Below are 451,138 nucleotides of genomic sequence, written 5' to 3' on the forward strand. Positions count from 1 at the left end.
AATATGCCGATATCGGCCTTGGCGCCACGCGGCAGGCCGTAGGCGGCGCGCATCAGCGCCGGTTCGTCGGCTTCCTCGACCGGAAAGATGTCAACGAGACGGCCGCCGAAGATGACGATGACGCGGTCGCAGACGCGCTGCACCTCTTCGAGTTCCGAGGTGTAGAACAGCACCGACTTGCCGTGGCCGGCGAGTTCGCGCATCAAATGATAGATCTCCTGCTTGGTGCCGACATCGATGCCGCGTGTCGGGTCGAAACACAGGATGGTGCGGGCGTCCGCCGCGATCCAGCGCGCGATCGTCACCTTCTGCTGATTGCCGCCGGACAGGCGCTGCACCTCGCCCTGGGCGCGGGTGTCGATCTGCAGGCGCTGGATGGCGCTTGCCACCGTGGCGCGCTCCTTGCGCATATGAATAGGCCCCCAGGTGCGCAAGGCGGCGCTGAAGGGCAGCGCGATGTTCTCACGCACCGAGCGCTGCATGGCGAGCGCCTCGGAACGGTCGCCTGGCACATAGGCGATGCCGGCGCGGATGGCGTCGATCGGGTGTGAGAATTTTACTGTCTGGCCGTCGACCTCGATCGTGCCGCCGGATGGCCGGATCGAGCCGGCAAGGGCGGCGAACAGCTCGTCCTGGCCCTGGCCTTCCAGCGCCACGACGCCGGCCACTTCGCCATCGGCGAGATCGAAGGAGACATCGCTGAGCTTGGTGCCGACGCGCAGGTTTTTCACGGTGATGCGCGGCCGGGCGGTGGCGGGCGTTGCCATCTGCACGGCGCTGCGGGCGGCGACCTTGGTCTTTTCGATGCGGGTGCCCAGCATCAGCTCGACGATCTTTTCCTCGACGCCCGGCACGATGTCGACGACGCCGACGGTCTCGCCGTCGCGCAGCACGGTGGCGCGGTCGCAAAGGGCCGCGATTTCGACGAAGCGATGGGAGATGAAGATCACCGCGCGGCCGGCGTCGCCCTGGCGCCGCACCACTTCCAGCACCTTTTCGGCAAGGTTGGCGGGCAGCGCCGCGGTCATCTCGTCAAGCAGCAGCACGTCGGGTTCGACGGCGAGCGCCCGGGCCAGATCAAGCACGCGCAGCACGGCGAGCGGAATGTCGCGCGCGGTGTCGCGCAGGTCGAGGTCGGCAATGCCGAGTTCGCGCACCCAGGCGCGAAACGGCTCCACCGGCGTGCCGGTGAGCCGCAGATTGGACAGCACGTCGAGATCGGGGATCAGCGACGGCTCCTGGTAGACCGGCAACAGCCCGGCGCGGCGCGCGGCCGCCGGCGAGCGTATGTCGCGCGCCTCGCCCCGGATCAGGATGCGCCCGGCATTTGCTGAAATGGCGCCGGTCAGGATCTTCACCAGCGTCGACTTGCCGGCGCCATTGGCGCCCATCAGCGCGTGAACTTCGCCCGGCAGGACCGAGAGTGATGCGTTGCGCAAGGCAGCGACCGCGCCGTAATTCTTGGCGACGCCGGAGGCGTCGAGGAGGGGCTGGTGGTCAAATTGATTGGTTCTCGATTTATGTGCTCAAATCATTTCAAATGTCGGCGCCGCCCCTCACTGTCCTGCCGGACATCTCTCCCCGTAGACGGGGAGAGAGAAGCTGTTTGGGGCGCCGGTGCCCTTCCTGCAACGCTGAAGATCGGCGAAACCGGCGACTACGGCGTCCCTCTCCCCGTCACTATACGGGGAGAGGATGCCGGCAGGCAGGTGAGGGGCAGCACCGACGGAAGGTTAGCAGGAGCCTGCTTACTCCCCGGGCCCTTGCAGGCCACGATCTGCTCCTTGGTATAAGTCGTCCAATCCGGGATCGAGATCGAGACTGGCCATTCGTGGCTCAGCGACGGATCGGCGGCGGCCTTCAGCTTGGCCTTGCCTTCATCGGTGGCGTTGTCCCAGAGCTGCGGGTTGACCAGCACGGTCTGCTGGGCCGGCTTCTTGCCGTCGAGGATCTGCAGGGCGAGCGTAACGCCGGCACCGCCGATCGAGCCGGGGTTGGTGACGGCGGCCCCCACAAGACCCTTGACCGAGCTCAGCTGGCCGACGAAGCCGGCATTGTCGGCGCCGACAACCGGCACCAGCGGCGCCTGCGATTCGACCAGCGCGTCGACGATGACGTTGTCGATGCCGGAGGTCCATACGCCGTTGAACGGCGTGCCGGTGGCCAGGAACGACAGCATCTGCTGCTTGGCCTGGTCCTGCTGCCAGCCGGTGAAGACTTCCTGCGCGACCTTCACATCGGGGAATTCGGCCAGCGCCTTCTTGAAGCCTTTGTCGCGATCCGAGTCGGCCGAGGCGCCGGCGGCACCGCGCATGTAGAACACCTCGCCCTTGCCGCCCATCTGGCCGAACAGCCATTTGGCGCCGAGATAGGCGTACTGCTCCTGGTTGTTGGAGATGATGTAGGCCGACGGTTCGGTGACCGCCTGGTCGACGGCGACGACGACGATGCCGGCTTTGGTGGCTTCTTCAAGACCCGCCTTGATGCCGGCCGGATCGGCGGGGTTGACGACGATGGCGTCGACCTTGGCGCTGATCAGGTTGCGGATGTCTTCCAACTGGCCGGCGGCATCGGTGTTGCGGTGCGCGATGTTGAGCTTGGCCACTTCGCCCGAGGCGAGCGCCTGCGCCTTCATGGCGCAGACCATCTCCTCGCGCCAGCCATTGCCTTGCACGGTGTTGGAGATGCCGATCGTGTATTTGCCGGCGGCCGACGAGATGCCCACCGAGGCGAGCAGAGCCGCGCTTGCAAGCAGCGGAACCATGGTCAGATATGTCTTCATTTCAGTCTTCCTCCACATTGTTTTTCAGTTCAGTTCCAACCCGTTAAGCCGTGCCACTCACAAACAGAGTCAAATGGCGCGCCTTGCCGTCATTTGACGAAGGGACGCAGCACGTCGCGGGCGAGCAGAAAACCCCGCTTCACTTGCTCGTCGCTGCCTTCAAATCGCCTGTCCTCGTGCTCAATGATGACCGAGCCGTCATAGCCGGCGCGGTAGAGGCCGGAGAAGAAGCGGCTCCAGTCGACATCGCCCAGCCCCGGCATGCGCGGCACCTGCCAGCCTATCCCGGCCGAAAGGATTCCGCGCTCGTACAAACCATCATGATCAATCATCAGGTCCTTGGCGTGGACATGCAGCATGTAGGGGCCGAATTCCCTGATGAAGCGGGCCTGGTCGATCATCTGCCAGACCAGGTGCGAGGGGTCGAAATTCATGCCGACATCGCCGCCCCAGCTCTCCAGGATGCGGCGCCAGACCTGCGGCGAATAGGCGATGTTGTGCCCGCCCGGCCATTCGTCATAGCTGAAGATCATCGGGCAGTTCTCAAAGGCGAGCTTCACCCCGTGGTCACGCGCATGGGCGACGATCTCGGGCCAGACTTTCAGTGCGTCCTGCCAGTTGACGTCGACCGTCTTGGACGCATCGCCGCCGCAGAAGGTGTTGACGACGGGAACGCCCATATTGGCGGCCAGCACGATGACCTTCTTCAGGTGGCCGATGACGGCCTCGCGGTGGGCGGGATCGGGATGCAGCGGGTTGGGGTAGTAGCCGAGGCCGGAGATGGACATGTTCTTATCCGCCAGCGCGGCGGCAATCTCTTTCGCCTGCGAGGCCGAGGTGCCGGCGGCGTCGATATGGCTTGTGCCGGCATAGCGGCGGGTGGCGCCGGAGGTTTTCGGCCAGCAGGCGATTTCCAAGGCCTCGAAGCCGACGGAGCTTGCCCAGTCGGCGACCTCGCCGAGCGGCGTCTCCGCGAACGGTGCGGTGAGCAGTCCAAGTTTCATCATGCCTCCCTGACCGCGAACCCGCGGTCGATGCCTATAATGCCGATTGTTTGGATCGCTTCAACCTCGCGACTCCGTCTTGTTCCAGGCTGTGTCGAACGGCCGCCATCGGATCGTCCGAAAGCAGTTCGCCCAGCGCTGAAGTCACCGTCTTGCGAAACGTCTCGTCGGCGGCAAGGCCGGGGTCGAAAATCGTGTCGATGGCCAGGATGGCGGAAGCCAGCATCGGCGCATCGCGTCCGGCTTCGTCGGCGATCGCGGCGATCCTGCCGGCATAGGGATCCGACACCGGCCAGCGTTTGCCGAAGCGCGCCGAGGCCAGGATGAGATAGGCCATCCAGCCGGCGACCGGCACCGAGAGCAGGCCGATGCCGGCGCCTTGGCTCAGCCGGTCACGGATCGGGTTGAGCAGGCGCTGGACGATCTTCTGCGAGCCATCGGTGGCGATCTGGTGGTTGCGATGGCGGATCGCTGTGTTCTTTAGCCGGCCAAGGCTCTGCTCGACATACGCTAACGGCTCCATGCTGGGCACAGACGTCAGTGTCGGCAGCGTCTCCTCGACCAGCATGCGCTTGACGAAGACCGACAGCAGCGGGTCGGCGATGGCATCGAATGTGTGTTCGAGCCCGGCCAGCACGCCGAGTGTGGCGAGCGTCGTCTGCGCCCCGTTCAGCACCCGCATCTTGAGATGCTCGAACGGCGTGACGTCATCGACGAAGGTCGCGCCGGCCAGGTCCCAGCGCGGCATGCGGCCGGCGAATTTCTGCTCGATCACCCATTGCCGGAACGGCTCGCCCACCGCAACGGCCCCGTCGCGGTAGCCGAACCATTGTTCGACGCTGTCGAGATCATCCTGTGTCACAGCCGGAGCGATGCGGTCGACCATGGCGGAAGGGAAGGCCGCATTGGCGGCGATCCACTCGGCTAGGCCATTGCCGCGCCGTTCGGCAAAGCTCCGCACGACATTTTCCAGGATGACGCCGTTGGTCGGGATGTTGTCGCAGGAGAGCAGTGTCAGCTTCCGGCCATGCGCGGCCCTGCGCTGCTCCAGCGCCCGCGCCAGGATGCCGGGCAGGCTGCGCGGCGCTTGCGGGTTGGCGAGATCATGGACGATGTCGGGATGGCCGAGATCGAGCGCGCCGGTCGACGGGATATGGCAATAGCCTTTTTCCGTCGCCGTCATCGTCACCAGTTCGATGTCGGGCGAGGCGAGCACGGCGAGCGCCGGATCGGCGCTGTCCTGGCTGTCGACCACCTTCACGATGCTGCCGATGACACGCGCCTCGACATGGTCGTTCTCGCGGATCAGTCTTGTGTAGAGGCCGCCTTGCCGGCCAAGGGTGTCGGCGAGCGCGGGCGGGCGGATGTTGATGCCGACAATGCCCCAGCGGTCGAACTGGAGCGAGAGCAGGTCGTCGGTGTATTCGCCCTGGTGGCAGCGGTGGAAGGCACCGACGCCGAGATGCGCCATGCCGGCTGACAGCGATGCGCGGTCGTAAGCCGGCTTCTGCACGGCGGCGGGAAGCCGGCCAAGCATGGCCGGTCCGAGCGTTTCCAGCGATGCCGAGGCAGCGCTCACCGGTTCGCCCCGATCACCGACTGCTCCTGGTCGATCACCGCGCCCGTCATCGGCCCCGCCGCGTCGGAAAGCAGGAAGACGGCGAGGTTGGCGATATCGTCCGGCCTGAGCAGCCGGCCAAAGGGCTGCGCGGCATTGGCGGCGTCGAGCCAGCCCGGGCCATTTCCGAGCGTCTCGGCCTGCATCACCCGCTCGGCCGGCGTGTCGGTCCAGCCGACGTTGATGCCGTTGACGCGGATGCGATCGAAGCGGTGGGCGTTGGCGGCGTTCTTGGTCAGCGTCGCCAGCGCGCCCTTGGTGGCGGAGTAGACGGCGAGTTCCGGCGAGCCGCAATGGGCGTTGATCGACAGGATGTTGACGATCGCGCCGCCCTGGCCGCGCTTCTTCATGTCGGCGATCGCGGCCTGCATCAGGAAGAACGGCGCGCGCGCGTTGACGGCGAACAGCGCCGCCCAGTCGTCCAGCGTCGCGTCGTGGAAGGACGCACGGTCGGTCAGGCCGGCGGCGTTGACCAGCCCGTCGATGCGGCCGAAGCGCTCGATGCAGGCCTGCGCCAAAAGGGCGGGAGTTTCCGGGTCTCCGAGGTCCGCGGCGACGAAGAGTGTCGGCGTACCGATGGCCGACAGTTCCGCAGCCACGGCATCGCCACGCTTGCTGTCGCGCCCGGTGATCAGCAGGCCACCGGCGCCGGCACGCGCCAGCCCTTCGGCGGTTGCCCGGCCGATGCCTTGCGTCGAGCCGGTGACCAACACGACCTTGCCGTTGAGATGAAGCTCCATTCCTCCTCCCGGAACAAAGTTTCTAGTTTTTGAAATATGGAAGGCAAATTCCCGATAGTCAATTGTGCCAGCGGCGGCTCATGTGCCGCGGCGCGCGGCCACCCCTTGGACCAGCGCCATGCCGACGGCGAGCGAGGCGGCCAGCGAGCGGAAACCGGCGAAGTCGGATTCCACCACTTCCAGCCAGCTGTCCGAGAGCCGGATCAGCGGCGAGAAGGTGCTGTCGGTGACGGTGACGATGTGGGCGCCGCGTTCGTGCGCCACCGCGACGAGGTCGGGCGTGATCGAATTGTAGGGGCTGAAGGACACGGCCAGCACCGCATCCTGCCTGCCGATGCAGCCGACCTGGTCGAGCGCGGTCGAGCCGACATTGTCGACCAGCACGTTGCGCACGCCTTGCTGCGAAAGCGTCAGCGACAGATAGGTGGTGACGGGGAAGGCGCGCTTGGAGCCGATGACGTAGATCAGGTCGGCGTCGGCAAGCGTCGCCACCATCTTGTCGAAGCTTTCGACATCGAAGCCGCTTTCGATGCGGCCGAGCGAGGCCTGCGAGGCGCCGACCATGCCGTGCAGGAAATGCAAGGCGGCATTGGGCTCGGCTTCGGCGCGCTGCTCGCCGCGGCCTTCCGGCCAGGAACCCTTGACGTGGTCCTTGAACAGGCCCTGGAAATCGGAAAAGCCGGAATAGCCGAAGATCTGGGCGAAGCGCACCAGCGTCGAGGGCTGCACGCCGGCCTGCGCCGCCACCTGGGCGATGGTGCCCAGCGCGACTTCGCTCGGATGCTGCCACAGGAAGATCGCCACCTGGCGCAGGCGCTTCGGAAAATGCACCGTGCCGGACGACAGCACCGCGCGCAGCTCTTCGTAGGTCTGCGGCTGTATATAGCCAAGGGCCGCCAGCGAACGCCCGCGCTTGCGCGTTGCCGCCTCGTCGGCACTGGATCGTCCGGATGGTTTTCTCGCCCCGCTCATGAATTCAGGCTAGCGCGATACGATCGTTTTACAATATGGAAATTGGAAATCCTGTTCGAAGTGCTACGTGAAGTAATATGAACATTCAAGGTTGGCGCTCTACGGCGCCGTAGTTCGACGGGGATAGTCAGGAGGAGGAAACATGGTCTACGCAACATCGGAGGGGTCGGCGGGCAAGCGTCTGCGCGTCGGCATGGTTGGCGGTGGCCGCAACGCCTTCATTGGCGCGGTGCATCGGCTGGCCATGCGCCTCGACGACCAGGTCGCGCTGGTCGCCGGCGCGCTGTCGTCCGACCCGGACAATGCCGCCGCCTCGGCCGCCGAAATCGGTATCCAGCCTGACCGCAGCTATGCCGATTATCGCGACATGGCCAAGGCGGAGGCCGCGCGGCCGGATGGCATCGAGGCGATCGTCATCGTCACGCCCAACCATCTGCACGCGCCGATCGCCACCGCCTTTCTGGAGGCCGGCATCGACGTGATCTGCGACAAGCCGCTGTCGACGACGCTCGATGACGCGCAAGCGCTGGTGGCGCTGGCGCGCGCGAAAAAGCGGCGCTTCGTCGTCACCCTCAACAACACCGGCTACGCCATGGTGCGCCAGGCGCGCGAGATGGTGATGGCGGGCGAGCTCGGCCGGATCGTGTCGGTGCATGGCGCCTATATCCAGGACTGGCTGACCAAGCCGATCGACGCCGACGGCCAGAAGCAGGCTGAGTGGCGCACCGATCCGGCGAGGGCAGGGCAGTCGGCGGTGCTGGCCGATATCGGCGTGCACGCCTTCAACCTGGCAAGCTTCATCTCCGGCCGCGAGGCCGAGACGGTGTCGGCGGACCTGTTCACCGCGGTGCCCGGACGCCGGCTCGACGACAATGCCCATGTGCTGGTGCGCTGGACGGACGGCGCGCGCGGCACGATCCTGGCCAGCCAGACGTCGCCCGGCCACTACAACGACCTCTCGGTGCGCATCTATGGCGACAAAGCCGGGCTCGAATGGTCGGGCGCGCGGCCGGAGGAACTGCGTTTTTCCGTCCATGGCGAGGAAACCCGCACGCTGGTGCGCGGCGGCCATGGCTCGACGGCGGAAGCCCGCCGCGTGTCGCGCATGCCGGCGGCGCATCCGGAGGGCTATATCGAGGCCTTCGCCAATTTCTACCGCGACGCCGCCGACATCATCCGCGCCCACCGCTCGGGGGGCGCGGTCGATCCGGCCCGCGCGGCGCAGGTGCCCGACGTGGTCGACGGCGCGCGCGGCGTGAAGTTCGTCGCCGCGGCGGTGGAGTCGAATGCGGCTGGTGGAGCGTGGACGGCGGCGCGGTTTGGGTGAGGTGGCGCCAAGCCTTGGGTATTCGAATAGAATTAGCCGGCGACGGACAACCGGCGAGATCGAACGAATCTTCTCAGCCCATCAGAATCCATGGGGTACCCGAAGGCGTAGCCTTGCAGAATGTCGCAGCCAAGCGCCTTGAGCAGACGGGCGTGCTCCATCGTCTCGACACCCTCCGCTATGATCTCGATGCCGAGGGATTTGCCGATTTCGATGATCGAAGACACGACTTGCCTCTGCTGGGGCGAATTCACGATTGGATCGACCAACTGGCGGTCTATCTTCAGGCGGCGAGGCTGCAATTTGAGCAGACTGACGATTGAGGCGTAGCCGGTACCGAAGTCGTCGATTTCGATGTCGATGCCGAGTTGCTTGATCTGCTCTACGTTCCACGTGATCAGGTCATCGTTGTCGTCGAGGAAGATGGACTCGACGAGTTCAAAGGAGAACGTTCCCTTCCTGATGTCGAGATTTCGCAAACTCGCTATGAGTTGCTCATCGTGAAGGCGCCGTGCTGAAACGTTGACCGACACGCGCGGAACGCCAATCTTCTCCGCGGACCATGCTTCGAAATCCAGAAGCGATTGCTGGAGGATTTTCCGGTCTATCGTCGAGACGACATTCAGTTCTTCCGCGGTCTTCAGGAAAACGTCGGGTGTCAGAATGCCCTTCTCAGGATGGTTCCATCGCGCCAGGGCTTCAACGCCCACGATCTCCCGCGTCCTGGCGTTGAATTGAGGCTGGTAGAATACGATGAATTGATTTCGTTCCAAGCCCGCCAGAATTTCGTCGGCAATTCTCTTCGTGTTGACGATTTCGCTTTGCAACTCGCCGCTGAAGAATTCATGCCGGTTACGGCCGCGTTTCTTTGCCCGATAGAGGGCGATATCGGCATTTACCAGCAGCTGCCGGGTATCAGCGCTCCGACCATCGTCGATTGCAATTCCAACGCTGACGCCAAAACGGCATTGGTGACCGTGGTAGTAAACAGGCCTGCGCATCTCTTCGATAATGCAGTCAGCGAGCACGCCCGCCTGGGCATCATCCTCGTCTATCGCGCAGAGCGCGATGAATTCGTCTCCTCCAACCCGGGCGACGAAACCTCGATCGCCGACGTTGGACTTGAGAACGGATGCCGCATGCACCAGCATAGCGTCGCCTGCCGCGTGGCCAAGCGTATCGTTGATGTGCTTGAAGCGGTCCAAATCCACATGAAGCAGTGCGGCATGGCCGCCGTTCAGCCTAGCCTGTGCGGCATAACCGTCCAGGACCTGGTCCAGGTAACGCCGATTGGGCAAATCCGTCAGCGAATCGTGCATGGCGACATGTTCCGTGCGTGCGTTGGCAGCTTCGAGTTCCGCATTTTTCGACTCGGCCAGCTGTTTTGCACGAACCAGATCGGTGTTCAGCACAACATCGGATGTCACGTCCCATTCCGCCCCCACCATTCGCGGCGAATTGTTTGCGGTCTCGTAAAAGATCGCCCTGGACCGGACATGGCGAATTTCGCCATCTGGACGAACGATCCGGTATTCGGATGAATATGTGCCCCGTCCGGCCACGGCTTTGTCGAAATCTGCAAGTGCACGAGGCAGATCGGCCGGATGAATGGCACCGGCCCAATCCGGATATCCACGTGGTCCCGCGGGCTCTCTACCGTATATTTCGTTGACGCGATCGTCCCACGCTAAATAGTTGGTTTCCAGATCGTGCTCCCACACTCCGATGGCGGATGCTTCCAGAGCTAGTTCCAGTCGTTGCGACAGCCGATGCAGTTCCCAATAGTTCCGCTGCCTTTCATCGATGAGCCTTCCCGCCATCAGAAATGGGGACAAGATCAGCGCAGCCGCGACCATCATGATCGCTCGCAGCAGCCAGGCGTTGGCCGGGGTGCTCGGCCAGCCGCCCTTGGGGATCGCCGCGATCTGCCAGGAGCCTGACGGTATAGTAACCTCGATCATCACCGGATCGCTCTTGACGACCCGTTCGTCACCGAAGAACCGGGCTCCCTTTGCGTCGGGCGCGTCGCTGCCGATGAGGGCGATATCAATCCCGAGATTCTCGTCGAGCAGCCCGCTCGCTCTGTAAAGGCGCTGGATGTCGACGACCGCCGAAACGATTCCCCAGAACCGGTCGGTGTTTCCCGCACCTTTTACGAATACCGGAAATCGACCGATGAAGCCCTGTCCTCCCTGCTCCAGATCGACTGGGCCCGCGAGAACGAGCTTGCGCTCGTCACGCGCACGCAAGGCAGCCGCACGCTGCTGGTCGTTCTTGCGGTAATCGAGGCCAACGGCCTTCTCGTTGCCGGCCATCGGATACATCAAGGAAATGACCAGGTCGGGCGCGCCAGCAATATTTCGAATTTGAGATTCTTCGTTGAACAATCTGCTGGCAAGCTCTGCGAAACGCTGTTGTCCCATGTACGGCTCGGTCGCGATTGCCGCGACCAGTCCTCGCGCCAGCTGTAGGTCGCCGTTGATGTTCCCTTCGAGCTTAGCGCGAACGACATCCACTTCGGTCAGGACGTGCGCGCGGGCGGCCTGATCCGAAAAGATCTTGTTCTGGTGGTCGGCGAACGCCGCGCAAACGGCAATGACCACAGCCGCGATCGCCACCGGAATCCGCGCCGGGGAAAAGACGGCCTCCTTCATGCGGCCGGGCATGCTGGCGAATAGAGCCAATAAGGCGAGATTCCTTGTGCTTGTCAGGCTCTCCGGAAGAGCCTCATCAAGGGAATATTAGTTCGCAATAACTTAATTTTAGCCTTCACAGTCCTTAAAATTTTTGCGCCTTGGAGATCGGGGCGCGTGGACCGCACCGGAATTCGCATATGGCGAAACTAGTGGCTATTGACCTTCTTCTGGACGATCCGATACGTCCCGACGCCCCGTTTGGTTGCCCCAATTGAATAGGCCATCGGAATCTTGGGAGCGTTTTCCGGCAGGCCGTACATATCCTTGCCGGCCCTTACCGCGAATGAAAAATGCTGCCAGGAAACCGTGTCGTGCTCATTGAGAAAATCGAGCGACAGCCCCGCTGCGATCAGCGCGTTCACGACGTCGCTGATCGGATGAATCCACTCATAGTAGCGAGGATGCTTCAAGGTGCGCTCATCGCCGGTATAGGTCAGATCCTCGTTCCAGACGAGAGGCCGCGCCACCGGCGTTCGCCAATCGTCCTTCAACTCGAGCGCAGCAGCCTTGCGATTGCACTGGAACATCAAGGGATGGCCCTCGGCCATGTAGATCCGGCCGCCGGGCCGCAGAAGATCGGCGACCACCCGGGCCCAACGGAAGACATCGTCAAGCCAGTTCACCGACCCCCAGGTGACGTAGACAATATCATAGTTCCGGTCGAGCGCCTCGACAGCCTCGTATAGCGGCGCTTCCACGAAGCGAACGTCGCTGCCCGCCTTGGAGGCGAAAACCCGCGCCGCGGCGATCGCCCTTGGTGAAAAGTCCAGGCCGGTCACACTGCCCGCGCCGAGATTCCTGAGGCTGATCGTATCGAGCCCGATGTGGCATTGCAGATGGACGATGTCCTTGCCGAATATGTCACCGATCTCGCGTGTTTCCAGCTCATAGAGATTGGATCCACCGGACAGAACGTTTTCGATCCGATAGCTGCCGGTTCTGTCAGTCGCGTGCAGCTCTGCCCGATCGTCCCAATTCAGGAGGTTCGCGTCCATGAACGGTTCCAAACTGCCCCCGATCTCAGCCGCGGCATGGTAAACAGCTGGTTAACGCAGATTGCAGCGGGTGAGAGTGCACGTCAATCCCAAGGTATTACGACCCCGTACCCTGGTTCGCGGCGGCGCATGCCCCGCCGTGGACGGCGGCGCGGTTCGGGCGAGTTCTTCGCCGTGAACTAAAGCCGGCGCAGCCGTTGGTCGATGAGCTGGAACAGCCGCTCGTCGTCAACCTCAGTGATGACCCGGCAGACCGGCTGGCTCCTGCCGGCGCCGCTCTCGACCAGCGTTGCCCGCGTGCGGCCATAGGCGCCGGCTTGATCGCATTCGACGTCGATGAACGCGTCGACGCCCCCGAACAGGGTCGGGTCGATCAGAAAGGCGGTCACGCAGGGGTCGTGCAGGCTGGCGTCGGTGCGCGCCTGCGACCAGGCTGTGCGCGAGCACGGCTATTCGACGATCCTGTGCAATTCCGACTCCGATCCTGAAAAGGAAGCAGCGCATCTGACCTTCCTCGCCAGACATGGCTTCGATGGCATCGTGCTCGCCGCGAGCGACCTTATTCCGGAGGCTGACCTGCTGGACAGGCTAAGGATCCCTGCGCGAAACGACCTGACGGCACAGGCCGGCAGCTATCCGGCATCCAGTTGCTCCGCCAGATCCGACAGCATCGGGCGCTGGCCCTGCAAAATCTTCACCTCGGCTTCGGCCAATGTGAACCAACCGGCTCTGTCGACCTCTGGGAATTCCTTCATCGATCCGGATCGCGGCGGCCATTCCATGGTGAAGGTGTTGCTCCTGATGGCGGCGACATCGATGTCGGCCTCGGCGGACCAGGCCGAGACGATCTTGCCGCCCGGTTGCCGGTAGTCGCCGAGGCGCGCGAAGGAGCCTTCGACCTTCCTGCCGAGTTCTTCCCCGGTCTCGCGCCGTGCCGCCGCCAGCTCGTCCTCGCCCTGGTCGACGAGGCCCTTGGGGATCGACCAGGCGCCATTGTCCTTCTTCGCCCAGAACGGGCCGCCGGGATGGACCAGCAGCACCTGGATGTCACCCAAGCTGCGGCGATAGATCAGCAGGCCGGCACTGCGTTTTGCCATGTTTGCATGTCCGTTTGCGGCACTGGTGCGAAGTCGGTCGATCCTGCGTTGATAACTGCCGATCTTGCACCGGGAAATTGCGACGCTATGTCAGGCGCATCCGCATTGCACCTCAAACGCGAGTCCGGCAATCTGATAGCATCGCTTTTGGGGCGGCGTCGAAAGTCAGGTGATTCGTCCGAATGCAGCTGGGTCTGATCGGCTACTATAGCGACTTCGTGGTCTATCCGCTGGTGATCGCCGTACTCGGCGTGGCCGGGCTGATCGAGGCCGGAGAAGAAAGCGCGCCGGACTGGATCGGCACCGCGCTGATCTGCCTTGGCCTGTGGACGCTGATCGAATACGTCCTGCACCGGTTCGTGCTGCATCACGTTCCCTGGATCCGGGACCTGCATGACCGTCATCATGTCGAGGAGCGCAGCCCGGTGGGCACGCCCACCTGGCTCAGCCTGGGCGTGCATGCGCTGGTGGCATTCCTGCCTGTCTGGATGGTCTCGGATTTCGCGACCGCCAGCGCGGTGAGCTGCGGTTTGATGCTGGGCTACCTCTGGTACATCAGCGTCCACCACATGATCCACCACTGGCATCCGACCCATCCGAGCTATCTCTATATGCTGAAGCGCCGCCACGCGGTGCACCACCATGTCGACGAAAGCGCCAATTTCGGCGTGACGTCGATATTCTGGGATCGGATTTTCGGCACCGCGCGGCTTTGACGTGGGCGGGGGGTGTTTCGACAGGCCACCAACATGATTTGTGATCTGCCGGGCGATGATAAACGCCGGGCCTGAAATCTAGGCCGAGCGATCTGGCCAGAACAACCAGATGAGCGCGGCGGCCATCAGGACCCAAATTCCAACGATGAATGCGAGACCGCCGCGGCTGGTCGGCCTGGATCGGCGAATGGCCTCCGCGCGAAACTCCGCCATCAGATCGGCGGGGATCAATTTCACCGCAAGCAGGATGCCGAGCGGTACGATGATCAGATCGTCCAGATATCCGAGGACGGGAATGAAATCGGGTATCAGATCGATAGGACTGAGCGCGTAGGCGGCAACCGCGCCTGCAGCAACCTTGGCGTACCAGGGAACGCGGGGATCGCGTGCGGCCAGCCACAAGGCGACCACATCTCGCTTGATGGCCCTTGCCCATTGCTTTGCCTTGTCAAGGATGATCACACGGCAACCCTCTTTGATAAGATCTCGAAGCGTCGGCGTCTCCGCTCCCTTCGCTTCGATCATTGCAACCATGTTCGCGATCTGCAAACTGACCCGCTACCCAATTTCGCCTCGTCTTGACAAGCCGTGCCTGCCGGATGCTAGTTGCCGCCAGATGCTTGGGCGTGAGGGAACTGCCGTGAGGAAGATTTATCAAAAGCCGGTGCTGGTGAAGCGCGAGCTGCTGTCGGCCGTGACCGCGGCGCCGCCTGGTTCGGCACGTTGATCCGCAAGGCGTGAGCGACGGGGAGGGCTCCTCCGCTCACAGTTCCTTTTCCGCCAGTTCCCTGAATTCGTCGGGCACCGAACGGGCTGTCTCAAGCGCCAAAGTGCCGTAGCCGACCGCCTGTTTGCCGAAGCGCTCGCGGATCTTGTCGATGGCGCGGTCGGCGCCGAAGCGCGCGAGGCCCTTTCGGCTGCCGGGGCGGCGCTTTTCGTCGGCAAGGCCGAGCGGCAGGTCGAGCTGCAGTTCGGCGCTCTCCTCCAGATGCGAGACCGAGATCGCCAGCAGCGAGATGGTTTTCTCCCGTGGGTGATCGGCGAGCACGCCGCGCACCAAGTCGCCGGCGATCTCGGCCAGCATGATGGTCGCCGAGATCGGCTGTTCCAGCGTGATTGAGCGCGTGACGGCGCTGAGATCGGCGAAGCGCACGCGCACCGTCACCGTGCGGCCGGGACGGTTCTTGGCGCGCAGCCGGCTGGCGACGCGGTCGGCCAGATGCAGCAGTGTCGGCACGATCACCCGCGCCACGGCCGGTTTTTGCCCGAGTGCCGATTGCGCGCCGGCCGAGTGCGCCCGGCGCTTCGTCTCCAGCTTGCGCGGATCGCGGTTCCACGCCAGGGCCGCGAGCTTGTCGCCGGCGGCGGGGCCGAGCAGCCGCGTCAGCGCGCCGCTGTGGGTGCGGGCCAGTTCGCCGATGGTCTCGACGCCGGTCTCGGCAAGCCGCGCCCTGGTTGCCGGCCCGACGCCCCACATCAGCGAGACCGGCAAATCGTGCAGGAAGGCAAGCTCGATGCCGGGGTCGACCACCACCAGCCCGTCGGGCTTGGCAACCTGCGAGGCGATCTTGGCCAGGTGCTTGGTGCGCGCCACGCCGATCGAGATCGGCAGGCCGAGTTCTGCCCGCACACGGCGGCGGATCATCGTGGCGATCTCTTCTGGCTGTCCGAACAGATGCGTGCAGCCGGCGACATCGGCAAAAGCCTCGTCGATGGAAATGCGCTCGACCACCGGCGTGAAATCGTCGAGCACCTTGATTGCCGCGTCGCCCAGCCGCTGGTAGTGGCTGAAATTGCCGCCGACGAAGATCAATTGCGGGCAAAGCTCGCGCGCCTTGCGCCCCGGCATGCCGCCGCGCACGCCGAAGGCGCGCGCCTCATAGGAGGCAGCAAGCACCACGCCGCCGCCGACCGCGATCGGCTTGCCGCGCAGGGTGGGGTCGAGCAATTGCTCGACCGAGGCATAGAAGGCGTCGAGATCGGCATGCAGGATGGTGGCCGTCGTTTCCATCCTGTTCCGCTCATCCGCGATTGCTGATAGACCGGAACATATAGAGAACAAAAGCGGACCATTGTCAATCTGGAGCTTCCGGGCGCCAACGTTGCGGAATCCCGCTGCTTTCGGTCCAATCGCCCCCGCCTACACAACATGCTCCGCTCGCAGCGCTGCCTTCATCCGTTCCAGCGCCGGTTCGCCGCCGGCCGCCAGTTCCTCGGCGATGCGGGCCAGCTCGTCATCGGCCTTGCGATGCTTGCTGCCCCAGGCGCCGAGCGTGGCAAGCACCGGAAGCAAATCGATGCCGGCCTCGGTCAGCCGGTAGATCGCCTTCAATCCGTGGCTCGGGTCGTCGCTGCGGGTGAGGATGCCTTCGTCCTGCAGTGTCTGCAGCCGCTCGGCCAGGGTGCGCGAGGAAATGCCTTCATCGGATTGCAAGAACTCGCGAAAATGCTTTTTGCCAGCGAAGATCAGGTCGCGGATGATGAGCAGCGTCCAGCGGTCGCCGAACAGTTCCAGCGACAGGTTGATCGGGCATGCGGATCGTTCGCGCGTCGACATCCCTATGGTTCCAATTTTAAATCACTTTACTATTGACATCATTTTTCCCGGCAGGTCAAATGGTTCCGAAAGTAAACCATAGCTGAGCAAATCTGAAAAGGACACTCGATGAAAAGGCTCATCCTGCAGATGCAGATGTCGGTCGACGGTTTCGTCGGCGCCGATGCCGATCACCCGTGGCAGCTTTGGGAGTGGGGCGACGACAATGGCTGGGACGCCGAGCTGAAACAGGATTTCAACGCCGTGTTCGCCGGCATCGACACCATCCTGCTCAGCCGCAAGATGGCCGAGGAGGGCTATCTCACCCATTGGGGCAATGCGGCGAGGAAATATCCGGCCGATCCCTTCTATGCTTTCGCCCGGCGCATCGTCGAAGCGCGCAAGGTGGTGCCGAGCGACAGGCTCAAAGCCTCGCGTTGGGAGCGCACGACGGTGGTGAGCGGCGACCTGCCGCGCGAGGTCAACGCGCTGAAGGCGGGCGAGGGCGGCAACATGGCCGTCTTCGGTGGCGCCGGCTTTGCGTCGGCGCTGATCGCGGCCGGGCTGGTCGACGAGTTCCAGCTGTTCGTCAATCCTGCCGTGCTGGGCGCCGGCCGCCGCATCTTCGACGAGGGCGGTTTCCGAAACCTGCGGCTGCTCGGCTCGAAGGCCTATGCCTGCGGCATGGTGGTCAGCCGCTACGCGCCGGCGGGCTGATCCGGCGCATACGGGCCTCGCGCCGATAAAAAAGCCGTTTGGCCGGAATCCTTTGCCCGCTTTTCTTCGTCTTCAAGATGCGGTCGTCGAAAGGGCGGCCGCATCAATGCTGAATGGAGAGACAGACCATGATCCTGGTGACAGGCGCCACCGGCCTGAACGGCAAGGCAATCGTGCGCGAATTCGCACGGCAGAAGTATCAAGTGAGGGCGCTGGTTCGCGATCTGGACCGGGCATCCGCGGCAGGGCTCGGCGGACTTGCCGGCATCGACCTGATCGAAGGCGATATGCGCCGGGCGGAGACGCTTGGCGCGGCACTCGACGGCATCGATCGCGTGCTGATGATTTCGACCGCCGCGCAAGACATGGTCGAGACGCAGTGCCGTTTCATCGACGCCTGCAAGCAGGCCGGCGTCGCGCATGTGGTGAAGTTTTCCGGTGCCGAATCCAACATTGGCTATGACGCGACCAAGTTCCGCTTCACGCGCATGCATGAGGAGGTCGAGCGCTATCTGGAGGGAGCAGGCATGGCGTGGACTCACCTGCGCCCCAGCCAGTTCATGCAGGTCTATCTGCGCGACGCGCCGACCATCGCCGCGGAAGGCGCATTTTACCTCGCGCTCGGCGATACCGAACTGTCGCCGGTCGATGTCGAAGACATCGCCAAGGTCGCCGTCCGGCTGCTGCGCGATGGCGGCCACGAAGGCGAGAGCCTCGACATGACCGGACCCGAGGCGCTGACAATGAGCGACATCGCGACGCGGATTTCGCAAGGGATCGGCAAGCCGGTCCGCTATGTCGATATCAGCCCGCAGGAGCGCCGGCGCAATCTGCTCGCCGCCGGCGTCCCTGCCGACTTCGCCGATGCGCTCGACGAGCAACTGGCGGAGCGGCGGCGGCGGCCGAAATCGCGGGTGCACCTGGCCACGCATGAGATGTTCGGCGTGCGGCCGACGCCGTTCGTCGAATTCGCCCGGCGGCATGCCGCGATGTTTGGCGGTTGAGCGCGTCCGCAAAAAAATCGCCCACCGCCACGTATCCTTTTTACCTGCCCGTACGTCTCTGCCTTCCGAAGGTCGCGCCTTGCGCGATCCGCAACTCCAGGAGAATATCATGGCGAGCATCGAGAGCGAGGCAAACAGGAACCATTACGCGGCGATCGCGGCCAATGCGGGCAAGCTGACCAGCCCGCAGGCGATCATCGACCACAACGATGTCCATTGGACGGCACTGACCGGCGAGCCGCGCGGCGTCGACTATATCGAGGTCGATGCCGGCGGCGTGCCGGCGATGTGGGTCGTGCCAAAGGGCGCCGACGAGCAGCGGGTGCTGGTTTATGCGCATGGCGGCGGCTTCATCGGCGGCTCGATCTACACCCACCGCAAGCTGGTCGGCCATCTCGCCAAGGCCGTCGGCTGCCGGGCGCTGGCCTACGATTATCCGCTGGCGCATCAGGCCAAGCATCCGGCCCAGCTCGAGGCGGCGATGGCAGCCTGGAACTGGCTTGCCGACCAGGGCTTCGACCACCGGCGGATGGTGATCGCCGGCGACTCCTGCGGCGCGGTGCTGACCTATGGCGTCCTGCAGCGGCTGCGCGCGCAGGGGCGGCCGCTGCCCGTTGCCACGCTGATCATCTCCGGCTGGTTCGACATGGCGATGACCGCTGCCAGCTACGAGACCAACCGTGAAAAGATCCGGCCTTCGCCAAGGCCGGCGTCGACTGGCTGGCGGCCAATTTCATCGGCGATGCCGATCGGCGCGATCCCGAGGTCAGTGCGCTCTACGCCGACCTCTCCGGCTTTCCACCCGTCTTCCTGCAGGCCGGCGCCGACGAGACGCTGGTCGACGAAAGCCGCATGTTCGCCGAGCGGGCGAGACAGGCAGGCGTCGAGACCCGGCTCGACGTCTTCGACGGCATGCTGCACTCCTTCCAGATGATGGCCGGGCGGGCGCCGGAGGCCGATGATGCCATTGCCCGTTTCGCCACCTGGGTAAGGCCGAGACTGGGGCTGCCGGCAGCCGATGAGAAGACCAGCGAAAGGGCGGCGTGAGCATGCGGCGGCTGATCGTGTCGAGTTTCATCTCGCTGGATGGCGTCATCGAGGGACCCATGACATGGGCCTCGCCGTTCTTCGTCGGGGAGAATGTGGACCATGCCTTGCAGGCGCTTTCGAACGTCGAGTTCTTCCTGCTTGGCCGCGTCACCTACGAGATGTTCTTCGCACGCTGGCCTGACATCAGGGATAGCCCCTATATGGACCGCATCAACGGCCTGAAGAAGCTGGTCGCCTCGACGACACTGAAGACGGTGTCGTGGAATGCCGCGCTGATCGAAGGCGACGTCGCCGAGGCGCTTGCGGCGCTGAAACGCCAGCCGGGCGGCGACATCCTGAAATATGGGGTGTCGCAGCTCGACCGCACCTTGCTTGGCGCGGGGCTGGTGGACGAGTATCATCTGTCGATCGTGCCGACATGGGTCGGGCACGGCAAGCGCGCCTTCGACGATGTCGGGCCGGTCGATCTCGATCTTGTCGGCACGCATCGTTTCGCCAATGGCGTGGTGACCCTGACCTATGTGCCGCGATGAACCAGCAGATCCGCAACCCCCCCGACACGACGCAAGCCATGCGGGCCTGGCCTGAGCCCGACCGCGTGTTCGACCTGCGCTATGCCGCGTTCCTGGAGACGGTTTCGCATCTGCGCGCCAGGCTGCATCGCTATTGCGCGCGCATGACCGGCTCGGCGCTGGATGGCGAGGACATCATGCAGGAGGCGCTGTTCGAAGCCTATCGCAAGATCGAGCTGCTCGACGATGCGCAGGCGCTGCGGCCGTGGCTGTTTCGCATCGCGCATAACAGGTGCATCGACTTCATCCGCAACCGCCGCACGCGGCACGCGGCCGAAGCCTTCTATGCCGGCGACGATATCGTGCCGCCGGTCGAGCCGGCCGGTCCGGGCGCCGGCCGCGCCATCGAGCGGCTGGTGGTGCATCTGCCGCCGAAGGAGCGCGCCTGCGTGCTGCTCAAGGACGTCTTCGACCATTCGCTGGACGAGATCGCCGATTTGGTCGGCTCGACATCGGGCGGCGTCAAGTCGGCGCTCAATCGCGGTCGCGCCAAGCTCGCCGCCTTGCCCGCGCAACCGGTCGCAGTGCCCGCGCGCGACCCCGATCTCGAGCGGCTGCTCGGCCGCTATGTCGAACTCTTCAATGCCAGGGACTGGGACGGGGTGCGGGCGCTGACCAGCGCCGATGCGCGGCTGCGGGTGTCGGACTGCTATAACGGCCTGCTCTCCCGCTCGCCCTACTTCGTCGAATATGGGCGCAGCGAGCTGCCATGGCGCATACGGCCAGATGTGGTCGAAGGGGAGGACGTTCTGGTCGTCGACAGGCGGCAAGACGAGGAGTGGCGGCCGGCCTATCTGGTGCGCATCCATGCACAGGGCGGCGTCATCGACCGCATCGCCGACTATTATGCGTGTCCGTGGATCCTGGAGATGGTGGCCGCCGATGGATGATGAAGGCGCCTATCCTTACGTGTCGAAGAACTTCGCTGTGTCATAGTTTGCGATGGTCACGGCCAATGAACGTGGACTCACGCCATGAACGTTCGCTGCGTCAGGGTCCGCTCCCGCATCCAATAGCGGGGTGATAGCCTCAGCACCACCCCGATATGACATTACTGCTCGCCACAAGGGGCTGTTGCCGTTGGCGTCTCGCGGCTCCAACGCCACTCCCGCTCGAATGAGCATCCGAACTAAATCCCCGTCGCAGTTCTGAGCGGCAAAGTGCAAAGCGGACCAGCCTGCCCTGTCGATTGCGTTCTGATCAACGCCGCTCTCCAGTAAGCGCTGGGCAAGTACCATCTCGCGATCAATTATCGCGTTAATGAGGGCGGTGCGTCCCATTCTATCCCTATCCATTCGTTAGAGATACCAGCTTTGGGAGCGACCGCAATTGGGGTAGTCGATCGGTTGTTACCTTGAGAGGAAATCCGTGATCAGCTTGACCGTGGCATCCGGGTTTTCCTCCATGATCCAATGGCCGGACGCTGGCACGATGGCGCCCGTCACGTCCGAGGCGACAAAGCGCAGGACATCAGCCTGGCTCGTGCCGGCGGACTTTTCCGCACCCGCGGCGAGCACCGGCAGGGACAGCTTGCCGCTGCTGGCCAGCATCGCCTGGTTGTCGATGGCGTCCTGGTCGAATGCCTTGAACTGCTCGAAGGCGTCATGCATGGCATGCGGCCGCGCATAGAGCTTCGCATAGTGGGCGCGCGTCGCCTCGTCGATCTTCTTAGGGGCGGCCGACAGTTCGTTGTAGAAGCGGTCGAGGTAGATGCGCTCGCGGCCCGCGACCAGCCGCTCCATGTCGGGGCCGCGGAAGTTGAAGTGCCACAGCAGCGGGCTCTGCTTGATCTTGTCCCAGTCGCCGATGCCCGGCAGCGGTGCGTCGATGACGACCCATTTGGTGATGCGCTTGGGATATTGCGCGGCCAGCGCATAGCCGACCATGTTGCCGATGTCGTGTGTCACCAGGTCGGCCTTGTCGATCTTCAGCGCGTCCATCACGCCGACGATGTCGACGGCCTGGTTCTTCTTGGTATAGCCGTCGTCGGGATGCGCCGAAAGGCCCATGCCGCGCAGGTCCGGCACGATCACCGTGTGGTCCTTCATCAGGGCTATCGCGGCGGGCGCCCACATGTCGCCGGTATCGGCGAAGCCATGCAGCAGCACGACCGCCGGGCCTTTTCCGCCCACGCGGACGTGCAGGCTGGTGCCGTTGGTCTTGATCGTCTGTGTCTTGAAACTGGCAGGAAAAGCGACCACGCGGGCCGAGGCCGGAACGCTCATTGCCAACAACCCGAGCACGATGACCAAAGGACGAAACATGAAAGAACTCCTGGAGGTTTGTTCTATCACCGCAGTATCGCGGTTTTGTGAACTATGACACCATGCCCTTGATTTCGTTAGGCGACAGTCGCCTGATTGTGAATTCGGGAAAGCCGAACAATGCTGAAGCTCGAAGCCGCCGCCGCCTTTGTCGCCGTGGCGGAATCCGGTTCGATCACCGAAGCGGCCAGGCGCATGGCGCTGTCGAAATCCGTCATCAGCGAGCGGCTGTCGGAACTCGAACGCGGCCTCGGCACGAAGCTGCTGGACCGCACGACGCGCAAGCTTTCCATCACCGAGACAGGGCGAAGTTTCTATGAACGCGCCAAACGCATCATGCAGGAGGTGGCGGATGCCAGCGCCGAGATCGCCGAGCGCCGCGGTGAACTCGCCGGGCCGCTCAGAATAGCGGCGCCGACCAGCTTCGGCATCTTGCATCTCGGCCCGGCGCTGTATGGCTTCCTGGCCAAGCATCCGGGGATTGAGCTGACGCTCGATCTCGACGACCGGTTCATCAGCATAGTGGCCGACGGCTACGACGCCATCTTGCGTCACGGGCCAGTGGTCGATGACGGCCCCGTCATCGTCAGGAAGCTGGCTTCCAGCCGGCGCTTCCTGGTGGCCGCGCCGGACTATCTCGAGACATTCGAGCGGCCCGGGACCATCGAGGACCTGAAACGCCACAAGGGCATCATCTACTCGATCCGGGGTGCCGCCGACTGGCGGTTCAAGGTTTCACGGCGGCTGATGACTGTCCGCCCTCAGACCACCTTGCGCGTCAACAACGGGATCCTGATGCGCGATGCCGCGCTTGCCGGCCTCGGCCTGGCCCTGCTTCCGGCCTATTTCATCCAGACGGAAATCGCCGACGGGCGGCTGGTGAGCGTCGATGTCGGCGCCGAGCCGGAAGGAGCCAGCATCTACATGGCCTTTCCCGAGGACCGGCGCGGATCCGCCAAGCTGCGCGCGCTCACCGCATGGCTGCGCGATGTGTTTGGCGACCCGCCCTATTGGGAAGAAGCATGAGGCCGGCATTCACCTGGCATCGTGGAAGATAATGCCGACCGTATGGCGCATGCCTGAGCGCAGCCGGCTGACGCCGTGGCGCAGATTGACGCGGTAGTTGCCTTTCGTTCCCTGTACCGGCCGGTTGTGGACGGCGAAAGCCACCGCATCGCCCTGGCGCAGGGGCACCACCTCGACCCGGCTCTGCATGCGCGGCCGCTGTTCGGTCAGCGCGAATTCGCCGCCGGTGAAATCCTCGCCGGGCTCCGAAAGCAGGATCGCCACCTGCAGCGGGAAGGCCAGGTCGCCATAGAGGTCCTGGTGCAGGCAGTTGAAGTCGCCGGGTACATATTGCAGCAGAAGCGGCGTCGGCCTGACCTGGCCGGCGGCATGGCACTGTTCGAGGAACGCGGCATGCGTGGCGGGGTAGCGCATGGCGATCCCCATGCGTTCGTTCCAGCGGTTGGCGACCTCGGCCAGCCTGGGATAGAGCGCGCCGCGCAGGCCGCCGATCAGGTCGGGCAGGGGATAGCGGAAATAGCGGTATTCGCCCTTGCCGAAGCCATGCCTGGCCATGTGGATGTGGCTGCGGAAATGCTGCTCCTGGGGTAGAGGCCGGCGAGTTGCCGGCACTCCTGCGGCGACAGCAGCTTTTCCATCACCGCGCAGCCGAAGCCGTCGAGCTCGGCGGTGAGCGCCGGCCAGTCGTAGGCGGCGATCCGTGTCTCGGCAGCTTCAACCAGCGATGGGGCAACCCTGGCGTCGGCGTTCATATCGCCGCCTCCCGCTCCAGCAGGGCGCGCTTGCGTTCGGTCCCCCAGCGATAGCCGGACAGCGAGCCGTCGGCGCGCAGCACGCGGTGGCAGGGAATGCCGAGCGCGATGGCGTTGGCGGCACAGGCCGTCGCCACGGCGCGGGCGCCGTCCGGCATGCCGAGGCGCCGGGCAAGGGCGGCGTAGGTGACCGTGGCGCCGCACGGAATGGTGCGCAGCGTCTCCCACACGCGCTGCTGGAAGGGCGTGCCGTGGCGCATGTCGAGCGGCAGGTCGAGGCCGGCGCCGGGCATTTCGATGAAGCGCGCGATGGCCGCGAGATCGTCGCGCAAGCCGGCCTCGTTTTCGAGCAGCATCCTGCCGGGGAAGCGGTTGGCGAGGTCTTGTTCCAACGCCTCGCGGTCGGAGCCGATCAAAATGGCGCAGACGCCGAGATAGCCGCGCGCGACGAGAATGCTGCCGATCGCGGATTGGCTGGTGGCGTAGGCGATGGTGTCGAGGGCGGTAGCTGTCATTTGGGTGTTGGCTAGCATGAGGTTCATTGTCGTCACTCCTTGTTGTGTCTGAACCCTACCGGGGTGGCCTGCCGCTCTCACTCCGGTGCTTGCTTTCAAATTCGAAACTTGTTGTCCGAGGATGAACGGCGCCAAGGTAAGTGCTCTACGGCGCCCCCCTCTGTCCTGCCGGACATCTCCCCCACGGGTGGGGAGATTGGCCGTCACGACGGCTTTCGCCAATCTCCAATGCTGCAAGAAGAGAGCCGGCGCCGGAACTGCCAATCTCCCCCTCGTGGGGGAGATGTCCGGCAGGACAGAGGGGGGCGCCGTAGAGTGCCAACTTCGCCCCAAACCAAGCGTTCATCCGACCCGCGTCACCGAACCTTCGCCCAGCTCGAATACCTCGCCGGTCGAGAGTCGCAGTTCCGTCTCACCACTTGCCGTACGACCCCACTCGGCCTTGCCGTCATCGATCAACTTGCCGATGGCAGCCAGCACCAGCGACTTCGCATCGTCCGCGCGCTGCCGGACATCGACCTTGCCATGGGTTTGTCGGTTTTCACCGGCGGCGGGAGAGCTTGCCATCGCGCGCATCGCCGGTTCCCGTCAGTCCTGCGAAGACGGGTAGGCGTTGGCGGCTGGCATCGCCTCCCTGTCGAGCAGGGCGCGTTTGCGCTCGGCGCCCCAGGCATAGCCCGACAGGGCGCCGTCCTTCCGGATCACGCGGTGGCAGGGGATAGCGACCGCAAGGGCGTTGGCCGCGCAGGCGGCGGCGATGGCGCGGGTCGCCTTGGGCGCGCCGACACGCCGCGCGATCTCGGCATAGGAAACGGTGTGGCCGGCCGGGATGTCCCGCAAGGCCTGCCAGACGCGCTGCTGAAACGCGGTGCCGCGCACGTCGAGCGGCAGGTCGAGACCGAGCTCCGGCGCCTCGACGAAGCCGACGACGCGGGCGACCAGCGCCTCGTAGTCGCTGTCGCCGCCGACCAGCCGCGCCTTGGGGAAACGGTCCTGCAGGTCGCGCACCAGCGCGTCGGGATCCAGGCCGAGCAGGATCGAGGCGACGCCCTTGCGGCTCGAGGCGACCAGGATGGTGCCGAGCGAAGTTTCGCCGACGGCGAAGCGGATCTCTTCGTTGGCGCCGCCGGCGCGATAGCGCGTCGGCGTCATGCCGAGCATGCCGGTCGACTTTTCGTAGAAACGCCCGCTCGAATTGAAGCCCGCATCGTAGATCGCCGATGTCACGCTGACGCCGCCTTCCAGCCCCTGGCGGACCCGGGCGGCACGGCGGGCCGCTGCATACTCTTTCGGCGTCAGCCCGGTGACCGCCTTGAAAACGCGGTGGAAATAGCCGGGACTTCGGCCGGCGGCATCGGCCAGTTCGGCGAGCGAGGGTTCGTCCTCGCTCGCCTCGATCCTGCGGCAGGCATCGGCGACCACCGCGGCGTTGGCGGCCTCGAGCGAAGGGCCATCCGGATTGCAGCGCCGGCATGGGCGAAAGCCTGTCGCCTTCGCCTGTTGTAAAGTGTCGTGCAACTGGACATTGGCGGGGTTGGCGCGCCGGGACGGGCAGGACGGCCGGCAATAGACGCCGGTCGTCGCCACCGAATACCAGAACGCGCCATCCGCAGATTTGTCGCGCGCGACGATGCGCGCCCAGCGCTGGTCGTCGGCAACCGGCAGCGGCGTGGATCTCAGGTCCTTGGCCAGGGTGATGAACATGGCCGTATTGAAGCCGTGGAAAGCCGGCCCCGCCACCCGTTTCCTGCAAACAAAGAATATGACAAGATCGCCCCGGAGAAGGTGTGATGGAAAACATTCGACCCATTAAGACTGAAGCCGATTACGATTGGGCGATTGGCGAAATCACAAAATACTTCGAGAACGAGCCGGAGATCGGCTCTCTCGATGGTGATCGCTTCGATGTTCTCGCGACCCTGATCGAGGCCTATGAGAACAAGCACTACCTGATTGGAGCATCCGATCCCGTTGACGGGTCGCATCCAGCCGGATTCAAAGACTCGCTGTAAGCCCTTGTTTTCGCGGCATGCCGCCCAAACTCGATGTGCGTTTTGGCGACATGCACGGCCTGTCCTACGCCGCGCGCTTGGGCTCCACCGCGAAGGGGCTGAGGCCGAGCCAGGTCTGCATTTGCCTGCCGATGGCCTGGTCGCCGGTCAGGACGACCTTCGGGCCGGCCTTCTCGACGGTGAGCAATCCCATCCAGATCGCCGTCATCGTGTGCAGGTCGGTCGAGACATAGAGGTCGACGTCGAAGCCCGGATCGTACCAGCACAGGTCGACCTCGCCGTGCTTTTCGACGATCAGCCACCAGGAGCGTTTGGAGGCGGGGAGTTCCTGATACAGAAATTGTATCACCGTGCGTCCTTCCGGCAGCGGCGAGGGGTTCAAATTGCGCCGCATGTCCCACATCAGCAGCGACGGGTCGAGGTTCTTCAGCGACAGCCGGGACTCGACCCATTTCTGGCCCCAGAACCCCATCGCCTCGACGACCGGACGCAGATCGCGGCCGGCCTCGGTCAGCCGGTAGTCGAAAATCCCTTTTTCTCCCTGGACCTCCTTGCGCTCGACGATCCCCGCCAGCTCAAGCTCCTTCAGCCGTTGCGACAGAAGGGTCGGCGACATTTTGGGCACGCCGCGGCGCAGGTCGTTGAAGCGGGTCGACCCCGCCACGAGCTCGCGCATCAGCACCATCGTCCAGCGGGTGCACAGCACCTCGGCGGCCATCGATAGCGGGCAGAACTGTTTGTATCCGTGCTGGGTCATGACTGTGCCTCTCCCTCGAACCTGCGGCCAACATTAGTCCTTCGTGATTGAAGCGGCGAGTACAGAAACTGTACCGGCCCAGTACAGATCGCGGACTGGCTGGCGCTGGCCCTGCCATGCGAGCCCTTTGGCCGGTGCACGGGATACCCCTGTGCGCCGCAACCAGGAGACCACAATGACTGCTTACGTTATCGCGGACATCAAGATGAAGGACCCGAAATGGGTCCCGGCTTACGTCGCCTCGGTGCACGACCTCGTCCACAAGCATGGCGGCAAATATCTGTCGCGAAGCGGCAATGTAACGACGCTCGAAGGCATGCCGCTCGACACCACGCTGATCGCCCTGATGGCCTTCCCGTCGGAAGCCGCGGCGCGCGCCTTCACCAGCGATCCGGCCTACGCGCCTTTCGTTTCGGCCCGCCAGGACGGCAGCGACAGCCGTTTCCAGCTGATCGACGACACCGATCTGGCCGGAACGATCCCGTACTTGCCGAAGGGATGACCGGCATTCGCCACGTTCTCGCGATCTCCACGCAACAACAGCCACGGCGCTTGCCTGTCGCGCCGCCGTATTGTCGGCGGCCGGCCAGCCGTGCTTTTCAACAGGAATGGATATGAAATCAAACTTTCGCAACGGGCTTCTCATGGCGGGAGCCATGCTGGCCGTCTGCACGACCTTCGCCCAGGCGCATCAGGAGGCGGCGGGCGCGCCGGACGCCAATCCGCTGGCCGAAAAAGTGCGGGCAGCCAACAGCCGGTTTCTCGACGTCAACGCCGCGACGGCGGAAGGCTATGCGCCCATTCCCTGCGCCAGCGGCATCACCGGCGGCGCCATGGGCATCCACTATGTCAATGGCGGGTATCTGAAGGACGACAAGATCGACATCGCCCGTCCCGAAGCGGTGATGTACGAGCCGATGGCCGACGGCACGCTGAAGCTGGTGGCGGTCGAATACATCACCTCGAAGGGGCCGGCGTCGCTCGAGGGACAGCTGTTCAACTTCAACAGCGCGCCCAACCGCTATGGCCTGGGTGAGTTCTACGAACTGCATGTCTGGGCCTGGAAAGGCAACCCGACCGGCACCTTCGCCGACATGAACCCGAAAGTGTCATGCGAGCACGTGATGGCGCCGAGCCAGTAACCGGCACGGCCAGGCGGTGTTGATGCCGCCTGGCCGAAGTCTCGAGTTCAGGCGGCCTTGATCAGGCCGAGCTGGGTGAGGGCGGCGACGCCGTCGTCGAGGCCGATTTCCTCGACGATCCTGCCATCCACCACCTTCAGCACCGTGGTGCCGGTGAACCGCATGGTGCGGCCGGTGGCGGCGGGCAGCGAACCGGCGAGGAAATCGCCGAAGGCCGGGCCGGTATGCGTGCCGCCGCCCTCCCACTGGCCGACGACATAATCGCCCTCGGCGATGAGCTCGGCGGTGGCCCAGAAGTTGAGATCCGGGAAGGCGGCACGGAAATCGGTCATGAAGGCCTTGATGTCGTCGCGGCCGCGGCGCGGCTCGTGCAGCGAATATTTCAGCAGCATGTCGGGCGCGGCGACGGCGTCGACAACGGAGAGGTCGCAGGTTTCACCCCAGAAGTCGGTGAACCATCTCTGACGACGACGGCCTTGTTGTCTTCCTGCTTGGTCATAGGGAGGTCCTCTTCTTGTCTGGCTTTGGGGATCACCTGTGTCGATGATCCGGGCCATCCCTAGGACGATCGGACGCGCGCAAAACTCCGGTTCTTGCCGGCCAATCGAAAGGCGCAGAGCCGCAACGGCCGGTGATGGCGGCGCGCCTCCGCCGCCTTGCGCGACAAGTAACGCTTTCTTCTCTGGTTTTGCCGCAGATTGCTCGCGGGATGGGGCAGGCGAAACGGACGATGGCGCGTCAGGGCAGGAAAAATCGCAACGGAGCGTTCTGGGCCAAGGCCCTGGAGAGCGCCCATCTTGGCGTCTGGGACTGGGATCTGCGCACCGGCGACTGCTTCTATTCGGCGACCTGGGCGCGAATGCTGGGTTACGGCGAGGATGAACTCGCCAACACCAGCGACCTGTGGCTGCAACTGACCCACCCCGACGACCGCGAGCGGGCGCTGGCCAGCGGCGACCGCCACATTGCCGGGCTGACCGACGCCATCGAGACCGAACTCAGGCTCAAGCACAAGCAGGGCCATTGGATATGGGTGCTCGACCGCGGCGGCATCGTCGAGCGCGACGCCGACGGCAAGCCGCTCAGGCTGATGGGCGTGCAGACCGACATCTCGAAGCAGAAGGCGGCCGAGGCCGCGCTCGAACAGGTCAATGTGCGCTTCCGCCTGGCGCTCGCCGCCAGCGGCACCGGCATCTGGCACTATGACATGGCCACCAACAAGAGCTATTGGGATGCCCGCACCCGGGACATATTCGGCCTCGTTGCCGACACCGACGAAGTGTCGGGCGGCCTCTGGCATACCTATCTGCATCCCGACGACAAGGAAGCCACCGAGCAGGCGCATTTGCCGACGCCCGGTTCGGACAAGGTTACCGCCTCGCAATACCGCATCATCAGGCGCGACGGCGCCATCCGCCACGTCGAGTCGCTGGTGCGCTTCGTTGCCGCGGCCGGCGCGGCCGGCCTGGTTCTCGGCACGGTGCGCGACATCACCGAGGACAAGCTGCGCGAACAGGAGCTTGCCTTCGCGGCCCGCCATGACGCGCTGACCGGCTTGTGGAACCGCGCCGCCTTCGACAGGCTGCTCGCCGACCATATCGCCACGGGCGTGCCGCTCGCGGTGTTCTACATCGACCTCGACTACTTCAAGGCGCTCAACGATTTCGCCGGCCATGCCGCCGGCGATCTGGCGCTGAAGAGCGTGGCCGCGGGCATTGGCCGCTGCCTGCCGCCATCGGCGCATGCGGCGCGGCTCGGCGGCGACGAGTTCGCGCTGATGGTGCCCGATTGCGACGCCGTGCAGGCCGAGCGGCTGGCCGGCGCCATCCTGGCGGCCGTGCGCGACGCCGATCTCGGCGTTGCCGCGACCTCACGCCGGCTGGCTGCCAGCATAGGCATCGCCATCGTCCGCGACCGCGTCACCACGGTTGCCGACGCGCTGGCCTGCGCCGACGATGCCTGCTACGCGGCCAAGGCCGCCGGGCGTGATCGCTTCGCGCTGTTTTCGACCGATGCCGTCTCCGGTTCGGGCGGCCTCAACGCCGCACGGCTCGCCGCCGACACGGTGGATGCCATGGAGGACGGCAGGCTGAAACTGTTCGGCCAGGAGATCCACCGGCTGGGCAGCCCCTGGGAAGAGACCCGCCATGTCGAGGTGCTGGCGCGGCTTGCCGGAAAGGACGGCCGGCTGATCCCGCCCGGCGAGTTCATACCGGCGGCGGAGCGCTTCGGCATTGCCGCGCGGCTCGATCGCTGGATCATCCGCACTGCGCTGTCGCGGCACGGCGCGGCGATGAAATCCGGCGCGATCACGCTCGGCTTCAACCTGTCGGCGCAGACGCTGAGCGATCCGGGACTGTGGGACTTCGTCGACAGCATCATCGCGGAAACCGGGGCGCCGCATTCGGGCATCGGCTTTGAAATCACCGAAACCGCCGCCGTCACCAATTTCGATGCCGCCGAAACCTTCGTGCGCAAGGCGCGCGAGCGGCACTGCAAGGTCAGCCTCGACGATTTCGGCGCCGGCATGAGCTCGTTCGAATATCTCAGGCGCTTCCCGGTCGATGCCATCAAGATCGACGGCTCCTTCATCGAGCACGTCACGGAAAGCCGCTTCGACCGCGAGATCGTGCTGGCCATCACCAGCATTGCCCGCAGCCTCGGTTGCGCCGTCGTGGCCGAGAAGATCGAGCGGCAGGACACGGTGGCCATGCTGGATGACATGGGCGTCGAGTTCGGCCAGGGTTTTCTGCTGCACCGGCCCGAACCGCTGGAGCGAATCGTGGCGCGGGCGGCGCGAATGGCCGACGGCGCATCGAGACGCAGGGCGTCCTGATGGACAAAACGCATGTCGCTCCAAAAGCGACCTGGATAGCGACATGCGTGAAGACGGAGACTTGATGCGCGCAGACTGATTCCGTTCAGCGCGACGCGTTCTGTTCAGCCGAGTCGGCGCGCCGCCACTCGCGGAAATTCCAGCACCCCGGGTTCCGGCTTCCTGTGCTGTGCTTCCGCCACCGTCTCGATCAGCAGGTCGAGGGCCTCGCAAGTCGAACGGCTCGTCTCGTCATTGCCGCGCAGATAGTGGTAGGCGCGTTCGAGATGGAGCCGGGCGGCTGAAAAATCGCTGGTCAATGGTTTCCCTCCATGATCCCGCCCTAATGTATCCTGGCCCGCCTGGCGCAACGTGGGGTAAATATCCACCGGCGCTTTTTATTCAAATGCTGGCGAATGCCGCGCGGCGGCGGCGCCGTCGTGTCAGGAGTGACGGTGCCAAGGCTTTGCGCGGTGTAGCGGCGCAGCTAGACTGCGCTCTTTTGTCCGAGGTGAAATCGATGATCGTCCAGGCCTGCATCAATGGGGCGCGTCCGCGCGATTTCCATCCCGGCCTGCCGCTGACGGCGCAAGCGATGGCCGGCGATGCCGCGGCCTGCGTTGCCGCGGGTGCGGCCGAACTGCACATCCATCCGCGTGGCGCCGACGGGCGCGAAAGCCTGGCGGCGGTGGATATGACGGTCCTTGCCGTGCGCCAGGCCTGCCCCGGCACATTGATAGGCGTATCGACCGGCGCCTGGATCGAGAACGATGTGGCCCGGACCCGCGCGGCGATCGCGGCCTGGCGCGAGCTGCCTGACTATGCCTCGGTCAATCTCTCGGAAGCCGACGCGCCCGATGTGATGGAGTTGTTGCGCAGGCAGGGCGTCGGCATCGAGGCGGGGCTTGCCACCACGCAAGATGCCGAGCGCTTCGTGGCGCTTGCCGATCACGGCCGCGTGCTGCGCATCCTGATCGAGATCGACATACCGGACCTGCCCAAGGCCCTCGACGAGGCGCACGGCATCGCCGCCGTGCTCGAGCGCGCGGGCGTGCGGCGGCCAATCCTGCTGCACGGCGTCGACGGCACTGTCTGGCCCTTCGTGGAGCTTGCGCGGGAAAAGCGCTGGTCGACACGGGTCGGGCTGGAAGACGGCAAGACGCTCGCCGATGGAACGGTGGCGAAGGACAATGCGCAGATCGTGGCCGCGGCCGTGGCGATGTTTCGCTCCACGAGTATGAGCTGAACCGTGGCCCGCCTCAGACTCGCTGCCCGTCCGGTGCTGTCCAGGCACGCAAAACGTGTTTCTGAATCTTGCCGGAGGCGGTGCGCGGCAGCTCCTCGATAAGCAAGAACTGCTTCGGCACCTTGTAGCGTGCGATGTGGGCGGCGCAGTGACTTGCCAGAGCGGTCGGATCCAGGACCCGACCGGATTTGACCACGATGAAGGCGCGGCCGACTTCGCCCCAGCGCTCGTCGGCGATGCCGATCACGGCGGCTTCGGCGATGTCGGGATGGTCGAGCAGCACCCTCTCGATTTCCATGGGATAGACGTTCTCGCCACCGGAGATGAACATGTCCTTGCGGCGGTCGACGAGGGTGACGAAGCCTTCGTCATCGCGCCGCGCGATGTCGCCGGTGCGAAACCAGCCATCGCTGGTGAAGGCGCGCGCCGTCTCGCCAGGCCGGTTCCAGTAGCCCGGCGTGATCGAGGGCCTGACAGCCATATCTCGCCCGGTTCGCCGGCCGCGACATCGCGGCCGTCATCGTCGACGATGCGAAGGCCGATCGTCGGCGCCGGCAGGCCGGCCGAGCCGGCCTTGCGGGCGATCCGCTCGGCCTCGACCGGCATGCCAAGCACGGTGCCGGCCTCCGTCATGCCGAAGCCGTCGACCATGCGGACGCCTTGCGCCAGCCACCAGTTGATATCGATGGCCGGGTTCGGCGCGCCGCCGGTGAAGATGGCGGTGAGGGACGTCCAGCGCGCCGGCGCGAAGTCGGGATGTTCCCGCAGCATCCTGGCCATCTGCGGCACGCAGAAGTAATGGGTGATTCCAAGCGTGGGGTCGGCCAGGCGTCGGTTGGTGGCAGCGGCATCGAAGCCGGGCGAGACCAGCACCGCCCCGCCTTGCAGCAAAGGCGGGCGCAGGCTGGTGATGAGACCGATGACATGGAACATCGGCGCATCGCAGAGGAAGACGCTGGCATTGCCGACGCGCCCGAGCACGCCGAAATTGACCGCCGTGGCCAACGCGTTGCGCTCCGTGACGACGACGCCCTTCGGCCGGCCCGAGGTGCCCGACGTGTAGAGGATGATCGACGGTGCATCGCTGTCCGGCAAGGGACGGCGCGGCGCAGGTGCCTGGGCCTCGACCGCCCTTGCGAAGGCCGCGACTTCGACCGACAGGCAGCCTACCGGCAACGCCATTTCGAGTGGCGCGTCATGCAGCAGCAACACCGGGCCGCAATCGGCCAGGATCGCCTGCCGTTCGGCGCCGGCGAGCCGCCAGTTGAGCGGCACGAAGACGGCGCCGAGCCGCATCGCGGCCTGCTGCAGGACAAGCAGGTCGGCGCCGTTACGGGCAAGCGTGGCGATGCGTTGCCCCTGTTCGATGCCATAGCCGGTTTCGAGGACGCCGACGGCGCACTGGATGGCCCGGTCGAGCGCCGCATAAGTCCAGCGCCGGCCGGATGCCAGGTCGACGCAGGCAAGACGATCCGGCTGCGTCCCGGCATGCAGGGCCACGGGATCCGATGTCGTCCAGGCCGGCATTCGCATCTCCTCCCAGATTTGCGTCGATGGTTTATAGCGTCATCTGGCCTTGTCGTATGCGCCAAGACCCGGTTTGTAGCTCTTCTCGTCGATGAACTGGCGGATGCCTTCCTTGCGGCCGTCATTGTCATGGAAGTTGGCCGCTTCCTGCGCCCGCACGAGATAATCCTCGGCATTGTCATAGGTCATTTCGGCGACGCGGCGGATCGCGTCCTTGGTCGCCTTCAGGGCAATCGGGTTCTTTTTCAAAAGGACGTTCGCAACCTCGGTGACACGCGTCTTCAACTCGGCCAGCGGCAGGCTTTCATTGACCAGCTTCCAGGCGGCGGCTTTCCTGCCGTCGATGAGTTCGCCGGTCAGCGCGTGGTACATGGCGTCGCGCATCGACAGGAGGTCGACCACCACCTTGGTGGCGCCGCCGCCGGGCAGGATACCCCAATTGATCTCGGACAAAGCGAATTGCGCCTCGTCGGCGGCGAAAGCGAGGTCGCAGGCGAAGAGCGGGCCATAGCCGCCGCCGAAACACCAGCCATTGACCATGGCGATGGTCGGCTTGCCATACCAGCGCAGGCGCCGCCACCAGCCATAGGCTTCGGACTGCGCCTTGCGGATGGCGCCGAGGCCCTTGGCTTCGGTCTCGCGGAAATACTCCTTGAGGTCCATGCCCGCCGACCAGGCGCTGCCTTCGCCCGACAATACCAGCACGCCGACATCGTCGCGGAATTCGAGTTCGTCCAGAACGTCCATCATTCGCCGGTTGAGCGCCGGGTTCATGCAATTGCGCTTGTCCGGCCGGTTGAAGCGCACCCAGGCGATGCCGTTCTCGACATCGAAGGCAACGGTCTCTTCGGTCATGCTCAGTGTCCTCCCATGGATTTCACATTCACGGAAATTGCTATGATGCATAGCTATCTATTTGCTATGTCGCATAGTCTTTTCTGCTTGACAAGGACTTTGATCGCGGCGATCGGTTCAACATGGATGACACTGAAATTCACGCTGATCCCAGAACGCGCCCCGATCCTGCTCAGCCGGCGGCGATGGCCGAAGACGCGCTCGATGCGCAGATCGGCTACAATCTCAGGCGTGCCTCGACCTTGGCCCTGAGTGATTTCGCGGTCGAGCTGGCCGATGCGGCGTTGCGGCCGGTCACCTACGGCATGCTGGCGCTGATCGACGAACAGCCCGGCATCCGTGCCGCGGAACTTTGCCGCCAGCTCGGCATGAAGAGCGCCAACATGGCGCCGCTGCTTGCCGAACTCGAGGGGCGGGGGCTGGTCGAGCGCGACGACCATGCCGACGACAAGCGCGTGCAGGTGCTGACCCTGACAGCGGCCGCACGCAAGGCCATGCCCGGATGGCGGCAACAGGTTCGCCGGCACGAAGACCGGTTCCTGCATCGGCTGACAGCCAAGGAGCGGGCAACGCTGCTTCGCCTGCTGCGCCTGATCTGGACGGAGCAAGGCTAGGACCTTGCCAGCCGCCGGCGAACACAGCACCGCCAGCCGCGCGGCAACCCATGTCACTTCAGGAACAGATGAAATAAGGCCACATTCGAGCGCGATGGGAGATGTCCAACCGCTTCGGAGCTTTCGCATGTCGCTGTCCGGTACGACAACCCGTTACGGGCGCCTCGCCCAGGCATTTCACTGGCTGACGGCACTGCTGGTGCTCATTGCCTTCCTCGTCTCCGCGGGTGGCCCTCCGGAGCGGGTCTATTCGGCGGCCAGGGCGTCGACGCTGCTGCTGCACGAGTCGCTCGGCTTCGCCGTTTTCTGCCTGCTGGTCATTCGCCTGGTCTTGCGCCGGTTCGATCGCATTCCCGATGCCCCGGCCATGCCGACCTGGATGGAGGTCGCCTCCAAGGCAACGCATTGGGCGCTCTATGCGCTGCTGTTCGCGGTTCCGGCGACAGCCATGGCCGGCGCCTTGTTCGGCGGCCACCCGGTCACCGTCTATGGGCTGCGAGCGATCGGTCCGTTTTCCGGCACCTGGGGCGCTCCGCTGGCCGAGATCCACGGCACGCTCGGCGATATCATCATGTGGCTCGCCGGTCTGCACGCGGCCGCCGCCATCTTCCATCACGTCTTCCTTCGTGACCGGGTGCTGAACCAGATGCTGCCGGGCCTGCCCGATCCATCGTCCGGGCAGGGCGGCTGAACGCGGTCAGTCGAGAATGATGCGGATCGCCTGATCGACGACCGGGTGCAGGCCGCTGGCCTGGAAGGAGAGGCGATTGCCGGAACCGACATTGCTGGTCATGGCGATGGTGAGGTCCGTCTCCGGATCGTGCAGCATGACGGCGACATAGCCTGGAATGCTGCCCTGGTGGCCATAGAAGGCGCGGTCGCCATAGGTGCTCTGGAACATGCCGGCACCCGTCTCGCGCATGCGCGTGCCTGGAAAACTCGCCGGCACGCGGTGTTCGAACATCTCGGCGAAGAAGGGCTGATACAACAGCTTGCCGCAGAACAGGCCGCGCATGAAGCCCACCATGTCGGATGGCGTCGACACCATGTCGCCGCAGCCATAGGCGGCGCCGAACGGGAAGGAATCCGAAGAGTCCTGCAGTTCGTCGGAATAGGGCAGCACGCCGTCCATGCGCCACATCTCGCCGCCCGAGGCAATGTCGGTGGGCGCGTTCGGCGCCGGCGGCGGCCGGTGGTAATAGCCGCGCACCATCGATGTTTCCGGGAAGGCTTCGGTCGCCGGCGACCAGGTATTCTCCAGGCCAAGCGGGTCAAGGATCGCGGTTCGGACATAGGCGCCGAGCGGCTGGCCGGTGACAGCCTCGATCACCATGCCGGCCAGGACATAGCCGGTGTTGTTGTAGACGGCGGGTCCGCCCGGCGCCTTCTGCTTGTCGGAGGCGAAGGCGATGTCGACCAGCTGTTGCGGCTTCCATTGCCGGCCCGGGTCCATCGGAATGTAATATTCGAATTCCGGCAGGCCGCTACGGTGGTTGATCAACTGGCGCACCGAAATATCCCTGGCGCCGGGCAGGTCCGGGAACCAGGAGGAGATCGGCGCGCCGAGGTCGAGCTTGCCGGTCTCGGCCAGCTTGACCAGGGCGGCGGCGACGAAGGTCTTGGTGCAACTGCCGATCTTGAACAGCTGGTCCGACGCGACAGGGGTGCCATGCGCGCGGTCGGCGAGGCCGGCGGTGAAGGCCGTTGGTGTTGAGCCACCCTTGGCATAGGCAAGCGAGGCACCCACCGCGCCGTCGGCGAGGTAGCGGTCGAGGAGGGCGTTCAGATCTTTTGGCATGATGGTCTCGCTTTTGTGGAGCACGGGATTTTCGCAAAATCGGCTGGCGTGCCCTTGGAGAGGCCCCTCATCCGGCCCTTCGGGCCACCTTCTCCCCGTCGGGGAGAAGAGGGCGCCACGCTTCATCAGGCTCACCTGTCGGAGCCGCTGAAAGAGGAACTCGGCGCTCGAAGATCTCTTCTCCCCACCGGGGAGAAGGTGGCCGCGTAGCGGCCGGATGAGGGGGCGGCGCTCTGCCTCACTCCGCCATATCGACGGCGGCGAAATTCTGCCGGCCGAAGGGGTCGAGCACATAATTCAGCACGCTCTTGCGGATCGGGATCGCCACCATCGAATGGGCGATCGGCGCCACCGGCACCTCGGCCTTGAGGATCGCCTGCGCCTTGCCGTAGATCGCGGCGCGTTCTTTCGGGTCGGCGGCGACGCGGCCTTCGTCCAGCAGTTTTTCGAAATCCTTGTCGCACCAGCGCGAGCGGTTGGAGCCGCCCTTCACGCCGTCGCAGGACAGGAGATAGCTCAGCATATTGTCGGGATCGCCATTGTCGCTGCTGCCGCCGAGCAGGAACGTGTCCTGTTCGCCCGCCGCGGTGCGCTTGAGATATTCGCCCCATTCGAAGCTGACGATCTCCGAGTGCACGCCGACCTTCGCCCAGTCGGCCTGGATCATCTCGGCCATGCGCTTGGCGTTGGGGTTGTAGGGGCGCGACACCGGCATCGCCCACAGGCTGATCTTGAGGCCGCTTTCATGGCCGGCTTCCTTCAGCAGCTTTTTGGCGCCATCGGGATCATAGTCGATGTCGGCATCGGTGACGGCGCCGAGCTGCGCCGGCGGCACGACGCTGCCGGCTACCGTGCCGGCGCCGGCATAGACCGCTTCGACGATCGCCTTGCGGTCGATGGCCTTTGCCAAGGCCATGCGCACGCGCACGTCGCCCAGCGGCTGGTGTTCGACGTTGAAGCCGAGGATGCCGATGTTCTGGCCCTTGAGGTCGAGCACCGTGATGTCGGGGTCGCCGCGCAGGTCGGCGACCGCGCTTGGCGGCGGCGGCGCGGCGACCTGGCATTCATTGGCCTTGATGCGCTCGACGCGGGTGGTCGGCTCGGGCGTGACGGCGAAGACCAGCGTGTCGATCTTGGGTGCGCCGCGCCAGTAATCCTTGTTGGCGGCGTAGCGGACCTGGCTGTCGGGAACGTAGGCCTGAAGCACGAACGGGCCGGTGCCGACCGGCATGCTGTCGATCAGTTCGGGCGTGCCGGCCGCGACCATCTTTTGCGTCTGCTCCAGCGACAGGATGGAGAGATAGTCGAGCGCCAGCCCGGCCAGGAAGGTGACGTTGGGAGCCGTCAGCGTGAAGCGCACCGTGTGATCGTCGACCTTGTCTATCTTGTCGATCAGCGTGCCCATGCCCAGCGCGTTGAAGTACTCGTAAGCGCCGCCGCCCAGCTTGTGGTAGGGATTGTTGGCGTCGCGCTGGCGGTTGAAGGTGTAGAGCACGTCGTCGGCGTCGAAATCGCGCGAGGGCGTGAAATGCTCGTTCGACTGGAATTTCACGCCGTGCCTGAGATGGAAGGTGTAGGTCTTGCCGTCAGGCGAGACATCCCAGCTTTCGGCCAGAGCTGGCCCGACCTCGGTCGTGCCCGGCTTGAACTCAACCAGCCGATTAAAGATCGTCTTGGCGGCGGCGTCCATGGTGGAATCGGCGATGCCGATGGCCGGGTTGAAGGTCTCGGGGTTTGCCTCCGAGCAATAGACCAGCGTCTTGGCATAGGCCTGCCCGCCGAGAAGGACGGACGAGGCCAGCAGGGTCGAGGCCAGAAGGGATGGGGCAAGCACTGCGCGCAGGGATTTCATCGCAAACGCTCCTGATGGCACATTCGGGGTTGAGGGAAGGAACTTCATGGCGTCGCCGCCGGGGTAAGGAAGCGGTCGGGCGCCAGCGCCGCGGCGGTGACGCCGAGTGCCGCGACATCCGCGGGCAGGGATTGGCCGCGCATCAGCGCCGCGCTTAGCCTGGCCAGCGTCAGCGACACCTGGAAGCCATAGCCGCCTTGGCCACCGAGCCAGAAGAAGCCTGGCAGGCGCGGGTCGAAGCCGGCGACAGGCGTGCGGTCAGGCGCGAAGGTGCGCAGGCCCGCCCATGGCGTCGACGGACGGCCGATGCGCATCGAGGTCGCCTGTTCGATGCGGTCGACGGCGATGGCGACGTCGATGTCTTCGGGCCAGGCATCGCAAGGCTCGGAATCGGTCTCGTCGGCCAGCGAGCCGATCAGCCTGCCGGCGTCGGGCTTGAAGTAGAACTGTTCGTGAAGGTCGACCACCAGCGGCCAGTTGGATATGTCCGCGCCGGCGGGCGCATCGAACAGGAAGGCGGTGCGCCGTTTCGGCTGGAAGCCGAGGCCGGAAAGACCGGCCAGACCGGCGACGACATCGACCCAGGCGCCGGCGGCGTTGACGACGATGTCGGCCCGATGCTCGCCGGCACTGGTGGTGATGATGAAGCCGTGCTCGGCATGGGCGATCCCACGGACTTCCTCGCCGGTGCGGATGATGCCGCCGCCTGTCTTTAGCGCCGAGGCGCTGGCCGCCAGCATCTTGCCCGTGTCGACATCCACCGCGTCCGGCTCGTAAACGCCGCCGCAGGTGGCTTCCCTGGCTATGACCGGGACCAGTGCGTGAAGCTCGGCCGCCGACAGGCGGCGCACGCTGGGCAGCAGCGCCTGCAATTCGGAGGCCAGCCGGTCGATCGCAGCGTCGTCACCTGTCCAGCCGACATGCAACGCGCCGCGCCGATGGGCGGCGAAGCCGCCTTCGACTATTTGCCGCCGGCTGGCCAGCGTCAGCCCGCGCACCACGCGGTTGCCATAGGTCTCGGTGAACAGAGCGGCGGAACGTCCGCTGGCATGGTAGCCGAGATGCGGCTCGCGCTCGATGACGGTGACTTCGGCCCAGTCCGCCATCTCGGCGGCAAGCGAGAGGCCGGCTATGCCGCCACCGATGACGATGATTTTTCCGAGGGAGCTCGACTGCATCCTCCAGTCGTAAAAATAATTTCGTATCCAGTCAATATTTAGCGTATAAGAAAATTGTTGGTGTTGTTGATGGCGGTCGGGAGTTCGACTACCTAGGGCGGACAAACGGCCCGACGGCCGCGCCATGGAGCTGACAATGTCGGAGCAACCGAACCTCGGTGATTGTCTGCGTGCGCTGAGAAAAACGCATGGCTGGACCTTGCAGGAGGTCAGCTCTCTCACCGGCGTCGCGGTGTCGACGCTGTCCAAGGTCGAGAACGACCAGATGTCGCTGAGCTACGACAAGCTCCTGCAGATCTGCGAGGGGCTCGGCATCCATGTGACGGAGCTGCTCAGCGGCGACCGCAGGCAACCCGCGGCACGCACACGCCGCTCGGTGACCTCGCAGTCCAACACGTTGCGCCAGCTGACTCGCAACTACGACTACCGGTATCTGGCCACTGACCTGGTGCGCAAGCGCATGGTGCCCATCCACGCCTATGCGCGCGCCCGCACGCTGGAGGAGTTCGGCCCGCTGACCAGGCATGCCGGGGAGGAATTCCTGATCGTACTCAAGGGCGAGATCGAACTGCACACCGACCAGTACGCGCCGGTGCGGCTGAAGGCGGGCGAGAGCGTCTACATCGATTCCACCATGGGGCACGCTTATCTGTCGGTCGGCGAGGGCGACGCCGAGATGCTGTGCGTCTGCTCCGGCGACGAGCCCGACATGGAAGGAACGCTGCTGAGTGTGCTGGAGACGGTGGAAGGGTAGGGGCCGATTGGCCGCGTCAGTTGCAATTGGCTGATGTCGGCGCTGCCCCTCACCTGCCTGCCGGCATCCTCTCCCCGTAAAGTGACGGGGAGAGGGGGCTGAGGCGGATGATTTTGCCAATCCCCAACGTCGCAAGTAAGGGCGCCGGCGTTGCGAACGGCTTTTTTCTCCCCGTCACTCTACGGGGAGAAATGCCCGGCAGGGCAATGAGGGGCAGCGCCACCGCCCAAGTTTTTTGCAGATCGATTCAGTCTTTCTGGTTCGAACTGGCCGGCGAAACCGGCTATAGGACCCGCTGAAAACTCCCGCCAACCCAAAAAGGAAAATCCATGAGCTCAGAAAAGACAGCCGTCATCATTGCCGGCGGCAGCGGCATGGGGGCGGCGGCGGCGAAGCGCCTGGCGGCGGACGGCTTCAAGGTCGCCATCCTGTCTTCGTCCGGCAAGGGCGAAACGCTGGCCAAGGAGCTTGGCGGCATCGGCGTCACCGGCTCCAACCAATCGAATGACGATCTGCAGCGCCTCGCCGACCTGACGCTGGAGCGCTATGGCCGCATCGACGTCCTGGTTAACAGCGGCGGCCATGGGCCGCGCGCGCCGATCCTGGAGATCACGGACGAGCAGTGGCACACCGGCATGGATGTCTACCTGATGAATGTCATCCGGCCGGTGCGTATCGTGGCGCCGCAGATGATCAAGCAGAAGGGCGGCGCCATCATCAACATCTCGACGGCCTGGGTGGCCGAGCCGAATGCGATGTTCACGACCTCGGCCGTGTTCCGCGCCGGCCTTGCCGCCTACACCAAGATTTTTTCCAACACTTATGCTGCCGACAATGTACGCATGAACAATGTGCTGCCCGGCTGGATCGACAGCCTGCCGGCGACCGAAGAGCGCCGCGACAACGTGCCGATGCAACGCTACGGCACATCAGAGGAAATCGCCGCGACGATCGCGTTCCTCGCTTCGGAAGGGGCGGGCTATATCACCGGCCAGAGCATCCGCGTCGATGGCGGTGTTATCAGGGCGCTGTGAGGTAGAAGACGGGAAGGCGCTTGGCTCATTTCCTCAGCGCCGCCCATTCCAGCAGCATATCGAGCGCCGGGCATAGCGCCTGACCCCATTGCGTCAGGCTGTATTCCACTTTCGGTGGCACTTCCGGATAGATCGTCCGCGAGGCGATGCCGTCGCGCTCGAGCTCGCGCAGCTGTTGGATCAGCATTTTCTGCGAGACGGCGGGGATGGCGCGTTCCAGTTCCGAAAAACGCAAGGTGCCGCGATCGAAGAGATGGAAGATGATGACCATCTTCCATCGACCTTCCAGCATGCGCAACGCCGCCTCGACGCCGGTCGCCGCCATGTCCGGGGTCACATCCTCCAGCTTACCTGTAGGTGAGTACCCTACTTTTTTGTCGGTTCTTGCCATGTCGACAGGCTACCATCAAATACCGGAGCAGGAAACATCCTCAAACGGGAGAGCCCGATGACGCCTGCCTTGCCAGACACGCTCAGCCGATATTTCACAGCCCAAAACGCGCATGACATCAATGCCATGGTCGCATGTTTCGCCCCCGACGCCAGGGTTCACGACGAGAACGAGGACATCGTCGGCAGCGCGGCGATCCGTGCCTGGAAGGAGAAAACGGTCGCCAAATACAAGGTCGCCGCCGAACCGCTCGACATGCACCGGGAGCCCGACCGGACCATAGTCTCGGCCAGGGTTTCCGGCACCTTCCCCGGCAGCCCTGTCGTCCTGACCTACCGCTTCGGCCTGGATGGGCAGGGACGGATCAGCGCGCTTGAAATCGGCTGACGGAGAGCGGGCGATGCTGCACGAGATGGAATTCGCCGACAAGAGAGTGCTTGTCACCGGCGGCACCAGGGGCATTGGCGCGGCCGTCACGCATCGGTTGCGCGAAGCCGGTGCGAGGGTCCTGGTGACGGCACGCGCCCGCCCGGACGACCCGGTGACGCCGGCCCTGTTCGTGGCCGCCGACATCGGCACGGCGCAAGGCTGCGCGACGGTCGTCCAGGCCACGCTCGACCGGCTCGGCGGCGTCGACATCATCGTCCACGTGGTCGGCGGTTCGTCGGCGCCCGCGGGCGGTTTTGCCGTTCTCGATGACGGTATCTGGCAACGGGCGCTCGAGCTCAACCTGCTGGCGGCGGTGCGGATCAATCGCGGCCTGCTGCCGTCGATGATCGGGCAAAGCTCCGGCGCCATCGTCCACATCACCTCCATCCAGCGGCAATTGCCACTTCCCGAAGCCACCATCGCCTACGCGGCGGCAAAGGCCGCGCTGTCGAACTACAGCAAGGCCCTGTCCAAGGAGGTCGGGCCGAAGGGCGTGCGCGTGGTCAGGGTGGCGCCCGGCTGGGTTCAGACCGAGGGCGCAGTTGGGCTGATCGAGGCGTTGGCGGCCAGGAGCGGCACTGATTTCGAAGGCGCCCGCCAGGCGCTGATGGCCAGCCTCGGCGGTATTCCGATCGGCCGCCCCGCCTCCCCGGAGGAAGTCGCCGAACTCGTCGCCTTCCTGGCGTCCCCGCGTGCGGCCTCGATCCACGGCACGGAATACGTCATCGATGGCGGGACCGTGCCCACGGCGTAGCGAAGGCCCGGGCGCGTCTCACCGCAACGGGTCGCTACCTGATCGTCAGCGTCCACAGGAACGCGACGATGTCGCCGATCTCGGCATCGTCGAGCGCCGGCTTGTCGCCGGGTTTCTTGCGGTCGAAGGGCGGGTCCTGATTCAGGTTAGGCCAGTAAGCCTTTGGCAAATCGTCATATTTGTCGACCGTGCCGTCGGTGTCTCAGGCGCGTCGCATTGCCTACGCGGTCAAGGCATTTGGCTGTTCGAAAAGTGCGTGAACCTCGGAAACCGGCATTGGGCGGCCGAAGAACCAGCCCTGGACATCCGTGCAACCATTTTCCTTGACCAGCTTGTACTGGTCCTCGGTCTCGACGCCTTCCGCGGTCGTGGTCATGCCGAGCGTCGCGCCGAGTTCGGCGACGGCCTTGACGATCGCCCGGCTTTCGCTGCTCTCGCACATCAGGCTGACGAAGCTGCGGTCGATCTTGATGCGGTTGAACGGGAACGACCTGAGATAGCTCAGCGAGGAATAGCCGGTGCCGAAATCGTCCATGGCTATGCTGATGCCCAGATCCCGCAGGCTGTGGAGCGTCGTTATCGTGTTTTCATTGTGCGCAAGCAGCACCGACTCGGTAATCTCCAGCTCGAGCCGTGACGGCAGCAGGCCCGATGCCGCGAGCGCCGAGGCAACCTGAAGCGCCAGCGTCTGCTGTTTGAACTGGGCCGGCGAGAGATTGACCGCGACCTTGACGGTCGCGGGCCACGTCGCGGCGTCGACGCAGGCACGCTTCAAAATCCACTCGCCAAGTGCCTCGATCACGCCCGTCTCCTCGGCCATCTGGATAAACTCCGATGGTTGGAGCAGGCCGAAGCGCGGATGCTCCCATCGCACCAGCGCTTCGAAGCCCGTCAGTTCCGAGGTCTGTGCGTCATGCAGCGGTTGATAGTGCAGGACGAACTGCTCGTTCGCAACGCCGAGAGCAAGCTCGGACTCGAGCTGACGCCGCTCCTGAAGTCTTGCGTCCATTCCCGCCTCGAACGACCTGCAGGTCCCGCGGCCCTCCATCTTGGCCTTGTACAAGGCAAGGTCGGCATTGCGGATGAGGATCTCCGAACTTTGCCCATCGTCCGGGAAGACGGCGATGCCGATGCTGCTGCCAATGTTGATCTTGTGGCCCTGGATCAAGAATTCGCCGGCCAGGGCGTGAATGACCCGGCTCGCCAGCACGCCGGCCTCGTCGTCGCCATCGAGCAAGAGCTGGAGGATGACGAATTCGTCGCCGCCGATCCTTGCCACCATGGCGGTCTCACCGGCCTGCTGCTGCAGGCGCCTCGCCACTTCACTGAGGAGCCGGTCGCCGATCGGATGGCCGAGCGTGTCATTGACCGGTTTGAAACGGTCGAGATCCACGCAATGGACGGCCAGCTTCTCGCCCTTCCTGAGGCTTTTCAGCGCCTCGTCCATCGTGCCGGCCAACAGACCCCGGTTGGGCAGGCCGGTGAGGATATCGTGCGTGGCGAGGTGCTGGATCTCGATGGTGCGTTCCTCGACTCGCCGCTCCAGGGTCTCGGCGGCATCGGCTTGCATCGTCATCGTGCGGCCGATCGCATACCAGCAGGCCAGCGCCAGCAGCGTGACGACCGCGACCGCCGCGTAGCCGGCCAGTTCGAATTCCCGCACGGCCTGGGCGTCCATGTTGTCTTCGAATCTGCCGTTGGGAAAACCGGCCCAGAGGCGCCACGCGCTTCTAGGATCGTTGAGCGAGAGCGGGAGGACTTCGGAATAGATCAGATTGGGGTCCGCCGCCGTGAAGGCGCGGGAATCAGCCGCCAGGGCCGTCGACATCTTGTGTTGGTCGGATTCGAACCCGTAGCCTGAATTGACGACGACATAGTCGCTGCTCGGCAACAGTTTCCTCAACGCCGAGGTGAGCATGATCGCCGAGACGGAGCCGCGCAGTCTGCCGTCCTGGCCGAAGACCGGGACCGAAAGGATGAAGCCGGAGCGATCCGCGTCATTGCCGGTATGGATGAAATCGGTGTTGTCGCAGGTGATGAGTTCCTTCGTGCCAATAACCGGCACATCCAGCCCGTCGATGTTGCTGGAATCGGGATAGTTCGCCTTCATCCAGGCAAGCTGTTTGACCAGTTCATGGTATTCATAGGTTTCAACTTCTTCGGGCGGACGGGTCAGCGAATGGTCATCCAGCTTGACGGGCTTCGTGTCCGCGGCGGCGTCTGACCTTGCCCTGGCATTCACGATCAACTGGTCGAACTGGAGGATCGGCTCCTCGAGCTTGCCGGTCACGGCATCGAAGCGGTCCGGGTCGAAATCCAGCGGCAGGAAGTAGACCTCGGAAATGGAGACGTTGTTAGCGAGGTTGTTGTAGATCTGCTGGATGGTCGCGCGGCCTTCGTCGCCCAGATTGGTGCCGTGCCGGTCGAGGTTCCTGACGCTTGGCAGATAGGTCAGGGTCCGGACATTTTCATAGACGGACCGCAAGGCGTCTTCGACGGTCTTGGCGGTCGCGCGCGATGCCGCCCGGGAGTTTTCCAGATAACGTTCCCTGGCAAGCGCGTAATCACGCTGGGCATCGATGTGCAACGCCACCAGCATCGCTGCGCCGGTGACAAGGATCACAACAAATCCGACTGCTCGCCCGAATGCGTTCATCGGCGTCCTACCATCGATTGGCGAGGGATACCGCATCGCAGTTTAGGAAGCCCTAATGAGGATGTCCTTCTTTTGCAGTGTCTCCCGGCCCGCGCGGCAAATCCGGCAAGGTCCAGAAACCGGTTCGCTGGCGTGGCCAAGCCGGGACGCCGGCCCGCGCAAGGTCCAAGGGTTCAATCCGCTGGCTCGGCCCGCTGATCGGCATCGGTGAGCGCGCCGAGAAAGGCGACGATGTCGTCGATCTCGGGGTCGGTCAGCGCCGGCTTGTCGCCGGGTTTCTTGCCGTCGAAGGGCGGGTCCTGATTCAGGTTCGGCCCAGTAAGCCTTTGGCAAATCGTCGTATTTGTCGACCGTGCCATCGGCATTCTTGGGATACCCGCGACCGGGGTCGGTGTCCCGGCTGGCGTAGAAGGCGACGGCGTCGCGCAGCGTGTGGAACTCGCCATTGTGGAAGAAGCTCTTGCGCAGCGCGACGTTGCGCAGCGTCGGCGTCTTGAACAGGCCGCAATAGTCGGTGCGGCCGTGAAAATCTGTGCGCAGCGGGCCGCACAGGCCGAGATCGGCATAGGCCGGGTCGGCATTGGCCGGAATGGCGGGATTGCGAGGCACGGCGATGGCGATCAGGCCGAAATCGGTGAATTGCGGCGGCTCGCCGTTATTGGCGGGTTCGCTGAGATGGCAACTGGCGCAATTGCCCTTGGTTTCGTCCTCGAACAGTTGGCGGCCATGCAGTTCCTGCGCCGACAACGTCGCCTTGCCGGCGAGGAAGGCATCGTAGCGGCTGGAATAGGGATAGAAATCGGCGGCGCTCTGCTCGAACGTGCCGAGCGCCTCGGCGGCGGCGTCGAAGGCGTCGTTGGGATGGTCGAACACGTCGTTGCCGAAGGCGGCCTTGAAGGCATCGGCATATGCCGACTTGCGCAAGGCGGCGGTGACGGCACCGGCATCCTTGTTGCCCATCTCGAATGGCGAGAGGAGGGGGATTTTCGCCTGGTCCCTGCCGTGGTCGGCGCGGCCGTCCCAGGTCAGGCCGCCGGTCGGACCGTTGTCGACGCTCTCGTCGCCCTCGTCCTCGGAATCGTAGAAATGCTCGGTGAAAGCGGGCGCGGCCTGGAGATAACGCAGCGACGGGACGGCGCGCACGCCGGGCTGGTCGAGATTTGGCCCGCCCATTTCGACCGGCGTGGCCGAGGCCGGCCCGAAAGCGTGGCGCGGGTCATGGCAGGACGAGCAGGCCTGCCTGCCCGAGGCCGAAAGCGAGGGGTCGAAGAACATTTTTCGCCCCAAGGCGGTCAGCGCCTCCGCGCGGGCGAAGGCTTCGGCGCGCGACAGCGGGCCGGGATGGACGCCATCCGGCCCGCGGAATTCGCGGGCGCGGCAAGGCCAAAGGTCGAGATCGCGGCAATCGCGATCATCAGGCTTTTCCATCGTCTTCGGGTCATGGAGCATGGTCCGCTTCGGCCCGGCATTAAGAACGCAGTGCAACGGATTGATGACCGGCCCGGCGCTCACGAACCGTGTTCACCGCGGCGGTGGATGTCACAAGGTGACAGGCAGCCACGTTAGCTGGCCGTATGTTCCTGCGCCCCTAGCCACAGTCAGCCACGAGTCTCCATGACGAGGCTCAGCTCCTCACTCCTCGGTCTGGCCGTTCGGCCTGCTTCCCTGGCGGCGGCCAATGCGCCCTCCGCTTCGACAAGATCGACACCGTCGTCGTCATCTATGCCGAAACCGCAGCTTCGATAATCTTTTCCCCGGCGCCAATGGGCTGGCCAATGTCTCGGCTGACCAGGCGCGCCAGCTCGACCGCGACGGCAAGCCGCTGACCGAGCTGCCACCGGCCTGGGGCGGGCTGACTGGCAAGGGCGTCACGCCCGTGGTCACGGAGGCCGAGACCGCGCATCTCGCCAACGCCGCCTTCGCCATCGACGATCCCAAGGGCTTCCATGAGGGCACAAACGTCATCACCCACGACCTGTGGCACCGCTTCTACCAGGAGCAGATGCAGATCGACGGCGGAAAGAACGACAAATTCGTCGCCTGGGCCGATTCCGGCGGCCTGGTCATGGGCCATTATGACGGCTCGAGCCTGCCGATGTGGCAGGTGGCGAAGAAATACGTGCTGGCCGACAATTTCTTCCAGGGCGCCTTCGGCGGCTCCTTCCTCAACCATTTCCAGCTCGCCTGTGCCTGCGTGCCGGTCTATCCGCACGCCGACACCAGTCCGATCAAGGGCCAGATCGCCGTGGTCGATGCCGACGGCACATCCTTGAAGGTCGCCGACAATTCGCCGGCATCGGCGCTCGGCGGCGTGCCGAAATTCGTCAATGATGGCGCCATCACGCCCGATTTCCATGCCGTCAACACCATGCAGCCGCCTTATCAGCCGAGCGCCAACAAGCCGTTCGAGGGCGGCGACAAGGCGCTCGCCGACCCGGCCGCGCCCACCACGCTGCCGCCGCAGCACGACATCACCATCGGCGATCTCCTGTCGCTGAAAGGGGTGGACTGGGCCTGGTATAGCGGCGCCTGGCAGGCAACGCTGGACGGCAAGAACGCCACGCCGGTGCCGAACTTCCAGTTCCACCACCAGCCCTTCAACTATTTCGCCGCTTACGCGCCAGGCACCGCCGCGCGGGCCGAACACCTGAAGGACGGCGGCATGGATGGCGCTGTCTTCATCAAGGACATAGATGACGGCAAGCTGCCCGCGGTCACCTTCTACAAGCCGCAGGGCAACCTCAACGAGCATGGCGGCTATACCGATGTGGCGAGCGGCGACCAGCATCTGGCCGACGTCGTCGCGCATCTGGAGAAGAGCCCGCAATGGAGCCACATGCTGGTGGTCGTCACCTATGACGAGAATGGCGGCTTCTGGGATCATGTCGCGCCGCCCAAGGCCGACCGCTGGGGGCCGGGCAACCGCATCCCGGCCTTCATCGTCTCGCCCTATGCCAGGATGGGCACGGTCGACCACACCCAGTACGACACGACGTCGATCCTGCGCTTCATTACCGCGCGCTACGACCTGCCGGTGCTGACCGGCATCGTCGCCCGCGACAAGGCGCTGGCCGCCAATGGCGAGCCGCCGATGGGGGATCTGAGCGCGGCGCTGGATCTGAGCCGGTAGGGCGGGTGGGAGATAAACTCGCGCAGTCGACCGTTATTGCGACCCCGGAAGCGCAGCTTGTAACGGGTTGTAGTCGTAAAGTTCCAGCGCGACGGCAAACGGGAACTGCCAGCCCGTGTCGGGGTAGCGGCGAACGGTCTTCATCAGTCTTCCGCTGTCTTTTGCCACCCAGAGCTCCGCGGCCGCCGTGTAGGGGAAGGTCTGCCATGTCGCCGCATAGTGCAGGAGCCTGCCCGTGGCGGAAGATTCCTCGCCCAGCAATTTGCACGATGAGAATTTGGGACCCATCCGATCCATGATGGAAAAGTATGCTTTGCCACGGGTTAGCCATTTGTCCGAGAAGGCATATTTTGTGTAGGTATTGTCGTTGTCGATTCGCAAGGCCTGATAAGGCTTGAGCGATCCATCGTCCCTGACCTGGTAGATGTTGATTGTATATCGCGGCGGTCGGCTGTCTTGCCGATAGGCATTGTTGACGTCGACGCATGATGGGTCAGGCCTTGGTGCCTGTGTCGCTGAACTGATGGCGGTTGCGTCATAGTCGTAGACGTCGAGAGCGACCGCAAAGGGAAGTTGCAAGGAGCGGCCTTTCGGATAGCGTCGAAGCATCCTCACCAATCGATGCTCATCCTTGCTGATCCAGAGTTCCGCCTTGGCCTCATAAGGAAATTCGTGCCACGCGGCGGCATAATGAAGAAGCTTTCCTGTCCTGCTCAGCAATCGGCACGACGTGAATGTCGGACCCAGGCGATCCTTCAGGGGAAAATAGGCTTCGCCGCTCGGTTGCCATTTGCCGGAGAAGGAAAATTTCTTGAATAGTTTTCCCTTGTTGATTTGCAGAACCTGATAAGGGCTCAGTGAGCCGTCCGCTTTCATCTCGTTTGTGGTGATTGTATATTGCTCTGGCCGGTTTTTCTGATCATACGCCCTTTCGATTTCAGAGCATGATGTATCTGTTTTCGGTTTTCTGGCGGCCTGTGCCCATGAGGTCGAAATAACAATCGCAAGTGCAATTGTCCAAGCACAGTTAAGGATTTTTCCCATGACGACCCATGCGAACAAGATGTTTCGCCGACACGATACTTGATGTACACGGTTATTTTTTCGCGTGCTAGCGGTCCTGCCGCTGAAGCCCAAAGGCGTTGATGCGGCTTCCCAGCTCGATTCCCTCGATTATCCGCCATTCACCAGCGCAAGGATAAGCTTCTGCAGATTGCCGCCCTGGCCAAGTTCGACGCGGTCGAAATCGCGGCTTGCCTGGCGCTGCGCCTGCGAGAGCGCGGCCAGGCGTCTGGTCATCTCGGCGCGGATCTTGCTGCATTTGGGGTCATCCGCGACGGTCAGGCCGACTGTCGCCGCCTCTATCTTGCGCACCATGTCGACAATGGTCGCGCCATGCACCTTTTCGTGGGCGCTGACGCCGGCGAGGAAAACCTCCCAGTTCTTCTGGATGGCTGAAGGCAGCGGCGAGGAAGGGCTGGGCAAGGTGTAGGTGATGATGAGCTTGGGCTTGGCCGAGACCAGCACGCAGGCTCCGGCACGCGGCTGATAATCCCTGGTCCAGGTCAGCTTGAAATTGGTGTGGGCGATAGCGCGGCCGACGCCGACATTCGGCCCATTTTCGCCGATCGAGCGATAGAGCTCCGGTCCGGACTGGCCTGAAATGGCATAGGTCTCGACCTTCTCGACCGGCTTCCACTCGGCCCGCGCGGTGAGCGGCAAGGCCACCAGGGCGGCGGTCAGAAAACACAGGCGAATACAGGCTCTCAACACCGCTCTCTCCAAGGCGCGCGGCCTTGCCGGACGGCAATGCCATTCAACGGCTTTTCCTATATGCTGCCGGCTGGTGCTGCAAATGCCCGAGGGGGAAGTCATGAGAAGCTATTTCGTTGCCGCCGGCGCCTTGGCGGTTTTGCTTGGCGCGCAGCCGGTTTTTGCCGCGTCCTGCGGCTGGAGCGCCAAGATGGAAGAAGACGAGGGCGGCAGCGTGCTGACGGCTTCCGTCTGCGGCGGGCCGAAAGGCGATGCGCATCTGATGCTGGCCTGTTTCGACAATCCGATGCTGAGCTACGATCTGGGTGACAGCGGCCAGCAGCTGGAACCGGGCATCAGCGGCAAGTTCGACTTCAAGGCCGACGGCAAGACGGTGACCAAGACGCTGCAGCTGGAGGCCATGTACAATTATTTCGAGGTCGATCTGGCGAAAGCCGACCCGCTGCTCGATCTGCTGCGCTCGAAGGGGGATGTGTCGGTCAGCGCTGCCAAATATGGCGATATCAGTTTTCCGCTGAAGGGATCGAGCGCAGCCATCGGCAAGGTGCTGGCGCAATGCGGCAAGGCCAAGCCTGCCGATGGGGATTGAGGGGCGGCCGGTGTTCCCTGACTCTAAGATGGCGGAACGTAACGCGCCTTGCCTTCTCCCACAAGGGGAGAAGGAAGAGCTACTTGCCGCTGCCGGCGCCTCGCGATATGCGGGCGCCCCATGACCAACATCCAATTCCGCAAGGCGCAAGCCTCCGACCTGCCAGCCATCGTCGCCATGCTCGCCGATGATCCGCTGGGGGCGACCCGCGAAGATGCCCCGTTGCCGCTGGCGCAAGGCTATCTCGATGCCTTCGACGCCATCGACGCCGATCCAAACCAGCTGCTTGCCGTGGCCGTGGACGGGACCGAGGTGATCGGCACCTTGCAGATCACCTTCCTTGCCGGGCTTTCGCGCAAGGGCGCGTGGCGGGGGCAGATCGAGGCGGTTCGTGTCGCCGATGGCAGGCGTTCCGACGGCATCGGCAAGAAGATGTTCGAATGGGCGATCGGGCAATGCCGGGCGCGCGGCTGCGGCCTTGTCCAGCTCACGACCGACAAGGGCCGGGCGGATGCGCACCGTTTCTATGAAGGGCTCGGCTTCACCGCCAGCCATATTGGTTACAAGAAGAGCCTTTAGACACGGACGCTGGCGGCGACTGGCGTATAGCGGAAGCCTCTCAGGCACTATTCAAATCGGCTGACAAAGCGGATATAGGTCAGTCAGGTTGACCTATTGTAAAAACGTCCGGGGAGGCGTGACTTGACCCTTTTGAACCTGTTGGCGTCGCGCTCGTCGCGCATGAAGGCGTCGGAAATCCGCGAGCTGTTGAAACTGCTCGACCAGCCCGACATCATCTCCTTCGCCGGCGGCATTCCGGATCCCTCGCTGTTTCCGGCCGATGCCATCCGCGATGCCTATGCCGATGTGCTGGGCGGGGCGGAAGCCGGGGCGGCGCTGCAATACCAGGTCTCGGAAGGCTATCTGCCGCTGCGGAAGTGGCTTGCCGGACAGATGGGCAAGCTCGGCATCGCCTGCGACGAGGCCAACATCTTCATTACCTCCGGCTCGCAGCAGGCGCTGGATTATCTCGGCAAGCTGTTCCTGTCGCCGGGCGACACCGCGCTGGTGACATGGCCGACCTATCTCGGCGCGCTGCAGGCCTTCAACGCCTATGAGCCGCGCTACGACCGGCTGCGGCCCGAAGGCGGCAACATGACGCCGGCGGCCTATCACGCTGCTGCCGCCGCCAATGGCGGGCGGGTGAAGTTCGCCTATCTGGTGCCTGACTTCGCCAATCCGACCGGCAACACGCTGGACCGAAAGCAGCGCGAGGCGGTGCTCGACCTTGCCGGCGAGCTCGACATCGCCGTCATCGAGGATGCCGCCTATCGGGCGCTACGTTATGACGGCGAAGGCGTGCCGCCGATCCTGGCACTGGACTGCGCGCGGTCCGGCAGCATCGACAAGGCGCGCACGCTCTATTGCGGCTCGTTCTCGAAGATACTGTCGCCCGGCATGCGCGTCGGCTGGGTCTGCGCGCCGCGCCACGTGATCGAAAAGCTGGTGCTGATGAAGCAGGCCTCCGACCTGCACAGCCCGTCGGTCAACCAGATGGTGATGCACCGCGTCGCCGAATCCGTGTTCGACGGCCAGGTGGACAAGCTGATCGGCGCCTATCGCGAGCGTCGCGACGGCCTGCTCGATGCGCTGGAAGCCAACATGCCGAAGGGCGTGACCTGGAGCCGCCCGGAAGGCGGCATGTTCGTCTGGGTGACATTGCCGGAAGGCACCGACGCCACCGAACTCCTGGCGCGGTCGGTGAAGGACGCGCGGGTCGCCTTCGTGCCCGGCAATGCTTTTTATGCTGATGGCACCGGGCGCAACACGCTGCGGCTTTCGTTCACGCTGGCCGACCGCCGCGCGGTGACCGAGGGGATCCCGCGGTTGGCGGCGCTGCTCAAGAACTAGGCCCCGCCCCCTGGCGCCTACGCCGGCACGTCCACCAGATATTTGAGCTTCGCAAGCCTGGCGCGGGCGAGCTTGCGGATCGGCTTTTGGAAACCCTCTTCGCCGGTTTCGACGACGAAGACCAACGTCTTGAAGTCCAGCATGAACTCATCGATGGCCCGCGTCGTCTGTTCGGACCTGTCCTTGAACCGGCGCAGCAATGCGTTCGCTTCCTCAATGCCGCCGGCGCCGGCGCTGTCGACCAGCGCTTCCAGCCTCTGAAAACAATCCAATCGCAAGTCCTCCCGCCGCGCCACCAAACTTACCGCCGACCGAAAAGTTCCATCGGGCCTGAAAATTTTTCGCTGGTTGTCAGCAGATGCACGTGCCGCGCGTTGACGCCCTGCCGCCCGGGCCTAAATTCGAGGCCTTGCGAGGAGGAGCTTTCATGGAAACCCAGGAATTGCATCGCGGACGGCTCATCGACCACCTCCAGCTCGTGGTGCGGGATCTCCCCGCCAGCCGGCGTTTCTACGGGGCGCTCTTCCAGGTGCTCGGTGTCCCGATCGGCGGCACCGGCGAGGGCTATTTCTGGGCCGATGAATTGTTCATCTCCAGCGCCGACAGCCGGGCCGCACAGGGAAAGCTGACCGGTCGCCATCATCTGGCCTTCCAGGCCAGGGATCACGCCATGGTCGATGCCTTCCACAAGGCCGGTCTGGCGGCCGGCGGCACGGACAATGGCGCGCCGGGCGAGCGGCCCTATCATCCCGGCTATTATGCCGCCTTCCTGCTCGACCCGGACGGCAACAACATCGAGGCCGTCCACCACGGCCCGGCCAACCGGAGCGTGGCTTCCGTGAAGATCACATTCTAGGGTGTATTGACCTTCAGGTGAGGTCGGCCTGCAAATGCCGGCTTCCTGCGCTTCCGGTGCTCACGTACCCAAACGTACGCTCCGCTCCGGTTCTCGGAATCCGCCATTTTCGGCTCGACCTGACCTGAATCTCAAGACACCCTAGGCCGTGACGGCTTTGTCGCAGGTTGCCGGCACCATGGCGATGCGGGTGATTCCGTGTCGCAGGTTCCGCGTATTTGGATTTGCGAACGCCGCGCTGGTGAATCCGATCGGATTCTTGACCTGGGCGGCACTGAAATTGTCCTGTAGGGCATGGATAGCGGCGCCTCTGGACAAGAGGCAAATCGGTCCCATACGGTGCGGCTTCAGGGAAGACGCGTGCGCGGGAAAGGCCGGTTGCTCGTTGAAAAAGAATGTCTTCTCGTCGGTCGACCTGCCGCCGCATCTCGACGACCGCGCGCGCTTCGCGCTCTGGCAGGACATCCACGTCGCGGAGATATGGTCGGTCGAATACGCCATCTCCGCGAACGTGCCTTTCCAGGCGGATATCGAAGCCACCGCCATCGGGCCGCTGGTGCTCGGGCGGATGGCCGGAACGATCAGGCATGCCAGCCGAAAGACACGCAACATCGCCGATGACGGCCGCGGCGGCTACCTGCTGCTGGTCAACGATGGCGACACCAGGCTGAGCGGCGTGCAGACCGGCCGCGACTACAGCATCGGCAGGGGCGAAGGCGCGCTGGTCTCGGCTTCGGAAGCGCTGGAAATGACCGGTGGCGACCACAATGTCTGGACCAATGTCGTGGTGCCCCGCGAAATCCTGGAAAATGCCTTCGCCCATGTCGAGGATCGCCTGGCGCTGACCATCGGCGCCGACAATGAAGCGCTCGACATGCTCAAGCGCTACTGCGGCTTCCTGGAAGCGGGACCGGCATTGCTCTCGCCCGATCTCGTGGCCCACGCCACCGAGACGATCGTCGACCTGATCGGGCTGGCGACAGGCGCCAAGGGCGAGATCGCCGAGCTGGCGGGCGTGCGCGGCCTGCGCGCGGCAAGGCTGCAGGCCATCCTGCAGAAGATGCGGGACAACTTCGCCGATCCCGGCATCTCGGCCCAGCACATCGCCCAGCAGTTGCGGCTTTCCGCGCGCTACGTGCATGATCTCTTGCAGGAAACGGGCTCCAGTTTCGCCGAGCATATCCTCGAACTGCGCCTGCAGAGAGCCCATCGCATGCTGCGCGACCGACGCAACGACCGCATGCGGGTCAGCGAGATCGCGCTGTTGAGCGGCTTTTCCGACGTCTCCTATTTCAATCGCTGTTTCCGCCGCCGCTTCGGCTCGACGCCGAGCGGCGCCAGGTAGCGTCTCCGACAGCGATCCCCCGCGGGATACTCGACGCATCGATCGAGTGAGGCCGAATGGCCACACCGACGGGGAAAGCACTGTTGCGCTTTCCCCGACAATTCGGGTGCGGTCCAGCCCAAGACGTGACCGGCGGACAATGCAAAACCGGGTTCTCGACAACAGCTGGATCTCCGCGGCCATCAACGCGGCGGAGAATGACAATTGGGGCGGCAGACAACACAATGAAAACTCTTCTTCTCGCTACGGCCATCATTCTCGCGCCGGTCGGCGTGGCATGCGCGGCGGATATCGGTGAAACCGCGCCGGCCGGCTACAACTGGTCCGGCCTCTATGCAGGCGTCGGCGTCGGTTACGCCGCCGGAAAATCCAATCTCTTCATCGCCGGCGGTGGTCTCGGCGGAGCCTCCGACCTCAACGCGTCCGTCGATCCGGACGGTTCTATCGGCGGCGTCCATATCGGCGCCAACTACCAGATGGAGAGCCAATTCGTGATCGGCGCCGAGGCGGACATTGCCTACAGCAACATAGACGGATTGACGCCGATCGCCGCCGGTGGCGGTGGCGTCAACACGCTGCTCAAGAGCGAACTCAAATGGTCGGGCTCGGCGCGGCTGCGGGCCGGCTATGCTTTCGACAGGACCTTGCCCTACATCACCGCCGGCGTGGCGGCGGCCAAGTACGAATTGATTGCGGTCAGCACCGGGGGCGCCGCCGGGGAAATCACGCTCCACGACGAAAGCCAATGTCGGTTGGACCTTGGGCGCCGGCATCGAGCACGCCTTCACCGACAGATGGATCGCGCGGGCCGAATATCGCTATTCCGACTTCGGCAGCCAGCAACTCTCGGTAGCCGCTGGCTTTCCAACGGAAACGAAAGTCGATCTCCAGACGCACGATATCCGGGTTGGGCTCAGCTACAAATTCTGATCGGCCGGATCAACAAACCCTGGCGTCGCGCGCCGGGGTTTTGCCTGTGCCGCCCGGCTGATGCCAAACGGCCACATCGGCGGGGCAAATACCACGGTGCTTTCCAGGACAATTCCGGTGCGGCTCAGCCCAAGACGCTGCCGGCGAACAATGCAAAACGGGTGGCTCGGGCAGTTGATCCGTCCGGAGTATTTTCCGGGCGGGACACGGCATCTTTTGGGGGCGGCAAACAGTGAAGACGATTCTTCTGGCAACGATCCTTTCCGTGGTGCCAGCCGGCACGGCGTTCGCCGCCGACGCCACTCAAACCTTGCCCGTGGCTGCCAGCTACAACTGGTCCGGCGGCTATGTCGGCGCGCAGGCCGGATATGCCCGGGGGCACGCCAGGGTCGGGCAGACTTTCGCGCCAGGGGCCTTCGACGATTATGGCTGGGGCTACCGCCCGTCCGGCGGTTTCGGCGGTCTCTATGCCGGCTATGACAAGCAGTTCGACGGCGGTCTGGTTCTCGGCATCGAGGGCGACTACAGCTTCGCCAGCGTCAAGGCCACGACGAACTATCGGGTCTTGGGCGTCGATGATCCTGCCTTCGGTGGCGTGCTCGAACTGGAGGCAGTCGGATCGGTTCGCCTGCGGGCCGGCTATGCCATGGATCGCTGGCTGCCTTTCGTCACCGGCGGCCTGGCTATGGCGAAGTACAAGCACACCACAGTCGCCCTTCCAGGCGGAGCCGCCTATGCCGATGTCGAGGACACCGTCAGCGGTTACACGCTGGGTGCGGGTGCCGAATACGCCGTCACCGACAATTGGGTGGTTCGGGGCGAATACCGCTTTGCCGATTTCGGCCGCCACCCCTCGACGCGTATCGCGATTCCCAGCGGGGTCCCCTTGCATGATGAGATCGACCTGAAGACGAACGATATCCGGCTCGGCATCGCCTACAAATTCTGAACAGTGCTCATCTTTCGCCGCTGACGCAGCGTCGGAAATTCGTATTCGGGGGCTCCTAATGCATCGCTTTTCCATCTGCCTCGCGTCGCTGATCGTTGCGACATCCGCTCACGCGGCGGATATCCTGCAGCCGCTTGCCACCGAGACGGCGGTGGCGCCGCGTATTTCCGGCTATGGCGAACTCTATCTCGGCGGGCTTCGCTTCGTCGGCGACGACTACACGACGCGGGCCGGCGGCGGTGCACTGCGCGTCAACATCCCGTTTGCTCAGCGCTGGAATTTGCAGGGCGACCTGACCTACGACCGCATATGGGGCCACTACGACCCCTGGATGAAACGCGCGGTGCGATCCATGGCTATTACCGCGATCCCGACCGTTTTGCCGCCGGCATTTTCGCCGCCTACACATCGGTCGGCGAAAGCGGCGTGACCGTGAACAACTATGCTGTCGGCCCGGAAGCACAGCTCTATCTCGGCAACCTGACCCTCTATGGCCAGGCCAGTGTCGGCCAGCTCACCATCAGCGACTTTCACGGCGACCAATGGGGCGTGCGCGCCGTGGCGCGTTATTTCGTCCGCAAGAACCTTCGCCTCGATGCGGAACTCGACTTCAACCGAACCGACTACGACGGTACCAACGAGGACGTGGTCGGTGCGGCCATCCAGGCAATGTACCGGTTCGACGAGACGCCATGGGCGGTGTTCGGACGCTATGAGTTCGAACGGAGGAAGTTCGAAACGTCCACCCAGGACCTCAGGGCCAACAAGGTCGTCATCGGCCTGCGCGCCAGCTTCGGCAGCGACTCCCTCTTCGACGAGGATCGCAACGGCGCGACCATGGACACTTACCGGCCAGCTTCGGTGATCAACACGAAGTGAGCCGGCGCCACGGCTGAAAGCGCGGCCATGATCGCATCGCGATTGGCTGCATGACTGCAGGCAATCGCGTCCTGCCGCTCACGCCTGGGCCGTGCGTCGCTTCGAAAGCGACTGCCACAACTCGGTTTCGTCGGTGAAACCGTCCTCGAAAGGTTCCATGACTTGGCGCGCGAGCTGGTCTCTCTGATCCTTGTCCTTGAGGGCCAGACGGCGCTCTCGGCACAGCTGGTCGAACACCTTCTGGAGAAGGTCCAGATCGTCGGACGTGAACATGCTGGCGAATTTTGAGAAAGGCACGACGCTCTCCTCCCTAGTCGGGGCGAAAGCACCTGAGTTGACTTTCAAGCGTCCGTTTGCCTCGGTTGGTGCGGACGACAAGACATACTACACCCGTCGCGGCGGCTTTACGAATCTCTTGTAGTCGTTGAGCCAAACCGGCCCACTACCGATCGCTGCCTTGCGTTGCCAGATCGATGGCTCCGGTGCTAACCGAAAATGGCGGACGGGAATCGGCCTCGAAGCAATGCGCGCCGCCTTTCTCAATAACATCCCGAACAGAACATCTCTTGCCCACCGTGGAGAAATAATTTTCATGCAGAAATCAACCAAGGCGATCCGGGTCGCCGCGCCGTTGCTTGCGATTTTGGGCATTGCCGCACCATTCATATTACCAATGTCTCATGTATCTTCGGCGCAGGCTCAGGAGGAATATCTTCCGACCCAGAAGGACTTTGTCGGCAAATGGCAACTCAGCGGCGCCACCACCAGGCCGCCGCGCGACATGAAGGATGCGCCCACGCCGGAACAGGAAGCCGCCGCCAATGAGTTCCAGCAGACGGTGACCGCGTTTTACGGCGCATTCGATTATCTGGAGATCACGGCGGATGGCCGCTACAATTTCCATCAGCCCGGCGACCCGACATCGGGTTCCTGCGTCTGGTGCGGAAGCTGGTCCTTCAGCAAGAGTTCGCTATGGCTCAGCTGGACACGGCCCCCAGGCTCGATATCTATGCCAAGGGTGGCGACATCCAGATGACCTATACCGCCGAACCCGACGAAAAATCGAAATACGCCTGGCTGGTCTTCGGCTGGACGAAGGTTGAGTAGACGGCGCGCCGCGACGCTCCCGGGGAAATTCGACAGAGGTCCAAGCGGCTTTTCGCCGATCTCGTATTCTCGTATACGAGATCGATTGGCTGCCCGAGGAGTCCGCATGAGTCCACTGCCTGAAGCCGTGCCGTTTTTCAGTCAGTGGGAGACGCCTGACATGACGCTGGCGGTGCTCGCCGACGGTGCCGAGGCCGCGTTGCGGCGGGATCCGCTATGGCAGGGGTCGGGTGCCGCCACGCTCGACGAATACGCGGTCTGGGCCGCCAATGTCTGCGGCATGGCGTGTCTCAAGATGATCCTGGCGACGCGTGGCCGGATCGTGCCGACGATCGAACTGGCAAGACGGTGCACCGGACATGGCGGCTATGTCGTCAATGAAGGTTCGATCAAGGGGCTGATCTACGCGCCCTTCGTCGCCTTCGTGAAGCAGGAATTCGGCCTCCAGGCAGGGGTGATGACCAATGTCGCGACAGCGGACATTCCAGCGATCGTCGCCCGGTCGCGCTTCTTCATCGCTTCGGTCAGCAGTTCGATCCGCTGGCCGGAGCGCGAGCCGCCATCGAAGGGCGGACACCTGGTTCTGGTCACCGCCGCGTCGGATGAAGGGTTTCGCTTTCACAACCCATCCGGCCATACCCGCGCCACACAGGCAAACGCAGTGTTGGCGCCAGCCGCTTTCGATCGTTTCTTCGCCAATCGCGGCATTGCCGTCGCCATTTGATTTTCGACAGTTGAGGGATTTCGATGACCGGAAAAATCAGGGTTGCCATCCTCTATGGCGGGCGCTCGGCCGAGCACGACGTGTCGCGGCTGTCGGCGGCCAACGTGCTGAAGGCGATCGACCGGACGCGCTACGAGGTGGTCCCGATCGCCATTTCCCGCGAGGGCAGGTGGCTGCTGCAATCCTCGTCCGGCGGTGATGGGCAGGGGCTCCGGTGTCGGAGGACGGCGTCGAGGTCGCTCTGCTGCCCGGCGGCAAGGGCCGGTTGATCTCGGCGTCGCGCGAGGGAATGCGGGCTGACCTGACGCCGGTCGATGTCGTCTTTCCCGTGCTGCACGGTCCGTTCGGCGAGGACGGCTCGGTGCAGGGTTATGCGGAAGTCGCCAATGTCGCCTATGTCGGCTGTGGCATTCTCGCTTCGGCCGCCGCCATGGACAAGGACGTCGCCAAGCGGCTCATGCGCGAGGCCGGCCTTGCCGTCGCCCGCTCGGTCACCGTGCACAGAGGCGATGTCGGTTCGTTCCAGGAGATCGCCGGGGCGCTTGGGCTGCCTTTCTTCGCCAAGCCGGCACGCCAGGGCTCGTCCTTCGGAGTGAGCAAGGTGAACGACAGGGATGGCTTCGAAGCGGCTGTCGAAACGGCTTTCCACTATGACGGCAAGGTGCTGGTCGAGGAGTTCGTCGAAGGCCGCGAGATCGAGTGCTCGGTGTTGCAACGGGCCGGCGGCTTGCTCACGGTTTCGCTGCCAGGCGAGATCATCCCGGCCGGCAAGCATGGCTTCTACACCTATGAGGCCAAATATCTCGATGCCGACGGCGCGGTGGTCCAAGTGCCCGCCGACGTCCCCGCCGCGATCGCCGACAGAGCGAGGGAAATGGCTGGGCAAGCCTTCAAGGCGCTGGGTTGCGAGGCCATGGCGCGCGTCGACTTCTTCCTGCGCGCCGACGGCTCCTTGCTGGTCAACGAGGTCAACACGCTGCCCGGCTTCACCGACATCTCGATGTACGCCAAGGCGCTGGCGGCGATCGGCGTCGGCTACGCAGAGGTCATCGACGCGCTGATCGAGCACGCGCTGGCGAGGCATGGCGCGCGCTGATCCGACCCGGGCAGGCAGCCCGTCGAAAGGCCGGTGCACCCTTTCAGTGCAGTCACCGCGCCGCATAAACTGTGCTTTGAACGACGTGTTTTTCACCTCTGGCTAATGTTGTACGCCGGCTCTATATGCCCGATCATGGCGCTGGCAGGAGGGACATGGAATGGCGGCCAATCGTCGAAACGGGATGGCACCGCCGCCTCGGGGGTTGGAGGAAATTCTTTCGCCCGCCGCCCCACGCCCTCGAACGGCATTGCCCAATGTGGCCACCATCGTCACCACGGTGGCGGCGCTATATTTCGGGCGTGAGGTTTTCCTGCCGATAGCAATCGCGCTGTTGCTGACTTTCGCGCTCGCCCCTCTTGTGTCCGCGCTCAAACGGGCCGGTATTCCCAGGATTGCCGCCGTCATCGTCAGCGTTTTGGGGGCGTTCGCCGCACTTGCCCTGTTCAGCTTCATTGTCGCCACGCAGGTCAGCGAACTGGCGCAGAACATCCCTATCTACCAGACCAACATCCTGACCAAGATCCGCTCGCTCAAGGAGACCGGAGTCGGGGGAGGGATCATTGCCAGGTTGAGCAAGGTTGTCGAACGTGTCGGCCAGGAGATCGACAGGCAGGAGACGCCGCCGCCGGCCGCCACCCCGGAAAAGCCGCCGCGTGAGCCGGTACCGGTCGAGATCGTCTCGCGCGAAAGGCCGCTGGAGGTCCTGCAGAACATAGTCGGGCCGCTGATCAGCCCGCTCGGATCGGCCGGGCTGATCATCGTGGTCGTCATCTTCATGCTGCTCGAGCGCGAGGATCTGCGCGACCGCTTCATCCGCCTTGTCGGTTATGGCGACCTTCACCGCACCACCGAGGCGCTTCAGGATGCCGGCAAGCGTGTTGGCCGGTACCTGCTGATGCAATTGGTCGTCAACATTTTGTACGCGATACCAATTGCCATCGGGCTGTGGATCCTCGGCATTCCGAACGCTCTGCTGTGGGGGCTGCTGGCACTTGGCCTGCGTTTCGTTCCCTATATCGGCCCGGCGATAGGCATGCTGCTGCCGCTGTTCCTGGCGTTGGCCGTGGCGCCAGGCTGGTCGCTCGTGCTGTGGACAGCCGCCCTGTTCGTGGTGATGGAACTGGTTACCGGCAATGTCGTCGAACCCTGGCTTTATGGTTCGCGAACCGGGCTGTCATCCCTCGCGATCATCGTAGCGGCGATCTTCTGGACGTGGCTCTGGGGGCCGCTTGGGCTGGTCCTGTCAACACCGCTCACCGTGTGCCTGGTGGTGCTGGGCAGACACGTGCCGCAGTTCGAGTTCCTCGATGTCCTTTTCGGCAACGAGCCGGTACTCGAACCCCATGCACGCCTTTACCAGCGTCTGCTGGCCGGTGATCCGGACGAAGCCACGGACCACGCCGAAGAGATGCTGGAAGAGAAATATCTGGTCGATTTCTACGACAAGGTCGCTATTCCCGCACTTCTGCTGGGTGAGCAGGACCGCGCGCGCGGCGTTATGGGCGATCAGCAAAGGCGGCAGTTGGCGGCCAGTGCCCAGGCGCTGGTGGCAAACCTCGACGAAAGTGCGCAGGAGGAAGCGGATGAGGAGGATGGCACGCTCGTGGCCGCGGAGGCGAGCGACGACGGCGAGACCGCCGGCGAGGAGGAGGCCGATCTGCCCGACGGCACGGACATGTCGGTGCTTTGCGCTGGCGGACGTGGCGAGCTTGACGACGCCGCAGCAGCTATGCTGGCCCAGGTCCTGGAAGTCCAGGGCACGACGGTCTCGAAGGCAGGCTTTGCAGACATGGAACCGGGAGGTATTCGCCGCCTCGAACTCGACACCGTCGACACGGTCGTGGTTGGCTTCCTGAACCCGGATTCCATCAAGCACGCCCGGTTTCTGGTTCGCCGGCTAAAGCGCACGAAGGCGGCGCTGCGGGTGGGTATCGTGTTCTGGTCGGAGACCGGAAATGAGGACAAGGACGCAGCCGTCAAATTGGCCCAGGACATCAACGCGGATTTCGTGGCGCATGGCATGATGGATGCAGTGGTGGGCGCGCTGTCGAACGAGCCGCCCGTCGCCTTGAAGCTCGTTGCCAAACGCCGCATGCGACGTCAGCGGGCCACCCCAAGAAAGGCTTCGGCCACCGCTGCGGGCTAGGGCAATTCCCGAAAAGTGTGAAACGGTTTTCCCGGTCGTTTACATGTTTGAAGCGACGTCACGGGAGGAGGGCTGCTTTGGCTTGTGTGCCGGCCGCATCCTCGCGGCTTGGTGGGGAAGGCGGGAAACAGGTTTGACCGGATTTGCAGCGACCGGTGTTTGCGCCTTGCGGCGCCGGAGCCAGTTGGAAGACAGTTCGGCAAGCAGACTGCGCAGGGCCTTCACAACATACTCCTCTTTCGGGCGATGCAGTAACCCTCCAAAGACCGGACTTGTTCCACTGCGCATGAAGCCGTGGCGGTCCGCAGGCTTTTGACTATTGCATCGAGGCCGACCGAGGAAGATCGAACGGGATGATCGCACTCTCCTCGCCATTGTCGACGATGCCGTTCCCGCTCACAACCAAGCCGTTGCCCAGAGTGTCGAATTCGATTGCCGCGCCAAGCAGTTGGGCAGCGTGCAGGACAAGGTATTCGAGATCCTCGAGGGCGACATTCTCGGCCAGGTTTCTCACCCTGATCTGTTCCGCCACCGCGCTGATGTTGACGATGCCTGCCATCTCAAAGGCCCTCTGGACCGCCGAATTGACGTCGTCCAGCAGCCGCGAAGAATATTCGTACCGCATTGAAGCCTCCCATGAGGGACTTGTTTCTGTCCATGTCGCAGCATGCGCCAGGCACAGACGAATGACAAGCTAAATCTCAAAATATTTTAATGAAATCAATAAGTTAGCATACTGACGCAAGTGGGGTCCCCACGTCTTACTCTCATGATGCGTTGGATGGGCTGTTCCCCTACTGGCTGGACTTGACGCATTCTGAAGCTGATCCTATTTATTAGCTGAAGTAGGTATATACTAATTCGACACATTTTGAGCTCAGCGGGGGAGCACACATGGCTGACCTGGAACGTCCGGAACGGCTGCAGATCATGCTCACCATCGAGGAATTGATGGCTCTGGAAAACTGGCGCTTCGAAAAGCGCATGCCGAGCCGCTCCGCCGCGGTCAGGGAGCTGTTGCGCCGGGGTCTGGCCTCCGAGGGCTTCCTCGCCGCCGAGCAAGGGACCAAATCGCAGGAATTCGGCGTGCTGGCGCCCGACGCCAATGGCGGAAGGCCAAACAGCGGGACGGCTGAGTAAGCCGAGGAGTCCTTAATCCGTCAGGGGCGCGATTGCCTTGATTTGTTTGCGCGCTAGTTAGGTGGCCATGACGGGATTCCTGGCGGCGATGGGTGATATTGAAGACAAGGAGCGGTTGGGTGTGACTGCCGATGCGCGGCTCGCGGCCATTGTAGATTCGTCTTTCGATGCCATTGTCAGCAAGGATCTGAACAGCATCATCCAGAGCTGGAACCATGCGGCGGAACGCATGTTCGGCTACACCGCCGACGAGGCGATCGGCCAATCCATCCTCATGCTCATTCCCGATCATCTCAAGAGCGAGGAAACCGAGATTATCGCCAAGATTCGCAGTGGCGACCGCCTGGCAAGCTACGAGACGACGCGCCGACGCAAGGATGGCACCCTCATTTCCGTCTCGCTGACGGTGTCGCCGATCAAGAACGCCTATGGCGAGATCGTCGGCGCCTCGAAGATCGCCCGCGACATTTCCGCCGCCAAGGAGAGCGAGCGCCGCATCAGGCTGCTGATGCGCGAGGTCAACCATCGCGTCAAGAACCAGTTCGCGGTCATCCTGTCGATGGTCAGGGAGACCAGCAAGCGCTCAAACGACCCGCAAGAGTTCGAGGAACTGATCCGCGCCCGCATCATGGCGCTGTCGCGCTCGCATGATCTGCTCGTCACCTCGGAGTGGGCGGGGGCGAGCCTGTTCGACCTGATCCAGGAGCATTTGAAGCCCTTCGGCCGCGAGGAACAGATCCTGCTCTCCGGGCCGGTCCTGACGCTGCAGTCGAACGCCGTGCAGAACCTCGGCATGGCCTTCCACGAACTGGGCACGAATTCGTCCAAATATGGCGCGCTGGGCAGCGAAGGCGGCCGGGTGGAGATCACCTGGACTATCGGCACGGGCGCCAAGAACTCCAGTTCCGCGGGCGAGCGTGAATTCCAGTTGACCTGGGAGGAGACATCGACGCCTCGTCCCGGCGACCGGCGCGACGAGACCACGCGCAAAGGGTTCGGCACCGTCGTGCTGCAGCGTGTGGCGCCGCAGTCGCTGGGCGGCTCAGCCGTTCTGGAACGGTGGCCCGGCCATTTGAAATGGCGGCTGAGCGCGCCCCTGGCATCCATCATCGTGCCGCAGCCCGGTAGCGAGCCCGTCGGCGATGCGGCGGGTTTGGGTATTTAGATTTGAGACGGCATCTCCCGGCAAAACAAGGCCTAGAGGATGTTGGTCGTCACCTCGACGATGATCGCGGCGCCTTCCAGGCCGCCGTTCGGAACATGCACGACACGCGAGACCCGCAAATCCTGCGGGCTTCCGTCGACCGACAGGGAAACGCATTCTCCAATGCGCGGCACCGCCTGGAAGGTGGCGTTGGTGGCGTCCGGCCGGTTGTCGATGGATATGCGGCAATTGACGGTCATGGAATGTCTCCTGTGGCGGTGCCCCGGTCGTCAACGCGGGGTCCGTGAAATGGTTTCGGGGGGCCGGGCAAACCCCGAAAGACTTCCCGATATCCGCCTGGCGGCCAACAGGCCGTCCGACGGCATCCAGGCGTCTAGTTGGCTCGCGGAACGAAGTAATTGGTGGTCACCGCATCGCGGCCCATTCCGCGCGTGACTTGAACCGCGGCGTAGCCTTCCGGTGCAATCGAGCCGGTCGCCGTCCGGTCCACCTGCTTGCATCGGCCGACCATCTCGCCCCTCGGCCACGGTGCCAATCTGACTGCAAGGGCCGCTTGGCATTCCTCCAGCGAGGTATAGGCGACGGGCCGTGAATCAATGGGCCGGCAGAGCGATGCGTTGCATGAAAGCATGATCATCACTGCCGCGGTTGCCGGATCCATGAAACTCTCCTGTTGGCCGACAACGTGCAACGGGCCGCAAGGTTTCATGCCGGGGACCGAGCACCACCCCGTGGCGTTCGGCTGCGCTTCTTCCAAATGTATTCGACGCCTGCAATCGAAACTGCTTGGTGCTCGGGAAGCGACCGCTCCTTAATCCGTTGCTCTGGTCTGTCGAGAAGCTCAGGAAGTCCGGGAACAGGTCAAGGGCGAGATCGGACAACGCCACTCACGGTCTACCAAAGGCCGGCGGCCTCGGTCTCCGCGCCTTTGGGTAGACGAAACGCCGGAACATCAAAGGCCAAACGAGGAGATCGTCCAAGGGTTCTGGTACCCAAGGCGCGGCTTGGCATTCGCTGCGTCGGTCTGTGTCGATGGTGCTGTTCCGGTTGCGGTGCAGTCCAGTTTTGCCGCCACTGACGCCTTGATCGACAGACCAGCACATGTGTTTGCGGCAGTGACTTTTGCCTTCTTTTCGTGCGCCGCAGCGACACTTGAACCGGCGAGGACAAGCGCCAGGCAAACGACAGTTATCTTCATCAGACCCACCTGTTTTAGCATTAGCTAAATTAAAGTTAACGTAACGTTAACTGGCCGTCAATCGCGACCGAGGTTCAGGGGCGGATGTCGCCATCTCCTGGAGGCGTAGGGGTGGGCTTTCAGCCGAACAGCAAGCCCAGCATGGGTTGTAGCGCAAGATGCGCGCTGACATGCCCGACCATCGAAGCCACAAGCCCATGGCGCCAGTAGAGCCATCCCCACAAGATGCCGGCGCCGCCATGCAGCATGATCTCGCGCATCATCGTCAACAATGACGGTGTCAGCTTTGCCAGGTAGGCGTGCCGGGCTGCCGGGTAGATCACCAGGGCCGTGATGACGATGGCAATCCAGAAGGCCAGCGGCCGCAGGCCAAGCAGGGCGGTCAACAACCACGCCAAGGCCGACATCGCGACAAGCCGGAACACCAGTTCGTCGACAACGGCGTGCGGCGCGAAGGATGCGATTGCGATCCGCAGAAGAGCGGAACTGCCCGCTACCAACGCGGTCTGTGACGCCGGAACGACGCTTCGGAAAATCGTCGCATCGGCCAGTGCCATATAGGCGCCGAAGGGCTAATCCGGCGGCGGCCGCAATAGCCAGGGGCGTGAGGTCGAGCGGGGACCAATCGCAAGCCAAGCTGCCGCCAAGACTGAACGACTGTGAAAGTCCCCATCTATCCCTCCCGTGTCGACCGTAGCGTCAGGGCGCAAATCTGCAAACAGGAGTGATCGATGCGAACATTACGCGCCGAACAACCCGGATCCAGAACAAGGTGCCGAGCCTGCGCTGCCGAGGTCCTAATTCAGTGGCTCGGCGCCGGGCAGAGGGGGTCGAGACACTAGTCTAGTAAGGCGGCCAGCAACAAGCGATGCCAGGCTCCTGCCGAGGTCATAGTAAAAAGAGAGCCGGCGAAGCAATCGCCGACCCTTGTGAGCAACTCCGTTTCAACCTCCAAGGAAAAAACTGAAGTTTCGTGCCCCTCTCAGGACGAGATCAGCACGTGCCGCCGGCCGCGCCAGCGCTTGAAAGACCCTTGCCGTTCAACTTTACGCAAAGGCCAGTGAACTGACTGCCGACCCAACCGCCAATGGCAATCACGGCGACGATGGAAGCCGCTGCAATGATGCCGATAAGGATTGAGTATTCGACCATCGCGGCGCCGTTTTCATCGTCGCGAAACTGCTGGAACATGTTACGCATTCTGTACCCCTTTGAGTTTGAACCGAGGTAGCCAGCAAAAATTCTCTTGCCCCCAAACTTCCTCGTGGGGATTATTTAGCCCTTGCTGATATGGCGGTGTCAAAGAGAATTTAACAGAACGTTAACCGCAATGACTTGGCGTATTGCTTGTTGAAACTGGATGTATATGATTCTTCAGCACATTTAGCCATTTAACCATAGTGGCAAGCCGAGGCGGAACGATGGTCAAGCGGGACCATGGTCTGTGGCTATCTATATAACCCGCTATTATACCGCGGCTTGAGCAACCAAAACTTCATCAATCGCCAGTCAAAGCTTGGACGACTTGGAAGCGGCGAATGGCTTCGTCAAGCAGGCGCTACTGTGTGGTGCTTTGAGGCGGCCCGGCTGCCGTGGGGGTTTGGGGGACCACCGGCAGCCGGGCCATGCCGGAGTTCCTCCCGGCGGCTCACAATGCGCTTATATTAGCTACAGCGCAAATACCGCTTTCGTAGATTACCCCGGCCTCAGCGCGGACTCTCAGGTCCAGTTACCAGCCTGGCCGGAAAGCGCTGCAACGCTCGCTACACTGGAAAGAATTTCACGGGACCGCTCAATAAGCCGGCGGTTCGCCTCGATGATTTCCTGAGTTTCCTTGATGCGACGCTCCGTTTCATCCAAGCGGTTGACCAGTTTTTTGGTGTCATCGATGTGTTGCATGACAATGGCCGCCTTATCGTGATCCGCGTCCTACCCGCTCAACAACTCGCGTGGGCTGGAAGTTGTTCCCTGATTGGCCACGAGCCGGAGGCTTGCGTGGCGGTCGATCCACGGAGGAATGTTTGCGTCAGCCCGAGGAGGCGGGGACGTGAAGACAGCGGCAAAGGCGATTTTCTTGAGCATGCGTCAGAATGCTGTTGATGGCCACCGGCTCCGCCAGGAAGAGCCCTTGCCAAGTCGCAAACTGATAGGAACATATTCCTCACGCGGCAATTTCTGCAATCTAAGGCCGTACCATGTCCAAAACCATTGCCGATGCCATTCGCAACCGTGAGACGTTCTACGTCACCTGCGGGCATCCGATGTGCGGTCATTCCCGCCAGATCGACTTGGAAGCGCTAGGCGCCCGCCTGGGGCTCGACCACGGCGCCATGCATAACGACTTGGTGAAAGTGTTCCGGTGCGATCTGTGTAAGCGTGCAGGCAGGGGTCCGCGGCCGGTGTTCTTCACCTGCATCCCTGATTATGGCGCGATCGATCGGCGGAGGAACAGCAGCAAAGACTGACTGGCGGTCTTGGCCGAGTGCTCCGGTGGCGGGCTACAATTTTACGATTCGCGGTTCGTATGATCGCAGGTCTTGGTGAACGCGGCGGCTCGGCGCCGGAGTTTGGAGGGGAGCGCCGAGCCTAGCCGACCGGGACCCGCGGGGGCCACCGGGTCCCTGCCGGGTAGGGCCAACTATGCCCCGCCTTCCAATAAGAACGAAGTCATCCGAAAGAAGGTATCCTCGCGCGACATTGCAGGCCACGTCATTTCCCGTCCCCGCAACCAACCCTGCCGCGCCACCCGTTGACCCTATGCTGGTAGATCCCTAGCACTTCTGTCTCTTCCCGCCGGTTCGTCCGGCGGGCTTTTTCTTGTCTGGAACATTCTTTTGAAGGCGGGCGTTAATCATATCGTGGTCGATTCTTCGGGATGAAGCCACGCCTAGGGCCCGTCGCGGGGGCCACGCGGCGGGCCTTTCATTTAAGGCAAGGAAATTCAACAACGCCGGCCAACGGCTCGTGGCCTGGCTTTTCGAGCCAGAAGACCTGACGCAAATCGCGCTGGTCGGCCGGCTGGCCGCGGCTGCCTCCAGATGGGTGGCAACGTGGTTTGCCAGGCTTTGTTGCATGAGGAGTTTGAAAGTTGGAACTATTTTAGCGCTCACTAATTGAGTCACCGGCAGCCGGTGGCGACTGCTGACCAACGTCGCTCCAAGACCTTTGGTCGGCCCGCGTCAGAGTTGGGTGGCGCGGGCCATCGCTTTCGGAGGCCTGGCAACTTGAGCACTCGTGGCACAAACTTCTTGGACCGGTGGATAAGCCACAACGTTCCCAAGACAGTCGGGGCCGACGTTATCTCAGTCGCAGAATTGACCCAGAAGCTTTTTGCCGACGCCAAAGTGGTCGGAATCAGCAGCGTCGAGATCGAGGAAGACACGGGCAGCGTCTATGAAGCGATCCTTGATGCGATCGTTCATCACGATGCGGGCTGGGCTAGTTGAGGTTCGCCGGCGAATCGCCATGCTAATGCCAATAGCAACTCCCATCGAGAGCGGCAAAAGTCTTTGTCTCGACAAAGTCTAACGACGGGAATGACGCACCGGAAGGCACGGTAACTGTTGATTCAACCATTGCTGGTATTAGAAGGTAGGGTGGCGGCTCCGACTTTGCGGCGGGTAATCTGCCGGAGCCGCCCGCGCAGTCCGGTGGGATTGACCGCGCTGTTCCAAATTAGGACAGCGCGGTCAACGAACCGTTAAAATTCCCAGGAACTAATTAAGGCCATGCTAATTGAATCGCGGCTCCGCGAGTCCTGTGCATGCCGACGGCGAAGGCTGGATTCAGGGTGCTTTCCTACCAGCCCTGCCTGCTATACCAGTCATCGATGTCCCGCCGGGCGCGATCCTTTTCGATGCCATAGCGCTCCTGGATCTTGCCTTCGAGCTGATCGCGTTTGCCGGCGATGCGATCAAGATCATCGTCCGTGAGCTTTCCCCACTGTTCTTTGACCTTGCCCTTCACTTGCTTCCAGTTTCCCTCGACGCGATTCCAGTCCATGACAACCTCCTTCGTTCGAAAAAGGCGCAACGTCGTCGTGTCACGGAAGTTCCCAAGGGCCATCTGTGGCGGCCTTCGGCGGAGATCGATGCATATTCGACGATACGCCAAAAGCTGCATCCAAGTCGTTGTTGTATTTGGTTCCCGCTCATGGGCTCGAACCACGATTCACGCCTTCAAAGGGCGCTGTCCTACCATTAGACGAAGCGGGAAAGGCGGGACGTTATGGCGTCGTTGCGGCTTGCCGTCAATTCGGACCGCCAATTCCGGCCGTCAATCCGGCAAATCGAGGCCCGGGTCCTGGCAGCGATAGACCGGGCAGTCGCCGTCGCGGGACGGGATATGGGCCGACATCGGCACGTCAGGCCAATCGCACTCGTTGCCGAACTGCCTGACATAGCGGTCATAGGTGTTGCGGCCGGTGGTCAGCACCACGGCGCGATGGCTCTGGATCATGGCCCGAATCTCGCCGCAGCTCATGGAGCGGCTGTCGGGACGGGCATCGGCCAGACCGGTCGTTGCGAGCACGGCGCCGATGGCCGTCAACAGGGTCAGAACGCGAGCGGACATGACGCTTCTCTTTGGTTTGACTAATTGCACATGCGGCCGGTCCGGATTCGCACCGGAATGGCCGCTTGCATTGTCGCACACATCCCCTTTCGTGTCCGTTGGGTTCCGCGCAACCAAATCGAGCGTCGCGCATTGCTGGGCATGGACGGCAGGAAACCTTACGAAACACCGCAATGGTGGCCCGGAAACGAGGGCCGTGAGGCGATGTGCTGTTCCTTCTGCGGCGGCCGCGACCATCGTTTCGACGAGTGCCCGCGAAGATCCGATCCTTTCCGGCCCGGTGAACCCGACGGCGACGATAGGGCGGAGGAATAAGGCCGCTGATCCGAGGTGACTGGCGGTGGCCAACCGGGGCGGGCTAACCGGCGCCGGCCTTGACTTCGCCGAAGAAATCGATCAGCGCGCCAGCCGTTTGCCCGGGCATTTCCTCGGGAAAGAAATGCCCGCCTGCCATCGCGCGGCCACGCACGTCATCAGCCCAGTTCCGCCATAGCGCCAGCGGTCCGCCTTCGCCGGCATACCATTCGGCGAGCGCGCCTTGCCCGCTCCACAGGGCCAGCACTGGGCAGGCGATGCGCCGGCCGGCGGCCTTGTCCGCCCGGTCGTGGTCGCGGTCGAGCGTCGCCGCCGCCCGGTATTCCTCGCAGATGGCATGGATGTGGGCGGGGTCGCGCAAGGCATCGACATAGGCCTGGCGGATGCCGGCTGGAAAGACATCGGACGACGAACCCCAGCCGCCCAGCGCATTGTCGACGATGGCGTCGGGGGCGCCCGCGAGGATCCTTTCCGGCAAGGGCGCGGGCTGCGCCAGCAAGGACCACGGCCAGTAGCCGAGGGCCAGCCGGGCATCGGCCCGGTCCCAGGCATCGGCGGTGGGCACGATGTCGAGCACGGCGAGTTTTTTGATACGGTCGGGATGGTCGAGCGCCAGGCGGTAGGCGACACGCCCGCCGCGATCATGGCCGGCGACCATGAAGCTGGTAAAGCCGAGTTCCGCCATCATCGCCACCATGTCGGATGCCATGGTCCGCTTGGCATAGGGCGCGTGCTCGCCGCTCGAGGCCGGGCAGGCGCTGCGGCCATAGCCGCGCAGGTCGGCGCAAATGACGGTGAACCGTTCGGCGAGCGCCGGCGCAACATCGCGCCACATCAGATGGGTTTGCGGAAAGCCGTGCAGCAAAAGCACCGCCGGTCCGCCGCCGGAGCGGCGCACGAAGATGCTGGCGTCCCCGACGTCGACGTCGATAGGCTGGAAATGCTCGAACATGGCTGGCCTCCGGCACAGGCAACGGCCGGAGACCAGAGTTGGTTGCAGCGCCTTTCGTGCAGGCGCCGGCCTTTGCGCCGCGAAGGTGGCTCGCCGGCGCGATCGGCGTCGCCCGCGGCCTTGCCTCTTGCCGGGAGGGCGACGAGAAAGCCGCTCCGACCCCAGAGACAGGCCCCGCGAATAGGCCTCTTCGCCAAACCACTGGGCCAACCTTTTGGGCCGACGAGCGTTGTCCCATGAAGGAAAGGCCGCCGCGGGCGGCTATTCAACGAAGGAGGCCGAGATGAAACCTCTCGCCATAGCATCATGCGCCGCGATGCTGGCCCTGGCCATGCCGGCCGCGGCACAGACGGCTCAGCAGATACCGAACCAGCAGGCCGACAAATGCCGGGTACAAACGGATCAGGGCGGCAAGCAGCAGTCCGGCGGCGGCGACCTGAGTGAAAAGCTCAGTGATTGCGGCGGCGTGTTGAAGCCGCCGGCCACCGGCGACCAAGGCATGGCCGCGCCGGCGCCTGACGAAGGCAACACACCGGTAATCAAGCCCGGCGAAGTGCCGCCCCAGCCGCCGAAGCAGTAGAGTTGGTTAGACGATATTGCCGTCCCTGCGGGGGAACCTCGCAGACCAGGAAACGTTTCTATAACAAGACGGATCTGGGAAGGATGGGACCGTGAGAGATATTGCCAGCACCGCTACGTTGCTTGCCTCTATTGCCATCGTGATCGTCCTGATGCTGATGGCGCCGAAGAGCTTCGGCTTCGAAAGCTCCCACCCGATCGTGAACGGCGATCTGCCCACCCAATGATCGAAAAGCGTTGCCGCAACAAAAAGCAGGCGAGTTCGCCTGCTTTTTTGACTTTGCTTGACTTACCTGACCAGAAGGCCGGCGTGATCGCACAGCGCGGTAAAGGCTTCCTGCGCCTGTGCCGCGCCTTCATTGCTGGTTAGCGCCGCCTCGATCTTTTCGCGCGCGGCCTGGTAGAAGGGGCCGCGCTTGGCATGCGGCCAGTCGATAAGGATTTCACTGGCGTCCTGGAGCGTGACCACCTCGCGGATGGTGTCCGATCCATGCGCCTTGACCCGCAGCGGTGTCGACAGCATCAAATCGGCCATTGGTTTTCCCGCTATTGGAGGATGCGCGCTTCGCGCGCGGCGTCGATCATCGCCCGCATCGCCTTTTCCGGCGGCGTCCAGCCATCCAGGGCATCGCGGCAGCTGCGCAGTGCCGCCCGGTAGCGCCGGCCCTGGCCGGCCGGCCAGTCACCAAGGCATTCCAGCCCTTCCCAGGCGCTGCGCACCACGCGCTCGCGCTCGGGGGCGAATTTCAGGCGGATCGGTCGGGGAAACATCTTGTCGTTCAACGGTCGTCTCCATGAATGGTGCAAATCGGCAAACTGCACCGAGGAAGCGCCGGATAACGTGGCCGACAGGGGAGGGTTCCGGGCCAGGAAGATCAATTTTCCACCTTGCGCTCAATCGCTCGCGGCAGCGTCCGACAAGGCCCTCGGCGCGGGCAGATCGGCGCCTTCTGCCAGCGGCCGGTCATGCTCGAACTGCTCGGCGTCGGGCAAGGCATGCAACCAGGTTTCGCGCCGGACGGTCCACAATTCATATTGCGGTTCAAGGTCCGTCGGCGCGATGTCGAGACTGCCGAGCATCACCTCGGCCTCGTTGTCGTCGACCCAGGCGACGCGGCTGCCGCAGGTCGGGCAAAAGCTGCGCGTGCCGTAGCTGGCCACTTCGCCCGATGTCTCGAAGGCATCGCGCGGCCAGATGGCAAAGGCGGAATAGACCGAACCGCTCGCCTTGCGGCAGTCCTTGCAATGGCAAAGGCCAACCCGCGACGGCTGGCCGGTCACGACGAAATGTACGCCGCCGCACAGGCAGCTACCGGTCCTGCGTGTTGTCTCGGACATGGTTTGCGGCCCTCCGTTTTCGCCACCCTGGCTGTCAACCACGGCCGTGCAGCCTGTGGCTTCGTCAGTTTGGCATGCCACGGGCCGGGCGGGACAGGTGCTCGTCTGCCATTTCGTTGGCCAGGATGAGAAACCGGGAAAAAGACATCCTGTTCACCGTACCGCCGGGCCCGGTTGACGCGGCCCGCAGCAATCTTCAACGCCATCCAGGTGAAATGGTTGCCGTTGCGGCCGCGTTCTTCTATCCGCGCGCGGCCATGTGGTTGTCGAGCTTCTTGCGCGAGGGGCCATAGCGCTTGATGATGGTCTGCGCCTCGCTCTGCGGAATGCCGTATTTGCGCGCGAAGGCGGCGACCTCATAGGTCTCCTCGCTCGAGACCAGCTTGCGGTCCTGCTTGGTCTTCGATTTGTCGTCGGGCATGGCGGGCCTCACTTTCTGTAAGCCGCATGGTTGCGCGGACGTCTAGATGTCGCGGTCAAACATAACACGGATTGGCCATGCTGGTTCCATGGCGGATGGCGGCGACCGCCGGCGCTTGCCGCCGGCCCCCGGTTCAGACCGATGGAAAGGCCGGGTCGGCGTTGTGGCCGTCAGTCGCGCCGCATTCGGCGCAGGGGGCGCTGGCGCCGGGGCAGCCGCGGTAATGCGTGCCGGCGGGACAGCAAAGGCCGTTTGAACTCGTCCAGCGCGGGCACTGGAAAACCTGTCCGGTGCCGCCGCAGCCATCGCACTCCAGAACCGGTGACTGGACCAGATAGGACTTCGTCCCCAACCTGACGCTTGCGCCCAAAACTCGACCCACCCGAAATCACTGCACAGGACACGCCGTGCATTAGCCCCAGCTAAGGATATCACGTTGCTGGTTACGGACAAGTTTCAGGAGCGTTAATTGTTTGTGAACGCCCGGCGCATGTTGGGGAGGCTGACGATCGGCGCTCTGAGCGTGCTCCGAAGTCGGAGAGAAAATCGCTGGCCCATGAAAAATCGGTGGGCCATGAAAAATCGCTGGGCCATTAAAAATCGCTGGCCCATGTCGGATCGGCGCGGGGCGGCGCGTCCTTGGGGCTGATGAAACTGGAGAACAACCATGTCGTCGCAAATCGCACAATCGCCGTGGCAGACCGCGGCCATTCTCGTTGCCCGCCTGATCTTCGCCGCCGTCTTCCTGATGGCCGTGACCTTCAAATTCATGGGCATGGAGGCCACGGCGGGCTATATCGCGGCCGCCGGTTTCCCGTTCCCGCTCTTCCTCGCCTGGTGCGCGGCGATCCTGGAGGTTGCGCTGGTGCTGTGTTTGCTGAGCGGCGCCTTCTTCACGCAAGCCGCCCTGATCGCCGCCGCCTATGTGCTGTTCCTGGCCTTTGCCTTCCACGGGCCGAGCCACTGGTCAGGCAACCAGGCCGAGTTCGGCTTCTTCGTCGACCATTTCTCGTTCCTGGCCGGCCTGCTGTTCGCGGCGGTCCATGGACCGGGAAGGATTCTGGCGCTGAACCTGGGATGGCCGGGCAGGGCTTAAGAGCCCGCCCGGGGCAGGGCATAAACAGCCCGCCCGGGGCAGGGCTTAGGAGCCCGTCCGACAAGGCGAAGAGGCCTTACATCTGGTCGTTGTAAGGCTCCTTCATCTGGCCGACCATGCGGGCCAGCTTCGAAAAGGACGGCATGTCCGCCTCCGGCTGGCACTGGTTGGCGAGTTCCAGCAGCCGGATCGGGAAGTTGACGGCGTCGCGGCTCGACGCCGACATGCCTCCGGATCGTTCCTCGCCGGTTTCCGAGGCCTCGGCCTTGCGGAGAGCAATGTCGATCTCCTCCGATGTCAGCACGCCCTTCTTGACCAGGACGTGGTTGATCGAGGCGACGGCCATCAGCAGGCCTTCGAGTTGCAGGTTGGCGACATTCATGGACTGCTCCCTCCATTGATCGCAGGGGAAACGCGTCAGCGGCGTTTCCGATCCCAGGACGCCGGTCGGCCGGACGCGTCTATTCCTGCGTCAGGCGATCGCCATATTCGCGCCACACCGCCTTGACCTCGAGGCTGCCGAGGCGCGGGATCGAGGGGTCGCCGCAGTCTATGGCGACGGTGCTGATGTCGTAGTTGGGGTAAGCGTGAGCGACGAAGCGGATCGCTTCGCCAAGCGAGTGCACCCGGATGATCGGATCCGCCTGGCCCTGGCCAGTGCTGCGCACACCGGAAACCGTGGCCGGAGCATGCCGCATCCTGAAGACGGATGCCATGGCTGGTCTGTCCATCGTCCTCTCCTAAAAGGCCGTGCGACGGGAATCATTCCATGAGCTGCCGCTGATGATTTCACAGGAGCCGGCTGTTGAAAAGCCGGATGAAGAGTGAGGGCGAGGGTCATGCCGCGTCCAGCAGGATGTGAATTTTTTCCTAGAAACTCGTTGACCGGGTGAGGGCAGCCATGCTACATATTCGTCCATGGTGCTGATTTGCGCCAACGACCCGCCGCCGAGGCGGGTTTTTGTTTCTTGGCGATACCATCGATTGAACGTTGGCGGGCGCCGGTAGAGCGCTACCTCCGCGAGATGCGAGACAATCCTATGCTCCGCTATGCCACCATCATCACCGGCGATGACGGCCTTGAGGTCGTCAGCGCCATCGGCGAATTCGAGGGCGCGGCGCCGCAGGCGCGACTCGGCCGTGTCGAGGCGGTTGCGCCCGGCGTGCTGATCGGGATGGTGCGGGATGCCAGCGGTGGGTTTTGTTTTCCGCGGGCCGGCATCGACAGCCGCGCTGTCGGCCTCGCCATGGCGAAGCTCAAGGCGCGGGCCGGGGCGGCAAAACCTGCCGCAAGGCCCAAGCATGCCAAGCGGGCCGGGAAGAAGACCGTTCGCTCGAAGAAGGCGCGAAGCAGATCCGAGCCGCCCAAGGCGGCAGCCGGCGATGCCTTGGGGCAGGCCGATGGCTGACGAAACCGACGCCGTGCCGAAGCGCCGCAAGGCAGGGCCGGCGCGGCGCAAAGCCGCCGCCAGCCCGGCAGCCGCGAAGGCGCCCCGCCCGAAGCGGACGAACAAGACGCTGGGCGACGATTTTCTCGCCGCCGTGCGGGCCGATTTCCGGGCGCACGGGGCCGGCGTCCTGGCCGAGGTGCGGGCCGACAAGCCCGACCAGTATCTGAAGATCGTGCTTTCGGTGCTGCCCAAGGACATCGATGTCGCCATCAACCAACTGGACACGCTGAGCGATGAGGAAATCCGCAGCCGCATCCGCGCCCTCGAAGCCATCCTCCGGCCATTCCTCGACCAACCCTGCGATCCCAGCCCTGCCGATCCCAGCCCCGCTGATGCCGGCAAGCGCGGAATATCTGGCGCTGCTGGCGGAACTTGACCGCCGAAGACGCAGCAACCAGCTGGCGGCGTATAAACCGTATCAGCGCCAGGCTGAATTTCACGCGGCCGGAGCGGTCAACCGCGAGCGGCTGTTCATGGCCGGCAACCAGCTCGGCAAGACCCGCGCAGGCGGCGCCGAATGGGCGATGCACCTCACCGGCCGTTATCCCCAGTGGTGGCAAGGCAAGATTTTCGACACGCCGGTCCGGCTATGGGCCGCCGGCGTCACCGGCGAGGGCACGCGCGACAACCCACAGCGCGTGCTGGTCGGCCCGCCGCAGCAGCAGGCGGCATGGGGCACCGGCATGATCCCGGCCGATGCGATCGCCGACACCATCATGGGACGCGGCGCGCCCGGTGCGCTCGACAGCGTCGTGGTGCGCCATGGCGGCGGCGGCGATCTGCAGGCCGGCGAGAGCGTGCTGTCGTTCAAGAGCTTCGAAAAGGGCCGCGAGAAATGGCAGGGCGAGACGCTGCACGGCGTCTGGTTCGACGAGGAGCCGCCGCTCGACATCTATTCCGAGGGCCTGACCCGCACCAACGCCACCGGCGGCATCACCATCGTCACCTTCACGCCGCTGCTGGGGATGAGCGATGTGGTGTTGTTGTTTTTGTCGGCGGGGGAGGTGGAGCGGATGGGGTGAGCAGCCGGTTCGCGTAAGCGAATTCATCGTGCCGGTGGCACGATGAAAGGCCGGCGAACGCCGGGACGCTGCAGAGCAGCGGGGACCCGGCCGGGTCCGCTCAGGACTTGGGTTCCTCGCCCCCGCAAAGCGGGAGAGGTGGCCGCGCAGCGGTCGGAGAGGGGGCTTCGTAGGGCGCCCGCTTAACCAGGTCGGCGCCATTCCCCTCTCCGTCTCGGCTTCGCCGAGCCACCTCTCCCCCCGCTTCGCGCGGGGCGAGGAATCTAAGCCTTCCAAGGACAGCGCAATGAGCCGCCACGTCACCTTCATGACCATCGACGATGCCGCGCATTATTCGCCCGGCGAACGCGCGGCAATCGTCGCCGCCTATCCCGAGCATGAGCGCGAGGCCCGCGCCCGGGGCATTCCGGTGCTGGGCTCCGGCCGCATCTTCCCGGTGGCCGAGGCGCTGATCGCCTGCGAGCCGTTTCGCCTGCCGCGCTACTGGCCGCGTATCGGGGCGCTCGATTTCGGTTGGGATCATCCTTCGGCCGCCGTCGAGCTTGCCTGGGATACGGAGGCCGATGTCGTCTATGTCACCAAGGCGGCCAGAGCCTCGCAACAGACGCCGGCGATGCAGGCGCTGACGCTGAAACCCTGGGGCGAGTGGCTGCCCTGGGCATGGCCGCGCGACGGCCGCCGGGAGACGCTGGAGGGGGCGGGCACAGCGCTCGCCAGGCAATATGCCGCGCATGGGCTGAACATGCTGCCCGGCCATGCCCGTTTTCCCGACGGTTCGGTCTCGGTCGAGGCCGGCCTGATGGAAATGCTCGACCGCATGCAGAGCGGCCGCTTCAAGGTATTCTCGACGCTGCTGCCCTGGTTCGAGGAGTTTCGCTTGTTCCAGCGGCAGGGCTTTCGGATGTACCGCATCGTTCGGGATGCGTTCGGGCCATCGACCGGTTATCCCGAAGGCCTGCTCGTGAACGGCATTCCGTTGTGCGACCAAGTGGTCTTTGAACGGGATCTCGGCGTGAATTGAGGGCAGAGGTCCTTCCACCCGCTCCCGCTTCGGGGCAGTCGCAGAACAATCCAATAGCCCGCTTCGGTTCGCCGGGCGGGCTATTTTCGCGTTTTGGGGCGAAAGCGCGTCACGGCGAAATGGATTCATGCGCCGCGCTTTCGGCCCTTGTTTTATGCATGTCGTCTTCCCAAAACCGTGGTCACTTTTGAGCGACCTGGCTTAGGCCAGGATGTTGACGGCGCGGGCCGCGACCAGCGCGATCGTCAGCAGCGAGATCATCGCCTCCGCCATCATCAAAAGCTTGGCGCGCTGGGAAAGCGGCAAGGTATCGGTTGGTGAAAATGCCGTCGCATTGGTGAAGGCGAGGAAGAAATAGTCGACGAAGCCTGGCAGCCAGTCGCGGATATCGCGGTCGTTCAAGGTCATCTGCGGGAACAGGAAATCGGAATGGGCGCGGTTGACGAGGCCGCAGGTCGGAGGCCCGCCCCGGTCGGTGCTCCAGAACCACAGGGCAAAGACGATCACGTTGGTGACCCAGATGTTGAGCGCGTCGACCAGCAGCGTCTGGCCGCTGGAACCGGCATGGCCAGCCAGCAAGGCACGCACCAGGAGCACCAGCGAACCGCAATTCATGACGCTGACGACGCCGGTCATCACCAGGGCCGTCCGGCGGATCATGACGCGAAACCGGCCGACCAGATACCAGTGCTCCTCCTCGACCGCTTTCTGGGTGGCGGCCTGCGTCCAGGCGGTGGCCACGGACAGAGGCATGAGCAGGGCGGCCTCCAGCGCCGGCGCCAGCCAGCGGGGACCGAATGAAAGATCGTTGATGACCAGAAGCTGCAGGCAGATGATGACGAGGACCGCCGCGCGCGCCAGCCAGAAGTCGAGCGCGCGGTGGTGGATGACGGCATGCGGGTGACGCATCGAATATCCGGGATTTTCTGGTGGGATCAGGTGTGCGGGCTTTTCTGCCCGGTGAGGGCAACGGGACGCCGAAGTTCCCGCTCAATCTTGGTCTTGCAATGACCTGCAAGTATACTTTTTTGTAAGCTTTAACGTTGGGGCTGTTCGGCAAACCGGGCGATGTGGTTTAAGCCGCGCATGGCGGGAATTGACGACTCCATGGATCGTTGGGTGCCGGCAGGGCTGCCTGCAGTGGCGCTGGACTCGTCGTCGGTCTGGTCCGCCCTGCTTCGTCACCCCTGGGGTTTGCTGGCAGTTTTGTGTCTGGTGCAGACCCTGTGCTGGACCGTGGTGCCAACACTCATCGATCCCGCACCGCCCGGCGATGTCGTGGAAGGCTTCATGTGGGGCCGCGAATGGGTGCTTTTGACCTACAAGCACCCGCAGCTCCCCGGCTGGCTGCTCGAGGCCAGCCATCTCCTGACCGGATCGTTCCGCTGGCCGCAATATCTGCTGGCCCAACTGACGGTCTCGGCCACTTTCGTCCTGGTCTATCTGCTGGCCCGCGACATGCTCGGACAACGCCGCGCGCTGGCCGCCGTGCTTTTGATGCCATCGGTCTATTTCTTCGGGTGGCCGACGCCGCAATTCAATCACGACTATGCGCAGATGCCGTTCTGGGCCGCGATCTGCTGGCTGCTGTGGCGCGCCGGCCGTGGTGGCGGGCCAGGCTGGTGGCTGACGCTCGGACTGGTGTCGGGCGTCGGGCTCTATGCCAAGTTCTCCACCGGCCTGCTGCTTGCCTTCGGCGCTCTCTGGCTGCTGTCCGACGCGCGCGCCCGCAGCCGGCTGGCTACGCCCTGGCCGTGGCTTGGCCTGGCGGTTTGTCTCACGGTCGCCGCGCCGTTGGCCATCGCACTCTACCGCATCGATTTCCTGCCGTTGACCTATTTCGCCGACCGTGATGCCTGGGTAACCGAGCACCGTGCGCGCCTCTACTATATCGGTGTCCAGCTGGCCGGGTTTTCCGGCTTCCTCCTGGTGCTGGCGATATCAGGGCTGCTGCGGCGCACGCCGGCTCCGCAGGACCCCGTCGAGCGCGGTAAGCTGGTCTATCTCACGTGGATGGGACTTGGGCCGGCGACGCTGATCATGGTCGCCTCTTTGTTCACCGGCACCGGCGAGGCCTGGGGCGCGCCGATGTACAATCTTGTCGGCGTCGTCGCGCTCGCCTTTCTCGGTCACCGGCTCGGCGCCGTCGAGATGCGACGGGTGGCGATCTGCGCCTTCATCTGCATCGTGGCCACGTCTGGCGCCTATGCGGCCATCCGCTGGACGGATTGCAATGTGCGCGGGCGGATGGACGCCGTCTGCTGGCCGGCTCGGCCGATCTCGGACGAGGCCGAGGCAATCTGGCACGCGGCGGTGCCGGGCCGGCTCGACATCGTCGGTGGCGACACCAATCTTGCCATGCTGGCAGGCCTCAACGCCTATGACAAGCCGTCTATCTTCACCGATCTCGATATGCGATTCGCGCCCTGGATCACGAGGCAGCGGTTGCGCGACCATGGCATGCTGATGGTTTGGTCGGGTCCTCACGTGCCGTCGCGGCTGCGGGCATGGTTGGACAACGTTCCGGTCAAGACCGTTCTTTTCAACTGGTCGCGCGAGGCGCCGCCTGTGGCGATCAGTTTTGCAGCCATTCCGCCTGGTATCCGATATCTGCCGGTCGCCGCCAGCAGCCGGACTCGGCATCCGCGCATCTGAGGTGCCCCCCGTTCCTTAGGGGGCGCTTTTCACCGGTATTGCCGAATGGCCGCTCGTCCGACTGGACGAAGCAGGCGACAATGCCCATTTATGGGGCTATCCAAATTTGTTGTCGCGCAATTCCCCGGGGAAAGCCGCTACAGTTTTCCCGGAATTGCCTTTTGAGGAGACGTTACATGGCGACTTCGAGCGAACGTGCAGTGCTTGCCGGCGGCTGTTTTTGGGGCATGCAGGATCTGATCCGGCGCATGCCGGGCGTCCTCGCCACGCGTGTCGGCTACAGCGGCGGCGACGTGCCGAATGCCACCTATCGCAATCATGGCACGCATGCCGAAGCCATCGAGATCAGCTTCGATCCGGCCAAAATCAGCTTCCGCCAGCTTCTGGAATTCTTCTTCCAGATCCACGATCCGACGACGCGCAACCGCCAGGGCAACGATGTCGGCATGAGCTATCGCTCGGCAATCTACTACACCAGTGAAGAGCAGAAGCGTGTGGCGGAGGACACCATCGCCGATGTCGATGCCTCTGGCCTGTGGCCCGGCAAGGTTCTCACCGAGCTCGCTCCGGCCGGAGCGTTCTGGGAGGCCGAGCCCGAGCACCAGGATTATCTGGAGAAGTATCCCAACGGCTACACCTGCCATTTCGTCAGGCCGGGTTGGAAACTGCCGGTTCGTGAAAAGGCCGTATCATAAGGTTCGCGGATCAGTCTTTTGCGGCGGGTGGGTATAAGCGCCCGCCATTGCCGCAAGCCCTTATCAATAGCGGCTGTTAACCGCCCGGCGGTTGACAGTCCGCGGCGTTGCTGACCAACTGCGCGGGTTGATTGATTTCAGGGGGAACATGAGGAGCTCTACGAAAAGCCTGTGTTGGTGAAGCGGGAAAGGCTCTCAAGTGTCGCCGCGGCAGGACCGCTTTCTCCCAAATCAGGCTGACGGCTCGGCCGGCCTTTTGGTCCTGTCCGGGCGGGTCCGTGCCGGTGCCCGGATTGCCGGCCGATGTCTGGCCCCGCCGGATCTGAAAAGATGATTTCTTCCGAGCCTGTGGCCCGCCCCCGGCAGCTCAATGCAGTTTTCATCCTGGATGTTTCTGCTTACACCGGGCCCCTGCTTTCCGGGTGGATCGAGGCGGGAAACCGTATTGGCGCGATCATCGTGCCTGGCTTTCAGCACCCATCCAGAGGCTTCAGCATCGGCAATTTTCGGCGCCGGCTGAGGCGCCGGCTTCTGCTCAGGCGCTATCTCGGCAACACGCCGGCGAAGTTGATCGAATTCGGCCGGCCTTACGACTGGGACGAGCTTGGCCGGCAATTGCCTGACATCGCCGCGGATGTACTGATCTGCTACGCTTTCCCGACCTTGATCCCACAACAACTGCTCGGCCTCTTTCCCAAGGGCGGGCTTAATTTTCATCCGGCGCTGCTGCCCAACTACCGGGGTCCGCATCCTCTCCATCGCCTGGCCGCGGACGGCCAGCATGCCGTTCATGGCGGCGTGACATTGCACAAGATGTCCGCCAATTTCGATGACGGCGACATCCTCGGACAGGTGCCGTTCTCGGAAGCACACTGGGCGACGCGGCGGGATGTGGCCGACAGCGTGGCGACCGCGATGCGCGCGTTGGTGCGCGAGGTGGCGCCAGCCTATTGCAAGGATTTGGTGTCCGGGACGCGGCAGCCAACCGGTGATTTCGTCTGGGCGCGACTTGAGCGGAACCACATGGCGATTTCATCCGACATGTCGATCGAGCACGTTGCCCGATTGTGGCACGTCCTGGGCGGCAATCCCGGTATCTATCTGGACGTTGCCGGCCGCGAGGTCCGGTTGGCCTTTCAGATCGCGCGACTGGGTCCGCCAACTGGAAAAGGTCCGGTCAGGCGATGGGGGAGGGTGGAGTTCGATCTTGCCAATGGCCGGGTTCGATACCTCACCTATGGCCGCTTGCTCAAACGGCTGATGAAAATGCACGCCGCATTCGCACAGCCAAAAGCCGGAAAACCGTGCCCCGAAATAAGAGTGTTTGGCAAAGTGGCCAGCGAATCGGCGCCAGAGGTGCCGCCGGCCGGTCGTGGCGGATAGTGAAATCAATGCGGACGGAAAGCGCGGACCTTGCGTCCCCGCTTTCCACGCCGCGAAAACTACTTACCGCAGTTCTTGTCGTTCACGGTCGGCGCGGTCGCGTTGCCATTGGCATTCGTCTGCGCGCCCTGCGGATTGGTCGGGCAATTCTGGTCCGTGTTGGAATTCATGTCGCGGCGTGATGGTCGGGCTGTTGGTTGCGCCTGGCTCGCGACAAATTTCCGGGGCCGCCAGCACCCGGTCGCGTCTGTGCTGGCGCAATGCTTTTGGCGCAGCTTGCTGAAAAAACAGCTTCCCCAACCGATCGAATGGTGCTTTAACGCCGCCATCCACAGGGGTGCTCCGTACGGTCGGGGCTGAGACGGGGGCGGCAAGCCCACAGACCCTAGAAGCTGATCTGGGTAATACCAGCGGAGCGAGGCGGGCGATGTTTTCAGGCGCACAGGTTTCCCTATATCCCATGGCCGACGATTTTGTCGGCGTCATCCTGGGTGCGCTCGGCGCGCTCGATCCGTATCGCGACAAGCTCAGGATCGAGACCGACGACATCTCGACCTTGCTGGTCGGGCCCCCGAGGTGCTATTCCCGGCGCTGCGCGACCTTTTCGTGGCTGCGTCTGGCAGCGGTAAGCATTGCGTGCTGTCGGCCACCATTTCGCGTGGTTGCCCAGGTGAGCCGGACGATCCGATCTGCCGCTCCGGCACGTTTGGCGGACCTGCCGGGCCACTCGGCCCGCGCAAGCAAGCCGCCATTTCCGCCGTGCGCGGCGCGCCCGCCACTGGCCAGCCAGCGGCGGCGCAGTTCTCGCTCTATGTGATGGGCACGGACGACCATATGGACGAGATCTATGGCTGCATCGATTTCCTGAAGCAGTCTGGCGTCTATGATCGCTCCAAGAATTTCTGCACCAAGCTGCGCGGCGATGCCGGCGCGATCTTCTCGGCGCTCGACGAAGCCTTCTGCCGCTTCGGACCGGGCGCCGGCCACGTAACCCTCGACGTCACGGTTTCGGCCAACAGTCCCACTGCCGTCTGAACCGTTCGCGCCGACGCGCGAACGCCGTCAAGGTCATCCTCTCGTGGCTTTATCGTCATCCAACCCACGTCAGCTCGCGGGCTTCCTCGCCCAGGCAGCGCCGGCCGTGATATCGATCGGCCTGGTGCTCGTGGCGTGGGAACTCTACGCAAACCATTCCGGCATCAAACCGACGGTTCTGCCGGCGCCCTCGCGCGTCTTCGAACAGGCGATGCTCAATCGTGACGCGCTGCTCGACAACGCCATTCCCACCATCCGCGCCACGCTGATCGGTTTTGCCTGCTCGCTCAGCGCCGCCTTCGCGCTGTCGATGCTGGTCGACTTCTTCCAGCCTTTGCGGCGCGCGCTGTTTCCTGTCTTAATAGTCAGCCAGACCCTGCCGCTGGTCGCCATCGCGCCATTGGTGGTGCTTTGGTTCGGTTTCGGGCTGATGCCCAAGATCATGCTGGTGGCACTGGTCACCTTCTTCCCGATGCTGGTGGCTCTGGTGCAGGGCTACGAGGCTACCGAGGTCGAGATCGGCCAGATGCTGCGCGCCATGGGAGCAGGGCGCTGGCGGGTCTTCATCTTGGCACGCTTGCCCTCGGCGCTGCCTTATTTCTTCGCTGGCCTCAGGATCTCCATCACCTATGCCGTCGTCGGCGCCATCTTCGCCGAATATGCGGGCGCGGCCAAAGGGCTGGGCATCTACATGCTCAACGCCAAAAACAATTTCCGTCCCGACCTGGTGCTCGCCGCCGTCGGGGTCAGCGCGGCCCTTACCCTCGTCCTATTCGGGCTGACGGTGGTGCTGCAGCGACTTGCCATGCCCTGGGAAAGAGCCGCCGGCAGGCAAGCCGCCGGAAAAGGCCCGCAAGCATGAGCCGGCTCGAATTGCGGCATATACGCAAGGCCTTTGGCGGGCTGGAAGTGCTCGCCGACATTTCGCTGCGCGTGGATGCCGGCGAATTCGTCTCTATCCTTGGGCCTTCGGGGCCGGCAAGTCGACGCTGTTCCAGCTTCTGACCGGCGCCGAGCATGGCGAGGGTGAGATGTGTTTCGACGGCGCGCCGCTCGACGATCATGGCAGGCATTTCGCCTTCATGCCGCAGCGCGACGCGCTGATGCCGTGGCGGCGCATCCTCGACAACACGACGCTCGGGCTCGAGGTGCAAGGCGTCAGGCGAAAGGCGGCGCGAGCGCGTGTCGCACCGCTGTTTGCCGAGTTCGGGCTCGCCGGCTTCGAGCGGCATTTTCCGGCGCAGCTTTCGGGCGGCATGCGCCAGCGCGCGGCGCTGCTGCGCACTGTCGTGCAGGAACGCGACATGTTGCTGCTCGACGAGCCGTTCGGCGGGCTCGACGCCCTGACCCGCGCGGCCATGCAGCGCTGGCTCGAACAGATGTGGCGGCATCATCGCTGGACGGCGTTGCTGATCACCCATGATGTGCGCGAAGCCGTGTTCCTCTCCGACCGCATTTATGTGTTGTCCGCGCGGCCGGCCCGTGTCGTGCGCGAGATCAAGGTGCCACTACCGCGCCCGCGCGATCCGGCCAGCGCCGCCACACGGCATGCCGGGGCAGTCGAGGCCGAGATCCTCGACATTCTGCTCAACCTCCAGCCAACCAAAGGACATGACCATGACTGACTTGACGCGCAGGCAGGCTCTGCTGCTCACCCTTGCCGGCAGCGTACCGCTGATCACCGGATCGAGCCGCTCCTTCGCGGCAACGCAAAAAGTCACCGCCGCGCTGGACTGGACGGTCAACACCAACCACATCGGGCTGTTCGTCGCGCGCGAAAAGGGGTTTTATCGCGAGGCCGGTCTGGAGGTCGATATCGTGCCTTACAGCGACACCGGCGCCGGCACGCTTGTCGCCAACCGCGTCGCCGATTTCGGCATCAACGGCACCATTAGCCTGTTCACCCAGAAGACCGCCGGCGCCGACTTGAAGGCCGTCTATGCCGTCGTGCAGTCCGAAACAGGTAGGCTGGTGTTCAATGCGGCGCGCAGCGAGATCAAGAGCCCGAAGGATCTGGATGGCCTGACCTATGGCGGTTTCGGCAGCGCCTGGGAGAACGCGCTGATCTCGACCATCATCCGGCATGATGGCGGCAAGGGCGATTTCGAGACGGTGACGCTCGGCACTTCCGCCTATGAGGCGCTGGCCAATGGTTCGGTCGACTTCACGCTCGAAGTATCGACCTGGGAGGGCGTCGAAGCCGAGCTCAAGGGCGTCAAGCAACGCAGCTTCGTCTATGCCGACTATGGCGTCCCCGACGAGCACACGACGCTCATCTCTTCGAGCGAAGCGTTTCTCCAGGCAAATCCCCAACTGGCGTCGTCCTTCATCCAGGCAACGCGGCGCGGCTATCAGTTCGCGGTCGATCATGCAGAGGAAGCCGCCACCCTGCTGATCGCCGCCAACAAGGATGCCCTCACCAGTCCGGCGTTGATCCATGCGTCGCTGAAGGCACTGATCGAGGGGCACTATCTGCGGGGGCAAGACGGTACCATCGGCGCCATGGATCCCGCCAAGATGGAAGCGATCGGCTCCTATCTCCTCGCCGCCGGTATCCTGCACGATGCCGATGGCAAGACTGTTGCGCAACGTCCGGATTTTGCGGGATATTTCAGCAATGGATACCTCAAATAGGGTCGGTGCAGAGGCCGCGAAAGGTCATATCCCGAGATGCTGGCCGACAAGGATGTCATCGCGTCGAAGCCGGAAAGACCGGGTACGGCCTTGCCGTTCGGCGATTCGAACCGGTTTGATGCCGATCTGATCTTCTCGGTTAACGGCACGGCAATGGTTACGTGCAAAGGTCGCCTCGAGGGACCATCGGGATGCTTGCCTTGCTCATGTCAAAAAGTGAAGCGCTTTCGCGTGCAGCAGACAAAAGGCTTTTGTCGGCGGCGCGCAAGCACGAGATCATGCTCGACTTGCGCGAAGGCTTCTTTCGCACCTGTGCGCTGCTGTGCGCGGGGCTGTTCGTCTATCGCGGCGTTTATCAACTTCTCGAGGATCCGACCCGGCTCAATACCGCGCTGGTGGCGATTTCCGAGATACTCACCTTCACCTGGCTGCTTTTGTCGCGGCGTCCGGTCACGCGTGATTGGAATCTGCTTACCGTCATCGTTTCGGTGACAGCCAGTTTTGGCGTTGCATTGATCAGCCTCAAGCCAGGCATCGCGCTCATTCCTCTCTACGTCGCCGCGCCGTTACAGATCATCGCATTGTTGTTCGTTATCTGGGGCAAAATCTCGCTGGGGCGCTCTTTTGCGATTCTGCCGGCCAATCGCGGTGTGATGACGGGCGGTGCCTATCGGCTGGTGCGGCATCCGATCTATGCTGGCTACCTCGCCGGCCATGTGCTCTACCTCCTGTCGGCCTTTTCCTTCCACAATCTCGCTGTCTATGCGGTCATCACCTACATGCAGCTGTATCGGATCCTGCGCGAGGAGGCCTTGCTGGCCGCCGAGCCGGAGTATCGCGCTTACATGGAACGTGTGCACTACCGACTGTTCTACCGGTTATTCTGAAGGCCAGACTGTCAGGGGTGGCCAACAGGCTCCTTAGCGTCCAGTGGTCGGAGCTGCTCCCCGGGCGAGGGCGCTGTATTCCGGCTATCGCGTAGCAGCAGCCCTGCAACAGATCATGGGCCCTCCAGCGGCCGCTCAAGAATCGTTTTTCTCTTGTACTCTTCAGAATGTAGAGATCGCATACGCCTGCTACAAAATATCATTTACATATATACTATATTTTTAATACAATTATTTTTCTCTTGTTTCGGCAACGACTACCATAGTGCCAGCTAATTTAGGTTGATCTGAAACTCAAATTTATCTCCGACGTAGTTGTCATCGCAATCGGCTTGGGTGCCGACTGCCTTAGCGCAACGACAACAGGAGAGTGTTATGGCTTTTACCATCAAGACAGTCGCCAGTTTGTTGGCGGGTAGTGCAATGGTTTTCGTTCTTTCCATGCCGGCAAGTGCAGCGGGCCTTGGCGTCGGTGCCTCGGTTGGCGGTAGCGGCGGCGTCAATGGCGGTGTCGGCGCATCGGTCGGCGGCGGTGGCGGGGTCAACGCCGGCGCCGGCGCTTCGATCGGCGGCAGCAACGGAGGCAATGCCGGCGCCGGCGTCAATCTCGGTGGCTCGAGTGGCTCCAGCGCCGGGCTCGGCGCTTCGATCGGCGGCAGCAACGGCGCCAATATCGGAGCCGGCGCCAATATCGGAGATTCGGGCGGCATCAACGCCGGGCTCGGTGCCAATGTTGGTGGAACAGGCGGTATCAACGCGGGGCTTGGCGCCAATGTTGGAGATACTAGTGGTGCTGGTGTCGGCGTAGGCATTGACAACGTAACCAATCCTGGCAACCCGTCGAACCTGGGCATATCGCCCAACCCTAGCCAACTCAACGTTCCGGGTGCCGTTGCCCAGATGTCGAGCTCCCAGCTGACGCGCATGAAGAAGCGCTGCGTCGACGTCCTCGGCAGCGAGGGGACTTATGACCGCGACCTGCGCCAGCTCTGCCTGCTGATCTCACGCCGCTGAGGTTGAAGGAGGCTGCGGAACCAGCCCTGAGGCTTTGACCGCACTCTCCTGGCCTCCGGCCGGTCGGAAAGCCCGCCGTCCAGGCGGGCTTTCTGCTTTGCGGCCGGACGCTCCGTAGCCGCGTTCGGCCCGGCGGAACGCCAGCTCCCCTAAAACGTTCATACCTTACAACATCTGAAATAGCGTGATGTTGAAACGGCGCGAAAGCGCGCATTTAGGAGCTGGGAAAGCCATGGGTCTCGGAACGATACTTATCATTATTCTAATCCTCGCGCTGCTTGGCGGCTTCAGCGGTATCGGTGGTGGTCCGTTCTACGGAACCGGTTATTATGGTGGCGGTGGTCTCGGACTTGTGTTGATCATCATCATCATCCTTGTCGTCCTGGGACGCATTTAGCAGTTCGATCACGGGAGCAATCGCGATCGCGCGACCGCGCTTACGTTGCCGAGCACCGGATTGTGATGCAGGCAAGCTGGCTTATGATCCGGCTTTAGCGGGGTTCACGTATGCAAGAGGAGAGGGTCCCACCCCCTTCATCCTCTCCCAAGGCCCGCCCCGGCTTCCCGGAGCGGGCTTTCTTTTTTCGTCAGCAGTTGCCTCGAAGTGCTGGCTCGCCGCGGACCGAGATGGGGTGAAAAGCGTCCCCCGGCTGATCGTTGACAGAGTTCGCGTGCCAAGATATTGAACAGGGTTATACAGGTTCACTGAACAGGTACGCATATGAAGCGGCGCGTCGTTCAACTGTCTCCCGGCACGGGCAAGCCCGAGCAGATCGCGACCGTTCTCGAGCATGAGATCCGCTCCGGAGTTCTTGGCTTCGGTGACAGGCTGCAAAGCGAAAACGAGCTCGTCCAGCGCTTCTCCGTCAGCCGCAATACCGTCCGCAAAGGCCTCGAAGAGCTCTCCAGCCGCGGGCTGATCACCACCAGGGTCGGTATCGGCTCCTTCGTCACTTTCGACGGCAAGCCGGTCGATGACGCCATCGGCTGGTCGCGGGCGCTGGCCAATGCGGGCGCCAATGCAGAGACCCGGACACTGCGGCTGGAGGTCATCGAGGATGCCGAACTGGCGACCTTGCTAGACGTCGAAAGCCCGTTCTTCATCGCCGTCGACCGGGTGCGCACCAATGCCAGCGACGGCCACGCCATCTCCATCGAGCGCAGTCGCCTGCCGCTGTCGTCCGAACTGGAGGACGTGCCATTGCGCGGCCTGCGCGAGGGTTCGCTGCACCAGACGCTGCGCGGGGCGGGGCTGGTACCGGACCATGGCGAGGAGTGGGTCGACATCGAGATGCTGAATGCCGATGACGCCGCCATCCTCGGCTGCCCGCAAGGCACGCCGTTCCTGCGCGGCCGCCGGTTGACGCGTGCGGCCGACGAGCGGCCGATCGAATATGTCACCAGTCTGCTCAACCCCGCGCATTTCGCGCTGCATATGAGGTTCTGAGCGATGCCGGACAACATCACGCTTGATCGCGCCATGGGGGCGCTTGTCGGTGGAGCGCTGGGCGATGCACTCGGCATGCCGACGCAGCTTCTCTCGCCGGCCCGCATTGCCGAACTCTACGGCCATGTCGCGGATTTCGTCGCGCCTTTCGCGGGCCACCCGGTATCGAAGGGGCTGCTGGCCGGCACCATCACCGACGATACCGAACAGGCATTGCTGCTTGGCCGTATCCTGATTGAGTCCGGCGACGGCTTCGACCATGCGCGCTGGGTGAACGCGCTGCTCGACTGGGAGCGTGAGGTCAAGGCGCGCGGCAGCTACGATCTCCTGGGGCCGTCGACCAAGCGCGCCATCGACGCCATCAACAATGGCGTGCCGGCACAAGAGGCGGGGCGTAGCGGCGACACCAATGGCGCCGCCATGCGCATTGCGCCGGTCGGCATCATGATGCCGCTGGAGCCACTCGACGCATTCATCGCCAAGGTGGCGGAGACCTGCCGGGCGACCCACAACACCTCGATCGCGATCGCCTCAGCCGCAGCGGTCGCGGCCGCCGTCAGCCGCGGCGTTGCCGGTGGCGATTGGCGTGCGGCGTCCGACAGCGCGGTCGCGGCGGCGCGGCGAGGGGCGACGCAGGGAAACTGGGTGACCGGTGGCGACATCGCCGCCCGCATCGTCTGGGCGCAAGATCTGGTGCGCGGCAAGGTGAAGAGGGATGCAATCCGGCTCATTACCGATCTGGTCGGGACCGGCGTCGCCAGCCAGGAATCGGTACCGGCCGCCTTCGCCGTGCTGGAAGTCGCCGGCGGCGACCCGTGGCAAGCGGCTGTCATAAGCGCCAATCTGGGAGGTGACACCGACACGATCGGCGCCATCGCGGCCGGAATGGCCGGCGCCTGCAGAGGCTTTTCGCGTCTACCGCAGGATCGCATCGCCGGCCTCAAGGGCATCGACATGGCGCAGGTTCGGGCGCTGGCCGCCGATCTTGTCGCGGCGCGGATGTCGAACGGTCGCGTCGGCAAGGCCGGTTCCGGCAAGGACGCGGCGTGAGCGGGCGTCTCGTCCATGTCGGCAGCGCGGTGGTCGACTATGTCTACCGCATCGACGCCTTGCCGGCGCCCGGCACCGAGAAAACGGCGTCGAACTATGCGCAGCTTGCCGGCGGCGGCTTCAACATGATGGTCGCCGCGACCCGCACCGGTATGAAGGTGGTGTTTGGCGGCCAGCTCGGCAGCGGTCCGAATGGCGACTTCCTGCGTGCCGCCTTCGCCGCCGAGGGCATCGAGACGCTGACGCCGCCATCGCCTTTGACGGACAGCGGCAATTGCGTCGCCATGATCTCGAGCGACGCCGAACGCACCTTCGTCTCGTGGCCAGGGGCCGAGAGCGTTCTCAGCCGCGACCTGATGGCGCCGGTGGTGATCGGCCCTGATGACTGGGTGTTCACGTCAGGCTACACGCTGAGCTACCCCGGAAGCCGCGATGCGCTGACCGAATGGATCGAGGCGCTACCGCCAGACATTCCCTTCGTCTTCGATCCGACGCCGGTCATTGCGGACATTCCACGTGCCATTCTCGATCGTGGGCTTGCCCGCACGACCTGGCTGAGCTGCAACACGACGGAGGCGGCCGAGATCGCCGGCCCCGGCGACGCCGAGGCGCTCGCGGCGCGGCTTCTGATGGATCATTGTGCGAAGGCCGATGGCGTCGTCATCCGAGCCGGCGCAGGCGGATGCCTCGTCCGGCTGGCCGACGGTACGGCACGGACCATAGCCGGCTTCAAGGTCGCAGCCGTCGATACCAATGGCGCCGGCGACACGCATATCGGCGCCTTCGTCAGCGCGCTGTCGCGTGGCGTACAGCCGTTCGAGGCCGCGCGCTACGCCAATGCGGCGGCCGCCATTTCGGTCACCCGTCATGGCGGCTCATCGGCACCGGCCGACGCGGAAATCCAGACTTTCCTGAGTCAGGTCGCCTTGACCGGCGCGCCAGGCCAGACACGGAAGGCCCATCAGACAGCCTGACAAGCCCGGAAAGCGGGCAAACACAGAGAGGAACGAACCATGCGCATGCCTGACTTGACTGCTCTCTTGACGGCGACCGCCGTCTTCACCTCCGCACTCGCTTTTGCCGCCAAGGCCGACGAGGTGCATGTGCTCAACTGGAAGGGCTATGGCGCCGACGAGCCGTGGGCCATCGCCGCTTTCGAGAAGGCGACCGGCAACAAGGTGGTCAACGACTTCTTCAACTCCGAACAGGAGATGCTGACCAAGATCCGAACCAATCCCGGACTCTACGACGTCGTCATGATCAACGCCGCCTTCAACGACCAGGCGATGGCTGAAAAGCTGATCCAACCGATCGATACGTCCAAGCTGCCGAACTATGCCGACATCAGCAAGGACAAGGCCGGATCGCCGATGCTCGACCACGACGGCAAGGTCTATGGCGTGCCGTGGGTGTGGGGCCTGACGGCGCTCGCCATCAACGAAAAATCCTTCGACAAGCCGCCGACGTCGATCGCAGAGATGTGGGATCCCGCCCACAAGGGCCGTGTCGTCATCCGCGACGATGCCGTCGAGGCGGTTCAGTTCGGCGCCATCGCCACCGGCCAGAACATCAACGACATCAAGGATATGAACGCGGTGAAGGCCAAGCTCACGTCGCTGATGCCGCAGATCAAGACCTTCTGGAGCTCGGAGAACGACTGGAACCAGATGGTCGCCTCCAACCAGATCGACATCGGCACCTATTGGAGCGGCTCGGCCGACCGCGCCAAGACCCACTTCAAGCTGCCGGTCTCACTGGTCATCCCGCAGGAGGGCGCCGTCGCCTGGCTCGACGCCTTCTCCATTCCCGTCGGCTCCAAGAACGTTGCCGGTGCGGAGGCCTTCATCAACTACATGATCGATCCGAAATTCTACGTCGAATGGGTGACCAAGGTCGGCGCGCCGGTGTCGGCCAACACCAAGGCGGTCGCAGCGCTTCCCGAGGACGCCTTCAACCGCAAGGTCATGGGCGATCCCGCGGTGGCCAAACGCATTCAGTTCCAGGCGCCGATCACGGACGCGCAGCGTGAGGCCTATCTGGCGCTCTGGCAACAGCTCAAGGTCGATGTGAAGTAACGAGCTTCAGGGGCCAGCCGGCGGTTCGCGCCGGCTGACCCTCAATCCTGGGAGGTGGGTATCATGGCAGGTGCGGCCGCATCGCGCAGCGGGCTGAGGTCGGCGCTGCCGCTTTTGGCGCCGGCCTATCTCTGGCTGACGGTGGCTATCTTCCTGCCGCTCTCGGCCATGGTCTTTTTCTCGTTCATGACCGACCTGCCACTATCGGGAAGGCCGTGGGCTTTCACGCTGGGCAATTACGCCGCCTTCTTTTCGCAAAACCTTTATCTGACCCTGCTGCTGGCTTCGCTCCGCCTTGGCCTCGAAGTGACGCTGTGGTGCATCGTCATCGGCTATCCCGCGGCCTATGTGCTGGCCAAGGTGCTGAAGGGCCGCAGCCGCGAGGCGATCTTCCTGCTGGTCATCCTGCCGTTCTGGTCGAACGGGCTGGTGCGCATCTTCTCCTGGGCGATGGTTTTGCGCGAGGGCGGCATTCTCGACACCGCGCTCAACGCCGTGCTGCCGTTCAAGATCAACATCGATCTCATGTATTCCTATCCGGCTGTCATCATCGGCCTGGTGCACTCCTACGTGCCCTACATGGTGCTGACCTGCTACCTCACTTTGCAGGCGATCGACGACTCGCTGATCGAGGCCGGGCGCTCGCTCGGCGCCTCCCGGCTGCAGGTCTTGAAGCGGGTGATCATTCCGCTGTCGCTGCCGGGACTGGTGGCGGGCGCGGCACTTATCTTCGTTCCCGTCGTCGGCTCGTTTATGGAGCCGCGCATTCTCGGCGGCCGCACCGGCACCTTCTATGGCACGGTCATCGAGGACCAGTTCGTCGCCGTGTTCAACTGGCCGCTCGGGGCAGCACTGTCCTTCATCCTGCTCGCCGTCGTGCTGGCCATCCTGGCGGTCGCTTCGCCGGTGCTGCGGAGGGTGGCGTGATGGCGACGACGCGCATCCTCGAATGGCTGGGTCGCCTCTATGTCGGGCTGCTGCTCGCCTTCCTCTATTTGCCTATCATCATCATGGCGCTGATGTCGTTCAACGTCTCGCCCTTCTACCAATTGCCGTTTGAATGGACGACCGAGTGGTACGCCTCGCTGTGGCAGAACGACCAGCTGATCGCAGCGACCTGGAACAGCATCGAAATCGCGGTCATCACCACGATCATTTCAACCGTGCTCGGCTCGGCGGCGTCGCTGGCGCTCTTTCGTTACGAGTTTCGCGGCAAGAAATTCCTGCAGGCGCTGCTGTTTCCGCCCATCGCCATTCCTTGGCTGATCACCGGCACGGCTATGCTGATCTTCTTCTTCGGTGTCGGCATCGGGCGCGGCCTGTTCGCCATCCTGCTTGGCCATGTCGCGCTGGCGTTGCCCTACGTCATCGTCGTCGTTTCGGCCCGGCTGCAGACTTTCGCGCCGGAACTAGAAGAGGCGGCTCGCTCGCTTGGCGCCAACCAATGGCAGGTAACCAACCGCGTCACACTACCCTGGATCATGCCGGGCATCATCGCCGGCGGGCTGTTTGCCTTCGCCGTGTCGTTCGACCAGTTCGTCGTGTCTTATTTCCTGGCGACGCCGGGCCAGACGACGCTGCCAGTCGAAATCTACGCCGCGATCCGCAAAGGTTTTACGCCCGAGATCAATGCGGTGTCGACGATCATCATCATCGTGTCGATGGCGCTGATGCTGCTGACGGCGCGGTTCTTCAAATTCGGCGGAGAGAAATAATGGCAGGCGTCAAGGTAGCGAATGTCTCGCGCAGTTTTGGCGCGCACAAGGCGCTGGACGATGTCTCCATCGATTTCGCCGATGGCGGCTTTTATGCGCTGCTCGGGCCATCGGGCAGCGGCAAGACCACGCTGCTCAGGCAGATCGCCGGCTTCGATTTTCCCGATAGTGGCCGCATTGCCATCGGCGGCGAGAGTGTCGAGCGGGTCCCGGTCGAGAAGCGGCGCATCGGCATGGTGTTCCAGAACTATGCTCTGTTTCCCAATATGAGCGTCGCCGACAATGTCGCCTTCGGCCTGTCGGTGCGCGGAGAGCCCAAGACGGTGATCGCCACGGAGGTGCAGCGTGCGCTCGACCTGGTGCAGTTGGGCAAGCTCGGCGGGCGTCGTCCGCATCAGCTCTCCGGCGGCCAGCGCCAGCGCGTGGCACTCGCCCGCGCCATCGTCACCAAGCCGCGCGTGCTTTTGCTGGATGAGCCGCTAGGCGCGCTCGACAAGGCGCTGCGCGTCGATATGCAGATCGAATTGAAGCGCATCCAGCGCGAGATCGGCATCACCACCATCTTCGTCACCCACGACCAGGAGGAAGCGCTGACGATGAGCGACCGCATCGGCATTTTGCGCGAAGGCAGGCTGGTGCAGGAAGGGCCGCCGGAAGAGATCTACGATCGGCCGAAGAGCGAGTTCGCCGCCACTTTCCTTGGTGACGCCAATATCTTTCACGGCGATACGACCGGCAACGGCATCCGCCTGGCGGACGGCACGGCGATTGCCGCGGGGGCGGGCGAGACGCTTCCGGCCGGCGCCAGGGCAAGCTGCGCCGTGCGGCCCGAGCGCATCCGCATTGCCACCGATGTCGGGGCCATGGATGCCGCCAATGTCAACATGCTCAAGGGGCAGGTGTCGAAGCGTATCTTCGCCGGCAACAACAGCACCTATTTCGTCGAGCGCGCCGGACAGACGCTGAAGGTCATCGTGCAAAATACCGGTGCTGACAGGCTGGCGGAGGGGCAGGATGTGGTGCTGCGATGGTCGCCGGAGAGCACGGTGTTGATCGCGGCGGGTTGATCCTCACTTCGGCTCTTGCCACGCAGCCGGCAATGAGGAACAGCATGTCCGGGCACAAGTCCGGAGCAAACCGATGACACTGGAACTGACGGTCCGCGACCAATCCATGCTCGACGGCGAGCACGGCCCGTCCGCTGCAGCGGCCATGAAAATCCTGGCCGCTTTTTCCAACGCGATCGGAGCAAACAGCCTGCTCGACATCACCGGCGCCCATATCGATGGTTGCCTCTATCACGGCAAGGCAGGGCTCGATTTCGTCGAACGGCTGGTCGAAGGCGGCGGCCGTGTTCAAGTGCCGACGACGCTCAATGTCGGCTCGTTCGACCTCATCCATCCCGGTATGGTGAAGATGTCGGCGGCGGAGGAAGCACCGGCGCGGCGGTTGATGAAGGCGCATCTCGAACTTGGCTGTCAGGCGACCTTCACCTGCGCACCCTACCAAACGCGGTTCCGGCCTGAATTCGGCCAGCAGATCGCCTGGGGGGAATCCAATGCCATTGTCTTCGCCAATTCGGTGATCGGCGCGCGTACCAACCGCTACGGCGATTTCATCGATCTGTGCTGCGCCATGACCGGGCGCGCACCGGCCTGGGGCCTGCATCTCAGCGAAAACCGGCGCGGCCGTGTCCTGTTCGAACTGGACATGGCCGACCTGGAACCGACTGACAGCCTGTTCGTTGGCGTCGGGCTGATCATCGGGCAAGCCAGCGGCGATCGCGTTCCGGTGATCGTGGGTCTATCCAAGCCGCGTGACGAGGACCAGTTGAAAGCGCTTGGTGCCGCGGCTGCAACGACAGGCGCGGTGGCGCTGTTCCATGCCGTTGGCATTACACCGGAGGCCGGCACCGCCGACGAGGCGTTTCAAGGCATGGTGCCTGAGGAGATCGTCCGCATCAGCCGTGCCGACATCGACCATGCATTGGCCAGGCTGTCGATGGTCCCTGACGGTGCGCCGCTCCGCGCCGTGTCGCTGGGCACGCCGCATTTCTCGCATGAGGAATGGATGCGCCTGCTGCCGCTGCTGCGCGAGGCAGCACCGGGCAAGGGGATCCCGATATACGTCAACACCGGACGCGCGACGCTGACACGACTGCGGGAGGAGGGGGCGCTCGACGGCATGGAGGCATTCGGCCTGATCCCGGTTGCCGATACCTGCACCTACGTCACCTCGATCCTCGAACGTCTTGACGGCGTGGTGATGACCAATTCCGGCAAATGGGCGCATTACGCGCCGGGTAATATCGGCGCGACCGTCGCCTTCGCCGAGATGAGGGACTGCATCCGTTCTGCCGCGGTTGGCCACGTCGTGCGGGGTGTGTCGTGACGCGGCGGATTGAAACGGGCGCGGCTGAACGGCTGGGCACTTTCCAAGTGGCCGGCGCCGCCGAAGGGCAGGCCTTGGTGTTCTCGCAGCCGCTCAGTTTCTGGGGCGGCATCGATGCCGAGAGCGGCGACATAACAGATCATTCGCATCCGGGCCTTGGGCAGAATGTCGCCGGCAGGATCCTCGTCATGCCAAGCGGCCGGGGATCGTCATCCTCGTCCTCGGTCTTGGCCGAGGCGATCCGCAGGGGCACCGCGCCGGTGGGTATTCTTCTGGAGCGGCCGGACCCGATCTTGGCGGTGGGCGCTATCGTTGCCGAGTTTCTCTACGACATTCGAATGCCGGTTGTGGTGTGCGACACGGGCGGTATCGTTTCGGGCGAACGCGTTGCGATTGGTATTCGCGAGGACGGTCGGGCGGGCGTGCGCAAGATCTGAAGAGTGCCTCAAATCTCCGGGATGTTCTCCTTGAAGATGACCTGCAGCCTCGGCTGGTGCAATTCATAGGGCAGCCCCCGGACGGCATGGGTCAGGATGTTGAGCGCCTCGCGCGCCTCGACGCGCGGGTTCTGGTCGATGACCGCATCGAGCGTGCCGTCGAGCAGCAATTCCTTGGTGCCGTCCGTCGCCTCGTGGCCGAGGAAAACCATGGATTGCGCGCGACCGCGCTCCTTGAGCGCACGCGCGATGCCGGTGTTGCCGGCACCGACATTGTAGATCGCGGCAAGGTCCGGGTGCCGCTCCAGAAGCGCCGACGCCTCCGAATAGGCCTTTTCGCGGTCGTCGAGCATTTCGCGCATCTCGACGATCTGCAGGTTGGGCGACTCTTCCGTCAATATGTGCCGGAAGCCCATCTCGCGTTCCTCGTGGCCGCGATAGGACAGCGATCCGGCGAACAGCGCCACCTTGCCGGGGCGTCCAGACCCCATGAAACGGTTGAGCAGATAGCCGGCCAGCCGCCCGGCGGCGCGGTTGTCGATGCCGATATAGGCGACTCTCGGCACATGCAGGATGTCGGAGGCGATGGTCACCACCTTGACGTCGTTGGCCGATAGCGAGCGGATCGCCTCGCGCACCGTTGGATGGTCGAGCGCGATGACGCCGACGCCTTGCGTCTGGCCGCGCAGATCCTGCAGCAGGCGGGCGAGCCGGTCGGGATTGAAGCCTTCTATGGTGGCGATGTGGACGTCGAGATCGGGGCGCGCCAAGGCCTGCGTCTCGATGTGGCGGTGCAGCATCTTGATGAAGGAATTCGTGCCCGCCGGCAGGGCGAAGTCGAGCCGGATGGTCTCGCCGGGCAGGGGCCTGGGCGGCGCGCCGTTCGGGCTCTCGGCGATGTAGCCGAGGCGCTGCGCCATTTCGAGCACGACTTCGCGCGTGCGCGCCCGCACGCCGGGTCGATTGTTGAGCACGCGGTCGACGGTGGCGGCGGAGACGCCGGCTTCCCGGGCTATGTCGGTCAGGGTGGAACGCACCGTCTTTCATCTCCTCAATGTATCAGGATCACGCAATGCCGGCTGCCGGCCTGATGACGCCAACGCCACGCTATCCGCGATTCTGATGGGAAATGATGTATCCGGCCTTGGCCGATGTGCAAGCCGCCAGGCTAAATCAAGTCGCCCGGGTCGATCGTGCCGGGAAGGGAAAACACATTTCCCATCAGATCGAGGCATCTGGAGAGGCGTATGAACTCCGGTATGACGCATTTTCCCGCCCTATTGCGATGTTGTGAGGTGTTTCGATCATTTATGATGTTGACAGCCTTCCGATACTGCCGTCAATATCCCTCATGGGCCGGTGGAGGAAACGTTGGCCCTGAGGAGGAATTCCAATGTCTGATCTGATCCGCATCTCGCGGCGCCGATTGTTGGCGTCCGGAGGAAAGGCCGCGGTGTTCGTCGCCGCGACAGGTATCGCACCGCAATTCATTCGTCCCGGCCGCGCTTATGCAGCCGACGCACTGGCGCCCGGCATGATCGGCGGGCCGACCGGCTTCGACGGCGCCGAGCGTTATCAATACGGCCCCGACACGCCGGAAGGCCGTGCCGTCGAGGCCGCCAAGGCGCTGAAGGGGGCCGGCAAGGCGCCGGCCAAGATCGTGCTTGGCCTGTCGGACGGCTCGATCGGCCAGCTCACCCAGCCTTTCCCGGCCGGCGCGCCATCGATCAAGGAGCTCTGGGAAAAGGAGACCGGCATCCCGATCGAGATCGTCGGCCTGCCTAACGGTCAGGAATTCACCAAGACCATGCAGGACATCTCCACCAAGGGTGGAGCCTACGACATCTACTCGACCGAGTGGAACCGCCTTGGCGATCTGGCCGAGACTGGCGGCATCGCCAAGCTCGACGACTTCGTCGCCCAGTATAAGCCCGAATGGGACGATCCCAAGACCGGCTATGTCGACGGCGCCAAGGGCGTGTCGCTGCTCAACAAATATCGCGGCTCGAACTACGGCGTGTCGCTGGATGGCGACTTCCAGACCTGGGTCTACCGCACCGACCTGTTCGGCGACGAAGCCGAGAAGAAGGCCTTCAAGGACAAATACGGCTACGATCTGGCGCCGCCGAAAACCTGGAAGCAGCACGGCGATATCGCGGCCTTCTTCCAGCGTCCGGACAAGGGCCTGTTCGGCTCGACCGACCTGCGCAATCAGGGCTGGGGCTACACCAACTGGTATCAGCGCTATGTCTCGATGGCCTCGCCCAACCAGTTCCTGTTCGGCGATGACGGCAAGCCGCTGATCAATTCCGAGCACGGCATCGCGGCCACGAACGAATATGTCGAATCGCTAGCCCATCATTCGCCGGATGCGATCTCGTGGGGCTGGCCGGAGCAGTATGGCAATTTCGCCAAGGGTGGTGCGGCGATGACCTGCGCTTTCTCCAACCTGCCGAAATTCCTCGACAATGCCGGCAACAAGGACTCCAAGGTCACCGGCAAGATCGGCACGATGCTGCCGCCCGGCCGCGAGATCGACGGCAAGCTGATCAGCCGCTCCGTGCTGTGGTTCTCGCTGACCGGCATGGTCTCGTCGCAGTCGAAGAACCAGGAGGTTGCCTATCTCCTGCTGCAATGGCTGGGCTCGGCCCGCATCTACGCCTGGATGAGCGCCAACCCCGGCGGCTATCTCGACCCGTTCCGGCTTTCGGATTTCTCCGATCCGCTGGTGCGCCAGACCTATCATGCCTACCACATGGACGTCGTGCGCGAGACGGTCGCCCGCACGGTGCCGACCATCAACTATCCCGGCGCCACCGCCTTCCACAACGCGCTGGACGAAAACCTCATGGCCTCGCTGACCAAGGCAAAAACATCGGAGCAGGCGATGGCCGACACCGAAGCCGAGTGGAAGAAGATCGCCCGGCGCATCGGCGAGGACAAATTGCTCGAAGCCATCAGGACCAACAAGGAGGCCTGGCCGACCGTTCTCGATCCGATCAGCTGATCCATCTCCCTGGATCAGGGCCGGAGGGGAGAGGCGAAAGCTCGTCCCCTCCGCACTGGAGCATGATCCCGAAAAGTGGGACCCGGTTTTCGGAAAAGATCATGCTCCAACAAAGAGTTAGATCTAGCGCCACCAGCAAAAGCAGCCAGATGAAGCGTTCCGTCCCCTTCGAGATATTCCGCTACGCCGCGATCCTCGCGGCGATGGCCGTCACGCTGGTGCCGATCCTGTGGATGGTGTCTATGGCCTTCAAGCCGATCGCCGAATGGTCGGCGACGGGAGCCGACCTGACATGGTGGCCGAAGAACCCGACGCTCAGCAATTTCCAGTTCGTGTTCGGTGAGTCCACCAACAGCCTGATCGTGGCGCTCGACCGCACCGCGCTGAAGCCGATCCTGTCGTCGCTTCTGTCGGCGGTGTTCGGCACCGCGATCGCCATGTCGGCGGGCACGGCGGCGGCTTACGGACTGTCGCGCTTCGGCTCGGGCCAGAACCTGCCGTTGGCGCTCATCCAGCTCAGGCTGTTTCCGCCGATGGCGGTGATGATCCCCGTGATGATCATGTGGGCGTTCCTGAACTTCACCGACAGCTGGTGGGGGCTGGCGCTGATCTACGGCATCGTCACGCTGCCGTTCGCCTTCTGGCTGATGAAGACCTTCTTCGACGACATGCCGCGCGAGATCGAGGAAGCCGCTCTGGTCGAGGGCTGCTCGCGGCTGCGGGTCTTCACCCGCATCACGTTGCCGATGATGCGCGCGCCGCTGGCGAGCGCGGCGCTCTTCGTCTTTATCCTCAACTGGTCGGACTATCTGATCGCCCTGCTTTTGACGACGCGCGAATGGGTGACGATCCCGGTCTACATGGCCTCTCTGTCGTCCTCGATGACCGGCCAGCTCTATGGCGCCAAGGCAGCACTCGGGCTGATCGCCGCCGTGCCACCGGTCATCATGGGCATCGCAATCCAGCGCCACCTGGTGCGCGGGCTGACTTTCGGGGCGCTCAAGCAATGAGCGCCGTGACCGCAACGATTTCGGAGGACGAGATGGGCGCCGTGCGCGGCAGGCTGGCCCCGCGCGATGAGGGCACGCGGCTGGGTTTTCGCCTGACCTTGCCGGCGCAGATCCTGGTGCTGTTCATCTCGGCCTTTCCGCTGCTGATGCAGCTCTACATCAGCGTCACCGACTGGTCGCCGCTCTCGGGCCTCGGCTGGTGGAACGCCTGGGAGATGTGGAACAGCTTCGCCAACTACACCGACCTTGCCGCCGATGCGCGTTTCTGGAGCGCGCTGAAGCGCACTGCCATCGTCATGGTCGTCTGCGTGCCGGCGGAGTTCCTGCTGGGCCTGGCACTTGCGACGCTGTTCGCCGATGATTTTCCCGGCAAGCGCATCTTCTATTCGATCCTCTTGATGCCGATGATGGTGGTGCCGGCGGTGGCCGGCTACATGTTCTTCATGCTGTTCCAGTCGGGCGGCCCGGTGAACGACATCCTGTCGGCCGTCACCGGCACGCAAGTCACCATTGCCTGGCTGTCGGACCCGACGCTGGCGCTGATCGCGGTGATGATCGCCGACATCTGGCAGTGGACGCCACTGATGTTCTTGATCCTGCTTGCGGGCCTCGTCGGCGTGCCGGAGGACCAGATCAAGGCGGCGACGCTGCTCGGCGCCAATCCCTGGCAACGCTTCACCACCATCGTGCTGCCGAAGATGAAGACGATCATCATCATCGCGCTGGCGATCCGGGTGATCGAGAACTTCAAGATCTTCGACACGCTCTACATCATGACCGGCGGCGGCCCCGGCGTCGCCACCGAAACCATCTCCGTCTACATCTACAAGGTCACCACGCAGGACCTGATCTGGGGTTATGTCGCGGCGATCGCGCTGGCCATACTGGTCGTGCTCTCCATCGTCGCCGTGTTCGCCATGAAGCGCATGGCGCGGGCAAGGCAGGTGCCGGCATGAGCACGATCCAACTCAAGCACCTCACCAAGACATTCGGCGGCTTCACGGCGCTGAAGACCATGGACCTCGACATATCGGACGGCGAGTTCATGGCGTTGCTCGGGCCGTCCGGCTGCGGCAAGTCGACGACGATGAACATGATCGCCGGCATGGAAGAGCCGACCAGCGGCAAGATCCTGTTTGGCGAGCGCGACATGGCCGGGGTGCCGATGGGGCGGCGCGGCGTCGGCTTCGTCTTTCAGAATTATGCCATCTTCACCCATATGACGGTGCGCCAGAATCTTGCCTACGGGCCACGGATGCGCGGCGCCGCCAAGGCCGAGATCGACCGTCGCGTCGGCGCCATCGCCGAACTGCTTCAACTGACGCCCCTGCTCGACCGCAAGGCCGACAGGCTCTCGGTCAATATCCTGCAGCGCGTGGCGATCGGCCGCTCGGCGATCATGGAGCCGGCGATCTTCCTGCTCGACGAGCCACTGTCCAATGTCGACGCGGCCTTCCGCGCGGTCATGCGCACCGAGCTGAAACAGCTGCAGCGCCAGTTCAGGCAGACCATGGTCTACGTCACCCACGACCAGTTGGAAGCGATGACCATGGCCGACCGCATCGCGGTCATGGACCATGGCGTGCTGCAGCAGGTCGGCACGCCGCTCGAGGTCTACAACAATCCGGCCAATGTGTTCGTCGCCCGCTTCATCGGCGCGCCGGGCATGAACCTGCTCAAGGGCAGGCCGGCGGAGAGCGATCGCGGGCTGGTCGTCGATCTCGGGCCGCTGGGCATCACGCCGCCATTGCCGGATGAGCTGGCGGCCAGCTTGCGTGGCGCCCGCGGCGAGGTCCTCTACGGTTTCCGGCCGGAACAGGTGGCCTTGGCGCAAGATGGGCGCGGGCTTGCCATGCCTGTCACCTTCGTCGAACGCATCGGTGCACGTACCATCGTTCATCTCGGCCGGGGCGAGGGCGCCGTGAAAGCGGTCTTCGACAATGATGTCGGGCTGTCGATCGGGCAAACCGCCGTTGTCGCACCTGCGGCGCCATCGGTGCGCATCTTCGACGCCGTCAGCGGCCTTGCAATGAGGGCGGGCTGAGCCATGGCCGATATCGTCTTCCGCAATGTCACGAAACGCTACGGCACGACGCTTGCCGTCGACGACGCCTCGTTCACCGTCAACGACAACGAGTTTTTCTGCTTCTTCGGGCCGCCGCTGTCGGGCAAGTCGACCATTCTGCGCCTGGTGCTCGGGCTGGAAACGCCGGACGCCGGCGAAATCCTCATCGGCGGCAAGCCGGTCAACACGGTGTCGCCGGCCGAACGCAACGTGGCGATGGTGTTCCAGAACCTGGCGCTCTTCCCGCATATGAGTGCGCTCGACAATGTCCGCTTCCCGCTGGTCGAGCGGAAAGTCGCCGACGTCGATATCAAGCGGCGCGTCGCCGATGCCGCGGCCAAGCTGCATATCGGTCATATCCTGCACAAACCGCCGGCACAGCTTTCGGGCGGCGAGCGGCAGCGCGTGGCGATCGCACGCGCGCTGGTGCGCGATCCCAACGCCTATCTGATGGACGATCCGATCTCGGCGCTCGATGCGCGGCTGCGCGAGGAAACGCGCGTCGAGCTGAAGCGCATCCAGCGCGACCTCGGCAAGACGCTGATCTATGTCACCCACGACCAGGAGGAGGCGATGTCGATCGCCGACCGCATCGCCATACTGGACAATGGCAGGATCAGGCAGATCGGCGCGCCGGCCGAGATCTATGACCGCCCGGTCAGCACCTATGTGGCGCGGCTGCTGGGTTCGCCTGTCATGAACATCCTCAAATCCATTCGCGGCGAGAGCGGCGTCGAAGCCGCCGAAGGCGCGCTCAGCATCGCCGACCGCGCGGCTCCGGCCGACGCAGTCGAGATCGGACTGAGGCCGGAAGACATCAAGGTCAGACCCTGGAGCGACAACGAGAAGGCGGGCCAGGGCCGCCCGGCGCGGGTGTTCGAGGTCGAGCCGCTTGGCGGCTACACCGTGGTGACGCTCGCCGCCGGGCAGGCGCGGCTGAAGGCACTGCTGCGCGGCCAGCCCGATATCAGGCCCGATGCGATGGTGGCGATATCCTGCGAGCCGGCCCGCGTGCATTATTTCGCACAGGGCGGAGGCGCGTTGGCAAGATGAATGCGGCCGCAAGCACAGAATTTCGGGAGGAAGGCATGACAGGCAAGGGCTTCGAGCCGGATGTGAAGGTCCGCACGAAGGAATACAGGATCGGCTGCGTCGGCGCCGGCATGATCATGGCCGAGTGCCATCTGGCCGCCTATCACGAGGCAGGCTTCCCCGTGGTGGCGATCGCTTCGCGCACAAAGGCGAATGCGCAAAAGGTCGCCGACCGTTGGAGCATCCCGACCGTCCACGACACGCCTGAACAACTGATCGAGGACGCAAATATCGAGATCATCGACCTTGCCTTTCCGCCCGACCAGCAGCCGGCGTTGATCCGCCATGCGCTGAAGCAGAAGCACATCAAAGGGATCCTGGCGCAGAAGCCCTTGGCGCTGTCGGTCGAGGAAGCGGTCAAGCTGCGCGACGAGGCGGCGAAGGCCGGCAAGATCCTCTCGGTCAACCAGAACATGCGCTACGACCAGTCGATGCGCGTGTTGAAGCAGATCATCGACAGCGGCGCGCTGGGCGACATCGTCTTTGCGCAGATCGACATGCACGCCATCCCGCACTGGCAGACTTTCCTTCAGGGCTACGACCGGCTGACGCTCGCCAATATGAGCGTTCATCACCTCGATGTGCTGCGCTTCCTGTTCGGCGATCCCGACGAGATCACGACGCTGACACGCAAGGATCCGCGCACGCAGTTCGACCATTCCGACGGCATCACCGTCTCGACGCTGCGTTTCCCCACAGGCGTGCTCGCCGTGTCGCTGGAGGACGTCTGGTCCGGTCCGCGCCAGGAGGGCTATCGCGACGACCAGCACATCAGCTGGCGCGTCGACGGCACCAAGGGCGTCGCCAAGGGCACGATCGGCTGGCCGACGGGTGCCGCCTCGACACTGACTTACGCCTCGGCCGAGACGACCGGCGGCGAGTGGGTGAGCCCGAGCTGGGCGACGATGTGGTTCCCGCATGCCTTCATCGGGGTGATGGAGCAGTTGCAGCACGCGGTGAAGACCGGCACGCCGCCGGCGCTCACCGTCGCCGACAACGTCAAGACCATGGCGCTGGTGGAAGCGGGCTACCGCTCGATGGCATCGGGCCGCACGGTCAAGCTCTCCGAAATCTCGACAAACTCAATCAGCTGAAAATCACTGGCAGCTGAAATCACTGGCAACTGAATCGCTTACAGGGAGGAATTCACATCATGATGCAGGCAGGTATTTTCACGGGCTATTTCCCGTACGGCCTCGAAGAGACGGCGAAGAAGATCCGCGGGCTCGGTTTCAACACGGTGCAACTCGACCTGCATTTCAGGGATATAGACCTGTCGGCCGGCCAGATCACCAAGGACAAGGCCAAGAAGGTGCGCGATGTCTTCCGCGACCACAATCTGCCGGTCTGCTGCGTGTCGGGCTACACCAACATCATTCATCCTGACAAAGCCGAGCGTGACAAGCGCGTCGGCTATCTCAAGGAGATCATCCGCAACGCCCGCCATTTCGGCTCGCCTTACGTGATCTCGGAAACCGGCACCTACAACACCGAATCCGACTGGGTGCATCACCCCAAGAACAAGACCGAGGAAGGGTTCGAGGAATGCCGCAAGGTGATCGCCGACCTCGCCCAGACGGCCTATGACCACGGCGCGGTGTTCCTGCTCGAGACCTATGTCAACAATGTCGTCGGCTCGGTCGAGGAGACGGTCAGGATGTTCGCGCAGGTCGACCATCCTGGTCTCGGCCTGCTCATGGATCCGACCAACTATTTCGAGACCCACAACATCGACCGGATGGACCAGATCCTGAATCAGGTGTTCGATACGCTGACCGACAAGATCAAGATCGCGCACGCCAAGGACGTCAAGCGCTCGGGCGACGACAAGTCGGAGAAGCATGCCGACATCGGCGACGCCGACGCGATGGAAAGCCACACTTTCCGCGGCGTTGGCGAGATCGAGCTGCCGGCGCCCGGCCTCGGTTCGTTGAACTACGACCTCTATCTCCAGCGGCTCGCCGAAAAGCATCCGAACATCCCTGTGATCATCGAGCATTTGTCGGAGGACGACGTGCCGCGCGCCAAGACATTCCTCGACGGGAAGTTCCGCGCCAACGGCCTGTGACAGCTAGCCGCGCTGCCCGGCGCATGGCGGCGCGGCTTCAAACAAGGAGGAAAGAATGTTGAAATTTGCTTGGAAACTGGCTGCCGCCGCGGCAGTGCTCGCCGGCGTCGCCCTTGGCTCGACGGCGCAGGCGCAGGACGGCCAGAAGACCTTCTATCTGTTGTCGCATGGCGGGCCGTCGGATGCGTTCTGGATCGACTGGAACGCCGGCGCGACCAAGGCCTGCGACCAACTCAAGGTGACCTGCAAGATCTCCTTCAGCGGCGGCGACATGGCGGCACAGAAGGAGGCCTTCAACTCGGCGCTTGCCGCCAAGCCCGACGGCATCGCCACCACCTCGGCGCAGCCGGGCCTGTGGACCGAAGAGGTGAAAGCGGCAAAGGCGGCCGGCATCCCGATCGTGTTCTTCAACACCGACGATCCGGCCACCGGACGGCAAGCCTATGTCGGAGCCGACCTCAAGGAAGCCGGCGTCACCTGGGCCAAATACCTCGTCGACCACAAGATGGTGAAGCAGGGCGACAAGGTCTTCCTGCCGGTCGAGGTTCCCGGTGCCAGCTATCAGCAGCTCGAGACGGAGGGCATTGCCAGCGTTTTCGATCCGCTTGACATCAAATATGACGTGGTCGATTGCGGCACCGATCCGGCCGGCATCATCGCCAAGATGACCGACTACATGGTCGCCAACAATCCGCCGGCGATCATCGCGCTCGGCGATTCCGTCGCGGCCAGCGTCAAGCGCGTGTTCGATGGCGCCGGTGTGCCGGCGGGCAAGATCCCCGTCGTCGGCTGGGGCAATTCCAAGGAGACGGCGCAAGCCGTCAAGGATGGCTTCGTCAACGCCGCCGCCTGGCAGTACCCGTCCGCGCAGGGCTTCATGCCGGTGGCGCTGCTCGGGCTCGCCGCTTCAGGCGAACCGATCGGCTACGACGTCCACACTTTCGGCCTCTACGACGCCGCCAGCGTCGAGCCGATCCTGAAGCTCTATGACAAGAAATGAGAAACCAGCGCCCGCCGCAATGCGGCGGGCGTTTTTCCAAGCATGGTCCAAGCAGTCATGACAATTGCCGCAGAAGACGACGCGCCGAGGGTGAAAGGCAGATCGCGCCTGATGCGCTCGCCGCAATTCTCCTCCTTCGTTATCCTCCTCGTGCTGCTGGCGGTATTCGCTGTCGCCGACGCCAATTTCCTGTCGCCGCTCAACATCTCCAACATGATGGCGTTCCTGCCCGAGCTCGGCATCATCGCGCTTGGCATGACGCTGCTTTTGACGGCAGGCGAATTCGACCTTTCCGTCGGCGCGGTGTTCGGGCTGGCGCCTGTGGTGGTGATGCTGCTGGTGCAGAATGGCGGGGTGGATATAGGTGTCGCGCTGCTGGCCGGACTTGTGCTGTGCATCGCGATCGGCGCGATCAACGGGCTGATCGTCACCAAGATCGGCATCTCGTCCTTCCTGGTGACACTGTCGATGCTGCTGGTCGTGCGTGGCGCCGCGCTTTACATCACGCAGGGCTTTCCGCTGAAATCCTGGGACCAGCCCGGCTTCTTCGTGACGCTGCTCGCGGGCAGCTTCAACGTCGGTTCGTTCCGCTTCTACACATCGCTGTGGTGGTTCATCGGTCTTTCGCTGTTTGCCATCTACATCCTGCGCTACGCCAAGCTCGGCAATTGGATCAGCGCCATCGGTTCCAACCGCAACGCGGCGGTGGCGCGTGGCGTGCCGGCCGATACCGTCAAGATATGGCTGTTCATCGCGACCTCCGTGCTGGCCGGCCTTGCCGGCATGATCAGCGCCTTCCGTATCTCCGCCGCCTCGCCGGTGGCCGGCACCGGCTATGAGCTCGAAGTGATCGCCATGGTGGTCGTCGGCGGCACGGCGCTGACCGGCGGACGCGGTACGATCCTCGGCACCATCGTCGGCGCGCTGATGTTGCGTGCCATCCGCAACGGCATCGTGCTGATCGGCGTGCCGGGGCTCGCCTACAACATCTTTGTCGGCCTCATCATCCTGGCAATGCTCATCCTGCACGCCTTGCTGCAGAAGAACGCCGCAAGGGGCTGACGATGAAGCAAGAAGTACTTCGATTGCAGAACCTGCAAAAATCCTTCGGCAGCGTGCGGGCGCTGAAGAACGCCTCGCTGACATTGCGGGAAGGCGAGGTGGTGGCGCTGCTCGGCGACAATGGCGCCGGCAAATCGACGCTGATCAAGGCGATCTCGGGTGTGTTTTCGGTCGATCGCGGCGACATCTACGTGCGTGGCGAGAAGGTCTCCATCCGTTCCACCAGGGATGCGATGGACCTCGGCATCGAGACCATCCACCAGGACACCTCGCTGGCGCCGGACCTCAGCATCGCGCGCAATCTTTTCCTTGGCCGGGAACCAGTCAATTTCGGCTGGCTCGGCGTGTTCGCGCCGCTCGACCTTGCCAAGCTGCGCGAAGCCGCCTCGGCGCTGTTGAAGCGCGTCGGCATCTCGAAAAAGCTCGACGCCAACGCGCTGGTCAGCACGCTGTCGGGCGGCGAACGTCAGTCGATCGCCATTTCGCGCGCCATGCAGTTTGCCGCCAAGGTCATCATCCTCGACGAGCCGACCAACAATCTCGGCGTCGAGGAAACCCATGGCGTGCTGCGCTTCGTCAAGGAGGTGCGCGACGCCGGCCATTCGGTGCTGCTGATCACCCACAACATCCACCATGTCTTCCAGGTCGCCGACCGCATCGTCGTGATGCGGCGCGGCGAGATCGTCGCCGAACAGACGGTCGCCGACACCGACCTCCTGACCGTGGAAAGCATCATCACCGGCGCCGACATGTCGGCCTTGCTCAAGGAGGCGCGGGCAAAGTGAAGGGCGTCGCATGGTAGAGCTTTACGGCAAGACGCTGTCGCGCCGGCAAGTGGCCGAGCGGTCAGGCCAGCTGTCGCAATTCGCCGGCGTGCGGCTGATGACGCTCGGCGACGGTGTGGAGCGCGGCATTCGCATGCTCGAATTCCGCACCGGCTCGGGCCTGCGCTTCACCGTGCTGGTCGACCGGGCGCTCGACATCGCCGATTGCGACTTCAAAGGCCAGGCGATCGGCTGGCATTCGCCAAGCGGCTTTCGTCATCCCGGCCTGCACGAGTATGAAGGGGAAGGGGGACTGGCCTGGGCGCGCTCTTTCTCCGGCCTGCTCGTCACCTGCGGCCTCGACCATATTCTGGGCCGCGAGGACGTGCCGGCCGACAGCTACAACTACCCCGGCAGGAAGACGGTGCTTCATTCGCTGCACGGTCGTGTCGGCACGATCCCGGCGCGGCTAACCGGCTATGGCGAGCGTTGGGACGGCGACCGTTGCGTGCTGTGGGCCGAAGGCATCGTCCAGCAGTCGGCGGTATTCGCAGAGGATCTGCATCTCATCCGCCGCATCGAGGCCGATGTCGGCGGCAACGAGATCCGGCTCTCCGACCATGTCGTCAACCACGGCTTCAACCGCACGCCGCATATGTATTTCTACCATGTCAATGTGAGCCATCCCTTGCTGGATGAGGGCTCGCGCTATCTGGCGCCGATACGCGACGTCGTCTGGGCCGGTCATGCCGGCGAGCGCTACGCGGCGCAGAAGGTCGGCTATCGCACGGTGCCTGCGCCGCAACCGGGCTTCAGCGAGCAGGTCTGGCAGCATGAGATGGCTGCCGATGCCAAGGGCGAGGTGCCGGTGGCCGTCGTCAACGACCGCATCGGGCTCGGTCTCGAACTGGTGACGCGCAAGGACCAGTTGCCGTGTGCCTACCAGTGGCAGAATTTCCAGGCCGGGCAGTACGCGCTGGGGATGGAGCCATCGACCCACCATGTGCTCGGCGATCTCGCCGCCCGCGAGCGCGGCGAGATGATCTGGCTGGAGCATGGCGAGAGCCGGGCCTACGATGCGGTGTTCCGGATTCTCGACGGCGCCGGTGAGATCGCGGCGGCCGAGGCCAGGATCGCGGCTATCGCCCGACAGCCCGAGCAGGATTATCCTCAGCCTTCCGGAGACTTTCCAAGACTGGCCGGCAGGACATGAGCGCGACATGTATCCAAAGCAAGCCCTCCGGCCGGCGGACCGGATTGCCAGCGGTGCGCGACGATTGGAGGTCAATGTGACGACGATGGCAAAGAAGCGTGACTACAGCCTGGTCGGCGAAAGCACCAGGGCGGCGATCGAGACCGGGCTTGCCTCGGCCGAGTGGTATCACACTGACGTCTCGCGCAAGGCGATGAAGGAACTGATGCAGCGTTCCGACGGGCCGGCGATCCGCGACACGGTGATCTGGATTGTCGCGATCTTAGGTTCGGCCGCAGGCATCGTCTGGTTCTGGGGTTCGTGGTGGGTGGTGCCGTTCCTGTTCGTCTATGGCGTGCTCTACGGCTCGTCGAGCGACTCGCGCTGGCACGAATGCGGCCATGGCACGGCGTTCCGCACGCGCTGGATGAACGATGTCGTCTATCACATCGCCTCGTTCATGCTGATGCGCAATCCCGTGCAATGGCGCTGGAGCCATGCCCGCCACCACACTGACACCATCATCGTCGGCCGCGACGCCGAGATCGCCGTCATGCGTCCGCCGGATCTGTTGAAGGCCGCGCTCGCCTTTACCGGTATTCTCGACTTCCGCTATTCGCTGCCGACGCTGGTGCGCCAGGCCTTCGGCACGCTGTCGGATGAAGAGAAGAGCTATATCCCTGAGATGGAACAGCATAAGGCCGTGGTCGCGGCCCGCTGGCACGTCGCCATCTATGTCGCGACGATCGCTCTGGCGATCGGGCTGAGGTCATGGGTACCGCTGGTGCTGATCGGCCTGCCGCGCCTCTACGGCACCTGGCACATGGTGACGACCGGCCTGCTGCAGCATATCGGTTTGGCCGACAATGTCGTCGACCATCGGCTCAACACGCGCACCGTCTACATGAACCCGATCAGCCGGTTTATCTACTGGAACATGAACTACCATGTGGAGCACCACATGTTCCCGATGGTGCCCTATCACGCGCTGCCCAGGCTGCACGAACTGATCAAGCATGATCTGCCCGAGCCGAACCCGTCGATGTGGCATGCCTACCGCGAGGTTTGGCCGGTGCTGCTGAGGCAGCTGAAATACGAGGACTATTACCTCAAGCGCGAACTGCCGCCGACGGCCAGGCCCTATCGCGGTGAATTCCACGAGGTCGATATGTCGGCGGCCGCCGAATAGCGATCGGTAATGTCCGCAGGAGATTGAGATGGCCGATTGGGTTGAAGCGTGCACCGTGGACGATGTCGAGGAAGAGGATGTCATCCGCTTCGATCATGGTGGGCGGACCTTCGCGATCTATCGTTCGCCGGATGACGAATTCTTCGCCACCGACGGTTTTTGCACGCATGAAAAGGCGCATCTGGCCGACGGGCTTGTCATGGACGACATCATCGAATGTCCCAAGCACAATGGCCGCTTCAACTACAAGACCGGCCAGGCCAAGGGCGCGCCGGTCTGCGTCAACCTCAAGACCTATCCAGTCCGGATCGAAGCTGGCAGGGTGATGATCGAGATCGGCTGAAGAGCCGCCATCCACAAACAGGGACAAGAGTTCAATGAGCCGAAAGAGACCGACCGTCGCCGATCTGCGCGCCATGAAGGGCAAGCGGCAGCTGACCATGCTGCGCGTGCTGAGCCTGGACGAGGCGGAAGCCGCCGAGCGGGCAGAGGTCGACATCGTCTCGGTCCCGCCCGAACTGGTGCTCAATCCGCAATACCGCGACGCGGCGCCCAGCCTGTTCACCATGCCGGGCGACAATTTCTACGAGATCGGCACCTCGGACGATTTCCTGCGCTGGGCTTTCCGGCTCTACAAGGCCGGCGCCGACGCGGTCTATTGCAGCGCGGGCTATGCCACCATCAAGCGGATGGCGGACGATGCCATTCCGGTCATCGGCCATGTCGGCCTCATTCCATCGCGCGCGACCTGGACAGGCGGCTTCAAGGCTGTCGGCAAGTCCGCCGACACGGCCATGCAGGTGTTCGAGGCGGTGAAGCAACTGGAGGCAGTGGGCGCCATTGGCGCCGAAATAGAAGTTGTGCCGGTCGAAGTGGCGAAGGCGATCTCGGAGCGGACGTCGCTGATCATGCTGTCGATGGGCGCGGGCACCGGCTGCGATGCGCAATATTTGTTCGCCGACGACATCCTTGGCCAGAACAGAGGCCACATGCCGCGCCACTCCAAGGTCTATCGCAACTTCGCCGCCGAGTATGACCGGCTACAGGCGGAGCGGGTGGCGGCATTCTCCGAATATGTCGCCGACGTCAACAGCGGCGCCTATCCCGAGGACAGGCACGTCGTGCACATGGATCCCGCCGAGCTACGCCTGTTCCTGGACAAGGTCGGCCGGGGCTGACGCTCCCTGCCAACGTCCACCGGCAAGCGCCGCATGGAGCGCCTCGGCATCGACGCCGAGCGGCCGGTCCTCGTTCAACGCCGGGACAAGCGCTCGTATCGCCGTGTGGACGGCGGCGGTGCGTGGCGCCAGCGCCAACCCTTCACGCAGGTCGACGGCCTGGGCGGCGGCCATCAGTTCGAAGGCGATCAACCGTCGCCACAGTGCGACCATGTCGGCGCATTTCGAAACCGCCAGCGGCGTCTGCGTGGCGTGATCCTCGACACCTTCCGAAACCGGCAGGAAATCGAGCATCACCGGATTGGCCTTGTGGCGGATGGCGGCCAGGATCGATGTCACAGTCTTCTGCAACGGTACGAAACCGGCCGAGGCACCGCCGCTCGGCGACAGGTACTTGGGCAGCCCGTTGCGGCCCGAGCCGGTGAGCTGGATGAAGCGGGCTGCACTGGCGGCCGCGCATTGAGCGATTGCCAGGCTGAGCGCCTCGAAGGCGAGCGCCAGCGAAGCGGTGTGGAAGTTGCCGGTCGACAGCACCAGCCCGTCGTCGCTCAGAACCAGCGGGTTGTCGGCGGCGGCATTGAGTTCGATCTCGACGGCGCGTTTTGCCTGGCCGATCGCCTCGATCAGTGCGCCATGTATCGAGGGCATGCAGCGGATCGACAGCGGGTCCTGTAGGGTGGTGGGCGCCGGCGCTTCGTCGCGGGCGAGAAGATCGTGCAGCGCCTTGGCGGCTTCCTGCTGGCCGGCCGCTGGCCGCGCCATGTGCAGGCGCGGGTCGAGGATGGTGCGGTTGGCGCCAAACCCTTCCATGGTCAGCGCGCCGGCCTGCTGTTGCTGGGCAAGAGCCGACAGCGCGTCCGTGACCACAAGCGCGCCACCGCCGACGGAGACGGCGGAAGCGTTGATCAGCGACAGCCCATCCTTGGGCGCCAAGCCGATGGGGCCGAGGCGGGCCATCATCAGCGCCTTGACCGCCGGCATGCGCCTTCCCTGATAATCGGCTTCGCCTTCGCCGACCAGCAGGCGGGCGATCGCGGTCATCAGCACGAGGTCGCCGGCGCCGATGGAGCCGAGCGACGGCATCACTGGATGGACGCCGGCGTTGAGGACATCGACCAGGGCAACGAACACGGCGGGCGACAGGCCGGAGCCGCCCGCCGACAGCATTGTCAGGCGCGCGAGCATGGTTGCCCGCACGGTTTCGATCGGCAGGGCCTCGCCGACCGCGCCGCTGCGGCCTTCGAGTAACTGGCGCTGGAAGGCGCTGGCGTCACCCTCGACCGATGTGCCGAGATTGGCGCCGAGACCGGTGTTCAGGCCGTAGATCTGCTGACCCGAGGCTGCGGCCTGGTCGAGCACCTTTCGTGCCTTCTCCAGCCTGCCGATGACATCGGCTCCGATTTCCACCTTGCGCGCCTCGCGGGCGACGGCGGCGACATCGCCGACACTGACGCCGGCCCCGGTGAGGACGAGCGCGCTCATGCGAAACGCAGCCTCTGGCCGATGCCTAGCGCCTGTGCCTTAGCCAGCATCGCCTTGCCGAGCGCGATATCGGACAGTGACAGGCCCCGGTGCCAGAACAGGATGGTTTCGTCATCGCTCTGCCGTCCCGGCCTCAGGCCGGCGGCGATCTGGCCGAGTTCGGCATGCAGCGTCGTCTCGCTCAGCCGCCCGGTCTCGACATGGGCGCGCAGCGAGCCGAACTTGCCGCCCTTGCACTGACCCCAGTCGTCGACCACCATCTTCTGCATGATGTCGGTCAGCGACAGCTCCACCGCGCTCATCGTGCCGTAGGGCACCACCAGCGCACCAGGCTTGATCCACTCGGTCTTCAGCAGCGGTTGCGGCTCGGGCAGGCGCGATGCCTCGACGACAATGTCGGCGCCCTTGACGCAGCTCTCCCAGTCGGCGACCGCTGTGACCGGCTTGCCGAGGTCGGCGGCGAGTTTTGCGGCAAAGCCGTCGCGGCTTTCCGGTCGGCGCGAGTGGACGCGGAGCTCGTCGAAATCGAAGAGATGGTCGAGCAGGCGCACGTTCCAGTAGGCGGTGCCGCGCGCGCCGATATGGGCCAGCACCTTCGAGTTCTCGCGCGCCAGATGTTTGGCGCCGATCGCGGTGACGGCGCCTGTGCGCATGTCGGTGATGACGGTGGCGTCGAGCATGGCGCGTGGCGTACCGGTGCGCGGATCGAACAGATTGAGGATGCCGAATTCCGAAGGCAGGCCGTGAAGGTAGTTGTCGACATAGTCGCCGACGATCTTGACGCCGGCGGTATCGAGGGGCGCGACGTAGCCCCGTAGGACATTGAAATGGCCGTGGAAGGACGGGTCGGGCTCAAGATGGACGCGCGGCTCGATCACCGTCTGGCCCTTGCTTTGTGCGATGAGCCCGGCCTCAACCGCGCCGATGATCTCGGCATCGGTCATGGCAAGGGCTTCGATGTCGAGGGCATTGAGGTAGTCGATATAGATAGGCTTCATGCGTCTGGGTTCCTCGGCCACCCCGCTCATCCACAACAGGCCGCGACGCGACACGAAAGTTTGTTGGCTGTTGTCTGGACGCCGTCGGCCAAATGCTGTTCAAGCGGTCCGTCATGACTGCCATTTCCGAGACCGAAGCTTCAGCCGACCGAGTTGGGAATTCGCGGCGCGTGGCGCTGATCGTCGCCATCGCCTTCTTCATGCAACTGCTGGATTCGACGATCATCTCGACCTCGCTGCCGCAGATGGGGGAATCGTTCGGCGTGCCGGCGGTGGCGATGAGCATCGGCATCACTGTCTACATGCTGACCATGGCGGTGTTCGTGCCGCTGTCGGGCTGGCTCGCCGACCGCTTTGGCGCGCGGAACATCTTCCTCGTCGCCATCGCGCTGTTCACGCTGGCTTCGCTTGCCTGCGGCTTTTCGCAGAACCTGACCGAATTCGTCATTGCCCGTGCCGTGCAGGGGCTTGGTAGCGCGCTGATGACGCCGGTCGGCCGCATCCTGGTGCTACGCAACGCGTCGAAATCGGAATTGCTCAACGCCACGGCGCTGATCACCTGGCCGGCGCTGTTCGCGCCTGTCGTTGGGCCGGTGCTCGGTGGCTTCATCACCACCTATCTGTCCTGGCACTGGAATTTCTTCATCAACATCCCGCTCGGCATGATCGGGCTGGCGCTGGTCGCCCGCTTCATCCCCGGTGATCGTGAAGCCGATCCCAAGCCGCTCGATTGGCCGGGTTTCTTCCTGACGTCGCTGGGGCTCGCTTGCCTGCTGTATGGCCTCGAGCGCATAGCGCATCCAGAGGTTGGCGCCTTGCCGACGGTGGGGCTGATCGCGGCGGGGATCGTCGTCGGATGGCTGGCGGTGCGCCATCTCCATCGCGCGCCGCATCCGCTGCTCGACCTGTCGTCGTTCAAGGTGCAGACCTTCGCCATCTCGACACTTGCCGCCGGCACCATCTTCCGGGTTGCGATCAACGCCACGCCATTTCTTTTGCCGCTGTTGTTCCAGGTCGGCTTCGGCCTCTCGCCCGTCGACGCCGGCATGATGATCCTGGCCTATTTCCTCGGCAATCTCGGCATGAAGACGGTGACGACGCCGATGCTGCGCCGCTTCGGCTTTCGCTCGGTCATGGTCGTCAACGGCGTCATCGCGTCGGCATCGATCATGGCTTGCGCGGCGATCTCGCCGCAAACGCCGCAGGCACTGGTGGTGGCGCTGATGCTGATTGCCGGCCTGTCGCGCTCGATGCAGTTCACCGCGCTCAACACGCTGGCCTTCGCCGATATCGCCGCCGGGCAGCGCAGCTCCGCGGCGACCTTGTCCTCGATGCTGCAGCAGGTGGCGATGCTGTTCGGCGTTGCCGTGGCGGCGGCGATCCTCAACCTGTCGCAGATCGCCAGGGACCGGCCGGCGCTCGACCTCGTCGATTTTCGAGCAGCCTTCCTGGTGATCGGCGTCATCGGGCTGGTGGCGTCGTTCCGTTTCTTGGTATTGCCGAGAACCGCGGGCGCCGAGGTTTCCGGCCATGGTGCCGGGAACTGAAATCGAATTTCCCATCCATCGCGGGGTTAAATTCCGTCTTCGCCTTTCGCCTTGGTGTGACGCTTTCGCAAAGCGCCGCGATGGTGCAAACAATTGCCAAAAGCGGTTAAGTTTCCGGGCATTGCGCCAGATTCGGCAATCAATGCGTCCACTTTGCGAATCTCATCGCAAGCCCGCGTTTTGAACGCGGATTCATTTGACGAAGCGGCGTTGAGCCGATTAGCTTTCCGACCCAGGGATGGCAGCGCTGCCATCGGGGTGAAAGCAGACAATGAACATGGCCGGCTGGCTGAACTTCAGGAGCCTGAATCAGGAAGGCATTGTCTTTGCCATCGCGGTGGTGCTGTTCGTCGCGGCGGCCATAGGCCTGCCTGGCTTCATCGATCCCAACAATCTCGTCGCCATCGTGCGCTCGGTGTCGGTGCTGGGTATTCTGGCGCTCGGCATGGCGGTCGTCATCATCGGCCGCGGCATTGACCTGTCGGCGGTGGCGATCATGGCCATGTCGGTCGCCTGGTACCTGCAATTGCTCAACACCGGGACGCCGGACGGGCTGGCCTTCGCCTATGTGCTGGCCGGCGTGCTCGCCATCGGCCTGCTCAACGGCTTTCTCGTCGCCTATGCCGATGTGCCGGCGATCTTCGTCACGCTGGCGACCGGCTCGTTCGTCTTCGGCTATGTGCGTTCGCAATTGATCACCCAGGATGCGGTGCCGGTGCCTCAGGGCCATTGGGTGGAACTGCTCGGCGGCCTGCGCTTTCTCGACGTTCCGATCGAGGTGTTCGTCTTCGCCGGGCTCGCCTTCCTGTTCTTCCTGTTCCTGCGCTACACCAAATGGGGCCGCTACATCTATTTCGCCGGCGACAATCCGGTGGCCGCGCGCAACATCGGCATTCCGGTGCGGCCGATGCTGGTGCTGCGCTATGTGCTCTCCGCTTTCGTGGCTTTGATCGCGGGCCTTTTGACGGCGGCCAGCCTGCATTCGATCAACACGCGGGTCGTCAATTCGACGCTGCTCTACGACATCGTGCTGGTGGCGGTGATCGGCGGCATCGGGCTGTCGGGCGGGCGAGGCGGGGTGCGCAACGTGCTGGTGGGCGCAGCACTGATCGGCATCCTGCTCAACGCCATGACCATCATCGACATTCCGCTGCTCTACCAGAACCTGATCAAGGCGGCGATCCTGCTCGGCGCCATCATCGTCGACGGCATCATCAATCCGCGCGACGAACAGACCGCGCAGCAGGGCGACATTTAGAGCAGATGGGCTAGCCCATCTTGCTCGGGGTACCCGGTGCGATCGGAACGATCTGCCGGCAATGAAAACCGAACCAGAGGATGACACATGAAACTGATCAGAACACTCATGGCGGCCGCCACGGCCCTTGCCGTCACCGCCTTCGTGGCGCCGACCTTCGCCGCTGACGATCCAGGCCCTGCTGCCTATGCACAAGCGCTGAAAGGCAAGCGCGTCATGCTGGTTCCGCTGGCGATGGGCTTCGACCTGGCGCAGGGCTGGGCGCATTACCTGAAGAAGGAGGTCGAGGCCTGGGGCGGCACGTTCGAGACGCGCGATCCGAACTGGGTGGTCGATGCCGGCGCGCAGGCGATCACCGATGCGATCTCTTCGGACACAAGACCAGATGTGCTGATCATCCATGCACCGGACCTCAACTCCTATTCCAAGCTGATGAAGAAGGCGCAGGCGGCCGGCACCTATGTGATCCTGGTCGACAATCCTGCGAATTTTCCCGCCGACGCCTTTGTCGGCAGCGACTGGGACCGCCTCGGCCAGCTCGAGGCCGAAGCGGCGATCAAGGGCTGCGGCGAAAACTCGTCCAAGAAAATCGGCCTGGTGCAGGGCGACCAGGCCAATTCCTCCAGCCTTTACCAGTATGCCGGCATCATGAAGGTGCTGGACAAGCATCCCGACTTCAAGGTCGTGGCCAAGCCGGACTCCAACTGGGATGCCACGACTTCGCGCAATGTGACCACGACCATGCTGCAGCAGAACCCCGACATCTGCTCGATCATCGATTTCTGGGATGGTGACGCGACCGGCGCATCCGCCGCGATCCGCGACGCCAAGCTCGACGGCAAGGTGTTTTTGGTCACCACCGGCGGCGGCGAAAAGGCGGCCGATTGCGACAAGCTGAACGACGGCACCTATGGCGCCGTGGTGATGACCGATCTTGCCCGCCAGTCGGGCGACATGAACGCCATCATAAAATTCCTGCTGCAGAGCGGCCAGCCGGCCGGCACCTCGCACACCTACATCTACACGCTGGAGAAGGCGACGACCAAGGCCGACCTCAAGCCCGACAGCTGCTGGGACCTGAAGGCGCTGCAGGCCGAAGCGGCGGCGAAATAAGCCGATCGTTTTCTAAAGACCTCAACGAGGTGGCCGGATCGTCCGGCCGCCTCTTTCTCTTGTTTCTCTTGCCGCAGTGACCTGATGACCTTTCGCGAACGCCTCCAGTCCTGGCGCTACAATCTCGTGCCCGACCATCTGGTCGGCGAGATCCTGACCAAGCGCTGGACCGACAACGCCATTCCTTTCCTGGCGCTGGTGGTGACATTGGCGACCTTCGGCTCGATCATTCCGGGCTTCTTCAAGCTCTCCTCGCTGCAGGAATCGACACGTCAGCTCGGCGAGTTCTCGATGGTCGTCACCGGCATGACCGTGGTGATGCTGGGCGGCGGAATCGATCTCTCGGTCGGCTCGATCTTCGCGCTGTCCTGTTTCTCCGCTGTCTATGTCTTCTTCATCCTCGAACAGTCGATCTGGCTGGCGCTGGCCGCGTCGCTCGCTACCGGCCTCGTGTTTGGCGCCATCAACGGATACCTCGTCGGCTACCTCAGGCTCCGCGCCTTCCTCACCACGCTGGTGACCTTCATCTTCGGGCGTGCGCTGTTCGACATCCTGGTCACCACCTATGCCGCCGATGTGCAGCTTTCGACCGCGACGTCTGACGTGCTCGACTTCATCGGCGACAGCACCTTCTGGGGCCTCTCGGTCTCGGTGTGGCTGGCAATCATCCTGGCCATTGTCACCCATATCGCGCTGACGCGGTCTCGTCCCGGCTGGCACGTGCTGGCGGTGGGCGGCTCCAGGCGCTCGGCGCACAATGCCGGCATCCGGGTGCGCCGCACCGTGTTCATGACCTATGTCTTTTCCGGTTTCTGCGCCTCGATCGGCGGCTTTCTCATCGCTTGCCGCCTGAGCGGCGCGGGGCCGGGCACCGGCCTCAATCTGGAGATCATGGCGCTGACGGCGGCCGTGGTCGGCGGGGTCAGCCTCGGCGGCGGGCGTGGCTCGGTGATCAAGGGCCTGATGGGCGCCATCATCGTGCTCACCATGACCAACGGGCTGATCCGGCTTGGCTATGGCACCGGCACCAACCAGATGGTGCTGGGCATCATGCTGGCGGTCGCGGTGACCATCGACATCCGCTGGCTGAAGAACCGCCACAAGGTGCTGAACGAGGTTTATGTCGCGCCGGTCTATCTCAAGATGGGCGAAACACAGTCCGCGGTGCCGGGCTCCGGCACGCCTTACGCACTCGACAACCGGTTGTCTTCAGCCGACCATATCGGGCTTGGCGAACTGGAGGGACCGGAAGACGTCATTCTCGATCGCGACGACAATCTCTATTGCGGCACGCGTCACGGCGAGATCGTCCGCTTCTTCGCGCCCGATTATGTGAGGTCCGAAGTGTTCGCCCATATTGGCGGCTTTCCGCTGGGGCTCGCCTTCGACAAATCAGGCAATCTGATCAGCTGCGTCGGCGCCATGGGACTCTATTCCGTGTCGCCTGAGCGCGAGGTGAAGCGTCTGTCGGCCGAGACGTCGCGTTCCTGGACGTCGATCGTCGACGATGCACGGCTGCGCGATCCCAATGATTGCGATATCGCGCCGGACGGCCGCATCTATTTTACTGATTCAACGAAGCGCTATGACGCCCACGATTGGGCGCTGGACTCGATCGAGAACCGCGCCACCGGCCGGCTGCTGGTCTACGATCCCAGGGATGGGTCGACGAAGACGCTGCTCGATGGCTATCGCTACACCAATGGTGTGTGCATGGCGCATGACGGCAAGTCGCTGTTCTTCGCCGAAAGCTGGGCCTGCCGCGTGCATCGCTACTGGCTGGAAGGGCCGAAGGCAGGCACCGCCGAATGCGTCATCCGTGACATGCCGGGCTATCCCGACAACATCAACCGGGCGTCCGACGGCAATTACTGGATGGCGTGGCTCGGCATGCGAACGCCAAGCTTCGACCTGTCGCTGCGCCACCCCGACATGCGCAAGCGCATGACGCGCCGGCTGCCGCAGGACGAATGGCTGTTTCCCAACATCAACACCGGCGGCGTGGTGAAATTCAACGAGAAGGGCGGCATCGTCGAGGCGATGGGCGACTTGACGGGCGGCGCGCATCCGATGGTGACCTCGATGCGCGAGCACAAGGGATATCTGTTCGTCGGTGGCATCCTCAACAACCGTATCGGCCGCTACAAGATTGCGGGCGCCGACCCGAACTGGACCAGCCCCGCTTCCTACTGGGGGGCGCAGCTGTGATCCTCGATCCGATCCTGGATATGTTTCGCGGCAAGGCAGTGACCATCCCGCCGCTCGACGGCGCCTTTAGACCCAACACGCGACTGGATGATGCGCCGGCGTTCGCCGAACTGAGCGAGCCCGACAATCTGCTGGTTGCCGGTGGCCGGCTGCTCGCCTCCAGCGGCAACGCCGTCTACGCGATCGCTGTCGGTGTAGAATCTGTCGTGGTCGAGACCTTTCCGTCTCCTGTCACGGCGCTGGCGGTGTCGCCTTCAGGCGAACTCACGGTAGGGCTGGAGAGCGGCAAGCTGTTCATCGCGGGCAGGGAGGTGTCGCTGCCAGCCGGAATCCGCTGCATCACCGCTCTTGCCTATGCCGAGGACGGCGTGCTTTGGCTGGCTAATGGGTCGGCCGAGCATACGCCGTCGCAATGGGCGGCCGACCTGATGAAGAAGGGCTCCTCCGGTTCGCTTTGGAAGCGGGATGCGGCAGGCGGTGAGTTCCGCAAGCTGGCCGGCGACATCGCGTTCCCTTACGGGCTCCATCCCCTAGGCAGGGACGTGCTGGTGAGCGAGAGCTGGCGCCATCGGCTCATGCGCTTCGATGGCGCGAGCGGCAATCGCTCGACCGTGTTGACGCATCTGCCCGGCTATCCCGCGCGGCTGTCGCCGGCCGGCGATGGCGGGGAGTGGCTGGCGGTGTTCGCGCCGCGCAACCGGCTGATCGAATTCGTGCTGCAGGAAACGCATTACCGGCAGGACATGATCGAACAGGTGCCGCCGGCCTACTGGATCGCACCGTCACTGGCGTCCAGCCGCAGTTTTCTCGAACCGCTGCAATGCGGCGGCATCCGCACCATGGGTATCCATAAGCCGTGGTCGCCCAGCCGTTCCTACGGGCTGGTGGTCAGGCTCGATCGGAACATGCAGCCGCAATTCAGCCTGCATAGCCGCGCCAACGGCACGCGCCACGGCATCTGCAGCGTGGCGGAAAGGGATCGCCAACTGTTCATCGCCTCCAAGGGCGGCGATTGCGTGCTTTCCGTCGACGCGGGAGGATTGTGATGGAACCGATCGTTCGTCTGGAAAACGTCACCAAGAACTATCGCGGCGTGCCCGCCGTGAAAAACGTCACCTTTGAGCTGCGTAAGGGCGAGGTCCATGCGCTGCTCGGCGAGAACGGCGCCGGTAAGTCGACGCTGACCAAGATCATCGCCGGTGTCGTCGACGCCACCTCGGGCAAGATGTTCCACAAGGGCCAGGAAATCGCCTACGCTTCGCCGCATGCGGCGCTCGAGGCCGGCATCGCCATGGTGTTCCAGGAGACCAGCCTGGTGCCGTCGATGACGGTGGCGCAAAACCTTTATCTCGGTACCGAAAAATTCCTCAACCGGCTGCGCGGCACGTATATTTCAGCACAGCAGTTCCTGCAGGCGCTGAATTTCCCGGTCGATCCGAACGCCATGGTGGCGACGCTGGGTGCCGCCAAGCGGCAGATGGTCGAGATCGCGCGCGCCGTGCACCACAATGCCGAGATCATCATCTTCGACGAGCCGACGGCGACGCTGACGCCGGAGGAGAAGCGGCACTTCTTCGCGCTGATCCGCCGGCTGAAGGCGAACGGCGTGTCGATCGTCTTCATCAGCCACGCGCTGGAGGAGGCGTTGATGATTGCCGACCGCATCACCATCCTGCGCGACGGCGAGCTGGTCGTCACCGATGACACCTCGGCCTTCGACCGCGACAAGATCGTCGCTGCCATGGTCGGGCGTACGCTGTCGGGACAGATCTACCGCCAGCGCGATGAGGCCAGGCTGCGCAAGGCCGGCAAGAAAGTGCTCTCGGTGCAAGACATCTCGATGAGCAATGTCGTGCGCAACAATTCCTTCTCGATCTTCGAGGGCCAGATCACCGGGGTGTTCGGACTGATCGGCTCGGGCCGCACGGAGACTTTCAAGATCGTGTCGGGCATCTACAAGCGCGATTTCCTGCGCGGCGGCGCGATCGAGCTCGACGACAGGCCGGTGCGTTACCTCGTGCCGAGCCAAGCGGTGGCCGACGGCATCGTCTACGTGACCGAGGACCGCAAGAGCGAAGGCATCTTCGAGACGATGGGCATTGCCGAGAACCTGTTCGGCGGGCTGCTGGCGGCCGGCCGCGAACAGGCCTGGGTGATCAACCAGCAGGAGATGCGTCGGCTTTCGGCCGAATGGACCAAGACGCTTAACATCAAGGCGATCAACGACAATGCCCGCGTCGTCGAACTCTCCGGCGGCAACCAGCAGAAGGTGGTGATCGGCAAGGGGCTGGTGCAGCAGCCGCGCATCGTCATCTTCGATGAGCCGACGCGCGGCGTGGATGTCGGCGCGATCGCCGAGATCCACCAGATCATCAACCGGCTGGCGGATGAGGGATTGGCCGTGGTGGTGATCTCTTCCTATCTGCCGGAGATCATGAACCTGTCGGACCGGATTCTCGTCTGTCGGCAAGGGCGGATCGTCGAGGAGTTTTCGCCGGCGGAGGCGACGGAGGAGAAGATCATGTATGCGGCGGTGCATTAGATTCGCTGAGGCTTGGCGGTACATGTACGTTGGCATTTTGCGAAAACGCCCGTCCCCTCGTCATCCTGGGGCGTAGCAAGGAGCGAAGCGACGCGGCGCAGACCCCAGGATCCATGCCGGGTCTCCGGTGCGTTGCCACGGCGCAGGATTCTGCTCCGCTGCACTCCACGAGTGAGGTCGCGGCATGGATCCCAGGGTCTCCGCGACGGCGCTTCGCGCCTGCTTCGCCCAGGGATGACGAAGTTTAGGTGCTTCGGCCAACCTTCAAGGCCCCACGCCATTGAGCGCCAAAAACTGAGAGAAGTTGGTTAGCCATATTTGCTCGAAACTTGATTCAACGACCTAATTCATCCAAACGAAAGGACCAGACCATGGCCACCACAAAACTCCTCAGCGATGCCGAGGTAGAGAAAATCCCGGCGGTGAAGGCGGTGTTCGATGACATCAGGGCGACGCGCAAATCGGATTTCGTCAACAATTTCTGGCGTGGGCTGGCCAATGATCCGGCGGCGCTGAAGCGGACCTGGGAACAGTTGAAGGCGGTGATGGTGGCGGACAGCGCCATTGATCCGCTGACCAAGGAAATGATCTACATCGCGGTGTCGACGGCCAATGGCTGCTCCTACTGCGTGCATTCGCACACGGCGGCGGCACGCGCCAAGGGCATGACCGACGCGCAGCATGGCGAATTGGTGTCGATCATCGGGCTGGCTGGCCAGACAAACCACCTTGTCACGGCGATGCAGATTCCGGTCGATCCGCAATTCGAGGTGAAGTGAAGGGCTAATCGGCGGGACATGCGATTCTGGCTAAAATTGTAAGTAAGGTCATTGTCGATTTTTAGGAAATCGACCCTAAGAAGCTGCAGCGGAGAATGCTAGGGCTCGATAATGCAGGCTGTATTCAATAAGAATTTTCTTGTATCGATATTGTTCTCTGGTCTGATTTTAGTTGGTTTCTGGATGTTGGCCAAACCCAAGCAGCCAGCGCAACTTCCGACCTTTGGCGATAGCGTCGCGAAATCGCTCGACGACGGGGTCTCGCGCTACGGTGCTGAGGGGTTTCGAAAGAAGAACGAACAGGAATTTCGGGACGCCGTCGAGAATTTTCAAAAGAACGGACCTAAAGCGCCCGGCACGTCGCAATAGAAGCAACCTAGGTGTGATGCTCGGCACAGCTTTTCACACTGGCCGATAGACCCGCTCCGCCGTATTCCAGAAGATGTCCGCCTCGGCGGCCGGACCGTGCTTCGCCACCGCATCGCGGTGCGCCTTGATCAGTTCGGCGTGGGTGGTCCATAGCTTTTCGATTGGGAAGTTCGAGCCGAACATCAGATGATCGGTTCCGAGAATGTCGATCGCATTGTCGACGATATAGGCGATCAGAGCCGGGTCGTTGCGGTGGACGAAAGTGCCGAGACCGGAGAGCTTGGCATAGAAATTGGGCGCGGCCGACAGCGTGCGCAGACCGGCCTTCCAGGCCTCGGTGGTTTCCGTGTCCATGCCGGTCAGCATGCCGGCATGGGTGAGGATGAAATTGGTTTGCGGATTCTCGCCGACCAGCGCCAGTCCGTCCTTCATCTGGGCGGGGAAGAGCTGCAGGTCGAAGGACAGGTTATAATCCTTCAGCCGCGCGACATTGGCGCGCACTTTCGGGTCGATGACCTGATCGGCCGAGGCAGCGAAGCGGAAGGCCGGCGTCTCGTGCCAGTGCAGTTGCATGCGCACGCCGCGCAGCAGCGGATATTTTTTCAAGCGATCGATCTGAGACCTGACATCGTCGACCGTCATGTCGGCATAGCCGACAATGGCGTGCGGCCAGCCGGTTTCGTCAGCCGTTTTCTGCAGGAAGGCGACTTCCTTTTCGAAATCCTCCTTGGCCCAGTTGGTCTGGACGTAGACCGCCTTCTCGACGCCGGAACCCTGCTGGTCGGCGAGAAACTCCTCGATCGGATAATCGCGGCGGATCGGTTCGTAAGGGCCGAAGATGCGCGGCACCATCGGACCGACCAGCCAGGGCTGGTCCTGCTGGCGCCAGATGTGGAAATGCGCGTCGATGGCTTTCTGCATCACGATACCCTTTTCCAGAGTGTCGCAGCCGGAGGGGCATGGCGGGCAAGCGACAGGATGAAATCGGTGAGACCGGCAAGTGTCGAGCCGTCGACCAGATCGTCAAGCACTGGCAGGATGGCGCTGAGCGCGGCGGTCTCCGGCCGGAAGCGCCGGTCGCCGGCGAGCGGCGTCGCGAGAGACAGCCGGAAGGCGCGGGCACTCAGCCGGCGCATCGCCGTTTCCAGCTCGGCATGGTCGCCGCGCTCCAGCGCGTCGGACAGGATGACGACGGCCGCACCGCGCGCGAAGGAGGAGAAACGTGGCACGGAGAGGAAGGCAAGCAGCGTCGGCCCCATGCGGGTGCCGCCGTCCCAGTCGTCGACCTGGGCGGCCGCGCGCGCCAGGGCCTGGTCCTGGTCGCGAACGCGCAGCGCCGTGGTGATGCGAGTCAGGCGCGTGCCGAAAGTGAATATTTCTGCCCGGTCAGCACCCTGCACGGCGGCATGCGCCAGCTTGAGGTAGTCCGCTGTGTGCAGTTTCATCGAGCCTGAGACGTCGATGAGGAGCAGCAGCTTGCGCGGCACGGTCTGGCGGCGGCGCAGCAGCGGCGAGGGGACATCGCCATCGGCGCTGACGATTTCCCTGAGCGAACGGCGCAGGTCGAGCTTGCCGCGTGAGTGGGTGCGCACCGTGCGGAACGAGCGGCGGGCGGGCAAGGCACTCGACAGTTGGTGGCGAAAGGCGGTCAGCCTGTCATCGTCGCGCTGGAAGTCGCGGGTGCTCAACTGCTCCAGCGCTGAGAAAAGCTCACCGCCTTCCTGTTGCTGCTCGGTCTCGATCCGTTCGTCGTCGGCGCCGCCATCATCCTTGACGCGGGTTTCTTCGTCGGCATCACCTTCGACCACGGCTGATGTGTTGCCGTAGAAGTAGCTTTGGAAGTGGGCCCCGAATTCGTCGCGGCGGTCCGGCGGCGGCGCCAGCGTGGCAAGGGCCGCCTCGCGGATATCGGCCATCGAGCGGGGGCCAAGCAAGGTTATCGCCTGCATGAAGCCGGAGGCTTGTTCGGGTGCGACGGCGAAACCGTACTGGCGCAGCAGCCGGGCGAAGCCGAGGAAGGGTGCCGCGGCCGGAGGTAGGCTACGGTCGCGCGGCATGGCAGAAATATTCCGACCGTTGCGCTGTCCCGCCGACGTTAGAGACAGAGGATTGTGGACTCCCCGCATCAACCCAGCGCCTCCTCGACGATGCGGCCAAGCTCCGGTGCGATGTAGGACAGGTCCTCCTCGTCCTTGATCAGCACGCCGATGGCGCGGCGGAAGGCTTCCGGCCAGGGGCTGCCGCCCTTTTCCAGGATGGTCGCGGCATTGGCCCATTCGACCGCCTCGGCGATGCCGGGCGGCTTGGCCAGCGGCCGGGCGCGGATGGTCTGTACAGCCGCCGCCACTGCCCGCGCGGTGGCCTGCGCGACATCGCCGGCGCGCAGCATGATGATGGCGGCCTCCCGTTCGGCGTCGGGATAGCCTATCCAGTGATAGACGCAGCGGCGGCGCAGCGCTTCGGCAAGTTCGCGGGTGCGGTTCGAGGTCAGAATGACGATTGGCTGTGCCTCGGCGCGGATGGTGCCGCGCTCGGGAATGCTGATCTGGAAGTCGGACAGGAACTCCAGCAGCAGCGCCTCGAACTCATGGTCGGAACGGTCGATCTCATCGACCAGCAGCACGCGTTGCTGCGGCGCCTTCAGCACTTGCAACAGGGGACGGGCGATGAGGAAACGGTCGTCATAGATGTCGATCTCGTGCTCGCCCGCATGGCGGATGGCGAGCAGCTGGCGCTGATAATTCCATTCGTAGAGTGCGTGCGCGGCGTCGATGCCTTCGTAGCATTGCAGCCGCACCAGATCGCGTCCGAGCAGTTCGGCGATTGCCTTGGCCGCTTCCGTCTTGCCGACGCCCGGCGCGCCTTCGAGCAGCAGCGGCTTGCCGAGCCGGATAGCAAGAAAGATCGCGGTTGAAAGGCCCTCGTCAGCCAGATAGCGCGAGGCGGCGAGATGCTGCGCCACCGCCTCCGGCGAGGTCGCGACAGTCTCGGTGTTCACTTCGGGCATTTTCAGCACTCAGTTGGAAGTCTGCGCCTTCAACGCGCGCAAAATGCGTTCCGGCGTGATCGGCAGCGTGTCGATGCGCACGCCGACGGCGTCGAAGACGGCATTGGCGACCGCAGGTATTTGCGGGTTGGCGCACATCTCGCCCGGACCCTTGGCGCCATACGGCCCGTCGGCGGACGGACGCTCCAGGACGATGATTTCGGTCTCGGCGAGGTCGCCTGGCCCGGGCATCAGATACTGGTTGAAGTCGGTGCCGCCATGGTCGCGGTTGGGATAATAGGGCTCGGTCGTCTCGTAGAGTGCGTGGCTGATGCCCATCCAGGAGCCGCCGACCAACTGTTGCTCGACCATTTTGGGGTTCAGCGCGCGGCCGATCTCGAAGACGTTCTTCACGGTGAGCACGGTCACTTCGCCGGTCTCGTCGTCGACCTCGACTTCGGCCACCGTGCAGGCATGCGCGTAGCAGGTCGACGGCTTCATCGCGCCGGTTTCCTTCTCCGGATAGGAGCGGGGGATCAAAAACATGCCGCGGCCGGAGATCGAGCGGCCGCGCTTGAAATGCGCCGACAGCGCGACGTCGAAGATCGAGATCGACTTTTGCGGCGCACCCTTGACCAGTATGTTGCCCTGGCCGTCGGTTTCGAGGTCCGAGGCATTCACCTCTAGCTCTTCGGCCGCCACTTCCAGCATCACCTGACGGGCCTCCTTGGCGGCCTGGATCACGGCATTGCCGGCGCGGTGAGTGCCGCGCGAGGCGAAGGTCCCCATGCAGTGCGGGCCGGTGTCGGTGTCGGCGGTGTCGACGACGACGCGGTCGGTCGGAACCCCAATCGTCTCGGCGCAGATCTGCGCCATGATCTGCTTCATGCCCTGGCCAAGATCGACGCTGGACAGCGTCACCATGAAATTGCCGGTCGGGGTCGAATGCACCAGCGCCTGGGTCGGGTCGCCGCCGAGATTCATGCCCGTGGGGTAATTGATCGCGGCGACGCCGCGTCCGCGCCGGATCGCCATCTCAGGCTCCTTTCTTGTAGGAGGACATCGCCATGTATTTCTCAGCCACCGGCCAGTTGGCGGCGCGCGCTGCTTCTTGCATGCACTCGATCAGTGCCGCGCCCTCGGTCGGCTGGCGATGCGCCTTCATGTCGCCGTCGCGATAGGCGTTGATGAAGCGGAATTCGAGCGGGTCCATGCCGATCAGCCGGGCCAGCTTGTCCATCTGCACCTCCAGCGCGAAGTCGCCGATGGTGACGCCAAAGCCGCGCATGGCCGACGACGGGGTGCGGTTGGTGTAGACGCAGTAGGTGTCGATCCAGACATTGGGGATGGTGTAGGGGCCGGGATAGTGCCCTGCGCCCTTCTGCGCGCCGTAGGGCGAGTGGCGAGAGTAGGCGCCGGCATCGGTGTAGCCTGTGACTTTGCGCGCGACGATGCGGCCGTCCTTCATCACGCCGTCCTTGATGACCACCTTTTCGGCGGCGCGCGGCGAGGAGATCTGCATCTCCTCCTCGCGGCTGTAGATAAAACAGACCGGTCGTCCTGTTAACTTGGCGCCGAGAATGGCGATGGGCTCGACGATGACGTCGACCTTGCCGCCAAAACCGCCGCCGACCGTGCCGCCGACGAAATGCAGCTTCGAGCCAGGCATCTGCAGGATGATCGAGGTGTTGTCGAGGGTGAAAAACATCGCCTGCGTGTTGGTGTAGCAGGTGAAGCGGTCATTGCCTTCGGGCGCCACCACGCAGCCGGTGGTCTCGGTCGGCGCGTGCTCGATCGGCGAGGATTGGTAGCTCTGCTCCAGGATGTGGTCGGCGCCGGCGAAGCCCGCCTCGACATCGCCGAAGCGCACCTTGCGGCACTCGCCGCTGTCATAGAGGTAATAATTCTGGCCGTGATATTCGTTGACCAACGGCGCGCCGGGCTTCAGCGCCTCCTCCATGTCGAAGACCGCCGGCAGCACCTCGTAGTCGACCTTGACCTTGGCGGCGGCTTCCTGGGCGGCCCGCTCGGTTTCGGCCAGCACCGCCACCACGGCCTCGCCCTTCCAGCGCACCTTGCCGTCGGCCAGGACCGTCTCATCCTCGGGTCCGATCTGGATCAGGATCAGGATGGTGTAGACATTGTGCGGCACGTCCTTGGCCGTCAGCACCTTGACGACGCCCGGATGCATCTCGGCCTCGGAGGTGTCGATCGAGCGGATGCGGGCATGGTGGTGCGGGCTGCGCACCATCTTCAGATGCAGCATGCCGGGGAAATTACGGTCGGCGAAAAAGGTGGTCTTGCCGGTGACATGGCCGGGCGAATCCGAGCGTGGCCGGGCCTGGCCGATCTCGTGCAGATCGTCCTTGCGGACATCGGCGAAGTAGCTCTTGCGCAGTTCCATTCTTTTGGTCCTTCAGGCCGCGTTCTGCGAGTTGGCGCGGGCGGCGGTGAGCACCGCCTGGATGATCGGCTCGTAACCGGTGCAACGGCAGATGTTCCCGGACAGTGCCTCGACGACCTCGTCGCGGCTGGGATTGGGCGTGTGGTCGAGCAGCACCTTGGCGGCCATGATCATGCCCGGCGTGCAGAAGCCGCATTGGGTGGCGAATGTGTCGAGGAAGGCGCGTTGCAGCGGGTGCAGCACGCCGCCTTCGGCAAGGCCCGACGTGGTGGTGATCGTTGCGCCGTCGCAGGTTTCGGCCAGCGTCAGGCAGGAGAGCCTCAACTCGCCGTCGACGATGACGGAGCAGGCGCCGCACGTGCCCTGGTGGCAGCCCCCTTCGGCGAGGTGTCGCCGATCTTGTCGCGCAAAGCGTTGAGCAGCGTCGTGCCGCTGTCGATGAATTCGGCCTTTTCAGAGCCATTGAGCGTGAATTGAACCGGGACCTTTGCCATTCTTCCTCCTTGCGCGCCTGCCCCGCAGGGCAAGCGCGCGCCCCCCGACGTGTTCATTTTTGTACTTGTCGTTCCAAAGCCGCTTCACACTTTTGGGCGACAAGCATTAGCCGAGCAGCAGCCGGCCGAGATGGACCGGCAGCACCTCGGCGCGATACCAGGCGCTGGCGATGGGATCGGTGATCGGCGCGGCACCTTCGGTGGCGGCGGCCAGCGCTGCCGCGATGCCGTTTTGATCAAGCGTTTTTCCCAGCAGCGCTTTTTCCGCCGCCCTGGCGCGCCGCGGCCGATCGGCCATGCAGCCGAGCGCGATCCGCGCCGAGGAGACGGTCCCGTCTCCAGCCTGTTCCAGAACGATCGCAATGCTCAGTACCGAGACCCCCTTGGGCTTGACCCGCGACACTTTGAGGAAGCGGAAGCTGCCGGCCCTTGGAAGCGTCAAGCTGACCGACGTGACGATGGCGCGGCTGTTGTCCCGCCCGGCCAGGAAGGTTTCGATGGGCGTGTCGCCGTCATCGGTGCCGACCGTTGCGTCGAGCGCCAGCAGGGCTACCGCAAAATCACCATATGGCGACGGCGCGAACAGATTGCCGCCGACGGTCGCCATGTTGCGGATCGCCGGACCGCCAACCGCGCGCGCGGCCTTGGCAAGGGTGCCGAGATCCGGATGGCGGGCGATCTCCGCCATGGTCGCCGAGGCGCCGATGCGGACCTTGCCGCCGGACAGGGCGATGGCCGACAGGGCCGGGTCGGTCGACCTGACAAGGCCGGAGACCGATACGTCGCCTTCATTGGCGGCGCGGACCACAAGCGTACCGCCGCCGAGATAGCGCGTGCTGGCGGACTTCAGTGCCGCATTCGCGTCCTTCACCGTTGTAAAAGTCTGCAGCGCCAGCGCCATGGCCCGCTCCTTTCAGCTCTGGCTGGCGAAATGGGTCTTCAGGGCATTGAAGCCGCCCTGGAAGACATTGGCGCCCATGCCCTCGGCCAACTTGTCTGCATCCTCCGGGGCCGCGTCGAAGCTGGCGGTCCATTCGGCATAGGTGCGATCGCCGTCGGTGACGCGCCTGAGCTGCAGCGTCGCCTTGTGGTTGGTGAGCGGCTGCGGCGTCTCCAGGATGGAATAGCTGACCAGGAAATTGTCATCGGAGAAGTCGACCAGCTTTTCGCGCAGCCGCGCGCCGCTGGCGAGCTGGAAGTTGCGCACGCAGCCGATCGTACTGGCATCCTTGCCGTCCTCGATGTGGCTCTCGACCATGCGCGGGTGCCAGCCCGGCAGCCCGTTGAAGTCGCGTATGCGCGCCCAGACCTTTTCGACCGGCGCGTCGATGACGCTGGAGATGGTGACTTTGGGCATATGATGTTCCCTTGCGGATTTTTGTTGCGGCAAGGGTAGGGCGCTGGAGCGGGCAGCGCTTATCAATGCGTCTTGAGCGTGTATCAACCAGTCTGAAAAACAGATGGCTCCCGGCTCAGGCCGTTGCCCGTGCCGCCTCTCTGTAGAGCGTCGGCGGCACGCCGACATGGTCGCGGAAGAAGCGCGAGAAATTGCCCTGCGTGGTGAAGCCAAGATTGCAGGCGACCGAGATCAGAGGCTCCTGCGACCACTGCAGCTGCCGCACCGCTTCCTCCATGCGCAGCGTGTTCCAGTAGACGTTTGGCGTCAGATTGGTCTGTTCCTTGAACAAGGCGAAGAAATGCGGCCGCGACAGGCCGACGCTGCGCGCCACATCGTCGAAGGAGATGCGCTCGCAGACATTGGCTTTCATGAGCTGGATCGCCTTGCGGACGCGGAAATCCTGCATGGTGTTTATGCGGCCGCGCGGTTCCTGCGGCGCCGAGGCGTCGGCGGCATCGAGCACCGAGTCGATGAAGCGCTCGATCTCGTAGTTGGCGATCTCGTCGACGCTCTCGTTGTCGGTGAGATGATCGAGCAGGCTGGCGGCGGCCTGGTGCAGCCACGGCTCGAGCGCGATCGCCGCCTGTGAGAACAGTGGCGCGCTGGACGGCAGGTCGCGCCGCCGGCGCGCCCAGTCCGGGTCGATGTAGAAGGCCAGGAACAGGCCCGGCCGTCCGTCCTGGGACAGGACGTGGCTATGCGGCTGGAGCGAGTTGATGCCGGCGGCGGTGACCGGGCCGAGGCGAACCGTCTCACGGCCGATGGTCATCTCGCCGGCGGTGCCCTCGAGCCAGATGATCAGATGCGCCTCGACATGGGCGTGGGTGACGAAGTCGCTTGCGACATTCAGGACAGAAACATGTCCGAACCGGCCCCAGTAGAGCCTGATCGCTTCCGTCATGGGTATATCCTCCCGCAAGCGACTGGCCTCCCTTCGCCTGCAGGGGGATTGTGCGGCTGAGTACGGTCGCGCGTCAAGCTATGGAGCCGGAGCGTGCGCTCGCGGGGGTTCTTGGCGACGGATTTTCAGACTGAGCGATAGGAGGCGAAAGGAATAGCGCTCAAGCGCGATCTTCCTTCTCCCCTTGTGGGAGAAGGTGGATCGGCGCGCAGCGCCGAGACGGATGAGGGGTGTTCCAGCGGAGTGAGACGTTGGCTTTCCCTGGAACACCCCTCATCCGACCTCGCTTCGCGAGGCCACCTTCCCCACAAGGGGGGAAGGGAAGATCGCAGCGCTAATCGCTGCGCCTGAAATTGCGGATGCGGTCGAACAGGACCGCCAGCAGGATGGCGCCGCCGATGAAGGTGCCTTGCCAGAAAGCGTTGATGCCAAGCAGGCCAAGGCTGTTTCGGATCACCTCGATGAGGGCAGCACCGACGATGGCGCCAAAGGCGGTGCCGACGCCGCCGGCCAGATTGGCGCCGCCGATGACGGTGGCGGCGATCACTTGCAGTTCCATGCCGTTGCCGAGATTGGTGGTGACGGCGCCGAGCCAGCCGGTCTCGATGATGCCGGCAATACCGGCCGACAGCGCCGAGATCATGTAGACGGCGACCTTGATCTGCTTGACCGGTACGCCGGTCAGCGTCGCCGCGTGCTCGTTGCCGCCAATGGCGAAGATATGGCGGCCGAACTTCGTCCAGCGCAGGATGAAGCCGGTGATGAGCGCCAAGATGATCATGTAGAGCACCGGATTGGCGATGCCGAACACCCAGGCGCCGCCGCCAAGCGCCAGCAGCTTGTTGTGGTCCGGCCCGAACTGGAAGACGACGGTGTTGTTGGAGGCGACCATGGCAAGGCTACGGGCGATCGACAGCATGCCGAGCGTCACCACGAAGGGCGGAAAGCCCAGGTAAGCGATAAAGATGCCATTGAAGGCGCCGATAACGAGCGCGGTGGCGATAGTGGCCAGAATGCCGATCTCGATCGAATAACCGGCATGCATGGTGACCGCCAGCACCATCGAGCACAGGCACAGCACCGAACCGACAGACAGGTCGATGCCGCCGGTGATGATGACGAAGGTCATGCCGAGCGCCACGATGGCGACGAAGGTGATGTTGCGGGTGATGTTGTAGAGGTTCTTGGAGGTGGCGAATGCGTCGGTGGCGAAGGACAGGAAAATACAGGCCAGGATGACGGCGATCACCACCCAGAAAGTCTGGCTGGAGAACAGGCGCGACAGGAAGGTGTGCTGCTTCTGTGCGATCGTCTGGTCAAGGGTGACTGCCATTATCGACCTTTCCTGCGCTGCCGATGCGCGGTGAAATCCGGGTTCGCCATTCTCATGCCACCTGCTCGATGGCGCCGGTGATCAGCCCGGTGACCTCTTCGGGCGAACTCGACGCGATCGCCTTGTCGGCGACCTTCCTGCCGCGCCGCATGACGATGACGCGGTCGGCGACGTCGAAGACGTCGGGCATGCGGTGGCTGATCAGCACCACGGCGATGCCCTGGTCGCGCAGATGACGGATCAGGTTCAGCACTTCGGCGACCTGCCGCACCGAGATCGCCGCCGTCGGCTCGTCCATCAGCACGATCTTGGCCTGAGACAGCATGGTGCGGGCGATCGCCACCGCCTGGCGCTGGCCGCCCGACATTTGCTTGACGAGGTCGCGCGGGCGGGTCTCGGATTTCAGTTCGGCGAAGATCTGGCCGGCGCGCTTGTACATGGCGGCGTAGTCGAGGATGCGGAACGGACCGACGCCGCGGCGCAATTCGCGGCCGAGATAGACATTGGCCGCCGCTGTCAGATTGTTGCAGAGCGCCAGGTCCTGGTGGACGATCTCGATGCCGTGCTGGCGCGCCTCGACAGGCTTGTGCAGGATCAGCTCCCTGTCGTCCATCCGCATCGTGCCATGGCTCGGCCGGAAATTGCCGGCTATCATCTTGACGAGCGTCGATTTGCCGGCGCCATTGTCTCCCATCAGGCCGACAACCTGTCCGGGCTCGATCGACAGCGACACGTCGTTGACCGCCTGGATGGCGCCGAAATGCTTCGAGATGTTGGTGAGTTCGAGAACCGCCACCAGTCTTTGCCTCCCATATCAGGCCCATCCGCCCGCGGACAGGCGACGGCTTCCATTCGCCTTCCCAACTCCTCCCGGGACAGCGATGCCGTCATTTACGCGAATGGCGTCGCGGGCGTCAATTGTCGACGGTCAATTGTCAGACGAATAGTGCCGTGCTGTTTTTGAAAAATCAGTTTTGTAGGACAAATAGCAATTGACGTTGGCGGCAAGCCGTTATTAGTTGAGCGTCGGAGGAAGACATGCCGGCCTTGACGACGCCATCGGCGGCGCCACCGGTCGGAAGGTTTTGGCGATCGTGCGGCGTCATCGCTGAACTGGTCGCATCTGAAAATGCTTATCGGCCTGGCCGGATTGAGTGAGCGCACGCGTCTCAGTCATCTTGCATTCTGGCTGGTTTGTGTGGCGGGCACGTCGTGTCCGTCTGTTTCCAAGGGAGGACTGACATGAGGAAAACAGTATTGCTCGCCGCCGTCGCCGCCATGGCGCTGGGCGCCGGGCCGGCTTTGGCCAAGAAGCAGCTCGTCATCGTGGTGAAAGGTCTCGACAATCCGTTCTTCGAAGCCATCCACCAGGGCTGCGAGAAGTGGAACAAGGAAAACGCCAGCTCGGAATATGAATGCTTCTACACCGGCCCGGCATCGACTTCCGACGAGGCCGGCGAGGCGCAGATCGTGCAGGATATGCTGAGCAAGGCCGACACGGTGGCGATGGCGATCTCGCCGTCCAACGCGCCGCTGATCGCGCAGACGATCAAGAGCGCCAATCCGTCGATCCCGATCATGACCGTCGACGCCGACCTCGCCAAGGAAGACGCGGCGCTGCGCAAGACCTATCTCGGCACCGACAACTATCTGATGGGCAAGAAGATCGGCGAGTACATCAAGAAGGCCAAGCCGAACGGTGGCACGATCTGCACCATCGAGGGCAATCCGGCGGCCGACAACATCCTGCGCCGCGCCCAAGGCATGCGCGATGCGCTGACGGGCAAGGAGGGCCTCAAGGCCCTTGCCGGCGAAGGCGGCTGGACAGAAGTCGCCGGTTGCCCGGTGTTCACCAATGACGACGGCGCCAAGGGCGTTCAGGCGATGACCGACATCCTCGCCGCCAATCCCAAGCTCGACGCGTTCGGCATCATGGGTGGCTGGCCACTGTTCGGCGCGCCGCAGCCCTATCGCGACCTGGTCGGACCGCTGAAGGACCGGCTGGCCAAGAACGACTTCGTCATCGGCGCCGCCGACACGATCGGCGACGAGGTGGCGATCGCCAAGGACGGCCTTGTCACCGCGCTGGTCGGCCAGCGGCCCTTCGAAATGGGCTACAAGGCGCCATCGGTGATGATCGACCTGGTCACGGGCAAGAAGGTCGACGATCCGGTCTTCACTGGTCTCGACGAATGCACCAAGGACACGGTCGACACCTGCATCCAGAAGTAGGCTTTTCGATCAGGGGCGCCCGCCAGCGGGCGCCCCTTCACCTCGTCGGATGATTGGGTAGACGTTTCAGGGGCCAGCGCTCCGGCTTTGTCGCGCCCATGGTTTGGATTTTCGGCAACGGGATCGGCACGCCGCGCGGCTCCGGATCAATCCGGGCCATAGACGGCCGATTTATTGGAACGTGGATGCCGGACGAAAAGGCAATGAAACAGGCTGGTCGGGCGAAGGCGCAAGCCAACCGCGATACGGCGGTCGTCCGCAGGCCGGATGCGGCGCACTTTCCCGGATCCAGCGTTCATGCATCGCTCGCCAGCGAGATCGGGCTCAGGATCGTGCGCGGCGACTATCCGCCCGGCAGCATCCTTCCCAATGAGGCCAAATGGGCCGAAACCTTCAATGTCAGCCGTTCGGCGGTGCGTGAGGCGATCAAGATGCTGATGGCCAAGAGCCTTCTGGCATCGCGTCCCAAGATCGGCAGTTGGGTCGAGCCGAAGGAGCGCTGGAACCTGCTCGACCGCGACGTGCTGGCCTGGTACGCGACCGCACCGGACCGCGAGGCGTTCCTGCGCACCGTGCAGGAGTTCCGTCACATCATCGAACCGGAGGCGTCCGCCTTTGCCGCCATGCGGCGCAGCGACGAGGAGATGGCCGAGATCAGCCTGGCTTGCCGCGAGATGGGGGAGGCGGCCAACCTGGCCGAGCGCATCCGTGCCGATACGCGCTTCCACCTCGCCATCCTGCGGGCGTCGGGCAATGATCTCCTGGTGCCGCTCGGCGTGCTGATCGAGTCGGCGCTCGACCATCTCTTCGCCTTCACCACGCGCCAGGTTGGCGATCAGCGGCGGGCGCAGAAACTGCACGAGGCGATCGAGAAGAGCATCCGCCTGCAGCGGCCGGCTGCGGCGCGCAACGCGGTGCACAAGCTGCTCGCCGACACCGATGAGGGGATCGGAAGGGGCCGGCGGTAAGGCCAGCCGTCCGGGGCCTCAGATCGTCTGCTTCTTGCCATCCTTCATCGGCATCAGGTCGATACCGTTCACTTTGGCGATATGGGTCGCCAGCATCGGCACGAACTGCTCGGCCGGGCCGGTTGCGTGAGCTCCGGCGAAAGAATTCTTGGTGGCGTTGCCGAGCGGGTTTGCGATGCCGGCCGCGCCCGCCATCGATTCCAGATAGGTCAAGTCCTTGAAGGCGTTGGCGATGGTGAATTTGTGGGCGTCGCGGTCGCCTTCCAGCGTCCAGCGCATGAAGGTCTGGTAGAAGCCGCAATCCATGCGGCCGTTGCGGATGACGCTGTCGAAACGCGGCGGCGAGATGCCGACCTTCTCGGCCAGCGCCAATGCCTCGGAATAGATCGCGGCATAACCGAGCGAAATGAAATTGTTGAGCAGCTTCATGCGATGGCCGTCGCCGGTGTCGCCGATATGGACGATGCGGCCGGCCCAGGTGTCGATCACCGGCTTGACCCTGGCGAAGACGGCGTCGGGCGCGCCGACCATGGCGTCGAGCGTGCCTTCCCAGGCTTCCTTCGGCGTGCGGCTGAGCGGCGCATCGACATAGTCGACGCCGAGCGCCTTGAGTTCTGCCGCGAGCGCCACCGTCGAGACCGGATCCGAGGTCGAGCAGTCGACGACGACCGATCCCTTCTTCAAACCCTCCTTGAGGCCGCCGGGACCGCGAATAATTGATTCTACCTCGCGCGAGCCGGTGACGCAGATGAAGACAATATCGGATGCCGCCGCCACGTCTCGGGAGGTCGAAGCCTCACGAGCGCCGCGGCCGAGAAGATCCTCCGCCGGTTTGCGGTTCTTGCGGCCGAGAAAGGTCAGGGAATACCCCTTGTCGACAATGTTCTTGGCGATGCCGTGGCCCATCAGGCCAAGGCCGACAAAGCCGATTGTCTCACTGGTGGCCGTGGTGTTCATGCTGTCTGTCCTGTCCTGTGATTATCGATAATGTTGCCGCTGTTTTAGCCATAGACGGTTGCGGAAAGCAATATTGTCTGACAATAGACGTAAATCCCAGGACTTTCGTGGAGACCAGAAATGACCAAGCGGATCATGTTCACCGGCGGCAGCGGCAAGGCTGGACGCCACGTCGTGCAATATCTGGTGGAGCAGGGCTGCCAGGTGCTCAACATCGACACCAAACCGCTCGACAATCCCAAGGTGCGCACGCTGATCACCGACATCACCGACAGCGGACAGGTGTTCAACGCGCTGTCGAGCTATATGGGGCTGCACGAATTCGATCCGTCGCTGCGGCCGCAGCCCGTCGACGCCGTGGTGCATTTCGCCGCCATCCCACGCATCATGATCACACCCGACAACGAGGTGTTCCGCATCAATGCGATGGGCACCTACAACGTCATCGAGGCCGCGGTGAAGCTCGGCATCCGCAAGGTGATCATCGCTTCCAGCGAGACGACCTACGGCCTGGTGTTCGCCAACGAGCCGCGCGACCCCACGCACTTTCCGCTCGACGAAGAGTATGACGTCGATCCGATGGACAGCTATGCGCTGTCCAAGATCGTCAACGAGAAGACGGCGCGCGCCTTCGCGCAACGCAACGGGACCGATATCTACGCCTTGCGCATCGGCAATGTCATCGAGCCGCACGAGTATTCGCTGTTTCCGAAATGGTTCGCCGATCCGGGTTTTCGCAAGCGTATCGCCTGGAGCTATATCGACGCTCGCGACCTTGGCCAGATCACGCTGCGCGCCATCGAGAAGGACGGGCTGGGCTACCAGGTGTTCAACGCCGCCAATGACGACACCTCGTCCGATCTGCCGACCGCCGAACTCCTCAGGCGGTTCTATCCCGGCGTGCCGGTCAAGGGCGAACTCGGCGAATATGAGACGCTGCTGTCGAACCGCAAGGCGCGTGACATGCTCGGCTTCCGGCCGGAGCATAGCTGGCGCAAATACGTCAAGACCGCCTGAGCGAGGTCGAATCGCGCTGGGTTGTGCATAGAAGCCGGCTTTGCCACCCAATGGCCGCGCCGCGCTTGACAGCTTCCCTAAACCGGCCTTTCTGGAATTCATGCGGGACGCGAGGCCGAACAAGGAAAAATCGCCCAAAAAGGCTGAAGCCGGCGAACGCCCGGCCGGTGTTCGCCGGCCCGACGCGGCGCGCATTCCCGGCTCCAGCGTACACACGTCGCTGGCCAGCGAGATCGGGCTCAGGATCGTTCGCGGCGACTATCCGCCCGGCACCATCCTGCCCAATGAAGCCAAGTGGTCGGAGACCTTCAGCGTCAGCCGGTCGGCGGTGCGCGAGGCGATCAAGATGCTGATGGCCAAGAGCCTGCTGGCGTCGCGCCCCAAGATCGGCAGTTGGGTCGAACCGAAAGAACGCTGGAACCTGCTCGACCGCGACGTGCTTGCCTGGTACGCGACGTCGCCCGACCGTGAGGTGTTCCTGAGGACGGTGCAGGAATTCCGCCACATCATCGAGCCGGAAGCGACCGCCTTTGCCGCCATGCGGCGGACCGACGAGCAGATGGCCGAGATCAGCCTGGCCTGCCGGGAGATGGGCGAGGCGAAAAGTCTGCAGGAGCGCACCCGCGCCGACACCCGCTTCCACCTCGCAATCCTGCGTGCCTCCGGCAATGATCTGCTGGTCCCGCTCGGCGTGCTGATCGAATCCGCCTTCGATCACCTGTTTGCCTACACGACCCGGGAACTCGACGATTTGCAGCTCGCCCAGAAGATGCACGAGGCGATCGAAAAGAATATCCGACTGCAGCGGCCGGATGCGGCGCGCAATGCCGTGCGCAAGCTCCTGGCCAATACCGACAACGTCATCCGTTCGCGATAGAACTTCAGCGACACAGCCATTTGCGCGGGTGTTTCCGCCTTGCCGGCTCGAAGCAATTCGAGGCGGCCACCGTCAAAAAACTCAAAAGCCTGTGTCGGATCGGCGGTGTGGTAACCGTCCTTGGGGTATCGAACAGAGACCACGAAGGAGTATCGACATGCCCAGCACCGTTCGTCTGCACCGCGTTCTGACCACCAGCCCGGAGAAGGTCTACCGCGCGTTTCTCGAGGCCGATGCGCTTGCCAAATGGCTTCCGCCGAACGGCTTCACCTGCACGGTCCATCACTTCGAGGGCAAGGTCGGCGGTACGTTCAAGATGTCGTTCCGCAACTTCACCACTGGCGACAGCCACTCGTTTGGCGGTGAGTATGTCGAGCTCGTCGCGGGCGAACTCCTGCGCTACACCGACAGGTTCGACGATCCCAACCTGCCTGGCCAGATCGAGGTGACCGTGACGTTGAAGAAAGTGTCGGTGGGCACCGAAGTGAACATTATCCAGGCCGGCATCCCGGACGTCATTCCCGCGGAAGCTTGCTATCTCGGCTGGCAGGAATCGCTGCGGAACCTGGCCAGGCTCGTCGAGCCCGAAATCAAATAATAGGCGCCCTGTTCAGTCAGGAGCCAGTGGCGGGCGAGGGCGGCTAGTCCTCCTTCGGCCGCCCGAACGCGACGCGCAGTTCGTCCTTGGCGTCCTCGAGGACCTTCTTGCGCGCCGCGGGCAGGTTCTTGCCGGCCCTGTTGATGTAGAAATTCAGCATCGACATGGCGGACTGGAAGGGCTCGGCCTTGCGGCGGTGGCTGTGTTCGGCCGACCGCTTGAGCGAGGCGGCGATCTTCTTGGCGTCGTCGGATTCGAAGACATGCTCCTCGAGATCCAACGCATCGCTGTGCTCGGTTACCTCGGCCGACCATTTCTGCTTGGTGGCGGTCATGGCTGGACTCCTTTGCGGGGTTGCTGATCGGAAACTCCACACATTGATGTCGGTTCCCACCTAGCCGTCCGCTCTGGAGCCACGGATTTGCCCGTCGTGGCGCTGCTATGGACCGGCAATGCGCGGATAGTGGCGGCAACGGCAGCCGGCTTTCGAGACCGCCGATAGGAAACGCCTTTGACCCGAACCGACTTGAGCCGGCCCAGTCCCGGCATCGACAGTTCCTACGCCTGGATGCGGCTGGCCATCTCGATGCTGCTGGCGACGATCGGTGCGGTCGGCATGTGGGCCGTTGTCGTGGTGCTGCCGGCGGTGCAGGCCGAGTTCGGCGTCGACCGCGCCGCGGCATCCATGCCCTACACCGCGACCATGGTCGGCTTTGCCGCCGGCAATGTGCTGGTCGGCCGCGCCATCGACCGCATGGGTTACTGGATTCCGGCGCTGTTCTCCTCGATCGCGCTCTCCGCCGGTCTCTTGCTCGCGGCGCTGTCGACCTCGATCCTGCAATTTACCCTTGCCCACGGGGTGCTGATCGGTCTCGGCACATCGGTGATCTTCGGACCGTTGATCGCCGATATCTCGCACTGGTTCAACCGCCGGCGCGGCGTCGCCGTCACGGCGGCGGCGGCCGGCAATTACCTCGCCGGGGCGATCTGGCCCACCGTCATGCCAACGCTGATCAAGGCGGAAGGCTGGCGCTTCACCTATGCGGCGATCGGCGTCTTCTGCCTGGTCACCATGGTGCCGCTGGTGCTGTTACTGCGGCGCGGCGCTCCGGAAGCGGCTGCTGCCGGCTCGCCCGGAAGCCGGTCGGTGCAGTCGATTCCAATGTCGCCTGGGGCAATGCAGGCGCTGCTGGTCGTCGCCGGCTTGGGTTGCTGTGTGGCGATGTCGATGCCCCAGGTTCACATCGTCGCCTATTGCATGGATCTTGGCTACGGCATGGCGCATGGCGCCGACATGCTGTCCATCATGATGGCGGCGGGCGTCGTCAGCCGGCTTGCCTCGGGCTTCGTCGCCGACCGCATCGGCGGCGTCAAAACCCTGCTCATCGGCTCGGTGCTGCAATGTCTGTCATTGCTGTTCTATATCCCGTTTGACGGGCTCGCCTCGCTCTATGTCGTGTCGCTGGTTTTCGGCCTGTCACAAGGCGGCATCGTGCCGTGCTATGCGATCATCGTGCGCGAATACCTGCCGGCCAGGGAGGCCGGCCAGCGCATCGGTATCGTCATGATGGCGACGATTTTCGGCATGGCGATCGGCGGCTGGATGTCGGGCTGGATCTACGACCTGACGGGCTCCTACGCCGCCGCGTTCCTCAACGGCATCGCCTGGAACCTCTTGAACATACTGGCGATCGGGCTGTTCATGTGGAAGGCGAGGCACAGGGCTGCCTTAGCCACCTGAGGCCAGGCACAGCCACTCAGTGGCCCGGCTTGACAACAGGCAATCACTGCGCGACGCCAGTGGCCGATGGGTGCGGCAACAGGCCGGTGAGATGGCGACAGCTGGAAATATCGCATTGCGGGCGCGCCTCGATGGCCATGCGCAAGGGCCAAGGCCTTGATCAAGCCGCGCTCGCGCCGCGGCGGTGGCCGCCCAACCATATCGGATGTGGCACGCAAGGCCGGCGTCGGCGCCATCACCGTTTCACGCGCGCTGCGCGAGCCGGAGCGCGTTTCCGAGGAACTGCGCCGCCAGATCCTGGCCGCCGTCGAAGAGCTTGGCTATGTGCCGGACCCGAACGCACGCGCGTTGGCCTCGGCGCGGGCTGAAGTGTTCGGCGTGCTGGTGCCTTCGTTGACCAACAACGTCTTCGCCGAGGTGGTGCGCGGCATCTATGACAGCCTGTCGGACAGCCCCTTCCGCATCCAGCTCGGCAACACGCATTATTCCGGACTGGAGGAAGAGCGGCTGCTGCAGCTGTTTGGCTCCCAGCGGCCGGCAGCGCTGATCGTCGCCGGCATCGACCAGACGCCCACCTCGCGAAAACTGTTGGAGAATGCCGGCTGCCCGGTGGTTCAGGTGATGGAGACCGGACCCGATCCCGTGGACATGATGGTCGGCTTCTCGCATCTCGACGGCGGCAGGACGGCGACCGAGCACCTGATCGAGGCGGGGTATCGCCGGATCGGTTTCATCGGTGCACGCATGGATCCGCGCTCGCAGCGGCGCCTCGCCGGCTACCGCGCGGCAATGGAGAGGGCCGGGCTGTTCGACCCGCGCCTGGTCACCACCACGCCGGTGCTTTCCAGCGTGCCGCTTGGCCGCGAATTGTTCCGCGACGCCCTTGCCAAGATGCCGACGCTCGACGGCGTGTTCTGCAACAATGACGACATCGCGCTCGGTGTGCTGTTTGAATGCCATCGCGCTTCGATCGACGTGCCGAAGACCATCGGCATTGTCGGCTTCAACGATCTCGACATGATGCAGGTGGCATTTCCGTCGATCACCAGCGTCCGCACCCATCGCTACGAGATTGGCCGGCGCGCGGTCGCCATGGCGCTGGCGGCGATCGCCGGTGATCGGCCGCAGGAGCGTGTCGTCGACCTCGGCTTCGAGCTCAAGCGGCGCGAGAGCACGGCACGCTGAAGCAGTTTAGACCCTGCTGAAATCAGCCTTTACAGGCATTCTTGGTAGCGCTACCATTCAAACTCGCAGGAAGTCTAAGCGCTGTTTATTATACATAAGCGACAGAATGTTCCTTGTTTATTATTGATAATATGATACTTTCGTTGCAGCTTAAGGAAGCAACGAGGAGGAGCAGGAGGTCGGGCCGGCCACCTGACGTGCGTGGCGGGCTAGGACGGGAGGTGCTGGGGCGAACACGTCATTCTACTGCAGCTAAACAAACAAGTCAGAACTGCAACTGGGAGGAATATCGATGATCAAGTCACTTGTTGGTGGCATCGTTGCCGCCACTGCATTCGTCATGTTGAGCTCAGCGGCAATGGCCGCAGGCCCGGAAATCGTCAAGGGACCGGCAGCCGAGCCGGACTGCTTTGCCCCCTGGGCAGCCGATACGCAATTCTTCAAGTTCCCCAAGAAGGCCGGACCATACCGCATTGCGCTGGCCAACGGCTATATCGCCAACACCTGGCGTATCCAGATGGTGCAGACCGCCAAGGCTTATGCGGCACAGCCGGATGTCGCCAAAAAGCTGAAGGAATTCAAGGTTGTGTCGACCGGTGAGGACGTTCCGGCGCAGATTTCCGCGATCAACAATTTCATCGATTCCGGCTTTGACGCGATCGTCGTCAACGCGCAGAACCCGACCGCATTCGGACCAGTCATCAAGCGTGCGAAGGAGGCCGGTGTCGTGCTGGTCGCCTTCGACAACATCCTCGACACCAAGGATGCCATCAACGTCAATGTCGACCAGAAGGGCCTTGGCGCATTGTGGGGCAAGTGGTTGGTCTCACATGTCCCGAACGGCGGAAAGGTACTCGAAGTGCGCGGCGTCGCAGGCACTTCCGTTGACACGGACCGTCATGCCGGCATCCACGAGGTGCTCGACGGCTCGGGCAAGAAATGGGAAGTCACCGAGGTGGTCGGCAAATGGGACGACGGCGTTGCCCAGAAAGCCACGGCGGACGCGATTGCCACAAACGGCCCGTTCGACGGCATTACCGGGCAAGGCGGCGACACCGGCATCGTGCAGGCGATGATGGATGCCAAGCACCCATTCGTTCCATTCGGCGGCGAGACGGAGAACGGCTTTCGCAAGTTCTGTGCCGCGCATGCCGGCGACGGCTTGAAGTGCTCTTCCGCCGGCACCGGCCCCGCCCAGGTGGCCGTGGCAATCAAGACGGCAATCGCGGCCCTCGAAGGCAATGTCGTGCCGCAATCGGTAAAGCTGCCGCTGGCCATTGTGGAGGATCCGAACTTCAAGGCAGGCCAGGATTTCTTCCCAGACCAGTCCGACAATTTCTTCGTCGGCAACTCCTTCCCGACCTGCGGCATCAATTTCAGCGCCCAGGAAATCATGGGGCAGACCAAGGAAAACCAGTAGGCTCACTGCTATCGCTGGCGCCGCGGGCCAACCCGCGGCGCCAGCCCTGAAATCCCATGATTGCCCCTGGGAGGGTTGATGGACGGTGCGGTTCCACTCTTTCGCATGGAAGGCATTTCCAAGCGCTATGGCGGCGTGCGGGCGCTGGAAAAGGCCGAGCTGACGGTCGAGGCCGGCAGCATCCATGCCATTCTCGGTGAGAACGGGGCTGGCAAGTCGACGCTGATCAAGGTCATGGCCGGGGTCGTGGCGCCTGATGAAGGCCGCATGATGCTGGATGGACGCGAAGTGACCTTCGCTTCGCCCGGTGCGGCGAACAAGGCCGGCATCGTCTGCATCTTCCAGGAATTGTCGCTGATCCCCGAACTCAGCGTCGCCGACAACATCGTCATTTCGGATCCACCCAAACGCTTCGGCATGATCGATCGCAAGGCGCAGCGCCGCATCGCCGAGGACGCGCTGGCGCGGGCGGGCGCCGCCGACATCCATCCGCTGGCGCTGGTCAGGGACCTGCCGCTGTCACGGCGCCAGATGGTGGAGATCGCCAAGGCCTTGGCGCGCAAGCCACGTATCCTCATCCTCGACGAGGCGACATCGGCGCTGACTGCCGCCGATGTCTCGAAGATCTTCGGCGTGCTGAAGCGGCTGCGCTCGGAAGGGCTGGCGCTGCTCTACATCTCGCACCGCATGAACGAGATCGCCGAACTTGCCGACCACTGCACGGTGTTCCGCAATGGGCGCAATGTCGCCAGCTACAAGGCCGGCTCGAAGAGCGACAACGAGGTGGTCGAGCTGATGATCGGCCGCGAGTACAGCCATATTTTTCCGCCCAAGACCGCAGCGGTACCCGCAAGCGCGGCCCCAAGGCTGGAGGCGCGCAAGCTGTCCTGGGCCGACCGGCTGCACGATATCTCGCTGACCGTCGGGGCAGGCGAGGTCGTCGGCCTCGGGGGCTCGACGGCCAGGGCCAGCGCGAACTGCTGCTTGCTTTTTTTGGTGTGCTGCGTGGCCTCTCGGGCGAGGTGCTGATCGACGGCAAGCCGGTGACGATCACCAGCCCGGCGGCGGCCCGCGAGGATGGCATCGGCATGGCGCTCATCCCGGAAGACCGCAAGACCGAAGGCCTGATGCTGCCGATGACGGTGCGCGAGAACCTGTCCTTCGCCGTGCTCGACAGGCTGTCCAGGGGTGGCATCATCGACCGCGCCGCCGAACAGCGGCTGATCGACGACATGGTCGGCCTGCTGGCGATCAAGACCGCCGGTCTCGACGTCCCGGTCGGCGCGCTGTCGGGCGGCAACCAGCAGAAGGTGGTCATCGCCAAATGGCTGATGCGCCAGCCGCGCATCATCCTGCTCAACGATCCGACGCGCGGCATCGATGTCGGCACCAAGCAGGAAATCTATCAGCTGATGCGCAAGCTGGCGGACGCGGGCGCGGCGATCCTGTTCTATTCGACCGACTATGACGAGTTGATCGGCTGCTGCGACCGCGTGCTGGTGCTCTACGACGGCGCGGTCAAGCGCGAGCTGGTCGGCGCCGAGATCACCGAACGTGCGCTGATATCGAGCGCGCTCAACATCCATGGCGAGGAGAGCCCGGTGGGCCTGGGAGCAAGCGCGTGAAAGATTGGCGCTACTGGCTGGCCGAGCAGCGCGGAACGCTGCTGGCGCTCGGCATCTTCATCGTCATGTTCGTCATCTATACCTCGAACCATCCGGCGGGCTTCACCGCTAATGTCGTGCAGACGGCCTCGAATAAGGGCGTGCTGCTTGCCTTCGTCGCCATGGCGCAGACACTGGTCGTCATCACCTCCGGCATCGACCTGTCCGTCGGCATGATCTTCCTGCTCACCAACTGCCTGGCCTCCTGGCTGATGGTGGGCACCCCGATGCAGACCACGCTCGGTGTCATCGCCGTGCTGGCGACAGGCCTTCTGTGCGGCGCCATCAACGGCGCCATCGTCATCTATGGGCGGCTGCAGCCGATCGTCGCCACCATCGCCACCGGCGCGGTCTATTACGGAGTGGGCCTCCTGCTGCGGCCGTTCCCGGGCGGCTCGGTCAACGAGGAACTGGCCGATGCCATGACAGGACGTTTTTTTGATCTGGTGCCGGCAAGCCTGGTCGTGCTGCTGGCGGTCGTGCTGTTGATCTGGGTGCCGTTCAGCCGTTCGGTACTCGGCCGTGCAGCCTACGCGGCAGGCTCTTCGGAAACGGCTGCCTACATGTCCGGCGTGCCGATCCGTCGCGGCAAGTTCGCCGCCTACACGCTGGCCGGCCTGCTGGCCGCGATCGGCGGGCTGTTCCTCACCTTCTTCACCTATACGGGGGAGGCAGCCTATGCCAGCGGCAACGCCTACACGCTGTTTTCGATCGCGGCCGTGGTGCTGGGTGGCGTCTCCTTGTTCGGTGGCAAGGGCAGTGCCATCGGCGCCATCTTCGGCGCGCTGGCCTTCCGCACGATCGGCGATCTTCTGTTCGTCTTCGACTTCGATCCGCTCTGGCAGCCGCTGTTCCAGGGCGTTATCCTGCTGGTCGCCGTCAGCCTCGGCGCCTTCGCCCTGTTTCGGGTCCGCAACCGGCTGGAGTGGTTCCTGTGAGCGAGACGACCTTGGGCGGCATTGCCGGCCGCATGCCGAAATTCATCCGCCGCGCCGATCCGGCGGTGCTGACGGCCTTTGCCTGCATCGTGGTGCTACTGTTGGTGGGAAGCCTCTATTCGCGCAGCTTCCTGTCGCCTGAATATCTCTTGCAGCAGCTCAAGGTGGCTTCGTTCCTCGGCGTCATCGCCACCGGCATGATGCTGGTCATCCTGCTCGGCCAGATCGACCTGTCGGTGCCGTGGTCAGTGGCGGCGGGCGCGATGATGGCCTGCGCGGCGGCGGCCTATGGTCCGGCCGGCGTGGCGCTGGCGATCCCGTTCGGCATCTTCTGCGGCGTGCTGATCGGCGTCGTCAACGGCATCGGCGTCGCCTATCTGCGCATCCCCTCGATGATCATCACGCTGGCCACCAACGCCGTCGCGCAAGGGCTGATGGTGGTCTACACCGGGGGATTCTCGCCGCAGGATTCTGCCACCGGCGCCATGCGCTACCTGGCCACCGGCTTCACCATTCCGGGCGTCCCCAACGCGGTCATCATCTGGGCGTTGATCGGGGCCGCGATGGTGTTCGTGCTGACCCGCAGCGGTTTTGGCCGCGCGGTCTATGGCATCGGCAACTGCGAGCGCGCCGCCTATCTCTCCGGCGTCGACACAAGACGCGTGGTGATGATCGCCTTTGCCGTCTCCGGCGGGCTCTCCGCCTTTGGCGGCGTGCTGCTGGCAGGTTACGCCTCCAAGGCGGCGCAATCGATGGGGGATGCCTATCTGCTGCCGTCGATCGCGGCCGTCGTGCTCGGTGGTACCTCGATCCTGGGTGGGCGCGGCTCCTATCTCGGCACGGTCGCGGGCGTGATCCTGATCACGTTGCTGCAATCCATCCTGTCGGTCATGCAGATGCCGGAGGCGGGACGGCAGATCATCTACGGTGTCGTCATCGTCGCCATGCTCCTTCTCTACGGCCGTGCGCCGGCGAGCCGTTGACGGTGGACGAAAAGGCAGCGCGGGCGCCGACGGGCGCTTCCGGTTTGACGGCCGTCGTGGTGATGGGCGTCGCCGGCTGCGGCAAGTCAGCCCTCGGTATCGCGCTGGCCGCCGCGCTGGGTGCCGTCTTCATCGAGGGCGACAGGCTGCATCCGCCCGAAAACGTCGCCCGCATGGCGCGGGGCGAGCCGCTCACCGACCAACTGCGCGAGGGCTGGCTTGACGCGATCGGCGACGACATCGCGGCGTCGATCGGCAAGGGCCAAGGTGTGGTCGCCGCCTGCTCGGCGCTGAAGCGCGGCTATCGCGAGCGGCTGCGCGGCTTTTGCCCTGATATCGTCTTCCTCTATCTGGAGATCGATCCCGCCACCGCGCGGCGGCGCGTTGGCAACCGCCAGGGCCATTTCATGCCGGCAAGCCTGGTCGACAGCCAGTTCGCCATCCTGGAGCCGCCAGGTGCCGACGAGCGGGCATTGACTCTCGACGCGACGCGGCCGGTCGATGAACTCGTCGCCCAGGCAATGCGCTCGATGCGCCGGTCATGAGCCTCCTTCTTCACTGATGCCGATGTCGTCCCGAGCTTCCGTCAACCGCTCATGGCGCGACCAGGACATCATCTGCTCGGGACACTGCTTCAGCGCCTGCAGCAGACGGTCGCGTTTCAGCAGGATGTAGTGTGCCTGGAGGGCCATGTTCTTGGCTCCGTCCCTGGTTGTGTCCACTGCCGTGAGCGCCGGTGCCGCCGGCACCAGTTCGGGGCTCAAGACGGCCCGGTATTGCCGGAAGGGCACCTCCTCGAAAGTCGACATGGCAAACAGGGCCGTCTTGCCTCGGGCGGCGAAATTCGCCGGTGCCGAGGCAAGGTGCGTCCAGCCGTTTTCGCCCAGTGTGGTTTCGGTGAAGGTCGAGCCGGCGTGGATGGTGTTGGTCATCAGCACGACGCCGTTCTGCTTCAGCATCTTCTGAATGCGGATGGTGACTTGATAGGCGTCGTCGCGGTCGAAGACGATTCGGCTTTTCAGGAACCGGTTCTCGACATGAATCATTGGCGGGTTGAGGAAGCGCTGGCCGAACACTGTCTCGGACACGCCATGCGTATTGACGCTGACCTGATGCGCTTCGATGCCGGCCTCGTGTATGGCGCGCTTGCCGATCATCGTCTGGGCGGTGAACTGATCGCACCAGAGGATAGCGCCGTGGCCGCGTTGCAAGGCCGCCTGCAAGCCTTCGAGTCCCTCCAGCCGGATCATCGGCGTCCAACGGCCGGCGACCAGATGCGCGGCAAGTTGCATGCGGCGGCGATGGCGCGCCGCGAGCATTGCCTCGAACAGCTTGCGCGCATCGATGCCGTCGCCGAGCACCGCGCGCGTTGCGGCGGCATAGGGGCGGAAGTCCTTGCGCATATGGCGCTTCAAGTGAAACCTCGACGCCCAATCGCAGATCGGCGACCACCAGCGCACCGGCAGCGCTGCCGCGACCGCGAGGTAGAAGAGGGTAATCAGGCTTTCGCGAAGATCCCTGGTGGAGAAGCGGCGGAGCCTGCCGGGATTGGCCAGCTTGCGGCTGAAAAAGCGCACGTCCTCGGCATATTCGGGAACGAAGACGTCGGCGATGACCTCGGTGCGAAAGCTGGCTGCCGATGGCTGCTTGCGGGCGGCTCTTCGGGATTTCGTAAACCTCGACAGCCTCATTCACCCGGCTCTAGATTTGCGATGTCAACTCGACCGGGAAATCGTCATTGTCGGCATCGCGCATGGCGGCGAGGCTACGGTTGTCCAGCACCTCGGCAATCGCCTGGCGCACTTCCAGCATCATGTGCCGGACCTGGCAGGTCGCTTCGTCGCAATCCTCGCAGCGCTGATACTGTGTGCGGCTGGCGCAAGGTATCGGCGCCAGCGGCCCGTCGAGCACGCGCACGACATGGCCGATCTTGATCTCGGAAGCCGGGCGGGCGAGGCGATAGCCGCCTTCCTTGCCCTTGCGGCTCTGGACGAAGCCGGCGTTGCGCAATTCGCCCAGGATGGCATCGAGGAATTTCTTCGGGATGTTGTTGGCGACGGCGATGTCGTTGACGAAGGCCAGTTGGCCAACCGGAAGATTGGAAAGATGCACGAGGGCCTTGAGGCCGTATTTGCCTTTTTTCGTCAGCATGCCCTGATAACCCGTTGAAGCCCCAACCACCCCGCATCTGGCGGCTGTTTGTGTGCAAATGATGACGGCATTGCTTCCGCACGCCGCCGTTTCGCGAAAATGAGCCATTGGAAGGCATGTTAGGCACAAACGCGTTGATTCTTTGTAACGTTTTCCACGAAGCGCGCCGCTTTGCCCTATCGGCTGCATAAACGAGGAAAGCCGGCCAGGGCCGGCTTTTCTGATCTTTCTATCGGGCCGCGGAAATTTTAGCGGCTGCCATAAGCCTGGTCGAGCAGGCCGCCGGCGGCGAAATGCTCCTTTTGGACCTTGTCCCAACCGCCGAAGACGTCTTCCACCGTTAGCAGGCGCACGTTTGGAAAATCGGCCTTGTATTTGGCCGCGACAGCCGCGTCGCGTTCGCGCAAGCCGTTGTCGGCGGCGACGCCCTGGCCCTCGGGCGTATAGAGGAAGTCGAGATAGCTCTTGGCCAGATCGCGCGTGCCGTGCTCGTCGGCGACCTTGTCGACGATCGCTACCGGGAACTCCGCCAGAAGGCTGACCGAAGGCGTGACCTGCTCGAATTTGTCGTCGCCATATTCCTTGCGGATGCCGCGCGTCTCGGATTCGAAGGTGATCAGCACGTCGCCGATCTGGCGCTGCACGAAGGTGGTGGTCGCGGCGCGCCCGCCCGTATCGAAGATCGGCACGTTGTTGAACAGCTTGGTGATGAATTCCTTCACCTTGGCGTCATCGCCCTTGAAGGCTTCCTTGGCGTAGGCGGTGGCCGCCAGGTAGGTGTAGCGCGCATTGCCCGACGTTTTCGGGTTGGGGAAGATCACCTGCACGTCGTCGCGCACCAGATCGTTCCAGTCCTTGATGTGCTTGGGGTTGCCCGCGCGCACCAGGAAGGACGGCAGCGAATAGAAGGGCGAGGCGTTGTCGGGAAAATCCTTCTGCCAGTCGGCGGAGACGAGGCCCTTCTTGACCAGGAAGTCGACGTCGGTGACCTGGTTGAAGGTGACGACATCGGCGCCGAGGCCCTCGGCGATGGCGCGCGCCTGCGCCGAAGTGCCGGCATGCGACTGGTCGACCGTGACGCCCGGATGCTTGGCGACGAAGGCTTTGTTGACCTGCACGAACAGTTCGCGGCCGACGTCATAGGAGGCGTTCAGCAGCTTGTCGGCCGACCAGGCTTGGGAGGATGCGAGGAGGAGACCGGCGGCGGCAACGCCGAGGAAAAATCGCTTCATGAAAAGGCTCCGGATGTAAGGCTCTATTGCCAGACCATAGCCGGGGCGCCAAGGAGCGGCGAGGCATGGATTCAGAGCTTGACCATTGTTGCTAGAAAACCGTTTCCCAAACAGGCATATCGTAGTTTTTTCTTTCGCCGTTTGAGTTCGGTCCTCTTCAGCCTGTTTCTGATAAAAGCCCCCGATGACCCTGGTGTTGTCGTTGAAGGCCAGGTGACAGGGTAAGCGACCGCCACCGAACCGGGACATCCCTGGGGCGGATTCTCCGTGGTCCGATCGCTATGCAGCCGGGAACAGCTTCCAGCGCCCGGGGCGGAACGCCACGCGGCTCTTCTGCGCTGCCGGATGATCGACCGGCAGCTCAATCTCGACCCGCTGGCGTTCGCCGCCGATTTCAAGCTCCACCCGGCGCGTGCCGGCGACGCGGCGGCTGGCGGCCACGGTGCCGGCGATGCAGCCGCTGCAGCCGTCCAGCAGTTCGACATCATGCGGACGGAAGTAAAGCATCGCATCACCCTCGGCCGCGTGCGGCGCGGACAATCCGATCGGACGGTCGGCTAGCCAGATCTCGCCATTCTCGACCTTGACCGGAAGGGAGCTCGATTCGCCGATGAAGCCGTAGACAAAGGGCGAATTCGGCGTGTCGTAGATGTCGTCGGCGGTGCCGACCTGCTCGATCCGGCCTTGGCTCATCACCACGACACGGTCGGCCAGTTCCAGCGCCTCTTCCTGATCGTGGGTGACGAAGACGGTGGTGTGGCCGGTGGCGTCATGGATTTCCCGCAGCCAGCGGCGGAGTTCCCGGCGCACCTGCGCGTCGAGCGCGCCGAACGGCTCGTCGAGCAGCAGCACCTTGGGCTCGATGGCCATGGCGCGGGCTAGCGCCACGCGCTGGCGCTGGCCGCCCGAAAGCTGCGCGGGATAGCGCTTCTCCAGCCCTGAAAGCTGGACGAGATCGAGAAGCTCGGACGCACGGCGGCGGATCTCCGCTGCTGGCGGCCGCGACGGTCCGTGCCGCACCTTGAGGCCGAAGCCGATATTGTCAGCCACCGTCATGTGACGGAACAGCGCGTAGTGCTGGAAGACGAAGCCGACATTGCGCTCCTGGATCGATTTCTGCGAAGCGTCCTCGTCTCCAAAGAAGATTTTCCCGCGTGTCGGCCGCTCCAGCCCGGCGATCAGCCTTAGCAAGGTCGTCTTGCCGGAGCCGGATGGTCCCAGCAACGCAATCAATTCGCCCGACTTGATGTCGAGCGACACGTCGTGAAGCGCCGGAAACCGCTCGAACTCCTTGCGCACGTTGGCAACGCGAACTTCCATACAATGAACCTTCTAATGTCCGCGCGTCGCGGCGAGTTCGGCGCCGTAGCGCATCTCGAGCAGTGTTTTCAAGACCAGCGTGACGAGCGCCAGCCCGGCAAGCAGCGAGGCGACGGCGAAAGCGCCGACGGCGTTGTACTCGTTGTACAGGATTTCGACATGCAGGGGCATGGTGTTGGTCAGGCCGCGTATGTGGCCCGACACCACCGAAACCGCGCCGAACTCGCCCATGGCGCGCGCATTGCACAAAAGCACGCCGTAGAGCAGGCCCCATTTGACATTGGGCAAGGTCACTAACCAGAAGGTCTGCCAGCCATTGGCGCCGAGCGAAAGGGCGGCCTCCTCGTCGCCATTGCCCTGTTCCTGCATCAGTGGGATCAGTTCGCGGGCGACGAAGGGGAAGGTGACGAAGACGGTGGCCAGCACAATGCCCGGCACGGCGAACAAGATCTGGATGCCATGTGCCTTCAGCCACCCGCCGAGCAACCCCTGTGCGCCGAACAGAAGCACGTAGACCAGACCCGAAATGACGGGCGAGACCGAGAAGGGCAGGTCGATCAGCGTGGTGAGAAACGCCTTGCCCTTGAATTCGAACTTGGCGATCGCCCAGGCGGCGGAGATGCCGAAGACGACATTGAGAGGCACCGAGATCGCCGCGACAAGCAGTGTCAGGTGGATGGCCGAGCGTGCGTCCGGTTCGCCCAGTGCTTGCGTATAGGCACCGACGCCTTTCGCCAGCGCCTCGTGGAAGACGATGATCAGCGGCAAAAGCAGGAAGATGCCGAGGAAAGCGAAAGCGATGGCCATCAGCACGGCCTGCGCCGGGCGGCTTTCGGTCACCGCCGCCGAGCGGCTCTCGTGATACGGTTCGTAGGATTTGATCTCGGGATCAGCCATAGCGCTTGCGGCTCCATGTCTGCACCAGATTGACGACCAGCAGCATGACGAACGAGAGCGCCAGCATGATTGCCGCGATCGCGGTTGCCGCGGGGTAATTGTATTCCTCGAGCCGGATGACGATCAGAAGCGGCGCGATCTCGGATTTGTAAGGCAGGTTGCCGGCGATGAAGATGACCGAGCCGTATTCGCCGACGCCGCGCGCGAAGGCGAGCGAGAAGCCGGTGATGATGGCCGGCGCCAGGCCCGGAAAGAGCACGCGGGTGATGATCTGGAAGCGGCTGGCGCCAAGCGTGGCGGCGGCTTCCTCCACCTCCTTGTCGATTTCTTCCATGATCGGCTGCACGGTGCGCACGACGAAGGGCAGGCCGATGAAGACCAGCGCGATGACGATGCCGAGCGGCGTGTAGGCGACCTTGATGCCGAGCGGCATCAGCAATTTGCCGATCCAGCCGTTCGGCGCGTAGAGCGAGGTCAGCGCGATGCCGGCCACCGCCGTCGGCAGCGCGAATGGCAGGTCGACCATCGCATCGACGATGCGGCGGCCGGGAAAGCGGTAGCGCACCAGCACCCAGGCGACGAGCGTGCCGAAAACGACATTGACGACAGCCGCGATGAAGGCGGTGCCGAAGCTGATTTCGAGTGCGTTGAGGGTGCGGCGATCGGTGGCGATGGCCCAGAAATCGACCCAGCCGAGAGCGGCCGAACGCCAGATCAGCCCGGATAGCGGTATGAGGATGATGAGGGTGAGGTAGGCAAGCGAGAAGCCGAGCGTCAATCCGAAACCCGGAATGACACTCGGCTGTCTGAACCGCCACCCCGCCTGCGCGGGTGCTGTGGTCATATCGTCCTAATCTAGGTTTTAGCTCACTGGGCTGGTTTGTAGATCTGGTCGAATATACCACCGTCGCCGAAATGATAAGGCTGTGCCTTCTTCCAACCACCGAAAAGCGGGTCGTCGATGGTGATCAGCTTGATAGGCGGCAGCTTGGCGAGATCCTCGGGCGGAACCAGTTCGGGCTTGGACGGCCGGTAATGGTTCTTGGCGATGATGGTCTGGCCTTCCTTGGAATAGAGGTAGCTCAGATAGGCCTCGGCCACCTTGCGCGTGCCCTTGGCGTCGACATTGGCATCGACCACGGCCACCGGCGGCTCGGCCAGGATCGAGGTCGGCGGATAGACGATGTCGAAATTGTCGGCGCCAAACTCGTCGAGCGCCAGATAGGCATCGTTTTCCCAGGCGATCAGCACGTCGCCAAGGCCTTTTTGCGCGAAGGTCACTGTCGAGCCGCGCGCACCGGTGTCGAGCACGGGAGCATTGGCATAGAGCTTGCCGACAAATTCCTTGGTCTTGGCTTCGTCGCCGCCATCATTGGCGTTGGCATAGGCCCAGGCCGCGAGATAGTTCCAACGCGCGCCGCCCGACGTCTTGGGGTTGGGCGTGATCACCTGGACGCCGTCCTTGACGAGGTCGTTCCAGTCGTGGATGCCCTTGGGATTGCCCTTGCGGACAAGGAAGATGATGGTCGAGGTGTAAGGCGCTGAATTGTTTTCGAATTTCTTGCGCCAATCGGGATTGATCTTTTTCGATTTGGAGACGATGGCATTGATGTCGCCTTCGAGCGCCAGCGTCACCACATCGGCGTCGAGGCCGTCGATCACGGCGCGGGCCTGGGCGCCCGATCCGCCATGTGACTGCTGGATCGTCACCGTCTCGCCGGTCTCTGTCTTCCAATGCGCGGCGAAGGCCTCGTCATAAGCCTTGTAGAGCTCGCGCGTCGGATCGTAGGACACGTTGAGAATGGTGGTGTCGGCAAACGCGAAACCGAGCGTGCCGAACTGGACAGATGTGGCGACCAGTGCGCCGAGCAGTTTCCTGAAATGAGGTTTGGTCATTTCTGCCTCCGTTGAACCCGCGCCAAATCTACCGAAATTATAGAAATTAGATGCACTGAATGTTGCCTTTTTTGCCTCCCTGGAGAAAATCTCTGGCGATCTGCCGCGGCTATGAGAAATATTTTCCTCGCGGTTGCTCCGCGTAGGCGTCGGTCCGCCCTGTGGCCTATCTAGGGACGCGCGGTTGCCGGGCAAGTCTGCTTTGGGCAGGTCACTCGGCGGTCACCGGGAAATCGAAGCGCTGCTTTTGAAATGGCTCCTGGTCGAGCGTAAAATGCCACCATTCTCGCGCGTAGTTCCTGAAACCTCCAGCACCCATGGCATCGACAAGGAGCTTGCGGTTTGCCGCCGCTTCGGTGCCGAGCGGGCGATGTGCGGTTTCACTCGTCGGGTCGAAGCAGTCGAAGCCGGTGCCGAAATCGAGGGTGTTGGCGTCGACAGCGCCGCAGGCCGGTTTCTGCGCGGACATCCTGTCGGCAGGCGCGATGGCAACATCGACGGTCGAGCCGCGCGAATGTGCCGACTGGCGGGCGACGTAGCCCTCGGCGATGAGGTCGCCGCGCTTGACCTTCGGATACCATTGCGGGTCCGGCGGTCCGCCCGCGGTCGTCCAATCGCCCATGTCGGCCACGGAGCGGGCAGGGCGATAGCAGTCGAACACGACCAGCGTCATGCCCCTGGCGGTCATCACCTTCTGAACGCTGATGAGCGCCTCCGCCGCCTGGTCGGTGAGAATGCAGACAGGAGCGTCGTAGCCGTTCACCTTGCGGTGCAGGAAATTGTCGGAGCCGGCGTAGCGAATGTCCTGGCGGATGGATGGGGCGATATCGGAGAGGCGGACGAAACCGGCGGGAAGGGGGTCGGCGCCGGCAAACTGGGTGGCCGTCAGCACCGTGACGAGAATGGCGACAATCTTGCGCAAGGTATGGCGTCTCACACCGGGCATCAGGCGAACTATCCTTCTATCCCCGGCCTCAAAAGTCAGCGAGATGAATCCCTTGAAGCAGCCTACTCGACGAACACTTTCACACTCGCCGCTCGTCCCGCCGCGTCGATGACGGTCAGCGTCGAGTAACCCGCGCCGTCGGGCTGCCATGTCGCGGTGCGGCGGCGATCGAGGCCGATGAGCGGCTTGCCGTTGGCCAGCCAGCGGAACGGTGCCCGGCCGCCTTGCAGCTTCAGCACCAGTGGCGACGCATCGGCCGAGTTGGTGGCTAGATCGACGCGGGCGCCATCCGGCGGGAAGATGATGGTCGGCGCGGGTTCGGTCGGCGTCGCCTGCACCAGGCCATCCGCGCCGGCGCCGAACCGGGCAAGCGTCACCGGCAGGTCCTCGCGCTTGGGGGTAAAGGCGCCGGGCGGTTTGCCCGGCAGCGGCACGGTCGCCAGCCCCGAGCGGACAAAGCCTTCGAACAGGATCGGGGCAGCCGAGACATAGCCGGAAAGACCCGGCACCGCACCGGCATCGGGCCGGCCGACCCAGACACCCAGCACATAGCGGCCGTCGAAGCCCACCGACCAGGCGTCGCGGTAGCCGTAAGAGGTGCCGGTCTTGTAAGCAATGCCGCGCTGCAAGGCGCCTTCGGGTGGCTTCACACCCGACAAAATGTCGATGATCTGCCAGTTGGCCTGGTCGTTGAGGATGGTGGTGGTCGAACTCGCGGCGTTGGCCGGCTCGGTGCCGTCATGCAGCGAATGCGTCTTCCCGCCATTGGCGAGCCCTGTGTAGAGCTGGACCAGGTCGCGCAACGTGACGCCGACGCCGCCGAGGCCGATGGCCAGGCCAGGCGCTTCATTGACCGGCAGGATCGGGTTGACGCCCGCCTGGCGGAAACGCGCCGTCAGTCGCGCCGGGCCGACCGCGTCGAGCACGCGGATCGCCGGCACGTTGAGCGATAGTTGCAAAGCCTGGCGGATGCTGACGTCGCCCTGATAGCCCATGTCGAAATTCTTCGGTCTGTAGCCGCTGAAATCGACCGGGCTGTCCTCGATCAGCGTTTCCTGCGCCACCAGCCCCTGCTCGAAGGCGAGGCCGTAGATGAACGGCTTCAGCGTCGAGCCGGGCGAGCGCACGACCTTGGTCATGTCGATCCAGCCGGAACGGCTGGCATCGAAGAAATTGGCCGATCCGACTTCGCCCAGAATGTCGCCGGTGCGGGCATCGGCCAGCACCATGGCGACGGACAGGCGCGGTCCGAGCCTGGTGGCGGCGTCGCGCGCCACCTGTTCCAGTCCTTGCTGGACGCTTTTGCGGATCGTCAGCTTGAGCGGCTGACCCGGGACGGCCTTGGGCAGCATCGCATAGGAGGCATGCGCGGCAAGCGCCGGCAAGGTGCGCCGTAGGCCCGAGACATCGTCGAGCGCCGCGCGCGCCGCCTCGCGTTCGCCGATCAGGCCTGACGAGACCATGCGGCTCAGCACACGATCGCGCGCGGCATGGGCGATCTGGAGGTTGCGGTCGGGCCGGCGCTTTTCCGGCAATTGGGGGAGGGCGACGAGAAGGGCGGCCTCGGAAACGGTCAGCCGCTTCGGTTCCTTGCCGAAATAGGCGAGCGAAGCGGCGCGCACGCCTTCCAGATTGCCGCCATAGGGGGCCAGCGTCAGATAGCGTTCGAGGATGTCGCGCTTCGACAGCCGCCGCTCGATCTGGATGGCGCGCAGCATCTGCTTGATCTTGGAGCCGAGGCTGCGGCTTTCGCGCGGCTCGATCAGCCGGGCAAGCTGCATCGACAGGGTCGAGCCGCCGGAAACGATATGGCCGCTGGTGGCGAACTGGCCGGCGGCGCGCGCCAGCGCCAGCACATCGACGCCCTCATGGTCCCAGAAGCGCTTGTCCTCATAGGTGACCAGCATGTCGATGAACTGCTTGTCGACCTGGTCGATCCGGGTCTCCAGCCGCCAGTAGCCGTCGGGCGTGGCGAAGGCGCGCAACAGCTGGCCGTCGCGGTCTTGGACTTCGGTGGAGACGGTCAGAGTTGCGGGCAATGGTGGGGGAAGGCGCGGTCGAGTTCCCAGAGAGTGGCGGCGGCGATTGCCGCGAAGCCAGCGAGAGAGGCTGCAACGATGGCAGTGCGGCGAAGAAATTTCCTGGAGAGCATGGCGCTGCCCCTCATTGCCCTGCCAGGCATTTCTCCCCGCATAGAGACGGGGAGAAAGAGGCCTGCGCAGAGGCTTTCGCCAATTTCCAAGGTTGCAGAGCTAGTGCCGGCGATCGGGACAGCCATCTTCTCCCCGTCTCTATACGGGGAGAAGGTGCCGGCAGGCGGATGAGGGGCAGCGCAAACCTCACATTCATATCCGCCACAGGCGCCTTAGGGCGCCTTGATCTCCATCATGCCGGTGGCGGTGCGGGCCGAATATTGCGGCCGGTACATGTCCTCCACCGTAGCCGCCGGGTGCGCATAGGTGCCCGGCGTCACGGCGCGCACGACATAGGCGAGCGTCAGATTGTGGTCGTGGTCGCCGTCGGCCGGGTTGAATGCCGCGACGAAACGGTCGTCGCGGAACTCGAGATGGGCCGCGTCGGTCTGCGCCAGCCAGGAGAAGTTCGTCAACTGGGCGCTGGAAACCAGGCCCGGATTGTCGATCTCGAAGCCGGCCGGCAACAGGTCGGTGACCAGCAGGCGCGACGGCCAGCTGTTCTGCTCGGTGACCTTGAGCACAACGACATAACGTTCGTTCTGGGTGGCCTCCGTCACATTGGCTTCGGTGCCGTCGAGCTTGTAGTAGGTACGGCTGATGGTGAAGCCGTCGCCGCCGGCCGGCAAGGGCTGGATCGGCGACGCCACCGTGGTGACGACGGCCTGCAGCGGGGTCTTGCCGGTGTTGGCGATTTCGAGCGGGCTGTCGACCAGTTCGGAGCCGTTGACCTGGTTGGAATAGCCGCCGGAATGCGGCGCGCCGTTGACGGTCAACGCGATCGAATCGTTGCCCTCCTTCAGCGCGCGGGCCGCCAGCAGCATCCAGGAATCGTCCTGAGTGCTGGTCCAGCGGACTTCGGCGCGTTTCCTGGTCACCAGCTTGATCAGCTCGGGCACGATCGTCGATACCGGCTTCGATTCCGCCGCCAATGACAGCATCGCCGCGCCGTCACGCAATGCCGAGCCGTAGTCGGAGCGGTACCAGTCGTAGTCGGTGCTCGACTTGGCGAGTTGCAGCGCGGTCTTGAACGTCGCCTCCGAACGCTGCGTGTCGCCGTAGAGCGCCAGGCTCGCCGCCAACTGGGCAACGGCCATCGGGCTCGAGAAGGCTTCGAGCTGGGTGTCGGCGTAATAGCGCAGATCACCGATCGAGGCCTTCTTGTTGCGGGCCAGAACGTAGAGGGCGTAAGCGATCTCGCTGCCGCGGTCCTGTACGCTCTGGTCGTAGCCGAGCGAGTTCTGCAGGTTGTTCAGAGCCTGGTTCATCGCCAAAGCCGGCACATCGTATTTCTGCTCCCGCGCCCTGGTCAGGAACTCGCTGACATAGGCGTCGAGCCACAGATCGCCGGAGCCCGGACCCCACAGGCCGAAGCTGCCGCTCGAGGACTGGTAGCTCAGGACCTTGTAGATCGCATCCTGGATGCGGCCGTGCAGGTCGGGGTCGCTTTCCATGCCGACGCCTGATGCCATCTCGTTGACGTAGAGAAGCGGCATGGCGCGGCTGGTGGTCTGCTCGGCGCAACCATAGGGGTAACGATCGAGTGTCATCAGCAGCGAAGGCACGTCGAAGGCCGCAGCCTGCGAAATGCCGACGCTGACCGATGCGCCTTCGAGCAGGCTGGCAGCCAGCAGTTCCTTGTCGACGCGAAGCGCGCCGCCATTGCCCTTGAGGTCGACCACAAGGCGCGTGGTGACCGGCAATTGGGCCGGGCGTACCGGCACATAGAGCGTCTGCTCGACCTTGGTGCCGTCGGCGTGCGCCAGCTTGATGGTGAGCGAGGCACTGCCGGCCGTCTTCGCGATCAGCGGCACGGTCAACGTCTGGCGCTTGCCCTTGGCGAGCGTCAGCTTCTGGGGCAGGGGCTTGTCGCCTGTCGACAGGTCCCCCGTCGTGTCGATCGACAGCGCATAGTCGCCGGCGGGGCCGTCGGTGTCGGCCACGTCGAGCCGCATGACGGCGTTGTCGCCAGGCGCCAGGAAGCGCGGCAGGCCGGCGGTTATGACCACCGGATCGCGCACAATAACATCGGATTGAGCGTGGCCAACCGCCTCCTTGGTCCAGGCGACAGCCATGACGCGGACGGTGCCGTTGAACTGCGGAATGTCGAAGTCGATCCGAGCCTTGCCGTCGGCATCGAGCTGGACGATGCCGGAGAAGAAGGCGACCAGTTTTTCAGTGGGCGGACTGCCTTGCGTCTGCATGTTGGCGCCGTCACCGCCGGTCCTGAGCTTGCCGGTGGTGCCAAGCGAGCCATCGATCAGGCGGCCGTAGATGTCGCGGATCTCCATGCCCAGCATGCGCTGGCCAAAGAACCAATTCTCCGGATCCGGCGCCTTGTAGTTGGTCAAGTTGAGGATGCCGACATCGACGGCGGCAACCGTGACATAGGCATTGGTGCCCGGCTGCACGCCGGCCACGGAAACCGGGATCGACAGCTGCTGGCGCGGCATCGTCTGGTCCGGCGGCGTGAGCGTAACGGCAAGCTTCTTCGCAGCTGGGTCGACCGTCAGCCATTTCACGCCGATGGCGCGGGCTGGCATGCGGCTTTCCTGCGCGTCGCCGGGACGGAACAGGGTCGCCGTGACATAGGCGCCGGCGCCCCAGTCGTCGCCGACCGGGATGTCGACGGTGCTGCCGCCGGCCGGCACGGTCGCCGTGATGGTCTTCAGCAGCTTGTCGGAGCCGATGTTGATCAGAAGTTCGCCGGCAAAATGCGGCGAGATTTTCAGCTTGGCCACTTCGCCGGCGGCATAATTGTCCTTGTCCAGGGCAATCTCCAGGCCGTCAGGCGTTTCGGTGGTGGTCGAGGCGACATACCAGCCGGCGTCGAACTCATAGCTGGTCGCCGGTCCCTCGGGGTCCGCTGTCTCGACCTCGAGCCGGTACTGGCCCCAGTCGACAGGTACGGAGACGGTGGCGTCGCCATCGGCGTTGAGGTCGATTTGGCCGTTGGCGATCGACTTGGTCAAGCTCACCGGCTCATAGTTCCAGGAGTTGTTGGAGCGGTACCACTGATAATTGCGTTCGACCTTGACCAGCGTCCACTGCGCGCCCTTCAGCGCCTCGCGCTTGCCGTCCGGATCGACGGCGATCAGGCTGAACTTGGCCGTGCCGCCCTGCGGGACTTCACCGTCGGCGAAATCGGGACGAATGCCGATCATATGTCCTTGCGGGCGGATGCCGATGTTGAGCGAGCGCTCGATGGCGCGGCCACCGGTTTCGCGCATGCGCACCGTCACCTTGCCGTCGACCAGCTTGGTGGTCGAGGGCAATTGGTCGACGGAGATCGGGAAGGTCGCTTTGCCGTCATCGCCGACCACCGGCAGATCGGTGAGCGGCGTGACCGTGGGCTCCGCCGACTGCTCGTCGGCGAGGCCGAAGGAAAAGTCGGGGAAGCGGTCCCAGTCCCGGGACGTCGACAGGGTCAGTTCGCCTTCCAGCGCCAGACCCGCCGCCGGCGCGCCATAGAGGAAGCGGCCGTCAATGTTGATGTTGGCGGTTTCGCCCCGCGCAATCTCCTGCTTGTCGGCCTTCATGTCGAATTCGATGCGATCCGGCACGAAGTCCTCGACCAGGAACATCTGGCTGGCAACCGCCGGCTGCTTGGGGTCGGTGTGGATCGACACCGACCATGTGCCGCGCATGGCGTTGGGTTCGAGCGGCAGGTCGACGGCGTGACCGCCGGCCGATGCGCCGTCGCTGATGATGCGGCGGTCCTCGACGCCATCGGGACGCGAGAAGATAAAGGTCAGCGGCAGGTTCTCGACCGCCTTGGCCGCGCCGTCGCGGGCAAGCGCGGCGACATGGACGTCCTCGCCGGCACGGTAGATGCCGCGTTCGGTCCAGGCATAGACGTCGAGCGCGCCCGGTGCGGCGCGTCCGGTGACGCCGCGGTCGGACAGGTCGAAGCCGGCCTTTGACATATCGAGGAAGACGAAATCATTGTCGCCCTGCTTGGCCATCAGCACGGCCGGCACCATGCCGCCGTCACCGCGCGTCAGGCCGGGGTTGAAGACGGCATGGCCGTTCGCATCCGACGTCGCGGTTCCGAGAACCTCGTTGTTACGGGCAACCAGCGTCAGTTCGGCACCGGCAATCGGCTTGGCGCTGCCCAGCGAACGGGCAAAGACGTTGAGCCCGTCCTGGCCGGTATAGGTCGACAGTCCGATTTCGGAGACGACGAACCACTGCGTGGCCAGCGAACCGTAATCGTCGCTCTTGTCGTTGACGGCCTTGGCGGTCAGCACATAGACGCCGGGCTTGCGCTGCGGCAGCGCTTCGTCGACCGGGAAGGAGGTGGTGACCTCCTTGTTGAGATCGTTGACGATGTCGAGCTGGCCCTGCCAGACCGGCGCGCCCATCTGCTCGGAAATGTTGGATATGTCATAGCCGTCGAGCTGGTGCAGGAACTGATAGCCCGACAGCAGCTGCGCCAGCGAGCGGTCGCCGATGCGGTAGAGCTTCATCTCGGCGGCGTTCATGTTGACGGTGACGACCGGGATGCCGCGGCGCGCGCCGGCCGGCAGCACGAAGCTGTCGCCGGTGAAGCGGGCGGACGGCGCGCGGTCCTGCACATAGATCGACAGTACCACGGGAGCAGCGGTCACTTCGCCGATCGCGGCCGGCAGGCCGGCGCGGAAGGTGACGTCATAGTGCTGGCCGTGTTCGAGCCCTTCGACGCAGATCTGCTTGTCCTTGGCCTCGACGCCCTTGGGCGGGGCGTTGTCAACGGTGACGAACTGCGCGTAGTCGACGCCGGTCTTGACCAGATCCTCGGAGAATTGCGCGCAGATGCGCGGCGCGCTGGTGTCGGCATCGACAGAGTGATCGATGACGCGGAACCCCTTGCGGGCCTTCAGATCGGCATAGTCGGCCTGGACCGCGGGCGAGCTTTCCAGCGCAAGGCTGGCTTCATAGGCCTGCAGCGCCGGCCGGTAGAGATCGCGCTTGTCGAGACCATTGCCGAGCAGCGCCAGCACTTCGGCGCGCGTCTTGGTGGTGCGCAGCAGCTTGTAGGCGTTGAAGGCGGCCGACGTGCCGTTTGCCGGCAAAGTCGAGGCTTCGGAGGTGTTCGCGGCAGGCTGCACGGCCAGCGTTTCGCGCGCCAGTTTGAGCCAGAGCTGGCCGTCATCCGGCATGACCGAGACAGCGGCCTCGTATTTCTGCATGGCGGAGCGATGGTCGCCAGTCTGTACGGCTTGTTCGGCCGAGTTGATCAGCGCCGCCATGCCCTCCGTCGGCTTGTCAAAGGCAGGGCCAAGCAGCTTGTTGCGGTATTGCTGGGCCTGGTCGGCCATCCAGTTGGGGAAGAAGGCGAGTTCCGGCGGCGCGCCGATATCTGGATCGCCGTCGATGTTGACGACCTTGCCGGCTACCGCGCCATTGAAGGATTTCAACTGGTTATAGTCGGATTTGAGAAAGCACCATTTGGCCTTGGTGTTGTAGGTGAAGGCGCGGCAGGCCGGATCGCCGAGACATGTCGTCTTGCACTGGTCGAGCGTGACGTTCTGGTCGGACCTGAGATCGAAGCCGAAATAATCGGAATTGTCCGTCGTTGCGATTCTTCGCGCTTCCGCCGCCTGCGCGACGCTGCCCCAGGCGAAGAAGAGAAGGACGAGAATCGACAGACCACGAGCCGCGCGCATTGCCATAACACCCTCCAGACAATTGCAGACGTCCGGGCATGTTCAAGCTTCAGTCAGGCTTGTCAACGCGCGGACGCGGCAGGTTGCCGCCTGCCAACGGTTTATTTTCCGGCCAAGGACCGGTATGCGGACAGTAACCTCCACGGGAAGGGGATCACGCTTTCTTGCGAAAACGCAGAAGGTGTGAATTCCAAGCCCGTCCTATTTCAGACAATTGGATTGTGGCCCCTTTACGAGCGCTTCAGAACTTCATTCCAATTTTAGTTTTGTAACCTAGGTTGTCTTAATGCCGGCGCATGAAAAGCAGATGTCAGGAGGGACCGCGCCAGGGCGCGTGCTTCCGCGCGCCCTGCTTTTGGCCATGATGTGCGGGACGGTGCTGATCGCCGAATCAAGGTCCGTGGCCGCGTTCGAGCTTTTCGGCATCAAGCTGTGGGGATCGTCCAGCGACGAGGACGCCGACATTGTCGATCCGCTGCGCTACGCGGTGACTATCTCCGCGCCCGACGCCGACAAGGACCTCGTCAAGAAGCTCGAAAACGCCTCGGCGCTGAAAGGCGACGAGGACCGGCCCGTTTCGGGTTCGCTCGGGCTGATGGCCAAGGCGCGCGGCGACCGTGAACAGCTGGTCGCCGCACTTTATGCCGATGCCCGTTATGAAGGCGTCGTCACCATCACCATCGACGGCAAGCCGCTCGACGAACTGCCGCCGGACGCCGAGTTCAAGGGGCCGCAGCCTATCCCTGTGTCGATCAATATCGCCGCAGGCCCCAAATTCACCCTTGGCGACATCCGGCTGGAGGGCGACGCGGCGGGGCTGATGAGCGCCGATTATGGGCTGATATCTGGCGGCGACGCCGGATCGGGCGCGGTGCTCAAGGCCGAGGCGCTGATCGTGCGGACGCTGAAGGAGCAGGGCAGGCCGCTGGCCAAGGTGACCGACCGGCAGATCGTCGCCGACCATGCCACATCGACCCTCGATGTGACGCTGACGGTCGCAGCCGGGCCGGTCGCCGGCTATGGCGCGACCACCGTGGAAGGTACCGAGAAGGTCGACAGGGACTTCACCGAATACATGACCGGGTTGAAGCGCGGCAGGCAATACTCGCCGCAGGAGATCAGCGACGCGCGCGACAGGCTGCTGGCGCTCGAGGTCTTCAACAGCGTGACGTTCAAGGAAGCCGACAAGCTCGACGCGGACGGCAACATTCCGATCGGCGTCCAGGTCAGCGAGCGCAAGCCGCGCTTTTTCGGGCTGGGCGGCACTTTCTCGAACACCGAGGGGCTTGGCCTCGAGGGCTACTGGGGGCACCGCAACCTGTTTGGCCACGCCGAAAAGCTGCGCATCGACGGCGCCATCAGCGGCATAGGCAGCAACAATCTGTCCGAGCTGAACTACAATGCCGGCATCATGTTCGAGAAACCCGGCGTGGTCGGACCGGCGTCAAAGTTCTTCGCCAGCGTGAAGACCGTGCTCGAGCATCCCGACGCGTACGACCATTTCTCGGTCAAGGGCAGCACCGGCCTGTCCTACGAACTCGACAAGAAGCAGACCGTATCGGCCGAGGTGGCGCTCGATTATTCGCGCATCCATGACGCCTTCGGCAAGCACACCTACCTGATCGCCAGCATTCCGCTGCAATATGTCTATGACAACAGGGACAGCAGGTTGAATCCGACCCGGGGCTTCAGGGTGCTCGCCTATGCCGAGCCGAGCTACGACCTATTGAGTGGTGCGGCCTTCCTCAAGCTGAAGGGCGAGGGATCTGCCTATCAGTCGCTGGATACCGCGTCGAAGTTCGTGCTGGCTGAACGTGTCGCCATCGGCTCGATCGTCGGTACCGGGCTGCAGAACGTGCCCGCCGACCGGCGCTTCTATTCCGGCGGCGGCGGCTCGGTGCGCGGCTATGCCTATCAAGGCATCGGCCCCAAGGATTTCACCGGCCAGCCGATCGGCGGCCTGTCCTTCTTCGAGACCTCGGTGGAGATGCGCATTGCCGTCACCGACACGATCGGCATCGTTCCCTTCGTCGATGCCGGCACGGTATCGACGAAGTCGGTTCCCAACTTCTCCGACGTCAAGGTCGGCGCCGGTGTCGGCCTGCGCTATGTCACGCCGTTCGGGCCGTTGCGCATCGACGCGGCCGTGCCGCTCAACCGTGATCCCGGCGACCCTCATTTCGGCATCTATGCCGGCATTGGCCAGGCCTTCTGACGATGAAAACGGTCTGGCGCATCCTTCGCATTGTCCTCTACACGCTGCTGATCGCGGTCGCGGGCGCGATCGGCGCGCTCGTTGTCCTGACCAAGACCGAGCGTGGGCGCGACAATCTCGCCGGCATCATTTCGCGGCTCGCCTCGAGCGACGATCGCAAGGTCACCGTCAGCGGCATCGACGGAATCTGGTCGGGCAATCTCAGCGTCGACCATGTCGTGCTCGAGGATCGCGAGGGCGCCTGGCTGGTGGCGCGCAAGGTGGCCGTCGATTGGTCGCCGACGGCGCTGCTGTCGAAAAGCTTCAGCGCCGACCGCATCGCCGCCGGGCGCATCGAACTGGCGCGCCTGCCGGTGGCCGGTTCGCAGCCGCCGGCGCAGGGCGGCACGACGACGCTGCCGGTCTCCATCGACATCAAGCAGATCGACCTGCCGGAAATCGCGCTCGGCGAGCAGCTGGCCGGCAGCGGCATCGCCGAGCTCGCAGCCAAGGGAATGCTCAAGGCCGACGCCGCGCCACTGGCGGTCCAGACGGTGCTTAACGTCACCCGTCACGACGGCAAGCAAGGCAATGTCGACGCCAAGATCCATTTTGCACCCGCCGACAACAAGCTGGACCTCGGCCTCAAGGCGTCGGAGCCGGCCGGCGGCATCATTGCCAACCTGCTCAAGCTGCCGGATGTGCCGCCGGTCGATATCGTGGTTTCGGGCAGCGGGCCGCTTGCCAACTGGAGCGGTGTCGGCACCTTCCTCGTCGACCATCAGATCGTCACCCAACTCACCGGCCGTCACCAGCTCACCGACAAGGGCAATCATGTCGAGGCCAAGGGCGACGGCGATTTTGCGCGCTTCCTGCCGGAAAACCTGAAGCCGCTGTTTGCCGGCAAGACCAGCTTCGATGTCGCGGGCACTGCAACCAATGCCGGCGGCATCACCGTTGATCGCGCCAGCATCGAGAGCGATGCGGTGCACGGCACCGCCTCCGGCATTGCCGATCCTGCCGGTGCCAGCGATCTCTCGGTCGAACTCGCCGCCAAGGGCCCGCCCGTGGTGATCAGCGTCGGCAGCAAGGCGCAGCCGATCACGCTCGCGATCAAGAACGCCACCGCACGCGCCTTCGGCGACGGGAAGGCGCCGATCGTCGACATCGGCGCCTCCTTCGTTTCGATCGTCGTCGGCGGAACGCGGCTGGACGATCTGGCGGCGCAAATCCATTCCGACGGTTTCGATATCCAGAATCGCGCCGGCCCGGTTGCCGTCAAGCTGGAGGCGGGCGGCCTGAAAACCGACGTCGCGACGTTGGCGCCGCTGATCACCGGCAAGGTGAATGTCGATCTGGCCGGCTCGATCAGCAAGGACGCCATTATTGCCATCGATCAGGGTACGCTGCGCTCCGATGCGCTCAATGCGTCGCTGACGGCGACGGTGACACTGGCCGACATGTCGATGCAGCTCAAAATGAATGCCGATGCGGTGGCGACCGCGTTTCCGCCGCAGATCGCTTCGGTGCTCGGCGGGCGGGTGAAATTCTCGGCCGCTGCATCGCGCGATCCGCAGGGATCTTTCGCCGCGAACTCGATCGAACTCACTTCAGGATCGCTCAGCGCCAGCGGTACGGCCAGCATGCAAGGCACGGACATCCGGGCCGACATCAAGGGCAAACTGGGTGACGTTTCGGTGTTGTCGCCGACGGTCGGCGTGCCGGTTGCCGGCGGGGTCGATTTCGCGCTGTCGGCAACCGGCGCGATCACCGCTCCGGATTTCACCGTTAGCGCCGACAGCGACAGCCTGACCGCCTCGGGCCGCACGGTGAAGGCCATCAAGCTGACCGCGAGCGGCAAGGCCGACATAACCAACCCTTCCGCCAACGTCTCGCTGACCGGCGCCGTCAACGACCAGCCGCTCGACATCAAGGCGGCCCTGGTGACCAGCGAGGGCAAGCGATCGATCGACGGCTTCCTGGTGTCGCTGGGCGACAACAAGGTCTCGGGCGACCTGGCGCTCGACGACAAGTTCATGCCCCTGGGCACGCTGACGCTCGCCGCGCCGGCAATCGACCAGTTGGCCGCGCTCGCTGGCCAGGCGGTAACCGGCGACATCAACGGCACCATCGTCTTTGCCAAGGACGGCGACGCACCCTCCATTGCCATTGATGCCAGGAGCACATCGGTCGCGCGCGGCGAGGTGACGGCCAAGGCGATCGCCATCAATGCGCTGATCGCCAATTATCTCGAGGCGCCGGCGATGTCGGGCACCATCAAGGCCGATGCGGTCACGTCGGGAAGCACCGAAATCAGCGGTATCGGCGTCAACCTCAAGCGCGACGGCGACTGGACCAATTTCACTGGCGGCGCCACGATCGCGGGCATTCCCGCGACCGCTGCCGGCCGGGTAAAGATCGCCGAGGGCATCACCAGCGTCGAGATTGCTTCGGGCGAAGCCACCGTTCGTGGCATCAAGGCGGCGATTGCCGAGCCGTCGGCTCTGACCATCGCCAACGGCACGGCCAATATCGACAAGCTGGCGCTCGATGTTGGCGGCGGTCGGGTGGCGCTGTCGGGCAGCGCCGGCGAGACGCTCGATCTCGCGGCGCAGGTCTCCGCTTTGCCTGCCGCCCTTGCCAATGCGTTTTCGCCGGGCCTGGACGCCGTCGGAACGCTTGACGGCATTGCTGAAGTGAGCGGAGCGCCGGCCGCTCCCGACGTCCGGTTCAACGCAAAACTGGCCGGCGCCGAGACCAGCCAGACCCGACAGGCAGGGCTCGGACCGCTCGCCGTCGATGCGGCCGGCAGCTACACGATTGCCGGCGGCGTCGTCCTCGACCATGCCACCCTCTCCGGCGACAAGGTCTCCGGCCAGGCCGCCGGAACCATCAACCCGAACGGGGCCAGCGATTTCGCGATCGATCTGACCTCGTCCGGCCCCAGCCTGCCGCTGACGGTTGGAAGCACCGAGAGCCCGGTCAAGATCGAGGTCCGGTCCGTGTCGGCCAAAGTCGGGGGCGAAAGCACGCATGCCCGGCTGGACCTTTCCGCGATCCTGCCCTCGGTCGTCACCAGCCCGGCGAAGGTTGACGGACTTACCCTCACTCTGCACTCGGATGCGTTCGATCTCAGGAATCGCGCCGGGCCGGTTTCCGGAACGGTGTCGGTGGACAAGGTTGGGCTCGACAATCCAACGATCGCGCCGCTCATCGCGGGCAAGGTCACGGCCGCGCTCAACGCCCGGCTGAGCGCCGACGCCGTCGCCATCGACAGCGGCACGCTGAAAAGCGATGCGCTCAGCAGCCAGGTCGCCGGCCAGGTATCGCTGCGTGACGGTGCCATCGACCTCAACCTGAAGGCGGATGCGCCATCGTCGGCCTTGCCGGCGGCGGCACGCGGCATGCTTGGCGACCGCGCCCAGATAAGCGCCACGCTGAAGCGCGAGCCCAACGGCAATCTCAACATAGGTGGACTGAAGCTCACTTCGGGCCCGCTGAGCGCCGACGGGCAGGCAAGCCTTGCCGACAACAAGGTGACCGCCGACATCAGGGGTGCGCTGACCGACATCTCGCGATTGTCGAAGGACGCCACGGGCGCCATCGCTTTTGCGCTGAGCGCGCAAGGGCCGGCCATGGCGCCCGACCTGTCGCTTACCATCGACAGCGACAAGCTCTCGGTGGCATCGCGCGAGATCACCGGATTGAAGCTCACTGCTACCGGCAAGGCCGATGCCGCCAACCCGGCGGCCAATGTCCAGCTCACCGGCAATGTCGCCGGTCAGGCGCTAAAGGGGAGTGCCGTGCTGGCAACGGCGGGCGGCAAGAGCGCCATCAATGGGCTGCTCCTGTCGCTGGGCAAGAACAGGATTTCAGGCGATCTGGCACTGGACGACAAGTTCGTGCCCGAAGGCACCATCTCGCTCGACCTGCCCGATATCGGGCCGCTCGCCGCGCTGGCGCTGGAAAAGGCGGAAGGCGACGTGCGGGGCACGATCGCCTTCTCGAAGACCGGGGCGGCACCTCAGGTCGCCATCAAGGCGGCTACCGCGTCGATCACGCGTGGCGACCTCCAGGCAAAGGCCGTTTCCATAGATGCGCTGATCGCCAACTATCTCGCCGCGCCCGTCATCTCCGGCAAGATCCGCGCCGACACCGTCACATCGGGCGGCACCGTGATCAGCGGCATCGACGTCGATTTGAAACGCGACGGCGACTGGACCGGCTTCTCCGGCGGCGCCACGGTGAAGGGCATTCCAGCCAGGGCAGCCGGACGCGTGAAGGTGGCCGGTGGCACCACCACCATCGAGCTTGCGTCAGGGCAGGCGACCGTCCAGGGCATCAAGGCGGCCATCGCCCAGGCCTCGACCGTCAGCATCGCCAATGGCACGACGACGCTGGACAGGCTGGTGCTGAACCTTGGCGGTGGCACCGCGACGGTAACCGGCAAGGTCGGGCAGGCGCTCGACATCAATGCAGTGCTGGCGCGCGTGCCGATGTCGCTCGCCAACAGTTTCTCACCCGGGCTCGATGCCGCGGGTTCCATCTCCGGCACGGTAAAGGTGACGGGCCCACCGGCGAGCCCCGCCATTGCCTTCAACATCGACGCGGCCGGCGTGCAGACGTCGCAGACCCGTGGCGCGGGCGTCGGCGCGGTGAGTGTTGCCTCGTCGGGTACCTTTGCCGGCAACAAGCTGACCTTCGACGCCAATGTCAGCGACGGGGCCGGGCTTGGCCTCAAGGGCGGCGGCACGGTGACGACGGTGGGCACTCCGGCGCTGGTGCTCGACTTCAATGGTGCCGTGCCATTCGGCCTCCTCAGCGCGAAACTTGCCGCGCAGGGCTTGTCGCTGACCGGCAACGCCAGTGTGAATGTCCAGGTGCGCGGTCCGGCGACATCTCCGGTGATCGGCGGCAGCGTCAAAACCTCCGGCGCGCGGCTGGTCGACGCACGCTCCGGCCTTGCCGTCAACGATATCGCGGCCGATGTCTCGATAGGCAACGGAGTCGCCAGGATCAATCGGTTGACCGGAACGCTGTCGACGCGCGGCAGCCTGTCGGCCAGCGGCACGGTCGGCATCAATCCGGCGCAAGGGTTCCCGGCCGACCTTTCGATCAAGCTCACCGATGGCCGCTACACGGATGGACGCGTGGTGACCGCCAACCTTGGCGGCGACCTGACGATCAAGGGGCCGCTGACTTCGGCGCCGGCGATTGCCGGCACGGTCAACCTGGCCAAGACCGTCATCACGGTTCCGGACAAATTGCCGGGCTCGCTCTCGGCGCTCGACGTCAAGCACAAGAATGCGCCGGGTCCGGTCAAGGCACAGGACAAGGCGCTGCGCCCGGCGACGACCAGCGGCAAGAGCGGCGGCAGCGGCCTTGCGCTCGACGTCACGGTCAATGCGCCGAACCAGATCTTCATCCAGGGCAGGGGCGTCGACGCCGAATTCGGCGGCTCGCTCAAACTGACCGGCCCGGCCTCGTCGCCTCAAGCCGTCGGCACCTTCACCTTGCAGCGCGGCCGGCTGTCGATCCTTGGCAAGCGGCTGACCTTCACCGAAGGCACGGTCGGGTTCTCCGGCTCGCTGGTGCCTTACCTCAATCTGACGGCGACGACGACCACGACCGGCGCGACCGTCACCATCGTGGTGTCGGGCGAGGCGACCAATCCGAAATTCACCTTCAGTTCGGTGCCGGCGCTGCCGGAGGATGAAGTGCTGGCGCAATTGATCTTCGGGCGGTCGATGTCGAACCTGTCGCCGCTGCAGATCGCGCAGCTGGCCGAAGCGGCGGGGCAATTGGCCGGGGTCGGCGGCTCGACGTCGCTGCTGGAGAATCTGCGCAGCGCCATCGGCGTCGACGATCTCGACGTCACCACCGATGACAAGGGCGGCACGGCGGTCTCGGCCGGCAAATATCTCAACGACCGCACCTATGTGACCATCCAGAAGGGCGACAAGCCGGGTTCCGGCAAGGCGACCATCGACCTCAATGTCGGGCGCGGCGTCAAATTGCGCGGCGAGGCGACGGACGCCGGCGAAGCCAAGGGCGGCATCTTCTACGAGAAGGAATATTGACGGCCTGGCCCCTGCCTTGGCTTGGACTGGCGCTGTCGTAACCGGTGCAAATGTCTCAATTTAATCGCCCGAAGAGATTTTGGCGAAATCTGGGCGCACTAGCAATTTTGCGCCAAGACTGTCGCTATCACGCGAACTGCCCCCCTTCCAAAGTTGCACATTCGCTAACATGTTCCCAATCCACGTCGTCTTTGACATCATGGCCTGGATGCGGAATGTTAATCGGCGGAAAGCCAACAATGGGAGTTAGTCATGACAATCTATAAGAGCAACGGCGATCGCGTTCCGGATCATATCCTGGCCATGGCCGAAGAAGCCAAGGCAGGTAAGGTTGATCGCCGCGAATTCCTGGCCATGGCAAGCGTCTTCGGCGCCTCGACGGCGATGGCTTACGGCCTTCTCGGTCTCGCCGATCCGACGCCGGCAAGGGCAGAAGAGGTAAAAGGCAAGAAAGGCGGCACGCTGAAGGTCGCGCAGTGGATCAAGGATCCCAAGGATCCTCGCAAGGCCGACTGGTCGGAAATTGCCAATGCCGAGCGCCAGGCGCTCGAGCCGCTGGTCAAGTATACGAGCGAATATACGTTCCGCCCTTATCTGCTGGAAAGCTGGGACGTGAACGACGACGCCACCCAGTACACGCTGCATGTGCGCAAGGGCGTGACCTGGTCCAACGGCGACCCCTTCACAGCCTCTGACGTCGTCTTCAACCTGAAGCGCTGGGCCGACAAGAAGGCCGAAGGCAATTCGATGCCCGGCCGTCTCGGCTCGCTGGTCAAGGATGACAAGCTCGACGAAAGCGCCGTGACCATGCCGGACGACCACACGGTCGTGCTCAAGCTCGGCAAGCCTGACATCGCGCTCATCCCCAACATGTGCGACTATCCCGGCCTGATCGTCCACAAGACTTTCGACGAGAAGGGCGGCGACTTCAAGAACTGCCCGATCGGCACCGGTCCATTCGAGCTCGTCTCCTACGACGTCGGCCAGAAAGTCGTCTACAAGCGCCGCGAAGACAACAAGTGGTGGGACGGCGAAGTGTTCCTCGACGGCATCGAATTCATCGACTACGGCACCGATCCGGCGGCCATGGTCAGCGCTTTCGAGGCTGGAGAAGTGCACACCAATTTCGAAACGTCGGCCGACTATGTGTCGATCCTCGACAAGATGGACCTGGTCAAGTCGGAGATCGTCACTGCTTCGACCATCGTCTGCCGCACCAACGTCAACAACAAGCCCTATGGCGACCAGAAGGTGCGCAATGCGTTGCAGCTCGCGGTCGACAACAATGTCGTCCTGCAGCTCGGCTATGGCAATGCCGGCTCGGTCGCCGAAAACCACCATGTCTGCTCGATCCATCCGGAATATTACGAACTGCCTAAGGTTGCCCGTGATCCGGCCAAGGCGAAGGCGCTGATGGCGGAAGCCGGCCAAGCCGACTTCGAACACGAGCTGATCACCGTCGACGAAGACTGGCACAAGAACACCGGCGACGCGATCGCCGCCCAGCTGCGGGAGGCCGGGATCAAGGTGAAGCGCACGGTGCTGCCGGGCTCGACGTTCTGGAACGACTGGACGAAGTATCCGCTGTCAATGACCAACTGGAACATGCGTCCGCTCGGCGTCCAGGTTCTGGCCATCGCCTATCGCACCGGCGAGGCCTGGAACGAGGCTGGCTGGTCGAATCCCGACTGGGATGCCAAGCTCAATGCGGCACTCGCCGTTGCCGACGCTGCCAAGCGCAAGGAAATGATGAAGGACATCGAGCAGATCCTGCAGGCTTCCGGCATCATCATCCAGCCCTACTGGCGCAAGCTCTACAGCCACTCGGTCAAGGCGGTGCAAAACTACAAGATGCATCCGACCTTCGAGCGCGACTACGGCAAGGTCTGGCTCGATCAGGCCTGATCGATCGGGCAGGGGAAAGGGGCATTGCCTCTTTCCCTCCCTCTCTGCGTCGCCATTGCAGGTTCGTCCGCAAAAAATACGGACTCACCCGGGAAGGCCATGCAATAAAAACAGGGTTGATCGCATTCGAGGGCCTGTTTGACGGCCAGTCCGCCGGTGACGGCAGGCGAGGCTTTGAAGCCGGCTCAAAACCCAACCCCATCGGCAGGGGGCCGCCATGCTTTCTTTCGTTCTCAGGCGTCTCGGCACCATGGCATTGACGATGCTGTGCCTGACGATGATCGTCTTCTTCCTGATCAACCTCGAACCCAACCTGAAGAAGCTGGCGATCAGCCAGACGGAAATGCACACTTCGGCCGAACAGCTGGAGGACTGGCTGATCAACCATGGCTACCGGCAGAATTTCTTCGTCCGCTACGGACAGTGGCTGGGCCTGCTGCCCAAGCAGCCGGTGACCGACCCGGCGACCGGCAAGCCGACGCAGCGTTTCACTTTCTGCAACGATCCGGCCGTACCAACCTTCTCCGGCGTCCTCGAAGGGGATTTCGGTTGCTCGACCAAGTTCAAGACGACCGTCGCCTCTAAGCTGTTCCCGGCACTTGGCGCGACCGGGATCCTGATGTTCTGTGTGTTGGCGGTGATGGTGCCGGTATCGCTCTTGATCGGCATCCTGGCCGGCATGCGCGAGGGGTCGCGAACCGACCGCGTGCTTTCGGTGGCCTCGATCGCCTCGACGGCGACACCGGAATATGTGTCGGGCGTCATCTTCACCGTCATCTTCGCCTCATGGCTAGGCTGGTTGAACGGCTCGGCCGCGTCGGCCAGTCAGGGCATCACCTTCTACAATTTCACCCTGCCGGTGATGACGCTGGCGATCTACGGCATCGGCTACATCGCCCGCATGACTCGTGCCTCAATGGTCGAGGTGATGACGCAGCAATATATCCGCACCGCCCGGTTGAAGGGTATTTCCTTCGGCGGCGTGGTGGTGAAACATGCGCTGCGCAACGCGTTGATCGCGCCGTTCACCGTCATCATGCTGCAGTTCCCCTGGCTACTCACCGGTGTCGTCATCGTCGAGGTGATGTTCCGCTACCAGGGCTTTGGCTATACGCTGGTCGAGGCCGCCGGCAACAACGACATCGATCTTCTGCTGGGCTGTTCGCTGGTCTCGGTGTTCATCGTCTTGATCACGCAGCTCATTTCCGACGTCGGCTACGCATTCCTCAATCCGCGCATCCGGGTTCAGTAGGGAGAAGGCGCATGCAAGCTCAATCTATCGGCGCCTCCACCATCATTCTCGAAGTGCTGTGGCGCTTCTGGCCGGTCTGGGTCGCGCTTTTCATCGTCATGGGAGCAAGCTTCCTCTACAGGAAGAAGCTGGCGCTCTATGGCCAGCTGTTCGACAGCGGCGTCGGCATCGTCGGCGTCGGCATCTGCCTGTTCTGGCTGTTCACGGCGATCTTCGCATCGACCATCTCGCCTTTCGATCCGCTCGGCCAGATCCCGATCATGAAGGACACGCTGCCCGGCGCCATCGAACCGCAATCGGGGCTCGTCTACCTCTTCGGCGGCGACAAGCTGGCACGCGACGTGTTTTCGCGCATGGTCTATGGCAGCCAGATCGTGCTGATCATTGCGCCGGCGGCCACCGGCTTCGCGCTGATGGTCGGTATCACGCTTGGCCTGCCTGCCGGCTATTACGGCGGCAAGATCGACACGGTATTGTCGTTCCTGGCCAACCTCGTGCTGGCCTTCCCGGTGATCCTGCTGTTCTACCTGCTGGTGACGCCGGGCATCATGGACACGCCGATCCCCTATGCCATGGCCGGCGTGTTCTTCCTGTTTCCGATCATCTTCTTCAGCGTGTTGTTCTGGACACGCTACAAGAACCGGCCGGACCGGCTGTACATCCTGCTCGGCATCACCCTCATCGTCGGCGGCTGGATCTATCTTGGCCTCGTCTTCGACAGGGACCCGCTGCACATCGTCCACATCGATCCCAACCAGCTCAACATCTTCGTGGCGGTGGTGTTTGCCTCCAGCCCGGGCGTGTTCCGCATCGTGCGCGGCCTGGTGATGGATATCAAGACGCGCGACTATGTGGCCGCGGCGCAGACGCGCGGCGAATCGCCCTGGTACATCATGCTGTGGGAGATCCTGCCCAATGCACGCGGACCGCTGATCGTCGATGCCTGCCTGCGCATCGGCTACACCACCATCCTGCTCGGCACGCTGGGTTATTTCGGCCTCGGCCTTGCGCCCGAGAGCCCGGACTGGGGCACCGCGATCAAGGACGCCAGCCGATTGCTGCGCTCCTTCATCCACCCGGCGCTGCCGCCGACGATCGCGCTGATGTCGTTCGTGCTGGGGCTCAACCTGTTGGCCGATTCGCTGCGCGAGCAATCGATGAAAGACTGATTGACGGGCCTTGACCCGCGTCTGGTACAATTTGGATTGGAGCGACCCATGAACGAGGCAGTTCGAAATCCCGCCAAGCCGACCAATGGGCCGACCAACGGGCCGATCATCGAGATCGAAAACCTGTCGATCTCCTTCTTCACCCGCAAGGGCGAAATACCGGCGGTCATGGATTTTTCCTGCACGGTCATGCCCGGGGAGGCGATGGGCATCGTCGGGGAATCCGGCTGCGGCAAGTCGACCGTGTCGCTCGGCATCATGCGCGACCTGTCCAACATCGGGAAGATCGTCGGCGGCAGGATCAAGTTCCAGGGCAAGGACATGGGCGAGCTCTCCGACGAGGAGCTGCGCGCCATCCGCGGCAACAAGATCGCCATGATCTACCAGGAGCCGATGGCCAGCCTCAATCCGGCGATGAAGGTCGGCCAGCAGTTGATGGAAGTGCCGCTGATCCACGACAAGGTGTCGAAGGAAGAGGCCTACAAACGCTCCCTCGAAATGGTGCGCGCGGTCAAGCTGCCCGATCCCGAGCGCATGATGCGCTCCTATCCGCACCAGCTCTCCGGCGGCCAGCAGCAGCGCATCGTCATTGCGATGGCGCTGCTGTCGAAGCCGGCGCTGCTTCTGCTCGACGAGCCGACCACCGCGCTCGACGTGACGGTTGAAGCGGGCATTGTCGATCTGGTCAAGGGTCTCGGCGAGAAGTTTGGCACCTCGATGATCTTCGTGTCGCACAATCTCGGCCTCATCCTGGAAACCTGCGACCGCATCACGGTGATGTATTCGGGCGAGGCGGTCGAGACCGGCAAGATCAAGGACGTGTTCGACCGGATGCGCCATCCCTATACGCAAGGGCTGTTCCGTTCGATCCCGCTGCCGGGCGCCGACAAGAACTCGCGGCCGCTGATCTCGATCCCCGGCCAATTGCCACTGCCGCACGAGCGGCCGAAGGGCTGCAATTTCGGTCCGCGCTGCCACCATTTCGTCGAGGGCGTCTGCAACGCCGCCGAAATCCCGATGGTCGAAGTCGCCGGACACGAGGGCCATTTCTCGCGCTGCGTACGCTTCAACGAGATCGACTGGGAAGCGCTGCCGCCCGGCGCCAAGAAGGTCAACGAAAAGGTCGTGCCCGGCGCGCCGGTGCTCAAGATCGAGGATCTCAGGAAATACTACAAGGTCGGCGGCAGCGAGGTGTTCGGCTCGAGCGAGGGCCGCGTCGTCAAGGCCAACGAGACGATATCGTTCATGGCGCGCGAATCCGAGACGGTCGCCATCGTCGGCGAATCCGGCTGCGGAAAATCGACGCTGGCCAAGGTGCTGCTCGGACTTGAGACGGCAAGTGCCGGCACCGTGACGCTGGGCAACAAGCAAATCCAGTCGACCGGCATCGAGAGCCGCAGCGTCGACACCGTGTCGTCGATCCAGATGGTGTTCCAGAATCCGTTCGATACGCTCAACCCCAGCCATTCGGTCGGGTCGCAGATCATCCGCACGCTGGAAAAATTCAATGTCGGCAAGACGGTCGCCGACCGGCGCAAGCGCATGCTGGAGCTGCTCGACCTGGTGAAGTTGCCGCGCGCCTTCGAGACCCGCAAGCCGCGCCAGCTTTCCGGCGGCCAGAAACAGCGCATCGGCGTGGCGCGCGCCTTTGCCGGCGACGCCAAGGTTGTCGTGGCCGACGAGCCGGTTTCGGCGCTCGACGTTTCGGTGCAGGCGGCGGTGACCGAATTGCTGATGGACATCCAGCGCAAGAACAAGACGACGATGCTGTTTATCAGCCACGATCTGTCGGTCGTGCGCTACATCGCAGACCGCGTCGTCGTGATGTATCTCGGCTATATCGTCGAGCAAGGCACGACCGACCAGATATTCGCGCCGCCCTATCATCCTTATACCGAGGCGCTGCTGTCGGCGATCCCGATTGCCGACACGAGCGTGGTGAAGAAGCACATCGTGCTGGAGGGCGACATCCCCTCGGCGATGAACCCGCCGACCGGCTGCCCGTTCCAGACGCGCTGCGGCTACAAGAAGCTGGTGCCCGACAATCTGTGCGAGACCAAGGTGCCGCCGGTCAAGAACCTCGGCGACGGTCATATGAGCCTGTGCTGGCTTTCCGACGACGTGCTCAAGACCATGGAGCCGGTGATCAAGTTCGACAAGGAACACGCCGCACATGAGGGCGTGCCGGAGGATGCGGCGCATGGCGAAGGCCCAGGCTTTGCCGGTTCGCCGCCGGCGCGCCCGAGCGGCAAAAACGCCAATGCGGAAGCCGATGCGACCGGAAAGGCTGCCGAGGACGCGGATGCCGTCTTGCGGGCCCGTCGCCACGAAGTCCGCGACGAGGTTTCCGAAACCGGTGTTTCAAAGCCGAAAGATACGACAAGGCGGCACTAACCCAGGCTGAGTGTCAGCTTCCGCACTGCCGCAACTGCGCTTCATAGTCTCGGGCCATCTTGTCGGTGGCCCGGGCGTAACCTTGTACGCCGGCGTCGCCACGGTTGCCGCGGCCATAGGCGCTCCAGCCGAGATAGTAGGCGAGGTAAAGGTTGTAGGTGTCGTTGCGCGCGACGCCGTAGCTGTCGGCTGTCTTGGAATGATACCAGCCGACGAAATCGACGGCGTCGGCGAATTTCGTGCGCCGTGCCGACCAGTTGCCGGTTTCGCTCTGATATTGCGACCAGGTGCCGTCCAGCGCCTGCGAGAAGCCGGTGGCCGAGGAGACGTGCTTCCAGGGGATGAAGCCGAGCAGCTTGGTGCGCGGCGGCCGGGCGTTGCTCTTGAAGCCGGATTCCTTGCGCACGGTGGCCATCAGCACCGGCACCGGCACGCCGTATTTCTGTGACGCGCGCTCGGCCGCCGACTGCCAGTTGTCGAACCAGCCGTCGTTCTGATCGAAGACGGCGCAGACATTGTTGATGTGGCTAGGCGCGGTGGCGCAAGCCGAAAGCGCCAACAGCGCGCAAACCGCTACAATTTTACTAAAACTCGACCTACGCATGGGAGGAGCAATAGGCCGAAATCATAAAGGGAATCTTGCTGCGGCCGTTAACGCTTCGTCGGCACGAGCAGATGAGAAAACATCATATCAATATTCCGACGGCAACGGTCGCTTTTTATAAATTGATGTCCATAAAATGCCGCCTTGGCTAAAATCACGCCGGCAAACGGCGTATTTCTGACAGACCGGCAGCGCTGCCGAAGCTTTGATGCCGGCATGACCGAACCAAGACGCAAGCGCGGCGCCGAGCGCACCAGCAACAGGGGGCCAGCGCCCATCGCGCAGTTGCCGCCCAGACGGGTGACGAATCCCTATCCGCCGATGGCGCTGTTGTCGTCCGACCAGATCGAGGCAATCCATCAGGCGTCGATGCACATATTGGAGAATTTCGGCATCGAGGTGATGAGCCCTCGGGCGCTGTCGCTGTTCGAGAAGGCTGGAGCCACGGTCGATCATGCGACGGCGAATGTGCGCGTCGATCGCGGCATGGTCGACGACGCGCTGAAGACGACGCGGGCCACCTACACGCTGACACCGCGCAATCCGGCCAAGTCGATCCACCTCGGCGGCAACACCATCAATTTCACGCTTGTGGCCGGTCCTCCCAATGTGCACGACATGGAGCGCGGCCGTCGTGCCGGCAATCTGCGCGACTACGCGGATCTCACCCGGCTGGCGCAGCATTTCAACTGTATCCACATGCTCGGCAATCAGGTCTGCGCGCCGGTCGAACTGCCGGCCAACTCACGCCATCTCGACACCTACTTCACCAATCTGACGCTGACCGACAAGAGTTTCCATGTCTCGGCGATCGGCCGGGGCAGGGCGCTGGACGGCATCGAGATGATGGCGATTTCGCGCGGGCTGACGCTCGATCAGATGCGCGACGATCCCGGCATCGCCACCATCATCTCAGTCAACTCGCCGCGCCGCTTCGACGAAATGATGGCCGAGGGGCTGATGACGATGGCCGAGTACGGCCAGTCGGTAGCTGTGACACCGTTCACACTGATGGGAGCGATGAGCCCGGTGACGCTGGCCGGCGCCCTGGCGCAGCAGAATGCCGAGGCGCTGTTCGGCGTTATGCTTACGCAACTGGTACGTCCGGGCGCGCCGGTGATGTACGGCGCCTTCACCTCCAATGTTGACATGAAGTCGGGCGCGCCTGCCTTCGGCACGCCTGAAAACACCAAGGCCAACATCGCCTCGGGGCAGTTGGCGCGGCGCTACGGCCTGCCATACCGGACGACGCCCGGCTCGGCTTCCAACGCCGCCGACGCGCAAGGCGCCTATGAGACGCTGATGGCGCTGTGGGGCGCGGTGCTCGGCCACGGCAATCTCGTCTACCACGCCGCCGGTTGGCAGGAGGGCGGGCTGACGGCGTCGTTCGAGAAATTCATCATCGACGTCGAGATGATCCAGCACATGATGGAGTTTTTGCGCCCGATCGTTGTCGACGAGGCCGAGCTTGCAGTCGAGGCACTGGGTGCGGTGCCGACAGGCGGCCATTTCTTCGGCGAGCCGCACACGCTGGAGCGCTATGCGACCGCCTTCTACCAGCCAATGCTGTCCAACTGGCAGAATTTCGAGGCCTGGCAGGAGGCGGGCGGCCTCGACGCGACCGCGCGCGCGACGCGGCTGTGGAAGAAGGCGCTTGAAGACTATGTCGAGCCGGCGATGGACATCGCCGTGCGCGAAGAGCTCGAGGCCTACGTGGCCAGACGCAAGGAAGCGATCGGGCAGGGCGAGCCGTGATTTCAGCGTCGGCACTTCCCGTCCCGGTTAATCTCACCCATCCAACTCATTGATATCAGAGAAAAACCATGAAATCGCATGCAAAGGTCGTGGTCATTGGCGGCGGGGTCGTCGGATGCTCGGTACTGTTCCATCTCGCCCGTCATGGCTGGGCGGACATCGTGCTGCTGGAGCGCGACGAGCTGACCTCCGGTTCGACCTGGCACGCGGCCGGCGGCATGCATACGATCAATGGCGATCCCAATGTCGCCAAGCTGCAGAAATACACCATCAACCTCTACAAGCAGATCGAGGAGCTGTCCGGCCAGGCGACCGGCGTCCACCTGACCGGCGGCGTGCTTCTGGCTGCCACGGAGGAGCGGCTCGACTGGCTCCGCGGCGTCGTCGCCAAGGGCCGTTATCTCGGCATTGAGCTGGAGGAAATCTCGCCGAAAGAGGCGGCCGAACTGATGCCGCTGCTCGACCCCAGCCAGTTCGTCGGCGCGGTCCGCAACAAGGAGGACGGCCATCTCGATCCCTCGGGCGTCACTCACGCCTATGCCAAGGCGGCGCGGAAGTTGGGCGCCGAGATCGAACGGTTCACCAAGGTCGAGGACATTGTACGCCGTCCCGACGGGTTATGGCGCGTCATCACCAACAAGGGCGAAGTGGCGGCCGAGCATGTCGTCAATGCCGGCGGCCTGTGGGCGCGCGAGGTTGGCCGCATGGTCGGGCTCGAACTGCCGGTGCTGGCGATGGAGCACATGTACCTGATCACCGAGGACATGCCGGAGGTCGCCGCCTGGAATGAGAAAACCGGCACCGAGATCATCCATGCGGTCGATTTCGACGGCGAGCTCTATCTGCGCCAGGAGCGCGGCGGCATGCTGATGGGCACCTATGAGAAGGCCAACAAGCCGTGGTCCGAATACCAGACGCCATGGAATTTCGGCCACGAATTGCTGGCGCCGGACATCGACCGCATCGCGCCGTCGCTCGAGGTTGGCTTCCGGCATTTCCCGGCTTTCCAGAACACCGGCATCAAGCAGATCATCAACGGGCCCTTCACCTTCGCGCCCGACGGCAACCCGCTGGTCGGACCGGTGCGCGGCCTGCCGGGCTTCTGGGTCGCCTGCGGCGTGATGGCCGGCTTCAGCCAGGGCGGCGGCGTCGGCTTGGCGCTGTCCAACTGGATGATCGAGGGCGATCCCGGCGCCGACATCTGGGCGATGGACGTGGCCCGCTACGGCGACTGGGCGACCATGGCCTACACCAACGCCAAGGTGCGCGAGAATTATTCCCGGCGCTTTTCGATCCGCTTCCCCAATGAGGAACTGCCCGCCGGGCGGCCGCTGAAGACGACGCCGGTCTACGATCTGTTGTCGGCCAAGGGCGCGCAGTGGGGCGTCGCCTATGGGCTGGAGGTGCCGCTCTGGTACGCGCCCGAAGGCGTCAAGGACGAGTTCTCGTGGCGGCGCTCGAGCGACTTCACCCACGTCGCCGCCGAAGTGGCGGCGGTACGCTCAGGCGTCGGCCTGTCGGAGATATCGAGCTTCGCCAAATACAAGGTGACGGGCGAGGGGGCCGCGGCATGGCTCGACCGGATGCTCGCCTGCAAGCTGCCAAGGCCCGGTCGCATGACCCTGGCGCCGATGCTGAAGGAAGACGGCAGGCTGGTCGGCGATTTCACGCTGGCCAATCTAGGCCCCCAAGATCGGGAAGAAGCGGGCTGGTTCCTGGCCGGTTCCGGCATTGCCGAGCAATATCACATGCGCTGGTTCGAACAGCATCTGCCTGACGACGGCTCCGTCCACATCGAGGCGCTGGGGCAGAAGCTCACCGGCCTGTCGATCGCTGGTCCCAGAGCGAGGGACGTGCTGGCGAAAGCCACGCGCTCCGACATATCGAATGCTGCGTTTCCGTTCATGGCCATAGCTAAAATGGATGTAGGCATGGCGCCGTGCCTGGTCGGCCGGGTCAGCTACACCGGCGATCTCGGCTACGAGATCTGGGTGGCGCCGGAGTATCAACGCGCCGCCTATCAGGCGCTGATGGCGGCGGGAGAAGAGTTCGGTATCTGCCTGTTCGGCTCGCGGGCGCTCAACGCGCTCAGGCTCGAGAAGAACTATGGCTCATGGGGGCGTGAATACCGGCCGATCTACGGGCCGCTGGAGGCCGGGCTCGACCGCTTCGTCGCTTACGGCAAGGACGCGGATTTCATCGGCAAGGCGGCGGCGCTGGCCGAGCGCAAGCAGGGCGGCAAGCTCAGGCTGCGCGCCTTCATCGTCGATGCCGACGATGCCGACGTGATCGGCGATGAGCCGATCTGGTTCGGCGGCGCGGTGCGCGGCTGGGTGACGTCGGGCGGCTATGCCCATCATTCGAAGAAGTCGGTCGCCGTCGGCTATGTGTCGAAGGAGATCGCCGACGAGAGCGACGGCTTCGAGATCGAGTTGCTGGGCAAGCGGCATACGGCGCGCATCCAGGCGACTGCGCTGTTCGATGCGAATTTCGAACGGATGCGGGGGTGAGGGCTCACCCCCGGATGGGGGATCAAGCGTTGCGGCGTTTGTCCAGCGCGAAGGCGCCGGCGCCGGCGAAGACCAGATAGAGGAAGATGAAGCAGAACGAGATCGCCGAATCGCCGCTGTTGTTGATGGGGAAGAAGTCGCGCGGATAGTGCGCGATGAAATAGGCGATCGCCATTTCGCCGGCCAGAAGGAATGCGACCGGGCGGGTGAAAAGGCCCAGCGCCAGCAGAACGCCGCCGGCGAATTCGAGGATGCCGGCTGCTAGCGGCAGTCCGCTCAATGTGGCGGCGGCGTGGTCGCCGGCGGGGAAATTGAACAGTTTCTGCGTGCCGTGCTCGATGAACTGCAGCGCGGTCATGATGCGCAGCACGCCAAGCGCCTGCGGCTGGTATTTGGAGAGGCCATCGAAAAGCTTCATCTAAAACTCCGTTTCAGCTTCCCGGCCGGCCATAGATTATCACCGGGCAACGGACCATTCACTTCCCCCGGCCTGCCATCAACAATTGGTGATTGGAAATGTTCCCCGGACCGGCTTTTGATATTGTGCCCGCTACGGTTGCAATTATATCGCCATGGTTGTATTGATTATGTAAATACTCCAGACATGTGGGTCCCTCGCCATGAAAAAAGTCACCATCAGCCTGTTCGCAATCCTTATGGGCACCAGCCTCGCCGTGGCCGAGGACGCCGGCTGCGAGGCTTTCAAATGGCCGGTGACGCGCGAACAGGCGCTGTTTGCAGAGGCACCCTCTACACCGTCCGGAGCGACGCTGGCGGTGGGTGCCGCCGCGGATCTGGCGCTGGTGCCGGCCGAGAAGGCCGGCTTCGCGCTGCCGCCCGAACGCGCCCCTGCGGAGGGCACGTTCGGTGCCGTCGCCAGCGTGGCGGTGCCGCCGGACGGCGCCATTCAGATCAGCCTGTCGGGCGAGGCCTGGATCGATGTCATTCAGGACGGCAAGGCCGTGAAATCGTCCGGCTATAGCGGCGTCAAGACTTGCCCCAGTGTCCGCAAGAGCGTGCGCTTCAAGCTGGCGACCGGCACAGCCACTGTCCAGTTCAGCGGTGCCAAGAAAGAGACCCTCAAGGTCGCGGTGCTGGCGCCGGAATGAGCCAACGCCAGCGCGCGTGGTATCAGCGGTTGGCGTAGCGCTTACCGCACCGGCGCCATCAAAGCGAAATGCGCGCCTTGCGGATCCTGGCATTGCACGACCCAGCTGCCTCCGGGGACCTCCATGGGTCCCATCAGGATCTTGCCGCCATTGTCGGTCACGCGTTTGGCGGCGGCGTCGATGCCGGTGACATTGAAATAGAACTGCCAGACCGGCACCGGAATCTGCTCGGGCTTGTTCATGATGCCGCCACCGGATTCAGGGCCGGCGGTAAAGGTCTGGTAGATGCCCATCGGCCCCATGTCGAATTCGCCTGAATTGGCCCAGCCGAACTGGCCGGAATAGAAATCGAACGCGGCCTTCCAGTCGCTCGTGTAGAGTTCGTGCCAGCCGATATGGCCAGGCGTGCTGGCTGGCAGGACGGGCTGGTCCGGACCGTTCGGCTGCAGGAACATGAAGGTCGCGCCCTGCGGATCGGCGACGACGGCGAAGCGCCCGACGCCTGGAATATCGTCGGGCCGGCGGTGAACGGCACCGCCTGCCTTTTCCAGTGACGCTGTTGCTGCGTCGACATCTTTGGCGTGGATATAGCCCAGCCATGCGGGCGGCATGCCCATCTTGGCCGCATCCTCGGGCATCGTCATCAGGCCGCCGACGCCACGCTCGCCGACATTCATGACGATATAACGCGGCATGCCTGCGGCCTTGTCGAAGGGCTCGGCCCTCCAGCCGACCACGGCGGTGTAGAAAGCCTCGGCGGCGTCGAGATCCGATGTCATCAGTTCGTACCAGAAGAAGGGCATCGGGGATTTTGGCATGGTCGGTCTCCTCACCGTTGTGCACCGATCGTCGTTCGATCCATCCTAGGACGATCTCGACGACAGAAATCCGACATCTGGGCTAGAAATCGGGAACGGCAAGGCGCAGCCTTCTGGCAATCTTGCGTGCCTTGCGATTTTCGCCTTTGCTTGGCTTCGGGAAGGGGGCCTCGATCCATGCGGCAGATGTCACTTACAGCTGAGCTTGTTGCACTGTGCCATCGCGAGGAGGCCGATCCCGGGCCTAGCGGCAGCTGGACGCAACTGAGCGATGAGGATTTTCGGGACCTTTCGGTGCGGCTGTCCAATGAAGCCGATGCGGGGCCGCTATGGGTGTTCGCCTATGGCTCGCTGATCTGGAAGCCCGCCTTCGAGTCCGTCGAACGCCAGCGCGCCACCGCCCATGGCTGGCACCGCTCGTTCTGCATCGACATGGTCCGCTGGCGCGGCAGCGTCGCGCAGCCTGGACTGATGATGGCGCTCGAACGCGGCGGCCGATGCGATGGTGTGATCTATCGGTTACCGGAAGGGGAGAAGACTGCTCAGATCGAAAGACTGTTGCGGCGCGAGATCGACGATCATGAGAGCGTCGCTTCGGTCAGGTGGGTTCCGGTGCGTACGGCGCAAGGGCCGTTGCGGGCACTGGGTTTCTGGGTTGGGGTGACTGGCAGAGGCACTTCGCTCGGGCAGCCGCTGGAAACCGTGGCACGGGTGCTGGCCAGGGCCTGCGGCCATGTCGGCTCCGGGGCGGAATATCTTTACAACACGGTCAGCCATCTCGAGGAATTCGGCATCCGCGACCGCAATCTCTGGACGTTGCAGCAATTGGTCGCCGATGAGATCAGGTCGATCCACGGCATTGGCATGGACGACGGCCATATCCCAGCGTCATCGCCGTCAATAACTTGAGCGTAGTTGTCATATTTTTATTCAACCTTTTCAATGTCTTGCCTCAAAAATTGACCAATTGATAAAAAAATAAAACGTGCTAGCCTTCCCCAAAACGAAAACATGGGGAACTGAAAATGCCACAGGGTCAGTTCAAAGAGGGTATTGTCGGCGGTCGCCTTGCGGCTGACCAATACGCGGACAATTTTTCCGACCTGCATCCGCCGCTCGATCATCACGAGGCGCTGGTCGAATCCGACCGCTGTTATTTCTGCTACGACGCGCCGTGCATGAATGCATGCCCGACCTCGATCGACATCCCGCTGTTCATCCGCCAGATCTCGACCGGCAACCCGATCGGTTCGGCCAAGACCATCTTCGACCAGAATATCCTGGGCGGCATGTGCGCCCGTGTCTGCCCGACCGAGACGCTCTGCGAGGAGGTCTGCGTGCGCGAGGTGGCGGAAGGCAAGCCGGTGCAGATCGGCCGTTTGCAGCGCTACGCCACCGATGTCGCGATGGCCGAGAACAAGCAGTTTTATCCGCGCGCGACAGCGACGGGTAAGACCGTCGCCGTGGTCGGCGCCGGCCCGGCCGGCCTTGCCGCCGCGCACCGGCTCGCTCGCCATGGCCATGATGTGACCATCCTGGAGGCGCGTCCGAAGGCCGGCGGCCTCAATGAATACGGCATCGCCGCCTACAAGAGCGTCGACAACTTTGCCCAGGCCGAGGTCGACTATGTCACCGCGATCGGCGGCATCGATATCCAGAACGGCAAGGCGCTCGGCCGCGACTACCAGCTCTCCGACCTGATCCGCAATTACGACGCGGTGTTCCTCGGCATGGGGCTGGGCGGCGTCAACGCGCTGCGCGCCGATGGCGAGGATGCGGCCGGCGTCACCAACGCGGTCGAATTCATTGCCGAACTGCGCCAGGCCAGCGACCTCTCCGGGCTGCCGGTCGGCCGCCGCGTCGTCGTCATTGGCGGCGGCATGACGGCGATCGACGCCGCCGTGCAGTCGAAGCTGCTCGGCGCCGAGGAGGTGACGGTCTGCTACCGGCGCGGCCAGGAGCATATGAACGCTTCCGAGTTCGAGCAGGACCTGGCGGCGGCCAACGGCGTTACCATCCGTCATTGGCTGCAGCCGAAGCGGGTGATTGCCGAAGGTGGTAAGGTGTCGGGCATTGAACTCGAATACACCGCGCTCAATGGCGACAGGCTTGCTGGCACCGGCGAGACGCTGACGCTGGTTGCCGACCAGGTGTTCAAGGCCATCGGCCAGAGCTTTGTCCCGGCTGCCCTCAACGGCAGCGGGGCATCGATCGACCTCGAAGCCGGCCGCATCAAGGTCGACGGGGAAGGGCGCACCTCGCTCGCCAAGGTCTGGGCCGGCGGGGACTGCATTTTCGGTGGCGACGACCTCACCGTGTCCGCCGTAGCGCAGGGGCGCGACGCGGCTGAGAGCATTCACAGGAGTCTGACCCAGGGATAAGGATCATGGCCACGGTGGAACCGGGCATTGCCCGTCACTACGAGATTTCAGGCCTGGAGGAGCGGATCCTTGCCGCGCTTGCCGATACGGGCGTCGATGTTGCGCATTTGCGCGCCGGCGATCTCGAAGCGGTCGACGAATTCCACATTGGCGGCGTGGCCGCCACCAGGGACCTTATCAGCCAGCTTGGGTTGAAGCCAGGAGCCAGACTGCTGGACATCGGATCGGGGATAGGGGGACCGGCCCGCTTTGTCGCCAACAATGCTGGCGTCGATGTCACCGGCATCGACCTGACGCAAAGCTATGTCGATATCGCGACCAGCCTGTCGAGGCGGACGGGAATGGCCGACAAGACACGCTTCGTGCAAGGCAGCGCGCTGGACATGCCGTTCGCCGACGCCAGCTTCGATGTTGCAATGATCCTGCATGTCGGCATGAACCTGCCCGACAAGGCGAAGCTGATGAGCGAGGCTGCCCGCGTGCTCAAGCCCGGCGGCGTCTTTGCCGTCTACGACGTGATGCGGCTCAAGGATGGAGCTCTGACCTTTCCGTTGCCGTGGGCATCCAATGAGACCCTGTCCTTCGTCGCCACGCCCGGCGATTACCGCTCGGCCGCCGCCGCGGCGGGCTTCTCGGTGACCGCCAAGCGGCAGCGCGGCGCCTTCGCCGTCGAGTTTTTCTCCGCGATGCGTGCCCGGCTGGCCGCCGCGCAAGCCGAAGGCAGGAAGCCATCGCCCGGCCTCGGCCTCGTCATGGGCGAGGACGCCCGCACCAAGATGGCCAACCTCGTCGCTGCCCTCGAGGGCGGCATTCTCGCGCCCGTCGAACTGCTTCTTCGTCTCGGTTGAAAGGGACCCCTGTCATGGCTGATATCAGGAACAATTTCGTCGGTATCAAATCGCCCAACCCGTTCTGGTTGGCGTCGGCGCCGCCGACCGACAAGGCCTACAACGTCATCCGCGCCTTCAAGGCGGGTTGGGGCGGTGTGGTCTGGAAGACGCTGGGTGAAGAGGGGCCGCCGGTGGTCAACGTCAACGGCCCGCGCTACGGCGCGATCTGGGGCGCCGACCGGCGCCTGCTCGGCCTCAACAACATCGAGCTGATCACCGACCGCGACTTGCAGACCAATCTGCGCGAGATGAAGCAGGTCAAGATGGACTGGCCCGACCGCGCGCTGATCGCTTCGATCATGGTGCCGTGCGAGGAAGAGAGCTGGAAGGCCATCCTGCCGCTGGTCGAGGAGACCGGCGCGGACGGCATCGAGCTCAATTTCGGCTGCCCGCACGGCATGTCCGAGCGCGGCATGGGCGCGGCCGTCGGGCAGGTGCCGGAATATATCGAAATGGTGGTGCGCTGGTGCAAGCAATACACGCGCATGCCCGTCATCACCAAGCTGACGCCCAACATCACCGACATCCGCAAGCCGGCACGCGCTGCCCATGCCGGCGGCACCGACGCGGTGTCGCTGATCAACACCATCAATTCGATCACCGGCGTCGACCTCGACAGTTTCGCGCCGATGCCGACCATCGACGGCAAGGGCTCGCATGGCGGTTATTGCGGCCCGGCGGTGAAGCCTATCGCCATGAACATGGTGGCGGAGATCGCCCGCGACCCCGAAACGCGCGGCCTGCCGATCTCCGGCATCGGCGGCATCACCACGTGGCGGGACGCCGCCGAATTCATGGCGCTCGGCGCCGGCAATGTGCAGGTCTGCACGGCGGCGATGACCTATGGCTTCAAGATCGTGCAGGAGATGATCGCCGGTCTGGAAAACTGGATGGACGAGAAGGGCCACCGCTCGCTCGACGACGTCATCGGCCGCGCCACGCCCAATGTCACCGACTGGCAGTATCTCAACCTCAACTATGTCGCCAAGGCGCATATCGACCAGGACGCCTGCATCAAATGCGGCCGCTGCCACATCGCCTGCGAGGACACCTCGCACCAGGCGATCACCAATGTCGTCAACGGCATCAGGCATTTCGAGGTGATCGAGGCCGAATGCGTCGGCTGCAACCTGTGCGTCAATGTCTGCCCGGTCGACAATTGCATCACCATGGAGCCGCTGGCGGCCGGCGTGATGGACCAACGCACCGGCAAACCCGTGTCGCCGGTCTACGCCAACTGGACGACGCACCCGAACAACCCGATGGCCAAGGTGGCCGCGGAGTAGGGTTTGCTCCAGCATAAGAAGGGCTGCTTGGCAGAACTTGGGTTCCTCGCCCCACGAAAGTGGGGAGAGGTGGCCCGGCGAAGCCGGGACGGAGAGGGGGCTTCGGGACGACTGGGAACTGCCCAAGGCTCCTGATCGCCTTTACTCGCGCCTCCTCCTCACCGGTTGCATCTTCACAAAGGTCGTCCCCCTCTCCGTCCCGGCTTCGCCGGGCCACCTCTCCCCCGCTCCGCGGGGTGCGAGGAACCCAAACCTTGCTAAGCGGTGTGCCGGGAACCATCAGAATTAGCGGACAATCTCCATTCTCCTATTGCAGATAAAAATTATCCACGATAAAAGATATCCATGAATTGGAGATCATCACGATGAAGCTGGGCGAGGGCGTTGAGGCGGCCATCCACTGCGCGGCGACGCTGGCGAGCGTGGACGGCAACAGCACCATGCCGGGCGCGGCTCTGGCGGAGGCGTTCGGCCTGTCGCCGAGCTATCTCCTGAAGCATCTCAATATGTTGAGCGCGGCGCGCATTCTGGAATCGGTGCCGGGCCCGGCGGGCGGCTATCGGCTGGCGCGGGCGGCGGAACGCATCACACTGCTCGACATCGTGCTGGCCATCGAGGGGCGCGAACCGGCATTTCGCTGCGGCGAGATCCGCCGCAACGGTCCGGTCAAGATCGATGCCTCGGCCTATGTCAAACCCTGCGGCATCAATGCCGCGATGCTCAAGGCCGAGCGTGCCTACCGGGCAGCGCTGGCCGAGGTGAAGCTGTCCGACATCGTGGCGGATTACGCTGCGGAAGGCGACCCCAGATCGTTCGCCGCGAGCTGCGCCTTTGTCGAGAGCCGCCAGCGGCCGCAGAAATCCAGTTCAACCAACCAAACCTAACCCTCCCGACGATGCGAAAGGAAAGACGATGAAACAGAGAATGCAATTCTTCGCCAAGGCGCCCGAAATCATGAAGGCGGTCTCGGCGCTCAACAAGGCGGTCGACGAATGCGGGTTGGAGGTGAGCCTGCTGCACCTGATCAAGCTCAGGGCTTCGCAGATCAATGGCTGTTCCTTCTGCGTCGAGATGCATAGCCGCGAGGCCAGGCGCGACGGCGAAACCGAGCAACGGCTCTATCTGGTTTCCGCATGGAAGGAATCGCCGCTCTTCTCCGAGCGCGAACGCGCCGCCTTGGCCTGGACCGAAGCGGTGACGATGATCGCCAAAGATGGCGTGCAGGATGAGCTTTATGCCCGCACGCTGGAGCATTTTTCGGAAGAGGAACTGGTCAAGCTGTCCGTCGCGGTCGGCATGATCAACACCTGGAACCGGCTTTGCATCCCGTTCCATGCCATCCATCCGATGCCGGCCGCCAAGGCGGCCTGACAGTCCGAATGTTTGTTGGGGCGCCGCCGAGGGGCGCGGCGCTCCAACTGCTTCAAGGGGAGTTTAATGCCCGCCGATTTGCCCCACCTTGTGGTTCTCTCGGCTGCCCGCTGCTCGACGGCGCGCCGCCATGGCAGCGCCGATACTTATTGTTAGGACAGTGCCGGTATCTAATCTCTAATCGTAATTTCGTTGAGCGTTAGATGTATATTCTCAGAGGGAGAAGGCGAGACACCCTGAGATGGCTGCTTATGGGAGGAGGTCTGGCAGTTGTCGTGGTCGTGCTTCTGGAACATTTGCAGTCAATTACGGCTAGGGATTCCTTCGTTTTATTGGACGCCTACTTTATATCGAGCTTGCTGGTAATTGTTGTCCTGCTGCGAAAATCGGAAGAGAAAATCTTTCTGGCGTCCCCTTTATTCCTGTGGAAATCAGCAACTCGCTTCACTCTATTTGTCTATTTGGTTTACGGCTCAACCGCGCTGTACCCTTTTGTGGAAAAGCGCTTTCGTTCTGAATTCATAGGCGAGGTCGGCTTTTTCATACTTCTCCTGGTAATGGGGTTCCCTGACGTCCTCCTTTTTCTTCGAGCAAAGGCCGATTCTGGGAAACCTAACTATCAAAGGGCAAATCTGTTTGGCTTTTGGATAGTGCTGCTGTTCGTCATCGCGGCAATCGGTGCTGGGATAGTCGCCGGGCGGTAGGACCCCCTGCTCATCCAAGTCACAATACCGTTGTCACGTTTCTCCCGCCGCATGCACTTCCTACGCCGCGAACCGCAGGCCGCCATCGCAGGTCAGCACCTGGCCGGTCATGAAGCTGTTGGACACGAGGAAGGCGATTGCCGAGGCGACGTCCTCGGCGCGGCCGATCCTGCCCACGGGCGTCTTCCCCGCATATTCGGCAAAGACCGCTTGCCGCTGCTCATCGGGCAAAAAATCCCACCACGGCGTGTCGATGACGCCGGGCGCCACGACGTTGACGCGCAGCGGCTTCAATTCCACCGCCAGGATCGGCGCGACGGTCAGCAGCATGCCATTGATGGCGCCGATGCCGGCGACGCCGGGCATCGCGACCTGAGCCGACACCGCCGAAATGAAGGTGGCCGATCCCGATTTGTTCAACGTCGGCAAGGCGGCCTGCAGGCAGGACAGTTGCGGCCGCACCTTTTCGTCGACGCCGCCGCCGATGTCCGCGAGATCGAGCGTCTCGAACGGTCCGAGGCCCTTGCCGCCGCTCGCTGCCAGAACGAGGTGGTCGAACGGACCGAGCCGATCGAAGAACTGGCGCACCTCGTCGGGGTTCGACGCGTCGAAGGCTGCCTTGTCGGCTGCGCCGCCGAGACTTTTCCAGGCGCTGACCAGCTTGTCCTGGTTGCGCCCGGTGATGGTGACCTTCATGCCCGGGCCGAGCAGTTTGCGCGCTGTCGCCAGGCCGATGCCGGACGAGCCGCCGATGATGACTGTGTGTTCGGTTGTGCCGGTCAAGACCGTTCTTCCTTCGATTTTGGCAAAGCCAGCGCGACGAGATCGAGGCTCAGGCTGCGCAATTGTTGTCTTGCCCTGGCATCGTAGGCCTGGGCGTCGGCGTGGGATTCGCGCAGTCCGTCGAAATAGAGGCCGCTGCGGCCTTCGAGCTTTTGCGCGGTGGCGAGGGTCAAGATGGCGTCGGCGCCGGTTTCGACGGAGCTCCATGGCGTCACGCCCGCCTGCCGGACCATGGTCGTGTTCATGTAGCTCGCCGGATGCAGCGCGTTTACGGTGACGCCGCTGCCTTTCAACTGTTCGGCCAGATCGATGGTGAACAGGATCTGCGCCAGCTTGCTCTGGCAGTAGGCGCGCACGCCGCTATAGCTGTGGGTCAGCATGACGTCGTCGAAGTCGATCGCCTGCTGGCCGGCGGACGCGACGTTGACGATGCGCGCCGGGGCGCTTGCCCTGAGCAGCGCCAGCAGCTCCGAGGTCAGCAGGAAGCCGGCGAGATAGTTGACGGCAAAGCGCAGTTCGTGGCCGTCGGCGCTTGTTTGTCGCTTGTCGCCAGCCGTGCCGACGCCGGCATTGTTGATGAGGACGTCGAGGCGGCCCGTCCTGGCGCGCACGGCCTCGGCGAGGCGTCTTACCTCCGCCAGCGACGCGAGATCGGCCGCGAGAAACTCGGCCTTGCCGCCGGCTGCTTCGATGTCGGTGATAACGGCTTTGCCGCGCGTGGCATCGCGGCCGTGCACCAGCACCCGTGCGCCGGCGGCGCCTAGCCTTTGCGCCACGACCCGGCCGACGCCGTCGGTCGATCCGGTGATGAGGATGGTCTTGTCTTTCAATTCCATGTTCAGAGCCTCCTGTTGCTGCTCCGAACGCAAGATGGGACGCTTCGCCCGCGGCAAACAGTTCAAACTTTATCCTGGTATCAATACTGCTATAATAGCCAGCATGAACGCTTCCATCTCTGCTGCCCCCACCCAATCAGCCGACGAGAGCCGCCGGCGCGAACTCGGCGCCTTCCTGCGTTCGCGCCGGGAAAGGCTGACGCCATCGGCCACCGGCATCGCAACAGGTCCGCGACGGCGCACGCCGGGTCTGCGGCGCGAGGAAGTGGCGATGATCGCCGGTGTCGGCACCACCTGGTACACCTGGCTCGAACAGGGCAGGGACGTGCGACCCTCGGTCGAAGTGCTTTCGGCGCTCTGCGAGGCTTTGCACCTCGACGCCGTCGAGAAGCGGCATCTGTTCATCCTCGCAGGCCGCCAGCAGCCGGAACGTCGTGTGGCGGCGCCCGAGAAGGTGGACGCTACGCTGTTGCATATGCTGCAAAGCCTCGTCCTGCAGCCGGCCCAAGTGGTCGGCCGGCGCTGGGATGTGCTTGCCTGGAACCCGGCCGCGGCGGCCGTGTTCGGCGACTATGGCCTGCTGGACGGCGACAGCAGAAACATCGTCCACATGGTGTTCACCAACCCGCACCATCGCCGCCTGCTGGTCGACTGGGAAGAACTCGCCCGCATGGTGCTCGCCTCATTTCGTGCCGAAAGCGCCAAATATGTCGGCGATCCCGATTTCGACAGGCTGATCGCCCTGATGATGAGTTCAAGTCCCGAGTTCCGTGACTGGTGGCCCCGGCGCGACGTGGCGCGCAGGCTGACCGGCGTGAAGCACGTTCGGCATCCCAAGGCCGGCTTGATGGCTTTCGAGCATATGAGCCTGTCGATCGACGACGGCTCGGATATGCGGCTGATCGTCTACACGCCGCTCGCCGAGCAGAACTCGGTCGCCAAGCTGCAACAATTGCTCGACGCGATCCCGGCCGAGAGGCGCAGTGCCTGACCCATCGGCGGCAGTGGTCAGCCCTTCGGCTTCAGCCCATCGAGGAACAATTGCTCCAGGAAGCGGGCGGCGTCCTCGAAGCGGCCGTCGCCGCCGCGGTTCGGGCCGAGCACGGCGCGGACCTGGACGTCGAAATCGGCATAGTGCTGGGTGGTCGCCCAGATCGAGAAGATCAGGTGCCAGGGATCGGTCCGGGCGATCTTGCCGGCGCGCATCCAGCCCTTGATGACGGCTGCCTTCTCGTCGACCAGCGTCTTCAGCTCGCCCGCCAGCAGCGGCATGATGCGCGGTGCCCCTTGCAGGATCTCGTTGGCGAACAGCCGGCTCTCGCGCGGGAAATCGCGGGCCATTTCCAGCTTGCGCCTGATGTAGCTCCTGAGCTCGGTCATCGGATCGCCGATATCGTCGAGTTCCCTCAGCGGCGCCAGCCAGGTTTCGAGCAGCCGTTCCATCAAGGTCTCGTGAATGTCTTCCTTGCGGCGGAAATAGTAGAGCAGGTTCGGCTTCGACATGCCGGCGGCTTCGGCGATCTGATCGATGGTCGAGCCGCGGAAGCCGTTGGTGGAGAACACTTCGAGCGCGGCCTCCAGGATCAGTTCGCGCTTTTCCTGCTGGATGCGGGTGCGGCGAGGGGCATGCGTGCTCGTGGTCACCGTTGCGGACCCTCGTATTGACGGTCATCTGGACCAATTCTCTGGACCAGTTTTTCCCTAGCCTGTGGAACGCACTTCAGGAGCCGCATTTCCGCTAGTAATCCTTGACCGCCGACAGGGCGGTGCTAACGTTTGTCCAATCGGTCAAAATTTGCGTAGCATGAAAGCGCGGCAAAGACCAAGCGTTGGACGCACCGAAACAGGTTACAAGGGGAAGTCTTGGTCATGTCCAACCGGCTGAAAGTCACGCCGAACGATCTCAGCGCATTCTGGATGCCGTTCACGGCAAACCGGCAGTTCAAGCAGGCGCCGCGCATGTTCGTGTCCGCCAAGGACATGCACTACACCACCAGCGACGGCCGCAAGGTGCTGGACGGCACCGCCGGCCTGTGGTGCGTCAACGCCGGCCACTGCCGCCCGAAGATCACCGAGGCGATCCAGCACCAGGCCGCCGAACTCGACTACGCCCCGGCCTTCCAGATGGGCCATCCGATCGTGTTCGAACTGGCCAACCGCCTGGTCGACATCGCGCCCAAGGGCATGGACCATGTGTTCTTCACCAATTCCGGCTCGGAATCGGTCGAGACCGCTCTGAAGATGGCAATCGCCTATCACCGCGTGAAGGGCGAGGGCTCGCGCACCCGGCTCATCGGCCGCGAGCGCGGCTATCACGGCGTCAATTTCGGCGGCATCTCGGTCGGCGGCATCGTCACCAACCGCAAGATGTTCGGCACGCTGTTGGGCGGCGTCGACCATATGCCGCACACCCACCTGCCGGAGAAGAACGCCTTCTCCAAGGGCGTGCCGGAGCATGGCGCGGAGCTCGCCAACGAGCTGGAGCGCATCGTCGCCCTGCATGACGCCTCGACCATTGCCGCCGTCATCGTCGAGCCGGTCGCCGGCTCCACCGGGGTCATCCTGCCGCCGAAGGGCTATCTCGAGAAGCTGCGCGAGATCTGCACCAAGCACGGCATCCTGTTGATCTTCGATGAGGTCATCACCGGTTTCGGCCGCCTCGGCGCACCGTTCGCCGCCGATTATTTCGGCGTCACGCCCGACATCATGACCACCGCCAAGGGTGTCTCCAACGGCGTCATCCCGATGGGCGCGGTGTTCGTCAAGAAGGAAATCCACGACGCCTTCATGACCGGCCCCGAGCACATGATCGAGTTCTTCCACGGCTACACCTATTCGGGCAATCCGATCGCCTGCGCAGCCGCACTCGGCACGCTCGACACCTACAAGGAAGAAGGCCTGCTCACGCGTGGCGAGGAACTGGCGCCTTACTGGGAAGATGCGTTGCATTCGCTGAAGGGCGAGCCGCATGTCATCGACATCAGGAATATCGGCCTGATCGGCGCGATCGAACTGGCGCCGATCGCCGGCAGCCCGACCAAGCGGGCCTTCTCGGCTTTCGTCAAGGCGTTCGAGCGCGGCGCACTGATCCGCACCACTGGCGACATCATCGCACTGTCGCCGCCGCTGATCATCACCAAGGGCCAGATCAACGAATTGATCGACCATGTGCGTGAAGTTTTGAGGTCTATCGATTGAAGATCTGGGCGCGGATATCCCTCCCCCTCGGGGGGAGGGTGGCCGCGAAGCGGTCGGGTGGGGTCGGTGCGACTGGGCGCCGACCTGATCTTTTGCTGCGAGGTCGCTCCTGATGCCCCGCACCCGCGTGAGCTACGAAATGCGCCAGAAGGCGCGCTCGCTCCGAGTTCACGCGACCAAGGGCGAATCCCTGCTCTGGTACGAGTTGCGCGATCTCAAATCGATCGGCATAAAATTTCGCCGCCAGTGCCCGATCGGGCCGTACATCGTCGACTTTGCCTGCTTCGGTGTGAAGCTGGTGGTCGAAGTGGATGGCGATCTGCACGAGTACGAGAAAGGCAAACGGCACGACGCTGTCCGTGACGCTTATCTGCGTTCGCTCGGGTTCGATATCTTTCGCGTTGACGAGCCCGATGTCATAAACAGCGCCTGGCATGTCGCGCAGGCGGTCAAGGGGAAGGTCGAGCTTATGTCAGGCGACCCCACCCGACCGCTTCGCGGCCACCCTCCCCTCCAGGGGGAGGGGACGCCGCGCAATTGGAGAGGTTTTGAATGGCCGCACCCGGCGAAAATCTGCGAATCAATTCAGACCGTTTGTGGGATTCCATCATGGAGATGGCGAAGATCGGCCCGGGCATTGCCGGCGGTAACAATCGCCAGACCGTGACCGACGAGGACGGCGAGGGCCGGCATCTGTTCAAGCGCTGGTGCGATGCGGCCGGGCTCGAAATGGGTGTGGACGAAATGGGCACCATGTTTGCCCGCCGTGAAGGCACCGACCCCAGCCTGCCGCCGGTCTATGTCGGCAGCCATCTCGATACGCAGCCGACTGGAGGCAAATATGACGGCGTGCTCGGCGTGCTCGGCGGGCTCGAGATCGTGCGCTCGCTCAACGATCTCGGCATCAAGACGAGACACCCGATCGTCGTCACCAATTGGACCAACGAGGAAGGCGCGCGCTTCGCACCGGCGATGATGGCGTCGGGCGTGTTCGCCGGGGTGCTCGACCAGGCTGAAGTCTACGAGCACACGGACAAGAACGGCAAGAAATTTGGCGAGGAACTGGAGCGTATCGGCTGGAAGGGCACCGAGAAGGTCGGCGATCGCAAGATCCACGCCTTCTTCGAGCTGCACATCGAGCAAGGCCCGATCCTCGAGGACGAAGACATCGACATCGGCGTCGTCACCCACGGCCAGGGCCTGAAATGGCTGCAGGTGACGCTGACCGGCAAGGAGGCGCATACCGGCTCGACCCCGATGCCCAAGCGCCGCAATGCCGGGCTCGGCATGGCGCGCGTGATCGAACTGGTGCACGAGATCGCCATGGACTACCAGCCCGACGCGGTCGGCGCTGTCGGGCACATGGAAGTCTATCCGAACTCGCGCAACATCATCGCCGGTCGCACCGTCTTCACCATCGACATCCGTTCGCCCGAGAAAGAGGTGCTCGATGCCATGGATGGCCGCATCCGCGAAGGCATCGACACGATCTGCGACGCGCTGGACATCAAATACGAGATCGAGCAGGTCGGCCATTTCGATCCGGTCACCTTCGACAAGGACTGCGTCAAGGCAATTCGCGATGCCGCCGATCGGCTTGGCTATACGCACCGCAACATCGTCTCCGGCGCCGGCCACGACGCCTGCTGGATCAACCGCGTCGCGCCGACCGCCATGGTGATGTGCCCTTGCGTCGACGGGCTCAGCCATAACGAGGCCGAGGAGATCACCAAGGAGTGGGCGGGAGCCGGCGCCGACGTTCTGTTCCACGCGGTGGTGGAGACGGCGGGGATTGTGGAGTGAAGCCGAGAGGCAACGTTGACGAGGATCGAAAGCTGCGGGTCCTTGTCGGTTGGCCCCACGCCAGATCGTCTTATCCTTCGTCGCTGGTAGAAAGATGCGAGGCTGCGCTCGACACACCTTTAGGGCAGCTTTCTACCGAACAGTTGCGGCTCCTCATTGGTCAAGAGATCGGTCTGGAAATTCTCGTCGTGAAAGCAATTGACCTGATTGAAATGGATCCGTTGGTGCATGGTGATTACTATGACGGGGATTTGATTTCGATGTGTCTAAAAATTTCTGGCGCGTTCTGGGCGACGCATCCCGATCTTTGGTTTCGCTTGAACGAGGTATTGGAAAGCTTCGATCGGAAGGTCGAAGCGGTGAATGAACATAGAGCCCAGTTCATGGCCGCAAATCCTTATGGAGCCCGATGACGCTGCAAAACCTTGGCTATAACGATTAAGAATGGGAACAACAAAATGACCAAAGTCATCAAGAACGGCACCGTCGTCACCGCCGATCGCAGCTGGAAAGCCGATGTGCTGTTCAGTCACGGCAAGATCGTCGCCATCGGCTCGGACCTGCATGGCGATCACGAGTACGACGCCACCGGCTGCTATGTGATGCCGGGTGGCATCGACCCGCACACCCATCTCGAAATGCCGTTCATGGGCACCTATTCGGCCGATGATTTCGAATCCGGCACGCGCGCGGCGCTCGCTGGGGGCACCACGATGGTGGTCGATTTCTGCCTGCCGTCGCCGCAGCAATCGCTGCTGGAGGCCTTGCAGATGTGGGACAACAAGACCTCGAAGGCCGCCTGCGACTACTCCTTCCACATGGCCATCACCTGGTGGGGCAAGCAGGTGTTCGACGAAATGGCCACCGTCGTCGACAAGGGCATCACCTCGTTCAAGCATTTCATGGCCTACAAGGGCGCGCTGATGGTCGACGACGACGAGATGTATGCGTCGTTCCAGCGCTGCGCCGACCTTGGCGCGCTGCCGCTGGTCCATGCCGAGAATGGCGACGTGGTCGCGGCGTTGTCGCAGAAGCTGCTTGCGGCCGGCAATAATGGGCCTGAGGGCCACGCCTATTCGCGTCCACCGGAAGTGGAGGGCGAGGCGACCAACCGCGCCATCATGATCGCCGACATGGCCGGCGTGCCGCTCTATGTCGTGCATGTCTCCTGCGAGCAGAGCCATGAGGCGATCCGCCGGGCACGCCAGAAAGGCATGCGGGTGTTCGGCGAGCCGCTGATCCAGCACCTGACCCTCGACGAGAGCGAGTATTTCGACAAGGACTGGGACCATGCGGCGCGCCGGGTGATGAGCCCGCCCTTCCGCAACAAGCTGCACCAGGATTCGCTGTGGGCGGGCCTGCAGGCCGGGTCGCTGCAGGTGGTGGCGACCGACCATTGCGCCTTCACCACCGACCAGAAGCGCTTCGGCGTCGGCAACTTCACCAAGATCCCCAACGGCACCGGCGGGCTCGAGGACCGGTTGCCGGTGCTATGGACCAGAGGCGTCAACACCGGGCGGCTGACGATGAACGAGTTCGTCGCGGTGACCTCGACCAACATCGCCAAGATCCTCAACATGTATCCGAAGAAGGGCGCTATCGTCGAAGGCGCGGATGCCGACATCGTCGTCTGGGATCCCCAGCGCAAGAAGACGATTTCGGCCAAGAAGCAGCAGTCTGTCATCGACTATAATGTGTTCGAAGGCGTCGAGGTGACCGGTCTGCCGCGCTTCGTCTTCTCGCGCGGCGAACTGTCGATCGAGGAAGCCGAGGTCAAGGCGAAGCCCGGCCATGGTGAGTTCGTCGGACGTGAACCGAACGCGGCGGTCAACCGGGCGCTGTCGACGTGGAAAGAGATCACCGCGCCGCGCAAGGTCGAGCGGACGGGCATCCCGGCGACGGGGGTTTGACGATGCGCGCCATTCATCTTGCCATCGCCGCCGCGGCGCTGTTGTCGGCGGGCCATGCGGCGGCAGCCGGGATCGATCTCAGCAAGCCTTATGGCGACAAGTATGGCTGCATCAACAAGAACGGCCAGGAAGTCGCCGCCGATCAGATGCTGCTTCTGACCGACAAGGAACTGATCACGGCGGCCAGCGCCTGCACCTTCACCGAGACGAAGGCGCAGGCCGATGGCTCGTTGACGGTCAAGGCCGAGTGCGAAGCCGAAGGTGAGGACGGCAAGTCACTGGCCACCTTCACCATCAAGCGCAGCGCCAAGAACGCCAAGAAACTGTCTGTCGTCGACGAGGACGGCAATGTGATGGGTGAAGTCTCCCGGTGCAAATGATGGCGGCCACCCTCCCGTCGGCGTCAGGCGACGAGCGCATCCAGTTCCGGCAGCAGGACGACGCTTTCCTGTTCGTTGGGATCGGTGCGGGCAATGACGGCCGAGGAGGGGGCGTTGCTGAGATTGGCCGGCAGATGCGGCACGCCAGCCGGGATGTAGAAGAGGTCGCCGGCCTTGACGACGATGTGATGTTCGAGCCGGTCGCCATACCAGGTATGGACTTCGCCGGAGAGCACGTAGATCGCCGTTTCGTGGTTCTCGTGCAAATGCGCCTTGGCGCGGGCGCCGGGCGGCATGGTCAGCACGTGCATGCAGATGCCGGATGAGCCGACCGTTTCGGTCGCGATGCCGGCCAGATAGGTCAACCCCTGCTTGCCTTCATAGGTGCTGTCAGGGCGAATAAGATGACAAGTGGGTTTGGGCGACATCGGGGAAACTCCGGGCGTCGATTGAGTGGAACAAGGTCGGTGGGCCAATGGGACAGGGCAAGTGGAAAACAACATCGCGATAAATGCAACCGGATTTCAGCCGGCGCCCCGGTGCCGTGACAAGGCAGGCAGCGACCGATGACGGGATCTTCGCCAGCCGTCGTTTCGGCAAGCAAGCTTGGCCTCACGTTCCAGACCAATGACGGCCCGGTCCAGGCGCTGTCCAATGTCGACCTGACCATCGGCAAGGGTGAGTTCGTCTCCTTTATAGGCCCGTCCGGCTGCGGCAAGACCACGCTGCTGCGCGTCATCGCCGATCTGGAGAAGCCGACTTCGGGGACGATTTCGGTCAACGGCATGACGCCGGAACAGGCGCGCGAGAAACGCGCCTATGGCTATGTCTTCCAGGCAGCCGCCCTGTTTCCCTGGCGCACCATCGAGCGCAATGTCGCGCTGCCGCTGGAGATCATGGGCCTGTCCAAGACCGAGCAGGCGGAGCGGATCAAGCGCACGCTCGACCTCGTCAACCTCATCGGCTTCGAGAAGAAATACCCCTGGCAGCTCTCCGGCGGCATGCAGCAGCGCGCCTCGATCGCGCGCGCCTTGGCCTTCGACGCCGACCTCCTGTTGATGGACGAGCCGTTCGGTGCGCTGGACGAGATCGTGCGCGACCACCTCAACGAGCAATTGCTGCAACTGTGGGGCCGGACCAACAAGACCATCTGCTTCGTCACCCACTCCATACCGGAGGCGGTCTATCTGTCGACCCGCATCGTCGTCATGTCGCCGCGCCCGGGCCGGGTCAGCGACGTCATCGAATCGACGCTGCCGAAGCAGCGGCCGCTCGACATCCGCGAGACGCCGGAATTCCTGGCGATCGCCGCGCGGGTGCGCGATGGGTTGAGGGCAGGGCATAGCTATGATGATTGAGCGGCGCGAAGGAGCGGCCAATAACGCCTTCGTCATCCTAGGGAGGAGCAGGCGCGAAGCGGCCTGCGTAGACCCTAGGATCCATGCCGTGACGTTGGTCGAAGAGCCAAAACGGCGGAGAATGGCCTCCCGCCGCGGTCGCGCGAGGGGCGCTATGTTCCGCACCGTCTCTGAGCGCAGAGGTAACGGCATGGATCCTAGGGTCTGCGCCGCGTCGCTTCGCTCCTTGCTTCGCCCTAGGATGACGAAATCGCGGTGGGCGGCTCTCTCTACGCAGGCCGCTTCGCGCCTGCTTCGCCCTAGGATGACGAAGGCGTGGTTGACCGCTCGCGTTGCGCGGAGCGGTCGCCTCGCTGGCGAGGCCTCCTGATGGACACCTTCCGCTCCAAGCTCATCCCCGTGACCTCGATCCTCGCTGGCGTGGTCGTGCTCTGGTACGTTTTCGCCGTTATCCTCAACGCGCCGTTCCAGCGCGATCTCGACACCCGGGCCAACGAAACCCCTGGCGCCGTCGAGTTCATCGGCAAGACGCTGTCGCAGCCGAAGCCGACGCTGCCGGCGCCGCATCAGGTGGCGGTGAATTTCTTCGAGAACACCTTTCTGCGGCCGATCAATTCGAACCGCAGCCTCGTCTACAACGCCTGGGTGACGCTGTCCTCGACGCTGCTCGGCTTTGCCTTCGGCACCGCGCTCGGCATCGTCATTGCCGTCGGCATCGTCCATGTGGCGACACTCGACCGCAGCCTGATGCCGTGGATCATCGCCTCGCAGACCATCCCCATTCTGGCGGTGGCGCCGATGATCATCGTCGTTCTGGCGGCGATCGGCATCACCGGGCTGATCCCCAAGGCGATGATCTCGACCTACCTGTCGTTCTTCCCGGTGACGGTCGGCATGGTGAAGGGCCTGCGCTCGCCCGAGCTCATGCATCTCGACCTGATGCACACCTACAATGCCAGCCGCACGCAAACCTTCTGGAAATTGCGCGTGCCGGCCTCGGTGCCGTTCCTGTTCACCTCGATGAAGGTGGCGGTGGCGGCAAGCCTGGTCGGCGCCATTGTCGGCGAACTGCCGACGGGTGCGGTCGCCGGCATCGGCGCCAAGCTGTTGGCCGGCGCCTATTACAGCCAATCGATCGACATCTGGTCGGCGCTGGTCGCGGGCTCGATCGTTGCGGCACTTCTGGTCATGGTGGTCGGCATTGCCGGCCGCCTCGTTGACCGCGCCATGGGCGGGAGGCCGGCATGAATTGGCTGAAACCTTCCTGGCAAGCGGTGCTGGCGATCGTGCTGTGCCTGATCGCGGTCGCGCTTGGCGCCATGTCGAAGCCGGAAGCGGCAGCGCTTGCGGACCCGACGGCGAGCATCAACTATCCCTATCTGGGAACGAAGGGCTTGATGCTCGGCCTTGCCGTGGTCGCGGCGCTGATCTCGATGGCCAGGATTCCATCCGTTGCAGAGGCCGTCGTGCTGTTCATCGGCGCCCATCTCGTCGCCTGGCTGCTGATCTCGGGCATTGCGGGTTTCGAAGGCACCGCACTGGCGCCGTATTTCCTGCTGCTGACGGCTGCCTGGCTGCTTGGCTGGCGTTGCGTCGCGGTACTGTCGGGACTTCGCCCGATAACGGGTTGGGCGCGGACCGCTTTGCGTCTGGTCATCCCGGCCATCTTCGGCGCCTGGATCCTGATCATCTGGGAGGCGGTGACGCGAGGCGCCGGCATTCCTTTCATCCTGCTGCCGCCGCCGAGCGCGATCGGCGCGCGCATCGCCGGTTCGCTGCCGATACTCGGCGCCGATGTCCGGCAGACCATCTTCAAGGCGGTGCTCTTCGGCTATGTCGTGGGCAGCGGCGCCGGCTTCATCACCGCCATCCTTGCCGACCGCGTGCCGTTCCTGCGGCGCGGGCTCTTGCCGATCGGCAACATGGTCTCGGCGCTGCCGATCATCGGCGTGGCGCCGATCATGGTCATGTGGTTCGGCTTCGACTGGCAGTCCAAGGCGGCGGTGGTCATCATCATGACCTTCTTCCCGATGCTGGTGAACACGGTCGCCGGGCTCGCTGCGTCCGGCCATATGGAGCGCGACCTGATGCGCACCTATGCGTCGGGCTACTGGTCGACGCTGATCAAGCTCAGGCTGCCGGCCGCCGCTCCTTTCATCTTCAACGCGCTGAAGATCAACTCGACGCTGGCGCTGATCGGCGCGATCGTCGCCGAGTTCTTCGGCACGCCTGTCGTCGGCATGGGATTCCGCATTTCGACCGAGGTCGGGCGGATGAACATCGACATGGTCTGGGCCGAAATCGCAGTTGCAGCACTTGCGGGTTCGGTCTTTTATGGCGTGGTCGCCCTTGTCGAAAGGGCCGTCACGTTTTGGCATCCCTCTGTCCGTGGTGGATAGGGGCGGTGGGTTTAGGGCACTAACTTCAGAGGGTAAAAAAATGAAAAGACTTATTATTCCAGTTCTGGCCGGCGCGATGTCGCTGGCCGCGTTCCAGGCAATGGCCGCCGACAAGGTGACGTTGCAGCTGAAGTGGGTCACGCAGGCCCAGTTTGCCGGCTACTATGTCGCCAAGGCCAAGGGCTTCTATGAAGCCGAAGGCCTCGATGTCGACATCAAGCCGGGCGGCCCCGATATCGCGCCGGAGCAGGTGATTGCCGGCGGCGGCGCCGACGTCATCGTCGACTGGATGGGCGGCGCGCTGGCCGCACGCGAAAAGGGCGTGCCGCTGGTCAATATCGCCCAGCCGTTCAAGAAGGCCGGCATGGAACTGGTCTGCCCGAAGGATGGCCCGATCAAGACCGAAGCCGACTTCAAGGGCCACACGCTCGGCGTCTGGTTCTTCGGCAACGAATATCCGTTCTATGCCTGGATGAACAAGCTTGGCCTCAAGACCGATGGCGGCAAGGACGGCGTCACCGTGCTCAAGCAGAGTTTTGACGTGCAGCCGCTGATCCAGAAGCAGGCCGATTGCATCTCGGTCATGACCTACAACGAGTACTGGCAGCTGATCGACGCCGGCTACAAGCCCGAACAGCTCACCGTGTTCAACTACTCGGCGATGGGCAACGACCTGCTCGAGGACGGGCTCTATGCGTCCGAAGACAAGCTCAAGGATCCGGCCTTCGCCGACAAGATGGTGCGTTTCGTGCGGGCCTCGATGAAGGGCTGGAAATACGCCGTCGACAACAATGACGAGGCGGCAGGCATCGTCATGGATGGCGGCGGCCAAGACGAGAACCACCAGAAGCGCATGATGAGCGAGGTCGCCAAGCTGATCGACAATGCCGACGGCAAGCTCGATCCGGCGACCTACGAGCGCACCGCCAAGGCGCTGCTCGACCAGAAGATCATCACCAAGGAGCCGAAAGGCGCCTACACCACCGCGATCACCGACAAGGCGATCAAGTAAGTCTCGCGGGCGCAATCAACGGCGCCTGCGACCGGTTTGACGGCTGACACCAAAAGGGGCGGGCGACCGCCCCTTTTCCATGCGCTCCAATCACAAAACCGTGTGCAGGGATACATTGCGCCACCCAGCCGTTTCGATGAAGCATGCGCGCGTCGGGGAGCCGCGACGGATGCTTCATCCAATCGGAGGTTATTCATGCGCGCTCACTCCTTCCTGCCGGCGTTATCGGCACTCGCCATTTCCACCGCTTTCCTGTTCGCATCACCGGCCATGGCCGAGATGGTGAAATACAAGGCGACCCTCGATGGCGGCCAGCAGAGCCCGGCCGTCACCACCAAAGGCAAGGGGACGGCTACTCTCACCTTCGACACGACCAAGAAGAAGCTCAGCTGGAACGTGAAGTATTCCGGCCTCAGTGGCCCGGCGGTGGCCGCGCATATCCACGGCCCGGCAGCAATGGGTGAAAACGCGGATCCCGTGATCCCGTTCAAAGGCAAGCTGAAGAGCCCGATAAAGGGGTCGGCCACGTTGACCGATGCGCAGGCCGCCGACCTGGAGGCCGGCAAATATTACGTCAACGTGCACACGGCCGCCAACAAGGACGGCGAGATTCGTGGCCAGATCGAAAAGGCGATGTAGGGTCCGGAGCGCCGCTAACGCTTGAAAGCCGGCGCGGCGGCGCCGTCTCTGTCCTGCCGGACATCTCCGCCGCAAGGGCTAGGGATGCACACATTTCCAAGCGGCCGGTTTCTGGCGTTAACGCGCATAGCAGCTTGGCGCATGCATTGTCTTAGGCTGCGCTGGTCGACCCCCACTCCGTCTCGGCTTCGCCGAGCCACCTCTCCCCCGATCGACGGGGGAGAGGAAACGCGCCAAGTTTTTTGACGTCAAGGCTCGTACGCTAACCCCTTCCTTTCCCTCCGGAGGGGGAAAGGTGGCGCGGCGAAGCCGCGACGGATTGGGGGAACCACGTGGCAATCAAGCCCCACGTCGATGAGTCGCGCCAGTCACAGATGATGTGTGCATAGTGTAGCCGCAAAGGAAGAAGATCGGCAGCTTTGATGCAGCGCCCTTTCAGGTCTTGTCGCGAATCTGGGTCATCGTGCGGGTCGGCGTGATCGCTTCGGGATCGAGCTTGATCTCGACGATCGCGGGCTTGCCGCTGGCGCGCGCGCGTTCGAAGGCCGGCGCGAAATCGGCGGTCTTCTCAACAGTCTCGCCATGGCCGCCATAGGCACGGGCAAGTGCGGCGAAGTCGGGGTTCTTGAGATCGGTCGCCACCACGCGGCTCGGATATTCGCGCTCCTGATGCATGCGGATGGTGCCGTAGATGCCGTTGTTGACGACGACGACGACGATCGGCAGGTCGTATTGCACGGCGGTGGCGAATTCCTGACCGTTCATCAGGAAGCAGCCGTCGCCGGCGAAGGCGACCACGGTGCGCTCGGGATAGAGCGCCTTGGCTGCGACCGCCGCCGGGGTGCCGTAGCCCATCGAGCCCGATGTCGGCGCGCCCTGGGTGGCGAAGCGGCGGAAGCGATGGAAGCGATGCACCCAGGTCGCGTAATTTCCAGCGCCATTGGTGAGGATGGCATCGTCCGGCAGCATTTTTTCCAGATAGTTCATGATCGGTCCCATCTGGACCGCGCCGGGGCCGGTTTCAGGCGGTGTCGACCAGTCGAGATAGGCGGCGTGCAGTCGGGCGGTCTCGGCTGCCCAGGCCGGCGTTCCGGCCGGCTTGCGCTTGGCGAAAGCCTCGACGAAAGCCGCTGGCGATGCATTGATCGCCAGCGTCGGGCGGTAGACCCGGCCGAGTTCGCCGGCATCGGCATGGACGTGCACCAGTGCCTGGTCGGGATAAGGGCTCTTCAGCAGCGTGTAGTCTGAAGATGGCATCTCGCCCATGCGGCCGCCGATCAAGAGAACGACGTCGGCCTGCTTGATCGCCGCCGCCAGCTTCGGATTGATGCCGATGCCGACATCACCGGCATAGTTTGGATGAAGATGGTCGAACAACATCTGGCGGCGGAAGGAACAGCCGACAGGAAGCGACCAGGTCTCGGCGATTTCGTGCATCCGCGCCACGGCGTCCGCGTTCCAGCGCGTGCCGCCAAGGATGACGAAGGGACGCTTCGCGCCGACAAGCAGCGTTCCCAGCGTGTCGAGCTCGGCCTCGCCGGGATAGGTCTCGACCGGCGTGTGGGGAAGTGCTTTCGGCGCCTCGACCTCGCTGGTCAGCATGTCCTCGGGCAGCGAGATGACGACCGGGCCGGGCCGGCCCGACGTCGCCACGGCGAAGGCGCGGGTGACGAATTCCGGGATACGCGAGGCGTCGTCGATCTCGACCACCCATTTGGCGATGTCGCCAAAAAAGCTGACATAATCCACCTCCTGGAACGCCTCGCGCTCCTTGGCGTGGCTGGCGACCTGGCCGATGAACAGGATCAGCGGAACCGAATCCTGCATGGCGATGTGGACGCCGGCCGACGCATTGGTGGCGCCGGGGCCGCGGGTGACGAAGCAGATGCCGGGCTTGCCGGTCAGCCGGCCCTGGCAGTCGGCCATCATGGCGGCGCCGCCTTCTTGGCGGCAGACGATGGTGCGGATCGAGGAGTCGTGCAGCGCGTCGAGCACCGCAAGGTAGGATTCGCCCGGCACGCAGAAGATACGGTCGGTGCCGTTGGCTTCGAGGGCGTCGACGATCAGTTGTCCACCGGTCTTCATTTCCCAGACTTCTCCAGTTCGGCAAGGATTTCGTCAGTGTGCTCGCCAAGGCGCGGCGAGGGGCGCTCATAGCTGAGCGGTGTGCCCGACATCACCATCGGGGCGCGCACCGACGGCAGGCGGTTGCCATGGCCGTCGTCAAGGTCGAGCCGCATGCCGCGGGCAATGGTCTGCGGATCGGCGAACATCTGGCCGATCGTGTTGATCGGGCTTGCCGGCACGCTGGCGGCTTCGAGCTTCGCCAGCAGCGGATCGCGATCCCAGCTCTTCAGCGCCTCGATGATGCGTGCGCGAAGGTCCACGCGGTTGGCGACGCGGGCCGGATTGGTGGCGAAATCGGGATTCGCCGGCAAATCGTCCAGCCCGACGGCGGCGCAGAATTTGCCGAACTGGCCGTCATTGCCGACAGCCAGGATGATGTGGCCATCCCTGACCGGAAGCACTTCGTACGGGGCAATGTTCATATGGGCATTGCCCATCTGCACCGGCGACTTGCCGGAGACGAGATAGTTGAGGTTCTGGTTGCCGAGGGCCGAGATCTGGGTGTCGAACAGCGCCATGTCGATGTGCTGGCCCTCGCCGGTCTGTTCGGCATGGCGAAGTGCCGCCTGGATGGCGATCACCGAATAGAGACCGGTGAAGATGTCCGAGATGGCGACGCCGGCCTTTTGCGGCTCGCGGCCGGCCTCGCCGGTGATCGACATCATGCCGGCCATGGCCTGGATGATGAAGTCGTAACCGGCGCGTGGCGCATAAGGCCCATCCTGGCCGAAGCCGGTGATGGAGCAGTAGACCAGGCGAGGGTTGATCTTCTTCAGACTGCCGTAGTCGAGCCCGTATTTCTTCAGGCCGCCGAGCTTGAAGTTCTCGATCAGCACATCCGCCGTCGCGACCAGCCGGCGCACCGTCTCGGCGCCGTCCGGCGTCGAAAAGTCGATGGCGATGGAACGCTTGCCGCGATTGCAGGAATGGTAATAGGCGGCCGACAGGTTCTCGCCGTCATGGCTCATGACGAAGGGCGGACCCCATTTGCGGGTGTCGTCGCCGCCATCGGGGCTTTCGACCTTGATGACATCGGCGCCGAGATCGGCAAGCAACTGCCCGGCCCAGGGGCCGGCAAGAATGCGGGCGAGTTCGACGACGCGGACGCCTTTCAGTGGGGGTTCGGCCATAAATCACCGTGGTTGCGGCAATCACCGTGATTGCCGCGAAAGCAGTGCCTCTATCAAGCCCGGCAGCGGCTGTCACGGTCCTTGCAATGGGCCAACCCGTCACGCCTTCAGGACATTGTCCGCCCAGTTGGCGAAATCGTCCATGATGATGTCGCGGTTCACCTCGTTCAGGCTTTCATGGCGGGTGTCGGCGTAAACCTTTGAAACCAGATTCGAAAAGCCCATCTTGCGCATACGATTGGCGAGATGGGTGATCCCCTTGCCGTAGTCCGAGGCAGGGTCTTTTTCGCCGCCAACGATAGCGACGGGGATGTCGCGGCGAACGGTGGCAAAGCCTGCATCCTTGCCGCCGTTCAGCGCCATGGCGACCACATCGCGCCACATCGAGATGGAGGCATCCCAGCCGCAGAGCGGATCGGCGATGTATTTCGCCACCTCCGCTTCGTCGCGCGACAGCCAGTCGAACAAGGTGCGATGGTTGGGCACCGCCTTGCCCCAGGCCTGGAAGGTGAGTTTCGGCAGCAGGCGCGACGGGACATCGGAGCCCAGCCGCATCCGTTCCCAGGCGAGGATACCGAGAGCCACCTGGCCGAGCAGGCCTTGCGAGAAATTGCCGTTCCAGATCGCCGCGGCATGAATGCGCCCGGAATGGCGTAGCAGGTAGTTCAGCGCCACGGACGCGCCCATCGAGTGGCCGAAGAGGATTACCGGCAGGTCAGGCTGCTCGCCGGCGATGAGATCGTGGATGGCGTCGACATCGGCGATCACCTTGGCCGGGCCGTCCGTGTCGGCGAATCTGCCGAGCGGCGCGTCGGGCGCCTTGGTCGCTCCATGGCCACGGTGGTCATGAACGTAGACATGGAAGCCCCGGGCGGCCAGGAAATCGGCGAAGCGGTCGTAGCGGGCGGCATGTTCGGCCAGGCCGTGATTGATCTGGACCACCGCACGCGCAGGGCTATCAGCCTGCCGGACGAACAGATTGAGGTCTGCGCCGGTCGGCGAGCGAACCACGCGCTGCTGGCTGAATGGCATGCCGGCCGGTCTCCCCCTGGTTCCGCCTTTGTCATGCCAACGTGTGCGCCGGTGCCAGATTTGCGTCAATCTGGCCTGCCGGCTTTTCCGCGACGATCTTTCTTGCCACGGGCTCGCAAAATATCGCAATTCTGACATGGAGACAGCTTCAGTCTGTCGCCCACTTTCCAGCAGGGGATTCTCCATGCGCATTGCTGTTGTTTTCGGATTGGCCTTGTTGGCGGGGTCGCTGGCGGGCGCGGCGCATGCCGACGTCAAGATGAGTGGAACCTTCGTGGCCGATGCTGCCTGTCCGGCGACGCAGGCGATCAAGAACGGCAAGAACCCCGGCAATGTTTCGACCGATGCCGGACAGACCTATCAGCTGCTTGCCGGCAACAAGGACACGCCGACCCACTACCTCATCCAGGTGCCGGGCGCCGATCCAGAGCGCCGCTGGGTGAAGGTGAGCTGCGGCCACCTGTCGGGCAGCAGCGCGGCGAGCGTGCCAGCGGCACCGGGCGGGCAAGGCAAGCCCGGGACCTCGGGAAAACCCGAATATGTCTTCGCCTTGAGCTGGCAGCCGGCCTTCTGCGAGACCAAGTCGAACAAGACCGAATGCAAGGCGCAAAACCCTGGCGAATTCGATGCCACCAATTTCACGCTGCACGGTCTGTGGCCGCAGCCGAACGGCAATTTCTATTGCCAGGCTTCGGCCAGCGACAAGGCCAATGACAATCCGGCCCACTGGCAGGACCTGCCGCCGGTGAACCTCGATGCCGACACCCGCGCCGAGCTCGACAAGGTGATGCCGGGCACCGCCTCGAAGCTGGAACGGCATGAATGGATCAAGCACGGCACCTGTTACGGCAAAAGCCAGCAGGAGTATTTTTCCGACGCCCTCCATCTGATGCGCGAGGTCAACAGCTCGCCCGTGCGCGACCTTTTCGCCAAGAACATTGGTGGCAAGCTGACGGCGGACCAGATTCGCGGTGCCTTCGACCAGGCCTTCGGTGCGGGAGCAGGCGACAGGGTGCGGGTGTCCTGCGTCATCGATCCGTCGAACGGCCGGCGGCTGATCGGCGAACTGACACTCGGCCTTGCCGGTCCGATCGGCCCGAACAGTTCACTCAAGGACCTGCTGCTGGCATCGGTGCCGACCAACAAGGCCGGTTGCCCGACCGGCACGGTCGACGCGATCGGGTTCCAGTAAGGACGGGATCGCCGCTTCCGGTAAGCCGGCGCGGCCGTCGCGGATAGGGCTAAACCTGGGCTGACCTGGTCCAGGCGATCGCAGCGTCGGCCTCATGCCCGCCGGGTTCACCGACGACGCGGTCGCGTCCGGTCGATTTCGCCTTGTAAAGGCGCTGGTCGGCGAGCGCGAACAGGTCGGCCAGGCACTGCGTCGTTTCGCTGACGCTGGAAACGCCGGCGCTGACGGTCAGTTCGAACCGGCTGGTGGCCGCCGATGCCTTGAGCGCGGTGCGGACGCTTTCGCCAAACAGCCTGGCGACGGAATGCGGACGCGAACTCAGTATGGCGAATTCCTCGCCGCCGATCCGGAACACCTGGTCCTCGGCGCCTGCCGCCTCGCAAAGTACGGTTGCGACTGCCTTCAGCGCCCTGTCGCCCTCGGCATGGCCGAAACGGTCGTTGATCGACTTGAAGTGGTCGACGTCGACGATGAGCAGGCTGAGCGGCCTCGCCGTGCGCAGGCTGGCCTGGACGGCTGCTTCACCATCGGCGTCGAAGCGTCCGCGGTGCAACAGGCCGGTCAGGCCGTCGCGGCCGACATGCTCGACCAGCGCTTCGTAGCGTTCGCGATAGGTCAGGGTCTCGAAAATGTCGGTCAGCCCACGCGGCATCTGGACGTCCCGGACCTCGAACCATCTGAGGTAGGCGACCAGCATGGCGCTGAAAGTCAGTGCCGCCGCCATCTTGGCGAACCAGCCGCCGAAGAAGACCGCGATCGGCGCCCCGGCAACAAAATGCAGCGCGGTGAAGAAGCCGGCCTGGTCGAAGGTCAGCACGCAGGCGACCGAAATCAGGATGCGCGCGAACTGTGCCTTGCGCAGGGTGCGCCCAAGCTTTTCATAGAGCAGAATGATCAGGATGGCGTCGATGACCAGCAGCGTCGTGCCCCACACCATCAGCCAGCCCATCTCGTCGATGAAGCCGATGTCGGGGAGCCGGCCGTCCGGCAGCGGCGCGATGGCGTGCAGGCGAAGCAGCAGAACCAGCCCGATCATCAGCGCATTGCCGAGCAGCAGCCCGTAGATCGGCTGGCGCACGGTGGCGGCGTCTTCCTTCATGTAGAGCAGGAGGAGCATCACCAGCTTGCCGGAAAAGAGCACCGCCGAGCCTGGCGAGACCATGCCAAACGGCAGGGCGACGTAAAAGACGCTGGCGAGATAGGTCTCCAGGAAATGCATGACGCCGAGCGCGCAGACGAAGACGCCGAGGCCGATGCGCTTGCGGAAGCGGAAAAGCGTCACCATGACGCTGAAGTAGACGACCGCTTCGGCAAGGAGCAGGAAACTGTTCAGCAATGCCGTCGATCCGATCTCTCTCTCTCGGAATCGCGGCAAGCCAGCGATTCCAACCGATCCTGTTTTGACGCGGAAGGGTTAACCGGAGATTTCCGTGCGCCATCGACCGGTTGAAAACTTGGCTGCCGGTGCACACTTGTCCGTGTGGTTGGCCCGATGTGGCAAAAGCGATTGCCGTTCGCCGCCGCATCGCCTACATAGCGGCCAACCTCCATTCAATTCGGCAAATCCAGTCAGTTTTTCAGGGAAAGCGCGCGTGGCACGCCAGTTCATCTATCACATGTCCGGCCTGTCGAAGGCCTATGGCACCAAGAAGGTGCTCGATAACGTTCATCTATCCTTCTATCCGGACGCCAAGATCGGCATCCTCGGCCCCAACGGTTCGGGTAAGTCGACGATCCTGCGCATCATGGCCGGGCTCGACAAGGAGTTTCAGGGCGAGGCCTGGCTGGCCGAGGGCGCGACCGTGGGCTACCTGGCACAGGAGCCGCAGCTCGACAACAGCAAGACCGTGATGGAAAACGTCATGGACGGCGTTGCCAGGAAGACCGCCATCATCGAGCGCTACAACGAGCTGATGATGAACTATTCCGACGAGACGGCGGATGAGTCCGCCAAGCTCCAGGACGAGATGGACCGGCTCAATCTGTGGGATCTCGAGCAGCAGGTCGAGATGGCGATGGACGCGTTGCAGTGCCCGCCGGCCGATTCTGAAGTGACCAACCTGTCGGGCGGCGAGCGTCGCCGCGTCGCGCTGTGCCGGCTGCTGCTGCAACAGCCGGATCTGCTGTTGCTCGACGAACCGACCAATCATCTCGACGCCGAGACCACCGCCTGGCTGGAAAAGCACCTGCGCGACTATCCGGGCTCGGTGCTGATCATCACCCACGACCGCTACTTCCTCGACAACGTCACAGGCTGGATCCTCGAGCTCGACCGTGGCCGCGGTATTCCCTACGAGGGCAACTACACCAGATATCTCGACGCCAAGGCCAAGCGCCTGATCCAGGAAGGCCGCGAGGACGATGCCCGCCAGAAGTCGATCTGGCGCGAGCGCGAGTGGATCCAGTCGTCGCCCAAAGCACGCCAGACCAAGTCCAAGGCGCGTATCAAGGCCTATGAGGAACTGGTCGAGCAGTCGCAGAACCGCAAGCCGACCGACACGCAGATCGTCATCCCGTCGAGCGAGCGCCTCGGCAACGTCGTCATCGAGGTCGAAGGCCTCAACAAAGGCTTTGGCGACGAGCTCCTGATCGAGAACCTGTCGTTCAGGCTGCCACCGGGCGGTATCGTCGGCGTCATCGGCCCGAACGGCGCCGGCAAGACGACGCTGTTCAAGACGTTCACCGGCCAGGAGAAGCCGGATGCGGGCACAGTGCGCATCGGCGAGACGGTCAAGCTCGGCTATGTCGACCAGAGCCGCGACGCACTCGATGCGAACAAGACGGTGTGGGAAGAGATCTCGGGCGGCGCCGAGGTCATCAAGCTCGGCAAGCACGAAATCAACAGCCGCGCCTACTGCTCGTCCTTCAACTTCCGTGGCGGTGACCAACAGCAGAAGGTCGGCAATCTCTCGGGCGGTCAGCGCAACCGCGTGCACCTCGCCAAGATGCTGAAGGGGGCGGCAATGTGCTGCTGCTCGACGAGCCGACCAACGACCTCGACACCGAAACGCTGGGCGCGTTGGAAGACGCGCTGGAAGCTTATGCAGGCTGCGCGGTCATCATCAGCCACGATCGCATGTTCCTCGACCGCATGGCCACCCACATGCTCGCCTTCGAGGGCGACGCGCATGTCGAATGGTTCGAAGGCAATTTCGAGGAGTACGAGAAGGACAAGCTGCGCCGCCTGGGTGCGGAAGCGGCGGCCCCGCACCGCATGACGCACAAGCGGCTGACGCGGTAACGGGTTGATTGGGCGGCGAATTTCTCTGGGATACGAGGAGAGCTCAAATGGCTGATTGGTCCGCCGCCCAATATCTGAAATTCGAGGACGAACGAACGCGGCCGGCGCGTGACCTCGCAGCACAAGTGCCGGTCGACTTTCCGCGCCGGGTCGTCGATATCGGCTGCGGGCCGGGCAATTCGACCGAACTTCTGGTCGAGCGCTGGCCGGATGCGCAAGTGAGCGGCTTCGACACCTCGCCCGACATGATCGAAAAGGCGAGGGCGCGCCTGCCCAATGTCAGCTTCGACCTCGCCGATGCGGCGACATGGCAGCCGGCCGCGCCGGTCAACGTCATCTTCGCCAACGCCGTCTTCCAGTGGCTGCCAGAGCATCCGGCGGTATTCCAGCGTCTGATGGGTTTTCTGGCGCCCGGCGGTGCGTTGGCGATCCAGATGCCCGACAATATGGCCGAGGATTCGCACCGCCTGATGCGGGAAACCGCCGCGGAAGCGCCTTTCGCGGCAAGGATAAAGGGCGCGGCGCGTGCGCCGCTGCCGCCGGTATCGTTCTACTACGACCTGTTGTCGCCGCTCTCCGCTCGGCTCGACATCTGGCACACCATCTACAACCATCCACTGGCCGACGCCCAGGCGATCGTCGAGTGGGTCAAGGCCACCGGGCTGAAGCCGTTCCTCGATCCTCTGGAAGCGGACGAGCGCAAGCTGTTCCTCGACAGCTACACGGCCAAGATTGCCAAGGCCTATCCGAAGACCGCCGATGGCAAGGTGCTGCTGCGGTTCCCCCGCATTTTCATTGTCGCCAAACGGGCTGGATAGGCTCGCGAAAATCCTGGTTTAATCCGGCGTAAACCGGCCTGATGAGAAAAGTGTTGCGCCGAAGCGTTTCGGCGCCCACATGAAGCCGCATCGCCCGCGGATGGGACGGACTGAAACATGCATCGCGTCATCATCAGCGGCATCGGCGCCGAAATCCCCAAGCCTGTCATCACGAATGAGGAACTGGTCGCCAGTTTCAACGCGTGGGTCGACGCGGAGAACGTGCGGCGCCAGGCTGCCGGCGAGACGCTGCTGCAGAAATCGGATGCCGACTTCATCGTCCATGCCTCGGGCGTGCGCGCCCGCCACGTGATCGAACGGGAAGGCATTCTCGACCCGACCCGCATGGCGCCGCGCATTCCGGCGCGCCCGGACGACGCGCTCTCGCTGCAGGCGGAATTCGGCGTCGCTTCGGCGGGGAAGGCGATCGAGCACGCCGGCATCGAGGCGTCGGACATCGATCTGGTGATCTGCTCGTCGTCGCATCAGCAGAGGCCATATCCGGCGATCGCCATCGAAATGCAGGAGGCGCTGGGCACACGGGGTGCCGGCTTCGATATGGGGCTTGGCTGTTCGTCGGCGGCGGCGGCGCTGCACATGGCGGTCAATCTGGTGCGCTCGGGCGCCCACAAACGCGTCCTGGTGACCACGCCCGAGATCATCACCGGCCATCTCAATTTCCGCGACCGGCAGACGCACTTCATCTTCGGGGACGCTTCGGTGTCGATGGTGGTGGAGGGGCTCACCCAGGGCGAGAGGCGGCCGGGCCGCTTCGAGGTGCTGGACACGCGCCTCTGGACGCAGATGTCGAACAACATCCGCACCAATCTCGGCTATCACACCCGCACGGCCCAGGACGATCCCTATATGATCGACCTGGAGGGCAATCTCATCAAGCAGGTCGGCAACAAGGTGTTCAAGGAAGTCACCGTCGCCGGGCACAAATTCATCGTCGAATTCCTCGCCGAACACGGGCTGACGCCGGAGGCGATCAGGCGCTTCTGGCTGCACCAGGCCAATGCGCGCATGAATGCGATGATCCTGAAACTGGCATTCGGCCACGATGTGGGCCATGACCGCGCACCCATGGTGCTGGAGCGGCTCGGCAACACGGCGGGCGCCGGCGCCATTATCGCATTGTCGGAGAACCATGCCGACATGAAACCCGGCGATTTCGGCCTGATCTGCGCCTTCGGTGCGGGGTATTCGATCGGCGGCGCGCTTTTGCGCATGCTCTGAATGAAGGACGCCGCGCCGCGTCAGGCCGGCGTGAAGGGAACCAGCATCGGCACCCGCCTGGCGTAGTCGTCATAGGCTGGGCCTAGTTCGTCGCGCAGGAAACGCTCCTCCAGCCTGGCTTTCACGACAACGCCGATGATGAGCAGGGCCGTACCTGCAATGCCCCAGACCGTGCCCTTGGCCACCATCGTGGCGAGCACTGCCAGCAGCAGCCCGGTATAGATCGGATGCCGGACCAGGCGATAGGGGCCGGTGTCGACCACGCGATGCTGCGCCTTGGCGGTGACCGTGGCGGACCACAACCGCCCGAGATGGATACGCGCCCACCAGGCGAAGCCGATGCCGACCGCGATCAGGGCAACGCAGGCCCAGGCTTCGGCAGGGGTCGGCGTCCACAATCTCAGCCTGCCTTCATAGCCATGCGCCGGAACGAATAGCAGGACGGTGCCGGCCAGCCAGAAGACACGATAGCGAGCCTCCGCCCCGATGGTGGCGCGCTTTTGGGCCGGATCGGCCCATAGGGCAGCCGCGAGCCATGTGACCACCCAGATCAACCAAAGCGCTGCGATCGCCGCTCCGGGACGCATGAGAACCTCCGTCGACGGTCTGGCTTCACCATGAAGCCGGCGCAGCCCGGCGGCAATGCGGCGCGGCGCCGTTCTTCGGTAAGAAGGTTGTGATCGAGGCGGTCAGCGACTGGCGCCTATTCGCTGGCGTCTATTCATTGGAGCAGCTGAACATCCACTGCACGCCGAAGGCGTCGACCAGCATGCCGAAGCTGCTCCCCCAATATTGCCGGGCAAACGGCACGGTGATCCGGCCGCCCGCGGCCATGCGGGCGAAAAGCGACTGGCAGGTTCCGGCGGACCCGTCGAATTCGAGCATCATGGCGGAGCCCTTCATTGGCTCCGCGTCGTCATTGTCCGAGGCGTGGAACAGCACACCCGGACCTTCGAAGCGGGCATGCAGGACTTTTCCGCGCATGGCTTCGGTGCGCACCGGCATATTGTTGTCGCCCCAGCGCAGCAGGATCGCTCCCCGGCCAAGACAGCATTGTTGGTAGAAGGCCAGCGCGGGTTCGCAGTTGGTGGTGAAGAACAGCGAAGGGGAGAGCCGCATGTTCGTCAATGCGCGGCGGCGGTAGCGGCCGCGATCAGCGCGTCGCCTGTATATTGCCGGTCACCGATGCCCCAGCCGCCGTCGGGCGCGTTGACGATGTTGATCCAGGTGTTTTCGGGCTTGTGCTCCGGTACGCAGAGTTCGCCGACAATTCGCGCGGCGGCAGTGATGAAGGCCTCGCGGGCTTCGACGGAGCCAAGGCCGATATTGGGCAATTTCAATTCGACCATGACGATTGGCCGGTTGGCACCGCCGGCATAAATGTTGCGCGCCGGCAGGACGTGGACGGTGCCGCCGACGATCGCGGTAAAGAATGAATTGCCGGGAGCGCCGGAGGCTTCGATGAGGGCCGCGCTCAGGCGTGGCAGGATTTCGCGCTCTCCCGCTGGGGTCAGGACGCCTTCCGGCGCGGTCACGGTGATCGGCATTGCTTCTCTCCTTGGGGTACGGCCTCACCGGGAGGTCATCTTCCGGTTTGCCAAGTTTCGTATCAATTGATATGTTATGTAGGAAAGATGAGTCAACAGGTTTCGTATCGATCACTATGGAAAATTCGGACAAGCAACGCGGCGGCCGGCCGCGCGCATTCGACCCCGATCGGGCACTTGATGCCGCGATGCATCTTTTCTGGGAGCATGGCTATGAAGCGACGTCGCTGGCCATGCTGCGCGAAGCGATGGGGCTGACGCCGCCACAGATCTACAACGCCTTCACCGACAAGCAGACTTTGTTCCGCAAGGCGTTGACACGCTACCACGAGACCGAGATCGGCTTCGCGCTGGAAGCGCTGAGCGCGCCGGTGTCGACAGGGGAGGCGATGCGGCGCTTGCTGATAGGCGCCGCGGAGGCCTATTCCAGGGCCGGCAAGCCGGGAGGGTGTCTTTTCGTTAGTGGCGCCCTGGCGGCCTCGCCGCAAGCGCAAACCGTTGCGGATGAACTCAAGGCCTACCGCAAGGCAAGCGAAGTGGCGATCGCGGCGCGGCTAGCCAAAGGCAAGGCAGAAGGCGACTTGCCCCAAAACCTCTCCGTCGAAGACTTCGCCAGATATATTGCTGGCGTCATGAACGGCATGTCGATCCAGGCGCGGGACGGCGCATCGGCCGAAGAGTTGCGCGTTTTCGCCCAAACCGCTCTTGCGGCCTTGCCTGCCGAAGGGCAAAACCAGGTCGCGTCATCCAAGGATTGAAGCCCCATGCTGGATCTCTTCCCCGAGGCCGAAAAGCCGGTCGAAATCATCCCGGCGAAGAAACTTACTGCCCGCGCGGCAGCGCTCTATGTCGCGCCGGCGGATCATTTCCAGACGCGCCCGGCTGACGAATTGCGGCTGGGTTTCGACGGCATATCGGGCGATTTCCATGCCGGGCCGACGCGGCGCTCGGGCGGACGCGAGCCGTGGTACCCGCGCGGCACCGAGATGCGCAATGAAAGGCAATTGTCCATCGTCGCGGCGGACGAACTGGCCATTGTCGCCGAACGGATGGGGCTCACCGAAATCAAGCCCGAGTGGATCGGTGCCAATCTGGTGATCGAAGACGTGCCGCATCTGTCGATGCTGCCGGCCGGCACGCTGTTGTTCTTCAAGGGGGGCGTAACTCTCAAGGTGGACGCACAGAACGGACCATGCCGTATCGCCGGACGATCGATCGCCGAGAACGTTGGAATGCCCGATGTCGAAGCCGGTGCGCTATTGTTTCCCAAGGCGGCGAAGCGGTTGCGCGGCGTGGTCGCCTGGGTTGAAAAGCCCGGCATCGTCAGGACCGGCGAAGAAATTTCGGTGCGCGTGCCGGAGCAGTGGATTTACGAGGCATAGCTACGCCGCCCGGGAGGCGGCACAGCAAATACCAGATGTCAGCCCTTGCGGTTCTTGTTGGCGCCTTGCGCCATGACGGAGACGTGGTCCCACTTGTCCCAGGTGGCGAGGCGGTTGGCGTATTCCTGGCGTATCATCGGCAGGCCGCCATCGCCGAAGAATACCCGCAGTGGCGGCTCGGCCGCATCGACGATGGCCAGCATCGCCGGCCCTGTCGCCTCGGGGTCGCCGGCAACCGAGTTGGCGCGGCGTTCAGCCATCTTGGCGCGGGCAGGCGCATAGGCCTCGATCGGCTTGGAGACCTTGGCCGATGCGCCTGACCAGTCGGTGGAGAAACCGCCCGGCTCGACCAGCGTGACATGAATGCCGAATTCGGCGACCTCGATGGCGAGCGACTGGCTGAAGGCTTCCAGCGCCCATTTCGAGGCATGGTAGAGTCCCAGCGAGGCAAAGGCGTTGACGCCGCCGATCGACGAGATCTGGATGATGTGGCCGGACCGTTGCGCCCGCATGATCGGCAGGGCGGCCTGGGTGACCCACAGCGCGCCGAACACATTGGTCTCGATCTGGTCGCGGGCTTCCTGCTCGCTGACTTCCTCGATGGCGCCGAAATGGCCGTAACCGGCATTGTTGATGACGACGTCGAGCCGGCCAAAGCGCTTGTGCGCCTCGGCGACAGCTGCATCGACGGCTTTCTTGTCGGTGACGTCGAGCTTTAGCGCGGCGATGTTGTCGCCGTATTTTTCGACGAGATCGGCGAGTGTGGCTGTGTCACGGGCGGTCGCGGCAACGCGATCACCACGCGCCAATGCGGCCTCGGCCCAGACGCGGCCAAAGCCCTTCGACGATCCGGTGATGAACCAAACCTTTGATGTCATGATGTGGAATCCCTTGCCCCTGCGGGCGCAATTTCTGGATGGAAGCGGAGGCTTCTCCGCTTTCGGGCATATACGGCCTCTCCGGTGATTTTCCAGAGGCGAGGGGAATCTAATTGAACAAGAAATCGTGTGAATCAGGGATAGTTCACCGGCGTCGACCAGGCAGGGTCGTCATGCTTTTGCCAATAGAGCGCCATCAGCCGGCTGGTGATCGGCCCGACCTTGCCGTCCGCGATCTCAGCACGGTCGATCTCCGTCACCGGCATGATGCCGCCGGCGGTCGAGGTGATGAAGACTTCGTCGGCGCCGCGCAACATGGCCACGCTGACATCCATGGCCGTTGCCGAGAGCCCGGCCTCCGCGCAGAGATCGAAGACAGTGCGGCGGGTGATGCCGGGCAGCACGCCGATGGCCGGTGTCGATAGTCTGCCGCCCTTGACGCCGAAGACGTTGAAGCCGGGGCCTTCGGCGACATTGCCGTTGAAGTCGAGAATGAGGGCCGTCTCGGCGCCGCGGTCATAGGGATCGTAGAGGCCGCGCACGAGGTCGAGCCAGTGGTAGTTCTTGATCGCCGGATCGATCGAGGCCGGCGGAATGCGCACCTTGTCGCTGATGGCGACACGCAGACCGCGCTGCAACTGCTCGGCATTGGCGACCGAGCCGAACGGCACGGCGAACGCCATGAAGCGGTTGATCGCCTGGCGCGGGTCGCGGCTGAAGGTCGGCGAAGCGCCGCGCGTGCACAGCATCTCGACATAGGCGGCGCGATGACCCGAAAGTGCTGTGCAATTGTGCAGGATCTCGGCCACGCCGTCGCGATCGAACGGGATCGTCATGCGCAGCTTGTCGAGCCCGCCGAAGAAACGGTCGAGATGCAGCTCGAGGCGAAAGAAGCGGCCGTTCCAGACATGCACCGTATCGTAAGTGGCGTCCGAGTGCAGAAAGCCCCAATCCAGCACCGACACCTTGGCTTGCGACATCGGCAGGTACTGGCCGTCGAGGAAGGCAATGCCGTCGGGATAGGAATGCGGGTCGACATGGCGATCACCGACTGTAGGCAGCGGCGGTGTATCCTGTGCGATTTGGCTCATAGGCAACTCCTTGCCATTGCGTCACAAGCTATCGCCGGCAGGCCGAGCGCATAGAGCCAGCGCTCCGACTTAAGTCATCCTCGAGATGAAGACCCGGCCAGCATGACGAGGTGAGCACCATCCGGCCCGGCACAGCCTCATTCCTCCTCGTCATCGGCGTCGAGCAGGCGGGTGGCGCGCCAGCGCGTGAGCACGATGTTGGTCTGCTCGATGACGAAGAAACGCGCCGAGTCGCGATCATAGCCCTCGGCCAGCAGCTTCTCGTAGTCGGTGTGCATGTGACGGATATGGGCAATCGTCGCCAGCCAGACCGCGATCGTGGGCGGCAAGGTCTTCATATGCACCGAGCCGGCGTCGGTGCGGATCTTCTCCATGTCGGCATAAGGAGCCAGCGGCAGAAGTGCTGTCAGCGCCTTGGCGATGGCGCGGCGGCGGCCGGTCGGGGCGGTCATCGCTCGTCGCGCCCCTCAACGGTCGCCTCTGATATGGCATCGGTCGAGGCGAAATAGGGCTTGATGTCGATGACCGGCGTGCCGTCGAGCACGTCGATGGCGTCGAGGTCGATGCGCCCAGTGGAGACGTCGAGCGCGACGAGCTTGGCTACATGCAGGCCGACCGGGTTCGGTCGCGCAGGGGAGCGCAACCCGAATACGCCTTTGGCATCAGCCGCATGGCGCGGCTTTTGCACGATCAGATTCCGCGGTGCGTGGTGCAGCCAGGACAGGATAATGACATGGCTGGCGCGCTCCAGGCCTTGCAGGCCGCTGCGGTAGGGCGCGTCGATGGTCAGCACCGCCGGCTGTCCGGTCTCGCGCGCGGTCCGCATGTTCTTCGGGCAGCTTTCCCGGGTGGTCCATGACGAGGCGATACGGCCGATGAAGACGATGCCGCCATCCGGCGGCATCGACGCCGGATCCTGGTCCAGTCTCCGCTCGCCTTCGCGTGCCTCGAACATCTCACGCGGTTCGCTCATCGGCCGATCTTCTTGCTGATGCATGTCATTGTCCCAAAACCGCTACACGTTTTTGGACGACATGCACCGAAAAATCACGCATGCGGCATTTTCTTGTCCGGAAGCGACATAGCGCTTGCGTGGTTTTGAAAATCGACATAAACATATGTTTATATCTTTTTCAAAGAGAATACGCTGATGCATGTCTCGCTCGACACCATGGTGGATACGCTGAAAGCGGCGGCCGAATCCAGCCGCCTGCGCATATTGGCACTGTTGTCGCGCGGCGACCTCACCGTTTCCGACCTTACCGAAATTCTCGGCCAGTCGCAGCCGCGTGTCTCGCGGCACCTGAAGCTGCTGCTCGAGGCCGGGCTGATCGGCCGCTACCAGGAAGGGTCGTGGGCCTTCTTCCGTCTGTCGGACGCCGATTCCGCACGAGACTTCGTGATGGGGCTGGTTTCCGGCATTCGGGGCGCCGACCCGCAGGTCGAGCGCGATCTGGAGCGGTTGACCTCGGTCAAGCGCAAGCGCCAGGACCGCGCCACCGAGTATTTTTCGCAGAACGCCGCAAGCTGGGATCATATCCGCTCACTGCATGTGCCCGACCGCGCCGTGGAGGCCGCGATGCTGAAGCTGGTCGGCAAGCGGCCGTTCCAGTCCATGCTCGACCTTGGCACCGGCACCGGGCGGCTGCTCGAAATCTTCTCGCCGCTCTACCGGCGCGGCATCGGCATCGACATGTCGCGCGAGATGCTGACCGTGGCGCGCGCCAACCTCGACAAGGCCGGCGTTTCGAATGCGCAGGTGCGGCAGGGCGATATTTTCTCGCCGCCGGTCGAGCGCGATGCCTTCGATCTCGTCACCATCCACCAGGTGCTGCACTATCTCGACGATCCGGCCCGCGCCATCCACGAGGCAGCGCGGCTTTTGCGCCCTGCCGGCCGTCTGGTCATCGTCGATTTCGCGCCGCACGCGCTTGAGTTCCTGCGCGACGAGCATGCGCATATGCGGCTGGGCTTTTCCGACCGGCAGATCGGGGAGTGGTTCTCCGAAGCCGGCCTCGATCTCGAGGATGCACAGGAATTCGAACCGCGCGGCGGTAACGAGGCCAGGCTCACCGTCAAGCTTTGGCTTGGCCGCGACCGGCGCCTGCTGATCGCCGATCCTGCAAATGCCAGCCAGCAGACCAGAGTGAGCTCGATAGGGGAAATCGTCTGATGAACCAGTTTCGTTTTTCCCGCCGTCCCGATATCGGCGACAAGGTCAGGGTTTCGTTCGAGTTCTTCCCTCCGAAGAACGACGAGATGGAGGCAAGGCTGTGGGATACGGTGACAAGGCTGGAGCCGCTGCAGCCGAAATTCGTCTCGGTGACCTATGGCGCCGGCGGCTCGACACGTGAGCGCACGGCGCGCACCATCGGCCGCATCCTGAAGGAGACCAGCCTGACGCCGGCGGCGCACATGACCTGCGTCGATGCCGCCCGCCATGAGGTCGACGCCGTGATCCAGGAATTCACCGACATGGGCGTGAAGCGCTTCGTCGCTTTGCGCGGCGATCCGGCGGAAGGCGTCGGCGCTGCCTACCGGCCGCATCCGGACGGCTACGCCAATGGCGCCGAGCTGGTCGGGGCGCTGAAGGGCGCCGGTGATTTCGACATCTCGGTTTCGGCCTATCCGGAAAAGCATCCGGAAAGCCCTGATTTCGCCACCGACATCGACATGCTGAAGCGGAAGGTCGACAATGGCGCGACGCGGGCCATCACCCAGTTTTTCTTCGACAACGATCTCTACGAGCGTTACGTCGAGCGCGCGCGCCGCGCCGGCATCTACATCCCGATCGTGCCCGGCATCCTGCCGGTGCACAATTTTACCCAGGTCGCCAATTTCTCGGCGCGCTGCGGCGCGCTGGTGCCAGCTTGGCTGGCCGAGCGCTTCGACGGCCTGCAGAACGACCCACAGACGCATGCGCTGGTGGCATCCGCGGTGGCCGCCGAGCAGGTGCTGGATCTGGTCGAGCGCGGCGTCGGCGATTTTCACTTCTACACAATGAACCGGGCCGATCTGGTGTTCGCCGTCTGCCACATGATCGGCATCCGCTCGCACGAGGCGGAAGTGGCCGGATCGGCTGCCGCTTAGGGGGCAGCCAGAAAAGCAAAGGCCGGGTAAAAACCCGGCCTTTCGAATTGGTTGGACTATTAGGTGCTGGTCTTCCCCGTCTTGGCGGGTTCAGGGAAGGACGCCCATAATGAGGGCGCCGATGAAAGCAAACGCAGCACAAATCATCAATGCGTTGATTGGCCTCGTAAGTCCCATGACATAGCCTCCTCTTAAAGAGCTATGCCCTGGAGTCTAGGTTCATTTGTGCCACAGGCAAGCGGAAAATGTGCTGCATTGCGACATGAATGTGGAATTCGCGACCTCGGTTTTACCGTTAGCCGTTGAAACTCTTCGGCAAAACCGGCTTCAGGCCTGTGAACAAATTATGGCGGGAAGGTGTCGTTGGCGTGTCATGACAGCGCTACCGCGATGCGGGCATGTCGCGCACTAACGTCTTCCGAACAGGCGCCCGTCGATGGTGACAAGGCCAAGACCGATCAGCACCACGCCGCCGATCTCGAACAGTTCGAGCCGTTCGCCGAGAAAGAGGAAGCCGAGCAGCATGGCGCTGGCCGGCACGATCAATGTGACCAGCGAGGCGTTGGTGGCGCCGGCCGAGGCGACTAGGTTGAAGTAGAGGATATAGGCGAAGGCCGTCGACAGAAGCGCCAGCGCCAGCACCGCGGCCCACACCGGCGGCGAGGCGGAGAACAGGCCGGCGGGGCCATGGGCGAAGAGCACGATCGGGATCATGATGATGGTCGAGGCCGTCAATTGTCCGGTGGCGACGACCGGTGAGGGCACGCCCTTGAAGCGGCGGGCGACCATCAGCGCAACGCCATAGGAGAGCGATGCGCCGATCAGCGCGAATTTGGCCCAGACCGGGCCGCCGAGCCCCGCGAGCAGGCCGGGACCGATCATCACAGCGGTGCCGGCGACACCGAGCCCGATGCCGGCGAGCTTGTTCCAGGACAGCTTTTCGTCCGAGGTGAGGGCATTGGCGAGGATCAGCGTCCAGAACGGTGTCGTCGCGTTCAGCACCGAGGCGACGCCGGCACCCAACTGCGTCTGGCCGGCGAAGATCAGCGAGAAGGGGACGACATTGTTGGTGAAGGCCAGCAGGAAGAACAGGCCGGCATGCGGCAGAGCGAGGCGGAAGGACGGGCCGTGCAAGCCGAGATAGAGCTGCAGCGCGATCGCGGCGATGGCGACGCGAAACAGCGCCAGCACCAGCGGGTGAAGTTCCGCCACCGCAACGCGGGCGAAGAAGAACGAGCCGCCCCAGATCGCGCCGAGCAGCAGCAACTGGCCCCAGTCCTTGATCGCCATCGGTCCACGTGACGCAGATGTAACGGTCACTGCCATATGAATCCTCCCCCGCACGGCCGGAATGCCAGCCACAAGGCAGAAGCCATATCCGGTTCGCCGGCAAGGGCCACCCGAAACCGGACCGATGGCCTTCTGACAAGGCAATGCCGTACCGTCAGGGGCTGCGAGACACAGAATTGTTTTCATTGCAGCGCCGCGCGTCTCCAGAGACGCGCAAAGGGCGGCTGCAAGATGAAAGTCGGAATTGACTTTCGGGGTCATGCGCTAGCCGCTAGCTTGGATCAATTGTGGCAGCTGAAGCCGAGGATTCGTCCATGCAGCGATTCGAGAATGCCCGCGAGGCGGCACTGGCGCTTCGCCCGGACGATCCGGTCTATTGCTTCCGCCCGCAGGTGCTGAAGGCCGATGCCAGGCAGTTCATGGGCATGTTCCCCGGCAAGACCGCCTATGCGGTCAAGACCAATGGCGAGCAGATCGTGCTGAAGACGCTGGTCGAGGCCGGCGTCACGGCCTTCGACGTCGCTTCCCCGGGCGAGTTCGCGGCCGTGCGCGCCGTCTCGCCCGATGCCGAGATGCTCTACATGCACCCGGTCAAGGCGCAGTCGGACATCAAGCTGGCGCTGGAAAAATACGGCATCCGCGTCATCTCTCTCGACCATGAGGACGAGATCACCAAGCTGACCCGGGTGGTGCGGGCGCTCGATATCGACCCGGGCGCGGTCACCGTCTTCGTGCGCGTGCAGACCAAGGGGCATGCCGCCTACGAGCTGTCGAAGAAATTCGGCGCCGGGCCGGCCTATGCGGTCGAACTCGCCGAGCGGCTGAACCGCACCGGCTACAAGGTCGGCCTGTGCTTCCACGTCGGCAGCCAGATCGAGGATCCCGACACATATGAGCGGGCATTGGCCTCGGCCGACTGGGTGCGCAACCGGCTGACCTTCGACATTGCCGGGCTCGATGTCGGCGGCGGTTTTCCGGCCGAATACGGCCATGATCCCAACCGCAAGCTGATTGAGATGCCCTCGCTCGGCCAGATCATGTCGCGGCTCTCTGGCGACCTGAAGGAATACCAATTCGACCAGATACCGCTGGTGGCGGAGCCGGGCCGGGTGATCGTGGCGCGCTGCCTGTCGCTGATCGTGCGCGTGCTCCTGCGCAAGGGCAAGCGGCTCTACATCAATGACGGCATCTGGGCGTCGCTGTCGGATTCATGGACCGGCAAGATCACGCTGCCGGCGCGCTTCATCCCCGATCCGGCGATCCGCGCGCGCAATGGCGACGAGAAGAACATCGTGCCGTTCAAGGTGTGCGGCGCGACCTGCGATTCCGTCGATATCTTGTCCAGGCCGTTCTGGCTGCCGGAAACCGTCGATACCGGCGACTGGATCGAGATCGGCCATATCGGCGCTTACTCGCTGTCGCTCAGGACCCGCTTCAACGGCTTTTATCCCGACACTTTCGTCGAGGTGACGACGCCCTTCGACGAGGGCGACGCGCCGCAGGGATTTGCGAGCCTGGAGACGATGGCGGATTGAGCTTTCTTCTGCTCACGAGAGGGGAGAAGGAAGAGGGAGCTACAGCTTTCCCAGCAGCTCCGGCGTCGGCCAGCCATCCACCGGCAGGCCTAGCCGCATCTGCTCCTTGCGGATGGCTTCGCGGGTGTTGGTGCCCAGAATGCCGTCGACCGTGCCGACATCGTAACCCCTGGCCTCGAGCTTGGTCTGCAACGCCTTCATCTGGTCGTTGTTGAGACCCGGCTCGGGATTGCGCGGATCGAGCGGCGGCGCGCCCGCCAGCCGCGCGGCAAGGTTTGCCGCGGTCAGCGCGTAGGTGAACGACTGGTTCCATTCGAGATAGACGTCGAAATTCTCATAGGTAAGGAAAGCCGGACCCTTGCGGCCCATCGGCAGCGCAAGGCCGGCCTGCAGGCCCTTGTCGACCAGCGGCGAGCCGTCGGGGTTGGTGACGCCCCACTGCGCCCACTGTGTCAGCGGCAATTTGTTGGTGCGGCCGGTCTGGTCCCATGGCATCTCGTCGGGCACGCGCACTTCCTGGATCCAGGGTTCGTCGCGTTTCCAGCCGCGCGACAGCACCTTGTTGCCGGTGGTCATGATCACGTCCGGCACGCTGTTTCGCAGGTCGATCTTGCCGTCCCCATCGCCGTCGACGCCGCGCGCAAGATAGTCGGACGGCAGGATCTGCGTCTGACCGATCTCGCCGGCCCAGGCGCCCGTCACATCGGCCGGCAGCACGCCGCGATCGATCAGTTCCAAGAGCGGCACCAGTTGCTGCCGGAACAATTGCGGGCGGCGGCAGTCATGCGACAGCGTCACCAGTGCGCTCAGCGTATGGAAATCACCCTGGACGGCGCCGAAATCCGTTTCAAGCGCCCAGAAGGCGGTGATGACAGGCGCCTGGACGCCGAACTGCTGGTCGGCGCGGGCGAAGACATCGGCGTATTTCTTCATGTTCGCCGCACCTTGCTTCAGCCGGTAGGCCGAGATCATGCGGTTAGAAAATTGGACGAAGGTTTGCGTGAAGACGCCCTGCGCGCGGTCGCGAGCCAGAGCCTTCTCGTCCATCCTGGCATCCTCCAGCGCATCGAGACCGACGGCGCCGACTCCGGCAGCCTTGGCTTCCGCCGCCACACCCTGTTTCCAGGTTTCGAAATCACCGCCGCATTCCTGCGCCATCGCCGGCAAGGCCGTGGCGCACAAGAACAGCGCCGCGAGGGCTTGAGAACGCAGTCGCATCAGCTTCCTTTCGAAACGAAGAGGGCTTTGTCATGCCTGGAGGCCAACGCCCTGAATTACCAGCGGTTGCACTCTTTACCGCTGGTAGTGTCGAAAAGCAGGCGGCAGGCCCGGTGTCAACGGGTCTTCTGCCGCAGCCACCATTCCAGCCGGCCTTGCTGCCGTTGCCACGGTGTCAACGGGTCTTCTGCCGCAGCCACCATTCCAGCCGGCCTTGCTGCCGTTGCCACGGTGTCAACGGGTCTTCTGCCGCAGCCACCATTCCAGCCGGCCTTGCTGCCGTTGCCACGGTGTCAACGGGTCTTCTGCCGCAGCCACCATTCCAGCCGGCCTTGCTGCCGTTGCCACGGTGTCAACGGGTCTTCTGCCGCAGCCACCATTCCAGCCGGCCTTGCTGCCGTTGCCACGGTGTCAACGGGTCTTCTGCCGCAGCCACCATTCCAGCCGGCCTTGCTGCCGTCGCCACAGTATCAGCGCGTGTTCTGCCGCAGCCACTTGTTCCAGGCGGCTTCCGAGCCGTTGAAGACGTTGATGTCGGACTTGCCCGTCATGCCGGGAACGATGCCGGTTCCTGTGTACTGCCAGAAGGTGAAGGGGTGGCTGCCATACTTTTCGCGAGGGTGGCCGGCGACGGAACGCAGCCAGTAGGGATAGCCGCGGAAGGTCGACAGTTCATTGTCGTCGAAGAAATCGACCGAGGTGTAGATGATCGGCTTCTTGCCGTAATGCCGCTCGACGATTTCGAGGAAGGTGGTCATCTCGGCGCGCACCGTGGCCGGGTCGGGGCGCAGGCGGCAGGTCGGCGATTTCGGATTCCATTCCATGTCGAGCACCGGCGGCATGGCGGAGCGGTCGACAGGCACGTTCTGGATGAACCAGCGGGCCTGCTGCGCCGCCGGGGTGCAGAAATAGAAGAAATGATAGGCCGCGCGCGGAACGCCGGCGGCTCTGGTGCGCGCCCAGTGCTCGCTGAAATATTCATCGAAGCGGTCGCCGCCTTCGGTCGCCTTGATGAAGGCGAAGGAAATGCCGCTGGCCTTGGCCGTCGGCCAGTCGACCGAGGTCTGGTATTTGGAGACGTCGGTGCCGTGGACGGCATAGTTCCACGGCGCGCCGCTGTCCCACTCATGCGGCTTGGAATCGGCAAAGCGCGGCGCGCGTACGGCCACTGTCGGACTGCTCGATGCGGACGGCGACAGCGGCGAGAGATCGTCCACGGTCGAGCAGGCGCCGAGCAGCGTCAGCATGAAAAGGACCGCAAGACGGCGCATCGCAACTTCCAAGCCGGAATCAGCCGGTCGCTGATGGGTCTGTGCACCGATGGCCGAGGTTGGTCTGGCCCCCTCCAGGCGATCGCCCCACGCATCGCCCAGCACAATCGTTTTTCGTGCATGTCGTTGTCCCAAAACCGCTGCGCACTTCTGGGCGACATGCATCCCTGTGATCGCCGATCATGGTTGATAATCCGTTGATGGCGCTCGACAAGAGCACCGATTTTGCGGAAGCAATGGCGGCAAATCGATGACATAGGGTCAGGCGAGCGCCTGGGAGGCAATGGATGCGGTTCGTCGTCAAGATCGTCAAATGGCTGCTTGGCCTGATCGTGCTGGCGGTCGCCGCGCTGTTTGCCTGGCTCTATATCGCGCCGCCGGAACTCATCCGCGTCGGCTCGGGCTATTCGGCCAAGATCGTCTGCTCCAACGTCTTCATCGCCGGGCGCGACGCCAATGAGGTGCTTGCCGTCGATGTGCAGGCGCCCGGCCATCCGCTGCTACGGCTGATGCGGGTCTCCGTCGACAAGAACAGGGGGACGGTTTCGGCCGGCCTGCTCGGCTTCCTCGGCAAGAGCGAGGCGGTCGCCCGCGACGGGCTGGGCTGCGCCTCGGTTCCAGACGGCGATGTCGGCAAGGCGCGGCGCACGACGGTCCATGCCGAACCCGCGGCGACAAACCAGGATGCGCCGTGGCCGGAGGGCGAACGGATCGATGCATCGCAGAATCCAGAGGTCTCGGAGGTCGTCGGGGACGACGCCATGGCCGGCGCCGGCATGCGCGCGATCGTCGTGGTCAAGAACGGGCGGGTGGTCGCGGAGCGCTATGGCGACGGCTTCTCAGCCAAGACGCCTCTGCTCGGCTGGTCGATGACCAAGACGGTTAATGCCGCCATCGTCGGCACGCTGATCAAGGACGGCAAGATGGCGGTCGACAAGAAGGGCCTGTTTACGGCTTGGAAGGCGGATGGCCGCGCCGCGATCAGCCTTGCCGACATGATGGCGATGTCGAGCGGGCTGGAATTCAACGAGGACTATGGCGACGTCGCCGATGTGACGCGCATGCTCTATCTCGAACCCGACATGGCGGGTTTTGCCGAAGCCAAGCCGCTCACCGGCGAGGTGGGCAAGGTGTTTTCCTATTCGAGCGGCACGGCGGTGATGCTGTCGCGCCTGTGGCAGGACGCGATTGGCGACAAGGCCAAGGCATTGACGTGGCCGCGCACGGCGCTGTTCGAGCCGCTCGGCATGCACAGCGCCGTGCTCGAAACCGACGAGCAGGGCACTTTCGTCGGCTCGTCCTATCTCTACGCCACGGCCCATGACTGGGCGCGCTTCGGCCAGTTCCTGCTGCAAGGCGGGGTCTGGAACGGCAACCAGGTGTTGCCGGCCGGCTTCGTCGACTGGATGCGCGAGCCGGCATCCGCCTCGAAAGTCTACGGCAAGGGCCAATTGTGGATCGAAGCGCCGGGCGACGAGGAAAATCCGGGCGCTGGCGTCGCCGCCGGCCTGCCCAGGGACACTTACTGGATGGAAGGCCATGACGGACAGACCGTCGCCATCATTCCGTCCGAGCAATTGGTCGTGGTGAGGCTCGGGCTAACGCCGGCCAAGCTCAACTATCGCCCGCAGGCGATGGTGGGGGCGCTGGTGAAGGCACTGCACTAAGAGGAAGTCGATCGATACAAACTGTCTTCTATGCTGCAGTCGCCAAAGGCTTGGCGCGATCGACACGCGCCCGCTCGTCGGGCGAATTCATGACGGTCCAAAGATCACTGCGGCGCTGCACGTTGAGCCAGAAATCCGGGCTGTTGCCGAAGACCCGCGCCAGAATGAGCGCGGTCGCAGCCGTCACGTTGCGGCGGTCGTTGCACAATTCGTTCACATGCTTGCGCTGGACCCCCATCGCTTCCGCCAAAGCAGCCTGTGTCAGGCCAAGCGGCTGCATGAATTCTTCCGTGAGGATTTCGCCCACCGTTGCAGGCTTGCGCGTGGTCATCAACATGTGTCACCTCATCTGTAGCTATGATCGTCGAGATAAATATCCGACGCTTCGCCGCGGCCGCCATCCCACCGGAAGATCAGCCGCCATTGGTTGTTCAGGCGGACTGAATGGAAGCCATCGAGATTGCCGCGCAACTTTTCAAAATGGTTGCTCGGCGGCACACGCAAATCCTGATCGGTCATTGCGTCGTCGATCATCTGGAGCTTGCGGAACAACCGGCTTTCAAGATCGGAGGGAATGTTGCGGGAGTGGATATCTTCTACGAAAAAAGCCCGCAGCCATCCATCGCGAAACCCGACAATCACTTTCTATCCCCACCATGGAGACAGTGTACCACCTCTTGGGTCATTCTGCAATTGCAACAGGAAACAACTGATCGCACACGCCGGATTGTCCCCAGAATCGAAGCGTGTGGCCACTGATAACTATAATTTAAGGTCGTTATATCTGAGACGTCGGATGCCGAGCTTTGATAACCGCCAACCAGGCATAGCCACGATAAAGCGTGCGAAAACGGAAGGTTGCGCCGGTTCGCTCGGCCTGCGATTCCAGAACATCACGCAGGGATTCGCGTGGCGTGACGTGGAATTTCTTCAGCCAGCCGCGCAGCAACGCGCGGAACCATCCCGGCAGACCTTCCTGCTGGCCGAAATCGACTATGTGCAGCGAGCCCGTCGGGGCCAGCGCGGCAAGTGCTGCCGAGACCGTCTTCTCCCAGCCCGGGATCATTGATAGCGAATAGGAGACGAAGACCCGGTCGAATCTGCCTTTGCCGAATAGCGCCTTGGCTTCGAAATCGGTGGCGTCGCCCCTTGCCAGCACGACGCGGTCCGACAGGCCTTCGCGGTCGATCGCCTTGCCCGCCGTTTCCAGCATTTCGGCCGAAATATCCAGGCCGAAGAAGCGGGCATCGGGATAGGCGCGGGCAGCGAGGATGATGTTGCGCCCGGTGCCGCAGCCGAGTTCCAGAACGGCGCCGCCCGGCGGCACGTCCAGCCCCGCGATCAGCCGGTCGCGGCCAAGCAGGTAGTATTTGCGGGTCAGGTCGTAGATGTGGCGCTGCCAGCGGTAGACGCCGTCCATCAGTTCGGCGTGGCTGGCCGGCAGCTCCGTCGTGCTCATGCCGCGCGCTTCACATAGAGGTGGAAGCCGCCATAGATGGCGGAGCGGTCGCGGGCCGAGAATTCGCGCGATGCTTCGTCCTGATAGTCCCACTGATCGAGCAGCGAGGTCGAGACGCGCCCCGGCAACAGGCTGGGCTCGGCGGCGGTGCGGAAGATGACGCGGGCGCCGGCCGAGGCGGTCCGGGTGATTTCCGACCACAACGCATTGAGCTGGTCGTCGGTCATCCAGTCCTGCGCATCGAGCAGGATGAAGCGGTCGACGGCGCCTGCATCCTTGCCGGCGAGGAATTCGATCAGGTTGGCGTGATGGATGGCGACGCGGTCTATATTGCCGCGAATGGTCTCGTAGTTCTGCTTTTCCAGATAGGCGGGCAGGGCGGCCTCGCCTGGTTCCGGGTAGCGGCGGGCGAAGGCCTGCCAGGCGAAGTAATTGTTTTCCAGGGGGAAATCGCAGGCGAGCTTTTCCAGCCGGGCCTTCAGCACGCTGGCCATGGTGCCGTCGCCGGAGGTGATCAGCGAATCATACTGCGCCGGTGGGATGCCGAGACCGAACAGCGAGGCTTTTCGCGAGGTCGCCCATTTCAGAAGCTTCTTGTCGAAGACCGGCGCCAGCTCCTCGTTGAAGAAGCGGCGCTGTTCGCCGATGTTCCTGGCTTCCATCATGCGGGCCGGGTTGACGCCGAAGAATTTCGCCGTGCGGTGGCCCATGGCGATGAACAGGCCAAGCAAGCCGGTCTGGTAGAAATTGCGGTCGAAAACGCCTATGCGCCTGTTGCCGCGCCAGTTGCGGCGCTCCCAGTAATGGCGGCTGACCGAATCGAGATGCGGGGCGATGAAGCGGTCGTAGGCTTCGGAATTGTGGCTTGTGTCCGCCGCACCGAAGAAACGGAACAGGTCGCCTTGCGAAGGCAGATGGCGAACCGCCTCCAGCTTCATGCGGTTCAGCGCGATGTGGGCCGCGTTGAGATCGACGGCATCGATCTGTGCCGGCGAGCGGGTGAGATAGGCCAAGATGTTGCAGCCGCCCGAGGCGATGGTGACGACGCGGTGGCCGCGGCGAAGCTGCATGGCCTCCATGTCGACATCGGGATCTTCCCAGATCTGCGGATAGACGAGGCCGGAAAACAGGAAGGCGAACAGCCGCTCGGAAATGCCGGCTTTCGAAAGCGCGCGGTTCTGGTAGACGGCCTTTCCAACTTCCTTGCCGCGGCGAAAAACCAGATCCGAGGAGACGTCCGTCATGGCAAAGTGATTCCCCATTTGCTTTGCCGCAAGCGGGTAGCGCAGGGTCATGACAGGCCGGTGACAGCCTGTTGACGCGGGTTCAGGTCTTGGTGTGGCGCGCAAATGTAGGTGCCACCTTGGCGCAATCTCATTTGGCAGCGGACGTGGAAAATCGAGGGCGAGTCCGTGTCGCAGTCAGCGGCTGAAACCAAGATAGCCAAATGTATTTGTACAGAGAGTGAGCATCAACCAAAGAGGGCTTGTACAGAATATGCACCACAGCACGATCACGGTTCGAAACACTTGATCATGAGGGAATGTGAAGGGGTCGATTTTGGGATGACCTAAGAGTTTTGAAAAGGGCGGCACATACGTTCCTGTGGCGGCAGCATGCATTGTCTTAGAAAAATGTCTCCACCTTACAAAAACGAAGCAAGCCCAAAATGCAGGAAACAGCGTCAGCACAAATATTACCTTTAGTGGTATGGGTTGCCCGCCTACGTCGCGAATGATCCACCCAGGGCAACTGCCTCGCGCTGGGTCGGCAAGCGAAAAGATGAACGCCTCTAAAACAACTCCCAAAAAACAGACTATAGCTCCCCATTTGGCGACCCTCCGACAGAAATCGGGATCATAGTTCGGGAGGCGCGTGTACTCATCCATATGGGCGCTAGCTCCTCATTGGTCCCGAAGTGTTTCGGCATAGAATGGCGAAGCTGCTCTTCGCGGGTTGATGGTTTTGATCCGCACGCCGAACCCGAAATCTTTTTTGTCCACGGTCGGATGGTCCCCGCAGATTCTCACCTCGATATCATTTTACCTTGCGTGTTACACTTGCCAAACCCGCCCGGCGTCGGTGTCGTCAGGATGACAGCCTCGCCTGCATCCAGCACCGTCTGGTCGCATGCCTTCAGCACCTCGACCGTGCCATCCTTGCGGCGCACCTTGGTCGAGCCGACCTCGCCGTCACCGCCGCCGTCCAGTCCTTCCGGCGGGCGGTTGCGGTGCGAGGACAGGATCGCGCATTCCATCGTCTCGAGGAAGCGGATGGTGCGTTTGGTGCCGTCGCCGGCATTCCATTTGCCCTTGCCGCCGGAACCCTCGCGGATGTGAAAATCCTCCAGCACCACTGGGAAGCGCAGCTCCAGCACCTCCGGGTCGGTGAGGCGCGAATTGGTCATGTGGGTGTGCACGCCCGACGTGCCGGCAAAGCCGCGGCCGGAGTTCATGTGTCCGGCGGGCGAACCGGAGCAAATCGTCTCGTAATACTGGTACTGCTTGTTGCCGAAAGTCAGGTTGTTCATCGTGCCCTGCGCATTGGCCATCGCCCCCATGGCGCCGAACAGCGCATTGGTGACGTGCTGGGAAGTCTCGACATTGCCGGCGACCACGGCGGCAGGGTAGGTGGGCTTGAGCATGCAGCCATCGGGAATGACGATGTTGATCGGCCTGAGGCACCCGGCATTCATCGGGATCATGTCCTCGACCATGACACGGAAGGCGTAGAGCACGGCGGCACGGGCGACCGGCTCCGGCGCGTTGAAATTGTTCTTCATGACAGGCGACGTGCCGGTGAAGTCGACGGTCGCTTCGCGCTTTTTCCGGTCGACCGTGATCTTCACCTTGATCACCTGGCCGGTATCGGTCGGATATTCATAATCCGACGTGTCCGGCAGCCGTTCCAGCACGCGGCGCACGCTCTCGGCCGCGTTGTCCTGGACATGGCCCATATAGGCCTCGACGACGTCGAGACCGAAATGCGCGACCATCTTGCGCAGCTCCGCCACGCCCTTCTCGTTGGCTGCGATCTGCGCCTTCAGGTCGGCAATGTTCTGGTGCGGATTGCGGGCCGGATAGCGATGCTCGGTGAGCAGCGTATGCAGCTCCGTCTCGCGGAATTTTCCGCGGTCGACGATGCGGAAATTGTCGAACAGCACGCCTTCCTCGTCGACCGTGGTGGCGAGCGGCGTCATCGAGCCGGGGGCGGTGCCGCCAATGTCGGCATGATGGCCGCGCGAGGCCGTCCAGAAGAGGATATTCTTCTGGGCGTCATCGAAGACCGGCGTTACCACGGTGATGTCGGGCAGATGCGTGCCGCCATTATAGGGGGCGTTCAAGGCAAAGACGTCGCCGGCATGGATGTCGCCGGAGTTTAGCCGGATGATGGTCTCGACCGAACGGTCCATCGAGCCGAGATGCACCGGCATGTGCGGCGCGTTGGCGACCAGCGCCCCGGTGTGGTCGAAGACGGCGCAGGAGAAATCCAGCCTTTCCTTGATGTTGACGGAATAGGCGGTGTTCTGCAGCGTCACGCCCATCTGCTCGGCGATCGACATGAACAGATTGTTGAAGACTTCGAGCATCACCGGATCGGCTTGCGTGCCAAGGGCGGCGGCGCGCGCTTTCCTTTCCGTGCGGCGTATGACGACGTGATTGAGGTTGGTGATTTCGGCTCGCCAACCCGGCTCGACGACGATCGTCTGGTTCGGCTCGATGATCAAGGCGGGGCCTGCAACCAGACTGGACGGCCTGAGGTTCTCGCGATGGTAGACGCCAGCTTCATGCCACCGGCCTTCCGTGTAGATACGCCGGGTCTCCGAAGCGGACTTGACCCGTCCCGGCCCGGCCGGCGCATAGGCCTCGGCGGTCGTCTGGCCGGTTTCGGTGCCTTCGACGCCGACGGTCTCGACGATCATCGGCTTGTCGTCATAGACGAAGCCGAATTGCGCCTTGTGGGCGATTTCGAAATCGCGCCTGGCCTGGAAGATCGAGTCTGCCTCGAAATTCACCGGCAGTGCCGTATCTGTGCCGTCATAGCGAATGTGCAGCACCGGCCTGGTGGCGACCGAGCGCTCGGCGATGCCTTGTGCCGCCAACTCCGCGACCACGGCCTTTTTCAAGATGGCGATGAGGTTGCCGATCTCCGCTCTGGATTCCTCGGCGAGTGGCTTGAGCAGCGCCTGCTGGCGTGAGGCAAAGACCGAGGCCAGGCCGATGCCATAGGCCGAAAGCAGGCCGGAGAAGGGATGGATCAGCACCGCCTCCATGCCGAGTGCGTCAGCGACCAGGCAGGCATGCTGGCCGCCGGCGCCACCAAAGCAGTTCAGGAGGTACTCGGTGACGTCGTAGCCCCGCTGCACGGAAATCTTCTTGATCGCATTGGCCATGTTCTCGACCGCGATTGTGACAAAGCCTTCGGCGACCGCTTCCGGCGGGCGGCCGTCGCCGATTCCGGCGGCAAGTGCCGCGAATTTCGCGCGCACGGATTGCGCGTCGAGCGGCGCGTCCTGACCGGGGCCGAAGATCGAGGGGAAGAAATCGGGCTGCAGCTTGCCGAGCATGACGTTGGCATCGGTGACGGCCAGCGGGCCGCCGCGCCGGTAGGCGGCGGGGCCGGGATTGGCGCCCGCGGAGTCCGGTCCGACGCGGAAACGGCCTGCCTCGTAATGCAGGATCGAGCCGCCGCCGGCGGCGACGGTGTGGATGCGCATCATCGGCGCGCGAACGCGCACGCCTGCGACTTCGGTGTCGAAGGCACGTTCATATTCGCCATCATAGTGGGCGACATCGGTGGAGGTACCGCCAATGTCGAAGCCGATGACCTTGTCAAAACCGGCGAGCTTCGCGGTCTCGACCATGCCGACCACGCCGCCGGCCGGACCCGACAGCAGCGCGTCCTTGCCCTGGAACATGTCGGCGGCGGTGAGCCCGCCCGAAGACATCATGAACATCAGGCGAGGGGATTCGTCGTTTTCTCCCGCCGCGCCCACTTCTCCCGCCACCCTTTGCACATAGCGCGACAGGATGGGCGACAGATAAGCATCCACCACCGCGGTGTCGCCGCGGCCGACCAGCTTGATCAGCGGCGAGACCTCGTGGCTGACCGAGACCTGGCCGAAACCAAGCTTGCGGCAGACCCTGGCCACCGCCTTCTCGTGATCGGGATATTTCCAGGCATGCATGAAGACGATGGCAACTGCATCGATGCCATCGGCTTTCGCTTGTTCTATGGCCGGCCGGCAAGCCGCGATATCGAGCAGCCGTTCGACGCGGCCATCGGCGAGCACGCGCTCGTCGACCTCGATGACGCGCTCGTAGAGTTGCTCGGGAAGAATGATCTCCTTGGCGAAAATGTCGGGTCGCGCCTGGTAGGCGATCCCTAGCGCATCGCGAAACCCCTTGGTGATGAGCAACAACACACGGTCGCCCTTGCGCTCCAGAAGGGCGTTGGTGGCCACCGTGGTTCCCATCTTGATGTCGCCGATCAGGCCGGACGGGATCGCGGCGGCCGGTCCAAGGCCGAGCAGATCGCGGATGCCCTGAATGGCGGCATCGGCATAGGCTTCGGGATTCTCCGACAGCAGCTTGCGCGGATGCAGCCCGGCTTGCGGGTCACGGCCGATAATATCGGTAAAGGTGCCGCCGCGATCGATCCAGAAATCCCATTTGGCGGTCATGCGGTTGTCTCCGGTATTCCGTTGTCCGGTGTCGTTGTTAAAGCGCCGAAGCGCCGGCAGCAATGTCGCCTGCATGCCATTGATGTTACAGGTGGAAACGCAACGTTACGAAACCCTTGGCCCGGTGATGCATTTTCCCTCCGACCGTTCACTGCAATGTGAGCGTGTGTTGAAGGAGAGATGTCATGAAAAAGCTCATTCTTGCGTCGGTTTCGGCGCTTGTCCTGCTTGGCGTCGCGGCATGCAGCGACAGCGGTACCGACAAGACCACGACCCAGAGCACCAATCCGCCGGTCGCCGAGCAACCGATGAAGCCTGCGGCTCCGGCTGACAACTCGACCAAGCCTGCCGAGCCGGCTCCGGCAACGCCTGCTCCTGCGCCCGCGCAGTAGTTTGTAAGCAGTAAGTGTCTTGGGAGGAAGGCCGGCTCCATGCCGGCCTTTTCTCGTAGGGGTGACTGTTGGAACCAGCAATGCTCCTCTCGTTCACAGGTCCGACAAGTTGGCCCTTATTGGCTTGATAGCGGGGACCGGTTGGCTCTATGAAGCTGGCCATGTCGATTTGGGACCGCCTCGGCGACTTCATCACCCGGGTTTCATCTTCAACCACGTCTGGGGTCGCCGACGTGGTCGAGGCTGTGCGTACGGTTTTCTCCGGCGACGCGGACCTGCGCCGCCGCGTCGCCTTCTCGGTAGCGATGATCGCGCTTTCGGCCAAGATGGCCAAGGCCGACGGCATCGTCACCCAGGACGAGGTGCGCGCCTTCCAAGAGATCTTCGAAGTGCCGGCGAAAGAGACGCGCAATGTCGCGCGGCTGTTCGATCTCGCCCAGCGGGACGTGGCCGGTTTCGAAACCTATGCCGAGCGCATGGCGCAGCTGTGCGGCTCCGGGCACTCCAATTGCGTGATGCTGGAAGACATACTCGACGGCCTGTTCCACATCGCCAAGGCCGACGGGCTGGTGCATGAGCGCGAAGGCATCTTCCTGCACCGTATCGCCGAGATCTTCCGCATCGACGAGGCGCATTACGAATCGATCATGGCGCGGCATGTCAATCTTGGCGCCGGCGATCCCTATGTCGTGCTCGGCATCGAGCGCGGCAAGCCGTTCGAGGAGGTCAGGAAACGCTATCGCAAGCTGGTGTCGGACAACCACCCGGACCGGCTGATCGCGCGCGGACTGCCGCAGGAATTCATCAAGATCGCGACGACCAGGGTCGCGGCGATCAACGCCGCCTACGAGATGATCGAGCGGGGCCTGCGGCACGCATGAGCGGCTTCCTGCCCGACGAGCCGAGCGCCGAGGTCAGGGTATCGCCGAATTTCGGGCCAAGACGCGACACGCAGAAGCCCGACATGATCGTGCTGCACTATACGGGCATGGCGACCGGTATCGGGGCCGAAGCCTGGTTGTGCGATCCGGCGAGTGAAGTCTCGTCGCATTATCTCATCCATGAGAATGGCCACATCGTGCAGATGGTCCGGGAAAGCGACCGCGCCTGGCACGCCGGCCAGAGTTCCTGGTTCGGACGCACCGACATCAATTCCTGCTCGGTCGGCATCGAAATCGTCAACCCGGGCCATTCACTGGGCTATCCCGGCTTTCCGCGACGCCAAATCAATGCGGTGATCAGGCTTTGCAAGGGGATTGCAGCACGGCATGCGATCGCCGCCGAGCGGGTGCTGGCGCATTCCGACGTGGCGCCCGGTCGCAAGATCGATCCCGGCGAGAAGTTTCCATGGGCCGCGCTGTATAAGGCTGGCGTCGGTCATCTCGTGCCAGCCGCGCCCGTCAGGCGCGGAGCCGCGCTGAAGCCAGGCGACCGCGGTGCCGAGGTCGAGACGCTGCAGTCGATGCTGTCGCTCTATGGCTATGGTGTCGAGATATCCGGCGTTTTCGACGATCGGACACGGATCGTCGTCGAGGCCTTCCAACGGCATTTCCGGCCGCGCCGGGTCGACGGCGTTGCCGATGGCTCGACGATGCGCACGCTCCAGAGGCTGCTTGCCTCCGTCACGAGTTGACCTCAGCTCAAGAGCCGGCCCAAGTAATCCTCTCCAGCCCTAAAGTTACAAACTGTCACTTAAAGTGACTTGCCCCGCCTTCATTGGCGCCAAATCGGCCTTCAAAGGGCTTTTCGTACAGTTTGTCGGACGTCCAGCCCCCGGGTGTTCCGATATTGATCAAGCGATGCCGCGCGAAAATCTTCGCGTGGTCCCAACAGAACAGGATCACATGCAGAAATTGACCGTTTTAACGGCAGCTCTTGCTGCCGGGGTAATGAGTTTTGCCTTCAGCGCCGCCGACGCCGCGCCGTTAAGCCAACGGGCCGACCAGGGTCTGGTCGCGGCGCCCGCCAAAGGCAAGGCCATTTCGGCCAAAAGCAGCAAGAGTGCGAAGGCGACGACGAAGCAGGCTTCCGCGAAAGTGGAAAAGGCAAGCTGGACCAAGGCAAGGAAATCCCCCGCCAAAAGGCAGACGAAGCGCGGCCGCAAGATCGTGGACATGACGACGACGGCATCGATTGGTCTCAGCAACGTCGCCGCGTCGACCGCGGCGGTGGCGAGCAGCGGGCAGTATTCTGCGATTGTCGCCCGCTACGCGGCGAGCTACGGGGTTCCGGTGTCGCTGGCCCACGCCGTGATCAAGATCGAGAGCAACTACCGGCCGAACATGGTCGGCGGCGCCGGTGAGATCGGCCTGATGCAGATCAAGCCGGCAACCGCACGGATGATGGGTTACAGCGGGTCGGCCAAGGGCCTGTTCGATCCCGACACCAACATCAAGTACGGCATGAAGTACCTCGCCATGGCGCGCGACCTCGGCGGCGGCACGACCTGCGGCACGATCCTGAAATACAATGCCGGCCATGGCGCCACCCGCATGAACCCGGTTTCGGCGGCTTACTGCAGCAAGGTCAAGGTTCAACTGGCGGCTGTCGGCGCGCCGGCTTGACGAGAACCGGTCACGACCGGCTTTTTCGGTTGCGTTTTGTGGTGTGAACCCCTTTATACGCCCTGCCAGCTGGCCGGGCGGCCGCACCCGCAAACGCCGAAAGGCCGCGGGTGAGGAAAGTCCGGGCTCCATGGAGACACGGTGCCGGTTAATGGCCGGCGGGGGCGACCCCAGGGAAAGTGCCACAGAAAGCAAACCGCCACGACTTTGTCGGGGTAAGGGTGAAAGGGTGGGGTAAGAGCCCACCGCGCGACTGGCAACAGGAGCGGCACGGTAAACCCCACCGGGAGCAAGACCGAATAGGGGCGGTGCGAGGGGAAACCCTCGAGGGCTGTTTCCGGCTCACCGTCCGGGTAGGTTGCGTGAGGCGCATGGCAACATGCGCCCAAGATGAATGGCCGCCACGTTCTCGCCTTGCGAGGGGCGAGGGCCATACAAAACCCGGCTTACAGGCCGGCTGGCAATTTTCTCCGCGATATTTACGCTAAGTTTTTTGATATCAGAAGGTTGCGCCCTTGGGCGCACCGTCCGATTCAACAGCGCGGCGTTGCCCTGCATCGTCACAAGGCAGAGCTCTCCGCCCGACTTCCTTGAAACTGGTGCGATTAAATCGTACCATCGCGGCTCATCATCGGGAGCCTATCATGGGTCATGTCGACAAACGCAGCATTACGCTTTCGCCGGAACTGGCGCGGGCGGTCGACGATGTGGTCGCGACTGGAGAATACGCCTCGGCGAGCGAGGTGATCCGCGATGCGCTGCGGCAGTGGAAGGACCGCTGCGACCTGATGGGCTACACGGTCGAGGAACTGCGCAAGCTGGTGCAGGAGGGGATCGACAGCGGGCCTGCGCAAGACGGCCGGCCAATCATGGAACGACTGCGCGCGAAATACCTGGCCGAGGTCCAAGGCTTCCAGGAGTGAAATACCGACTGCTTCCTCAAGCCACCGTCGATCTCGAAAGCCTCGGCGACTACATCGCCAGCCACGACCCGCGCGCTGCTGTTCGCCTCGTGGATGCGCTGGAAAGACGTTGGGATTTGTTGACGTTGCATCCCTTCTCAGGTGCGCCACGCGACGACATAGCACCGGGTATCCGCCACTCACCTTGTACCGGGTCGGCGGTGATGCGATCGAAATTCTTCGCGTGCTGCATGGTCGCCGCAACATCGAAGCCGATGACCTCGGCTCGTAGTCGATTTGTCAGCCGCTGACCCTGTCGAGCGAGGCCTCGATCGCCTTCCACAATTCTTCCACCGGCTCACAGCCCACCGACAGGCGCACGAAACCGGCCGATACCGCATCGCCACGCTTGGAGCGGCGTTCGGCCGAGGTGTGGACGCCGCCGAAGGAGGTCGCCGCCTGCATGAGTTGGCAGCCGTTGATGAAATCCTCGGCTTTCTGCTCGGAAGCGAGTTCGAAGGAGATGAGGAAGCCGAAGCGCTCCATCTGGGCGCGGGCAAGATTGTGCGAGGGGTCGCCTTCCAGGCCGGGATAACGCAGGCCGCTGATCGCCCGATGGCCCTGCAGCCGCCGCGCGATCACCTCCGCCGACGAACACATGCGGTCGAAGCGCACGTCCAATGTTTCCAGGCCGCGATGCACCAGCCAGGCTTCGAACGGGCCGGGGATGCTGCCCGAGACCTCGCGCCAGCCGGTCACGGCGGCGATGATGTCGGCATTGCGGCTGGTAACATGACCGAACAGAACGTCGGAATGGCCATTGGGCGCCTTGGTGTCGGCGGCGACAACGATATCGGCACCGTGATCGAGAGGGCGCTGGCCGAAGGGCGTCATCGTCGTGTTGTCGACCACCAGCAGCGCGCCGGCCTTGTGAACGGCTTCGGCGACAGCGGCGATATCGCAAATGTCCAGTCCCGGATTGGCGGGCGTTTCGACGAAGGCCAGGCGGTAACCCGCGAAGCCGCCGTCGAGGAAGGTCGATGTCGGCCTGACATCGTAGGTGACGCCGAGCGGCTTCAGGAAGCGATCGGCCAGCGCCCTGGTGGTGTGATAGCCGTCCGAAGGCAGCAGGATATGGTCGCCGGCCTTGAGCACGGCAAAGAATGCCGCCGAGATCGCCGCCATCCCCGAGGGAAAGCCGACGCAGGGCGCGTCTTCCAGATGGGACAACATGTGTTCGACGGCATCCCAGGTCGGGTTGCTGAAGCGGCCGTACTGGTTGAAGCCGGTGGCGTCTCCCGGTGCATGGAAGATGGCGGCCATGGTCAGCGGCAGGGGAATGGAATCGCCCATGGCAAACCCGCCGCGACGCAAATGGGGAAGGGCTGCAGCGCGCGACTTCGCAGTTTCGGACATCGATTTCAAATCCCTTGGTGATCGGTGAGATGAACGAGACGCTATGCCCGGCCGCGGCTCGCGGCAAGGCGCCTCCGGTTGGGCCAGGCAGGCTCTAAACGCTTCGTTAGGCTTAATGGATCATAAAGACGAGACGTGCTGTCAAAGCCTTTCTCGTCGGCGTGATGCGCGTGTTTGAGAAGCCTGTTCCCGTTGACGCCCATAGTGCCCCATGATATCCCATTTCGACATCAAAGCCTTCGGTCCGCGTCAGGGTAAAGCGTACGCCAATCGGGCAGCCGCGGCGGCTGCGCGTTTGCCGGTTTTCGCCCGTGTGGACGAGGTGGGTGCGGGGCAGGCAACGCGCGGCGGTGGCGCGTGCGAGACGATGAAGAGGGGTGCGGCGGCGCAAGCGGCCGTAACGTGTGATGGACCGGTTTCTGTCGAACACGGTGAGCAGGATCGATGCGAAGGGGCGGGTGTCCGTTCCCGCGCATTTTCGTGCCGTGGTGCAGAAGCGCGGCTATTCGGAACTCTATGCGCTGCGTTGCCTGGACCTGACGGCGATGGATGTCGGCGGGCTCGACCTGCTCGACCGTTACGAGCAGCGCATCGCTCGGGAAGACCCCTTCCTGCAGACGGCGGACGACATGTCGTTCTTCTGCCATGGCGACGGAGCGTTCCTGAAACTGGACCAGGACGGCCGCATAACGATGACCGATTTCATTCGCGAACATACCGGCATCTCCGCGGAAGTGGCCTTTGTCGGGCGCGGCAATTTCTTTCAGATCTGGGAGCCGGGACGGCTTGCGACCTATGGGGCGCAGGCGCGGGCCAGGCTTTTGCAGCTTCGGCAGGGGACGAAGGCTCACGAGGCCAAGGCTGGGGAGCGACCGGAATGATGGTGGGCCACGGCGATGATAACAACGCCGTTGGCGGATCGGTCCGCCACATTCCGGTCCTCCTTGGCGAAGTGCTCGAAGCGCTGGCGCCGGAGGAGGGCGACATCATCATCGACGGTACGTTCGGTGCCGGCGGCTATACCAAGGCCATCCTGGCGGCCGGCGCGTCCGTGGTTGCGATCGACCGCGATCCGGATGCCATCGCGGCCGGCCGCGACCTCGAGGCGCAGTCCGGCGGTCGGCTGAGGCTGGTGCAGGCGCCGTTCTCGACGCTCGACGAACATATCGACAGCGCCGATGGCGTCGTGCTCGACATCGGCGTCTCCTCCATGCAGCTCGACCAGGCCGAGCGCGGCTTTTCCTTCCGCTTCGACGGACCGCTCGACATGCGCATGGCGCAGGCGGGCCTGAGCGCCGCCGATGTCGTCAACAGTTTCAAGCCGGGCGACCTTGCCCGCATCTTCGGCTTCCTCGGCGAGGAGCGTCACGCCGGCCGTATCGCCCGCATGATCGAGACGCGCCGGGAAAAACGCCCGTTCGAGCGTACGCTGGAACTCGCCGACGCGATCGAGACGCATATCGGCCGCGCGCCGAAGGACAAGATCCATCCGGCGACCCGCGTTTTTCAAGCGCTGCGCATCTTCGTCAATGACGAACTCGGTGAATTGGCCAAGGCACTGTTCGCGGCCGAACGCGCGCTGAGGCCGGGCGGCCGCCTTGTCGTGGTGACGTTCCATTCGCTGGAAGACCGCATCGTCAAGCGCTTCATCGCCGATCGCGCCGACGCCATGACCGGCTCGCGCCATATGCCCGAGGCGCAGGCGCGCACCGCGACCTTCCGCAAGGCTGGTGGCGGCGTGACGGCAGGCGACGCCGAGGTTGCGGCCAATCCACGCGCCCGCTCGGCCAGGCTGCGCGCGGCGGTCCGCACCGAGGCGCCGGCGCGCGGCGACGATTTTTCGATTTTCGGCCTTCCAAAGCTTCCCGGCATCGATCGGCCGGGGGAGAGGTAAGCACGTGTTTCGTACCAGCGACATTGTCCTGATCGCCGTCATGGTTTCGGCAGCCGCCCTGACCTACAAGGCCAAGCGCGAGGCCGAGGACCAGTTGGCGGCCGTGCAGAAGATCCATGCCGAGATACGCTTCGAGGAGGATACGATCGACCTGCTCAAGGCCGACTGGAGCCTGCTCACCCAGCCGTCGCGGCTGCAGAAGCTGGCGGACCTCTATAAGGCGCAGCTCGCATTGGAGCCGGTCAGTGGCCGGCAGATCGTGGGACTGGGCGACCTGCCTGCCAAGGCGCTCGACATTCAGGACATCCTGAACGGGCGCCAGGGCACGATGGCAGACAGTTCCGACAAGGCGCCTTCGGGCGACAAGGATCCCGTCGTGACCGGAGACATTGCCCAATGATCGGCAAACTGCTGAAGCGCTTCGCCACGGTAGGCCGCGCCAGGACGGGCGAGGACGGGTCGATCGTGGTCGAAGGCGCCCGCAAGGCGACCGGCGGCAAGGGCAAGGCGCGCATCGTGATGACGATGGCGGTGTTCTTCGGCATCTTCTCGACCATATCGGGGCGGCTGGTCTATCTCGGTTTCCAGACACCCGACCTGTCGGGCGGTCCGCAAAGCCGGGTGACGGCGTCACGTCCCGACATTGTCGATCGCAACGGTGAAGTGCTGGCCACCGACATCAAGACGGCGTCGCTGTTCGCCGAGCCGCGCCGCATCGTCGATGCCGATGAGGCGATCGAGAAGCTGTCGACGGTGCTGCCCGAAATCGACTACGAGCAGACCTATCACAAGCTGAAGAGCGGCGCCGGCTTCGTCTGGCTGCAGCGGCAGCTCACGCCCAAGCAGCAGGCCGACATCATGCAGCTCGGCATTCCCGGTTTTGGCTTCCGCACCGAAAAGCGCCGTTTCTATCCGAGCGGCGAAACCTCGTCCTACATTGTCGGCCTGACCAACATCGACAACCAGGGCATCTCCGGCATGGAGAAATATATCGATGAGCAGGGCCTGAGCGACCTGCAGGCGTCGGGCCTGGCGGTGGCGAAGGATCTCAGGCCGGTGAAGCTTTCGATCGATCTGCGCATCCAGCACGTGGTGCGCGACGAGATCGCCGCCGGCCTGGAGCGCTACCGCGCCATGGGCGCTGGCGCCGTGGTGCTCAACGTCAAGACCGGCGAAGTGGTGGCCATGGCCTCGGTGCCGGATTTCGATCCGAACAATCCCTACAACGCACAGGACAAGGACCGGCTGAACCGGATGTCGGCGGGGCTCTATGAGATGGGCTCGACCTTCAAGAGCTTCACCTCGGCCATGGCGCTCGATTCCGGCAAGGCGACGATGTCGAGCCGCTTCGACGCTTCGCATCCAATCCGGGTCGGCCACCAGGCCATTCACGATTTCCACGGCAAGAACCGTGTGCTGTCGCTGCCGGAGGTGTTCCTCTATTCGTCCAATATCGGGTCGGCCAGGGAGGCCGAGCTGGTCGGCATCGAGGCGCACCGCGAATTCCTGCATCGCCTCGGCATTCTGGAGAAGATGCAGACCGAACTGCCCGAAGTCGCCCGCCCGACCGAGCCGAAGGTGTGGAAGCAGGTCAATTCGTTCACCATCGCCTTCGGCCATGGCGTGTCGACGACGCCGCTGCAGGCGGCTGTCGGCTGCGCGGCGCTGGTCAATGGCGGCTTCCTGATGCAGCCGACATTCCTGGTCCGCAGCCAAGAGGATGCGATGGCGGCGGCCAAGAAAGTGGTTACCGAAAAGACTGTCGAGGGCATGCGCTACCTCTATTCGCTCAACGCCGAGAAGGGTTCGGCCAGAAACGCCCGGGTTCCCGGCTACCGCGTCGGCGGCAAGACCGGAACGGCCGAGAAGGTCATCAACGGCCGTTACTCGAAGGAATTGAATTTCAACACTTTCGTCGCCGCCTTCCCGATGGACGATCCGCAATATTTGGTGTTCACGATCGCCGACGCCCCGCATCCGGAAAAGCCTGGGATGACCGACGTCGCGGCCAACAATGCGGGGGTCATGGCCGGCAATATCATCAGGCGTGCAGCGGCCATGCTTGGCGTGAAGCCAGATTTCAGCCATGAAAATGGTGCAACGCTGGTTTCCTATCAGTGATTCTTGGGGCGCGCCGGCAACTGCGCGCTATTTTGTTGCGGTGAACGGGACTCGATGAAGCTCAAAGATCTAGCCGGTATCCTGCCAGTCGAAGGAACAGCTTCCGTCGATCTGGAGGTTACAGGCATCTCGTCCGATTCCCGCCAGGTGAAACCGGGCGTCGTCTTTTTCGCGCTTGCCGGAACCAAGGCCGATGGCGCGAGCTACGCCGCCGACGCGGCCAGGCGTGGCGCTGCCGCGATCGTCACGGGCAAAAGCAGCGCCCTTGCCGATTTGTCGGTTCCGGTGCTGGCGGTCGATGATCCGCGCCTGGCGCTGGCGTTGAGTGCCGCCCGCTATTTCGGCAGGCAGCCGCAAACCATGGTCGCCGTGACCGGTACCAGCGGCAAGACGTCGGTCGCCGCCTTCACCAGGCAGATCTGGGAGCAGGCGGGATACGCCGCCGCCTCGATCGGTACCACCGGCGTGGTGGCACCCGGCCGCAACGAATATGGTTCGCTGACGACACCCGATCCGGTCGCCCTGCACCAGTTGCTGCGGGAATTGGCGGATGCCGGCGTTACCCACGCCTCGATGGAGGCCTCCAGCCACGGGCTCGACCAGCGCCGCCTCGACGGGGTGAAGCTCTCGGCTGGCGGGTTCACCAATCTCGGCCGCGACCACATGGATTACCATCCCACGGTCGAGGATTATCACCGCGCCAAATTGCGCCTGTTCGACACGCTGCTGCCGAAGGGCGCACCGGCCATCGTCTTCGCCGACGATCCTTGGTCGGAACCAACGATAAAGGCGGCTCGGGCCGCCGGGCTCGACGTGCTGACGGTCGGCCGCCATGGCGATTTCCTCAGACTGAAGCGGGTCGAGCATGAGCGTCATCGCCAGCGTGCCGAGGTCGACGCCGACGGTGTGATCCACGAAATCGACCTGCCGCTCGCCGGCGATTTCCAGATCGCCAATGCGCTGGTTTCGGCGGGGCTTGCCATTTCCACCGGAACACCTGTCGCCAAAGCCTTGGCGGCATTGGAGAAATTGAAAGGCGCGCCGGGCCGGCTCGACCTCGTCGGCACCACAGCGAGCGGCGCGCCGGTCTATGTCGACTACGCCCACAAGCCCGATGCTCTGGAGAATGTCCTGGCCTCGGTGCGTCCGTTCACGACCGGCCGCGTGATGGTCGTGTTCGGCTGCGGCGGCGACCGTGACCGGGGCAAACGACCGATCATGGGCGAGATCGCGACCCGGCTTGCCGATGTCGTCATCGTCACCGACGACAATCCGCGCTCCGAAGTGCCCGAAACCATTCGTGCCGCCATTCTTGCCGCGGCGCCCGGCGCCATCGAAATCGGCGACCGGCGCAAGGCAATCCACGAGGCTGTCGGCATGCTGCATGCTGGCGACACGCTGATCGTGGCGGGCAAGGGCCATGAGGAAGGCCAGACGATCGGCTCGGAAACCTTGCATTTCTCCGACCACGAGGAAGTGCGCGCCGCGCTCAGGGAGCGTGCCGCATGAGTTTGCTGTGGAGTTCGGAAGCGCTGGTTGCCGCCACGGATGGGCGGCCGCTCGGCCCCATGCCCGAAGGCATATCGGGCATTTCGATCGACAGCCGCAGCCTGCAGCCGGGCGACGCTTTCTTTGCCATCAAGGGCGAGGCGATGGACGGCCATGACTTCGTCACCGCGGCCATCAAGGCCGGCGCCGGCGTGCTGGTGGTGGCCGAAGGCAAGCTGCCGTCGCTTGGCCGGCTGACCGCGCCGATCATCGTCGTCGAGGATGTGCTGGTCGCGCTGGAAAAGCTTGGTGTCGCGTCGCGCGCCCGCTCGCAGGCCAAGATCATCGCGGTCACCGGCTCCGCGGGCAAGACTACAACCAAGGAGGCGCTGCGCCACGTGCTTTCTGCGGTCGGCAAGGTGCATGCCTCGGCGCAGTCGTTCAACAACCATTGGGGCGTGCCGCTGACCCTGGCGCGCATGCCCGATGACTGCGACTATGCCGTGTTCGAGATCGGCATGAACCATCCCGACGAGATCCGGCCGCTGGTGAAGATGGTGCGGCCGCATGTCGCCATCATCACCATGATCGCGGCCGCGCATCTCGGCTTCTTCCGCAATCTGGACGAGATCGCCAAAGCCAAGGCCGAGATTTTCGAAGGGCTGGAACCCGAAGGCGCCGCAGTGCTCAACCGCGACGATGCGCGTTTCAAGCTGCTGGACAAGATGGCACAGGCTGCTGGCGTCGAGCATGTCTATGGCTTCGGCGAGAATGCGCGCTCGACCTTCAAGCTGGTCAAGTGCGAGTTGCATGCCGACCATTCCGACATCGCCGCCAGGATCAGCGGGCACGATATGATCGCTCGTATCGGGGCGCCGGGCCGGCACATGGTGCAAAACGTGCTGGCGGTGCTGGGCGCCGCGCATCTGGTCGGTGCCGATCTCGACAAGGTGGCATTGGCGCTGGCCGATCTCTCCGCCGAGCGTGGGCGCGGCAAGCGCCATGTACTGCGGCATCCCGGTGGCCCGACTTCGGGCCAGCACGGTGGCGAGATCACGCTGATCGACGAGAGCTACAACGCCAATCCGGCCTCGATGGCGGCCGCGATGGCGCTGCTCAATGCAACCCCGGTGACGGGCGAGGGCAGACGCATCGCGGTGCTTGGCGACATGCTGGAGCTCGGCGACCATTCGGCCAAGCTCCATGCCGCCGTTGCAGATCTCATCGTCGGCACCGGCACGCGGACAGTCTTTCTCGGCGGGCCGGAGATGCGGTCGCTGGCGGAAGCGCTGCCGGGCGATATCAGGACGGAATACCGCGACGGCGTCGAGGAGTTGAAGCCGGTGCTGCTCGCCGCGCTGAAGCCGGGCGACGTGGTGATGATCAAATCGTCGAAGGGCATCGGTTTTGCAAAACTGGTCGATGCGCTGCTGGGCAAATTCCCGGCCGAGACGACAACCAGCAACCAGACCTAGTCGGGGGACGAAAGCGCATGTTCACATTGCTGGTCGATTTCGCAGACAAGGTCTCCGTCTTCAATGTCTTCCGCTACATCACGTTCCGCACCGGCGGGGCGCTGATCACCTCGGCGCTGATCGTCTTCATCTTCGGGCCGACCATCATCAATTCGCTGCGGCTCAGGCAAGGCAAGGGCCAGCCGATCCGCGCCGACGGGCCTCAGACGCATTTCAAGAAAGCGGGTACGCCGACGATGGGCGGACTGATGATCCTGTCCGGCATCATCGGCTCGTCGCTTTTATGGGCGAACTTGTCCAGCATCTATGTCTGGGTAGTGCTTTTGGTGACGCTCGGCTTCGGCTCGATCGGCTTTTATGACGATTATCTGAAGGTGACCAAGCAGTCGCATCTCGGCTTCTCCGGCAAGGCGAGGCTTGGGCTGGAATTCATCATCGCCGGCATCGCCGCCTGGGTGATCATGCACAATGGCCAGGCGCCGTTCTCGTCGTCGCTGACATTCCCCTTCGCCAAGGAATTCATCATCAACCTCGGCTGGTTCTTCATTCCGTTCTCCTGCTTCGTCATCGTCGGCGCCGGCAATGCGGTGAACTTGACCGACGGCCTCGACGGTCTGGCGATCGTGCCGATCATGATCGCGGCGGCGTCCTTCGGGGTCATCGCCTATCTCTCGGGCAACGCGGTGTTCGCCGAGTACCTGCAGATCCATTTCGTGCCGGGCACCGGCGAACTGGCGGTCGTGCTTGGCGCGGTCATCGGCGCCGGCCTTGGCTTCCTCTGGTTCAACGCGCCGCCGGCTGCGATCTTCATGGGTGACACCGGGTCGCTCGCCATGGGCGGCCTGATCGGCACGGTCGCGGTCGCCACCAAGCACGAGATCGTGCTGGTCATCGTCGGTGGCCTGTTCGTGGTCGAGATCCTCTCGGTCATCATCCAGGTCGGCTACTTCAAGATGACCGGCAAGCGCGTGTTCCTGATGGCGCCGATCCACCATCATTTCGAAAAGCTTGGCTGGACCGAAAGCCAGGTGGTGATCCGCTTCTGGATCATCGCCGTCATCCTGGCGCTGGTCGGCCTCTCCACCCTCAAGCTCAGATAGGCTGCCATTTGATCCCCGCCGCATCCTTCGCAGGCAAGCGCGTTTCGCTCTTCGGGCTCGGCGGCTCGGGGATCGCCACGGCGCGCGCTCTGATCGAGGGCGGCGCGCAAGTGCTGGCCTGGGATGACAATCCCGACAGCGTCGCCAAGGCCGCCGCCACCGGCATCGCGACCGGCGACCTGCGTGGCGCCGACTGGGCCGGCTTTTCCGCCTTCGTGCTGTCGCCCGGCGTCCCGCTGACCCATCCCAAGCCCCACTGGACGGTGGAGCTCGCGCGTGGCGCCGGGGTTGAGGTGATCGGCGACATCGAGCTTTTCTGCCGCGAGCGGACACTCAGCGCGCCGGATGCGCCCTTCATCGCCATCACCGGCACCAACGGCAAGTCGACGACGACGGCGCTGACGGCGCATATCCTTCAAGCCACCGGGCGCGACACGCAGATGGGCGGCAATATCGGCCGGGCGGTGATGACGCTCGATCCGCCGACGCCTGACCGGCATTATGTGGTCGAATGCTCGTCCTACCAGATCGACCTTGCGCCCTCGATCAATCCGACGGCCGGCATCCTGCTCAACCTGACGCCCGACCATCTCGACCGCCACGGCACCATGCAGCACTATGCTTCGATCAAGGAGCGGCTGGTGGCGGGCAGCGAGACGGCGATCATCGGCATCGACGATTCCTGGTGCGCGCAGATCGCCGAGCGGCTGGAGCGGGCGGGACGGCAGGTCATCCGTATTTCCAAGCGGCTGCCGCTGACCGACGGCTATTTCGCCGACGGCACCAATCTGATGGAAGCGGTGCATGGCCGCTACAGCCGTGTCGCCTTCCTCGAAGGCATCGGCTCGCTGCGCGGCCAGCACAATGCGCAGAACGCGCTGGCCGCCGTCGCAGCCTGCCTCAAGGTCGGTCTCGACCTCGGCGAGATTCAGTCGGGGCTCGAAAGCTTCCCGGGCCTTGCCCACCGCATGGAACAGGTCGGCCGCAAGGACCATGTCCTGTTCGTCAACGATTCCAAGGCGACCAACGCCGATGCTGCGGCACCGGCGCTGTCGAGCTTCAGCCGCATCTACTGGATCGCCGGCGGCCTGCCCAAGGAAGGCGGCATCGAGCCGCTGCGCGGCTTCTTCCCGCGCATCGCCAAGGCCTATCTGATCGGCGAGGCCGCCCCCGCCTTTTCGGCGACGCTGGGCGAGGCCGTGCCCTATGAAATCTCGGGCACGCTGGCGGCCGCGGTCGAGCATGCCGCGCATGACGCCGCCAAAGACGACAGCGGCGAGGCGGTGGTGCTGTTGTCGCCCGCCTGCGCCAGTTTCGACCAGTTCAAGAATTTCGAGGTCCGCGGCGAAGCCTTCAGGCAAGCTGCGAGCGCTATAGATGGCGTCAAACCCATCGGAGGGGCACGATAATGCAGAGCCGTCTCGACAAAAGTCCGGTCGCAACCTGGTGGTGGACCATCGATCGCTGGTTCCTGGCGGCGTTCCTGTCGCTGATGGGGCTCGGCATCGTGTTGTCCTTCGCGGCAAGCCCGGCGGTCGCCGAACGCATCGGCCTCGACAGTTTCCATTTCGCCACCCGACAGATCATCTTCACCGTGCCCGCGCTCGGCGTCATGTTGGCGGTCTCCTTCCTCGATTCCAGAGAGATCCGGCGCATGTCGCTGATCATGCTGTGCCTCATGCTGGTGCTGATGGTGGCGGTGCTCTATGTCGGCGTCGAGGTGAAGGGCGCACGGCGCTGGGTATCGCTCGCCGGCCTCTCGATCCAGCCGTCCGAATTCCTGAAGCCGGCGTTCGTCATCATGTGCGCCTGGCTGTTCGCCGAACACAAACGCCAGCCCGACATTCCCGGCAATCTGTTCGCCATGCTGCTGCTGGTGCTGGTCGTGTCGCTGCTGGTGGCGCAGCCGGACCTCGGCCAGACCATGCTGACCACCGGCACCTGGGGCATCATGTTCTTCATGGCGGGGTTGCCGTGGCTGTGGATCATCGTGCTGGGTGCGGCCGGCGTCGGCGGCGTCTTCGCCGCCTATACGGTGTTTCCGCACGTCGCGCTGCGCATCGACAAGTTCCTCACCGGCGAAGGCGACACGTTCCAGGTCGACATGGGCCGCGATGCGCTGATCAATGGCGGCTGGTTTGGCGTCGGGCCGGGCGAGGGCACCGTCAAGCGGGTCATCCCCGACAGCCATGCCGACTTCGTCTTCTCGGTCGCGGGCGAGGAGTTCGGGCTGATCATGTGCTTCTTCATCATGTCGATCTTCGCCTTCATCGTGCTGCGCGGTCTCAACACGGCGCTCAAGGAGCATGACGACTTCACCCGTTATGCGGTCGGCGGCCTGGTCACCGTGTTCGGCCTGCAGGCCGTCATCAATATGTGCGTCAACCTGCAGCTGGTGCCGGCCAAGGGCATGACGCTGCCCTTCATCTCCTATGGCGGCTCCTCCCAGATCGCCATCGCCATCTCGATGGGGATGGTGCTGGCGCTGACGCGCAAGCGGCCGGAAAAGCGCAAGCAGATGGGCTTTGCGCTGCCGCAGCGCGCCATGCCGGCGGAGTGACATGGCCAGAGGCGTTATCCTTCTCGCGGCGGGCGGAACCGGCGGACATCTGTTTCCAGCCGAAGCGCTGGCGCATGAGCTTATCGAGCGCGGCTGGGCGGTGCATCTGGCGACCGACACCCGCGCCGAGCGGTTTGCCGGCCATTTCCCGGCAGCGGCCGTTCACCCGATCCAGTCGGCGACGTTAGGCTCGAAAAATCCCTTCGCCCTGCTTGGCGCCTTCTGGAAAATCTGGAGTGGCGTGCGTCAGGCCTCCGCCATCATCGGCAGGATCAAGCCGGAGGCCGTCGTGGGCTTTGGCGGCTATCCGACCTTGCCGCCGCTCTATGCGGCGACGCGGCGCAAGGTGCCGACGCTGATCCACGAGCAGAACGCCGTGATGGGGCGCGCCAACCGCGCGCTGGCCGGCCGCGTCGACGCGATCGCCGGCGGCTTCCTGCCGCAAGATGAGAGTGCGGCTGGCGCCAAGACGGTGACGACCGGCAATCCGGTCAGGCCCGCCGTGCTCGAAGCAGCCAGGACACCTTACGTGGCTTCAACCGGGGACGAGCCTTTCCGCCTGCTGGTGTTCGGCGGCAGCCAGGGCGCGCAATTCTTTTCCGATGCCATGCCGGGGGCAGTCGCGCTGCTTTCCGATGCACAGCGCAGACGCCTTGTCATTACCCAACAAGCTCGCGCGGACGACGTGGCGCGGGTGAAGGCGGCCTATGCCGCGCTCGGCATCGCCGTCGAGGTCTCGCCGTTCTTTACCGACATGGCGGCGCGCATTGCCGCGGCGCATCTGGTGATCTCGCGCTCCGGCGCTTCGACCGTCTCGGAGATCGCCGTCATCGGCCGGCCGGCACTGCTGGTGCCCTATCCCTTTGCGCTCGACCACGACCAGGCGGCCAATGCGGCGGCGCTTGCCGCCGCAGGCGGCGGCGAAGTGCATGTGCAATCGTCGCTTTCGCCCGAGCGCATCGCGGCCCTGCTCGGCGCCCTGGTGGACCAACCGGAACGGCTCGCGGCGATGGCTGCCGCGGCCAAATCGGTCGGCAGGCCGGACGCGGCACGGTTGCTCGCCGATCTCACAGAGGCTATTGCGTCCCGCATAACAGTATCGGATTTCAGAAAGGGGACGCACCCATGAAGATGCCGCAGACCATTGGCCTCGTGCATTTCATCGGCATTGGCGGCATCGGCATGAGCGGCATCGCCGAGGTGCTGCACAATCTCGGCTACAAGGTGCAAGGATCCGACCAGGCGGACAGCGCCAATGTGCAGCGGCTGCGCGACAAGGGCATCGAATGCTTCGTCGGCCACAAGGCCGAGAATCTCGGTGACGCCGAGGTCATCGTCGTCTCGACCGCGATCAAGAAGTCGAATCCGGAACTGAAGGCCGCGCGGGAGAAATTGCTACCCATTGTCCGCCGCGCCGAGATGCTGGCGGAGCTGATGCGTTTCCGCCAGGCCGTCGCCATCGGCGGCACGCATGGCAAGACGACGACGACCTCGATGGTGGCGACACTGCTCGAAGCCGGCGGGCTCGACCCGACCGTCATCAATGGCGGCATCATCAATGCCTACGGCACCAATGCCCGCATGGGCGACGGCGAGTGGATGGTGGTCGAGGCCGACGAAAGCGACGGCACCTTCCTCAAGCTGCCTGCCGACATCGCCGTCGTCACCAACATCGATCCCGAGCATCTCGATCATTATGGCAACTTCGACAATGTGCGCGAAGCGTTCCGCCAGTTCGTCGAGAACGTGCCTTTCTATGGCTTCGGCGTGATGTGCACCGATCACCCGGAAGTGCAGGCGCTGGTCGGGCGCATCGAGGACCGGCGCGTCATCACCTATGGTGAGAACGCACAGGCCGATGTGCGCTTCACCAACCACCGCATGGCGGGGGCGACCTCGGAGTTCGACGTGATCATCCGCGACCGCAAGGGGCGCGGCCAGACGACGATAGCGGGCCTGCGCCTGCCGATGCCCGGCCGCCACAATGTGTCCAACGCGACGGCCGCGATCGCGGTCGCGCACGAACTCGGCCTGTCGGCCGAGGCAATCAAGAAGGGCCTGTCGTCCTTTGCCGGCGTCAAGCGCCGCTTCACCCATACCGGTTCCTGGAACGGTGTCGACGTGTTCGACGATTATGGCCACCACCCGGTCGAAATCTCGGCGGTGCTGAAGGCGGCGCGCAGCGCCACCAATGGCCGTGTCATCGCCATTGCCCAGCCGCACCGCTTCACCCGGCTGCATGATCTGTTCAACGAGTTCTCCGCCTGTTTCAACGATGCCGACACGGTAATGGTGGCGCCGGTCTACGCCGCCGGCGAAGAGCCGATCGACGGCGTGACCTCGGACGCGCTGGTGTCGCGCATCCGCGCCGGCGGCCATCGCGACGCCCGCTACATAGACAGGCCGGCTGATATCGCGCCTGTCATCCGCGACATCGCCAAGCCCGGCGACTTCGTCGTCTTCCTGGGCGCCGGCAATATCACCCAATGGGCCTATGCGCTGCCGAAGGAGCTCGCCGCCTCATGATGAACGGCCAGGCCCTGATCGACAGACTTGGCGACCGGCTTGCCGGCCTGCGTGGCCGCATCACGCCGAATGCCGAGATGGACAAGATCACCTGGTTCCGGGCAGGCGGCCTTGCGGAGGCGCTGTTCCAGCCGGCGGACGAGAAGGACCTTGCCGCGTTCCTCAAGGCGGTTCCCGAAGAGATCCCCCTGACGATTGTCGGCGTAGGCTCGAACCTTCTGGTCCGCGACGGCGGCATTCCGGGTTTCGTCGTCAGGCTTTCCGCCAAGGGCTTTGGCGAGGCCGAAGTCATTTCCCCGATCAGGATCAGGGCAGGTGCCGCCACGCCCGACAAGCGTGTGGCGGCGGTGGCGCTCGAGGCCGGCATCGGCGGCTTTCATTTCTACCACGGCATTCCAGGCGCCATCGGTGGTGCGCTCAGGATGAATGCCGGGGCCAATGGCGTCGAGACGGGCGAGCGCGTCGTCGAGGTGCGTGCGCTCGACCGCAAGGGCAATGTCCAGACGCTGAGCAACGCCGAGATGGGCTATGCCTACCGCCATTCGGCGGCACCGACCGGGCTGATCTTCACGTCGGCCGTCTTCGAAGGCTTTGCCGAGGACAAGGCAGCGATCAAGGCGGCGATGGAGGCGGTGCAGAACCATCGCGAGACCGTGCAGCCGATCCGCGAGAAGACGGGCGGCTCGACCTTCAAGAATCCGGAAGGCACATCGGCCTGGAAGGAAATCGACAAGGCGGGTTGCCGCGGCCTGATGATCGGCGGCGCGCAGATGTCGCCGATGCACTGCAACTTCATGATCAACACCGGAACCGCGACCGGCTACGACCTCGAATATCTCGGCGAGACGGTGCGCGCGCGGGTACTCGAGCATTCGGGCATCCGGCTGCAGTGGGAGATCAAGCGCATCGGCAATTTCCGCTCCGGACATGCCGTGCAGGAGTTCCTGGGTCAGCTTCTTTAGCGCACTTTGAAGTTCACGTGATGCGTGAACTTCGACGAGATCGAAATGGCGTGAAATCGTTGCTGCAAAGACTCAGCGAGACGGTTTTCGCATTCATTTTCTCACAAAGTGAATCCCTCGGAATCATAAGCACTTGCCAGTGAATCAACTCTCTGATTCTCTGCCCTAAAGTGTTTCCTGATTTGAGTCGTTCGACGCGTTACCCGCGTTTTCCGTCTGGGGGCAACCTGCCGGGAGACTCGGACTCAATGTTGCGGAAATCCTTGGGTTTTTAGTCCGCCGTGAGAGGGGATGACGGGGAATGAAGAACAAGCATGTGGCCGTATTGCTGGGAGGTTTCTCGTCCGAGCGGCCCGTGTCCCTGTCTTCCGGAAAGGCCTGTGCAGATGCGCTCGAGCAGGAAGGCTATCAGGTTACCCGCGTCGATGTCGGGCGCGATGTCGGTTCGGTGCTCGCCGAGCTCAAGCCCGATGTTGCCTTCAATGCGCTGCATGGGCCTTTTGGCGAGGATGGTACAATCCAGGGCATCCTCGAATATCTCGGCATTGCCTACACCCATTCCGGCGTGCTCGCCTCGGCGCTTGCCATGAATAAGGAGCAGGCGAAGAAGATCGTCAAATCGGTCGGCATCCCCGTTGCCGAATCGAAGGTCGCCAATCGCTTCTCCATCCAGAACAAGCACCCGATGAAGCCGCCCTATGTGGTCAAGCCGGTCAGCGAGGGGTCGAGCTTTGGCGTTGTCATCGTGTCGGAAGGGCAGTCGCACCCGCCGCAGGTCATCGGGTCGTCCGAGTGGAAATATGGCGATACCGTCATGGTCGAGCGCTACATCCATGGGCGCGAACTGACCTGCGCCGTCATGGGTGATGTGGCGCTCGGCGTCTGCGAGATCATCCCGACGGGCCATTCCTTCTACGACTATGATTCAAAATATGTCGCGGGCGGATCAAAACACGAATGCCCCGCAAAAGTTTCACCGAATATTTACCAAAAATACAGACACTGGCGCTCAAGGCTCACCAAGCTGTCGGCTGTCGGGGCGTTTCCCGGTCGGACTTCCGTTATGACGATCGTCACTCCGAAAATGGCGAGGTTGTATGGCTCGAGGTCAACACTCAGCCGGGCATGACGCCGACGTCTCTGGTGCCTGAAATTGCCGCCCATGCCGGGCATTCGTTTGGTGAACTGTTGAGTTGGATGGTGGAGGACGCTTCGTGTCTGCGTTGAAATGGGGACAGGGCAAGGTGAGGGGCGCGGCCGGGCCGTCGCTGTTCGGCCTGCCATTGTCATTGGACCATTTCGTCCTGCCGCGCGTGCTTCGCCGCCCGGTGCGCATCCTGACGCGCCTGGGTGATGGTGAATTCCAGGCGCCGCGCTTCTCCGTGGCGATCATGTCGTCGGTGCTGCTGGCTTCGAGCGGGGCCTATGGCGCCTATCTTGGCGGTCATGCCGACGGCATCATTCAAAGCATCACAGCCCGCACCGGCTTTGCAGTCGACCAGGTCAAGGTGGTCGGCAACCGTCAGACTTCGGAAATCGACATTCTCGACCGGCTCGAGCTTGATGGCTGGACATCGCTGATCGGCTTCGATGCCGAGGCCGCGCGGGAGCGCATCGCCACCTTGCCGTGGATCGAGATTGCCGCGGTTCGCAAGGTCTATCCGCACACGCTGGAAGTGCGCGTCGAGGAGCGTGAAGCCTTCGCGCTCTGGCAGCAGGGCGACGACCTCTCCGTCATCGAAAAGGATGGCGCCGTCATCGCGCCGTTCTCGGGCGGCAAGCAGGTGCTGCTGCCGCTGTTGATCGGCACCGGCGCGCCCGCCAAGGCGCCTGATTTCCTGGCCAAGATCGAGCAATATCCCGACCTTGCCAGCCGCATCAAAGGCTATGTCCGCGTCGGCGAGCGGCGTTGGGACCTCAAGCTTGACAACGGCATCACCATCAAGCTGCCCGAAGACGACGAGGACCAGGCGCTCGCCGAGCTCGTCAAGATGGACCATGACAAGGGGCTGTTGTCGCGCGATATCGCCGCTGTCGACATGCGACTGACGGACCGGCTGGTCGTGGAACTGACGCCGCAGGCGGCGACGCAGCGCGAGGCCGCGCTCAACGAGAAGCCGAAAACCCTCAAGCGCAAGCCGGAGACGAAGATATGAGCTGGCTTGGCGGTTCTGGCGATGCCTCGTCGCGCCGGTCCGGCACCCTGACGGTGCTGGATGTCGGCTCGAACAAGGTCTGCTGCATGGTGGCCAAGCTGAAGCCGAACGATGACGGCAAGCTTCTGCGCGGCCGCTCGCACCGTATCCAGGTGATCGGCATCGGCCACCAGAAATCGCAAGGGGTGAAGTCGGGCGTCGTCGTCGATCTCGACCGCGCCGAGCATGCCATTCGTCTTTCCGTCGACGCGGCCGAGCGCATGGCCGGGCTGACGGTCGATTCGCTGATCGTCAACATGACCGCCGGGCGGCTGAAGAGCGAAGCCTTTTCGGCCACCATCAACCTCGGCGGCCACGAGGCCGACGAGGCCGATATCAAGCGCGTGCTCGGCGCCGGCGCCAAGCAGGCGCTGAAGGCCGAACGCGAGGTGATCCATTCGCTGCCAGTCGGCTTCTCGCTCGATGCGGAGCGCGGCGTGCGCGATCCGCGCGGCATGGTGGGCGATGCGCTTGGCGTCGACATGCATGTGCTGACTGGTGATGCGGCGCCGATGCGCAATCTGGAGCTCTCCATCAACCGTTCGCACCTGTCGGTCGAGCGCATGGTGGCGACGCCCTATGCCAGCGGGCTGGCGGCACTCGTCGACGACGAGCTGGAGCTCGGAGCCGCCTGCATCGACATGGGCGGCGGCACGACGACGATCTCGGTGTTTTCGGAAGGCAAGTTCGTCCATGGCGACGCCATCGCCATCGGCGGCAATCACGTGACGCTCGACATGGCCAGGGGGCTTTCGACTTCGCTCGATGCCGCCGAGCGGCTGAAGGTGATGCACGGCTCGGCGCTGCCGGGCAGCGCCGACGACCGCGACCTGGTCTCGATCCAGCCGATCGGCGACGACGGCGACGTGCCGCTGCAGATCCCGCGTTCGGTGATGACGCGCATCGTGCGCGCCCGCATCGACGAGACGCTCGAACTCCTGCGCGACCGGCTCAACAAATCCGGCTACGGCAATGCGGTCGGCAAGCGCGTCGTGCTCACCGGCGGCGCCAGCCAACTGGCTGGCCTGCCCGAGGCGGCACGCCGCATCCTGGGGCGCAATGTGCGCATCGGCCGCCCGCTCGGCGTGGCGGGCTTGCCAGAAGCAGCGAAAGGCCCGGCTTTCTCGGCCGCGGTCGGGCTTCTGATCTATCCGCAGATGGCGAGCTTCGAGAGCCATCCGGCGAAAGGCATTTCCGGTCTCAGGATGACCGGAACGGGTGGAAAACTGCATCGCATGAGTCAGTGGTTGAGAGACAGTTTCTAATTGACGGGGACAGCCCCATAGGCGGCCGCGGCGGCGAAGCGGCGTGAAAGGCAAAGGACGGAGACAATGACCATCAATCTGCAGAAGCCGGACATCACCGAGCTTAAGCCGCGCATCACCGTGTTCGGTGTCGGCGGCGGCGGCGGCAATGCCGTGAACAACATGATCACCGCCGGACTGCGCGGTGTCGAGTTCGTCGTGGCCAACACCGACGCGCAGGCGCTGACCATGTCGAAGGCCTCGCGGCTGATCCAGCTTGGCGCGCATGTCACCGAGGGGCTCGGTGCCGGATCGCAGCCGGAAGTCGGCCGCGCGGCGGCGGAAGAGTGCATCGACGAGATCCTCGACCATCTCACCAACACCCATATGTGCTTCGTCACCGCCGGCATGGGCGGCGGCACCGGTACGGGTGCTGCTCCGGTGGTTGCCCGCGCAGCCCGCGAGAAGGGTATCCTCACCGTCGGCGTCGTCACCAAGCCATTCCACTTCGAAGGCCAGCGCCGCATGAAGACGGCAGACTTCGGCATCGAGGAGCTGCAGAAATGCGTCGATACGCTGATCGTCATCCCCAACCAGAACCTGTTCCGGCTGGCCAATGACAAGACCACCTTCGCCGACGCCTTCGCGATGGCCGACCAGGTGCTCTACTCCGGCGTTGCCTGCATCACCGACCTGATGGTCAAGGAAGGCCTGATCAACCTCGACTTCGCCGACGTGCGTTCGGTGATGCGCGAGATGGGCAAGGCGATGATGGGCACCGGCGAGGCTTCGGGCGAAGGCCGCGCGATGGCAGCGGCGGAAGCCGCGATCGCCAACCCGCTGCTCGACGAAACCTCGATGAAGGGCGCCAAGGGCCTGCTGATCTCGATCACCGGCGGCCGCGACCTGACCCTGTTCGAAGTCGACGAGGCGGCGACCCGCATCCGCGAGGAAGTCGACCAGGACGCCAACATCATCCTGGGCGCCACTTTCGACGAGGAACTCGAAGGCGTCATCCGCGTCTCGGTGGTCGCGACCGGCATCGACAAGTCGGCCGCTGAAATCGCCGCCGCGCCGATCTCGATCCGCACGGCGCCGCCGAAGCCGGCCCCCGGCCGGCCGTCGCCGCGGTGGAAAGCCGCCCGGCGCCGGTCCAGCAGACGGTGTATGAGCCGCGCGCCGCCGATCCGGTTGCCGAAGCCATCCAGTTGGCCGAAGCGAACGCCGCTGCCATGGCGCAGGCTCGTCCGGCACCGGTCGCCCATGCGGACGATTTCCGCCCGCAGAGCAAGATCTTCCAGGCGCCGCCCGCGCAGCCGCAGCCGATGCCCCAGCCTGTTGTCCAGCAGATGATGCAGCCGGCTCCGCAGCCGCGCGAAATGCTGCGTGAGGTGCAGCAGCCGGTGGCGATGGCGCCGCAGCGCATGCCGCGCGTCGAGGATTTTCCGCCGGTCGTGAAGGCGGAGGTCGACGCCAAGAGCCGTCCCGCCGACCATGAGAACAGCGGCCCGATGGGTCTCCTGAAGCGCCTGACCAACGGCCTGACCCGCCGCGAAGAAGAGCCTGCACGGCTGCAGCCGGCGCAACCACGTGAGCCCAAGCTGCGCCAGGCCGCACCGGAAGTGCGCCGCCTCGCCAGCCAGGACGCTCAGCTCTACGCGCCGCGCCGCGGCCAGCTGGACGACCAGGGCCGTCTGACGCCGCAGGTGAGGGCGACTCAGGACGACGATCAGCTGGAGATTCCGGCGTTCCTGCGCCGCCAGGCCAACTGAGCAGTTAACGCACTGTAACAATTGTTAACAGGCAGGCAAGAAATTGCTTGCCTGTTAACGTTTAGAAGGCTGCATAATCAATCGGTTATGATGCCGTACAGGTTCCAGTTCGCGGTTACAAAGAGTAAGAAACCGTGATTTGGAGTCTCCCTGCCGGGACATTATCTTCGCTGCCTACCATGGTCGGTTTGCCGGGATTTCGGGGGAAGTAGCCCTGCCTGCCGATTTTAACAAGAGCCGCGCCCTCAGGCTGGAGAAGCGGACCTAGGCACTACGGGCTTATGGGGATTGTCTTGCACGACCACCAGACGACAGTGAAGACGCGCGCGTCGCTTACAGGCACCGGCGTTCACAGCGGCAAAGAAGTTTCCATTAGTTTTCTGCCCGCGGATGCCGATACCGGCATCGTGTTCCAGCTTCTCAATGGCGATGGGCAGGGCCGTGAGTTCCGCGCCCTGTTTTCCGAGATCGGCGCCACCGACCTTTGCACCATGCTTGGCGATCCCTCGGGCGAGCACATCGCCACGGTCGAGCACATCATGGCCGCCCTGTTCGGGCTCGGCATCGACAATGTCATCATCGAGATCGACGGCCACGAGGTCCCGATCCTCGACGGCAGCGCCATGGCGTTCGTTGAAGCCGTCGACCAAGCCGGCATCGAGGTGTTGGCCGTCAAGCGGCGCTATATCAGGGTGGTCAAGCCGGTCCGCATCGAGAACGGCGCCTCCTGGGCCGAGTTCAGGCCCTATGACGGCACCCGCTTCGAGGTCGAGATCGATTTCGAAATCCCCGCGATCGGCCGTCAACTCTTCGCATCGGACATCAATGCCGATATTTTCCGCCGCGACATCGCTCGTGCCCGCACCTTCGGCTTCATGAAGGACGTCGAACGGCTGTGGGCCGCTGGCTATGCGCTGGGATCCTCGCTCGAGAACTCGCTGGTGATCGGTGACGACAACCGCGTCATCAATATGGGCGGCTTGCGCTACCCCAACGAATTCGTGCGCCACAAGACGCTCGACGCCATGGGCGACCTGGCGCTGGCCGGCGCGCGCTTCATCGGCTGTTTCCGCTCCTATCGCGGCGGCCACAGGCTGAACGCTGCCGCGCTGCGGCGCCTGCTGTCGGACCGCACGGCCTTCGAGATCGTCGAGACGACACGCCGCGAGCGTGGGCGGGCCGCCGAGATGAACGCCGTCAACGCGCCGCTCTATGCGCCCTGGATGGTCTGATTTTCTTAATCTTTTTCGCATTGCATGGCGCTCTGGGTGTTGCATGAATGCATCATCCATCAGCGAAATTGCATAGATTTTCGCGCCGCGGTCCGTCGCCACAAAAATGTGCGATTGGCTGGACATAGCGTTGCCGGGCAAGGCGGTTATGGTTTATGGCTGCTGCCGTCGATTAGTGCATGTCGCCTAGAAGTGGGGACCATTTTTGGGACAACAGCATGCAAGAGGCATTAAAATAACGCCGAAAGGGCGCAATCCAATCATGTTCTTCAAGCGAGTCGGTCAATCGAAAGCGCCGCAGCGGTCTGTCTTCCTGGCGCTTTCGGTGGTTGTTCCATCGCTCTTTCTGTCGGCCTGCATGTCGTCGGAGAAAGACATCGACCTTTCGACCTATGTCGACCAGACCGAACCGGCCGACGTTCTCTACAATCAGGGCCTCGCAAACATGAATGCGGGACGCCTGGACGAGGCGAGCAAGAAGTTTGACGCCGTCGACCGCCAGCATCCTTATTCGGAATGGGCCCGCAAATCGATGGTGATGGGCGCGTTCGCCGACTATCGAAAGGGCAGCTACGACGACGCGATCCAGTCGGCAAAGCGGTATCTGGCCCTCTATCCGTCCACGGATGACGCACCCTATGCCCAGTACATCATCGGTCTCAGCTACTATCGCCAGATCAAGGATGTGACGCAGGACCAGAAGGAAGCACGCCAGACCGTGCAGACGATGCAAGACCTGGTGACGCGCTGGCCGACGTCGGAATATGTCGACGACGCCAAGGAAAAGATCCGCTTCGCCAACGACCAGCTCGCCGGCAAGGAAATGCAGATCGGCCGTTATTATCTGGAGCGCCGCGAGTACATCGCCGCCGTCAAGCGCTTCCGCACCGTGGTCGAAAACTATTCCAACACCCGCCATGTCGAGGAAGCGCTCGCCCGCCTCACCGAAAGCTATTACGCGTTGGGCTTGACCTCGGAGGCCCAGACGGCGGCCGCGGTGCTCGGTACCAACTATCCCGACAGCTCGTGGTACAAGGATTCCTACAAGCTGCTGCAGAGCAACGGGCTGGCGCCGCGCGAAAATGCCGGATCGTGGATATCCAAGGCCGGGAAGCTGATCACCGGCGCCTGACCGCGGAGCTGCGAGCGAAGCGCGCGCAGCGTGCTTTTTCGGATTGATCCGAAGCTCAAACAAAAAGATAGTGCGGCGCTGCGACTCCAACTGTCGGGTGCCGCCTTAAATCTTTTGTTTTCGTGCCTGTCGTTATCCCGAAACCGGGTCCACTTTTGGGCGGCATGCAATAGGTCCGGTTTCTCATGCTTTCCAGACTGTCGATCCGAGATATCGTCCTGATCGAAAAGCTTGACATCGACTTCCAGCCGGGTCTTTCCGTGCTGACCGGTGAAACCGGTGCCGGCAAATCCATCCTGCTCGATGCCCTGTCGCTGGCGCTCGGCGCGCGCGGCGATGCCTCGCTGGTGCGCCATGGCGCGTCCCAGGGCCAAGTCATTGCCGTTTTCGATGTTCCGCGCAACCATCCGGTGCGCGCGCTGCTTGCCGAAAACGCCATCGAGGATGACGGTGACGTCATCCTGCGCCGCGTGCAGACGGCGGACGGCCGTACCCGTGTGTTCGTCAACGACCAGCCGTCCAGCGTGACGCTGATGCGCGATGTCGGCCGCGCGCTGGTCGAGATCCATGGCCAGCATGACGAACGCGCTTTGGTCGATCCCGGCGCGCACCGCGATGTGCTCGATGCTTTCGGCGGCCATCTCGGCGCCGTCCGCGCGACGGGCGAGGCATGGCGGCACTGGCGCGCCTGCGAGCAGGAGCTGACGCGCCATCGCGCCAAGGTGGCGGCCGCCGCCCGCGAGGCCGACTATCTACGCGCCGCGGTCGCCGAACTGACCAAGCTCGATCCGCAGCCCGGCGAGGAAACCGAACTTGCCGAGCTGCGCGCCCACATGATGCGCGCCGAGAAGATCGCCTCCGAAATCCACGACGCGCAGGATGTGCTTTCGGGCCCGTCCTCGCCCTTGCCGCAACTGGCCAGCCTGCTGAGGCGGCTGCAGCGCAAGGCGACGGAGGCGCCCGGGCTGCTCGAGGACGTGGTCAAGTCGCTGGATGAAGCGATGTTGTCGCTCGACGCGGCGCAATCGGGCGTCGAGGCGGCGCTTCGCGCCACCGAATATGACCCGCAACGGTTGGAGAAGGCCGAGGAGCGGCTGTTTTCGCTGCGCGCGGCCTCGCGCAAGCACAGCGTCGCCGTCGACGATCTGGCGCAATTGCGCGACACGATGGTTGCCGATCTCGCCGATCTCGATGCCGGCGAGGAGCGCCTGCACGGACTGGAAAAGCAGGCGGCCGCCGCGCGCGAAACCTACGACATCGCTGCCGCACAGCTGTCCTCGCTTCGCCATGCCGCGGCGGTCGGCCTGACCAAGGCTGTGATGGCCGAATTGCCGGCGCTGAAGCTCGAACGCGCGGCCTTCATCGTCGAGATGAAGAGCGAGGCCGAGAGCCAAATGGAGGAAGGCATCGACCAGATCGAGTTCTGGGTGCGCACCAATCCCGGCACGCGGCCCGGCCCGATGATGAAGGTCGCGTCGGGTGGCGAGCTGTCACGCTTCCTGTTGGCGCTGAAAGTGGCGCTTGCCGATCGCGGTTCCGCGCCGACACTGGTTTTCGACGAAATCGACACCGGCGTGGGCGGCGCGGTGGCCGACGCCATCGGCCAACGGCTGGCGCGGCTGTCGAAGCGCGTCCAGGTGCTTTCCGTCACCCACGCGCCGCAAGTGGCGGCGCGCGCGGCAACACATTTCCTGATCTCCAAATCGGGCAGCACCGACCGTGTCGCGACCGGAATTGCCGAGATGGACAGGACGGCGCGGCAGGAGGAGATCGCCCGCATGCTGGCCGGCGCCACGATCACCGACGAGGCGCGCGCCGCCGCCGAGCGGCTGCTGCGCGAGAATACAAACGCGGCGTGAGACTATCGGGCGGCGTCTTGGGGCGAGTCAGGATATGGCTCCATCCTGCTGTTCAGGAATGATCTTTTCCGAAAACCGGTTCCCACCTTTCAAGATCATGCTCTATTGTGGCGCGCCACCGTTCAGGGACAAAAAAAGCATGGCCGAAAAACCTGTCGATTCGCTCAGCGAAAGCGAGGCTGAAGCCGAACTCCAGCGCCTTGCCGAAGAGATCGCCGGTCACGACCGGCGCTATCATGCCGAGGATGCGCCTACGATCACGGACGCGGAGTATGACGCGTTGCGACGGCGCAATCTTGCCATCGAGGAGCGCTTTCCCGACCTGGTGCGTGAGGATTCGCCCTCGCTCAGGGTTGGTGCCGCACCGGCGGAGGGCTTCACCAAGGTGCGCCATGCCGTGCCCATGCTCAGCCTCGCCAAGGCCTATACCGACGAAGACGTCACCGATTTCATCGACCGCGGCCGGCGCTTCTTCGACCGCGACAAGGACCTCGACATCGCTTTCACCGCCGAGCCGAAGATCGACGGGCTGTCGGCTTCGCTGCGTTACGAAAAGGGCATCTTCGTGCAAGGTGCGACGCGCGGCGACGGTGCGGTCGGCGAGGACATCACCGCCAATTTGAGGACCATCGCCGACATTCCCGCGAAGCTCAAAGGTTCAGGCTGGCCTGAAACCATCGAGATCCGTGGCGAAGTGTATATGACCTATGCGGAATTCGAGGCGCTCAAGGCGCGCTCGGCGGCTGTCGGCGGCCAGGATTACGTCAATCCGCGCAATACGGCGGCCGGTTCGCTGCGCCAGAAGGATCCCTCCGTCACCGCCAGCCGCAACCTCAAATTCTTCGCCTATGCGTGGGGTTATACCACGGCCGATCCGGCGCCGACACAGTACGAATCGGTGCAGAAATTCGCCGATTGGGGTTTCAAGATCAGCCCGCTGATGGTGCGGGCCAAATCGGTCGAGGAACTGGTCGCGCACTATCACCGGATCGAGGAGCAGCGCTCGTCGCTCGGCTATGACATAGACGGCGTCGTCTACAAGGTCGACCAGCTGGAGCTGCAGCGCCGCTGGGGTTTCGTCACCGGTGAGCCGCGCTGGGCGGTCGCCCACAAATTCCCGGCCGAACAGGCGATGACGACCGTGCAGAAGATCGACATCCAGGTCGGCCGGACCGGCACGCTGGCGCCCGTCGCGCGGCTTGCGCCGGTGACCGTCGGCGGCGTCGTGGTGGAAAACGTCACGCTGCACAATGAGGACTATATCAAGGGCCTGGACAGCACCGGCCAGCCGATCCGCGACGGCATCGACGTGCGCATCGGCGACACCGTCGTGATCCAGCGGGCAGGGGATGTCATTCCGCAGATCGTCAGTGTCGTCATCGACAAGCGTCCGCCCGATTCCGTGCCGTATGAATTCCCGCACACCTGCCCGATCTGCGGCTCGCCGGCGACGCGCGAGATCAACGAGAAGACCGGCAAGGAGGATTCGCGCCGCCGCTGCACCGGCGAACTGATCTGCCCGGCGCAGGCAGTGGAAGGGCTGCGCCACTTCGTGTCGCGCGGCGCCCTGGATATTGAAGGCCTGGGCGCGGAAAACATCGACACGTTCTTCAATGCCGGGTTGATCAAGACAGCTGCCGACATCTTCACGCTGAGGGAGCGCCGCCCTGCCGTGACCAAGGCGCTGGCCGAGCGGCGCGAGGAGCAGGCCAGGCAGCGCGAGGCGGCGTCCGGCAAGACCCGCAAGAATGTGCGCAGCGTCGAGGACCGCAATTATGAAGGCCTCGACAAATTGTTCGCGGCGATCGATTCGCGCCGCGAGCCGGAGCTCGACCGCTTCATTTTCGCGCTCGGCATCCGCCATATCGGCGAAACCACGGCCGCGGTGCTTGCCCGAACCTTCTCGACCATCGAGGAGCTTATCCGCGTTGGCAAGGAGACTGCGGCGGCAGAGGATCCGCATGCGGTCTTCCCATCGATCAATGGCATTGGCGATACGGTGATCGATGCGCTTCGCGATTTCTTCGGCAACGAGCGCAATGACGACGTGCTCGAGAAGCTGCTGGAGCAGGTCAAGCCGAAGCCATACATCGTCACCGTCTCGGCCGACAGCGAAGTCGCCGGCAAGACGATCGTCTTTACCGGTTCGCTGGAAAAGATGACCCGCTCCGAAGCCAAGGCGATGGCCGAGCGTCTCGGCGCCAAAGTCGCCGGCTCGGTTTCGGCCAAGACCGATCTGCTGGTGGCCGGTCCTGGCGCCGGTTCCAAGCTCAAGCTTGCCAGTGAACTCGGCGTCGAAGTCATCGACGAGGACACCTGGCTGCAGCGGGTCGGGAAGTCGTGACGGACGGGGCATTCAAGGGGTTCGGCCCAAAGGCCATCCCGTTCCTGAAGGCATTGGATTTCCATCAGAGTCGCGAGTGGTTCCTGGAGAACCGCGACTTGTTCGAAAAGGAATTGCGCGACCCACTGGGCGATCTGGTCGACACGCTTACGCTGCGTTTTGCGGAAGCCGGCCTCGGCTTGCGTGGCGATCGCAAGAAGTCGCTGTTCCGCATCAACCGCGACGTGCGTTTCGCCAAGGACAAGCGACCCTATAACCGGCATCTGTCGGCCATCCTGTCGCCGGATGGCAGCAAGGCGGTGCAGGGCGTCTTCTATGTCCATATCGGGCTGGAAGGTTGCTTTGCCGGCGTCGCCTGGTGGCAGCCGGAGGCCGCGCTGCTGTTGTCGATGCGCCGGGCCATCGAGATGTGGCCAGAGAGGTTTCGCGCCATGGTGAAGGCGTTGAACAAGAATGGCCTCGAACTCGATGCCGAAGGCGGCATGAAACGCACGCCGCGTGGCTTCGAACACGTCGCCGACAGAGATCTTGTCGCCGCCATCCGCAACCGGCATTTTGTCGTCCGCCATGCGATCGATCCGGCTGGTATCCACGGGCCGGAACTGGTCGAGGAACTTGTCGATTTCACCTTGCGCGCCAAGCCACTGCTCGACTGGGGCAGGGCGATCGAAGGCACGTCCGCGAAGGAATGAGCTTCCACGCGAGCGCCGCGACGATCATTTCCGCTGATCGTTTGGCTCAAGCGAATTCGTGTGACACGGCAAGCCATGCCACCTACATACCGCCACTCCCTTTGTTGTCGTGCATGTCGTTGTCCCAAACCGCTACGCACTTTTGGGCGACACGCATCAGGAGTGGCCAATGGCGACGGACGTGATCTCAGAGAGCGGCGGCAAAAGCGATTTCTGGCAGGGCGTGCGGCTCTCCATGCCGGTGGTGGTGGCGTCGGCGCCGTTCGCGGTGCTGTTCGGTGCGCTTGCAGTCGACAACGGTTTCTCGGTCCTTGAAGCCTTCCTGATGAGCGCGTTGGTCTATGGCGGCGCCAGCCAGATGGTCGGCATCCAGTTGTTCGGCCAGCATGTCGCGCCATGGTTGGTCGTGCTGTCGATCTTCGCCGTGAACTTCCGTCACGTGCTCTATTCCGCCGGCATCGGCCGGCGCATCGCGCACTGGCCTGTCATCAGCCAAGCACTCGGCTATTTCATCCTCACCGATCCGCAATTCGCGGTCGCCGAGGCGAGGGCGCAATCCGGCCAGACCGTGGGCTTCGCCTGGTATCTGGGGCTTGGCCTGCCGGTCTATCTGTTCTGGATCGTCGAAAGCGCGCTCGGCGCGCTGTTCGGCAAGCTCATCCCCGACACGCATGCGCTGGGCATCGATTTCCTGCTGCCGATCTATTTCCTCGGCCTGGTGATGGGCTTCCGCAAGCGGCCGCTGTGGCTGCCGGTGGTCGTCGCCAGTGCCTGCGCGTCCATCATTGCCTACAAGACGGTGGGTTCGCCTTGGCACGTCTCCATCGGTGCCATCGCCGGCGTGCTGCTGGCTGTCATCCTGCCGCCGCACCATAGCGGCGTGGAGACAAGGCCATGAGCACGACATTCTGGATCATCATCGCCGGCGCGATCGCCACCTATCTCACGCGCATCGGCGGGCATCTGGTCATCTCGCGCTTCGACCACATCCATCCGCGCGTCGAGGCCGGCCTCAACGCGGTGCCGGCGGCAGTGCTGACGACGCTGGTGGCGCCGGAACTGCTGAATGCCGGACCAGCGGAGTGGGCAGCGCTGGTTGTCACGGCGGCGGTTTCGTGGCGTGGCGGGCTGATGGCGATGTTTTTGGCGGGTGCTGCTGTGCTGATCGTGGCACGGCAGTTCGTGGGCTAGGGCGTATCGATATTCAGGTGATGCCGGCCTGCAAACGGCTGATTCCTGCGCTTCCCCATTCTACTGCGTCGCAGTAGAACTGAGCTCACGCACGAAAAGTACGCTCCGCTCCGGTTCTCGGTATCAACCGTTTTCGACTCGGCCTGACCAGAATCTCGACACACCCTTCGGCGCTTCAAAAAATCAAATCTTCGCGTCGTGCGGCAGTGGTGCGGTCGCCTTTTCCAGCCAGGCCAGTGTTTCGCCGTCGAGCATCGGCCCGATCTCGGCCAGCACGCGGGCGTGGTAGGCGTCGAGCCAGTGCAGTTCGTCACGGGTCAGCAGGTCCGATCGCACCAGCCTGACGTCGATCGGCGCTAGCGTCAGCGTCTCGAAAGCGTGCATGGCGATGTCGCCGTCCTCGATCTGTTCGGCCGGCGTCACCAGGATCAGGTTCTCGATGCGGATGCCGTAGGCGCCTTCCTTGTAATAGCCGGGCTCATTGGACAGCATCATGCCTTCGAGCAGCTTTTCGGTGCCGGTGCGGGCGATGCGCTGCGGCCCCTCATGCACGGCAAGATAGGAGCCGACGCCATGGCCGGTGCCATGGGCGAAGTCGCAGCCATGCTTCCACAGCGCCATGCGGGCGACGGCGTCGATCTCGGAGCCGCGCGTGCCGGCGGGGAAGCGCAGCGTGGAAATGCCGATCATGCCTTTCAGCACCAGCGTGAAGCGTTCGCGCATCTCTTGCGTCGGCTCACCGATCGGCACGGTGCGGGTGATGTCAGTGGTGCCGTCCTGGTATTGCGCGCCGGAATCGAGCAGGAACAGTTCACCAGCCCCGAGCTTGCGGCTGGTGGCGCGCGAGACGCGGTAATGCATGATGGCGCCGTTCGGGCCGGCGCCCGAAATGGTGTCGAAGGAGACGTCGCGCAGCGGCATCTGGGTTTCTTCGCCGGTCTGCCGGCGTGTTTCTTCGAGCTTGGTGACGACCGCGATCTCATCGAGCGAGCCGGGCTTCTGCCGGTCGAGCCAGCACAGCAGCTTGGCTACCGCCGCGCCGTCGCGGCGATGCGCGGCGCGCGAGCCGTTGATCTCGGCCAGGTTCTTGGTGGCGCGCGGGATGCGGGCGGGGTCGGGCGCGGCAATCACCGTGCCGCCATTGTCCTCGACCAGCATGCGCAGCCGGTCGGCCGCCAGCACCGGATCGAGCGCGATTTTCGCGCCGCTTTTGGCAAGCGCCGCGATCGCGGCTTCGAATTCGCCGGGCTCATGAGGATCGGCGAGTTGGGTGAGGTAGGCCGCGACCTGGCGCGAGAATTTGCGGCTGTCCATGAACAGCTGGTGCGACCCGTCGGCGGCGAGGATGGCGAAGCCGAGCGCCAGCGGCGTGTGCGGCACGTCGCCGCCACGAATGTTGAAGGCCCAGGCGATAGAGGAGGGGTCGGTCAGCACCGCATGGGTGGCGCCCTCCTTGCCGATCGCCGTCGCCAGCCGCGCCAGCTTGTCCTTGGCGAGCTCGCCGGCAAAGCCGATCGGGTGCAGCTCGACCGGGGTCACGGGTGCGGCCGGCTGATCCTTCCAGATGATGTCGATCGGGTTCCTGTCGAGCGGCACGAGCACCGCGCCGATCTTGTCGGCGGAGGCCTGCAGCGCCTTGACCTCACTGAGCGTGTGCAGCCAGGGATCGAAGCCCAGCCGCGCCCCTTTGCCCAGATGATCCCTGAGCCAGACGGCGGGTGGGTTGTCGACCAGGCTTTCGATCGAGAAGATGCCGAGGTCGACTTCGCCCCGCACCTGCAGCGTGTAACGCCCGTCGACAAAGACGAAGGCACGGTCGCGCAGCACGATGGCGACACCGGCCGAGCCGCTGAAGCCGGTCAGCCATTTCAGCCGTGCAGATCGATCGGCCACGTATTCGCCCTGGTGCTCGTCGGCGCGCGGAACGATGAAGCCATCAAGGCCATTGTCGCTGAGCCATTGGCGCAGCAGCGCCACGCGCGGCTTGCCGACCGCCGGGTCGCCCGCGGCATCGAAGGTCTGGAACATGGTGGGCCTCCTGATAGTGGGCGTGACCGTAGCCTATGGACTGGAAAAGCGGAATCGATTTCCAGCTGGCGCAAACTGCTACAGCGACTGCCGGGTGGCAACCAAATGAGGCTGGTCCAGCCATGGCGTGAAAGGGGACGGCGCCGGCATGCACCTTGCCAACACGCATCAAGTTCTAGGAATTAGCCTGCGAGGACCGGCAACCGCCGGCCTCAATGCTTGAGGTGGATCGTCACCCAGCCTTCGCGGTGCAAGGTACTGATATGGCGGAAGTTCTGGCCGACATAGGCCGAGATCACCGCGTCACGCTGACGGTCGAGGATGCCCGACAGCACGATCGAGCCGCCAAGTGCGATATGCCCGGCCATTTGCGGCGCCAGCCGCATCAGCGGCCGCGCCAATATGTTGGCGACGATGAGGTCGAAGGGCGCTCGCCTGGCAAAGATCGGGTGGTGAAAGCCCGGCGCGGTCACCGTCTCGATCAGGCCCTTGACGTGGTTCAGCCGCGCATTTGCGGCGGCGACCCTGACCGCCACCGGATCGATGTCGGTGGCCAGCACCGGAATATGCGCCAGCTTGGCGACGGCGATCGCCAGCACCGCGCTGCCGGTGCCGAGATCGAGCGCGTTGCGCGGGTGCTCGCGCCGCACGACCTTCTCCAGCATTTCGAGGCATCCGGCGGTGGTGCCGTGATGGCCGGTGCCGAAGGCAAGGCCCGCCTCGATCTCGATGGCGAGTTCGCCGCTGTGGCGCTTCCTGCTGTCATGCGCGCCGTGAACGAAGAAACGGCCGGCGCGCACCGGCTTCAGGCCTTCCAGCGACCGTGCCACCCAGTCGATGTCGGGCAGCGCCTCGCGCTCGATCGGCTTCGACATGGAAAGGCCGGCGAGAATGTCCTTCAGCCGCGCCTCGACCGCGTCGACGTCGCCATCGGCGTAGAGCGAGACCTCGTGGATGTCGGCGTCTTCGTCGACCTCCAGCACGGCGATCGGCAGACCTTCATCCTCGAAGGCCGTTTCGAGCGCCGCGAAAATGCGGTCGGCCTCGATCTTTCCCGTGGTGAAGTGGAGCCGCGTCTGGGTCATGTGTTCTATGTTTCTCCAGGCTTGATCTTGTCCGAAAACCGGTTCCCACTTTTCGGGGTCAAGCTCTAGCCCTTCGCGGCGAGGCGCTTCAGCTTCTCCACGGCGGTGCTGGCACTCTCGCCATAGGCGATCGTGCCGGCGAAGTCGCCCTTGGCGTTGAGCAGCAACACAGAGGCGGTGTGGTCCATCGTGTAATCACCGTCGCCGGTATCGACCTTCTTCCAATAGATGCCGAACGCCTTGGCCATGGCATGGACCTTGTCAGGGTCGCCGGTGATGCCGGTGATGCGGTCTGAGAAATTGCTGACATAGGCGTTCATGACCTGGGGCGTGTCGCGCTCCGGATCGACCGAGACGAAATAGGCATGCAGGTTCTTGCCGTCGTCGCCGAGCGTCTTCAGCCAGCCGGAGAGCTCGAACAGCGTCGTTGGGCAGACTTCGGGGCAATGGGTGAAGCCGAAGAAAACGACGCTGGGCTGTCCGCGGAAAGCAGCCTCGGTGATCGGGGCGCCTTTCTGGTCGACCAGGGTGAAGGGCGCGCCGAACGGTTCGCCGCCATAGTGGCCGCGATACCAGTCGAAGGTCAGCCAGCCGATGCCGGCCGCCATCAGGACGAGAATGCCGACCAGGATAGAACGCATCATCAGAAATGTCCGTCTGTAACGTCATGGGGCGCCGGCCAAACCATGCGCACCTTGTTCGGCCACAGTCTTAGCGGTTCGGCCCCGCGCAGGCAAAGTGCCGCGTTGCCGCAACCGTGTGGTGTTGACCCATCGGCTTGCAAAGCCGCACAGTCTGCACCACCTGAGACCGGCAACTCGAACCGAGGAGGCTTCTTTGCTCGAACTGATTGGGCGAACATTGGTCGGCGGCGCTTTGGCCGCATGCGTGGTGCTTGGCGCCGGTAGCGCCGTCGCCGAGGAAGTCGGCAAGGTCGGCGTCGACTGGATCGGCAACGACATCATCGTCGAGGCGATCAAGGATCCGAAAGTGGAGGGTGTCACCTGCCACGTTTCCTATTTCGACCGCAGCGTCATCGACCGCCTGCACAAGGGCAACTGGTTCGAGGATCCCAGCGATTCCTCGATCTCCTGCCGTCAGACAGGTCCGATCACCATCGGGGATATTGATACGAGCGAAGGCGGCGAGGAGGTGTTCAAGCAAGGTATCAGCCTGATCTGGAAGAAGCAGGTGGTGAACCGCATCTACGACAAGGCCAACGAGACGCTGATCTATCTGTCGCATTCGCGCCAGGTGCAGAACGGCTCGGCCAAGATGTCGGTTACGACTGTGCCGCTCTACGGGCAGAATGTGGCGTGGAGCAACGGTAAACCGAAATAGGCGGGCCGAACTTCGTCCTGGTCGTGTTCTGACGGGTGATTGGCCCCGGCTTGCGGGACCAATCGCTCTGACGTAAAGCCGCCGGCATGGACCGTTCCGAAGATCTCGTCGCGAAAGACCCCGAGCCGCGCATCCACCCGACCGCGGAGATGAAGGGCTGCAAGCTTGGCCGCTATGCCGCGATCGGCGAACGCGTCGTGCTGCGCGAGGTCATCGTCGGCGACTTCTCCTATTTCGAACGCCATGCCGAGGCGATCTATACGACGATCGGCAAATTCTGCTCGATCGCCGCCAACAGCCGCATCAATGCGCTGGAGCATCCGATCGAGCGGTTGACCCAGCACAAGGTCAGCTATCGGCCGAACGAATATTTTCGCTGGCTGGGCGTCGATGCGGCATTCCGCGAGCGGCGGCGGTCGAAGGCTGTGACCATCGGTCATGATGTCTGGATCGGCCACGGCGCGGTCATCTTGCCTGGCATCGCCATCGGCAATGGCGCGGTTATCGGCGCCAATGCGGTGGTGACGCGGGACGTCCCGTCCTACACGATCGTCGCCGGCGTGCCGGCGAAGCCGATCAGGCCGCGCTTTGCCCCTGAAATAGCGGCGCGCATCGAGGCTCTCGCCTGGTGGGACTGGCCGGTCGAGAAACTCGCAAGGGCGGTTCCCGACATGCAGGCAATGCCGATCGAGGCCTTCCTCGACCGCTGGGAAAACGACGCCGTTTAAGCTCCGGCAGAGAACGGTAGGGCCGGCCGCCACGACTGGGCAGGATATCAGTGAGCCAACGCCCCGCGGGCAAGTGAGGCAACCGGTTGCCTGCGCGCGAGTTGGCTCTTCGGGGAACTATTCTTCGCGCTTTCTGGAATGAAGCCCCTTCCGCCATGCGGGGGTGGCGCGGCGGAAGGGGCTGGAGGTAAACCGCTGTGAAGCGGAGGAACAGGCTCTCTGCCTGCACGGTTACCATGACATTGAACCGATAAGGTGTGTTCTGTGCCGAATTCGCGCTGCACGTGCATTCAATTGCGCCGGTTACATTCGGTTCTCGATGGGAACCCAAAGGTCCGCCGCTTGTTTCTCATGCCGCAAACATTGAGGGCACTCGCCACATGGAAAAGCTTTTCACCAAGGTCGCCAACCGGGTCGCCCATATAACCGGCCTGCCGCTGACCTTTGCCGGCTGCTGCCTTATCGTCATCGTCTGGGCGGTTAGCGGGCCGTTCTTTGGGTTCTCGGACACCTGGCAACTGGTGATCAACACGGGCACGACCATCATTACATTCCTGATGGTGTTCCTCATCCAGAACACCCAGAACCGTGACGGCGCGGCGATCCAGGCCAAGCTCGATGAATTGATCCGGGTCAGCGAGGGCCACAACAACTTTATCGGCATCGAACACCTGACCGAATCCGAGGTCGAGGAGATCCGCGCCAAATGCGAGCGGGCCGCCAAGCGGCATGACGAGAAGATCGCGGCCATGGCGGCAAAGAAGGCGGTTGCCCAGAAGCGGGGCGCGAAAAAGAGCGCGGCTTGAAGCTCAGCCTTTCATGAACGCCGCGAATGCGTCCTTGTGGTCGGGATGCCAGCGCGACAGGGCAGGACGGTTTTCGATGATGTCGCCGATCGCCCAGGCCATGCGTTTTTCGTCCAGCGGCCGCGCCGCCTCATTGTCCGGGCACAGGATGTAGAAGTCGCCCCTGACCAGCGATTCCAGCATGAAATCGACGACCTGCTCGCCGGTCCAGGCGCCAGCGGGCTTTTCCCTCGCGCCTTCGGTGAGGCCGGTATAGGTGAAGCCGGGGATGAGCAGATGCGCCGACAGGCGGGCGTCAGGCTCGTTCCTTAGCGCGTGCGCCAAGCCTTCGGTAAAGGTCTTCACGCCAGCCTTGGAAACGTTGTAGGCGAGGTTGCCGGGCGGCGTGGTGATGCCTTGCTTGGAGCCGGTGTTGACGATCAGGCCCGGCTTGGCCGCCGCCAGCATGCGCGGCGCGAAGGCCTCGACGCCATGCACGACGCCCCAGAAATTGATGTCGAGCAGCCGCTTCCAGCCGTCGCGATTTTCCCAGGGCTTTCCAGGGTTGTCGCCGACGCCGGCATTGTTCATCAGCAGCGAGACCTCGCCGAAGGCGCCGAATGCCCGGTCGGCGAGGCGATCGACCTCATCGGCCTTCGAAACGTCCGATGCAACCGCAAGCACGGCGCCATCGCCGGCGATGGCGGCAACGGTCCGCGAAGCATCGTCGAGGCGCGGACCAGCGATGTCGGCGAGCACGATCTTCATGCCCATCAGCGCCAGCCGTTTGGCCGCCGCGAGGCCGATGCCGCTGGCGGCGCCGGTGATGACGGCGGTATTGCCTTGGCCAAGCGCTGGCAGGGCGGTCTGGATCTCGGCGTCGGGGATCATCGGCGATGGTTCCTTTTTCGATGGCGCCGAACTTAGCGCCGGAACGGGCTTGTGCAAGCCTTTGTCGGGGCTCGTCGGGTTGACCAGTCCGGCCGTGGCTGCGCATGCTGCGACGCCAAAAGGGAGATTTCCGATTGACGGATTGGGTTGCGATTCTGAAGGAGCAGACCGCCACCGGCGACCAGATGGGGCGCGAGGTGCCGCAGATGCTGGCCAACCCGGATATCAGTGAAGCTCAGGTGAAAACCTTGTTCTCCGCACTGGAAAAGCAAGCGGAGTTCGTCGAGAAACTGCGCATGGCGCTGGAGAAGTTCGGCCATGATTTCTCGATCATCAAGGCGGCGGAGCGGCTGGAAGAGCGTTATGCCGATCTGGCCGCTTCCGTGGCGGAGAAGCTGAAAGCGATGCGCGGTTAAGCAAGTCCAGGAAAAGTGTGACGCGGTTTCCCGCAGGAATTGCGCCGGTCAAAGAGCTATTTTTCCAATATCCGCGAGAAGCGGGTGTCCGGCACCAGCCAGACCAAGGCAACGGCGACATAGAGCGCCACGCCAATCCACCGGTCGAAGAAGGTCAACCCAACGGCCGCTACGTAGACGGCAAGCGAAATCCTTCCCTTGCGGTCGCGGCCGATGGCCTTGGCGAATCCGGTATCCGGCCCATGCAGCCGATGCAGCGCGATCACCAGCATGCTGTAGGCGGTCGCACACATTACAAGGTCGAACCCGTAGACCGCGACGGGCACCGTGGCGAAATGGTTCTCGCCCATGAAGGCGGTCGTCACCGGCATCAGGGACAACCAGAACAGCAGATGCAGGTTCGCCCACAGCACGTGGCCGTCGACACGCTGCACGGTGTGGAACATGTTGTGCAGATTGTTCCAGTAGATGCCGACATTGATGAAGGAGAGCACGTAGCACAGGAAGATCGGCCACTGCGGCAGCAGGGCCGAAAAATCCTCGCCTTCCGGTACCTTCAGGTCCAGCACCATGATGGTGATGATGATCGCCACCACACCGTCGGTGAATGCCTCGACCCTGCCTTTGCCCATGATCACTGCCCCGGTCCGCGACGAATTGCCGAAAGATAGTAAATCGTTAGCGGATGTTGGCACGCCGATAAACGGCGTACGAAAAAATCCTCAACTATATCAGGGGAAACCTTCACGCCCGGACCGGTGATCGTGGTGATTGGCCGTGGCCACTTGTTGACTTTCCTTGGCGCTGCCTCTCCCTTGCGATGCAGTCCCGGCCGAAGCAGTCGGACGGCCGGCGACCGAATGGAGGGACTGATGAAGCTTCGATTTCTGCTTGCGATAGCGACCATTCTGGCCGCTGTCTTCGGGACGTCCGCCGCCGCCTTCGCCTACAGCGCCCATACCACGACCAGCCTCAACGTGCGCACCGGGCCCGGCGCGGGATACGCCAAGGTCGGGACGCTGCCGGCCGGCTTCAGGGTCGATGTGACCGGCTGCCAGCCTGGCTGGTGCAGGATCCATGGCGGCGGTGTCAGCGGCTGGGCCAGTTCCGGCTATCTCTCGCGGACCCATGTCGTGCATCCGCCGGTTATCATCGTGCGCCCGCCGCATCGGCCGCCGCACTGGCACCATCGGCCTCATCACCGTCCTCCGCACCACCGCCCGCCGCACAAGCCGCGTCCTGGCAAGTGTAAGATCGCGCCCGGCCTTCCCTGCAAATAAGCGCGCCGCGCAAGCGCGAAACAGATCGCAAAAACAAACGGGGCTGCAATCATTTGCAGCTCCGTTTGCTTATGGCTCGGTCGAACCGGGGCTGCGCACTTCAGTCGTGCGGCGTTTCAGGCGTCATGTTCGCGCGCTGGCGCGGCATGCCAAGGCCGGTGTCGGGCGGTTCGCCGGCAGCCGGCCTGTTCTCGATCATGTGCAAGCTGCGCCAGCCGCCGAAGCGGTAGTAGGCCGCGGCCAGCACCAGCGAGGCGATCGAACCGGCCGGGAAACTCCACCACAGCGCTTCCTCGCCGATCACGCCGCGCATGTAATAGGCGAAGCCGGTGCGCACGATGAGCACCGAGATCACCAGGATGATCAGCGGCGGCATCACGGCCCCCGTGGCGCGCACCGTGGCGAACAGCACGATGGTGATGCCGAACAGGATGAAGGACCACGATGCGACGGTGTTGATGTGGGCGGCGATATCGATGGCGGCGCTGTTACTGGTCAGGAACAGGCCCAGGATCGAGCGGTCGAAGACCCATAGCAGCGCGACGAGGGCTCCGGTCAGGACAAGGTTGAAGCCGACGCCTGAGGCGGCAACGCGGCCGATCCTGTCCCAGCGGCCCGCGCCGACATTCTGCGCCGCCATGGAAGAGACCGCGGCGCCGATGGCGAGTGCCGGCATCTGGATGTAGGTCCAGAGCTGCGCGGCAATGCCGTAGGCGGCGGCGACCTGCGAACCGTACGAGTTGACGATACCCATCACCGTCAGCGCCGCCGCCGAGATGACGATCATCTGCAAGCCCATCGGCACGCCCTTGAAGACGACGATGCGCAGCAATGCCGGATCCGGTCGCAGCAGAGCGAGATTGGCGCCGGCCAGCCGCAACGGATGCTTGCGCGCATAGAGCACGACGAGGATGGCGATGACGCTCACGGTCTGGCCGATCAGCGTCGAGGTGGCGGAACCGGCGATGCCGAGTTCGGGAAACGGACCGATGCCGCGGATGAGCAGGGGATTGAGCACGATGTCGAGCACGACCGCCAGCGCCATGAAGATGAAGGGCGTGCGGGAATCTCCGGCACCGCGCAGCACGGTCATGACGAAGGACAGAAGGTTCATCATCGGCACGGCGACGAAGATGATGCGCAGGTAGGAGCGCGCCAGCGGCAAGGCGTCGGCCGGCGTGCCAAGCGCGCCCAGGACGGCATCGACCCAGATCCAGCCGCAGACCGCGAAGACCACCGAAACGAGGAAGAAGAAAGTGGCGCTGGTGCCGACGATGCGGCGCGCCTCGGGCAGGTCGCGGGCGCCGACCGACTGCGCCACCAGGATGGTGGCCGCCATGCCGATGCCGAACACCGTGCCGAGGATGAGGAACAGAACGAGGTTGGCGTTGGAGGTCGCGGTCAGCGCCGATTCGCCGAGGAAGCGGCCCACCCAGACGGCATTGACCGAGCCGTTCAGCGATTGCAGCACGTTGGAGCCGAGCACCGGCAAGGCAAACAGCAGCAGCGTGCGCGGGATCGGGCCGCTGGTCAGGTCGCCGGTGCGCCGACGCGCGGGTATTTCGTCGTTCATGGCGGGCAACCTGGCAAATGTGACTCGGGCCGGCGACGATATCGCAGGCCGGACCAAGATGCACCCTGCGCCGAGGAGCAGTGACCGATCGATCGTGCAATGCATGCGCGCGAAAGTGACCTCGGTTTTGCGAGAACGACGTGCATCAAGCAGCACCCTGAAGCGCGACGCGTGAATCCGTTTCGACGCGGCGCGCTTTAGGCTTGATCGCGGGCGACGCGCCGAAGGCGGCGGTTCGCTTGCCGTGATCCAATCATGTTCTCAAATCTTCCGGAATGGGATATTGGTCCTGAACGTGGGGACGCATTCCTTGCGAGATCTTATGCATAAACCGGGGGGTTCATGTCCGATAGGTCGATTTTTTCCGAGCGCCTGAACCGGCGCGCGTTTCTCGGCGCGTCCGCTTTGGGGGCCGCTTCCCTGACGCTTTCGGCGTGCACCACGACCGATGTTGCGCCGCCGACAGCGGCGCCGGCCCCACCGTCGGCCGCGCCAATCGAGCCGGCCTTGGGCGATACCGCAAGCATGTATGCGGCGCGCACCGATGAGGGCTATCAGCTGCCGGCCATCCCGGTTGCCAAGCTCGATCCGAAGTTCGTGCGCCAGGTCGTGGCCGATCCGACGGGAGAAAAGCCCGGCACGATCGTCGTCGATGTTTCCGAGCATTTCCTCTATCTGGTGCGCGATGGCGGCAAGGCCATCCGATACGGCGTCAGCCTCGGCAAGGCCGGTTTCGGATGGACCGGCAGCGCCGTGGTCCAGGCGCGCAAGAAGTGGCCGGTGTGGACGCCGCCGCCCGAAATGATCCAGCGCCGGCCGGAACTGGCGAAATACAAGGACGGCATGCCGCCCGGCCCGCAGAGCCCGCTGGGCGCCCGCGCGCTCTATCTGTTCCGCGACGGCAAGGACACGATGTACCGGCTGCACGGCACGCCGGAGTGGGATTCGATCGGCAAGAACGCGTCGTCCGGCTGCGTGCGCTTCATGAACCAGGACATCATCGACCTTTACAGCCGCGTCAACGGCCCGGCCCAGGTCTTCGTGCGGCCCAACCTGTCGGCTGCCGGCAAGATCATGGCTGTGTCGAGCAGGACGGCCGAGCCGATCGATGCGGGCGTGCCGAAGGACGCCGAGTTCCTGAAGTAAGCCTTCACGGCCTGCTTGGGCGGACGCGCCAGGCGCGTCCGCCTGTGCGGTGATCGTTACTTCTTCTCGAGACCCGGCAGCGTCACCTGATAGACCAGGAACATGGTGTCGACATCGGCGCCGTCATCGGCCTTGTAGGGCGCGCCAACCTGGAAGCCGTCCTGGGCGAGGAAGTCGTTGTCGTTGCCGACGAACAGAAAATAGTCGTCGGGCAGCTTCGGATCGAGGACGCTCGCGACCGACATCGCTTCCCACTTTTCCGAGAGCTCATTGTGGTCCTTCGCCCCACCATTGTGCAGGCCGAAACGGCCAAGCTCAGCGGCGTCGTTGATGTCGATGAACGGCGTCAGCTTGGCCGGGGTCACCGACGGGTCGAGCACGCCCTTGGGCGCGACCGGCTTGTCGGCCGCGTCGAAAGATCCGCCCGCGATGTCGGTCGCGCCGGACAGGTCGACGATGTTGATCTGGCGGTAGAGTGAGGCGTCACCCTTCTTCAGGCCCTGGCCGTTGCCGCTGTCGCGTGCCAGCATCAGGAAGGACGTGTCCGAAAGCGCCACGATCTCGCTCTGCGCGGCGACCTTGGTCTTGCCCTTGGCATCCTTGAACACCGGCAGCGGCACGACATATTCATGCGCGAGCTTCAGATGGGCGAGGTCGGAGGCATCATAGACCAGCGCCCGGGTGTTCTGCCGCGTCGAGGATGAATCGCCGCCATCCTGCCTCGGAGCCGACTGCAGCACGGCGATCAGGAACTTGCCGTCCGGCGTCATCGCCATGCCTTCGAGGCCCTGGTTGTTCTGGCGCCCGGTTTCGGGATCCTTCGGATCGGGATCGGCGGCGCCCGGGCCGGGATTGTCGGAGGAGAAGTTCGGCGCCCCCTTGCGCATCGGCACGAGGGCCGCCGGCGGCTGGGTCGCCGACATCAGGCTGCCTTGCGCGGAGAACCTGTAGATGTTGGGGCCGTACTCGTCGGAGATGAACATCGAACCGTCGGGCAGCCGCACGATGGCCTCATTGTCGAGAGCGAGCTTGCCGTTGGTGGCGACGGGCAGCATCGGCATGTCGCCGGCGGCCGGGCGCACATCCGACAGCGGATCGAGGCCGGTGGCATCAGCGCCCTTGTCGTCGGTGAGAAGCATCGTGTCGGCAAGCGCCGCCTTGACGCCCGTCTGCTCCTGGCCGGCGGCGGGAGCCGCGCCCGGCGCGACAGGCGTGAACTCGATGCCGATGGTGTTGAGACGCGGCCGGTAGTCGGTGGTGCCGGCGACATTGTAGCCACGGTCGGGCAGGAGCCAGAGCGATCCCTTGTACGTGCCCGCATCATGCGTCCAGCCGGATGTGTCGATCGCCATGCCGGAGCCCGAGCCGAAGGTCTCGCCGAACTTGTCGCGCTGGTCGGCCGGGATGCGGCCGACGCCGACCAGGCCCTTGTTGATGTAGGCCACGCCGTCGGCAAGCGCCGGGGTGAGGGCGGTGAAAAAGGCCAGGGCGACGCCGAGCGAGGCGGTTCGGGACAGATGTTTCATGGACAATCCTCTTTGTGACGAAGCATGCCGGAGCGGCCGAAGGACAAACGGAAAGAGGTGCCGCATTGACGATGCCGCGCATGCCTCCCCGAAAGCGATCTAAGGCGTCAACATGATGCTTGCGTGACAGCGCGCGATACCGACCAGCGGCGGTCTCCAAGTGCCGATGAAAACGCTGGTCGGCATGAGATTGTTGATCGCCCGTCCGCAGTATTCAGCGTACTGGACACTTATGTACAGTACGTATATGGTGCCGCCACTGACAGACCGGGAGGAAGCCTTGAAGTCGCACTACCGCGCAGTTGTCATTGGGGGTGGCGTGGTGGGCGCCTCGGTGCTCTACCACCTGACGCGGTTCGGCTGGAGCGATGTGGCGCTGATCGAACGCGCCGAACTGACCGCCGGTTCGACCTGGCACGCGGCGGCCGGTTTCCATGCGCTCAACGCCGATCCCAATGTCGCGGCGCTGCAGGGCTACACCATCAACCTCTATCGCGAGATCGAGGCCGAATCCGGCCAAGACATCGGCCTGCACATGACCGGCGGCGTCAACATCGCCAGCGATCCGGCGCGCTGGGAGTGGCTGAAATCGGCCTGGGCGGTGTTCCAGTCGGTCGGCATCGAGACGGCCCGGCTGGTTGCGCCCGACGAGATCAAGGCGATCTGCCCGATCGTTGACGTCACCGGCGTGCTCGGCGGCCTTCATGACTCCAACGAAGGCCATCTCGATCCGTACGGCACGACGCACGCCTATGCGGGCGCCGCCAAGAAGCGTGGCGCCGATGTCATCCTGCGCAACCGCGTGGTCGAGCTGAAGACGCGCGCCGACGGCCAGTGGGATGTCGTCACCGAGCAGGGCACCATCGTTGCCGAACATGTCGTCAACGCCGGCGGGTTGTGGGCAAAGCAGCTCGGCCGCATGGCCGGCGTCGACCTGCCGGTGACGCCGATGGAGCATCATTATTTCGTCACCGAGGACATTCCCGAGATCGCGGCGCTCGACCGGGAGATCGGTATCGCCGTCGATCTCGACGGCTTCTCCTACCTGCGCCAGGAGCGCAAGGGCGTGCTGCTCGGCGTCTATGAGCAGAACCCGAAGCACTGGAACATGGACGGCGCGCCATGGGACTATGGCATCGAGCTGATACCGGAAGACATCGGCCGCATCAGCCCGGAACTCGCCAAGGCGCATGAACGCTTTCCTTGCCTGGCGACGGCCGGCATCCGCAAATGGGTCAACGGCGCCTTCACCTTTACCCCCGACGGCAATCCGATCGTCGGGCCGGTGCGCGGCGTGAAAAACTACTGGGTCGCCTGCGGCGTCATGGCCGGCTTCAGCCAGGGCGGCGGCGTCGGCAAGTCGCTGGCCGAATGGATGATTTACGGCAAGCCGCAGGCCGACATCTTCGGCATGGACATCGCCCGCTACGGCGCCTTCGCCGCCAACCGCGAATATCTCAGGCAGACGACGCGCCAGTTCTATTCACGCCGCTTCGTCATGACCTTTCCCAATGAGCGATTGCCGGCGGGCCGGCCTTTGAAGCGCGCGGGCGCCTATGACGGCATGGCTGCTGCCGGCTGCGAATGGACGGCCTCCTGGGGGCTGGAAATCCCGGCCTATTTCGCGCCGATGGGTTTTTGCGAGAACACGACGCTCAAGCGTTCCAACGCCTTCGACATCGTCGGCGACGAAGCGCTGCAGGTGCGTCGCGCCGCCGGCCTCGTCGATATCTCGGCCTATTCGCGCTACGCGATTTCGGGGCCGGGCGCCGAGGCGTGGCTAGACCGGCTGCTTGCCTGCCGGCTGCCGAAGGCGGGCCAGGCGCGGCTGGCGCCCATGCTCGGACCGGATGGGCGGTTGAAGGGCGATCTGACCGTGATCAACTGGGGCGGCGGCGACCATTGGCTGATGGGCTCCTACTATCTCAGGGAATTTCACCTGCGCTGGTTCGAGAGCCATGCGCGAGCGGGCGTCACGGTCACCGACATTTCGGATGCCATCAGCGGCTTCCTGCTGACCGGCCCGAACGCGCGCAAGATCCTGGAACGCACGACGCATCAGGACGTGTCGGGCAAGGCGCTACCGTTCATGGCCTGCGGCGCGTTCGATGTCGGCATGGTGCATGCGCGGGTTGCCCGCCTCTCCATCGCCGGCGAGCTCGGCTTCGAGATCAGCTGCCCCATGACCATGCACGCAAGATTGCGCGAAACGCTGCTTGCCGCTGGCGAGGACCTCGGCCTGGCCGAGATCGGCTACTACGCACTCAACGCGCTGCGGCTGGAGAAGAGCTTCGGCATCTGGTCGCGCGAATTCACGCAAGGCTACACGCCGGGCCAGACCGGGCTCGACCGCTTCATCGCCTTCGACAAGGGCGATTTCACCGGCCGCGACGCGGCGCTGAAGGAGCGCGACGCCGGCGCCGCGCAGCGGATCGTGACGCTGGAGATCGACGCCGTCGATGCCGATGCCAGCGGCTTCGAGCCGGTCTGGCATGGCGGCCGCCGTGTCGGCTTCGTCACCTCGGGCGGATTCGGCTACACGATCGGCAAGAGCGTCGCGCTGGCGTTGGTGGACGACGATTTCGCCGGGGAGGGGACGGCGCTTTCGGTACACATTGTCGGCGTCGAGCGGACGGCGCGGGTCATCTCGGCCTCGCCCTATGATCCCCAGGGCAAGGCGATGCGGCAATGAGGAGGAACTTCCGATGATCGATGACGCGGCACGAGACAGCAGGCGCGAACGCCGGCGCGGACGCACGGGCGAGGCCGGCAGCGAATCCAGCCGCAAGCCCAATTACCGGTCGCTGAAGAACCCGTTCCTGCCGCAGCCGATCTTTTCCGACGACCAGGTGGCGTCGATCCACGACACGGCGCTGCGCGTGCTGGAAGAGCTCGGCATCAAGGTGCTGCTGCCGCAGGCGCGCGAAGTGCTCGCCCGTGCCGGCGCGCTGGTCGATCCGGACACCGATATGGTGCGCATCGGCCGCGATATGGTGGTGGCAGCCTTGGCCTCGGCGCCGCGATCGATCTACGCCAATGCAGGCGCGCGTGCTCGCGATTTGTCGCTCGAACTGGGTTCCATGACATTCCTGGCGGGCTCCGGCGCGCCCAACGTCACCGATCTCGACCGCGGCCGGCGGCCCGGAACGCTGGTCGCCTTCGAAGAACTCATCAAGCTGGTGCAGCATTTCGATGTCTTGCACATGCTGGGGCCGTGCATCGAGCCGCAGGACATCGACAACCGTTTTCGCCACTATGCCGTCAATCGGGCGCAGCTGACCCTGTCGGACAAATTCCCATTCGTGTTCGCGCGCGGCACGCCGCAGGTCGATGACAGTTTCGAGATGATCAGGCTGGCCCGCGGGCTGTCCGAAGACGAGTTCCGCTCCGGCGCGCATTGCTACACCGTCATCAACACAAACTCTCCGCGCCAGCTCGACATTCCCATGGCGCAAGGCATCATCGATTTCGCCAAGGCGGGGCAGGTGCTGATCATCACGCCGTTCTGTCTGGCCGGTGCGATGGCGCCGATCACGGTGGCCGGCGCCCTGACCCTGCAGCATGCCGAAGCACTGGCTGGGCTGATGCTGGCGCAGATCGTGCGGCCGGGCGCGCCGGTGGTCTACGGTTCCTTCTCCTCCAATGTCGACATGAAATCGGGCGCACCGGCGTTCGGCACGCCGGAGCACGTCAAAGCCACACTGGGTGCGGGCCAGCTGGCACGCTTCACCGGTCTGCCATGGCGCTCCGGTGGCGGCAGCGCGGCCAACATCTCGGACGCGCAGGCGGCGCACGAGACGCAGTTCGCGCTATGGGGCTCGGTGCTGTCGGGCGCCACCGTCTGCATCCATGCGGCCGGCTGGCTGGAAGGAGGCTTGAGCGTTTCGCTGGAAAAGCTGGTTACCGATATCGAGGCGCTGCAGACGGTGGCCGAACTCTGTGCCGCGACGCCCGGCGACGACGACGCAATTGGCTTCGAGGCAATCGCCGAAGTGCAGCCGGGCGGCCACTTTTTCTCGGCTGGCCATACCATGGCGCGCTACCGCACCGCCTTCTACGAGCCGCTGGTGGCCGACTGGTCGAATTTTGGCAACTGGACGCAAAGCGGCTCGAAGACCGCCACTGAACGCGCCACGGGTATCTGGAAGCGCATCCTGGCCGATTTCGAGCCGCCCGCTTCGGCCGCCGCCACGTCGGGCGTGCTCGACGCGTTCATCGCCCGGCGCACCGAAGAGGGTGGAGCGGCGCCGGTTTCCTGAAGGCCGGCAAACGCGCGTCAAGACGTCTGAAGCTGGCTCAATTCCAGCAGCCATTGGCAATCCGCGCGTCTCGTGCAGAAATGAGCGGCATGCGCGAAGCATTGATCGCAACGGTGATCTTGCTGTCCCTGGCGGGGGCAGCTTTCGCCGCCATGGCCGTGTGGCCCAGGATGCCGGTCAGGCATCGCGACGACGATACGAATGCCGTGGTCCGGCTCGCGGCCAATCTGTTCGGGGTGATGACCTCGCTGATGCTTGGGCTGATGATCAACTCGGCCAAGAACACCTTCGAATCGATCGATCACAATGTGCATGCCTATGCGACGGAACTCATCCTGCTCGACAGGACCTTGCGCCAATACGGACCGCAAACCGACACGGTGCGCCAGCCGCTGGTCGCCTATGTGCAGAGGGTGGTGGCCGACGCCATGCAGGGCGACGAAACGCCTGCCGCCGGCAATGAGCTGTCCGAACATCTGTTGACGGAGATCGGCACACGGCTGGGCGCGCTGCCGCCGGCCGACGCGGCGCGCGCCTCCGTCTTGCAGGACGCCCGTCAGCGCCTGCAGAAAGTGCTGGAACTGCGCTGGGTGCTGATCGAGCAGTCGGAGGGCACGATCCCCTGGCCGCTGATCGTCATGCTGGTTACGTGGCTGGCGCTGATCTTCGCCAGTTTCGGGTTCAGGGCGCCGAAGAATGCGATCACTGCCGCGACCTTCATGGTCTCGGCCGCGCTGATCGCCGGGGCGATCTACCTGATCCTGGACATGGATGTGGCGTTCTCCGGGCCGATCCAGATTTCGTCGGCGCCGCTGGAGCGGGCGTTGGCGGAATTGCAGCGATGATGCGGAACCGGCGGCATTTCCCAGACATTCATGGGGATGGCCAATGGAGGACGACATGGGTTTCGACCAGTATCACGAACCGCCGGAAGAACTGTCGCAGCAAGTGCGCACCTTCGCCCGCATGATCGCCTCGCTGATCGAGGAGGCGGAAGCGATCGGCTGGTACGAACAGCGCATGTCGGTGGAGAAAGACCCGCAGGCCAAGGCAATCATGAAGAACGCGCAGAGCGAGGAGTTCAAGCATTTCGGCATGGACCTCGAATTCCTGCTGCGCCAGAAGACGGACTGGCGCGCGGAACTGAAGGAAATCCTGTTTACGACGGGGGATATCGTGAAGGCCGGCGAGAGGGGCGAGAAGAAGGTGGATTGAACGGCTTCGCCGGCTTCTTATCAAAGCCTGGCCCCAACTCACACCGGCAGCACAAACCCATCCAGCACGCGCTTCTGGCCGGCCTTGTCGAAGTCGATGGTCAGCTTGTTGCCTTCGATGGCCGCGATGTTGCCGTTGCCGAATTTCTGGTGGAAGACGCGGTCGCCGACGCTGAAGGCGGACGGCGTGTCGGAGACGGATTTGGCGACCAGTTCGCCGTCGATGGTGCGGCCCTTAACGCTGGTGCGGCCGGCGCCGTAGCCGGAGTCGGTCTCGCCATAGCCGATGCGCTCGACCTGATGGCCCGAGCGCGTGCCCCAGTTGCGGTCGGTCGCCTCGGTGCGGTTGGCCTGCGCACGCTGCCAGCCGGGCGTCGAATAGGTGTTGGAGAAGGCGCCGGATTTCTCCGCGCCGCCCGAATTGCCGCCGATATCGTCGAAGCGCGAGGCGCCATACGGGTTCTGCCTTCCTGCCCCTTGGCTGCCGCCACGGCCGGACGCGAACGAACCGCCGCCATAGGGGTTGCCGTAGCCGCCATAGGAATTGCCGGCTTCGGCGACCTCGACATGGGTCTCCGGCAGTTCCTCGAGGAAGCGTGACGGGATGGTCGATTGCCACAGGCCGTGGATGAGGCGGTTGGAGACGAACCAGATATGCAGGTTCTTCTTGGCCCGCGTCAGGCCGACATAGGCGAGGCGGCGCTCTTCCTCGAGCCCCGAACGGCCGCCTTCGTCCAGCGCGCGCTGATGGGGAAACAGGCCTTCCTCCCAGCCGGGCAGGAAAACGGTCTCGAATTCGAGGCCCTTGGCCGAGTGCAGCGTCATGATGGAAACGGCATCGAGCCCGGCATTCTGCTCGGCATCCATGACCAGCGCGACATGTTCGAGGAAGGAGCGCAGCGATTCATACTCCTCCATCGAACGGATCAGTTCCTTCAGGTTCTCCAGCCGACCGGGGGCTTCCGCCGAACGGTCGTTCTTCCACATGTCGGTGTAGCCGCTCTCTTCGAGAATGGTCTCGGCGAGCTCGGTGTGCGGCGTGGTTTCCAGCGCCTTCTGCCAGCGTTCGAAATTGGCCGCGACCTCGCGCAGCGCGGCGCGCGGTTTCGGCTTCAACTCGTCGCTTTCGGCGAGCGTGCCCGCCGCCTCCAGCATCGGGATGCGCATGCCGCGCGCCGTGTCGTGGATCTGGCGGATGGTCGCTTCGCCCAGGCCGCGCTTGGGCACATTGACGATGCGCTCAAAGGCGAGGTCGTCGGTGCCGTTGGCGACGACGCGGAAGAAGGCCAGTGCGTCCCGGATTTCCATGCGCTCGTAGAAACGCGGGCCGCCGATGACGCGGTAGTTCAGGCCGAGCGTGATGAAGCGGTCCTCGAAGGCGCGCATCTGGAAGGACGCGCGGACGAGGATCGCCATGTCATTCAAATTATGCTTCTGGCGCTGGTAGGCTTCGATGGTCTCGCCGATGGCGCGGGCTTCCTCCTCTGAATCCCACGCGGCGTGGACGTTGACCTTGCCATCCTCGGGATCGTTGCGGTCGGTGAACAGCGTCTTGCCGAAACGGCCCTCGTTGTAGGCGATGAGATGGGAAGCGGCGCCCAATATGTGCGCGGTCGAGCGGTAGTTGCGCTCCAGCCGGATGATGGTGGCGCCGGGAAAATCCTTGTCGAAACGCAGGATGTTGTCGACCTCGGCACCGCGCCAGCCATAGATGGACTGGTCGTCGTCGCCGACGCAGCAAATATTAACTCTGTTTTCGCTCACGGGCTGTTCCGCGCCTGCCGGCGCGGGCCCTCCGCCCCCTCTTTTTTGCGCGCCTTCGGCGTCGCGTGAGTGGCCTCGCAACGGCTCGGACGCCCGGTCGGGCTTGCGGCCTTCGGCCGATCGCAGATCGGTTGATGGTGATGAAGTGCGCCCAGCATCGGGCCTTTGCGCCAGGAGGCGCAGCCACATGTACTGGGCGGTGTTGGTGTCCTGGTACTCGTCGACGAGGATGTATTTGAAGCGCCGGTGATAGTCCTTCAGCACATCGGGATTGGCGCGGAAGATGCGGATCGGGTGGCACAGCAGGTCGCCGAAATCGCAGGCGTTCAGCGTTTGCAGGCGTTCCTGGTAGGCCTTGTAGAGCTCGCGGCCCTTGCCGTTGGCGAAGCTGCGCGCATCGCCCTCGGCAATGTCGGCCGGGCCCTGGCCCTTGTTCTTCCAGCCGTCGATCATCTGGGCGAACTGTTTTGCGGGCCAGCGCTTGTCGTCCAGGCCCTCGGCCTGGATCAGCTGCTTGATTAGCCGCACGACATCGTCGGTGTCGAGGATGGTGAAGTCGGATCTCAGGCCGGCAAGCTCGGCATGGCGGCGCAGCAACTTCACGCCGATCGAGTGGAAGGTGCCGAGCCATGGCATGCCCTCGACATTGCCTTCGCCGATCAGGATGCCGATGCGCTGCTTCATCTCGCGCGCGGCCTTGTTGGTGAAGGTCACTGCCAGGATCTGCGAGGGGAAGGCCCTGCCGGTGGCGAGGATGTGGGCGATGCGGGTGGTGAGCACGCGAGTCTTGCCGGTGCCGGCGCCGGCCAGCACCAGAACCGGGCCTTCGGTGGTCTCCACCGCCAGCCGCTGCTCGGGGTTCAGCCCCTTCAGATAGTCCGGCGCATTGTTTTGGCCGCCGCGGGCTGCCATGGCGCGCGCGGCAATGCCCGACGGGGCCGTGGGCCGCGCATTGGGTTCGTCGAAAAAGGGCATGTCTTCGGAAAAGCCGGACATCTCCCCGAATGTAGTGATTCGGGAGGGAAAGACCAGAACTGTCTACGTTTTGTTCCGGTAAAGTGCCTGATACGGCCACTCGAGCGATATGGCGGCCGGCGTTGTGAACAACCGCAGGGGGACAAGGTTGCCGCCGCGGACCCTTGACCTGCGCTTGACAGGCGCGGCGGTCGGGAGAAAGTTGCGTACGGGGCGGCACGCAATGCCGGGTTGCCCAGAGCCGCCATGCGCGCAACAGTCGAAGGAGTATCATCTTGGCTGTCACCATCACCTCCCTCGTCCTCTTCCTCATCGGCCTGGCGCTTGGCGCCGGCGGCATCTGGTTGGCTTCGCTGGGCGGCAGTTGGTACTACATCATCGTCGCTCTCGCCTTCCTGGTCGCCGCCTGGCTGCTCTACCGGCGCCGTTCCACGGCGCTCTGGCTCTATGCGGCGATCGTGCTCGGCACGCTGGCCTGGGCGGTCTGGGAAACCGGTTTCGACTGGTGGGAACTCGGCCCGCGCGGCGGCATCATCGTGCTGGTGGCGCTGTGGCTGCTGACGCCGTGGGCGCGGCGGGGCCTTGCCGGTCCGGACGGCCGCGCGCCACTGATCCTTGCCGTGCTGGCGTCGCTGGCGGTGGCCGGCTATTCGATGACCACGGACCCGAAGGACATTGGCGGCGCGCTCGACACCGACAAGGTGATCCCCAACGCCAATCTCGGCGGCGATGTGCCGGCGGGCGAATGGCACTATTACGGGCGCACGCAGTTCGGCCAGCGCTATTCGCCGCTCGACCAGATCACTCCGGACAATGTCGCCAATCTGCAGCCGGCCTGGACCTACCGCACCGGCGACGTGAAAGGTCCGGACGATGTCAGCGAGACCACCTACCAGGTGACGCCGCTCAAAGTGGGCGACACGCTCTATATCTGCACGCCGCACAATTTCGCCATCGCGGTCGATGCGGCGACCGGCAAGGAGAAGTGGCGCTACGATCCCAAGATCAAGCTCGACAAGGACCGGCAGCACCAGACCTGCCGTGGCGTCTCCTATTATGCCGATGCCGCAGGCGCCGCCGGCCAGCCCTGCGCGACGCGCGTCTACCTGCCGACCTCGGATGCGCGGCTGATCGCGCTCGACGCCGCCAACGGGCAGGTTTGCCCAGCCTTTGCCGAGGGCGGCACGCTCAATTTGTTGACCAACATGCCGTATCCGAAGTCCGGTTATTACTACTCGACCTCGGCGCCGCTGATCGCGGGCGGCAAGATCATCGTCGGCGGCGCGGTCAACGACAATTATTCGACGCAGGAGCCGTCCGGCGTCATCCGCGCCTATGATGCGAGCACCGGCAAGCTGCTGTGGAACTGGGATTCCGGCAATCCGGACCAGACAGCGCCGCTTGCGGCCGGCCAGACCTACACCGCCAACTCGCCCAACATGTGGTCGACGCCGAGCGCCGACGAGAAGCTCGGCCTGCTCTACGTGCCGCTCGGCAACCAGACGCCGGACCAGCTCGGCATGGGCCGCAGCGCCAATGTCGAGAAATTCTCCTCCTCGATCACCGCGCTCGACCTCAACACCGGGCAGTTGAAATGGGTGCACCAGACCGTGCATCACGACCTCTGGGACATGGACGTGCCGGCGCAGCCGAGCCTGGTCGACATCACCAAGGCCGACGGTTCCGTCGTGCCCGCGCTGGTCGGGCCGACCAAGCAGGGCGACCTCTATGTGCTCGACCGGCGCACCGGCGAGCCGGTGATCGCGGTGAAGGAAGTGCCAGCGCCGGGCGGCGCCATCGAAGGCGACCACACATCGCCGACGCAACCGGTTTCCGATCTTACCTTCATGCCGAAGCCGCTGACCGGCGCCGACATGTGGGGGATCACCATGTTCGACCAGCTGGCCTGTCGGATCGAATTCCAGGGCCTGCGCTATGAAGGCCGCTACACGCCGCCTTCCGTCCAGGGCTCGCTGATCTATCCCGGCAATTTCGGCACCTTCAACTGGGGCGGGGTAGCGGTCGATCCGGTGCGGCAGGTGATGTTCGGCATGCCGACCTACCTGGCATTCAAGTCGCAGCTCATCCCCCGCGACCAGGTGCCGCCACCGGACGAGGGGCGCGGCAGCGAGCAGGGGCTGAACCGCAATGAGGGCGCCCCCTACGCAGTGGTCATGGGGCCATTCCTGTCGCCGCTCGGCATTCCGTGCCAGGCACCGCCCTGGGGCTACGTCGCCGGCGCCGATCTGAGGACCGGACAGATCGCCTACAAGCACCGCAACGGCACCGTCTACGACATGACGCCACTGCCGTTGCCGCTGAAGGTCGGGGTGCCCGGCATCGGCGGGCCGATGATCACGGCTGGCGGCGTCGCTTTCCTGGGTGCCGCCGTCGACGATTATCTGCGCGCCTATGACCTGACTTCAGGCAAGCAGCTCTGGCGGGCGCGGCTACCGGCCGGAGGGCAATCGACGCCGATGAGCTATACGGTCGCGGACGGGCGCCAGTTCGTGGTCATCGTTGCCGGCGGCCACGGCTCGGTCGGCACCAAGCCTGGCGATTATGTGATGGCCTACGCGCTGCCGAAATAGGCGGTGCCGGGGTTCGGCGAAGCGAGGATCAGCCGAGCCCCAGATGGCTCTTCAGGCTGGGCACCGAGCCGAGCACCTGGTTGGTCAGATCGGGGCCGGCGGCTGCCTCGGCCTGCTGGACCAGCGTCTCGCCTGCCTTCTGGATCTGCGCCATGTCGAGGCCGGATGCCTTGAGCGCGGCGAGGCCGTTGACCAGCGCGCCGGCCTTCTCGCCCAGAACGCCGCCAAGCGCGCCTTGCAGCGAGGACAGGAAGCCGCCGCCGCCGGCCGGGGCGGCCATGACGTCGTATTTCTGCGCCAGCGCATCGGCGCCCGGAATCTTGGCGAAGAAGGAGGAGGCGCTGGTGCCTTCCGCCTCATGCTCGAGCACCGAGAAAATGGTGCCGACAACCTTTTCGGTCGTCGCCTGGTCGAGACCGGCCTTCTGCGAGACGGTGTTCACGATGTCCTGGACGTCCATGACTTCACCTCAACCTTGGGTTTTCGTGTTTGCCGGATGGCGCTGGCGGCTGCGTACCTTGACCATGGACCTGCGGCTCGCCGCAACAACGGCCGCGCGCATCGCCAGAACGGCGGTCGCAACCATGAAAGCTGTTGCGAGCATCGGCGAGGTCATGGTCATCGGCATTGTTCCTTCCAGATCGGGCCTGCCGTGACCGCCAAAAGCGGCCGGCCAGCCAGTTTCCCCCACTATTGTGGCAGCGCCATCAAGATTTTCACCGATGACAAAAACGTGATGATCTTCAGCGGCCTGACTGGCGGTCTTGGAGGCGGCGAGGTGTCACGGTCCAGTGGACGATGAGAGGCTCGCCCCTATCTTGCGGACGGCAAGGACACCGAAGTCAAGACACGGAGATCGAGGAAGCCCATGACCGACGTCACCACCAAACCCGTCATCACCCAGGCGATGATCGACGCCTAGACGAATACACCCATCTGACGCTGGATCGCCGCCGCTTCATGGAGCAATTGACCAGGCTTGCCGGATCGGGCGCGGCGGCGGCCGCGATCGCGCCGATGCTGGCTGCGAACTCCGCGCAGGCGGCAATCGTGGCCGAAAACGATGCCCGCGTGAAAGGCGAGGACATCACCTATCCCGGCAGCGGCGGCGAGATGAAAGGCTATCTGGTCAAGCCGGCAAACCAGACCGGCAAGCTCGGCACCGTCATCGTCATCCATGAAAACAGGGGGCTCAACCCGCATATCCGCGACGTTGCCCGGCGTGTGGCGCTGGAAGGGTTCGTGGCGCTCGCGCCCGATTTCCTGTCGCCGCTCGGCGGCACGCCCACCGATGAGGACAAGGCGCGCGACATGTTCGGGAAACTCGACCCGACGCAGACCGTGGCCAACGGCGTGGCGACGGTCGCCTTCCTCAAGGCCGACAAGGACGGCAACGGCAAGGTCGGCGCCATCGGCTTCTGCTGGGGTGGCGGCACGGCCAACATGCTGGCCGTCAATGCGCCCGACCTCGCGGCGAGCGTCGCCTATTACGGCATGCAGCCGAACGCCGCCGACGCGTCTAAGATCAAGGCTGCGCTGCTGCTGCATTATGCCGGCCTCGACGAGCGCACCAATGCAGGGATCGACGCCTTCAAGAAGGAGCTCGACGCCGCCCACGTCGAATACACGGTCTATGTCTATGAAGGCGCCAACCATGCCTTCAACAACGACACTTCGGCGGCGCGCTACGACAAGAAGGCGGCCGATCTCGCCTGGGGCAGGACCGTCGCTTTCCTCAAGCAGAAGCTGGCTTGATCGTCGTCACCTTGCCGGCGCCCAGATCGTCTCGAATGCCGGCGACAGGGTGAAGCCCGCGGGGCGCTCCGACGTGGGCGGCGGGCGCCGCACGCCTTCCTGCAAATAGCGCAGGGCGGAGGTTACCCCATTCACCGTATAAGGCTTGGCGATGACGCCGATCGCCCCGGCAAAGTGGTCGGGAATGCGTTTCGGGTTGGCGGTCATGAAAATGACCATCGAGTTCCTCCTGTCTTCAATATATTCGGCAACCTCGATGCCGGTCGGGCCATCGGTGAGATGGACGTCGACAAAGGCGATGTCGGCCTGCGTGGCGTCGACCATGTCCTTTGCTTCGGGAAGCGATGTCGCCCAACCGACGACGCTGTGCCCAGCGTCGTTGACCAGGCTCTCCAGTTCCATCGCCAGCAGCGCCTCGTCCTCGACGATCAGGACCTTGAGCGGCTCAATCATGACAGGTTCCCTTTATGCTGTGGCCCGTTGGGCATCGAAATGACAACACGAGTGCCGGGACCGGCATCGCGCCATTCGATGTCGGCGCGCAATTGCCGGGCAAGCGACTTGATCAGCCGCATGCCGAAGGAGGCGTCGCCATTGGCGCCGGCCATGCCGACGCCGTCATCCGAAACCTCGATATTCAAATGGCCGTCCGGCTGGCTCATCTTGATGCCGATGCTGCCCGATCTCGTGCCATCAGCCCCTTCCTTGAAGGCATGCTTCAACGCGTTGGTGACGAGCTCGTTGACCATCAGCGCCACCGGCGTTGCCTTTTCGGCCGGGACCACGATGGGCTCGAGATCGAGTTTCGGGTTGATTTCCGAACGTCCCGAAGCTGTCAGCAGGTCGGAGACGAGATCCCTGGCAAAGTCCGACACATCGAATTTGCTGACGTCCTTGGACTGATAGAGCCGCCGATGCACGGTGCTGAGCGCCTCTATGCGTTCCAGCATCGTGCCCAGCGAGCGTTTCAGGTTCTCGTCACTGACGGTCCGGCTCTGCATGAGGATGAGCGAGGAGATCATCTGCAGATTGTTCTTCACGCGATGGTCGACCTCATGCAGCAGCGTGGTCTGCGCCTCGAGCGCCGCTTCGAGTTCCGCGGTGCGTTCCCGCACGGCCTTCTCGAAGCGATCCTTGTCCGCGGTGATGCGATGTTCCGAACGCTTGCGGTCTGAAACATCGAGCTGGGAGGCAAAGAAGAACTGCAATTCGCCTTTGTCGTTGGAGACAGGGCTTATGTAGAGCGCGTTCCAGAAGCTCGAACCATCCTTGCGGTAGTTCAGGATATCGACGCTAAGATCGGTCTCGTCCTCGATCGCGGCGCGTATTTCTGCGATCGCGGCCTTGTCGCTCTCGGGTCCCTGCAGGAAGCGGCAGTTCTTGCCGATAACTTCGTGGCGCTCGTATCCCGTCAGGCGCAGGAAGGCGTCGTTTGCAAAGACGATCGGATTGTCCTGCCGGCGCGGATCAGTAATGATCATCGACATCCGCGTTGCACGGATCGCCGCCGCGAAGGGGTCGCCCTTGCCTTGCTCGACATGAAGGTCGTCGGTCATGTGCCATGCGTCGGCCGGTTCCCTGGTCCTTTTCCAGTCCATCGCGTCGCTCCAAGCCATTTTTCGTGGGGAGACAACGGCTCAAAGTCAGATTTGGTTCAATCTCGAGCGGCCTGTCGCAGTTCGTCGCAGGCCGGGAACCGATGGAGGTTTTTGCAACCGACTGAGAGGAAAGAGATTTCTCGATCAGCCAGCCGAGACCGGCTTGTGGACGGCGACGCCGGCCACGACCAGCGTGATGCCGAGGCAATCGGTCGGGCCGGGAATCTGGCGCAGCACGAGGACGCCGATCAGCGTCGCGGTGACCGGCAGCAGGGACAGCATCAGCGCGAAACTCGCGCGCGGCAACCGCGCCATGGCGAGTTGATCGCAGACATAGGGTATGACCGAGGAACAGACGCCGACGCCGATGGCGGCGATGAGCAGCGGCGGCGAGAAAAAGGCGGGCAGCGCGTCGGTGAAGCCGATCGGCAGCACGACGACGAAGGCGACCGCCATGGCGGCACCCAGGCCGGCTATGCCGTCGCCAGCGCCGGCGCGCGCGACACGGTGGCCAAGCACGATGTAACCGACGAAGAGCGCGCCGTTGAGGAAAGCCCAGAACAGCCCGATCGGGTCGCTTGACCATCTGACGTCGATCAACAGCAAGGTGCCGGTGACGGCTATGGCAAGAGCGGCCAGATTTCGGGCGCTCCCGAGGCCGACCAGCGCAATGCCGATGGTGCCGACGAATTCAATCGCGGCCACCAGCGAGATCGGCAAGCGGTCGAGCGCCAGGTAGAACGAGCAGTTCATCACCGCCAGGCAAGCGCCGAAGGCCAGCAACAACAGGCGCGTCCGCGTATCGGTTCTGGCGAAGGTTCGCCAGGGCCGCGTCAGCGGCGCGAAGATCAGCGCCGCGGTGGCGATGCGCAGCCACGCCATGCCGAGCACGCCGACATGCGGGAAAAGCAGCACGGCGAAGGCCGGCCCGAGATAGTGGAAGACCGCGCTGACCGCGAACCAGAGATGCGGTGGCAGTCTCGTCGCCAGGCTGCCCGGGCCGGCAAGAGCAGGCCTGGTGGCATCGCGACCGGCAGTCGGGACTTGCGCCTGGTCATCCATCGGCGCAGTATCGCAGGCGATCTTTCCGGTTTATATGGACGATGAGCAGCAAGTCTGGTCATTTATTTCCAGGAAGCAAGGATTTTTCTATGAAACGCCTTCGAAGTGAAAACGTCGACCTCGACGCCGCCGACATGAAAATATTGCGCTTGCTGGAAGAGGACGCGCGCATCAGCACGGCGGAGTTGGCGCGCTCGGTCGGCCTGTCGGCGCCGAGTGTGGCCGAGCGCCTCAAGCGGCTGCAGGAGAACGGCGTGATCGAAGCTTATTCGGTCAGAATCAATCCCGCGGCGCTTGGCCTGAAACTGTCGGCATGGCTGCGCATCCGGCCGGTGCCGGGGCAATTGGCGGTCGTGGCCGAGATCATCCGCGACCTGCCCGAGATCGCGCAATGCGACCGGGTGACAGGCGAGGACTGTTTCATCGCGCTGGCGCATGTCGGCTCGGTGGCCGAACTCGAACGGGTGATCGACCGCATCATCCCCCATGCGATGACCAACACGGCGATCATCCAGTCGTCGCCGGTGATCGCGCGCTCGCCGCTGGCGGCGATCAAGCGGCAGGTTTGATCTCGGTGAGATGTTGCTTGAGAAAAATGTCAGTTCCAGACGGCGATCGAAATCGCCCGCCTCAGGCGTGGCCGCGCTTCAGGCGGGCGCGTTTCAGGATGCTGCGCCAACGAATCATGTCGAACGGAATCGGTTCGTTGTTGTTGGCGATGTGAAAGATCTCGTTGTCGACATTCTTGAGCGAACGCCAGAAATCATAGTCCGATATGCGCGGATCGGCCGCCAGCCTGTCCACCTCGACCTTGATGTCGGTTTTCATGCACGTCCCTCGAACCGGCTTTGCCGCGCCGCCCGCCAAACAACCCAGTGCGGACGTTTTCGACCGCTCCGCTGAGTCGTTCAACGGCTCAATTGGCTTGTTCCCGTTAAAACCTCGGTAAGGTTAATGCGGGTCCAGGACCGCTTCAAGCGCCGGCGCCAGTGGATTTGAGGGGGCCAGCGATTTTGGTTCGCGGGTGTGGCTTTGAAGTCGTTCCGTCCTCGAATTTGCCCTAGCCCTGCTTGCGCCTGATTCCGATCGAGCGGCCGGCCCGTTCGGGCATTGGCAGCACCGAATGGGCGGCGCGCATGGCTTCGATCCTGGCCAGCACATCGGCCGGGAAGGGCGCCACCTTCGGCCCCGACATGTCGACATGCAGCGACAGGGTCTCGGACGTGGCGGCGAGCCAGCCATCGACATGGCGGATTTCCTGGTAGGCCCTGAGCCGCTTCTCGTCATGGTCGATGAGCTGGAAGGAGACTATGACCTTGTGGTCCAGGTGCAGCTCCTGCACGTAGCAGACATGGACTTCGGCGGTGTAGATGGTTAGCCGCCGCTCTTTCACATAGTCCAGGCCCATGCCGATCGCCTCGAAGGCCTCGTCCGAGCAGCGGTCGAACAGCACGTTGTAATAGGCCATGTTGAGATGGCCGTTATAGTCGATCCAGTCCTTCTCGATGTCCATGGGCTTGGAAACGAAGGGGGCGAGGATGGACATCGAAACTTCCTTGTTCTGGTGCTGGACAGAGCGTGGCCGTGGAGACTTTTTGTTTTGACGAAATTCCCTAGGGAAAGCGTTAGCGCTTTTCCCGGGAAAACCGCTTCACACTTTTCCTGGAATTGCTTTAGGCATTCATAACCGCATGACAAGCATGCATGCTGGTCCATTCGCGGAGGAATTCATGGCTCTCAGCGACCTCAATCCGGTCGAACGCAACGAGGAAGGCATCGCGGCGGTGCTCGGCATTCTCAAGCAACAGCTCGGCGAGCGTTTTCAAACCGGCCAGGCGATCCGCGCCCAGCATGCGCACACCACCACCTATATCCCGACGCAGGCGCCGGACGGCGTCGCTTTCCCGGAGACGACGGCCGAGGTGCAGGACATCGTGCGCGCCTGCGCGGCGCACCGCGTGCCGGTGATCGCCTTCGGCGTCGGTTCCTCGCTGGAGGGCCATACCAATGCGCCGGGTGGCGGCATCTCGGTCGACACCTCGCGCATGAACCGCATTCTTTCGGTCAATCCGCAGGATCTCGACTGCACGGTGGAACCCGGCGTGACGCGCGAGGACCTGAACCGGCATCTGCGTGACACCGGCCTGTTCTTTCCGATCGACCCCGGCGCCAATGCCTCGCTCGGCGGCATGGCGGCGACGCGGGCGTCCGGCACCAATGCGGTGCGCTACGGCACGATGCGCGAGAACGTGCTGTCGCTGACCGCTGTCATGGCGGACGGCGAGACGGTGACGACCGGCAAGCGGGCGAAAAAGAGCTCGGCGGGCTATGATTTGACCAGGCTGCTGGTCGGCTCGGAAGGCACGCTCGGCATCATCACCGCGCTGACCTTGAAGCTGCAAGGCATTCCGCAGGCGATCTCGGGCGGCGTCTGCCCGTTCCCGAGCGTCGAGGCGGCCTGCAACGCGGTGATCGCGACGATCCAGATGGGCATTCCGGTGGCGCGCATCGAACTGGTCAACGCGCTGCAGATGCGGGCGATGAAGACTTATTCCAAGCTCGACTATCCCGAGAGCCCGTGCCTGTTCGTCGAGTTTCACGGCAGCGATGCCGGCGTTGCCGAGCAGGCCGAGACTTTCGGCATGATCGCCGAGGAAAATGGCGGTGGGCCGTTCCTGTGGACCAGCGTCGCCGAGGAACGCACCAAATTGTGGAAGGCCAGGCACGACGCCTACTGGGCCTCGCTGACCTTGCGGCCGGGCGCCAAGGGCCTGTCGACCGATGTCTGCGTGCCGATCTCGCGCTTTGCCGAATGCGTCACCGAGACCGAAGCCGACATCGCCGAAATGGGTCTGATCGCGCCGATCGTCGGCCACGCCGGCGACGGCAATTTCCACGTTCTCGTGCTGATGGATGTCAACGATCCCGAGGAAATCGCGCTGTCGGAAAAGTTCGTCGCGCGGCTCAACATGCGGGCGATCGCCATGGAGGGCACCTGCACCGGCGAGCACGGCATCGGCCAGGGCAAGATCGGCTTCCTGCGCCACGAACTCGGCCATGGCGTCGACATCATGCGCACCATCAAACAGGCGCTCGATCCGCAAAATATCATGAATCCGGGCAAGATATTGCCTGATATGGGCTAAGGGCACCGTGAGGCGCCGGTCTTGACCGCGCCGCCATTCGGGTCGAGGCTCCTCAAGTGGCAAGCCTGGAAAGACAGGCGTGCCGGCTGAGGAGGACTGTCATGGCCATTTCACGCAAGGAAGAAGCGCGCGCGCTGAGCGCCGATGAAAAGGAATTGGTGGAGAAGTCGCACCATCCGGCGGTGCAGGAACTTTCCGACGCAGACCTTTCCGGCCTGGTCAAGCTGTTGCGGGAACGGCGCGACAAGGCGCAGACCGAAGCGCACCGCCGCCGTCGTGAAATCCGCGGCAAGGGCGCGGCAAAGGGCGCGACCGCCTCGAAGGCCGACGGCGGTTCACAAGTGAAGCTTGCGGTGCTGGCGACGGCGATGCGGCGGCTGAACGGCGAGGCCGAACGGCGCCGCCAACTGGCGGCCCGCATTTCGCTGGTCGACAATGCGCGCAAGGCGATGGCCTTGAAGCAGAAAGCCCCGGACGGTCCCACGCACAATTCGCGCACGGCGCACAAGGGTATGCGGACCGTGGCCAACCAGAAGGTTGCAAGCCTGGTCCGACCGGCGGAACTCGGCCGGCAGCGCAAGGCGGCCAAGGTGGCGCAGGCGAAGCGCGACCCACGTTGAGGGGCCGCGGATAGAGGCCGCCAGCCGACGCTCTACCGCGCAGCGACAAAGCTTCTCTTACTTCGCCTGCACAAGCGTCTGCAGCATGGGACGGGTCGGGGCGAAGAAGGTCGTGCCGGTGTGCGGCGTCGAGACGTCGAGCAGCCGGTCATAGGCGCCGGGCGGATCGCCGACATACATGCGCTGCAGCATTTTCTCGGTGACCCAGAGATATCTGCTGTAGCCGATGAAATAGGTTCCGAACTCGTTCTGCCCGGGCCTGCCGAATGGCATGTTGTCGCGCAATATATCGTATTCATTGCCGTCGGCATCCTCAATGGTGGCCAGCGACTTGTGCGATTTGCGCGGCGCGTCGTCGTCATCGATTTCGATGTTGTCGATCTTGGTGCGGCCGATGATCGCCTCCTGCTCGGGCGTCGGAATGCGCGCCCAGGCCTGCATGTCGTGCAAATATTTCTGGACCACGACATAGCTGCCGCCGGCAAAATCGGCATCCTCGTCACCGACCAGCGCCGAGGCGGGCAAGTCAAGGCCGGCCGGGTTGGCGGTGCCGTCGACGAAGCCGAGCAGGTCGCGGGCGTCGAAATAGCGAAAGCCCGTCACTTCGTCGACGACGGTCACACCGGGACCAAGCCTGTCGAGCAGGATACGTTCGAATTCGAAGCACATGTCGGGCCGCTCGGCGCGAATGTGGAAGAGCAGGTCGCCCGGTGTCGTTGGCGCCGAATGGACCGCGCCCTTGATCGGCGCGAACGGCTTCAGCTCCAGCGGCCGGCGGCCGGGGCTGAGCCGATTCCAGAGATCGCTGCCGATGCCGGCAATGCACGACAGGCGCCCGCCAAGGTCGCGGAATCCGACGGTCTTGACCAGGTCGTCGAGTTCGCCGAGCACGGAGGACACCCTGGCCAGGGCCGGCTGTTCGCCGGCGACGGTGACGACAAGGAAAATCGCCGATTGCGAAAGCGGGGCATCGACGCTCTGCGCATCAATCGGCACACGGTCCCAGTTCTTGCCCGACATCCGAGAATCTCCGCTTTTTCCAGGATTTGTTTCAGATCGTCCGGCAGGACGCAACACGGGATGATTTGCCTCTTTATCGACACGCGGATGCGGGTAGAGTGCGGCAGAATTTCAATCAACCTGTTCGGAGCTGATGCTCGCACGCTTGTTCGTGATCTTCGGTGGCTTGTTCGTGCTGGTGCTGTGCGCGGCGCTGGTGGTGCCGTATTTTGTCGACTGGACCGGCTACCGCGCCGAGTTCGAGCGCGAGGCAAGCGCCATCCTTGGCCGCAAGGTGACCGTGCAGGGCGACGCCACGGCGAGGCTGTTGCCGTTTCCCTCGGTGACCTTTTCCAACGTCGCCGTCGCCGGCGGCCCCAACGGCCAGCCGGCCATGACCGTAGAGACGTTTTCGATGGATGCGGAACTCGCGCCCTTCCTGCGCGGCGAAGTGCTGATTTTCGACATGCGGCTGGTGCGGCCGAAGGCAATCATAGATATCGCCGCCAATGGTACCGTCGACTGGGCGATGCGCCCGTCTTCGCCCTTCGATCCCGGACAGGTCTCGATCGAGAAACTGACGGTGACGGAAGGGCAGATCGAACTGCGCCATGCCGCCGGCGGCCGCAGCCACATCTTCTCCGAGATCAACTCGACCATTTCGGCCAAATCGCTGGCCGGTCCGTGGCGCATGGACGGCACGTTGCGTCTCGACGGCTTGCGCACCACGGTCGCGGCCTCGACCGGCAAGGCCGAACCTTCCGGGCAGTTGCGGCTTCGGCTGAAGGCGGACCCCGATGCCTATCCGCTGGTCATCGAGACCGACGGCAATGCGGGCATCGTCAACGGTGCGGCCGTCTATTCCGGCCAGTTCAAGATTTCGGGCGCCGACAAGAATTCAGCCGAGCTGCGCGGCACGGATGGCGAGACGGTCAAGGTCAGCGCCGGCAAGCCCGATCCGGGCTTTCGGCTGAACGGCAAGTTCTCGCTCGATCACCAGAAGCTTGGCGTCGACGAATTCCGTTTCGAGACCGGGCCGCTGGACAATCCCTATACCGCCGACGGCAAGGCCTCGGTCGATCTCGGTCAGAAACCGAGCTTCGCCATCGAGGCCAATGGCGCGCAGGTGCAGTTCGACGAGGCGGTGGGTGCGCCGGCCGGCGCGGGCCTGACGCTGGACCAGCGTATCGCGGGGCTGGAACAGGCGCTGCTCGATCTGCCGAAGCCGACCATTCCCGGCACGGTCGAGGTCAAGCTGCCGGCGGTGGTGGCCGGCGACACGACGGTGCGCGATGTTCACCTTTCCGCCGAGCCGGTCGATGACGGTTGGTCGGTGAAATCGCTCGCCGCGACCTTGCCGGGCCGCACCAAGCTGGAAGCCGATGGCAAGGTCATGCTCAACGTGGAGGGCCATTTCGGCTTCACCGGCTCGTTGCTGCTGGCGGTGGCGCAACCTTCGGGTTTTGCGGCGTGGCTGTCGAAGGATGTCGACGAGGCGATCCGCCGTCTGCCTGCCGCCGGTTTCAAAGCCAAGGTCGATCTCTCGCAAAACCATCAATCCTTCAGCGATCTCGAATTGATCCTGGGCAAGGCGAAGTTTTCCGGCCGCATCGATTCCAGCCAGCCCGACGACGCAAAGCCCTCGGTGCTGATGCGGCTCGAGGGCGGCGAACTCGATGTGGACGGGCTGGCGGCCTTCGCCTCGATCTTCGTCAGCGACAAGGGCGCCAACCGCTTTGCCAGCAGCGACCTCGATTTCCAGATCAAGGCCGGGCCGGTCAGCGCCGGCGGCCTGACCGCCGACACGGTCGATACCGCACTCAGGCTGCGGGACGGGCTGCTCGAAATCGACCGGCTGTCGGTTGGCGGGCTGGCCGGCGCCTCGATCAGCGCCACCGGCCGGATCAAGGATTTTCCGGCGAGCCCGACCGGCAAGCTCGACGCCTCGGTGGTCGCTGTCGACCTGAAACCACTGATCGACGTCGCCGCGCAGCATTATCCTGATAATGCCGTGCTGAAGGGGCTCGCGGGCCGCGCCGCCGCTTATCCCGACCTGTTCCAGGATGCGCGCATCGACCTCGTGGCCAGTGCCGCCGACAATGGCGACGGCTCCACGGGCCTGGCGATGAGCGGGCAAGGCAAGGCCGGCGGCTCGGCGTTTTCGGCGTCGCTGTCGGGGAAGGGCGCGGTGGACAAGCTTGCCGACGCGCCGTTGACACTGACTTTCAATGCCAGGAACCCGGACGCAACCGCCTTGCTGGCGCTCTACGGCCTGCCGGCGCTGCCGCTCGGCATGCTGGGCGAGGCTAGAACCGATATCCAGGCCAAGGGCACGTTCGGCGGCGGCCTGACGACGAGCTTCAGCCTTGCCGGCAACGACTTCAAGGCCGGCTTCGAGGGAACGGTCGCCGACACGCCGCAAGGTCCGACGGCGAAGGGCAAGGTCACCCTCGACGCCTCCGACATCGAGCCATGGCTGATGACGACGGGCATCGGCCTGCCCGGCATGGGAGCCGGCATGTCGACATCGCTGGCCGCGCAGGCCGATTATGGCAACGGCCTGCTGGTGCTCTCCGGGCTCAGCGGCGCCATCAACGAGGCGGCCGTGTCCGGCGACATCAACCTCGATGTGAAGCAGAGCGTGGACGGCAAGGACGGCGTGCCGCATCTGGCCGGCGCGCTGGCACTCGACGAACTCGACCTTGATCCGATGGCGGTGGCGCTGTTCGGCGATTCCGCTTTTCTCGCGGACAAGAACGGGGCCGACAAAAGTGACAAAAGCGGTGCGTGGCCGTCGGCGCCGTTCAGCCAGAAGTCCAGCCTGCCGTTCACCGCCGATCTCGACCTGACCACGGCTTCGCTGGCCGCCGGCCCGCTCGCCACCGCCTATGACGCGGCCTTCTCGCTCAAGCTCGACCCGGACGGCATTCGAGTGGCCGATCTCAAGGCCAAATCCCTCGGCGGGGCGCTGACCGGCCTGTTCGAGTTGAAGAACAATGAGGGCACGGGACTTTTCACCGGACAGATGAAACTCGCGGGTGCCGATCTGGCAAGCGTCTTGCCGGACGCGGGCATCGGCGGCACCGGCGATTTCTCGACGACGCTGTCGACCAGCGGCAAATCCGTCGACGCGATGATCGCCGCCCTGTCTGGTTCCGGCACGGCGGCGCTGAAGGGTTTGCAAATCGCCGGCGTCAATCCCGATGCCTTCGGCGCATTCCTCGCCAAGGCGGATGCGATCGGCCGCGATATCGACGCTGCCAAGACCGCCGGCTTCGCGCCTGACATCGCCGCCGACGGCAGCTTCGCCGCAAAGGACGCCCAGATCGCCTTCACGATTGCCGGCGGCACGCTCAGGGCGCCGCCGATCAGCCTCGAAAATCCGGCGGCGACCTTGTCGGCCGACATCACGGCCGACCTCAATGCCAGCACGGTTTCGGCCAAGGGCGCGGTCACCTATCGGCCCGGCGACGAAGCGCTGGTCGGCTCCGAGCCGGCCGTGAATTTCACCGCCGAGGGGCCGTTCGGCGCCGTGAAACGGCAGTTCGACAGCGAGCCGCTGGCGCAGTTCCTGACCCAGCGCGCGCTGGAAAAAGAACAGCAGCGCGTCGAGGCGATGCAGGCCGCGCTGCTCGAGAAACAGCGGCTGCGGCGCGAGGTGCGCTACTACGCGGCACTTCAGGATGCCCGCGACAAGGCCGCTGAGGAACTGCGCCAACAGGAGGAAGCGGCGCGCCTGAAAGCGGAGGCCGACGCCAAGGCGAAAGCGGAAGCCGACGCTCAGGCCCAGGCTGAAGCGGATGCCAAGGCAAAGGCCGAAGCGGATGCGAAAGCCAAGGCCGAAGCGGAAGCGAAAGCCAAGGCGGACGCGGACGCGAAAGCCAAGGCCGAAGCGGAAGCGAAAGCCAAGGCGGACGCGGACGCGAAAGCCAAGGCCGATGCGGAGGCCAAGGCGGCGGCGGAACAGCAGGCAGCCGACGAAGCGGCCAAGGCGCAGGCCGAGCAGGAGCGCCAGAAGGCGGAGGAGGCAATGCGCATTGCCTCCCAGGAAAAAGCCAGGCTCGAAGCCGAGCGCAAGGCGGCGCAACAGGCGCCCAAGGCCGAACAGTCGCCCGCCAACGACAATCCGCCTCCGGCCAAGCCGAAAGCCAATCCATTCACGGTCGACAATCTGTTGAAGTCGCTGGAGTAGGGAGTTCCGGTCCCTTGCCCCGAGGTCTCGCCTCAAAGAACAAATGTTTCGGCGCCGTCAGCGATGTATCTGGCGTGGCGGAAATCGCGGATAGCGGCAAGCTTGCCGCCCTGCCAACCCAGCAGGATGAAGTATGCCGGCGCTGCCGTCGGGTCGTTGGGATCGCGCACGAGGATTGCCGGACGGCCTTCGACGAAACCAGGCTGGAAATGCCAGTCCCGCACCCGGGAATAATTGCCGAAATAGGTTGCCACCTCCTTGGGGCCGCTGAGCCTTGCCCTGGCCACCAGTTCCAAGCGTACTTCATCGGCCAGCATGTCCCGCACGGCGTCGAAATCGCGGGCGTTGAAGCGATCGACATAGGCGTCGAGCAACAGGCGCTCCGATTCACTCAGCCTGGGAACAGGACGATCGTCCTGTTCGTCGGCCATCTCACGCAACCGGCCTCGGCCGCGATGCAGCGCGGCCTTGACCGCGGGGATGCTGGTGTCGAGCGTGGTGCTGATCTCCCGCAGCGAATAGCCCAGAACATCCATCATGATGACGCTGCTTCGCTGCGCGACGGGAAGGCGCATGAAACTGTGCAATCCGGCTGCCGCGGCCTGCCGTTCGGCGATCGAATTTGCCGGGTCGGCGATCATGTCCGGCTCCTCCTCGTAGAACGTCTTCTCACGGGCGCGGCGGCGCAAAAAGTCGAGCGCCGTATTGTGCGCGATGCGAAACAGCCAGCCTTCGGGATTGGCGATCAGGCCGGCGTTGGGCAAGGCCTCGAATGCCTTGGCCAGCGCCTCTTGCAAGACATCCTCGCCATCGAAGACCGAGCCTGTCATGCGGGCGCAATAGCGATGCAGTTTGGGGCGCAATTCGCCGAACAAGCGGTCGAAAGACCCTGGGATCTCGCCTGGACTGTTCATGCACCGGCCGTTCTTGACATGTTCTATTCAGGTTGCTCGTCCAACATCCGATAATGGCCCACCACTGTCATCACGTCACGATGCGGGGGGTCGATGCAGCGATCCCTGATGCCGTTTTGGAAGGCCTCGAAAGCGGCAAGCCGGGGGATGATGTCGGCATGCTCGTCGGTTTCGATCTCGACGAGATGGACGAAAGTGCCGTCGCCGGAGCGCCAGGTCATGTACCGAACGCCTTCCGGCGATTTGCCGCGCAGTTCCTCGAACACAGCCTTGACCAGGCGCTCGTTCTCGTCCGCCCGGTCCGGCTTCGTTTTGTAGCGTATCAAATGATGTTTCATCGCATCGGCTCCCTTGGCTGTCGTCTGTCCAAGACGCCGCGGCCAGGCCAAAGGATTCGGATTTCGAAAAAATAGTTCGATATAGGCCCGCGCAGCCGCCGGGTGTCAGTCCTGGCCCCGGTCGAGCAGGCGCCGCAGCATGGGTTCGATGCGCGAGAGCTCGTCGAGATGCGCGGCAGAGAGCTCGGCCAGGCAATCGTCGGCGCGTTCGGTCAGCCGCAACAGCACGCGGCGGTGGTCGTCCTTATCCTGGTCGCGTGTGACCAGTCCTGCCTCACCGAGGCGGTTGACCAGTTCGACGGCGCTGTGGTGGCGGATGCGCAGGCGTTCCGCGAGGTCGCCGACCGTCACTGGCCCGCCGCCCGGATATCCCTTGATCGCCAGCAGCGCCTGATGCTGGCGCGGGGTCAGGCCGGCGTCCTCGGCCTGCACCTGGCTGAATTCGAGGAAGCGGCGGATCAGATAGCGGAATTCCGACAGCCGCTGGTAGTCGGATTGCCTGATGGCGGGGCGTGGGGTCTTGACCGTGCCGCAAAAACCAGACGGTCATCTCAGGCATTTCACCAGGGATGCCCGAGTGCCGCTCGTCGCCGCGATAGCGGTGGTGGTGGCGACCGCCGGGCTGTTGGAGCGCACGACTTCTTCTTAAATCTCGCCGCCGCCGCGCTTCGCCCACTCCAGGACATGCAGCCTGAGCGCGGAGGACAGGTTGGTGTCGCGGGGCCGCGTTTCGTCGACTTCGGCGACAAGGGCGGCGAGCGTCAGCTTCCTTGCCGCCGCCATCGCGACGAGATCGTCATGGAAAGGCTTTTCGAGGGAATAGCTGGTGCGATGGCCGCGTATGGTCACCGAGCGTTTTTCGACGGGGCTCATTGACCGTCACTGGGATCGCCCGGTTCGCCCGGTTTTTCGCGGTGATGACCCGCGACAAACCTTTCGCTCTTGTCGGCGATGAGGCGGTCGCGTTGCTTTTCGGCCTTGGTGCGGCCGTGCAAGGCGCGATTCTGGCTGGCCGCCCGTTCCTTGTCGGCCCGCGCCTTCTGTTTGCGGAGCTGACGAAGGTTGACGATGTCGGCCATGGCGGGAGCCGCGAGCCTATTTCTTGCGGAAGGCGTCGAGCGAGACCACTTCGGCGCCTTTGGTGCCGGCATCGGCGGCGGGCTTCTTCTCCGCTTCGGCGGCGGCCTTCTTCTCGGCCTTCGGCTTCTTCTCGGAGACGATGGCCAGCGGCTCGGGCGCCGGTGCGGCCGGTTCCTCGTCGGGCTGCGCATCGGTCTTGACGTCGAACTCGAGTTCGAAATTGACCGAGGGATCGTAGAAGCCGCGCACCGCCGAGAACGGGATCTCGAGTTTCTCCGGCACGTCGGAGAAGGAGAGCCCAACCTCGAATCCTGTGTCGGTGACCTTCAGGTCCCAATACTGGAACTGGATGACGATGGTCATCTGCTCGGGATAGCGCTCGCGCAGGCGCGACGAGACGCGCACACCCGGCGCACCGGTCAGGAAGGTGATGAAGAAATGATGGTTGCCGGGGAGGCCGGTGCGCGCGACCTCGGCCAGGACCTTGCGCATGACGCCGCGCAACGCCTCCTGGGCCAGAATGTCGTAGCGGATGTGGTCGTCGGCCATGAGTTGGTCGGGTTCCGTTGAATCGTCCGCATAGCTGTAATCAAGCTTGAGGGCGGCGTAAACCTGATATAGACCGCCGCCGCGCCGAAGCGAGGACTATTGCCAACGATTTGATCGGCAAGGCGGCTTCGCGGCAACCGCAAATGTTATGCGTTAGCCAGCGCAGTGTGTTTTTTCACGCCGGTCAGGGAAGGGCGCTTGCCGAAAGCGCGCAGGAAAGTGCGCACGCCGTTTGTCGCCGATTGCACCACCTCGTCCTCGCGCGGCGTGCCGCCGAGCATGAAGGTAGTCTGCAATTCGGCATTGACGAGGCCGAGGAACTGGCGCGCCGCCACGTCGGGATCCTCGATCGCGAGATGGCCGCCATAGGCGAGGCGGGCGAAGCGGGCGGCGATTGCCGGCCATGTCCGGCCGGGTCCCTGTTCGCGCCATTCGGCAAACAGTTCGGGATAGCGTTCGCCCTCGGTCTGGATCAGCTTGCGCAGGAATTTTCCGTCACGGTTGCAGATACAATTCTGGTTCAGGCGCACGGCAAAACCGATCAGATCGGCTTCAAGGTCGCCGGGCTGATCGGGGAAGGTGGCGATGGTGGCGAAGATGCCGGCGTTGCAGCGCTCGGTCAGGTCGCGCACCACGGCGATGAACAGCTTTTCCTTGTCGCGATGGTGGTTGTAGACAGTCTGGCGTGAGACGCCGGCCTCTGCCGCGATCAAGTCGATATTGGCGCCGGCGAAACCCTCGCGACAAAACACGCCGGCAGCGGCGTCGACTATCGACATGCGCTTGGCCTCATGGCCGCGTGGCGGGAAAGTGTCAGGAGAAACGCCCGGTCTCATGAAAATCTATATAGAGGTGATTGACGATTTGGACAAGAGTGTCTAAATTTGTGGACACGATATAAGGGGATTTCACTCCAGAGGGATGAATAAATTCGCTCTGGGAGTAGGAACTCCACGGGATGGAACGTCCTGGGGTCAGACGTCGCCTGGCGGCGGCAACCAGATTCGAAAGAAGCCAATATCATGAGTCCCAAATTCCTCCGCATCGCGGTCGTGCTCGGCCTGTTGTCCGCCATCGGCCCGTTCGCCATCGACATGTATCTGCCCGCGCTGCCGTCGATCGGCACCGATCTTCATGCCGGCACCGCCGCCGTGCAGATGAGCCTTTTGATCTTCTTCCTGTCGATGGGGTTCGGGCAGATCGTCGTCGGGCCGATCTCCGACATGGTCGGCCGCAAGCTGCCGCTCTATGGCGGCCTGGCGCTATTCATGGCCGGCGGCATCGGCTCGGCAATGGCGCCGACCATCGAGTGGCTGATCGCCTTCCGCTTCCTGCAGGGGCTTGGCGCCAGTGCCGGCATGGCCATTCCGCGCGCCATCGTGCGCGACCTGCACACCGGCAACGAGGCGGCCAAGCTGATGTCGCTGCTGATGCTGGTGTTCTCGGTGTCGCCGATCCTGGCTCCGCTGACCGGCAGCCAGATCATCGAGAATTTCGGCTGGCGCGCCGTGTTCTGGACGGTGACCGGCGCGGCGGTGCTTGCCACCATCCTGCTCGCGACCTCGCTCAAGGAGACGCGGCCGGCGGAAGAGCGCGTCGGGTCCTCCTTCGGTACCGCGCTTGCCGGCTACCGTTTCCTGATGGGCGACCGTAATTTCCTTGGCCTGGTGGCAATCGCCGGCTTCGGCATTGCGAGCTTCTTTGTCTATCTGTCGAGTTCGTCCTTCATCCTGATCGACCATTACGGGCTGTCGCCTTCGGTCTACAGCCTGTTCTTCTCGATCAACGCGGTTGCCTTCATCGGCATGTCGCAGCTGACGGGCCTGCTTTCGGAACGGTTCGGGCTGAAGCGCGTGGTGTGGGTGGCGGTGACCGGCTATGCCACGACGATGGTGGCGCTGTTCGCCATCATGGCGACCGGGGTCGACCGGCTCGATGTGATGGCGGCCCTGCTGTTCGTCGGCTACGGCTTCCTCGGGCTTGTCATCCCGACCACCTCGGTGCTGGCCATGGAAGAGCATGGCGAGATCGCCGGCACGGCGTCGGCGCTGATGGGCACGCTGCATTTTGCCATCGGCGCGCTCGCCATGGGCGTTGCCGGTGTGTTCTTCGACGGCACGCCGCTGCCGATGGTCGCCGGCATCACGCTCTGCGCGGTGATATCGTTCGCACTGGCGAAGGTCACGCTTGGCCGTTCGCGGCAAGCCGTCGAAGCGCCGGCGGAATAGACAATCCTCTGTGAACCAGGAAAGGCCGGGTCGATCCCGGCCTTTTTAATGTCGAAGGCCGCGCACGCGACGAGCTGCGGTCGTTAATCCGGCGCAAACCCGGCGTTGCCCGGGGCTCACTACTGCTCTCTGGCGGCTGACGCGCTCAACTGAGTTCCTGGGCGAGGCCGATGAGAAGCCCTTCAGGCCCACGAATGTAGCAGAGCCGATACACGTCCTTGTAGTCGACCACTTCGCCCACGAGCTGTGCGCCGCGCGTGCGGAGCCTTTCAAGCGTATCGTCGATATCGTCCACGGTGAACATGACGCGGAGGTAGCCCAGCGCATTGACCGGGGCTTTCCGGTGGTCCGCGACGACAGGCGGCGTGAGGAAGCGGGAGAGCTCCAGCCGGCTGTGGCCGTCCGGTGTGCGCATCATGGCAATCTCGACATGCTGATCGCCCAGCCCGGTGACACGCCCGGCCCATTCTCCTTCGATCGTGGCCCGCCCTTCGAACTCGAGGCCGAGTTCGCGAAAGAAATCGATCGCCCCTCCGAGATCCTCGACGACGATTCCTACATTGTCCATTCGCTTGAGCGCCATGTTTCCAACCTCAAAGATGCCGGTTCAATCTACAAGGCGTTGCCTGGTTCCGACAGGGCGCGCATGAAGGGCCGGACCGGACCGGCCGCTCTATGTCAGCGGCAATCCGGCAGCGTCGAGGAGGAAGCGCATGCGCTCCTCGACTGACGCAAGCGGCAAGGTCACCAATTCGTAGCCGAGGTCCGCATAGACGCCTGCCACTGATTGATAAGTGCGCTCGGCCTCGTCGAGCGTTTGCTTGCGTTCTTCGTCCTGGGTGAAGATTTCCGGCCATGCGGGGCGACGAAGACGCGACGCGCATAGCGGAATTCCATGGCGGCGCTGGTGAGGTGACCCGGTACCGGCAGGCCGCAGAGTCTGAGATAGCCGATCGTGTCCGGCACGCCGCGGTCAAAGAAGACCGGCCCTGCCAACTCGGCGGCCGCACGATACGAGCGCATCTCCCAAGACAGCATCAGTTCGGCGAACAATGCGCGATCGCTCCAGGGCAGGGCGGTTCCGCCAATGGCGGATTGGTCGCGGATGATGCCGCGTCCGGCCTCCACAGATGTCGCAAAGCCCGCCTGCCGCAAGGCTTCGATCAAGGTGGTCTTGCCGGAGCCCGGGCCGCCGGTCAGCACGAAAAATCGATCGGCATCGTTTTGCATTTTTGTCCATGGAAAAAGGGCACGCGACGCAGCGGCTTCGCGGCCTGGGGAACGTGCGAAGTCTTGACGGCAGGAGCCGTTGTGCGTGACGCAAATTGAAGGGGAGAAGTGGAGGTTTCTGTTGCCAGGTACCTCCGAACCCCGCCTAGAAGTGCGAACCCCTAGGGCTTGATTTGAAGCTATCGCACTGCATTAAGCAGCGAGACGTGCTTCCGCATAGTTGTCGTTGGCAACTATAAGTTTAGCCCGATGACGGTGGTACAATGCCGGGCAAAAGTACGATCTTTACACCTTCGTCGATCCTATTTCGCCCCCAGCAAAAACCGCCCTATCGTCAACAGCGGCTTTTGGTGGAGGCGCCGGGTACCGCCCCCGGGTCCGAACGGCTTATTTCATCGCCCATTTATCGCCATAGTCGGTCAAGCCGACAAAACGAATATAGGGCGCGTTTGGCGGAAATGAAAGGCCGCAATGATGCTTTGTCCCTGTGTCAAATCGCGACGCCGAGGGTTGACTTGGGCGCGGTCTCAACCGAAGCTTTGCGAGCGGTGAGGAGTTAGCGATCTAGCGCACAAGTTGCGAAGCGCGCCACAGCCCTCATCGATCGGATCCGTGGCGCCGACGAGGGGAATTTTGATGGCCGACTATCTTGCGGATGTGAAGAAGTATGACGCCGCGGCAAACGCCGATGCGGTCGAAAAGATCGTCAAGCATCTGGGCATTGCGCTGAGGAATCGCGACTCCTCGCTGGTATCCTGCACGGACCCGAAGGAATTGGGGCGGGTCAAGGAGAGCTGGGTGGCCAAGAAGCTCGGCGTCACCGACGGGGCGAAGGCCGACGCCGCGATCGAGAAGACCTGCAAGGCGATGCACGCCGACAACACCAAGAACCGCGTGACCTTCTACTATCTGGTGGCCAAGGATCTGGGCAAGCTCGGCTCCCTCTAAGACCTTTTGGTCACTCCATTCGGGCGGCCGGCTTGCGATTTTCCGCGCTTCCGGTTCGCCCGAGCGCGCGTTGAACGAATATCCGGTCTCCGCTTGGGTTGGGAAAGAACTTCAGACAAGCGTGGCGCCCGCGCCCACATGCGCTATGATGGAGAAATCTCGAATCGGGCCGGAACCCATGCGCCAGTATCTCGACCTCTTGCAGCATGTGCTGGAAAACGGCGCCGATCGCGGCGACCGCACCGGGACCGGCACACGCTCCGTCTTCGGTTACCAGATGCGCTTCGATCTGGCGCGCGGCTTTCCCCTCACCACCACCAAGAAGCTGCACCTGAAGTCGATCATCCATGAACTCCTGTGGTTCCTGGCCGGCGACACCAACATCAAGTACCTGACCGACCACGGCGTTTCGATCTGGGACGAATGGGCCGACGAGAATGGCGATCTCGGTCCGGTCTACGGCAAGCAGTGGCGGTCCTGGCCGGACGGCCATGGCGGCTCGATCGACCAGATCGCCAATCTTCTCAAGGAGATCCGCCGCAATCCTCAATCGCGGCGACTGATCGTCTCAGCCTGGAATCCCGCCGAGGTGGAAGCCATGGCGCTGCCGCCTTGCCACTGCCTGTTCCAGTTCTACGTGTCCGAGGGCCGGCTTTCCTGCCAGCTCTACCAGCGCTCCGCCGACATCTTCCTCGGCGTGCCGTTCAACATCGCGTCCTACGCACTGCTGACGCTCATGGTGGCGCAGGTGACCGGGCTGAAGCCGGGCGATTTCGTCCACACGCTCGGCGACGCGCATCTCTACTCGAACCATTTCGAGCAGGCGCGCGAACAGTTGCAGCGCACGCCGAGGGCGCTGCCGACGATGTGGATCAATCCGGACGTGAAGGACCTGTTCGCCTTCCGCTTCGAGGATTTCCGGCTGGAGAACTATGCCGCCGATGCGTCGATCAAGGCGCCCATCGCGGTCTGAGCCGCGGCTTTTCAGTCGATGCCGACCATCACGTCCGAGGCCTTGACCACGGCATACGCCTGCTTGCCCTTTTCGAGCTTGAGATCGGCGACGGCTTCGTTGGTGATCGAGGCGCTGACGATGGCGCCGCCGCCGATGTCGATGCGGACGGGTGTCTCCTTTTCCGCTTCCGGACGGTCTTAGCAGAACAATCGAACCCGGACAGATGCTTTCGGGGCGTGCCGGGTCTTCCCTTGTTATATTCATGTGGATATATCGGTGGCGGACATCGAGCCGATCGGATTTTCAGGGAGAGTTTCATGACGGGCAGGAGTGTTGGATTGAAGGCGATTGCCATTGGCGGTTTCGCAGGGGCGCTGATGGCCATGGCACCGGCGGCGCATGCCGAAGACAAGGTGGTGGTGTTTGCCGCGGCCAGCCTCAAGGACGCGCTCGACGGCGTCAACAAGGCCTGCGAGGCCGATGTCGGTGAGGCCGCGACGATCTCCTATGCCGCGAGTTCGGCATTGGCCAAGCAGATCGAAAGCGGGGCACCGGCCGACGTCTTCATCTCGGCCGATCTCGACTGGATGAAATATCTCTCCGACAAGAAGCTGACCAAGCCCGATACCGAAGTGAAGTTGCTCGGCAACCAGATCGTGCTGGTGGCGCCGAAGGATTCGACGGTCGAGGCCAAGATCGAAAAGGGTTTCGACCTCGCCAAAATTGTCGGCGACGGCAAGCTCGCCATGGGCGACTTCAAGGCCGTACCGGCCGGCAAATACGGCAAGGCGGCGCTTGAATCGCTCGGCGTCTGGTCCTCGGTCGAGGGCAAGGTGGCGCAGGCCGAGAATGTCCGTGCGGCGCTCAAGCTGGTTTCGACCGGCGAGGCGGCCCTCGGTATCGTCTATGCCACCGACGCGCACGCCGAAAAGGGCGTAAAGGTGGTCGGCACCTTCCCGGAGGATTCACATCCGCCGATCATCTATCCGGTTGCCCAGACCGCCGATTCGAAGGACAAGGATACGACGGCCTTCCTGAAGTGCATGCAATCCGCCAAGGCCGGCGCGCTGTTCAGGGAACAGGGCTTCACCGTGCTCACGCCGAGCAACTGAGTTCGAAAAGGCCCCGATACCGCACGATGAACTGGCTGCTGGACCTCACTCCCGACGAATGGAATGCGGTCTGGCTGTCCATGAAGGTGGCGACGGTCGCGATGCTCGCGAGTTTGCCGCCGGGCATAGCGATCGCGCTGCTGCTTGCCCGGGGGAAATTCTGGGGCAAGACACTGTTCAACGGGCTGGTGCATCTGCCGCTGATCCTGCCACCCGTGGTGACCGGCTATCTCTTGCTTTTGACTTTCGGCAGGCGCGGCCCGGCCGGCGCATTCCTGGCCGAACATTTCGGCATCGTCTTCTCGTTTCGCTGGACGGGTGCCGCCCTTGCCTGCGGCGTCATGGGCTTTCCCCTGATGGTGCGGGCGATCCGCCTGTCGATCGAGGCGGTGGACCGCAAGATGGAGGCGGCCGCGGGGACGCTCGGCGCCAACCCCGTGTGGGTGTTCGGCACCATCACGCTGCCGCTGATCCTGCCCGGGCTGATCGCCGGCGCCATCCTGTCCTTCGCCAAGGCGATGGGCGAGTTCGGCGCGACGATCACCTTTGTCTCCAACATTCCTGGCGAGACACAGACGCTGCCGTCGGCGATCTACACCTTTACCCAGGTGCCGGGGGGCGATGAAGGGGCGCTGCGGCTGACGCTGATTTCCATCGTCATCTCGATGGCGGCACTGGTCGCCTCGGAAGTGCTGGCGCGGCGCGTCGGGCGGCGGATGGACATCGAATGAGCGTCCTTGTCGACATCAGCCACCGGCTTGGCGATTTCGCCATCGATGCCCGCTTCGAGAGCGCCGGGCGGCTGACGGCGCTGTTCGGGCCATCGGGCTCCGGCAAGACGACGCTGATCAACATGATTGCCGGGCTGATCCGGCCGGACAAGGGGCGCATCGAGATCGACGGCCGCGTGCTGGTCGACATCGGTGCCGGCATTTTCGTGCCAAGGCATAAGCGCCGTATCGGCATGGTGTTCCAGGATGCACGACTGTTTCCGCATATGAGCGTGATGAGCAATCTGCGCTACGGCCGTTGGTTCACGCCGGCGGCGGAACGCTACGCGGATATGGACAGTGTCGTCGAACTGCTCGGCATCGGCCCGCTGCTCGGGCGGCGACCGGCAAAGCTCTCGGGCGGCGAGAAACAGCGCGTGGCGATCGGCCGGGCGCTGCTTGCCAGCCCGAGGCTGCTGCTCATGGACGAGCCGCTGGCCTCGCTCGACGAAGCGCGCAAGGCCGAGATCCTGCCCTATATCGAGCGGCTGCGCGACGAAACGAAGATCCCGATCGTCTATGTCAGCCATTCGGTCGCCGAGGTGGCGCGGCTGGCCAGCGACGTGGTGATGCTGGCGCGGGGCAAGGTCACCGCCAGCGGTCAGACCGAGGCCGTCATGCAAAGGCTTGACCTGTTGCCGGCCGAAGAGCGCGGCGAGGGCGGCGCGGTGCTGGACACGAAGGTGCTGCGTCACGACGAGACTTTCGGGATGACCGTGCTCGGCTCGGCCGCCGGCGAGATCCGCGTGCCGCGCCTTGAAATGAAGCCCGGGGCTTCCGTGCGGATCCGCATTCGCGCTCGCGACGTGATGATCTCCACGGAGAAACCGACGGGCCTCAGCGCGCTCAACATCCTGCCCGGCACGATTGTCGCGATCAGCCCGGGTGAGGGGCCGACGGTCGAAGTCGGCATCGACTGCAATGGCGCAACGGTGCTGGCCCGCATCACCGAACAGTCGCGGCAGGCGCTGAAGCTGCGGCTCGGCGGCAAGGTTTTCGCGGTGGTCAAGACCGTGAGCTTCGACCGGGCGAACACCGGCGCCGGCTTGCCGCTCGAGGTCGACGGCTGACAGGGGCGGCGATCGCCGCTATATTGTTTTGGAATAACGGTCGCTGAAGCTGAAGCGATCGCGGAGGAGCAAAAATGCCGTCGCTGAGCTTGCGGATAAATCTCGATCCGGATGGACGGATCGGTCCTGGCAAGATCGAGCTTCTGGAGCACATCGCCACGTTCGGTTCGATCTCGGCCGCCGCGCGCGGCATGGAGATGTCCTACAAACACGCCTGGGATCTGGTCGAGGACATGAACCGGGTGTTCGGCAAGCCGCTGGTCTCGGCGCAGACCGGAGGCCGCAAGGGCGGCGGCGCGCAGCTGACGACGGTCGGCCTGGCGGTGGTCAGCCGCTTTCGCGCCATCGAGCGCGCGGCGTCCGCCGCGGCGGCGACGCATATGGATGCGCTGCAGGCGGAGATTGAAGCGGGGTAGGAGAGTTAAGGAATAGGGAATAGGGAATAGGGCACCCAGTCCAATTTCTGGCCGGCAGAGATCTTCCTTCCGAATCATACCCAACGCGTGTCTGGTATTCTTCCCTGCTGCCTATTCTTCCGGCTTACGCAGCAAATACGTGTCCATGATCCAGCCCTTTTCCCTACGCGCTTCGTCGCGGCGCTTTTCGATCTCCGCGCCGACATCACCGAGGCGGCCGGAGATGATGATCTCGTCCGGTGTGCCGAGATAGGCGCCCCATTGGATGAAGAGGTCCTGGTCGGCCAGCGTGTTGAAGGCGCATTTGCCGTCGAGCATGACGACGGCGCTGCCGGCATTGTCCGGCATGCCTTGCTCGGTCAGGCGGCGGCCGGTGGTGATCAGCACGGGATCGCCGATGCGGTTCAGTGCCGTTTTGTGACTGGCGGCTAGCGCCTGGATGGCTGTTATGCCGGGGATGACTTCGAGTTCGAAAGCGACATTGCCCCGCAGGCGTACGCGCTCGAGGATGCGCAATGCGCTGTCGTAAAGCGAGGGATCACCCCAGATCAGGAAGGCGCCGCAGCCATCCCCGGCGATCTCGTCGCGGATCAGTGCCTCGTAGATGACGGCGATCGCCTCGTGCCAGTCGTCGACGGTCGAGCGATAGGAAGACGTTGGTTCGGCGCGCACCGGCACGTCGAACTCGACCCGGCGTGAGGTCGGGTTGGTGACGAACCGGTCGCAGATGCCGCGCCGCAGGTCGGCGAGGTCTGTCTTGTCGGCGCCCTTGTCGGGAATAAACAGGACGTCCGCCCGGTTCAGGCCCGATATGGCCTGAACCGTCATGTGGTCGGGATTGCCGGCGCCGATGCCGATGACGAGAAGCTTGCGCATGGCGCGAACTCCTGCCCGATCGGAACCTGTTAGTCCAGACCGCATGCGTGTCCAGACCGCATGCGTGTCCAGACCGCGTGCGTGTCCAGACCGCATGCGTGTCCAGGCCGGTCACGCACGCCCAGGACGCGGAAGGGCTTTGAAACGCCAGACTGAAACCGCTAGGGTCATTAAGGCATTCTCGCCGAGGGGCTTTCATGCTGCGATATGTTTTGACCACCGCGCTGGCCCTGTCGGCGGCGCCTGCATTGGCCAACGACTCGGTTGCCGAACTTGGCACCGGTGGCCTGATCCTGTCGCGCAGCGATGCCGTGGCGATGCAAAGCGAGGACCTCTTCATCTCGCCGCAAAAGGTGACGGTGGATTACGTGTTCCACAACAACACGGACAAGGATGTCGAGGCGATCGTCGCCTTCCCGATGCCCGACATTTCGGGCGATCCCGAAGAGATGCCGGCGATCCCGGAAAACCAGAGCGACAATTTCCTCGGCTTCGAGGTGACGATCGACGGGGCGCCGGCAAAGCCGCAACTCGAGCAGAAGGTGTTCGAGCTCGGCATCGACATCAGCGCCGACCTCAAGGCACAGAATGTGCCGTTCAACCCGTTCGCCGATGCCACCAAGGCGGCATTGGCCAAGCTGCCAAAGGCGGTGGCCGACGATTGGGTCAACCGCGGTATCATCATCGAGGATCCGGAAGGCGACAGCGACCAAAACGCCACTCCGTCCTACGCGCCATGGTGGCAGCTGCGCTCGACCTATTGGTGGCGTTCGACCTTCCCGGCCCACAAGGACGTTCACGTCTCGCACCGCTACAAGCCGAGCGTCGGCGGCACGTCGTCGGTCAGCTTTTTCAATGAGGGCCAGTTCCAGGGCTCATACGCCGCCTACAAGGCTCGCTACTGCATGGACGATACATTCGAGAATGCGGTGCGCAGGGCGGCGAAGGACAATCCGGACGGCTATCCCAAATTCTACGAAAACCGCATCGCCTATATCCTGACTACCGGTGGCAATTGGGCGGCGGGCACCATCGGCAAGTTCAAGCTGACCATCGACAAGGGCAATCCGAAAGCCCTGGTCTCGTTCTGCGGCGACAATGTCAAAAAGGTCGGGCCGACGAGCTTCGAAATGACAGCGAAGGATTTCTATCCCGAGCACGATATCGATATCCTCCTGCTCGAACCGTCGGACAGCAATGGCGGGGACGCAAACTGATGCATGTCGCGATCTACGTCGCCATTGCCGAGAATGGTGTGATCGGTCGGGATGGCGGGTTGCCCTGGCGGCTCTCCACCGACCTCATGCGCTTCAAGGCAGACACGATGGGCAAGCCCATCGTCATGGGCCGCAAGACCTATGAAGGCATCGGCCGCCCGTTGCCGGGCAGGCTGAACATCGTCGTCACCCGTGACAAGGCCTGGCGCGCCGAGGGCGTCGAGGTCGCGCATACGCTGGAAGCCGCGATCCAGCTGGCGACCGTGCGCGGCCGCTGCATGAGCGGCGTCGACGAGGTCTGTGTCATCGGCGGCGGCGAGATCTATGCCCAGGCGCTGCCGCTGGCCGACCGTCTGCACGTCACCCATGTTCTGGCCGCCGTCGACGGCGACGCGCATTTCCCGCCGATCGATCCCGGTACATGGCACGTGGTCAGTTCGCAGGAGGTTCCATCAGGAGAAAAGGACAGCCATGCGACGCGCTATACGGTTTACGAGCGCCACCGCGGGATAGTTTGAAGACAAAAGCGCAATTGTAGGACGACAAAGGGTCGCTACCGGCCCAAATCCGATGAAGTCGGCGGGCGTCGCGTTGAAAGCGCGCCGTGGCGTGCCTATAGAAGAACGACACTGGATTTGCGCCGTAACCGCGGCGCTTGAGGGAATTCCAAGCGAAAGGACATTCATGCCCTGGAACGACAAAGGTGGCGGAGGCGGCGGCCCGTGGGGTGGCGGCGGTAACAACCAGGGACCCTGGGGGCAGGGACCGAAGGGGCCGAGCGGCCCGCAGGGGTCGCCCCCGACTTAGAAGACATCATTCGCCGTGGCCAGGATCGGCTGAGGCGCGCGCTGCCCGGCGGCGGTGGCGCCAGTCCAGCCGTGTTCGGGCTGATCGCCGCGGTGCTGGTCGTTCTGTGGGCCTTCCAGGCGGTCTATACCGTGCAGCCCGACGAGGTCGCGGTCGAACTGCGCTTCGGCAAGCCGAAGGCCGAGCTATCCCAGCCAGGCCTGCACTTCCACTGGTGGCCGCTCGAGACGGTCGAGACGGCCAAGATTTCAGAGCAACTCGTCGACATTGGCGGCGGCAACACCAGCGGCAACGGCCTGATGCTGTCGGGCGACCAGAATATCGTCAATGTGCAGTTTTCGGTGGCCTACCAGGTCTCCGACCCCCGCGCTTACCTGTTCGACGTTTCCGATCCGGACGGCATGCTGCGGCAGGTTGCCGAGAGCGCCATGCGCGAAGCGGTTGGCCGCCGGCCGGCGCAGGACATTTTCCGCGACGACCGCCAGGGCATAGCGGCCTCGGTGCGCGAGATCATCCAGAATACGCTCGACGGCTACAAGGCCGGCCTGCAGGTCAACGCCGTCTCCATCGAGGATGCAGCGCCGCCACGCGAAGTGGCCGATGCGTTCGACGAGGTGCAGCGCGCCGAGCAGGACGAAGACAAGTTCGTCGAGCAGGCCAATCAGTATTCCAACCAGAAGCTCGGCCAGGCACGCGGCGAGGCAGCCCAGGTCCGCGAAGACGCGGCCGCCTACAAGAACCGTGTGGTGCAGGAAGCCGAAGGTGAAGCCCAGCGCTTCATCTCCGTCTACGACGAATATGTCAAAGCACCCGATGTAACGCGCAAACGCCTTTATCTGGAAACCATGGAGAGGGTTCTGAAGGACTCGAGCAAGGTCATCGTCGAGCAGGGCAACGGACAAGGTGTCGTGCCCTATCTGCCGCTGCCCGCATTGCAGCCGAAACCGCCGGCACCGGCCGCGCCGGCTGCGAACACGGGAGGTACCCAGTGATGGCCAACCGTCTTCCCATCTTCGCCGTCGTGGCGGCGGTTATCCTGTTCCTGATCTATTCCTCGGTCTTCGTGGTCAATGCGCGCCAGCAGGCGCTGGTGCTCCGCTTCGGCGAGATCGTCGACGTCAAGAGCGAGCCAGGCATCTACTTCAAGGCGCCATTCTCGTTCTTCGACGCCGATACGGTGCAACTGATCGAGAACAGGGTGCTGCGCTTCGACCTCGACAACATCCGCGTCCAGGTGTCGGGCGGCAAGTTCTATGAGGTCGATGCCTTCATCGCCTACCGCATCTCGGATCCGCGCGTCTTCCGTGCGGCGGTGTCCGGTCAGATCGAACTGGCCGAGGCCCGGCTCAGGACGCGTCTCGACGCTGCCTTGCGCCGCGTCTACGGTCTGCGCGATTTCGAGGCCGCGCTCTCCGAAGAGCGTGCCGTGATGATGCGCGAAGTTCGCGATCAGCTCAGGCCCGACGCCACGTCGCTCGGCTTGCAGATCGAGGACGTTCGCATCCGCCGCACCGATCTGACGGCCGAAGTCTCACAGCAGACCTACGACCGCATGAAGGCGGAACGCCTGGCGGAGGCTGCGCGGCTGAGAGCACGCGGCAACGAAGCCGCACAGCGCATCACGGCACGCGCCGATCGTGAAGTGGTCGAGATCGTTGCCGAAGCACGCAAGGAGTCCGAGATCCTGCGCGGCGAGGGCGAGGCCCAGCGCAGCGCCACCTTCGCGGGAGCCTATCAGCGCGATCCGGCGTTCTTCGATTTCTACCGGTCGATGAATGCCTATGGCACCGCGCTCGACAACACCGGGACGACGATGGTGCTGTCGCCCGGCTCGGAGTTCTTCCGCTTCTTCCGCGATCCCGACGGCAAGGAAGGGCCGGCGAAACCGGCCGCGCCAGCACCCGCGCCGGCTGCGGCACCTGCCGCGCCGACGACACAACCCAGCACCGGCCAGTAACGGGCGGTGCAGGATTTCTTCGCGGCGATAGGCCTGGTCCTCGTCATAGAGGGCTTGGTCTATGGCGGCTTCCCCGGCTTTGCCAGGAAGCTCGCGGGTGAAGTGCTGTCGATGCCGGAGAATGCACTGCGGATTGGCGGCCTGGCGGCGATCGCCATCGGTGTCGGCATCGTCTGGCTGGTGCGGAGCGGGTAAAGGCATCCGGTTTGCGGAATAACGCTCGATTTACGCTCTGCCGATAGCCATAGCCGCAAACGTGCCGTATTTCTTGCCATCATGGCGCGACACGGCGTTTTCGTCGAAGCGCTTTTCTCTTTCAGAAATGCCGGGAGGTTTCTCGATGACATCCAACACCCTTTTGCGCGCCGCTCGACGGACGTTGGTCGCCGGCGCGGCAGCGCTTGTCCTGGGTACCGCCGCCGTTCCGTCGTTCGTGACGCCGACATTCGCCGCCGACGGGCCTGCCTCGGTCGCCGATCTGGCGGAACGCGTGCTCGGCGCGGTGGTCAACATCTCGACCTCGCAGACGGTGAAGGGCACCGAAGGGCCGGGCGCCGTGCCGATGCCGCAACTGCCGGAAGGCTCGCCGTTCCAGGACTTCTTCGACGACTTCTTCAAGAACCGCGGTGGCGAAAAGGATGGCGGCTCGCAGAAGGTGCAGTCGCTCGGCTCGGGCTTCGTCATCGACGCCGAGCAGGGCATCGTCGTCACCAACAATCACGTGATCGCCGATGCCGACGACATCGAGGTCAATTTTTCCGATGGCGTGACCTTGAAGGCGACGCTGGTCGGCACCGATACCAAGACCGACGTCGCGGTGCTGAAGGTCGATCCGAAAGGCCACAAGCTGACGGCGGTGAAATTCGGCGATTCCACCAAGATGCGCGTCGGCGACTGGGTGATGGCGGTCGGCAATCCGTTCGGCCTCGGCGGTACGGTCACGGTCGGCATCGTCTCGGCGCGCAACCGCGACATCAATTCAGGCCCATATGACGACTTCATCCAGACCGATGCGGCGATCAACCGCGGCAATTCGGGCGGACCGCTGTTCAACAGCGTCGGCGAGGTCATCGGCATGAACACCGCGATCATTTCGCCGTCCGGCGGCTCGATAGGCATCGGCTTCTCCATTCCCTCGCAGCTCGCCTCGGGGGTCGTCGACCAGTTGCGCCAGTATGGCGAGACGCGGCGCGGCTGGCTCGGCGTTCGCATCCAGCCAGTGACGGACGACATCGCGGAAAGCCTGGGGATGGCGACCGCCAAGGGCGCGCTGGTGGCCGGCGTCATCAAGGGCGGGCCTGTCGACAACGGCACCATCCAGGCCGGCGACGTCATCGTCAAGTTCGACGGCAAGGACATCCATGAAATGCGCGACCTGCCGCGCGTCGTCGCCGAAAGCCCGGTGGGCAAAGCCGTCGACGTGCTGATCGTGCGCAAGGGCGTCGAGCAGACGGTGAAGGTAACGCTCGGCCGGCTCGAGGACGGCGAGAAGCTCGCCAGCGGCGAGAACGGCAAAACCGACCAGGACAAGGGCGGCGACAAAGCTCCGGCCGTCTCGACCGCATCGGTGCTCGGCATGACGGTCGGCGAACTCAATGACGAGACGCGCAAGAAGTTCAGCATCGCCGGCGATGTCTCGGGTGTCGTCGTCACCGATGTGGCCAAGGATTCGGCCGCCGCCGAGCGCGGCATCCAGCCGGGCGAGGTGATCACCGAGATCGCGCAGGAATCAGTCGCCACGCCGAAGGATGTCATGGACCGGATCGGCGCGCTGAAGGAGCAGGGGCGCAAGAACGCGTTGCTGATGCTGGCGTCGAAAACCGGTGAGCTGAGGTTCGTGACGATCCGGATGGATTGAAGTCGGCGGGACTGCAAAAATCTGATTTTGATGGAAAGGGCGGTTAGAGAGCCGCCCTTTTTCTTGCCTGCCAGTCATGGCGAGGCAGCCGGTAGAACACATGCCGCTTGAGGGCGGGATGGCTGTCGGGAATGCCAGGATGATCGAAGTCGGCAGACGGATCTGATGTCATGCCGAGACGCTCCATGACGGCAGTCGAGCGGCGGTTGTGGGCGACGGCGAAGGAAACGATTTCGTGGAGGGCTAATGTATCGAAACCGTAGGTCAACCATGCCTCGGCGGCCTCGGTAACATAGCCCTTGCCCCAGAATTCGGGCGCCAGCCGCCAACCGATCTCGATCATGCTGGCTGGCAGGAAGTCGAGATGATCGGTTCCGGTTATGCCGACAAAGCCGATGCATTCGCCCGTGGCAACGATTTCCGCGGCCGCGAAGCCAATGCCGTCGCGATCGATGGCGGCGCGGAATTCATCCATCTTGGCATCCGCCGTCGCTCGGTCGCGGCGGAACGGAAAGAATTCCATGACGCGCTCGTCGGAATTGATGCGATGGAACAATTCGCGGTCGCGATCCTCCCAATTGCGCAGGATCAAACGCTCGGTGTGCATCGGTTTCATTGCACAAACTCTTCCTGCTTGTAGCCCTGCAGATAGAGCAATGCGGTAAGGTCGCCATGGTCGATGCGAACCTTAGCTTGTGCCGCCACTGTCGGTTTGGCGTGCAGCGCGACACCGGTTCCGGCCAGGCGGATCATGTCGAGGTCATTCGCGCCGTCGCCGACCGCAATGGCATCGGCCGGCGTCAGGCCAAGGCGCGCGCAGATTTCGAGCAGCGCCTCGGCCTTGGCCGCGCGGCCAAGGATCGGCTCGCCGACCAGTCCGGTGAAGCGTCCGCCCTGGTCGAGCAGGCGGTTGGCGCGGTTCTCCTGAAAGCCGAGCATCGCAGCGATGCGCGTGGTGAAGACCTCGAATCCGCCCGAGACGAGTGCCGTCCAGGCGCCGTTGGCGCGCATGGTCTGGACCAGCGCGCGGCCGCCCGAAGCCAGCGTCAGCCGATTGGTGACGATATGGTCGACCACTGCGGCATCGAGCCCCTTGAGCAGCGCCACGCGCTCGCGCAGCGCCGGCTCGAAGGCGATCTCGCCATTCATCGACCGCGCGGTGATGGCCGCGACGCGATCCTTGACGCCGATCTCGTCGGCCAACTCGTCGATGCATTCCTGGTCGATCATGGTCGAATCCATGTCGGCGAGAAGGATTTTCTTGCGGCGTGTTTCAGCCTGCTGGACGATCACGTCGACTGGTTCGGCGCCCAGTGCGGCACGAAGCTCTGCAGTCGTTTCATCGGCCTGCGCCGCTGGCGGCAGGGCAAGATCACAGGCAATGCCTTCCGCCAGCCAGACGACGGCGCTTGCGCCCACCGACCGTGAGGCCATATTCGCAAGCGACGGCGACAGAGCGCGGTCAGCGGGACGGGAAACAAGCGTGGCAATGAGCGGCATAGAGAATTCCGGCGCGGATGCGGGCGAAGGCCGCGTGAAGAACGCGATCCTGATAGCCGGGCCGACCGCCAGCGGCAAGTCGGCGCTGGCGCTCGAACTGGCCGAACGTACAGGCGGCGTCATCGTCAACACCGATTCGATGCAGGGCTATTCGGTTCTCGACATTCTGACCGCCCGGCCGGAGACGGCCGAACTCGCACGAGCGCCGCATTTTCTGTATGGGCATGTCCATCCCGGCTCCGCCTACTCGACCGGCGCCTGGCTGCGCGACGTGATGAAACTCATCGATGACGGAGCGCTCTCGCGGCGGCCAATCTTCGTCGGTGGCACCGGCCTTTATTTTCGTGCGCTGGCCGAGGGCATTTCGGAAATGCCTGACATTCCGCAGCGGATCCGCGATCGCTGGCGCTATGAGTTGAAGGAGCACGGCGCGGTCAAATTGCATGGCATCCTGCTGCGCGAGGATTCGAAAGTCGCCATGCAGCTGAAACCGACCGACAGCCAGCGCATCGTGCGGGCGCTCGAAGTGCTCGACGCCTCCGGCCGGTCGATCCTGGACTGGCAGGCCGAGCGCGGCCGGCCGCTGATCGACAGGCAAAGCGCGCATTTCCTGGTCATCGAGCCGGATCGGGCGGCGCTGGTCGACCGCATCGAAAGGCGTTTCGACCGGATGCTGGAAAAGGGCGCGCTGGAGGAAGTCAAGCAGCTTGCGGTCCTACGACTAGATCCGGACCTGCCGGCGATGAAGGCGATCGGGGTTCGCGAGCTGCAGGCTGCAATGGCAGGGCAATCGAGCTTTCCCGAGGCGATCGAGCGCGCCAAGATCGCTACCAGGCAATATGCCAAGCGGCAGGCGACCTGGTTTCGACATCAACTGGGGCCGGAATGGCAGAGATTGCGCCCCGACGACGATCTCGAAACCACGATCCAAACACTTGTTGCTAATGCAACTTAAAAAGTTGACCTTGAGGGCAAGGTTCACGCCGAAGTTGCCGGAATTAACGCTCCGTAAGGCGGTCCCTGCCATAAGGTCATGGGGTACTTTTCATCGGGGAGCAGATGCGTTTCCATAAGGCGGAATCCGCTTTTTTCGTCTTTATCTTCGTGATCCTGGCCGCTGGCCTGGTGACGCTGCACGCCTATGGGCTCTTGCAATCCTTCGCCACGGAACTCCATACGCAGTCGGGCCTGGACAAGGTCATCTACCTCAACAAGCTGTTGTTCGCGACGGGCGTGCTGCTTGCGACCGCGCTGTTTTTCGGCATCTTCTTCATCTATCCGCTGATCCGCAAACAGGCGACGGAAGAAGGCAAGCTGCGCGCCATGACGGTTTCGCTCAGCGCCCGCTCCGAAACGCTCGAGCACGCCGCCCTGACAGACGGCCTGACCGGCATGCAGAACCGACGCTATTTCGACGACGCGTTGAAGGAATATCTCGAGGAGTTCCGGCGCATCGAGAAGCCGGTCGGGCTGATGATCCTCGATCTCGACCATTTCAAGCAGGTCAACGACAGCCATGGCCACGATGTCGGCGACGAGGTGCTCAAGGCTGTCGCCAGATGCCTCAAGGACATGACCCGCTATCACGACGTGGTGGCGCGCCTGGGCGGTGAGGAATTCGCCGTGGTCACGCCCAACATGGAGGCGGACCTTCTGGCCAAATTCGCCGAGCGCATCCGCAAGGCAATCGCCAACATGTCGATCCTCTCCGGCAACAATGTCCGGCTCAAGATCACGACCAGCGTCGGCCTCGCCGTCTGGGACCGCAAGGAAACCGCCGAAGAGTTCTATCGCCGCGCCGACCGCCAGCTCTATGAAGCGAAGAGGCAAGGCCGCAACCGCGTCTGCGCCTAAAATCCCGCCACTAAATTCGTGATGCTGGCCGATTGATGCCGACTTCTGCGCTTCCGGTGCTCACGGACCAAAAGTCCGCTCCGCTCCGGTTCTCGAAGTCGACATCAATCGACTCAGCCTGACGAATTTCCTGACGGGATTTACCCAAGCATTCGAACGAGCGCAGCCAACTGAAGATTGGTGCGGATTCTAAGAACTGAATGGACGTAGCGCCCAGGTCTCAATCGTTCTGTGGGCGCAGGCCGAAGGTCGCGGGTTTGAGACCGTAGCGCGTGTCGAAATCTTCGTCCGACTGCACGCGCGCCGTCGCCGGCGGTTTGCGGTAGTCGGGGTCGCCGGCCTGGCGGCCGGCATCGACCACCTCGGCGAATGGTATCGCCTGGCTCTGTGGTTTCGGCACGTTACGCAGCCGCTCCACGATCGCCACCAGGTCGACCTCGCCGGCTTTCGTCACTTCTTCCTCGTGCTTGGCCGTGCCAGGCAGCAGGTGAGCGGGCAGTCTTTGGAATTTCAACCGCATGGTCGTCGCCACCCCTTCGCCGAAAGCGATCGCTTCGCGCTGGCCCATGGAGGACAGGAACGCCAGCGTGGAGGCGGACGAGTCGGCGATTGCCGAGCGGATGATCGCCTGGTCCTGCTCGTTGGCGAGCCGCATGGCGAAGAAGGTCGAGCATTGCGACAGGATGGTCGGGTCCAGCTCGCCCGGGCGCTGGGTGACGACGCCGAGGTAGCAGCCATATTTGCGGCCCTCCTTGGCGATGCGCGACAGCGCGTGCCGGGTCGGCGCGAAGCCGAGGCGCGCATCGGCCGGCATGTAGCGGTGCGCTTCCTCGCATAGGAACAGGAGCTGCAGCTTGCCTTCGCTCCACAGAGCGAGGTCGAAGGCTAGGCGCGCCAGCACGGAACAGACCGAATTGACCACTTCCGAGGGCATGCCGGCCATCTCGAAGCAGGTCACCGGGCGGCCATGGTGCGGCACGCGGAAGATGTTGCCGATCGTCTCGTGGATGGTGTCCTCGATCAGGCGCGAATTGAACATGAAGCGGTAGCGCGGATCGGCAGCCGCGGATTCGATGCGCGTCTTCAGCGATTTGAGCGTCGGGCGATCGTTCTTGCTTTCGAGCATGCCCATGCGCTCGTCGATCTGCTTGAGCAGGTCGGCGATGCGGTAAGGCACCGGCGTATCGGCGGTCAGCGCATCGTTGCCGCGCCTGAGGTAGGCGCCTGAATTGGGATTGCGGTAGAGGTTCTTGGCCAGCGGAACGAGGTCGCGAAGGGCGTCGATCTCTTCCGGCACCGTTTCGCGTCCGCGAAACAGCACTTCGGCGAATTCCTCCAGCGTGAACATCCAGAACGGCAGGTCGAGCGTCTTGGAATCGACCCTGACGCAATATTCGGGTAGCGAGGCGGCAAACTCGTTGTGCGGATCGAGGATCAGGATGCGCAGGTCGGGCCGCGCCGCGATCGACTTGCGTAGCAGCAGCGACACGGCGGTCGACTTGCCGACGCCGGTCGTGCCGACAATGGCGAAATGGCGCGCAAGCGTATCATCGATGGCGATGTTGGCGGCGATGGCCTCGTCCTGCGCCAGCGAGCCGATGGTAATGGAATGGCGGCCGGCCAGGTCATAGACGGCCTGCAAGTCCCGGGTCCGAATACGGTGCGCGACGGCGCCGATATGCGGATAGCAGGTGATGCCGCGGTCGAAGATCGGCTTGGCGCCGGGGTCGGCGCCGTCGCGCACTTCGCCGATCAGTTCGATGCTGACCTCAATGGCGTTCTGGCCTTCATTGCTCCAGGCCCGATCCGACTTGCCGATCGCATAGACCAGGCCAACGGTGCGCGTCGTGCCCAGATTGATCGAGATCATCTTGCCGACCGTCCAGAGGCCGGTGACCGCGCCGTCGACATCGTCGGCATAGGCGCTGATGGTGGCGCGCGCGCCGTCGCATTGCACGACGTTGCCGAGGATGCGCCGGTCGTTCTGCTCTGCGTTGCGGCGCTCCTGCGATGTCGGTTCTCCGACGGAAGCTTCGCGTTCGACATACATGGACAGGCCAATCCCCATTTCCCTGGAGACGGGACCCTACAGGAACGGGGTTAAGGTCGGATGAGGTCGGATGGTGTAGAGAGGCTTAAGGACCCGGTGAAAATTCTCGTGAGATGGCCCTTCACCTGTCTTGTTGTTTCGCTATAATGGACGAATGGATGATATAGCGAACGATATTTCCTCGACCATCGGCAAGAGGATCCACGCCGAGAGGATCATGCGGGACTGGTCGCTGGCCGAACTCGCCGAACGGTCCGGCGTTTCCAAGGCGATGCTGAGCACGATCGAGCGCGGCATGACCAGCCCGACGGCCGCCCTTCTGGTGCGCATCGCGGCGGCCTTCGGCATGACGCTGTCGACTCTCATCGCGCGCGCGGAACTGCAGGGCGGCGGGCTGCTGCGCGCGGCCGACCAGCCGGTGTGGCGCGACCCCGATACAGGCTATGTCAGGCGGCATTTGTCGCCGGCCTGCGACATGCCGCTCGAGCTGATCAAGGTCCATCTGCCGGCAGGCGCGAAGGTCAGCTTGCCCGCGGCCTCCTACGCCTTCATCAAGCAGCAGATCTGGCTGGTCGCGGGAAAACTCGAATTCACCGAAGGTGATCAGGTGCACAGGCTCGAACCCGGAGACTGCCTGGCGCTCGGGGCGCCGTCGGATTGCACCTTCCATGCGCTGGAGCCGGGCGCCGACTATCTCGTCGCGTTGGTTAGGGGCTGACGTCATGGCAAGGCGGCCAACGCGCTCCCACAATGGGGGGCCGCCTCTTGACGAGTACAAGGGGCCGCCATGGGGCAAGGGCGATCCTTACATCTTCCTGGCCTGGCAGGCGGCGCACGCCAAGGCGTGGAAGGCGCCGAGCCGCGACGTGATGCTGATGCGCATGGACAAGGCTGAGCGGCTGGGCCTGACCTATGAGGAATACACGCTCGAAATCCTGGAGCGCGGGCGGCATCTCAGGGAAGAAGACACCGAACGCATCAGCGCCATCAAGGCCGCGCGCAAGCGCCGGCGGGCGCGCCATCTCGACTGACGCCGGCGCCATCGACCCCGGCAATCGTTTCCAGAGGACCAGGCATGAATACCATCGAAATCGGGCCGTTGAGCGCCAGCCAGAAAACACTCGCAATGCTGACCGATCTGCTGGTCGAAACGGTTGCCGCCGGCGGATCGGTCAGTTTCATGCATCCGCTGGCGGCGGAAACGGCAAGGGCATTCTGGGAGACGTCGCTGGCCGCGGCGGCACGAGGGGAAAGAATGGTGCTCGGGGCCTGGGACGGCGGGGTTCTGGTCGGCACGGTCACCTTGCTGCTGGACTGCCCGCCCAACCAGCCGCATCGGGCCGAGATCGCCAAACTGATGACATCAGTCGAGTATCGGGGCAGGGGTGTGGGGACACGCCTGATGCGGGCCGCCGAACGCCTCGCGGCGGAGAAGGGACGCACGCTGCTGGTTCTGGACACGGCGACGGAGGAGGGTGCTTCAGGCCTCTACGAAAAGCTCGGCTTCACCCTCACCGGCGAAATTCCTGACTATGCGCTGAAACCGCATGGCGGGCTGACGGGCACGCTGATCTACTGGAAGCGTATCGGCATAGCTTCGCGGTAACGCGCCAGTCAGGTCCGGGCCTGGCCGGCAAGGCGCTTTAGCAGCCAGTGGCGGAAATCCTGCTCGCCACTGGTCAAGGGAACTGCCGATGCCCGGGTCAGGAAATGGCCCGATGTGCTGGTGAGTTCGAAATCGGAAAGCCTGACCAGCGTTCCGCCGGCAAGGGCCGCATCGATCAGCGGCCGCGAGCCGAGCAGCACGCCGGCACCGGCACTCGCCGCTTCCATCGCGGCGACGAAGCTGTCGAAACGATGCGAACGCAGGGAGTGGCCGGCCAAGCCGGCGGCGGTGAACCATTCCGCCCACATTTCACGCGCCCCGGCGACGAGAAGCAGCGGCAGGGACGGCCAGTCGGCGTCGTCAGCGAGCACCGGGGCGGCGACCGGCACCAGCCGCTCGACGGTCAGTCGCTCGGCTTCGCGGCCGGGAAAGGAGCCGTTGCCGAAACGGATGTCGAGTGCCGGGCCGGGCAGGTCATAGTCGCTCGGGCGATGGATCGTCACGATGTCGAGTTGGAGCCGTGGCAGCGCGCTCGCCAAGTCGGGCAGGACAGGAACGAGCATCAGCAGGGCAAAGGAGATCGGCACGCGCAAGGTGACGGTCTGGACGGCGCGTGGCTCGAACAGTTCGGCCGTGCTGTTGGCGATGGTGGCGAAGGCGGACTGGATGTGGGGCAGGTAGGCGGCACCCTCCGGCGACAGCGCCACCCCACGCGCCAGCCGCGAGAACAGCCTCGTCTTCAGCCGTTCCTCGAGCAGCCGGATGTGCTGGCTGACCGCCGCCTGTGTCAGGCCGAGTTCGGCCGCTGCCGCCGTGAAATTGGACAGCCGCGCCGCAGCCTCGAAACTGCGCAGCCAATCGAGTGGAGGCAAGGCGGGGATGGTTCGTCGAGCCATTAGTCAATCGAGGTCATTGGCCAAAAAATGATAATTTGAATTATGCCTGTTGGGTGACCAACATGCAATCGAGACCCTGCGGATCGGGCCGTGGGGGCGTAGCGGACGGGATGGACCTCAATGCTTACTCACGCGCTGGTTGGCGACGAAGGCAGAACAATCGAACTTGGCTGGACAGACGGCAAGCGCACCCGCTTTCACGCCATCTGGCTGCGCGACAATGCGCTCGACGACAAGACGCGCAGCGCCGGCAATGGCCAGCGGCTGATCACGATCCTCGACATTCCCGCCGGCGCGAGAATCGGCGCTGCTTCCATCAAGGCCGGGGCGCTGGAAATCAGCTTCGAACCGGAGGGAAAGACGGTCGGCTTTCCCGCCCAATGGCTGCGTGCAAACGCCTATGATCGCGACGAGACACGCCAGCCCGGTTGGACAGGCGATGTCATCCAGCGCTGGACCAGGGCGACGATGCAGAACTCGGTGCCGCGCGCCAGCTATCCGGCGGCCTTCCATGACCGCGGTGTCCTGCGCGAATGGCTTTCGGCGGTGAGGACTTATGGCTTTGCGGTGATGAACGGGCTGCCGGCCGAATCCGGGGCGCTGTGCAAGGTATCCGACCTGTTCGGCTATATCAGGGAGACCAATTACGGGCGCTGGTTCGAAGTGCGCGCCGAGGTCAATCCGAACAACCTCGCCTACACCAATCTCGGCCTGCAGGCGCATACCGACAATCCCTATCGCGATCCGGTACCGACACTGCAGATCCTGTCCTGCATCGAGAACACGGTGGAGGGCGGCGAATCGAGCGTCGTCGACGGTTTTGCCGTCGCCGCAGCCCTGCAGGCGGAACACCCCGAAGGTTTTCGGCTCTTGAGCTCCCATGCGGCGCGGTTCGAATATGCAGGGTCATCCGGCGTGCGGCTGCAGTCCAAACGGCCGATGATCGAGCTTGGACCCGACGGCGAACTGATCTGCATCCGCTTCAACAACCGCTCGCTGGCGCCGACCGTGGATGTGCCGTTCGCCGACATGGATCGCTACTATGGCGCCTACCGCCGCTTCGCCGAACTGATCGAGGATCCATCCTTCGAAGTGACCTTCAAGCTCGAACCCGGCCAGGCCTTCATCGTCGACAACACCCGCGTCATGCATGCCCGCAAGGCGTTTTCCGGCACCGGCAAGCGCTGGCTGCAGGGATGCTATGCGGACAAGGACGGCCTGTTGTCGACGCTCGCGGCGATCGAACACGGCTTCAAGGAGGCCGCGGAATGAGCGGCCAGGATCTGAACGCGGACACCATCGTCGAGTTCATCGCCGACATTTTCGAGCGCCGGGGCGCGGAATCCTATCTCGGCGAGCCGGTGACGATGTCCGAGCATATGTTGCAGGGTGCTTGGCTGGCTGAGCAGGATGGAGCGCCCGAGGTTCTGGTGGCGGCCGCGCTGCTGCATGACATCGGCCACTATACCAGCGAGTTCGGCACCTATTCGCCCGACGATGTCGAGGACAAGCACCATGACGAGGCCGGCGGCGAGGTGCTGGCGCCGTTCTTTCCGCCGGTCATCGTCGAATGCGTCCGGCTGCACGTCGCCGCCAAACGCTATCTCTGCGCCACGGACCCGACCTACTTCTCAAGGCTGTCGCCCGCTTCGGTTCATACGCTGTCGCTGCAGGGCGGGCCAATGAGTGCCGATGAAGTCGCCGAGTTCCGCGAGAACCCGTTCCATGAGGAAGCGGTGCGGGTTCGCATCTGGGACGAGGGCGGCAAGGTCGCCAATATGCGGACGCGGGCGTTTCGCGACTATGTGCCGTTGCTGCAGCGCGTCGTGCACGACTTCGCCAATCGGCCCTGACAGAAGGAGTCACCGCGAGGAGACAGCCCATGTGTTTCCGCTTCGACGGCGAAAACGCGGTCGCCGCATACCGGCTGGAGACCTGCCGCGAGCGTTTGGCCAGCGAAGGCGTTTTCACGCCATCGCCGGCCGCCCCAAGCGGCGAGCCCGGCGGGCGCCCCGTTTCGGTCGATGTCGCCGAGCCGGGCAGGCCCGCCTTGATGCGGAGGAAGCGGACTATCCCTTGTGATGGACCTCCTGCAGCCCGTAGACCGGGGTCGGCAAGCCAACCTGCCGGGCTTTCAGCTGCAGCGCCAGATATTGCGAATAGTGGCGCGACTGATGGAGGTTGCCGCCATGGAACCACAGCGCCTCTTGCTGGGTCGGCTTCCACATGTTGCGCTGCTCGCCTTCCCAGGGGCCGGGGTCCTTGGCGGTGTCGGAGCCAAGGCCCCAGACCTTGCCGACCTTGTCCGCCACCTCCTGCGAGATGAGGTCCGCCGCCCAGCCGTTCATCGAGCCGTAGCCGGTGGCGTAGATTACGAGATCGGCCGGTAATTCGGTGCCGTCGGCGAATTTGACGCCGGTTCGCGTCAGCTCTTCCACCGCGGCACCTGGTCCGCTCTTGAGCTTGATCGAACCGTCGATGACGAGGTCGCAGGCGCCGACATCGATGTAGTATCCCGAACCGCGGCGCAGGTATTTCATGAAGAGGCCCGAGCCGTCATCGCCCCAGTCGAGCAGGAAGCCGGCCTTTTCCAGGTCCGCGTAGAACTTGGCGTCGCGTTCCTTCATCTGCTGGTAAAGCGGGATCTGGAATTCGTGCAGGATGCGGTAGGGCAGGGAGGCGAAGATCAGGTCGGCCTTGCGTGTCGTCATGCCGTTCTCGACCGCCTGCTCCGAATAGAGCGAGCCCAGCCCGATATCCATCAGCGTGTCGGACTTGACGATGTGCGTGGAGGAACGCTGCACCATGGTGACGTCCGCGCCACCCTCCCACAGAGCCGCGCAGATGTCGTGAGCGGAATTGTTGGAGCCGATGACCACGACCTTCTTGCCGCGGTATTTGTCTGGGCCGGGATGGGTCGAGGAATGCTGCTGCTCGCCCTTGAAGATATCCTGGCCCTTGTATTTCGGCCAGTTCGCCTTGCCGGACATGCCGGTGGCAAGCACCAATTGCTTGGGCTTGAGCACGATCTCTTCGCCGTCGCGTTCGACGACGACGGTCCATTCCTTGGCCTTCTCGTCGTATTTGGCGGATTTCGCCGACGTAGAGGACCAGTAATTCAGCTCCATCACCTTGGTGTACATCTCGAGCCAGTCGCCGATCTTGTCCTTTGGCGCGAAGACCGGCCAGTTCTTGGGGAAGTCGATATAGGGCAGATGGTCGTACCAGACCGGATCGTGCAGGCAGAGCGACTTGTAGCGCTTGCGCCAGGAATCGCCGGGGCGCTCGTTCTTCTCGACGATGATGGCTGAAACGCCGAGCTGGCGCAGGCGCGCGCCGAGCGCAATGCCGCCCTGGCCGCCGCCGATGATCACGACATAAGGCTGCCTGCTGCGGCCGAGTTCGGCGAGTTCATCGTCCCGCTCCTCGCGCCACGATTTCCTGTCCTTGCCGTGGCCGTGCTTGGCGCCGAGCGGCCGGGTGAAACCCGCCTTCTCCTCATGGCCCTTGAGTTCGGCCATTGTGGTGAGCAAGGTCCAGATCAGCTCGCCCTTGAACCGCACCAGGCCGTAGCCGCGCGCCACCTCGGTCTCGAAGGTGATCCAGGCGGTGGTGACGCCGTCCGCCTCGGTCGCCTCCTCGCCTTCGGCCACTTTCCAGTCGCTCGGCCGGGTCTCCGCCAGGGTTGCCGTCAGCATGTCGCGCACCTGGCCTTGGCCCTCCATCGTCCTCAGGTTCCAGGTGAAGGTGACGAGGTCGCGCCAGTAGCAATCCGCCTGGAAACAGTTGACCGCCGCGTCGATGTCGCCGGTCTCCAGCGCCTTGCCAAACTTGTCGAGCAGCGCCTGCGCCTTCGTCGTGGGTGTTCTCTCGAGCATGGTTTCTCCTCCAGTTGTCGGGTTCCAAGAACGCCTTGTCCAGGCTTCCACTGGAACAGCAAGCGACCGGCCAGGACTCCCTACCTCGCCGGCAACGCGTCTCCTCCCAGGGACATCGTCAGCCCGGCATAGTGGTGTGTCGATGGGATAGGCTCAACTGTACTATGGTAGCGCGCGTAGTGGAGCCGATCTCACGGCTGAGTGAATTCGTGCCGTACCCCATTGACGACCCCGCGAGTTCGCCTTTATGGTCCGCCACCATGAAAACGGCACTCATTCTCGTAGGAAGGCGCGTGGGCAAGGCGGTGTAACCGCCGGGCGAAAACCTCCCATGCGCACCACACAGGCTCCCTCGGGGGCCTTTTTTATTGCCTGAAACACGACTAAACGACCGATAACACCCAAATGGCAACGCCCAAGCGGCGACAGTACGGGACCAGACCGATGAGCAACGGACAGAGTGAGCGGCGCGAAATGCCAAGCAGCAGGGAAATGACGGGCGCCGAAATGGTGGTGCAGGCGCTGAAGGACAATGGCGTCAAGCATGTCTTCGGCTATCCGGGCGGCGCGGTTCTCCCGATCTACGACGAGATCTTCCAGCAGGACGAGGTCGAACATATTCTCGTGCGCCACGAGCAGGGCGCCGGCCACGCGGCCGAGGGCTATGCGCGGTCGACCGGCAAGGCCGGCGTCATGCTGGTGACATCGGGCCCCGGCGCCACCAATGCGGTGACGCCGTTGCAGGACGCGCTGATGGACTCGATCCCGCTGGTCTGTCTAACGGGGCAGGTGCCGACCTCGCTCATCGGTTCAGACGCGTTCCAGGAATGCGATACTGTCGGCATCACGCGGCCCTGCACCAAACACAACTGGCTTGTGAAGGACGTCAACGATCTCGCCGCGACCATCCACGAGGCCTTCCATGTCGCCACGACCGGCCGTCCCGGTCCGGTCGTGGTCGACATCCCGAAGGACGTGCAGTTCGCCAAGGGCTTTTATGTCCCGCCGCAGATCGCACCGCGCACCAGCTACCAGCCGAAGGTCCAGGGCGACTTGGAGAAGATCAAGGCCGCGGTCGAACTGATGGCGAGCGCCAAGAAGCCGATCATCTATTCGGGCGGCGGCGTCATCAATTCCGGTCCGGAAGCGAGCCACCTGCTGCGCGAACTGGTCGACCTCACCGGCTTCCCGATTACCTCGACGCTGATGGGGCTCGGCGCATATCCGGCCTCGGGCAAGAACTGGTTGGGCATGCTCGGCATGCACGGCACCTATGAAGCCAACATGGCGATGCATGATTGCGACGTGATGATCTGCATCGGCGCGCGCTTCGACGACCGGATCACCGGCCGGCTGACCGCGTTTTCGCCGAATTCGAAGAAGATCCACATCGACATCGATCCATCCTCGATCAACAAGAACGTCCACACCGACGTGCCGATCATTGGTGATGTCGGCCGGGTGCTGGAGGATCTGGTGCGACTGTGGCGAGCGAGCGCCAAGGCCGACAAGAAGGCGCTCTATCCCTGGTGGGAGCAGATCGCCAAGTGGCGGGCGCGCGATTCACTCGCCTATAAGATGAACAACGACGTGATCATGCCGCAATACGCCATCCAGCGGCTTTACGCGCTGACCAAGGACATGGACACCTACATCACCACCGAGGTCGGCCAGCACCAGATGTGGGCGGCGCAGCACTATCATTTCGACAAGCCGAACCGCTGGATGACATCGGGTGGCCTGGGCACGATGGGCTACGGCCTGCCGGCCGCGCTCGGCGTGCAGATCGCGCATCCGAACGCGCTGGTGGTCGATATCGCCGGCGACGCCTCGGTGCAGATGACGATGCAGGAGATGAGTGCGGCGGTGCAGTATGACGCGCCGATCAAGATCTTCATCCTCAACAACCAGTATATGGGCATGGTGCGGCAGTGGCAGCAGCTGCTGCACGGCAACCGGCTGTCGCATTCCTACACCGAGGCGATGCCGGACTTCGTCAAGCTGGCCGAGGCCTATGGTGGCCATGGCATTCGTTGCGACAAACCGGACGAGTTGGACGACGCCATCAAGGAGATGATCTCGGTCAGGAAGCCGGTGCTGTTCGACTGCCGCGTGGCGACGCTCGCCAACTGCTTCCCGATGATCCCTTCGGGCAAGGCGCATAACGAGATGCTGTTGCCCGACGAGGCGACGGATGAAGCGGTGGCCAACGCTATCGACGCCAAGGGCAGGGAACTGGTCTAGAAAAGCCGTTCACGAACAGAGAATTAGCGCAAAAGTCTTAAATCGAGATTCATGTCATGAACGCACAGCTACAACCCACCGGCTCGGCCTATTTCATCGCCAAGGAAACGGAAAAGCCGGAAACGCACACGCTATCGGTGCTGGTCGACAATGAGCCGGGCGTGCTCGCCCGGGTCATCGGCCTGTTTTCGGGCCGCGGCTACAACATCGAAAGCTTGACCGTCTCCGAGACCGAGCATGAGAAGCATCTGTCGCGCATCACCATCGTGACGCGCGGCACGCCGCACGTGATGGAGCAGATCAAGCATCAGCTCGAGCGCATCGTGCCGGTGCACCGCGTGGTCGATCTGACCGTGCGCTCGCACGAGCTCGGCCAGGAGCGGCCGCTGGAGCGGGAACTGGCGCTGGTCAAGGTTGCCGGCACCGGGGAGGCCCGGGTCGAGGCGCTGAGACTCGCCGACGCTTTCCGCGCCAGCGTCATCGACGCCAATACCGAGCATTTCATCTTCGAGATCACCGGCAAGGGCTCCAAGCTGGACCAGTTCATCGCCATCATGAAGCCGCTCGGCCTGGTCGAAATCTGCCGCACAGGCGTGGCGGCGATGAACCGCGGCCCGCAGGGCATGTAGGCCGACTTAACTCAGCCGAATCTTCCACGAATGTAGGACCGGCGTGACCAACGGCCGGCACTGGCCTTTGTGCAGCCGTCGGAAAGAGACAAGAGTACTGACGTATCTGGGAGGATATCATGTCCCTCGACGCATTCCTCGCCCTGCTTGTCTACGCCTTCGTGACCTCGATCACGCCGGGGCCAAACAACCTCATGCTGCTGGCTTCGGGCGTCAATTTCGGCATCGCCAGGACAGTGCCGCACATGCTTGGCATCAGCATCGGCTTTCTCGTCCTGTTGCTCGCCGTCGGCTTCGGCCTGGGCGCGGTGCTGACCGCGTTTCCGGCATTGCACACCGGGCTGAAGATCGCCGGTGCCGTCTATCTACTCTACTTGGCCTGGAAGATCGCCATGTCGCGCTCGCTCAGCGGCAAGGGTGAGACGAATACGCGGCCGATGCGCTTCGTCGATGCAGCGGCTTTCCAATGGGGTCAACCCCAAGGCTTGGGTGATGGCCATCACCGCGATGGCCGTCTACACCAATCCGGAGCGGCCGTTCCTGTCCGTCATTCTGATTGGCGTGGTCTTCACCGTGGTCAATTTTCCCAGCGTCTCGGTGTGGGCGGGGTTCGGCACGGCACTGCGCGGTTTCCTGTCCGACCCGATGCGGCTGAAATGGTTCAACATCGCCATGGGCGTGCTGCTGGCGGCGACGCTTTGGCCGATGCTACGCTAGGCTACGGCCCGCTCCGCCCTTTCGGAGGCTATTTTCGGGGCCAATCGGGCCTTCGGCCCTAAACGATAGCCGGCTGCACAGCTATTGTGCAGTGCACATTAAATCTTCGTAATGCCGTGTTTTGGCCCTTTTCCGACAAACGCGCGTCCTATCTATTCGGCGAAATCGCGGCGGTGAGCCGTGAATTGCGCTAGAATACGACCACCTGACTATGGCGTGTCGGACGGAGAGGTCTTTTGTCGATGCGTGGGAAAGTCATTCTTTCATTGCTGGCGGTCGTCTGTGCGGGTGCGGCTTGGCTCTATGTTTCGCCGGACGCGCTGAACAAGGCTCAGCAGATGGTCGGCGCCAGGCAGGTCGCCGCGACGGACAAGGCGACGACCGGCAAGCCGGCGGACGGCAAGCAGGGCAATGGCGGCGCCCGTTCGGCCTCTATCGTGTCGGCGACGGCAACGACAGCTGACTTTCCGATCCGCCGCTATGCCATCGGCTTCGTTTCCTCTCCGGCCGTGGTCAACATCAACGCCCGCGTCTCCAGCCAGATCGTGTCGATCGACGTCAGGGACGGACAGATGGTGAAGACCGGCGACGTGCTGTTTTCACTGGACGACCGCGCCCTGAAAGCGCAGCTCGCCAAGGACCAGGCCACGCTTGCCAAGGACCAGGCGCTGCTTGCCAGCTCGAATTCCGATCTTCAGCGCGCCAAGGATCTTGTCGCCAAGCAGGCCGGGACGCAGCAGACCTACGACCAGGCCGTTGCCGCGCAGAAGGCGGCGGCAGCGACTGTCGATGCCGACAAGGCGACGATCGACGCCGACAATGTCCAGCTTGGCTTTGCCACCATTGCCGCGCCAATCTCGGGCAGGTTGGGTGCGGTCAACGTCGCCGTCGGCGACCTCGTGACCGTCAGCAATGGCAACAGCAGCACCGCGACGCCGCTGGTGACCATCACCCAGATGGATCCGCTGCAGGTCAACTTCAATCTTCCGGAAAGCAACCTTGCGCTGCTGCACCAGGCGCTGGCCAATCCGCAGCAAGGGGCCGTGACCCTGATCAAGGACGGCGACCCGGCGCCGATCGGCAAGGGCACGCTCGATTTCGTCGATTCCAGCGTCGACACCGCGTCGGGCACGATCGCCACGCGGGCAAGCATTCCCAATGCCGATCTTTCCTTGTGGCCGGGCCAATATGTGAATGTCGTGCTCGACGCCGGCATCATGCCGCGGATGACCTCGGTTCCGACCGTCGCGGTTCAGCCCAGCCAGAAGGGGCCGTTCGTCTATGTCGTCAAGCCGGACAACACCGTCCAGATGCGGCCGGTGCAGGTGGCTCTGACCGAAGGCGAAAACAGCGCCATCAGCCAGGGGCTGAAAAGCGGCGAGAAGGTTGTCACCGAAGGCCAGACACGGCTGAAGGACGGCGCCGCGGTGCATGAAGGCAAGGAGGCCGCGCCCAAGGTGGCCCAGGCGACCAATGCCGGCGGGGCGGCCCAATGATCTCCGAATTCTGCATTCGCAGGCCCGTCGCCACCCTTCTGATGTCGTTCGCCCTCGTGCTGGGCGGGCTGTTCGCCTACAAGTTCCTGCCGGTCGCCGCATTGCCGAGCGCCGAATTTCCGGTGGTAAACGTCTCGGCATCGCTGCCCGGCGCCTCGCCGGAGACCATGGCGACATCGGTGGCGACGCCGCTGATCAAGCAGTTCGCGACCATCGCCGGCATCGATTCCATCTCGACCACGAACTCGCTCGGCCAGACATCGATCGCCATCCAGTTCGTGCTCAACCGCAACATCGACGCGGCCGCGGCCGACGTGCAGGCGGCGATCGCGCGCACGCAGAAATCGCTGCCGCCGCAGATGACGTCGCCGCCGAGCTATCGCAAGGTCAATCCGGCCGACGCGCCGATCCTGCTGATGTCGCTGGTCAGCGATACGGTTCCGCTGACCGACCTCGACGCCTTCGCCGAAAACGTCATCTCGCCATCGCTGTCGACCATCGACGGCGTGGCCCAGGTCTCGATCTTCGGCCAGCAGAAATACGCGGTGCGCATTCAGATCGATCCGACCGCGCTTGCCGCGCGGGGCATCTCGATCGATCAGCTGCAGGCGGCTGTGGCTTCGGCCAACAGCAACACGCCGCTCGGCGTGCTGCAGAACAACAAGCAGCAGCTGACCATTACCGCCAACACGCAGCTTACCGACGCGGCCGGTTTCTCCAACCTCATCATCGCCACCAAGAACGGCCACCCGGTGCGGCTGGGCGAGGTGACCCGCGTCGTCGATTCGGTGCAGACGACCACGACCGCAAGCTGGTACGACGGTACCCGCGCCATCATCATGGCCGTGCAGCGACAGCCCGACGCCAACACGGTCGACGTCGTCGACCGGGTCAAGGCGATGCTGCCGTCCTTCCAGGACCAGATGCCGGCGGCCGCCCAGATCAAGCTGCTCAACGACCGCTCGACCTCGATCCGCCAGGCCGTCGACGACGTCCAGTTCACGCTGCTGTTGACCATCGTGCTGGTGGTCATGGTGATCTTCGTGTTCCTGCGCCGCGTCACGGCCACCATCATCCCGGCCGTGGCGGTGCCGATCTCGCTGATCGCCACGCTCGGCGCGATGTTCCTGTTCGGCTTTTCCATCGACAACATCTCGCTGATGGGGCTGACGCTCGCCGTCGGCCTCGTCGTCGACGATGCCATCGTGATGTTGGAAAACATCTTCCGCCACATGGAGGAGGGCGGGCTGTCGGCCTTCGACGCGTCGCTGAAGGGCGCGCGCGAGATCGGCTTCACCATCATTTCGATCTCGATCTCGCTGGTTGCGGTATTCATCCCGGTGCTTCTGATGGGCGGCGTGATCGGGCGCATCTTCAACGAATTCGCCGTCGTGGTGACCGTCGCCATCCTGGCCTCCATGTTCGTGTCCCTGACATTGACGCCGATGCTGTGCTCGCGGCTGCTGTCGGTCACCAAGGCCGACCGTGAGGCGCACGGCGCCGGCCACAAGCGCGATTTCATCACGCGCGGCTATGACCGGATCCTGAGCTTCTGCCTGCGGCACACCTTCCTGGTGTTCCTCGTCTTCATCGGCACTGCGGCCGCCTCGGTGTGGCTGATCGAGGTCTCGCCTAAGGGCTTCTTCCCGCAGGAAGATATCGGCCAGATTTCGGTGACCACCATCGCGCGCCAGGACATTTCGTTCGACTCCATGGCCAAGCTGCAAGGGCAGGTGGCCAGCGTGTTCTCGAAGTCGCCCTATGTCGACCACGTCGCGTGGTCGGCGGGCAGCGGCAACAATGCGCTCAACCAGGGCCAGCTCTTCGTCCAGCTCAAGGGCAAGGACCAGCGTCCCGATATCGAGAAGGTGCTTGCGGATCTGCGTAAGCAACTGGCCGGCGTGGCGGGCATCGAAACCTACATGCAGCCGGTGCAGAATCTGAGGCTGGGTTCGCGCTCGTCGGCCAGCGCCTACCAGCTGGTGGTCCAGGGGCTCGATACCGGCCTGACCGATATCTGGGCTCAGAAGATGAATGATGCCATGGCGGCCGACCACGCCAACTTCGCCGATGTCACCAGCGACCTGCAGAACAATGCGCTGCAGGCGGCGCTGGTGGTGGACCGCGACAAGGCCGCCCAACTCGGCATCGATACCGACACGCTGCGCTCGGCGCTTTATGGCGGGTTCGGCACCGACCAGGTTTCGACGATTTTCGGTTCGGCCGACAGCTACGAAGTCATCACCGAACTCGATCCCAAGATCGAATGGTCGCCAGAGCGGATGCTCGCCATCCAGATGCGGACGGCGAGCGGAAGCCTGGTTCCGCTCGGCGCTTTCGCCCGTGTCGACCGCAAGGCCGGTGCCCTGACGGTCAACCAGCTCGGCCAGCTGCCCGCCGTCACCGTCTCCTACAATTTGCCGCAGGGCGTGTCGCTCGGCGACAGCGTGAAACGCATCGATCAGCTCAAAGAGCAGATCGGCATGCCGGCGGCGATCTCGACCACCTTCGCCGGCACGGCCAAGACCTTCCAGGATTCCCTCGCCAACCAGGGCCTGCTGGTCGGCGGCGCCATCCTGACCATCTATATCGTGCTCGGCATTCTGTATGAGAGCTTCATCCACCCGCTCACCATCTTGACCGGCCTGCCGTCGGCTGTGCTCGGGGCGGTCGTTGCCTTGCGCTTCGCCGGCATGGATCTGTCCGTCATCGCGGTGATCGGCATCCTGATGCTGATCGGCATCGTCAAGAAGAACGGCATCATGATGGTCGATGTCGCGCTCGAACTGCGACGAGAAGGCATGTCGGCCACGGACTCCATCCACAAGGCCTGCCTGATGCGGTTCAGGCCGATCATGATGACGACGCTGGCAGCACTGATGGGCACGTTCCCGATCGCGCTCGGCACCGGCGCCAGCGCGGAACTGCGCCAGCCGCTGGGCGTCGCCGTCGTCGGCGGCCTGCTTGCTTCGCAGGCGCTGACCTTGTTCGTGACACCGGTGATCTATGTCTACATGGAGAATTTCTCGGGCTGGCTGGCCGGGCTCATGCCGAAGCGCAAAGCCGAGCTGCATGTGGTCGAGGATGGCGATCAGCCTTCGCTGTTCGGCACCAATGACGACATCCTTGGCGAGCCGCAGAAAACGGCCGCCGAGTAGCAGACGGACAAAGCTCCGGTCCCGTTGGCCCAAGCCATGAAGCTTGCGGCGGGCGGGTCGGAACCGTAATTTGCCATCATGTCCCACGATCATGACCACGACAACGAACTCGATCCGTTTGCCGCGCGGGTTCGGGCGCTCGAAACTATCCTGACCCGCAAGGGGCTGATCGATCCAGCCGCGATCGACGTCATCGTCGATACCTACGAGACCAAGATCGGTCCACGCAACGGCGCCAGGGTGGTGGCGAAGGCCTGGAACGATTCCGCCTATGCCGAGTGGCTGAAGCGCGATGCGACGGCAGCGATCGAGTCGCTCAGCTATACCGGCCGGCAGGGCGAACACATGCAGGCGGTGTTCAACACCGGGGACACCCACAACCTCGTCGTCTGCACGCTGTGCTCCTGTTACCCGTGGTCGGTGCTTGGCTTGCCGCCGGTCTGGTACAAGGCGCCGCCCTATCGGTCGCGCGCGGTGATCGATCCGCGCGGCGTGCTCGAGGAATTCGGGCTCTCCCTGCCGGCCGAGACGAAGATACGCGTCTGGGATTCAACGGCGGAACTGCGCTATCTCGTGGTGCCGATGCGGCCGGAAGGCACCGAAGGCTGGAGCGAGGAGCGGCTGGCCGAGCTGGTAAGCCGCGATGCCATGATCGGCACCGCGCTGGCCCACGGGCCGGATAAGGGGATGCCCGCATGAATGGCCCCCAGGATCTTGGCGGACAGATGGGGTTCGGCCCGGTCGCGCCGGAGAAGGACGAGCCTTATTTCCATGCCGACTGGGAGCGCCGGGCGCTTGGCGTGACGCTGTGCGCCGGCGCCATGGGCGCCTGGAACATCGACGAGAGCCGGCATGCGCGGGAATCGCTGCATCCGGCCGACTACTACGGCTCCAGCTACTACCAGATCTGGATCAAGGCGCTGGAGACCTTGCTCAAGCGGCACGGCTTCGTCAGCGAGCGCGACCTCAGGGCAGCCGACGCGGTCGATCCGGCGGCGACGCCCAAAAGAGTGCTGAAGGCGGAAAATGTCCCGGCCGTGCTGGCCAAGGGCGGCCCGTGCGACCGGCCGGTCGAGACCGCGCCGCGCTTCAAGGCTGGTGATTCGGTGCGGACCAGAAACTTCAACCCGACCGGCCATACCAGACTGCCGCGCTATGCGCGCGACAAGCAGGGCACGATCGAGGCGGTGCGCGACGGCTTCGTCTTTCCCGACAGCAACGCTCACGGGCAAGGCGAGAACCCGCAATGGGTCTACACCGTGGTCTTCGACGGGAGCGAGATCTGGGGCGAGGGCGCCGACCCGACATTGACCGTCTCGATCGACGCCTGGGAGAGCTATCTTGAGCCGGCCTGAAGCGAAGGGGGCCGCCACCAGTTTGCCCGCTGGCCTCGACGCACCGGTGTTTGCCGAGCCCTGGCAGGCGGAAGCCTTCGCCATGACGGTGGCGCTGCACGACAAGGGCCTGTTTTCGTGGAGCGAATGGGCGGATGCCCTGTCGGCCGAGGTGAAGAAGCCAGATGCCGCGGCGGACGGCCATGACTATTACGAGCATTGGCTGGCGGCGCTGGAAAGTCTGCTCGCCTCCAAGGGGCTGGCCGCCAAGCCTGATGTCGACGCGATGGCGCAGGCTTGGGAGCGCGCCGCGCATGCCACGCCACATGGCAAGCCGATCCTGCTGGAGAACGATCCGCGCGCTGCCAACTGAGGTGCACGGTCACCCTTTTCGTTCCCTTTACGTTCTTGGCTGCGGCTGATAGCCTGAACCGCAGGGGGAGTTCGCCATCGGCTGTGTCGTTGATGATGGCGGCTGTCTTGTCTTTGCCTCGCGAATCCGGTCACACGATCTGATGGAATTTTCACCCCAACAAGACGAGGCGCTGCAGGCGGTCGCCCGCTGGCTCCAGGCGGGCCAGCCGCAGCTGTTCCGGCTGTTCGGCTATGCCGGCACAGGCAAGACGACGCTGGCGCGCTATTTCGCCGAACATGTCGACGGGCAGGTGCAGTTCGCCGCCTTCACCGGCAAGGCGGCGCAAGTGCTGCGTTCCAAGGGCGCGGTCAACGCGCGCACCATCCATTCGCTGATCTACCGGCCCAAGGGCGAGGAATCGGTGGCCGACGAGGTGACCGGCAAGACCTCGATGTCGCCGACCTTTTCGCTCAACCGGCAGAGCCCGATCTCGCGCGCGAAACTGGTGGTCATCGACGAATGCTCTATGGTCGACGAGCAGCTTGGCCGCGACCTGATGAGTTTCGGCACGCCGATCCTGGTGCTGGGCGATCCCGGCCAGTTGCCGCCGATCTCGGGGGGCGGCTTCTTCACCGATCATGAGCCGGACTTTTTGCTGACCGAAATCCACCGGCAGGCGCGCGACAATCCGATCCTGCGGCTGGCGCTCGATGTGCGTGAGGGCCGCGAATTCATGCGCGGCGACTATGGCACCGCGCAGGTGATCGGCAAGGAAGACGTCAACCAGGAACTGGTGCTGAAAGCGGACCAGGTGCTGGTCGGCACCAACCGCACGCGGCGGCGCTACAACCAGCGCCTGCGCGAGCTCAAGGGCTTCAATGCCGATTATCCACAAGCGGGCGACAAACTGGTCTGCCTGCGCAACGATCCCGCCAAGGGGTTGCTCAACGGTTCGCTGTGGAAGGTGATGACCTCGTCGCGCGAGACGGTGAAGCCCGGCATCAACCTTCTGGTGTCGCCCGAAGAGGACGATCCGGATCGTGGCGTCGCCAAGATCAAGCTGCTCAAGGCGGCGTTCGAGGATCCCGATGCCGATATCCCCTGGCAGCAGAAGAAGCGCTTCGACGATTTCGACTATGGCTATGCGCTGACGGTGCACAAGGCGCAGGGTTCGCAGTGGAACGAGATCGTGCTGTTCGACGAGAGCTGGGCTTTCAAGGAAACGCGCCAGCGCTGGCTTTATACAGCCATAACCCGGGCCGCCGAACGGCTGACCATCGTCAGATAGAAGGGGTCGGCGGCAGCCGGGAGAACCGTTTCATTCCCTTTCTGGAGCGGCCGTGGCCTCTTCGCCCGTCGGCCGCGCCCGGAGCCACTCCCAGGCAGCGGCTTCGTCCTCGATCTTGAAATGCCTGAATTCGACAGGCGACGAAGCGGGTAAGGCCTGTCGTGCGTTCGGCGTCCAGTCAGGCGCGCCGATGGCCGCGCAACGGCCAATATGTTCCAATGCGTGGACGGCACCCTTCTTGATGGTCTCATCGGAGATATCGCCCCAGTCGACGCCCTCGTGATCGACTATGCGCACGGCCACGTCGATTCTCGGATGGAGCGCATAGGCCGCCTCCAGCAGGCCGAACAGGTTCTCGGCATCGGCTGCCGAGACATGGCCGACCACATCGATGGCAAGGAGGTCGTCGCGGCTGGTGTCGATGCGGCGGATCGCCGGCACGGATTGGAGGAAATTCAAGGCGGTGCCTCCCTTTCACGGAATATGTTGGTCTTCTGGAACACCGGAAAGGCCCTATCTGTTCCCGTCAAAGACGCTATAGATGCGCTGTTTCAAATGCGCCGTGCCGCAACGAATGAGCGTGGCGCGCCTCGATCGACTGTTTCACGGACGCCAAGCCCATGCCCGCCAAGCTTTCCGTCAACCTCAACGCCATCGCCATGCTGCGCAACCGGCGCGACCTGCCATGGCCCGATGTGATCGGTATCGGCCGCCTTGCCCTTGCCGCCGGAGCGCATGGGCTGACGGTGCATCCGCGCCCCGACGAACGTCACACAAGGCATTCCGACCTGCCCCTGATCAGGGCGCTGATCGACGATGAGTTCCCGCAGGCGGAATTCAATATCGAGGGCTACCCAAGCGAGGATTTCCTGGCGCTGGTGGAGAAGAATCAGCCCGAACAGGTGACGCTGGTGCCCGACGATCCGGCACAGGCAACCTCTGATCACGGCTGGAACTTCATCGCCGATGCGGGGTTCCTGACGCCTGTTGTCAGGCGTCTGAAGAAGGGCGGTTTCAGGGTCTCGCTGTTTTCCGACGCGGATCCCACCGGCATAGGGGCCGCTCGCGATACGGGCGCCGATCGTATTGAACTCTATACCGGCCCTTATGGCAGCTACCATTCCGATTCCGGTAAGGCGGCCAAAGAATTGGAAAGATTGGGGAAAACCGCTGACGCGGCATTCGCCGCCGGCCTTCAGGTCAACGCCGGACACGATCTGACGGTGGCCAATCTGCCCGCGCTGGCAAGGCGTGTTCCGGCATTGGCCGAAGTGTCGATCGGACATGGGTTGACAGCGGACGCGTTGGAGTATGGCATGGCCGGCACGGTGGGTCGGTTTCTCAGAGCCTGCGGCTGGTAGGGGGTAGGGCTTCGCTTTGCAGGTATGGCAGCCATAGCGTGCAATTGACACCGCATCGCAGCATGCGTGAGGCACTGCGCGCTTGTCGGGGAGTGGTCCATGGACCTTGCCAGTCGCGTTAGCGAGGCTGAAACCGTCGAGCAATCGAGCCGTTCCGAGGTTGAGCAGCACAGCACCAAGGTTCTGATGCTGGGCGCGCTCGGCGTCGTCTATGGCGATATAGGCACAAGTCCGATCTACGCCTTTCGCGAGGCGCTTCACGCTTCGCCGGGCATCGATACGCGCGTTCACGTGCTTGGCGTTTTGTCGCTGATTGTCTGGGCGCTGACGATCATCGTGACCATCAAATACGTCGCCTTCGTGCTTCGTGCCGACAACAAGGGGGAAGGCGGCACGCTGTCGCTGATGTCGCTGGCACGCAGCGCCTATCCCAAGGGCGCTCGACTGATCCTCGTGATCGGCCTTTGCGGCGCGGCGCTGTTTTTCGGCGATTCGATCATAACGCCGGCCATCTCGGTGCTGTCGGCGGTCGAAGGCCTGACGGTGGTGACCCCGGCGCTGGACGCCTATGTCGTGCCGATCACGCTGCTCATCCTTGCCATCCTGTTCTCGGTGCAGCGATTCGGGACGGGAAAAGTAGCGGCGGTGTTCGGGCCGGTGACGGCGCTGTGGTTCCTGGCCATCGGCGTCGCGGGCATCTACCACTTGATGGATGACCCATCGATCCTGCTGGCCATCAATCCCTATTACGCGGTTGCCTATCTGGCCAGCACACCCACCGCCGCCTTCGTCACTGTCGGCGCGGTGTTCCTGGCCGTGACCGGGGCCGAGGCGCTTTATGTCGATCTCGGCCATTTCGGACGCAAGCCGATCGTGCTGGCATGGTTTTCCGTGGTGTTTCCCTGCCTGCTGCTCAACTATTTCGGGCAGGGCGCCTTTGTGCTCGCCAATGACGGAAAACCGACCAACCCGTTCTTCCAGATGTTGCCTGACTGGGCGCTGATGCCGATGGTGGGACTTGCAACGGCCGCCACGGTCATTGCCAGCCAGGCGGTCATTTCAGGGGCTTTTTCGCTCACCCGCCAGGCGGTGCAGCTCAACCTTCTGCCACGCATCGAGGTGCAGCATACGTCGGAAATGCAGTCCGGGCAGATCTACATGCCGCGCGTCAACCTGCTCATCGCGATGGGCGTCATGCTGCTGGTGGTCGGTTTCGGCAGTTCGAGTTCGCTGGCTTCCGCCTACGGCATCTCGGTGACCGGTGAAATGCTGATGACGACGATCCTGCTGTTCGTGGTGATGCGCAAGCTTTGGAAATGGAAGCTGGCGCTCGCCCTGGCGCTGACTTTGCTGTTCGGTATCATCGACAGCGGCTTCTTCCTGGCCAATGTCGTGAAGATCGTGGAAGGCGGCTGGGTCTCGATCACCGTTGCCAGCTTGATGGGGCTGATCATGTGGACGTGGATACGCGGCACCCGCTATCTGTTCGACAAGACCCGCCGCAACGAGATCCCGCTCGATTTCCTCGCCGGCAACCTGCTGAAGAAGAAGCCGCACCTGGTGTCTGGCACCGCCGTGTTCCTGACCAGCGATCCCTTGAGCGCACCGACCGCGCTGATGCACAGCCTGAAGCATTACAAGGTGCTGCACGAGCAGAACGTCATCCTTTCGGTGGTCACCGCTCCCCAGCCGGTGGTGCCCGACAGCGAGCGGGTGAAGATGGAGACGGTCAACGAGCTGTTCATGCGGGTGACGCTGACCTTCGGCTACATGGAGCAGCCCAATATCCCGCGCGCGCTGGCGATCTGCCGCAAGCAGGGCTGGAAGTTCGACATCATGACGACGTCCTTCTTCCTATCGCGGCGCTCGCTCAAGGCCTCGCCCAATTCCGGCATGCCGGTGTGGCAGGACCGGCTGTTCATCGGTCTGGCCCGTACGGCGGCCGATGCGACCGAATATTTCCAGATCCCGACCGGACGTGTCGTGGAAATCGGCACGCAAGTCGCTATTTAAGGCAGATACGGCAGATCTTATGGGCGCGCGCCGTGCCCCGCAGCCGCGAATTCAGTCCGCGACCATTGGATTACAGGCCATTTCCCAAGGAGCTTAGCGTTGCCGGCATGGGAGCCATCACGCGACGGCACTTGATATTGCATTGCAGCAAGCGTAGAGCACCGCGCGTTTATCGGAGTGTCGTACATGGCCCTTGCCAATGCTGGTAGTGAGGCAGAACCCGTCGACCAATCGAGTCATCCCGAAATCGAGCAGCACAGCACCAAGGTGTTGATGCTGGGCGCGCTGGGCGTCGTCTATGGCGATATCGGCACCAGCCCGATCTATGCGTTCCGCGAGGCGCTGGTCGCGTCGTCGGGTGGGCAAGTCGCCGACCGTGGCGACATTCTTGGCGTTTTGTCGCTGATCATCTGGTCGCTGACGATCATCGTCACCATCAAATACATCATGTTCGTGCTGCGCGCCGACAATCGCGGCGAGGGCGGCGTGTTGTCGCTGATGGCACTGGCGCGCGGCAGTTTTCCGAAGCGCTCGGCGCTGATGCTCGGCATCGGCATCGTCGGCGCCTCGCTGTTTTTCGGTGACGCTGTCATTACCCCGGCGATTTCAGTGCTGTCGGCGGTCGAGGGCATGAATGTCGTCACCCCCACCTTCCAGCCCTATGTCGTGCCGCTGACGCTGGTCATCCTCGCCATGGTGTTTGCGGTTCAGCGTTTCGGCACCGGCGGCGTGGGACTGGTCTTCGGCCCGGTGACCGCGATCTGGTTCCTGGCCATCGGCCTTTCCGGCCTCAAGCACATCATCGCCGATCCGGAAATCCTGTGGGCGATCAGCCCGCACTATATCGTCGCTTTCCTGATCCATTCGCCCGACGTCGCCTTCGTGACGATCGGCGCGATCTTCCTTGCCGTCACCGGCGCGGAAGCGCTCTATGCCGATCTCGGCCATTTCGGCCGCAAACCGATCGTGCTTGCCTGGCTTTCGATCGTCTTCCCCTGTCTGCTGTTGAATTACGCCGGCCAGGGTGCCTTCGTGCTGGCGAAGAACGGCGTGGTCGGCCATCCATTCTTCGAAATGAACGAAGGTTGGGCGCTGATCCCGATGGTGGTGCTGGCAACGGCGGCTACCGTCATCGCCAGCCAGGCGGTCATTTCAGGGGCTTTTTCGCTGACCCGCCAAGCGGTGCAGCTCAACATGCTGCCGCGGCTGGAAATCCTGCACACGTCGGAAAAGCAGTCCGGCCAGATCTACATGCCGCGCGTCAACCTTTTGCTGGCCCTGGTGGTGATGATGCTGGTGGTCGGCTTCGGAGAGTCCAGCAAGCTGGCCTCTGCCTACGGTATCTCGGTGACCGGCAACATGCTGGTGACCACGGTGCTGCTCTATGTCGTCATGACCCGTATCTGGAAGTGGAAGCTGTCGGTGGCGATCCCGCTGACCGTGCTGTTCGCCTTCATCGACATCGGCTTCTTCGCCTCCAACATCGTCAAGGTGTTCGAAGGCGGCTGGGCTTCGCTGGTCGTGGCCTTGACCATCGTGCTGGGCATGTGGACCTGGGTGCGCGGTAGCCGCTATCTCTTCGACAAGACCCGCCGCAACGAGATCCCGCTCGATTTCCTCGCCGGCAACCTGCTGAAGAAGAAGCCGCAGCTGGTCTCGGGCACCGCCGTGTTCCTGACCAGCGATCCGCTCAGCGCACCGACCGCGCTGATGCACAGCCTGAAGCACTACAAGGTGCTGCACGAGCAGAACGTCATCCTTTCGGTGGTGACCGCCCCGCAGCCGGTGGTGCCCGACAGCGAGCGGGTCAAGATGGAGACGGTAAACGAGCTCTTCATGCGGGTGACGCTGACCTTCGGCTACATGGAGCAGCCCAACATTCCGCGCGCGCTGGCGATCTGCCGCAAGCAGGGCTGGAAGTTCGACATCATGACGACGTCCTTCTTCCTGTCGCGGCGCTCGCTGAAGGCTTCGCCCAATTCCGGCATGCCGGTATGGCAGGACCGGCTGTTCATAGGCCTGGCGCGCACGGCCGCCGACGCCACCGAATATTTCCAGATTCCAACCGGACGTGTGGTAGAAATCGGTACGCAGGTCGCGATCTGACGAGGTCGATCGCCTCGGCCTGAACGGGAGGCGGGGGATGAGCGGCGAATTGGTGCTTGTCACCGGCGGATCGGGGTTCCTCGGCGCTCACTGTATCCTTGCCCTGCTGAAGGCGGGCTGCCGCGTGCGTACGACCGTGCGCACCGCCAGGCGTGAAGCCGATGTTCTGGCCATGCTGAAGGCTGGCGAGGCCGGTGGCGCCGAGCCCGGCGATAGGCTTTCCTTTGCCATGGCCGACCTGATGAGCGACGCCGGCTGGCCGCAAGCGGTCGCCGGCTGCGATTACGTCCTGCATGTCGCCTCGCCATTTCCCCCGGCGTGCCGAAGGATGAGGATGACCTGATCATCCCGGCCCGCGAAGGCGCTTTGCGCGTGCTCAGGGCGGCGCGAGACGCCGGCGTCAAACGCGTCGTGCTGACCTCGTCCTTCGCCGCTATCGGCTACGGCAAGATGCCGCCGGACGGCCGCCCCTTCACCGAGGAGAGCTGGACCGATCCGACGGCCAAGGTCAGCGCCTATGTGAGGTCGAAGACGCTCGCCGAACGCGCGGCCTGGGATTTCATCGCCGCCGAGGGTGGCAGCCTGGAGCTGGCGGTCGTCAATCCGGTCGGCATTTTCGGGCCTGTCCTGGGGGCCGACCATTCGACCTCCACCGCATTCGTCCAGCGCATGATGGACGGTGCCATGCCGGGGTTGCCGCGCCTGTCCTTCGGCGTGGTCGACGCGCGCGACGTGGCGGACCTGCATGTGCGCGCCATGACCAATCCCGTTGCCAAGGGCGAGCGGTTTCTGGCTGTCGCCGGCGATTTCATGACCGTGCGGGAGATCGCGCAGACCGTGAAGACGCGGCTCGGCGCGGCCGCCTCGCGTGTCTCGACGCGGGAGCTTCCCGATTGGCTGGTGCGGGTGGTGGGGCTTTTCAACGCGGAAGCCGCGCAGCTCGTGACGGAACTCGGCAAGGTCAAGAACGCGACCAACGCCAAGGCGGTGCGCATGCTCGGCTGGGCGCCGCGCTCGCGCGAGGACGCGCTGGCCGCCACCGGAGAGAGCCTGGTTCGGCTTGGGCTGGTCAAGACCCCGAAATAGCGCGGCGGAAGAAATACTTCCCCGCCGCGCGGGTTTCAGCCGGCCAGCGCGGCCTTGTTGGCCTCGAGGAACTGCTTCAGCGGGACCGACTTCCGGCCGGAAAGGGTCTCCACCGAGTCCGTTACCATGCCAAGGTCGCCGGCGCGCGTGGCGGCATCGAAGGACACCAGAAGCTTGGCGATCGGCTCGGGAAGCCCGGCTGCCTTCATCCCCTCGGTCAGCGCTTCGTCGGAGAGCTGGACGACCTGGATCGGCTTGCCGGTGACTTCGGTGACGAGTGCGGCGACTTCGGCTGGTGTATAGGCCTTGGGGCCAGTCAGCGTGTAAGTCGTGCTTTCGGTGTCGTCCGAAGCCAGCCCCGCGGCTATGGCCGCGGCGAGATCGTTACGCGCGCCGTAGGAAATGGCGCCGTCGGCCGCGGACGTATACCATTGGCCCGATGCGAGGATTTGCGGCATCGCCGTGAACAGGTTCTCGTCGTACCAGCCATTGCGGAAGATCGTGTAGGGAATGCCGCTCGCCTTGATCGCCTGTTCCGTGTCGTAGTGGTCTGGCGCGAAGAGCACCGGCGACCCCGGCTCGGTGTTGGGCATCGAGGTGTAAAGCAGGTGGGCGATGCCCGCCTGCTTGGCTGCCGCGACTGCGGCGAGCTGCTGTTCGCGGCGCTTTCCCTGGATCGCCAGCTCATTGGTCGAAATGATGAGCGCCCGGTCGGCGCCGGCGAAGGCTTTGGCAAGCGAGGCCTGATCGTCGAAGTCGGCCGCGCGAACAGTGACGCCGCGCGCCGACAGGTCGGCAAGATTGGCGGGCGTGCGGGTCGTGGCGATGATCCGGGCCGCCGGTATCTCCAACGTGTCCAGCAGATGGTTGATGACGCTGCGGCCGAGCTGGCCGGACGCGCCGGTGACGAGAAGAGTTGCGGTCATGGGGGATCCTGACTTTGCGCCGGAAGGGCGGTTCGAGTGGTGGTCTCAAAAAGAGACCAGCACTAAAATAGGAATTGACCCGATGCCGTAAAGAAGGCAGTTTTTGGGGAGGTAGGCACAGGCAAGGAACCAACCATGGACAGCCGGACCGTCAATCTGAGATCCAAACTCGAAGTCTACAAAGCGATGACCGACGGCGGAAATATTGCCGATTGCCCGGTCCGCGACGTCATCCAGGGGCTCAATGGCAAATGGAGTTCGCTGTTGACGGCGGCCCTGGCCGAGCAGCCCTATCGCTTCGGCGAACTGCGGCGGCTGGTTCCCGACATTTCGCAGCGCATGCTGACCCAGACGCTCTACGATCTGCAGCGCGACGGCTATGTGCGTCGCGAAGTGTTCCCAACCAAGCCGCCGAGTGTGGAATACAGCCTGACCGACCTTGGGCGCTCGATGTTCGACGCTTTGCAGTATTTGTTGCAGTGGGCTGAAAACAACCATGACGCGGTGCGCGACGCGCGCACTGCCTTCGACGCGACCCAGGCTTGAACAACCGGACAGTGCGGCTCGGTGACTTGATTTCGCCCGGCGGCTGAAGGATTGTCCCGGCCAGTTCGGCTTGGGGGCATCGGCATTTCCTACGACATCGCAATTGCAGGCGCCGGTCCGGCAGGGCTGGCCATGGCGCTTTACCTCAAGCGCGCCGGCTACAGGGTCACCGTCTTCGAACGCTTCGAGGAACCCAGGCCGGTCGGCTCCGGGCTGATCCTGCAGCCGACCGGGCTGACGGTGCTGGCCGATCTCGGCCTGCTCGATGATATCATGGCACTTGGCGCCCGCATCGACCGGCTGCATGGCGCCGATGCCTCGACCGGCCGCACCGTGCTCGATGTCCGCTACGACGCACAGCAGGGCGGCCGCTTCGGCCTGGCGGTGCACCGGGCCGCCCTGTTCGGCGTGCTCTTCCGTGCGGCGCAACGCGAGGCGATTCCGATCGAAACCGGCGTCGAAATTGAGACTCTGGAGACCGGCGAACGGGCGACGTTGATCCGCAGCGGCGGGCGAAGGGCAGGTCCGTTCGATCTGGTCGTCGATGCCAGCGGCGCACGCTCGAAACTGCGGCACTGCGCCGGCAATGCTAGAGCACCACGACCACTCACCTATGGCGCATTCTGGGCATCGCTGGATTGGCGAGGCGAGGGCTTTGACGAGCACGCGCTTTTGCAGCGCTACGACAAGGCCAGCGTCATGATCGGCGTGCTGCCGATCGGCCGGCCGGAACCCGATGCCGAAAGGATGGCGGCTTTCTTCTGGAGCCTGAAACCGGCGGCCGCCGATGCCGTGCGCAACCTCGGTATCGATGCCTGGAAGGAGCGGGTCTTGCGGCTGTGGCCGCACGCCGAGGCGTTCACCAGCCAGATCGACAGTTTCGACCAACTCTCGCTGGCCCGCTACGGCCACCATACGATGAAATTTCCGGTTGGCCGGCGGCTGGCCGTGATCGGCGACGCCGCGCATTCGACCAGCCCGCAGCTTGGCCAGGGCGCCAACATGGCGCTGCTCGACGCCGCGGCGCTCAGCCATGCACTGGCGCGAGCGGACGGCGTGGAGGCAGCGCTTGAAACCTATGCGAGAGCGCGGCGCTGGCATGTGCGGACCTTCCAGGCACTGTCGCTGGCATTCACGCCCTTCTACCAGTCGGATTCCCTGGCGCTGCCGTTCATCCGCGACAGGCTGGTGGCGACGATCGCCAAAATCCCGCCGGCGCCGCGGTTCCTCGCCTCGATGGTGGCCGGCACGGTGATCGATCCGTTCAGGCGGGCAGGGCTTGCCGAAGCGCATTGGGGTTTTGGACAAAATCCAGGTCATGATACGACCGCATCGTAGAGTTTTTCGCCCCAGCCGATCCGTATGTGTGTCATGTCTCCAGCGCGAAAGTCACCGGGTCTGATGCGCATCGCTGCCGCCGTCCTGGTGACGTTGGCTACAGTGGCGCCCTTGCCTCGGGCGCAAGCACAGACTCCAAGCCAGGCCGGTCAGCAGGCGCCGGCAAACAGCGAAGAGGCTCTGAAAGGCCGCATCGACGCGGCCTACAAGCTGATGATGGATGCGGGACGCTTTGACGAAGGCTATGCCCAATTGCGGGCTACGCTGCTCGATGCCGCCAGAAGCGACTTCTACGATTTCACGGTCGAGAGTTACTCGAGCGCCGGTGCAACGTTCCTCAACAACCAGATACTCGACAATGCCGAAGAGATTTTCGCTGAGGGTCTGAAAACCAGGGCGATGCAGCAGGATATCGCGAAGCGCGGCGATTTCTACCTCAACTACGCGATGCTGAAACAGGCCGAGAAGGACTATCAGGGCTTCGTTTCAATGTGCGCGGCGGCAACCAATCTCTATGCCCATTACCACGGCCAGGAATCCCAGGAACTGCTGTATGCCAACGATGTGCTGGCGACGGGGGTCGCCGCATTCGGTCAAATCGCTTCTGCGATCAATATCGAGCAGCGCAATTTGAAGCTGGCCCAGAGGGTAACCGGCACGGATGATCGTTTCATCTGGAAGCTGGAGAACAACCTGGCCGACATGCTGCGCCAGATGGGAGCGCCGATCCGGGCCTTGCAGTACGATTTGGCCGTGCTGGACAAACGTATCGGCTATTACGGGCCAAACCACTTCAACGTTTTGGTCAGCGCCAACAATACCGCGCAGGACTATCTGGACCTTGGCAAATACGACGAGGCCCTGCGCTATTTCCAGCAAGACCGCGACATTGCGGTCGTTCTCAGGCAGGAAGGCAATCTGGTCGAGCAGGCCGACGGCTGGCTGCTCTACACCAGGGCGCTCTCCGGCACGCAGCCGCTTGACGAGCCGACGCTGGCGCGGCTGCGACAACTGACCACGGACTCCAGTTATCCCGAAATACTCGCAATCAAGATCGCCAACATGCTCGCCGCACATTTCGCCGCCGTGGGCGACACGCAAAACAGTATGGGCGAACTCGAGCAGGCCCGCAGCATCGCCGGATCGACATATGGGCCGGTGCATCCGCTGACGTTTGCGGCGCGGCAGGCTATCGCCAATCTCAAGGCCAAGACGAATCCCGTCGCGGCGGCAGCCGACCTCGCGGCTCTCGATGAAGACATGCTGCGTTGGAACTGGTTCCAGGTCAGCACGGCCGGCAACCCGATCGTGGCCGAGGCCAGCCGCGCCTTGGCCGACGACATGCTCCACGACTACGCGCGCCTCGCAAAGGACAATGCGTCGGCAGTACCGGCGTTCGCGGAAGCCGTGCGCCGCTGGCCGACACTTGAAAACGAGAAGCGAGATCTTTTACGCAGGCTGTCCCGCCTCATCGACCCGAGCGACACGGCTACACGGCATCTGATCGACACCGGGATCCGGTTGTCCCTGGCCTATCAGGAGGCTGCTTCCAGCGGCGACAGTTCCGATGACCCGGGTGCGGTGCAGCCCGACCAGGTTGAGGCGGCGTACCAAAAGGCCACCGCCAAGGTCATGGCCGGATACAGTTTCAGCCAAAGCATGGTCGACAAGCCGCTGCCGTCGGCCGACACCTTGTTGAAGCCCAACCAGGGGCTGATCGACTATTTCATCACCCGCAAGTGGCGAGCCGATCGGGAGAGTGCCGATCCGCTGGAAGACGAGCGCCTTTACGCGATCGTCACCCGCAAGGATCAGCCGTCGCGGATGTTCGACCTCGGCGATCCGCGCCGGCTCATTCCCGCCGCCCGGGCGACCCGCATGGCGGACCTGCGATCGAGCCGCTCGGGGCAGGCGCGCGGCGCCGTGCCGATGGTCGACCTCGACGCCACCTTTACCGGGCTCTATGCCGGCCTCATCGCGCCGCTGGAATCCTCGCTCGCGGGGGCGGATACACTTTTCGTGGTGCCTGACGGCAAGCTGTTCTCGGTACCGTTTCCGCTGCTGCGGGATCGCATGGGCGCCACGCTCGATGTCCGCTTCGATGTGCGCATGCTGACACGGCCGGAGGCGCTGCTGAACGTTGGGGCCGACCAAAGCCTGCCGAGGAACGGCAAGGCTGTTCTGGCCGGCGGCCTCAACTATGCGCGCGGCGCGGAGAACGGCGCCGAGCCGCTTCCTGGGACCCGGAAGGAAGTCGACTCAATTGCCTCGATCCTGCGCCACGACAATTATTCGACGGAGGTGCTCACGGGAGACGCGGCCGGCGAACGGGCGCTACGCCAGGACATGGAGCAGGCGACCCTGGCGCATCTTGCCACGCACGGCGCCTACCGCGACGAGGCGGAAGGCGGGACCAGCGCCCTCAATGCACTGTGGCAGAGCCAGGTCGTGCTGTCGCGGTCCGGCGACCGGCAATCGATGAAACGCGACGACGACGATAACAGGCTCTACGGCATGGAGATCATGAATTGGGACCTGTCTGATCTCGACCTGCTGGTGCTGTCGGCCTGTGAGACGGCGCGGGGCGAAGAGACCTTCGTCGGCGGCCTGCGCGGTCTGCCGACAGCCATCAATATTGCCGGTGCGAAGCGCTCCCTGCTGACGCTTTGGCCGGTGGATGACGCCGGCACTGCAGCGTTCATGACCGGCTTCTACGGCCAACTTGCTAGTGGCCAAACCTATTCGCAGGCGCTGCGGCAGACCCGCCGCGACGCCCGCGACGGCAAGATTGCCGGCGCGCAGGATCCGCGAGTCTGGGCGGCCTTCGTCATGTTCGAGAACTGATACGGTTGGGCACGGCCGCCGCGATCGATCCCTTCAGGCGGATCGGGCTAAAGGAAGCGGACCGGCCAGATCATCCGATGGGATCAGGGTCGAGAGAAACGCGCTTTTCGCGCGCAGGAACTGGCGCAGGCGCTGCGCATAGTCAGGCGCGACGGCGCCCCTGGTCGAGGCGCGTTCGCTCAATGCCTTGCGCCAGGCCTGGACCCGTGGCTTGCCGTCCAGAATGCCGAAATCGCCGATCTGGTCGAATGTGTCGAGATAGCGGAAGACCGGACCGTAGACGGCATCGACGAGGGAAAAGCGGCTGCCAGCGAACCATGGCCCGCTCCGCGGGGTATCGTCCGCGAGTTCAGCCTCAAGGCGGCCAAACATGGCCGACAGCGCGCTGGATTCGGCGAGGAAGCCGGCCTCGCTCGGCGCTGAATAGAACCGGCCAATGGCGTTGAGGATAGCTGAGCCATACTCGATCCAGGCACGATGCCGGGCGCGGGCATAGGGGTCGGCAGGGTGAAGGGGATTGGCCTGCGTCTCCTCGAGGAATTCGAGGATGACCGCCGATTCGAACATTATCGTCTCGTCGCCATCTTGCCGCACGCGCAGCAGCGGCACCTTGCCGAGTGGCGAGATCGCCTTGAACCAGTCCGGCTTGTCGGCGAGGTCGATGTCGACGCGCTCGAACGGTACGCCCTTCTCGGCCAGCGAGATCGCGGCGCGCTGGACATAGGGGCAAAGGGGGTGGCTGACGAGAATGAGGGTGTCGGGATGTCGCATGGGAATGTGCCTCTCGTTATCGATGCAATTGCATCTATGTAGATGCATGTGCATCGATCGTCAAGCTTGATGCAATTGCATCTATCTCGTATGGTGCCGCCATGACAGAGACAGCCATGCCTTCGCCTGAAGCCATCAAGGTCTGGGCCCGCCTGATGCGGGTGTCGCGCCAATTGATGGAACGCGCCGAGGACGCGCTGAAGGAGGGCGGCCTGCCGCCGCTCTCATGGTACGACGTGTTGCACGAGCTTGCCGAGGCCGGCGAGGGCGGTTTGCGGCCGTTTCAATTGATCGAGCGCACCTTGTTTGCGCAATACAACATCTCGCGGCTGTTGGCGCGGCTCGAGGCCGACGGGCTGGTCGAGAAACTGCCGGTAGCCGATGACGGCCGCGGGCAAACCATCCGCATCACGGCCAAGGGGCGCGAGACGCGCCGCCGGATGTGGGCGGTCTACGGCCGGTCGATCGCCGAACTGGTTGGTGCCAAACTCTCGCCGGATGAGTTGCGCATGGTCTCGGCACTGCTTGGCCATCTGCGCCATCCGCCTGCCGCGGACTGAGCATGCGCATTGCGCCGCTACGCGGGACCCCAGCAGATATTTTTCTTCTCTGCCCTTGCGCCGATCATCGGATTGCGCAATATGCCGAACCGTAACGTACGGTACGGCAGACGGCTAGCCGACCTGCTTTTGGCTGCCGAGGGAAGAGCGTGTTGCACAGCGTGCCTGACATCGATACCAGCGAGACGCCGACGGAGCGGCAGCAGGCCGTTCTGAACGCGGCGCTGCGGCTGCTGGTCGAGGAGGGCGACAACCTGACCATGACCGCCGTGGCGCGGCGGGCAAGCTGTTCCAAGGAAACGCTCTACAAATGGTTCGGCGACCGTGACGGGCTGCTGACGGCGACCGTGCAGTGGCAGGCGTCGAAAGTGCGGGTGGCGCAGGTCGACGGCAAGGGGCTCGACCTTGCCTCGCTGACGGCAAGCCTCGAGCGATTTGCCTGCGACTGGTTGAAGGTGATCTCCAGCGATACGTCGATCGCGCTCAACCGTGTCGCGGTCGGCCATGCGGGGTCGGGCAAGGACGATCTCGGCGCCGTCGTGCTGGAGAATGGGCGCTTTGCACTGGCCAAGCGGCTGAAGCCGGTGCTTGAAGCCGGCCGGCGGGCGGGGCTCCTTGAATTCGCGGATGCGGAGATGGCGTTCCGTACCTTTTTCGGGCTGGTTGGCCGGGATGTGCAGATCCGTCTGCTGCTCGGTGACCGGCTGGAATTGACTGAGGCGGCGATCGGCGGCGATGCCATCCGCGCGACGCAGCAGTTTCTCGCTCTTTTCGGAGCAACAAACGGGCCGCAAGGCCTCTGATCTTCAAAACGGGAAGGAAGTAAAAATGCGCGTCTATTACGATCGTGATGCCGATCTCAACCTGATCAAGGGCAAGAAGGTCGCCATCATCGGCTATGGCAGCCAGGGCAGGGCGCATGCGCTCAACCTCAAGGATTCCGGCGCCAAGGAGATCGCCATCGGCCTCAAGGCCGGTTCGGCGACCGCCAAGAAGGTCGAGGCCGACGGGCTCAAGGTGATGAGCGTCGCCGACGCCGCCAAATGGGCCGACCTGATGATGATGGCGACGCCCGACGAATTGCAGGCCGACATCTACAAGAACGAGATCGCGCCGAACATCCGCGACGGTGCCGCGATCGCCTTCGCGCACGGCCTCAACGTGCATTTCGGCCTCATCGAGCCCAAGTCGACCGTCGACGTCGTCATGATCGCGCCGAAGGGTCCCGGCCACACGGTGCGCGGCGAATACCAGAAGGGTGGCGGCGTGCCGTGCCTGGTCGCCGTCAACCAGGACGCCTCGGGCAACGCGCTCGACCTCGCTCTCTCCTACGCCTGCGGCGTCGGCGGCGGCCGTTCGGGCATCATCGAGACCAATTTCCGCGAGGAATGCGAGACCGACCTGTTCGGCGAGCAGGTTGTTCTGTGCGGCGGCCTGGTCGAACTGATCCGCGCCGGCTTCGAGACCCTAGTGGAAGCCGGCTATGCGCCCGAAATGGCCTATTTCGAGTGCCTGCACGAGGTGAAGCTGATCGTCGACCTGATCTATGAAGGCGGCATCGCCAACATGAACTACTCGATCTCCAACACCGCCGAATGGGGCGAATATGTCTCGGGTCCGCGCATCATCACCGCCGAGACCAAGGCCGAGATGAAGCGCGTGCTGAAGGACATCCAGACCGGCAAATTCACCTCGGAATGGATGCAGGAATACCGCGCCGGCCTGTCGCGCTTCAAAGGTATCCGCCGCAACAACGACAGCCACCAGATCGAGGAAGTCGGCGCCAAGCTGCGTGCGATGATGCCGTGGATCTCGAAGAACAAGCTGGTCGACAAGGCCAAGAACTGAGCGAAATCGATACGCTCGAACCCCTCTAACCAAAAACGGCGCCACGTGGCGCCGTTTTCATTTCTGGTGTCAGCCGTAGGCAGCTCAGCTATAGGGCGACCAGCACTGCTGGCGCGGGCCGTTATAGGGCTGGAACGTGTTGTCGTAAGCGCGATACGACCGGTAGCGGTTGTAGCACCATTGCACATGCGCGTTCGACAGCCGGCCGGCGCGGTAGTAGCGGCGCGGCGCCGGCGCATAGTAATCGTAGTTGTTATAGTTGTTGTACATGCTGCCAAGGCCGAGCCCCAGGCCGAGGCCGAGGATCGCGGCGGCGCCATCATCGTAGTAGCCGCCGTGATAGTGGTGGCGGCCATGGCGCCAGCGCCAGTCGTCGCCGCGGTTCCAGTTGCCGCCACCATTCCAGTGGCGGCCGCTCCAGTTGCCTCCGCCATCCCAGTGGCGGCCGCTCCAGTTGCCCGACCGGCGCCACCTCCAATCGTTATTGAAACTCCGGTTGTTGCCGCCGGCCCATTCGTCACGGACCGGGGTGACCGTTGGCGCGGCGGCGCTGGCCGGGATCGACACATCCGGCTGCAGGATCGGCCCGGCAGCGGACGGCGCCGTGATGCCGGAGACAATACCGAGCGCTATCAGCCCGGATTTGACAGTGGAAGAAAAAAGCGCGTTCATTGCACTTCTCCAAGAGAACAGGCCCCACGCCCTACCCAGGGGAATGGGACTACTGTGGATCTTTGCGTCTGAACGGCGGATGAACGGAAAGGTTCCGTCAACCATGGCGCGAACGCCGTCAGGATCAATCGATCCCTGCTTGTGGTCCTGCAGCTTGTCTTCCGCCGCTCTTGCAGGCAAAGGTCAGCGCATGTCGCTGCGCCTTGCCACCTTCAATGTCGAGAACCTGATGAACAGGTTCGATTTTTCCGGCTATCGCAACCAGCTCAATGAAGACCGGACACTGGCGCTGTTCGATATCCAGAGCGAGGCCGAATACAGGATGCTGGAACAGGCACGCGCCATCGCACAATCCGACGACACGCGCCAGCTGACGGCGCTGGCCATCGCCGCCACCCGCGCCGACATCATCTGCATGCAGGAGGTCGACAACATCGAAGCGCTGAAGGCGTTCGAGTACGGCTATCTGTTCAAGATGGTGGGGCAGGGCTACCGCCAGAAATACACCACGTCGGGCAATGATTCGCGCGGCATCGATGTCGCGATAATGATGCGCAACGAGACCGCGCAGGGACAGCCGATCGAATTCGTGCGCATGACCAGCCACGCCTATGTCACCTACGAGCAATTTGGCTTGCACACGCTGGAACTCGCGGCGCTCGGCAACCAGGCCAATGAACGCATCTTCCGGCGCGACTGCCTGGAGGTCGACATCAAGGTGGGCGGTGCGCCGATGACGCTCTATCTCGTGCACTTCAAGTCGATGGGGTCGCCCCGCAACGGGCTCGACGGACGCGAAGCGACAATGCCGGTGCGCACCGCCGAGGCGCAGGCCGTGCGGCGCATCATCGAGGAGCGCTTTGGTGCGGATCATGCTGCCGACAAGCGTTGGGCGATCTGCGGCGACATGAACGATTACCGCCAGCGGGTGAAGATCGCCGGCGATGAGGTCGACGGCTACCGCTTCGAGGTGGTCGACGAGAACCTGTCCTGCATCAACGTGCTGACAGCGGGCGGCTTCTGCGAAAACGTGGTCGAGCGGCGGCCGGAAATAAACCGCTGGACCTTCTATCATACACGCGGACCCGAGGAGCGGCATTTGTGCCAGCTCGACTATATCCTGCTTTCGAGGGGACTGGCGGCCAAGAACGCCACCGCCGTTCCCGACATCATCCGCAACGGCCAACCCTGGCGCACGATCTTTCCCGCCGGCCAGGAAGTCGAGCGCTTCCCGCGTGCCGGCTGGGATCGGCCCAAGGCCTCGGATCATTGCCCGGTGGCGATCACGCTGGACATGGCCTGATGGGCAGGATCGGGACCTGAGCGACATGAGCTTTGATCTTCCGCGCAATGTCATCCTGCCGGTCGACACCATCGACGTCCGTCTCGATCCCGGCCCGCATGCCTTCGCGGTGGATAATGTGGAGGCGATCGTCGAGAACTGGCGGCTGGAGACGGCGGCCAATCCTGCGCTGTTCGACGGCATTGTGGTGCTGCTTTCGGAACTTTCCTATCGCGACCGCCGCCTCATCGGCCGCTGCCATGCGGTCAACTACTCGACCTTCATGCTTTGGCGTAAACGGCGTGAGAATTCCGGCGCCGAGCACGCCTATGGCCATGCCGTGCTGGTGGCCGGCGACAATGCGCTGGTGGCGATTCGCATGGGACAGCGGACCGTCAATGCCGGCCGCGTCTACTTCGCCGCGGGCTCGTTCGAGCCGATCGATTTTCGCGATGGGCTCGTCGATGTCGATTTCAACATGATCCGCGAGGTGCGTGAGGAGACCGGCCTCGACCTGTCGGATGCCAGGCGCGGCGTGCGGTGGCATGCCCTGTCGACGGCAAGCGGCACGGTCATCTTTCGCCGCTATCATGTCGATGAGCCGGCTGACGAGATCGCATCGCGCATCCGCGCCTTCGTCGCCACCGAAGCCGATCCGGAGATCGAGGAGCCGGTGATCATCCGCCATGCCGCCGACCTGCCGGACGGTCTGTCCCCGCACATGAAGCCGCTGATCGAGTGGCATTTCGCGAGCGAGGGCTAAATCCCCCTCGCATGCGCCTTACGGAGAAGCGCCGAGAGATTGCGTTTTGATATCAAAATTGATAAAATGCTATCAACGATGTCGCGTAAATAGGTTTGCTATCGATGAGCGCTGTCACCATCCGCAATTTGCCAGAGGAAACGCTCCGCGCCTTGAAGGTGCGGGCGGCCCACCACGGCCGCAGCACTGAAGCTGAAATGCGAGAGATCCTGGAAACGGCCGTGCGACCTGCCAATCGGGTCAAACTCGGCTCGCTTCTCGCCGCCATCGGCCGCGAGGCCGGATTGTCGCAAGAGGATGTCGATACCTTGCAAAGGCTCCGCGACAAAACACGGGGCGAGCCGGTACGGTTCGAATGATCCTCATCGATACCAATGTAATTTCCGAGCCGTGGAAACCTGCGCCCGATCCGCGCGTCATCGCGTGGATCGACGCTCAGGCCGTCGAAACCCTCTATCTCTCGGCCGTCACCGTGGCCGAACTGCGTTTCGGTATCGCGGCGATGCCTGCCGGCAAGCGCCGCACGATCCTGCATGATCGTCTGGAGCAGGACGCGCTGCCGCTGTTTGCAGGCCGTATTCTGCCCTTCGATCTCGATGCGTCGCGCGCCTATGCCATCCTCATGGTGCAGGCGACGGCCGCGGGCAAGGCGATCGGCAACGCGGATGGTTACATCGCCGCCACTGCAGCTGCACACGGCCTCACGGTCGCCACCCGCGATACCAGCCCGTTCGCGGCCGCCGGCTTAAATACCGTCAATCCGTGGGAAGCAGCGTTGTAGCCCCGCCTGCCACTCGAACCGCACGTCGTCGCCGCAGTCGGGATGAATGATCCGGGGAGAGGCGGACAGGGCTCTATGATGTCTTGCTCTTGAGTGCCTTGCGGTCGTTGCGCGCGGCGACGAAAAACAGAATGAAGCCGACGCCCAGCAACCCGCCCATCGCCATACCCATGGTCTGGCCGACGACCGCTTGGAAATCCGGTTTGACGCGATCGGGGTTGGTCATCCCGTAACCGGCGAGATACCACCAGATCCCTGCCAGGACAGCTTCGATAATCACCATGGTCAGGATCACGCGCGCCTTCTTGCTCATCAGCTGCTCCTCGACCAGATAAGCCTTGGCATAACATCGCCAACACAGTGACGACAGGGCTGGGGCAGGGCGGAAACGTCGAAGGTTGTGTAAAAACCGGCGCGGAGTGCCGGGAGCCTTTGCAGCTTGCTCCCTTACTCGTGCCTTAGCGCATCGATCGGATCGAGCCTGGCGCCGCGCAGGGCCGGGAAGAAGCCGAACACCATGCCGATCAGGGCGGAGAAGCCGACGGCGAGCAGGATCACCGCCGGGCTCGGCGCGAAGGGTATGGTCAGCGTCGCCGAGGCGAGGCCGGCCAGCGCCAGCCCGATCAGGATACCGATGATGCCGCCGAGCAGCGACAGCACCGTCGCCTCCACCAGGAACTGGATGAGGATGTGCTTTTCATGCGCGCCGATGGCGAGCCTGATGCCGATCTCGCGCGTTCGCTCGGTGACGGACACCAGCATGATGTTCATGATGCCGATGCCGCCAACCAGCAGGCTGACGCCGGCGACCGCGCCCAGCATGCCGGTCATGGTGGTGGTGGCGCTGGCCATGGCATCGGCGATCTGGGTCATGTCGCGAATGGCGAAATCGCTTTCTCGGTCGGGGGTCTTATGGCGCGCATCGCGCAAAATGTCCTCGACGCGCGGCTGCAATTCGGTGGTCGGCGTGCGGTCGTCAGCGGCGATATAGATGTTGTCGATGTCGCGGTTGCCGGCGATGCGGCGCTGATAGGCGGCGAGCGGCATCAGCACGACATTGTCCTGGTCCTGGCCGAAGCCGGTATAGCCCTTGGGCTCGAGCAGGCCGACGATCTTGCAGGAGGTGCGGTTGACGCGGACGATCTCGCCCTCGGGATCGCCGGCGCCGAAGAACTGCTGGCGCACCGTCTCACCGATCAGGCACACGCCGGTGCCCGAACGGGTTTCGGAATCGCTGAACGGGCGGCCCGAGACCAGTTTCCAGTCGCGTGCGTCGAGATAGGCGCTGTCGGTGCCGGTGACGCCAGAGGTCAGGCCTTCGGTGCCGAAGATGACGCGCACCTGCTTCTGCGATGCCGGGGAGATGGCGCGCGCGCCGGTGAGATGCGCAACCAGCGCCGCCAGGTCCTTTTCGGCCAGCGGCCGCACCGCCTGGTCGAGCCCGCCCGGACCGCCGGGACCGGCCGGGCGCCCGGCTCGCACGACCAGCAGATTGCTGCCGAGCTTGGAAATGTCGGCCTTGACCTTTTGCGTGGTGCCGGAGCCGATGGTCAGCATGGCAATGACGGCGGCAACGCCGATGACGATCCCGAGCAAGGTCAGGAACGAGCGCAGCACGTTGCGGCGGATCGAGCGCAGCGAGAGGCGGACGGTTTCCCAGATCATAGCCTATGCCACTTCCAGGTTCATGGAATCGGAGGCCACGTGGCCGTCGAGGAAGCGAATGGTGCGCTCGGCGTATTCGGCGACATCGGCCTCGTGCGTGACCATGGTGATGGTCAGGCCAAGCTCCCTGTTCAGCCGCGTCAGCAGCTCCATGATCTCATGCGTGCGCGCGGTGTCGAGATTGCCGGTCGGCTCGTCGGCGACGAGCAGCGTCGGCCTGGTGACGATGGCGCGGGCGATGGCCACGCGCTGCTGCTGGCCGCCGGAAAGCTCGGCCGGCGTGTGATGCTCGCGGCCGACGAGGCCGACCTCGGCCAGCGCCTGCATGGCAAGGTCACGGCGCTCGCGAGCGGCGACGCCGCGATAGATCAGCGGCAGCTCGACATTTTCGGCCGCAGTGGTGCGGGCCAAGAGATTGTAGCCCTGGAAGACGAAGCCGACATAGAGGTTGCGCAGCATGGCGCGGCGGTTGCGGTCGAGCCGGCCGGCATCGACGCCCATGAAGGAATAGGTTCCGGCGGTTGGCGTGTCGAGGCAGCCGATGATGTTCATCGCCGTCGACTTGCCGGAGCCTGACGGCCCCATGATGGCGACGAATTCGCCGCGCCGGATGGCAAGGTCGACGCCGGCCAGAGCATGGACCTTGGCTTCGCCCTGGCCGTAGCTCTTCCAGACCTTGTCGAAGGTGATGAGGGCGGCACCGGCGGCCATGGCCTCAGCTCCGCGACTGCGATGCGGTGATCACCTGCGCGCCTTCCTCCAGGCCGGAGGTGATCTCGGTCAGCTCGCCGTCGGTGGAGCCGATCTTGACGTTGACCGGGTGCTGCCGCCCGTTCTCCAGCACATAGAGCGTGCGGGAACCATCGGTCGGGGCCTTCGCGATCTGGCGCTGGCGGTTGCCGCCGGGGCGGCCCATGCGGCCGGTGAACAGGTCGCTCAAGCTCCAGCCGCGCGCCGCTTGCTGCGCCGGGCGGTAGCGGAAGGCGGAAGAAGGCACGGTGAGCACGTCCTTGGCCTGCCGCGTGACCACCGAAACGGTGGCGGTCATGCCGGGCCGCAACAGAAGTTCGCCGTTGTCGACCTCGAGGCGGGCATTGTAGGTGACGACGCCGTCCGTCGTGACCGAGGCATAGGAGATGTCGCGAATTTCGGCATCGAACGGCCGGTCGGGAAAGGCGTCGACGGTGAAGCGGGCATGCTGGCCCGACTTGACCGCGCCGATGTCGGCTTCGTCGACCGCGGCCACCAACTCCATGTTCCTGAGATCGGCGGCGATGACGAACAGCACCGGCGCCTGCAGCGAAGAGGCGACCGTCTGGCCGGGGTCGACCGAACGGGTCAACACGATGCCGTCGATCGGCGCATAGATGGTGCTGTTGGCAAGGTCGGTCTGCTGCGATTTCAGATCGGCATTGGCGATGGCCAGATTGGCTTTGGCGCTGTCGAGCGCTGCCTTGGAACGGTCGCGGGTCGCGGTCGCCGCCTCGAGCGACTGGTCGGTGGCCATGCCGCGCTTGGTCAGGGCGGCCGCGCGGACAAGCGCGCTCTCGTTCTCGGCGAGCGTCACCGTGGCATCCTCGACATTGGCGGCCGCTCCTTTCGCGGACGCTTCAGCCCGTTCGATCTGGACCTGCAGCTTGGCGGTGTCGAGCGCAGCCAACACGTCGCCCTTCTTCACCTGCTGGTTCTCGTTGACCGTGACCGAGCGTATGATGCCGGAGAGCTGGCTTGAGATGTCGACCTGGGTGAGCGGCTGCAGCGTGCCCGTCGCGGACACCTGGACGGTGAGGTCGGCCTTCGCCGCTGGCACTGTCGTATAGTCGATCCGGGTCGGCGTGCCGGCATACCATTGATAGCCGGCAAAAGCCGCGACGAGGACGATCAGTGACAGCAATGCATAGAGCCAACCGCGGCGGCGCGTCCTGCGCCGGCCGGCGTGGTCGAGCCCCAGCGCCGTCTCGATGGCGGAATCCGATTCCGTCTTTGGCAGATTGACAATCTGGTCCACGTCGGACCCCTATGACGCGTAATGTCCCTATCTGTGCACAGATCAGGCTTACCGGTTCAAATATCAAATTAAATTTCGCCCATGTTGGGATTGAGGCAGGAATGCAAACCCGGAATTACTTGCTTTACGATGTGTTCACGACGGAGCGACTGGCCGGCAACCCGCTGGCGGTGGTGTTGGATTGCAAAGGTCTGGACACCGCCGCGATGCAAGCAATCGCGCGCGAGTTCAACCTGTCCGAATCGGTTTTCGTGTTGCCGCCGGACAATCCCAAGCACCGAAACCGCATCCGCATTTTCACGCCCGACTATGAAATGCCGTTCGCGGGCCACCCGACGGTGGGCTCGGCAATCGCGCTTGCCGAACTGGCCGGTGAGGGCGGTGCCGGGATCTTCGTGCTGGAGGAAAACATCGGACCGGTGCGTTGCGCCGTGAGCCAGCACGATGGCGCCACCTTCGCCGAATTCGACCTGGCGAAGCTGCCGGAACCGCTGAAGCTCGAAGCCGATCCGGTGGCGATCGGCGCGGCACTTGGCCTGGCACCGCATGAAATCGGCTTCGAGAATCACCGCGTCGCCTTTTGGTCGGCGGGCGTGCCCTATGTGACCATTCCAGTCGCCAACCTCGAGGCGGCGGGCCGGATCCGGCTGGACAATCAGGCGTGGTCGGAACTGGCGCCGCGCAAGAGCGAATGGGCCTTTGCCAGCCCCTACGTCTATTGCCGCGAGACGGTGAACCACGAAAGCGCTTTCCATGTGCGCATGATCGTGCCGGGCACGCCGTCCTACGAGGACCCGGCCACGGGCTCCGCGGCGGCGGCCTTCGCCGGCGCCATCATGCATTTCGACGCTCCGACCGACGGGGTTTCGCAATTGTGGATCGAACAGGGACTGGAGATGGGCCGGCCGTCGCGCATCCGCCTCGAACTGACCGTGCAGGGCGGAAAACTGTCCTCCGCGCGCATTGGGGGCAATGCGATCAAAGTCGCGGAAGGCAAGCTTTTCGTCTGATCGCCTGCCCATTCTTTCCCGGCACGACAAGGCTTTATGCGATTTGTCGGGAAATGATTCCAGCAGGGCTGGACAGGACCGGCATCGGCGGCTATATGGCCGCCAACGCCGGTTTTTGCCGGCCGAGTGGGTGCGTAGCTCAGTTGGTAGAGCAGCTGACTCTTAATCAGCGGGTCCACAGTTCAATCCTGTGCGCACCCACCAAAAATCTAACAAAATCAATTTGTTGGACGAGGTGAGGGACCCTGACGGATGCAGGCGGAAGTCGGTATCCGCACTATGTCTGAATATTTCGGGCCAGCACCGAAATTGTGTCCTGGTTTGTTTCCCGCTCAATCCGACCGAAAGCCCGGCCGGCCTCTCCGGAAATTCAAAGCTTGCGACATCCATCCGCCTCTGAATCAAAGAGATGGAGCATGATGTCGTCCGAAAACCGCGTCACACTGTTCGGCATCATGGTCTAACTTTTTGTTTTGACGCAATTCCGGACGGAAAACCGTTTCACACTTTTTCTGGAATTGCTCTAGATGCGCGTCATGCCATGCCCCCGGCTGCCGAAATGTCGCGCTGGCGGTCGGTCGGTGCTTGGCCCTTGGTCTGAATCACAGCCCGCTTCGATGATTCCCACCAACGCGTGAACAAACTCAACCATATCGTTTGCCGTGATGGCTGCCTTGTCGGGGTTTTGCCCGATGTGCTCGGCGGCTGCGCAGCATGCGCGGCGGATGAGATCGTAGTGTATATCCCTTTCATCCTCCGGCAACGCCGCCAACTTCATGGCTCGGCTATGAATCAACCGCAGCAATAGTTCGAGAGCTGCTCCGACACTCATGCGTTTGCTCCGCACTGGTCGAGCGTCCCGGCGCTTCAAGGGCGCGCGTTTGGAACGTCCGATGAGGAGGCGTTTCCCATCCCCGTACGGAAGGCTGCACCACAGCCATTAATATATTCTTTCTAGCTAATATATGCCCTTTCACTTGGAGCCTGCGGAAAAGGCCGAGCGCGCCCGTGCCTTCTCTTGCTGTCGAAGTTTCAGCCAGTCCGAGCAAGGACATCGCGGCCCTCGCTGTTTTGGGGGCTCCGAAAATTTATGAGGGTTTGTACCTCAAGGCGATCCGCGCATTACTTCTCCGAAACGCCAGCCTCGGCAAAGCTCGCCATTCTCGCATGGCATTCCAGCGCCGAGCGCACGATGTTGACGGCCAGGCACGCGCCTGAGCCTTCGCCGAGCCGCATGCCGAGATCGAGCAGCGGCGGCAGGGCGAGCGCTTCGAGCAGGCCGCGATGGCCCGATTCGGCGGAGACGTGGGCGGCGATCGTGTGGGCGAGGCCGGTCGGATGCAGCTTGGCCAACGGTGCCGCCGCAGCTGTGCAGACGAAGCCGTCGAGCAGCACGGGTATGCCGAGATGGCGGGCGGCGAGTGTGGCGCCGAAGATGGCGGCGAGTTCGCGGCCACCGAGCGAAGCGGCAACGCCCAGCGGGTCGGCGAGGGTGGCGGCGTGGCGCTTCAGGCCGGCTTCGATGGCGACCACCTTGCGCTTCAGGCCGGCATCGTCAACGCCGGTGCCACGACCGGTCCATTTTTCGGCGCCGCCGCCGAACAGGGCAGCCGAAATGGCGGCGGCGGGCGTGGTGTTGCCGATGCCCATTTCGCCAAAGCAGACGAGGTCGATGTCTTTGGTCACCGCGTCATAGCCAGCGGACACGGCGGCGAGAAAGGCTTTCTCGTCCATCGCCGATGTCTGCGTGAAGTCGCCAGTGGGCTGGTCGAGGTCGAGCGGGATGACGTCGAGTTCGGCGCCAGCGATGCGGGCCAACTGGTTGATGGCGGCACCGCCACCGGCAAAATTCGCCACCATCTGCACGGTGACTTCCGAGGGGTAGGCCGATACGCCCTGCGCGGTGACGCCGTGGTTGCCGGCGAAGACGAAGACTTTTACGCGGTCGAGCTTCGGCATGTCGCGGCCCTGCCAACGCGCCAGCCAGGCGGCGATGGTTTCCAGCCGGCCAAGGCTGCCTTGCGGCTTGGTCAGCGTGTCCTGGCGGCGAGCAACGGCATTGGCGGCCGCCTCGCTGCCGGCGGGCAGGTCAAGGCAGGCTGCGCGCAGTTCATCGAGGGATTTGAAGGGCATGGGGGCAAGGTCTCCAGAAGGGAATCAGGTCAAGGGGATCAGGAAAGAGCTACGGAAGCGACGAGAAGCACCGCGATTTCGCTCACCTGCTGCAAGGCGCCGACCGTATCGCCGGTCTGGCCGCCGATCTGGTTGAGGCAAAGAGCGTGGAAGGCGGCAAACAGCAGGCCGAGTAGAATCAGAGCGGCGATGGCGCCGCCGGGGCCAAGCAGGAGCAGCGGAATCGCCCCAAGCACGGCGCCGGCTATTGCCATCTCGAGCGAGACGGTGCCGGCGTCGGCCGACAGGCCGTCGGATCGTGCCGGCGGCAAGAGGTGCATGAAGGCGCCGAGCACGCCGCGCGAGGCCGCATGCGCGGCCACCAGAGCGAAGAGGGCTTGCGTGGGATCGCGGAGTTCCGACAGCGTGCTCCAGCGGGTCAGCAGCGACAGCGCCAGCGCCATCGCACCATAGGCGCCGATGCGGCTGTCGCGCATGATCTCGAGCTTGCGTCCGCGCGACTTGCCGCCACCGAAGCCATCGGCGACGTCGGAGAGCCCATCCTCGTGCAGGCAGCCGGTGGTGAGCACGGTTGCAACAAGGGCAAGGGCGGCTGACGGCCCAATGGCAAGGCCAAAGCGTTCCGCCGTGGCAAAGACGATCGCGCCGATCAAGCCGACGGCAAGGCCGGCGATCGGAGCGGCCCAGATCGCGGCGGCGAGGCTGCGGCCACGAAAATCGAACACAGGCAGCGGCAGCCGCGTGAAGAAGACCAGGCAGAGCGCGATGTCATCGAGGACTTGCCGAGGCGACAGGGTAATTCTTGGGAGCTTCATGGCCTAGCTCCTCGCAATCGCATGAAAGAAGGTGCCGCTGACATGGCCGCGCCGGTAGCCGGAAGCGCCGAGCGGATTGCCTTGGCCGTCGGCGAGGTCGGCCAGCGGCTCGTCATTGCCAGTGGCCGTCATCTGCGCATAGTGGAATTCGTGACCTCGGATCAGCGCGCCTTGCGGCCCCAGGGGACAGTCGGCGCGCAGCTTTGCCTCGCGGTAGCCGAGATTCATCTTGCGCCTGGCGAAGCTGGTGGAATGGCCGAGCAGGCCGAGCATGCGATGCGTCTCGCCGCCAGCATCCTCCAGCGCTTCGCCAAGCACCATGAAGCCACCGCACTCGCCATGGATCGGCTTCTTCGCGGCGAAACGCGCCATTCCCGCATGAAAATTCATGGCGGCTGCGAGTTTGCCGGCGTGAAGCTCGGGGTAGCCGCCGGGCAGCCAGCAGACATCACAATCCTGGTCGGGCGCTTCGTCGGCGAGCGGCGAGAACGGGACGATTTCCGCGCCGGCCTTGCGCCAACAGGCGACGACATGCGGGTAAAGGAAGGTGAAGGCGGCGTCCTCGGCCAGTGCGATGCGTTGGCCAGGCGGTCGCAGCGCGTCGGCGAAGTCGCCAACTGCCGGGTCGAGGGGTGTCGCCAGCGCCATGATCGCGTCGAGGTCGAGTGACTTCTCCGCCATGTCGGCGAGCCGATCGAGATGCGCCATCAGGTCGTCATATTCGCCGGCTTGGACGAGGCCGAGATGGCGTTCGGGCAAATTGAGCGTCGGATCGCGCAAAATAGCGCCGACGACCGGCAGGCCGATCGCCTCGATGGCGTCGCCGGAGAGCCGACGGTGGCGCTCGCTGCCCAACCGGTTCAACACCACGCCGGCCATGCGCACATCCGGGTCGTAGGTGGCAAAACCCTTGGCGACGGCCGCCGCGGTGGTCGACTGGCCCGACACGTCGAACACCAGCAGCACCGGCAGGCCGTAGAGCCGCGCCAGATCGGCGGCAGAGCCGGTGCGGCCGGGCGAGGCCGGAATGCCGTCGAACAGGCCCATGGCGCTTTCGAGGATGACGAAGTCGGCATCGTCGGCCGCCTGAGCGGCCAGCGCGTTGAGCAACGACGGCCGCATCGCCCAGCTGTCGAGATTGACGCCGGACAGGCCGGTGGCGGCGGTGTGGAAGCCGGGATCGATATAGTCGGGGCCGGATTTGGCGCCGCGCACCTTCAGGCCGCGCCGGGTCAGCGCGCGCAAGATGCCGATGGTGACGCTGGTCTTGCCCGAGCCGGAGCGTGGCGCGCCGATGATGATCGCACGCGCAGTCATGCTTGCCCAGCCAGTGCCGCGCGCATGGCGACGATGCCGCCAACGACGATCAATGCCGGTGAGGCAAGCCCGGCCGCCGCCGCTGCCTCGGCAATAGTGGCGAGCGTGGCGACCACGGTCCGCTCCTGCGGTGTCGTCGCGGCAACGATCACGGCCGCCGGCGTCGATGGCGCCAGCCCGCCGTCGAGCAGGGCTGCCGCTATAACAGGCAGATTGGCCATGCCCATATAGATGACGACCGGCTGGCCGGTACGGGCGATTGCCGCCCAGTCGATGTCGTCATCGGTGCCAGCGGCGTGGCCGGTCGCCAGAATGACAGCCTTGTTGATGCCGCGCATGGTGGCCGGGATACCGGTGGCCGCCAATGCGCTGAGGCCCGACGTCAGGCCCGGCAGCACACGGAATGGGATGTTTTCGCGCGCCAGCGCCAGCGCCTCTTCGCCGCCACGGCCGAAAATGTAGGGGTCGCCGCCCTTCAGCCTGACGACGCGGCGGCCTTCACGCGCCAGCCGCACCAGCAAGGCGGTGATGTCGTCCTGCTTCATCGAGGGTTGGCCGCCGCGTTTTCCAGCAAAGAAAAGCTCGGCGTTGCCGGCTACCGCGACCACGTCGGGCGAAACCAGTGCGTCGTAGACCAGCGCATCCGCTTCGGCCAAAGCAGCCAGCACTTCCAGGGTCAGGCAGCCGGGATCGCCGGGACCGGCGCCGGCCAGCCAGACATGGCCTGGCTCGAGCGGACGCGGCTTGAAGTTCAGGCGCGCGAGCGCCTGTTCGAGCGTGGTGTTTTCGCCTTTGTTTCTGGTGCTGCCGCTCACAATCCGTCCCGTCCGCGAAAACGCCGCTGATAATGGGCGTCGTACAATGAACTCTCGCCAAAGCCTTCCGCCGCCAGCGAGCGGCCGACGAAGATGAGTGCCGTACGCTCCATCGGATCGACGGCGAGCTTTGCCTCGATGGTCTCCAACGTGCCGGTCAGCACGCGCTCGTCCGGCCAGGAGGCGCGGAAGACGATCGCGACCGGGCAATCGCCGCCGTAGTGCGGGGTCAGTTCGGCGACGACGCGGTCGATGGCATGGATGGCAAGATGGATTGCAAGCGTGGCGCCGGTGCGGCCGAAACCGGCCAAGGTCTCGCCGGGCGGCATTTTCGAGGCGCGGCCGGAGACGCGGGTCAGCACAAGGCTTTGCGCGACTTCGGGAATGGTCAGCTCGCGGCGAAGGGCGGCGGCCGCCGCCGCGAAGGAAGGGACGCCCGGCGTCAGCGTGTAGGGGATGCCATGCTTTTCGAGCCGGCGGATCTGCTCGGCAACCGCGCTCCACACCGACAGGTCGCCGGAGTGCAGACGGGCCACATCATGGCCGGCCTTGTGGGCTGCCACATATTCAGCCTCGATCTCGTCCAGCGACATCGGCGCGGTGTCGATCAGCTTCGTTCCCGGCGCGCAGTGCTGCAGCAACTCGGGCGCGACAATGGAGCCGGCGTGGAGGCAGACCGGGCAACTCGCCAAGAGCCTTGCGCCACGCAGCGTGATGAGGTCGGCGGCGCCGGGACCGGCGCCGATGAAATGGACGGTCATTCGGCGTCTCCGCTGATGGCGATGGCGCAGGTGACCGCACCGAGCACCGTGCGTGGACCAAGCAGGCTGGCGCCTTTCCCGGCGACGGCAAGGGCCGACGCTTCGGAAACCGATGGTGTGCCGGCCAGGTCCCGCGAGAGGCTGGAGCTGCTGAGCGTTTGTGGCGAGGCTGCCTGGAGAGCTGCGTCATCGACGATGATGACCGGAAGGTTCAGCGCGCGGCCGGCGGCAGCGATCGCGTCTTCATCCTTCTTGAGCGCGGCGGTGGCCAGGGCCGAAAGAGCCGACATCGCCAGCCCATGCGCTTCGAGCGCGGTTTCTATCGCCGCGAGCACGTCCTCGACGGTGACGCCCTTTCGGCTGCCGATACCCGCGACCATCATGGCTTCACCCAGCTCCATTGTGTGACAGGCATGGCCGGCCGCCACGCCTGCATCGAGCCGACCGGCGAAGCGCGGGAGATGTTTATCCTGATAAGATCGCCGCCGCGCCTGGTGTGCTGGGCGAGAAGCAGCGCCTCCATCTCCAGCGTCACCGCGTTGGCGACGAGACGGCCGCCGGTGCGCAGCGCCTTGATGGCGGCGTTCAAGACACCGGTGTCGCTGCCGCCGCCGCCGATGAAGATGGCATCGGGCGTCGCTAGTTTGGCCAGTGCCTTGGGCGCGCTGCCTTCCACAATGACGAGGCGGGGAACACCACAGGCAACGGCATTGTGGCCGATGCGGGCGGCCCGGGCCGGGTCGGCCTCGATGGCGACGGCGCGCAGCGAAGGGTGGGCGAGCATCCATTCGATGCCGATGGAGCCTGAGCCGGCGCCGACATCCCACAGCAATTCGCCGCGCCTCGGCGCCAACGCCGACAGGGTGATGGCGCGGATTTCGCGTTTGGTGATCTGGCCGTCATGCTCGAACAGATGATCTGCAAGGCCCGATGTGAGCGGCAGCACGCGCCCTTGCGGGGCCGAATCAATCTCGACCGCCAGTACGTTGAGTGGATTGATGTTTTCCAGATGGAAGGCATCGGCACGCGCTGAGCGCAATGTCTCCTTCGGTCCGCCCAAAGCCTCCAGCACCGTCAGCCGTGAAGCGCCGAAGTCGAGCTCGGTGAGCAGGCGGGCAATTGAAGCGGGCGCATCGCCATCCGACGTCAGCGCCAGGATGCGCGCGTTGGGCTGCAGCAGCGGGCGGATCAGGTCGATCGGGTGGCCGTGCAACGAGATGATCTCGATGTCTTGCAGTGCCCAGCCGAGCCGCGCCGCGGCTAGGGAAATCGCCGAGGGCGCTGATATGACATGCATCTCGCGCGGCTTGACCTTGCGGGCGAGGGTGGCGCCGACCCCGTGGAAGAACGGGTCGCCGGAGGCGAGCACACAGACGTTCCTGCCGGCGAGCGCCAGGACATCGGCCATCCCGGCATCGAAAGGAACCGGCCAGGGGCATGGCTTACCCCTAGCGAAGGAAGCGACCAGCTCCAGGTGCCGCTTGCCGCCGAAGATGAACTCCGCCTCGGCGATCCGCCGCTTGGCCTCATCGCCGAGACCCGCTAAACCGTCTTCGCCGATGCCGACAATCGTGAGCCATCTCGAGTTGGGCTTGGCGCCGCGCGGACCTTCAGCAGGCATGATGACCCACCGCATTCTGATCCTTGGCGGCACCACCGAAGCCCGGCAACTGGCCGGAAAATTGGCGGCGCGCGCCGATTGCTCGGTCACGCTGTCGCTGGCCGGCCGCACGGAAAGCCCCGTCGCGCAGGGCGTGCCCGTGCGAAGCGGAGGATTCGGCGGCACCGACGGTCTGGCGGCATATGTCCGCGAGGCGGGTGTCGATCTGCTGATCGACGCCACGCATCCCTATGCGGCGCGAATCTCCGCCAACGCGGCGATGGCCGCGCGCAAGACCGGCGTGCCGATCCTTGCCTTGCGGCGCCCGGGGTGGGAGGCCGCTGAAGGCGACCGCTGGCTTGAGATCGATAGCGTTGCCGCCGCCACGCGGGCGCTTGGCGAGGTGCCGCGCCGCGTGTTTCTGGCGCTTGGCCGACAGGAGGTGGCCGCCTTCGAGGCCGCACCCCAGCATCACTATCTCATCCGCAGCGTCGATCCGGTCGAACCGAAGCTGGGTGTGCCCGACGCCGACTATCTGCTGGCGCGCGGCCCGTTCCACGAGAGGGATGAGCGCGCTTTGCTCGAAAAGCATCACATAGATGTCGTGGTGTCGAAGAACAGCGGCGGCGCGGCGACATACGGAAAGATTGCCGCGGCGCGAACGCTCGGCATCGAGGTGGTCATGGTGCGCAGGCCGGCCTTGCCGGAGGTGCCTTCGGCTGAAACCGTCGAAGCGCTGGCCGCGATGATCGATCATTTCGTCGCACCCGACGCCGAGCGCGGCGTGTAGACCAGCGCCGGCTTGTCGCCGCGCTTGATGATCCGGGTCTCCGGCGAACCGATGATGATGCAGGTCGCCATGTCGGCCTTTTCTGCGTCGACATCGGCCAGCAGATAGACCTCGATGCGCTCGTCTGGCCGACCCGCGGCGCGGCCGAAGATCACCGGCGTCGTGCCGGGCAGGATGGCGGTCAGGCATTCGAAGGCGCGGCCAAGCTGCCAGGGACGCGCCTTGCTGATCGGATTGTAGAGCGCGATGACGAAGCCGGCGCCGGCTGCCGCCAGCAGGCGCAGTTCGATCAGATCCCAGGGCTTCAGATTGTCGGACAGCGAAATGGCGCAGAAGTCGTGGCCGAGCGGCGCGCCGATGCGGGCGGCGACCGCCAGCATGGCGGTGACGCCAGGAACGACGGCGACATCGACCGCACGCCATGCGGCCGGACCGGCCTCGATCGCCTCGCAGACGGCGGCGGCCATGGCGAAGACGCCGGGATCGCCGCCGGACACCACGGCGACATCGTGGCCTTCGGCGGCCTTCGTCAGCGCATCCTTGGAACGGGCGAGTTCCTCGCGATTGTCCGAAGCGACGCGGGTCTGGTCGGGGCGCAGGTCAAGCCGGTCGAGATAAGGCTTGTAGCCATAGAAGAATTTCGCCTCGGCGACAGCGCGGCTGGCTTGCGGTGTGACCTGGTCGGCATTGCCGGGGCCGAGGCCGATGACGGTGAGACGGCCGCTCATGTCTGCGCTCCGGTCGGGCGGCCGGACCAGCCGGCAACCAGCACGATGGCGAAGTAGGGCGCCTTGTCGTCCGGCTTGTCGGCAAGCCGCATCGAGACGCTGCCGGCCATGGTGCCGCGCTCGACATAGATTGCGCGCGTCAGCTTGCCGGTCGCTTCCAGTGCGCGCCTGATCTTGGGCAGGTTGCGGCCGACCTTCATGATGACGGCCGCATCGGTGTCGGCGAGGCGCCGGGTCAGCTCGAACTCGCTCATCGTGCCGGGCAGCACGGTCAGCACGTCGTCACCCTGGACGATCGGCACACCGGTCTGCGACCAGCAGCCGGACATGGCGGTAATGCCGGGAATGACCTCGGTCGGGAAACGATTGGCGAGGCGGACGTGCAGATGCATATAGGAGCCGTAGAACAGCGGGTCGCCTTCGGAGAGCACGGCGACCATCCTGCCAGCATCGAGGTGTTCGGCGACCTTGTCGGCCGACTCCTCGTAGAAACCTGATATCTGCAAGCGGTAGTCGTCGTGGTCCTTGTCGATCTCCGTGGTGACGGGATAGAGCAGCGGCAGTTCCAGCATGTCGGGCCGGAAGCGCGCCTCGACGATGGCGCGCGCATTGCTGTTGTTGCCGCGCTTGGCGAAATAAGCCACGACATCGGCCTCGGCCAGGACCCGCGCGGCCTTCAGCGTCAACAGTTCGGGATCGCCGGGACCGGTGCCGACGCCGACGAGCCTGCCTTTTGGAAGCGCGTTCACAGGCCCGGCCTCGCCAGCGAATTGAGCGCGGCGGCGGTCATGGCGCTGCCGCCAAGCCTGCCGCGCACGATGGCGTAGGGCACGCCATAGGAATTCTCGGCCAGCGCATCCTTGGATTCGGCGGCGCCGACGAAGCCGACTGGCATGCCGATGATGGCCGCCGGTTTGGGGGCTCCGTCGCGTAGCTTTTCCAGAAGATAAAACAGCGCGGTCGGGGCATTACCGATGGCGACCACCGAACCGGCCATGCGCTCGCCCCACAGGTCGATCGCGGCGGCCGAGCGGGTGTTGCCGATCTCCCTCGCGACGTCGTGCGTGCGCGGGTCGCGCAAGGTGCAGATCACCTCGTTGCCGGCCGGCAGCCGGGCGCGGGTGACGCCATGCGAGACCATCTCCGCGTCGCAGAAGATCGGCGCGCCCGCCGCCAGGGCTTTGCGGGCGGCGGTGACGAAATCGGGGGAGAAGACAAAGTTCCTGGCGGCTTCGACCTGGCCGCAGGCGTGGATCATGCGGATGGCGACATCGGCCTCGGCTTCCGAGAAGCGCGAGAGATCGGCCTCGGCGCGGATGATGGCGAAGGAGCGCTCGTAGATCGCCGTGCCATCGTGGATGTAGTCGTAGGCGGCCATGCTCATTTCCGTTGGTAAGGTTGGGCCCGTTGGTAGGTTTCGGCGATGCCGGCCGTGCCCAGCCTTGTCAGGCAAGCGGCGGCGGTCTCGCCCTGATATCGAGCGCCGCGGATCACCGCGGCGACGCGGCCGATGCCGCGCGCGGCGTCATAGCCCGGCCTGTAGCCGGCAGGAAGAGCCTTTGCCGTCGCGTTCACGACAAGTCCGGCTCCGTTTTCGCCGCCGACCAAGGTCAGCGCCGCCGGACCGGGATGCGCGCAGCTCTTGGCGCAGCCGGAAATGTGCAGGGTGAGGGAGGGATCGAGGATGTCGGCGTTTTCGGTGGCGATCGTCTCGGCGATGTCGCGGGTGGCGATGCGGCCGGACGCGCAAGCCGGCGTACCGGGGCAAGCGGCTATGCGGGTGCGGGGGTCGGCGGCGGAGGTGACGAAGCCGAGGGTGGTGGCTGTGTCTTGCAGGGGCTGGTTGGCGGTCGCCGGCTGGCCGAGGAAAAGCAAGACACGGCCTGGGGCGAGGCGGATTTCGGTGGCGCCGAGGGCGAGGGCTCTTTGCGCGAGGGCGATGAGCTTTTCGGCGGGCATGCTGCCGTAGGGGAGAGCAATGCCGAGAGCGAAAGTGTCACCGGCCAAGGGAAAAAGACCGATAGGTTTGCGCGAGGCGCCCCCTTCTGTCCTGCCGGACATCTCCCCCTCAAGGGGGGAGATTGCGCTGTCACCGATGGTTTCGCCAATCTCCGGTGTTGTTGAAAAGCCAGCGTCGAAGCCGTTGATCTCCCCCTAGAGGGGAGATGTCCGGCAGGACAGAGGGGGGCGCCTCGCGCCAACCCGCGAGAGACACCAACTGCATCTCCGACAAATCCCTTACGTGAGCCTCCCGGCCTTTCTCGGCCACCATCCTCAGCACCGCAACCGCAACATCGCGCGCCGCGTCGCCTTCCGCCGCGACCAGCAATGTTGCGCTTTGCCCATCACCGGCAACAGACACCTGCCACTGAACGCCGGCACCAATCCGCACCGCCCTCAGCCGCACATCGGCCGTCACCGCATCCAGCGTCAGTTGTCCGCCACCGTCGACGATCACCGAAACCTTCGGTCCCAGCCGCTGCGTCAACCCGGCATCTTCGACGGCCACCCGAATGCGCTCAGCCAAAGGCCGGGGATCGGCTATCTCCCGCGGGTCAATGCCTGCCAGCGGGCCGGTCTCGACCGGCACCCCGGTGCGCACCGCGATTCCGAATGCATCCACCTCCGCCGCCAGCAACGCAGCGCTGTCCGCAGTGAGGCCGCGTATCTGCAGGCTGCCGCGCGCGGTGACTTCCATGATGCCGTTGCCGTGCCGCAAGGCGGATTCGGCGATCCCGATCAAGAGCCTGGGCGACAGACCCCCGGCGACCGGGTTGAGTCGCACCAGCAGGCCGTCGCCTGTCTGCATCGGTGCCGACAAAGCGGGGCAGGCGCCACGGCGCGAGAAGGCGTTCATGCCGCGACCCCGAGCGCGTTGGCTTCCTCAATCAGCGCGGCGAGATCGTCGTCGATCGAGTTGCGCAAGGGATGCCAGAGGCCGCGCCGGCGCGCCGACAGGAAGCGCTCGGCGATGATTTTGGCGGCGGCGGGATTCTCGCGCAGGATGAAGGCGCGAACGTCCGGATCGCCGAGATAGGCATCGTGCACGGCCTCGATCAGCGCGCCTGAAATGGCATGGGTGGTTTCGGCGAAGCCGACCAGCCGGTCGACCGTTTCGGCGAATTCGGAGGCGCCGCGCGGGCCGTGCCGCATCTGGCCTGAGATGAAGCGTGCGTTGACGGCGCGGGCACGCACCACGCGCGATACCGCCTCGCCAACCGATCGCGGTTTCGGTTTTTGCGGATCCGTGGTGTCGAGCACGATGACGTCGGCATTCCTGCCAAGTGCCGCAAGGGCGGCCGAAAAGCCGCCGATGAAGGCGACGTCGGCTGAGCCTTCGAGGATGTCGCGGCCCGGATCATCGCCGGTGTGAACGAGAAGATCGGCCTCGGCGATGCGGCCTTCAAACGCTCCGGGCGCCGAGACGCCTTCGCCGCCGGCACCGCCATAGGCGTGCGAGGTGGCGTCGAGATAGGCGCGGCCGATCTCTTCGCGCGCCGCCCAGTCGCCGCGCGACAACAAATCCTCGACGCCGGCGCCATAAGTGCCGGGCGAGGTGCCGAAGATGCGCGGGCTGATCTTGCCATCGGCGCGGGTCTTGGCGGCGAGCGGGTTTTCCGAATCGTCCTCGTCGCGGGCGGCGACGGCGTTGGCGGCGGCATCGATCAACGCGATCTGGGTCGGGAACATGTCGCGGAACAGGCCTGATATGCGCCAGGTGACGTCGACGCGCGGGCGGCCGAGCGTCGCCGGCGGCAGCACCTCAATGCCGGTGATGCGGCCGGTGGCAGTGTCCCATTGCGGTCGGCAGCCCATCAGCGCCAGGCCCTGCGCGATCTCTTCGCCACCGGTGCGCAGCGAGGCCGAGCCCCAGAGATCGATGACCAGGGAGCGCGGCCAGTCGCCATGCGATTGCAGGTAGCCGCGCACCACTTCTTCCGCCGCCGCCTTGCCCAGGTCGTAGGCGGTCGGCGTCGGCATGGTGCGCGGGTCCGAGGTGAACAGGTTACGGCCGGTGGGCAGCACGTCGGAGCGGCCCCGTGCGGGCGCGCCAGCCGGGCCGGCCGTGACGTGGCGGCCATCGAGCGCCGCGAGTAGCGCCGACTTCTCGGCTTCCGCGCTTTGGCGGCGCATGGCATCCGGCTCGCCCTCGGGCGCGCGGCCGTAGATATGCAGCCCGTCCTTGATAGCGAAGTCCTTGAGATCGCAGAGCCAGGCGTCGATGCGGCGCAGCGCTTCGTCGGACGCATCGGTTTTGGCGACGCCGGCTTCGGAGGCAAGGCCGGTCTTTTGCGCGGTTTCGACAATCAGCCTGGCGAGACGGTCGCGGCGGCGGCGGTCGAGGCCGTCGGCCTGGGCGTATTCGTCGACCAGGCGTTCGAGCTTGTGCTGGTGCTCGTCGAGGCCGGCGCCTGTCAGCGGCGGCGGCAGATGGCCAAGGGTGACGGCGGCGATGCGCCGTTTGGCCTGCGCCGCCTCGCCTGGATTGGAGACGATGAAAGGATAGATGACGGGCAGGGACCCGGTGACGATCTCGGGGAAGCAGTTTTGCGAAAGCGCGATCGTCTTGCCGGGCAGCCACTCCAGCGTGCCGTGGGCGCCGACATGGATCAGCGCATGGACGCCGAGCGATTTGCGCAGCCACAGGCCGAAGGCGATCAAGGCGTGGCGCGGAGGCAGCGTCGGGTCGTGATAATCGGCGCGGCGATCGGCGGAACGGCCACGATCGGGGGCGAGTGCCACTGTGATGTTGCCGAAATGCGCGGCGCGGAAGGCGAAGTGTCTTGTGGTTGATGGTGAAGGCTTGCGCGAGGCCCCCTCTCTGTCCTGCCGGATATCTCCCCATCAAAGGGGGAGATTGAGCGGTCGTCGCCGATTTCGCCAATATCAAACGTCGAAAGTGGAGAGCCGGCAGCGAAGCTGCTGATCTCCCCCCTTGAGGGGGAGATGTCCGGCAGGACAGAGAGGGGGGCCTCGCGCAAGCCTGTCTCGTCTTCGGCCTTGCCCCAAGCTGCACTTACCGCAGCAACCGCCCCAGCCGGTAGGTCCTTGGAGAATTTCCGATACTCCTCCAACCCCAGCCCATCTCGGCCCCCTCCAGCGAGTCCAGCAATTCCCGCGGCGTTTGCGGAATCTCTCCAACCACATAGCCCTGTTCGCTCAAGTCATGCAGCATGGCCAGTACGCTGGACGGCACATCGAGCCCCACGGCATAACCGGTACGGCCCGGCGCGCTGGGATAATCCGGGATCAGGATAGCCAGCTTGCGCTCGGCACGCGGCGTCTTCTGAAGGCGAATGAAAGCCGCGACCCGCCCCGCCACCTGCGTCACACGATCCGGTTCCGGCCGGTTGGCGAAGGCGCGGTGGCCAAGCGCCGGATCGATATCGCTCTCGCCCTTGAAGGAAATAGCGCCCGCAAGGATGCGGCCGTCGAGTTCGGGCAGCACGACATGCATGGCAAGGTCGGCCGGCGCCAATCCACGCTGGTTGTTTTCCCAGACATCGCGGCGCGTGGTGGCGACGATGACTTGGAAGACAGGCACGCCGGCGCGGTCGAACAGGGTTCCAGCGCCGGGTTCGGCGCCCGAAGCGAAGGCGGTCGCGGTGATGATGGCGGCGGGTTTGAGCGATGCGATGGCATTTTCGACGAAGGCCAGGGACACAGGATCCTTGAGACTGGAAACGAAGATCGGGACCGCTGCCATTCCCTGGGAGCGCAAAGCCTCGGCCAGCGCATCAATCGGAGCGATGTCGGCAGCGAGCAGCATCGAACGGTAGAAGAGAACAGGGACGACGCGAGCGCCCACATTTGAAAGGTCCGGCTTCTCCGCGACCCCCAATCCAGACTGATAGTAACCGGCCTTCGGCACGCTGACCGAATTGGCGACGGACGTATCCTGTCCAGCCAGGCCTGCCAGCCTGTGCACCAGCGCGCTCATATTGGCCAGCCCGCCCTCGCGGAAATAGCCGAGCAGGCCGTCGAGTTCGGCGCGCGGCAGCGTCGAGGCTTCGATCAGCCTGAGGTCCTCGTCATGGCTTTCACCTGGAAGCAGCATCAGTTTGATGCCGCGTTCGCGGGCAATCACCGCCAGCTGGTCGCAGCCATAGCGCCACCAGTCGTAGCCGCCGAGGATGCGCACCAGGATGACCTTGGCATGGCGGGCGACGCTGTCGATCCAGAGGTCGACGGACATGGGATGGCGCAGGTCGCGCAGTGCCGCGAGCCGCATGGTGGGCAGGCGGTCGGCGTCCGCCTTCCACGCTGCCGCCAGTCCGGCGAGATCGCTGTCGGTGAAGGACAAGGCCACGATGTCCGCCGGCGTCTGCCTGAGATCGACAGGCTCGGCGAGATCGTCGAGCGAAGCGGAGGTCGTGGTGAGGATGTGCATCGCGGTCCGTGTCTGAAATCAGCCGGCGAGTATACGTTCGATCGCCGGACGGTTCAGCCCCTTGAGGCCGATGACGACCAGGCGCGAGCGGCGATCATCCTCGGCGGCCCAGGCGCGGTCATAGTAATGATTGACGCGCGGGCCGACGGCCTGCAGCAGGAGCCGCATCGGCTTGCCGCCGACCTCGACGAAGCCTTTCACACGCAGCACGTTTTCCTGTTCGGCGGCCGCGGCGACGCGCTTTGCCAGATCGTCCGGATTGGCGATCGAGGGAATGTCGACGATGAACGTGTCGAAGTCGTCATGCTCGTGGTCGAATGCGCCGTCATGATGGGACTTGCGGTTCTCGATGTCGTCCTCGACGGCAAGACCGAGCCCGAGCAGCACCGAGGGATCGACCTTGCCATGCGACGTCGGCACGATCTTCACGGCGCGGGCGGAGTGTTCGTTGACGATGGCGTTGGCGCGGGCCGAGCCGGCGGCATCCATCAGGTCGCTCTTCGACAGGATGATCAGGTCGGCGCAGGCGATCTGGTCCTCGAACACCTCTTCCACCGGATCGTCGTGGTCGAGGCTCTCATCCCCGGCGCGCTGCGCCTGCAAGGCGTCCATGTCGTTGGCGACGCGGCCCTCGGCCAATGCGGGGCCGTCGACCACGGCGATGACGCCATCAACCGTCACGCGGCTCTTCACCGTCGGCCACTGGAACGCCTGGACTAGCGGCTTGGGCAGAGCGAGGCCCGAGGTTTCGATCAGGATGTGGTCGACTTTCGGCGTCAGCGACAGGATCTGGTCGAGCGCGGGCACGAAATCGTCGGCGACGGTGCAGCAGATGCAGCCATTGGCCAGTTCGACGATGTTTTCCTCGGGGCAGGTGTCGATGCCGCAGCCTTTCAGGATTTCGCCATCGATGCCGATGTCGCCGAATTCGTTGACGATGATGGCAATACGCTTGCCGCCGGCGTTTTCCAGGAGATGGCGGACCAGCGTCGTCTTGCCGGCGCCGAGGAAGCCGGTAACGACGGTGCACGGAATGCGGGAGAGATTGCCGGCCGAATTTGGAGCGGTCATGTCAAGTCCTTCAGCATGTCGAGAGGAGGGATGCGGGCAACGAGGCCGCGCTTGAGGGTGTCGGGCCGGCCCCGCCAGGGAATGAGGCCGTCGGTCGAGGTGGCGAAGAGTTTCGCGCCGGCGACGAGATCGGCGCCGCTGGTCGCGGTCAGGTCGCCGAACACATAGCTCCAGCAGCCGTCGCGCAGGATCGCGGCGCTCAGCCGGCGCTTGCAATTGCCGAGGCATTCGACCGTACGGATGCGAATTTGCTCGCCCGAGGCGGCTTGGCGCGTATCTTCAGCCAAAAGTTCGCCGGCCCGGGGATGGGCGTCGGAACCGGTCTCGTCGCGACAGGAGGCGCAGACGATGACAGTGATGCCGGCCAGGGAATCATCCCCGCCGGACGAAATGTCCGTTGTTTCAGCCGAGAAACTGCTGTCGCGGTCCAAATCAGGCTCCTTGCCCGGAAAACCCGCCGGGCGATCGGATTCTTGCATTCCAGACGGCAGGTCTCCTGGCTCGCGGGTCATCGCCTTGGGTAGCCGCCTTCCCGGGACAATCCCAGTGGCTTTCGGCCTTGGCTCTTCGCTTACAGTTGCGGGGACAGCCGCGGATTTGGGTTTTTCGGCCCGCACCGCATTCCCTCTTGGCTCCTCCCTTTGCTGAGAGGAGACCGTCTGGATCGGATTTATGCTGTTGCGGGCGGCGGTGTCAACGCGAGCTTACGACACCGCGATGTCGGACAGCGCCGGGCCCAGGTCGCCGGCAGGCGTCGCTTCGATGCGTTCGAGGCCAAGCCAGCCCTGCATCTGCTTCAACTCTTCATAGAGCTGAGCCGCCGTCTCTGGCGGCGCGCAGGGCTCGGCATAGGCGGCATGGACGCGCAGGACGCTTGCCGGCCGGTCGGCCTTGAGGTCGACGCGCGCCACGATCCTGTCGCCAAGCAGGAAGGGCAGGACATAGTAGCCGTATTGGCGCTTCTCGGCCGGGGTGTAGATTTCGATGCGATAGTGGAAATCGAACAGCCGCTCTGAGCGCGAGCGCTCGAAGACGACCGGATCGAACGGCGCCAGCAGGGCGCGGGCCTCGACCTTGCGCGGCAAACGCGCATCCTTGTGAAGGTAAGCCGGCTTGTCCCAACCCTCGACCCGGACCGGCAGCAACTCGCCGAGTTCGACCAGTTCCTCGAGCCGGCCTTTCATGTCGGCGGGGGAGAGCCGAAAATAGTCGCGCAGGTCGCCTGATGTGGCGATGCCGTGGGCGCGGGCAGAGATGCGCAGCAATTCCCGATGTGCATCCTCGGGCGTCGGCACCGGCAGGTCGAGGATCGCTTGCGGCAGCACCCGCTCCGGCAGGTCATAGAAGCGCTCGAAACCGCGCCGGTGCGCCGTGGTGATGCGGCCGGCCCAGAACAGCCATTCGAAGGCGTGCTTGGCGTGGCTCCAACCCCACCAGCCGCCGGAACCTTTCTGGCCTTCGAGCGCGGAAGCGGCGATCGGCCCGCGCTGGACGACCTCGCGGTAGATCTCTTCTATATAGGAGGCGTGCTCACGTCCCCATTTGGCCAGCCCCAGATACATTTCATCGCCTTGCTCGGCGCGCTGCATGCGCCAGCGCATCAGCGGGTAGGTCTCGACCGGCAGGAACGAGGCTTCGTGCGCCCAGTATTCGAACACCGTGCGCTTGCGCGTCACGGCGGCGTTGTCGAGCAAAGCCAGGGGATAGGGCCCAGACGCGAATAGAGCGGCATGTAGTGGGCTCGCACCACGGCGCTGACGGAATCGATCTGCAACAGGCCGGTGCGCGACAGAACGCGGGCGAAATGGCGGCGGTCGGGCGTGCCGGCGGGGCGGGGATCGAGAAATCCCTGAGCGGCGAGCGCGATGCGCCGGGCGGCGGCAAGCGAGATCTTTTCCTTCATGCAGGCGTCACTCTGAGGGTGCTTTGACAAGATGTGATGGGTGATTCCAGCCCATGCTAGCAGGGTTTTGGCGGCAACCCTGTCAGGAGAGAAAAGTGGAGTAAAAAGAGAAGGAAATCAAACAGGAGCCTATGAGACCAGTTTCTCCCGGAATGCCGTCCAGCTCGTTGTTTTGAACAAGGTTTGACTTGCTTCGCTGGAAGTGCTGCGCTAACCCTCGCCGCGTTGCAGCATAGGCTCCTTAAAACGGTTCAGCGGTTAAACTGTCACGCTTCCGCATTAAGGTCCGGTGCTGTAATCAACGTGGATTGGCGCCAACGGAAAGCCGCTGCATGAACGCACTCCTCAGTTCGTACCTGCCCATCGTCCTGTTCATCGGCGTGGCGCTGGTGGTCGGCCTGGCGCTGCTGGTCGCGCCGTTCCTGGTGGCGTACCGCAACCCCGATCCCGAAAAACTTTCCGCCTACGAGTGCGGTTTCAACTCGTTCGACGACGCCCGCATGAAGTTCGACATTCGTTTCTACCTGGTGTCGATCCTGTTCATCATCTTCGACCTCGAAGTGGCCTTCCTGTTTCCCTGGGCGGTGTCCTTCTCGAAGATCGGCATGCTGGGTTTCTGGTCGATGATGGTGTTTTTGGCAGTGCTGACCATCGGCTTTGCCTATGAATGGAAAAAAGGAGCGCTGGAATGGGATTGAACGACAGTTCAGGCACCCTCGTCGCGCCAAAGCCCAAGGGCATCATCGATCCCAACACCGGCAGGCCGGTGGGGGAGGACGATCCCTTCTTCCTCGAAATCAACAATGAGCTTGCCGACAAGGGTTTTCTGGTCACCTCGACCGAGGCGCTGATCACCTGGGCGCGCAGCGGCTCGCTGATGTTCATGACCTTCGGCCTCGCCTGCTGCGCTGTCGAGATGATCCACACCTCGATGCCGCGCTACGATTCGGAGCGCTTCGGCGTCGCGCCGCGCGCGTCTCCTCGCCAGTCCGACATCATGATCGTGGCCGGCACGCTGACCAACAAGATGGCGCCGGCGCTGCGCAAGGTCTACGACCAGATGCCGGAGCCGCGCTACGTCATCTCGATGGGCTCTTGCGCCAATGGCGGCGGCTATTACCACTATTCCTATTCGGTGGTGCGTGGCTGCGACCGGGTCGTGCCGGTCGACATCTATGTGCCCGGCTGCCCGCCGAGCGCCGAAGCCCTGCTCTACGGCATTCTTCTGTTGCAGAAGAAGATCCGCCGCACCGGCACGATCGAACGGTAAATCCATGGCCGCATCCCTTAGCGAACTGTCGACCTATCTCGGCGAGAAGCTGCCTGGCTGCTTCAGCGACGCTGTGCTCGCCTACGGCGAGCTTACCGTTCACGTCGAGCCACAAAACCTGATAGAGGTCATGACCTTCCTGCGCGACGATGCGCGCTGCCAGTTCATCTCGATCATCGATGTCTGCGGCGCCGACTATCCGTCGCGGGCCAAGCGCTTCGACGTCGTCTATCACCTGCTGTCGCCGAAACAGAACGTGCGTATCCGCGTCAAGGTGCAGGCTGACGAGGAGACGATGGTGCCGTCGGTCACCGGCGTCTATCCCGGCGCCGATTGGTTCGAACGCGAGACCTACGATCTCTACGGCGTGCTGTTTTCAGGCCATCCGGACCTGCGCCGCCTGCTGACCGATTACGGGTTCGAAGGCCATCCGCTGCGCAAGGATTTCCCGCTGACAGGTTTCGTCGAAGTGCGCTACGACGACGAAGCCAAGCGCGTCATCTACGAGCCGGTCGAGCTCAAGCAGGAATTCCGCAATTTTGATTTTCTTTCCCCTTGGGAAGGCACCGACTACGTGCTGCCCGGGGACGAAAAAGCCAAGACGAATTGAGGCGCCAGAATGGCTGAAACCTCCGTCCGCAATTTCAACATCAACTTTGGACCTCAACACCCTGCGGCGCATGGTGTTTTGAGGTTGGTTCTCGAGCTCGACGGCGAAGTCGTCGACCGCGTCGATCCGCATATCGGCCTGCTGCATCGCGGCACGGAAAAGCTGATCGAGGCCAAGACCTATCTGCAGGCGGTGCCTTATCTCGACCGGCTCGACTATTGCGCGCCGATGAACCAGGAGCACGCCTTCGCGCTTGCCGCCGAGCGCCTGCTCGGCATCGAGGTGCCGAGGCGCGGCCAGCTGATCCGCGTGCTCTACTGCGAGATCGGCCGCATCATGTCGCATATCCTCAATGTGACGACGCAGGCGATGGACGTCGGCGCGCTGACGCCGCCGCTGTGGGGTTTCGTCGAGCGCGAAAAGTTGATGGTGTTCTATGAGCGCGCCTCCGGTTCGCGCATGCATGCGGCCTACTTCCGGCCCGGCGGCGTCCACCAGGACCTGCCGCGACAGCTGGTCGAGGACATCGGCAAATGGATCGACCCGTTCCTGAAATCGCTCGACGATCTCGACAAGCTGCTCACCGGCAACCGCATCTTCAAGCAGCGCAATGTCGATATCGGCATCGTTTCGCTGGCCGATGCCTGGGCCTGGGGCTTTTCGGGCGTCATGGTGCGCGGCTCGGGCTCGCCATGGGATCTGCGCAAGTCGCAGCCCTATGAATGCTATTCCGAGATGGATTTCGACATCCCGATCGGCAAGAACGGCGACTGCTTCGACCGTTATCTCGTGCGCATGGAAGAAATGCGCCAGTCGGCGCGGATCATGCGCCAGTGTGTCGATCTTCTGCTCGGCAAGGAAAGCACCGGCCCGGTATCGAATCTCGACGGCAAGGTGGTGCCACCCAAGCGCCAGGCGATGAAGCGTTCGATGGAAGCGCTGATCCACCACTTCAAGCTCTACACCGAAGGCTATCGCGTGCCCGCCGGCGAGGTCTATGCGGCCGTCGAGGCGCCGAAGGGCGAGTTCGGCGTCTATCTGGTCTCCGACGGCACCAACAAGCCGTACCGCTGCAAGCTGCGCGCCCCCGGTTTCGCGCATCTGCAGGCCATGGATTTCCTGTGCCGCGGCCACATGCTGGCCGACGTCACCGCCGTTCTTGGCTCCCTCGACATCGTGTTTGGTGAGGTCGATCGCTAAATGTCAGTCCGTCGTCTCGCAGAAGCCAGCGTCCAGCCAGCGTCCTTCGCCTTCAACAAGGCGAATGCGGCGGCGGCCAAGCAGTGGATCAAGAAATATCCGAAAGGGCGCGAACAGTCGGCGATCATCCCGCTTCTGATGATAGCGCAGGAGCAGGAAGGCTGGGTCACCAAGGCGGCGATCGAGACGATTTCGGACATGCTCGGCATGCCACGCATCCGTGGGCTCGAGGTCGCGACCTTCTACACGCAGTACCAGCTGAATCCCGTTGGCACCCGCGCGCACATCCAGGTTTGCGGCACCACGCCGTGCATGCTGCGCGGTTCGGAAGCGCTGATGGATGTGTGCCGCTCGAAAATCCATCACGACCAGTTCCACACCAACGACAAGGGCACCTTGTCGTGGGAGGAGGTCGAGTGCCTTGGCGCCTGCGTCAACGCACCGATGGTCATGGTGTTCAAGGATACGTTCGAGGATCTGACGCCTGAACGGCTGGCCGAAATCATCGATCTCTATGATGCCGGCAAGGGCGCCTCGGTGGCGCCGGGACCGCAGAACGGCCGCACCGGCTCGGAGCCGGCATCCGGCCTCACCACGCTGAAGAGCGAAAAGGCGATCCTCAAATCGACCCGCGACCGCGAAGCCCGGGAAGCAGCCAAGGCCGCCAAGGCAGCGCCCGGCGCGATCATCGCGGCGCCGGTGCCAGCACCGGCTGGCGCTCCTGTCGCGCCGTCCAATGCCAGCAAGCCGAAGACCGACGCGCCCGAGACCAGCCCGGCGCTGAAGACGCCGTCAAAGGCCAAGGTGGCGCCGGCGGCGGAAAAGGCTGCGAGCGTTTCGGCGCCGCTGCATTCGGCCGCCAACGCGAATACGGCAGCGCCGGAAGTCGAGAAGGTTTCCAAGCAGCGCAATGGGCCGACGGCCAAGGCCGAACCGGCATCGGCCTTCAAAGCGCCGGAAGCCAAGGTGCCAGCCGCGAAGCCGGCAAAGCCGTCGCTGGAGGACAAGAACCGTCCGGCCGGTATCGACAGGCCGGCCGCGGTCGACGATCTCAAGCTGATCTCGGGCGTCGGCCCGAAGATCGAGGGCATCCTGCATACGCTCGGCATCTTCACCTTCGCGCAAGTCGCGTCGTGGAAGAAGGCCGAGCGCGAATGGGTCGACGGCTATCTCTCCTTCCAGGGCCGCATCGACCGCGACAACTGGGTTGCCCAAGCCAAGGCGCTCGCCAAGGGCGGCGTTGCCGAATACATCCGCGTTTTCGGCAAGAAGCCGGTCTGAGGGACGAAAAATGCTTCAGGACAAAGACCGCATCTTCACCAACATCTACGGCCTCTTCGACAAGTCGCTGGCCGGTGCCATGGCACGCGGCGCCTGGGACAACACGCCCGGCATCGTCGCCAAGGGGCGTGAGTGGATCGTCAACGAGATGAAGGCGTCGGGCCTGCGCGGCCGCGGCGGCGCCGGTTTTCCCACCGGCCTCAAATGGTCGTTCATGCCCAAGCAGAGCGACGGCAGGCCGAGCTATCTCGTCATCAACGCCGACGAATCCGAGCCCGGCACCTGCAAGGACCGCGACATCCTGCGTAACGATCCGCACACGCTGGTCGAAGGCGCGTTTCTGGCCGGCTTCGCCATGGGGGCGATTGCCGCCTATATCTATGTGCGCGGCGAATTCATCCGCGAGCGCGAGGCGCTGCAGCGGGCGATCGAAGAGGCCTACGAGGCCAAGCTGATCGGCAAGAACAACACGTCGGGCTACGATTTCGAAATCTACATGCATCACGGCGCCGGCGCCTATATCTGCGGCGAGGAAACGGCGCTGCTGGAAAGCCTCGAAGGCAAGAAGGGCCAGCCCCGGCTGAAGCCGCCATTCCCGGCCAATGTCGGCCTCTATGGCTGCCCGACCACGGTCAACAATGTCGAATCGATCGCGGTGGCGCCGACCATCCTGCGCCGGGGGCCGCGTGGTTCTCGTCCTTCGGCCGGCCCAACAATGTCGGCACCAAGCTGTTCTGCGTCTCCGGCCACGTCAACAATCCGTGCACCGTCGAAGAGGCGATGTCGATCCCATTCCGCGAGCTGATCGAAACGCATTGCGGCGGCATCCGCGGCGGCTGGGACAATCTGCTCGCGGTCATTCCGGGCGGCGCCTCGGTGCCGCTGGTGCCGGCAGAGCAGATCATCGACACGCCGATGGATTTCGACGCGCTGCGCGACCTCAAATCCGGCCTCGGCACGGCGGCCGTCATCGTCATGGACAAGTCGACCGACGTCGTGAAGGCGATCGCGCGGCTTTCCTACTTCTACAAGCACGAGAGCTGCGGCCAATGCACGCCATGCCGCGAGGGCACAGGCTGGATGTGGCGGGTGATGGAGCGGCTGGTGCGCGGCGAGGCGCAGAAGCGCGAGATCGACATGCTGCTCGACGTCACCAAGCAGGTCGAGGGCCACACGATCTGTGCGCTGGGCGATGCCGCGGCCTGGCCGATCCAGGGCCTGATGCGGCATTTCCGTGGGGAGGTGGAGCGGCGCATCGACGAGTTTTCGCGCAACGCGCACCGGGCCGAACCGGTGATGGTGGCGGCGGAATAAAAAGAAACTTTTGAACGGGAAGAAAACGGGGCGGGGCGAACGAAGAAACGACCGGGAGAACTCTATGGCGCCGTATTCGACACCCTACCCATTGATGCCCAATTTGGACCAGATCGAGAAGATGAACCAGGACCTGACCAGGATGATGCCGAAGGAGATGGCCAGCGCCGTCAACCTTTTCGCGCATCCCGTCGCGGGTGCGGTGGCGATGTCGGCGCTTGGCATGGGGCTCGCCAATCATGCCTTCGGCGTCTGGATGGGGGCGCTGTCGGGAGCCGCCGAGGCATCACATCGACTCATGCAGCCGCTGATCGAGGATTTCGAGGCGCGCGTCGAGCGATTCGAGGACGCGAACTCGTCGTCCATCAGGGCGCGGGCGACGGCGAAGACCATGATAGCCGAGGCGCAGTCCTTCGCCCAGGAGGTCACCGATATCGCAGCCAGGGAGGCCGTGGTCATCGCGCCAGCCGCAGATGCAGCTCCGGCAGCGGGTGAGACCTCCGATGTGCTGTTGCCGGAAGATTTCAGGCAGCCCAAGGCCATGGAGAAGCCGGCGAAACCGTCCGACCTCAAGGCTATATCGGGCATCGGCCCGAAGCTGGAGAAGGTGCTGAACGGCCTTGGTATCTGGACTTACGCCCAGATCGCCCAATGGTCGCCGCAGGAGATCGCCTGGGTCGACGATTATCTCTCGTTCAACGGCCGTATCGGCCGTGACGACTGGACTGCCCAGGCCGCGGCGCTGGCCGCCAAGAAGTAAACGAAATGTCGGGCGCGGCGTCGGTCGCGACCGGAAAAGAGATTGCGGGAAATCCGCAGGGGTTTGAAGCGAATGGCAAAGCTCAAGGTCGACGGGAAAGAAATCACTGTACCCGACCACTATACGCTGCTGCAGGCGGCGGAGGACGCGGGCGCGGAAGTGCCGCGCTTCTGCTTCCATGAGCGGCTGTCGATCGCCGGCAATTGCCGCATGTGCCTGATCGAGGTGAAGGGCGGGCCGCCCAAGCCGCAGGCCTCCTGCGCCATGGGCGTGCGCGATCTGCGCCCCGGCCCCAACGGCGAGCCGCCGGAAATCTTCACCAACACGCCGATGGTCAAGAAGGCCCGGGAAGGCGTGATGGAATTCCTGCTGATCAACCACCCGCTGGATTGCCCGATCTGCGACCAGGGCGGCGAGTGCGACCTGCAGGACCAGGCGATGGCCTTCGGCGTCGATTCCTCGCGCTATCACGAGAACAAGCGCGCGGTCGAAGACAAGTATATCGGCCCGCTGGTCAAGACGGTGATGAACCGCTGCATTCACTGCACGCGCTGCGTCCGCTTCACCACCGAGGTCGCCGGCATCTCCGAGCTCGGCCTGATCGGCCGCGGCGAGGATGCCGAGATCACCACCTATCTCGAACAGGCGATGACCTCGGAGCTGCAGGGCAATGTCATCGATCTCTGCCCGGTCGGCGCGCTGACCTCCAAGCCCTTCGCCTTCCAGGCGCGGCCGTGGGAACTGACCAAGACCGAATCCATCGACGTGATGGACGCCGTCGGCTCGGCGATCCGCGTCGATAGCCGTGGCCGCGAAGTGATGCGCATCCTGCCGCGCGTCAACGAGGCGGTGAACGAGGAATGGATTTCCGACAAGACGCGCTTCATCTGGGACGGCCTGCGTACGCAGCGCCTCGACCGCCCCTATGTGCGCAAGGACGGCAAGCTGGTTCCGGCGAGCTGGGCCGAAGCCTTCGCATCGATCAAGGACGCGGTGTCGAAGACGACGCCTGAGAAGATCGGCGCGGTCGCGGGCGATCTCGCGGCTGTCGAGGAAATCTTTGCGTTGAAGCTCCTGATGGCTTCGCTCGGTTCGAAGAACACCGATTGCCGCCAGGACGGCGCCGCGCTCGATCCGGCGCTCGGACGCGCCAGCTATATCTTCAACCCGACCATCGAAGGCATCGAGCAGGCCGACGCGGTGCTGATCATCGGCGCCAATCCGCGCTTCGAGGCCTCGGTGCTCAATGCCCGCATCCGCAAGCGCTGGCGCCTCGGCAATCTGCCGGTCGGCGTCATCGGCGATGTCGGCGACACGCGCTATGACTACGAACAGCTGGGCGCCGGACCGGATTCGCTCAAGGATCTGGCGGACGGCAACGGCAAGTTCTTCCAGACGCTGAAGAAGGCGACGCATCCCCTGATCATCGTCGGCCAGGGCGCGCTGGCGCGCGCCGACGGTGCGGCCGTGCTCGGCCAGGCGGCCAGGCTCGCCGCTGCCGTGAATGCTGCTCGCGCCGACTGGAACGGCTTTGCCGTGCTGCACAATGCAGCGGCACGCGTCGGCGGTCTCGACCTCGGCTTCGTGCCGGGTGAGGGCGGCAAGAACGTTGCCGGCATGCTGGGCGAGACTGATGTGCTGTTCCTGCTCGGTGCCGACGAGATCGACATGAGCAAGACCGGCGGCGCCTTTGTCGTCTATGTCGGCACGCATGGCGACGCCGGCGCGCACCGCGCCAATGTCATCCTGCCGGCGGCGGCCTATACCGAAAAGTCCGGCACCTACGTCAACACAGAGGGGCGTGTGCAGCAGACCAACCGCGCCGGCTTCGCACCGGGCGATGCGCGCGAGGATTGGGCCATATTGCGGGCGCTGTCCGACGTGCTGGGCAAGAAACTGCCATTCGACTCGCTGCCGCAACTGCGTGCCAAGCTCTATGGCGAATATCCGCATCTGGCCCGCATCGACCAGGTCGCGGCCGGCAATGCCGAGGATATCGCCGGCGTGGCGAAGCTCGGCGGGCGGTTGAACAAGGGCACCTTCACCTCGCCGGTCAAGGATTTCTATCTGACCAACCCGATCGCGCGGGCATCGGCCGTGATGGCGGAATGCTCGGCACTGGCCAAGAGCGGCTTCAAGCAGGCGGCGGAATAAGCATGGACACCTTCTTCTCCTTCTACGTGCTGCCGGCGCTGCTGATCCTCTTGAAATCAGTCGTGCTGATCGTCGTGCTGCTGATCTTCGTCGCCTACATCCTCTACGCCGACCGCAAGATCTGGGCGGCCGTGCAGCTTCGCCGTGGCCCGAACGTCGTCGGCCCCTGGGGCACGCTGCAGGCCTTTGCCGACCTGTTGAAGTTCGTCTTCAAGGAGCCGGTCATCCCGTCAGGCGCCAACAAGGGCGTCTTCCTGCTGGCGCCGCTGGTCTCGGCCGTGCTGGCGATCTCGGCCTGGGCGGTCATTCCGGTCAGCCAGGGCTGGGCGATCGCCAACGTCAATGTCGGCATCCTTTATGTCTTCGCCATCTCCTCGCTGGAGGTCTATGGCGTGATCATGGGCGGCTGGGCGTCGAACTCGAAATATCCGTTCCTCGGCGCGCTGCGCTCGGCCGCGCAGATGGTGTCCTACGAAGTCTCGATCGGCTTCGTCATCGTCACCGTGCTGCTCACCGCCGGCTCGCTCAACCTCAGCGATATCGTGCTGTCGCAGCATGACGGAATTGGCACGCGGCTCGGCCTGCCCAACACGTTCCTCGACTGGAACTGGCTGGCCCTGTTCCCGATGTTCATCATCTTCTTCATCTCGGCGCTGGCCGAGACGAACCGGCCGCCTTTCGATCTGGTGGAAGCCGAATCGGAGCTGGTCGCCGGCCACATGGTCGAATATTCGTCGACACCGTTCCTGCTGTTCTTCCTCGGCGAGTATGTCGCTATCGTCTTGATGTGCGCGCTGGCCACCATCCTGTTCCTCGGCGGCTGGCTGCCGCCCTTCGACTTCGCGCCCTTCACCTGGGTGCCCGGCGTCATCTGGTTCGTGCTGAAGGTCTGCTTCGTGTTCTTCGGCATTTCGATGGTGAAGGCCTTCGTGCCGCGCTACCGCTACGACCAGCTGATGCGGCTGGGCTGGAAAGTGTTCCTGCCGATCTCGCTGTTCATGGTCGTCGCCACCGCGGCCTTCCTCAAGATCACGGGGTTTGCGTGATGTCCGCTTTGTCCCAGGCCGCAAAATCGCTGCTGCTGCAGGATTTCGTCAGCGCTTTCTTCCTGTCGATGCGCCAGTTCTTCGCGCCGAAGGAGACGATCAACTATCCGCACGAGAAGGGGCCGGTCAGCCCGCGCTTCCGCGGCGAGCACGCGCTGCGTCGCTATCCCAATGGCGAGGAACGCTGCATTGCCTGCAAGTTGTGCGAGGCGATCTGCCCGGCGCAGGCGATCACCATCGAGGCCGGCCCGCGCCGCAATGACGGCACGCGCCGCACGGTGCGTTACGACATCGACATGGTGAAGTGCATCTATTGCGGCTTCTGCCAGGAAGCCTGCCCGGTCGACGCCATCGTCGAGGGGCCGAATTTCGAGTTCGCGACGGAGACGCGCGAGGAACTCTACTACGACAAGGACAGGCTGCTGGCGAATGGCGACCGGTGGGAGCGCGAACTGGCGCGCAACATCTCGCTGGACTCGCCCTATCGCTGACATTTGACGCATGGACGGGGCGAGGGGCCTCGTCTAAGGACAAGCAACTTGCCAGCCGGTGGCGGCGGCGAAAATCGGACAGGCGCAAGCGTCGTGTCCGGACAGGAACCCGGGGGATCCCCAATGCTGAGTGGACTAGAGGCGGCCTTTTTCTACCTCTTCGCCTTTGTCGCGGTGGCATCGGCGTTCATGGTCATTTCGTCGCGCAACCCCGTGCATTCGGTGCTGTTCCTGATCCTGACCTTCTTCAACGCCGCCGGCCTGTTCATGCTGACCGGCGCCGAGTTCCTGGCGATGATCCTGCTCGTCGTCTATGTCGGAGCGGTCATGGTGCTGTTCCTGTTCGTCGTCATGATGCTTGACGTCGACTTCGCCGAGATGAAGGAGGGAGCCCTGCAATACGCGCCGATCGGCGCGCTGGTCGGGCTGATCCTGGCGGCGGAGCTGATCATCGTGCTGGGTGGCTACACATTCGCGCCGAAACTCGCCGCGACGGTCGCAAAGCCCATCCCGGATCTCGCCGCGCGCTCCAATACGGCAGCGCTCGGCGACATCCTCTATACCGACTACCTCTACTACTTCCAGATTTCGGGCCTCATCCTGCTGGTTGCCATGATCGGCGCCATCGTCCTGACGCTGCGCCACAAGGAAGGGGTCAAGCGGCAGTCGATCGCCGCCCAGGTCGGCCGCACCGCGGCGACCGGCATGGAAATCCGCAAGGTCAAGTCGGGCGAAGGAGTCTGAGATGGTCGTCGGCATCGCACATTATCTGACCGTATCGGCTGTTCTGTTCACGCTCGGCGTGTTCGGCATCTTCCTCAACCGCCGCAACATCATCGTCATTCTGATGTCGGTCGAATTGATCCTGCTCGCGGTCAACATCAACTTCGTCGCCTTCTCAGCGGCGCTCGGCGATCTGGTCGGCCAGGTGTTCGCGCTGTTCGTGCTGACGGTCGCGGCGGCTGAAGCCGCCATCGGACTTGCCATTCTCGTCGTCTTCTTCCGCAACCGTGGCTCGATCGCGGTCGAAGACGTGAACACCATGAAGGGTTGACGGGGCGACTATGTATCAAGCGATCGTCTTCCTTCCACTGCTCGGCTTCCTGATCGTCGGCCTGTTCGGCAACGCGCTCGGTGCCAAGGCATCCGAATACATCACTTCCGGCTTCCTGGTGATCGCGGCCGTGCTGTCATGGGTCGCCTTCTTCAGCGTCGGCTTCGGCCATGGCGAGGTGTTCACCGTCCCGGTGCTGCACTGGATCCAGTCCGGCGGGCTGGACGTCTCCTGGGCGCTGCGGATCGACACGCTGACGGTGGTGATGCTGGTGGTGGTCAACACCGTGTCGGCGCTGGTTCACATCTATTCGATCGGCTACATGCACCACGATCCCAACCGGCCGCGCTTCTTCGCCTATCTGTCGCTGTTCACCTTCGCCATGCTGATGCTGGTGACGGCAGACAACCTCGTGCAGATGTTCTTCGGCTGGGAAGGGGTGGGCCTCGCGTCCTACCTGCTGATCGGCTTCTGGTACAAGAAGCCATCGGCCAATGCCGCGGCAATAAAGGCCTTCGTCGTCAACCGCGTCGGCGATTTCGGTTTCGCGCTCGGCATTTTCGGCGTCTTCGTGCTGTTCGGCTCGGCCAATCTCGGCACCATCTTCGCCAATGCGGCGACGTTCATTCCTGCTGAAGGCGCGCCGCAGGGTGCCGCCGTGCTCACCTTCCTCGGCCATGCGCTCGACAAGCAGGCGGCGATGACCGTCGTCTGCCTGCTCTTGTTCATGGGCGCCATGGGCAAGTCGGCGCAGGTGCCGCTGCACACCTGGCTGCCCGACGCCATGGAAGGCCCGACCCCGGTGTCGGCGCTCATCCATGCCGCCACCATGGTGACGGCCGGTGTATTCATGTTGGCGCGGCTGTCGCCGCTGTTCGAGCTGTCGCATTCCGCGCTGACGGTGGTGACCTTCATCGGCGCCTTCACCGCATTCTTCGCGGCCACGGTCGGTCTCGTCCAGAACGACATCAAGCGCGTCATCGCCTATTCGACCTGCTCGCAGCTCGGCTACATGTTCGTGGCGCTCGGCGTCGGCGCCTATGGCGCTGCGATCTTCCACCTGTTCACGCATGCCTTCTTCAAGGCGCTGCTTTTCCTCGGCTCGGGCTCGGTCATCCATGCCGTCTCCGACGAGCAGGACATGCGCAAGATGGGCGGTTTGAGGAAGCTGATCCCGACCACCTACTGGATGATGGTGATCGGCACTCTGGCGCTGACCGGCGTCGGCATTCCGGTGACAGTCATCGGCACCGCCGGCTTCTTCTCCAAGGACGCCATCATCGAGACGGCCTTTGCCAGCCACAATTCGGTTGCCGGCCTCGCCTTCGTGCTTTTGGTCATCGCCGCCTGCTTCACCTCCTTCTACTCCTGGCGCCTGATCTTCATGACCTTCCACGGCAAGCCGCGGGCAAGCCATGAGGTGATGCACCATGTCCATGAATCGCCGCCGGTGATGCTGGTGCCGCTGTTCGTGCTGGCCGCCGGCGCGTTGTTTGCCGGCATCATCTTCCACGGCGCCTTCATCGGCGAAGGCTATGCCGAGTTCTGGAAGGCGTCGCTGTTCACGCTGCCGGACAATCACATCCTGCACGAAATCCACGAACTGCCGCTGTGGGTGGAACTGTCTCCCTTCATCGCCATGCTGATCGGCTTCGCGGTGGCCTGGAAGTTCTACATCCGCTCACCGGAACTGCCCCGGAGCGTCGCCGCCAACCATCGCTTGCTCTACGCCTTCCTGCTCAACAAGTGGTATTTCGACGAGCTCTACGACTTCCTGTTCGTGCGGCCCGCCAAGCGGCTTGGCCATTTCCTGTGGAAGACCGGTGACGGCACCGTCATCGACGGGCTCGGGCCGGATGGCATTTCGGCGCGCGTCGTCGATGTCACCAACCGCGTCGTCAAGCTGCAGACCGGCTACCTCTACCACTATGCCTTCGCCATGCTGATCGGCGTTGCCGCACTCGTCACCTGGATGATGCTCTGATGACCGCCTGGCCAATCCTCTCGCTGGTCACCTTCCTGCCGTTGGTTGGTGTGCTGCTGATCCTGTTCATCAACGATGACAGTGAAAACGCACGCCGCAACATCCGCGCCATCGCGCTGTTGACCACGACGTTCACGTTCATCATCTCGCTGTTTATCTGGACCGGCTTCGACAATTCGCAGGCCGGCTTCCAGTTCGTTGAGAAGGTGGCCTGGCTCGACTCCGGCATTTCCTACCATATGGGCGTCGACGGCATTTCCATGCTGTTCGTCATCCTGACGACCTTCCTGATGCCGCTCTGCATCCTGGCGTCGTGGGAAGCGATCGAGAAGCGCGTCAAGGCGTACATGATCGCCTTCCTGCTGCTGGAAACGCTGATGATCGGCGTGTTCTGCGCGCTGGACATCGTGCTGTTCTACGTCTTCTTCGAGGCCGGCCTGATCCCGATGTTCATCATCATCGGTGTGTGGGGCGGCAAGCGGCGCGTCTACGCCTCGTTCAAGTTCTTCCTCTATACGCTGGCCGGCTCGGTGCTGATGCTGCTCGCCATCATGGCGATGTTCTACCAGTCCGGTACCACCGACATCCCGACGCTCTTGACGCACAGCTTCCCTGCCAACATGCAGACCTGGCTATGGCTCGCCTTCTTCGCCTCCTTCGCGGTGAAGATGCCGATGTGGCCAGTGCATACCTGGCTGCCGGACGCACACGTCGAGGCGCCGACGGCCGGTTCGGTCATCCTGGCCGCCATTCTCTTGAAAATGGGCGGGTACGGCTTCCTGCGTTTCTCCTTGCCGATGTTCCCGCTGGCGTCCGAAATGTTCGCGCCGCTGGTGTTCACGCTGTCGGTCGTCGCCATCATCTACACCTCGCTGGTGGCGCTGATGCAGGAGGACATGAAGAAGCTGATCGCCTATTCGTCGGTCGCCCATATGGGCTTCGTCACCATGGGCATCTTCGCCATGAACCAGGAAGGCGTGCAGGGCGCGATCTTCCAGATGCTGAGCCACGGCCTGGTCTCTGGCGCGCTGTTCCTGTGCGTCGGCGTCATCTATGACCGCATGCACACGCGTGAGATCGCCGCCTATGGCGGCCTCGTCAACAACATGCCGAAATACGCCACCGTGTTCATGGTCTTCACCATGGCCAATGTCGGCTTGCCGGGTACGTCAGGCTTCGTCGGCGAGTTCCTGACTATGCTCGGCGTGTTCCGCGTGAACACCTGGGTGGCGTTCTTCGCCGCCACCGGCGTCATCCTGTCAGCCGCTTACGCGCTCTGGCTCTACCGCCGGGTGATCTTCGGCGCCCTCACCAAGGACAGCCTGAAGGGGCTGCTCGACCTGTCGACCCGCGAGAAGGCGATCATCTATCCGCTGGTCGTGCTGGTCATCTTCTTCGGCGTCTATCCCGCACCCGTCTTCGACGCGACGGCCCAGTCGGTCAAGTCGCTCGTCACCAATGTCACCGCATCCATCGGCGCCGCGCAGACCGCGGCGGCGAACTGACCCAGGGGTTTTGCGAACCATGACGCCGGACCTTCTCTCCAGCCTGTCGCTCTCGACGCCCGAGCTGATCCTTGCCATCGGCGCGCTCGCGCTGCTGATGGTCGGGGCCTATTCGCGTTCCAACACCGCCAGTACGGTGACCGGCCTTGCCGTGGCCGTGCTGGTGATCGCAGGCGCTTGGCTGATCTTCCACGCAGGGCAGGGTAGCGCCTATGGCCACGCCTTCATCCAGGACTCCTTCGCCCGCTTCATGAAGGTGCTGGCCCTGATCGGCTCGGCGGTGACGCTCGTCATGTCGATGCGCTTTGCCAAGACGGAGCGTTTCGACAAGTTCGAATATCCGGTGCTGATCCTGCTTTGCACGCTCGGCATGATGCTGATGATCTCGGCCAATGGCATGATCGGGCTCTATCTCGGCCTCGAATTGCAGTCGCTGGCGATCTATGTGCTGGCGGCGATCAACCGCGACAATCTGCGTTCGACCGAAGCCGGCCTGAAATATTTCGTCCTCGGCGCGCTGTCCTCGGGCATGCTGCTCTACGGCATCAGCCTTGTCTACGGTTATACCGGCAACACCGGCTTCCAGGAGATCGCGACCGCGCTTGGCGGCGGCGAACGCCAGCTTGGCCTCGTCTTCGGCCTCGTCTTCGTGCTGGCCGGGCTTGCCTTCAAGATATCGGCGGTGCCGTTCCACATGTGGACGCCGGACGTCTATGAGGGCGCGCCGACCCCGGTGACGGCTTTCCTGGCGGCGGCGCCGAAAATGGCGGCGATGGCGCTGATCGTGCGCGTCAGCATGGGCGCGTTCAAGCCGATCGCTTCCGACTGGCAGCAGATCATCGTCTTCATCTCGATCGCCTCGATGGCGCTTGGCGCCTTCGCCGCCATTGGTCAGACCAACATCAAGCGGCTGATGGCCTATTCCTCGATCGGCCATATGGGCTACGCGCTGGTCGGCCTTGCCGCCAACAGCCAGGCCGGCGTGCGCGGCGTCGCCATCTATATGCTGATCTACCTGGTGATGACGCTCGGTACCTTTGCCTTCATCCTCGCCATGCGGCGCAAGGAAGGCAATGTCGAACAGATCAGCGATCTTGCCGGCCTGTCGTCGACCAACCCGGTCATGGCGACGATCCTGACCATCCTGATGTTCTCGCTGGCCGGCATTCCGCCGCTCGCCGGCTTCTGGGGGAAGTGGTACGTCTTCCTCGCCGCCATCAACGCCAATCTCTATGCGCTGGCGATCATCGGCGTGCTGGCCTCGGTGGTGGGCGCCTATTATTATCTGCGCATCATCAAGATCATGTGGTTCGATGAGCCGGTCGGCGGCTTCGTGCCGATGGCCAGCGAATTGCGTGTCGTGCTCGGCGTCAGTGGCGCCTTCGTGCTGTTCTATGTGCTGATCGGCGGGCCGATCGGCACCTATGCCGAAGCCGCCGCCAAGACGTTTTTCTGACGGGATGGCATTTCGGCTGGCTCCAACCTCGGCGTCGGAAGGGTTCCGGCTCGAGGCGCATGACAGTGTCGGCTCCACCAACGCGCTGGCGCTGGACCATGCCCGCGCCGGCGAACCGGGCAAGCTCTGGGTCGTTTCCAAGAAGCAGGAAAGCGGGCGCGGCCGGCGTGGCCGGGCCTGGGCAACGCCGGAAGGCAATCTGGCGGCGACGCTGCTCGTCATCACTGGCGGCGAACTGCGCCTTGCCGCGACGCTCGGTTTCGTCGCCGGGCTGGCGCTGGCCGACGCGCTCGACGCGGTGGTCCCGAAGGGCCGCATTTCGGTAGGGCTCGACGGCGCGAGCCAGGGACAGAACCGCTTCGAGCTGAAATGGCCGAACGATGTGCTGGCGTCCGGGGCCAAGCTGGCCGGCATCCTGCTGGAGTCGGCAATGCTGGACGGTGGCCGCTTCGCGGTGGCGGTCGGCATCGGCGTCAATGTGGTGGCGCACCCGCAGGATTTGCCCTATCCCGCGACATCGCTTCATGCATTGGGCGCTGCCTGCGATGCCGAAACGCTGTTTCTGGCGCTGTCGGATGCCTGGAGCGAGAATGCCCGCCTTTGGGACGAAGGACGAGGCCTTGCCGCGATCAGAAAGCGCTGGCTAGCCCGCGCCGCGGGCCTTGGCGGCGAGGTTGCTGTCAGAATTGACGGTAATGTGGTGCGTGGCGTGTTCGAGACCATTGACGAGGACTGCCGTTTCGTGATCCGCGACGATGAGGGGGCTGTTCTGACGGTCGCCGCCGGCGATGTTCATTTCGGTGCGGTCGCTTCCGCGCGGGTTTAGTTTTGTTTTTGAGCAATTCCGGACTGCAAACCGTTAGACACCTTTGCCGGAATTGCTTTAACGGCTTGGCCTGAGGGCCAGGAAGGGAAAAATCATGGCGAAAGCGGACAACGCTGAACTCGTCTTCGTGCCGCTCGGCGGTGTCGGCGAGATCGGCATGAACTTCGCCCTCTACGGCTACGGCCCGCCGAGCGCGCGCGAGTGGATCGTCATCGATGTCGGCGTCACCTTTCCCGACGCGGCGCATCCGGGCGTCGACCTGATCCTGCCCGACACGCGTTTCATCGAGGAGAACCTCGCCAATCTGCGCGGCATCATCATCACCCACGCGCATGAGGACCATTACGGCGCGCTGCTCGACACCTGGCCGAAGCTGAAGGCCCCGGTCTGGATGACGCCGTTCAGCGCCGGCCTGCTGGAAGCCAAGCGGCAGGGCGAGCAGGGCGCGCCGAAGATCCCGCTGACGATCTACCGGGCGGGCGAAAAGTTCACTGTCGGTCCCTTCGAGATCGAAGCCATTCCGGTGGCACACTCGATTCCCGAACCCATGTCGCTGGCGATCACGTCGCCTGCCGGCACCGTCATCCATACCGGCGACTGGAAGATCGATCCGGAGCCGACGATCGGACCCAAGACCGACGAGGCGCGTTTCCGCGCCTATGGCGACAAGGGCGTGCTGGCGCTGATCTGCGATTCGACCAACGCGCTGCGTGAAGGCGAGTCGCCTTCGGAAGTGGCCGTGGGCGAGGGGCTGAAAGGCGTCATCCAGGCCGCCAAGGGCCGCGTCGCCGTCACCACCTTCTCCTCCAATGTTGGGCGCATCGTCTCGATCGCCAGGGCAGCGCGCGATGCCGGCCGCCAGTGCCTGGTGCTCGGCCGCTCGCTGAAGCGCGTCATCGATGTGGCTGACGAGCTTGGCTATATGGACGGGCTGCCGGAGTTCATCGCCGAGGAGGATTTCGGCTTCATTCCGCGCGAGAACCTGGTCATCATCTGCACCGGCAGCCAGGGCGAGCCGCTGGCGGCGCTGGCGAAACTGTCGCGCGACGAGATGAAATCGGTGTCGCTGACGGCGGGCGACACGGTGGTGTTTTCCTCGCGCACCATTCCCGGCAACGAGAAGGCGATCCTCGAAATCAAGAACCGCCTGATCGATCTCGGCATCAAGATCATCGAGGACGGCGACGCACTGGTGCACGTCTCCGGCCACCCACGGCGCAGTGAACTGCGCAAGATGTACGAATGGGTGCGCCCGCAGATCGGCGTTCCCGTGCATGGCGAGGCGGCGCATCTGGTGGCGCAGGGTTCGCTGATGTCGACCTCTGGCATCGGCCAGGTGGCGCAGGTGCGCGACGGCGACATGCTGCGGCTCGCGCCGGGACCCGCCACCATCATCGACCAGGTGCCGTTCGGCCGCGTCTACAAGGACGGCAATCTGATCGGCACCGATCAGGCGATGGGTATTCGCGACCGGCGCAAGCTGTCCTTTGCCGGTCATGTCGCGGTCAATGTCGTGCTCGACGAGAAGTACGAGCTGGCCGGCGATCCCGACCTGGTCGCAATCGGCGTCGCCGAGGCCGATGCCCGTGGCGAGACGCTCGAGGACCTGATGATCGATGCGGCCGTCGGCGCGGTCGATTCGATCCCCCGTCAGCGCCGCAAGGACCTCGACCTCGTGCAGGAGGCGGTGCGGCGCGCGGTGCGCGGCGCGGCCAACGAAGCCTGGGGCAAGAAACCATTGGTGACGGTTTTCGTCACGCGCTGAAGGGGGCGGCGGCTGGTCAGACGTTCAGCTGATAGCTGACCGGAATCCAGCGAAAGGACCCGCCTGTCCGCCCGACATGGCCCAGGCCCGGAAACGGCATGTGATGGCCGGCGACGAGCAGGCGACGCTCCGCAGCCATGCTCAGCAGCCGCTTGCGGGTTTCGACTGCCTTTTCCTTGTCGTCGTCGAAATCGGCATGCCACTCCGGACGCTGGATCGACACGACATAATGCAGGAAAGCGTCCGACCAGATCAGCAATTGCTGTCCGCCGCTTTCGACCAGGAATGCCAAAAGCCCGGGGGAGTGACCGGCCGCGTCGATGGCAGTGATGCCCGGCACCACTTCGTCTCCAGGCGCGATGAATGTCGCGCGGTCGGCCAGGCCGGTGCAAATCCGCCTGAACAGATCACGGTTGGCCAACCTTGCCGCGCGGACTGCATTTCCTTCGGTCCAGAAGGCGAATTCCGTCGCGCCGAATACGTATCGCGCTCGGCTGAAGACGGGTTGCTTATTCCTGACCAGCCCGCCAATGTGGTCCGGATGCCCGTGCGTGATGACCACCACGTCGATGTCCTCGGGGCCGAGCCCAAGGGCTTGCAGGCAGTCCGGGAGTGAACCGCCGTCATCTCCGCAGCCTGTGTCGAACAGGATCTTTTCAGAACCTGTGTCGATCAGCGTCGGGATGAAGCAATGCTCGTAGCGATCCCGGTCGATGAAGTTCGAGGCCGCGAGTTCGAGCACCGCCGCCGGCGGCTGTCCGGCCGCGAAGGCCGATGCAAGCTCGTCCCTGATGTCGACGGCATCGAGCAAGGCGGCAACTTTGAACGACCCGAGATCGAAGGTGAAAACACAGGGGCGGGCAGCGCTGATTCCAGACATCGCCGTTTGTACTTCGCTGATATCGGTTGGAACAGGTGCGACAGTGCGCGCTTCCTGAATGGCTGTTGGTCGCTGCTGATTTGACGTATGACGCCAGTCACTGGACCTGGGAGAAAAAGCTCGGACATGCTCGGACGGCTGAACCATGTCGCGCTTGCGGTGCCGGATCTGGCTGCAGCCATTGCCGCTTACCGCAACACGCTCGGTGCCGAAGTGACCGAGCCGCAGGCTTTGCCGGAGCATGGTGTCACCGTGGTGTTCGTCAATGTCGGCAACACCAAGATCGAATTGCTGGAGCCGCTTGGCGAGGGCTCGCCGATCGCGGCATTCCTGGCGAAGAACCCGTCAGGCGGCATGCATCATCTCTGCTACGAGGTCGACGACATCCTGGCCGCGCGCGACCAGCTCAAGGCCGCCGGCGCCCGCGTGCTTGGCGACGGCAATCCCAAGATCGGTGCGCATGGCAAGCCGGTGTTGTTCCTGCATCCGAAGGATTTCTTCGGTACGCTGATCGAACTGGAGCAATCATGAGCTGGGTCTCGTTCACCGCCCTGTTTTTCGCGACCTGGTGGGTGGTGCTGTTTGCCGTTCTGCCGTTCAGCGTCAAGACGCAGGACGATGATCACGACGTGACGCTGGGCACGGTTCCGAGCGCGCCGCGCGGGCCGCATATGTTGCGTGCCGTGATCCGCACCACCATCGCGACGGCGGTCCTGATGGGCATTTTCTACGGTCTGACGCACGGGCTGGGATACAGCCTCAACGACATACCGCACATCGTGCCGGATTTCGGCCAGACCCCAGCGAAGTAGAGAGCCGGCAAGTCCTTGCGACCACATCGAAGTATCGGATGCTGATTGGGATGCCGCCGGGTTTTCGCCGCCGAACGTCTGGGTGACGTAAGGTCATGCAACCTTGCAAGTCGCGGCGCCAACCAGATGATTGCACAAAAAAAATGCAAGGCACGAGGCCTTGCAATTAAACGCGTCCGATCTGTTTCCGGTATCCGGCGGCAGCGAGTAACCGCGCCTAGATCGCATCCTCCCAAGACTTTGACCGCGTAGGAGGGCAGATTTTTTTCTGCCCTCTCGGTTATCGGGGCACATTAGCCTAACGGAAATGAAAATGTCACGAAGAATTTTGCCTTGAAACGGGCATTCTCGTGCTGCACTGCACAATAGTGCGGCAGGCGTTGCTTTTGAAACGAACAGGCGAGGTCGACAGAGCCTTTGCGGCATATTCGCAATTGACGCGCGCAAAGAATTGGCGGCTCAACCCGAAGACGTTCGGTGCGTTCCATTGCCGGCGCCGACTGATCCGGAAGCGAGGGATTCCGGGCCGGAAGGGGCTGATGTGTAGGGATGGCCGGGTTTCCATTCCGTCATGAAATCGCTATGAAGCCGGGGCAAGCAAGCCTGCGCCGCGCCGATTCTGGCGTGGCCATTCTCATTCACGGACCAGTCCATGCGTTTGTCGCGCTATTTCCTGCCTATCCTCAAAGAAAATCCGCGCGAGGCCGAAATCGTCTCGCATCGGTTGATGCTGCGCGCCGGCATGATCCGCCAGCAGGGGCAGGGCAGTTTTTCCTGGCTGCCGCTGGGCAAGCGGGTGCTGGACAAGGTCTGCAAGATCATCCGCGAGGAGCAGAATCGCGCCGGTGCGCTGGAGATTCTGATGCCGACCATCCAGTCGGCCGATCTGTGGCGCGAGAGCGGGCGTTACAACGACTATGGCAAGGAGATGCTGCGCATCAAGGACCGCCAGGACCGCGACATGCTCTACGGACCGACCAACGAGGAAATGGTCACCGAGATTTTTCGCGCTTACGTCAAGTCCTACAAGGACCTGCCGCTCAACCTCTACCATATCCAGTGGAAGTTCCGCGACGAGGTGCGGCCGCGCTTCGGCGTGATGCGTTCGCGCGAATTCCTGATGAAGGACGCCTATTCCTTCGATCTCGACTTCGAGGGCGCGCGAGCCGCCTATAACAGGATGTTCGTCTCCTATCTGCGGACCTTCACCCGCATGGGCCTGCAGGCAATCCCGATGCGAGCCGACACCGGGCCGATCGGCGGCGATCTCAGCCACGAATTCATCATCCTGGCCGATACCGGCGAAAGCCAGGTCTTCTGCCATCGCGATTATCTGTCGCTTGCCGTGCCCGGCGCGAACACCGACTTCGCCAATGACGGCGAAATTGCCGATATCGTCAAGACGTGGACGACGCCTTACGCCGCGACCGACGAGATGCATGACGAGGCGGCCTGGGAGAAGGTCCCGACGGGCGACCAGGTCTCGGCGCGCGGCATCGAGGTCGGCCACATCTTCCACTTCGGCGAGAAATACTCCAAGCCGATGGGCGCCAAGGTGACCGGACCCGACGGCAAGGATCATTTCGCCTCGGGCGGCTCCTACGGCATTGGCCCGTCGCGGCTGGTCGCGGCGATCATCGAGGCCAGCCACGACGAGAACGGCATCATCTGGCCCGAAGCCGTGGCGCCGTTCGATATCTGCCTGATCAACATGAAGGCGGGCGACGCCGACTGCGATCGCGTCTGCGACGAACTCAATGCCGCCTTCACCGCCGCCGGCAAGGATGTGCTTTACGACGATACCGACCAACGGCCGGGCGGCAAATTCGCCACCGCCGACCTGATCGGCCTGCCCTGGCAAGTGATCGTCGGACCGCGCGGCGTGGCCGCCGGCGAGATCGAGATCAAGAATCGCAAGAGCGGCGAGCGCGTGACACTGCCGATCGCCGACGCGAAAAAACGCTTCGGTGTCGCCGCATGAGCGAGGCGGCGGCAGCGAGATCGGCCGGCGCCGGCCCTTTTTCCATCTTCGAACGCACGGTTGCGTGGCGCTATTTGCGTTCGCGGCGCAAGGAGACGGTGATCTCGGTGATCGCCTCGATCTCCTTCCTCGGCATCATGCTGGGCGTTGCCACGCTGATCGTGGTGATGGCCGTGATGAACGGGTTCCGCGCCGAACTGCTGACGCGCATTCTCGGCGTCAATGGCCATCTGATCGTGCAGCCGCTCGATTCGCCGCTCGAGGACTATGCCCAGGTCGCCAGCCGCATCAACGGTGTGGCCGGGGTCAAATACGCCATTCCGCTGATCGATGGCCAGGTGCTGGCGCAAGGCAATGTTGGCGGCGGCAGCGGCGCGCTGGTTCGCGGCATCCGGGGTGAAGACCTCGGCAAGATCGCCATCGTTGCCACCAACATCAAACAAGGCACGCTCGACGGCTTCGATACGGGCGACGGTGTCGCCATCGGCAAGCGGATGGCCGAGAATCTCGGCCTGACGCTCGGCGATACCATCACCTTGATCTCGCCGGACGGCGATGTGACGCCGCTCGGCACCACGCCGCGCATGAAGGGTTACAAGATCGCGGCGATCTTCGAAGTCGGCATGTCGGAGTATGACAGCTCCATCGTCTACATGCCGTTCTCCGAAGCGCAGCTCTATTTCAACATGGACGGCCGGGCGCAGACCATCGAGATCTATGTCGACAATCCCGATGATGTCGACGCGCTGAAGCCGAAGGTGGAAGAGGCGGCGCAACGCCCTATCGATCTCGTCGACTGGCGCCAGCGCAACGAGACCTTCTTTTCCGCCTTGCAGGTCGAGCGCAACGTGATGTTCATGATCCTGACGCTGATCGTGCTGGTGGCTGCGCTCAACATCATTTCCGGGCTGATCATGCTGGTGAAGGACAAGGGGCATGACATCGCCATCCTGCGCACCATGGGCGCCTCGCGCGGCGCCATCCTGCGCATCTTCCTGATGACGGGAGCGGCGATCGGCGTGACGGGCACGCTCGCCGGCGTGCTGCTAGGCGTCTTGATCTGCACCAACATCGAATCGATCCGGCAGTTCTTCTCCTGGATGACAGGCAAGGTGCTGTTCAATCCGGAACTCTATTTCCTCAGCCAGTTGCCGGCCAAGATGGACCCACGCGAGACGACCTATGTCATCATCATGGCGCTGGCGCTGTCCTTCCTGGCAACGGTGTTTCCGGCATGGCGGGCGGCCCGCCTCGATCCGGTCGAAGCCTTGAGGTACGAGTAGTGGCCGAGGTCATTATCGAGCTGAAGAGTGTCGAGCGGCACTACGTCCAGGGGCCGCGCAAGCTCACCATCCTGAACGGCGCCGATTTCTCGCTGCGGCGCGGCGAGATGGTGGCGCTGGTGGCCCCGTCGGGCACCGGCAAGTCGACGCTGCTGCACACGGCGGGCCTGCTGGAGCGTCCTGACGCCGGCGACGTGATCCTGTCCGGACGCGCCTGTGGCCGGTTGTCCGATGACGAGCGGACGTCCATCCGCCGCAACGATGTCGGCTTCGTCTACCAGTTCCATCATCTGTTGCCGGAGTTTTCCGCGCTGGAAAACATCATGATGCCGCAGCTGATCAAGGGGCTGCCGCGCAAGGAAGCGGGCGAGCGCGCGGCGCAACTGCTCGACTACATGCAGATCGGCAAGCGCGCGTCGCACCGGCCGTCCGAGCTGTCCGGCGGCGAGCAGCAGCGTGTCGCCATTGCGCGCGCGGTCGCCAATGCGCCGCTGGTGCTGCTCGCCGACGAGCCGACCGGCAACCTCGACCCGGTCACCGCCTCCTACGTCTTCGAGGCGCTGGAGGCGCTGGTGCGGCAATCGGGGCTCGCCGCGCTGATCGCTACCCACAATCATGAACTGGCATCGCGCATGGACCGGCGTGTCACGCTGGCCGACGGCAAGGTGGTGCCGCTTTAAGGAATGGCTCTCGCCCGGTAGTGCCGCGCGAGGGTGGGTTAGAGCGGTTCAGCGTTTGATAGAATCGCCGACCGCTCTAACTTCTCGTTTTCACGCAATTCCGGACGGAAAACCGCTACGCACTTTTCCTGGAATTGCTCTAGAATCGCCAGTGAGCGTTCATTGCGATCAGAGTGGACGATATCGCGCTCGTCGCCAGAATGAAGAACCAAATTACAAGGTTGCGAGAGAGGCGTCGCCGGCGGCCTTGTCGCATGCGCTTTCGCCAGCGGTCACCTTGATTCGCGCCTCCGTACTTCCCCATTTCCATCGCTCAGCAGCGCCTCAGCCCAAGAACTATCGCTTCGGCCAAACTTTAAATACAAGCGCGCGCTGATCCTGATCCCCAGGACTGGAAGCCTACGCCGCCGCGCTTTCAGAATCGTCCCGTGGTGAACGATTAACCTTTCGCTAACCGTGCAAAATCCCCCGCCTATGGCTCTATCCCGCAGCGATTGACATTGGAACAAAATTAGAACAAATTGGAAACATATCCACAACAGGAGAGAGTTATGACCGATCTGGTTCAGGATGTCATCTCGCTGGTTTGCATGAGTGCGTTTCTTGTTTCCATGGCGATCTGGATCGGAGCCATGTGAGTTGGCGGCGTCTGCCACCGCTGTTTCCCGATGGCCCTGAGCCGCTCCGCCGTTAAGCTTTTCTTGCCGCCGCGACGTTAGGCTGCGTCTCCAGGCAGGAGCAGCGTCCAGGTGTCGCCCATCGTCACGGCCATTCTCGTGGCCAGCAATCTCGGACTGATCTTTCTCTTGATGACCGTGCCGCTTGGTTTGCGCACGGTCCGGTTCAGCCGCGTCGTGGCAATGGACCGGCAGCGCCTGTGGCAGGCGCTGTGGCCGCTTGGCAGCGATGCCGGCTGGTCCGGCGAGATCCTGTCGGCGCAGCCGCTGGACGAAGAGGGCGTGGCCCGCATCATGCTGTCGTGGGAAGGCCGAGACGGCAAGCCGATAGAGCGCAGGGCGCGGTTTGAAGACGTCGTCGAGGGCAGCCGCTTCACGATGCGCGTCATCGAGGATACCGCGCTCGATGGCTCCTTCTGGAAGGATTATGGCGAGACCGCCGAACTGGTTTCGGAGGGCAGCGGTACACGCGTGACGCTGAGCCGGACCGACCGGTATCGCGGCGTCGCCTTCCTGGTGTTCCGCTATTTCGCCATGCGCCGCGAGCTTTCCAAGCTGCAGCGTTGGGCAAGGACCGGGCAGTACCGCAAGGGCGGGTGGTTCGAGCATCCGCTGAGCCAGGTCGGCTTTGCCGTGCTCTCGGCGTTGATCCTGTGGCCGTTCTTCGGCTTTCACCTCGGCGGGCTGGCGCTGGCCGCGATCCTGACGTCGGTGGTGGCATTGCACGAACTCGGCCACATGGCGGCGTTCCGGCTGACGGGCCATCGCAGGGCGCGGATGATCTTCATCCCGCTGCTTGGCGGCATCGCCATTGGCGGACGACCCTACAACAGCCGTTTCGAAGTGGCCTTCGTAGCGTTGATGGGGGCGGGGTTCTCCGCCTTCCTGGTGCCGATCGTCATTGCCGCCAGCGTGCTTGCCGGCAACGAGGGTCACAAGGCTGCCGCCGCGCTGCTGGCCGCCCTTGCAGGCTGTGTGGCCCTGTTCAACATCGCCAATCTGGTGCCGGTGTGGAAATTCGACGGCGGCCAGGTGCTGCGCCAGATCTGCCCGGGGCCGGTCGTCCTGGCGCTGGCGTCCTTCTCGCTGCTTTCGGCCTTTCTGGCGCTTGGCTGGCGGGCTGGTTTTTCGTCAGGCTTCCTGCTGGCGGCCGGTGCGGTGTTTTCGATCCTCAGCCTGCTCACCGTCGGCAGCGGGGTGAAGCCACGTCACGAACTGGAGCCGATCGGCACCGTCGACCGTTTCGTCATCGCAGGGGCCTTGCTGGCGGTGTTCGCCATCCATGGCTGCGGAGTGCTATGGGCTTCCGCCCAACTGATCTGAGGTGTGTTGATATTCAGGTGATGCCGGCCTGACCTGAATCTCAATACAGCCTAAGCAGTTCCCGGACCGACAGGTTCAGCCGGCCTTGCGCGAAGCTTCGGCGGGCAAGACCGTGGCGGGACCGAATACGTCCTGGAAAGCGGATTTCAGTGCCAGGTCGAGATCAGCCATGGTCAGGGGCAGGCCGAGGTCGACGAGGCTGGTGACGCCGTGGTCCTGCACGCCACAGGGTATGATGCCGCCGAAATGGGTAAGGTCGGGCTCGACATTGATGGCGATGCCGTGAAAACTCACCCAGCGCCGCAGCCGGATGCCGATCGCCGCGATCTTGTCCTCGGCCGGCGAGCCGTCAGGCAAAGCAGGGCGGTCCGGCCGCACCACCCAGACGCCGACCCGGTCCTCGCGGCGCTCGCCGCGCACGTTGAAGGCAGCAAGTGTGCCGATGATCCATTGTTCGAGCGCGGCGACGAAGGCGCGCACGTCTTCGCGCCGGCGCTTCAGGTCAAGCATGACATAGGCAACCCGCTGGCCGGGCCCATGATAGGTGTATTCGCCGCCGCGCCCTGCCGAAAAGACCGGAAAGCGGTCCGGTTCGATCAGATCCTCGATGCGGGCGCTGGTGCCGGCCGTGTAGACCGGCGGATGTTCGACCAGCCAGACCAGCTCGCCGGCAGCTCCGCTGCGGATCGCCTCCGCGCGCGCCTCCATGAAGGCAAGCGCATCGGGATAGGCGGTAAGGCCAGGTTCGACCAGCCATTCGACCGGCGCCGAGCCGGGCAGGGGCAGGAACGACGTGGCGATCTGGCTGCGTTCTGTCATAGTGTGTCTCGTGTTGCCTCCATATGGCGATATCGGGCGCAAACGTCCAGTTCCGGATGCTCATTGCGATCCTGTGGAACGTTATGGCAATTGGCCGACATTATTGCTCGCCACGCACTTGTTTCGCCGGAAACGATTTGCTACACGCCGCGAGCCGGTCGGTTCCGGCTCCTACCACGTGCGGTCGTGGCGGAATTGGTAGACGCGCAGCGTTGAGGTCGCTGTGGGGCAACCCGTGGAAGTTCGAGTCTTCTCGACCGCACCATTCGATTTTTTGACTGCTGAATTCCTTACGAATTTTCCCATTTTGCCGCACCGGACTGGGTAGGTGCGGGCTCTGGGCGTTCTCGGCCGTTTTATAGGCTGGCGTCTGAAGTGATGTTAAGTTTTGTTGCGCAATCTTGGCCTGATCTTGGCTCCGTGCGCGTCTGGAACGGCAAAGTGTCAGACTCGGGAGTGTTTGATAGTCCCGCTCGTCAGGACGATGGGCCGGCTTTACCGCTGTCGCTTCCTCAGCTGGGCTGCTAAACAAGGCTGTCGCTGTTTTGTTATTGGTGGTTGCTCTCAGCTCGCTTGACAATGTGATCCAGGCCACGGCAAGGATCGCTTCGTGGGTTTTGGCAAAGGGGAGATACCATGAAGAAGACTTATGTGAAGCCGATGTTCGTAAGGCGCGAAAAGCTGTCCGCCGTGACGGCGATAGCTTGTCCTAGCTTCGGCTGCCCGACCTAAGGGCTGGGCCGACCGGCTTCTGCCAGATCGCCCGCCGTCGAAAGCGGGCGGGCTTCTATCGTGGCGTGAGCTTGTCGACTGTTTGGAAGGGACCGCTGGGCGGCGCATTCAGATCGCACCCGCCTCGTGCTCCGGCAACTGCCCTTAGGCAGCCTGTTCCCAGAGGTTATGCAGCCTTCTTCATCCGTGCCAGCGTATCGGCCACCACCTCGCCGAGAACGACGGCGTCGGCACGATGATGACGCCGGCCTCTTGGGGGATCTCGACCTTCTCCTGCGCGGACCCGCCGAAAGCCGAGATGATGGCGCCGGCATTGCCCATGCGGCGGCCTTTCGGGGCAGATAGGCCGGCGATCTGGGCGATCAGCAATCAGCCCAGAATGATGAAGCAAGGTGAGCGACGTAACTCGGCCAGCCGGCGAGCCTATCCCGTCCACCCTAGTCCAGACGAGATGCAATTGATCGATACGAGCAAGGCGTCGGTCGCCAGCTTCTGATCTGTCGTCCTTGCCCTGACATCACGCAGCAGATCGACCTGCAGCCGGTGGATGTCGTCCATCTGCCGCCGCAGACTGTCGAAACGCCGCTTGAACATCGGAAAGCGTGCGGGAAGATCACCTCCTGTAAGGTCGCCGATCAGGCGTCGCGTCAACTCGTACTCAGTTGCGATGCGGGCATAGATTCGTTTGGCGGCATCGCTGTCGGAGACAAGGCCGGCGTAAAGCCGCGCGATCTCCATGTCGGCCTGGTAGAGCGTCTTTTCGGCCTCGTCGACGATCAGGCGGAAGAAGCGCGAGTGTTCGAACATGCGGGCCAGAAGGTCGCGCCCGGCCTCGCCGCGCACCGCGACGAAGGCGCTCAGCGCGCTGCCGATGCCATACCAGCCGGTCAACAGATGACGGTTCTGGCTCCAGGCGAACACCCATGGAATGGCGCGCAAATCGGCGATGCCGTTGGCGCCGAAGCGGCGATCCGGCCGTGAGCCCATTTTCAGCAGCGCCAATTCCGCGACCGGGCTCGCCTGGTTGAAATAATCGAGGAAGCCGGGCTCGGCCATCAGCGTGGCATAGGATGCCTGCGACATGCCGGCCAGCGCCTCGAGCGCTTCGTCGAACTCCGGCGTCTCTTTCGTCTCGGCATCGCCCGGCGATCCGACGCTGTGGGCAAGAACGGCGGCGGCGAGGATCTCGAGCTGGTTGAGGCCGGTGCCGCGATTGGCGAATTTCGACGATACGACCTCGCCTTGCTCGGTCACCCGCATGGTGCCGGCGACGGTGCCTTGCGGCTGCGCCGCGATCGCCCGGCCGGTCGGCGCGCCGCCACGGCTGACGGAGCCGCCGCGACCGTGAAAGAAGCTGATCCTAACCTTGTGCTTGCGCCCGACGGCAGCGAGGCGTTTTTGCGCTTTGGCCAGTTCCCAATTGGAGGCCAGGAAACCGCCGTCCTTGTTGGAATCGGAATAGCCGAGCATGATTTCCTGGCGCGCCCCGAAATCGCGCACCGTGCGTCTCACCAAAGAGACGTCGAGCAATCCGTTCAATATGCCGGGGGCGGCCTGCAGGTCGGCGATGGTCTCGAACAAGGGCACGATCCGCAGCCTGATTGTGCCGCCGCCAGCGGGCGCTGTCGAAAGTCCGCAATATTGCGCCAGCAGGTAGACCGCGAGCAGATCGTCGGCCGAGCGGGTCATCGAGAGAACGAAAGAGCCGACAGCGTCGGGATCCAAGCTGGAGATATGCCTGGCGATGACGGAGAATGTCGAAAGCAGTTCGCCTGCTTCAGGCGAGAGTCGGCCAGCGTCGATTTCCAGCCGCTCACCCTCGGTGATGGCTTTGCGAATTCGCGCTGACCATTGCGGCGTGCCGGCCGCGACCGGATCGGCGGGGTTCGTCAGCGCAAACAGCTCGGCCAGCACGCGGTTGACGACCGTGGAGTTCTGCCTGAGGTCGAGCGAGACGGTGCGGAAGCCGAAGCTGCCGACCTGCCAAATCAGAGGCTGGACGAAACGCCTGGCCACCGCGCGCCCGCCGATTGCTTCGAGAACGCAAGACAGCCCCTCCAGATCGGCACGAAACGCGTTCGCCGACGGGTACGCCGCTGCTCTGCCGTCCCGTGTCGCTTCCAGCCGGGCAAGCAGGGCCGAAGCGAACTGGCGGAGCGGTTCGTCAGGGTTTCGGGCGGCGATCACGTCGGCCTGTCCGCTTTTATCAAGCGCCGTTTGCAGCACCGGCTTGAAGCTTGCCGGCAGGTCGATGACGTTCGAGCTGGCGCTGAGCACCGTCACCAGCCGCTGCATCTGCGCCAGATACCAGCCTATGGCCGTATCGCGGTATTCGGCCAGGGCATGGGCGGTGACGGCGGCCGTAACATTCGGGTTGCCGTCACGGTCGCCGCCGATCCAGGAGGCATAGCGCATGAAGGAGGGAATTCTGATCGGCGATGCCGGATAGTGACGCGCGAAGGCGCCTTCAAGCTTGCCGTAGAGCTGCGGCGTTGCCTCGAAGATGACCTCGCGAAAGAAATGCAGGCCCCAGGCGATTTCGCGTTCGACCGTCGGGCGCTCCAGCCGCAGCTCGCCGGTCATCCACAGAAGCTCAATCTCGCTTTCCAGATCGGCGACCAGCAGGTCGCGCTCGCGCGGCGCCCAGCGCGGCTGGTCGAGTTCGGTCAGCTTGCGGTAGATACGGCGGTGAATCTCCAGCACCGTGACGCGTTTGGCCTCCGTCGGATGCGCGGTCATTGTCGGGCCGACGCAGAGGTCGTCGAGCCTCGCCTGGACCTGCTCCGCCGAATGGCCGTTCGCCGCCATCCGCGCGATCACACTGGCGAAGGAGCCGGGCACGTCGTCGACGCCGGCGCCTTGTTCGAGTTCGCGGCGCGCCCGCATGGCGAGCAACTCGTCGGCAATCGCGAGCAACTGGAACCAGACGCCGCTCGCCTGAAGCGCCGGGATGCGCTGCACCGCGGCAAGCGAGACAAGCGACCTGCGTCCGGTCAGAACTGCGGCGATCTCCGGCTCACGCGCGCTTGCGACCTGAAGCAGCAGGCGCAACAAGAGGCTGCGCTCGTCCTCCCGAAATTTGATGCGTCTGCTCTGTTCCAACGCTTCAAGCCGCCTTCTTCGTTCGCTCCAGGGTCTCGGCCACGACGTCGCCGAAGGACGACGGCGTCGGCACGATGATGACGCCGGCCTCTTTCAGGATCTCGACCTTCTCCTGCGCGGACTCGCCGAAAGCCGAGATGATGGCGCCGGCATGGCCCATGCGGCGGCCTTTCGGGGCGGAAAGCCCGGCAATGTAGGCGATCAGCGGCTTCCTCATATTGTCGCGCGCCCAGATCGCGGCTTCGGCTTCCTGCGGTCCGCCGATCTCGCCGATCATCACCACCGCGTCGGTCTCGTCGTCCTGCTCGAACAGCTTCAGAACGTCCTTGAAGGAGGAGCCGTTGATCGGATCGCCACCGATGCCGACGCTGGTCGAGACGCCGATGCCGAGCGCCTTCATCTGCGAGGCGGCCTCGTAGCCCAGAGTGCCCGACCGCCCGACGATGCCGACGCGGCCGGGAAGGTAGATCGAGCCGGGCATGATTCCCATCAGCGCCTGTCCGGGCGTGATGATGCCGGCGCAATTCGGCCCGACCAACCGCATGCGGTCCTCGAAGCGGTAGCGGCGCATGTAGCGCTTGACCTGCATCATGTCCTGCGAGGGGATGCCGTCGGTGATGCAGACGCAGAGTTTTATTCCCGCATCCGCCGCCTCCATGATCGAATCGGCGGCGAAGGGCGGCGGCACGAAGACGATGCTGGCCTCGGCACGGGTTTCGCGCACCGCGCCCTTGACGGTGTTGAAGATCGGCAGGCCAAGATGCGTCTGGCCGCCCTTGCCGGGGGTGACGCCGCCGACGAGCTTGGTGCCGTAGCGCTTCATGTCCTCGGCATGGAAGCTGCCGATCTTGCCGGTGAAACCTTGCACGATGACGCGCGTGCTGCGGTTCAGCAGGATTGCCATTTTTCTGTCCTCCCTCAGGCTGCTTTTTTATTGGTGGCCGCGCGCCATGCGGCGACGGCCTTTTCGGCGGCTTCTGCAAGCGTGTCGGCGACGATGACCGCCTCGCCGGAATCGGCCAGGATCTTGCGTCCTTCCTCGGCCCTGGTGCCGGAGAGCCGAACCACCAGCGGCACGCTGACGCCGACCTCGCGGATCGCTTTGATGACGCCCTCGGCAACCCAGTCGCAGCGGTTGATGCCGGCAAAGATGTTGACCAGGATGGTCTCGACATTCTTGTCGCCGAGCACGGCGCGGAAGGATTTCGCCACACGCTCGGGCGAGGCGCCGCCGCCGATGTCGAGGAAGTTGGCCGGCTCTCCGCCGGCGATCTTGATCATGTCCATCGTCGCCATGGCGAGCCCGGCGCCGTTGATGATGCAGCCGATATTGCCGTCGAGGCCGACATAGGAGAGGCCGCGGTCGCTGGCGAAGGTTTCGCGCGGATCTTCCTGGCTCTTGTCGCGCAATTCGGAGATTTCCGGCCGCCGGAACAGCGCGTTCTCGTCGAACGACATCTTGGCGTCGAGCGCCACCAGGCTGCCGTCGCGGGTCACCACCAGCGGATTGATCTCCAGCATCGAGGCGTCGTAGTCGCGAAATACCTGGTAGCAGCTGAAGATGGTCTCGGTCGCCTTGCCGATCAGGCTGTCCTCCAGCCCGAGTCCGAAGGCGATCTCCCGCGCCTGGAAGCGCTGCATGCCGACGCCCGGGTCGACGGTGGCGCGGATGATGGAATCCGGAGCTCTTTCGGCAATCTCCTCGATCTCCATGCCGCCGGCGGCCGAGGCGACGATCATGACGCGCTCTTCCTTGCGATCGAGCACGAAGCCGAGATAGAGCTCCTGCGCGATGTCGACGGCTTCCTCCAGATAGAGGCGCGAGATCAGCTTGCCGCGCGGGCCGGTCTGGTGGGTCACCAGCTTGCGCCCGAGCATGGCTTCGGCGGCGCTGGAAATCTCCTCGTCATTGGCGCAGAGCTTGATGCCGCCGGCCTTGCCGCGCGCGCCGGAATGAACCTGCGCCTTCAGCACCCATTTGCCGCCGCCGATCTCGCGCGCCCGGTAGGTGGCCTGCTCGGGGCTGTAGGCCAGGCCGCCGCGCGGCACATGCACTCCATGCCGGGCGAGCAGTTCCTTGGCCTGATATTCGTGGATGTCCATTTTTTCTCCTCCGCAAATCGTCAAAGTGCCGCCACGCGCGGCTCTCGTTGGCTAATTAAGCTGGCCGGCGCGTTCGATGGCGTCGTTGACCACCAGCACGTTGCGCGCCATGCGTTCCGAAGCGGCGTCGATCATCTTGCCGTCGAGCGCGGCGGCGCCTCTGCCCTGCGCCTCGGCTTCCTTCAGCACCTCCAGGATGCGGCGGGCGCGCGTGACTTCCTTCTCCGGCGGCGAGAACACGTCGTTGGCCAAAGCAATCTGCGAGGGATGGATCGCCCATTTGCCTTCGATGCCGAGTGCGGCGGCGCGCCGGGCGGCCGCCTTGTAGCCTTCCGGATCGGAGAAATCGCCGAACGGCCCGTCAATGGCGCGCAGACCATAGGCGCGGCAGGCGACCGTCATCCGCGACAGGGCGAAATGCCACTGGTCGCCGGGATAGTCGGGGTTGAGGCCGCCAATGTTGACGGTGCGCGCCTTGTTTGAGGCAGCATAGTCGGCAACGCCGAAATGCATGGCTTCCAGCCGGCCGGGCGTCGCGGCAATAGCCTCGACATTGGCCATGCCGAGCGCGGTCTCGATCAACGCCTCCAAACCGACACGGGTCTTGAATCCCTTGGCCATCTCGATCTGGTTGACCATGGCCTCGACCATGTAGAGATCGGCCGGCACGCCGACCTTCGGCACCAGGATCGTGTCCAGCCGGTCGCCGGCCTGTTCCATGACATCGACGACGTCGCGATACATGTAGTGGGTGTCGAGCCCGTTGATGCGCACCGAGACGGTCTTGCCCTTGGCGCGCCAGTCGATGTCGTTGAGTGCCTGGATGATGTTCTTGCGGGCGCGTTCCTTGTCGGGCGGAGCGACAGCGTCCTCGATGTCGAGGAAGACGAAGTCGGCGGCGCTGTTCGCCGCCTTGTCGATCATCTCCGGGCTGGAGCCGGGAACCGCCAGCTCGCTGCGCTGCAGCCGGAGCTTCTTGAGGTGGTTGATGGTGTGGCTCATCGTCTCTCCCCTCAGGCGGCTTCGGCGACCGGTACCGCGGCCGAGGCGCGGAAATGCTCGATGGCGGCGCCGACACCGGAGCCCGGCACCAGCCGCACGCCGCAATCGAGCAGCGCCATTTCAGCTGAGGATAGCGAGGCCAGCACCATCACCTCGTTCAGCCAGCCGAGATGGCCGATGCGGAACACCTTGCCGAACACCTTGTTGAGGCCGCCGCCGAGCGACGTCTGGTAGGCCTGGTAGGCGCGCTTGACGACGTCGCCGCTGTCGATGCCATCCGGCACGAGAATGGCGCTGACAGTGTCGGAGTGCCATTTCGGCGCCTTGGCGCACAGCTTCAGCCCCCAGGCACCGACCGCCTTGCGCACGCCTTCGCCGAGGCGATGGTGGCGCGCAAAGATATTCTCAAGCCCTTCATCGGCGATCAGGTCGAGCGAGGCACGCAGGCCGCGCAGCAATTGCGTCGCCGGTGTGTAGGGGAAATAGCCGGCATCATTGGCGCGGATCATGTCCTCGAAGGAGAAGAAGCAGCGGCGGTGGGTGGCGGTCCTCGACGCCACCAGTGCCTTCTTGCTGACCGACAGGAAGCCGAGTCCGGCCGGCAGCATGAAGCCTTTCTGCGAACCGCTGACGGCGCAGTCGACGCCCCATTCCTCCTGGCGGAAGTCGATCGAGCCGATCGACGAGACGCCGTCGACAAAAAGCAGGGCAGGGTGGTTCGCATCGTCGAGCGCCGCGCGGCAGCCGGCAACGTCGCTGGTGACGCCTGTCGCCGTCTCGTTCTGGGTGCAGAAGATGACCTTGATGCGGTGCGTCTTGTCCGCCTTCAGCCGCTCCGCATAGAGTTCGAGCGGAACGCCGGTTCCCCATTCGCAGTCGATCACGTCGACCTCGAAGCCGAGCCGCTCGGCCATGTCGACCCACAGATGCGAGAACTGGCCGAAGCGCGACATCAAAACGCGGTCGCCAGGGCTCAGCACATTGGTCATCGCCGCTTCCCAGGCACCGGTGCCGGAGGACGGGTAGATGAAGACGCGGCCAGTCTCGTTCTTGAAAACGCGTTTGATGTCCTCGAAGAGCGGCAGGGTGAGGCCGGGGAAGGTGGCCGCGCGCATGTCCTCCATCGGCAGGTTCATCGCCTGCCGCACCTGCTCGGGAATGTTTGTGGGTCCTGGGATGAAGAGATGAGTGAACCCAGCCATGCGCGAACTCCTCCGATCGTTTTGGATTGTGGAGGAAGTGTCGCGTCGATGCGGCCAGCCAACAACACCTTGCCGGGTAAGTAGTTGGCCCGCGCGGGTGGGGTGCTCCTACCCGATTGGCCTACCCGATAGGTGATTTGGGGCTTCGTCGCTTCTCGCTCGAATAGAGCGCGACCGCCATGGCGCGGTTGCGGACATCCAGCTTGTCGTAAAGATTCTTGAGATGGTATTTCACCGTATTCTCTGAGATGCCGGTCCGGGTCGCGATCTGCAAATTGGTCCAGCCATCGGACAGCACCGCCAGCAATTCACGCTCGCGCACGGTAAGCCGGGACAGAGGCGTGTCGTTGACCTTGTTGATGTCGATATAGGGAATGCAGATGCGGCCGTGCGCGACCGCCAGGATCGTGTCGAAGATGATGGCGGGATCGTCGAACTGGAAGCAGTAGCCCTGAGCCCCCAGGCGCACGCACTGTTTCAGGATGCCGATGTCATGGTCGTTTGAAAAGACGGCGATGCGAACGTTGAGCTTGCTGCCCTGGACCTCGGCCAGGACGTCCGCGCCGTCCATGTCGGAGAGCTTCCAGCCGATCACGGCGACATCGAACTCCTGCGCCGTGGCAAGCTCCAGGAAATGCCTGCCGCTTTGTACCGAGGCTAAAAGTTCGAAACGCCCATCGCATTCCAGCATTTCGCGCAGAGCCGATATGACGAGCGGATTGCGTTCGGCGACGACCACACGAACGCGCCGCTCTTCGATTGCCTTGTTCTCTGTCCGCGACCTGATCTTCAAGGGCTTCCGGCTTTTTGTTGCGGCCTTACGGGTTCTGGCGATGCCTGGACCTGCGTCATGGCAATTCTGCCCCAATGGCGCGAGGGTGCTCTTTCCCCAGCGACATCAGCTGTCGCGCCGCCGGAAGCCGAGGGCTGCCTTCTTTTGATGAAATCGACAGTCCGTGCGCGCATGACAACACGGCATCGGCGAAGTCCGACGTGAGCGGGCAAGCATGCGTTTGGCCTAGGATTTCCGCGCGTTAGAAGACCATGTTGCGAAGTTGAAGCGTGGCGGGCCGACGTCGCTTTTGCACAGGCACCGGACCGAAAAACCGGTTTCCACTTTGCGGACTGATGGTCTAGACCTGATTTGCACCTTTTCCGGGATTCTGATGGCGGGAGGCGCTGGTGGAAGGCCAGGACGAACGGATGACGGGCGCCAGGGCCGCCGACGAGCACCACGCCGACATCTATGGCGAGGACGGTGCCGTCCTTTCGTCCTTCCTCGCCCAGATTGGTGCGGCGATCGCCGACCGCGACACGCTGACCCTCAAGCGTGAAGTCGACGACCTGCATCAGTCGGAACTTGGCGATCTCATCGAGGCGCTGCACCCCGAACAGCGGCGCGCGCTGGTCGAGCTGCTGGGCGCCGACTTCGATTTTTCCGCGCTGACCGAGGTCGACGAGGCGATCCGCATGGATATCGTCGACAACCTGCCCAATGCGCAGATCGCGCAGGCGGTGCAGGAACTCGATTCCGACGATGCGGTCTACATCCTCGAAGACCTCGAGCCGGAAGACCAGGACGAGATCCTGTCGCAACTGCCGTTCACCGAGCGTATCAGGCTGCGCCGTTCGCTCGACTACCCGGAAGAGACCGCCGGAAGGCGCATGCAGACCGAGTTCGTCGCGGTGCCGCCCTTCTGGACGATCGGCCAGACCATCGACTACATGCGCGAGGACAAGAACCTTCCCGAGCGGTTCAGCCAGATCTTCGTCATCGATCCGAGCTTCAAGCTGCTGGGCGCCATCGATCTCGACCAGATCCTGCGCACCAAGCGCGCGGTCAAGGTCGAGGAAGTCATGCATGAGACGCGGCACGCCATCCCGGCCACCATGGACCAGGAAGAGGCGGCGCGGGAATTCGAACAATACGACCTCTTGTCGGCCGCCGTCGTCGACGAGAACGAGCGGCTGGTCGGCGTGCTGACTATCGACGACGTCGTCGACGTCATCCAGCAGGAAGCGGAGGAAGACCTGCTGCGCATGGGCGGCGTCGGTGACGAAGAGCTCTCCGACAGCATTCTGGCGACCTCGCGCTCGCGCGTTCCCTGGCTGCTCGTCAATCTCTTGACCGCATTTTTGGCGGCATCGGTGATCGGCCTGTTCGACCACACGATCGAACGGATCGTGGCCCTCGCCGTGCTGATGCCGATCGTAGCCGGCATGGGCGGCAATGCCGGGTCGCAGACCATGACCGTCACCGTGCGGGCGTTGGCGACCAGGGATCTCGACATCTACAATGCCGGCCGCATCATCCGCCGCGAAATGGGCGTCGGCTTCATCAACGGCCTCGTCTTCGCCATCCTGATCGGCATCGTCGCGGCGGCGTGGTTTCGCGATCCAAATCTGGGCGGCATCATCGCCGCGGCGATGATCATCAATATGTTCGTGGCGGCCCTTGCCGGCATCCTGATCCCGCTGCTGCTCGATCGGTTCAAGGTCGATCCCGCGGTCGCTTCGGCGGTCTTCGTCACCACGGTCACCGATGTCGTTGGATTCTTTGCCTTCCTCGGCCTCGCGAGCTGGTGGTTCGGCGTCCGGTAAGCGTCTCAATTGACTTTTACGTAAATGCCGTGCGAGGCTCGTGCGGGGTGCCGCGTCGATTCCGGCGGGCAAGGGTTTGGTTCGGGACAGATGGGCGACGCGCACGGCGATCACCCGGAATTCCGGCATGGAGTGACAATGCGGGAATATTATTCGATCACCGAACTGACCCGCGAATTCGACGTGTCGACGCGAACGCTGCGTTTCTACGAAGACGAGGGACTGGTGCAGCCGGTGCGGCGCGGCCGCACGCGGCTGTTTCGACCGTCCGACCGTCATCTCATCCGGCAGATCATGCGTGGAAAACGGCTCGGCTTCTCGATCAACGAGATCCGCGAGATCATCCAGATGTACAAGGAGCCGCCCGGCGAGGTCGGGCAGCTCAAGCTGATGATCAAGCGCATCGAGGAAAAGCGCGAGGATCTGAGGCAGAAGCGCCGCGACCTCGAGGAGACGCTGGCCGAACTCGACCAGGCCGAAGAGTCCTGCGTCGAGCGGCTGGTCGAGCTCGGCGTCAATACCTAGCGCCACTCAAATCCAGCGCCGCACTCTTTTTGCATAGTCGCGGTATTTCTTGCCGAATTTCGCCGCCAATATCTTTTCCTCGCGCTCGATCGCGACCTTCTGGGTGACGAAGGCGGCGACGAAGGCAAGCAGGAAGAACCAGGCGATGCCGGAGACGAAGGCAACGCCGATCAGCATCAGCGTGTTGGCTAGGTACATCGGGTTGCGGGTGACGCCGAAGGGGCCGGTCGTGACGAGATGGTCGGGCACGGCGTTGGGATTGAGCGTTGTCCTGGCCCGTATCATGGTGCGGATCGCGGTGAACCAGAGGACGGCGACAGCGAACAACGCAACCCAACCGGCGGCAAACAGGATGTCGCCCAACAGGTCGCCGATCCAGGGCAGGGGGACGTAAAGGCCGAGCACGACACTGATGAGGATGGCGGCGACGTAGATCACCGGCGGCCACGGTATCAGCCCAGGCTTCGGCTCGGTCCCAGGCTTCGGCTCGATCATTGCGTCCCTCCCTCCGTCATCTTGTCCTCGGTCTTGGCGGTACACGTTGCGGCAAGATCGGACAGATGCGCCCTGAAGTCCGCAGTCTGGTCGTTGTTGTAGAGCCGATCAAGAGAGCCTTCACCTTCGAGAGTCTCGAGCATACAGCCGCAATAGCTCGAACAGAAGGTTGCGTTTCGCATCTGCTCGCACGAGCGCTGGCAGGTTTTCAGGAAATTGACCCGCGGGGGTCGACCTGCGCGGGCATCACTTGCGAGAACAGCCAGACGCAACCGATCAGCAGCGGCTGATGGATCAGGTAAAAGGCCAGGCTGTGGCGGCCGATGAAGACCAGAGGATTGGCCCAGCGGCCTGGCACGAGGCTCGCCAGACGTGCCCGTATTCCGGAAGCGGACGCGAGTTTCGCCGCCCCGAGGCCGAGAAGCACGGCGCCGAACCATGGAAACAGCGGCACATAGTCGTTGGAGCGCGGATTGATCGCGGACAGGCCGATCCACCACAGCCAGGGATGATCGAGGGCCTCGAAGCGCAGGTAGATGGGCGCGGCGATGACCAGCGCAGCCGCAACAAGCGTCAGCAGCGCCGGCAGGCGCAGGAAGGCGAGGCCAAGCAGGCTCGCCAGCGCGATCTCGTGTAGGATGCCGAAGAAGATGAATCCGTCGGGCGTGGCGATGCGGGTAACGACCGAGATGGCGACCGCCGCGCCTGCAACCATGGCGAACCGCTTCCAGAAACCGTTCCAGCGGATTTGTCGGCCATGGGCGAGATAGAGGCTGACGCCGACCAGGAACAGGAAGGTCGAGGCGATGCAGCGGGCGTAGATCCTCCACCAGCCGAAGGCGGTGAGACCAGGGTCGGTGTAACCGAAGAATTCCAGGTCCCAGGTGAAGTGGTAACTCGCCATCGCGATCAACGCGATGCCGCGCACGATGTCGATGGCGACGATGCGCTTCGATGGCTCCGGAACGGGTGCGGTCGGCGTGTGGATGCTCATGGTCTCGCGATCTGATTCAGCCCCTCCAAGACGACTATCACGGTTGCACCGGATAGAAGAAGACCGGTCGCCCTGGCCCGGACCGCGCGGCGGAGCCCGCGCCAGCCGCCGGGTTGGGCCAGCGCGGGAAAGCCTTTGACCGGCTTCGCTTTTTGCCGGGTGTGCGTCGGTTTCCTCTTAATGGGCCTGAAATGTCCACGCCAGATTTGGCGCCGCGATTCTGTTTGGGGAAGCAATGTCCACCCATGTCCGCCATCCGATCTGGCTTCCGGCCCTCAAGGCCGCGGATGCGCGCACCTTCGCCTCGCTCTACGCAGTCGAATCCTTCGCCCGCGCCATGGTGTCGAGCGTCATCCCGATCCAGGCCTACGAAATCCTGCACAATGAGCAGATCGTCTCGATCCTCTACACCGTCGTGTCGCTGCTCGGCCTGTCGGTGACCCTGTTCATGCCGATGCTGATCCGCCGCTTCGCGCGGCGCTGGGTGTACACCGCTGGCGCCTGCCTGCTCGCCATCGGCTCGCTGTTCTTCGTTACCCATACGCTCGCCGGGCAACTGGCCGGCATGCTGTGCCGTGTCATGGGCGCCAGCGCGCTGTCGATCACACTCAACCTCTACATCATGGACCACATCCGCAAGACCGATTTCATGCAGGCCGAATCGCTGCGCATGGCGTGGTCGATGGTTGCCTGGACCTGCGGGCCGACGCTGGGCATCTTCCTCTATGCGCATTTCGGCATCTATGCCGCGCATGGCGCGGTGGCGGTGTTTGCCATGGCCTTGCTGGCGCTGTTCTGGACCTACCGGCTGGGTGACAACCCGTCGATCCGCCCGGGCAAGACGCGGCCGGCCAATCCGCTCGCCAATATCGGCCGCTTCGTGGCGCAGCCAAGGCTCAGGCTCGCCTGGCTGATCGCCTTCGGCCGCTCCTGCTTCTGGACGACATTCTTCGTCTATGGGCCGCTGTTCATGGTCATCACCGGGCAGGGCGATATCGCTGGCGGCCTGCTGGTCTCGGCCGGCAATGCGCTATTGTTCATGGCCATCTTCTGGGGCAAGGCGGGAAAACGCTTTGGCGGCCGGCGGACGATGACGTTTGCCTATTTCGCCATGTCGGCATCGCTGCTGGCCGCCGGCACGATCGGAGCGACGGCACCGTTGCTGACCGGCGCCTTCCTGTTGTGCGGCGCCTTCTTCACCATCGCGCTCGACGCGCTGGGTTCGACCGCCTTCATGCGCTCTGTACGTTCCTATGAGCGGGCGCAGATGGCGGCGGTCTACCGCACCTATCTCGACTTTTCAGAACTCACGCCGCCGCTGGTCTATTCGGTGGTGCTGGCTTTCTTCGGGCTGGGATCGGTGTTCGTCACGCTCAGCCTGCTGGCAGCGTTTTGCGGCTTCATGACCTGGCGCTATCTGCCGAAATCCCTCTAATCAGGGCAAAGCGCCGCATGGCGCTCGCGCACCCAATTGTGGAAGCGGTGCAAATCATATTCCTCGGGCATCAGCACGCCGGATGTATGGCGCATCGAGCGCAGGCCCTTCTGGTTGACCTCGCAGATCGCGGCGTCCTCCTCCAGCACCTGTGTGCCAAAGGTGATGATGTTGTCGATATCGGTCTCGGCGAGCGCCTCGGGCGCGAACAGCCACTCCGCGACAAGCTCCGTCTGTTCGGGACCGAGCGGCACCAGCCGCACGGTCCTGACATAGTCGACATGGCCGACGATGAACATCGAGGGCAGGCTGGTGGCATAGGTCTGACCGACGGCGCGTTCGGCTGGCGTCAGCCCCGAGAAGACCGGCCCATGCGCCTGGCCGTCACGCGACCAGGTCTGGGCGCCTGCGCGCAGGCCGCCGGAAAACTCCGGCGCGTCATTGTCGGCGTGGCGAACCCATTCGGGATCGTCCTGCCGGCTCATCAGGCCGCGGCCATAGATCGGCACCAGCCGCGACAGGTCCTTGTGGACGCCCGGACAGTGCAGGCACTCGTTGAAGTTTTCCCAAAAGATCTTCCAGTTGCAGTTCATGACCTTGCGCAGCACATGGCCTGAGACCAGCGATTCGAGCGGCCAGTTGCCGAGGTTGCCGGAAGCGGGATCGAAAGAGGATAGCGCCGAGCCGGCGGCATCTTCAGCAAGATTGACGAAGACGAAACCCCGCCACACCGAGAGCGCGACGCGATAAAGCGGGTGATCGGCCTTTTCGAAGCCGTCAGGCAGCGATTTCGACGGCACGCGCACCAGGTCGCCGCGCAGCGAGTAGGACCAGGCGTGATACGGGCAGGTTATCAGCCGCGCTTTCAGGCGGCCCTCGCTCTCCTGGCAAAGCTGCGAGCCCCGATGGCGGCAGGTGTTGTGGAAGGCGCGCAGCTCACCTGTGTCGTCGCGCAGCACGAGAATGTCCTGCGTGCCGATGCGGAATCGGCGGAAGGTTAGCGGCTGCGCCAGATCGGCCTCGCGGCAGACGAGCAGCCAGTCTCTGTACCAGATGGCGTCGAGATCACGCTTATAGCTCTCCTGGCCCCAATATGCCGATGAGGGCAGCGTCGGCTCGGCACGGGTCAGCCCGTTATAGGGATCGCGTTCGCTGGCATTGGGCTGCATGGCGGGCTTCCTGTGAGGCTTGCCAGCCGACACCCGGCCATGAAGTTTGTCAATCAGGACGGGATGAGAGCGGCTTTGCCGATACGACGCTCCTGCGCTGGCGGCTGTCGGAATTTGGTTTGCCGCGCGCGGCGAATTTCCCTATAGTCACCAACGTCGTCGGTTCCTTTTTGGGAGCCAAGAGGGAATGCGGTGCGGGCGGGGTTTCGCCCAATGCCGTGGCTGCCCCCGCAACTGTGTGCGGTAGTCCTCTCCATATGCCACTGAAGGTTTTCCTTCGGGAAGGTGGGGAAGGGCGCTTATCCGCGAGCCAGGAGACCTGCCGGCGACAGGAAACTGACTTCGATGCCCTCGGGTGGAGGGTGAAAGGACAAGACATGACTACCGCTACCGTCTCCCTCGGCGCCTCCGTCTCCTCGCAGTCGCGCTTCATGCAGCTCGCGCTCGCGGCGCTGCTCGGCATCTTCGTCGTCGGTTTTGTCGGCTTCTCGCACATCGATGCGGTCCACAATGCCGCCCACGACTATCGCCACTCGATGGCGTTTCCCTGCCACTAACGCGGATATGACATCATGAATCTGTTTCGCAACGTCGTGTTCATCGCGGCGATCGCGGGGCTCGTGGCCGGTGTCGTTCTCGCCTGCATGCAGGCCTATGCTACCGTGCCGCTGATCCTCAAGGCGGAAGTCTACGAAAAGGCCGGGGGCGGCCATCACCACGACCATGGCGCGGCGCCCGCCGCAACCGATACCGGCGCCGTGAGCACGGCCGTTCCGGCAGGCAATGCCATGAGTTCCGCCGCGCCGGCAGCGGACGCAGCCGCTCCGGCGGCGGAGGATGAAGGCTGGGCGCCGGCCGACGGCTTCGAGCGTTTCGCCTTCAGCGTGCTTGCCAATATCGTCACCGGCATCGGCTTCGCATTGGTCTTGGTCGCGGTTTCGGAATTCGCGGGCGGCGTCGGCAACTGGCGCCAGGGCATTTTCTGGGGTCTGGCCGGCTTTGCCGTGTTCACACTGGCGCCTGGCCTCGGCCTGCAGCCGGAGCTGCCTGCAATGCCGGCGGCCGACCTTCTGCCGCGCCAGATCTGGTGGTCGGCAACGGTGGCGGCAACCGCTATCGGCCTTGGCCTGATCGTGTTTCGCAGATCGCTGCCGTTGACCATCCTCGCGGTCTTGTTGATCGTCGCGCCGCATGTCATCGGCGCGCCGCAGCCCAACAGCTTCGAGACGCCAATCCCGGAAGGCCTGCACCATCAGTTCGTGGTGGCGGTGACGGTGACAAATCTGGTGTTCTGGCTGGTGCTCGGCGCGGTCGTCGGCGTGGTGCGCGGGCGCTTCACCGGCACGGCGACCAGCCTTCGCGACAGCTTTGCCTGATCTGGGCAAGCTGACCTTCATCATCGGTGGTGCGCGCTCCGGCAAGAGCGCGCACGCCGAAACCCTGGTGACGGCATTGCCCCCGCCATGGGCCTATATCGCCACGGCGCAAGCCTATGACGACGAGATGCACGAGCGCATCGCGCTGCACCGCTCGCGGCGCGGCGAGGGCTGGTCGACCATCGACGCGCCGCTCGACCTTGCCGAAGCGCTGGAGGCCTTGCCGGATGATCAGCCGGTGCTTGTCGACTGCCTGACGCTGTGGCTGACCAATCACATGCTGGCGGAACACGACGTCGAGGCGGCGTGCCGACGGCTGGCGGACGTGCTGTCGCGGCCGCGCGGGCCTTGGTTCGTGGTGTCGAACGAGGTCGGGCAAGGCATCGTGCCCGACAATGCGCTGGCGCGGCGTTTTCGCGACGACGCCGGCCGCCTCAACCAGCGGGTAGCCGCGGCGGCCGATACGGTGCTCCTTATGGTGGCGGGGCTACCGCTCAAGGTGAAGTGAGATGACCGAAGACAAGGACGAAGAACGCCATCGCGCCAAGATGGCCAAGCGCAAGGCGGTGCAAGACGCCGAGGTCGCGGGCAAGACGATCGAGAAGGGACTGCTGATCGTCAACACCGGCCCCGGCAAGGGCAAGACCACGGCTGCCTTCGGTCTCGCGCTGCGCATGCTCGGCTACGGCAAGCGCGTCGGCGTCGTCCAGTTCATCAAGGGCAAATGGCACACCGGCGAGAAGGACGCTTTCGCCGCCTTTGGCGACCGGGTCGTCTGGCACGCGATGGGCGAGGGGTTCACCTGGGAAACGCAGGATCTGAAGCGCGACATCGCGGCCGCCGAAGCCGCCTGGGCCAAGGCGCTGGAATTGATTGGCGACCCCTCGATCAGCCTTGTCGTGCTCGATGAACTCAACATCGCGCTGCGCTACGATTATCTCGATCTCGACAAGGTGGTTGCCGCGCTCAAGGCTCGCCGCGAGGGCCTGCACGTTGTCGTCACCGGTCGCAACGCGAAGCCGGCGCTGGTCGAGGCGGCGGATCTGGTCACCGAGATGGGGCTGACGAAGCACCATTTTTCCGCCGGCGTAAAAGCGCAGCAGGGCATCGAGTTCTGAGATCTGTTGTCCCCTTTTGAGGGTAAGCATTCAGTCTAGTCGACAATGCTCCCAGCGGGGCTCCCTTCCTTTCCCTCCGGAGGGGGAAAGGTGGCGCTGCGAAGCAGCGACGGATTGGGGAAGGCGGTTAATGCCGGCCGCAGACTGGCAAGCGCGATCCGGCGGGTGCGAAAACGCGACTGCCGAGCAGGTCGACCCCCACTCCGTCTCGGCTTCGCCGAGCCACCTCTCCCCCGATCGACGGGGGAGAGGAAGGCGTGAACCTGTTGCAGCCCGGCTCCCTTCCTCACCTTGGGGTGAGAACGCAAAAGGGGAGGTCAGGTCACGCCAGAGCCGCGATGACCGAAATCAGCCCAAACAGGCCAATCAGCAAATAGTCGGCGACACGATAAAGTTGCAGCGCCTGCCGGATATCGCCGCTGTCGACATCGCGTCGTCCGCCTTCGCCCATGAAGACGTCGTCGACCATGACGCCGCCATAGCTGCGCGGCCCGGCGAGCGCGAGGCCAAGTGCGCCGGCCATGGCCGCTTCCGGCCAACCGGCATTGGGCGAGCGGTGTTTTTTCGCGTCGCGCCATACCGCCTGCCAGGCATTGCCGGGGTCGGTGCCCTTGACGAGGAAAGCCGCCAGCACGATCAGCACCGCCGTCAGCCGTGATGCCGGCAGATTGATCCAATCGTCGAAGCGCGCCGCCGCCCAGCCGAAGGCCTCGTGGCGCGGGGTGCGGTGGCCGATCATCGAATCGGCGGTGTTGGCGGCCTTGTAGGCGGCGCCGCCGGCAAGCCCGCCGACACCGGTCCAGAAGGCGGGGGCGACGATGCCGTCGGAGAAATTCTCCGCCAGGCTCTCGATCGCCGCGCGGCAGACGCCGGCGCGGTCCAGCGTTTCGGGATCACGGCCAACGATCCGCGAGACGGCGGCTCGACCCATGTCGAGGCCTCCACTGTCGAGCGCGTCAGCGACGGCTTCGACGTGTTCGTAAAGGCTTTTCTGCGACAGAAGCGATGTTGCCAGAAGGACGGCAAGGATCAATCCCAAGGGGACGAACCAGAGGAGGACAAGCTGCACGCAAAGACCTGCTGCCGCCGGCACCAGCACGATGACGAGAAGCGCCTGGACACCACGTTGGCGACGCAGCGCGTCGGGATCAGTGGCGCGGTTGAGCCTCAGGTCGAGAAAGGATATCAGCCTGCCGAACCACGTCACCGGATGGCCGATGGCGCGAAACAGCCAGTCGGGATAACCGAGGGCGAATTCGACAACCAATGACAGGAAAGCGATCAGGACTGACATGAAGCTTCTTGAAGGAGCGGTGGACCATGGTGGAAGTCTTGGCCGGGCAAGGACGCTTTTCCCTAATGCCGTGCTGCCTTTCGTCGACCTCTCGACCGGTATCAATCCGCACTCCTACCCGCTTTTCGACCTGCCCGCCACCTCCCTGTGGCGATTGCCGGAGGCCGCGCGTGGGCGCGAGCTGATAGAGATTGCGGCCACGACCTATGGCGCGCCTTCCGCGGGAAACGTCGTGGCGGCGCCTGGTACGCAGATCCTGCTGCCGCGCGTGGCATCGTTGGTGCGGCTCGGCAAGGCAATGGTGCTAGCGCCGACCTATGCCGAACACGCCCGGGCGGCGGTGATTGCCGGGCACGAGGTGGTCGAGGTCGGCGATTTCGCGGCGCTGGCCGAGGCCGACCTGGCCATCATCGTCAATCCGAACAATCCGGATGGGCGCGTTATCGAGCGCGACCGGCTGCTGGCGCTGGCCGCCAAGCTGCGCGCCAAGGGCGGGCTGCTGGTCGTCGACGAGGCGTTCATGGATGTCGGCCCGCGCGAACACAGTCTCGCCGGCGATGTCGGCCAGGGCGGCATCATCGTGCTGCGTTCCTTCGGAAAGTTCTTTGGTCTGGCCGGCCTGCGGCTTGGGTTCGCACTTGCCGATGCGCCGACGGTCGAGCGGCTGGAGACACAATTCGGACCTTGGGCCGTCGCCGGACCGGCGTTGGAATATGGCATCCGCGCGCTCGCCGATCTCGGCTGGCAGGATGCGATGCGGGCGTCGCTGGTGGATGCGGCGGTGCGGCTCGATGCGCTGTTCGGCCGCTTCGGCGTTCCCGTCGCGGGCGGCACTACATTGTTCCGCTATCTCAGCCTCCCCGATGCCGGCGGCCTGTTTTCCGCGCTTGGCGAGAGCGGCATCCTGCTCCGTCATTTCTCCGACCGGCCGCATGTCCTGCGCGCCGGCCTGCCGGGGAGCGAGGAGGAATGGCGCAGGCTCGAATCCGCGCTTGCCGATTGGGCGTCGCGGCGCGAGGATCGGTCGAAAGGTTCGAAACCATGATCCATGTCTGCTCGCTGGCGAAGATCGAGGAAACGGTGGCCAGGACCGGCGCCGACCGCATGCTGTCGTTGCTTGCCGCCGGGACGGATGTGGTGCGTCCGGCCTCGATCCCAAGGGAAAATCATCTGCATCTGGTCATGCACGACATTGCGGTGGCGCAGGACGGCATGACCATGCCGGGCGAGGAGCATGTGCGCAATCTGCTTGATTTCGCGCGCCGCTGGGACCGGGCAAAACCGATGGTGGTTCACTGCTATGCCGGCATCAGCCGTTCGACGGCTTCGGCCTACATCATCACCGCGGCGCTGGCGCCTACGCGCAATGAGCTGGAACTGGCGCAGACGTTGCGCGCGCTGTCGCCTTCGGCGACGCCCAATCCGCGACTGATCGCGGTGGCCGACACGTTGCTCGAGCGCAATGGCCGCATGATCGAGGCGATCGAGTCGATCGGGCGAGGGGCCGACGCCTTCGAAGGCACGCCGTTCGCACTCAAGATCGACGTGTAGCTCTTCGACCCGGTTGGAGATTGGCCGAGACCTGCCCGGCATCGTCATCCACGGGCGGAGCAGGAGCGAAGCTCCGTCGCGGAGACCCGAGGATCCATGCCGCGACCTCAGTCGCAGCGTGCAGCGGCCCAGAATTCTGCACCGTCGCAGCGCTTCCGAGTCCCGGCATGGATCCTATGGTCTGCGCCGCGTCGCTTCGCTCCTTGCTCCGCCATGGGATGACGAAAGACAAGGCTTCGGCCCATTCTGGAAGGGCGAGGGGTGCCATTGAATGGTGCAGCTACCTCAGCCACTCCGCGAGCTTTGCCTTGCGCACGTCCCGCAGTAGGTTGATGAAGCCGTCGGCCTGATATTGTGCGGTCAATCGGCCTTTCTCTGCCGTTGCAATGCTGGCGTCACCGACCACGCCATTCGGATTGAGATCCCCGGCGATCCAGGCGAAGGCATGCGTGCCGGTGTGACGCAGCAGCGAGAAGTCCTTCTCGGCCTTGGCGACATTGGAAATGAAATTGTCGGCCTTGCCCATGTCGACGAGATCCGGCCGGAAATGCAGCATCAAAGAGGTCTCGACATCGCCGCCATGGATGCCGTGGCGATCCTCGAGCTCGGTGTACATGCCGGCCGGGCGGCCGAAGCGCTGCCAGCTGGTCTTCACCGCCAGCATCTTTTCGCGCACGCGCAGTTCGCGCGTGACGATGCCCATGATCTCCTCATTGCCGCCATGCGAGTTGACGACGATGAGCTTGCGCACGCCGGCGCCCGCGATCGACAGGCCAAGCTCGGTCCACGCCTCGATCAGCGTCGTTGCCGGCAGGGTCAATGTGCCCGGCGCGTGCAGATGCTCATTCGACTTGCCCACCGCCTGGACCGGCAGGATACGGATGTCGAGGTCCTCGGGCAGGCGTGCGATGACCGTGTCGAGCATGCCGTTCATGATCGAGGTGTCGGTCGACACAGGCAGATGCGGCCCATGCTGCTCGATCGCCGCGACCGGCAACACCGCTATCGTCGCCTCGGGATCGATCGAGGCATATTCTGATGTCCGGTAGTCGCCCCACCAGACGCGTCTTTTTGCTACGGTCATGTCATGTCTCTTCAATGGTCAGGGCAGACCTAGCGCGACAGAGCTTGTCTGTCGATCACCCGGCCGCGATAGCCTCGACCTCGACCTTGAATTCGGGCCTGGCAAATCCGGAAACGATCATCAGCGTCGAGGCCGGCGCCGGGCTGGAGAACATACGGTCACGGACCTCCATATAGGGCCGCAGATGCGCACGGTCGGTGACGTAAGCGTTGATGCGAACGATATCAGGCAACCCCAGCCCGGCTTCGCCCAGGATCGCCGCGATGTTCTTGAAGCAGAGTTCGGCCTGCGCGCCGGCGTCTTCCGGTATCTGGTCGTCCGCCGTGATAGCGACCTGGCCCGAGCACAGCACCAGGCGCTTGCCGGCCGGCACCTCGACGCCGTGGCTGTAACGGGCAAAGGGCGGCTTGATCGATTTCGGGGTGAGAAACTTGAACATGGCAATCTCCTGGATATCGTCAGCCTAAGGCCGGATGCATTGCACCATCAAGATGGCGGTGCATGTCGCCCGTGCGATTGTGGACAGGCGTTCAAAAAATAGGCACGATGCCCTTCGGTGCAGCACGACCTTTCCGGCTTTCGCAGATGCTGTGGTGCAGGCGGGCGGGTCCCGGTGCGCGACGCCGGTGGCATGTGTCTTGCTTCTTGAATCTTTGGTGTCAAGCACGGCGCGCAACGCGCCGGTGCAAATAAAGGGCGGTGTCAATGTACGTGAAACAGAAGATTTCGGTGGCGGTCGTGGCTCTGCTTGCGGCGAGCACACTGGGCGCGGCGGCGAATGAAAAAGTCACTTTCGGCACCAACTGGCTCGCCGAGCCGGAGCATGGCGGCTATTATCAGGCCGTGGCGGATGGCACCTATGCCGCCTGCGGCCTCGATGTCACCATCATGCAGGGCGGCCCGCAGGTCAGCGGCCGGCCGATGCTGCTCGCCGGCAAGATCGATTTCTACATGGGCGGCAATTTGCTGTCGGCCTTCGATGCCGTTCAGCAAGGCATCCCGATGCGCGTGGTGGCGGCGGATTTCCAGAAGGATCCACAGGTCATCATGTCCCACCCCGGCGAGGGGCTCGATAAATGGGAAGACCTGAAGAACGCCGAGCAGTACATTCTGGGCGATGAAGGTGCGCAGACCTTCTTCCAGTGGATGGTCATCGAGCTCGGTTTCGACGCTTCAAAGCGCGCGCCCTACACCTACAACACCGCTCCTTTCCTCGCCAACAAGAAGTCGATCCAGCAGGGCTACGTCACCTCGGAGCCGTTCGCGGTCAAGAAGGAAGGCGGCTTCGTGCCGAACCAGTTCCTGCTCGCCGACTATGGCTGGGACACCTATTCGACCACGATCGAGGTGATGCAGGACACGATCGACAAGAAGCCCGAGGTGGTCCAGTGCTTCGTCGATGGCTCGGCCAAGGGCTGGTACAAATACCTCTACGGCGACAACAAGGCCGCCAACGACATGATCAAGAAAGATAATCCTGACATGAGCGACGAGCAGATCGCCTTCTCGATCGAGCAGATGAAGAAGTTCGGCCTTGCCGATTCCGGCGACACCGAGAAGCTCGGCATCGGCGCCATGACCGATGCGCGGATCAAGAGTTTCTACGACAAGATGGTCAAGGCCAAGGTCACGCCTGCAGGCATCGACATCACGAAGGCCTACACGCTGGCCTTCGTCAACAAGGGCGTCGGGCTTGAGCTGAAGAAATAGGCCGGTCCCGGCATGATGAGGGAGAAGGTGGCGCAAGCGCCGGCCTTGGACGTCGCTCCGACCTTGCTGGCGCTGCGCGGTGTCGGCAAGGTGTTTTCCAATGGCGTGACGGCGCTCAGCGATGTCGACCTGACGATACGGGAAGGCGATTTCCTCAGCCTGCTCGGGCCGTCGGGCTGCGGCAAGTCGACGGCGCTGCGGCTGATCGCCGGCCTGTCGACGCCGACATCAGGCGTGCTCGACTGGCGCGGCGGCGGCTCGCTCGACCGTGCCAATATCGGCTTCGTCTTCCAGGAGCCGACGTTGCTGCCCTGGGCCAGCGTCTTCGACAACGTCTGGCTGCCGCTCAGGCTGAAAGGCATTTCTCGCGCCAAGGCCGCACCAGCGATAACGGAAATGCTGGCGCGCGTTCACCTCACCGGGTTCGAGGATGCGGTGCCGCGCGAGCTGTCCGGCGGCATGAAGATGCGTGTCTCGATCGCACGCGCCATGGTGACCAAGCCGCGCGTGCTGTTGATGGACGAGCCGTTCGCCGCGCTTGACGAGATCACTCGCTTCAAGCTCAACAACGACCTGCTGGAGCTGTGGCAGGACGAGCGCTTCACCGTCGTCTTCGTCACCCACAGTGTGTTCGAAAGCGTGTTTCTGTCCAACCGCGTCGTCGTCATGGCGGCGCGGCCGGGCAGGGTGTTCGGCGAACTCGCCATAGAGGCATCCTATCCGCGCGACGAGGCATTCCGCACGTCGCCGGATTATGCAGCGCTGTGCCGGCAGGCCTCCGACGTTCTGGTCAATGCCATCAATTCAACGGCGGGCTCGCATCATGACGGTCATTGACGGCACGTTGAAACTCGACCCTGAGGAAGCGCGGCGCGTGCGCCAGGAGCGGCTCGAGCGGATCGGCCGCTGGGTGCTGCCCCTGGCGATCATGATCCTGGCAATCTGGCTTTGGGACCGCATCTGCGTGTGGAACGAGATTCCGCAGTACATCCTGCCGCGACCCGGCGTGGTGCTGTGGACGCTCTACAACGATGCCGGCCTGTTGTTCTCCGCACTGCTGGTCACCTTGCGCATCACCTTCCTCAGCCTGCTCCTCGCGGTTGTCGGCGGGGTCGGGCTGGCGGTCTTGTTCGCGCAGTCGAAATGGGTGGAGATGTCGTTCTTCCCGTTCGCCATCGTGCTGCAGGTGACGCCGATCGTGGCGATCTTTCCGCTGATCAACATCTATGTCGACAATCAGACGACCAAGCTTCTGCTCTGCGCCTGGATCGTCGCCTTCTTCCCGATCCTGTCCAACACCACGCTTGGCCTCAACTCCGTCGACCGCAATCTGCGCGACCTTTTCAAGCTCAATGGTGCGACGCGCTGGCAGCAGCTGCGCTATCTCAGACTGCCGGCGGCGATGCCGTATTTTCTCGGCGGCCTGAAGATTGCCGGCGGCCTGTCGCTGATCGGCGCCGTGGTGGCCGAGTTCGTCGCCGGCGCCACCGGCCAGTCGTCGGGGCTCGCCTCGCGCATCATCGAAGCCGGCTACCGGCTGAATGCGCCCAGGCTGTTCGCTGCGCTGTTCCTGATCTCGCTGACCGGCATTCTAATCTTCCTCGTGCTATCGCTGATTTCGCATCTTATTCTCAGGCGCTGGCACGAAAGCGCGCTGAAGCAGGAGCGGTAGTGCCTTGATTCCGGACTCAGCTTCATACCGGCTTGCCAATGCCCGCGTTCACCGGTCACTGACGTCGGGTCTTGCCGCGACTTACGACAATGACGGTTTCACCCTGGCCGACATTGCCATTGCCGACGGCAAGATCTCCAGCATTGCGGCGCATGGCAAATCGAAGGCGCTGACGGAGGCTATCGATCTTGCCGGTCGCATCGTGCTGCCGTGCTTTGTCGACTGCCACACCCATATCGACAAGGGCCATATCTGGCCCCGAAAGCCCAATCCCGACGGCACCTTCATGGGGGCGCTCAATGCCGCGGGCGCCGACCGCGTCGCGCGCTGGAGCGCCGAGGACCTGGCCAAGCGCATGGATTTCTCGCTGCGCTCGGCCTACGCGCATGGCACCAGGGCGCTCAGAACCCATATCGACAGCGTCGCGCCGCAAGAGGAAATCTCCTGGCCGGTGTTCGAGACGATGCGCGAGGCATGGCGCGGCCGCATCGAATTGCAGGGCGCCTGTCTGCTCGGCATCGAGGGCGTGCGCGACAGAAAATGGTTCGACAGGCTGGCCAAACGAGTGGCCGCCGCCAAGGGCGTTCTGGGCGTTGTCACCTATATGGTGCCGGACCTGGAGGAACTGCTCGACCATGTCTTCGCGCAAGCGATCAAGCATGGGCTCGATCTCGATTTCCATGCCGACGAGACCGACGACATTGCGGCGATCTCGCTGAAGAAGATCGCCGAGGCAGCATTGTGGAACGGTTTCGAGGGCAAGATCCTCGTCGGCCATTGCTGCTCGCTGGCGCGCCAGCCCGATCTCGAGGTGCTGGACACGCTGGACAAGGTGGCGAAGGCCGGGCTCGCCATCGTGTCGTTGCCGATGTGCAATCTCTATTTGCAGGATCGACGGAGCGACGGCACCACGCCGCGCTGGCGTGGCGTGACTCTGCTGCACGAGATGAAGGCGCGGGGCATTCCGGTGGCCGTCGCTTCAGACAACACGCGCGACCCCTTCTACGCCTATGGCGATCTCGACATGCTGGAAGTCTACCGCATGGCGACGCGCATCCTGCATTTCGACCATCCGGTCGCCGACTGGCCGCAGGCGGTTAGCGCGACACCGGCCAAGGTGATGCGGCTCGATGGCTTCGGCATGCTTGCCGCCGGCGGCGACGCGGATTTCGTCCTGTTCAAAGGTCGAAGCTGGACGGAATTGCTGTCGCGGCCCGAATCGGATCGCATCGTCGTGCGCGCCGGACGCGCGATCGACCGGCAATTGCCCGACTATGCCGAACTCGACGAGCTGATGGTGGAATGATGGATGTTTCGGCGCTCAAACGCGATCTCGACGGAATAAAACTCGACGACAATCCGGCGATCGTCCAGCAGAAGAGCCGCGACTTCTACTGGTACAGCCCGGTGCTGAAACAGCAGCTCGACCACGTCACCGGCGACCTCATCGCGACGCCGAAGACCGAGGCCGAACTGATACGCGTGCTTGCCGCCTGTCACCGCCACGGCGTGCCGGTGACGCCGCGCGGCAGCGGCACCGGCAATTACGGCCAGGCAATGCCGCTGTCGGGTGGGGTCGTGCTCAACCTCGCCGAAATGAACGAGATCAAGTCGATCGCGCCGGGGCGCGTGGTGACTGGGCCGGGCGCGGTCCTGGCCGATATCGACAAGGCGACGCGGGCGCATTCCGGCCAAGAGCTGCGGCTGTCGCCCTCGACCTACAACACGGCCTCGATCGGCGGCTTTATCGCCGGCGGCTCTGGTGGCGTCGGCTCGATCAATTTCGGCGGCTTGCGCGATTTCGGCAATGTGCTGCGGCTGCGCGTGGTGACGATGGAGGCCGAGCCGAAGGTGCTCGAACTCACCGGCGAGAACCTGCACAAGGTGACCCACGCCTATGGCACCAATGGCATCATATCAGAGGTCGAGATGCCACTGACGGCAGCCTATGACTGGATCGACGTCATCGTCGGTTTCGACCAATTCATGGATGCGGCGCGCTATGGCAATGCGCTGGCCTGCCAAGACGGCATCCTGACCAAGCTGATCACGCCGATCGCGGCACCCGTGCCGCAACTCTACTTCAAGCGGCACCAGAAATTTTTCAGGGAAGGGCAAAGCATCTGCGTCGTCATGGTGGCTCGGCATGGGCTGGATGCCTTCCTGGCCGTTACGCGCCGCGCCGGGGGCGAGGTGATCTTCAACGCCGCCACGGCGACGCCGGAGGACAAAAAGGGCCTGCCGCCGGCCTACGAGCTGGCCTGGAACCACACCACGC

415 protein-coding genes, 3 tRNA genes, 2 other RNA genes, 29 pseudogenes and 3 riboswitches (2 of these 452 only partly in view) are annotated in these 451,138 nt (G+C 63.9%); of the genes and pseudogenes, 269 read left to right on the forward strand and 180 right to left on the reverse strand.

Annotation, left to right across the window (positions count from 1 at the left end):
• The 6 genes from EJ077_RS09985 to EJ077_RS10010 all read right to left on the reverse strand — a co-directional run.
• Nucleotides 1–1,439: the 5' portion of a sugar ABC transporter ATP-binding protein gene (locus tag EJ077_RS09985; protein ID WP_245458703.1), read on the reverse strand. The gene continues 43 nt to the left of window position 1, outside the view; the window shows 1,439 of its 1,482 coding nt (coding positions 1–1,439); the start codon lies at nt 1,437–1,439; its stop codon lies beyond the left edge, outside the window.
• A gap of 218 nt (nt 1,440–1,657) precedes the next feature.
• Nucleotides 1,658–2,782: an ABC transporter substrate-binding protein gene (locus EJ077_RS09990; RefSeq protein ID WP_245458704.1), complete on the reverse strand. Its 1,125-nt coding sequence runs from the start codon at nt 2,780–2,782 to the stop codon at nt 1,658–1,660.
• 89 nt (nt 2,783–2,871) lie between these two features.
• Complete coding sequence (locus tag EJ077_RS09995) at nt 2,872–3,786, reverse strand: sugar phosphate isomerase/epimerase family protein (RefSeq protein ID WP_208701601.1); 915 nt, start codon at nt 3,784–3,786, stop codon at nt 2,872–2,874.
• A gap of 34 nt (nt 3,787–3,820) precedes the next feature.
• Nucleotides 3,821–5,323 carry a mannitol dehydrogenase family protein gene (locus tag EJ077_RS10000; protein ID WP_208702962.1) on the reverse strand — a complete coding sequence of 501 codons (1,503 nt, stop codon included), beginning with the start codon at nt 5,321–5,323 and terminating at the stop codon, nt 3,821–3,823.
• Between the two features lie 38 nt (nt 5,324–5,361).
• Nucleotides 5,362–6,144, reverse strand: coding sequence for an SDR family oxidoreductase (locus EJ077_RS10005; RefSeq protein WP_208701603.1), 783 nt, complete (start codon nt 6,142–6,144; stop codon nt 5,362–5,364).
• A 78-nt stretch (nt 6,145–6,222) separates the two neighbouring features.
• On the reverse strand, nt 6,223–7,116 hold the full coding sequence (locus EJ077_RS10010; protein WP_208701605.1) for a MurR/RpiR family transcriptional regulator: 894 nt from the start codon (nt 7,114–7,116) through the stop codon (nt 6,223–6,225).
• A 142-nt stretch (nt 7,117–7,258) separates the two neighbouring features.
• Between EJ077_RS10010 and EJ077_RS10015 the strand changes: the two genes are divergently transcribed.
• Entirely contained in the window at nt 7,259–8,443 is a 1,185-nt protein-coding gene (locus tag EJ077_RS10015) for a Gfo/Idh/MocA family protein (protein WP_208701607.1), read from the forward strand.
• A 32-nt stretch (nt 8,444–8,475) separates the two neighbouring features.
• Here the strand turns inward: EJ077_RS10015 and EJ077_RS10020 are convergent, their stop codons facing one another.
• The 3 genes from EJ077_RS10020 to EJ077_RS10030 form a co-directional block, all read right to left on the reverse strand.
• Nucleotides 8,476–11,097 carry an EAL domain-containing protein gene (locus EJ077_RS10020; RefSeq protein WP_208701609.1) on the reverse strand — a complete coding sequence of 874 codons (2,622 nt, stop codon included), beginning with the start codon at nt 11,095–11,097 and terminating at the stop codon, nt 8,476–8,478.
• A 188-nt stretch (nt 11,098–11,285) separates the two neighbouring features.
• Nucleotides 11,286–12,134 carry a class I SAM-dependent methyltransferase gene (locus tag EJ077_RS10025; RefSeq protein WP_245458705.1) on the reverse strand — a complete coding sequence of 283 codons (849 nt, stop codon included), beginning with the start codon at nt 12,132–12,134 and terminating at the stop codon, nt 11,286–11,288.
• A 179-nt stretch (nt 12,135–12,313) separates the two neighbouring features.
• Nucleotides 12,314–12,523: a hypothetical protein gene (locus EJ077_RS10030; protein WP_208701613.1), complete on the reverse strand. Its 210-nt coding sequence runs from the start codon at nt 12,521–12,523 to the stop codon at nt 12,314–12,316.
• Between EJ077_RS10030 and EJ077_RS32760 the strand changes: the two are divergent.
• Nucleotides 12,471–12,635: pseudogene (locus EJ077_RS32760) on the forward strand (hypothetical protein); the annotation flags it as partial. The gene EJ077_RS10030 and the pseudogene EJ077_RS32760 overlap by 53 nt on opposite strands.
• A gap of 131 nt (nt 12,636–12,766) precedes the next feature.
• Here the strand turns inward: EJ077_RS32760 and EJ077_RS10035 are convergent.
• Nucleotides 12,767–13,231 carry an NUDIX domain-containing protein gene (locus EJ077_RS10035; protein WP_208701615.1) on the reverse strand — a complete coding sequence of 155 codons (465 nt, stop codon included), beginning with the start codon at nt 13,229–13,231 and terminating at the stop codon, nt 12,767–12,769.
• Nucleotides 13,232–13,413: 182 nt separating this feature from the next.
• On the opposite strand from EJ077_RS10035, the gene EJ077_RS10040 reads away from it, so the two are divergent.
• Entirely contained in the window at nt 13,414–13,947 is a 534-nt protein-coding gene (locus EJ077_RS10040) for a sterol desaturase family protein (RefSeq protein WP_208701617.1), read from the forward strand.
• A gap of 78 nt (nt 13,948–14,025) precedes the next feature.
• Here the strand turns inward: EJ077_RS10040 and EJ077_RS10045 are convergent, their stop codons facing one another.
• From EJ077_RS10045 to EJ077_RS10055, 3 genes are all read right to left on the reverse strand, one after another.
• On the reverse strand, nt 14,026–14,409 hold the full coding sequence (locus tag EJ077_RS10045) for a YkvA family protein (RefSeq protein ID WP_208702963.1): 384 nt from the start codon (nt 14,407–14,409) through the stop codon (nt 14,026–14,028).
• Nucleotides 14,410–14,710: 301 nt separating this feature from the next.
• Complete coding sequence (dinB, locus tag EJ077_RS10050; protein ID WP_208701620.1) at nt 14,711–15,958, reverse strand: DNA polymerase IV; 1,248 nt, start codon at nt 15,956–15,958, stop codon at nt 14,711–14,713.
• Nucleotides 15,959–16,087: 129 nt separating this feature from the next.
• Nucleotides 16,088–16,504 (reverse strand): winged helix-turn-helix transcriptional regulator, encoded by a 417-nt coding sequence (locus EJ077_RS10055; protein ID WP_208701622.1) that lies wholly within the window; start codon nt 16,502–16,504, stop codon nt 16,088–16,090.
• A 108-nt stretch (nt 16,505–16,612) separates the two neighbouring features.
• On the opposite strand from EJ077_RS10055, the gene EJ077_RS10060 reads away from it, so the two are divergent.
• The 6 genes and pseudogenes from EJ077_RS10060 (at nt 16,613) to EJ077_RS10080 (ending at nt 20,716) form a co-directional block, all read left to right on the forward strand.
• A complete protein-coding gene (locus tag EJ077_RS10060) occupies nt 16,613–17,200 on the forward strand; it encodes a dihydrofolate reductase family protein (protein WP_208701624.1) in 588 nt (195 codons plus the stop codon).
• A 128-nt stretch (nt 17,201–17,328) separates the two neighbouring features.
• Nucleotides 17,329–18,204: an SDR family oxidoreductase gene (locus tag EJ077_RS10065; protein WP_208701626.1), complete on the forward strand. Its 876-nt coding sequence runs from the start codon at nt 17,329–17,331 to the stop codon at nt 18,202–18,204.
• A gap of 286 nt (nt 18,205–18,490) precedes the next feature.
• Nucleotides 18,491–18,829: pseudogene (locus tag EJ077_RS32535) on the forward strand (alpha/beta hydrolase fold domain-containing protein); the annotation flags it as partial.
• A 110-nt stretch (nt 18,830–18,939) separates the two neighbouring features.
• Nucleotides 18,940–19,251 (forward strand): alpha/beta hydrolase, encoded by a 312-nt coding sequence (locus EJ077_RS32540; RefSeq protein WP_281040210.1) that lies wholly within the window; start codon nt 18,940–18,942, stop codon nt 19,249–19,251.
• Nucleotides 19,252–19,253: 2 nt separating this feature from the next.
• Nucleotides 19,254–19,787 (forward strand): dihydrofolate reductase family protein, encoded by a 534-nt coding sequence (locus EJ077_RS10075; protein ID WP_208701628.1) that lies wholly within the window; start codon nt 19,254–19,256, stop codon nt 19,785–19,787.
• A complete protein-coding gene (locus tag EJ077_RS10080) occupies nt 19,784–20,716 on the forward strand; it encodes a sigma-70 family RNA polymerase sigma factor (RefSeq protein ID WP_208701630.1) in 933 nt (310 codons plus the stop codon). Before EJ077_RS10075 ends, EJ077_RS10080 begins: the two co-directional genes overlap by 4 nt.
• A gap of 15 nt (nt 20,717–20,731) precedes the next feature.
• Here the strand turns inward: EJ077_RS10080 and EJ077_RS32765 are convergent, their stop codons facing one another.
• On the reverse strand, nt 20,732–21,121 hold the full coding sequence (locus EJ077_RS32765; protein WP_416859545.1) for an ankyrin repeat domain-containing protein: 390 nt from the start codon (nt 21,119–21,121) through the stop codon (nt 20,732–20,734).
• Nucleotides 21,122–21,175: 54 nt separating this feature from the next.
• Nucleotides 21,176–22,051 carry an alpha/beta fold hydrolase gene (locus EJ077_RS10090; RefSeq protein WP_416859553.1) on the reverse strand — a complete coding sequence of 292 codons (876 nt, stop codon included), beginning with the start codon at nt 22,049–22,051 and terminating at the stop codon, nt 21,176–21,178.
• A 159-nt stretch (nt 22,052–22,210) separates the two neighbouring features.
• Here EJ077_RS10090 and EJ077_RS10095 point away from each other — a divergent pair, with 159 nt between their 5' ends.
• Complete coding sequence (locus EJ077_RS10095; protein WP_208701636.1) at nt 22,211–23,116, forward strand: LysR family transcriptional regulator; 906 nt, start codon at nt 22,211–22,213, stop codon at nt 23,114–23,116.
• 9 nt (nt 23,117–23,125) lie between these two features.
• Here EJ077_RS10095 and EJ077_RS10100 read toward each other — a convergent pair.
• The 4 genes and pseudogenes from EJ077_RS10100 to ada all read right to left on the reverse strand — a co-directional run bounded on the left by EJ077_RS10100 (nt 23,126) and on the right by ada (nt 26,087).
• A pseudogene (locus EJ077_RS10100) lies at nt 23,126–23,868 on the reverse strand (2OG-Fe(II) oxygenase).
• Nucleotides 23,865–24,410 carry a methylated-DNA--[protein]-cysteine S-methyltransferase gene (locus EJ077_RS10105; protein ID WP_208701638.1) on the reverse strand — a complete coding sequence of 182 codons (546 nt, stop codon included), beginning with the start codon at nt 24,408–24,410 and terminating at the stop codon, nt 23,865–23,867. The pseudogene EJ077_RS10100 and the gene EJ077_RS10105 overlap by 4 nt, the downstream one beginning before the upstream one ends.
• A gap of 315 nt (nt 24,411–24,725) precedes the next feature.
• Nucleotides 24,726–24,959 (reverse strand): hypothetical protein, encoded by a 234-nt coding sequence (locus EJ077_RS10110; RefSeq protein ID WP_208701640.1) that lies wholly within the window; start codon nt 24,957–24,959, stop codon nt 24,726–24,728.
• A gap of 12 nt (nt 24,960–24,971) precedes the next feature.
• Entirely contained in the window at nt 24,972–26,087 is a 1,116-nt protein-coding gene (gene ada / locus EJ077_RS10115) for a bifunctional DNA-binding transcriptional regulator/O6-methylguanine-DNA methyltransferase Ada (protein ID WP_208701642.1), read from the reverse strand.
• 86 nt (nt 26,088–26,173) lie between these two features.
• Between ada and EJ077_RS10120 the strand changes: the two genes are divergently transcribed.
• Nucleotides 26,174–26,395: a helix-turn-helix domain-containing protein gene (locus tag EJ077_RS10120; RefSeq protein WP_135882035.1), complete on the forward strand. Its 222-nt coding sequence runs from the start codon at nt 26,174–26,176 to the stop codon at nt 26,393–26,395.
• Between the two features lie 64 nt (nt 26,396–26,459).
• Here the strand turns inward: EJ077_RS10120 and EJ077_RS10125 are convergent, their stop codons facing one another.
• Nucleotides 26,460–27,152 carry a winged helix-turn-helix transcriptional regulator gene (locus EJ077_RS10125; protein WP_208701644.1) on the reverse strand — a complete coding sequence of 231 codons (693 nt, stop codon included), beginning with the start codon at nt 27,150–27,152 and terminating at the stop codon, nt 26,460–26,462.
• A 175-nt stretch (nt 27,153–27,327) separates the two neighbouring features.
• On the opposite strand from EJ077_RS10125, the gene EJ077_RS10130 reads away from it, so the two are divergent.
• Together EJ077_RS10130 and EJ077_RS10135 are read left to right on the forward strand one after the other, a co-directional pair.
• Complete coding sequence (locus tag EJ077_RS10130; RefSeq protein ID WP_208701646.1) at nt 27,328–27,654, forward strand: DUF1330 domain-containing protein; 327 nt, start codon at nt 27,328–27,330, stop codon at nt 27,652–27,654.
• Nucleotides 27,655–27,760: 106 nt separating this feature from the next.
• A complete protein-coding gene (locus tag EJ077_RS10135; protein ID WP_208701648.1) occupies nt 27,761–28,294 on the forward strand; it encodes a hypothetical protein in 534 nt (177 codons plus the stop codon).
• Between the two features lie 47 nt (nt 28,295–28,341).
• Here the strand turns inward: EJ077_RS10135 and EJ077_RS10140 are convergent.
• A pseudogene (locus tag EJ077_RS10140) lies at nt 28,342–28,793 on the reverse strand (ester cyclase).
• Between the two features lie 231 nt (nt 28,794–29,024).
• Here EJ077_RS10140 and EJ077_RS10145 point away from each other — a divergent pair.
• Entirely contained in the window at nt 29,025–31,130 is a 2,106-nt protein-coding gene (locus EJ077_RS10145) for an EAL domain-containing protein (protein ID WP_208701650.1), read from the forward strand.
• 104 nt (nt 31,131–31,234) lie between these two features.
• Here EJ077_RS10145 and EJ077_RS10150 read toward each other — a convergent pair whose 3' ends face one another.
• Nucleotides 31,235–31,429 carry a hypothetical protein gene (locus tag EJ077_RS10150; protein ID WP_208701652.1) on the reverse strand — a complete coding sequence of 65 codons (195 nt, stop codon included), beginning with the start codon at nt 31,427–31,429 and terminating at the stop codon, nt 31,235–31,237.
• A 200-nt stretch (nt 31,430–31,629) separates the two neighbouring features.
• Here EJ077_RS10150 and EJ077_RS10155 point away from each other — a divergent pair, with 200 nt between their 5' ends.
• A complete protein-coding gene (locus EJ077_RS10155) occupies nt 31,630–32,355 on the forward strand; it encodes a 3-keto-5-aminohexanoate cleavage protein (RefSeq protein ID WP_208701654.1) in 726 nt (241 codons plus the stop codon).
• Between the two features lie 13 nt (nt 32,356–32,368).
• Here EJ077_RS10155 and EJ077_RS32005 read toward each other — a convergent pair whose 3' ends face one another.
• The 3 genes from EJ077_RS32005 to EJ077_RS10165 are packed head-to-tail and all read right to left on the reverse strand — an operon-like array spanning nt 32,369 to nt 34,737.
• Nucleotides 32,369–32,638 (reverse strand): AMP-binding enzyme, encoded by a 270-nt coding sequence (locus tag EJ077_RS32005; RefSeq protein WP_245458776.1) that lies wholly within the window; start codon nt 32,636–32,638, stop codon nt 32,369–32,371.
• Nucleotides 32,599–33,882 carry an AMP-binding protein gene (locus EJ077_RS10160; RefSeq protein ID WP_416859546.1) on the reverse strand — a complete coding sequence of 428 codons (1,284 nt, stop codon included), beginning with the start codon at nt 33,880–33,882 and terminating at the stop codon, nt 32,599–32,601. The genes EJ077_RS32005 and EJ077_RS10160 overlap by 40 nt, the downstream gene beginning before the upstream one ends.
• Nucleotides 33,883–33,921: 39 nt before the next feature.
• The gene (locus tag EJ077_RS10165; protein WP_208701655.1) at nt 33,922–34,737 is read right to left on the reverse strand and encodes a p-hydroxycinnamoyl CoA hydratase/lyase; all 816 of its coding nucleotides are present in this window, start codon (nt 34,735–34,737) and stop codon (nt 33,922–33,924) included.
• Nucleotides 34,738–34,859: 122 nt separating this feature from the next.
• Here EJ077_RS10165 and EJ077_RS10170 point away from each other — a divergent pair, with 122 nt between their 5' ends.
• Together EJ077_RS10170 and EJ077_RS10175 are read left to right on the forward strand one after the other, a co-directional pair.
• Complete coding sequence (locus tag EJ077_RS10170) at nt 34,860–35,351, forward strand: MarR family winged helix-turn-helix transcriptional regulator (protein WP_245458706.1); 492 nt, start codon at nt 34,860–34,862, stop codon at nt 35,349–35,351.
• A gap of 127 nt (nt 35,352–35,478) precedes the next feature.
• A complete protein-coding gene (locus EJ077_RS10175) occupies nt 35,479–36,042 on the forward strand; it encodes a cytochrome b (RefSeq protein ID WP_208701657.1) in 564 nt (187 codons plus the stop codon).
• A gap of 6 nt (nt 36,043–36,048) precedes the next feature.
• Here EJ077_RS10175 and EJ077_RS10180 read toward each other — a convergent pair whose 3' ends face one another.
• The 3 genes from EJ077_RS10180 to EJ077_RS10190 all read right to left on the reverse strand — a co-directional run bounded on the left by EJ077_RS10180 (nt 36,049) and on the right by EJ077_RS10190 (nt 40,179).
• The gene (locus EJ077_RS10180) at nt 36,049–37,149 is read right to left on the reverse strand and encodes a serine hydrolase domain-containing protein (protein WP_208701659.1); all 1,101 of its coding nucleotides are present in this window, start codon (nt 37,147–37,149) and stop codon (nt 36,049–36,051) included.
• A gap of 238 nt (nt 37,150–37,387) precedes the next feature.
• Nucleotides 37,388–39,001 carry an ABC transporter substrate-binding protein gene (locus tag EJ077_RS10185; protein ID WP_208701660.1) on the reverse strand — a complete coding sequence of 538 codons (1,614 nt, stop codon included), beginning with the start codon at nt 38,999–39,001 and terminating at the stop codon, nt 37,388–37,390.
• Nucleotides 39,002–39,045: 44 nt separating this feature from the next.
• Nucleotides 39,046–40,179, reverse strand: coding sequence for an NAD(P)/FAD-dependent oxidoreductase (locus tag EJ077_RS10190; protein WP_208701662.1), 1,134 nt, complete (start codon nt 40,177–40,179; stop codon nt 39,046–39,048).
• A 136-nt stretch (nt 40,180–40,315) separates the two neighbouring features.
• Between EJ077_RS10190 and EJ077_RS10195 the strand changes: the two genes are divergently transcribed.
• Both EJ077_RS10195 and EJ077_RS10200 read left to right on the forward strand, forming a co-directional pair.
• Entirely contained in the window at nt 40,316–40,933 is a 618-nt protein-coding gene (locus tag EJ077_RS10195; protein WP_208701664.1) for a helix-turn-helix domain-containing protein, read from the forward strand.
• A 329-nt stretch (nt 40,934–41,262) separates the two neighbouring features.
• The gene (locus EJ077_RS10200; protein ID WP_208701666.1) at nt 41,263–41,967 is read left to right on the forward strand and encodes an SDR family oxidoreductase; all 705 of its coding nucleotides are present in this window, start codon (nt 41,263–41,265) and stop codon (nt 41,965–41,967) included.
• Nucleotides 41,968–41,992: 25 nt separating this feature from the next.
• Here EJ077_RS10200 and EJ077_RS10205 read toward each other — a convergent pair whose 3' ends face one another.
• Entirely contained in the window at nt 41,993–42,358 is a 366-nt protein-coding gene (locus tag EJ077_RS10205) for a winged helix-turn-helix transcriptional regulator (protein WP_208701668.1), read from the reverse strand.
• Nucleotides 42,359–42,415: 57 nt separating this feature from the next.
• Here EJ077_RS10205 and EJ077_RS10210 point away from each other — a divergent pair, with 57 nt between their 5' ends.
• Both EJ077_RS10210 and EJ077_RS10215 read left to right on the forward strand, forming a co-directional pair.
• Entirely contained in the window at nt 42,416–42,745 is a 330-nt protein-coding gene (locus EJ077_RS10210) for a nuclear transport factor 2 family protein (protein ID WP_208701670.1), read from the forward strand.
• Between the two features lie 13 nt (nt 42,746–42,758).
• The gene (locus EJ077_RS10215; RefSeq protein WP_208702964.1) at nt 42,759–43,541 is read left to right on the forward strand and encodes an SDR family oxidoreductase; all 783 of its coding nucleotides are present in this window, start codon (nt 42,759–42,761) and stop codon (nt 43,539–43,541) included.
• A 34-nt stretch (nt 43,542–43,575) separates the two neighbouring features.
• On the opposite strand, the pseudogene EJ077_RS10220 reads toward EJ077_RS10215, so the two are convergent.
• The 3 genes and pseudogenes from EJ077_RS10220 to EJ077_RS10230 all read right to left on the reverse strand — a co-directional run.
• Nucleotides 43,576–43,743: pseudogene (locus EJ077_RS10220) on the reverse strand (cytochrome-c peroxidase); the annotation flags it as partial.
• 18 nt (nt 43,744–43,761) lie between these two features.
• The gene (locus tag EJ077_RS10225) at nt 43,762–46,164 is read right to left on the reverse strand and encodes a putative bifunctional diguanylate cyclase/phosphodiesterase (RefSeq protein WP_245458708.1); all 2,403 of its coding nucleotides are present in this window, start codon (nt 46,162–46,164) and stop codon (nt 43,762–43,764) included.
• Nucleotides 46,165–46,370: 206 nt separating this feature from the next.
• A pseudogene (locus EJ077_RS10230) lies at nt 46,371–47,547 on the reverse strand (cytochrome-c peroxidase); the annotation flags it as partial.
• A gap of 264 nt (nt 47,548–47,811) precedes the next feature.
• Here EJ077_RS10230 and EJ077_RS10235 point away from each other — a divergent pair.
• Nucleotides 47,812–49,327 (forward strand): annotated as a pseudogene (locus EJ077_RS10235) (acid phosphatase).
• 33 nt (nt 49,328–49,360) lie between these two features.
• Here EJ077_RS10235 and EJ077_RS10240 read toward each other — a convergent pair.
• Together EJ077_RS10240 and EJ077_RS10245 are read right to left on the reverse strand one after the other, a co-directional pair.
• On the reverse strand, nt 49,361–50,389 hold the full coding sequence (locus tag EJ077_RS10240) for a hypothetical protein (protein ID WP_208701672.1): 1,029 nt from the start codon (nt 50,387–50,389) through the stop codon (nt 49,361–49,363).
• Between the two features lie 111 nt (nt 50,390–50,500).
• Entirely contained in the window at nt 50,501–51,097 is a 597-nt protein-coding gene (locus tag EJ077_RS10245) for a DUF922 domain-containing Zn-dependent protease (protein WP_208702966.1), read from the reverse strand.
• Between the two features lie 103 nt (nt 51,098–51,200).
• Here EJ077_RS10245 and EJ077_RS10250 point away from each other — a divergent pair, with 103 nt between their 5' ends.
• From EJ077_RS10250 to EJ077_RS10260, 3 genes are all read left to right on the forward strand, one after another.
• Nucleotides 51,201–51,689 (forward strand): hypothetical protein, encoded by a 489-nt coding sequence (locus tag EJ077_RS10250; RefSeq protein ID WP_245458709.1) that lies wholly within the window; start codon nt 51,201–51,203, stop codon nt 51,687–51,689.
• Between the two features lie 120 nt (nt 51,690–51,809).
• Complete coding sequence (locus EJ077_RS10255) at nt 51,810–52,268, forward strand: GNAT family N-acetyltransferase (protein ID WP_208701674.1); 459 nt, start codon at nt 51,810–51,812, stop codon at nt 52,266–52,268.
• Between the two features lie 162 nt (nt 52,269–52,430).
• Entirely contained in the window at nt 52,431–53,600 is a 1,170-nt protein-coding gene (locus EJ077_RS10260; RefSeq protein WP_208702968.1) for a PLP-dependent aminotransferase family protein, read from the forward strand.
• 17 nt (nt 53,601–53,617) lie between these two features.
• Here the strand turns inward: EJ077_RS10260 and EJ077_RS10265 are convergent, their stop codons facing one another.
• Nucleotides 53,618–53,872, reverse strand: coding sequence for a hypothetical protein (locus EJ077_RS10265; RefSeq protein ID WP_245458710.1), 255 nt, complete (start codon nt 53,870–53,872; stop codon nt 53,618–53,620).
• 155 nt (nt 53,873–54,027) lie between these two features.
• On the opposite strand from EJ077_RS10265, the gene EJ077_RS10270 reads away from it, so the two are divergent.
• Nucleotides 54,028–54,456, forward strand: coding sequence for a VOC family protein (locus tag EJ077_RS10270; RefSeq protein ID WP_208701678.1), 429 nt, complete (start codon nt 54,028–54,030; stop codon nt 54,454–54,456).
• A 385-nt stretch (nt 54,457–54,841) separates the two neighbouring features.
• Complete coding sequence (locus EJ077_RS10275) at nt 54,842–55,801, forward strand: AraC family transcriptional regulator (protein ID WP_245458711.1); 960 nt, start codon at nt 54,842–54,844, stop codon at nt 55,799–55,801.
• Nucleotides 55,802–55,983: 182 nt separating this feature from the next.
• On the opposite strand, the gene EJ077_RS32770 is transcribed toward EJ077_RS10275, so the two are convergent.
• Complete coding sequence (locus EJ077_RS32770; protein WP_416859547.1) at nt 55,984–56,574, reverse strand: hypothetical protein; 591 nt, start codon at nt 56,572–56,574, stop codon at nt 55,984–55,986.
• On the opposite strand from EJ077_RS32770, the gene EJ077_RS32550 reads away from it, so the two are divergent.
• The 4 genes from EJ077_RS32550 (at nt 56,561) to EJ077_RS10295 (ending at nt 58,559) form a co-directional block, all read left to right on the forward strand.
• Nucleotides 56,561–56,731: an outer membrane protein gene (locus EJ077_RS32550; protein WP_281040211.1), complete on the forward strand. Its 171-nt coding sequence runs from the start codon at nt 56,561–56,563 to the stop codon at nt 56,729–56,731. The two genes, EJ077_RS32770 and EJ077_RS32550, sit on opposite strands and share 14 nt — an antisense overlap.
• Before the next feature lie 232 nt (nt 56,732–56,963).
• The gene (locus EJ077_RS10285) at nt 56,964–57,680 is read left to right on the forward strand and encodes an outer membrane protein (RefSeq protein WP_208701680.1); all 717 of its coding nucleotides are present in this window, start codon (nt 56,964–56,966) and stop codon (nt 57,678–57,680) included.
• 58 nt (nt 57,681–57,738) lie between these two features.
• Nucleotides 57,739–58,110, forward strand: a complete 372-nt coding sequence (locus tag EJ077_RS10290; RefSeq protein ID WP_208701682.1) for a hypothetical protein — start codon at nt 57,739–57,741, stop codon at nt 58,108–58,110.
• Nucleotides 58,107–58,559: an outer membrane beta-barrel protein gene (locus tag EJ077_RS10295; RefSeq protein WP_208701684.1), complete on the forward strand. Its 453-nt coding sequence runs from the start codon at nt 58,107–58,109 to the stop codon at nt 58,557–58,559. The genes EJ077_RS10290 and EJ077_RS10295 overlap by 4 nt, the downstream gene beginning before the upstream one ends.
• Nucleotides 58,560–58,637: 78 nt before the next feature.
• Here EJ077_RS10295 and EJ077_RS10300 read toward each other — a convergent pair whose 3' ends face one another.
• Nucleotides 58,638–58,856 (reverse strand): hypothetical protein, encoded by a 219-nt coding sequence (locus EJ077_RS10300; RefSeq protein WP_208701686.1) that lies wholly within the window; start codon nt 58,854–58,856, stop codon nt 58,638–58,640.
• A gap of 295 nt (nt 58,857–59,151) precedes the next feature.
• Between EJ077_RS10300 and EJ077_RS10305 the strand changes: the two are divergent.
• The 4 genes and pseudogenes from EJ077_RS10305 to EJ077_RS10320 all read left to right on the forward strand — a co-directional run bounded on the left by EJ077_RS10305 (nt 59,152) and on the right by EJ077_RS10320 (nt 63,635).
• Nucleotides 59,152–59,666 (forward strand): annotated as a pseudogene (locus tag EJ077_RS10305) (hypothetical protein).
• Nucleotides 59,667–59,772: 106 nt separating this feature from the next.
• Complete coding sequence (locus EJ077_RS10310; RefSeq protein WP_208701688.1) at nt 59,773–60,390, forward strand: C39 family peptidase; 618 nt, start codon at nt 59,773–59,775, stop codon at nt 60,388–60,390.
• Nucleotides 60,391–60,413: 23 nt separating this feature from the next.
• Nucleotides 60,414–61,486: pseudogene (locus EJ077_RS10315) on the forward strand (D-alanine--D-alanine ligase family protein).
• A 160-nt stretch (nt 61,487–61,646) separates the two neighbouring features.
• Complete coding sequence (locus EJ077_RS10320; protein WP_208701690.1) at nt 61,647–63,635, forward strand: AI-2E family transporter; 1,989 nt, start codon at nt 61,647–61,649, stop codon at nt 63,633–63,635.
• Between the two features lie 316 nt (nt 63,636–63,951).
• Here the strand turns inward: EJ077_RS10320 and EJ077_RS10325 are convergent, their stop codons facing one another.
• On the reverse strand, nt 63,952–64,260 hold the full coding sequence (locus tag EJ077_RS10325; RefSeq protein ID WP_208701692.1) for a hypothetical protein: 309 nt from the start codon (nt 64,258–64,260) through the stop codon (nt 63,952–63,954).
• Nucleotides 64,261–64,529: 269 nt separating this feature from the next.
• Between EJ077_RS10325 and EJ077_RS10330 the strand changes: the two genes are divergently transcribed.
• Nucleotides 64,530–64,775: a hypothetical protein gene (locus EJ077_RS10330; RefSeq protein WP_208701694.1), complete on the forward strand. Its 246-nt coding sequence runs from the start codon at nt 64,530–64,532 to the stop codon at nt 64,773–64,775.
• 67 nt (nt 64,776–64,842) lie between these two features.
• Complete coding sequence (locus EJ077_RS10335; protein ID WP_208701696.1) at nt 64,843–65,940, forward strand: sensor histidine kinase; 1,098 nt, start codon at nt 64,843–64,845, stop codon at nt 65,938–65,940.
• A 32-nt stretch (nt 65,941–65,972) separates the two neighbouring features.
• Here the strand turns inward: EJ077_RS10335 and EJ077_RS10340 are convergent, their stop codons facing one another.
• From EJ077_RS10340 to EJ077_RS10360, 5 genes are all read right to left on the reverse strand, one after another.
• Nucleotides 65,973–66,179, reverse strand: coding sequence for a hypothetical protein (locus EJ077_RS10340; protein WP_208701698.1), 207 nt, complete (start codon nt 66,177–66,179; stop codon nt 65,973–65,975).
• Nucleotides 66,180–66,313: 134 nt separating this feature from the next.
• On the reverse strand, nt 66,314–66,601 hold the full coding sequence (locus EJ077_RS10345; protein WP_208701700.1) for a hypothetical protein: 288 nt from the start codon (nt 66,599–66,601) through the stop codon (nt 66,314–66,316).
• A 656-nt stretch (nt 66,602–67,257) separates the two neighbouring features.
• Complete coding sequence (locus EJ077_RS10350; RefSeq protein ID WP_208701701.1) at nt 67,258–67,695, reverse strand: type II CAAX prenyl endopeptidase Rce1 family protein; 438 nt, start codon at nt 67,693–67,695, stop codon at nt 67,258–67,260.
• Nucleotides 67,696–68,131: 436 nt separating this feature from the next.
• Nucleotides 68,132–68,338: a Flp family type IVb pilin gene (locus tag EJ077_RS10355; protein WP_208701703.1), complete on the reverse strand. Its 207-nt coding sequence runs from the start codon at nt 68,336–68,338 to the stop codon at nt 68,132–68,134.
• A 519-nt stretch (nt 68,339–68,857) separates the two neighbouring features.
• Nucleotides 68,858–69,037, reverse strand: coding sequence for a hypothetical protein (locus EJ077_RS10360; protein WP_208701705.1), 180 nt, complete (start codon nt 69,035–69,037; stop codon nt 68,858–68,860).
• Between the two features lie 296 nt (nt 69,038–69,333).
• Between EJ077_RS10360 and EJ077_RS10365 the strand changes: the two genes are divergently transcribed.
• Both EJ077_RS10365 and EJ077_RS10370 read left to right on the forward strand, forming a co-directional pair.
• Nucleotides 69,334–69,603, forward strand: a complete 270-nt coding sequence (locus EJ077_RS10365; protein ID WP_208701707.1) for a hypothetical protein — start codon at nt 69,334–69,336, stop codon at nt 69,601–69,603.
• A gap of 759 nt (nt 69,604–70,362) precedes the next feature.
• Nucleotides 70,363–70,584 (forward strand): DUF768 domain-containing protein, encoded by a 222-nt coding sequence (locus EJ077_RS10370; protein ID WP_208701708.1) that lies wholly within the window; start codon nt 70,363–70,365, stop codon nt 70,582–70,584.
• Nucleotides 70,585–70,936: 352 nt separating this feature from the next.
• Here the strand turns inward: EJ077_RS10370 and EJ077_RS10375 are convergent, their stop codons facing one another.
• The 4 genes from EJ077_RS10375 to EJ077_RS10390 form a co-directional block, all read right to left on the reverse strand.
• Entirely contained in the window at nt 70,937–71,140 is a 204-nt protein-coding gene (locus EJ077_RS10375; RefSeq protein WP_127279764.1) for a CsbD family protein, read from the reverse strand.
• 138 nt (nt 71,141–71,278) lie between these two features.
• Nucleotides 71,279–71,352: transfer RNA gene (locus EJ077_RS10380), tRNA-Gln, on the reverse strand.
• A gap of 61 nt (nt 71,353–71,413) precedes the next feature.
• Entirely contained in the window at nt 71,414–71,710 is a 297-nt protein-coding gene (locus EJ077_RS10385) for a hypothetical protein (protein WP_208701710.1), read from the reverse strand.
• A 358-nt stretch (nt 71,711–72,068) separates the two neighbouring features.
• Nucleotides 72,069–72,977, reverse strand: a complete 909-nt coding sequence (locus EJ077_RS10390; RefSeq protein ID WP_208701712.1) for an alpha/beta fold hydrolase — start codon at nt 72,975–72,977, stop codon at nt 72,069–72,071.
• A gap of 283 nt (nt 72,978–73,260) precedes the next feature.
• On the opposite strand from EJ077_RS10390, the gene EJ077_RS10395 reads away from it, so the two are divergent.
• Nucleotides 73,261–73,557 (forward strand): hypothetical protein, encoded by a 297-nt coding sequence (locus EJ077_RS10395; protein WP_208701714.1) that lies wholly within the window; start codon nt 73,261–73,263, stop codon nt 73,555–73,557.
• Between the two features lie 91 nt (nt 73,558–73,648).
• Nucleotides 73,649–73,783, forward strand: coding sequence for a hypothetical protein (locus tag EJ077_RS32555; protein WP_281040204.1), 135 nt, complete (start codon nt 73,649–73,651; stop codon nt 73,781–73,783).
• Nucleotides 73,784–73,845: 62 nt separating this feature from the next.
• Here EJ077_RS32555 and EJ077_RS10400 read toward each other — a convergent pair whose 3' ends face one another.
• The 4 genes from EJ077_RS10400 to EJ077_RS10415 form a co-directional block, all read right to left on the reverse strand.
• Nucleotides 73,846–74,091, reverse strand: a complete 246-nt coding sequence (locus EJ077_RS10400) for a DUF982 domain-containing protein (RefSeq protein ID WP_208701716.1) — start codon at nt 74,089–74,091, stop codon at nt 73,846–73,848.
• Nucleotides 74,092–74,102: 11 nt separating this feature from the next.
• Entirely contained in the window at nt 74,103–74,339 is a 237-nt protein-coding gene (locus tag EJ077_RS10405) for a DUF982 domain-containing protein (RefSeq protein WP_208701718.1), read from the reverse strand.
• A gap of 111 nt (nt 74,340–74,450) precedes the next feature.
• Complete coding sequence (locus tag EJ077_RS10410; protein WP_208701720.1) at nt 74,451–74,894, reverse strand: GFA family protein; 444 nt, start codon at nt 74,892–74,894, stop codon at nt 74,451–74,453.
• Between the two features lie 241 nt (nt 74,895–75,135).
• Nucleotides 75,136–75,315, reverse strand: coding sequence for a DUF3606 domain-containing protein (locus tag EJ077_RS10415; protein ID WP_015317039.1), 180 nt, complete (start codon nt 75,313–75,315; stop codon nt 75,136–75,138).
• 667 nt (nt 75,316–75,982) lie between these two features.
• Between EJ077_RS10415 and EJ077_RS10420 the strand changes: the two genes are divergently transcribed.
• Nucleotides 75,983–76,411 carry a DoxX family protein gene (locus tag EJ077_RS10420; protein WP_208701722.1) on the forward strand — a complete coding sequence of 143 codons (429 nt, stop codon included), beginning with the start codon at nt 75,983–75,985 and terminating at the stop codon, nt 76,409–76,411.
• 76 nt (nt 76,412–76,487) lie between these two features.
• Here the strand turns inward: EJ077_RS10420 and EJ077_RS10425 are convergent, their stop codons facing one another.
• Together EJ077_RS10425 and EJ077_RS10430 are read right to left on the reverse strand one after the other, a co-directional pair.
• Nucleotides 76,488–76,793, reverse strand: a complete 306-nt coding sequence (locus tag EJ077_RS10425) for a hypothetical protein (RefSeq protein WP_127870393.1) — start codon at nt 76,791–76,793, stop codon at nt 76,488–76,490.
• A 79-nt stretch (nt 76,794–76,872) separates the two neighbouring features.
• Entirely contained in the window at nt 76,873–77,142 is a 270-nt protein-coding gene (locus EJ077_RS10430; RefSeq protein WP_208701724.1) for a hypothetical protein, read from the reverse strand.
• A 309-nt stretch (nt 77,143–77,451) separates the two neighbouring features.
• Between EJ077_RS10430 and EJ077_RS10435 the strand changes: the two genes are divergently transcribed.
• The 4 genes from EJ077_RS10435 (at nt 77,452) to EJ077_RS10450 (ending at nt 79,905) form a co-directional block, all read left to right on the forward strand.
• The gene (locus EJ077_RS10435) at nt 77,452–77,820 is read left to right on the forward strand and encodes a hypothetical protein (protein ID WP_208701726.1); all 369 of its coding nucleotides are present in this window, start codon (nt 77,452–77,454) and stop codon (nt 77,818–77,820) included.
• Nucleotides 77,813–78,238 carry a hypothetical protein gene (locus EJ077_RS10440; protein ID WP_245458713.1) on the forward strand — a complete coding sequence of 142 codons (426 nt, stop codon included), beginning with the start codon at nt 77,813–77,815 and terminating at the stop codon, nt 78,236–78,238. The genes EJ077_RS10435 and EJ077_RS10440 overlap by 8 nt, the downstream gene beginning before the upstream one ends.
• The gene (locus EJ077_RS10445; RefSeq protein WP_245458714.1) at nt 78,195–78,884 is read left to right on the forward strand and encodes a terminase large subunit domain-containing protein; all 690 of its coding nucleotides are present in this window, start codon (nt 78,195–78,197) and stop codon (nt 78,882–78,884) included. Before EJ077_RS10440 ends, EJ077_RS10445 begins: the two co-directional genes overlap by 44 nt.
• A gap of 286 nt (nt 78,885–79,170) precedes the next feature.
• Nucleotides 79,171–79,905 carry a terminase large subunit domain-containing protein gene (locus EJ077_RS10450; protein ID WP_208701730.1) on the forward strand — a complete coding sequence of 245 codons (735 nt, stop codon included), beginning with the start codon at nt 79,171–79,173 and terminating at the stop codon, nt 79,903–79,905.
• Nucleotides 79,906–80,106: 201 nt separating this feature from the next.
• On the opposite strand, the gene EJ077_RS10455 is transcribed toward EJ077_RS10450, so the two are convergent.
• On the reverse strand, nt 80,107–80,814 hold the full coding sequence (locus EJ077_RS10455) for a hypothetical protein (protein WP_208701731.1): 708 nt from the start codon (nt 80,812–80,814) through the stop codon (nt 80,107–80,109).
• Between the two features lie 198 nt (nt 80,815–81,012).
• Here EJ077_RS10455 and EJ077_RS10460 point away from each other — a divergent pair, with 198 nt between their 5' ends.
• From EJ077_RS10460 to EJ077_RS10470, 3 genes are all read left to right on the forward strand, one after another.
• Nucleotides 81,013–82,560 (forward strand): glycosyltransferase family 39 protein, encoded by a 1,548-nt coding sequence (locus EJ077_RS10460; RefSeq protein ID WP_245458715.1) that lies wholly within the window; start codon nt 81,013–81,015, stop codon nt 82,558–82,560.
• A gap of 176 nt (nt 82,561–82,736) precedes the next feature.
• The gene (gene msrA / locus EJ077_RS10465; RefSeq protein WP_208701735.1) at nt 82,737–83,255 is read left to right on the forward strand and encodes a peptide-methionine (S)-S-oxide reductase MsrA; all 519 of its coding nucleotides are present in this window, start codon (nt 82,737–82,739) and stop codon (nt 83,253–83,255) included.
• Nucleotides 83,256–83,558: 303 nt separating this feature from the next.
• A complete protein-coding gene (locus EJ077_RS10470) occupies nt 83,559–84,638 on the forward strand; it encodes a formyltransferase family protein (RefSeq protein ID WP_208701737.1) in 1,080 nt (359 codons plus the stop codon).
• A gap of 59 nt (nt 84,639–84,697) precedes the next feature.
• Here the strand turns inward: EJ077_RS10470 and EJ077_RS10475 are convergent, their stop codons facing one another.
• Nucleotides 84,698–84,967: a hypothetical protein gene (locus tag EJ077_RS10475; RefSeq protein WP_208703201.1), complete on the reverse strand. Its 270-nt coding sequence runs from the start codon at nt 84,965–84,967 to the stop codon at nt 84,698–84,700.
• Nucleotides 84,962–85,075: riboswitch (TPP riboswitch) on the forward strand. Its footprint overlaps the gene before it by 6 nt.
• On the opposite strand from EJ077_RS10475, the pseudogene EJ077_RS10480 reads away from it, so the two are divergent.
• The 16 genes and pseudogenes from EJ077_RS10480 to EJ077_RS10555 all read left to right on the forward strand — a co-directional run bounded on the left by EJ077_RS10480 (nt 85,066) and on the right by EJ077_RS10555 (nt 99,323).
• Nucleotides 85,066–85,673, forward strand: a pseudogene (locus EJ077_RS10480) (YkoF family thiamine/hydroxymethylpyrimidine-binding protein). It overlaps the preceding riboswitch by 10 nt.
• A gap of 43 nt (nt 85,674–85,716) precedes the next feature.
• Nucleotides 85,717–86,535: an ABC transporter permease gene (locus EJ077_RS10485; RefSeq protein ID WP_208701739.1), complete on the forward strand. Its 819-nt coding sequence runs from the start codon at nt 85,717–85,719 to the stop codon at nt 86,533–86,535.
• A pseudogene (locus EJ077_RS10490) lies at nt 86,532–87,298 on the forward strand (ABC transporter ATP-binding protein). Before EJ077_RS10485 ends, EJ077_RS10490 begins: the two are co-directional and overlap by 4 nt.
• Nucleotides 87,291–88,307 (forward strand): ABC transporter substrate-binding protein, encoded by a 1,017-nt coding sequence (locus tag EJ077_RS10495; protein WP_208701741.1) that lies wholly within the window; start codon nt 87,291–87,293, stop codon nt 88,305–88,307. Before EJ077_RS10490 ends, EJ077_RS10495 begins: the two are co-directional and overlap by 8 nt.
• A gap of 191 nt (nt 88,308–88,498) precedes the next feature.
• Entirely contained in the window at nt 88,499–89,194 is a 696-nt protein-coding gene (locus EJ077_RS10500) for a methyltransferase family protein (protein ID WP_208701743.1), read from the forward strand.
• Between the two features lie 423 nt (nt 89,195–89,617).
• On the forward strand, nt 89,618–90,208 hold the full coding sequence (locus EJ077_RS10505; RefSeq protein ID WP_367142378.1) for a hypothetical protein: 591 nt from the start codon (nt 89,618–89,620) through the stop codon (nt 90,206–90,208).
• Between the two features lie 232 nt (nt 90,209–90,440).
• Nucleotides 90,441–90,605, forward strand: coding sequence for a DUF3309 family protein (locus EJ077_RS10510; RefSeq protein WP_127280942.1), 165 nt, complete (start codon nt 90,441–90,443; stop codon nt 90,603–90,605).
• A 324-nt stretch (nt 90,606–90,929) separates the two neighbouring features.
• Nucleotides 90,930–91,655, forward strand: coding sequence for a GntR family transcriptional regulator (locus EJ077_RS10515; RefSeq protein WP_208701747.1), 726 nt, complete (start codon nt 90,930–90,932; stop codon nt 91,653–91,655).
• A 3-nt stretch (nt 91,656–91,658) separates the two neighbouring features.
• Nucleotides 91,659–92,705 (forward strand): ADP-ribosylglycohydrolase family protein, encoded by a 1,047-nt coding sequence (locus tag EJ077_RS10520; RefSeq protein ID WP_208701749.1) that lies wholly within the window; start codon nt 91,659–91,661, stop codon nt 92,703–92,705.
• Nucleotides 92,702–93,679, forward strand: coding sequence for a PfkB family carbohydrate kinase (locus EJ077_RS10525; protein ID WP_208701751.1), 978 nt, complete (start codon nt 92,702–92,704; stop codon nt 93,677–93,679). The genes EJ077_RS10520 and EJ077_RS10525 overlap by 4 nt, the downstream gene beginning before the upstream one ends.
• Nucleotides 93,680–93,718: 39 nt before the next feature.
• The gene (locus tag EJ077_RS10530; RefSeq protein WP_208701753.1) at nt 93,719–94,780 is read left to right on the forward strand and encodes an ABC transporter substrate-binding protein; all 1,062 of its coding nucleotides are present in this window, start codon (nt 93,719–93,721) and stop codon (nt 94,778–94,780) included.
• Between the two features lie 63 nt (nt 94,781–94,843).
• Complete coding sequence (locus EJ077_RS10535; RefSeq protein ID WP_208701755.1) at nt 94,844–95,707, forward strand: ABC transporter permease; 864 nt, start codon at nt 94,844–94,846, stop codon at nt 95,705–95,707.
• Complete coding sequence (locus EJ077_RS10540) at nt 95,707–96,495, forward strand: ABC transporter permease (RefSeq protein ID WP_208701757.1); 789 nt, start codon at nt 95,707–95,709, stop codon at nt 96,493–96,495. Before EJ077_RS10535 ends, EJ077_RS10540 begins: the two co-directional genes overlap by 1 nt.
• On the forward strand, nt 96,495–97,562 hold the full coding sequence (locus EJ077_RS10545) for an ABC transporter ATP-binding protein (RefSeq protein ID WP_208701759.1): 1,068 nt from the start codon (nt 96,495–96,497) through the stop codon (nt 97,560–97,562). The genes EJ077_RS10540 and EJ077_RS10545 overlap by 1 nt, the downstream gene beginning before the upstream one ends.
• A 73-nt stretch (nt 97,563–97,635) precedes the next feature.
• Complete coding sequence (locus EJ077_RS10550) at nt 97,636–98,886, forward strand: aconitase X (protein ID WP_208701761.1); 1,251 nt, start codon at nt 97,636–97,638, stop codon at nt 98,884–98,886.
• Nucleotides 98,883–99,323, forward strand: coding sequence for an aconitase X swivel domain-containing protein (locus EJ077_RS10555; RefSeq protein ID WP_208701763.1), 441 nt, complete (start codon nt 98,883–98,885; stop codon nt 99,321–99,323). Before EJ077_RS10550 ends, EJ077_RS10555 begins: the two co-directional genes overlap by 4 nt.
• An 8-nt stretch (nt 99,324–99,331) precedes the next feature.
• Here the strand turns inward: EJ077_RS10555 and EJ077_RS10560 are convergent, their stop codons facing one another.
• Nucleotides 99,332–100,360, reverse strand: coding sequence for a LacI family DNA-binding transcriptional regulator (locus EJ077_RS10560; RefSeq protein WP_208701765.1), 1,029 nt, complete (start codon nt 100,358–100,360; stop codon nt 99,332–99,334).
• Between the two features lie 356 nt (nt 100,361–100,716).
• Here EJ077_RS10560 and EJ077_RS10565 point away from each other — a divergent pair, with 356 nt between their 5' ends.
• The 14 genes from EJ077_RS10565 (at nt 100,717) to EJ077_RS10630 (ending at nt 114,950) form a co-directional block, all read left to right on the forward strand.
• On the forward strand, nt 100,717–102,330 hold the full coding sequence (locus tag EJ077_RS10565; protein WP_208701767.1) for an extracellular solute-binding protein: 1,614 nt from the start codon (nt 100,717–100,719) through the stop codon (nt 102,328–102,330).
• A 149-nt stretch (nt 102,331–102,479) separates the two neighbouring features.
• Nucleotides 102,480–103,340, forward strand: coding sequence for a carbohydrate ABC transporter permease (locus EJ077_RS10570; protein WP_023779805.1), 861 nt, complete (start codon nt 102,480–102,482; stop codon nt 103,338–103,340).
• Nucleotides 103,337–104,296, forward strand: coding sequence for a carbohydrate ABC transporter permease (locus EJ077_RS10575; RefSeq protein WP_208701769.1), 960 nt, complete (start codon nt 103,337–103,339; stop codon nt 104,294–104,296). Before EJ077_RS10570 ends, EJ077_RS10575 begins: the two co-directional genes overlap by 4 nt.
• Nucleotides 104,293–105,384 (forward strand): ABC transporter ATP-binding protein, encoded by a 1,092-nt coding sequence (locus EJ077_RS10580; RefSeq protein WP_208701771.1) that lies wholly within the window; start codon nt 104,293–104,295, stop codon nt 105,382–105,384. The genes EJ077_RS10575 and EJ077_RS10580 overlap by 4 nt, the downstream gene beginning before the upstream one ends.
• 3 nt (nt 105,385–105,387) lie before the next feature.
• Nucleotides 105,388–106,458, forward strand: coding sequence for an ABC transporter ATP-binding protein (locus EJ077_RS10585; RefSeq protein WP_208701773.1), 1,071 nt, complete (start codon nt 105,388–105,390; stop codon nt 106,456–106,458).
• Nucleotides 106,459–106,493: 35 nt separating this feature from the next.
• The gene (locus tag EJ077_RS10590) at nt 106,494–107,591 is read left to right on the forward strand and encodes a Gfo/Idh/MocA family protein (protein ID WP_208701775.1); all 1,098 of its coding nucleotides are present in this window, start codon (nt 106,494–106,496) and stop codon (nt 107,589–107,591) included.
• 59 nt (nt 107,592–107,650) lie between these two features.
• Entirely contained in the window at nt 107,651–108,565 is a 915-nt protein-coding gene (locus tag EJ077_RS10595) for a sugar phosphate isomerase/epimerase family protein (protein ID WP_208701777.1), read from the forward strand.
• 55 nt (nt 108,566–108,620) lie between these two features.
• Nucleotides 108,621–109,565: a substrate-binding domain-containing protein gene (locus EJ077_RS10600; RefSeq protein ID WP_208701779.1), complete on the forward strand. Its 945-nt coding sequence runs from the start codon at nt 108,621–108,623 to the stop codon at nt 109,563–109,565.
• Nucleotides 109,566–109,622: 57 nt separating this feature from the next.
• A complete protein-coding gene (locus tag EJ077_RS10605) occupies nt 109,623–110,627 on the forward strand; it encodes an ABC transporter permease (protein WP_245458716.1) in 1,005 nt (334 codons plus the stop codon).
• A 2-nt stretch (nt 110,628–110,629) separates the two neighbouring features.
• Nucleotides 110,630–111,412: an ATP-binding cassette domain-containing protein gene (locus tag EJ077_RS10610; RefSeq protein WP_208701783.1), complete on the forward strand. Its 783-nt coding sequence runs from the start codon at nt 110,630–110,632 to the stop codon at nt 111,410–111,412.
• 10 nt (nt 111,413–111,422) lie between these two features.
• Nucleotides 111,423–112,604 (forward strand): aldose 1-epimerase family protein, encoded by a 1,182-nt coding sequence (locus tag EJ077_RS10615; protein WP_208701784.1) that lies wholly within the window; start codon nt 111,423–111,425, stop codon nt 112,602–112,604.
• Between the two features lie 85 nt (nt 112,605–112,689).
• Complete coding sequence (locus EJ077_RS10620; protein WP_208702970.1) at nt 112,690–113,772, forward strand: fatty acid desaturase family protein; 1,083 nt, start codon at nt 112,690–112,692, stop codon at nt 113,770–113,772.
• A 28-nt stretch (nt 113,773–113,800) separates the two neighbouring features.
• Nucleotides 113,801–114,115, forward strand: coding sequence for a MocE family 2Fe-2S type ferredoxin (locus tag EJ077_RS10625; protein ID WP_208701786.1), 315 nt, complete (start codon nt 113,801–113,803; stop codon nt 114,113–114,115).
• A 34-nt stretch (nt 114,116–114,149) separates the two neighbouring features.
• Complete coding sequence (locus EJ077_RS10630; RefSeq protein WP_208701788.1) at nt 114,150–114,950, forward strand: 3-methyl-2-oxobutanoate hydroxymethyltransferase; 801 nt, start codon at nt 114,150–114,152, stop codon at nt 114,948–114,950.
• On the opposite strand, the gene hutH is transcribed toward EJ077_RS10630, so the two are convergent.
• Nucleotides 114,915–116,432, reverse strand: a complete 1,518-nt coding sequence (gene hutH, locus EJ077_RS10635) for an HAL/PAL/TAL family ammonia-lyase (RefSeq protein WP_208701790.1) — start codon at nt 116,430–116,432, stop codon at nt 114,915–114,917. The genes EJ077_RS10630 and hutH overlap by 36 nt on opposite strands.
• Nucleotides 116,429–117,430 carry an ornithine cyclodeaminase family protein gene (locus tag EJ077_RS10640; RefSeq protein WP_208701792.1) on the reverse strand — a complete coding sequence of 334 codons (1,002 nt, stop codon included), beginning with the start codon at nt 117,428–117,430 and terminating at the stop codon, nt 116,429–116,431. Before EJ077_RS10640 ends, hutH begins: the two co-directional genes overlap by 4 nt.
• A gap of 113 nt (nt 117,431–117,543) precedes the next feature.
• Between EJ077_RS10640 and EJ077_RS10645 the strand changes: the two genes are divergently transcribed.
• The 8 genes from EJ077_RS10645 to EJ077_RS10680 all read left to right on the forward strand — a co-directional run bounded on the left by EJ077_RS10645 (nt 117,544) and on the right by EJ077_RS10680 (nt 127,246).
• Nucleotides 117,544–118,977 (forward strand): DHA2 family efflux MFS transporter permease subunit, encoded by a 1,434-nt coding sequence (locus EJ077_RS10645; protein ID WP_208701794.1) that lies wholly within the window; start codon nt 117,544–117,546, stop codon nt 118,975–118,977.
• A gap of 271 nt (nt 118,978–119,248) precedes the next feature.
• The gene (locus tag EJ077_RS10650) at nt 119,249–120,235 is read left to right on the forward strand and encodes an ABC transporter permease (RefSeq protein WP_127278341.1); all 987 of its coding nucleotides are present in this window, start codon (nt 119,249–119,251) and stop codon (nt 120,233–120,235) included.
• Nucleotides 120,236–120,322: 87 nt separating this feature from the next.
• Nucleotides 120,323–121,348 (forward strand): sugar ABC transporter substrate-binding protein, encoded by a 1,026-nt coding sequence (locus tag EJ077_RS10655; protein ID WP_015317085.1) that lies wholly within the window; start codon nt 120,323–120,325, stop codon nt 121,346–121,348.
• An 84-nt stretch (nt 121,349–121,432) separates the two neighbouring features.
• Nucleotides 121,433–123,556: an ABC transporter permease gene (locus EJ077_RS10660; protein ID WP_208701796.1), complete on the forward strand. Its 2,124-nt coding sequence runs from the start codon at nt 121,433–121,435 to the stop codon at nt 123,554–123,556.
• Complete coding sequence (locus EJ077_RS10665) at nt 123,553–124,602, forward strand: hypothetical protein (RefSeq protein ID WP_208701798.1); 1,050 nt, start codon at nt 123,553–123,555, stop codon at nt 124,600–124,602. Before EJ077_RS10660 ends, EJ077_RS10665 begins: the two co-directional genes overlap by 4 nt.
• Complete coding sequence (locus tag EJ077_RS10670) at nt 124,602–126,098, forward strand: sugar ABC transporter ATP-binding protein (RefSeq protein WP_208701800.1); 1,497 nt, start codon at nt 124,602–124,604, stop codon at nt 126,096–126,098. The genes EJ077_RS10665 and EJ077_RS10670 overlap by 1 nt, the downstream gene beginning before the upstream one ends.
• Before the next feature lie 371 nt (nt 126,099–126,469).
• Entirely contained in the window at nt 126,470–126,877 is a 408-nt protein-coding gene (locus tag EJ077_RS10675; protein ID WP_208701802.1) for a carboxymuconolactone decarboxylase family protein, read from the forward strand.
• 111 nt (nt 126,878–126,988) lie between these two features.
• Complete coding sequence (locus tag EJ077_RS10680) at nt 126,989–127,246, forward strand: hypothetical protein (RefSeq protein ID WP_208701803.1); 258 nt, start codon at nt 126,989–126,991, stop codon at nt 127,244–127,246.
• Nucleotides 127,247–127,279: 33 nt separating this feature from the next.
• Here EJ077_RS10680 and EJ077_RS10685 read toward each other — a convergent pair whose 3' ends face one another.
• The 11 genes and pseudogenes from EJ077_RS10685 to EJ077_RS10735 all read right to left on the reverse strand — a co-directional run bounded on the left by EJ077_RS10685 (nt 127,280) and on the right by EJ077_RS10735 (nt 137,559).
• The gene (locus EJ077_RS10685; protein WP_208702971.1) at nt 127,280–128,167 is read right to left on the reverse strand and encodes an amidohydrolase family protein; all 888 of its coding nucleotides are present in this window, start codon (nt 128,165–128,167) and stop codon (nt 127,280–127,282) included.
• Entirely contained in the window at nt 128,167–129,303 is a 1,137-nt protein-coding gene (locus tag EJ077_RS10690) for a vWA domain-containing protein (RefSeq protein ID WP_208701805.1), read from the reverse strand. The genes EJ077_RS10685 and EJ077_RS10690 overlap by 1 nt, the downstream gene beginning before the upstream one ends.
• Before the next feature lie 68 nt (nt 129,304–129,371).
• Nucleotides 129,372–130,253, reverse strand: coding sequence for an AAA family ATPase (locus tag EJ077_RS10695; RefSeq protein WP_208701807.1), 882 nt, complete (start codon nt 130,251–130,253; stop codon nt 129,372–129,374).
• A 9-nt stretch (nt 130,254–130,262) separates the two neighbouring features.
• On the reverse strand, nt 130,263–131,267 hold the full coding sequence (locus EJ077_RS32560; protein WP_208701809.1) for a xanthine dehydrogenase family protein molybdopterin-binding subunit: 1,005 nt from the start codon (nt 131,265–131,267) through the stop codon (nt 130,263–130,265).
• 1 nt (nt 131,268) lies between these two features.
• Nucleotides 131,269–132,636, reverse strand: a complete 1,368-nt coding sequence (locus EJ077_RS32565) for a xanthine dehydrogenase family protein molybdopterin-binding subunit (RefSeq protein ID WP_208701811.1) — start codon at nt 132,634–132,636, stop codon at nt 131,269–131,271.
• 12 nt (nt 132,637–132,648) lie between these two features.
• Nucleotides 132,649–133,130, reverse strand: a pseudogene (locus EJ077_RS10710) ((2Fe-2S)-binding protein).
• Between the two features lie 106 nt (nt 133,131–133,236).
• On the reverse strand, nt 133,237–134,031 hold the full coding sequence (locus tag EJ077_RS10715; RefSeq protein WP_208701813.1) for an FAD binding domain-containing protein: 795 nt from the start codon (nt 134,029–134,031) through the stop codon (nt 133,237–133,239).
• A gap of 12 nt (nt 134,032–134,043) precedes the next feature.
• Entirely contained in the window at nt 134,044–134,487 is a 444-nt protein-coding gene (locus EJ077_RS10720; protein ID WP_208701815.1) for an SRPBCC family protein, read from the reverse strand.
• Nucleotides 134,488–134,602: 115 nt separating this feature from the next.
• Entirely contained in the window at nt 134,603–135,430 is an 828-nt protein-coding gene (locus EJ077_RS10725) for an AraC family transcriptional regulator (RefSeq protein WP_208701817.1), read from the reverse strand.
• 334 nt (nt 135,431–135,764) lie between these two features.
• A complete protein-coding gene (locus tag EJ077_RS10730) occupies nt 135,765–136,763 on the reverse strand; it encodes an ABC transporter permease (protein WP_127873191.1) in 999 nt (332 codons plus the stop codon).
• Nucleotides 136,764–136,815: 52 nt separating this feature from the next.
• On the reverse strand, nt 136,816–137,559 hold the full coding sequence (locus EJ077_RS10735) for an ATP-binding cassette domain-containing protein (RefSeq protein ID WP_135916685.1): 744 nt from the start codon (nt 137,557–137,559) through the stop codon (nt 136,816–136,818).
• Nucleotides 137,560–138,005: 446 nt separating this feature from the next.
• Here EJ077_RS10735 and EJ077_RS10740 point away from each other — a divergent pair, with 446 nt between their 5' ends.
• Complete coding sequence (locus tag EJ077_RS10740; protein WP_208701819.1) at nt 138,006–138,995, forward strand: sugar-binding protein; 990 nt, start codon at nt 138,006–138,008, stop codon at nt 138,993–138,995.
• A gap of 203 nt (nt 138,996–139,198) precedes the next feature.
• Entirely contained in the window at nt 139,199–139,963 is a 765-nt protein-coding gene (locus tag EJ077_RS10745) for a FadR/GntR family transcriptional regulator (protein WP_245458717.1), read from the forward strand.
• Nucleotides 139,964–139,981: 18 nt separating this feature from the next.
• On the opposite strand, the gene EJ077_RS10750 is transcribed toward EJ077_RS10745, so the two are convergent.
• A complete protein-coding gene (locus EJ077_RS10750; protein WP_208701823.1) occupies nt 139,982–140,920 on the reverse strand; it encodes an NAD(P)-dependent oxidoreductase in 939 nt (312 codons plus the stop codon).
• 120 nt (nt 140,921–141,040) lie between these two features.
• On the opposite strand from EJ077_RS10750, the gene EJ077_RS10755 reads away from it, so the two are divergent.
• The 3 genes from EJ077_RS10755 (at nt 141,041) to EJ077_RS10765 (ending at nt 143,412) form a co-directional block, all read left to right on the forward strand.
• A complete protein-coding gene (locus tag EJ077_RS10755; protein ID WP_208701825.1) occupies nt 141,041–141,937 on the forward strand; it encodes an NAD-dependent epimerase/dehydratase family protein in 897 nt (298 codons plus the stop codon).
• 100 nt (nt 141,938–142,037) lie between these two features.
• On the forward strand, nt 142,038–142,814 hold the full coding sequence (locus EJ077_RS10760; RefSeq protein WP_208701827.1) for a FadR/GntR family transcriptional regulator: 777 nt from the start codon (nt 142,038–142,040) through the stop codon (nt 142,812–142,814).
• A 157-nt stretch (nt 142,815–142,971) separates the two neighbouring features.
• Entirely contained in the window at nt 142,972–143,412 is a 441-nt protein-coding gene (locus EJ077_RS10765; protein WP_208701829.1) for an SRPBCC family protein, read from the forward strand.
• A 43-nt stretch (nt 143,413–143,455) separates the two neighbouring features.
• Here the strand turns inward: EJ077_RS10765 and EJ077_RS10770 are convergent, their stop codons facing one another.
• Nucleotides 143,456–143,746: a DUF3175 domain-containing protein gene (locus tag EJ077_RS10770; RefSeq protein WP_208701831.1), complete on the reverse strand. Its 291-nt coding sequence runs from the start codon at nt 143,744–143,746 to the stop codon at nt 143,456–143,458.
• 177 nt (nt 143,747–143,923) lie between these two features.
• On the opposite strand from EJ077_RS10770, the gene EJ077_RS10775 reads away from it, so the two are divergent.
• The 7 genes and pseudogenes from EJ077_RS10775 to EJ077_RS10805 all read left to right on the forward strand — a co-directional run bounded on the left by EJ077_RS10775 (nt 143,924) and on the right by EJ077_RS10805 (nt 151,888).
• Nucleotides 143,924–145,153, forward strand: a complete 1,230-nt coding sequence (locus EJ077_RS10775) for an MFS transporter (RefSeq protein WP_208701832.1) — start codon at nt 143,924–143,926, stop codon at nt 145,151–145,153.
• 156 nt (nt 145,154–145,309) lie between these two features.
• Entirely contained in the window at nt 145,310–146,338 is a 1,029-nt protein-coding gene (locus EJ077_RS10780; RefSeq protein ID WP_208701834.1) for a LacI family DNA-binding transcriptional regulator, read from the forward strand.
• Nucleotides 146,339–146,630: 292 nt separating this feature from the next.
• The gene (locus EJ077_RS10785; protein WP_127873185.1) at nt 146,631–147,758 is read left to right on the forward strand and encodes a sugar ABC transporter substrate-binding protein; all 1,128 of its coding nucleotides are present in this window, start codon (nt 146,631–146,633) and stop codon (nt 147,756–147,758) included.
• Nucleotides 147,759–147,836: 78 nt separating this feature from the next.
• Nucleotides 147,837–149,383 (forward strand): annotated as a pseudogene (locus EJ077_RS10790) (sugar ABC transporter ATP-binding protein).
• Nucleotides 149,380–150,360: an ABC transporter permease gene (locus EJ077_RS10795; protein ID WP_208701837.1), complete on the forward strand. Its 981-nt coding sequence runs from the start codon at nt 149,380–149,382 to the stop codon at nt 150,358–150,360. Before EJ077_RS10790 ends, EJ077_RS10795 begins: the two are co-directional and overlap by 4 nt.
• Complete coding sequence (locus tag EJ077_RS10800) at nt 150,357–151,343, forward strand: ABC transporter permease (RefSeq protein WP_208701839.1); 987 nt, start codon at nt 150,357–150,359, stop codon at nt 151,341–151,343. The genes EJ077_RS10795 and EJ077_RS10800 overlap by 4 nt, the downstream gene beginning before the upstream one ends.
• A 2-nt stretch (nt 151,344–151,345) precedes the next feature.
• Nucleotides 151,346–151,888: a gluconokinase gene (locus EJ077_RS10805; protein ID WP_208702972.1), complete on the forward strand. Its 543-nt coding sequence runs from the start codon at nt 151,346–151,348 to the stop codon at nt 151,886–151,888.
• On the opposite strand, the gene EJ077_RS10810 is transcribed toward EJ077_RS10805, so the two are convergent.
• The 10 genes and pseudogenes from EJ077_RS10810 to EJ077_RS10855 all read right to left on the reverse strand — a co-directional run bounded on the left by EJ077_RS10810 (nt 151,883) and on the right by EJ077_RS10855 (nt 167,631).
• Nucleotides 151,883–153,034, reverse strand: coding sequence for a hypothetical protein (locus tag EJ077_RS10810; protein ID WP_208701841.1), 1,152 nt, complete (start codon nt 153,032–153,034; stop codon nt 151,883–151,885). The two genes, EJ077_RS10805 and EJ077_RS10810, sit on opposite strands and share 6 nt — an antisense overlap.
• A gap of 10 nt (nt 153,035–153,044) precedes the next feature.
• The gene (locus EJ077_RS10815; protein WP_023769580.1) at nt 153,045–153,494 is read right to left on the reverse strand and encodes an RrF2 family transcriptional regulator; all 450 of its coding nucleotides are present in this window, start codon (nt 153,492–153,494) and stop codon (nt 153,045–153,047) included.
• Nucleotides 153,495–153,742: 248 nt separating this feature from the next.
• Nucleotides 153,743–154,726, reverse strand: coding sequence for a sulfate ABC transporter substrate-binding protein (locus EJ077_RS10820; protein ID WP_208701843.1), 984 nt, complete (start codon nt 154,724–154,726; stop codon nt 153,743–153,745).
• A gap of 279 nt (nt 154,727–155,005) precedes the next feature.
• Entirely contained in the window at nt 155,006–156,046 is a 1,041-nt protein-coding gene (locus tag EJ077_RS10825; protein WP_208701845.1) for a sulfate/molybdate ABC transporter ATP-binding protein, read from the reverse strand.
• A gap of 12 nt (nt 156,047–156,058) precedes the next feature.
• Entirely contained in the window at nt 156,059–156,943 is an 885-nt protein-coding gene (gene cysW / locus EJ077_RS10830) for a sulfate ABC transporter permease subunit CysW (RefSeq protein WP_208701847.1), read from the reverse strand.
• Entirely contained in the window at nt 156,936–157,787 is an 852-nt protein-coding gene (gene cysT / locus EJ077_RS10835; protein ID WP_208701849.1) for a sulfate ABC transporter permease subunit CysT, read from the reverse strand. The genes cysW and cysT overlap by 8 nt, the downstream gene beginning before the upstream one ends.
• 23 nt (nt 157,788–157,810) lie before the next feature.
• The gene (locus EJ077_RS10840; protein ID WP_127278932.1) at nt 157,811–158,839 is read right to left on the reverse strand and encodes a sulfate ABC transporter substrate-binding protein; all 1,029 of its coding nucleotides are present in this window, start codon (nt 158,837–158,839) and stop codon (nt 157,811–157,813) included.
• A gap of 211 nt (nt 158,840–159,050) precedes the next feature.
• Nucleotides 159,051–159,785 carry a M15 family metallopeptidase gene (locus tag EJ077_RS10845; RefSeq protein ID WP_208701851.1) on the reverse strand — a complete coding sequence of 245 codons (735 nt, stop codon included), beginning with the start codon at nt 159,783–159,785 and terminating at the stop codon, nt 159,051–159,053.
• A 62-nt stretch (nt 159,786–159,847) separates the two neighbouring features.
• A pseudogene (gene pbpC / locus EJ077_RS10850) lies at nt 159,848–161,952 on the reverse strand (penicillin-binding protein 1C).
• 198 nt (nt 161,953–162,150) lie between these two features.
• On the reverse strand, nt 162,151–167,631 hold the full coding sequence (locus EJ077_RS10855; protein ID WP_208701853.1) for an alpha-2-macroglobulin family protein: 5,481 nt from the start codon (nt 167,629–167,631) through the stop codon (nt 162,151–162,153).
• Nucleotides 167,632–167,911: 280 nt separating this feature from the next.
• Between EJ077_RS10855 and EJ077_RS10860 the strand changes: the two genes are divergently transcribed.
• The 6 genes from EJ077_RS10860 (at nt 167,912) to EJ077_RS10885 (ending at nt 182,619) form a co-directional block, all read left to right on the forward strand.
• Nucleotides 167,912–169,840, forward strand: coding sequence for an autotransporter assembly complex protein TamA (locus EJ077_RS10860; protein WP_208701855.1), 1,929 nt, complete (start codon nt 167,912–167,914; stop codon nt 169,838–169,840).
• A gap of 2 nt (nt 169,841–169,842) precedes the next feature.
• Nucleotides 169,843–175,899: a translocation/assembly module TamB domain-containing protein gene (locus tag EJ077_RS10865; protein ID WP_208701857.1), complete on the forward strand. Its 6,057-nt coding sequence runs from the start codon at nt 169,843–169,845 to the stop codon at nt 175,897–175,899.
• Nucleotides 175,900–176,151: 252 nt separating this feature from the next.
• Entirely contained in the window at nt 176,152–177,804 is a 1,653-nt protein-coding gene (locus EJ077_RS10870; protein ID WP_208701859.1) for an ABC transporter substrate-binding protein, read from the forward strand.
• 217 nt (nt 177,805–178,021) lie between these two features.
• Complete coding sequence (locus EJ077_RS10875) at nt 178,022–179,056, forward strand: ABC transporter permease (RefSeq protein WP_127277963.1); 1,035 nt, start codon at nt 178,022–178,024, stop codon at nt 179,054–179,056.
• Between the two features lie 11 nt (nt 179,057–179,067).
• Nucleotides 179,068–180,225, forward strand: coding sequence for an ABC transporter permease (locus EJ077_RS10880; protein WP_208701862.1), 1,158 nt, complete (start codon nt 179,068–179,070; stop codon nt 180,223–180,225).
• Between the two features lie 48 nt (nt 180,226–180,273).
• Nucleotides 180,274–182,619, forward strand: coding sequence for an ABC transporter ATP-binding protein (locus tag EJ077_RS10885; protein WP_208701864.1), 2,346 nt, complete (start codon nt 180,274–180,276; stop codon nt 182,617–182,619).
• A 13-nt stretch (nt 182,620–182,632) separates the two neighbouring features.
• Here the strand turns inward: EJ077_RS10885 and EJ077_RS10890 are convergent, their stop codons facing one another.
• Nucleotides 182,633–183,223: a transglycosylase SLT domain-containing protein gene (locus EJ077_RS10890; RefSeq protein WP_208701866.1), complete on the reverse strand. Its 591-nt coding sequence runs from the start codon at nt 183,221–183,223 to the stop codon at nt 182,633–182,635.
• A gap of 216 nt (nt 183,224–183,439) precedes the next feature.
• Between EJ077_RS10890 and EJ077_RS10895 the strand changes: the two genes are divergently transcribed.
• The gene (locus EJ077_RS10895) at nt 183,440–184,978 is read left to right on the forward strand and encodes a trimethylamine methyltransferase family protein (protein ID WP_208701868.1); all 1,539 of its coding nucleotides are present in this window, start codon (nt 183,440–183,442) and stop codon (nt 184,976–184,978) included.
• Between the two features lie 68 nt (nt 184,979–185,046).
• Nucleotides 185,047–187,488 carry a GcvT family protein gene (locus EJ077_RS10900; protein ID WP_208701870.1) on the forward strand — a complete coding sequence of 814 codons (2,442 nt, stop codon included), beginning with the start codon at nt 185,047–185,049 and terminating at the stop codon, nt 187,486–187,488.
• A gap of 22 nt (nt 187,489–187,510) precedes the next feature.
• On the opposite strand, the gene EJ077_RS10905 is transcribed toward EJ077_RS10900, so the two are convergent.
• A complete protein-coding gene (locus EJ077_RS10905) occupies nt 187,511–187,906 on the reverse strand; it encodes a DoxX family protein (RefSeq protein WP_208701872.1) in 396 nt (131 codons plus the stop codon).
• Between the two features lie 202 nt (nt 187,907–188,108).
• Here EJ077_RS10905 and EJ077_RS10910 point away from each other — a divergent pair, with 202 nt between their 5' ends.
• Nucleotides 188,109–188,597, forward strand: a complete 489-nt coding sequence (locus EJ077_RS10910) for a hypothetical protein (protein WP_208701874.1) — start codon at nt 188,109–188,111, stop codon at nt 188,595–188,597.
• A gap of 41 nt (nt 188,598–188,638) precedes the next feature.
• Here the strand turns inward: EJ077_RS10910 and EJ077_RS10915 are convergent, their stop codons facing one another.
• Complete coding sequence (locus EJ077_RS10915) at nt 188,639–189,415, reverse strand: VOC family protein (RefSeq protein ID WP_208701876.1); 777 nt, start codon at nt 189,413–189,415, stop codon at nt 188,639–188,641.
• A 177-nt stretch (nt 189,416–189,592) separates the two neighbouring features.
• Between EJ077_RS10915 and EJ077_RS10920 the strand changes: the two genes are divergently transcribed.
• The 7 genes from EJ077_RS10920 (at nt 189,593) to EJ077_RS10950 (ending at nt 196,047) form a co-directional block, all read left to right on the forward strand.
• The gene (locus tag EJ077_RS10920; RefSeq protein WP_208701878.1) at nt 189,593–190,324 is read left to right on the forward strand and encodes a gamma-glutamylcyclotransferase; all 732 of its coding nucleotides are present in this window, start codon (nt 189,593–189,595) and stop codon (nt 190,322–190,324) included.
• Between the two features lie 116 nt (nt 190,325–190,440).
• The gene (locus EJ077_RS10925; RefSeq protein WP_208701880.1) at nt 190,441–191,796 is read left to right on the forward strand and encodes an NAD(P)-dependent oxidoreductase; all 1,356 of its coding nucleotides are present in this window, start codon (nt 190,441–190,443) and stop codon (nt 191,794–191,796) included.
• Between the two features lie 5 nt (nt 191,797–191,801).
• The gene (locus tag EJ077_RS10930) at nt 191,802–192,644 is read left to right on the forward strand and encodes a class I SAM-dependent methyltransferase (protein WP_208701882.1); all 843 of its coding nucleotides are present in this window, start codon (nt 191,802–191,804) and stop codon (nt 192,642–192,644) included.
• A gap of 14 nt (nt 192,645–192,658) precedes the next feature.
• On the forward strand, nt 192,659–193,972 hold the full coding sequence (preA, locus tag EJ077_RS10935; RefSeq protein WP_208701884.1) for an NAD-dependent dihydropyrimidine dehydrogenase subunit PreA: 1,314 nt from the start codon (nt 192,659–192,661) through the stop codon (nt 193,970–193,972).
• 365 nt (nt 193,973–194,337) lie between these two features.
• Nucleotides 194,338–194,856: an RrF2 family transcriptional regulator gene (locus EJ077_RS10940; protein ID WP_208701886.1), complete on the forward strand. Its 519-nt coding sequence runs from the start codon at nt 194,338–194,340 to the stop codon at nt 194,854–194,856.
• Nucleotides 194,857–194,884: 28 nt separating this feature from the next.
• The gene (locus EJ077_RS10945; RefSeq protein ID WP_208701888.1) at nt 194,885–195,343 is read left to right on the forward strand and encodes a carboxymuconolactone decarboxylase family protein; all 459 of its coding nucleotides are present in this window, start codon (nt 194,885–194,887) and stop codon (nt 195,341–195,343) included.
• 275 nt (nt 195,344–195,618) lie between these two features.
• Nucleotides 195,619–196,047 carry a hypothetical protein gene (locus EJ077_RS10950; protein ID WP_208701890.1) on the forward strand — a complete coding sequence of 143 codons (429 nt, stop codon included), beginning with the start codon at nt 195,619–195,621 and terminating at the stop codon, nt 196,045–196,047.
• A gap of 60 nt (nt 196,048–196,107) precedes the next feature.
• Here EJ077_RS10950 and EJ077_RS10955 read toward each other — a convergent pair whose 3' ends face one another.
• Nucleotides 196,108–196,830, reverse strand: a complete 723-nt coding sequence (locus tag EJ077_RS10955) for an SDR family oxidoreductase (protein ID WP_208701892.1) — start codon at nt 196,828–196,830, stop codon at nt 196,108–196,110.
• Nucleotides 196,827–197,666: an SDR family NAD(P)-dependent oxidoreductase gene (locus EJ077_RS10960; protein ID WP_208701894.1), complete on the reverse strand. Its 840-nt coding sequence runs from the start codon at nt 197,664–197,666 to the stop codon at nt 196,827–196,829. The genes EJ077_RS10955 and EJ077_RS10960 overlap by 4 nt, the downstream gene beginning before the upstream one ends.
• A gap of 103 nt (nt 197,667–197,769) precedes the next feature.
• On the opposite strand from EJ077_RS10960, the gene EJ077_RS10965 reads away from it, so the two are divergent.
• Nucleotides 197,770–198,657, forward strand: a complete 888-nt coding sequence (locus EJ077_RS10965) for a helix-turn-helix transcriptional regulator (RefSeq protein ID WP_208701896.1) — start codon at nt 197,770–197,772, stop codon at nt 198,655–198,657.
• 17 nt (nt 198,658–198,674) lie between these two features.
• On the opposite strand, the gene EJ077_RS10970 is transcribed toward EJ077_RS10965, so the two are convergent.
• Nucleotides 198,675–199,310 (reverse strand): TetR family transcriptional regulator C-terminal domain-containing protein, encoded by a 636-nt coding sequence (locus EJ077_RS10970; RefSeq protein ID WP_208701898.1) that lies wholly within the window; start codon nt 199,308–199,310, stop codon nt 198,675–198,677.
• 225 nt (nt 199,311–199,535) lie between these two features.
• Here EJ077_RS10970 and EJ077_RS10975 point away from each other — a divergent pair, with 225 nt between their 5' ends.
• The 6 genes from EJ077_RS10975 (at nt 199,536) to EJ077_RS11000 (ending at nt 204,957) form a co-directional block, all read left to right on the forward strand.
• Nucleotides 199,536–200,864 carry an aspartate aminotransferase family protein gene (locus EJ077_RS10975; RefSeq protein WP_135881951.1) on the forward strand — a complete coding sequence of 443 codons (1,329 nt, stop codon included), beginning with the start codon at nt 199,536–199,538 and terminating at the stop codon, nt 200,862–200,864.
• A gap of 139 nt (nt 200,865–201,003) precedes the next feature.
• Entirely contained in the window at nt 201,004–201,531 is a 528-nt protein-coding gene (locus EJ077_RS10980) for an endonuclease domain-containing protein (protein ID WP_245458718.1), read from the forward strand.
• Nucleotides 201,417–202,667 carry a Zn-dependent hydrolase gene (locus EJ077_RS10985; RefSeq protein ID WP_208701902.1) on the forward strand — a complete coding sequence of 417 codons (1,251 nt, stop codon included), beginning with the start codon at nt 201,417–201,419 and terminating at the stop codon, nt 202,665–202,667. The genes EJ077_RS10980 and EJ077_RS10985 overlap by 115 nt, the downstream gene beginning before the upstream one ends.
• The gene (locus EJ077_RS10990; RefSeq protein WP_208701903.1) at nt 202,664–203,080 is read left to right on the forward strand and encodes a contact-dependent growth inhibition system immunity protein; all 417 of its coding nucleotides are present in this window, start codon (nt 202,664–202,666) and stop codon (nt 203,078–203,080) included. Before EJ077_RS10985 ends, EJ077_RS10990 begins: the two co-directional genes overlap by 4 nt.
• A 45-nt stretch (nt 203,081–203,125) precedes the next feature.
• Nucleotides 203,126–204,577, forward strand: a complete 1,452-nt coding sequence (gene hydA / locus EJ077_RS10995) for a dihydropyrimidinase (RefSeq protein ID WP_208701905.1) — start codon at nt 203,126–203,128, stop codon at nt 204,575–204,577.
• Between the two features lie 2 nt (nt 204,578–204,579).
• Nucleotides 204,580–204,957 carry a hypothetical protein gene (locus EJ077_RS11000; RefSeq protein WP_208701907.1) on the forward strand — a complete coding sequence of 126 codons (378 nt, stop codon included), beginning with the start codon at nt 204,580–204,582 and terminating at the stop codon, nt 204,955–204,957.
• Between the two features lie 23 nt (nt 204,958–204,980).
• Here the strand turns inward: EJ077_RS11000 and EJ077_RS11005 are convergent, their stop codons facing one another.
• The gene (locus tag EJ077_RS11005) at nt 204,981–205,385 is read right to left on the reverse strand and encodes a cupin domain-containing protein (RefSeq protein WP_208701909.1); all 405 of its coding nucleotides are present in this window, start codon (nt 205,383–205,385) and stop codon (nt 204,981–204,983) included.
• Nucleotides 205,386–205,523: 138 nt separating this feature from the next.
• Between EJ077_RS11005 and EJ077_RS11010 the strand changes: the two genes are divergently transcribed.
• The 5 genes from EJ077_RS11010 to EJ077_RS11030 all read left to right on the forward strand — a co-directional run bounded on the left by EJ077_RS11010 (nt 205,524) and on the right by EJ077_RS11030 (nt 210,365).
• On the forward strand, nt 205,524–206,315 hold the full coding sequence (locus EJ077_RS11010; protein WP_208701911.1) for an ABC transporter ATP-binding protein: 792 nt from the start codon (nt 205,524–205,526) through the stop codon (nt 206,313–206,315).
• A gap of 369 nt (nt 206,316–206,684) precedes the next feature.
• Complete coding sequence (locus EJ077_RS11015) at nt 206,685–207,563, forward strand: ABC transporter permease (RefSeq protein WP_208701913.1); 879 nt, start codon at nt 206,685–206,687, stop codon at nt 207,561–207,563.
• The gene (locus EJ077_RS11020) at nt 207,560–208,714 is read left to right on the forward strand and encodes an ABC transporter permease (protein ID WP_208701915.1); all 1,155 of its coding nucleotides are present in this window, start codon (nt 207,560–207,562) and stop codon (nt 208,712–208,714) included. Before EJ077_RS11015 ends, EJ077_RS11020 begins: the two co-directional genes overlap by 4 nt.
• 40 nt (nt 208,715–208,754) lie before the next feature.
• The gene (locus tag EJ077_RS11025) at nt 208,755–209,726 is read left to right on the forward strand and encodes an ABC transporter substrate-binding protein (RefSeq protein WP_123167349.1); all 972 of its coding nucleotides are present in this window, start codon (nt 208,755–208,757) and stop codon (nt 209,724–209,726) included.
• Between the two features lie 195 nt (nt 209,727–209,921).
• Nucleotides 209,922–210,365, forward strand: coding sequence for a CHRD domain-containing protein (locus EJ077_RS11030; RefSeq protein WP_208701917.1), 444 nt, complete (start codon nt 209,922–209,924; stop codon nt 210,363–210,365).
• Between the two features lie 435 nt (nt 210,366–210,800).
• Here the strand turns inward: EJ077_RS11030 and EJ077_RS11035 are convergent, their stop codons facing one another.
• The 3 genes from EJ077_RS11035 to EJ077_RS11045 form a co-directional block, all read right to left on the reverse strand.
• Nucleotides 210,801–212,450, reverse strand: a complete 1,650-nt coding sequence (locus tag EJ077_RS11035; protein WP_208701919.1) for a thiamine pyrophosphate-binding protein — start codon at nt 212,448–212,450, stop codon at nt 210,801–210,803.
• A complete protein-coding gene (locus EJ077_RS11040; protein WP_135881942.1) occupies nt 212,447–213,622 on the reverse strand; it encodes a CaiB/BaiF CoA transferase family protein in 1,176 nt (391 codons plus the stop codon). Before EJ077_RS11040 ends, EJ077_RS11035 begins: the two co-directional genes overlap by 4 nt.
• Before the next feature lie 99 nt (nt 213,623–213,721).
• The gene (locus EJ077_RS11045) at nt 213,722–214,654 is read right to left on the reverse strand and encodes an alpha/beta fold hydrolase (RefSeq protein WP_208701921.1); all 933 of its coding nucleotides are present in this window, start codon (nt 214,652–214,654) and stop codon (nt 213,722–213,724) included.
• Nucleotides 214,655–214,838: 184 nt separating this feature from the next.
• On the opposite strand from EJ077_RS11045, the gene EJ077_RS11050 reads away from it, so the two are divergent.
• Complete coding sequence (locus EJ077_RS11050; protein ID WP_208701923.1) at nt 214,839–215,846, forward strand: ribonuclease T2 family protein; 1,008 nt, start codon at nt 214,839–214,841, stop codon at nt 215,844–215,846.
• A gap of 49 nt (nt 215,847–215,895) precedes the next feature.
• Here the strand turns inward: EJ077_RS11050 and EJ077_RS11055 are convergent, their stop codons facing one another.
• The gene (locus EJ077_RS11055) at nt 215,896–217,182 is read right to left on the reverse strand and encodes a sensor domain-containing diguanylate cyclase (RefSeq protein ID WP_208701925.1); all 1,287 of its coding nucleotides are present in this window, start codon (nt 217,180–217,182) and stop codon (nt 215,896–215,898) included.
• Between the two features lie 256 nt (nt 217,183–217,438).
• Here EJ077_RS11055 and ettA point away from each other — a divergent pair.
• From ettA to EJ077_RS11070, 3 genes and pseudogenes are all read left to right on the forward strand, one after another.
• Nucleotides 217,439–219,087 (forward strand): annotated as a pseudogene (gene ettA, locus EJ077_RS11060) (energy-dependent translational throttle protein EttA).
• A 47-nt stretch (nt 219,088–219,134) separates the two neighbouring features.
• Entirely contained in the window at nt 219,135–219,905 is a 771-nt protein-coding gene (tam, locus tag EJ077_RS11065) for a trans-aconitate 2-methyltransferase (protein WP_208701927.1), read from the forward strand.
• A gap of 117 nt (nt 219,906–220,022) precedes the next feature.
• Nucleotides 220,023–221,144, forward strand: coding sequence for a beta-ketoacyl-ACP synthase III (locus EJ077_RS11070; RefSeq protein ID WP_208701929.1), 1,122 nt, complete (start codon nt 220,023–220,025; stop codon nt 221,142–221,144).
• A 20-nt stretch (nt 221,145–221,164) separates the two neighbouring features.
• Here EJ077_RS11070 and EJ077_RS11075 read toward each other — a convergent pair whose 3' ends face one another.
• From EJ077_RS11075 to EJ077_RS11085, 3 genes are all read right to left on the reverse strand, one after another.
• A complete protein-coding gene (locus EJ077_RS11075; RefSeq protein ID WP_208701931.1) occupies nt 221,165–221,731 on the reverse strand; it encodes a methyltransferase family protein in 567 nt (188 codons plus the stop codon).
• 130 nt (nt 221,732–221,861) lie between these two features.
• Nucleotides 221,862–222,263 carry a glyoxalase/bleomycin resistance/extradiol dioxygenase family protein gene (locus EJ077_RS11080; protein WP_208701933.1) on the reverse strand — a complete coding sequence of 134 codons (402 nt, stop codon included), beginning with the start codon at nt 222,261–222,263 and terminating at the stop codon, nt 221,862–221,864.
• 5 nt (nt 222,264–222,268) lie between these two features.
• Nucleotides 222,269–222,691, reverse strand: coding sequence for a hypothetical protein (locus EJ077_RS11085; protein WP_208701935.1), 423 nt, complete (start codon nt 222,689–222,691; stop codon nt 222,269–222,271).
• Nucleotides 222,692–222,738: 47 nt separating this feature from the next.
• Between EJ077_RS11085 and EJ077_RS11090 the strand changes: the two genes are divergently transcribed.
• Together EJ077_RS11090 and EJ077_RS11095 are read left to right on the forward strand one after the other, a co-directional pair.
• Nucleotides 222,739–223,449 (forward strand): TetR/AcrR family transcriptional regulator, encoded by a 711-nt coding sequence (locus EJ077_RS11090; protein ID WP_245458719.1) that lies wholly within the window; start codon nt 222,739–222,741, stop codon nt 223,447–223,449.
• Between the two features lie 6 nt (nt 223,450–223,455).
• On the forward strand, nt 223,456–224,073 hold the full coding sequence (locus tag EJ077_RS11095; protein WP_208701937.1) for an MOSC domain-containing protein: 618 nt from the start codon (nt 223,456–223,458) through the stop codon (nt 224,071–224,073).
• Between the two features lie 38 nt (nt 224,074–224,111).
• On the opposite strand, the gene EJ077_RS11100 is transcribed toward EJ077_RS11095, so the two are convergent.
• The 4 genes from EJ077_RS11100 to tsaA all read right to left on the reverse strand — a co-directional run bounded on the left by EJ077_RS11100 (nt 224,112) and on the right by tsaA (nt 227,015).
• Entirely contained in the window at nt 224,112–224,951 is an 840-nt protein-coding gene (locus EJ077_RS11100) for an SDR family oxidoreductase (protein ID WP_208701939.1), read from the reverse strand.
• Between the two features lie 134 nt (nt 224,952–225,085).
• On the reverse strand, nt 225,086–226,042 hold the full coding sequence (locus tag EJ077_RS11105; protein ID WP_208701941.1) for an aminotransferase class IV: 957 nt from the start codon (nt 226,040–226,042) through the stop codon (nt 225,086–225,088).
• A gap of 137 nt (nt 226,043–226,179) precedes the next feature.
• On the reverse strand, nt 226,180–226,494 hold the full coding sequence (locus EJ077_RS11110) for a DUF2293 domain-containing protein (RefSeq protein ID WP_135881930.1): 315 nt from the start codon (nt 226,492–226,494) through the stop codon (nt 226,180–226,182).
• Nucleotides 226,491–227,015 (reverse strand): tRNA (N6-threonylcarbamoyladenosine(37)-N6)-methyltransferase TrmO, encoded by a 525-nt coding sequence (gene tsaA / locus EJ077_RS11115; RefSeq protein ID WP_208701943.1) that lies wholly within the window; start codon nt 227,013–227,015, stop codon nt 226,491–226,493. Before tsaA ends, EJ077_RS11110 begins: the two co-directional genes overlap by 4 nt.
• Nucleotides 227,016–227,192: 177 nt before the next feature.
• Here tsaA and EJ077_RS11120 point away from each other — a divergent pair, with 177 nt between their 5' ends.
• Together EJ077_RS11120 and metF are read left to right on the forward strand one after the other, a co-directional pair.
• Nucleotides 227,193–228,215, forward strand: coding sequence for an ArsR/SmtB family transcription factor (locus tag EJ077_RS11120; protein ID WP_208701945.1), 1,023 nt, complete (start codon nt 227,193–227,195; stop codon nt 228,213–228,215).
• The gene (gene metF, locus EJ077_RS11125) at nt 228,215–229,132 is read left to right on the forward strand and encodes a methylenetetrahydrofolate reductase [NAD(P)H] (protein ID WP_127871703.1); all 918 of its coding nucleotides are present in this window, start codon (nt 228,215–228,217) and stop codon (nt 229,130–229,132) included. Before EJ077_RS11120 ends, metF begins: the two co-directional genes overlap by 1 nt.
• Nucleotides 229,133–229,540: 408 nt before the next feature.
• Here the strand turns inward: metF and EJ077_RS11130 are convergent, their stop codons facing one another.
• Nucleotides 229,541–230,458, reverse strand: a complete 918-nt coding sequence (locus EJ077_RS11130; protein ID WP_208701947.1) for a DMT family transporter — start codon at nt 230,456–230,458, stop codon at nt 229,541–229,543.
• A 278-nt stretch (nt 230,459–230,736) separates the two neighbouring features.
• Between EJ077_RS11130 and EJ077_RS11135 the strand changes: the two genes are divergently transcribed.
• Entirely contained in the window at nt 230,737–231,957 is a 1,221-nt protein-coding gene (locus EJ077_RS11135) for an alanine racemase (protein WP_208701949.1), read from the forward strand.
• A gap of 39 nt (nt 231,958–231,996) precedes the next feature.
• Here EJ077_RS11135 and EJ077_RS11140 read toward each other — a convergent pair whose 3' ends face one another.
• Together EJ077_RS11140 and EJ077_RS11145 are read right to left on the reverse strand one after the other, a co-directional pair.
• Entirely contained in the window at nt 231,997–233,175 is a 1,179-nt protein-coding gene (locus EJ077_RS11140; protein ID WP_208701951.1) for a lytic murein transglycosylase, read from the reverse strand.
• 470 nt (nt 233,176–233,645) lie between these two features.
• Nucleotides 233,646–234,446 carry a GH25 family lysozyme gene (locus EJ077_RS11145; RefSeq protein ID WP_135866349.1) on the reverse strand — a complete coding sequence of 267 codons (801 nt, stop codon included), beginning with the start codon at nt 234,444–234,446 and terminating at the stop codon, nt 233,646–233,648.
• Nucleotides 234,447–234,733: 287 nt separating this feature from the next.
• Here EJ077_RS11145 and EJ077_RS11150 point away from each other — a divergent pair, with 287 nt between their 5' ends.
• The gene (locus EJ077_RS11150; protein WP_208701953.1) at nt 234,734–236,113 is read left to right on the forward strand and encodes a serine hydrolase domain-containing protein; all 1,380 of its coding nucleotides are present in this window, start codon (nt 234,734–234,736) and stop codon (nt 236,111–236,113) included.
• 28 nt (nt 236,114–236,141) lie between these two features.
• Here EJ077_RS11150 and EJ077_RS11155 read toward each other — a convergent pair whose 3' ends face one another.
• The 5 genes from EJ077_RS11155 to EJ077_RS11175 all read right to left on the reverse strand — a co-directional run bounded on the left by EJ077_RS11155 (nt 236,142) and on the right by EJ077_RS11175 (nt 243,255).
• Nucleotides 236,142–236,450 carry a HigA family addiction module antitoxin gene (locus EJ077_RS11155; protein WP_140701934.1) on the reverse strand — a complete coding sequence of 103 codons (309 nt, stop codon included), beginning with the start codon at nt 236,448–236,450 and terminating at the stop codon, nt 236,142–236,144.
• Nucleotides 236,451–236,458: 8 nt separating this feature from the next.
• Nucleotides 236,459–236,755, reverse strand: a complete 297-nt coding sequence (locus EJ077_RS11160; RefSeq protein ID WP_208701955.1) for a type II toxin-antitoxin system RelE/ParE family toxin — start codon at nt 236,753–236,755, stop codon at nt 236,459–236,461.
• 136 nt (nt 236,756–236,891) lie between these two features.
• Nucleotides 236,892–237,572, reverse strand: a complete 681-nt coding sequence (locus EJ077_RS11165) for a class I SAM-dependent methyltransferase (RefSeq protein WP_208701957.1) — start codon at nt 237,570–237,572, stop codon at nt 236,892–236,894.
• Complete coding sequence (locus EJ077_RS11170; protein ID WP_208701959.1) at nt 237,569–238,867, reverse strand: DUF3419 family protein; 1,299 nt, start codon at nt 238,865–238,867, stop codon at nt 237,569–237,571. Before EJ077_RS11170 ends, EJ077_RS11165 begins: the two co-directional genes overlap by 4 nt.
• Before the next feature lie 731 nt (nt 238,868–239,598).
• Nucleotides 239,599–243,255, reverse strand: a complete 3,657-nt coding sequence (locus EJ077_RS11175; RefSeq protein ID WP_208701961.1) for a hydantoinase B/oxoprolinase family protein — start codon at nt 243,253–243,255, stop codon at nt 239,599–239,601.
• 185 nt (nt 243,256–243,440) lie between these two features.
• Between EJ077_RS11175 and EJ077_RS11180 the strand changes: the two genes are divergently transcribed.
• The 3 genes from EJ077_RS11180 to EJ077_RS11190 all read left to right on the forward strand — a co-directional run bounded on the left by EJ077_RS11180 (nt 243,441) and on the right by EJ077_RS11190 (nt 245,280).
• The gene (locus EJ077_RS11180; RefSeq protein ID WP_208701964.1) at nt 243,441–243,647 is read left to right on the forward strand and encodes a hypothetical protein; all 207 of its coding nucleotides are present in this window, start codon (nt 243,441–243,443) and stop codon (nt 243,645–243,647) included.
• A gap of 161 nt (nt 243,648–243,808) precedes the next feature.
• A complete protein-coding gene (locus EJ077_RS11185) occupies nt 243,809–244,528 on the forward strand; it encodes a J domain-containing protein (protein WP_208701966.1) in 720 nt (239 codons plus the stop codon).
• Entirely contained in the window at nt 244,525–245,280 is a 756-nt protein-coding gene (locus EJ077_RS11190; RefSeq protein ID WP_208701968.1) for an N-acetylmuramoyl-L-alanine amidase, read from the forward strand. Before EJ077_RS11185 ends, EJ077_RS11190 begins: the two co-directional genes overlap by 4 nt.
• Before the next feature lie 207 nt (nt 245,281–245,487).
• Here EJ077_RS11190 and EJ077_RS32025 read toward each other — a convergent pair whose 3' ends face one another.
• Nucleotides 245,488–245,706 carry a hypothetical protein gene (locus EJ077_RS32025; protein ID WP_245458827.1) on the reverse strand — a complete coding sequence of 73 codons (219 nt, stop codon included), beginning with the start codon at nt 245,704–245,706 and terminating at the stop codon, nt 245,488–245,490.
• Here EJ077_RS32025 and EJ077_RS11195 point away from each other — a divergent pair.
• From EJ077_RS11195 to EJ077_RS11210, 4 genes are all read left to right on the forward strand, one after another.
• Nucleotides 245,627–246,211 carry a lytic transglycosylase domain-containing protein gene (locus tag EJ077_RS11195; protein WP_245458777.1) on the forward strand — a complete coding sequence of 195 codons (585 nt, stop codon included), beginning with the start codon at nt 245,627–245,629 and terminating at the stop codon, nt 246,209–246,211. The two genes, EJ077_RS32025 and EJ077_RS11195, sit on opposite strands and share 80 nt — an antisense overlap.
• A 65-nt stretch (nt 246,212–246,276) precedes the next feature.
• Nucleotides 246,277–246,676, forward strand: an RNA gene (gene rnpB, locus EJ077_RS11200) — RNase P RNA component class A.
• Between the two features lie 179 nt (nt 246,677–246,855).
• The gene (locus EJ077_RS11205) at nt 246,856–247,134 is read left to right on the forward strand and encodes a type II toxin-antitoxin system ParD family antitoxin (protein WP_208701972.1); all 279 of its coding nucleotides are present in this window, start codon (nt 246,856–246,858) and stop codon (nt 247,132–247,134) included.
• Nucleotides 247,131–247,424: a type II toxin-antitoxin system RelE/ParE family toxin gene (locus EJ077_RS11210; RefSeq protein WP_245458720.1), complete on the forward strand. Its 294-nt coding sequence runs from the start codon at nt 247,131–247,133 to the stop codon at nt 247,422–247,424. Before EJ077_RS11205 ends, EJ077_RS11210 begins: the two co-directional genes overlap by 4 nt.
• Here EJ077_RS11210 and EJ077_RS11215 read toward each other — a convergent pair.
• A complete protein-coding gene (locus EJ077_RS11215; protein WP_208701974.1) occupies nt 247,414–248,529 on the reverse strand; it encodes a cystathionine gamma-lyase in 1,116 nt (371 codons plus the stop codon). The genes EJ077_RS11210 and EJ077_RS11215 overlap by 11 nt on opposite strands.
• Nucleotides 248,530–248,936: 407 nt before the next feature.
• Here EJ077_RS11215 and mraZ point away from each other — a divergent pair, with 407 nt between their 5' ends.
• The 23 genes and pseudogenes from mraZ (at nt 248,937) to EJ077_RS11330 (ending at nt 276,316) form a co-directional block, all read left to right on the forward strand.
• Entirely contained in the window at nt 248,937–249,410 is a 474-nt protein-coding gene (mraZ, locus tag EJ077_RS11220; protein WP_127275798.1) for a division/cell wall cluster transcriptional repressor MraZ, read from the forward strand.
• Entirely contained in the window at nt 249,407–250,423 is a 1,017-nt protein-coding gene (gene rsmH, locus EJ077_RS11225; RefSeq protein WP_208701976.1) for a 16S rRNA (cytosine(1402)-N(4))-methyltransferase RsmH, read from the forward strand. The genes mraZ and rsmH overlap by 4 nt, the downstream gene beginning before the upstream one ends.
• 4 nt (nt 250,424–250,427) lie before the next feature.
• Nucleotides 250,428–250,823, forward strand: a complete 396-nt coding sequence (locus EJ077_RS11230; RefSeq protein ID WP_208701977.1) for a cell division protein FtsL — start codon at nt 250,428–250,430, stop codon at nt 250,821–250,823.
• The gene (locus EJ077_RS11235) at nt 250,820–252,544 is read left to right on the forward strand and encodes a peptidoglycan D,D-transpeptidase FtsI family protein (protein WP_208701978.1); all 1,725 of its coding nucleotides are present in this window, start codon (nt 250,820–250,822) and stop codon (nt 252,542–252,544) included. Before EJ077_RS11230 ends, EJ077_RS11235 begins: the two co-directional genes overlap by 4 nt.
• A 54-nt stretch (nt 252,545–252,598) precedes the next feature.
• Nucleotides 252,599–254,053, forward strand: a complete 1,455-nt coding sequence (locus tag EJ077_RS11240; RefSeq protein WP_208701979.1) for a UDP-N-acetylmuramoyl-L-alanyl-D-glutamate--2,6-diaminopimelate ligase — start codon at nt 252,599–252,601, stop codon at nt 254,051–254,053.
• Nucleotides 254,050–255,507, forward strand: coding sequence for a UDP-N-acetylmuramoylalanyl-D-glutamyl-2,6-diaminopimelate--D-alanyl-D-alanine ligase (locus tag EJ077_RS11245; RefSeq protein ID WP_208701980.1), 1,458 nt, complete (start codon nt 254,050–254,052; stop codon nt 255,505–255,507). Before EJ077_RS11240 ends, EJ077_RS11245 begins: the two co-directional genes overlap by 4 nt.
• Nucleotides 255,508–255,524: 17 nt before the next feature.
• Complete coding sequence (gene mraY, locus EJ077_RS11250) at nt 255,525–256,607, forward strand: phospho-N-acetylmuramoyl-pentapeptide-transferase (protein ID WP_208701981.1); 1,083 nt, start codon at nt 255,525–255,527, stop codon at nt 256,605–256,607.
• 8 nt (nt 256,608–256,615) lie between these two features.
• Nucleotides 256,616–258,016, forward strand: coding sequence for a UDP-N-acetylmuramoyl-L-alanine--D-glutamate ligase (gene murD / locus EJ077_RS11255; RefSeq protein WP_208701982.1), 1,401 nt, complete (start codon nt 256,616–256,618; stop codon nt 258,014–258,016).
• Nucleotides 258,016–259,167: a putative lipid II flippase FtsW gene (gene ftsW / locus EJ077_RS11260; protein WP_127275791.1), complete on the forward strand. Its 1,152-nt coding sequence runs from the start codon at nt 258,016–258,018 to the stop codon at nt 259,165–259,167. Before murD ends, ftsW begins: the two co-directional genes overlap by 1 nt.
• Before the next feature lies 1 nt (nt 259,168).
• Nucleotides 259,169–260,296: an undecaprenyldiphospho-muramoylpentapeptide beta-N-acetylglucosaminyltransferase gene (murG, locus tag EJ077_RS11265; protein WP_208701983.1), complete on the forward strand. Its 1,128-nt coding sequence runs from the start codon at nt 259,169–259,171 to the stop codon at nt 260,294–260,296.
• Complete coding sequence (gene murC, locus EJ077_RS11270; protein ID WP_208701984.1) at nt 260,293–261,693, forward strand: UDP-N-acetylmuramate--L-alanine ligase; 1,401 nt, start codon at nt 260,293–260,295, stop codon at nt 261,691–261,693. Before murG ends, murC begins: the two co-directional genes overlap by 4 nt.
• Complete coding sequence (gene murB / locus EJ077_RS11275) at nt 261,690–262,655, forward strand: UDP-N-acetylmuramate dehydrogenase (protein ID WP_208701985.1); 966 nt, start codon at nt 261,690–261,692, stop codon at nt 262,653–262,655. The genes murC and murB overlap by 4 nt, the downstream gene beginning before the upstream one ends.
• Before the next feature lie 301 nt (nt 262,656–262,956).
• Nucleotides 262,957–263,882, forward strand: a pseudogene (locus EJ077_RS11280) (D-alanine--D-alanine ligase).
• Complete coding sequence (locus tag EJ077_RS11285; protein ID WP_208701987.1) at nt 263,870–264,811, forward strand: cell division protein FtsQ/DivIB; 942 nt, start codon at nt 263,870–263,872, stop codon at nt 264,809–264,811. The pseudogene EJ077_RS11280 and the gene EJ077_RS11285 overlap by 13 nt, the downstream one beginning before the upstream one ends.
• On the forward strand, nt 264,808–266,115 hold the full coding sequence (ftsA, locus tag EJ077_RS11290) for a cell division protein FtsA (protein ID WP_208701989.1): 1,308 nt from the start codon (nt 264,808–264,810) through the stop codon (nt 266,113–266,115). The genes EJ077_RS11285 and ftsA overlap by 4 nt, the downstream gene beginning before the upstream one ends.
• Nucleotides 266,116–266,181: 66 nt before the next feature.
• Nucleotides 266,182–267,866 (forward strand): annotated as a pseudogene (gene ftsZ / locus EJ077_RS11295) (cell division protein FtsZ).
• 281 nt (nt 267,867–268,147) lie between these two features.
• Nucleotides 268,148–269,098 carry a UDP-3-O-acyl-N-acetylglucosamine deacetylase gene (lpxC, locus tag EJ077_RS11300; protein WP_208701992.1) on the forward strand — a complete coding sequence of 317 codons (951 nt, stop codon included), beginning with the start codon at nt 268,148–268,150 and terminating at the stop codon, nt 269,096–269,098.
• A gap of 262 nt (nt 269,099–269,360) precedes the next feature.
• Nucleotides 269,361–270,230: an outer membrane protein assembly factor BamD gene (locus EJ077_RS11305; RefSeq protein ID WP_208701994.1), complete on the forward strand. Its 870-nt coding sequence runs from the start codon at nt 269,361–269,363 to the stop codon at nt 270,228–270,230.
• A gap of 185 nt (nt 270,231–270,415) precedes the next feature.
• Complete coding sequence (gene recN, locus EJ077_RS11310; RefSeq protein ID WP_208701996.1) at nt 270,416–272,089, forward strand: DNA repair protein RecN; 1,674 nt, start codon at nt 270,416–270,418, stop codon at nt 272,087–272,089.
• Between the two features lie 139 nt (nt 272,090–272,228).
• Nucleotides 272,229–274,433, forward strand: a complete 2,205-nt coding sequence (gene ligA, locus EJ077_RS11315) for an NAD-dependent DNA ligase LigA (protein ID WP_208701998.1) — start codon at nt 272,229–272,231, stop codon at nt 274,431–274,433.
• Nucleotides 274,430–275,125 carry a DUF2461 domain-containing protein gene (locus EJ077_RS11320; protein WP_208701999.1) on the forward strand — a complete coding sequence of 232 codons (696 nt, stop codon included), beginning with the start codon at nt 274,430–274,432 and terminating at the stop codon, nt 275,123–275,125. The genes ligA and EJ077_RS11320 overlap by 4 nt, the downstream gene beginning before the upstream one ends.
• Before the next feature lie 169 nt (nt 275,126–275,294).
• Nucleotides 275,295–276,023 (forward strand): AzlC family ABC transporter permease, encoded by a 729-nt coding sequence (locus EJ077_RS11325; protein ID WP_208702000.1) that lies wholly within the window; start codon nt 275,295–275,297, stop codon nt 276,021–276,023.
• A complete protein-coding gene (locus EJ077_RS11330; RefSeq protein WP_208702001.1) occupies nt 276,020–276,316 on the forward strand; it encodes an AzlD family protein in 297 nt (98 codons plus the stop codon). Before EJ077_RS11325 ends, EJ077_RS11330 begins: the two co-directional genes overlap by 4 nt.
• Before the next feature lie 183 nt (nt 276,317–276,499).
• Here EJ077_RS11330 and EJ077_RS11335 read toward each other — a convergent pair whose 3' ends face one another.
• The 3 genes from EJ077_RS11335 to EJ077_RS11345 all read right to left on the reverse strand — a co-directional run bounded on the left by EJ077_RS11335 (nt 276,500) and on the right by EJ077_RS11345 (nt 280,073).
• Nucleotides 276,500–278,344, reverse strand: a complete 1,845-nt coding sequence (locus EJ077_RS11335; protein ID WP_208702002.1) for an aminopeptidase P family protein — start codon at nt 278,342–278,344, stop codon at nt 276,500–276,502.
• Between the two features lie 212 nt (nt 278,345–278,556).
• Complete coding sequence (locus EJ077_RS11340) at nt 278,557–279,429, reverse strand: 50S ribosomal protein L11 methyltransferase (RefSeq protein WP_208702003.1); 873 nt, start codon at nt 279,427–279,429, stop codon at nt 278,557–278,559.
• A 65-nt stretch (nt 279,430–279,494) separates the two neighbouring features.
• On the reverse strand, nt 279,495–280,073 hold the full coding sequence (locus tag EJ077_RS11345; protein WP_208702005.1) for an SCO family protein: 579 nt from the start codon (nt 280,071–280,073) through the stop codon (nt 279,495–279,497).
• Nucleotides 280,074–280,266: 193 nt separating this feature from the next.
• Here EJ077_RS11345 and EJ077_RS11350 point away from each other — a divergent pair, with 193 nt between their 5' ends.
• From EJ077_RS11350 to EJ077_RS11360, 3 genes are all read left to right on the forward strand, one after another.
• Nucleotides 280,267–280,770, forward strand: coding sequence for a CreA family protein (locus tag EJ077_RS11350; RefSeq protein WP_208702007.1), 504 nt, complete (start codon nt 280,267–280,269; stop codon nt 280,768–280,770).
• An 86-nt stretch (nt 280,771–280,856) separates the two neighbouring features.
• Nucleotides 280,857–281,498 carry a DapH/DapD/GlmU-related protein gene (locus EJ077_RS11355; protein WP_208702009.1) on the forward strand — a complete coding sequence of 214 codons (642 nt, stop codon included), beginning with the start codon at nt 280,857–280,859 and terminating at the stop codon, nt 281,496–281,498.
• A 380-nt stretch (nt 281,499–281,878) separates the two neighbouring features.
• Entirely contained in the window at nt 281,879–282,304 is a 426-nt protein-coding gene (locus EJ077_RS11360) for a low affinity iron permease family protein (protein WP_208702011.1), read from the forward strand.
• A gap of 3 nt (nt 282,305–282,307) precedes the next feature.
• Here EJ077_RS11360 and EJ077_RS11365 read toward each other — a convergent pair whose 3' ends face one another.
• The gene (locus EJ077_RS11365; protein ID WP_208702013.1) at nt 282,308–283,174 is read right to left on the reverse strand and encodes an SDR family NAD(P)-dependent oxidoreductase; all 867 of its coding nucleotides are present in this window, start codon (nt 283,172–283,174) and stop codon (nt 282,308–282,310) included.
• A gap of 134 nt (nt 283,175–283,308) precedes the next feature.
• On the opposite strand from EJ077_RS11365, the gene EJ077_RS11370 reads away from it, so the two are divergent.
• A complete protein-coding gene (locus tag EJ077_RS11370) occupies nt 283,309–283,590 on the forward strand; it encodes a hypothetical protein (protein WP_023792142.1) in 282 nt (93 codons plus the stop codon).
• 56 nt (nt 283,591–283,646) lie between these two features.
• Here the strand turns inward: EJ077_RS11370 and EJ077_RS11375 are convergent, their stop codons facing one another.
• Nucleotides 283,647–284,222, reverse strand: a complete 576-nt coding sequence (locus tag EJ077_RS11375; protein WP_208702015.1) for a TMEM175 family protein — start codon at nt 284,220–284,222, stop codon at nt 283,647–283,649.
• A gap of 240 nt (nt 284,223–284,462) precedes the next feature.
• Between EJ077_RS11375 and EJ077_RS11380 the strand changes: the two genes are divergently transcribed.
• Nucleotides 284,463–284,870 (forward strand): SH3 domain-containing protein, encoded by a 408-nt coding sequence (locus EJ077_RS11380; RefSeq protein ID WP_208702017.1) that lies wholly within the window; start codon nt 284,463–284,465, stop codon nt 284,868–284,870.
• A gap of 100 nt (nt 284,871–284,970) precedes the next feature.
• Here the strand turns inward: EJ077_RS11380 and EJ077_RS11385 are convergent, their stop codons facing one another.
• On the reverse strand, nt 284,971–286,443 hold the full coding sequence (locus tag EJ077_RS11385; protein WP_208702019.1) for an MATE family efflux transporter: 1,473 nt from the start codon (nt 286,441–286,443) through the stop codon (nt 284,971–284,973).
• Nucleotides 286,444–286,785: 342 nt separating this feature from the next.
• Between EJ077_RS11385 and EJ077_RS11390 the strand changes: the two genes are divergently transcribed.
• Nucleotides 286,786–287,589, forward strand: coding sequence for a L,D-transpeptidase (locus EJ077_RS11390; RefSeq protein WP_208702021.1), 804 nt, complete (start codon nt 286,786–286,788; stop codon nt 287,587–287,589).
• Nucleotides 287,590–287,645: 56 nt separating this feature from the next.
• Here EJ077_RS11390 and EJ077_RS11395 read toward each other — a convergent pair whose 3' ends face one another.
• A complete protein-coding gene (locus EJ077_RS11395) occupies nt 287,646–289,115 on the reverse strand; it encodes an esterase-like activity of phytase family protein (protein ID WP_208702023.1) in 1,470 nt (489 codons plus the stop codon).
• Between the two features lie 280 nt (nt 289,116–289,395).
• Between EJ077_RS11395 and EJ077_RS11400 the strand changes: the two genes are divergently transcribed.
• The 4 genes from EJ077_RS11400 (at nt 289,396) to EJ077_RS11415 (ending at nt 294,589) form a co-directional block, all read left to right on the forward strand.
• Nucleotides 289,396–291,807, forward strand: a complete 2,412-nt coding sequence (locus EJ077_RS11400) for a GcvT family protein (RefSeq protein WP_208702026.1) — start codon at nt 289,396–289,398, stop codon at nt 291,805–291,807.
• Between the two features lie 13 nt (nt 291,808–291,820).
• On the forward strand, nt 291,821–293,374 hold the full coding sequence (locus tag EJ077_RS11405) for a trimethylamine methyltransferase family protein (RefSeq protein WP_208702028.1): 1,554 nt from the start codon (nt 291,821–291,823) through the stop codon (nt 293,372–293,374).
• A gap of 89 nt (nt 293,375–293,463) precedes the next feature.
• Nucleotides 293,464–294,219, forward strand: coding sequence for a DUF4239 domain-containing protein (locus EJ077_RS11410; RefSeq protein WP_208702030.1), 756 nt, complete (start codon nt 293,464–293,466; stop codon nt 294,217–294,219).
• A 55-nt stretch (nt 294,220–294,274) separates the two neighbouring features.
• Complete coding sequence (locus EJ077_RS11415; protein ID WP_127871667.1) at nt 294,275–294,589, forward strand: hypothetical protein; 315 nt, start codon at nt 294,275–294,277, stop codon at nt 294,587–294,589.
• 38 nt (nt 294,590–294,627) lie between these two features.
• On the opposite strand, the gene EJ077_RS11420 is transcribed toward EJ077_RS11415, so the two are convergent.
• Entirely contained in the window at nt 294,628–297,348 is a 2,721-nt protein-coding gene (locus tag EJ077_RS11420) for an ATP-dependent helicase (RefSeq protein WP_208702032.1), read from the reverse strand.
• Nucleotides 297,349–297,602: 254 nt separating this feature from the next.
• On the opposite strand from EJ077_RS11420, the gene EJ077_RS11425 reads away from it, so the two are divergent.
• Nucleotides 297,603–299,918 carry a glucose/quinate/shikimate family membrane-bound PQQ-dependent dehydrogenase gene (locus EJ077_RS11425; protein WP_208702034.1) on the forward strand — a complete coding sequence of 772 codons (2,316 nt, stop codon included), beginning with the start codon at nt 297,603–297,605 and terminating at the stop codon, nt 299,916–299,918.
• Between the two features lie 28 nt (nt 299,919–299,946).
• On the opposite strand, the gene EJ077_RS11430 is transcribed toward EJ077_RS11425, so the two are convergent.
• Nucleotides 299,947–300,378, reverse strand: a complete 432-nt coding sequence (locus EJ077_RS11430; RefSeq protein ID WP_127277585.1) for a hypothetical protein — start codon at nt 300,376–300,378, stop codon at nt 299,947–299,949.
• A 58-nt stretch (nt 300,379–300,436) separates the two neighbouring features.
• Here EJ077_RS11430 and EJ077_RS11435 point away from each other — a divergent pair, with 58 nt between their 5' ends.
• On the forward strand, nt 300,437–300,574 hold the full coding sequence (locus EJ077_RS11435) for a hypothetical protein (protein WP_208702036.1): 138 nt from the start codon (nt 300,437–300,439) through the stop codon (nt 300,572–300,574).
• Between the two features lie 212 nt (nt 300,575–300,786).
• Nucleotides 300,787–301,673, forward strand: a pseudogene (locus EJ077_RS11440) (dienelactone hydrolase family protein).
• Between the two features lie 6 nt (nt 301,674–301,679).
• Here the strand turns inward: EJ077_RS11440 and EJ077_RS11445 are convergent.
• The 3 genes from EJ077_RS11445 to EJ077_RS11455 all read right to left on the reverse strand — a co-directional run bounded on the left by EJ077_RS11445 (nt 301,680) and on the right by EJ077_RS11455 (nt 304,333).
• Nucleotides 301,680–302,126 carry a response regulator gene (locus tag EJ077_RS11445; RefSeq protein WP_208702038.1) on the reverse strand — a complete coding sequence of 149 codons (447 nt, stop codon included), beginning with the start codon at nt 302,124–302,126 and terminating at the stop codon, nt 301,680–301,682.
• A complete protein-coding gene (locus EJ077_RS32570; protein ID WP_208702040.1) occupies nt 302,123–303,271 on the reverse strand; it encodes a sensor histidine kinase in 1,149 nt (382 codons plus the stop codon). Before EJ077_RS32570 ends, EJ077_RS11445 begins: the two co-directional genes overlap by 4 nt.
• Before the next feature lie 144 nt (nt 303,272–303,415).
• Nucleotides 303,416–304,333: an EamA family transporter gene (locus tag EJ077_RS11455; protein WP_208702042.1), complete on the reverse strand. Its 918-nt coding sequence runs from the start codon at nt 304,331–304,333 to the stop codon at nt 303,416–303,418.
• Nucleotides 304,334–304,422: 89 nt separating this feature from the next.
• On the opposite strand from EJ077_RS11455, the gene EJ077_RS11460 reads away from it, so the two are divergent.
• Nucleotides 304,423–304,902 carry an Lrp/AsnC family transcriptional regulator gene (locus tag EJ077_RS11460; RefSeq protein WP_208702044.1) on the forward strand — a complete coding sequence of 160 codons (480 nt, stop codon included), beginning with the start codon at nt 304,423–304,425 and terminating at the stop codon, nt 304,900–304,902.
• A gap of 61 nt (nt 304,903–304,963) precedes the next feature.
• Here EJ077_RS11460 and EJ077_RS11465 read toward each other — a convergent pair whose 3' ends face one another.
• Nucleotides 304,964–305,161, reverse strand: coding sequence for a hypothetical protein (locus EJ077_RS11465; RefSeq protein WP_015317249.1), 198 nt, complete (start codon nt 305,159–305,161; stop codon nt 304,964–304,966).
• A 232-nt stretch (nt 305,162–305,393) separates the two neighbouring features.
• Complete coding sequence (locus EJ077_RS11470; RefSeq protein ID WP_208702046.1) at nt 305,394–305,879, reverse strand: thioesterase family protein; 486 nt, start codon at nt 305,877–305,879, stop codon at nt 305,394–305,396.
• A gap of 184 nt (nt 305,880–306,063) precedes the next feature.
• Here EJ077_RS11470 and EJ077_RS11475 point away from each other — a divergent pair, with 184 nt between their 5' ends.
• Both EJ077_RS11475 and EJ077_RS11480 read left to right on the forward strand, forming a co-directional pair.
• On the forward strand, nt 306,064–307,479 hold the full coding sequence (locus EJ077_RS11475; RefSeq protein WP_208702048.1) for an FAD-binding oxidoreductase: 1,416 nt from the start codon (nt 306,064–306,066) through the stop codon (nt 307,477–307,479).
• Nucleotides 307,480–307,580: 101 nt separating this feature from the next.
• Nucleotides 307,581–308,099, forward strand: a complete 519-nt coding sequence (locus EJ077_RS11480) for a hypothetical protein (protein ID WP_208702050.1) — start codon at nt 307,581–307,583, stop codon at nt 308,097–308,099.
• A 57-nt stretch (nt 308,100–308,156) separates the two neighbouring features.
• Here the strand turns inward: EJ077_RS11480 and EJ077_RS11485 are convergent, their stop codons facing one another.
• Complete coding sequence (locus EJ077_RS11485) at nt 308,157–309,119, reverse strand: Dyp-type peroxidase (protein WP_208702052.1); 963 nt, start codon at nt 309,117–309,119, stop codon at nt 308,157–308,159.
• Nucleotides 309,120–309,252: 133 nt separating this feature from the next.
• Here EJ077_RS11485 and EJ077_RS11490 point away from each other — a divergent pair, with 133 nt between their 5' ends.
• Nucleotides 309,253–313,290, forward strand: a complete 4,038-nt coding sequence (locus tag EJ077_RS11490; protein ID WP_208702054.1) for an AsmA-like C-terminal region-containing protein — start codon at nt 309,253–309,255, stop codon at nt 313,288–313,290.
• A 32-nt stretch (nt 313,291–313,322) separates the two neighbouring features.
• Here EJ077_RS11490 and EJ077_RS11495 read toward each other — a convergent pair whose 3' ends face one another.
• From EJ077_RS11495 to EJ077_RS11505, 3 genes are all read right to left on the reverse strand, one after another.
• Complete coding sequence (locus tag EJ077_RS11495; RefSeq protein WP_208702056.1) at nt 313,323–314,204, reverse strand: sigma-70 family RNA polymerase sigma factor; 882 nt, start codon at nt 314,202–314,204, stop codon at nt 313,323–313,325.
• Nucleotides 314,205–314,227: 23 nt separating this feature from the next.
• On the reverse strand, nt 314,228–314,542 hold the full coding sequence (locus EJ077_RS11500; RefSeq protein ID WP_208702058.1) for a hypothetical protein: 315 nt from the start codon (nt 314,540–314,542) through the stop codon (nt 314,228–314,230).
• A gap of 105 nt (nt 314,543–314,647) precedes the next feature.
• Complete coding sequence (locus EJ077_RS11505; RefSeq protein ID WP_208702974.1) at nt 314,648–315,046, reverse strand: MarR family winged helix-turn-helix transcriptional regulator; 399 nt, start codon at nt 315,044–315,046, stop codon at nt 314,648–314,650.
• On the opposite strand from EJ077_RS11505, the gene EJ077_RS11510 reads away from it, so the two are divergent.
• Nucleotides 315,045–315,191: a hypothetical protein gene (locus EJ077_RS11510; RefSeq protein WP_208702060.1), complete on the forward strand. Its 147-nt coding sequence runs from the start codon at nt 315,045–315,047 to the stop codon at nt 315,189–315,191. The genes EJ077_RS11505 and EJ077_RS11510 overlap by 2 nt on opposite strands.
• Here EJ077_RS11510 and EJ077_RS11515 read toward each other — a convergent pair.
• From EJ077_RS11515 to EJ077_RS11530, 4 genes are all read right to left on the reverse strand, one after another.
• Nucleotides 315,188–315,415, reverse strand: coding sequence for a ribbon-helix-helix domain-containing protein (locus tag EJ077_RS11515; protein WP_135881886.1), 228 nt, complete (start codon nt 315,413–315,415; stop codon nt 315,188–315,190). The two genes, EJ077_RS11510 and EJ077_RS11515, sit on opposite strands and share 4 nt — an antisense overlap.
• Nucleotides 315,412–315,621, reverse strand: coding sequence for a DUF4169 family protein (locus tag EJ077_RS11520; RefSeq protein ID WP_208702062.1), 210 nt, complete (start codon nt 315,619–315,621; stop codon nt 315,412–315,414). The genes EJ077_RS11515 and EJ077_RS11520 overlap by 4 nt, the downstream gene beginning before the upstream one ends.
• Before the next feature lie 16 nt (nt 315,622–315,637).
• Nucleotides 315,638–316,171, reverse strand: a complete 534-nt coding sequence (locus EJ077_RS11525) for an SspB family protein (RefSeq protein ID WP_135866469.1) — start codon at nt 316,169–316,171, stop codon at nt 315,638–315,640.
• Nucleotides 316,172–316,317: 146 nt separating this feature from the next.
• Nucleotides 316,318–317,007, reverse strand: a complete 690-nt coding sequence (locus EJ077_RS11530) for a TetR/AcrR family transcriptional regulator (RefSeq protein WP_208702064.1) — start codon at nt 317,005–317,007, stop codon at nt 316,318–316,320.
• Between the two features lie 186 nt (nt 317,008–317,193).
• Between EJ077_RS11530 and EJ077_RS11535 the strand changes: the two genes are divergently transcribed.
• Nucleotides 317,194–318,399 (forward strand): multidrug effflux MFS transporter, encoded by a 1,206-nt coding sequence (locus tag EJ077_RS11535; RefSeq protein WP_208702066.1) that lies wholly within the window; start codon nt 317,194–317,196, stop codon nt 318,397–318,399.
• Between the two features lie 145 nt (nt 318,400–318,544).
• Here EJ077_RS11535 and EJ077_RS11540 read toward each other — a convergent pair whose 3' ends face one another.
• From EJ077_RS11540 to ssrA, 3 genes and pseudogenes are all read right to left on the reverse strand, one after another.
• Nucleotides 318,545–318,982: a VOC family protein gene (locus EJ077_RS11540; protein WP_127871650.1), complete on the reverse strand. Its 438-nt coding sequence runs from the start codon at nt 318,980–318,982 to the stop codon at nt 318,545–318,547.
• Nucleotides 318,983–319,072: 90 nt separating this feature from the next.
• Nucleotides 319,073–319,629 (reverse strand): annotated as a pseudogene (locus EJ077_RS11545) (AAA family ATPase).
• 107 nt (nt 319,630–319,736) lie between these two features.
• Nucleotides 319,737–320,097: a transfer-messenger RNA gene (ssrA, locus tag EJ077_RS11550) on the reverse strand.
• A gap of 168 nt (nt 320,098–320,265) precedes the next feature.
• On the opposite strand from ssrA, the gene EJ077_RS11555 reads away from it, so the two are divergent.
• Both EJ077_RS11555 and EJ077_RS11560 read left to right on the forward strand, forming a co-directional pair.
• Nucleotides 320,266–320,577 carry a DUF2853 family protein gene (locus tag EJ077_RS11555; RefSeq protein WP_127281000.1) on the forward strand — a complete coding sequence of 104 codons (312 nt, stop codon included), beginning with the start codon at nt 320,266–320,268 and terminating at the stop codon, nt 320,575–320,577.
• Between the two features lie 178 nt (nt 320,578–320,755).
• Nucleotides 320,756–321,550, forward strand: coding sequence for a thymidylate synthase (locus tag EJ077_RS11560; protein ID WP_208702068.1), 795 nt, complete (start codon nt 320,756–320,758; stop codon nt 321,548–321,550).
• A gap of 11 nt (nt 321,551–321,561) precedes the next feature.
• Here EJ077_RS11560 and EJ077_RS11565 read toward each other — a convergent pair.
• Nucleotides 321,562–321,705: pseudogene (locus EJ077_RS11565) on the reverse strand (molybdopterin-binding protein); the annotation flags it as partial.
• A 144-nt stretch (nt 321,706–321,849) separates the two neighbouring features.
• Here EJ077_RS11565 and modA point away from each other — a divergent pair.
• From modA to EJ077_RS11585, 4 genes are all read left to right on the forward strand, one after another.
• Nucleotides 321,850–322,644, forward strand: coding sequence for a molybdate ABC transporter substrate-binding protein (modA, locus tag EJ077_RS11570; protein ID WP_208702070.1), 795 nt, complete (start codon nt 321,850–321,852; stop codon nt 322,642–322,644).
• A 26-nt stretch (nt 322,645–322,670) separates the two neighbouring features.
• The gene (modB, locus tag EJ077_RS11575; protein ID WP_208702072.1) at nt 322,671–323,375 is read left to right on the forward strand and encodes a molybdate ABC transporter permease subunit; all 705 of its coding nucleotides are present in this window, start codon (nt 322,671–322,673) and stop codon (nt 323,373–323,375) included.
• Nucleotides 323,372–324,484, forward strand: a complete 1,113-nt coding sequence (gene modC, locus EJ077_RS11580; protein ID WP_208702074.1) for a molybdenum ABC transporter ATP-binding protein — start codon at nt 323,372–323,374, stop codon at nt 324,482–324,484. The genes modB and modC overlap by 4 nt, the downstream gene beginning before the upstream one ends.
• Nucleotides 324,485–324,558: 74 nt before the next feature.
• Nucleotides 324,559–324,900 carry a winged helix-turn-helix domain-containing protein gene (locus EJ077_RS11585; RefSeq protein WP_127279684.1) on the forward strand — a complete coding sequence of 114 codons (342 nt, stop codon included), beginning with the start codon at nt 324,559–324,561 and terminating at the stop codon, nt 324,898–324,900.
• 111 nt (nt 324,901–325,011) lie between these two features.
• On the opposite strand, the gene cobF is transcribed toward EJ077_RS11585, so the two are convergent.
• Entirely contained in the window at nt 325,012–325,776 is a 765-nt protein-coding gene (gene cobF / locus EJ077_RS11590; protein ID WP_208702076.1) for a precorrin-6A synthase (deacetylating), read from the reverse strand.
• Between the two features lie 197 nt (nt 325,777–325,973).
• Between cobF and EJ077_RS11595 the strand changes: the two genes are divergently transcribed.
• From EJ077_RS11595 to EJ077_RS11620, 6 genes and pseudogenes are all read left to right on the forward strand, one after another.
• The gene (locus tag EJ077_RS11595; protein WP_208702078.1) at nt 325,974–326,993 is read left to right on the forward strand and encodes a DUF4424 domain-containing protein; all 1,020 of its coding nucleotides are present in this window, start codon (nt 325,974–325,976) and stop codon (nt 326,991–326,993) included.
• Complete coding sequence (locus EJ077_RS11600) at nt 326,993–327,511, forward strand: dihydrofolate reductase (RefSeq protein WP_208702080.1); 519 nt, start codon at nt 326,993–326,995, stop codon at nt 327,509–327,511. Before EJ077_RS11595 ends, EJ077_RS11600 begins: the two co-directional genes overlap by 1 nt.
• Before the next feature lie 166 nt (nt 327,512–327,677).
• Nucleotides 327,678–328,792 (forward strand): annotated as a pseudogene (gene hflK, locus EJ077_RS11605) (FtsH protease activity modulator HflK).
• Nucleotides 328,792–329,757, forward strand: a complete 966-nt coding sequence (gene hflC / locus EJ077_RS11610; RefSeq protein ID WP_135881874.1) for a protease modulator HflC — start codon at nt 328,792–328,794, stop codon at nt 329,755–329,757. Before hflK ends, hflC begins: the two are co-directional and overlap by 1 nt.
• A gap of 6 nt (nt 329,758–329,763) precedes the next feature.
• The gene (locus tag EJ077_RS11615; protein WP_208702082.1) at nt 329,764–329,952 is read left to right on the forward strand and encodes a DUF2065 domain-containing protein; all 189 of its coding nucleotides are present in this window, start codon (nt 329,764–329,766) and stop codon (nt 329,950–329,952) included.
• Between the two features lie 145 nt (nt 329,953–330,097).
• Complete coding sequence (locus EJ077_RS11620) at nt 330,098–331,615, forward strand: DegQ family serine endoprotease (RefSeq protein ID WP_208702084.1); 1,518 nt, start codon at nt 330,098–330,100, stop codon at nt 331,613–331,615.
• Nucleotides 331,616–331,658: 43 nt separating this feature from the next.
• On the opposite strand, the gene EJ077_RS11625 is transcribed toward EJ077_RS11620, so the two are convergent.
• On the reverse strand, nt 331,659–332,231 hold the full coding sequence (locus EJ077_RS11625; RefSeq protein WP_208702086.1) for a GNAT family N-acetyltransferase: 573 nt from the start codon (nt 332,229–332,231) through the stop codon (nt 331,659–331,661).
• Nucleotides 332,228–333,115 carry a phosphoserine phosphatase SerB gene (serB, locus tag EJ077_RS11630; RefSeq protein ID WP_208702088.1) on the reverse strand — a complete coding sequence of 296 codons (888 nt, stop codon included), beginning with the start codon at nt 333,113–333,115 and terminating at the stop codon, nt 332,228–332,230. Before serB ends, EJ077_RS11625 begins: the two co-directional genes overlap by 4 nt.
• On the opposite strand from serB, the gene miaA reads away from it, so the two are divergent.
• Both miaA and EJ077_RS11640 read left to right on the forward strand, forming a co-directional pair.
• A complete protein-coding gene (miaA, locus tag EJ077_RS11635) occupies nt 333,105–334,070 on the forward strand; it encodes a tRNA (adenosine(37)-N6)-dimethylallyltransferase MiaA (protein WP_208702090.1) in 966 nt (321 codons plus the stop codon). The two genes, serB and miaA, sit on opposite strands and share 11 nt — an antisense overlap.
• 104 nt (nt 334,071–334,174) lie before the next feature.
• Nucleotides 334,175–334,969, forward strand: coding sequence for a GGDEF domain-containing protein (locus EJ077_RS11640; RefSeq protein ID WP_135915643.1), 795 nt, complete (start codon nt 334,175–334,177; stop codon nt 334,967–334,969).
• A gap of 220 nt (nt 334,970–335,189) precedes the next feature.
• On the opposite strand, the gene EJ077_RS11645 is transcribed toward EJ077_RS11640, so the two are convergent.
• Nucleotides 335,190–337,019: an ATP-binding protein gene (locus tag EJ077_RS11645; RefSeq protein ID WP_208702092.1), complete on the reverse strand. Its 1,830-nt coding sequence runs from the start codon at nt 337,017–337,019 to the stop codon at nt 335,190–335,192.
• Nucleotides 337,020–337,173: 154 nt separating this feature from the next.
• Between EJ077_RS11645 and EJ077_RS11650 the strand changes: the two genes are divergently transcribed.
• From EJ077_RS11650 to EJ077_RS11660, 3 genes are read left to right on the forward strand one after another with little or no spacing between them, the layout of a single operon-like run.
• Entirely contained in the window at nt 337,174–337,737 is a 564-nt protein-coding gene (locus EJ077_RS11650; RefSeq protein ID WP_208702094.1) for a helix-turn-helix domain-containing protein, read from the forward strand.
• 4 nt (nt 337,738–337,741) lie between these two features.
• Complete coding sequence (locus EJ077_RS11655; RefSeq protein ID WP_208702096.1) at nt 337,742–338,050, forward strand: hypothetical protein; 309 nt, start codon at nt 337,742–337,744, stop codon at nt 338,048–338,050.
• Between the two features lie 44 nt (nt 338,051–338,094).
• The gene (locus EJ077_RS11660; RefSeq protein WP_208702098.1) at nt 338,095–338,625 is read left to right on the forward strand and encodes a GNAT family N-acetyltransferase; all 531 of its coding nucleotides are present in this window, start codon (nt 338,095–338,097) and stop codon (nt 338,623–338,625) included.
• 8 nt (nt 338,626–338,633) lie between these two features.
• Here EJ077_RS11660 and EJ077_RS11665 read toward each other — a convergent pair whose 3' ends face one another.
• Nucleotides 338,634–339,521: a LysR family transcriptional regulator gene (locus EJ077_RS11665; RefSeq protein ID WP_208702100.1), complete on the reverse strand. Its 888-nt coding sequence runs from the start codon at nt 339,519–339,521 to the stop codon at nt 338,634–338,636.
• A 120-nt stretch (nt 339,522–339,641) separates the two neighbouring features.
• Between EJ077_RS11665 and EJ077_RS11670 the strand changes: the two genes are divergently transcribed.
• Together EJ077_RS11670 and EJ077_RS11675 are read left to right on the forward strand one after the other, a co-directional pair.
• A complete protein-coding gene (locus tag EJ077_RS11670; protein ID WP_208702102.1) occupies nt 339,642–340,793 on the forward strand; it encodes a gamma-butyrobetaine dioxygenase in 1,152 nt (383 codons plus the stop codon).
• Nucleotides 340,790–341,374 carry an HD domain-containing protein gene (locus tag EJ077_RS11675; protein WP_135915645.1) on the forward strand — a complete coding sequence of 195 codons (585 nt, stop codon included), beginning with the start codon at nt 340,790–340,792 and terminating at the stop codon, nt 341,372–341,374. The genes EJ077_RS11670 and EJ077_RS11675 overlap by 4 nt, the downstream gene beginning before the upstream one ends.
• Before the next feature lie 216 nt (nt 341,375–341,590).
• Here EJ077_RS11675 and EJ077_RS11680 read toward each other — a convergent pair whose 3' ends face one another.
• Complete coding sequence (locus EJ077_RS11680) at nt 341,591–343,399, reverse strand: NAD(P)/FAD-dependent oxidoreductase (protein WP_208702104.1); 1,809 nt, start codon at nt 343,397–343,399, stop codon at nt 341,591–341,593.
• A gap of 492 nt (nt 343,400–343,891) precedes the next feature.
• Here EJ077_RS11680 and EJ077_RS11685 point away from each other — a divergent pair, with 492 nt between their 5' ends.
• The 9 genes and pseudogenes from EJ077_RS11685 to EJ077_RS11725 all read left to right on the forward strand — a co-directional run bounded on the left by EJ077_RS11685 (nt 343,892) and on the right by EJ077_RS11725 (nt 354,620).
• A complete protein-coding gene (locus EJ077_RS11685; protein WP_208702975.1) occupies nt 343,892–345,643 on the forward strand; it encodes an acetolactate synthase 3 large subunit in 1,752 nt (583 codons plus the stop codon).
• Between the two features lie 56 nt (nt 345,644–345,699).
• Nucleotides 345,700–346,272, forward strand: coding sequence for an acetolactate synthase small subunit (ilvN, locus tag EJ077_RS11690; RefSeq protein ID WP_027051201.1), 573 nt, complete (start codon nt 345,700–345,702; stop codon nt 346,270–346,272).
• Nucleotides 346,273–346,391: 119 nt separating this feature from the next.
• Nucleotides 346,392–346,989 (forward strand): annotated as a pseudogene (locus EJ077_RS11695) (LysE family translocator).
• 242 nt (nt 346,990–347,231) lie between these two features.
• Complete coding sequence (locus EJ077_RS11700; RefSeq protein WP_208702106.1) at nt 347,232–348,485, forward strand: efflux RND transporter periplasmic adaptor subunit; 1,254 nt, start codon at nt 347,232–347,234, stop codon at nt 348,483–348,485.
• Complete coding sequence (locus EJ077_RS11705; RefSeq protein WP_208702108.1) at nt 348,482–351,643, forward strand: efflux RND transporter permease subunit; 3,162 nt, start codon at nt 348,482–348,484, stop codon at nt 351,641–351,643. The genes EJ077_RS11700 and EJ077_RS11705 overlap by 4 nt, the downstream gene beginning before the upstream one ends.
• A gap of 78 nt (nt 351,644–351,721) precedes the next feature.
• Complete coding sequence (gene nthA / locus EJ077_RS11710; RefSeq protein WP_208702110.1) at nt 351,722–352,342, forward strand: nitrile hydratase subunit alpha; 621 nt, start codon at nt 351,722–351,724, stop codon at nt 352,340–352,342.
• Nucleotides 352,339–352,998 carry a nitrile hydratase subunit beta gene (gene nthB, locus EJ077_RS11715; RefSeq protein WP_208702112.1) on the forward strand — a complete coding sequence of 220 codons (660 nt, stop codon included), beginning with the start codon at nt 352,339–352,341 and terminating at the stop codon, nt 352,996–352,998. Before nthA ends, nthB begins: the two co-directional genes overlap by 4 nt.
• A complete protein-coding gene (locus EJ077_RS11720; RefSeq protein WP_208702114.1) occupies nt 352,985–353,350 on the forward strand; it encodes a nitrile hydratase accessory protein in 366 nt (121 codons plus the stop codon). The genes nthB and EJ077_RS11720 overlap by 14 nt, the downstream gene beginning before the upstream one ends.
• A 142-nt stretch (nt 353,351–353,492) precedes the next feature.
• On the forward strand, nt 353,493–354,620 hold the full coding sequence (locus EJ077_RS11725; protein WP_127871618.1) for an ATP-dependent DNA helicase: 1,128 nt from the start codon (nt 353,493–353,495) through the stop codon (nt 354,618–354,620).
• 30 nt (nt 354,621–354,650) lie between these two features.
• Here the strand turns inward: EJ077_RS11725 and EJ077_RS11730 are convergent, their stop codons facing one another.
• Complete coding sequence (locus EJ077_RS11730) at nt 354,651–355,079, reverse strand: STAS/SEC14 domain-containing protein (protein WP_208702116.1); 429 nt, start codon at nt 355,077–355,079, stop codon at nt 354,651–354,653.
• A gap of 161 nt (nt 355,080–355,240) precedes the next feature.
• Between EJ077_RS11730 and EJ077_RS11735 the strand changes: the two genes are divergently transcribed.
• The 4 genes and pseudogenes from EJ077_RS11735 (at nt 355,241) to EJ077_RS11750 (ending at nt 361,186) form a co-directional block, all read left to right on the forward strand.
• The gene (locus EJ077_RS11735) at nt 355,241–355,981 is read left to right on the forward strand and encodes a pyridoxine 5'-phosphate synthase (RefSeq protein WP_208702118.1); all 741 of its coding nucleotides are present in this window, start codon (nt 355,241–355,243) and stop codon (nt 355,979–355,981) included.
• A gap of 99 nt (nt 355,982–356,080) precedes the next feature.
• Nucleotides 356,081–357,994 (forward strand): potassium transporter Kup, encoded by a 1,914-nt coding sequence (locus EJ077_RS11740; protein ID WP_208702120.1) that lies wholly within the window; start codon nt 356,081–356,083, stop codon nt 357,992–357,994.
• 186 nt (nt 357,995–358,180) lie between these two features.
• The gene (locus EJ077_RS11745) at nt 358,181–360,100 is read left to right on the forward strand and encodes a potassium transporter Kup (RefSeq protein ID WP_208702122.1); all 1,920 of its coding nucleotides are present in this window, start codon (nt 358,181–358,183) and stop codon (nt 360,098–360,100) included.
• Nucleotides 360,101–360,137: 37 nt separating this feature from the next.
• Nucleotides 360,138–361,186, forward strand: a pseudogene (locus EJ077_RS11750) (SDR family oxidoreductase).
• Between the two features lie 35 nt (nt 361,187–361,221).
• Here EJ077_RS11750 and EJ077_RS11755 read toward each other — a convergent pair.
• Entirely contained in the window at nt 361,222–362,112 is an 891-nt protein-coding gene (locus EJ077_RS11755) for an SDR family oxidoreductase (protein WP_208702124.1), read from the reverse strand.
• Between the two features lie 135 nt (nt 362,113–362,247).
• Between EJ077_RS11755 and EJ077_RS11760 the strand changes: the two genes are divergently transcribed.
• The 3 genes from EJ077_RS11760 to EJ077_RS11770 all read left to right on the forward strand — a co-directional run bounded on the left by EJ077_RS11760 (nt 362,248) and on the right by EJ077_RS11770 (nt 366,840).
• Nucleotides 362,248–362,658: a winged helix-turn-helix transcriptional regulator gene (locus EJ077_RS11760; protein WP_135881855.1), complete on the forward strand. Its 411-nt coding sequence runs from the start codon at nt 362,248–362,250 to the stop codon at nt 362,656–362,658.
• Between the two features lie 51 nt (nt 362,659–362,709).
• Complete coding sequence (locus EJ077_RS11765) at nt 362,710–363,996, forward strand: FAD-dependent oxidoreductase (RefSeq protein WP_208702126.1); 1,287 nt, start codon at nt 362,710–362,712, stop codon at nt 363,994–363,996.
• Between the two features lie 63 nt (nt 363,997–364,059).
• The gene (locus EJ077_RS11770; RefSeq protein WP_208702128.1) at nt 364,060–366,840 is read left to right on the forward strand and encodes a CHAT domain-containing protein; all 2,781 of its coding nucleotides are present in this window, start codon (nt 364,060–364,062) and stop codon (nt 366,838–366,840) included.
• A gap of 33 nt (nt 366,841–366,873) precedes the next feature.
• Here the strand turns inward: EJ077_RS11770 and EJ077_RS11775 are convergent, their stop codons facing one another.
• Nucleotides 366,874–367,611: a glutathione S-transferase family protein gene (locus EJ077_RS11775; RefSeq protein WP_208702130.1), complete on the reverse strand. Its 738-nt coding sequence runs from the start codon at nt 367,609–367,611 to the stop codon at nt 366,874–366,876.
• 101 nt (nt 367,612–367,712) lie between these two features.
• On the opposite strand from EJ077_RS11775, the gene EJ077_RS11780 reads away from it, so the two are divergent.
• The 3 genes from EJ077_RS11780 (at nt 367,713) to ilvC (ending at nt 370,019) form a co-directional block, all read left to right on the forward strand.
• On the forward strand, nt 367,713–368,171 hold the full coding sequence (locus tag EJ077_RS11780; RefSeq protein WP_208702132.1) for a MarR family winged helix-turn-helix transcriptional regulator: 459 nt from the start codon (nt 367,713–367,715) through the stop codon (nt 368,169–368,171).
• Between the two features lie 149 nt (nt 368,172–368,320).
• Nucleotides 368,321–368,974, forward strand: coding sequence for a TetR/AcrR family transcriptional regulator (locus tag EJ077_RS11785; protein ID WP_208702134.1), 654 nt, complete (start codon nt 368,321–368,323; stop codon nt 368,972–368,974).
• Between the two features lie 25 nt (nt 368,975–368,999).
• Nucleotides 369,000–370,019, forward strand: coding sequence for a ketol-acid reductoisomerase (gene ilvC / locus EJ077_RS11790; RefSeq protein ID WP_140495398.1), 1,020 nt, complete (start codon nt 369,000–369,002; stop codon nt 370,017–370,019).
• Nucleotides 370,020–370,103: 84 nt separating this feature from the next.
• Here ilvC and EJ077_RS11795 read toward each other — a convergent pair whose 3' ends face one another.
• A complete protein-coding gene (locus EJ077_RS11795) occupies nt 370,104–370,691 on the reverse strand; it encodes a BA14K family protein (RefSeq protein WP_208702136.1) in 588 nt (195 codons plus the stop codon).
• A 190-nt stretch (nt 370,692–370,881) separates the two neighbouring features.
• On the opposite strand from EJ077_RS11795, the gene EJ077_RS11800 reads away from it, so the two are divergent.
• The 4 genes from EJ077_RS11800 (at nt 370,882) to EJ077_RS11815 (ending at nt 373,517) form a co-directional block, all read left to right on the forward strand.
• On the forward strand, nt 370,882–371,994 hold the full coding sequence (locus EJ077_RS11800; protein ID WP_208702138.1) for an endonuclease/exonuclease/phosphatase family protein: 1,113 nt from the start codon (nt 370,882–370,884) through the stop codon (nt 371,992–371,994).
• 25 nt (nt 371,995–372,019) lie between these two features.
• A complete protein-coding gene (locus EJ077_RS11805) occupies nt 372,020–372,736 on the forward strand; it encodes a hypothetical protein (RefSeq protein ID WP_208702140.1) in 717 nt (238 codons plus the stop codon).
• Nucleotides 372,737–372,840: 104 nt separating this feature from the next.
• Nucleotides 372,841–373,095, forward strand: coding sequence for a FitA-like ribbon-helix-helix domain-containing protein (locus EJ077_RS11810; protein ID WP_208702142.1), 255 nt, complete (start codon nt 372,841–372,843; stop codon nt 373,093–373,095).
• A complete protein-coding gene (locus EJ077_RS11815) occupies nt 373,092–373,517 on the forward strand; it encodes a type II toxin-antitoxin system VapC family toxin (RefSeq protein ID WP_208702144.1) in 426 nt (141 codons plus the stop codon). Before EJ077_RS11810 ends, EJ077_RS11815 begins: the two co-directional genes overlap by 4 nt.
• Before the next feature lie 73 nt (nt 373,518–373,590).
• On the opposite strand, the gene EJ077_RS11820 is transcribed toward EJ077_RS11815, so the two are convergent.
• The 4 genes from EJ077_RS11820 to EJ077_RS11835 all read right to left on the reverse strand — a co-directional run bounded on the left by EJ077_RS11820 (nt 373,591) and on the right by EJ077_RS11835 (nt 377,190).
• Nucleotides 373,591–373,830 carry a hypothetical protein gene (locus EJ077_RS11820; protein WP_208702146.1) on the reverse strand — a complete coding sequence of 80 codons (240 nt, stop codon included), beginning with the start codon at nt 373,828–373,830 and terminating at the stop codon, nt 373,591–373,593.
• Between the two features lie 134 nt (nt 373,831–373,964).
• Nucleotides 373,965–375,182 (reverse strand): ABC transporter permease, encoded by a 1,218-nt coding sequence (locus EJ077_RS11825; protein ID WP_208702148.1) that lies wholly within the window; start codon nt 375,180–375,182, stop codon nt 373,965–373,967.
• A gap of 3 nt (nt 375,183–375,185) precedes the next feature.
• Nucleotides 375,186–375,893, reverse strand: coding sequence for an ABC transporter ATP-binding protein (locus tag EJ077_RS11830; protein WP_208702150.1), 708 nt, complete (start codon nt 375,891–375,893; stop codon nt 375,186–375,188).
• Between the two features lie 4 nt (nt 375,894–375,897).
• Entirely contained in the window at nt 375,898–377,190 is a 1,293-nt protein-coding gene (locus tag EJ077_RS11835; RefSeq protein WP_208702152.1) for an efflux RND transporter periplasmic adaptor subunit, read from the reverse strand.
• Nucleotides 377,191–377,291: 101 nt separating this feature from the next.
• Here EJ077_RS11835 and EJ077_RS11840 point away from each other — a divergent pair, with 101 nt between their 5' ends.
• Nucleotides 377,292–378,200, forward strand: a complete 909-nt coding sequence (locus EJ077_RS11840) for a PhzF family phenazine biosynthesis protein (protein WP_208702154.1) — start codon at nt 377,292–377,294, stop codon at nt 378,198–378,200.
• Between the two features lie 128 nt (nt 378,201–378,328).
• A tRNA-Lys gene (locus EJ077_RS11845) sits at nt 378,329–378,404 on the forward strand.
• A gap of 319 nt (nt 378,405–378,723) precedes the next feature.
• On the opposite strand, the gene EJ077_RS11850 is transcribed toward EJ077_RS11845, so the two are convergent.
• From EJ077_RS11850 to cbiE, 8 genes are all read right to left on the reverse strand, one after another.
• The gene (locus EJ077_RS11850; protein ID WP_208702156.1) at nt 378,724–379,032 is read right to left on the reverse strand and encodes a hypothetical protein; all 309 of its coding nucleotides are present in this window, start codon (nt 379,030–379,032) and stop codon (nt 378,724–378,726) included.
• Between the two features lie 290 nt (nt 379,033–379,322).
• Nucleotides 379,323–380,333, reverse strand: coding sequence for a nicotinate-nucleotide--dimethylbenzimidazole phosphoribosyltransferase (cobT, locus tag EJ077_RS11855; RefSeq protein ID WP_208702158.1), 1,011 nt, complete (start codon nt 380,331–380,333; stop codon nt 379,323–379,325).
• 38 nt (nt 380,334–380,371) lie between these two features.
• A complete protein-coding gene (cobS, locus tag EJ077_RS11860) occupies nt 380,372–381,148 on the reverse strand; it encodes an adenosylcobinamide-GDP ribazoletransferase (RefSeq protein ID WP_208702160.1) in 777 nt (258 codons plus the stop codon).
• 3 nt (nt 381,149–381,151) lie between these two features.
• Entirely contained in the window at nt 381,152–382,465 is a 1,314-nt protein-coding gene (locus EJ077_RS11865; RefSeq protein ID WP_208702162.1) for a cobyrinate a,c-diamide synthase, read from the reverse strand.
• Nucleotides 382,462–383,280: a uroporphyrinogen-III C-methyltransferase gene (gene cobA, locus EJ077_RS11870; RefSeq protein ID WP_208702164.1), complete on the reverse strand. Its 819-nt coding sequence runs from the start codon at nt 383,278–383,280 to the stop codon at nt 382,462–382,464. The genes EJ077_RS11865 and cobA overlap by 4 nt, the downstream gene beginning before the upstream one ends.
• Nucleotides 383,277–384,041: a precorrin-4 C(11)-methyltransferase gene (cobM, locus tag EJ077_RS11875; RefSeq protein WP_208702166.1), complete on the reverse strand. Its 765-nt coding sequence runs from the start codon at nt 384,039–384,041 to the stop codon at nt 383,277–383,279. The genes cobA and cobM overlap by 4 nt, the downstream gene beginning before the upstream one ends.
• Nucleotides 384,038–384,424 (reverse strand): cobalamin biosynthesis protein, encoded by a 387-nt coding sequence (locus EJ077_RS11880; protein ID WP_208702168.1) that lies wholly within the window; start codon nt 384,422–384,424, stop codon nt 384,038–384,040. The genes cobM and EJ077_RS11880 overlap by 4 nt, the downstream gene beginning before the upstream one ends.
• The gene (gene cbiE / locus EJ077_RS11885) at nt 384,421–385,662 is read right to left on the reverse strand and encodes a precorrin-6y C5,15-methyltransferase (decarboxylating) subunit CbiE (protein WP_208702170.1); all 1,242 of its coding nucleotides are present in this window, start codon (nt 385,660–385,662) and stop codon (nt 384,421–384,423) included. The genes EJ077_RS11880 and cbiE overlap by 4 nt, the downstream gene beginning before the upstream one ends.
• A gap of 1 nt (nt 385,663) precedes the next feature.
• Between cbiE and EJ077_RS11890 the strand changes: the two genes are divergently transcribed.
• On the forward strand, nt 385,664–386,431 hold the full coding sequence (locus EJ077_RS11890) for a cobalt-precorrin-6A reductase (protein ID WP_208702172.1): 768 nt from the start codon (nt 385,664–385,666) through the stop codon (nt 386,429–386,431).
• Here EJ077_RS11890 and EJ077_RS11895 read toward each other — a convergent pair.
• From EJ077_RS11895 to EJ077_RS11930, 8 genes and pseudogenes are all read right to left on the reverse strand, one after another.
• On the reverse strand, nt 386,395–387,159 hold the full coding sequence (locus EJ077_RS11895) for a precorrin-3B C(17)-methyltransferase (protein ID WP_208702174.1): 765 nt from the start codon (nt 387,157–387,159) through the stop codon (nt 386,395–386,397). The genes EJ077_RS11890 and EJ077_RS11895 overlap by 37 nt on opposite strands.
• Nucleotides 387,156–387,908, reverse strand: coding sequence for a precorrin-2 C(20)-methyltransferase (locus tag EJ077_RS11900; RefSeq protein ID WP_208702176.1), 753 nt, complete (start codon nt 387,906–387,908; stop codon nt 387,156–387,158). Before EJ077_RS11900 ends, EJ077_RS11895 begins: the two co-directional genes overlap by 4 nt.
• The gene (locus EJ077_RS11905; RefSeq protein ID WP_208702178.1) at nt 387,905–388,537 is read right to left on the reverse strand and encodes a precorrin-8X methylmutase; all 633 of its coding nucleotides are present in this window, start codon (nt 388,535–388,537) and stop codon (nt 387,905–387,907) included. The genes EJ077_RS11900 and EJ077_RS11905 overlap by 4 nt, the downstream gene beginning before the upstream one ends.
• Before the next feature lie 5 nt (nt 388,538–388,542).
• A pseudogene (cobG, locus tag EJ077_RS11910) lies at nt 388,543–390,016 on the reverse strand (precorrin-3B synthase); the annotation flags it as partial.
• Nucleotides 390,013–393,550, reverse strand: a pseudogene (locus tag EJ077_RS11915) (cobaltochelatase subunit CobN). The pseudogenes cobG and EJ077_RS11915, both read right to left, overlap by 4 nt.
• An 18-nt stretch (nt 393,551–393,568) precedes the next feature.
• Nucleotides 393,569–394,621: a cobalamin biosynthesis protein CobW gene (cobW, locus tag EJ077_RS11920; protein ID WP_208702180.1), complete on the reverse strand. Its 1,053-nt coding sequence runs from the start codon at nt 394,619–394,621 to the stop codon at nt 393,569–393,571.
• On the reverse strand, nt 394,618–395,052 hold the full coding sequence (locus EJ077_RS11925) for a DUF1636 family protein (RefSeq protein ID WP_208702976.1): 435 nt from the start codon (nt 395,050–395,052) through the stop codon (nt 394,618–394,620). Before EJ077_RS11925 ends, cobW begins: the two co-directional genes overlap by 4 nt.
• A gap of 37 nt (nt 395,053–395,089) precedes the next feature.
• Nucleotides 395,090–395,296: riboswitch (cobalamin riboswitch) on the reverse strand.
• Between the two features lie 29 nt (nt 395,297–395,325).
• Nucleotides 395,326–396,524, reverse strand: a pseudogene (locus EJ077_RS11930) (winged helix-turn-helix domain-containing protein).
• 332 nt (nt 396,525–396,856) lie between these two features.
• Here EJ077_RS11930 and EJ077_RS11935 point away from each other — a divergent pair.
• From EJ077_RS11935 to EJ077_RS12015, 17 genes and pseudogenes are all read left to right on the forward strand, one after another.
• Nucleotides 396,857–397,222, forward strand: coding sequence for an NADH-quinone oxidoreductase subunit A (locus EJ077_RS11935; RefSeq protein ID WP_006335683.1), 366 nt, complete (start codon nt 396,857–396,859; stop codon nt 397,220–397,222).
• Entirely contained in the window at nt 397,213–397,794 is a 582-nt protein-coding gene (locus tag EJ077_RS11940) for a NuoB/complex I 20 kDa subunit family protein (RefSeq protein WP_015317338.1), read from the forward strand. The genes EJ077_RS11935 and EJ077_RS11940 overlap by 10 nt, the downstream gene beginning before the upstream one ends.
• Nucleotides 397,795–397,798: 4 nt before the next feature.
• Nucleotides 397,799–398,404: an NADH-quinone oxidoreductase subunit C gene (locus tag EJ077_RS11945; RefSeq protein WP_208702182.1), complete on the forward strand. Its 606-nt coding sequence runs from the start codon at nt 397,799–397,801 to the stop codon at nt 398,402–398,404.
• 9 nt (nt 398,405–398,413) lie between these two features.
• Nucleotides 398,414–399,604 (forward strand): NADH-quinone oxidoreductase subunit D, encoded by a 1,191-nt coding sequence (locus EJ077_RS11950; protein WP_127871586.1) that lies wholly within the window; start codon nt 398,414–398,416, stop codon nt 399,602–399,604.
• The gene (locus tag EJ077_RS11955) at nt 399,605–400,885 is read left to right on the forward strand and encodes an NADH-quinone oxidoreductase subunit E (RefSeq protein ID WP_135881834.1); all 1,281 of its coding nucleotides are present in this window, start codon (nt 399,605–399,607) and stop codon (nt 400,883–400,885) included.
• A gap of 10 nt (nt 400,886–400,895) precedes the next feature.
• A pseudogene (gene nuoF / locus EJ077_RS11960) lies at nt 400,896–402,199 on the forward strand (NADH-quinone oxidoreductase subunit NuoF).
• A 64-nt stretch (nt 402,200–402,263) separates the two neighbouring features.
• Nucleotides 402,264–402,959: an NADH-ubiquinone dehydrogenase gene (locus EJ077_RS11965; protein ID WP_208702184.1), complete on the forward strand. Its 696-nt coding sequence runs from the start codon at nt 402,264–402,266 to the stop codon at nt 402,957–402,959.
• 72 nt (nt 402,960–403,031) lie between these two features.
• Nucleotides 403,032–405,113 (forward strand): NADH-quinone oxidoreductase subunit NuoG, encoded by a 2,082-nt coding sequence (nuoG, locus tag EJ077_RS11970; protein ID WP_208702186.1) that lies wholly within the window; start codon nt 403,032–403,034, stop codon nt 405,111–405,113.
• 2 nt (nt 405,114–405,115) lie between these two features.
• Nucleotides 405,116–406,159, forward strand: a complete 1,044-nt coding sequence (nuoH, locus tag EJ077_RS11975; RefSeq protein WP_135866582.1) for an NADH-quinone oxidoreductase subunit NuoH — start codon at nt 405,116–405,118, stop codon at nt 406,157–406,159.
• Nucleotides 406,159–406,650 carry an NADH-quinone oxidoreductase subunit NuoI gene (gene nuoI, locus EJ077_RS11980; protein ID WP_023763316.1) on the forward strand — a complete coding sequence of 164 codons (492 nt, stop codon included), beginning with the start codon at nt 406,159–406,161 and terminating at the stop codon, nt 406,648–406,650. Before nuoH ends, nuoI begins: the two co-directional genes overlap by 1 nt.
• A 123-nt stretch (nt 406,651–406,773) precedes the next feature.
• A complete protein-coding gene (locus tag EJ077_RS11985) occupies nt 406,774–407,394 on the forward strand; it encodes an NADH-quinone oxidoreductase subunit J (protein ID WP_127871580.1) in 621 nt (206 codons plus the stop codon).
• A gap of 1 nt (nt 407,395) precedes the next feature.
• Nucleotides 407,396–407,704, forward strand: coding sequence for an NADH-quinone oxidoreductase subunit NuoK (gene nuoK / locus EJ077_RS11990; protein ID WP_127276500.1), 309 nt, complete (start codon nt 407,396–407,398; stop codon nt 407,702–407,704).
• Nucleotides 407,705–407,714: 10 nt separating this feature from the next.
• Nucleotides 407,715–409,688, forward strand: a complete 1,974-nt coding sequence (gene nuoL, locus EJ077_RS11995; protein ID WP_208702188.1) for an NADH-quinone oxidoreductase subunit L — start codon at nt 407,715–407,717, stop codon at nt 409,686–409,688.
• On the forward strand, nt 409,688–411,193 hold the full coding sequence (locus EJ077_RS12000) for an NADH-quinone oxidoreductase subunit M (RefSeq protein ID WP_127276496.1): 1,506 nt from the start codon (nt 409,688–409,690) through the stop codon (nt 411,191–411,193). Before nuoL ends, EJ077_RS12000 begins: the two co-directional genes overlap by 1 nt.
• A 19-nt stretch (nt 411,194–411,212) precedes the next feature.
• Nucleotides 411,213–412,649: an NADH-quinone oxidoreductase subunit NuoN gene (nuoN, locus tag EJ077_RS12005; protein ID WP_208702190.1), complete on the forward strand. Its 1,437-nt coding sequence runs from the start codon at nt 411,213–411,215 to the stop codon at nt 412,647–412,649.
• A gap of 4 nt (nt 412,650–412,653) precedes the next feature.
• Entirely contained in the window at nt 412,654–413,475 is an 822-nt protein-coding gene (locus EJ077_RS12010) for a biotin--[acetyl-CoA-carboxylase] ligase (RefSeq protein ID WP_208702192.1), read from the forward strand.
• A gap of 94 nt (nt 413,476–413,569) precedes the next feature.
• Entirely contained in the window at nt 413,570–415,240 is a 1,671-nt protein-coding gene (locus EJ077_RS12015; RefSeq protein ID WP_140812710.1) for a ribonuclease J, read from the forward strand.
• A gap of 16 nt (nt 415,241–415,256) precedes the next feature.
• Here EJ077_RS12015 and EJ077_RS12020 read toward each other — a convergent pair whose 3' ends face one another.
• A complete protein-coding gene (locus EJ077_RS12020) occupies nt 415,257–416,267 on the reverse strand; it encodes an MBL fold metallo-hydrolase (protein ID WP_245458721.1) in 1,011 nt (336 codons plus the stop codon).
• On the opposite strand from EJ077_RS12020, the gene mce reads away from it, so the two are divergent.
• The 6 genes from mce (at nt 416,247) to EJ077_RS12050 (ending at nt 422,876) form a co-directional block, all read left to right on the forward strand.
• On the forward strand, nt 416,247–416,651 hold the full coding sequence (gene mce, locus EJ077_RS12025) for a methylmalonyl-CoA epimerase (protein WP_208702194.1): 405 nt from the start codon (nt 416,247–416,249) through the stop codon (nt 416,649–416,651). The two genes, EJ077_RS12020 and mce, sit on opposite strands and share 21 nt — an antisense overlap.
• Nucleotides 416,648–416,932 carry a DUF1467 family protein gene (locus tag EJ077_RS12030; protein ID WP_208702196.1) on the forward strand — a complete coding sequence of 95 codons (285 nt, stop codon included), beginning with the start codon at nt 416,648–416,650 and terminating at the stop codon, nt 416,930–416,932. The genes mce and EJ077_RS12030 overlap by 4 nt, the downstream gene beginning before the upstream one ends.
• 652 nt (nt 416,933–417,584) lie before the next feature.
• Complete coding sequence (proS, locus tag EJ077_RS12035) at nt 417,585–418,913, forward strand: proline--tRNA ligase (RefSeq protein ID WP_208702198.1); 1,329 nt, start codon at nt 417,585–417,587, stop codon at nt 418,911–418,913.
• On the forward strand, nt 418,910–420,196 hold the full coding sequence (locus EJ077_RS12040; RefSeq protein ID WP_208702200.1) for a lipoprotein-releasing ABC transporter permease subunit: 1,287 nt from the start codon (nt 418,910–418,912) through the stop codon (nt 420,194–420,196). The genes proS and EJ077_RS12040 overlap by 4 nt, the downstream gene beginning before the upstream one ends.
• A complete protein-coding gene (locus EJ077_RS12045; RefSeq protein WP_208702202.1) occupies nt 420,148–420,876 on the forward strand; it encodes an ABC transporter ATP-binding protein in 729 nt (242 codons plus the stop codon). The genes EJ077_RS12040 and EJ077_RS12045 overlap by 49 nt, the downstream gene beginning before the upstream one ends.
• A 749-nt stretch (nt 420,877–421,625) precedes the next feature.
• Complete coding sequence (locus tag EJ077_RS12050; RefSeq protein ID WP_208702204.1) at nt 421,626–422,876, forward strand: site-2 protease family protein; 1,251 nt, start codon at nt 421,626–421,628, stop codon at nt 422,874–422,876.
• A 75-nt stretch (nt 422,877–422,951) separates the two neighbouring features.
• Here EJ077_RS12050 and lipB read toward each other — a convergent pair whose 3' ends face one another.
• Nucleotides 422,952–423,695: a lipoyl(octanoyl) transferase LipB gene (lipB, locus tag EJ077_RS12055; RefSeq protein ID WP_208702206.1), complete on the reverse strand. Its 744-nt coding sequence runs from the start codon at nt 423,693–423,695 to the stop codon at nt 422,952–422,954.
• Between the two features lie 180 nt (nt 423,696–423,875).
• Between lipB and EJ077_RS12060 the strand changes: the two genes are divergently transcribed.
• A tRNA-Leu gene (locus EJ077_RS12060) sits at nt 423,876–423,960 on the forward strand.
• A 633-nt stretch (nt 423,961–424,593) separates the two neighbouring features.
• Here the strand turns inward: EJ077_RS12060 and EJ077_RS12065 are convergent.
• The 7 genes and pseudogenes from EJ077_RS12065 to EJ077_RS12095 form a co-directional block, all read right to left on the reverse strand.
• Nucleotides 424,594–424,793 (reverse strand): annotated as a pseudogene (locus EJ077_RS12065) (succinate--CoA ligase subunit alpha); the annotation flags it as partial.
• A 57-nt stretch (nt 424,794–424,850) separates the two neighbouring features.
• Nucleotides 424,851–427,529, reverse strand: a complete 2,679-nt coding sequence (locus EJ077_RS12070; RefSeq protein ID WP_208702208.1) for a phosphoenolpyruvate carboxylase — start codon at nt 427,527–427,529, stop codon at nt 424,851–424,853.
• 4 nt (nt 427,530–427,533) lie between these two features.
• Nucleotides 427,534–428,433, reverse strand: coding sequence for a succinate--CoA ligase subunit alpha (gene sucD / locus EJ077_RS12075; RefSeq protein WP_127871573.1), 900 nt, complete (start codon nt 428,431–428,433; stop codon nt 427,534–427,536).
• Between the two features lie 14 nt (nt 428,434–428,447).
• The gene (locus EJ077_RS12080) at nt 428,448–429,632 is read right to left on the reverse strand and encodes a malate--CoA ligase subunit beta (protein ID WP_208702210.1); all 1,185 of its coding nucleotides are present in this window, start codon (nt 429,630–429,632) and stop codon (nt 428,448–428,450) included.
• Nucleotides 429,633–429,683: 51 nt separating this feature from the next.
• Entirely contained in the window at nt 429,684–430,634 is a 951-nt protein-coding gene (locus EJ077_RS12085; protein WP_208702212.1) for an HpcH/HpaI aldolase/citrate lyase family protein, read from the reverse strand.
• Between the two features lie 11 nt (nt 430,635–430,645).
• Entirely contained in the window at nt 430,646–431,836 is a 1,191-nt protein-coding gene (locus EJ077_RS12090; RefSeq protein WP_208702214.1) for an aminotransferase class V-fold PLP-dependent enzyme, read from the reverse strand.
• Nucleotides 431,837–431,957: 121 nt separating this feature from the next.
• Entirely contained in the window at nt 431,958–432,629 is a 672-nt protein-coding gene (locus tag EJ077_RS12095) for a LuxR C-terminal-related transcriptional regulator (RefSeq protein WP_127871736.1), read from the reverse strand.
• 389 nt (nt 432,630–433,018) lie between these two features.
• Here EJ077_RS12095 and mgtE point away from each other — a divergent pair, with 389 nt between their 5' ends.
• Both mgtE and EJ077_RS12105 read left to right on the forward strand, forming a co-directional pair.
• Nucleotides 433,019–434,437, forward strand: a complete 1,419-nt coding sequence (mgtE, locus tag EJ077_RS12100; RefSeq protein WP_208702216.1) for a magnesium transporter — start codon at nt 433,019–433,021, stop codon at nt 434,435–434,437.
• Nucleotides 434,438–434,575: 138 nt separating this feature from the next.
• A complete protein-coding gene (locus EJ077_RS12105) occupies nt 434,576–434,962 on the forward strand; it encodes a MerR family transcriptional regulator (RefSeq protein ID WP_006203215.1) in 387 nt (128 codons plus the stop codon).
• Between the two features lie 6 nt (nt 434,963–434,968).
• On the opposite strand, the gene EJ077_RS12110 is transcribed toward EJ077_RS12105, so the two are convergent.
• Complete coding sequence (locus tag EJ077_RS12110; protein ID WP_208702218.1) at nt 434,969–435,457, reverse strand: methyltransferase family protein; 489 nt, start codon at nt 435,455–435,457, stop codon at nt 434,969–434,971.
• Nucleotides 435,454–436,451, reverse strand: a pseudogene (locus EJ077_RS12115) (heparan-alpha-glucosaminide N-acetyltransferase). Before EJ077_RS12115 ends, EJ077_RS12110 begins: the two are co-directional and overlap by 4 nt.
• Nucleotides 436,452–436,686: 235 nt before the next feature.
• Here EJ077_RS12115 and EJ077_RS12120 point away from each other — a divergent pair.
• A complete protein-coding gene (locus EJ077_RS12120; RefSeq protein ID WP_208702220.1) occupies nt 436,687–437,886 on the forward strand; it encodes an MFS transporter in 1,200 nt (399 codons plus the stop codon).
• Here EJ077_RS12120 and EJ077_RS12125 read toward each other — a convergent pair.
• Nucleotides 437,883–439,055, reverse strand: a complete 1,173-nt coding sequence (locus EJ077_RS12125) for an aromatic ring-hydroxylating oxygenase subunit alpha (protein ID WP_208702222.1) — start codon at nt 439,053–439,055, stop codon at nt 437,883–437,885. The genes EJ077_RS12120 and EJ077_RS12125 overlap by 4 nt on opposite strands.
• Nucleotides 439,056–439,198: 143 nt before the next feature.
• Nucleotides 439,199–439,397: riboswitch (cobalamin riboswitch) on the forward strand.
• 35 nt (nt 439,398–439,432) lie between these two features.
• On the opposite strand from EJ077_RS12125, the gene EJ077_RS12130 reads away from it, so the two are divergent.
• Genes EJ077_RS12130 through cobO form a run of 4 tightly spaced genes read left to right on the forward strand, consistent with a single transcriptional unit; the run spans nt 439,433 to nt 441,549 of the window.
• Nucleotides 439,433–439,612 carry a CbtB domain-containing protein gene (locus EJ077_RS12130; RefSeq protein WP_127280551.1) on the forward strand — a complete coding sequence of 60 codons (180 nt, stop codon included), beginning with the start codon at nt 439,433–439,435 and terminating at the stop codon, nt 439,610–439,612.
• A gap of 15 nt (nt 439,613–439,627) precedes the next feature.
• A complete protein-coding gene (locus EJ077_RS12135) occupies nt 439,628–440,431 on the forward strand; it encodes a CbtA family protein (RefSeq protein WP_208702224.1) in 804 nt (267 codons plus the stop codon).
• Nucleotides 440,424–440,939 (forward strand): bifunctional adenosylcobinamide kinase/adenosylcobinamide-phosphate guanylyltransferase, encoded by a 516-nt coding sequence (gene cobU / locus EJ077_RS12140; RefSeq protein WP_208702227.1) that lies wholly within the window; start codon nt 440,424–440,426, stop codon nt 440,937–440,939. Before EJ077_RS12135 ends, cobU begins: the two co-directional genes overlap by 8 nt.
• Before the next feature lies 1 nt (nt 440,940).
• On the forward strand, nt 440,941–441,549 hold the full coding sequence (gene cobO / locus EJ077_RS12145; protein WP_208702229.1) for a cob(I)yrinic acid a,c-diamide adenosyltransferase: 609 nt from the start codon (nt 440,941–440,943) through the stop codon (nt 441,547–441,549).
• 322 nt (nt 441,550–441,871) lie between these two features.
• On the opposite strand, the gene cbiB is transcribed toward cobO, so the two are convergent.
• Nucleotides 441,872–442,843 (reverse strand): adenosylcobinamide-phosphate synthase CbiB, encoded by a 972-nt coding sequence (gene cbiB, locus EJ077_RS12150; protein WP_208702231.1) that lies wholly within the window; start codon nt 442,841–442,843, stop codon nt 441,872–441,874.
• On the opposite strand from cbiB, the gene cobD reads away from it, so the two are divergent.
• A complete protein-coding gene (gene cobD / locus EJ077_RS12155) occupies nt 442,842–443,888 on the forward strand; it encodes a threonine-phosphate decarboxylase CobD (RefSeq protein ID WP_208702233.1) in 1,047 nt (348 codons plus the stop codon). The genes cbiB and cobD overlap by 2 nt on opposite strands.
• Entirely contained in the window at nt 443,885–444,394 is a 510-nt protein-coding gene (locus EJ077_RS12160) for a tyrosine phosphatase family protein (protein WP_208702235.1), read from the forward strand. Before cobD ends, EJ077_RS12160 begins: the two co-directional genes overlap by 4 nt.
• Before the next feature lie 280 nt (nt 444,395–444,674).
• Here the strand turns inward: EJ077_RS12160 and EJ077_RS12165 are convergent, their stop codons facing one another.
• Both EJ077_RS12165 and EJ077_RS12170 read right to left on the reverse strand, forming a co-directional pair.
• Entirely contained in the window at nt 444,675–445,478 is an 804-nt protein-coding gene (locus EJ077_RS12165) for a creatininase family protein (RefSeq protein ID WP_208702237.1), read from the reverse strand.
• A gap of 55 nt (nt 445,479–445,533) precedes the next feature.
• Nucleotides 445,534–445,917 (reverse strand): RidA family protein, encoded by a 384-nt coding sequence (locus tag EJ077_RS12170; protein ID WP_135866623.1) that lies wholly within the window; start codon nt 445,915–445,917, stop codon nt 445,534–445,536.
• A gap of 266 nt (nt 445,918–446,183) precedes the next feature.
• Between EJ077_RS12170 and EJ077_RS12175 the strand changes: the two genes are divergently transcribed.
• The 5 genes in view from EJ077_RS12175 to EJ077_RS12195 are tightly spaced (at most 12 nt apart) and all read left to right on the forward strand, a layout consistent with a single transcriptional unit that may run on beyond the window.
• On the forward strand, nt 446,184–447,188 hold the full coding sequence (locus EJ077_RS12175; protein ID WP_127277990.1) for an ABC transporter substrate-binding protein: 1,005 nt from the start codon (nt 446,184–446,186) through the stop codon (nt 447,186–447,188).
• 12 nt (nt 447,189–447,200) lie between these two features.
• On the forward strand, nt 447,201–448,025 hold the full coding sequence (locus tag EJ077_RS12180) for an ABC transporter ATP-binding protein (RefSeq protein WP_208702239.1): 825 nt from the start codon (nt 447,201–447,203) through the stop codon (nt 448,023–448,025).
• Nucleotides 448,012–448,860: an ABC transporter permease gene (locus EJ077_RS12185; RefSeq protein ID WP_127871556.1), complete on the forward strand. Its 849-nt coding sequence runs from the start codon at nt 448,012–448,014 to the stop codon at nt 448,858–448,860. Before EJ077_RS12180 ends, EJ077_RS12185 begins: the two co-directional genes overlap by 14 nt.
• Nucleotides 448,861–448,864: 4 nt before the next feature.
• Nucleotides 448,865–450,166 (forward strand): cytosine deaminase, encoded by a 1,302-nt coding sequence (locus EJ077_RS12190; protein WP_208702241.1) that lies wholly within the window; start codon nt 448,865–448,867, stop codon nt 450,164–450,166.
• Nucleotides 450,166–451,138, forward strand: partial view of an FAD-binding oxidoreductase gene (locus EJ077_RS12195; RefSeq protein ID WP_208702978.1) — the 5' portion only. It continues 431 nt past the right edge of the window; 973 of the gene's 1,404 nt are visible here — the first part of the coding sequence; it begins with the start codon at nt 450,166–450,168; the stop codon falls past the right edge of the window. Before EJ077_RS12190 ends, EJ077_RS12195 begins: the two co-directional genes overlap by 1 nt.

The organism is Mesorhizobium sp. M8A.F.Ca.ET.057.01.1.1 (assembly GCF_003952565.1).
Lineage (GTDB): Bacteria > Pseudomonadota > Alphaproteobacteria > Rhizobiales > Rhizobiaceae > Mesorhizobium.

What these genes read in the sequence shown, in the direction of transcription:
- EJ077_RS10810 (WP_208701841.1), bottom strand. Translation starts at nt 153,034, where the DNA reads ATGAGGCTGTCGAGGTTTACGAAATCCCGAAGAGCCGCCCGCAAGCAG.
- EJ077_RS10420 (WP_208701722.1), top strand. Translation starts at nt 75,983, where the DNA reads ATGTCGTCGCAAATCGCACAATCGCCGTGGCAGACCGCGGCCATTCTC.
- EJ077_RS10720 (WP_208701815.1), bottom strand. Translation starts at nt 134,487, where the DNA reads ATGCCCAAAGTCACCATCTCCAGCGTCATCGACGCGCCGGTCGAAAAG.
- EJ077_RS12010 (WP_208702192.1), top strand. Translation starts at nt 412,654, where the DNA reads ATGGCATTTCGGCTGGCTCCAACCTCGGCGTCGGAAGGGTTCCGGCTC.
- ftsA (WP_208701989.1), top strand. Translation starts at nt 264,808, where the DNA reads ATGAGCTGGCTTGGCGGTTCTGGCGATGCCTCGTCGCGCCGGTCCGGC.
- EJ077_RS10920 (WP_208701878.1), top strand. Translation starts at nt 189,593, where the DNA reads ATGCGGCAGATGTCACTTACAGCTGAGCTTGTTGCACTGTGCCATCGC.
- EJ077_RS10185 (WP_208701660.1), bottom strand. Translation starts at nt 39,001, where the DNA reads ATGAAATCCCTGCGCGCAGTGCTTGCCCCATCCCTTCTGGCCTCGACC.
- EJ077_RS11880 (WP_208702168.1), bottom strand. Translation starts at nt 384,424, where the DNA reads ATGATGGTCGCGGGTATCGGCAGCCGAAAGGGCGTCACCGTCGAGGAC.
- ada (WP_208701642.1), bottom strand. Translation starts at nt 26,087, where the DNA reads ATGTTCATCACCCTGGCCAAGGACCTGAGATCCACGCCGCTGCCGGTT.
- EJ077_RS10135 (WP_208701648.1), top strand. Translation starts at nt 27,761, where the DNA reads ATGGATATGAAATCAAACTTTCGCAACGGGCTTCTCATGGCGGGAGCC.
- EJ077_RS10080 (WP_208701630.1), top strand. Translation starts at nt 19,784, where the DNA reads ATGAACCAGCAGATCCGCAACCCCCCCGACACGACGCAAGCCATGCGG.
- EJ077_RS10255 (WP_208701674.1), top strand. Translation starts at nt 51,810, where the DNA reads ATGACCAACATCCAATTCCGCAAGGCGCAAGCCTCCGACCTGCCAGCC.
- EJ077_RS10650 (WP_127278341.1), top strand. Translation starts at nt 119,249, where the DNA reads ATGAACATGGCCGGCTGGCTGAACTTCAGGAGCCTGAATCAGGAAGGC.
- EJ077_RS11040 (WP_135881942.1), bottom strand. Translation starts at nt 213,622, where the DNA reads ATGGCCGAACCCCCACTGAAAGGCGTCCGCGTCGTCGAACTCGCCCGC.
- EJ077_RS11445 (WP_208702038.1), bottom strand. Translation starts at nt 302,126, where the DNA reads ATGATTGAGCCGCTCAAGGTCCTGATCGTCGAGGACGAGGCGCTGCTG.
- EJ077_RS11490 (WP_208702054.1), top strand. Translation starts at nt 309,253, where the DNA reads ATGCTCGCACGCTTGTTCGTGATCTTCGGTGGCTTGTTCGTGCTGGTG.
- EJ077_RS11675 (WP_135915645.1), top strand. Translation starts at nt 340,790, where the DNA reads ATGAGCGGCCAGGATCTGAACGCGGACACCATCGTCGAGTTCATCGCC.
- EJ077_RS10175 (WP_208701657.1), top strand. Translation starts at nt 35,479, where the DNA reads ATGTCGCTGTCCGGTACGACAACCCGTTACGGGCGCCTCGCCCAGGCA.
- EJ077_RS10725 (WP_208701817.1), bottom strand. Translation starts at nt 135,430, where the DNA reads ATGACGGAAGCGATCAGGCTCTACTGGGGCCGGTTCGGACATGTTTCT.
- EJ077_RS11340 (WP_208702003.1), bottom strand. Translation starts at nt 279,429, where the DNA reads ATGACCCAGACGCGGCTCCACTTCACCACGGGAAAGATCGAGGCCGAC.
- nthB (WP_208702112.1), top strand. Translation starts at nt 352,339, where the DNA reads ATGAATGGCCCCCAGGATCTTGGCGGACAGATGGGGTTCGGCCCGGTC.
- EJ077_RS11895 (WP_208702174.1), bottom strand. Translation starts at nt 387,159, where the DNA reads ATGAGCGGCCGTCTCACCGTCATCGGCCTCGGCCCCGGCAATGCCGAC.
- EJ077_RS10055 (WP_208701622.1), bottom strand. Translation starts at nt 16,504, where the DNA reads ATGTCGACGCGCGAACGATCCGCATGCCCGATCAACCTGTCGCTGGAA.
- modC (WP_208702074.1), top strand. Translation starts at nt 323,372, where the DNA reads ATGAGCGTCCTTGTCGACATCAGCCACCGGCTTGGCGATTTCGCCATC.
- EJ077_RS10655 (WP_015317085.1), top strand. Translation starts at nt 120,323, where the DNA reads ATGAAACTGATCAGAACACTCATGGCGGCCGCCACGGCCCTTGCCGTC.
- EJ077_RS11800 (WP_208702138.1), top strand. Translation starts at nt 370,882, where the DNA reads ATGTCGCTGCGCCTTGCCACCTTCAATGTCGAGAACCTGATGAACAGG.
- EJ077_RS12185 (WP_127871556.1), top strand. Translation starts at nt 448,012, where the DNA reads ATGACGGTCATTGACGGCACGTTGAAACTCGACCCTGAGGAAGCGCGG.
- EJ077_RS11190 (WP_208701968.1), top strand. Translation starts at nt 244,525, where the DNA reads ATGAGCGGCTTCCTGCCCGACGAGCCGAGCGCCGAGGTCAGGGTATCG.
- EJ077_RS10940 (WP_208701886.1), top strand. Translation starts at nt 194,338, where the DNA reads ATGAAGCTGGGCGAGGGCGTTGAGGCGGCCATCCACTGCGCGGCGACG.
- EJ077_RS10690 (WP_208701805.1), bottom strand. Translation starts at nt 129,303, where the DNA reads ATGCCGCGCGACCGTAGCCTACCTCCGGCCGCGGCACCCTTCCTCGGC.
- EJ077_RS11360 (WP_208702011.1), top strand. Translation starts at nt 281,879, where the DNA reads ATGGAAAAGCTTTTCACCAAGGTCGCCAACCGGGTCGCCCATATAACC.
- EJ077_RS11020 (WP_208701915.1), top strand. Translation starts at nt 207,560, where the DNA reads ATGAATTGGCTGAAACCTTCCTGGCAAGCGGTGCTGGCGATCGTGCTG.
- EJ077_RS10900 (WP_208701870.1), top strand. Translation starts at nt 185,047, where the DNA reads ATGAAATCGCATGCAAAGGTCGTGGTCATTGGCGGCGGGGTCGTCGGA.
- proS (WP_208702198.1), top strand. Translation starts at nt 417,585, where the DNA reads ATGCGTTTGTCGCGCTATTTCCTGCCTATCCTCAAAGAAAATCCGCGC.
- EJ077_RS12160 (WP_208702235.1), top strand. Translation starts at nt 443,885, where the DNA reads ATGATCCATGTCTGCTCGCTGGCGAAGATCGAGGAAACGGTGGCCAGG.
- EJ077_RS11120 (WP_208701945.1), top strand. Translation starts at nt 227,193, where the DNA reads ATGCATGTCTCGCTCGACACCATGGTGGATACGCTGAAAGCGGCGGCC.
- EJ077_RS11165 (WP_208701957.1), bottom strand. Translation starts at nt 237,572, where the DNA reads ATGAGCACGACGGAGCTGCCGGCCAGCCACGCCGAACTGATGGACGGC.
- EJ077_RS11045 (WP_208701921.1), bottom strand. Translation starts at nt 214,654, where the DNA reads ATGCCATTCAGCCAGCAGCGCGTGGTTCGCTCGCCGACCGGCGCAGAC.
- EJ077_RS10860 (WP_208701855.1), top strand. Translation starts at nt 167,912, where the DNA reads ATGCCGGCGCATGAAAAGCAGATGTCAGGAGGGACCGCGCCAGGGCGC.
- EJ077_RS12015 (WP_140812710.1), top strand. Translation starts at nt 413,570, where the DNA reads ATGGCGAAAGCGGACAACGCTGAACTCGTCTTCGTGCCGCTCGGCGGT.
- EJ077_RS11405 (WP_208702028.1), top strand. Translation starts at nt 291,821, where the DNA reads ATGATCGATGACGCGGCACGAGACAGCAGGCGCGAACGCCGGCGCGGA.
- EJ077_RS11520 (WP_208702062.1), bottom strand. Translation starts at nt 315,621, where the DNA reads ATGGCCGACATCGTCAACCTTCGTCAGCTCCGCAAACAGAAGGCGCGG.
- EJ077_RS12045 (WP_208702202.1), top strand. Translation starts at nt 420,148, where the DNA reads ATGGCGGGCGGCCCGCCTCGATCCGGTCGAAGCCTTGAGGTACGAGTA.
- modB (WP_208702072.1), top strand. Translation starts at nt 322,671, where the DNA reads ATGAACTGGCTGCTGGACCTCACTCCCGACGAATGGAATGCGGTCTGG.
- EJ077_RS12175 (WP_127277990.1), top strand. Translation starts at nt 446,184, where the DNA reads ATGTACGTGAAACAGAAGATTTCGGTGGCGGTCGTGGCTCTGCTTGCG.
- lipB (WP_208702206.1), bottom strand. Translation starts at nt 423,695, where the DNA reads ATGACAGAACGCAGCCAGATCGCCACGTCGTTCCTGCCCCTGCCCGGC.
- EJ077_RS10120 (WP_135882035.1), top strand. Translation starts at nt 26,174, where the DNA reads ATGGAAAACATTCGACCCATTAAGACTGAAGCCGATTACGATTGGGCG.
- EJ077_RS10455 (WP_208701731.1), bottom strand. Translation starts at nt 80,814, where the DNA reads ATGCGTCACCCGCATGCCGTCATCCACCACCGCGCGCTCGACTTCTGG.
- EJ077_RS10760 (WP_208701827.1), top strand. Translation starts at nt 142,038, where the DNA reads ATGCGGGACGCGAGGCCGAACAAGGAAAAATCGCCCAAAAAGGCTGAA.
- EJ077_RS10355 (WP_208701703.1), bottom strand. Translation starts at nt 68,338, where the DNA reads ATGCGTAACATGTTCCAGCAGTTTCGCGACGATGAAAACGGCGCCGCG.
- cobF (WP_208702076.1), bottom strand. Translation starts at nt 325,776, where the DNA reads ATGCGCAAGCTTCTCGTCATCGGCATCGGCGCCGGCAATCCCGACCAC.
- dinB (WP_208701620.1), bottom strand. Translation starts at nt 15,958, where the DNA reads ATGGAAACGACGGCCACCATCCTGCATGCCGATCTCGACGCCTTCTAT.
- EJ077_RS11965 (WP_208702184.1), top strand. Translation starts at nt 402,264, where the DNA reads ATGGCGCCGTATTCGACACCCTACCCATTGATGCCCAATTTGGACCAG.
- EJ077_RS10390 (WP_208701712.1), bottom strand. Translation starts at nt 72,977, where the DNA reads ATGTTCGAGCATTTCCAGCCTATCGACGTCGACGTCGGGGACGCCAGC.
- EJ077_RS09995 (WP_208701601.1), bottom strand. Translation starts at nt 3,786, where the DNA reads ATGAAACTTGGACTGCTCACCGCACCGTTCGCGGAGACGCCGCTCGGC.
- EJ077_RS10980 (WP_245458718.1), top strand. Translation starts at nt 201,004, where the DNA reads ATGCGCCAGAAGGCGCGCTCGCTCCGAGTTCACGCGACCAAGGGCGAA.
- EJ077_RS11805 (WP_208702140.1), top strand. Translation starts at nt 372,020, where the DNA reads ATGAGCTTTGATCTTCCGCGCAATGTCATCCTGCCGGTCGACACCATC.
- EJ077_RS11540 (WP_127871650.1), bottom strand. Translation starts at nt 318,982, where the DNA reads ATGGCGCTCAAGCGAATGGACAATGTAGGAATCGTCGTCGAGGATCTC.
- EJ077_RS10155 (WP_208701654.1), top strand. Translation starts at nt 31,630, where the DNA reads ATGATCGTCCAGGCCTGCATCAATGGGGCGCGTCCGCGCGATTTCCAT.
- EJ077_RS10715 (WP_208701813.1), bottom strand. Translation starts at nt 134,031, where the DNA reads ATGGCGCTGGCGCTGCAGACTTTTACAACGGTGAAGGACGCGAATGCG.
- EJ077_RS11095 (WP_208701937.1), top strand. Translation starts at nt 223,456, where the DNA reads ATGCTGGATCTCTTCCCCGAGGCCGAAAAGCCGGTCGAAATCATCCCG.
- EJ077_RS12130 (WP_127280551.1), top strand. Translation starts at nt 439,433, where the DNA reads ATGACTACCGCTACCGTCTCCCTCGGCGCCTCCGTCTCCTCGCAGTCG.
- EJ077_RS12135 (WP_208702224.1), top strand. Translation starts at nt 439,628, where the DNA reads ATGAATCTGTTTCGCAACGTCGTGTTCATCGCGGCGATCGCGGGGCTC.
- EJ077_RS10290 (WP_208701682.1), top strand. Translation starts at nt 57,739, where the DNA reads ATGCATCGCTTTTCCATCTGCCTCGCGTCGCTGATCGTTGCGACATCC.
- EJ077_RS10200 (WP_208701666.1), top strand. Translation starts at nt 41,263, where the DNA reads ATGAGCTCAGAAAAGACAGCCGTCATCATTGCCGGCGGCAGCGGCATG.
- EJ077_RS11725 (WP_127871618.1), top strand. Translation starts at nt 353,493, where the DNA reads ATGGAATTTTCACCCCAACAAGACGAGGCGCTGCAGGCGGTCGCCCGC.
- EJ077_RS10450 (WP_208701730.1), top strand. Translation starts at nt 79,171, where the DNA reads ATGAGCCGCCACGTCACCTTCATGACCATCGACGATGCCGCGCATTAT.
- EJ077_RS12165 (WP_208702237.1), bottom strand. Translation starts at nt 445,478, where the DNA reads ATGACCGTAGCAAAAAGACGCGTCTGGTGGGGCGACTACCGGACATCA.
- EJ077_RS12125 (WP_208702222.1), bottom strand. Translation starts at nt 439,055, where the DNA reads ATGCAGCCCAATGCCAGCGAACGCGATCCCTATAACGGGCTGACCCGT.
- EJ077_RS11080 (WP_208701933.1), bottom strand. Translation starts at nt 222,263, where the DNA reads ATGCGGCTCTCCCCTTCGCTGTTCTTCACCACCAACTGCGAACCCGCG.
- EJ077_RS10105 (WP_208701638.1), bottom strand. Translation starts at nt 24,410, where the DNA reads ATGAACCTCATGCTAGCCAACACCCAAATGACAGCTACCGCCCTCGAC.
- EJ077_RS11830 (WP_208702150.1), bottom strand. Translation starts at nt 375,893, where the DNA reads ATGGCCGCCGGTGCCGCCCTCATCACCTTCGACAAGGTCTGGAAGAGC.
- EJ077_RS10170 (WP_245458706.1), top strand. Translation starts at nt 34,860, where the DNA reads ATGGATGACACTGAAATTCACGCTGATCCCAGAACGCGCCCCGATCCT.
- EJ077_RS11155 (WP_140701934.1), bottom strand. Translation starts at nt 236,450, where the DNA reads ATGTTGATGACCACGCGCAAGCCTGCAACGGTGGGCGAAATCCTCACG.
- EJ077_RS10600 (WP_208701779.1), top strand. Translation starts at nt 108,621, where the DNA reads ATGTTGAAATTTGCTTGGAAACTGGCTGCCGCCGCGGCAGTGCTCGCC.
- murC (WP_208701984.1), top strand. Translation starts at nt 260,293, where the DNA reads ATGAAGATGCCGCAGACCATTGGCCTCGTGCATTTCATCGGCATTGGC.
- EJ077_RS11775 (WP_208702130.1), bottom strand. Translation starts at nt 367,611, where the DNA reads ATGCGACATCCCGACACCCTCATTCTCGTCAGCCACCCCCTTTGCCCC.
- nuoL (WP_208702188.1), top strand. Translation starts at nt 407,715, where the DNA reads ATGTATCAAGCGATCGTCTTCCTTCCACTGCTCGGCTTCCTGATCGTC.
- EJ077_RS32770 (WP_416859547.1), bottom strand. Translation starts at nt 56,574, where the DNA reads ATGCCGGCGCCCAAGGTCCAACCGACATTGGCTTTCGTCGTGGAGCGT.
- EJ077_RS11890 (WP_208702172.1), top strand. Translation starts at nt 385,664, where the DNA reads ATGACCCACCGCATTCTGATCCTTGGCGGCACCACCGAAGCCCGGCAA.
- cysW (WP_208701847.1), bottom strand. Translation starts at nt 156,943, where the DNA reads ATGGCTGATCCCGAGATCAAATCCTACGAACCGTATCACGAGAGCCGC.
- EJ077_RS11985 (WP_127871580.1), top strand. Translation starts at nt 406,774, where the DNA reads ATGCTGAGTGGACTAGAGGCGGCCTTTTTCTACCTCTTCGCCTTTGTC.
- EJ077_RS11005 (WP_208701909.1), bottom strand. Translation starts at nt 205,385, where the DNA reads ATGTCGCCCAAACCCACTTGTCATCTTATTCGCCCTGACAGCACCTAT.
- EJ077_RS11330 (WP_208702001.1), top strand. Translation starts at nt 276,020, where the DNA reads ATGAGCACGACATTCTGGATCATCATCGCCGGCGCGATCGCCACCTAT.
- cbiB (WP_208702231.1), bottom strand. Translation starts at nt 442,843, where the DNA reads ATGTCAGTCCTGATCGCTTTCCTGTCATTGGTTGTCGAATTCGCCCTC.
- EJ077_RS12000 (WP_127276496.1), top strand. Translation starts at nt 409,688, where the DNA reads ATGACCGCCTGGCCAATCCTCTCGCTGGTCACCTTCCTGCCGTTGGTT.
- cobM (WP_208702166.1), bottom strand. Translation starts at nt 384,041, where the DNA reads ATGACCGTCCATTTCATCGGCGCCGGTCCCGGCGCCGCCGACCTCATC.
- EJ077_RS11620 (WP_208702084.1), top strand. Translation starts at nt 330,098, where the DNA reads ATGACATCCAACACCCTTTTGCGCGCCGCTCGACGGACGTTGGTCGCC.
- EJ077_RS10340 (WP_208701698.1), bottom strand. Translation starts at nt 66,179, where the DNA reads ATGACCGTCAATTGCCGCATATCCATCGACAACCGGCCGGACGCCACC.
- EJ077_RS10005 (WP_208701603.1), bottom strand. Translation starts at nt 6,144, where the DNA reads ATGGAGCTTCATCTCAACGGCAAGGTCGTGTTGGTCACCGGCTCGACG.
- EJ077_RS11390 (WP_208702021.1), top strand. Translation starts at nt 286,786, where the DNA reads ATGTCCGATAGGTCGATTTTTTCCGAGCGCCTGAACCGGCGCGCGTTT.
- EJ077_RS32765 (WP_416859545.1), bottom strand. Translation starts at nt 21,121, where the DNA reads ATGGATAGGGATAGAATGGGACGCACCGCCCTCATTAACGCGATAATT.
- nuoI (WP_023763316.1), top strand. Translation starts at nt 406,159, where the DNA reads ATGTCCGCTTTGTCCCAGGCCGCAAAATCGCTGCTGCTGCAGGATTTC.
- EJ077_RS10310 (WP_208701688.1), top strand. Translation starts at nt 59,773, where the DNA reads ATGAGTCCACTGCCTGAAGCCGTGCCGTTTTTCAGTCAGTGGGAGACG.
- EJ077_RS11180 (WP_208701964.1), top strand. Translation starts at nt 243,441, where the DNA reads ATGAAAAAGCTCATTCTTGCGTCGGTTTCGGCGCTTGTCCTGCTTGGC.
- EJ077_RS11500 (WP_208702058.1), bottom strand. Translation starts at nt 314,542, where the DNA reads ATGAAACATCATTTGATACGCTACAAAACGAAGCCGGACCGGGCGGAC.
- cobD (WP_208702233.1), top strand. Translation starts at nt 442,842, where the DNA reads ATGAAGCTTCTTGAAGGAGCGGTGGACCATGGTGGAAGTCTTGGCCGG.
- EJ077_RS11795 (WP_208702136.1), bottom strand. Translation starts at nt 370,691, where the DNA reads ATGAACGCGCTTTTTTCTTCCACTGTCAAATCCGGGCTGATAGCGCTC.
- EJ077_RS12030 (WP_208702196.1), top strand. Translation starts at nt 416,648, where the DNA reads ATGAGCTGGGTCTCGTTCACCGCCCTGTTTTTCGCGACCTGGTGGGTG.
- EJ077_RS11745 (WP_208702122.1), top strand. Translation starts at nt 358,181, where the DNA reads ATGGCCCTTGCCAATGCTGGTAGTGAGGCAGAACCCGTCGACCAATCG.
- EJ077_RS11685 (WP_208702975.1), top strand. Translation starts at nt 343,892, where the DNA reads ATGACGGGCGCCGAAATGGTGGTGCAGGCGCTGAAGGACAATGGCGTC.
- EJ077_RS10945 (WP_208701888.1), top strand. Translation starts at nt 194,885, where the DNA reads ATGAAACAGAGAATGCAATTCTTCGCCAAGGCGCCCGAAATCATGAAG.
- ftsW (WP_127275791.1), top strand. Translation starts at nt 258,016, where the DNA reads ATGCAGAGCCGTCTCGACAAAAGTCCGGTCGCAACCTGGTGGTGGACC.
- EJ077_RS10570 (WP_023779805.1), top strand. Translation starts at nt 102,480, where the DNA reads ATGAAGCGTTCCGTCCCCTTCGAGATATTCCGCTACGCCGCGATCCTC.
- murG (WP_208701983.1), top strand. Translation starts at nt 259,169, where the DNA reads ATGGCCAGAGGCGTTATCCTTCTCGCGGCGGGCGGAACCGGCGGACAT.
- EJ077_RS10410 (WP_208701720.1), bottom strand. Translation starts at nt 74,894, where the DNA reads ATGTCCGAGACAACACGCAGGACCGGTAGCTGCCTGTGCGGCGGCGTA.
- EJ077_RS10925 (WP_208701880.1), top strand. Translation starts at nt 190,441, where the DNA reads ATGCCACAGGGTCAGTTCAAAGAGGGTATTGTCGGCGGTCGCCTTGCG.
- EJ077_RS11770 (WP_208702128.1), top strand. Translation starts at nt 364,060, where the DNA reads ATGCGCATCGCTGCCGCCGTCCTGGTGACGTTGGCTACAGTGGCGCCC.
- EJ077_RS11485 (WP_208702052.1), bottom strand. Translation starts at nt 309,119, where the DNA reads ATGTCGGGCAAGAACTGGGACCGTGTGCCGATTGATGCGCAGAGCGTC.
- EJ077_RS10820 (WP_208701843.1), bottom strand. Translation starts at nt 154,726, where the DNA reads ATGAAGCGATTTTTCCTCGGCGTTGCCGCCGCCGGTCTCCTCCTCGCA.
- EJ077_RS11735 (WP_208702118.1), top strand. Translation starts at nt 355,241, where the DNA reads ATGCCCGCCAAGCTTTCCGTCAACCTCAACGCCATCGCCATGCTGCGC.
- modA (WP_208702070.1), top strand. Translation starts at nt 321,850, where the DNA reads ATGACGGGCAGGAGTGTTGGATTGAAGGCGATTGCCATTGGCGGTTTC.
- EJ077_RS10330 (WP_208701694.1), top strand. Translation starts at nt 64,530, where the DNA reads ATGGCTGACCTGGAACGTCCGGAACGGCTGCAGATCATGCTCACCATC.
- hflC (WP_135881874.1), top strand. Translation starts at nt 328,792, where the DNA reads ATGGCCAACCGTCTTCCCATCTTCGCCGTCGTGGCGGCGGTTATCCTG.
- serB (WP_208702088.1), bottom strand. Translation starts at nt 333,115, where the DNA reads ATGCCGCTCATTGCCACGCTTGTTTCCCGTCCCGCTGACCGCGCTCTG.
- EJ077_RS11670 (WP_208702102.1), top strand. Translation starts at nt 339,642, where the DNA reads ATGCTTACTCACGCGCTGGTTGGCGACGAAGGCAGAACAATCGAACTT.
- nuoK (WP_127276500.1), top strand. Translation starts at nt 407,396, where the DNA reads ATGGTCGTCGGCATCGCACATTATCTGACCGTATCGGCTGTTCTGTTC.
- EJ077_RS10930 (WP_208701882.1), top strand. Translation starts at nt 191,802, where the DNA reads ATGGCCACGGTGGAACCGGGCATTGCCCGTCACTACGAGATTTCAGGC.
- EJ077_RS11850 (WP_208702156.1), bottom strand. Translation starts at nt 379,032, where the DNA reads ATGAGTGTCGGAGCAGCTCTCGAACTATTGCTGCGGTTGATTCATAGC.
- EJ077_RS11135 (WP_208701949.1), top strand. Translation starts at nt 230,737, where the DNA reads ATGCAGCGATTCGAGAATGCCCGCGAGGCGGCACTGGCGCTTCGCCCG.
- EJ077_RS10040 (WP_208701617.1), top strand. Translation starts at nt 13,414, where the DNA reads ATGCAGCTGGGTCTGATCGGCTACTATAGCGACTTCGTGGTCTATCCG.
- nuoG (WP_208702186.1), top strand. Translation starts at nt 403,032, where the DNA reads ATGGCAAAGCTCAAGGTCGACGGGAAAGAAATCACTGTACCCGACCAC.
- EJ077_RS11780 (WP_208702132.1), top strand. Translation starts at nt 367,713, where the DNA reads ATGACAGAGACAGCCATGCCTTCGCCTGAAGCCATCAAGGTCTGGGCC.
- EJ077_RS11205 (WP_208701972.1), top strand. Translation starts at nt 246,856, where the DNA reads ATGGGTCATGTCGACAAACGCAGCATTACGCTTTCGCCGGAACTGGCG.
- EJ077_RS10575 (WP_208701769.1), top strand. Translation starts at nt 103,337, where the DNA reads ATGAGCGCCGTGACCGCAACGATTTCGGAGGACGAGATGGGCGCCGTG.
- EJ077_RS10630 (WP_208701788.1), top strand. Translation starts at nt 114,150, where the DNA reads ATGAGCCGAAAGAGACCGACCGTCGCCGATCTGCGCGCCATGAAGGGC.
- EJ077_RS11595 (WP_208702078.1), top strand. Translation starts at nt 325,974, where the DNA reads ATGCTGCGATATGTTTTGACCACCGCGCTGGCCCTGTCGGCGGCGCCT.
- EJ077_RS11355 (WP_208702009.1), top strand. Translation starts at nt 280,857, where the DNA reads ATGGACCGTTCCGAAGATCTCGTCGCGAAAGACCCCGAGCCGCGCATC.
- EJ077_RS11825 (WP_208702148.1), bottom strand. Translation starts at nt 375,182, where the DNA reads ATGATCTGGGAAACCGTCCGCCTCTCGCTGCGCTCGATCCGCCGCAAC.
- EJ077_RS10020 (WP_208701609.1), bottom strand. Translation starts at nt 11,097, where the DNA reads ATGAAGGAGGCCGTCTTTTCCCCGGCGCGGATTCCGGTGGCGATCGCG.
- EJ077_RS11810 (WP_208702142.1), top strand. Translation starts at nt 372,841, where the DNA reads ATGAGCGCTGTCACCATCCGCAATTTGCCAGAGGAAACGCTCCGCGCC.
- EJ077_RS11460 (WP_208702044.1), top strand. Translation starts at nt 304,423, where the DNA reads ATGAAACGCCTTCGAAGTGAAAACGTCGACCTCGACGCCGCCGACATG.
- EJ077_RS11510 (WP_208702060.1), top strand. Translation starts at nt 315,045, where the DNA reads ATGGCGGGGCGTGGGGTCTTGACCGTGCCGCAAAAACCAGACGGTCAT.
- miaA (WP_208702090.1), top strand. Translation starts at nt 333,105, where the DNA reads ATGAGCGGCATAGAGAATTCCGGCGCGGATGCGGGCGAAGGCCGCGTG.
- hutH (WP_208701790.1), bottom strand. Translation starts at nt 116,432, where the DNA reads ATGAGCGCGCTCGTCCTCACCGGGGCCGGCGTCAGTGTCGGCGATGTC.
- EJ077_RS10130 (WP_208701646.1), top strand. Translation starts at nt 27,328, where the DNA reads ATGACTGCTTACGTTATCGCGGACATCAAGATGAAGGACCCGAAATGG.
- EJ077_RS11645 (WP_208702092.1), bottom strand. Translation starts at nt 337,019, where the DNA reads ATGTATGTCGAACGCGAAGCTTCCGTCGGAGAACCGACATCGCAGGAG.
- preA (WP_208701884.1), top strand. Translation starts at nt 192,659, where the DNA reads ATGGCTGATATCAGGAACAATTTCGTCGGTATCAAATCGCCCAACCCG.
- EJ077_RS10160 (WP_416859546.1), bottom strand. Translation starts at nt 33,882, where the DNA reads ATGCCGGCCTGGACGACATCGGATCCCGTGGCCCTGCATGCCGGGACG.
- EJ077_RS11010 (WP_208701911.1), top strand. Translation starts at nt 205,524, where the DNA reads ATGACGGGATCTTCGCCAGCCGTCGTTTCGGCAAGCAAGCTTGGCCTC.
- EJ077_RS10855 (WP_208701853.1), bottom strand. Translation starts at nt 167,631, where the DNA reads ATGGCAATGCGCGCGGCTCGTGGTCTGTCGATTCTCGTCCTTCTCTTC.
- EJ077_RS10770 (WP_208701831.1), bottom strand. Translation starts at nt 143,746, where the DNA reads ATGACCGCCACCAAGCAGAAATGGTCGGCCGAGGTAACCGAGCACAGC.
- EJ077_RS12080 (WP_208702210.1), bottom strand. Translation starts at nt 429,632, where the DNA reads ATGGACATCCACGAATATCAGGCCAAGGAACTGCTCGCCCGGCATGGA.
- EJ077_RS11940 (WP_015317338.1), top strand. Translation starts at nt 397,213, where the DNA reads ATGGGATTGAACGACAGTTCAGGCACCCTCGTCGCGCCAAAGCCCAAG.
- EJ077_RS11035 (WP_208701919.1), bottom strand. Translation starts at nt 212,450, where the DNA reads ATGAAGACCGGTGGACAACTGATCGTCGACGCCCTCGAAGCCAACGGC.
- EJ077_RS11170 (WP_208701959.1), bottom strand. Translation starts at nt 238,867, where the DNA reads ATGACCCTGCGCTACCCGCTTGCGGCAAAGCAAATGGGGAATCACTTT.
- EJ077_RS10870 (WP_208701859.1), top strand. Translation starts at nt 176,152, where the DNA reads ATGACAATCTATAAGAGCAACGGCGATCGCGTTCCGGATCATATCCTG.
- metF (WP_127871703.1), top strand. Translation starts at nt 228,215, where the DNA reads ATGAACCAGTTTCGTTTTTCCCGCCGTCCCGATATCGGCGACAAGGTC.
- EJ077_RS11305 (WP_208701994.1), top strand. Translation starts at nt 269,361, where the DNA reads ATGTTCTTCAAGCGAGTCGGTCAATCGAAAGCGCCGCAGCGGTCTGTC.
- EJ077_RS11560 (WP_208702068.1), top strand. Translation starts at nt 320,756, where the DNA reads ATGCGCCAGTATCTCGACCTCTTGCAGCATGTGCTGGAAAACGGCGCC.
- mce (WP_208702194.1), top strand. Translation starts at nt 416,247, where the DNA reads ATGCTCGGACGGCTGAACCATGTCGCGCTTGCGGTGCCGGATCTGGCT.
- EJ077_RS11480 (WP_208702050.1), top strand. Translation starts at nt 307,581, where the DNA reads ATGGCCATTTCACGCAAGGAAGAAGCGCGCGCGCTGAGCGCCGATGAA.
- EJ077_RS11235 (WP_208701978.1), top strand. Translation starts at nt 250,820, where the DNA reads ATGATCGGCAAACTGCTGAAGCGCTTCGCCACGGTAGGCCGCGCCAGG.
- EJ077_RS10530 (WP_208701753.1), top strand. Translation starts at nt 93,719, where the DNA reads ATGCGCATGCCTGACTTGACTGCTCTCTTGACGGCGACCGCCGTCTTC.
- mraZ (WP_127275798.1), top strand. Translation starts at nt 248,937, where the DNA reads ATGGACCGGTTTCTGTCGAACACGGTGAGCAGGATCGATGCGAAGGGG.
- EJ077_RS11325 (WP_208702000.1), top strand. Translation starts at nt 275,295, where the DNA reads ATGGCGACGGACGTGATCTCAGAGAGCGGCGGCAAAAGCGATTTCTGG.
- tsaA (WP_208701943.1), bottom strand. Translation starts at nt 227,015, where the DNA reads ATGAGCGAACCGCGTGAGATGTTCGAGGCACGCGAAGGCGAGCGGAGA.
- EJ077_RS10090 (WP_416859553.1), bottom strand. Translation starts at nt 22,051, where the DNA reads ATGAGCGTTCCGGCCTCGGCCCGCGTGGTCGCTTTTCCTGCCAGTTTC.
- EJ077_RS11420 (WP_208702032.1), bottom strand. Translation starts at nt 297,348, where the DNA reads ATGTCCGGCTTTTCCGAAGACATGCCCTTTTTCGACGAACCCAATGCG.
- EJ077_RS11495 (WP_208702056.1), bottom strand. Translation starts at nt 314,204, where the DNA reads ATGAACAGTCCAGGCGAGATCCCAGGGTCTTTCGACCGCTTGTTCGGC.
- EJ077_RS10385 (WP_208701710.1), bottom strand. Translation starts at nt 71,710, where the DNA reads ATGTCCGCTCGCGTTCTGACCCTGTTGACGGCCATCGGCGCCGTGCTC.
- ilvC (WP_140495398.1), top strand. Translation starts at nt 369,000, where the DNA reads ATGCGCGTCTATTACGATCGTGATGCCGATCTCAACCTGATCAAGGGC.
- EJ077_RS11375 (WP_208702015.1), bottom strand. Translation starts at nt 284,222, where the DNA reads ATGGGCAAAGGCAGGGTCGAGGCATTCACCGACGGTGTGGTGGCGATC.
- EJ077_RS10755 (WP_208701825.1), top strand. Translation starts at nt 141,041, where the DNA reads ATGACCAAGCGGATCATGTTCACCGGCGGCAGCGGCAAGGCTGGACGC.
- EJ077_RS10845 (WP_208701851.1), bottom strand. Translation starts at nt 159,785, where the DNA reads ATGCCCGGTGTGAGACGCCATACCTTGCGCAAGATTGTCGCCATTCTC.
- EJ077_RS10550 (WP_208701761.1), top strand. Translation starts at nt 97,636, where the DNA reads ATGACACTGGAACTGACGGTCCGCGACCAATCCATGCTCGACGGCGAG.
- EJ077_RS12180 (WP_208702239.1), top strand. Translation starts at nt 447,201, where the DNA reads ATGATGAGGGAGAAGGTGGCGCAAGCGCCGGCCTTGGACGTCGCTCCG.
- EJ077_RS11030 (WP_208701917.1), top strand. Translation starts at nt 209,922, where the DNA reads ATGCGCGCTCACTCCTTCCTGCCGGCGTTATCGGCACTCGCCATTTCC.
- EJ077_RS11240 (WP_208701979.1), top strand. Translation starts at nt 252,599, where the DNA reads ATGAAGCTCAAAGATCTAGCCGGTATCCTGCCAGTCGAAGGAACAGCT.
- EJ077_RS10335 (WP_208701696.1), top strand. Translation starts at nt 64,843, where the DNA reads ATGACGGGATTCCTGGCGGCGATGGGTGATATTGAAGACAAGGAGCGG.
- EJ077_RS10060 (WP_208701624.1), top strand. Translation starts at nt 16,613, where the DNA reads ATGAAAAGGCTCATCCTGCAGATGCAGATGTCGGTCGACGGTTTCGTC.
- EJ077_RS10580 (WP_208701771.1), top strand. Translation starts at nt 104,293, where the DNA reads ATGAGCACGATCCAACTCAAGCACCTCACCAAGACATTCGGCGGCTTC.
- EJ077_RS10190 (WP_208701662.1), bottom strand. Translation starts at nt 40,179, where the DNA reads ATGCAGTCGAGCTCCCTCGGAAAAATCATCGTCATCGGTGGCGGCATA.
- EJ077_RS10205 (WP_208701668.1), bottom strand. Translation starts at nt 42,358, where the DNA reads ATGGCAAGAACCGACAAAAAAGTAGGGTACTCACCTACAGGTAAGCTG.
- EJ077_RS11335 (WP_208702002.1), bottom strand. Translation starts at nt 278,344, where the DNA reads ATGTTCCAGACCTTCGATGCCGCGGGCGACCCGGCGGTCGGCAAGCCG.
- EJ077_RS11475 (WP_208702048.1), top strand. Translation starts at nt 306,064, where the DNA reads ATGGCTCTCAGCGACCTCAATCCGGTCGAACGCAACGAGGAAGGCATC.
- EJ077_RS10875 (WP_127277963.1), top strand. Translation starts at nt 178,022, where the DNA reads ATGCTTTCTTTCGTTCTCAGGCGTCTCGGCACCATGGCATTGACGATG.
- EJ077_RS11905 (WP_208702178.1), bottom strand. Translation starts at nt 388,537, where the DNA reads ATGGCCGCCTACGACTACATCCACGATGGCACGGCGATCTACGAGCGC.
- EJ077_RS10180 (WP_208701659.1), bottom strand. Translation starts at nt 37,149, where the DNA reads ATGCCAAAAGATCTGAACGCCCTCCTCGACCGCTACCTCGCCGACGGC.
- EJ077_RS32570 (WP_208702040.1), bottom strand. Translation starts at nt 303,271, where the DNA reads ATGGACTGGAAAAGGACCAGGGAACCGGCCGACGCATGGCACATGACC.
- EJ077_RS10475 (WP_208703201.1), bottom strand. Translation starts at nt 84,967, where the DNA reads ATGGCGGCGTTAAAGCACCATTCGATCGGTTGGGGAAGCTGTTTTTTC.
- EJ077_RS32560 (WP_208701809.1), bottom strand. Translation starts at nt 131,267, where the DNA reads ATGGCGATCCGGCGCGGACGCGGCGTCGCCGCGATCAATTACCCCACG.
- EJ077_RS11705 (WP_208702108.1), top strand. Translation starts at nt 348,482, where the DNA reads ATGATCTCCGAATTCTGCATTCGCAGGCCCGTCGCCACCCTTCTGATG.
- EJ077_RS10320 (WP_208701690.1), top strand. Translation starts at nt 61,647, where the DNA reads ATGGCGGCCAATCGTCGAAACGGGATGGCACCGCCGCCTCGGGGGTTG.
- EJ077_RS11680 (WP_208702104.1), bottom strand. Translation starts at nt 343,399, where the DNA reads ATGCTCGAGAGAACACCCACGACGAAGGCGCAGGCGCTGCTCGACAAG.
- cobT (WP_208702158.1), bottom strand. Translation starts at nt 380,333, where the DNA reads ATGCCCTTCAAATCCCTCGATGAACTGCGCGCAGCCTGCCTTGACCTG.
- EJ077_RS10640 (WP_208701792.1), bottom strand. Translation starts at nt 117,430, where the DNA reads ATGAAGCCTATCTATATCGACTACCTCAATGCCCTCGACATCGAAGCC.
- EJ077_RS10660 (WP_208701796.1), top strand. Translation starts at nt 121,433, where the DNA reads ATGACCTTTCGCGAACGCCTCCAGTCCTGGCGCTACAATCTCGTGCCC.
- EJ077_RS10165 (WP_208701655.1), bottom strand. Translation starts at nt 34,737, where the DNA reads ATGACCGAAGAGACCGTTGCCTTCGATGTCGAGAACGGCATCGCCTGG.
- EJ077_RS10730 (WP_127873191.1), bottom strand. Translation starts at nt 136,763, where the DNA reads ATGGCAGTCACCCTTGACCAGACGATCGCACAGAAGCAGCACACCTTC.
- cobW (WP_208702180.1), bottom strand. Translation starts at nt 394,621, where the DNA reads ATGACCGCTCCAAATTCGGCCGGCAATCTCTCCCGCATTCCGTGCACC.
- EJ077_RS10350 (WP_208701701.1), bottom strand. Translation starts at nt 67,695, where the DNA reads ATGGCACTGGCCGATGCGACGATTTTCCGAAGCGTCGTTCCGGCGTCA.
- EJ077_RS11015 (WP_208701913.1), top strand. Translation starts at nt 206,685, where the DNA reads ATGGACACCTTCCGCTCCAAGCTCATCCCCGTGACCTCGATCCTCGCT.
- EJ077_RS11245 (WP_208701980.1), top strand. Translation starts at nt 254,050, where the DNA reads ATGAGTTTGCTGTGGAGTTCGGAAGCGCTGGTTGCCGCCACGGATGGG.
- EJ077_RS11865 (WP_208702162.1), bottom strand. Translation starts at nt 382,465, where the DNA reads ATGACTGCGCGTGCGATCATCATCGGCGCGCCACGCTCCGGCTCGGGC.
- EJ077_RS11585 (WP_127279684.1), top strand. Translation starts at nt 324,559, where the DNA reads ATGCCGTCGCTGAGCTTGCGGATAAATCTCGATCCGGATGGACGGATC.
- EJ077_RS11530 (WP_208702064.1), bottom strand. Translation starts at nt 317,007, where the DNA reads ATGAGACCGGGCGTTTCTCCTGACACTTTCCCGCCACGCGGCCATGAG.
- EJ077_RS11815 (WP_208702144.1), top strand. Translation starts at nt 373,092, where the DNA reads ATGATCCTCATCGATACCAATGTAATTTCCGAGCCGTGGAAACCTGCG.
- hydA (WP_208701905.1), top strand. Translation starts at nt 203,126, where the DNA reads ATGACCAAAGTCATCAAGAACGGCACCGTCGTCACCGCCGATCGCAGC.
- lpxC (WP_208701992.1), top strand. Translation starts at nt 268,148, where the DNA reads ATGGGGATTGTCTTGCACGACCACCAGACGACAGTGAAGACGCGCGCG.
- EJ077_RS11380 (WP_208702017.1), top strand. Translation starts at nt 284,463, where the DNA reads ATGAAGCTTCGATTTCTGCTTGCGATAGCGACCATTCTGGCCGCTGTC.
- EJ077_RS10680 (WP_208701803.1), top strand. Translation starts at nt 126,989, where the DNA reads ATGCAGGCTGTATTCAATAAGAATTTTCTTGTATCGATATTGTTCTCT.
- EJ077_RS10890 (WP_208701866.1), bottom strand. Translation starts at nt 183,223, where the DNA reads ATGCGTAGGTCGAGTTTTAGTAAAATTGTAGCGGTTTGCGCGCTGTTG.
- EJ077_RS11465 (WP_015317249.1), bottom strand. Translation starts at nt 305,161, where the DNA reads ATGAAAACCGACATCAAGGTCGAGGTGGACAGGCTGGCGGCCGATCCG.
- EJ077_RS10595 (WP_208701777.1), top strand. Translation starts at nt 107,651, where the DNA reads ATGATGCAGGCAGGTATTTTCACGGGCTATTTCCCGTACGGCCTCGAA.
- EJ077_RS10345 (WP_208701700.1), bottom strand. Translation starts at nt 66,601, where the DNA reads ATGGATCCGGCAACCGCGGCAGTGATGATCATGCTTTCATGCAACGCA.
- EJ077_RS10440 (WP_245458713.1), top strand. Translation starts at nt 77,813, where the DNA reads ATGGCTGACGAAACCGACGCCGTGCCGAAGCGCCGCAAGGCAGGGCCG.
- EJ077_RS10145 (WP_208701650.1), top strand. Translation starts at nt 29,025, where the DNA reads ATGGCGCGTCAGGGCAGGAAAAATCGCAACGGAGCGTTCTGGGCCAAG.
- EJ077_RS10670 (WP_208701800.1), top strand. Translation starts at nt 124,602, where the DNA reads ATGGAACCGATCGTTCGTCTGGAAAACGTCACCAAGAACTATCGCGGC.
- cysT (WP_208701849.1), bottom strand. Translation starts at nt 157,787, where the DNA reads ATGACCACAGCACCCGCGCAGGCGGGGTGGCGGTTCAGACAGCCGAGT.
- EJ077_RS11105 (WP_208701941.1), bottom strand. Translation starts at nt 226,042, where the DNA reads ATGAGCCAAATCGCACAGGATACACCGCCGCTGCCTACAGTCGGTGAT.
- EJ077_RS10885 (WP_208701864.1), top strand. Translation starts at nt 180,274, where the DNA reads ATGAACGAGGCAGTTCGAAATCCCGCCAAGCCGACCAATGGGCCGACC.
- EJ077_RS11110 (WP_135881930.1), bottom strand. Translation starts at nt 226,494, where the DNA reads ATGACCGCCCCGACCGGCCGCCGCCGCGCCATCGCCAAGGCGCTGACA.
- EJ077_RS11385 (WP_208702019.1), bottom strand. Translation starts at nt 286,443, where the DNA reads ATGAACGACGAAATACCCGCGCGTCGGCGCACCGGCGACCTGACCAGC.
- cobS (WP_208702160.1), bottom strand. Translation starts at nt 381,148, where the DNA reads ATGAAGCTCCCAAGAATTACCCTGTCGCCTCGGCAAGTCCTCGATGAC.
- EJ077_RS10620 (WP_208702970.1), top strand. Translation starts at nt 112,690, where the DNA reads ATGGCAAAGAAGCGTGACTACAGCCTGGTCGGCGAAAGCACCAGGGCG.
- EJ077_RS11410 (WP_208702030.1), top strand. Translation starts at nt 293,464, where the DNA reads ATGCGCGAAGCATTGATCGCAACGGTGATCTTGCTGTCCCTGGCGGGG.
- EJ077_RS11395 (WP_208702023.1), bottom strand. Translation starts at nt 289,115, where the DNA reads ATGAAACATCTGTCCCGAACCGCCTCGCTCGGCGTCGCCCTGGCCTTT.
- EJ077_RS11175 (WP_208701961.1), bottom strand. Translation starts at nt 243,255, where the DNA reads ATGACCGCCAAATGGGATTTCTGGATCGATCGCGGCGGCACCTTTACC.
- EJ077_RS11760 (WP_135881855.1), top strand. Translation starts at nt 362,248, where the DNA reads ATGGACAGCCGGACCGTCAATCTGAGATCCAAACTCGAAGTCTACAAA.
- EJ077_RS11075 (WP_208701931.1), bottom strand. Translation starts at nt 221,731, where the DNA reads ATGCGTCCCGGAGCGGCGATCGCAGCGCTTTGGTTGATCTGGGTGGTC.
- EJ077_RS10125 (WP_208701644.1), bottom strand. Translation starts at nt 27,152, where the DNA reads ATGACCCAGCACGGATACAAACAGTTCTGCCCGCTATCGATGGCCGCC.
- EJ077_RS11840 (WP_208702154.1), top strand. Translation starts at nt 377,292, where the DNA reads ATGCAAACCCGGAATTACTTGCTTTACGATGTGTTCACGACGGAGCGA.
- nthA (WP_208702110.1), top strand. Translation starts at nt 351,722, where the DNA reads ATGTCCCACGATCATGACCACGACAACGAACTCGATCCGTTTGCCGCG.
- EJ077_RS10895 (WP_208701868.1), top strand. Translation starts at nt 183,440, where the DNA reads ATGACCGAACCAAGACGCAAGCGCGGCGCCGAGCGCACCAGCAACAGG.
- tam (WP_208701927.1), top strand. Translation starts at nt 219,135, where the DNA reads ATGGCTGATTGGTCCGCCGCCCAATATCTGAAATTCGAGGACGAACGA.
- EJ077_RS11365 (WP_208702013.1), bottom strand. Translation starts at nt 283,174, where the DNA reads ATGATCCCCGACGCCGAGATCCAGACCGCCCTGCCAGCGCTTGGCCAA.
- EJ077_RS12020 (WP_245458721.1), bottom strand. Translation starts at nt 416,267, where the DNA reads ATGGTTCAGCCGTCCGAGCATGTCCGAGCTTTTTCTCCCAGGTCCAGT.
- EJ077_RS10840 (WP_127278932.1), bottom strand. Translation starts at nt 158,839, where the DNA reads ATGACCAAACCTCATTTCAGGAAACTGCTCGGCGCACTGGTCGCCACA.
- EJ077_RS10325 (WP_208701692.1), bottom strand. Translation starts at nt 64,260, where the DNA reads ATGCGGTACGAATATTCTTCGCGGCTGCTGGACGACGTCAATTCGGCG.
- EJ077_RS11600 (WP_208702080.1), top strand. Translation starts at nt 326,993, where the DNA reads ATGCATGTCGCGATCTACGTCGCCATTGCCGAGAATGGTGTGATCGGT.
- EJ077_RS11025 (WP_123167349.1), top strand. Translation starts at nt 208,755, where the DNA reads ATGAAAAGACTTATTATTCCAGTTCTGGCCGGCGCGATGTCGCTGGCC.
- EJ077_RS10645 (WP_208701794.1), top strand. Translation starts at nt 117,544, where the DNA reads ATGACTGCCATTTCCGAGACCGAAGCTTCAGCCGACCGAGTTGGGAAT.
- EJ077_RS10445 (WP_245458714.1), top strand. Translation starts at nt 78,195, where the DNA reads ATGCCGGCAAGCGCGGAATATCTGGCGCTGCTGGCGGAACTTGACCGC.
- EJ077_RS10815 (WP_023769580.1), bottom strand. Translation starts at nt 153,494, where the DNA reads ATGCTGACGAAAAAAGGCAAATACGGCCTCAAGGCCCTCGTGCATCTT.
- EJ077_RS11535 (WP_208702066.1), top strand. Translation starts at nt 317,194, where the DNA reads ATGAGTCCCAAATTCCTCCGCATCGCGGTCGTGCTCGGCCTGTTGTCC.
- EJ077_RS10500 (WP_208701743.1), top strand. Translation starts at nt 88,499, where the DNA reads ATGCTTGCCTTGCTCATGTCAAAAAGTGAAGCGCTTTCGCGTGCAGCA.
- EJ077_RS10610 (WP_208701783.1), top strand. Translation starts at nt 110,630, where the DNA reads ATGAAGCAAGAAGTACTTCGATTGCAGAACCTGCAAAAATCCTTCGGC.
- recN (WP_208701996.1), top strand. Translation starts at nt 270,416, where the DNA reads ATGCTTTCCAGACTGTCGATCCGAGATATCGTCCTGATCGAAAAGCTT.
- EJ077_RS10035 (WP_208701615.1), bottom strand. Translation starts at nt 13,231, where the DNA reads ATGGCAAAACGCAGTGCCGGCCTGCTGATCTATCGCCGCAGCTTGGGT.
- EJ077_RS10375 (WP_127279764.1), bottom strand. Translation starts at nt 71,140, where the DNA reads ATGGACTGGAATCGCGTCGAGGGAAACTGGAAGCAAGTGAAGGGCAAG.
- EJ077_RS11140 (WP_208701951.1), bottom strand. Translation starts at nt 233,175, where the DNA reads ATGCGACTGCGTTCTCAAGCCCTCGCGGCGCTGTTCTTGTGCGCCACG.
- EJ077_RS10505 (WP_367142378.1), top strand. Translation starts at nt 89,618, where the DNA reads ATGGTTTTCGTTCTTTCCATGCCGGCAAGTGCAGCGGGCCTTGGCGTC.
- EJ077_RS11665 (WP_208702100.1), bottom strand. Translation starts at nt 339,521, where the DNA reads ATGGCTCGACGAACCATCCCCGCCTTGCCTCCACTCGATTGGCTGCGC.
- mraY (WP_208701981.1), top strand. Translation starts at nt 255,525, where the DNA reads ATGTTCACATTGCTGGTCGATTTCGCAGACAAGGTCTCCGTCTTCAAT.
- EJ077_RS10065 (WP_208701626.1), top strand. Translation starts at nt 17,329, where the DNA reads ATGATCCTGGTGACAGGCGCCACCGGCCTGAACGGCAAGGCAATCGTG.
- EJ077_RS10260 (WP_208702968.1), top strand. Translation starts at nt 52,431, where the DNA reads ATGAAGGCGTCGGAAATCCGCGAGCTGTTGAAACTGCTCGACCAGCCC.
- EJ077_RS10435 (WP_208701726.1), top strand. Translation starts at nt 77,452, where the DNA reads ATGCTCCGCTATGCCACCATCATCACCGGCGATGACGGCCTTGAGGTC.
- EJ077_RS10695 (WP_208701807.1), bottom strand. Translation starts at nt 130,253, where the DNA reads ATGCCCGAAGTGAACACCGAGACTGTCGCGACCTCGCCGGAGGCGGTG.
- EJ077_RS10685 (WP_208702971.1), bottom strand. Translation starts at nt 128,167, where the DNA reads ATGCAGAAAGCCATCGACGCGCATTTCCACATCTGGCGCCAGCAGGAC.
- EJ077_RS10520 (WP_208701749.1), top strand. Translation starts at nt 91,659, where the DNA reads ATGCCGGACAACATCACGCTTGATCGCGCCATGGGGGCGCTTGTCGGT.
- EJ077_RS10625 (WP_208701786.1), top strand. Translation starts at nt 113,801, where the DNA reads ATGGCCGATTGGGTTGAAGCGTGCACCGTGGACGATGTCGAGGAAGAG.
- EJ077_RS10785 (WP_127873185.1), top strand. Translation starts at nt 146,631, where the DNA reads ATGATCAAGTCACTTGTTGGTGGCATCGTTGCCGCCACTGCATTCGTC.
- EJ077_RS11655 (WP_208702096.1), top strand. Translation starts at nt 337,742, where the DNA reads ATGGCAAGGCGGCCAACGCGCTCCCACAATGGGGGGCCGCCTCTTGAC.
- EJ077_RS12120 (WP_208702220.1), top strand. Translation starts at nt 436,687, where the DNA reads ATGTCCACCCATGTCCGCCATCCGATCTGGCTTCCGGCCCTCAAGGCC.
- cbiE (WP_208702170.1), bottom strand. Translation starts at nt 385,662, where the DNA reads ATGCCTGCTGAAGGTCCGCGCGGCGCCAAGCCCAACTCGAGATGGCTC.
- EJ077_RS10545 (WP_208701759.1), top strand. Translation starts at nt 96,495, where the DNA reads ATGGCAGGCGTCAAGGTAGCGAATGTCTCGCGCAGTTTTGGCGCGCAC.
- EJ077_RS10000 (WP_208702962.1), bottom strand. Translation starts at nt 5,323, where the DNA reads ATGCTTGGCCGGCTTCCCGCCGCCGTGCAGAAGCCGGCTTACGACCGC.
- EJ077_RS11515 (WP_135881886.1), bottom strand. Translation starts at nt 315,415, where the DNA reads ATGAGCCCCGTCGAAAAACGCTCGGTGACCATACGCGGCCATCGCACC.
- EJ077_RS10565 (WP_208701767.1), top strand. Translation starts at nt 100,717, where the DNA reads ATGTCTGATCTGATCCGCATCTCGCGGCGCCGATTGTTGGCGTCCGGA.
- EJ077_RS10865 (WP_208701857.1), top strand. Translation starts at nt 169,843, where the DNA reads ATGAAAACGGTCTGGCGCATCCTTCGCATTGTCCTCTACACGCTGCTG.
- EJ077_RS11740 (WP_208702120.1), top strand. Translation starts at nt 356,081, where the DNA reads ATGGACCTTGCCAGTCGCGTTAGCGAGGCTGAAACCGTCGAGCAATCG.
- EJ077_RS10430 (WP_208701724.1), bottom strand. Translation starts at nt 77,142, where the DNA reads ATGGACAGACCAGCCATGGCATCCGTCTTCAGGATGCGGCATGCTCCG.
- EJ077_RS11950 (WP_127871586.1), top strand. Translation starts at nt 398,414, where the DNA reads ATGGCTGAAACCTCCGTCCGCAATTTCAACATCAACTTTGGACCTCAA.
- EJ077_RS10675 (WP_208701802.1), top strand. Translation starts at nt 126,470, where the DNA reads ATGGCCACCACAAAACTCCTCAGCGATGCCGAGGTAGAGAAAATCCCG.
- EJ077_RS11455 (WP_208702042.1), bottom strand. Translation starts at nt 304,333, where the DNA reads ATGGATGACCAGGCGCAAGTCCCGACTGCCGGTCGCGATGCCACCAGG.
- EJ077_RS10540 (WP_208701757.1), top strand. Translation starts at nt 95,707, where the DNA reads ATGGCGACGACGCGCATCCTCGAATGGCTGGGTCGCCTCTATGTCGGG.
- EJ077_RS10025 (WP_245458705.1), bottom strand. Translation starts at nt 12,134, where the DNA reads ATGGACGCGAACCTCCTGAATTGGGACGATCGGGCAGAGCTGCACGCG.
- EJ077_RS10215 (WP_208702964.1), top strand. Translation starts at nt 42,759, where the DNA reads ATGCTGCACGAGATGGAATTCGCCGACAAGAGAGTGCTTGTCACCGGC.
- EJ077_RS10915 (WP_208701876.1), bottom strand. Translation starts at nt 189,415, where the DNA reads ATGCCAAAATCCCCGATGCCCTTCTTCTGGTACGAACTGATGACATCG.
- EJ077_RS10765 (WP_208701829.1), top strand. Translation starts at nt 142,972, where the DNA reads ATGCCCAGCACCGTTCGTCTGCACCGCGTTCTGACCACCAGCCCGGAG.
- EJ077_RS10965 (WP_208701896.1), top strand. Translation starts at nt 197,770, where the DNA reads ATGAACGCTTCCATCTCTGCTGCCCCCACCCAATCAGCCGACGAGAGC.
- EJ077_RS10270 (WP_208701678.1), top strand. Translation starts at nt 54,028, where the DNA reads ATGGAAACCCAGGAATTGCATCGCGGACGGCTCATCGACCACCTCCAG.
- EJ077_RS11145 (WP_135866349.1), bottom strand. Translation starts at nt 234,446, where the DNA reads ATGCGCCGTCTTGCGGTCCTTTTCATGCTGACGCTGCTCGGCGCCTGC.
- EJ077_RS11185 (WP_208701966.1), top strand. Translation starts at nt 243,809, where the DNA reads ATGTCGATTTGGGACCGCCTCGGCGACTTCATCACCCGGGTTTCATCT.
- EJ077_RS11640 (WP_135915643.1), top strand. Translation starts at nt 334,175, where the DNA reads ATGCGTTTCCATAAGGCGGAATCCGCTTTTTTCGTCTTTATCTTCGTG.
- rsmH (WP_208701976.1), top strand. Translation starts at nt 249,407, where the DNA reads ATGATGGTGGGCCACGGCGATGATAACAACGCCGTTGGCGGATCGGTC.
- EJ077_RS10425 (WP_127870393.1), bottom strand. Translation starts at nt 76,793, where the DNA reads ATGAATGTCGCCAACCTGCAACTCGAAGGCCTGCTGATGGCCGTCGCC.
- sucD (WP_127871573.1), bottom strand. Translation starts at nt 428,433, where the DNA reads ATGGCAATCCTGCTGAACCGCAGCACGCGCGTCATCGTGCAAGGTTTC.
- EJ077_RS11660 (WP_208702098.1), top strand. Translation starts at nt 338,095, where the DNA reads ATGAATACCATCGAAATCGGGCCGTTGAGCGCCAGCCAGAAAACACTC.
- EJ077_RS10615 (WP_208701784.1), top strand. Translation starts at nt 111,423, where the DNA reads ATGGTAGAGCTTTACGGCAAGACGCTGTCGCGCCGGCAAGTGGCCGAG.
- EJ077_RS10880 (WP_208701862.1), top strand. Translation starts at nt 179,068, where the DNA reads ATGCAAGCTCAATCTATCGGCGCCTCCACCATCATTCTCGAAGTGCTG.
- EJ077_RS11650 (WP_208702094.1), top strand. Translation starts at nt 337,174, where the DNA reads ATGGATGATATAGCGAACGATATTTCCTCGACCATCGGCAAGAGGATC.
- EJ077_RS10250 (WP_245458709.1), top strand. Translation starts at nt 51,201, where the DNA reads ATGAGAAGCTATTTCGTTGCCGCCGGCGCCTTGGCGGTTTTGCTTGGC.
- EJ077_RS10740 (WP_208701819.1), top strand. Translation starts at nt 138,006, where the DNA reads ATGAGGAAAACAGTATTGCTCGCCGCCGTCGCCGCCATGGCGCTGGGC.
- EJ077_RS11050 (WP_208701923.1), top strand. Translation starts at nt 214,839, where the DNA reads ATGCGCATTGCTGTTGTTTTCGGATTGGCCTTGTTGGCGGGGTCGCTG.
- EJ077_RS10585 (WP_208701773.1), top strand. Translation starts at nt 105,388, where the DNA reads ATGGCCGATATCGTCTTCCGCAATGTCACGAAACGCTACGGCACGACG.
- EJ077_RS12085 (WP_208702212.1), bottom strand. Translation starts at nt 430,634, where the DNA reads ATGAGCCACACCATCAACCACCTCAAGAAGCTCCGGCTGCAGCGCAGC.
- EJ077_RS11415 (WP_127871667.1), top strand. Translation starts at nt 294,275, where the DNA reads ATGGGTTTCGACCAGTATCACGAACCGCCGGAAGAACTGTCGCAGCAA.
- EJ077_RS11955 (WP_135881834.1), top strand. Translation starts at nt 399,605, where the DNA reads ATGTCAGTCCGTCGTCTCGCAGAAGCCAGCGTCCAGCCAGCGTCCTTC.
- EJ077_RS10605 (WP_245458716.1), top strand. Translation starts at nt 109,623, where the DNA reads ATGACAATTGCCGCAGAAGACGACGCGCCGAGGGTGAAAGGCAGATCG.
- EJ077_RS11755 (WP_208702124.1), bottom strand. Translation starts at nt 362,112, where the DNA reads ATGACCGCAACTCTTCTCGTCACCGGCGCGTCCGGCCAGCTCGGCCGC.
- EJ077_RS10460 (WP_245458715.1), top strand. Translation starts at nt 81,013, where the DNA reads ATGGATCGTTGGGTGCCGGCAGGGCTGCCTGCAGTGGCGCTGGACTCG.
- EJ077_RS10075 (WP_208701628.1), top strand. Translation starts at nt 19,254, where the DNA reads ATGCGGCGGCTGATCGTGTCGAGTTTCATCTCGCTGGATGGCGTCATC.
- EJ077_RS32565 (WP_208701811.1), bottom strand. Translation starts at nt 132,636, where the DNA reads ATGGAACTGCGCAAGAGCTACTTCGCCGATGTCCGCAAGGACGATCTG.
- EJ077_RS10905 (WP_208701872.1), bottom strand. Translation starts at nt 187,906, where the DNA reads ATGAAGCTTTTCGATGGCCTCTCCAAATACCAGCCGCAGGCGCTTGGC.
- EJ077_RS11150 (WP_208701953.1), top strand. Translation starts at nt 234,734, where the DNA reads ATGCGGTTCGTCGTCAAGATCGTCAAATGGCTGCTTGGCCTGATCGTG.
- EJ077_RS12170 (WP_135866623.1), bottom strand. Translation starts at nt 445,917, where the DNA reads ATGTTCAAGTTTCTCACCCCGAAATCGATCAAGCCGCCCTTTGCCCGT.
- EJ077_RS11820 (WP_208702146.1), bottom strand. Translation starts at nt 373,830, where the DNA reads ATGAGCAAGAAGGCGCGCGTGATCCTGACCATGGTGATTATCGAAGCT.
- EJ077_RS11345 (WP_208702005.1), bottom strand. Translation starts at nt 280,073, where the DNA reads ATGATGCGTTCTATCCTGGTCGGCATTCTCGTCCTGATGGCGGCCGGC.
- murB (WP_208701985.1), top strand. Translation starts at nt 261,690, where the DNA reads ATGATGAACGGCCAGGCCCTGATCGACAGACTTGGCGACCGGCTTGCC.
- EJ077_RS11555 (WP_127281000.1), top strand. Translation starts at nt 320,266, where the DNA reads ATGGCCGACTATCTTGCGGATGTGAAGAAGTATGACGCCGCGGCAAAC.
- ligA (WP_208701998.1), top strand. Translation starts at nt 272,229, where the DNA reads ATGGCCGAAAAACCTGTCGATTCGCTCAGCGAAAGCGAGGCTGAAGCC.
- EJ077_RS09990 (WP_245458704.1), bottom strand. Translation starts at nt 2,782, where the DNA reads ATGAAGACATATCTGACCATGGTTCCGCTGCTTGCAAGCGCGGCTCTG.
- EJ077_RS12040 (WP_208702200.1), top strand. Translation starts at nt 418,910, where the DNA reads ATGAGCGAGGCGGCGGCAGCGAGATCGGCCGGCGCCGGCCCTTTTTCC.
- EJ077_RS11525 (WP_135866469.1), bottom strand. Translation starts at nt 316,171, where the DNA reads ATGGCCGACGACCACATCCGCTACGACATTCTGGCCCAGGAGGCGTTG.
- EJ077_RS11130 (WP_208701947.1), bottom strand. Translation starts at nt 230,458, where the DNA reads ATGGCAGTGACCGTTACATCTGCGTCACGTGGACCGATGGCGATCAAG.
- EJ077_RS11100 (WP_208701939.1), bottom strand. Translation starts at nt 224,951, where the DNA reads ATGACATCAAAGGTTTGGTTCATCACCGGATCGTCGAAGGGCTTTGGC.
- EJ077_RS11625 (WP_208702086.1), bottom strand. Translation starts at nt 332,231, where the DNA reads ATGAAACCGATGCACACCGAGCGTTTGATCCTGCGCAATTGGGAGGAT.
- EJ077_RS12090 (WP_208702214.1), bottom strand. Translation starts at nt 431,836, where the DNA reads ATGGCTGGGTTCACTCATCTCTTCATCCCAGGACCCACAAACATTCCC.
- EJ077_RS10745 (WP_245458717.1), top strand. Translation starts at nt 139,199, where the DNA reads ATGAAACAGGCTGGTCGGGCGAAGGCGCAAGCCAACCGCGATACGGCG.
- EJ077_RS10495 (WP_208701741.1), top strand. Translation starts at nt 87,291, where the DNA reads ATGACTGACTTGACGCGCAGGCAGGCTCTGCTGCTCACCCTTGCCGGC.
- EJ077_RS10910 (WP_208701874.1), top strand. Translation starts at nt 188,109, where the DNA reads ATGAAAAAAGTCACCATCAGCCTGTTCGCAATCCTTATGGGCACCAGC.
- cobO (WP_208702229.1), top strand. Translation starts at nt 440,941, where the DNA reads ATGACCGAAGACAAGGACGAAGAACGCCATCGCGCCAAGATGGCCAAG.
- EJ077_RS10195 (WP_208701664.1), top strand. Translation starts at nt 40,316, where the DNA reads ATGTCGGAGCAACCGAACCTCGGTGATTGTCTGCGTGCGCTGAGAAAA.
- EJ077_RS11430 (WP_127277585.1), bottom strand. Translation starts at nt 300,378, where the DNA reads ATGGACGTCCAGGACATCGTGAACACCGTCTCGCAGAAGGCCGGTCTC.
- EJ077_RS11935 (WP_006335683.1), top strand. Translation starts at nt 396,857, where the DNA reads ATGAACGCACTCCTCAGTTCGTACCTGCCCATCGTCCTGTTCATCGGC.
- EJ077_RS10535 (WP_208701755.1), top strand. Translation starts at nt 94,844, where the DNA reads ATGGCAGGTGCGGCCGCATCGCGCAGCGGGCTGAGGTCGGCGCTGCCG.
- EJ077_RS10510 (WP_127280942.1), top strand. Translation starts at nt 90,441, where the DNA reads ATGGGTCTCGGAACGATACTTATCATTATTCTAATCCTCGCGCTGCTT.
- EJ077_RS10960 (WP_208701894.1), bottom strand. Translation starts at nt 197,666, where the DNA reads ATGGAATTGAAAGACAAGACCATCCTCATCACCGGATCGACCGACGGC.
- EJ077_RS11215 (WP_208701974.1), bottom strand. Translation starts at nt 248,529, where the DNA reads ATGTCCGAAACTGCGAAGTCGCGCGCTGCAGCCCTTCCCCATTTGCGT.
- EJ077_RS11470 (WP_208702046.1), bottom strand. Translation starts at nt 305,879, where the DNA reads ATGTCCATCCTCGCCCCCTTCGTTTCCAAGCCCATGGACATCGAGAAG.
- EJ077_RS10110 (WP_208701640.1), bottom strand. Translation starts at nt 24,959, where the DNA reads ATGCGCGCGATGGCAAGCTCTCCCGCCGCCGGTGAAAACCGACAAACC.
- nuoH (WP_135866582.1), top strand. Translation starts at nt 405,116, where the DNA reads ATGGACACCTTCTTCTCCTTCTACGTGCTGCCGGCGCTGCTGATCCTC.
- EJ077_RS10360 (WP_208701705.1), bottom strand. Translation starts at nt 69,037, where the DNA reads ATGCAACACATCGATGACACCAAAAAACTGGTCAACCGCTTGGATGAA.
- EJ077_RS10415 (WP_015317039.1), bottom strand. Translation starts at nt 75,315, where the DNA reads ATGCCCGACGACAAATCGAAGACCAAGCAGGACCGCAAGCTGGTCTCG.
- EJ077_RS10210 (WP_208701670.1), top strand. Translation starts at nt 42,416, where the DNA reads ATGACGCCTGCCTTGCCAGACACGCTCAGCCGATATTTCACAGCCCAA.
- EJ077_RS10395 (WP_208701714.1), top strand. Translation starts at nt 73,261, where the DNA reads ATGAAACCTCTCGCCATAGCATCATGCGCCGCGATGCTGGCCCTGGCC.
- EJ077_RS10985 (WP_208701902.1), top strand. Translation starts at nt 201,417, where the DNA reads ATGGCCGCACCCGGCGAAAATCTGCGAATCAATTCAGACCGTTTGTGG.
- EJ077_RS11945 (WP_208702182.1), top strand. Translation starts at nt 397,799, where the DNA reads ATGGCCGCATCCCTTAGCGAACTGTCGACCTATCTCGGCGAGAAGCTG.
- EJ077_RS11085 (WP_208701935.1), bottom strand. Translation starts at nt 222,691, where the DNA reads ATGCCGATCACCGTGACCGCGCCGGAAGGCGTCCTGACCCCAGCGGGA.
- EJ077_RS10975 (WP_135881951.1), top strand. Translation starts at nt 199,536, where the DNA reads ATGTCCAACCGGCTGAAAGTCACGCCGAACGATCTCAGCGCATTCTGG.
- ilvN (WP_027051201.1), top strand. Translation starts at nt 345,700, where the DNA reads ATGAACGCACAGCTACAACCCACCGGCTCGGCCTATTTCATCGCCAAG.
- EJ077_RS12105 (WP_006203215.1), top strand. Translation starts at nt 434,576, where the DNA reads ATGCGGGAATATTATTCGATCACCGAACTGACCCGCGAATTCGACGTG.
- EJ077_RS11000 (WP_208701907.1), top strand. Translation starts at nt 204,580, where the DNA reads ATGCGCGCCATTCATCTTGCCATCGCCGCCGCGGCGCTGTTGTCGGCG.
- EJ077_RS10750 (WP_208701823.1), bottom strand. Translation starts at nt 140,920, where the DNA reads ATGAACACCACGGCCACCAGTGAGACAATCGGCTTTGTCGGCCTTGGC.
- msrA (WP_208701735.1), top strand. Translation starts at nt 82,737, where the DNA reads ATGGCGACTTCGAGCGAACGTGCAGTGCTTGCCGGCGGCTGTTTTTGG.
- EJ077_RS10010 (WP_208701605.1), bottom strand. Translation starts at nt 7,116, where the DNA reads ATGAGCGGGGCGAGAAAACCATCCGGACGATCCAGTGCCGACGAGGCG.
- EJ077_RS10825 (WP_208701845.1), bottom strand. Translation starts at nt 156,046, where the DNA reads ATGGAAGTTCGCGTTGCCAACGTGCGCAAGGAGTTCGAGCGGTTTCCG.
- EJ077_RS10590 (WP_208701775.1), top strand. Translation starts at nt 106,494, where the DNA reads ATGACAGGCAAGGGCTTCGAGCCGGATGTGAAGGTCCGCACGAAGGAA.
- EJ077_RS10015 (WP_208701607.1), top strand. Translation starts at nt 7,259, where the DNA reads ATGGTCTACGCAACATCGGAGGGGTCGGCGGGCAAGCGTCTGCGCGTC.
- EJ077_RS10400 (WP_208701716.1), bottom strand. Translation starts at nt 74,091, where the DNA reads ATGGCCGATTTGATGCTGTCGACACCGCTGCGGGTCAAGGCGCATGGA.
- nuoN (WP_208702190.1), top strand. Translation starts at nt 411,213, where the DNA reads ATGACGCCGGACCTTCTCTCCAGCCTGTCGCTCTCGACGCCCGAGCTG.
- EJ077_RS12110 (WP_208702218.1), bottom strand. Translation starts at nt 435,457, where the DNA reads ATGATCGAGCCGAAGCCTGGGACCGAGCCGAAGCCTGGGCTGATACCG.
- EJ077_RS11700 (WP_208702106.1), top strand. Translation starts at nt 347,232, where the DNA reads ATGCGTGGGAAAGTCATTCTTTCATTGCTGGCGGTCGTCTGTGCGGGT.
- EJ077_RS10365 (WP_208701707.1), top strand. Translation starts at nt 69,334, where the DNA reads ATGTCCAAAACCATTGCCGATGCCATTCGCAACCGTGAGACGTTCTAC.
- EJ077_RS10470 (WP_208701737.1), top strand. Translation starts at nt 83,559, where the DNA reads ATGTCTGGCCCCGCCGGATCTGAAAAGATGATTTCTTCCGAGCCTGTG.
- EJ077_RS10095 (WP_208701636.1), top strand. Translation starts at nt 22,211, where the DNA reads ATGCTGAAGCTCGAAGCCGCCGCCGCCTTTGTCGCCGTGGCGGAATCC.
- EJ077_RS10515 (WP_208701747.1), top strand. Translation starts at nt 90,930, where the DNA reads ATGAAGCGGCGCGTCGTTCAACTGTCTCCCGGCACGGGCAAGCCCGAG.
- EJ077_RS11070 (WP_208701929.1), top strand. Translation starts at nt 220,023, where the DNA reads ATGCATCGCGTCATCATCAGCGGCATCGGCGCCGAAATCCCCAAGCCT.